This window comes from Sphingobium sp. WTD-1 (assembly GCF_030128825.1).
In the GTDB taxonomy this organism is placed as follows: domain Bacteria; phylum Pseudomonadota; class Alphaproteobacteria; order Sphingomonadales; family Sphingomonadaceae; genus Sphingobium.
In genome coordinates, this window is sequence record NZ_CP119127.1 from 4,035,176 (window position 1) to 4,487,655 (window position 452,480).

At 64.8% G+C, this 452,480-nt stretch carries 441 protein-coding genes, 5 tRNA genes and 1 other RNA gene (2 of these 447 running past the window's edge); 163 read left to right on the forward strand and 284 right to left on the reverse strand.

All coding sequences use genetic code 11. The annotated features are described in order from the left end of the window. The 3 genes in view from N6H05_RS20075 to N6H05_RS20085 are tightly spaced (at most 19 nt apart) and all read left to right on the forward strand, a layout consistent with a single transcriptional unit that may run on beyond the window. Window positions 1-1,260 carry the 3' portion of an FAD-dependent oxidoreductase gene (locus N6H05_RS20075; RefSeq protein WP_284111370.1) on the forward strand. Its footprint begins 174 nt before the window's first position, so 1,260 of the gene's 1,434 nt are visible here — the last part of the coding sequence; the start codon falls outside the window, past its left edge; it ends in the stop codon at window positions 1,258-1,260. 5 nt (window positions 1,261-1,265) lie between these two features. Continuing rightward, window positions 1,266-1,793: a nuclear transport factor 2 family protein gene (locus tag N6H05_RS20080; protein ID WP_284111371.1), complete on the forward strand. Its 528-nt coding sequence runs from the start codon at window positions 1,266-1,268 to the stop codon at window positions 1,791-1,793. A 19-nt stretch (window positions 1,794-1,812) separates the two neighbouring features. Further along, entirely contained in the window at window positions 1,813-2,604 is a 792-nt protein-coding gene (locus tag N6H05_RS20085; RefSeq protein ID WP_284111372.1) for an SDR family oxidoreductase, read from the forward strand. 21 nt (window positions 2,605-2,625) lie between these two features. Here N6H05_RS20085 and N6H05_RS20090 read toward each other — a convergent pair whose 3' ends face one another. Then, the gene (locus N6H05_RS20090; protein WP_284111373.1) at window positions 2,626-3,522 is read right to left on the reverse strand and encodes an acyl-CoA thioesterase; all 897 of its coding nucleotides are present in this window, start codon (window positions 3,520-3,522) and stop codon (window positions 2,626-2,628) included. Window positions 3,523-3,616: 94 nt separating this feature from the next. Here N6H05_RS20090 and N6H05_RS20095 point away from each other — a divergent pair, with 94 nt between their 5' ends. The 3 genes from N6H05_RS20095 to N6H05_RS20105 are packed head-to-tail and all read left to right on the forward strand — an operon-like array spanning window position 3,617 to window position 7,072. Then, the gene (locus N6H05_RS20095; protein WP_284111374.1) at window positions 3,617-4,819 is read left to right on the forward strand and encodes an acyl-CoA dehydrogenase family protein; all 1,203 of its coding nucleotides are present in this window, start codon (window positions 3,617-3,619) and stop codon (window positions 4,817-4,819) included. A 4-nt stretch (window positions 4,820-4,823) separates the two neighbouring features. Then, complete coding sequence (locus tag N6H05_RS20100; protein ID WP_284111375.1) at window positions 4,824-5,924, forward strand: acyl-CoA dehydrogenase family protein; 1,101 nt, start codon at window positions 4,824-4,826, stop codon at window positions 5,922-5,924. Beyond that, window positions 5,921-7,072, forward strand: coding sequence for a phosphotransferase family protein (locus N6H05_RS20105; protein WP_284111376.1), 1,152 nt, complete (start codon window positions 5,921-5,923; stop codon window positions 7,070-7,072). The genes N6H05_RS20100 and N6H05_RS20105 overlap by 4 nt, the downstream gene beginning before the upstream one ends. Window positions 7,073-7,075: 3 nt before the next feature. Here the strand turns inward: N6H05_RS20105 and N6H05_RS20110 are convergent, their stop codons facing one another. Further along, window positions 7,076-8,365, reverse strand: coding sequence for a hypothetical protein (locus N6H05_RS20110; protein WP_284111377.1), 1,290 nt, complete (start codon window positions 8,363-8,365; stop codon window positions 7,076-7,078). Between the two features lie 95 nt (window positions 8,366-8,460). On the opposite strand from N6H05_RS20110, the gene N6H05_RS20115 reads away from it, so the two are divergent. After that, the gene (locus N6H05_RS20115; protein ID WP_284111378.1) at window positions 8,461-9,876 is read left to right on the forward strand and encodes an aromatic ring-hydroxylating oxygenase subunit alpha; all 1,416 of its coding nucleotides are present in this window, start codon (window positions 8,461-8,463) and stop codon (window positions 9,874-9,876) included. A 21-nt stretch (window positions 9,877-9,897) separates the two neighbouring features. Here N6H05_RS20115 and N6H05_RS20120 read toward each other — a convergent pair whose 3' ends face one another. From N6H05_RS20120 to N6H05_RS20130, 3 genes are all read right to left on the reverse strand, one after another. Continuing rightward, window positions 9,898-10,572 carry a TetR/AcrR family transcriptional regulator gene (locus N6H05_RS20120; protein ID WP_284111379.1) on the reverse strand — a complete coding sequence of 225 codons (675 nt, stop codon included), beginning with the start codon at window positions 10,570-10,572 and terminating at the stop codon, window positions 9,898-9,900. 57 nt (window positions 10,573-10,629) lie between these two features. Next, the gene (locus tag N6H05_RS20125; RefSeq protein ID WP_284111380.1) at window positions 10,630-10,905 is read right to left on the reverse strand and encodes a hypothetical protein; all 276 of its coding nucleotides are present in this window, start codon (window positions 10,903-10,905) and stop codon (window positions 10,630-10,632) included. A gap of 74 nt (window positions 10,906-10,979) precedes the next feature. Beyond that, on the reverse strand, window positions 10,980-11,672 hold the full coding sequence (locus N6H05_RS20130) for a histidine phosphatase family protein (protein ID WP_284111381.1): 693 nt from the start codon (window positions 11,670-11,672) through the stop codon (window positions 10,980-10,982). Between the two features lie 159 nt (window positions 11,673-11,831). On the opposite strand from N6H05_RS20130, the gene N6H05_RS20135 reads away from it, so the two are divergent. Genes N6H05_RS20135 through N6H05_RS20145 form a run of 3 tightly spaced genes read left to right on the forward strand, consistent with a single transcriptional unit; the run spans window position 11,832 to window position 15,462 of the window. Next, complete coding sequence (locus tag N6H05_RS20135; RefSeq protein ID WP_284111382.1) at window positions 11,832-13,118, forward strand: cytochrome P450; 1,287 nt, start codon at window positions 11,832-11,834, stop codon at window positions 13,116-13,118. Next, window positions 13,115-14,752, forward strand: coding sequence for a GMC family oxidoreductase (locus N6H05_RS20140; protein ID WP_284111383.1), 1,638 nt, complete (start codon window positions 13,115-13,117; stop codon window positions 14,750-14,752). The genes N6H05_RS20135 and N6H05_RS20140 overlap by 4 nt, the downstream gene beginning before the upstream one ends. Before the next feature lie 20 nt (window positions 14,753-14,772). Further along, a complete protein-coding gene (locus tag N6H05_RS20145; RefSeq protein WP_284111384.1) occupies window positions 14,773-15,462 on the forward strand; it encodes a hypothetical protein in 690 nt (229 codons plus the stop codon). A gap of 3 nt (window positions 15,463-15,465) precedes the next feature. Here N6H05_RS20145 and N6H05_RS20150 read toward each other — a convergent pair whose 3' ends face one another. Beyond that, entirely contained in the window at window positions 15,466-16,311 is an 846-nt protein-coding gene (locus N6H05_RS20150; protein ID WP_284111386.1) for a metal-dependent hydrolase, read from the reverse strand. A gap of 132 nt (window positions 16,312-16,443) precedes the next feature. Between N6H05_RS20150 and N6H05_RS20155 the strand changes: the two genes are divergently transcribed. Continuing rightward, a complete protein-coding gene (locus tag N6H05_RS20155; protein ID WP_284111387.1) occupies window positions 16,444-17,424 on the forward strand; it encodes an AraC family transcriptional regulator ligand-binding domain-containing protein in 981 nt (326 codons plus the stop codon). Window positions 17,425-17,440: 16 nt separating this feature from the next. Here the strand turns inward: N6H05_RS20155 and N6H05_RS20160 are convergent, their stop codons facing one another. From N6H05_RS20160 to N6H05_RS20190, 7 genes are all read right to left on the reverse strand, one after another. Beyond that, on the reverse strand, window positions 17,441-17,659 hold the full coding sequence (locus tag N6H05_RS20160; protein WP_284111388.1) for a cytochrome C oxidase subunit IV family protein: 219 nt from the start codon (window positions 17,657-17,659) through the stop codon (window positions 17,441-17,443). Between the two features lie 43 nt (window positions 17,660-17,702). Next, the gene (locus N6H05_RS20165; RefSeq protein ID WP_284111390.1) at window positions 17,703-18,272 is read right to left on the reverse strand and encodes a cytochrome c oxidase subunit 3; all 570 of its coding nucleotides are present in this window, start codon (window positions 18,270-18,272) and stop codon (window positions 17,703-17,705) included. Next, the gene (locus tag N6H05_RS20170) at window positions 18,265-18,993 is read right to left on the reverse strand and encodes a hypothetical protein (RefSeq protein ID WP_284111391.1); all 729 of its coding nucleotides are present in this window, start codon (window positions 18,991-18,993) and stop codon (window positions 18,265-18,267) included. Before N6H05_RS20170 ends, N6H05_RS20165 begins: the two co-directional genes overlap by 8 nt. A gap of 16 nt (window positions 18,994-19,009) precedes the next feature. Continuing rightward, window positions 19,010-20,170, reverse strand: coding sequence for a phosphotransferase (locus N6H05_RS20175; RefSeq protein WP_284111392.1), 1,161 nt, complete (start codon window positions 20,168-20,170; stop codon window positions 19,010-19,012). A 112-nt stretch (window positions 20,171-20,282) separates the two neighbouring features. Beyond that, window positions 20,283-20,498 carry a hypothetical protein gene (locus N6H05_RS20180; protein ID WP_284111393.1) on the reverse strand — a complete coding sequence of 72 codons (216 nt, stop codon included), beginning with the start codon at window positions 20,496-20,498 and terminating at the stop codon, window positions 20,283-20,285. Window positions 20,499-20,534: 36 nt separating this feature from the next. After that, window positions 20,535-22,097, reverse strand: coding sequence for a phytoene desaturase family protein (locus N6H05_RS20185; protein WP_284111394.1), 1,563 nt, complete (start codon window positions 22,095-22,097; stop codon window positions 20,535-20,537). Between the two features lie 1,475 nt (window positions 22,098-23,572). After that, entirely contained in the window at window positions 23,573-26,701 is a 3,129-nt protein-coding gene (locus N6H05_RS20190) for a TonB-dependent receptor (protein WP_284111395.1), read from the reverse strand. A 152-nt stretch (window positions 26,702-26,853) separates the two neighbouring features. Between N6H05_RS20190 and N6H05_RS20195 the strand changes: the two genes are divergently transcribed. Both N6H05_RS20195 and N6H05_RS20200 read left to right on the forward strand, forming a co-directional pair. Beyond that, window positions 26,854-28,767: a rhamnogalacturonan lyase gene (locus N6H05_RS20195; protein ID WP_502958945.1), complete on the forward strand. Its 1,914-nt coding sequence runs from the start codon at window positions 26,854-26,856 to the stop codon at window positions 28,765-28,767. A gap of 144 nt (window positions 28,768-28,911) precedes the next feature. After that, window positions 28,912-32,007: a DUF4982 domain-containing protein gene (locus N6H05_RS20200; protein WP_284111396.1), complete on the forward strand. Its 3,096-nt coding sequence runs from the start codon at window positions 28,912-28,914 to the stop codon at window positions 32,005-32,007. 107 nt (window positions 32,008-32,114) lie between these two features. Here the strand turns inward: N6H05_RS20200 and N6H05_RS20205 are convergent, their stop codons facing one another. From N6H05_RS20205 to N6H05_RS20225, 5 genes are all read right to left on the reverse strand, one after another. After that, window positions 32,115-32,687, reverse strand: a complete 573-nt coding sequence (locus N6H05_RS20205) for a hypothetical protein (RefSeq protein WP_284111397.1) — start codon at window positions 32,685-32,687, stop codon at window positions 32,115-32,117. Between the two features lie 282 nt (window positions 32,688-32,969). Beyond that, window positions 32,970-34,595 carry an FAD-dependent oxidoreductase gene (locus tag N6H05_RS20210; protein WP_284111398.1) on the reverse strand — a complete coding sequence of 542 codons (1,626 nt, stop codon included), beginning with the start codon at window positions 34,593-34,595 and terminating at the stop codon, window positions 32,970-32,972. After that, the gene (locus N6H05_RS20215; protein ID WP_284111399.1) at window positions 34,596-35,360 is read right to left on the reverse strand and encodes an anti-sigma factor family protein; all 765 of its coding nucleotides are present in this window, start codon (window positions 35,358-35,360) and stop codon (window positions 34,596-34,598) included. A gap of 3 nt (window positions 35,361-35,363) precedes the next feature. Next, window positions 35,364-35,885: a sigma-70 family RNA polymerase sigma factor gene (locus tag N6H05_RS20220; RefSeq protein ID WP_214865323.1), complete on the reverse strand. Its 522-nt coding sequence runs from the start codon at window positions 35,883-35,885 to the stop codon at window positions 35,364-35,366. A gap of 74 nt (window positions 35,886-35,959) precedes the next feature. Further along, window positions 35,960-36,985 carry an oxidoreductase gene (locus tag N6H05_RS20225; RefSeq protein WP_284111401.1) on the reverse strand — a complete coding sequence of 342 codons (1,026 nt, stop codon included), beginning with the start codon at window positions 36,983-36,985 and terminating at the stop codon, window positions 35,960-35,962. Window positions 36,986-37,098: 113 nt separating this feature from the next. On the opposite strand from N6H05_RS20225, the gene N6H05_RS20230 reads away from it, so the two are divergent. Together N6H05_RS20230 and N6H05_RS20235 are read left to right on the forward strand one after the other, a co-directional pair. Next, window positions 37,099-37,608, forward strand: coding sequence for a VOC family protein (locus N6H05_RS20230; protein ID WP_284111402.1), 510 nt, complete (start codon window positions 37,099-37,101; stop codon window positions 37,606-37,608). 31 nt (window positions 37,609-37,639) lie between these two features. Next, window positions 37,640-38,704, forward strand: a complete 1,065-nt coding sequence (locus N6H05_RS20235) for a Gfo/Idh/MocA family protein (protein ID WP_284111403.1) — start codon at window positions 37,640-37,642, stop codon at window positions 38,702-38,704. Between the two features lie 121 nt (window positions 38,705-38,825). Here the strand turns inward: N6H05_RS20235 and N6H05_RS20240 are convergent, their stop codons facing one another. The 7 genes from N6H05_RS20240 to N6H05_RS20270 form a co-directional block, all read right to left on the reverse strand. Then, window positions 38,826-39,458 (reverse strand): PaaI family thioesterase, encoded by a 633-nt coding sequence (locus N6H05_RS20240; RefSeq protein WP_278377407.1) that lies wholly within the window; start codon window positions 39,456-39,458, stop codon window positions 38,826-38,828. Window positions 39,459-39,554: 96 nt separating this feature from the next. Further along, entirely contained in the window at window positions 39,555-41,459 is a 1,905-nt protein-coding gene (gene glgX / locus N6H05_RS20245) for a glycogen debranching protein GlgX (protein ID WP_284111404.1), read from the reverse strand. Then, window positions 41,456-42,907 (reverse strand): glycogen synthase GlgA, encoded by a 1,452-nt coding sequence (gene glgA / locus N6H05_RS20250; RefSeq protein ID WP_284111405.1) that lies wholly within the window; start codon window positions 42,905-42,907, stop codon window positions 41,456-41,458. Before glgA ends, glgX begins: the two co-directional genes overlap by 4 nt. An 8-nt stretch (window positions 42,908-42,915) precedes the next feature. Beyond that, the gene (gene glgC, locus N6H05_RS20255) at window positions 42,916-44,175 is read right to left on the reverse strand and encodes a glucose-1-phosphate adenylyltransferase (RefSeq protein ID WP_284111406.1); all 1,260 of its coding nucleotides are present in this window, start codon (window positions 44,173-44,175) and stop codon (window positions 42,916-42,918) included. Between the two features lie 48 nt (window positions 44,176-44,223). Beyond that, window positions 44,224-46,398 carry a 1,4-alpha-glucan branching protein GlgB gene (gene glgB, locus N6H05_RS20260; protein WP_284111407.1) on the reverse strand — a complete coding sequence of 725 codons (2,175 nt, stop codon included), beginning with the start codon at window positions 46,396-46,398 and terminating at the stop codon, window positions 44,224-44,226. A 39-nt stretch (window positions 46,399-46,437) separates the two neighbouring features. Continuing rightward, the gene (locus N6H05_RS20265) at window positions 46,438-48,903 is read right to left on the reverse strand and encodes a glycogen/starch/alpha-glucan phosphorylase (RefSeq protein ID WP_284111408.1); all 2,466 of its coding nucleotides are present in this window, start codon (window positions 48,901-48,903) and stop codon (window positions 46,438-46,440) included. Between the two features lie 119 nt (window positions 48,904-49,022). Continuing rightward, on the reverse strand, window positions 49,023-50,228 hold the full coding sequence (locus tag N6H05_RS20270; RefSeq protein WP_284111409.1) for a serine hydrolase domain-containing protein: 1,206 nt from the start codon (window positions 50,226-50,228) through the stop codon (window positions 49,023-49,025). A 158-nt stretch (window positions 50,229-50,386) separates the two neighbouring features. Here N6H05_RS20270 and N6H05_RS20275 point away from each other — a divergent pair, with 158 nt between their 5' ends. The 6 genes from N6H05_RS20275 to N6H05_RS20300 all read left to right on the forward strand — a co-directional run bounded on the left by N6H05_RS20275 (window position 50,387) and on the right by N6H05_RS20300 (window position 59,228). Next, a complete protein-coding gene (locus N6H05_RS20275; RefSeq protein ID WP_284111410.1) occupies window positions 50,387-50,899 on the forward strand; it encodes an RNA polymerase sigma factor in 513 nt (170 codons plus the stop codon). A 55-nt stretch (window positions 50,900-50,954) separates the two neighbouring features. Beyond that, the gene (locus tag N6H05_RS20280) at window positions 50,955-51,884 is read left to right on the forward strand and encodes a FecR family protein (RefSeq protein WP_284114280.1); all 930 of its coding nucleotides are present in this window, start codon (window positions 50,955-50,957) and stop codon (window positions 51,882-51,884) included. Next, window positions 51,868-54,312, forward strand: coding sequence for a TonB-dependent receptor (locus N6H05_RS20285; RefSeq protein ID WP_284111411.1), 2,445 nt, complete (start codon window positions 51,868-51,870; stop codon window positions 54,310-54,312). Before N6H05_RS20280 ends, N6H05_RS20285 begins: the two co-directional genes overlap by 17 nt. Window positions 54,313-54,412: 100 nt before the next feature. Next, window positions 54,413-57,628, forward strand: a complete 3,216-nt coding sequence (locus tag N6H05_RS20290) for an autotransporter outer membrane beta-barrel domain-containing protein (RefSeq protein WP_284111412.1) — start codon at window positions 54,413-54,415, stop codon at window positions 57,626-57,628. A gap of 252 nt (window positions 57,629-57,880) precedes the next feature. Further along, window positions 57,881-58,543 (forward strand): hypothetical protein, encoded by a 663-nt coding sequence (locus tag N6H05_RS20295; RefSeq protein WP_284111413.1) that lies wholly within the window; start codon window positions 57,881-57,883, stop codon window positions 58,541-58,543. 34 nt (window positions 58,544-58,577) lie between these two features. Further along, window positions 58,578-59,228: a hypothetical protein gene (locus tag N6H05_RS20300; RefSeq protein ID WP_136187650.1), complete on the forward strand. Its 651-nt coding sequence runs from the start codon at window positions 58,578-58,580 to the stop codon at window positions 59,226-59,228. 65 nt (window positions 59,229-59,293) lie between these two features. On the opposite strand, the gene gatB is transcribed toward N6H05_RS20300, so the two are convergent. From gatB to gatC, 3 genes are all read right to left on the reverse strand, one after another. Then, window positions 59,294-60,799, reverse strand: coding sequence for an Asp-tRNA(Asn)/Glu-tRNA(Gln) amidotransferase subunit GatB (gene gatB, locus N6H05_RS20305; RefSeq protein ID WP_010337156.1), 1,506 nt, complete (start codon window positions 60,797-60,799; stop codon window positions 59,294-59,296). Between the two features lie 228 nt (window positions 60,800-61,027). Beyond that, window positions 61,028-62,512: an Asp-tRNA(Asn)/Glu-tRNA(Gln) amidotransferase subunit GatA gene (gatA, locus tag N6H05_RS20310; protein WP_284111415.1), complete on the reverse strand. Its 1,485-nt coding sequence runs from the start codon at window positions 62,510-62,512 to the stop codon at window positions 61,028-61,030. Beyond that, on the reverse strand, window positions 62,512-62,799 hold the full coding sequence (gene gatC / locus N6H05_RS20315) for an Asp-tRNA(Asn)/Glu-tRNA(Gln) amidotransferase subunit GatC (protein ID WP_004211845.1): 288 nt from the start codon (window positions 62,797-62,799) through the stop codon (window positions 62,512-62,514). The genes gatA and gatC overlap by 1 nt, the downstream gene beginning before the upstream one ends. 155 nt (window positions 62,800-62,954) lie before the next feature. Here gatC and N6H05_RS20320 point away from each other — a divergent pair, with 155 nt between their 5' ends. From N6H05_RS20320 to N6H05_RS20330, 3 genes are all read left to right on the forward strand, one after another. After that, on the forward strand, window positions 62,955-64,079 hold the full coding sequence (locus N6H05_RS20320) for a DUF3089 domain-containing protein (protein ID WP_284111416.1): 1,125 nt from the start codon (window positions 62,955-62,957) through the stop codon (window positions 64,077-64,079). Window positions 64,080-64,085: 6 nt separating this feature from the next. Next, a complete protein-coding gene (ruvX, locus tag N6H05_RS20325; protein WP_161730360.1) occupies window positions 64,086-64,559 on the forward strand; it encodes a Holliday junction resolvase RuvX in 474 nt (157 codons plus the stop codon). A gap of 299 nt (window positions 64,560-64,858) precedes the next feature. Further along, window positions 64,859-65,023: a transporter gene (locus tag N6H05_RS20330; protein ID WP_284111417.1), complete on the forward strand. Its 165-nt coding sequence runs from the start codon at window positions 64,859-64,861 to the stop codon at window positions 65,021-65,023. Here N6H05_RS20330 and N6H05_RS20335 read toward each other — a convergent pair. Beyond that, window positions 65,005-65,412 (reverse strand): MerR family transcriptional regulator, encoded by a 408-nt coding sequence (locus tag N6H05_RS20335; RefSeq protein ID WP_284111418.1) that lies wholly within the window; start codon window positions 65,410-65,412, stop codon window positions 65,005-65,007. The two genes, N6H05_RS20330 and N6H05_RS20335, sit on opposite strands and share 19 nt — an antisense overlap. 78 nt (window positions 65,413-65,490) lie before the next feature. Between N6H05_RS20335 and N6H05_RS20340 the strand changes: the two genes are divergently transcribed. Next, on the forward strand, window positions 65,491-66,240 hold the full coding sequence (locus N6H05_RS20340; RefSeq protein WP_284111419.1) for a MauE/DoxX family redox-associated membrane protein: 750 nt from the start codon (window positions 65,491-65,493) through the stop codon (window positions 66,238-66,240). A gap of 18 nt (window positions 66,241-66,258) precedes the next feature. Here the strand turns inward: N6H05_RS20340 and N6H05_RS20345 are convergent, their stop codons facing one another. The 3 genes from N6H05_RS20345 to serB form a co-directional block, all read right to left on the reverse strand. Beyond that, window positions 66,259-67,752 (reverse strand): L,D-transpeptidase family protein, encoded by a 1,494-nt coding sequence (locus N6H05_RS20345; RefSeq protein WP_284111420.1) that lies wholly within the window; start codon window positions 67,750-67,752, stop codon window positions 66,259-66,261. 68 nt (window positions 67,753-67,820) lie between these two features. Then, entirely contained in the window at window positions 67,821-68,078 is a 258-nt protein-coding gene (locus tag N6H05_RS20350) for a hypothetical protein (protein WP_284111421.1), read from the reverse strand. A gap of 160 nt (window positions 68,079-68,238) precedes the next feature. Next, window positions 68,239-69,117 carry a phosphoserine phosphatase SerB gene (gene serB, locus N6H05_RS20355; RefSeq protein ID WP_284111422.1) on the reverse strand — a complete coding sequence of 293 codons (879 nt, stop codon included), beginning with the start codon at window positions 69,115-69,117 and terminating at the stop codon, window positions 68,239-68,241. Between serB and miaA the strand changes: the two genes are divergently transcribed. From miaA to leuA, 8 genes are all read left to right on the forward strand, one after another. After that, window positions 69,116-70,060: a tRNA (adenosine(37)-N6)-dimethylallyltransferase MiaA gene (gene miaA, locus N6H05_RS20360; RefSeq protein ID WP_284111423.1), complete on the forward strand. Its 945-nt coding sequence runs from the start codon at window positions 69,116-69,118 to the stop codon at window positions 70,058-70,060. The two genes, serB and miaA, sit on opposite strands and share 2 nt — an antisense overlap. Before the next feature lie 104 nt (window positions 70,061-70,164). After that, window positions 70,165-71,916, forward strand: a complete 1,752-nt coding sequence (locus tag N6H05_RS20365) for an acetolactate synthase 3 large subunit (protein ID WP_284111424.1) — start codon at window positions 70,165-70,167, stop codon at window positions 71,914-71,916. Next, window positions 71,913-72,260: a hypothetical protein gene (locus tag N6H05_RS20370; RefSeq protein ID WP_010337168.1), complete on the forward strand. Its 348-nt coding sequence runs from the start codon at window positions 71,913-71,915 to the stop codon at window positions 72,258-72,260. The genes N6H05_RS20365 and N6H05_RS20370 overlap by 4 nt, the downstream gene beginning before the upstream one ends. Next, window positions 72,260-72,775, forward strand: a complete 516-nt coding sequence (gene ilvN, locus N6H05_RS20375; protein ID WP_004211828.1) for an acetolactate synthase small subunit — start codon at window positions 72,260-72,262, stop codon at window positions 72,773-72,775. The genes N6H05_RS20370 and ilvN overlap by 1 nt, the downstream gene beginning before the upstream one ends. Window positions 72,776-72,864: 89 nt before the next feature. Then, on the forward strand, window positions 72,865-73,884 hold the full coding sequence (ilvC, locus tag N6H05_RS20380) for a ketol-acid reductoisomerase (protein WP_004211826.1): 1,020 nt from the start codon (window positions 72,865-72,867) through the stop codon (window positions 73,882-73,884). 144 nt (window positions 73,885-74,028) lie between these two features. Continuing rightward, window positions 74,029-74,649, forward strand: a complete 621-nt coding sequence (locus N6H05_RS20385; protein ID WP_284111425.1) for a YceI family protein — start codon at window positions 74,029-74,031, stop codon at window positions 74,647-74,649. Window positions 74,650-74,653: 4 nt separating this feature from the next. Beyond that, window positions 74,654-75,259: a YceI family protein gene (locus N6H05_RS20390; RefSeq protein WP_284111426.1), complete on the forward strand. Its 606-nt coding sequence runs from the start codon at window positions 74,654-74,656 to the stop codon at window positions 75,257-75,259. A gap of 230 nt (window positions 75,260-75,489) precedes the next feature. Next, window positions 75,490-77,163, forward strand: a complete 1,674-nt coding sequence (gene leuA / locus N6H05_RS20395) for a 2-isopropylmalate synthase (RefSeq protein WP_097382649.1) — start codon at window positions 75,490-75,492, stop codon at window positions 77,161-77,163. A 118-nt stretch (window positions 77,164-77,281) separates the two neighbouring features. Here the strand turns inward: leuA and N6H05_RS20400 are convergent, their stop codons facing one another. Further along, the gene (locus N6H05_RS20400; protein WP_284111427.1) at window positions 77,282-78,664 is read right to left on the reverse strand and encodes a M20/M25/M40 family metallo-hydrolase; all 1,383 of its coding nucleotides are present in this window, start codon (window positions 78,662-78,664) and stop codon (window positions 77,282-77,284) included. A gap of 194 nt (window positions 78,665-78,858) precedes the next feature. Between N6H05_RS20400 and N6H05_RS20405 the strand changes: the two genes are divergently transcribed. Further along, window positions 78,859-80,160, forward strand: a complete 1,302-nt coding sequence (locus N6H05_RS20405; protein WP_026109219.1) for a dicarboxylate/amino acid:cation symporter — start codon at window positions 78,859-78,861, stop codon at window positions 80,158-80,160. Between the two features lie 36 nt (window positions 80,161-80,196). On the opposite strand, the gene N6H05_RS20410 is transcribed toward N6H05_RS20405, so the two are convergent. From N6H05_RS20410 to N6H05_RS20420, 3 genes are all read right to left on the reverse strand, one after another. Next, on the reverse strand, window positions 80,197-80,964 hold the full coding sequence (locus N6H05_RS20410; protein ID WP_284111428.1) for a ThuA domain-containing protein: 768 nt from the start codon (window positions 80,962-80,964) through the stop codon (window positions 80,197-80,199). A 71-nt stretch (window positions 80,965-81,035) separates the two neighbouring features. After that, window positions 81,036-81,422, reverse strand: a complete 387-nt coding sequence (locus tag N6H05_RS20415; RefSeq protein ID WP_284111429.1) for a RidA family protein — start codon at window positions 81,420-81,422, stop codon at window positions 81,036-81,038. Further along, the gene (locus N6H05_RS20420; RefSeq protein WP_284111430.1) at window positions 81,422-82,579 is read right to left on the reverse strand and encodes a DSD1 family PLP-dependent enzyme; all 1,158 of its coding nucleotides are present in this window, start codon (window positions 82,577-82,579) and stop codon (window positions 81,422-81,424) included. Before N6H05_RS20420 ends, N6H05_RS20415 begins: the two co-directional genes overlap by 1 nt. A gap of 148 nt (window positions 82,580-82,727) precedes the next feature. Between N6H05_RS20420 and N6H05_RS20425 the strand changes: the two genes are divergently transcribed. The 5 genes from N6H05_RS20425 to trmFO all read left to right on the forward strand — a co-directional run bounded on the left by N6H05_RS20425 (window position 82,728) and on the right by trmFO (window position 86,677). Continuing rightward, window positions 82,728-83,273 carry a GbsR/MarR family transcriptional regulator gene (locus tag N6H05_RS20425; RefSeq protein WP_004211810.1) on the forward strand — a complete coding sequence of 182 codons (546 nt, stop codon included), beginning with the start codon at window positions 82,728-82,730 and terminating at the stop codon, window positions 83,271-83,273. A gap of 61 nt (window positions 83,274-83,334) precedes the next feature. Beyond that, window positions 83,335-84,357, forward strand: a complete 1,023-nt coding sequence (locus N6H05_RS20430) for an SRPBCC family protein (RefSeq protein ID WP_284111431.1) — start codon at window positions 83,335-83,337, stop codon at window positions 84,355-84,357. A 20-nt stretch (window positions 84,358-84,377) separates the two neighbouring features. Next, window positions 84,378-84,749, forward strand: coding sequence for a hypothetical protein (locus tag N6H05_RS20435; RefSeq protein WP_270092651.1), 372 nt, complete (start codon window positions 84,378-84,380; stop codon window positions 84,747-84,749). A 50-nt stretch (window positions 84,750-84,799) separates the two neighbouring features. After that, window positions 84,800-85,207, forward strand: coding sequence for a hypothetical protein (locus N6H05_RS20440; protein WP_284111432.1), 408 nt, complete (start codon window positions 84,800-84,802; stop codon window positions 85,205-85,207). A 123-nt stretch (window positions 85,208-85,330) separates the two neighbouring features. Next, window positions 85,331-86,677: a methylenetetrahydrofolate--tRNA-(uracil(54)-C(5))-methyltransferase (FADH(2)-oxidizing) TrmFO gene (gene trmFO / locus N6H05_RS20445; protein WP_284111433.1), complete on the forward strand. Its 1,347-nt coding sequence runs from the start codon at window positions 85,331-85,333 to the stop codon at window positions 86,675-86,677. 16 nt (window positions 86,678-86,693) lie between these two features. On the opposite strand, the gene N6H05_RS20450 is transcribed toward trmFO, so the two are convergent. Then, window positions 86,694-87,158, reverse strand: coding sequence for an EF-hand domain-containing protein (locus N6H05_RS20450; protein ID WP_284111434.1), 465 nt, complete (start codon window positions 87,156-87,158; stop codon window positions 86,694-86,696). Window positions 87,159-87,203: 45 nt separating this feature from the next. Then, a complete protein-coding gene (locus N6H05_RS20455; RefSeq protein WP_284111435.1) occupies window positions 87,204-87,863 on the reverse strand; it encodes a hypothetical protein in 660 nt (219 codons plus the stop codon). 139 nt (window positions 87,864-88,002) lie between these two features. On the opposite strand from N6H05_RS20455, the gene N6H05_RS20460 reads away from it, so the two are divergent. Genes N6H05_RS20460 through N6H05_RS20470 form a run of 3 tightly spaced genes read left to right on the forward strand, consistent with a single transcriptional unit; the run spans window position 88,003 to window position 91,231 of the window. Then, on the forward strand, window positions 88,003-89,970 hold the full coding sequence (locus N6H05_RS20460; RefSeq protein WP_284111436.1) for a TadE/TadG family type IV pilus assembly protein: 1,968 nt from the start codon (window positions 88,003-88,005) through the stop codon (window positions 89,968-89,970). Next, the gene (locus tag N6H05_RS20465) at window positions 89,970-90,563 is read left to right on the forward strand and encodes a TadE/TadG family type IV pilus assembly protein (protein ID WP_284111437.1); all 594 of its coding nucleotides are present in this window, start codon (window positions 89,970-89,972) and stop codon (window positions 90,561-90,563) included. Before N6H05_RS20460 ends, N6H05_RS20465 begins: the two co-directional genes overlap by 1 nt. Next, complete coding sequence (locus N6H05_RS20470; protein WP_284111438.1) at window positions 90,560-91,231, forward strand: TadE/TadG family type IV pilus assembly protein; 672 nt, start codon at window positions 90,560-90,562, stop codon at window positions 91,229-91,231. The genes N6H05_RS20465 and N6H05_RS20470 overlap by 4 nt, the downstream gene beginning before the upstream one ends. A gap of 63 nt (window positions 91,232-91,294) precedes the next feature. Here N6H05_RS20470 and N6H05_RS20475 read toward each other — a convergent pair whose 3' ends face one another. From N6H05_RS20475 to eno, 4 genes are all read right to left on the reverse strand, one after another. Next, window positions 91,295-92,662, reverse strand: a complete 1,368-nt coding sequence (locus N6H05_RS20475; protein WP_284111439.1) for a pyruvate dehydrogenase complex E1 component subunit beta — start codon at window positions 92,660-92,662, stop codon at window positions 91,295-91,297. After that, window positions 92,662-93,735 (reverse strand): pyruvate dehydrogenase (acetyl-transferring) E1 component subunit alpha, encoded by a 1,074-nt coding sequence (gene pdhA, locus N6H05_RS20480; RefSeq protein WP_284111440.1) that lies wholly within the window; start codon window positions 93,733-93,735, stop codon window positions 92,662-92,664. Before pdhA ends, N6H05_RS20475 begins: the two co-directional genes overlap by 1 nt. A 230-nt stretch (window positions 93,736-93,965) precedes the next feature. Further along, window positions 93,966-94,277: an FtsB family cell division protein gene (locus N6H05_RS20485; RefSeq protein WP_284111441.1), complete on the reverse strand. Its 312-nt coding sequence runs from the start codon at window positions 94,275-94,277 to the stop codon at window positions 93,966-93,968. A gap of 89 nt (window positions 94,278-94,366) precedes the next feature. Continuing rightward, entirely contained in the window at window positions 94,367-95,641 is a 1,275-nt protein-coding gene (eno, locus tag N6H05_RS20490; protein WP_284111442.1) for a phosphopyruvate hydratase, read from the reverse strand. Between the two features lie 226 nt (window positions 95,642-95,867). Here eno and N6H05_RS20495 point away from each other — a divergent pair, with 226 nt between their 5' ends. The 5 genes from N6H05_RS20495 (at window position 95,868) to N6H05_RS20515 (ending at window position 98,205) form a co-directional block, all read left to right on the forward strand. After that, window positions 95,868-96,473 (forward strand): hypothetical protein, encoded by a 606-nt coding sequence (locus N6H05_RS20495; protein WP_284111443.1) that lies wholly within the window; start codon window positions 95,868-95,870, stop codon window positions 96,471-96,473. A 65-nt stretch (window positions 96,474-96,538) separates the two neighbouring features. Next, entirely contained in the window at window positions 96,539-96,913 is a 375-nt protein-coding gene (locus N6H05_RS20500) for a phage holin family protein (RefSeq protein WP_284111444.1), read from the forward strand. Continuing rightward, entirely contained in the window at window positions 96,910-97,233 is a 324-nt protein-coding gene (locus N6H05_RS20505) for a hypothetical protein (RefSeq protein WP_284111445.1), read from the forward strand. The genes N6H05_RS20500 and N6H05_RS20505 overlap by 4 nt, the downstream gene beginning before the upstream one ends. Beyond that, entirely contained in the window at window positions 97,226-97,879 is a 654-nt protein-coding gene (locus tag N6H05_RS20510; RefSeq protein ID WP_284114281.1) for a hypothetical protein, read from the forward strand. The genes N6H05_RS20505 and N6H05_RS20510 overlap by 8 nt, the downstream gene beginning before the upstream one ends. 104 nt (window positions 97,880-97,983) lie before the next feature. After that, window positions 97,984-98,205 (forward strand): DUF4170 domain-containing protein, encoded by a 222-nt coding sequence (locus N6H05_RS20515; protein WP_284111446.1) that lies wholly within the window; start codon window positions 97,984-97,986, stop codon window positions 98,203-98,205. A gap of 63 nt (window positions 98,206-98,268) precedes the next feature. Here N6H05_RS20515 and N6H05_RS20520 read toward each other — a convergent pair whose 3' ends face one another. The 6 genes from N6H05_RS20520 to carA all read right to left on the reverse strand — a co-directional run bounded on the left by N6H05_RS20520 (window position 98,269) and on the right by carA (window position 104,730). Further along, window positions 98,269-98,928, reverse strand: a complete 660-nt coding sequence (locus tag N6H05_RS20520; protein ID WP_284111447.1) for a rhomboid family intramembrane serine protease — start codon at window positions 98,926-98,928, stop codon at window positions 98,269-98,271. A 4-nt stretch (window positions 98,929-98,932) separates the two neighbouring features. Then, window positions 98,933-99,409, reverse strand: a complete 477-nt coding sequence (gene greA / locus N6H05_RS20525) for a transcription elongation factor GreA (RefSeq protein ID WP_284111448.1) — start codon at window positions 99,407-99,409, stop codon at window positions 98,933-98,935. Window positions 99,410-99,490: 81 nt separating this feature from the next. Further along, a complete protein-coding gene (carB, locus tag N6H05_RS20530; RefSeq protein WP_284111449.1) occupies window positions 99,491-102,826 on the reverse strand; it encodes a carbamoyl-phosphate synthase large subunit in 3,336 nt (1,111 codons plus the stop codon). Further along, the gene (locus tag N6H05_RS20535; protein WP_284111450.1) at window positions 102,819-103,187 is read right to left on the reverse strand and encodes a hypothetical protein; all 369 of its coding nucleotides are present in this window, start codon (window positions 103,185-103,187) and stop codon (window positions 102,819-102,821) included. Before N6H05_RS20535 ends, carB begins: the two co-directional genes overlap by 8 nt. Further along, window positions 103,187-103,555, reverse strand: coding sequence for a ribonuclease E inhibitor RraB (locus tag N6H05_RS20540; RefSeq protein WP_169861422.1), 369 nt, complete (start codon window positions 103,553-103,555; stop codon window positions 103,187-103,189). Before N6H05_RS20540 ends, N6H05_RS20535 begins: the two co-directional genes overlap by 1 nt. Then, complete coding sequence (carA, locus tag N6H05_RS20545; protein ID WP_284111451.1) at window positions 103,552-104,730, reverse strand: glutamine-hydrolyzing carbamoyl-phosphate synthase small subunit; 1,179 nt, start codon at window positions 104,728-104,730, stop codon at window positions 103,552-103,554. The genes N6H05_RS20540 and carA overlap by 4 nt, the downstream gene beginning before the upstream one ends. Before the next feature lie 153 nt (window positions 104,731-104,883). On the opposite strand from carA, the gene N6H05_RS20550 reads away from it, so the two are divergent. From N6H05_RS20550 to N6H05_RS20575, 6 genes are all read left to right on the forward strand, one after another. Continuing rightward, entirely contained in the window at window positions 104,884-105,336 is a 453-nt protein-coding gene (locus N6H05_RS20550; protein WP_099231727.1) for a GatB/YqeY domain-containing protein, read from the forward strand. A gap of 231 nt (window positions 105,337-105,567) precedes the next feature. After that, window positions 105,568-107,457 (forward strand): DNA primase, encoded by a 1,890-nt coding sequence (dnaG, locus tag N6H05_RS20555; RefSeq protein WP_284111452.1) that lies wholly within the window; start codon window positions 105,568-105,570, stop codon window positions 107,455-107,457. 43 nt (window positions 107,458-107,500) lie between these two features. Continuing rightward, window positions 107,501-109,540 (forward strand): RNA polymerase sigma factor RpoD, encoded by a 2,040-nt coding sequence (gene rpoD, locus N6H05_RS20560; protein WP_004211766.1) that lies wholly within the window; start codon window positions 107,501-107,503, stop codon window positions 109,538-109,540. Between the two features lie 220 nt (window positions 109,541-109,760). Continuing rightward, a complete protein-coding gene (locus N6H05_RS20565) occupies window positions 109,761-110,444 on the forward strand; it encodes a DUF6975 family protein (protein WP_284111453.1) in 684 nt (227 codons plus the stop codon). 99 nt (window positions 110,445-110,543) lie between these two features. Further along, window positions 110,544-111,389 carry an AAA family ATPase gene (locus N6H05_RS20570; RefSeq protein WP_010337204.1) on the forward strand — a complete coding sequence of 282 codons (846 nt, stop codon included), beginning with the start codon at window positions 110,544-110,546 and terminating at the stop codon, window positions 111,387-111,389. A gap of 250 nt (window positions 111,390-111,639) precedes the next feature. After that, window positions 111,640-112,686, forward strand: coding sequence for a hypothetical protein (locus N6H05_RS20575; protein ID WP_284111455.1), 1,047 nt, complete (start codon window positions 111,640-111,642; stop codon window positions 112,684-112,686). A 60-nt stretch (window positions 112,687-112,746) separates the two neighbouring features. Here the strand turns inward: N6H05_RS20575 and N6H05_RS20580 are convergent, their stop codons facing one another. Continuing rightward, entirely contained in the window at window positions 112,747-113,616 is an 870-nt protein-coding gene (locus tag N6H05_RS20580) for a DUF3617 family protein (RefSeq protein ID WP_284111456.1), read from the reverse strand. A 122-nt stretch (window positions 113,617-113,738) separates the two neighbouring features. Here N6H05_RS20580 and N6H05_RS20585 point away from each other — a divergent pair, with 122 nt between their 5' ends. Then, a complete protein-coding gene (locus N6H05_RS20585; protein ID WP_284111457.1) occupies window positions 113,739-114,593 on the forward strand; it encodes a DUF817 domain-containing protein in 855 nt (284 codons plus the stop codon). Here the strand turns inward: N6H05_RS20585 and N6H05_RS20590 are convergent. Then, window positions 114,581-115,945: a methyl-accepting chemotaxis protein gene (locus N6H05_RS20590; protein WP_284111458.1), complete on the reverse strand. Its 1,365-nt coding sequence runs from the start codon at window positions 115,943-115,945 to the stop codon at window positions 114,581-114,583. The genes N6H05_RS20585 and N6H05_RS20590 overlap by 13 nt on opposite strands. 146 nt (window positions 115,946-116,091) lie before the next feature. Between N6H05_RS20590 and N6H05_RS20595 the strand changes: the two genes are divergently transcribed. Then, window positions 116,092-117,267 (forward strand): vWA domain-containing protein, encoded by a 1,176-nt coding sequence (locus tag N6H05_RS20595; RefSeq protein ID WP_284111459.1) that lies wholly within the window; start codon window positions 116,092-116,094, stop codon window positions 117,265-117,267. 589 nt (window positions 117,268-117,856) lie between these two features. On the opposite strand, the gene N6H05_RS20600 is transcribed toward N6H05_RS20595, so the two are convergent. Both N6H05_RS20600 and N6H05_RS20605 read right to left on the reverse strand, forming a co-directional pair. Continuing rightward, complete coding sequence (locus N6H05_RS20600) at window positions 117,857-118,930, reverse strand: alpha/beta hydrolase (protein ID WP_284111460.1); 1,074 nt, start codon at window positions 118,928-118,930, stop codon at window positions 117,857-117,859. 17 nt (window positions 118,931-118,947) lie between these two features. Beyond that, window positions 118,948-120,147, reverse strand: a complete 1,200-nt coding sequence (locus N6H05_RS20605) for an MFS transporter (protein WP_284111461.1) — start codon at window positions 120,145-120,147, stop codon at window positions 118,948-118,950. A 105-nt stretch (window positions 120,148-120,252) separates the two neighbouring features. On the opposite strand from N6H05_RS20605, the gene N6H05_RS20610 reads away from it, so the two are divergent. Continuing rightward, a complete protein-coding gene (locus tag N6H05_RS20610; protein WP_284111462.1) occupies window positions 120,253-121,149 on the forward strand; it encodes a LysR family transcriptional regulator in 897 nt (298 codons plus the stop codon). A 360-nt stretch (window positions 121,150-121,509) separates the two neighbouring features. Here the strand turns inward: N6H05_RS20610 and N6H05_RS20615 are convergent, their stop codons facing one another. From N6H05_RS20615 to thiE, 25 genes are all read right to left on the reverse strand, one after another. Next, window positions 121,510-121,779, reverse strand: a complete 270-nt coding sequence (locus N6H05_RS20615) for a DUF1467 family protein (RefSeq protein WP_136187685.1) — start codon at window positions 121,777-121,779, stop codon at window positions 121,510-121,512. 296 nt (window positions 121,780-122,075) lie between these two features. Beyond that, the gene (locus N6H05_RS20620; RefSeq protein ID WP_284111463.1) at window positions 122,076-123,713 is read right to left on the reverse strand and encodes a ribonuclease J; all 1,638 of its coding nucleotides are present in this window, start codon (window positions 123,711-123,713) and stop codon (window positions 122,076-122,078) included. Further along, entirely contained in the window at window positions 123,710-124,492 is a 783-nt protein-coding gene (locus tag N6H05_RS20625; protein ID WP_284111464.1) for a type III pantothenate kinase, read from the reverse strand. The genes N6H05_RS20620 and N6H05_RS20625 overlap by 4 nt, the downstream gene beginning before the upstream one ends. Before the next feature lie 10 nt (window positions 124,493-124,502). After that, window positions 124,503-125,168, reverse strand: coding sequence for a biotin--[acetyl-CoA-carboxylase] ligase (locus N6H05_RS20630; protein WP_284111465.1), 666 nt, complete (start codon window positions 125,166-125,168; stop codon window positions 124,503-124,505). 44 nt (window positions 125,169-125,212) lie between these two features. Beyond that, window positions 125,213-126,649 carry an NADH-quinone oxidoreductase subunit NuoN gene (gene nuoN / locus N6H05_RS20635; protein WP_284111466.1) on the reverse strand — a complete coding sequence of 479 codons (1,437 nt, stop codon included), beginning with the start codon at window positions 126,647-126,649 and terminating at the stop codon, window positions 125,213-125,215. After that, window positions 126,649-128,202 carry an NADH-quinone oxidoreductase subunit M gene (locus tag N6H05_RS20640; RefSeq protein ID WP_007714750.1) on the reverse strand — a complete coding sequence of 518 codons (1,554 nt, stop codon included), beginning with the start codon at window positions 128,200-128,202 and terminating at the stop codon, window positions 126,649-126,651. Before N6H05_RS20640 ends, nuoN begins: the two co-directional genes overlap by 1 nt. After that, window positions 128,202-130,283: an NADH-quinone oxidoreductase subunit L gene (gene nuoL, locus N6H05_RS20645; protein ID WP_284111467.1), complete on the reverse strand. Its 2,082-nt coding sequence runs from the start codon at window positions 130,281-130,283 to the stop codon at window positions 128,202-128,204. Before nuoL ends, N6H05_RS20640 begins: the two co-directional genes overlap by 1 nt. 10 nt (window positions 130,284-130,293) lie before the next feature. Then, window positions 130,294-130,578 carry an NADH-quinone oxidoreductase subunit NuoK gene (gene nuoK, locus N6H05_RS20650; protein WP_019053664.1) on the reverse strand — a complete coding sequence of 95 codons (285 nt, stop codon included), beginning with the start codon at window positions 130,576-130,578 and terminating at the stop codon, window positions 130,294-130,296. A 17-nt stretch (window positions 130,579-130,595) separates the two neighbouring features. Beyond that, window positions 130,596-131,207 (reverse strand): NADH-quinone oxidoreductase subunit J, encoded by a 612-nt coding sequence (locus N6H05_RS20655; RefSeq protein ID WP_007714760.1) that lies wholly within the window; start codon window positions 131,205-131,207, stop codon window positions 130,596-130,598. A 29-nt stretch (window positions 131,208-131,236) separates the two neighbouring features. Continuing rightward, window positions 131,237-131,722, reverse strand: coding sequence for an NADH-quinone oxidoreductase subunit NuoI (gene nuoI / locus N6H05_RS20660; RefSeq protein WP_004211738.1), 486 nt, complete (start codon window positions 131,720-131,722; stop codon window positions 131,237-131,239). Beyond that, window positions 131,719-132,768 carry an NADH-quinone oxidoreductase subunit NuoH gene (gene nuoH / locus N6H05_RS20665; RefSeq protein ID WP_284111468.1) on the reverse strand — a complete coding sequence of 350 codons (1,050 nt, stop codon included), beginning with the start codon at window positions 132,766-132,768 and terminating at the stop codon, window positions 131,719-131,721. Before nuoH ends, nuoI begins: the two co-directional genes overlap by 4 nt. Further along, complete coding sequence (nuoG, locus tag N6H05_RS20670) at window positions 132,765-134,771, reverse strand: NADH-quinone oxidoreductase subunit NuoG (protein WP_284111469.1); 2,007 nt, start codon at window positions 134,769-134,771, stop codon at window positions 132,765-132,767. Before nuoG ends, nuoH begins: the two co-directional genes overlap by 4 nt. Window positions 134,772-134,773: 2 nt before the next feature. Then, entirely contained in the window at window positions 134,774-136,108 is a 1,335-nt protein-coding gene (gene nuoF / locus N6H05_RS20675) for an NADH-quinone oxidoreductase subunit NuoF (protein WP_004211735.1), read from the reverse strand. Then, window positions 136,105-136,788 carry a complex I 24 kDa subunit family protein gene (locus tag N6H05_RS20680; protein WP_004211734.1) on the reverse strand — a complete coding sequence of 228 codons (684 nt, stop codon included), beginning with the start codon at window positions 136,786-136,788 and terminating at the stop codon, window positions 136,105-136,107. Before N6H05_RS20680 ends, nuoF begins: the two co-directional genes overlap by 4 nt. Beyond that, the gene (locus tag N6H05_RS20685; protein WP_284111471.1) at window positions 136,788-138,023 is read right to left on the reverse strand and encodes an NADH-quinone oxidoreductase subunit D; all 1,236 of its coding nucleotides are present in this window, start codon (window positions 138,021-138,023) and stop codon (window positions 136,788-136,790) included. Before N6H05_RS20685 ends, N6H05_RS20680 begins: the two co-directional genes overlap by 1 nt. Beyond that, entirely contained in the window at window positions 138,023-138,811 is a 789-nt protein-coding gene (locus tag N6H05_RS20690; protein WP_284111472.1) for an NADH-quinone oxidoreductase subunit C, read from the reverse strand. Before N6H05_RS20690 ends, N6H05_RS20685 begins: the two co-directional genes overlap by 1 nt. Window position 138,812: 1 nt before the next feature. After that, complete coding sequence (locus tag N6H05_RS20695; protein WP_007714778.1) at window positions 138,813-139,367, reverse strand: NuoB/complex I 20 kDa subunit family protein; 555 nt, start codon at window positions 139,365-139,367, stop codon at window positions 138,813-138,815. Continuing rightward, on the reverse strand, window positions 139,358-139,732 hold the full coding sequence (locus N6H05_RS20700) for an NADH-quinone oxidoreductase subunit A (RefSeq protein ID WP_188080667.1): 375 nt from the start codon (window positions 139,730-139,732) through the stop codon (window positions 139,358-139,360). Before N6H05_RS20700 ends, N6H05_RS20695 begins: the two co-directional genes overlap by 10 nt. 295 nt (window positions 139,733-140,027) lie before the next feature. Next, entirely contained in the window at window positions 140,028-140,840 is an 813-nt protein-coding gene (locus N6H05_RS20705) for an inositol monophosphatase family protein (RefSeq protein ID WP_004211727.1), read from the reverse strand. Window positions 140,841-140,876: 36 nt separating this feature from the next. Further along, window positions 140,877-141,239, reverse strand: coding sequence for a hypothetical protein (locus tag N6H05_RS20710; protein ID WP_284111473.1), 363 nt, complete (start codon window positions 141,237-141,239; stop codon window positions 140,877-140,879). After that, window positions 141,239-141,802, reverse strand: a complete 564-nt coding sequence (gene efp / locus N6H05_RS20715; RefSeq protein WP_004211725.1) for an elongation factor P — start codon at window positions 141,800-141,802, stop codon at window positions 141,239-141,241. The genes N6H05_RS20710 and efp overlap by 1 nt, the downstream gene beginning before the upstream one ends. 214 nt (window positions 141,803-142,016) lie before the next feature. Next, a complete protein-coding gene (locus tag N6H05_RS20720) occupies window positions 142,017-142,583 on the reverse strand; it encodes a M23 family metallopeptidase (protein WP_284111474.1) in 567 nt (188 codons plus the stop codon). Further along, window positions 142,580-143,698: a L,D-transpeptidase family protein gene (locus N6H05_RS20725; protein ID WP_284111475.1), complete on the reverse strand. Its 1,119-nt coding sequence runs from the start codon at window positions 143,696-143,698 to the stop codon at window positions 142,580-142,582. Before N6H05_RS20725 ends, N6H05_RS20720 begins: the two co-directional genes overlap by 4 nt. A 48-nt stretch (window positions 143,699-143,746) precedes the next feature. Next, window positions 143,747-144,115 (reverse strand): DUF1622 domain-containing protein, encoded by a 369-nt coding sequence (locus tag N6H05_RS20730; RefSeq protein WP_284111476.1) that lies wholly within the window; start codon window positions 144,113-144,115, stop codon window positions 143,747-143,749. A gap of 76 nt (window positions 144,116-144,191) precedes the next feature. Then, entirely contained in the window at window positions 144,192-144,884 is a 693-nt protein-coding gene (gene thiE / locus N6H05_RS20735; protein ID WP_284111477.1) for a thiamine phosphate synthase, read from the reverse strand. Window positions 144,885-144,958: 74 nt separating this feature from the next. Here thiE and N6H05_RS20740 point away from each other — a divergent pair, with 74 nt between their 5' ends. Then, a complete protein-coding gene (locus tag N6H05_RS20740) occupies window positions 144,959-146,086 on the forward strand; it encodes a DmpA family aminopeptidase (RefSeq protein ID WP_284111478.1) in 1,128 nt (375 codons plus the stop codon). Here N6H05_RS20740 and N6H05_RS20745 read toward each other — a convergent pair. Together N6H05_RS20745 and N6H05_RS20750 are read right to left on the reverse strand one after the other, a co-directional pair. Then, window positions 146,064-146,567 (reverse strand): hypothetical protein, encoded by a 504-nt coding sequence (locus tag N6H05_RS20745; protein WP_284111479.1) that lies wholly within the window; start codon window positions 146,565-146,567, stop codon window positions 146,064-146,066. The two genes, N6H05_RS20740 and N6H05_RS20745, sit on opposite strands and share 23 nt — an antisense overlap. 5 nt (window positions 146,568-146,572) lie before the next feature. Then, complete coding sequence (locus N6H05_RS20750) at window positions 146,573-147,478, reverse strand: fructose bisphosphate aldolase (RefSeq protein ID WP_284114282.1); 906 nt, start codon at window positions 147,476-147,478, stop codon at window positions 146,573-146,575. Window positions 147,479-147,738: 260 nt separating this feature from the next. Here N6H05_RS20750 and N6H05_RS20755 point away from each other — a divergent pair, with 260 nt between their 5' ends. Both N6H05_RS20755 and N6H05_RS20760 read left to right on the forward strand, forming a co-directional pair. Then, on the forward strand, window positions 147,739-148,236 hold the full coding sequence (locus N6H05_RS20755; protein ID WP_502958981.1) for a TlpA family protein disulfide reductase: 498 nt from the start codon (window positions 147,739-147,741) through the stop codon (window positions 148,234-148,236). A gap of 79 nt (window positions 148,237-148,315) precedes the next feature. Beyond that, entirely contained in the window at window positions 148,316-149,527 is a 1,212-nt protein-coding gene (locus tag N6H05_RS20760; protein ID WP_284111482.1) for an MFS transporter, read from the forward strand. Between the two features lie 88 nt (window positions 149,528-149,615). Here the strand turns inward: N6H05_RS20760 and N6H05_RS20765 are convergent, their stop codons facing one another. The 3 genes from N6H05_RS20765 to tkt form a co-directional block, all read right to left on the reverse strand. After that, window positions 149,616-150,818 carry a phosphoglycerate kinase gene (locus tag N6H05_RS20765; RefSeq protein WP_037507546.1) on the reverse strand — a complete coding sequence of 401 codons (1,203 nt, stop codon included), beginning with the start codon at window positions 150,816-150,818 and terminating at the stop codon, window positions 149,616-149,618. A 71-nt stretch (window positions 150,819-150,889) separates the two neighbouring features. Next, entirely contained in the window at window positions 150,890-151,900 is a 1,011-nt protein-coding gene (gene gap, locus N6H05_RS20770; RefSeq protein WP_004211711.1) for a type I glyceraldehyde-3-phosphate dehydrogenase, read from the reverse strand. Window positions 151,901-151,936: 36 nt separating this feature from the next. Then, complete coding sequence (gene tkt, locus N6H05_RS20775) at window positions 151,937-153,904, reverse strand: transketolase (protein WP_284111483.1); 1,968 nt, start codon at window positions 153,902-153,904, stop codon at window positions 151,937-151,939. 174 nt (window positions 153,905-154,078) lie between these two features. Between tkt and N6H05_RS20780 the strand changes: the two genes are divergently transcribed. From N6H05_RS20780 to aqpZ, 6 genes are all read left to right on the forward strand, one after another. Next, window positions 154,079-154,270, forward strand: a complete 192-nt coding sequence (locus tag N6H05_RS20780; RefSeq protein ID WP_284111484.1) for a hypothetical protein — start codon at window positions 154,079-154,081, stop codon at window positions 154,268-154,270. Further along, a complete protein-coding gene (locus N6H05_RS20785; protein WP_284111486.1) occupies window positions 154,263-154,598 on the forward strand; it encodes a cell division protein ZapA in 336 nt (111 codons plus the stop codon). Before N6H05_RS20780 ends, N6H05_RS20785 begins: the two co-directional genes overlap by 8 nt. A gap of 11 nt (window positions 154,599-154,609) precedes the next feature. After that, window positions 154,610-154,766, forward strand: a non-coding RNA gene (gene ssrS / locus N6H05_RS28320) — 6S RNA. Window positions 154,767-154,794: 28 nt separating this feature from the next. After that, window positions 154,795-155,376 (forward strand): 5-formyltetrahydrofolate cyclo-ligase, encoded by a 582-nt coding sequence (locus tag N6H05_RS20790; RefSeq protein WP_284111487.1) that lies wholly within the window; start codon window positions 154,795-154,797, stop codon window positions 155,374-155,376. A 5-nt stretch (window positions 155,377-155,381) separates the two neighbouring features. Further along, on the forward strand, window positions 155,382-155,624 hold the full coding sequence (locus N6H05_RS20795) for a DUF2842 domain-containing protein (RefSeq protein ID WP_284111488.1): 243 nt from the start codon (window positions 155,382-155,384) through the stop codon (window positions 155,622-155,624). Window positions 155,625-155,880: 256 nt separating this feature from the next. Beyond that, complete coding sequence (aqpZ, locus tag N6H05_RS20800; RefSeq protein WP_284111489.1) at window positions 155,881-156,612, forward strand: aquaporin Z; 732 nt, start codon at window positions 155,881-155,883, stop codon at window positions 156,610-156,612. 99 nt (window positions 156,613-156,711) lie between these two features. On the opposite strand, the gene N6H05_RS20805 is transcribed toward aqpZ, so the two are convergent. The 3 genes from N6H05_RS20805 to N6H05_RS20815 form a co-directional block, all read right to left on the reverse strand. Beyond that, a tRNA-Asp gene (locus N6H05_RS20805) sits at window positions 156,712-156,788 on the reverse strand. Between the two features lie 80 nt (window positions 156,789-156,868). Next, window positions 156,869-156,945: transfer RNA gene (locus N6H05_RS20810), tRNA-Asp, on the reverse strand. A 41-nt stretch (window positions 156,946-156,986) separates the two neighbouring features. After that, entirely contained in the window at window positions 156,987-158,141 is a 1,155-nt protein-coding gene (locus N6H05_RS20815; RefSeq protein WP_284111490.1) for an AI-2E family transporter, read from the reverse strand. Window positions 158,142-158,305: 164 nt separating this feature from the next. On the opposite strand from N6H05_RS20815, the gene N6H05_RS20820 reads away from it, so the two are divergent. Further along, window positions 158,306-158,782 carry a hypothetical protein gene (locus N6H05_RS20820; RefSeq protein ID WP_284111491.1) on the forward strand — a complete coding sequence of 159 codons (477 nt, stop codon included), beginning with the start codon at window positions 158,306-158,308 and terminating at the stop codon, window positions 158,780-158,782. A 72-nt stretch (window positions 158,783-158,854) separates the two neighbouring features. Continuing rightward, window positions 158,855-159,598 (forward strand): class I SAM-dependent methyltransferase, encoded by a 744-nt coding sequence (locus tag N6H05_RS20825; protein ID WP_284111492.1) that lies wholly within the window; start codon window positions 158,855-158,857, stop codon window positions 159,596-159,598. Between the two features lie 33 nt (window positions 159,599-159,631). Here the strand turns inward: N6H05_RS20825 and N6H05_RS20830 are convergent, their stop codons facing one another. The 4 genes from N6H05_RS20830 to thyA form a co-directional block, all read right to left on the reverse strand. Next, on the reverse strand, window positions 159,632-160,957 hold the full coding sequence (locus tag N6H05_RS20830) for a dihydrolipoamide acetyltransferase family protein (RefSeq protein ID WP_284111494.1): 1,326 nt from the start codon (window positions 160,955-160,957) through the stop codon (window positions 159,632-159,634). Between the two features lie 94 nt (window positions 160,958-161,051). Beyond that, the gene (locus N6H05_RS20835) at window positions 161,052-162,056 is read right to left on the reverse strand and encodes an alpha-ketoacid dehydrogenase subunit beta (RefSeq protein WP_284114283.1); all 1,005 of its coding nucleotides are present in this window, start codon (window positions 162,054-162,056) and stop codon (window positions 161,052-161,054) included. Between the two features lie 53 nt (window positions 162,057-162,109). Beyond that, window positions 162,110-163,405 carry a 3-methyl-2-oxobutanoate dehydrogenase (2-methylpropanoyl-transferring) subunit alpha gene (locus N6H05_RS20840; protein WP_010337241.1) on the reverse strand — a complete coding sequence of 432 codons (1,296 nt, stop codon included), beginning with the start codon at window positions 163,403-163,405 and terminating at the stop codon, window positions 162,110-162,112. 117 nt (window positions 163,406-163,522) lie between these two features. Then, on the reverse strand, window positions 163,523-164,458 hold the full coding sequence (thyA, locus tag N6H05_RS20845; protein WP_284114284.1) for a thymidylate synthase: 936 nt from the start codon (window positions 164,456-164,458) through the stop codon (window positions 163,523-163,525). Window positions 164,459-164,664: 206 nt separating this feature from the next. Here thyA and N6H05_RS20850 point away from each other — a divergent pair, with 206 nt between their 5' ends. From N6H05_RS20850 to N6H05_RS20860, 3 genes are all read left to right on the forward strand, one after another. Continuing rightward, the gene (locus N6H05_RS20850; protein WP_284111495.1) at window positions 164,665-164,940 is read left to right on the forward strand and encodes a JAB domain-containing protein; all 276 of its coding nucleotides are present in this window, start codon (window positions 164,665-164,667) and stop codon (window positions 164,938-164,940) included. A 104-nt stretch (window positions 164,941-165,044) separates the two neighbouring features. After that, window positions 165,045-165,121 (forward strand) — tRNA-Pro (locus N6H05_RS20855). A gap of 140 nt (window positions 165,122-165,261) precedes the next feature. Next, on the forward strand, window positions 165,262-166,914 hold the full coding sequence (locus N6H05_RS20860; protein WP_284111496.1) for an FAD-dependent oxidoreductase: 1,653 nt from the start codon (window positions 165,262-165,264) through the stop codon (window positions 166,912-166,914). Here N6H05_RS20860 and N6H05_RS20865 read toward each other — a convergent pair. Continuing rightward, a complete protein-coding gene (locus tag N6H05_RS20865; RefSeq protein ID WP_284111497.1) occupies window positions 166,880-167,344 on the reverse strand; it encodes a MarR family winged helix-turn-helix transcriptional regulator in 465 nt (154 codons plus the stop codon). The two genes, N6H05_RS20860 and N6H05_RS20865, sit on opposite strands and share 35 nt — an antisense overlap. A 128-nt stretch (window positions 167,345-167,472) precedes the next feature. Here N6H05_RS20865 and N6H05_RS20870 point away from each other — a divergent pair, with 128 nt between their 5' ends. Beyond that, window positions 167,473-167,901, forward strand: a complete 429-nt coding sequence (locus tag N6H05_RS20870; RefSeq protein WP_017502198.1) for an organic hydroperoxide resistance protein — start codon at window positions 167,473-167,475, stop codon at window positions 167,899-167,901. Window positions 167,902-167,959: 58 nt separating this feature from the next. Here the strand turns inward: N6H05_RS20870 and putA are convergent, their stop codons facing one another. After that, window positions 167,960-171,568, reverse strand: a complete 3,609-nt coding sequence (gene putA / locus N6H05_RS20875) for a trifunctional transcriptional regulator/proline dehydrogenase/L-glutamate gamma-semialdehyde dehydrogenase (RefSeq protein ID WP_284111498.1) — start codon at window positions 171,566-171,568, stop codon at window positions 167,960-167,962. 98 nt (window positions 171,569-171,666) lie between these two features. Here putA and N6H05_RS20880 point away from each other — a divergent pair, with 98 nt between their 5' ends. Then, a complete protein-coding gene (locus N6H05_RS20880) occupies window positions 171,667-172,152 on the forward strand; it encodes an Lrp/AsnC family transcriptional regulator (protein ID WP_284111499.1) in 486 nt (161 codons plus the stop codon). On the opposite strand, the gene N6H05_RS20885 is transcribed toward N6H05_RS20880, so the two are convergent. The 35 genes from N6H05_RS20885 to N6H05_RS28325 form a co-directional block, all read right to left on the reverse strand. Beyond that, complete coding sequence (locus N6H05_RS20885; protein ID WP_284111501.1) at window positions 172,149-172,352, reverse strand: hypothetical protein; 204 nt, start codon at window positions 172,350-172,352, stop codon at window positions 172,149-172,151. The two genes, N6H05_RS20880 and N6H05_RS20885, sit on opposite strands and share 4 nt — an antisense overlap. 76 nt (window positions 172,353-172,428) lie before the next feature. Next, window positions 172,429-173,658, reverse strand: a complete 1,230-nt coding sequence (locus N6H05_RS20890) for an SGNH/GDSL hydrolase family protein (protein WP_284111502.1) — start codon at window positions 173,656-173,658, stop codon at window positions 172,429-172,431. 189 nt (window positions 173,659-173,847) lie between these two features. Beyond that, complete coding sequence (locus N6H05_RS20895; RefSeq protein ID WP_284111503.1) at window positions 173,848-174,378, reverse strand: hypothetical protein; 531 nt, start codon at window positions 174,376-174,378, stop codon at window positions 173,848-173,850. Beyond that, window positions 174,360-174,776 carry a HEPN domain-containing protein gene (locus N6H05_RS20900; protein WP_284111504.1) on the reverse strand — a complete coding sequence of 139 codons (417 nt, stop codon included), beginning with the start codon at window positions 174,774-174,776 and terminating at the stop codon, window positions 174,360-174,362. The genes N6H05_RS20895 and N6H05_RS20900 overlap by 19 nt, the downstream gene beginning before the upstream one ends. A gap of 147 nt (window positions 174,777-174,923) precedes the next feature. Continuing rightward, a complete protein-coding gene (locus tag N6H05_RS20905; RefSeq protein WP_284111505.1) occupies window positions 174,924-175,571 on the reverse strand; it encodes a gp53-like domain-containing protein in 648 nt (215 codons plus the stop codon). Window positions 175,572-175,580: 9 nt separating this feature from the next. After that, entirely contained in the window at window positions 175,581-176,162 is a 582-nt protein-coding gene (locus N6H05_RS20910) for a hypothetical protein (protein ID WP_284111506.1), read from the reverse strand. A gap of 1 nt (window position 176,163) precedes the next feature. Beyond that, complete coding sequence (locus N6H05_RS20915; RefSeq protein WP_284111507.1) at window positions 176,164-176,835, reverse strand: YmfQ family protein; 672 nt, start codon at window positions 176,833-176,835, stop codon at window positions 176,164-176,166. Then, a complete protein-coding gene (locus N6H05_RS20920; RefSeq protein ID WP_284111509.1) occupies window positions 176,826-177,875 on the reverse strand; it encodes a baseplate J/gp47 family protein in 1,050 nt (349 codons plus the stop codon). Before N6H05_RS20920 ends, N6H05_RS20915 begins: the two co-directional genes overlap by 10 nt. Continuing rightward, window positions 177,872-178,366, reverse strand: coding sequence for a phage GP46 family protein (locus N6H05_RS20925; RefSeq protein WP_284111510.1), 495 nt, complete (start codon window positions 178,364-178,366; stop codon window positions 177,872-177,874). The genes N6H05_RS20920 and N6H05_RS20925 overlap by 4 nt, the downstream gene beginning before the upstream one ends. Beyond that, window positions 178,363-178,656 carry a hypothetical protein gene (locus N6H05_RS20930; RefSeq protein WP_284111511.1) on the reverse strand — a complete coding sequence of 98 codons (294 nt, stop codon included), beginning with the start codon at window positions 178,654-178,656 and terminating at the stop codon, window positions 178,363-178,365. The genes N6H05_RS20925 and N6H05_RS20930 overlap by 4 nt, the downstream gene beginning before the upstream one ends. Further along, a complete protein-coding gene (locus tag N6H05_RS20935) occupies window positions 178,653-179,240 on the reverse strand; it encodes a phage baseplate assembly protein V (protein ID WP_284111512.1) in 588 nt (195 codons plus the stop codon). Before N6H05_RS20935 ends, N6H05_RS20930 begins: the two co-directional genes overlap by 4 nt. Next, window positions 179,237-180,292, reverse strand: coding sequence for a phage baseplate assembly protein (locus tag N6H05_RS20940; RefSeq protein WP_284111513.1), 1,056 nt, complete (start codon window positions 180,290-180,292; stop codon window positions 179,237-179,239). The genes N6H05_RS20935 and N6H05_RS20940 overlap by 4 nt, the downstream gene beginning before the upstream one ends. After that, window positions 180,285-180,485: a hypothetical protein gene (locus N6H05_RS20945; protein WP_284111515.1), complete on the reverse strand. Its 201-nt coding sequence runs from the start codon at window positions 180,483-180,485 to the stop codon at window positions 180,285-180,287. The genes N6H05_RS20940 and N6H05_RS20945 overlap by 8 nt, the downstream gene beginning before the upstream one ends. After that, entirely contained in the window at window positions 180,478-181,707 is a 1,230-nt protein-coding gene (locus tag N6H05_RS20950; protein ID WP_284111516.1) for a DNA circularization protein, read from the reverse strand. Before N6H05_RS20950 ends, N6H05_RS20945 begins: the two co-directional genes overlap by 8 nt. Further along, on the reverse strand, window positions 181,704-183,251 hold the full coding sequence (locus tag N6H05_RS20955; RefSeq protein WP_284111517.1) for a tape measure protein: 1,548 nt from the start codon (window positions 183,249-183,251) through the stop codon (window positions 181,704-181,706). Before N6H05_RS20955 ends, N6H05_RS20950 begins: the two co-directional genes overlap by 4 nt. 115 nt (window positions 183,252-183,366) lie before the next feature. Next, window positions 183,367-183,687 (reverse strand): phage tail assembly protein, encoded by a 321-nt coding sequence (locus N6H05_RS20960; RefSeq protein WP_284111518.1) that lies wholly within the window; start codon window positions 183,685-183,687, stop codon window positions 183,367-183,369. Further along, window positions 183,684-184,052, reverse strand: coding sequence for a phage tail tube protein (locus N6H05_RS20965; protein WP_284111519.1), 369 nt, complete (start codon window positions 184,050-184,052; stop codon window positions 183,684-183,686). The genes N6H05_RS20960 and N6H05_RS20965 overlap by 4 nt, the downstream gene beginning before the upstream one ends. 36 nt (window positions 184,053-184,088) lie before the next feature. Next, the gene (locus N6H05_RS20970; protein ID WP_284111520.1) at window positions 184,089-185,519 is read right to left on the reverse strand and encodes a phage tail sheath subtilisin-like domain-containing protein; all 1,431 of its coding nucleotides are present in this window, start codon (window positions 185,517-185,519) and stop codon (window positions 184,089-184,091) included. Beyond that, window positions 185,519-185,737, reverse strand: coding sequence for a DUF2635 domain-containing protein (locus tag N6H05_RS20975; RefSeq protein ID WP_284111521.1), 219 nt, complete (start codon window positions 185,735-185,737; stop codon window positions 185,519-185,521). The genes N6H05_RS20970 and N6H05_RS20975 overlap by 1 nt, the downstream gene beginning before the upstream one ends. Beyond that, complete coding sequence (locus N6H05_RS20980) at window positions 185,734-186,393, reverse strand: phage protein Gp37 (RefSeq protein WP_284111522.1); 660 nt, start codon at window positions 186,391-186,393, stop codon at window positions 185,734-185,736. The genes N6H05_RS20975 and N6H05_RS20980 overlap by 4 nt, the downstream gene beginning before the upstream one ends. Then, window positions 186,390-186,917 carry a phage virion morphogenesis family protein gene (locus N6H05_RS20985; RefSeq protein ID WP_284111523.1) on the reverse strand — a complete coding sequence of 176 codons (528 nt, stop codon included), beginning with the start codon at window positions 186,915-186,917 and terminating at the stop codon, window positions 186,390-186,392. Before N6H05_RS20985 ends, N6H05_RS20980 begins: the two co-directional genes overlap by 4 nt. Further along, complete coding sequence (locus N6H05_RS20990) at window positions 186,917-187,330, reverse strand: phage protein Gp36 family protein (protein WP_284111524.1); 414 nt, start codon at window positions 187,328-187,330, stop codon at window positions 186,917-186,919. The genes N6H05_RS20985 and N6H05_RS20990 overlap by 1 nt, the downstream gene beginning before the upstream one ends. A 156-nt stretch (window positions 187,331-187,486) precedes the next feature. Continuing rightward, window positions 187,487-188,086 carry a hypothetical protein gene (locus N6H05_RS20995; RefSeq protein ID WP_284111525.1) on the reverse strand — a complete coding sequence of 200 codons (600 nt, stop codon included), beginning with the start codon at window positions 188,084-188,086 and terminating at the stop codon, window positions 187,487-187,489. After that, complete coding sequence (locus N6H05_RS21000; RefSeq protein WP_284111526.1) at window positions 188,086-188,988, reverse strand: Mu-like prophage major head subunit gpT family protein; 903 nt, start codon at window positions 188,986-188,988, stop codon at window positions 188,086-188,088. The genes N6H05_RS20995 and N6H05_RS21000 overlap by 1 nt, the downstream gene beginning before the upstream one ends. A gap of 22 nt (window positions 188,989-189,010) precedes the next feature. Beyond that, a complete protein-coding gene (locus N6H05_RS21005) occupies window positions 189,011-189,421 on the reverse strand; it encodes a hypothetical protein (RefSeq protein WP_284111527.1) in 411 nt (136 codons plus the stop codon). After that, entirely contained in the window at window positions 189,418-190,155 is a 738-nt protein-coding gene (locus N6H05_RS21010; protein ID WP_284111528.1) for a transposase domain-containing protein, read from the reverse strand. Before N6H05_RS21010 ends, N6H05_RS21005 begins: the two co-directional genes overlap by 4 nt. Next, complete coding sequence (locus tag N6H05_RS21015) at window positions 190,148-190,423, reverse strand: LexA family protein (RefSeq protein ID WP_284111529.1); 276 nt, start codon at window positions 190,421-190,423, stop codon at window positions 190,148-190,150. Before N6H05_RS21015 ends, N6H05_RS21010 begins: the two co-directional genes overlap by 8 nt. Next, window positions 190,420-190,566 (reverse strand): hypothetical protein, encoded by a 147-nt coding sequence (locus N6H05_RS21020; protein WP_284111530.1) that lies wholly within the window; start codon window positions 190,564-190,566, stop codon window positions 190,420-190,422. Before N6H05_RS21020 ends, N6H05_RS21015 begins: the two co-directional genes overlap by 4 nt. Window positions 190,567-190,568: 2 nt before the next feature. Further along, window positions 190,569-190,787: a hypothetical protein gene (locus N6H05_RS21025; protein ID WP_284111531.1), complete on the reverse strand. Its 219-nt coding sequence runs from the start codon at window positions 190,785-190,787 to the stop codon at window positions 190,569-190,571. Then, window positions 190,784-191,491, reverse strand: coding sequence for a TRM11 family methyltransferase (locus tag N6H05_RS21030; RefSeq protein ID WP_284111532.1), 708 nt, complete (start codon window positions 191,489-191,491; stop codon window positions 190,784-190,786). Before N6H05_RS21030 ends, N6H05_RS21025 begins: the two co-directional genes overlap by 4 nt. Further along, window positions 191,491-191,706, reverse strand: coding sequence for a hypothetical protein (locus N6H05_RS21035; RefSeq protein WP_284111533.1), 216 nt, complete (start codon window positions 191,704-191,706; stop codon window positions 191,491-191,493). The genes N6H05_RS21030 and N6H05_RS21035 overlap by 1 nt, the downstream gene beginning before the upstream one ends. Next, window positions 191,703-192,029, reverse strand: a complete 327-nt coding sequence (locus tag N6H05_RS21040; RefSeq protein ID WP_284111534.1) for a hypothetical protein — start codon at window positions 192,027-192,029, stop codon at window positions 191,703-191,705. The genes N6H05_RS21035 and N6H05_RS21040 overlap by 4 nt, the downstream gene beginning before the upstream one ends. Then, window positions 192,026-192,232 (reverse strand): hypothetical protein, encoded by a 207-nt coding sequence (locus N6H05_RS21045; RefSeq protein WP_284111535.1) that lies wholly within the window; start codon window positions 192,230-192,232, stop codon window positions 192,026-192,028. Before N6H05_RS21045 ends, N6H05_RS21040 begins: the two co-directional genes overlap by 4 nt. After that, the gene (locus tag N6H05_RS21050; RefSeq protein ID WP_284111536.1) at window positions 192,229-193,230 is read right to left on the reverse strand and encodes a ParB/RepB/Spo0J family partition protein; all 1,002 of its coding nucleotides are present in this window, start codon (window positions 193,228-193,230) and stop codon (window positions 192,229-192,231) included. Before N6H05_RS21050 ends, N6H05_RS21045 begins: the two co-directional genes overlap by 4 nt. A gap of 2 nt (window positions 193,231-193,232) precedes the next feature. Next, window positions 193,233-193,493, reverse strand: coding sequence for a helix-turn-helix domain-containing protein (locus N6H05_RS28325; protein ID WP_502958946.1), 261 nt, complete (start codon window positions 193,491-193,493; stop codon window positions 193,233-193,235). Between N6H05_RS28325 and N6H05_RS21055 the strand changes: the two genes are divergently transcribed. Next, window positions 193,383-194,201 carry a helix-turn-helix domain-containing protein gene (locus N6H05_RS21055; protein ID WP_284111537.1) on the forward strand — a complete coding sequence of 273 codons (819 nt, stop codon included), beginning with the start codon at window positions 193,383-193,385 and terminating at the stop codon, window positions 194,199-194,201. The genes N6H05_RS28325 and N6H05_RS21055 overlap by 111 nt on opposite strands. A 95-nt stretch (window positions 194,202-194,296) precedes the next feature. Here the strand turns inward: N6H05_RS21055 and N6H05_RS21060 are convergent, their stop codons facing one another. Continuing rightward, the gene (locus N6H05_RS21060; protein WP_284111538.1) at window positions 194,297-194,425 is read right to left on the reverse strand and encodes a hypothetical protein; all 129 of its coding nucleotides are present in this window, start codon (window positions 194,423-194,425) and stop codon (window positions 194,297-194,299) included. A 325-nt stretch (window positions 194,426-194,750) separates the two neighbouring features. Between N6H05_RS21060 and N6H05_RS21065 the strand changes: the two genes are divergently transcribed. The 3 genes from N6H05_RS21065 to N6H05_RS21075 are packed head-to-tail and all read left to right on the forward strand — an operon-like array spanning window position 194,751 to window position 195,627. After that, window positions 194,751-194,993 carry a hypothetical protein gene (locus tag N6H05_RS21065; RefSeq protein WP_284111539.1) on the forward strand — a complete coding sequence of 81 codons (243 nt, stop codon included), beginning with the start codon at window positions 194,751-194,753 and terminating at the stop codon, window positions 194,991-194,993. After that, window positions 194,990-195,316, forward strand: a complete 327-nt coding sequence (locus N6H05_RS21070; protein ID WP_284111540.1) for a hypothetical protein — start codon at window positions 194,990-194,992, stop codon at window positions 195,314-195,316. Before N6H05_RS21065 ends, N6H05_RS21070 begins: the two co-directional genes overlap by 4 nt. Next, the gene (locus N6H05_RS21075; protein ID WP_284111541.1) at window positions 195,316-195,627 is read left to right on the forward strand and encodes a hypothetical protein; all 312 of its coding nucleotides are present in this window, start codon (window positions 195,316-195,318) and stop codon (window positions 195,625-195,627) included. The genes N6H05_RS21070 and N6H05_RS21075 overlap by 1 nt, the downstream gene beginning before the upstream one ends. An 864-nt stretch (window positions 195,628-196,491) precedes the next feature. On the opposite strand, the gene N6H05_RS21080 is transcribed toward N6H05_RS21075, so the two are convergent. The 7 genes from N6H05_RS21080 to N6H05_RS21110 form a co-directional block, all read right to left on the reverse strand. After that, window positions 196,492-199,356: a TonB-dependent receptor gene (locus N6H05_RS21080; RefSeq protein WP_284111542.1), complete on the reverse strand. Its 2,865-nt coding sequence runs from the start codon at window positions 199,354-199,356 to the stop codon at window positions 196,492-196,494. Window positions 199,357-199,489: 133 nt separating this feature from the next. Continuing rightward, the gene (gene galB, locus N6H05_RS21085) at window positions 199,490-202,171 is read right to left on the reverse strand and encodes a beta-galactosidase GalB (RefSeq protein WP_284111543.1); all 2,682 of its coding nucleotides are present in this window, start codon (window positions 202,169-202,171) and stop codon (window positions 199,490-199,492) included. An 11-nt stretch (window positions 202,172-202,182) separates the two neighbouring features. Beyond that, on the reverse strand, window positions 202,183-203,643 hold the full coding sequence (locus N6H05_RS21090) for a mannitol dehydrogenase family protein (protein WP_284111545.1): 1,461 nt from the start codon (window positions 203,641-203,643) through the stop codon (window positions 202,183-202,185). Window positions 203,644-203,647: 4 nt separating this feature from the next. Continuing rightward, window positions 203,648-204,922 (reverse strand): MFS transporter, encoded by a 1,275-nt coding sequence (locus tag N6H05_RS21095; protein WP_284111546.1) that lies wholly within the window; start codon window positions 204,920-204,922, stop codon window positions 203,648-203,650. A gap of 138 nt (window positions 204,923-205,060) precedes the next feature. Further along, the gene (gene manD / locus N6H05_RS21100; protein WP_136187742.1) at window positions 205,061-206,272 is read right to left on the reverse strand and encodes a D-mannonate dehydratase ManD; all 1,212 of its coding nucleotides are present in this window, start codon (window positions 206,270-206,272) and stop codon (window positions 205,061-205,063) included. 86 nt (window positions 206,273-206,358) lie between these two features. Further along, window positions 206,359-208,737, reverse strand: coding sequence for a glycoside hydrolase family 3 N-terminal domain-containing protein (locus N6H05_RS21105; protein WP_284111547.1), 2,379 nt, complete (start codon window positions 208,735-208,737; stop codon window positions 206,359-206,361). A 3-nt stretch (window positions 208,738-208,740) separates the two neighbouring features. Then, complete coding sequence (locus N6H05_RS21110; RefSeq protein WP_284114286.1) at window positions 208,741-211,065, reverse strand: glycoside hydrolase family 3 N-terminal domain-containing protein; 2,325 nt, start codon at window positions 211,063-211,065, stop codon at window positions 208,741-208,743. Between the two features lie 201 nt (window positions 211,066-211,266). Between N6H05_RS21110 and N6H05_RS21115 the strand changes: the two genes are divergently transcribed. Then, the gene (locus N6H05_RS21115) at window positions 211,267-213,426 is read left to right on the forward strand and encodes an alpha-glucuronidase family glycosyl hydrolase (RefSeq protein WP_284111548.1); all 2,160 of its coding nucleotides are present in this window, start codon (window positions 211,267-211,269) and stop codon (window positions 213,424-213,426) included. Window positions 213,427-213,500: 74 nt separating this feature from the next. Next, on the forward strand, window positions 213,501-214,574 hold the full coding sequence (locus N6H05_RS21120) for a LacI family DNA-binding transcriptional regulator (RefSeq protein ID WP_284111549.1): 1,074 nt from the start codon (window positions 213,501-213,503) through the stop codon (window positions 214,572-214,574). Window positions 214,575-214,834: 260 nt separating this feature from the next. On the opposite strand, the gene N6H05_RS21125 is transcribed toward N6H05_RS21120, so the two are convergent. The 13 genes from N6H05_RS21125 to N6H05_RS21185 all read right to left on the reverse strand — a co-directional run bounded on the left by N6H05_RS21125 (window position 214,835) and on the right by N6H05_RS21185 (window position 226,953). Continuing rightward, window positions 214,835-215,581 carry a prepilin peptidase gene (locus N6H05_RS21125; protein WP_284111550.1) on the reverse strand — a complete coding sequence of 249 codons (747 nt, stop codon included), beginning with the start codon at window positions 215,579-215,581 and terminating at the stop codon, window positions 214,835-214,837. Continuing rightward, window positions 215,578-216,300, reverse strand: a complete 723-nt coding sequence (gene gspN / locus N6H05_RS21130; RefSeq protein ID WP_284111551.1) for a type II secretion system protein N — start codon at window positions 216,298-216,300, stop codon at window positions 215,578-215,580. The genes N6H05_RS21125 and gspN overlap by 4 nt, the downstream gene beginning before the upstream one ends. Next, window positions 216,297-216,785 carry a type II secretion system protein M gene (locus tag N6H05_RS21135; RefSeq protein ID WP_284111552.1) on the reverse strand — a complete coding sequence of 163 codons (489 nt, stop codon included), beginning with the start codon at window positions 216,783-216,785 and terminating at the stop codon, window positions 216,297-216,299. The genes gspN and N6H05_RS21135 overlap by 4 nt, the downstream gene beginning before the upstream one ends. Further along, complete coding sequence (gene gspL / locus N6H05_RS21140; protein ID WP_284111553.1) at window positions 216,782-217,900, reverse strand: type II secretion system protein GspL; 1,119 nt, start codon at window positions 217,898-217,900, stop codon at window positions 216,782-216,784. Before gspL ends, N6H05_RS21135 begins: the two co-directional genes overlap by 4 nt. Beyond that, window positions 217,897-218,892 carry a type II secretion system minor pseudopilin GspK gene (gene gspK / locus N6H05_RS21145; protein ID WP_284111554.1) on the reverse strand — a complete coding sequence of 332 codons (996 nt, stop codon included), beginning with the start codon at window positions 218,890-218,892 and terminating at the stop codon, window positions 217,897-217,899. Before gspK ends, gspL begins: the two co-directional genes overlap by 4 nt. After that, a complete protein-coding gene (gspJ, locus tag N6H05_RS21150; RefSeq protein WP_284111555.1) occupies window positions 218,879-219,574 on the reverse strand; it encodes a type II secretion system minor pseudopilin GspJ in 696 nt (231 codons plus the stop codon). The genes gspK and gspJ overlap by 14 nt, the downstream gene beginning before the upstream one ends. Beyond that, a complete protein-coding gene (gene gspI, locus N6H05_RS21155; protein ID WP_284114287.1) occupies window positions 219,574-219,900 on the reverse strand; it encodes a type II secretion system minor pseudopilin GspI in 327 nt (108 codons plus the stop codon). Before gspI ends, gspJ begins: the two co-directional genes overlap by 1 nt. 67 nt (window positions 219,901-219,967) lie before the next feature. Continuing rightward, the gene (locus N6H05_RS21160) at window positions 219,968-220,375 is read right to left on the reverse strand and encodes a GspH/FimT family pseudopilin (protein WP_048937266.1); all 408 of its coding nucleotides are present in this window, start codon (window positions 220,373-220,375) and stop codon (window positions 219,968-219,970) included. A 154-nt stretch (window positions 220,376-220,529) separates the two neighbouring features. Continuing rightward, on the reverse strand, window positions 220,530-220,994 hold the full coding sequence (gene gspG / locus N6H05_RS21165) for a type II secretion system major pseudopilin GspG (protein ID WP_284111556.1): 465 nt from the start codon (window positions 220,992-220,994) through the stop codon (window positions 220,530-220,532). A 95-nt stretch (window positions 220,995-221,089) separates the two neighbouring features. After that, window positions 221,090-222,307 (reverse strand): type II secretion system inner membrane protein GspF, encoded by a 1,218-nt coding sequence (gspF, locus tag N6H05_RS21170; protein ID WP_004207447.1) that lies wholly within the window; start codon window positions 222,305-222,307, stop codon window positions 221,090-221,092. Then, window positions 222,300-223,814: a type II secretion system ATPase GspE gene (gspE, locus tag N6H05_RS21175; protein WP_010336568.1), complete on the reverse strand. Its 1,515-nt coding sequence runs from the start codon at window positions 223,812-223,814 to the stop codon at window positions 222,300-222,302. The genes gspF and gspE overlap by 8 nt, the downstream gene beginning before the upstream one ends. Window positions 223,815-223,837: 23 nt before the next feature. Then, window positions 223,838-226,096, reverse strand: coding sequence for a type II secretion system secretin GspD (gene gspD, locus N6H05_RS21180; protein WP_284111558.1), 2,259 nt, complete (start codon window positions 226,094-226,096; stop codon window positions 223,838-223,840). Further along, window positions 226,093-226,953: a type II secretion system protein N gene (locus tag N6H05_RS21185; RefSeq protein ID WP_284111559.1), complete on the reverse strand. Its 861-nt coding sequence runs from the start codon at window positions 226,951-226,953 to the stop codon at window positions 226,093-226,095. Before N6H05_RS21185 ends, gspD begins: the two co-directional genes overlap by 4 nt. A 184-nt stretch (window positions 226,954-227,137) precedes the next feature. Between N6H05_RS21185 and N6H05_RS21190 the strand changes: the two genes are divergently transcribed. Beyond that, window positions 227,138-227,797, forward strand: coding sequence for a prolyl hydroxylase family protein (locus N6H05_RS21190; protein WP_284111560.1), 660 nt, complete (start codon window positions 227,138-227,140; stop codon window positions 227,795-227,797). A gap of 109 nt (window positions 227,798-227,906) precedes the next feature. Beyond that, a complete protein-coding gene (locus N6H05_RS21195) occupies window positions 227,907-228,191 on the forward strand; it encodes a hypothetical protein (protein ID WP_284111561.1) in 285 nt (94 codons plus the stop codon). Between the two features lie 332 nt (window positions 228,192-228,523). Here the strand turns inward: N6H05_RS21195 and purB are convergent, their stop codons facing one another. Next, window positions 228,524-229,840: an adenylosuccinate lyase gene (gene purB / locus N6H05_RS21200; protein WP_284111562.1), complete on the reverse strand. Its 1,317-nt coding sequence runs from the start codon at window positions 229,838-229,840 to the stop codon at window positions 228,524-228,526. A gap of 287 nt (window positions 229,841-230,127) precedes the next feature. Here purB and N6H05_RS21205 point away from each other — a divergent pair, with 287 nt between their 5' ends. Next, window positions 230,128-230,508 (forward strand): EF-hand domain-containing protein, encoded by a 381-nt coding sequence (locus N6H05_RS21205; RefSeq protein WP_284111563.1) that lies wholly within the window; start codon window positions 230,128-230,130, stop codon window positions 230,506-230,508. Window positions 230,509-230,644: 136 nt separating this feature from the next. Here the strand turns inward: N6H05_RS21205 and N6H05_RS21210 are convergent, their stop codons facing one another. Continuing rightward, the gene (locus N6H05_RS21210; protein WP_004211421.1) at window positions 230,645-230,830 is read right to left on the reverse strand and encodes a hypothetical protein; all 186 of its coding nucleotides are present in this window, start codon (window positions 230,828-230,830) and stop codon (window positions 230,645-230,647) included. 223 nt (window positions 230,831-231,053) lie between these two features. Between N6H05_RS21210 and N6H05_RS21215 the strand changes: the two genes are divergently transcribed. The 7 genes from N6H05_RS21215 (at window position 231,054) to pyrF (ending at window position 237,208) form a co-directional block, all read left to right on the forward strand. Continuing rightward, window positions 231,054-232,202, forward strand: coding sequence for a fumarylacetoacetate hydrolase family protein (locus N6H05_RS21215; RefSeq protein ID WP_063976189.1), 1,149 nt, complete (start codon window positions 231,054-231,056; stop codon window positions 232,200-232,202). Beyond that, window positions 232,199-232,957 (forward strand): D-xylose 1-dehydrogenase, encoded by a 759-nt coding sequence (gene xylB / locus N6H05_RS21220; RefSeq protein WP_048937366.1) that lies wholly within the window; start codon window positions 232,199-232,201, stop codon window positions 232,955-232,957. The genes N6H05_RS21215 and xylB overlap by 4 nt, the downstream gene beginning before the upstream one ends. A gap of 1 nt (window position 232,958) precedes the next feature. Continuing rightward, window positions 232,959-233,834 carry an SMP-30/gluconolactonase/LRE family protein gene (locus tag N6H05_RS21225; RefSeq protein WP_284111564.1) on the forward strand — a complete coding sequence of 292 codons (876 nt, stop codon included), beginning with the start codon at window positions 232,959-232,961 and terminating at the stop codon, window positions 233,832-233,834. Between the two features lie 29 nt (window positions 233,835-233,863). After that, window positions 233,864-235,276, forward strand: a complete 1,413-nt coding sequence (locus tag N6H05_RS21230) for a sugar porter family MFS transporter (RefSeq protein WP_017501562.1) — start codon at window positions 233,864-233,866, stop codon at window positions 235,274-235,276. Between the two features lie 65 nt (window positions 235,277-235,341). Then, window positions 235,342-236,130, forward strand: coding sequence for an aldose 1-epimerase (locus N6H05_RS21235; protein ID WP_502958982.1), 789 nt, complete (start codon window positions 235,342-235,344; stop codon window positions 236,128-236,130). Window positions 236,131-236,198: 68 nt separating this feature from the next. Next, complete coding sequence (locus N6H05_RS21240) at window positions 236,199-236,537, forward strand: lipopolysaccharide assembly protein LapA domain-containing protein (RefSeq protein WP_010337958.1); 339 nt, start codon at window positions 236,199-236,201, stop codon at window positions 236,535-236,537. After that, window positions 236,534-237,208, forward strand: coding sequence for an orotidine-5'-phosphate decarboxylase (gene pyrF / locus N6H05_RS21245; RefSeq protein ID WP_010337957.1), 675 nt, complete (start codon window positions 236,534-236,536; stop codon window positions 237,206-237,208). The genes N6H05_RS21240 and pyrF overlap by 4 nt, the downstream gene beginning before the upstream one ends. Window positions 237,209-237,265: 57 nt before the next feature. Here the strand turns inward: pyrF and N6H05_RS21250 are convergent, their stop codons facing one another. The 8 genes from N6H05_RS21250 to N6H05_RS21285 form a co-directional block, all read right to left on the reverse strand. Beyond that, window positions 237,266-238,366 (reverse strand): glycoside hydrolase family 43 protein, encoded by a 1,101-nt coding sequence (locus tag N6H05_RS21250; protein WP_284111565.1) that lies wholly within the window; start codon window positions 238,364-238,366, stop codon window positions 237,266-237,268. A 206-nt stretch (window positions 238,367-238,572) separates the two neighbouring features. Next, entirely contained in the window at window positions 238,573-239,001 is a 429-nt protein-coding gene (locus N6H05_RS21255) for an acyl-CoA thioesterase (RefSeq protein ID WP_284111566.1), read from the reverse strand. 95 nt (window positions 239,002-239,096) lie between these two features. Continuing rightward, window positions 239,097-239,750 carry an outer membrane protein gene (locus N6H05_RS21260; RefSeq protein ID WP_004211411.1) on the reverse strand — a complete coding sequence of 218 codons (654 nt, stop codon included), beginning with the start codon at window positions 239,748-239,750 and terminating at the stop codon, window positions 239,097-239,099. A gap of 176 nt (window positions 239,751-239,926) precedes the next feature. Continuing rightward, entirely contained in the window at window positions 239,927-241,321 is a 1,395-nt protein-coding gene (locus tag N6H05_RS21265) for an L-serine ammonia-lyase (RefSeq protein ID WP_284111567.1), read from the reverse strand. A gap of 1 nt (window position 241,322) precedes the next feature. Continuing rightward, window positions 241,323-245,528: a translocation/assembly module TamB domain-containing protein gene (locus N6H05_RS21270; protein ID WP_284111568.1), complete on the reverse strand. Its 4,206-nt coding sequence runs from the start codon at window positions 245,526-245,528 to the stop codon at window positions 241,323-241,325. Further along, window positions 245,528-247,540 (reverse strand): autotransporter assembly complex protein TamA, encoded by a 2,013-nt coding sequence (locus N6H05_RS21275; protein WP_284111569.1) that lies wholly within the window; start codon window positions 247,538-247,540, stop codon window positions 245,528-245,530. The genes N6H05_RS21270 and N6H05_RS21275 overlap by 1 nt, the downstream gene beginning before the upstream one ends. 128 nt (window positions 247,541-247,668) lie before the next feature. Then, complete coding sequence (locus N6H05_RS21280; RefSeq protein ID WP_284111570.1) at window positions 247,669-248,139, reverse strand: DUF1465 family protein; 471 nt, start codon at window positions 248,137-248,139, stop codon at window positions 247,669-247,671. Between the two features lie 120 nt (window positions 248,140-248,259). Beyond that, the gene (locus tag N6H05_RS21285) at window positions 248,260-248,439 is read right to left on the reverse strand and encodes a YdcH family protein (RefSeq protein WP_284114289.1); all 180 of its coding nucleotides are present in this window, start codon (window positions 248,437-248,439) and stop codon (window positions 248,260-248,262) included. A 186-nt stretch (window positions 248,440-248,625) separates the two neighbouring features. On the opposite strand from N6H05_RS21285, the gene N6H05_RS21290 reads away from it, so the two are divergent. Beyond that, complete coding sequence (locus N6H05_RS21290; RefSeq protein ID WP_010337949.1) at window positions 248,626-248,784, forward strand: YdcH family protein; 159 nt, start codon at window positions 248,626-248,628, stop codon at window positions 248,782-248,784. Between the two features lie 254 nt (window positions 248,785-249,038). Here N6H05_RS21290 and N6H05_RS21295 read toward each other — a convergent pair whose 3' ends face one another. The 3 genes from N6H05_RS21295 to N6H05_RS21305 form a co-directional block, all read right to left on the reverse strand. Next, complete coding sequence (locus N6H05_RS21295) at window positions 249,039-249,407, reverse strand: PilZ domain-containing protein (RefSeq protein ID WP_284111571.1); 369 nt, start codon at window positions 249,405-249,407, stop codon at window positions 249,039-249,041. A 77-nt stretch (window positions 249,408-249,484) separates the two neighbouring features. Further along, a complete protein-coding gene (gene dksA, locus N6H05_RS21300; protein WP_004211401.1) occupies window positions 249,485-249,949 on the reverse strand; it encodes an RNA polymerase-binding protein DksA in 465 nt (154 codons plus the stop codon). Window positions 249,950-250,470: 521 nt separating this feature from the next. Then, window positions 250,471-251,103, reverse strand: a complete 633-nt coding sequence (locus N6H05_RS21305; protein ID WP_284111572.1) for a hypothetical protein — start codon at window positions 251,101-251,103, stop codon at window positions 250,471-250,473. 40 nt (window positions 251,104-251,143) lie between these two features. On the opposite strand from N6H05_RS21305, the gene N6H05_RS21310 reads away from it, so the two are divergent. Then, a complete protein-coding gene (locus tag N6H05_RS21310; RefSeq protein WP_017501572.1) occupies window positions 251,144-251,278 on the forward strand; it encodes a hypothetical protein in 135 nt (44 codons plus the stop codon). A gap of 181 nt (window positions 251,279-251,459) precedes the next feature. Here the strand turns inward: N6H05_RS21310 and N6H05_RS21315 are convergent, their stop codons facing one another. Beyond that, window positions 251,460-251,900 (reverse strand): host attachment family protein, encoded by a 441-nt coding sequence (locus N6H05_RS21315; RefSeq protein ID WP_284111574.1) that lies wholly within the window; start codon window positions 251,898-251,900, stop codon window positions 251,460-251,462. Window positions 251,901-251,988: 88 nt separating this feature from the next. Between N6H05_RS21315 and serS the strand changes: the two genes are divergently transcribed. The 6 genes from serS to rimO all read left to right on the forward strand — a co-directional run bounded on the left by serS (window position 251,989) and on the right by rimO (window position 260,720). Further along, entirely contained in the window at window positions 251,989-253,266 is a 1,278-nt protein-coding gene (gene serS, locus N6H05_RS21320; protein ID WP_284111575.1) for a serine--tRNA ligase, read from the forward strand. A 13-nt stretch (window positions 253,267-253,279) separates the two neighbouring features. Then, window positions 253,280-254,044 (forward strand): 5'/3'-nucleotidase SurE, encoded by a 765-nt coding sequence (gene surE, locus N6H05_RS21325; RefSeq protein ID WP_284111576.1) that lies wholly within the window; start codon window positions 253,280-253,282, stop codon window positions 254,042-254,044. Window positions 254,045-254,103: 59 nt separating this feature from the next. Continuing rightward, on the forward strand, window positions 254,104-255,207 hold the full coding sequence (locus N6H05_RS21330; RefSeq protein WP_284114290.1) for a LysM peptidoglycan-binding domain-containing M23 family metallopeptidase: 1,104 nt from the start codon (window positions 254,104-254,106) through the stop codon (window positions 255,205-255,207). Further along, window positions 255,204-256,262, forward strand: a complete 1,059-nt coding sequence (locus N6H05_RS21335) for a potassium channel family protein (protein ID WP_284111577.1) — start codon at window positions 255,204-255,206, stop codon at window positions 256,260-256,262. Before N6H05_RS21330 ends, N6H05_RS21335 begins: the two co-directional genes overlap by 4 nt. 155 nt (window positions 256,263-256,417) lie before the next feature. Next, window positions 256,418-259,243 carry a TonB-dependent receptor domain-containing protein gene (locus N6H05_RS21340; RefSeq protein WP_284111578.1) on the forward strand — a complete coding sequence of 942 codons (2,826 nt, stop codon included), beginning with the start codon at window positions 256,418-256,420 and terminating at the stop codon, window positions 259,241-259,243. 94 nt (window positions 259,244-259,337) lie between these two features. After that, window positions 259,338-260,720: a 30S ribosomal protein S12 methylthiotransferase RimO gene (gene rimO / locus N6H05_RS21345; protein ID WP_172438596.1), complete on the forward strand. Its 1,383-nt coding sequence runs from the start codon at window positions 259,338-259,340 to the stop codon at window positions 260,718-260,720. Between the two features lie 78 nt (window positions 260,721-260,798). Here rimO and N6H05_RS21350 read toward each other — a convergent pair whose 3' ends face one another. Beyond that, window positions 260,799-261,641 carry a DUF4163 domain-containing protein gene (locus tag N6H05_RS21350; protein ID WP_284111580.1) on the reverse strand — a complete coding sequence of 281 codons (843 nt, stop codon included), beginning with the start codon at window positions 261,639-261,641 and terminating at the stop codon, window positions 260,799-260,801. Further along, window positions 261,641-261,841 (reverse strand): hypothetical protein, encoded by a 201-nt coding sequence (locus N6H05_RS21355; protein WP_004211387.1) that lies wholly within the window; start codon window positions 261,839-261,841, stop codon window positions 261,641-261,643. The genes N6H05_RS21350 and N6H05_RS21355 overlap by 1 nt, the downstream gene beginning before the upstream one ends. A 156-nt stretch (window positions 261,842-261,997) precedes the next feature. Here N6H05_RS21355 and N6H05_RS21360 point away from each other — a divergent pair, with 156 nt between their 5' ends. The 4 genes from N6H05_RS21360 (at window position 261,998) to argC (ending at window position 265,674) form a co-directional block, all read left to right on the forward strand. Continuing rightward, the gene (locus N6H05_RS21360; protein WP_284111581.1) at window positions 261,998-263,395 is read left to right on the forward strand and encodes a leucyl aminopeptidase family protein; all 1,398 of its coding nucleotides are present in this window, start codon (window positions 261,998-262,000) and stop codon (window positions 263,393-263,395) included. Window positions 263,396-263,457: 62 nt separating this feature from the next. After that, a complete protein-coding gene (locus tag N6H05_RS21365) occupies window positions 263,458-263,865 on the forward strand; it encodes a MarR family transcriptional regulator (RefSeq protein ID WP_284111582.1) in 408 nt (135 codons plus the stop codon). Continuing rightward, entirely contained in the window at window positions 263,825-264,733 is a 909-nt protein-coding gene (locus tag N6H05_RS21370; protein ID WP_284111583.1) for a C40 family peptidase, read from the forward strand. The genes N6H05_RS21365 and N6H05_RS21370 overlap by 41 nt, the downstream gene beginning before the upstream one ends. Then, window positions 264,730-265,674: an N-acetyl-gamma-glutamyl-phosphate reductase gene (argC, locus tag N6H05_RS21375; protein ID WP_284111584.1), complete on the forward strand. Its 945-nt coding sequence runs from the start codon at window positions 264,730-264,732 to the stop codon at window positions 265,672-265,674. Before N6H05_RS21370 ends, argC begins: the two co-directional genes overlap by 4 nt. Before the next feature lie 69 nt (window positions 265,675-265,743). Here the strand turns inward: argC and N6H05_RS21380 are convergent, their stop codons facing one another. Beyond that, window positions 265,744-265,947, reverse strand: coding sequence for a hypothetical protein (locus N6H05_RS21380; RefSeq protein WP_188080863.1), 204 nt, complete (start codon window positions 265,945-265,947; stop codon window positions 265,744-265,746). A 230-nt stretch (window positions 265,948-266,177) separates the two neighbouring features. Here N6H05_RS21380 and N6H05_RS21385 point away from each other — a divergent pair, with 230 nt between their 5' ends. The 3 genes from N6H05_RS21385 (at window position 266,178) to N6H05_RS21395 (ending at window position 268,384) form a co-directional block, all read left to right on the forward strand. Beyond that, complete coding sequence (locus N6H05_RS21385; RefSeq protein ID WP_010337933.1) at window positions 266,178-266,348, forward strand: hypothetical protein; 171 nt, start codon at window positions 266,178-266,180, stop codon at window positions 266,346-266,348. Between the two features lie 240 nt (window positions 266,349-266,588). After that, window positions 266,589-267,917 (forward strand): PQQ-dependent sugar dehydrogenase, encoded by a 1,329-nt coding sequence (locus tag N6H05_RS21390; protein ID WP_284111586.1) that lies wholly within the window; start codon window positions 266,589-266,591, stop codon window positions 267,915-267,917. A 128-nt stretch (window positions 267,918-268,045) separates the two neighbouring features. Continuing rightward, entirely contained in the window at window positions 268,046-268,384 is a 339-nt protein-coding gene (locus N6H05_RS21395) for a hypothetical protein (protein WP_230588606.1), read from the forward strand. A 3-nt stretch (window positions 268,385-268,387) separates the two neighbouring features. On the opposite strand, the gene N6H05_RS21400 is transcribed toward N6H05_RS21395, so the two are convergent. After that, window positions 268,388-269,203, reverse strand: a complete 816-nt coding sequence (locus N6H05_RS21400; RefSeq protein ID WP_284111587.1) for an ATP-binding protein — start codon at window positions 269,201-269,203, stop codon at window positions 268,388-268,390. 110 nt (window positions 269,204-269,313) lie between these two features. On the opposite strand from N6H05_RS21400, the gene N6H05_RS21405 reads away from it, so the two are divergent. Next, window positions 269,314-270,270, forward strand: coding sequence for an L-threonylcarbamoyladenylate synthase (locus N6H05_RS21405; protein ID WP_284111588.1), 957 nt, complete (start codon window positions 269,314-269,316; stop codon window positions 270,268-270,270). A gap of 26 nt (window positions 270,271-270,296) precedes the next feature. Here N6H05_RS21405 and N6H05_RS21410 read toward each other — a convergent pair whose 3' ends face one another. The 7 genes from N6H05_RS21410 to N6H05_RS21440 form a co-directional block, all read right to left on the reverse strand. Next, entirely contained in the window at window positions 270,297-270,566 is a 270-nt protein-coding gene (locus tag N6H05_RS21410; RefSeq protein WP_284111589.1) for a hypothetical protein, read from the reverse strand. Between the two features lie 114 nt (window positions 270,567-270,680). Then, the gene (gene msrA / locus N6H05_RS21415) at window positions 270,681-271,214 is read right to left on the reverse strand and encodes a peptide-methionine (S)-S-oxide reductase MsrA (protein ID WP_004211369.1); all 534 of its coding nucleotides are present in this window, start codon (window positions 271,212-271,214) and stop codon (window positions 270,681-270,683) included. A gap of 45 nt (window positions 271,215-271,259) precedes the next feature. Beyond that, the gene (locus N6H05_RS21420) at window positions 271,260-272,981 is read right to left on the reverse strand and encodes a long-chain-fatty-acid--CoA ligase (RefSeq protein ID WP_284111590.1); all 1,722 of its coding nucleotides are present in this window, start codon (window positions 272,979-272,981) and stop codon (window positions 271,260-271,262) included. A gap of 148 nt (window positions 272,982-273,129) precedes the next feature. Beyond that, window positions 273,130-273,813: a DUF1013 domain-containing protein gene (locus N6H05_RS21425; protein WP_284114291.1), complete on the reverse strand. Its 684-nt coding sequence runs from the start codon at window positions 273,811-273,813 to the stop codon at window positions 273,130-273,132. A 115-nt stretch (window positions 273,814-273,928) separates the two neighbouring features. Further along, window positions 273,929-274,957 (reverse strand): glycosyltransferase family 4 protein, encoded by a 1,029-nt coding sequence (locus tag N6H05_RS21430; RefSeq protein ID WP_284111591.1) that lies wholly within the window; start codon window positions 274,955-274,957, stop codon window positions 273,929-273,931. Between the two features lie 14 nt (window positions 274,958-274,971). Then, window positions 274,972-275,835: a UDP-2,3-diacylglucosamine diphosphatase gene (locus tag N6H05_RS21435; protein ID WP_284111592.1), complete on the reverse strand. Its 864-nt coding sequence runs from the start codon at window positions 275,833-275,835 to the stop codon at window positions 274,972-274,974. Between the two features lie 115 nt (window positions 275,836-275,950). Next, a complete protein-coding gene (locus tag N6H05_RS21440; protein WP_037511226.1) occupies window positions 275,951-276,958 on the reverse strand; it encodes an NAD(P)H-quinone oxidoreductase in 1,008 nt (335 codons plus the stop codon). Between the two features lie 102 nt (window positions 276,959-277,060). On the opposite strand from N6H05_RS21440, the gene N6H05_RS21445 reads away from it, so the two are divergent. The 8 genes from N6H05_RS21445 (at window position 277,061) to N6H05_RS21480 (ending at window position 286,263) form a co-directional block, all read left to right on the forward strand. Next, the gene (locus N6H05_RS21445) at window positions 277,061-277,258 is read left to right on the forward strand and encodes a DUF1192 domain-containing protein (protein WP_004211362.1); all 198 of its coding nucleotides are present in this window, start codon (window positions 277,061-277,063) and stop codon (window positions 277,256-277,258) included. 156 nt (window positions 277,259-277,414) lie between these two features. After that, a complete protein-coding gene (gene clpA, locus N6H05_RS21450) occupies window positions 277,415-279,736 on the forward strand; it encodes an ATP-dependent Clp protease ATP-binding subunit ClpA (RefSeq protein WP_284111593.1) in 2,322 nt (773 codons plus the stop codon). 142 nt (window positions 279,737-279,878) lie between these two features. Further along, window positions 279,879-280,568, forward strand: coding sequence for an immunity protein Imm33 domain-containing protein (locus N6H05_RS21455; RefSeq protein WP_284111594.1), 690 nt, complete (start codon window positions 279,879-279,881; stop codon window positions 280,566-280,568). After that, entirely contained in the window at window positions 280,558-281,211 is a 654-nt protein-coding gene (locus N6H05_RS21460; protein ID WP_284111595.1) for an alpha/beta fold hydrolase, read from the forward strand. The genes N6H05_RS21455 and N6H05_RS21460 overlap by 11 nt, the downstream gene beginning before the upstream one ends. A gap of 100 nt (window positions 281,212-281,311) precedes the next feature. Next, a complete protein-coding gene (locus tag N6H05_RS21465; protein ID WP_284111596.1) occupies window positions 281,312-282,046 on the forward strand; it encodes a hypothetical protein in 735 nt (244 codons plus the stop codon). 116 nt (window positions 282,047-282,162) lie between these two features. Further along, a complete protein-coding gene (locus tag N6H05_RS21470) occupies window positions 282,163-283,398 on the forward strand; it encodes a hypothetical protein (RefSeq protein ID WP_284111597.1) in 1,236 nt (411 codons plus the stop codon). Between the two features lie 109 nt (window positions 283,399-283,507). Next, window positions 283,508-285,571 carry an alpha/beta hydrolase family protein gene (locus tag N6H05_RS21475; protein WP_284111598.1) on the forward strand — a complete coding sequence of 688 codons (2,064 nt, stop codon included), beginning with the start codon at window positions 283,508-283,510 and terminating at the stop codon, window positions 285,569-285,571. A gap of 62 nt (window positions 285,572-285,633) precedes the next feature. Continuing rightward, window positions 285,634-286,263 (forward strand): glutathione S-transferase family protein, encoded by a 630-nt coding sequence (locus tag N6H05_RS21480; RefSeq protein WP_284114292.1) that lies wholly within the window; start codon window positions 285,634-285,636, stop codon window positions 286,261-286,263. 83 nt (window positions 286,264-286,346) lie between these two features. On the opposite strand, the gene N6H05_RS21485 is transcribed toward N6H05_RS21480, so the two are convergent. From N6H05_RS21485 to N6H05_RS21520, 8 genes are all read right to left on the reverse strand, one after another. Then, window positions 286,347-287,081, reverse strand: coding sequence for a Bax inhibitor-1/YccA family protein (locus N6H05_RS21485; protein WP_284111599.1), 735 nt, complete (start codon window positions 287,079-287,081; stop codon window positions 286,347-286,349). 123 nt (window positions 287,082-287,204) lie between these two features. Beyond that, window positions 287,205-287,876 carry a cyclase family protein gene (locus N6H05_RS21490; RefSeq protein WP_284111600.1) on the reverse strand — a complete coding sequence of 224 codons (672 nt, stop codon included), beginning with the start codon at window positions 287,874-287,876 and terminating at the stop codon, window positions 287,205-287,207. After that, the gene (locus N6H05_RS21495; RefSeq protein WP_122129375.1) at window positions 287,873-288,130 is read right to left on the reverse strand and encodes a CBU_0592 family membrane protein; all 258 of its coding nucleotides are present in this window, start codon (window positions 288,128-288,130) and stop codon (window positions 287,873-287,875) included. The genes N6H05_RS21490 and N6H05_RS21495 overlap by 4 nt, the downstream gene beginning before the upstream one ends. 164 nt (window positions 288,131-288,294) lie before the next feature. Next, on the reverse strand, window positions 288,295-290,964 hold the full coding sequence (gene acnA, locus N6H05_RS21500; RefSeq protein ID WP_284111601.1) for an aconitate hydratase AcnA: 2,670 nt from the start codon (window positions 290,962-290,964) through the stop codon (window positions 288,295-288,297). A 318-nt stretch (window positions 290,965-291,282) separates the two neighbouring features. Beyond that, entirely contained in the window at window positions 291,283-293,037 is a 1,755-nt protein-coding gene (locus N6H05_RS21505) for a DUF885 domain-containing protein (protein WP_284111602.1), read from the reverse strand. A gap of 66 nt (window positions 293,038-293,103) precedes the next feature. After that, window positions 293,104-293,307 (reverse strand): DUF5818 domain-containing protein, encoded by a 204-nt coding sequence (locus N6H05_RS21510; RefSeq protein WP_004211342.1) that lies wholly within the window; start codon window positions 293,305-293,307, stop codon window positions 293,104-293,106. Window positions 293,308-293,312: 5 nt separating this feature from the next. Beyond that, window positions 293,313-293,498 carry a DUF1328 domain-containing protein gene (locus N6H05_RS21515; protein ID WP_007710155.1) on the reverse strand — a complete coding sequence of 62 codons (186 nt, stop codon included), beginning with the start codon at window positions 293,496-293,498 and terminating at the stop codon, window positions 293,313-293,315. Between the two features lie 71 nt (window positions 293,499-293,569). After that, on the reverse strand, window positions 293,570-294,568 hold the full coding sequence (locus N6H05_RS21520; protein ID WP_284111604.1) for a 2-hydroxyacid dehydrogenase: 999 nt from the start codon (window positions 294,566-294,568) through the stop codon (window positions 293,570-293,572). Window positions 294,569-294,670: 102 nt separating this feature from the next. Here N6H05_RS21520 and N6H05_RS21525 point away from each other — a divergent pair, with 102 nt between their 5' ends. The 3 genes from N6H05_RS21525 to N6H05_RS21535 all read left to right on the forward strand — a co-directional run bounded on the left by N6H05_RS21525 (window position 294,671) and on the right by N6H05_RS21535 (window position 297,217). Then, a complete protein-coding gene (locus N6H05_RS21525; RefSeq protein ID WP_284111606.1) occupies window positions 294,671-295,168 on the forward strand; it encodes an SH3 domain-containing protein in 498 nt (165 codons plus the stop codon). 467 nt (window positions 295,169-295,635) lie between these two features. Beyond that, window positions 295,636-296,640: a hypothetical protein gene (locus tag N6H05_RS21530; protein ID WP_284111607.1), complete on the forward strand. Its 1,005-nt coding sequence runs from the start codon at window positions 295,636-295,638 to the stop codon at window positions 296,638-296,640. A gap of 40 nt (window positions 296,641-296,680) precedes the next feature. Continuing rightward, window positions 296,681-297,217: a CAP domain-containing protein gene (locus N6H05_RS21535; protein ID WP_284111608.1), complete on the forward strand. Its 537-nt coding sequence runs from the start codon at window positions 296,681-296,683 to the stop codon at window positions 297,215-297,217. 63 nt (window positions 297,218-297,280) lie between these two features. On the opposite strand, the gene N6H05_RS21540 is transcribed toward N6H05_RS21535, so the two are convergent. After that, window positions 297,281-299,401 carry a TonB-dependent receptor domain-containing protein gene (locus N6H05_RS21540; RefSeq protein ID WP_284111609.1) on the reverse strand — a complete coding sequence of 707 codons (2,121 nt, stop codon included), beginning with the start codon at window positions 299,399-299,401 and terminating at the stop codon, window positions 297,281-297,283. 439 nt (window positions 299,402-299,840) lie between these two features. Here N6H05_RS21540 and N6H05_RS21545 point away from each other — a divergent pair, with 439 nt between their 5' ends. Continuing rightward, window positions 299,841-302,606, forward strand: a complete 2,766-nt coding sequence (locus N6H05_RS21545; protein WP_284111610.1) for a bifunctional aconitate hydratase 2/2-methylisocitrate dehydratase — start codon at window positions 299,841-299,843, stop codon at window positions 302,604-302,606. A gap of 267 nt (window positions 302,607-302,873) precedes the next feature. Here the strand turns inward: N6H05_RS21545 and hisN are convergent, their stop codons facing one another. The 3 genes from hisN to N6H05_RS21560 are packed head-to-tail and all read right to left on the reverse strand — an operon-like array spanning window position 302,874 to window position 305,713. Beyond that, on the reverse strand, window positions 302,874-303,662 hold the full coding sequence (gene hisN / locus N6H05_RS21550; RefSeq protein ID WP_284111611.1) for a histidinol-phosphatase: 789 nt from the start codon (window positions 303,660-303,662) through the stop codon (window positions 302,874-302,876). A gap of 21 nt (window positions 303,663-303,683) precedes the next feature. Continuing rightward, complete coding sequence (locus N6H05_RS21555; RefSeq protein WP_284111612.1) at window positions 303,684-304,829, reverse strand: MFS transporter; 1,146 nt, start codon at window positions 304,827-304,829, stop codon at window positions 303,684-303,686. Window positions 304,830-304,840: 11 nt separating this feature from the next. After that, the gene (locus N6H05_RS21560) at window positions 304,841-305,713 is read right to left on the reverse strand and encodes a DeoR/GlpR family DNA-binding transcription regulator (RefSeq protein ID WP_284111613.1); all 873 of its coding nucleotides are present in this window, start codon (window positions 305,711-305,713) and stop codon (window positions 304,841-304,843) included. A 604-nt stretch (window positions 305,714-306,317) separates the two neighbouring features. On the opposite strand from N6H05_RS21560, the gene N6H05_RS21565 reads away from it, so the two are divergent. Next, the gene (locus N6H05_RS21565; RefSeq protein WP_284111614.1) at window positions 306,318-306,827 is read left to right on the forward strand and encodes a hypothetical protein; all 510 of its coding nucleotides are present in this window, start codon (window positions 306,318-306,320) and stop codon (window positions 306,825-306,827) included. A 57-nt stretch (window positions 306,828-306,884) separates the two neighbouring features. Here N6H05_RS21565 and N6H05_RS21570 read toward each other — a convergent pair whose 3' ends face one another. Genes N6H05_RS21570 through N6H05_RS21580 form a run of 3 tightly spaced genes read right to left on the reverse strand, consistent with a single transcriptional unit; the run spans window position 306,885 to window position 311,124 of the window. Next, window positions 306,885-308,198, reverse strand: coding sequence for an amidohydrolase family protein (locus N6H05_RS21570; RefSeq protein WP_284111615.1), 1,314 nt, complete (start codon window positions 308,196-308,198; stop codon window positions 306,885-306,887). Further along, window positions 308,195-309,598 (reverse strand): amidohydrolase, encoded by a 1,404-nt coding sequence (locus N6H05_RS21575; RefSeq protein WP_284111616.1) that lies wholly within the window; start codon window positions 309,596-309,598, stop codon window positions 308,195-308,197. The genes N6H05_RS21570 and N6H05_RS21575 overlap by 4 nt, the downstream gene beginning before the upstream one ends. Next, window positions 309,595-311,124, reverse strand: a complete 1,530-nt coding sequence (locus N6H05_RS21580) for a peptide MFS transporter (RefSeq protein ID WP_284111617.1) — start codon at window positions 311,122-311,124, stop codon at window positions 309,595-309,597. Before N6H05_RS21580 ends, N6H05_RS21575 begins: the two co-directional genes overlap by 4 nt. A 164-nt stretch (window positions 311,125-311,288) precedes the next feature. Between N6H05_RS21580 and N6H05_RS21585 the strand changes: the two genes are divergently transcribed. Both N6H05_RS21585 and N6H05_RS21590 read left to right on the forward strand, forming a co-directional pair. Beyond that, the gene (locus N6H05_RS21585; RefSeq protein ID WP_284111618.1) at window positions 311,289-311,867 is read left to right on the forward strand and encodes a nitroreductase family protein; all 579 of its coding nucleotides are present in this window, start codon (window positions 311,289-311,291) and stop codon (window positions 311,865-311,867) included. Window positions 311,868-311,940: 73 nt separating this feature from the next. Beyond that, complete coding sequence (locus N6H05_RS21590; RefSeq protein WP_284111619.1) at window positions 311,941-312,285, forward strand: GntR family transcriptional regulator; 345 nt, start codon at window positions 311,941-311,943, stop codon at window positions 312,283-312,285. A 30-nt stretch (window positions 312,286-312,315) separates the two neighbouring features. Here the strand turns inward: N6H05_RS21590 and N6H05_RS21595 are convergent, their stop codons facing one another. The 8 genes from N6H05_RS21595 to N6H05_RS21630 form a co-directional block, all read right to left on the reverse strand. Continuing rightward, on the reverse strand, window positions 312,316-314,331 hold the full coding sequence (locus N6H05_RS21595; protein ID WP_284111620.1) for a tetratricopeptide repeat protein: 2,016 nt from the start codon (window positions 314,329-314,331) through the stop codon (window positions 312,316-312,318). A 3-nt stretch (window positions 314,332-314,334) separates the two neighbouring features. After that, window positions 314,335-315,699, reverse strand: a complete 1,365-nt coding sequence (gene prsR, locus N6H05_RS21600; RefSeq protein WP_284111621.1) for a PEP-CTERM-box response regulator transcription factor — start codon at window positions 315,697-315,699, stop codon at window positions 314,335-314,337. Further along, window positions 315,699-317,780 carry an XrtA/PEP-CTERM system histidine kinase PrsK gene (gene prsK / locus N6H05_RS21605; protein ID WP_284111622.1) on the reverse strand — a complete coding sequence of 694 codons (2,082 nt, stop codon included), beginning with the start codon at window positions 317,778-317,780 and terminating at the stop codon, window positions 315,699-315,701. The genes prsR and prsK overlap by 1 nt, the downstream gene beginning before the upstream one ends. Before the next feature lie 10 nt (window positions 317,781-317,790). Further along, entirely contained in the window at window positions 317,791-319,179 is a 1,389-nt protein-coding gene (locus N6H05_RS21610) for a TIGR03013 family XrtA/PEP-CTERM system glycosyltransferase (RefSeq protein ID WP_284111623.1), read from the reverse strand. 205 nt (window positions 319,180-319,384) lie between these two features. Then, window positions 319,385-319,642, reverse strand: a complete 258-nt coding sequence (locus N6H05_RS21615; protein ID WP_284111624.1) for a hypothetical protein — start codon at window positions 319,640-319,642, stop codon at window positions 319,385-319,387. A gap of 82 nt (window positions 319,643-319,724) precedes the next feature. Beyond that, the gene (locus N6H05_RS21620) at window positions 319,725-320,474 is read right to left on the reverse strand and encodes a sigma-70 family RNA polymerase sigma factor (protein ID WP_502958947.1); all 750 of its coding nucleotides are present in this window, start codon (window positions 320,472-320,474) and stop codon (window positions 319,725-319,727) included. Window positions 320,475-320,556: 82 nt separating this feature from the next. Beyond that, on the reverse strand, window positions 320,557-320,688 hold the full coding sequence (locus N6H05_RS21625; protein WP_284111626.1) for a hypothetical protein: 132 nt from the start codon (window positions 320,686-320,688) through the stop codon (window positions 320,557-320,559). Window positions 320,689-320,781: 93 nt separating this feature from the next. Then, the gene (locus N6H05_RS21630) at window positions 320,782-321,576 is read right to left on the reverse strand and encodes a response regulator (RefSeq protein WP_004211315.1); all 795 of its coding nucleotides are present in this window, start codon (window positions 321,574-321,576) and stop codon (window positions 320,782-320,784) included. Window positions 321,577-321,908: 332 nt separating this feature from the next. On the opposite strand from N6H05_RS21630, the gene N6H05_RS21635 reads away from it, so the two are divergent. Next, entirely contained in the window at window positions 321,909-322,103 is a 195-nt protein-coding gene (locus tag N6H05_RS21635) for a NepR family anti-sigma factor (RefSeq protein ID WP_004211312.1), read from the forward strand. A gap of 59 nt (window positions 322,104-322,162) precedes the next feature. Further along, a complete protein-coding gene (locus N6H05_RS21640; protein ID WP_284111628.1) occupies window positions 322,163-323,716 on the forward strand; it encodes a sensor histidine kinase in 1,554 nt (517 codons plus the stop codon). A 7-nt stretch (window positions 323,717-323,723) separates the two neighbouring features. On the opposite strand, the gene tgt is transcribed toward N6H05_RS21640, so the two are convergent. Together tgt and N6H05_RS21650 are read right to left on the reverse strand one after the other, a co-directional pair. Further along, the gene (gene tgt, locus N6H05_RS21645) at window positions 323,724-324,854 is read right to left on the reverse strand and encodes a tRNA guanosine(34) transglycosylase Tgt (protein ID WP_284111630.1); all 1,131 of its coding nucleotides are present in this window, start codon (window positions 324,852-324,854) and stop codon (window positions 323,724-323,726) included. A 59-nt stretch (window positions 324,855-324,913) separates the two neighbouring features. After that, entirely contained in the window at window positions 324,914-325,096 is a 183-nt protein-coding gene (locus tag N6H05_RS21650) for a hypothetical protein (protein WP_284111631.1), read from the reverse strand. Between the two features lie 235 nt (window positions 325,097-325,331). Between N6H05_RS21650 and N6H05_RS21655 the strand changes: the two genes are divergently transcribed. Continuing rightward, window positions 325,332-326,267, forward strand: a complete 936-nt coding sequence (locus N6H05_RS21655; protein ID WP_284111632.1) for a crotonase/enoyl-CoA hydratase family protein — start codon at window positions 325,332-325,334, stop codon at window positions 326,265-326,267. A 3-nt stretch (window positions 326,268-326,270) separates the two neighbouring features. On the opposite strand, the gene N6H05_RS21660 is transcribed toward N6H05_RS21655, so the two are convergent. After that, window positions 326,271-328,262, reverse strand: a complete 1,992-nt coding sequence (locus N6H05_RS21660) for a putative bifunctional diguanylate cyclase/phosphodiesterase (protein WP_284111633.1) — start codon at window positions 328,260-328,262, stop codon at window positions 326,271-326,273. Between the two features lie 131 nt (window positions 328,263-328,393). Between N6H05_RS21660 and N6H05_RS21665 the strand changes: the two genes are divergently transcribed. Next, window positions 328,394-329,077 (forward strand): GNAT family N-acetyltransferase, encoded by a 684-nt coding sequence (locus N6H05_RS21665; protein ID WP_284114293.1) that lies wholly within the window; start codon window positions 328,394-328,396, stop codon window positions 329,075-329,077. Window positions 329,078-329,201: 124 nt separating this feature from the next. On the opposite strand, the gene groL is transcribed toward N6H05_RS21665, so the two are convergent. Together groL and groES are read right to left on the reverse strand one after the other, a co-directional pair. Further along, entirely contained in the window at window positions 329,202-330,845 is a 1,644-nt protein-coding gene (gene groL / locus N6H05_RS21670) for a chaperonin GroEL (protein WP_004211302.1), read from the reverse strand. Window positions 330,846-330,937: 92 nt separating this feature from the next. Next, a complete protein-coding gene (gene groES, locus N6H05_RS21675) occupies window positions 330,938-331,225 on the reverse strand; it encodes a co-chaperone GroES (RefSeq protein WP_004211301.1) in 288 nt (95 codons plus the stop codon). 654 nt (window positions 331,226-331,879) lie between these two features. Here groES and N6H05_RS21680 point away from each other — a divergent pair. The 4 genes from N6H05_RS21680 to yghU all read left to right on the forward strand — a co-directional run bounded on the left by N6H05_RS21680 (window position 331,880) and on the right by yghU (window position 334,352). Continuing rightward, on the forward strand, window positions 331,880-332,284 hold the full coding sequence (locus N6H05_RS21680) for a hypothetical protein (protein ID WP_284111634.1): 405 nt from the start codon (window positions 331,880-331,882) through the stop codon (window positions 332,282-332,284). Between the two features lie 256 nt (window positions 332,285-332,540). Next, complete coding sequence (locus N6H05_RS21685) at window positions 332,541-332,822, forward strand: hypothetical protein (protein ID WP_284111636.1); 282 nt, start codon at window positions 332,541-332,543, stop codon at window positions 332,820-332,822. 125 nt (window positions 332,823-332,947) lie between these two features. After that, window positions 332,948-333,385, forward strand: coding sequence for a universal stress protein (locus N6H05_RS21690; protein ID WP_284111637.1), 438 nt, complete (start codon window positions 332,948-332,950; stop codon window positions 333,383-333,385). 97 nt (window positions 333,386-333,482) lie between these two features. After that, window positions 333,483-334,352, forward strand: a complete 870-nt coding sequence (gene yghU, locus N6H05_RS21695; protein ID WP_284111638.1) for a glutathione-dependent disulfide-bond oxidoreductase — start codon at window positions 333,483-333,485, stop codon at window positions 334,350-334,352. Between the two features lie 77 nt (window positions 334,353-334,429). Here the strand turns inward: yghU and N6H05_RS21700 are convergent, their stop codons facing one another. After that, window positions 334,430-335,041, reverse strand: a complete 612-nt coding sequence (locus N6H05_RS21700) for an NAD(P)-dependent oxidoreductase (protein ID WP_284111639.1) — start codon at window positions 335,039-335,041, stop codon at window positions 334,430-334,432. A gap of 110 nt (window positions 335,042-335,151) precedes the next feature. Here N6H05_RS21700 and N6H05_RS21705 point away from each other — a divergent pair, with 110 nt between their 5' ends. Beyond that, window positions 335,152-335,544: a winged helix-turn-helix transcriptional regulator gene (locus N6H05_RS21705; RefSeq protein WP_284111640.1), complete on the forward strand. Its 393-nt coding sequence runs from the start codon at window positions 335,152-335,154 to the stop codon at window positions 335,542-335,544. Here N6H05_RS21705 and N6H05_RS21710 read toward each other — a convergent pair. The 11 genes from N6H05_RS21710 to truB form a co-directional block, all read right to left on the reverse strand. After that, complete coding sequence (locus N6H05_RS21710; RefSeq protein WP_284111642.1) at window positions 335,541-336,569, reverse strand: acyltransferase family protein; 1,029 nt, start codon at window positions 336,567-336,569, stop codon at window positions 335,541-335,543. The two genes, N6H05_RS21705 and N6H05_RS21710, sit on opposite strands and share 4 nt — an antisense overlap. A 77-nt stretch (window positions 336,570-336,646) precedes the next feature. Further along, the gene (locus tag N6H05_RS21715; RefSeq protein ID WP_004211293.1) at window positions 336,647-336,964 is read right to left on the reverse strand and encodes a hypothetical protein; all 318 of its coding nucleotides are present in this window, start codon (window positions 336,962-336,964) and stop codon (window positions 336,647-336,649) included. Window positions 336,965-337,078: 114 nt separating this feature from the next. After that, a complete protein-coding gene (gene ligA, locus N6H05_RS21720; protein WP_284111643.1) occupies window positions 337,079-339,190 on the reverse strand; it encodes an NAD-dependent DNA ligase LigA in 2,112 nt (703 codons plus the stop codon). A gap of 33 nt (window positions 339,191-339,223) precedes the next feature. Continuing rightward, on the reverse strand, window positions 339,224-339,589 hold the full coding sequence (locus N6H05_RS21725; RefSeq protein ID WP_284111644.1) for a hypothetical protein: 366 nt from the start codon (window positions 339,587-339,589) through the stop codon (window positions 339,224-339,226). Continuing rightward, on the reverse strand, window positions 339,586-339,960 hold the full coding sequence (locus N6H05_RS21730; protein WP_284111645.1) for a putative quinol monooxygenase: 375 nt from the start codon (window positions 339,958-339,960) through the stop codon (window positions 339,586-339,588). Before N6H05_RS21730 ends, N6H05_RS21725 begins: the two co-directional genes overlap by 4 nt. A 141-nt stretch (window positions 339,961-340,101) precedes the next feature. Then, complete coding sequence (gene recN, locus N6H05_RS21735) at window positions 340,102-341,763, reverse strand: DNA repair protein RecN (RefSeq protein WP_284111646.1); 1,662 nt, start codon at window positions 341,761-341,763, stop codon at window positions 340,102-340,104. Between the two features lie 52 nt (window positions 341,764-341,815). Further along, the gene (locus tag N6H05_RS21740) at window positions 341,816-342,604 is read right to left on the reverse strand and encodes an outer membrane protein assembly factor BamD (protein ID WP_037492082.1); all 789 of its coding nucleotides are present in this window, start codon (window positions 342,602-342,604) and stop codon (window positions 341,816-341,818) included. 67 nt (window positions 342,605-342,671) lie between these two features. Further along, entirely contained in the window at window positions 342,672-343,691 is a 1,020-nt protein-coding gene (locus N6H05_RS21745; protein ID WP_284111648.1) for a sensor histidine kinase, read from the reverse strand. Between the two features lie 147 nt (window positions 343,692-343,838). Continuing rightward, window positions 343,839-346,154: a polyribonucleotide nucleotidyltransferase gene (gene pnp, locus N6H05_RS21750; RefSeq protein ID WP_097382524.1), complete on the reverse strand. Its 2,316-nt coding sequence runs from the start codon at window positions 346,152-346,154 to the stop codon at window positions 343,839-343,841. A 202-nt stretch (window positions 346,155-346,356) separates the two neighbouring features. After that, complete coding sequence (rpsO, locus tag N6H05_RS21755; RefSeq protein WP_010337408.1) at window positions 346,357-346,626, reverse strand: 30S ribosomal protein S15; 270 nt, start codon at window positions 346,624-346,626, stop codon at window positions 346,357-346,359. 17 nt (window positions 346,627-346,643) lie between these two features. Beyond that, complete coding sequence (gene truB / locus N6H05_RS21760) at window positions 346,644-347,552, reverse strand: tRNA pseudouridine(55) synthase TruB (RefSeq protein WP_284114294.1); 909 nt, start codon at window positions 347,550-347,552, stop codon at window positions 346,644-346,646. Window positions 347,553-347,715: 163 nt separating this feature from the next. Here truB and N6H05_RS21765 point away from each other — a divergent pair, with 163 nt between their 5' ends. Next, on the forward strand, window positions 347,716-348,411 hold the full coding sequence (locus tag N6H05_RS21765) for an HAD family hydrolase (RefSeq protein ID WP_284111649.1): 696 nt from the start codon (window positions 347,716-347,718) through the stop codon (window positions 348,409-348,411). 66 nt (window positions 348,412-348,477) lie between these two features. Here the strand turns inward: N6H05_RS21765 and N6H05_RS21770 are convergent, their stop codons facing one another. From N6H05_RS21770 to N6H05_RS21830, 13 genes are all read right to left on the reverse strand, one after another. Beyond that, window positions 348,478-349,029, reverse strand: a complete 552-nt coding sequence (locus N6H05_RS21770) for a GNAT family N-acetyltransferase (RefSeq protein ID WP_349666200.1) — start codon at window positions 349,027-349,029, stop codon at window positions 348,478-348,480. After that, the gene (locus N6H05_RS21775; RefSeq protein WP_284111650.1) at window positions 349,026-349,604 is read right to left on the reverse strand and encodes a thymidine kinase; all 579 of its coding nucleotides are present in this window, start codon (window positions 349,602-349,604) and stop codon (window positions 349,026-349,028) included. Before N6H05_RS21775 ends, N6H05_RS21770 begins: the two co-directional genes overlap by 4 nt. A 9-nt stretch (window positions 349,605-349,613) precedes the next feature. Beyond that, window positions 349,614-350,510 carry an alpha/beta hydrolase family protein gene (locus tag N6H05_RS21780; protein WP_284111651.1) on the reverse strand — a complete coding sequence of 299 codons (897 nt, stop codon included), beginning with the start codon at window positions 350,508-350,510 and terminating at the stop codon, window positions 349,614-349,616. Further along, window positions 350,507-350,893 (reverse strand): type II toxin-antitoxin system VapC family toxin, encoded by a 387-nt coding sequence (locus tag N6H05_RS21785; RefSeq protein ID WP_284111652.1) that lies wholly within the window; start codon window positions 350,891-350,893, stop codon window positions 350,507-350,509. Before N6H05_RS21785 ends, N6H05_RS21780 begins: the two co-directional genes overlap by 4 nt. After that, a complete protein-coding gene (locus N6H05_RS21790) occupies window positions 350,890-351,171 on the reverse strand; it encodes an AbrB/MazE/SpoVT family DNA-binding domain-containing protein (RefSeq protein ID WP_284111654.1) in 282 nt (93 codons plus the stop codon). Before N6H05_RS21790 ends, N6H05_RS21785 begins: the two co-directional genes overlap by 4 nt. Before the next feature lie 31 nt (window positions 351,172-351,202). Beyond that, window positions 351,203-351,601: a 30S ribosome-binding factor RbfA gene (rbfA, locus tag N6H05_RS21795; RefSeq protein WP_284111655.1), complete on the reverse strand. Its 399-nt coding sequence runs from the start codon at window positions 351,599-351,601 to the stop codon at window positions 351,203-351,205. Window positions 351,602-351,751: 150 nt separating this feature from the next. Next, entirely contained in the window at window positions 351,752-354,379 is a 2,628-nt protein-coding gene (gene infB, locus N6H05_RS21800) for a translation initiation factor IF-2 (RefSeq protein WP_284111656.1), read from the reverse strand. A gap of 9 nt (window positions 354,380-354,388) precedes the next feature. After that, window positions 354,389-355,102, reverse strand: a complete 714-nt coding sequence (locus N6H05_RS21805; RefSeq protein WP_010337417.1) for a DUF448 domain-containing protein — start codon at window positions 355,100-355,102, stop codon at window positions 354,389-354,391. Window positions 355,103-355,165: 63 nt separating this feature from the next. Further along, window positions 355,166-355,399, reverse strand: coding sequence for a tautomerase family protein (locus tag N6H05_RS21810; RefSeq protein ID WP_284111657.1), 234 nt, complete (start codon window positions 355,397-355,399; stop codon window positions 355,166-355,168). A gap of 6 nt (window positions 355,400-355,405) precedes the next feature. Beyond that, window positions 355,406-356,980 (reverse strand): transcription termination factor NusA, encoded by a 1,575-nt coding sequence (nusA, locus tag N6H05_RS21815; RefSeq protein WP_004211271.1) that lies wholly within the window; start codon window positions 356,978-356,980, stop codon window positions 355,406-355,408. A gap of 13 nt (window positions 356,981-356,993) precedes the next feature. Continuing rightward, a complete protein-coding gene (gene rimP / locus N6H05_RS21820) occupies window positions 356,994-357,518 on the reverse strand; it encodes a ribosome maturation protein RimP (RefSeq protein WP_099230928.1) in 525 nt (174 codons plus the stop codon). A 159-nt stretch (window positions 357,519-357,677) separates the two neighbouring features. Beyond that, the gene (locus N6H05_RS21825; RefSeq protein ID WP_284111660.1) at window positions 357,678-358,523 is read right to left on the reverse strand and encodes a proline dehydrogenase; all 846 of its coding nucleotides are present in this window, start codon (window positions 358,521-358,523) and stop codon (window positions 357,678-357,680) included. Beyond that, window positions 358,520-359,635, reverse strand: a complete 1,116-nt coding sequence (locus N6H05_RS21830; RefSeq protein ID WP_284111661.1) for a GNAT family N-acetyltransferase — start codon at window positions 359,633-359,635, stop codon at window positions 358,520-358,522. The genes N6H05_RS21825 and N6H05_RS21830 overlap by 4 nt, the downstream gene beginning before the upstream one ends. Window positions 359,636-359,797: 162 nt before the next feature. On the opposite strand from N6H05_RS21830, the gene N6H05_RS21835 reads away from it, so the two are divergent. The 3 genes from N6H05_RS21835 to N6H05_RS21845 all read left to right on the forward strand — a co-directional run bounded on the left by N6H05_RS21835 (window position 359,798) and on the right by N6H05_RS21845 (window position 362,834). After that, the gene (locus tag N6H05_RS21835; protein WP_284111662.1) at window positions 359,798-360,946 is read left to right on the forward strand and encodes a PQQ-dependent sugar dehydrogenase; all 1,149 of its coding nucleotides are present in this window, start codon (window positions 359,798-359,800) and stop codon (window positions 360,944-360,946) included. A gap of 8 nt (window positions 360,947-360,954) precedes the next feature. Further along, a complete protein-coding gene (locus tag N6H05_RS21840; protein ID WP_284111663.1) occupies window positions 360,955-361,641 on the forward strand; it encodes a pentapeptide repeat-containing protein in 687 nt (228 codons plus the stop codon). A gap of 80 nt (window positions 361,642-361,721) precedes the next feature. Further along, window positions 361,722-362,834 carry an NADH:flavin oxidoreductase/NADH oxidase gene (locus N6H05_RS21845; RefSeq protein WP_284111664.1) on the forward strand — a complete coding sequence of 371 codons (1,113 nt, stop codon included), beginning with the start codon at window positions 361,722-361,724 and terminating at the stop codon, window positions 362,832-362,834. Between the two features lie 32 nt (window positions 362,835-362,866). Here N6H05_RS21845 and pyrG read toward each other — a convergent pair whose 3' ends face one another. From pyrG to tpiA, 3 genes are all read right to left on the reverse strand, one after another. Then, window positions 362,867-364,498: a CTP synthase gene (gene pyrG / locus N6H05_RS21850; RefSeq protein WP_284111665.1), complete on the reverse strand. Its 1,632-nt coding sequence runs from the start codon at window positions 364,496-364,498 to the stop codon at window positions 362,867-362,869. A gap of 90 nt (window positions 364,499-364,588) precedes the next feature. Next, window positions 364,589-364,966 carry a preprotein translocase subunit SecG gene (gene secG / locus N6H05_RS21855; RefSeq protein WP_284111666.1) on the reverse strand — a complete coding sequence of 126 codons (378 nt, stop codon included), beginning with the start codon at window positions 364,964-364,966 and terminating at the stop codon, window positions 364,589-364,591. Window positions 364,967-365,208: 242 nt separating this feature from the next. Next, entirely contained in the window at window positions 365,209-365,952 is a 744-nt protein-coding gene (tpiA, locus tag N6H05_RS21860; RefSeq protein ID WP_284111667.1) for a triose-phosphate isomerase, read from the reverse strand. 209 nt (window positions 365,953-366,161) lie between these two features. On the opposite strand from tpiA, the gene N6H05_RS21865 reads away from it, so the two are divergent. Both N6H05_RS21865 and trpE read left to right on the forward strand, forming a co-directional pair. Further along, the gene (locus N6H05_RS21865; protein ID WP_284111669.1) at window positions 366,162-368,111 is read left to right on the forward strand and encodes a peptidylprolyl isomerase; all 1,950 of its coding nucleotides are present in this window, start codon (window positions 366,162-366,164) and stop codon (window positions 368,109-368,111) included. A gap of 1 nt (window position 368,112) precedes the next feature. Beyond that, a complete protein-coding gene (trpE, locus tag N6H05_RS21870; protein WP_284111670.1) occupies window positions 368,113-369,636 on the forward strand; it encodes an anthranilate synthase component I in 1,524 nt (507 codons plus the stop codon). A 108-nt stretch (window positions 369,637-369,744) separates the two neighbouring features. On the opposite strand, the gene N6H05_RS21875 is transcribed toward trpE, so the two are convergent. The 3 genes from N6H05_RS21875 to pobA are packed head-to-tail and all read right to left on the reverse strand — an operon-like array spanning window position 369,745 to window position 372,485. Further along, entirely contained in the window at window positions 369,745-370,473 is a 729-nt protein-coding gene (locus tag N6H05_RS21875; protein ID WP_284111671.1) for an extensin-like domain-containing protein, read from the reverse strand. Between the two features lie 3 nt (window positions 370,474-370,476). Continuing rightward, the gene (locus tag N6H05_RS21880) at window positions 370,477-371,247 is read right to left on the reverse strand and encodes an NUDIX hydrolase (RefSeq protein WP_284111672.1); all 771 of its coding nucleotides are present in this window, start codon (window positions 371,245-371,247) and stop codon (window positions 370,477-370,479) included. A gap of 56 nt (window positions 371,248-371,303) precedes the next feature. Beyond that, window positions 371,304-372,485: a 4-hydroxybenzoate 3-monooxygenase gene (pobA, locus tag N6H05_RS21885; protein WP_284111673.1), complete on the reverse strand. Its 1,182-nt coding sequence runs from the start codon at window positions 372,483-372,485 to the stop codon at window positions 371,304-371,306. Window positions 372,486-372,636: 151 nt separating this feature from the next. On the opposite strand from pobA, the gene N6H05_RS21890 reads away from it, so the two are divergent. Continuing rightward, window positions 372,637-373,518, forward strand: a complete 882-nt coding sequence (locus N6H05_RS21890) for a helix-turn-helix domain-containing protein (protein WP_284111674.1) — start codon at window positions 372,637-372,639, stop codon at window positions 373,516-373,518. Window positions 373,519-373,569: 51 nt separating this feature from the next. Here N6H05_RS21890 and N6H05_RS21895 read toward each other — a convergent pair. After that, window positions 373,570-373,645: transfer RNA gene (locus N6H05_RS21895), tRNA-Ala, on the reverse strand. Between the two features lie 70 nt (window positions 373,646-373,715). Next, window positions 373,716-373,791, reverse strand: a tRNA-Ala gene (locus N6H05_RS21900). Between the two features lie 255 nt (window positions 373,792-374,046). Between N6H05_RS21900 and N6H05_RS21905 the strand changes: the two genes are divergently transcribed. Then, a complete protein-coding gene (locus N6H05_RS21905; protein ID WP_284111675.1) occupies window positions 374,047-374,970 on the forward strand; it encodes a DUF2171 domain-containing protein in 924 nt (307 codons plus the stop codon). A 45-nt stretch (window positions 374,971-375,015) separates the two neighbouring features. On the opposite strand, the gene N6H05_RS21910 is transcribed toward N6H05_RS21905, so the two are convergent. The 3 genes from N6H05_RS21910 to N6H05_RS21920 all read right to left on the reverse strand — a co-directional run bounded on the left by N6H05_RS21910 (window position 375,016) and on the right by N6H05_RS21920 (window position 378,202). Beyond that, window positions 375,016-375,849, reverse strand: a complete 834-nt coding sequence (locus tag N6H05_RS21910; RefSeq protein WP_284111676.1) for an HpcH/HpaI aldolase/citrate lyase family protein — start codon at window positions 375,847-375,849, stop codon at window positions 375,016-375,018. Continuing rightward, window positions 375,846-376,298 (reverse strand): MaoC family dehydratase, encoded by a 453-nt coding sequence (locus N6H05_RS21915; protein WP_017499873.1) that lies wholly within the window; start codon window positions 376,296-376,298, stop codon window positions 375,846-375,848. Before N6H05_RS21915 ends, N6H05_RS21910 begins: the two co-directional genes overlap by 4 nt. A 62-nt stretch (window positions 376,299-376,360) precedes the next feature. Next, window positions 376,361-378,202, reverse strand: coding sequence for an acetyl/propionyl/methylcrotonyl-CoA carboxylase subunit alpha (locus tag N6H05_RS21920; protein ID WP_284111678.1), 1,842 nt, complete (start codon window positions 378,200-378,202; stop codon window positions 376,361-376,363). Window positions 378,203-378,350: 148 nt separating this feature from the next. Between N6H05_RS21920 and N6H05_RS21925 the strand changes: the two genes are divergently transcribed. Then, window positions 378,351-378,713: an endonuclease domain-containing protein gene (locus N6H05_RS21925; protein ID WP_284111679.1), complete on the forward strand. Its 363-nt coding sequence runs from the start codon at window positions 378,351-378,353 to the stop codon at window positions 378,711-378,713. A 26-nt stretch (window positions 378,714-378,739) separates the two neighbouring features. Here N6H05_RS21925 and N6H05_RS21930 read toward each other — a convergent pair whose 3' ends face one another. Beyond that, window positions 378,740-380,341 carry a carboxyl transferase domain-containing protein gene (locus tag N6H05_RS21930; RefSeq protein ID WP_284111680.1) on the reverse strand — a complete coding sequence of 534 codons (1,602 nt, stop codon included), beginning with the start codon at window positions 380,339-380,341 and terminating at the stop codon, window positions 378,740-378,742. 39 nt (window positions 380,342-380,380) lie between these two features. On the opposite strand from N6H05_RS21930, the gene N6H05_RS21935 reads away from it, so the two are divergent. After that, window positions 380,381-380,719 carry a DMT family protein gene (locus tag N6H05_RS21935; protein ID WP_004211232.1) on the forward strand — a complete coding sequence of 113 codons (339 nt, stop codon included), beginning with the start codon at window positions 380,381-380,383 and terminating at the stop codon, window positions 380,717-380,719. Between the two features lies 1 nt (window position 380,720). Here N6H05_RS21935 and N6H05_RS21940 read toward each other — a convergent pair whose 3' ends face one another. Further along, on the reverse strand, window positions 380,721-381,866 hold the full coding sequence (locus tag N6H05_RS21940; RefSeq protein ID WP_284111681.1) for an isovaleryl-CoA dehydrogenase: 1,146 nt from the start codon (window positions 381,864-381,866) through the stop codon (window positions 380,721-380,723). A gap of 85 nt (window positions 381,867-381,951) precedes the next feature. Here N6H05_RS21940 and N6H05_RS21945 point away from each other — a divergent pair, with 85 nt between their 5' ends. Continuing rightward, window positions 381,952-382,824, forward strand: a complete 873-nt coding sequence (locus N6H05_RS21945) for a LysR family transcriptional regulator (RefSeq protein ID WP_284111682.1) — start codon at window positions 381,952-381,954, stop codon at window positions 382,822-382,824. Here the strand turns inward: N6H05_RS21945 and N6H05_RS21950 are convergent. The 8 genes from N6H05_RS21950 to N6H05_RS21985 form a co-directional block, all read right to left on the reverse strand. Then, on the reverse strand, window positions 382,821-383,666 hold the full coding sequence (locus tag N6H05_RS21950) for a bestrophin-like domain (protein ID WP_284111683.1): 846 nt from the start codon (window positions 383,664-383,666) through the stop codon (window positions 382,821-382,823). The genes N6H05_RS21945 and N6H05_RS21950 overlap by 4 nt on opposite strands. Window positions 383,667-384,044: 378 nt before the next feature. Further along, window positions 384,045-384,320, reverse strand: coding sequence for a hypothetical protein (locus tag N6H05_RS21955; RefSeq protein ID WP_284111684.1), 276 nt, complete (start codon window positions 384,318-384,320; stop codon window positions 384,045-384,047). 87 nt (window positions 384,321-384,407) lie between these two features. Next, window positions 384,408-385,238 (reverse strand): 23S rRNA (adenine(2030)-N(6))-methyltransferase RlmJ, encoded by an 831-nt coding sequence (locus N6H05_RS21960; protein ID WP_284111685.1) that lies wholly within the window; start codon window positions 385,236-385,238, stop codon window positions 384,408-384,410. A 310-nt stretch (window positions 385,239-385,548) separates the two neighbouring features. Then, window positions 385,549-386,580, reverse strand: coding sequence for a tRNA preQ1(34) S-adenosylmethionine ribosyltransferase-isomerase QueA (queA, locus tag N6H05_RS21965; protein WP_284111686.1), 1,032 nt, complete (start codon window positions 386,578-386,580; stop codon window positions 385,549-385,551). A gap of 25 nt (window positions 386,581-386,605) precedes the next feature. After that, window positions 386,606-387,379 (reverse strand): peptidylprolyl isomerase, encoded by a 774-nt coding sequence (locus N6H05_RS21970; RefSeq protein ID WP_004211219.1) that lies wholly within the window; start codon window positions 387,377-387,379, stop codon window positions 386,606-386,608. Between the two features lie 120 nt (window positions 387,380-387,499). Then, a complete protein-coding gene (gene coaD / locus N6H05_RS21975) occupies window positions 387,500-388,012 on the reverse strand; it encodes a pantetheine-phosphate adenylyltransferase (protein WP_284111688.1) in 513 nt (170 codons plus the stop codon). Between the two features lie 3 nt (window positions 388,013-388,015). Next, window positions 388,016-388,921: a polyprenyl synthetase family protein gene (locus tag N6H05_RS21980; RefSeq protein WP_037510117.1), complete on the reverse strand. Its 906-nt coding sequence runs from the start codon at window positions 388,919-388,921 to the stop codon at window positions 388,016-388,018. A gap of 8 nt (window positions 388,922-388,929) precedes the next feature. After that, entirely contained in the window at window positions 388,930-389,187 is a 258-nt protein-coding gene (locus N6H05_RS21985) for an exodeoxyribonuclease VII small subunit (protein WP_284111689.1), read from the reverse strand. Window positions 389,188-389,377: 190 nt separating this feature from the next. On the opposite strand from N6H05_RS21985, the gene N6H05_RS21990 reads away from it, so the two are divergent. The 5 genes from N6H05_RS21990 to N6H05_RS22010 all read left to right on the forward strand — a co-directional run bounded on the left by N6H05_RS21990 (window position 389,378) and on the right by N6H05_RS22010 (window position 394,878). After that, window positions 389,378-389,761 (forward strand): hypothetical protein, encoded by a 384-nt coding sequence (locus tag N6H05_RS21990; RefSeq protein WP_284111691.1) that lies wholly within the window; start codon window positions 389,378-389,380, stop codon window positions 389,759-389,761. A gap of 178 nt (window positions 389,762-389,939) precedes the next feature. Continuing rightward, window positions 389,940-390,275 carry a glycine zipper 2TM domain-containing protein gene (locus tag N6H05_RS21995; protein WP_284111692.1) on the forward strand — a complete coding sequence of 112 codons (336 nt, stop codon included), beginning with the start codon at window positions 389,940-389,942 and terminating at the stop codon, window positions 390,273-390,275. A gap of 78 nt (window positions 390,276-390,353) precedes the next feature. Continuing rightward, window positions 390,354-392,531, forward strand: a complete 2,178-nt coding sequence (gene purL, locus N6H05_RS22000) for a phosphoribosylformylglycinamidine synthase subunit PurL (protein WP_284111693.1) — start codon at window positions 390,354-390,356, stop codon at window positions 392,529-392,531. 90 nt (window positions 392,532-392,621) lie between these two features. Beyond that, on the forward strand, window positions 392,622-393,095 hold the full coding sequence (locus N6H05_RS22005) for a hypothetical protein (protein ID WP_284111694.1): 474 nt from the start codon (window positions 392,622-392,624) through the stop codon (window positions 393,093-393,095). 112 nt (window positions 393,096-393,207) lie between these two features. Beyond that, a complete protein-coding gene (locus N6H05_RS22010; RefSeq protein WP_284111695.1) occupies window positions 393,208-394,878 on the forward strand; it encodes a glycoside hydrolase family 43 protein in 1,671 nt (556 codons plus the stop codon). On the opposite strand, the gene N6H05_RS22015 is transcribed toward N6H05_RS22010, so the two are convergent. Next, the gene (locus N6H05_RS22015; RefSeq protein WP_284111696.1) at window positions 394,836-395,609 is read right to left on the reverse strand and encodes a methyltransferase domain-containing protein; all 774 of its coding nucleotides are present in this window, start codon (window positions 395,607-395,609) and stop codon (window positions 394,836-394,838) included. The two genes, N6H05_RS22010 and N6H05_RS22015, sit on opposite strands and share 43 nt — an antisense overlap. A 58-nt stretch (window positions 395,610-395,667) precedes the next feature. Between N6H05_RS22015 and N6H05_RS22020 the strand changes: the two genes are divergently transcribed. From N6H05_RS22020 to bfr, 3 genes are all read left to right on the forward strand, one after another. Beyond that, the gene (locus N6H05_RS22020) at window positions 395,668-396,912 is read left to right on the forward strand and encodes a DUF418 domain-containing protein (protein ID WP_284111697.1); all 1,245 of its coding nucleotides are present in this window, start codon (window positions 395,668-395,670) and stop codon (window positions 396,910-396,912) included. 54 nt (window positions 396,913-396,966) lie between these two features. Continuing rightward, complete coding sequence (locus N6H05_RS22025) at window positions 396,967-397,137, forward strand: (2Fe-2S)-binding protein (protein ID WP_004211205.1); 171 nt, start codon at window positions 396,967-396,969, stop codon at window positions 397,135-397,137. Window positions 397,138-397,298: 161 nt separating this feature from the next. Beyond that, window positions 397,299-397,778, forward strand: a complete 480-nt coding sequence (gene bfr / locus N6H05_RS22030; RefSeq protein ID WP_284111698.1) for a bacterioferritin — start codon at window positions 397,299-397,301, stop codon at window positions 397,776-397,778. Between the two features lie 121 nt (window positions 397,779-397,899). On the opposite strand, the gene N6H05_RS22035 is transcribed toward bfr, so the two are convergent. Continuing rightward, window positions 397,900-398,307, reverse strand: a complete 408-nt coding sequence (locus N6H05_RS22035) for a (deoxy)nucleoside triphosphate pyrophosphohydrolase (protein WP_284111699.1) — start codon at window positions 398,305-398,307, stop codon at window positions 397,900-397,902. Between the two features lie 80 nt (window positions 398,308-398,387). Between N6H05_RS22035 and N6H05_RS22040 the strand changes: the two genes are divergently transcribed. Together N6H05_RS22040 and N6H05_RS22045 are read left to right on the forward strand one after the other, a co-directional pair. Continuing rightward, window positions 398,388-398,573: a Flp family type IVb pilin gene (locus tag N6H05_RS22040; RefSeq protein ID WP_048937848.1), complete on the forward strand. Its 186-nt coding sequence runs from the start codon at window positions 398,388-398,390 to the stop codon at window positions 398,571-398,573. A 135-nt stretch (window positions 398,574-398,708) separates the two neighbouring features. After that, entirely contained in the window at window positions 398,709-398,870 is a 162-nt protein-coding gene (locus tag N6H05_RS22045) for a Flp family type IVb pilin (RefSeq protein ID WP_004211201.1), read from the forward strand. 76 nt (window positions 398,871-398,946) lie between these two features. On the opposite strand, the gene N6H05_RS22050 is transcribed toward N6H05_RS22045, so the two are convergent. The 5 genes from N6H05_RS22050 to N6H05_RS22070 all read right to left on the reverse strand — a co-directional run bounded on the left by N6H05_RS22050 (window position 398,947) and on the right by N6H05_RS22070 (window position 404,426). Further along, window positions 398,947-400,425: a M48 family metalloprotease gene (locus tag N6H05_RS22050; protein ID WP_284111700.1), complete on the reverse strand. Its 1,479-nt coding sequence runs from the start codon at window positions 400,423-400,425 to the stop codon at window positions 398,947-398,949. A gap of 80 nt (window positions 400,426-400,505) precedes the next feature. Then, complete coding sequence (locus N6H05_RS22055; protein WP_284111701.1) at window positions 400,506-401,450, reverse strand: acetyl-CoA carboxylase carboxyltransferase subunit alpha; 945 nt, start codon at window positions 401,448-401,450, stop codon at window positions 400,506-400,508. An 11-nt stretch (window positions 401,451-401,461) separates the two neighbouring features. Continuing rightward, window positions 401,462-402,391 carry a tyrosine recombinase gene (locus N6H05_RS22060; protein ID WP_284111702.1) on the reverse strand — a complete coding sequence of 310 codons (930 nt, stop codon included), beginning with the start codon at window positions 402,389-402,391 and terminating at the stop codon, window positions 401,462-401,464. A gap of 14 nt (window positions 402,392-402,405) precedes the next feature. Further along, window positions 402,406-404,235: a hypothetical protein gene (locus N6H05_RS22065; RefSeq protein ID WP_284111703.1), complete on the reverse strand. Its 1,830-nt coding sequence runs from the start codon at window positions 404,233-404,235 to the stop codon at window positions 402,406-402,408. 5 nt (window positions 404,236-404,240) lie between these two features. Then, window positions 404,241-404,426 (reverse strand): hypothetical protein, encoded by a 186-nt coding sequence (locus tag N6H05_RS22070; RefSeq protein ID WP_004211192.1) that lies wholly within the window; start codon window positions 404,424-404,426, stop codon window positions 404,241-404,243. A gap of 94 nt (window positions 404,427-404,520) precedes the next feature. Here N6H05_RS22070 and N6H05_RS22075 point away from each other — a divergent pair, with 94 nt between their 5' ends. Together N6H05_RS22075 and aroB are read left to right on the forward strand one after the other, a co-directional pair. Next, window positions 404,521-405,069 (forward strand): shikimate kinase, encoded by a 549-nt coding sequence (locus N6H05_RS22075; protein WP_004211191.1) that lies wholly within the window; start codon window positions 404,521-404,523, stop codon window positions 405,067-405,069. Continuing rightward, window positions 405,060-406,169 (forward strand): 3-dehydroquinate synthase, encoded by a 1,110-nt coding sequence (gene aroB, locus N6H05_RS22080; RefSeq protein ID WP_284111704.1) that lies wholly within the window; start codon window positions 405,060-405,062, stop codon window positions 406,167-406,169. The genes N6H05_RS22075 and aroB overlap by 10 nt, the downstream gene beginning before the upstream one ends. A 417-nt stretch (window positions 406,170-406,586) precedes the next feature. Here the strand turns inward: aroB and rpmE are convergent, their stop codons facing one another. From rpmE to rpsB, 12 genes are all read right to left on the reverse strand, one after another. Then, the gene (rpmE, locus tag N6H05_RS22085) at window positions 406,587-406,811 is read right to left on the reverse strand and encodes a 50S ribosomal protein L31 (protein WP_004211187.1); all 225 of its coding nucleotides are present in this window, start codon (window positions 406,809-406,811) and stop codon (window positions 406,587-406,589) included. 114 nt (window positions 406,812-406,925) lie between these two features. Continuing rightward, the gene (gene fabZ / locus N6H05_RS22090; protein ID WP_284111705.1) at window positions 406,926-407,405 is read right to left on the reverse strand and encodes a 3-hydroxyacyl-ACP dehydratase FabZ; all 480 of its coding nucleotides are present in this window, start codon (window positions 407,403-407,405) and stop codon (window positions 406,926-406,928) included. 4 nt (window positions 407,406-407,409) lie between these two features. Then, window positions 407,410-408,078, reverse strand: a complete 669-nt coding sequence (locus N6H05_RS22095; protein ID WP_037510144.1) for an OmpH family outer membrane protein — start codon at window positions 408,076-408,078, stop codon at window positions 407,410-407,412. Further along, window positions 408,078-410,705 (reverse strand): outer membrane protein assembly factor BamA, encoded by a 2,628-nt coding sequence (bamA, locus tag N6H05_RS22100; protein ID WP_284111706.1) that lies wholly within the window; start codon window positions 410,703-410,705, stop codon window positions 408,078-408,080. Before bamA ends, N6H05_RS22095 begins: the two co-directional genes overlap by 1 nt. Window positions 410,706-410,793: 88 nt before the next feature. Further along, window positions 410,794-411,927 carry an RIP metalloprotease RseP gene (gene rseP / locus N6H05_RS22105; protein WP_284111707.1) on the reverse strand — a complete coding sequence of 378 codons (1,134 nt, stop codon included), beginning with the start codon at window positions 411,925-411,927 and terminating at the stop codon, window positions 410,794-410,796. Continuing rightward, a complete protein-coding gene (locus N6H05_RS22110; protein ID WP_284111708.1) occupies window positions 411,924-413,081 on the reverse strand; it encodes a 1-deoxy-D-xylulose-5-phosphate reductoisomerase in 1,158 nt (385 codons plus the stop codon). The genes rseP and N6H05_RS22110 overlap by 4 nt, the downstream gene beginning before the upstream one ends. Beyond that, window positions 413,081-413,857 (reverse strand): phosphatidate cytidylyltransferase, encoded by a 777-nt coding sequence (locus N6H05_RS22115; protein WP_284111709.1) that lies wholly within the window; start codon window positions 413,855-413,857, stop codon window positions 413,081-413,083. Before N6H05_RS22115 ends, N6H05_RS22110 begins: the two co-directional genes overlap by 1 nt. 5 nt (window positions 413,858-413,862) lie before the next feature. After that, window positions 413,863-414,603: an isoprenyl transferase gene (locus N6H05_RS22120; protein ID WP_284111710.1), complete on the reverse strand. Its 741-nt coding sequence runs from the start codon at window positions 414,601-414,603 to the stop codon at window positions 413,863-413,865. A gap of 43 nt (window positions 414,604-414,646) precedes the next feature. Continuing rightward, complete coding sequence (gene frr, locus N6H05_RS22125; protein ID WP_004211176.1) at window positions 414,647-415,204, reverse strand: ribosome recycling factor; 558 nt, start codon at window positions 415,202-415,204, stop codon at window positions 414,647-414,649. 2 nt (window positions 415,205-415,206) lie between these two features. Beyond that, window positions 415,207-415,932, reverse strand: coding sequence for a UMP kinase (gene pyrH / locus N6H05_RS22130; protein ID WP_004211175.1), 726 nt, complete (start codon window positions 415,930-415,932; stop codon window positions 415,207-415,209). Between the two features lie 226 nt (window positions 415,933-416,158). Beyond that, window positions 416,159-417,085 (reverse strand): translation elongation factor Ts, encoded by a 927-nt coding sequence (tsf, locus tag N6H05_RS22135; RefSeq protein ID WP_010337470.1) that lies wholly within the window; start codon window positions 417,083-417,085, stop codon window positions 416,159-416,161. Between the two features lie 105 nt (window positions 417,086-417,190). Beyond that, window positions 417,191-417,949: a 30S ribosomal protein S2 gene (gene rpsB, locus N6H05_RS22140; protein ID WP_010337471.1), complete on the reverse strand. Its 759-nt coding sequence runs from the start codon at window positions 417,947-417,949 to the stop codon at window positions 417,191-417,193. Between the two features lie 257 nt (window positions 417,950-418,206). On the opposite strand from rpsB, the gene N6H05_RS22145 reads away from it, so the two are divergent. Continuing rightward, complete coding sequence (locus N6H05_RS22145; RefSeq protein ID WP_284111712.1) at window positions 418,207-418,443, forward strand: hypothetical protein; 237 nt, start codon at window positions 418,207-418,209, stop codon at window positions 418,441-418,443. Window positions 418,444-418,457: 14 nt separating this feature from the next. Here N6H05_RS22145 and N6H05_RS22150 read toward each other — a convergent pair whose 3' ends face one another. Both N6H05_RS22150 and N6H05_RS22155 read right to left on the reverse strand, forming a co-directional pair. Next, window positions 418,458-419,171: a CDP-alcohol phosphatidyltransferase family protein gene (locus N6H05_RS22150; RefSeq protein ID WP_284114296.1), complete on the reverse strand. Its 714-nt coding sequence runs from the start codon at window positions 419,169-419,171 to the stop codon at window positions 418,458-418,460. Between the two features lie 50 nt (window positions 419,172-419,221). After that, a complete protein-coding gene (locus N6H05_RS22155) occupies window positions 419,222-419,956 on the reverse strand; it encodes a phosphatidylserine decarboxylase (protein ID WP_029547694.1) in 735 nt (244 codons plus the stop codon). 203 nt (window positions 419,957-420,159) lie between these two features. Here N6H05_RS22155 and N6H05_RS22160 point away from each other — a divergent pair, with 203 nt between their 5' ends. Together N6H05_RS22160 and N6H05_RS22165 are read left to right on the forward strand one after the other, a co-directional pair. Then, the gene (locus N6H05_RS22160) at window positions 420,160-421,380 is read left to right on the forward strand and encodes an NADP-dependent isocitrate dehydrogenase (protein WP_284111713.1); all 1,221 of its coding nucleotides are present in this window, start codon (window positions 420,160-420,162) and stop codon (window positions 421,378-421,380) included. 119 nt (window positions 421,381-421,499) lie between these two features. Beyond that, window positions 421,500-423,113 carry a bifunctional GNAT family N-acetyltransferase/carbon-nitrogen hydrolase family protein gene (locus N6H05_RS22165; protein WP_284111714.1) on the forward strand — a complete coding sequence of 538 codons (1,614 nt, stop codon included), beginning with the start codon at window positions 421,500-421,502 and terminating at the stop codon, window positions 423,111-423,113. A gap of 39 nt (window positions 423,114-423,152) precedes the next feature. On the opposite strand, the gene glmS is transcribed toward N6H05_RS22165, so the two are convergent. The 3 genes from glmS to glmU all read right to left on the reverse strand — a co-directional run bounded on the left by glmS (window position 423,153) and on the right by glmU (window position 427,245). Next, entirely contained in the window at window positions 423,153-424,976 is a 1,824-nt protein-coding gene (glmS, locus tag N6H05_RS22170) for a glutamine--fructose-6-phosphate transaminase (isomerizing) (protein ID WP_284111715.1), read from the reverse strand. 116 nt (window positions 424,977-425,092) lie between these two features. Further along, a complete protein-coding gene (locus N6H05_RS22175) occupies window positions 425,093-425,956 on the reverse strand; it encodes a metallophosphoesterase (RefSeq protein ID WP_284111716.1) in 864 nt (287 codons plus the stop codon). Further along, a complete protein-coding gene (gene glmU, locus N6H05_RS22180) occupies window positions 425,953-427,245 on the reverse strand; it encodes a bifunctional UDP-N-acetylglucosamine diphosphorylase/glucosamine-1-phosphate N-acetyltransferase GlmU (RefSeq protein WP_284114297.1) in 1,293 nt (430 codons plus the stop codon). The genes N6H05_RS22175 and glmU overlap by 4 nt, the downstream gene beginning before the upstream one ends. Window positions 427,246-427,411: 166 nt before the next feature. On the opposite strand from glmU, the gene N6H05_RS22185 reads away from it, so the two are divergent. From N6H05_RS22185 to N6H05_RS22195, 3 genes are all read left to right on the forward strand, one after another. Then, complete coding sequence (locus N6H05_RS22185) at window positions 427,412-428,080, forward strand: HAD family hydrolase (protein WP_284111717.1); 669 nt, start codon at window positions 427,412-427,414, stop codon at window positions 428,078-428,080. Continuing rightward, entirely contained in the window at window positions 428,077-428,838 is a 762-nt protein-coding gene (locus N6H05_RS22190; RefSeq protein WP_284111718.1) for an enoyl-CoA hydratase/isomerase family protein, read from the forward strand. The genes N6H05_RS22185 and N6H05_RS22190 overlap by 4 nt, the downstream gene beginning before the upstream one ends. A gap of 142 nt (window positions 428,839-428,980) precedes the next feature. Then, the gene (locus N6H05_RS22195; RefSeq protein WP_284111720.1) at window positions 428,981-430,132 is read left to right on the forward strand and encodes a GGDEF domain-containing protein; all 1,152 of its coding nucleotides are present in this window, start codon (window positions 428,981-428,983) and stop codon (window positions 430,130-430,132) included. On the opposite strand, the gene N6H05_RS22200 is transcribed toward N6H05_RS22195, so the two are convergent. From N6H05_RS22200 to N6H05_RS22240, 9 genes are all read right to left on the reverse strand, one after another. Beyond that, the gene (locus tag N6H05_RS22200) at window positions 430,108-430,383 is read right to left on the reverse strand and encodes a hypothetical protein (RefSeq protein ID WP_284111721.1); all 276 of its coding nucleotides are present in this window, start codon (window positions 430,381-430,383) and stop codon (window positions 430,108-430,110) included. The genes N6H05_RS22195 and N6H05_RS22200 overlap by 25 nt on opposite strands. 95 nt (window positions 430,384-430,478) lie before the next feature. Beyond that, a complete protein-coding gene (lpdA, locus tag N6H05_RS22205) occupies window positions 430,479-431,879 on the reverse strand; it encodes a dihydrolipoyl dehydrogenase (protein ID WP_284111722.1) in 1,401 nt (466 codons plus the stop codon). Between the two features lie 107 nt (window positions 431,880-431,986). Further along, window positions 431,987-433,234 carry a 2-oxoglutarate dehydrogenase complex dihydrolipoyllysine-residue succinyltransferase gene (odhB, locus tag N6H05_RS22210; RefSeq protein ID WP_004211157.1) on the reverse strand — a complete coding sequence of 416 codons (1,248 nt, stop codon included), beginning with the start codon at window positions 433,232-433,234 and terminating at the stop codon, window positions 431,987-431,989. Window positions 433,235-433,242: 8 nt separating this feature from the next. Next, window positions 433,243-436,038, reverse strand: a complete 2,796-nt coding sequence (locus tag N6H05_RS22215; protein ID WP_125998785.1) for a 2-oxoglutarate dehydrogenase E1 component — start codon at window positions 436,036-436,038, stop codon at window positions 433,243-433,245. A gap of 98 nt (window positions 436,039-436,136) precedes the next feature. Further along, entirely contained in the window at window positions 436,137-437,021 is an 885-nt protein-coding gene (gene sucD, locus N6H05_RS22220; protein ID WP_004211155.1) for a succinate--CoA ligase subunit alpha, read from the reverse strand. A 99-nt stretch (window positions 437,022-437,120) separates the two neighbouring features. After that, window positions 437,121-438,083: a malate dehydrogenase gene (gene mdh / locus N6H05_RS22225; protein ID WP_010337480.1), complete on the reverse strand. Its 963-nt coding sequence runs from the start codon at window positions 438,081-438,083 to the stop codon at window positions 437,121-437,123. A gap of 316 nt (window positions 438,084-438,399) precedes the next feature. Beyond that, on the reverse strand, window positions 438,400-439,512 hold the full coding sequence (gene zapE, locus N6H05_RS22230) for a cell division protein ZapE (RefSeq protein WP_004211152.1): 1,113 nt from the start codon (window positions 439,510-439,512) through the stop codon (window positions 438,400-438,402). Next, entirely contained in the window at window positions 439,509-439,970 is a 462-nt protein-coding gene (locus N6H05_RS22235; protein WP_048937829.1) for a PaaI family thioesterase, read from the reverse strand. Before N6H05_RS22235 ends, zapE begins: the two co-directional genes overlap by 4 nt. A 1-nt stretch (window position 439,971) precedes the next feature. Then, complete coding sequence (locus tag N6H05_RS22240; RefSeq protein ID WP_004211148.1) at window positions 439,972-440,760, reverse strand: succinate dehydrogenase iron-sulfur subunit; 789 nt, start codon at window positions 440,758-440,760, stop codon at window positions 439,972-439,974. Between the two features lie 264 nt (window positions 440,761-441,024). Here N6H05_RS22240 and N6H05_RS22245 point away from each other — a divergent pair, with 264 nt between their 5' ends. Genes N6H05_RS22245 through N6H05_RS22255 form a run of 3 tightly spaced genes read left to right on the forward strand, consistent with a single transcriptional unit; the run spans window position 441,025 to window position 443,632 of the window. Further along, window positions 441,025-442,104 carry a CDP-glycerol glycerophosphotransferase family protein gene (locus N6H05_RS22245; protein WP_284111723.1) on the forward strand — a complete coding sequence of 360 codons (1,080 nt, stop codon included), beginning with the start codon at window positions 441,025-441,027 and terminating at the stop codon, window positions 442,102-442,104. After that, window positions 442,101-443,204 (forward strand): CDP-alcohol phosphatidyltransferase family protein, encoded by a 1,104-nt coding sequence (locus N6H05_RS22250; RefSeq protein WP_284111724.1) that lies wholly within the window; start codon window positions 442,101-442,103, stop codon window positions 443,202-443,204. Before N6H05_RS22245 ends, N6H05_RS22250 begins: the two co-directional genes overlap by 4 nt. Further along, window positions 443,201-443,632, forward strand: a complete 432-nt coding sequence (locus N6H05_RS22255; RefSeq protein WP_284111725.1) for an HIT family protein — start codon at window positions 443,201-443,203, stop codon at window positions 443,630-443,632. The genes N6H05_RS22250 and N6H05_RS22255 overlap by 4 nt, the downstream gene beginning before the upstream one ends. Before the next feature lie 9 nt (window positions 443,633-443,641). On the opposite strand, the gene N6H05_RS22260 is transcribed toward N6H05_RS22255, so the two are convergent. Next, the gene (locus N6H05_RS22260; RefSeq protein ID WP_284114298.1) at window positions 443,642-444,673 is read right to left on the reverse strand and encodes an outer membrane beta-barrel protein; all 1,032 of its coding nucleotides are present in this window, start codon (window positions 444,671-444,673) and stop codon (window positions 443,642-443,644) included. 175 nt (window positions 444,674-444,848) lie between these two features. Between N6H05_RS22260 and N6H05_RS22265 the strand changes: the two genes are divergently transcribed. After that, complete coding sequence (locus tag N6H05_RS22265; RefSeq protein ID WP_284111726.1) at window positions 444,849-446,054, forward strand: BamA/TamA family outer membrane protein; 1,206 nt, start codon at window positions 444,849-444,851, stop codon at window positions 446,052-446,054. A gap of 4 nt (window positions 446,055-446,058) precedes the next feature. Here the strand turns inward: N6H05_RS22265 and N6H05_RS22270 are convergent, their stop codons facing one another. Beyond that, window positions 446,059-446,829: a phosphocholine cytidylyltransferase family protein gene (locus N6H05_RS22270; protein WP_284111727.1), complete on the reverse strand. Its 771-nt coding sequence runs from the start codon at window positions 446,827-446,829 to the stop codon at window positions 446,059-446,061. A gap of 126 nt (window positions 446,830-446,955) precedes the next feature. On the opposite strand from N6H05_RS22270, the gene N6H05_RS22275 reads away from it, so the two are divergent. Next, window positions 446,956-448,302 carry a lipopolysaccharide biosynthesis protein gene (locus N6H05_RS22275; RefSeq protein WP_284111728.1) on the forward strand — a complete coding sequence of 449 codons (1,347 nt, stop codon included), beginning with the start codon at window positions 446,956-446,958 and terminating at the stop codon, window positions 448,300-448,302. Between the two features lie 94 nt (window positions 448,303-448,396). On the opposite strand, the gene N6H05_RS22280 is transcribed toward N6H05_RS22275, so the two are convergent. From N6H05_RS22280 to N6H05_RS22290, 3 genes are all read right to left on the reverse strand, one after another. Then, on the reverse strand, window positions 448,397-448,759 hold the full coding sequence (locus N6H05_RS22280; protein ID WP_284111729.1) for a hypothetical protein: 363 nt from the start codon (window positions 448,757-448,759) through the stop codon (window positions 448,397-448,399). 105 nt (window positions 448,760-448,864) lie between these two features. Then, window positions 448,865-449,656, reverse strand: a complete 792-nt coding sequence (locus N6H05_RS22285; protein ID WP_284111730.1) for a nucleotidyltransferase family protein — start codon at window positions 449,654-449,656, stop codon at window positions 448,865-448,867. 40 nt (window positions 449,657-449,696) lie between these two features. Further along, window positions 449,697-451,181 (reverse strand): M23 family metallopeptidase, encoded by a 1,485-nt coding sequence (locus N6H05_RS22290; RefSeq protein ID WP_284111731.1) that lies wholly within the window; start codon window positions 451,179-451,181, stop codon window positions 449,697-449,699. Window positions 451,182-451,466: 285 nt separating this feature from the next. Here N6H05_RS22290 and N6H05_RS22295 point away from each other — a divergent pair, with 285 nt between their 5' ends. Beyond that, window positions 451,467-452,480 carry the start of a helicase-related protein gene (locus tag N6H05_RS22295; RefSeq protein ID WP_284111732.1) on the forward strand. 1,911 nt of this gene lie beyond the right edge of the window, so 1,014 of the gene's 2,925 nt are visible here — the first part of the coding sequence; the start codon lies at window positions 451,467-451,469; the stop codon falls past the right edge of the window.

Here is a 452,480-nt window from a genome sequence, read left to right on the forward strand (position 1 = left end):
CGCGAAAAGGGCATCAGCGACAGCGCCGATGCGACCTACGGCTATATCATGACGCTGAACCAGCATGCGGTGCGGCCCGACCTGATCCGCTATTATTGCGATGAAAGCGCGGCGATGCTGGAATGGCTGAAGGACAAGGGAGTCGAATTTCCCGCCAATATGCTGGTCCATTCCGATGTCACCGATATCCAGCGCGGCCATACCTGCAGCAGCTTCGGCCTCGGCATCGCCGACGCGCTCATCAACCGCGCCGGCGCGCTCGGCGTCGAAACCGCGCTCGGCACCCGCGTCGACGGGCTGATCGTCGAGGATGGCAAGGTGGTCGGCATCACCGCCGACGGCACGGATTTGCGCGCGCCCAGCGTCGTCATCGCCACCGGCGGCTTTGGCAACAGCCCGCAGATGCTGGAGAAATGGTATCCGACCGCCGCCTATCATGGCGACCGCACCTGGGCCGTGCATCGCGACGCCCCTTTCATCCTGGGCGACGGCATCACCTTAGGCGAACAGGTCGGCGCGCAGATCACCGGCTATGATACCGGCCTGCTCAACCCCACCCCCTGTTTCGACAGCCGCTATGTCGAGGCCTTCCTGCCGCCATGGGTCATCGCCGTGAACCGCGAGGGCAAGCGTTTCATGGCCGAATGGGACAGCTATGCCGTGTGCGGCTATCTTATCAACGAACAGACCGACAAGCGCTGCTGGGCGATCTTTGATCACCCCACCATGGTCGCCAATGGCGACGACCTGTCCTATGCCGACCCCTATAATAGCGGCCTGGCGACATCGAGCTGGGAAGAGATCACCATCACCCGCGAGGTGGACAAGGGCGTTGCCCACCGCGCCGACAGCATCGCGGAACTGGCAGGCAAGGTCGGCCTGCCGGTCGATGCCGTGGTCGAAACCGTCCGCCGCTACAATCTCGACACCCGGGAATGCGGCGAGGACCGGCTCTATCGCAAGGACGGCAACGGCCATCCGCTGACGCCGATCCTGACCGCCCCCTTCTATGCCGTGGAGGTTCGCGCCGCGATCATCGGTTTCACCGCCGCGGGCCTTGACATCAACCTCGACTGCCAGGTGCTCGATACCAGGGGCCAGGTGATCGAGGGGCTCTATGGCGCGGGTGAAGTGCTCGGCTGTTTCCATGGCAAGCGCTATGCCGGAGGCGGCACCAGCATCGGCAGTTCGGTAGTGTTCGGCCGCCGCGCCGGCACGCTCGCGGCGCAGCATGCGCTGCGCGAAGCAGTGCCGGCCTGACCGCGATGGATCGGGACGCCGCGATCGACGCCCTGCTCGCCAAGGACGCCCTGCGCGACCTCGCCATGCGTTACTGCCGGGCAATCGACCGGCGCGACCGCGAGCTGCTGCGATCGGTCTATCATGAGGATGCCATCGACGATCATGGCACGCTGTTCTGCGACAGCGCCGCCGCCTTCATCGCGCAGCAGGACCAGATCATGGCGCCGTTCGCGCTGACCGCCCATTATATCTGCAACATGCACTGGCGGCTGGACGGCGACCGCGCCGATGGCGAACTCTATTTCCTCGCCTATCACCGGATTGAACAGCCGATCGTCCGTCACATTCTCGTCACCGGCCGCTATCTCGACAATTATGATCGGCGCGCCGGCATCTGGAAGATCGCCCGCCGCCGCCTTGTCTGGGACAGCTTCGTCACCCTGGACGCGGCCCCCGCTGACATGGCGCAACTGGCCAAACTGGGCATCATTGGCGGCACCCATACCGATCTGTCCTATCAGGCGCTGCCGCTGATGGCGCAGCGTCACTGAACAAAGGGAGTAAAAGCGCATGAGCATCCAGGGCAAGATTGCTGTCGTCATGGGCGCCTCCGCCCCCGGCGGCACCGGCTGGGCCATAGCCGAGGCGCTGGCGGCGGCCGGTGCGAAGGTCGTCGTCGCGGCCCGCAACCTGACATCGCTGGAAACCCTGGCGGCCAAGATCGGCGGCCACGCCATCGCCTGCGACATAGGCGACCGGCTGCAGGTGGAGGCATTGGCGAAAGAGGTCGAAAGCCGCTTCGGCACAATCGATATCGCGGTCAATTCGGCCGGCCTGCCGATGATCGGCATGATCGCCGACGCCACGCCCGAGGCGCTGCAACAGGCGCTCGACGTCAATTATCTGGGCGCGGTCCATTTCGTCCGCACCATGGCGGCGATCATGAACGATAACGGGTCGATCGTCATGATCACCTCTTACAGCGCCGCCCAGCCGATTGAGCCGCATTTCGCCTATGCCTGCGCCAAGGCGGCGACCGACTGTTTCGTCAAATATGCGGCGATCGAATATGGCCGCCGCGGCATCCGCGTGAACTCGATCCAGCCCGGCCCGATCAAGACCGACCTCGCCGCCCATCTGTTCGCGATTCCCGGCGTCGAGGATATTTTCGCGCGCGAAATTCCGCTCGGCCGGGTCGGCAATCCGCAAGATTATGCCGACGCCGTGCTGTGGCTGTCCGGCCCCTGCTTCGTCACCGGCCTCAACCTGCCGGTCAATGGCGGCAACCAGCTCACCCGGATGCCGCGCACGGACGAACTTTCCATGGGTTTCGACAGCTACGACGCCAATCGCGCCGCCTGACCGACGCCGGGTGGGCGGAGCTTACTCCGCCCCCTCCTCCACTGGATATTGCAGCGCCTCCTGCGCGATCGACGCCACCAGTTCGCCAGCCCGGTTGTAGATCAGCCCGCGCGCCAGATTAACGCCATTTTCCGCATTGGGACCGTCGGTCTCGAACAGCAGCCAGTCATCGCACCGCACGTCGCGATGAAACCAGATGCTGTGGTCCAGGCTGGCGACGAACAGATGCGGGCCAGGCAGCGCCACCGTGTGCCGGGTCAACGGCGCGCCGGCGAACATGAAATCGGACAGGAATGCCAATATCTGCCGCTGCCCCGCCGGGTCCGCGACCCGCTCCGCCCCTCGGGCACGCAACCAATAATGCCGCTTGGCCTCGGCCCGCGTCTCCAGAAAGCCGATCGTGTCGGGAATGCGCACATCGACCGGATAATGGCCCTTGAGCAGCCCGGCATAATGGCGCCCGTCGCGCGCCTTCAGCGTAGCGAAAGCGCTCTGGTCGATCCCCGTCTCCGGATCGAACGGGATCGGGGTCGGTCGGAAATGGCTGAACCCGGCCATCGGCGTCCGATAGGAACAGTCCATCACGAACAGCAATTGCTCGCCCTGCCGTGCCTCGACCCGGCGGGTGGAAAAGCGCGCGCCGTCGCGCACCCGCGCGACCCGATAGTCGATCGGCAGGCTGTCGGTGCCGGCGCGCAGGAAATAGCTGTGCAGCGAATGGACGATCCGGCCCGGCACGGTGCGATCCGCCGCGACCAGCGCCTGCGCGACGATCTGGCCGCCGAACAGCGAGCGATAGACATTGGGCTGGTTGCGCGTGCTGCGAAACAGGTCTGGCGAAATCTCGTCCATTTCCAGCAGCATCGGCACATCGTGGCGCCATTCCCGAGCCTGCATCGTCTCGTCATATCGCCGCATCGCCGGCCTCCCTCATCGCCTGTTTCACCTCGCTATAGGCAATTAGAACATGATATGCTAGCGAACTAGATAGAGACAAGATTCGAGAGGACCGATGCAGCTATCCTATAGCGAAGAGGACAGGGCTTTCCGTGCCGAGGTCCGCGCTTTCGTGGAGGCGAACCTGCCCGCCGACCTCGCCCGGCGCGGCCGCCAGGATTATCACCCTCGACGCGAGGATCAGGCCCGATGGGCCGCAATTCTCGCCGAAAAGGGCTGGTCCGTCCCGCATTGGCCGGTCGCCTATGGCGGACCGGGCTGGACCGGCGTGCAGCGCTTCATCTTCGAGGATGAGATGCGCAGCGCCTATGCGCCGACCATGGACCGCATCGGCCCCGAACTGGTCGCGCCCGTCCTCTACACCTTCGGTTCGGAAGAACAGCGCCAGACCTGGCTACCGGGCATCCGCACCGGCCAGACTTTCTGGGCACAGGGCTTTTCCGAGCCCGGTTCCGGGTCTGACCTGTCTTCGCTCCGCACCCGCGCGGTGCGCGATGGCGACCATTATGTCGTCACCGGGCAGAAGACCTGGACGACCGAGGGCCACCATGCCGACATGATCTTCATGCTGGTGCGCACCGACATGGACTGCAAGCCGCAGGCCGGCATCTCGGCCCTGCTGATCGACCTCAACAGCCCCGGCATCACCCGCCGCCCGATCTGGACGATCGACGAGGGGCTGACCGTCAATGAATTCTTCTTCGACGAGGTCCGCGTCCCGGTGGACAATCTGGTGGGCCAGGAAGGTGCGGGCTGGACCTATGCCAAATTCCTGCTGGGCAACGAACGCACCGCCAGCGCCGAAGTCCCCCATACCAAGCGCGACATCGCCCAATTGCGCGACATCGCCCGGATCGAACAAAAAAACGGCAAGCCGTTGATCGAGGATGCCGTTTTTCGCGCGAAGCTGGCCCGGATAGAGATCGATACCATGGCGCTGGAAACCGCCGTGCTGCGCGCGCTGACGTCGGACGCGCATGATGGCGGCGCGATCGCCTCGCTGGTCAAGGTGCGCGGGTCCGAACTGCGCCAGCGCGTCGCCGACCTCGCTGACGAGGCACTGGGCGACCGCGGCCTTGCCGTCTGCCTCGCGCCCGATGCCGAACATCGGATGTTCGACGACGGCCTCGCCCCGCCTGTCCCGGACCATGGCATAGGCATCGCCGCCAAGGCGATGTTTCGCCGCGCCACCACCATCTATGGCGGCGCCAACGAGATCCAGCGCACGCTGATCGCCAAGACCGTGCTGGAGCTTTGATCCGATGGACTTCGCCTACACATCCGAACAGGAAGCGCTGCGCGACAGCGTGCGCCGCTTCGCCGAGCGCGAATATGGCTGGGAAGAGCGCTTCCGCCTGATCCGATCCCCGGCCGGCGTCGCGCCCGCTCACTGGGCGACCTTCGCCGAACTGGGCTGGCTGGGCGCGGGTCTGTCCGAAGCGGCCGGCGGCTTTGGCGGCAGCGCAACAGAGAATGCCCTGATCGCCGAGGAACTGGGCCGCGCCCTCATCACCGAACCCTTTGTCGCCCATGTCATCGCGACCCAGTTGCTCGCCGCGATCGGCGACGCCGCGGCATCGGACCTGATCGCCGCGCTGGTCATGGGCGAACAGCGCATCGTGCCGGCGCTACAGGAGGCCGAAGGGCGCGGCGACTGGCGCATCGTCTCCACCCGTTGCGACGGCACAACCCTCACCGGCAGCAAATCCCTGGTCGAGGGTGTCAATTTCGCTGACAGGCTGATCGTTTCGGCCCTTAGCGACGATGGCATCGCCCTCTATCTGGTCGACCCCAAGGGCGCGGGCATCACCCTGTCCCCCTATCGCACGCTCGACAATCGCCGTGTCGCCGACATCCAGTTCGCCAATGCCCCGGCACAGCTGCTTGCCGACGGCGCGAAAGCACAAGCCGCGATCGACAGCGCTATCGACCATGGCCTCGTCACCCTGTGCGGCGAAGCGCTGGGGATCATGGAAGCCGCCCTCTGGGCCACGCGCGACTATCTCAAGGTCCGCAAGCAGTTCGGCACCGCGCTCGGCAATTTCCAGGTGCTCCAGCATCGCATGGCCGACATGCTGATCGAAACCGAGATGAGCCGATCGCTCCTGCTTCACGCGCTCGGCGCGATGGAGGGCGACGATCCTCTCGTCCGTGCCGTCGCCGTCTCCGCCGCCAACGTGCAGGCATCGACCGGCGGCCTGTTCGTCACCCGCCAGGCGATCCAGTTGCATGGCGGCATCGGCGTGACCGATGAACTCAATATCAGCCATCTCTATCGCCGGCTCTATGTGATCGCCCGCCAGTTCGGTGATGAGGAACTGCACATCGCCCGCTTCGCCGACGCGACCGATCGCGCCGCATGAGCCGCGCGCGGATCGAACGGATCAAGGCCGCCTTCGCCCGCGACCAGCGGGACGATCCGCCGGCCGTCCATCCCGGCGACATTCCCTGGCGCTACGAGGCGATCACGCCCGAATGGATGACGCATATCCTGTGCCGCGGCCATGCCGAGGCGCGGGTCGTCGCCATCACGCTCGATGCCCCGGATTCCGGTACATCCAACCGCCGCCGCATCTTCATCACCTATAATGAGGCCGGCCGGGCGCTCGGACTGCCCCGCTCGGTCTTCTGCAAGGCGACGGTCGATCTGGTGAACCGCATCCTGCTGTCGACCTCCGCCCTGCTGAGTGAAACCAGCTTCTACAATCTAATCCGCCCGCAACTGGCGATCGAAGCGCCCGAGGCGCTGATCGCCGCCTATGACCCGGACTCCTTCGCCTCGATCATCATGCTCAAGGATCTGGGCGAGCGCGTGACCTTCTGCTCCCATCACACCGTCATGACGCTGGAGCGCGCCAAAGACCAGATGGCGCTGCTGGCCACCCTACACGGCCATTTCTATCGATCGCCGCAGCTTGACGCGGGGCTGGCCCATCTGTTCCGCTACGATCACCGCTTCGCGGCGCTCGACCGCGATCATGATTTCAGGACGATGTGCGAGACCGGCCTGCGCGCCGCCGCAGATATCGTCCCGCCTCGCCTGATGGCCCGGGAAGCTGCGGTCTGGCCAGCCACGCTGCGCGCTTCGGCCCGGCATGGCGAATTGCCGCTCACCATCACCCATGGCGATGTTCATCTCAAAAACTGGTACATCACCGCCGACGACCGGATGGGGCTGAGCGACTGGCAGGTCACGTCGAAGGGCCATTGGTCGCGCGACGTCGCCTACACCATCGCCACCGCCCTCACTGTCGAGCAGCGCCGGCTGTGGGAGCGAGACCTTCTCGCTTATTATCTCGATGCGTTCACCGCCGCAGGGGGCGAAAAAATAGCGTTCGACCAGGCCTGGCACAATTATCGCCAACAGATGCTGACCACGCTTGCCTGGTGGACGATGACGCTGACCCCGCTGGGCGATGTGCCCGATATGCAGCCGCGCGACATCACGCTGGAATTCATCCGTCGCATCGCGACCGCCATGGACGATCTCGATACGCTGGACAGCCTCTAAGGTTCAGACCGCGCGCACGGCGGAGCCGATGTCCAGCCGCCGCCAGCTATCGAGAAACACCGTCATCAACTGCAATTGCGCGCGCGGCAGGAAACGGTCGCGCAGTTCCGGATCGAACCGGTCCTTCACCTGGCGAAAATCGGGAATCTCCGCAGCGATCAGGGCCGGTGCATCAAGCATCCAGGCCATGCCGGTCAGCGCGATCGACCATTTTAGCGCGTGCGCAAAGGCGCTCCGGTCGATCGCCGGGCCACCAGCCTCGCTATAGGCTACCAGCAGCAGGTCGATCAGTTCGTCTTCATGCTGCGCCAGAAAGTCCGTCTCGGCCGCACAGCTCATGCCGACAAAGGCCATCGCCAGGTTCATCTGCGCCACGCCGCCCCAATCGAGCAGCCCGCAATGCAACGCGCCGTCCGCGCGCCAGAACCAGCCATTATCGACATTCATGTTCCAATGGCACAGCGCGATCATGTCGTCCTGCGCATTGAGCCAAGCCTGCATCGCCGCCTGTCGCGCCAGCACCAGTGGCGCGTCGCGACAGAAATCGTCCAGGAAGGCGGGATCGCGCAGCGCATCCGGCAGCAATCGCGGCGCATCCGCCGCGAACAGCCGCAGGACGGCCAGTTTCTCGTCCAGAGCGGCCCTGTCATAAGGAATTATCGGCGGCGGTGCCGGATCGAAGGGAAAGGCCTGCGCGACCGCCGCGCCGAACCGGCCGGCGCGATGATGTGCCGCAAGGGCCGCCATTGCCTGCGTCAGCGCGCGATAATGATCCAGCGGATCGGCCATCCGATAATCCAGGCACTTGTCCTGCACCGGCTCCACCCCGTCCCGGCCATAGGGCACCCGCTCGGTGATCAGCAGGCCACATTGGGTCGCCGCGCTATAGTCGCCAAAATGGCAGACCGGCACCCGCACCGGGAAATCGGGCACCCTCGATAGCAGCGCAAAGCGGACCTCCGGCGCCATGACCGGCGAGAAGAGATCGCGCAGCGGATCGCCGAACTCACGAGTGAATTTGGCGAACAGCGCCGTATGCAGCCCCTCTTGCGGCCGCGCATAGCGCACGTCGAGCCACAGCTTGCGGCCCATGCCACCGCCGAAAAACTCCTTCACCGCGACAATTTCGACTACGTCATTGTCCGCTGCCAGCACGCCGGTGGCGCGGAACGCCCGCGTGAGGAACGCTGCCCCCGCAGCATCAAAGGCGTCGACACTGGTGGGAAAGTCGATGCCCAGCGCGTCTCCGCGCACCATCGCCGGCCGCGCATCATCGACCACAAGGGCGTTCATCACATCCGCCTGCATATCTTCCCTCTCCAATGATATGCTACTATACTATACTCAAGCGACACGCCGCAAGGCGGGATCAGATATGGAGAGCGAACATGGCGACTTCCGCGAAAATCCGGGGTTATGGATCGGCCGAGCGCCCTTTGGCAGGCGAACTCTGGCGGCGTGAGTCGCATCAGCCCGGCGCCCCGGCCCTGACCGCCCATGGCAATTTCGAGCCGGACAATAATAGCGTCGACTATGCCCGCTATTTCTCTCCTGCCCGCGCCAGGGCCGAACAGGATCATATCTGGTCGAAAAACTGGCTCTTCGCTGGACGGGAAGAAGATATTCCCAATGTCGGCGACCGCATGCCGCTGCAGGTCGGCCCCCATAGCTGGTTCATCGTCCGCTCCGCGCCCGATGCGTTCAAGGCTTTCCATAATAGCTGCCTGCACCGTGGCACCATGCTCTGCGCCAAGCATGAATCGGCAGAAACCATCCGCTGCCCCTATCATGCCTGGGAATGGAATGTGGACGGGCGGCTGAAGCGCATCCCCAGCCATTGGGACTTTCCCGAACTGACCCGCCTCAATGCGTCCCTGCCCGAAGTGAAGCTGGAGCGCTGGGGCGGCTTCCTCTTCATCAACGCCGACAAGGATGCCGCGCCGTTGCGCGACGCTCTGGGGCCGATGCCCGAGCATTTCGCCCAGTTCCAGCCCGAGCGCCGCTACACCGCGGCGCGCTTCCGCAAGCTGGTGAAGGCCAATTGGAAAATCTCGCAGGAGGCCTTCATGGAGGCCTATCATCTCTACGCCACCCACCCCGAAGCCGTGCCGTTCAACGGCGACAGCCAGACCCAATATGATATCTGGCAGGGTGAACATGGCCATGTCGGCCGCAACGCCAGTTGCTCGGCCACGCCCAGCATGCACGCGCCGTCGGACGCCACCGTGCTCAATGCCGGCCAGATGTTCGCCCAGGCCATGCGCGACTGGCATTATCCGCAGGCCGACGTGCCACAGATCGATCCCAAGGGTGATGTCCGCGCGCAACTGGGCGAATGGCACCGCGCCGTCGCCACCCAATTTTACGGCCGGCCGATCGATCTGGCCGACGCCATCATGATGGATAGCTTCCTCTATTTCATGTACCCGCATATGGGGCTGTGGCTGTCGGAATCCGTGCCCTTCACCTATCAGTTCCTGCCGCACGAAACCGATCCCGAACAAAGCTGGTTCGACGTCCGCCTGCTGCTGCCCTGTCCCGAAGGACGCCCGACCCCGCCCTCGGCGCCGGCGGTCGTGCTGGACGCGGACCAGAGCGTGTTCCAGCACTGCCCCGATTTCGGCTTTCTGGGCTTCGTGTTCGATCAGGACATGTCCAACATGCCGCTGATCCAGAAGGGCGCCCACTCGGCCGACCCCGCCAGCCCGCGCACGCGGCTGGGCGCCTATCAGGAAATGATCATCCAGCACTGGAACAAGGTGATGGACGATCAGATTGCCCAGGGTGAGGCAGCCAAGGGCTGATCCTGGCGGCGGCCGGGCCGCTTATCCCAGGCCCGGCAGGCCGCCCGTCCGGATCGGCAGGCTGGCCTTCAGCCGCGCGCGAAACGCATCGTCATCCCCGGCCGCCGCGCCCATCCGGTCCAGCAGCGGCCGGGTCGCCACGCTGACGACGATCGCGCCGCTCAGCGCCATGAACAGATGATCGGCATCCGCCTGCCCGGACTGCCCGGCCAGATGGTCGACCAGGATCGGACGCAGCCGGTCATGGATCGGCTTGACCAGCCGGGCATAGCTGTCTTCCGATCGGGCGCTGTCCAGCACCACTTCGCGCAGGATGAAGGCGGCGAGATCCGGCGTATCGCACAGCAAGTCGATCAGCAGGCCGATCGCCTGATCGATCCGCCGATCCCCCCGCCCCTCATCCGCATCCGGCAAGATCGCCAGTTGCGCGATCAGCCGCTGCGACAGCCGATCGACCACGGCCTGCCACAATTGCAGTTTCGATCCGAAATGATGCGCGATCATCGCCGCGTCGACCGACGCCTGCGCCGCGATCTGCCGCACACCTACCGCATCAAAGCCATGCGCCGCGAATTGCGCCGTCGCGGCGTCGAGCAGCGCATCCGCGACTGACGCCCCCTCCCCGACCTCGGTGGATCGCGGACGTCCACGTCGTTTTTGCCGCATCGGCGCGGTCGAGGAAGAAACAGGCATCATGCGACTTTATTCTGCAATCGTTGAATATTGCAAGAATGGCATGATCTGGGACGCGCGTCAGCGCAGCGCGCGGACATCCTTGCGCGAGAGCGTGGTCTTGACCGTGTCGCCGTCGAGCGACAGCGTATCGCCCGGAATGACGATCATCTTGCTGCCCAGGATCAGCTGGACGCCAGTCACAGTGTCGTTCGCGGTCAGCACCCGGTCCACCTTGCCGAGCACGACACCATCGGACGAGACGACGGGCGCATTGCGCGGGATCGCCAGAGGTTCGGCCGCGACTGCGCCGGCGCTCAGGAGGGCAATTGCAGCAACAAGGGCACGAACGATCATGGGTCTCTCCATCAGAATTTGGAGCGACCCATGCTATAAATAGTATGCTAGCACAACATTAATTTTGCGGTGCATCAATCACCGGGAAGATGTCCCACTTCGTTGAAACTGCGCAGCTTCCAGCCACCGTCTCGATCGACGATCAGGCGCGAGATCGACGCATTCTCCGTCGCCATGAAGGCAAAGGCCCGACTGCCCGTGGTCTGACGGCAGATTTCCGCAATCGTCGCCGCATGGCTGAAGACCACGGCAGTCTCGCCGGCGTCGATCGCATCGCAGACCATGGTCAGGCCCCGACGGACGCGCGCAGAAAAGGCTTCGCCCCGTTCGGCATTGGGAATGACGTCCCAGCTTTCCTCGACGAACATGCGTGACACCAGCGGATGCCCGGCGGCCGCATGGTCATAGAAACTATGCTCCCAGTCCCCCAGATGCACCTCGCGCAGATCATCGATGCAGCGTGGCGCGATCCCGGTCGCCCGTGCCAGCGGCGCCGCCGTCTGCTGCGTGCGTTGCAGCGGCGTCACCATGATCGCGGCGATCGCCTCGCCGGCCAGCGCCTGCGCGACCGCCTCGGCCTGCCGTTCGCCATCGGCCGTCAGCGGCGGATTGCTGATCGTCAGGTCGCCCAGCGCGATCACATGTGCAGTGGCGCCGGTGCTCGAACCATGGCGCACCAGAATGATCTGCCGCGCGTCGGCCGGCAGCGTGAAACGCTGCTGCGCACCCTGCGCCCGGCGATGATGGTCGTCCTGCGAAGATGTCATGAAATGCCCCAATATTGAGAATAAAGCATATGGTATTGCACCATACCATAGTCAACGCTAAGCTCATTCCCAACAACCGATCGCCGATGCAGCGATCGGACGAGGGTATGCAATCGGCACCGCAGATGCGCGCCCTCGACCATGGACAGGAGAGGTTTCATGCGTGCAGCCACCGCCACCCATCCCTTTTTCGATCGCGATACCCTGGCTGATCCCTTTGCGATGATGGCGCAGATGCGATCGGATATGCCGATCGCCCAGACGACCGATCCGGCCGGCCGCGCGATATGGGTCGTGACCGACATCAAGCTGATCGAGCAGATTGCCCGCCGCACCGAGGATTTCTCCAACCGCTTCGGGCATCTGCTGATGGCCGGCGGCGGCGCCGATCCGGAGGTCGCGCAGATCCTGGCGAGCGAACCGCTCGAAGCGACGCTGCTGCTGACCTCCGATGATCCGGATCACAAGCGCTTCCGCGCACTGGTCAACGCCGTCTTCGCCACCGGCCGCGTGTCGCACATGGAAGAGACGATCGCCCGGCTGATCGATGAACTGATCGACGATTTCATCGAGCATGGCACTGTCAATTTCGTCGACAAGTTCGCGGTTCTGCTGCCCACCTATATCATCGCCGACATACTGGGCCTGCCACGCGACAAATATGACAAGGTCAAATCATGGTCGGATGCGGTCATCACGGTCGTCGGCCGCATGGGCACGCCCGAACAGGAGCGTGATGCCGCTCGGCAGATGGTGGAGTTCCGCCGCTACATCAAGGATATGGTCGCCGCCCGCCGGATCGAGCCGCGCGACGACCTGATCTCCAATCTCGTCACCGTCCGTATCGACGGGGTCGCGCCACTCACCGATGACGAGGCGGCCGCGCTGGCCTTCGAGACCTCTGTCGCGGGCAACGAAACGACCCGTAACACGCTGATGAGCGGCATGGTCCAGTTGCTGCGCCATCCCGACCAGTTGCAGGCGCTGATCGACGATCCGTCGCTGATCGACAATGCGGTCGAGGAGATATTGCGCTACGAGACTCCGGCCTCATCGATGTGGCGGATCGCGCGCCATGATACCGAGCTGGGCGGCGTCATCATTCCTGCGGGCGCTACCCTGCTGCTGCGCTATGACGGCGGCAATCGCGATCCCCAGCGTTTCGAGGAACCCGACCGGTTCGACATCCGCCGGAAGAACGCCCGCACACACATATCCTTCGGCGCGCCCAGCATGCATCGCTGCCTCGGCCAGATGCTCGCCCGCAAGGAACTGACCCTGGCCTTCCCCCGCCTGCTTGCGCGCATGAAGAATATCCGCATCGGCGCAGGCAGCCAGACCGACTATCTGCCCAGCCTTCTCTTCCACTGCATCGGCGGCCTGAACCTGGATTTCGATCCGGGCGAGCGCGTCCTCGACGGCATGGCGACCGAGGTATCGGCATGACCGGCAGCTACGACTATATCATCGTCGGCGCAGGATCGGCGGGCTGCGTCCTCGCCAACCGCCTGTCGCAAAATCCCGATCACAAGGTGCTGCTGCTGGAGGCTGGCGGCGAGAACAAGGCGTTCCTCGTCAACATGCCCAAGGGCATCGGCAAGCTGGTCACCGATCCCGATTATGCCTGGACCTATCCGGTCGGCCCCGCCGATGCACCGTCGGAAGTGTGGCAGCGCGGCCGGGGCCTGGGCGGCTCCTCCGCCATCAACGGCATGATCTATGTCCGGGGGCAGCCGCAGGATTTCGATATCTGGGAAGGCGAGGCCGGTCCGGACTGGTCCTGGGTGCAGATGAAGCAAAGCTATCGCGCGATCGAGGATCATGAACTGGGCGACGACGGCGTCCGCGGTGTCGGCGGCCCGGTCCATATCTCGACCAACAAGCTGCGCTATCCGCTGGCGGAAAAGGCGATCGACGCCGGCGTGCAGATGGGCCTGCCGCGCCATTATGAGGATCTCAATCGCGAGGATCAGGAAGGCGTCGGCTATTATTGCTACAATATCAAGGATGGGCGCCGGCAAAGCTCCGCCATCGCCTTCCTCGATCCGGTCCGCCATCGCCCCAATCTGCACGTCGTCACCAACGTCTATGTCGACCGGATCCGGTTCGAGGGGAAGCGCGCCGCCGGGGTCGAATGCCGCGTCGATGGTCGGCGCACATTCTATGCCTGCCATGGCGAGATCATCCTGAGCGCCGGCACGATCGGATCGCCCAAGCTGCTGCAATTGTCGGGGATCGGCCCGGCGCCCCTGCTGCGCCGCCACGGCATCGACATGATCCACGACAGCCCGGATGTCGGCCGCCGCATCCGCGAGCATCTCGGCATGATCGCCAGCTATCGCCTCAAAGGGGGCGAGAAAGGCATCAACCACCGCCTGCGCGGTCTGGGCCTCGCCACCAGCGTCGCCCAATATCTGTTGTTCCGAAACGGTCCGCTCGCCAACGGCGCAATGGAAGTGGGCGCCTTCATCCGGACCAATCCAGCCGAACCCCGGCCCAATGCCCAGCTCTATATCAGCGGCTGGACGCTCGACATGCCCGAGGAGCGCGACAAGGATACCGTCGCCCCGATGCAGGCAGTGGAACGTGAACCGGGCATGAGCTTCACCGCGCAATTGATCGGCCTCGACAGCGAAGGCTCGGTCGAGATCAGCGACAGCGATGCCGATGCGCCCTTGCTCATCACCCCCAACTGGCTGTCGAGCGAGCATGACCGGCGCGCCGCGATCGAACTGGTCCGTTATATCCGCGCCTATGTGCAGCAGCCCGCACTGGCCCCCTATGTCGGCGCGGAGGTCTCGCCCGGCGCGGCCCATATCACCGACGAAGAGATATTGGCCGTCGTCCGCGACATCGCCCTGTGCGGCACTCACGCCGTGCGCAGTTGCCGGATGGGGCGCGATGCGCAATCGGTAGTGGACGAACGCACCCGCGTGCGCGGCGTCCATGGCCTGCGCGTGGTCGACTGCTCGATCATGCCGGGGCTGATTTCGGGCAACACCAACGGTCCCGCCATGGCGACCGCCTGGCGCGCCGCCGACCTGATCCTGGCGGATGCCGCGTTGCGCAACGCAGCCTGAAATAGACGGGGGGAGAAGCGATGAGCCTGCTGGACCAGAAGATTTGCGCCTGGGGCGGACCTTTTTGCGCCGCGACATTGGGCGTGGGGCTGTTGATGGCGGGGTTCGTGCCGCCGCCCGGCCCAGAACTGTCGGCGCAGCAGGTGGCGGCCGTCTATCGCGACAATGCGATGCTGATACGCCTCGGCATGATCCTGGGGCTTGCCTGCATTTCCGGGTTCATCGCGCTGGTCTGCGTCATCACCACCCAGATGCGGCACATGCATGTCGCCAGCCGCCTGCCCGCCGACCTGCAACTGGGCGCCGGCGCGATCGGCGTGCTGACCTTGATGTTTCCCAACATGGTCCTGGCCATCGCCGCCTTCCGCCCGGAGCGTGACCCGGCACTGACCCAGATGCTCAACGACATTGCCTGGCTGCTGGTGATCCCCGCCTTCCCGACCTTCCTCGCCCAGTTCGGGGCGATCGCCATCGGCACGCTGACCGACAAGCGCCCCGACCCGATATTCCCGCGCTGGGCCGGCTATCTCAACATCTGGCTCGGCCTGCTGCTGGTCCCCGGCGCCTTCGCCTATATCTTCCGCACCGGCCCCTTCGCCTGGAACGGCCTGCTATCCTTCTGGATCGCGGCATCGGCCTTTTTCGTCTGGCTGATCGTGATGACCCCGCTGACCCTGAGCGCGATCAACCGTACCGCGCGGGAGGGATAGGCGTCACGCCGTCTCCACCGCGTCGGCGAAGCTGACCCGGATCGGGTCGTTGCGCCGGTAATAGTCGAGTGCCTGCGCGATCCGGGGCGACACGGCCAATCGCGCGGGATCATAATAGGGCACCAGCAATCGCAGCATCCGCGGCAACATATAGGCAAGCTGCCGCCGAATAAGGCGCTTCTCCATCCTGACCGACGCGCGCCGCTCGGCCTGCGTCATGTCCGCGCGATGGACCGCCATCACGATCGCCGTGGCCCGTCCGAACAGCATGTTGATATGCCAGAAGGAATAGGCCAGCCCCGCCAGACGGACGACATAATTGCCCGACACCTGCCTGAACGCGGCATGGCAGGTCGCCCGATGCTCGAATTCTTCGGCGACATGCCATTGCAGCAAGTTGGCGCCATAGGCATCCCCCGCCTTGAACAGCGGGAAACAGCGTTCCAGCAGGAATTTCGCGCTGAAGGTCGCCGTCGTCTCGAACCCCGCGCAATAGGCGACGTTGAAGGCCAGCGATCGCCGGGCCTTCATCCGCTGCAGATCATCCACGGCCCGATCGATGACGGTCTTCAGGCCTTCATAGCCCGCGCCGAACATGCGCTTGTTGAACAGGCTGTGATAGCGCGCATGCGTCGCCTCCTGCCGGATGAACTGGTCGAGTTCGGCTGCCAGCGCCGGGTTGTCGGTACAATGGCCGTCGCGCACCATTGCCATCACATGGTTCAGATAATGTTCGACATAGGGAATGACCGCCGACGCGCCATTATAGATATGGGCAAATTCCGGTACCGTAGACCAGGCCAGATGCGGATCGTCTGTCGCGATATCGGGCTTGCGGGCGGTCAGCATCGATTGTCATCCTCTCGTCGGCCGGGCTTGGGCCTTTGCCTCATTCTAGCCCTGCGGACAGTCGCGAACGATTGACTTGATGATGCTGATCACGCCAAGATTGATGCAGATCGCGCCATGGGACGATCGGATATGAAGAGCCTCATCGCCACGCGCATCCGTCGCTATGCCAGTCTTTGCCGTCAGATCGGCATGCTTGTTCCCGATAGCGATCCACTCGAACGAAAGGCCGCACTGGCCATCGCAGCCGGTCGCGACCTGGCCATGGCCGATCTGGTCGGCCTGATCCTGCACATGGTCCGGATCGGCCCGCCCGACATCGGCTTGCGCCTTGGCCGGGCCGAGCGATTGAACGATCTGGGTATCGTCGGTCATGCCATCGCCGCAAGCGGCACGCTCAAGCAGGCGCTCGCCATCTGGCTCAGCCGGGTCGACGACGATGCGCCGCTCATGCGATTCCAGTCGCGCGTCCGGGGAAGCGTTTGGTCGATGACCGTCCAGCCAGCGGCCACCTTGCCGTTGGCCGTCCGCCGTTTCCTGGTGGAAGAATGGATCGCCGCCTTCTTCACTTTCCTTGCTGAAGCGACCGGCATCACCGATCCTGTCGCGCGGATAGAGCTGCGCTACGGGCCGCTGCCGGGCGCGAACCATGCCCCATGGCTTCCAGCAACGCCCCATTTTCACGCGATCGCCAATCGACTGACCCTTCCCGCCAGCCTGTTGCAAGCCGAATTGCGGTCGCGCGATACCGAAATGCTCGACCTGATCCTGGGCCATTTTCGCGATCGTGCCGCAGCATCGGCCAGCCTTTCCGACCGCCTGGCCCAATTGCTGTCCACGGGCGCATTGGAGCGCCAGACGATCGACTGTGCGGCAGCAGTGTTGGGCCTCAGCAACCGGACGCTGGTGCGTCGCCTGACACAGGAAGGGACCAGCTTCGGCCGGATTCTCGACGATCATCGCCGCGCCCTTGCGCTCATCCTCGCCCGCGAAGGGCAGATGGGCGCCAAGGACATCGCGCGCGCCGTCGGCTTCCGCAATCATCAAAGCCTGCGCCGCGCCTTTCTCCAATGGACCGGACAGCCGCTGGGCCGCTGGCGCGCGGATCAATGATCGGTGGCGCGACCGGTCAGCGCGCCACCCCATAGCAAAGTGCCAGAAGTGCCGCCCCCAGGCCCAGCATCCACAGTTCCAGCGGCGCGCGCAGCGACCAGGGCGCTTCAGCAACCTCCATGAACTGCAGGATCACAACCCGGATCTTGATCAGCGCAATGCCGATGATCACCGCGGTCCCTATCGCCGCCTGATCCAGCCACTGCATGCCGCTCTCGAACGACAGCAGCGTCAACCCTAGCAGGACCGCCCACCAGAATATCAGCCGACGATCACCGCTATCCATGGCTGTCGACCAGATAGAAGAGCGCGAACAGCATGATCCACAGCAGGTCGACAAGATGCCAGAACAGTGCGCCGCACTCGACGATCATCGTCCGTGCGGCCGATGGTGGACGCCGCGCCGCGACCGCCGCCATATAGATAAGGCCGGCCGATCCGATCAGCACATGGGTCAGGTGGATGCCGGTAAAGGCGAAATAATACATGTAGAAATCATTGGTCAGCGGTGTGATGCCGTGCGCGATCTTCTCGGCATATTCGATGGCCTTGAGCGCGATGAAAAGCGCCCCGCACATCAGCGCCGCACGGAACATCGCCACCCCACCCGGCCGGCCGGCCCGCACCCGCCGGACGCCCAGCGCCACGAACAGGCTGCTGGTCAACAGGATGATCGTGTTGGACAGGCCGATCGCGCCATTCAGCGTCGCATGGGATTGCGCGAACAGCGTGGGCTGCTGCCCGCGATAATAAGCGAACACCAGGAAGAAGAGCGAGAAGGCCAGCATATCGCCGCCAATCAGCACCCATATCCCCGGTTCGCCGGGAATGCGCCGGGCTTCAGCCATGGCTGGCGCGCGCCGCCTCCTGTTGCCCGATCGCCCGCAACAAGACGATCAGGGTCATCGTCATCCAGACGCCGAAGATGGTGAAGGGTATCCAGTAGGTCAGCAGCCCGTTCCAGGCGAACGGTCCCGTCCGCGGCAGAAAGGCAAAGGCACCGATCTCGAACATCAGCGCCGTCCAGACGACATAATAGCCATACCAGCGCGGAAAGGGATTGAGCGGATGGCCGCGCCGCGACAGCGCCAGATAGGCGATCGGCACCATGTTGAAGATGAAGAACTGGTCGGTCGTCACCAGGGTAAGATTGGCCAGTTCATGCATCAGCAGCGTGACCTCCGGCGGCCGTCCCGGACTGAAGGCGGCCACGCCCCAGAAGAGCGGCGGCAGCACCAGGAAGATCGTCATCATCATGCCGCCGCCAAATTGCAGGATCGACCAGATCGGAATGCCCTTTTCCAGCCGGATCGATTGCGCAACCAGCACGACATAGATCGGAATGGCAAAGGCGGCGCACCAGGAACAGATGACCGCCCCGATCCGGATCGGCAGGCTGTTCGCCTGATAGAAGGCCGCGACCTGCGCCGCCGTGTCCGTCGCCGGATTGAGCGGCAGCAGGCGGATCAACAGCCAGTAGGACAGGCCAAAGGCGATCATCATCAGCCAACCCCACCACAGCATGAAGCGCTGCGCCTTCGCGCTGATCGTCGGATAGCTGGTCATCATCCCCCCTCTCCGACTGTCAGCCGAAGGCCGCAGCGGAACCGGCATCATCCATGGCGGTGCCGATCCGAGTCAGGAATTCGATCGTGGTATCGCGCGGCTGCATGTCCGGCAGCCCTTCGGGCGGGCACAGCGTGACCAGCCACCAGCTGAGCGCGGTCCATAGCTGCTGGCGACAATGGAGCCAGGCCTCGTCCAGCGAGACCCGCGGCCCACCATGGCTTGCCAGTTCGTCGAGATAATAGGCGACCAGTTCGCGGTCCCATTTGCGCCGATCCGCGATCGGCAGCGCGGTCGCGATGGTGTAGATCAGGTCGCGCGACCAATGCCCGCTATTGGAACATTGCCAGTCGCTCAGCCCCATCTCGCCATTGCCGGCGACATACCAGTTCTTCAGATGCACGTCGCCATGGGTGATGGTCCGCGGCAACGTCCCGTGGCGCGCTACCGACTGCAGCATGCAATCCCACATGCCGTCTTCGCCCATCCCATAGACCGATGCCGGCAGGATATCGCGCGCTTCGTGAAAAGCCTTGCGGATGCCCGATTCCAGACCGAAATCGCAGGACCGGTGATAAAATTCCTCCCAGGTCGGCATCTGCGACAGATTGGTCTTCACTTCTGCGTTCGCATAGCCGGACGCATGCAGGCGCGCCAGCAGGCGCATCTGGCTGCGGGCGCGCTCCAGGCTCATCGGGGTCTTGTCGTCGCAGAAGGATTCCACGCTATCGGTGATGTCGCCCAGGATAATGAGCGAATTGCACGACACCTCATTCCAGGCCGCGAAATAGGAGGTCGGCACCTCCATCTCGATATGGGGCCGGAAGAGGTTGTAGAAATTCACCTCGCCCTTGGCGCCGCCGGATACGCCCAGCACCATTCGGTTGGCCAGGTCATGGGACGCCTTGCAGAATAATTGCTCCGGCAGGCCGGCAGCCTGCCCCGCCGCATTATACACCACACTGATCCGCCGCCGGTTGGACGAGCCATTGTCGGGCGGCCCCAGATTGACGGACTGCACGCGGGCGCCCGGCACATCGCGACACAGCGCCTCCGTCATCCAATCTTCCGTCAGCTCCTCATAGCTGCGCGGCAGATCGACAACAGCGGTGACCTTCTTGAAACCACGCGCCTGATCGGCGGCATAGGCGGTCTGAATGCGTTCCAGCACCTCGGACATCGGCTCTCCTTGCGATTGACGGCTTCTGAAAGGCCGTATGCCGACGCACCATAGAACGTCAGAATATCATTCGCAAGCAAACCTTTTTATTTGATGCACGATCATCGGCCGATCAGGCCCCGCGGTCGCGCCGAAACAGCAGCGTCCCGATGAAGAACATGGTCCTTAGGTCGAGCAACCGGAAAGCCTTGCGTGCCTCGCCCGGTGTCAGCACCGCCCGCACCGGCAGCGCCCCCATGATCTCGCCATGAATGACCAGCTCGCTGCCCGCGCGCTCGATCCGCTCCACGGTCATCAGATTCTCACGGTCTTTTGTCAGAAGTTGCATGCTCGCCTTTCCTCTCGATCCGTTCCCGAAACAGTCTCACCAGTTGACGAATCCGGCCTGGTAGGGGATGCCGAAATCCTTGTAGATTTTCATCGCGCACGCCCGCCCGCCCAGCGTCGCCAGCCCGCCGGGATGGGTGGTGCATCCGGTCAGGAACAGCCCGTCGATGCCCGGAATGCGATATTGGGCCAGTTCCGGCGTCGGCCGAGCACCCATCAACTGGTTCGCAGTCATGGCGATGCCCATGATATCGCCGCGCTTCATGATCCGGCTGTGCGCGGCATGATCGGGCGGGCACTCCACCAGGCGGCCCAATATCTTCGACCGGTCGATATTCCTGGTGAAGCGGCAAAACCAGTCGAACAGCGCGTCCGCCGCCTTCTGCTTGTCCACCGCCCAGCCATCGCGCGTCTCGAACGGGGCAAAGCAATAGAGATAGAGGGCGGTCATGCCGTCGGGCGCACGCGAGGAATCGAAATTCGACTGCGGACCGCCCAGTGGCTGCAGCGTGTCATAGGGAAATTCGCCACGCCGATAGGCCTCGAAGGGCTTGAGGAAATTGTCCCAGTCCGGCGCCATACATTCGACCAGGATAGCCTCGTCATAGGCCGGTCCACCGATCCATTCGATCCGTTCGGACAGGGCGATCTGCTGATTGATCGCGCCATATTCGCTGAGTTCGACCTTCGCCGCCCGATCGGCGATGCCCTTGTCCACGCCCGGCACCATCTGACCGATATCCCAGGGATGGATGTTAGCCACCACAGCCCGCCGCGCGCCGATCTCCTCGCCATCATCGGTGACGACGCCGCTAATCTTCCCGCTCGCCCCCACAAGTTTCTCGACCGTCACCCCGGTGCGCAATTCGCCGCCATGATGGCGCAGGCAGGCGATCAGCGCATTGGTCACGCTCTTCGCGCCGCCAACCACGGTCGCCATACGATATTTATGGCCCAGTCCCAGGATCAGATACATGGTCAGCCCGGTGCCGGGATAATCCGGCGCGCTCATCACCTCCGATGCCCATTTGGCGAGATGGACCTTCACATGCGGGCTTTCGAAGCGCGCATTGAGGAAGTCGATCACATTGCCTTCCAGTTCGGCCCGGATCTTGCGACCCTTCGCGCTGGCATCGAGCAGCTTGATGAACCCGTCATGCGGCATCGGCGGCATGAAGAAGCCGCGCGACAGCAGCGGCATGATCTCATTGGCCTCTTCGACCAACTGGGCATAGGCGCGCGCATCCCGTTCCGAAAAGCGCGCAATTTCCTTCACCGCCCGGTCGAAATCGGTGTAGCTGATCAGCCCCTCCCCATCGGGATAGAGCGATGCGAAAGGCGCCGGCGCATAAGCGAATTCCAGGCCGAACCGGCTTTCCAGCTCCAGTTCGTCATCCTTGATCGCCGGATTGGCGAGCAGCACCAGATAGCCCATTGCGTGGGAATCATGGGTGAAGCGCGGATCGGTATGCACCGACACGACTCCGCCGCCGCATTGCTCCTCCCGCTCCAGCACCAGCACGGACAGGCCAGCCTTGGCCAGATAGCAGGCCGTGGTCAGCGAATTGCTGCCGGCCCCCACCACCACGATATCATGCATCCCCTGTCCTCGTTTTTTTAAGCCGTGAAGTTTTACTGGGCGTCACCGGCTGCCCACCCAATCCGACGTCAACACCGAATCGATATCAGGCGACATTATTCATCATCTGCTGAATAAACAAGTGGTGTGCTAGGTTACGACTAGACCTGCCAGAATCCTGCTATGCCCCGAGGGCTCGCACGGCTGGGTTAATGGCCAACCATGTGCGCATTGATATAATACGCATTATATCTATTTATCAGAGCATCTTTTTGGGGTAGCTTCGTCACACAAGGATAATAGACGGCACCGAAAGAGAGGAAAATCACATGTCCCGCATTGATTTTTTGGGCGATCGCCTTTGCCTCGTGGGGACATTGCTCATCCTCGGCTATTTCATATTCAACCTATTGTTTTAATGTATTTTTGCTAAAAATCCTCGCGCAGTTTCATTGCGTGAACGGGCAGAACGGTTCGCTTAGCCAAAACCGTGGCTCTTCCATCCGTGCCTCTTGTAGGTCGCCAATGCGCAGCCCGCTCTCCCCGCGATCGCACCGCTCGAAAAAGCTGCAACGCTTACGGCTCACCCGTAACGTCGTCGATCTAGGGATGGGCGATCCGAAGGCACAGGTGATACCAAAGGCTACTGGCGCAAATGCCGTCCGCCGTTTCTGCCGGCAGAGCTTAAGGTGACGATCTCGTCGGCTTTCGTGGACTAAGCGCGAAAGTATCCCGGAAACTAAGCGCGCGACTGCCAGGCGTCGATCACTGGCAGTTCGGTCAGCAGTCAACTTTCTTCGCTTGGCCGCTGGCGTTAGCGTGCGCTCAACCTCTGCCCGGATCCGAGCGGGAAATCCAGTTGTCTGCGTAAGCTAGCCCAACCTTACGCTCCAGGCTTCCATATCCAAACATGGGCGTTCCGATCAGGTAACATAGTTTTTGAGCAATTCAGTGGGGGCAGATCGGGAGATAGGAGAGCAGAAAACTTCACGTTGCCCATCAAGGTTATCGAACCTGTGTCCAATTTTGTGCCAAGCACTATTGTTGGACCATGGAAATTGTTGTGGCGCATTGGATAGCAGCTCGAAGATGGGTGCAGCCAAGCGCTTGATTTTACTAAACAATACGCCACATCTTTCACTCTTTTAATCAGTAGGTCGCTGGTTCGAACCCAGCTGGACTCACCACCCCAGACATCGCGATAGAAACCGATCCCGGCGCATCCTTGCCGATCGAGCGCGCGCATCCACGCCATTTCTGCGCACGGCGCACAACTGTCGTGCCGACAAACGACAGGACAGGACGCGCCCGGATGATATCGAGCGGGCGACGCGCCCGCTGCCAATATCCGGGGCGCACACCGCGGTTTTCGAAAGGCGGGCGCGTCACCCTTCTCATGACTCGACCATCCCTCATCGCGCTCACCCGCAAAAGAAAACGCGGCCCCGGAACATGCCCGGAACCGCGTCTTTGCCTTTTCCCAAAGGGGGATGGGATCAGAACTTGCCCTGGATACCGACGAAGAAGCGACGGCCAGGATAATAGAGATCCACCGGCATATCCTTGTTGATATAGATCTTGGAATATTCCTTGTTGAGGTTCTGCCCCTCCAGGAAGACGCTGAAATGATATTCCGGGAAGCGCAGCGTGATCTTGCCGTCCAGATAGCCTTCACCCTTGCGATAAAGCGGGTTGTTGCCATTGGTAGCGCTGATCACCGTATCCAGCCACTTGGAACGATAATTGTAGCTCACCCGGAAGTTCAGCCAGTCCTTGTCGTAGAAGAAGCTGGCATTGTAGGTATATTTGGACAGGCCCGGATATTCCTTCAGCTCCGCTCCGGTCGCGCTGTTGGTCAGGTTGGTGCGGATGGCGCGGGCATAGGTGAAGTTGCCGCTGGCACCGAAGCCGTCGAACGGCTTGGGCAGGAAGGTGAAGGCGGTCTGGGCGCTCGCCTCGATACCGTCGAGCAGCGCGCCATAGCCGTTGACCGGCTGACGCACCGTATAGCTGGTGCCGTCATGGAACAGGTCGACACCGCTGCGCGTCACGTTGGGAATGACGAAGCTCGACTCATATTTCTTGTAATAGCCAAGGCTCAGCATCGTGTCGGCATTGGGATACCAGGCCAGGTTGGCTTCCCACTGGTCGGCGCGATAGGGCTTCAGGTCCGGGTTGCCGGCGGTGCAGACATCATCGGTTCCGATGAGGGTCTGGTCATCCAGACAGTTGATGTTCGGCACCAGATCGGCCGGCTTGGGACGAGCCAGATTTTTGGCCCAGTTGGCGCGCAGGAACAGGTCGCGGGTCAGTTCCAGGTTCGCGTTGAACGCCGGCAGGAAATCCGTGTAGCTGTTGGAAATCAGGGCTTCCTGCGCCGCAATCGTCACCGTTTCGGTGCCGCCGGTCGCATTGATCCGGGTCACGCGGCTGATGTTGGTGCCAACGCCGGTATCCTTGGTGTGGGTCCAGCGCAGGCCGGCATTGCCGGTCAGACGCATGCCAAAAATCTCGGTATCGACATCGGCCATGACATAGCCGGCATAAATTTTCTCGTCGATGCGCGCGCTCGGAATCTGCGGCAGGCCATTGGCCTCCAGCACCAGATCCTGGTCGAAGCCCGACAGATCATAGAATTTCGACAGCACGCTGGCATCGAAATTCGGGAAGGCGATCGCGCTCGGGATGCCCGAAGGCGCGCCCTTCAGGCCAGAAAAGAGCGGTGCGCCGCCGGTCACGCCACCCAGCGCGCTCACCATCGCCTGATATTGGGCGGGGGTCATGTACCAGGTATTGCCGTTACGGGTCTGCGTCGGGTTCTCGACGATGTTGGTCGTGTAGGACACGTTGGCGCTCGACTGATAGGTCATCGAGGTCGGATCGAGCAGGCGCGAGCCGCCGCCCGCATAGTTGAGGAACTTCTGCCGGCGCCACTGTCCACCGAACTCGATCTTGCTGACGATCGGGTGATCGATTTCCCAATCCGCATCGAACTTCAGCTGGTCTTCGGTATTGTTCAGCTGGCCCGGACGATATTGCAGCGCCGGCCCATACACGGGCAGCGGCTGGCCATTGGCGCCGACGCGCGAATAGTCGGTATAGACGTTGGGATCAGCCGGATCGAAGCTCGACGGGAAGGTGAAGACCGGCACCCCCTGGTCGTTGCTGCGGTCGATGCTGATGCCAGCGACGCTGGTGCCAATCGAGATCAGGTTGGTTTCCTGTTCGGTATGGGCGGTCGCATGCGACCCCATCGCGTCGATCTTCAGCCGGCTGCCTACATCCCAGGTGAAGCCACCCGAGAAATATTTGCTGTTCTGGTCATAGCTGAAGTCGCGGCGCTGGACGCCGACGATATTGGCCGCACCATTCCAGTTGGGATTGGCGGCGGTGCCGACATTCACCGCATTGACCGCCGTGGTCAGGCTGGTGACGACATGATTTTCATTCACCGTCGACGTGCCCAGCTGCACGCGCGGGCGCGACGTACTGCCGTTGGTGCCAGCGGCCAGAGCGGGATCGAGATTGAAGCGCTCGATACGGCCAAGGTCGATCGAATAATTGGTGTCCTGCAGACGCTGGTTGCGCAGGTTGATCTGCGCATTGGCATAGGCACGGAAATTGGGAGCGACCTGATATTGCAGCGTCACATCGCCCGAAATGCGCTTGTCGTTACGCACCCACTGGCGATAGCGCGGCACGGTCGGCGCCCAGTCGAAGAACTGGGTTTCGCAGGCCAATCGGCGCGCGGTCGCGTTGGCCGTCGAGGTGCCACCAACGCCAGCGCAGCTCTCATAGGTGTTATAATTGGCATAGAGCGGATCGGCGACCGTCTTTTCGGTCGAATGATCGAAATCGGCCAGACGCGACCAGTTGGTGTTGCTGATATAATCCTGGCGCGTATCGACGTCGCTATAGGTCGCGTTGACCAGGATACCCAGGCCATCGATCAGGAATTTGGGCGCGCCGGCAAAGAAGGTCAGGCGCGGCTTCCAGGTTTCGGTCAGTTCCTGATTCTGGCCCGCCGCCGTCAGCGAAAAGAGCGGATCCTTCAGTTCCAGCGGCTTGCGCGTTTCGACGCGCACGGTGCCGCCGATACCGCCTTCGGTCAGGTCGACGGCATAGCCCTTGTAGACGTCGATCGACTTGACCAGTTCGGCCGCGATTTCGCGGAAGTCGCCGGCGCGGGTGCCGGTGGCGCTGACCTGGCTGACGCCATTGATCTCGACGCGGTTGAGGTCGGGCTCGACACCGCGGATCGAAATCTGCGTGCCTTCGCCAAAATCGCGGCTCAACTGGACGCCGGTGATGCGGGCGAGCGAGTCACCGATATTCTTGTCGGGGAAGCTGGCGATATCGTCGGCGACGATCGAGTCGACGACGGTGTTGGCGATCTTCTTGCGGTTGATCGCCGACTGGAGCGAGGCGCGGGTGCCGACGACGACGATATCGGCGGCCGAAGCGGCGCCCTGCTTCTTTTCGCCTTCGTCATTTGTCTGAGCAATAGCCGAAGCCGATACCAGCATGACGCCGGCCATGGCGAGGGCGGAAGCGCCTTTCAGCGTCCGGCGAACCATCGCGATGTTGGAAAAATATTGCACGCTTTCAGTGGTATGCTCGCGCATAGCCTATCCCCTCTCTCCCAGAACACCCCATGACCGACTCCGTTTCCCCACGGTCGTCGAATCAGTTTCTAGACGGAGAGTTACTGAACCTATATGTGGGATGCAATTCTAATATTTGGATCATAAGTGATCCTGAGGGGAGATTGATGCAAATGCGCACCACTATTCGGGCCTTTACCCTGACGCTCGGGCTGGCGACTTCGACCATGGCACTGGCAACTGGCCCTACTGCCCGGATAGCGGCCGAACGACTTGATCGCGGCGCGGTAGCGCTACCAGCACAGGATGGCGGCATGCTCATTACATGGCGTCTACTGGCCGATGATCCCGCCACCATCCGTTTCCGCCTGCTGCGCGACGGCAAGCCGATCCACGACAGCCGCGTCGGCGAAGCCACCGCCTTCGTCGACAAGAAGGGCAGCCCGACCAGCCGCTATGCGGTGCAGCGGATCGGCGACAAGAGCGCTCCCTCCCCCGCCATGATGTGGGACAAATCCTATCTCTCCATCCCCCTCACGCCGCCCGCTAACGGCGTCACCCCCGCCGGCGAGTCGTTCAGCTACACTGCCAATGATGCGAGCGCGGCCGATCTGGACGGCGACGGCCGTTACGAGATCATCCTGAAATGGGATCCGACCAACAGCCATGACAATAGCCAGGGCGGCTATAGCGGGCCGGTCCTGCTCGACGCCTATCGGCTCGACGGCACGCGCCTGTGGCGCATCGACCTGGGCCGCAACATCCGCGCCGGCGCCCATTATACCCAATTCCTCGCCTTCGACTTCGACGGCGACGGCCGCGCCGAAGTGGCGATGAAGACCGCCGACGGCACGGTCGACGGCACCGGCACGGTGATCGGCGACGCCAGGGCCGACTGGCGCGGCCATGATGGCGAAGTGCCCCAGCGCGACCGCACCGGCGCAAAAGTCCTGCCCGATGGCACCAAGGTCGCGCCGATGCAGGGCCGCATCGTCAAGGGGCCGGAATATCTGACCGTCTTCGATGGCCTCACCGGCAAGGCGCTGGCCACCGCCCCCTATGATCCGCCGCGCTATCCCGGCGGCAATCCCACGACCGAGCAACTGACCGAAAGCTGGGGCGATGGCTATGCGAACCGATCCGACCGGTTCCTGGCCGGAGTCGCCTATCTCGACGGCCGTCTGCCCTCGATGGTCTTTGGCCGCGGCTATTATGCCCGCACCGCGATCGCCGCCTGGGACTGGCGCGACGGCAAGCTGACCCAGCGCTGGCTGTTCGACAGCAGCCAGCCGGGCAAGGCCGACTATGCCGGACGCGGCAATCACCAGCTTTCGGTCGCCGATGTCGATGGCGACGGCCGCGACGAGGTGATCTACGGCTCGATGGCGGTCGATGACGATGGCAAGGGGTTGTGGACCCAGCCGCTCTTCCATGGCGACACCATGCATGTCAGCGACCTCGACCCCGCCCGCCCCGGCCTCGAAAAATTCGGCGTGTTCGAAGATGTGAAGAGCAATGGCCAGCTCGGCTCCGCCCTGCTCGACGCCCGCACCGGCCAGATGCTCTGGTCCACCCCGGCACAGCAGGACACCGGCCGTGGCGTCGCCGCCGATATCGATCCGCGCTACTGGGGCGCCGAGTTCTGGAATTCCAGTTCGGCCGAACTGTTCGACGTCGCCGGCAAGCCGATCGGCCCGCGCCCGCGCCAGATGAACTTCGCCATCTGGTGGGACGGCGACCTGTTGCGCGAACTGCTCGACAAGACCACCATTTCCAAGTGGGACTGGGAAAATGGCAAGGAAATCCCCCTGCTCTCGCCCGAAGGCCTGTCGTCCAACAATGGCACCAAGGCGACACCCGCGCTGCAGGCGGACCTGATCGGCGACTGGCGCGAGGAAGTGGTGTGGCGCAGCGCCGACAATCGCGAACTGCGCATCTACACCACCCCCTATCCGACCACGCACCGCTTCGTCACGCTGATGCAGGATCCGGTCTACCGCCTCGGCGTCGCCTGGCAGAACACCGCCTATAACCAGCCGCCGCACACCAGCTTCTATCTGGGCGCCGGCAAGCAGGGCGAACGCTGACCCTCGATCGGGCGGGCGGCGCCACACACGCCGCCCACCTGACTGACCAATATATGGATCACATATCCATTTTTAGGGATATCTATTGACCCTTTGTCCGGCATCGCCCAAAGTGGCCTGACCAATATCGGAGAGGGCAAGGGCATGAAGCGGAAATCGGCTGTCGGCGCACGGGTGCGTCAGTTGCGGGGTAGCCTGGCCCTGCTGGCGCTGGCGCCGCTTCTGCCCGCTCTCCCCGCCGCCGCCCATGACGCATCCACCGTCACCGCCTCGCCACGCCAGACCTATAATCTCAATCCCGGCTGGCTGATGACCACCGGTGACCAAACCGGTGCGCAGCAACCCGGCTTTGACGAAAAGGGCTGGCAGAGCGTCACCCTGCCCAACGCCTTCAACGAGACGCAGGCCTTCGCCCGCGACATCAAGGCGCTGTCCACCGGCATCATCTGGTATCGCAAGCATATCAGCCTCCCCGCCGATGCGACACGCGGCAAGGCCTTCCTCGAATTTGAAGGTGTGCGCCAGGCCGCCGAAATCTGGGTCAATGGCCGCTCGGTCGCCCTGTCCGAACATGGCGTCATGGCCTTTGGCGCCGACATCAGTGCTGCGCTCCGTCCCGGCGACAATGTCATCGCCGTGCGCATCGACAATGACTGGAAATACAAGGAACGCGCCACCGGCAGCGGCTTCCAGTGGAACAATGACAATTTCAACGTCAATTATGGCGGCATTACCAAGAATGTCCGGCTCCACCTGACGGGCCAAGTCTATCAGACGCTGCCGCTCTATTCGACGCTGGGCACCACCGGCCAATATGTCTGGGCCGACGGCTTCGACATCGCCGGCCGCCGTGCGACCATCCATGCCGAAAGCCAGGTCCGCAACGACAGCGCCGCCGCCCGCGCCTTGTCGCTCCGCGTCGAAGTGCGCGATCCCGCCGGCCGCCGCATCGCCCGCTTCGATAGCGCCGCCGCCTCGATCGCGCCCGGCCAGACCGCCACCCTCGCCGCCGCCGCGCCGGTCGCCGACCTCCATTATTGGAGCTGGGGCTATGGCTATCTCTACACCGTCACGACCAGCCTGATCGACAAGGGCAAGGTCATCGACAGCGTCGATACGAAGACCGGCTTCCGCCAGACCCGCTTCGGCGATGGCAAGGTCGACCTCAACGGCCGCACCATCATGGTCCATGGCTATGCCCAGCGCACCTCCAACGAATGGCCCGCCGTCGGCACCTCCATCCCGCCCTGGATCAGCGATTTTTCCAACGCGCTGATGGTGGAGAGCGGCGGCAATCTGGTCCGCTGGATGCACGTCACCCCGTCCAAGCAGGACATCGAGTCCGCCGACCGCGTCGGCCTGATGCAGGCGATGCCGGCGGGCGATGCCGAAAGCGACGTGACCGGGCGTCGCTGGGACCAGCGCAAGGAAGTGATGCGCGACGCGATCATCTATAATCGCAACAATCCCTCGATCCTCTTCTACGAAAGCGGGAACGAGAATATCAGCGAAGCGCATATGGCGGAGATGAAGGCGATCCGCGACCTCTACGATCCCCATGGCGGCCGCGCCATCGGATCGCGCGAGATGCTGGACAGCAAGGTCGCCGAATATGGCGGTGAGATGCTCTATACCAACAAGAGCGCGAAGCATCCGATGTGGGCGATGGAATATAGCCGCGACGAAGCCGCCCGCGCCTATCAGGACAATTTCACGCCGCCCTTCCACAAGGATGCGCCCGACTATAATCGCAATCAGGACAGCCATGCCATCGAGGATGTGAAGCGCTGGAACGACTATTATGTCATGCGGCCGGGCACCGGCACTCGCGTCAGCTCGGGCGGCGTCAACATCATCTGGTCGGACAGCAACACCCATTATCGCGGCGACAATAATTACCGCCGCTCGGGCGAGGTCGACGCCGTGCGCATCCCCAAGCAGGGCTTTTTCGCGCATCAGGTGATGTGGAACGACTGGGTCGACAGCGTCACCCCCGCCACCCACATCATCGGCCACTGGAACTATGCCCCCGGCACGGTCAAGGACATGAGCGTCGTGTCCAATGGGGATAGCGTCGAGTTGTTCCTCAACGGCCGTTCGCTCGGCAAGGGCCAGCGCAGCGACAGCTTCCTCTTCAGCTGGAAAAATATCGCCTTCGCGCCCGGCACGCTGCGCGCCGTCGCCACCCACGCCGATGGCAGGACGTCGGAATATAGCCTCTCCACCACCGGCCCGGCGGTCGCGCTGAAACTCACCCCCCATGTCTCGCCGCGCGGCTTCGTCATGGACGGCGCCGACATCGCGCTGGTCGATGTCGAGGCGGTCGATGCCCAGGGCCGCCGCGTGCCGGTCGACGCCAGCAAGGTCCATTTCGATCTCAAGGGGCCGGCGCTCTGGCGCGGCGGCATCGCCCAGGGCGACAGCCAGGGCAAGGTCCGCACCGGCCAGACCGAAGGCGAAGCGGTGGTGACCAAGGCGCATGGCGCGGACGGCACCACCTCCTATGCCGGCACCGCGCGCGAGGAGGATAATTATATCCTCTCGCCCGACCTGCCGCTGGAGGGCGGGGTCAACCGCGTCCTGATCCGCGCGGGGACGAAGGCGGGCACGGTGTCGCTCACCGCGACCGCGCCAGGCCTGAAATCCGCCAGCCTGTCGATCGCGACCAAGCTGCCCACCGCCACCAGGGGCGGTCTATCGACCGACTTCGCCGATACCTTCCAGCACGGCAGCCTGGTACGCGGCCCGACACCCGCCACCCCCAGCTTCACCCCGCACCGCACCACATTCCTCGCGCAGGACATCCGCGCCGGGTCAGGACAGGCCGATGCCGGTGCCACCGTCGACGACAATGAACTCACCCGCTGGGCGAGCGACGGCAAGCCGGACAATGGCTGGATCGAATATCGTTTCGCCACGCCGGTGCGGCTCAGCGAAATCGACCTGAAGCTGGTCGGCTGGCGCTCGCGATCCTATCCGCTCGAACTGACGATCGACGGCAAGAGCGTCTGGCGCGGCGAGACCGAACGACAGCTCGGCTACACCACGTTGCGCTTCCCCGCCACGACCGGCCAGACGCTGCGCATCCGCCAGACCGGCGCGGTGCAGGACAAGGACGCCTTCGGCAAGGTGGTGGAACTGGCCAGCGCCCGCCAGGCCGGCGACACCGGCGCCGACGCCGTCCCGCCCGGCTGGCACCTGGGCATTGTCGAAGCCGAATTCCACGGCCCGGTGGATTGACGCCCCCAGCCCGCACGCTCCCACGTCCGTTCATGTCGAGCGTGTCGAGAAGCGACCAATGTCGGTCATCTAACCTGCCTTTCGTCGCACTCCGAAGCGGACGGTTTTCACTTCTCCGAAACAGCCGCGTTACCGATAAATCCGAAGTCCAAGCGTTCAAGGGCGGAGGCGTAGCCGACTATCGCTAACAGGTTAGAATAGCGTTCCATAAAATCCGCCGGGTTATTATCGTTGTGAGGCGGATCGAAGACAATGACGTCACCAGAAACTCGCAACGCGGTGCCGGGCTTTAAGCCCCCATGTGTTTCGAGGGCCTTCGCGTATTCGCGCAAATTTTGGAATTTCCGACGTTCTGGAAAAGCTTCCAATAGGCCCTTTTCTTCGAGAGATGCCTTGAAGCCATCTAAAGCCTGCGAACGAGCTAGTTCGGAAGCATATTCATTGTAAGCAACATGCATATTTCGATCTTCAAATGTTACGATCTCGTATCCAGAAGCATCTTTGATGCATTTGAAACGATCCACAGTTGCACCAGCATTTGGTCGAATTACAATTTCTATGCTTTGAAGATGAACCTCATATTTTACCGATAAGCCCTTCGCATTAAGGCCGCACTCAATCAATCGCTGCTCAATGACCTGTTCTTCTGAAGGAGGCAATGCTGGTGGCATATCAATCATACTGCGACGTTCTCCGATGCACATATGACCGATAGCTTCTAACCCACCGAAAAACACACGATTTCGGACAGGTGAATAGGCAATTCAGCGGGTATTATGACGTCGCCAGCATTGCTCAGTGTTGTGGAACCAAGAGTCACTGGCGGATTGAGGATGTGTCCGACAACCTCGTTTAAGGGCTTTCCGGCATGGCAAAATGACCTTTATCGGCCTATGCTTTCCCGTAAGCCGCCAGTCAGCTTCCCACCCATCGCCGCCGTTCGGCGAACCTCAAAGCGAGCGCTACGACGCCTTTGCCAGTCCCGGCACGCGCACCGGCTGCGCCACCGGTCGGTTGAGCGCGACCGACAGCCGATCGGCCGTGCGCAGCGCCAGCGCGGCAATGGTCAGCGTCGGATTGGCCCAGCTCGACGTCGGGAAGGTCGAAGACCCCACGAGATAGAGATTGGCCTGGCCATGCACCCGCCCGTCCGCATCCACCACGCCCTGGCGCGGATCGGTCGCCATGCGGGTCGTGCCCATATGATGATAGCCACCGATCGCGTGGGAGGAGATGAGCGGATCGTTGCGCCACAATTCGCCCGGCTCGTCCAGCCAGTCCGCCCGCTCGACCCGGCCCATGCCCAGCCGTTTGAGTTCGCGGCCCAGGCCATCGACCAGCCCGGTCACGCTATGCTTGTCGATCGCCGACAAGCGCCAGTCCAGCGCCACGCGCGGCACGCCCAGCGCGTCGCGCTCCTTCGTCAGCAGCACCCGGCTGTCGGGATTGGGCGCCTGTTCGGCCCGCACCAGCAGCGCGATCTCCAGCTTGCCCGCCTTGTGCAGCAGCCAGGGGCGCAGCGGATCGACATGGCGCTGGGCGAAGGTCGCCGCCTTCTTGGCCATCATCCATAGCCGCCGACCGCTGCGCGTCGGCGACATGTCATGCTTGAGCGAACCATAGGCCCGCATGCCCCAGAATTGCGACGCCCGCGCCGGTTGCCGCCCGACGATGGTGAGCGAACTGTTGAGCAGCCCCTCGCGCCGCTGCAGATCGGCCGAGGGCGTGATCAGTGCCGCCATGTCATGGCCGCCGATCCGGTGCCGCCGACCGAAGGCCTTGAGCAGCGGCCAGGCCTTGGCATCGACGATCCGCCCGCCGCGGGCATGGGGATGCTCCATGAAGTTGCGGCCGACCTGGTCGCGCTCATTGCCGATGTTGGACGCCAGCAGCAGCCGGGCATTCTCGATCCCGCCCGCCGCCAGCACGAAGGCGCGCGCCTCGACATGCAGATGCGCGCCGGCCAGCGCCTTCGCCTCGATCCGGCTGATCGCGCCGTCTTTCGTCACGATCCTCGTGACGCTGGCATGGGTGATGATCTCGCAGCCTGGATGGTCGCGCAGATCCTGGCACGCGTCGAAGGTGAAACGGTTGAAGCGCGGATCGAAATTCCACACCGGCATGTGCAGTTCCGACCGATCGAACCCCGGCAGCGGCACGCCATGGGCGCCCAGCGCCTCGGCGCTCGCCGGCTCGTCGCCAATCTCGAATATGCCGCGCGCCTGGCCATAATAGTCCTGCAGTTCGTCCCAGGACAGCGGCCAGCCCGATCCCGCCACCCAGTCGCGGCGCTGCAGGTCGATCGGGTCCAGCGTGGCACAGCGCCCGCCCCAGATCGCCGTCGTGCCGCCAAAGAAGCGCAGCCGCGCATCGTCCAGATCATAATAGGCCTGGCCGACATTCTTGCCGGCGTTGAGGTTGGCGGTCGCCGGCTCATAGTCCAGCCCGCCGCTTTCCAGCAGCAGCACCTGATGCCCGGCCGCCAGCAGCCGGCGCGCGGTGGTGATGCCGGCCGCGCCCGCGCCGATGACGCAGACATCTGCCCGCCGGCGCAGCGCGCCGGTCTGTTGCGAGAGATCAATGCTCATTCATGCGTCCTGATTATTGGCCAGATCGGCCGCGTGCTTGGCCAGGAAATCCTGGGATTCCACGCCGGTCAGCACATAGACGGTGCCCTTGCGGGCCCAGTAGGCGATGGTCTCGCCGTCGACGACTTGCGTGCGCGGCGTTTCCGGCAGGCCGGTGACGGCGCGCGCCGCGAACAGCGACACCGGCGCCTTTTCGCCCGCGTCGATCACCAGTTGCAGGCTCGGCCCATAGTCGGACGGGAAGAGCTGCACATCCAGCACCCGCCAGCCCGCCGGCAGCACCGGCACGTTGATATGGGTGGCGGACCGGACATCGGCCGGGTCGAAATGCGGGATTTCGGGCTGCGACTTCATGTGCGACCGCACCAGCGCGGTCTTGTGCGACATCAAGGCCTCCTCGATGAACACCGGCATCGCCTGCGCCGTCGGCGCCACGCCCATGTTCAGCTTGCCCACGCCCAGCGCCACCGCGGCGACGATGCCCGCCGCCATCGCCAGCCCGCCGCTCAACCGGCGAAGCAGGCGGCTACGGTGCAGCGCCCCCTCCACCTTGCGGGCGCTGTCGTGCAGGCGTTGCGGCACCGGCTGCTCGTCGCGCTCGGCCAGTGCCCGCATCGCGTCGCGCACCGACAGGTCGGCCAGCACGCGCGCGGCGACATCGGGATTGCGCACCAGATAATCGGCCACTTCCAGCCGCCCCATGGCGTCGAGCTGGTCGTCGACATAAGCATGCAGTTCGCATTCGGTGATGGTGAGTTCCGCCATGGCTCAATCCCTCACGATGCGCAGATGGCCGGGGCGCACGGCGGGTGCCCCCTCCTCCAGCGCGCGCAGCTTCGCGCGGGCACGGGACAGCCGCGAAATCAGCGTGCCGATGGGAATGCCGATCGCGTCGGCCGCATCCTGATAGGAAAGCCCCTCGACCGCGACGAGGTGCAGCACGGTCTGCTGCTCCTCCGGCAGGGCGGTCAGCGCCGCCTCGATCTGGTGCAGCCGGACCATCTGCTCCTGCGCGGGCGCCGCCACCGGCTCGGCCTGCGCCACGGCGTCGGCGCGGAACCGTTCGCGCACGGCCGCCCGGCGGGTGCCGCTGACGAAGACATTGTGCAGGATGGAAAACAGCCAGACGCGCAGTGGCCGGCCGCGCTGATAGCTGTCGGCATTGGCATAGGCGCGCACCAGCGCATCCTGGACCAGATCCTCGGCATCGCTTTCATTGCCGGTCAATCGACGGGCATAGCGCATCAGCGCGGGCAGCAGGTCGACGACCTTGGGCGGCGTGGGTTTCATACGTCACTTACGCCTCAGTGATCGCTTTAATCCCCCTTCGCCCAAATATTTCCGAATTATGTATCTTCAACCCGTCAGGGCCGGATTTCGCGCCGCTCCGCGCTGCTGCGCAGGCCAGCTTCCAATATTTCCATCACCGCGATCGCTTCGTCCGCCGGCACCGGATTGGCGCCCTCGCCCCGGATCGCATCGGCCAGCGCCTGCCAGAACAGCCGATAATCGCCACGTTCATTCATAACCATATGGCTATCGCCCGCCGCATCGGTCAGATCGCCCAGCTGCGGATCGACGCCCCAGTCCGCGCCCTCGGGCCGCTGCCCGGCGACCGTCGCCGCCTCCTGCCCATCGGTCCCCTGCTTGATCCAGCTGCCGCCCGTGCCATGGACGACGAAGCGCAGTCCATGCGCCGCCGCCTGCTTGGTCGCATGCAGCAGCACGCGATGGCGCGGATAACGCAGCGTCACATGGAAATAGTCGGGCGACGCTGCCCCCTCGCGCAGAGCCGCAATATCCGCGCTCACCCCTTCGGGCTTGCCGAACAGGCACAGCGCCTGATCGATCAGATGCGGCCCCAGATCCTGCCAGATGCCCGCCGCGCGCGCATCCTTCCAGCTCGTGGCCGGGGTCGGTCGCCAGCGGTCGAAATGGCTTTCGAACTGGATGATCTCGCCCAGCCGTCCCTCGGCGATCAGCCGGCGCAAGGTGCGGAAATCGGCGTCCCAGCGCCGGTTCTGGAAGATCGCCAGCAACCTGCCCGCGCCTTCCGCCTCGGCTGCGACCCGGCGCGCATCGGCCAGCGTGGTGGCGAAAGGCTTGTCCACCAGCACATGCTTGCCCGCCCGCAGCGCGGCGATCGCATGATCGGCATGCAGCTCGTCCGGGCTGCACACGATCACCAGGTCGATCCCCGGCAGTGCCAACAGCGCATCGACATCGGGCACCACCTGCATGCCCGGCAAGCCGGCATGGACCTTGGCCGCATCGCGCGAGACCACCGCGCGCAGCGCCATGCCCGGCGTCGCCAGCACATAGGGCGCGTGGAACGCCCGCCCGCCAAGCCCATAGCCGATCAGGCCTACGCCGATTTCCTGCATCATCATCGTCCCATATCGCCGGGGCGGATCAGGGCGCACGCGCCTTGCCCCATAAAGATAGCATATACTATCTTCATACCGAATCCCGCGAACGGGATCATGCCGAGAGGATAGCGCCCATGTTGTTGCGCCGACCATCGCCGCTTGTCGACCCGGCATCGGGCGTACTGCGCGCCGACCATTTCCAGATCGCCTATGCGACCAACGATATCGACCGCGCCCAGACGATCCTGGCCGATCGCTATGGCATAGGCGCTTTCCGCCGGCTCGAAGGACCGCTGGCGGCCGGCGGCCAGATCCGCGTCGAACTGGCCTGGGTCGGCCCGGTCATGTATGAATTGCTGACCGCCTCCGGGCCGGGATCGGCCATCTATATGGACCGGCTCGCCCCCGGCGATGCTTTCCAGCTGCGCCATCATCATCTGGGCTATCTGATCCACGACGCCGCGCAGTGGCAGGCCCTGCTCGCCCGCGCGCAAGCCGACGGCCTGCCCGTCCCCCATGTCAGCCATAATCCGGGCTTCATGGACAGTTGCTTCGTCGATGCGCCGGAACTGGGCCATTATCTCGAATATATTTTCCCGACCCAGGCCGGGATCGACTTCTTCGCCGCCGTGCCAGCCACCTAGCCTCCACCTGACCCGCCCGAAAGGACCAACCATGCCCCCTGCCCCCCGCGCGATCGTCGTCGGCACCGGCTTTGGCTGCCGCATCCATGTGCCCGCCCTGCGCGCCGCCGGGTTCGAGGTGGCGGGCCTGGTCGGTACCGATCCCGACCGCACCCGCCGCCGCGCCGATGCTGTCACCATCGCTGACATCTTCACGGATCTGGGCGAAGCGATCGACCGCACCGGCGCGGTCGCGGTGACGATCGCCACGCCGCCCGCCAGCCATGCCGCCCTCGCCCTGACCGCGATCGAGCGCGGCTGTCACATCCTCTGCGAAAAGCCGATGGCCGCCGACCTGGCCGAAGCCCGCGCGATGCTGGCGGCGGCGGAGCAGGCCGGCGTCACGCACCTGATCGGCAACGAGTTTCGCTGGGCACCCGATCGCGCGATGATCGGTCGCGCCATCGCCAACGGGCTGATCGGCGATCCGCGCTATGTGACCCTGTCCAGCGTCCTGCCGATCGTCGCAGATCCTGCCGCCCGCATGCCGCGCTGGTGGTTCGATGCCGGCGCAGGCGGCGGCTGGCTCGGCGCCCATGGCTCGCATCTGGTCGACCAGTTGCGCGTCTGGCTGGGCGAGGTCGACAGCCTCAGCGCCACCCTGCCCACCGTGTCGGACCGCCCGGCCGACGCGGCGGAGGACAGCTATATCGTCCGCTTCCGCATGAAGAATGGCGCGCAGGGCGTGCTCCAGCACAGTGCCGGCGTCTGGGGACCGTCCGAGAATGTGAGCCGCGTCGCCGGCACCCATGGCACGCTGTGGGTCGACAAGGGGGTGGTGAAGATTGCCGACCGGGATGGCGTGCGCGACCTGCCGGTCGATGCCGACCTTGGCCTGCCACCGATCGAAGCCGACGATCCGCGCAAGGCGGCGATGCTGTTCGAACTCGCCCCGTTCATCCGCCTGTGCGAAGCCTTGCGCGCCGGTGTCGAAGGTCGGCCGATGCCCGATGGCATCCCGATCCCGACCTTCCATGACGGCGTCGCGGCCATGGCGATACTCGACGCGATCCGCCGCTCCGCCGCGCAGGATGGCGCGCTCGTTACAATGTCCTGAAAAGAGAGAAGGCCCGTCGACGGGGGGATGTCGACGGGCCCGATCTGCGAGACCGCCCGAGCGGGGGGAAGTGCGGCGGCCTCATGCAACAGAACGGGCCAGTGCCACGATGGTTCCCGCCTTATTGCTGATGCGGCAGCAATTCGATGAACAGCCCCTCGGCGTCGGCACACAGCAGATCGCCGTCACGCAGTTCGCCCCGCACGAAACGCTTGCGTCCCTCGACCTTCGTGACCCAGGCGCTGACCTGCAATTCCTTGTCGATCGGCGTGATCGCGCGATAATTGACGTGCAGATAGGCGGTCCGGGCCATGCGCTGCGCGCTCATATTCGCCGGCAGGCCCAATATCTCGTCGAACAGCAAAGCCACCGCCCCGCCATGGGCAGCATAATTGGCGCCCAGATGGAAGGCGCCAAAGGTGACGCGGGCATGGAGCGAATCATCGCCCATCTGATCGGGGATGAAAGCCGGCGCAAACACCTGGCCATGGCCCGGCGCATCGCGCACCCGGCCGAACATGCGATGCGCCTCGTCCGCCACCATCGGCGTCAGCCGCTGCGTCCAGGCGGCCAGGTCCGCATCCAGCGCCTGCGCCGTAGCGTCGTCCAACTTGGCCGCCGCGACATGATCCAGGAAATCGCGCAGCCGGTCGATCATCGCGCCATAGGGCGTATCACCCGTCAGCCAGCGCCCGCCCAGCAGATCCCGTTCCTCGTCCGATCCCGGTCCTGCCGCCGATCCTGCTTCCGTCATCTGTCGTCCTGCTCCCTTTGCCCCTGCTTAGCCATGCTTTGGCGGGCGAAGGAAGCCCCCGATCGGTGGGCAGGATGACGGCTGGATCGCCGCGCATCAATCGCGCGCGGCCGCACCTTCCGGGATAACGCTACGGCGTTGCGGCATCACGCTGCGCCCCGGCACCATCAGGGGACCATCCGGCAGATCGAAAAGAAAATCGCCCTCCGCACCGTTGATGCAAAGGCTTAGACCCGACGCCCGGAAATGCAGCACCAGCCGCCGCCGCGCGGGGTCTTCCCATTGGGCGACGCTCAGCGGCTGACCGCCCTCGTCCAGCCAGACGACATCGTCCTCGCCCAGCAGCGCCACGTCGGTCAGCTCGGCGCAACGCCGCCGCCATTGCCCCAGAGCAAAGGCATGGGCCTCGATCTCCCGGTCGCGCGCGTCCCACTCGATCCAGCTGATGCCATTATCCTGCGCATAGGCATTATTATTGCCCATCTGGCTGCGCCCGAACTCGTCGCCCGCCGTCAGCATGATCGTGCCGCGCGAGCAGAAGAGGGTGGAAAGCAGCGCCTTGATGTCGCGCCGCCGCGCCGCGTTCACCGCCACATCGTCGCTCGCCCCCTCCACGCCGTTGTTCCAGCTGAAATTCTCGCCATGCCCGTCGCGATTGTCCTCGCCATTGGAGAGGTTATGCTTGTCCGCATAGGCGGTGCAGTCGGCCAGGGTGAAGCCGTCATGGGCGGCGAGGAAATTGACGCTGCGGGTGATGCCATCGAACAGGTCCGACGATCCCGCCAGTCGCGTGGCAAAGGCGCCGATCGTGCCGGCGTCGCCCCGCCAGAAACGCCGCATATCGTCGCGATAGCGGTCATTCCATTCCAGCCAGGGTGGCCCGAACGAGCCCAGTTGATAGCCCCCCGGCCCGATATCCCATGGCTCGGCGATCAGGATACGATCGCCCAGCACCGGATCGGCGCGCATCTCCGCCAGCAGCGGCGCATCAGGATCGAACCCGTCCGCGAGCCGCCCCAGCGCCGGCGCCAGATCGAAGCGGAAGCCGTCAATCCCCGCCTGCACCACGAAATGGCGCAGCGATTCCAGGATCATCCGGCGCACCATCGGCTGGTTGCAATCCACACTGTTGCCGGTGCCGGTATCATTGATCAGCCGCCTGTCCGCCTCGTGCCGGAAATAGTCGCGGGCATTGAGGCCGCGCAGCGACAAGGTTGGCCCCAACCTGTCGCTTTCGCCGTCATGATTATAGACCATGTCCAGGATCACGCCGATCCCTGCATCGTGCAGCGCTGCCACCGTATCGCGCAATTCGGCAAGCCCGCCGGGTGCCAGTCGCGGATCGAGCGCGAAATAGCTGACCGGATTATAACCCCAGGCATTGCGCAGGCCGAGCGGCGGCAAATGCCGCTCATCGATCCACGCGTTGATGGGCATCAGCTCGACCGCGCCAACGCCCAGCTTCTGCAGATGATCGATCACCACCGGATGGGCGAGCGCGGCGACCGTGCCGCGCTGCGCCTCGGGCACGTCAGGATGCAGCAGCGAGAAGCTGCGCACCTGCAATTCATAGATCAGCCCGCCCGGCTGGAAGCGCGGCCACGCCGGCGCGACTGGCGGCAACGGCGGCGCCACCACCCCTTTGGGCATCAGCGGCGCCGTATCCTCCCCCTGCCCGCGCGGCGCGGCCAGCATCGGATCATGGACGAAGGCCCGGTCGATCGCCGGCGCATAGGGATCGAGCAGCAGCTTGTCGGGATCGAACCACAGGCCGCGATCCGGATTATATGGGCCATCGGCGCGCAGGCCATAGCGGGCACCCGCACCAACGTCCGGCGCATGGACCTGCCAGACGCCACCCTCCCCTTGCGCCATCGGCAGGCGAGTTTCCCGATCATCCGCATCGAACAGGCAAAGCCATAGCTGCCTCGCCTCCGGCGCCCAGACGGCAAAGCGAGTTCCGCCGGCATCGATCACCGGCCCGAACCCGCCCGCGCTCATGCGGCGTCGCGTCCCAGCAGGCTGCGATAGAGCGCCGCATAGCGCGCCGCGCTGTGGGTCCAGCTGAAATCGGCGCGCATCCCTGCTCGCTGCATCGCCTGCCAGGCCTCCGGCTCACCATGCAGTCGCACCGTCCGCGCGATCGCCCCATGCAGCGCCAGCGGATCGTCGCCGGCGAACAGGATGCCAGTTGCCACGCCCGCGCTCACCGCCGCCTCATTGGCGTCGATCACCGTGTCGGCCAGGCCGCCGACCCGCGCCACCACCGGCACGCAGCCATAGCGCAGACCATAAAGCTGGGTCAGGCCGCACGGCTCGAAGCGCGACGGGATCAGGATCGCGTCGCCGCCCGCCTGCAACAGATGCGACAGCGGCTCGTCATAGCCGATCTGCACACCCACCCGGCCGCGATGCCGGTCCGCCGCCGCCAGGAAACCGCCCTCCAGCGCGTGATCGCCCGATCCCAGCACCGCCAGTTTCGCGCCCAGCCCGACCAGATGGTCGATCGCCCCCATCATCAGGTCCATGCCCTTCTGCCAGGTCAGGCGGCTGATGATAACGAAGATCGGCGCATCGTCGCGCTGCAGGCCGAAGCGTTTTTCCAGCGCCCGCCGGTTGGCGCTTCGGCCGCTGAGGGCGCGCGCGCTGTAGCGCCGCGCGATCAGTTCATCCTCGGCCGGGTTCCAGATGTCGGTATCGACGCCGTTCAATATGCCGTACAGCTTGTCACTGCGCCCGTTGATCAAGCCATCCAGCCCCATGCCATGGACCGGCGAGCGGATTTCCTCGGCATAGGTCGGGCTGACCGTGGTGATCGCATCGGCCGACACCAGCCCCGCCTTCAGGAAGCCGGTGCCGCCATAATATTCGACGCCATCCATGCCCCAGGCCTCGGCCGGCAGGCCCAGCTGGGCAAAAATCTCCGGGCCGAACCGCCCCTGAAAGGCCAGATTATGGATGGTGACGACGCGCGGCACGGCATGGGCCGGACCAAAGCGCATGTAGGCCGCGGTCATCGCCGCCTGCCAGTCATGGACATGGACGATATCGGGCACCCAGCCCTTCGCGCCCTCCGCCGCAATTTCCGCACCGACCCGCGCCAGCGCGGCAAAGCGCCGCCAATTATCGCCCCAGTCATTGCCGCCATGATCGCCATAGGGGCCACCTTCGCGCGCGAAGAAATCGGGCGCGTCCAGCACCAGCAGGTCGAGGTCACCGACCTTCCCCGCCAGCACCGTCGCCGGGGCACCGAACAGCTTGTCATAGCGGCGCACCGCCTTGGCCTTGCCCAGCTTCGATAGCACCGACGGATAGCCCGGCACCAGGGTCCTGGTCTCGACATCATGGCCCGCCAGCGCGCCGGGCAGCGCGCCGACGACATCGGCCAGCCCCCCGGTCTTGATCAGCGGATAGATTTCGGACGCAACCGACAGAAGCTTCATCATCATCCTTCGTTTCAGGCCACCAGCCGATCGATCATCGGCTGCGTCACCAGGCATATGCCGCTGTCGGTGCGGCGGAAATGCTGCGCGTCAAAGGCCGGGTCTTCGCCGATGATCAGGCCCGGCGGGATGCTGATCCCCGAATCCACCACGCATTTGTGCAGCCGCGCGCCGCGCCCGATCACGCAATTGGGCATGATGACGCTCTCTGTGATGGACGAGAAGCTGTGAGTGCGCACCTCGGAGAAAAGCAGGCTGCGATGCAGCGAGGAACCCGACACGATGCAGCCACCCGCCACCAGCGAACTGGTCGCCGATCCGCGCCGCCCTTCCTCGTTATGGACGAACTTGGCCGGCGGCGTGACTTCCGAATAGGTCCAGAGCGGCCAGCTGCGGTCGTAAAGGTCCAGGCTGGGCACAACGTCGGTCAGGTCGATATTGGCCTGCCAATAGGCGTCGATCGTGCCGACATCGCGCCAATAGGGCACCAGCTCGCTTTCCGCCCGCACGCAACTGCTGGAGAAGCGATGCGCCACGGCCTTGCCGTGCTTCACGATATAGGGGATGATGTCACCGCCGAAATCGCGCTTGCTGTCCTTGTCATTGGCATCGCGCCATAGCTGTTCGATCAGGAAGCGGGTGCGGAAGACATAGATGCCCATCGATGCCAGTGCCATGTCGGGCTGGCCGGGAATGGCGGGCGGATCCTTGGGCTTTTCGACAAAGGCGGTGATCACGTCCGCCTCGTCCACATGCATCACGCCAAAGCCGACCGCTTCCTTGCGCGGCACCTCCAGACAGCCGACGGTGACGTCTGCGCCACTGTCGACATGCTGTTGCAGCATCAGCTCATAGTCCATCTTGTAGACATGATCGCCGGCCAGGATGACCATATATTCCGGCGCATAGCTTTCGATGATGTCGATATTCTGGAACACCGCGTCGGCCGTGCCCTCATACCATTGGCTTTCGGAGATACGCTGGCTGGCGGGCAATATGTCGAAGCTCTCGTTGCGCTCGGGCCGCAGGAAGTTCCAGCCGCGTTGCAAATGGCGGATCAGCGAATGGGCCTTATACTGGGTCGCAACGCCGATCCGGCGGATGCCGCTGTTAAGCGCGTTGGACAGCGCAAAGTCGATGATCCGCGCCTTGCCGCCGAAATGCACAGCGGGCTTGGCCCGGCGATCGGTCAGCTCGGCAAGGCGACTGCCGCGTCCGCCAGCCAGCACATAGGCCATGGCGTCGCGCGCGATCGGCTGATTGCGTTGTTGCATTAGGGCTCCTCTCTCGTGCCCGCGACCGCCTGCACGCGTCCGTCGGTATCAATAGTCCAGTTCCAGCATCAAGGTTCCGAAGGGCGGGATGGTTATGTTCGCCCACCCTTCCTCATCGGCCTCGACCACACCCATATTGCCGGCACCGCTGCCGCCATATTCGGATGCATCGCTATTGAGTATCTCGCGCCAGCGCCCACCAGCCGGCAATCGCATGCGATAGCCATGGCGCAGCACCGGGGTGAAATGGCTGATGACGACGATGGGGGCAAAGCCGGGCGCCCGCCGTTGCCAGGCGAAAACCGAGTCCGCCGCGCCATCGACCAGCACCCATTCAAACCCTTCCGCTTCGCAATCGCGGGCATGGAGCGCCGGGCGCGATCGGTAGAGATGGTTGAGGTCGCCGACCAGCAACTGCACCCCATGATGGGGCGCATGGTCGACCAGGTGCCAGTCTAGCGCCCGTTGCTCGCTCCACTCGGCGCGCTGGGCGAACTCCTGTCCCATGAACAACAGCTTCTTGCCAGGATAGCCCCACATGAAGGCATAATAGGCCCGCAGCGTCGCGAATTTCTGCCAGTCGTCGCCGGCCATCTTGTGCAACAACGACGACTTGCCATGCACCACCTCGTCATGGCTCAGCGCCAGCACGAAATTCTCGCTGAAGGCGTAGAGCAGGCCGAAGGTGATGTCGTCATGATGATGCTGCCGATGCACCGGCTCGCGCGCCAGATAGCGCAACGTGTCGTGCATGAAGCCCATATTCCATTTGAAGCCGAAGCCGAGCCCGCCCTGATGCACCGGCGCCGACACCTGCGGCCAGCTGGTCGATTCTTCGGCGATCGTCATCACGCCGGGAGAGTCCGCATAAAGGGCCTTGTTCATCCCCTGGAGGAAGGCCACCGCCTCCACATTTTCCCGCCCGCCATGGTCGTTGGGTATCCATTCGCCGGGCTTTCGCGAATAATCGAGATAGAGCATCGAGGCGACCGCATCGACCCGCAGCCCGTCGACATGATAGCGCTCGGCCCAGAAGAGCGCATTGTTGGTCAGATATTCCGCCACCTCGCGCCGGCCGAAATTGTAGATCGCCGTGTTCCAGTCCGGCTGGAAGCCCTTGCGCGGATCGGCATGTTCGTAGAGCGCGGTGCCGTCGAACCGGGCCAGGCCATGCTCGTCGGTCGGGAAATGCGCCGGCACCCAATCGAGGATGACGCCGATCCCCGCCCGGTGTGCGCCATCGACGAAGCGCGCGAACCCCGCCGGATCGCCAAAACGCGCAGTCGGCGCATAAAGGCCCAGCGTCTGATAACCCCAGCTCGGATCATAGGGAAACTCGCTGATCGGCAGCAATTCGATATGGGTAAAGCCCATGCCCACGACATAGGGGATCAACCGCTCGGCGAGCGCATCCCAATGCAGGAACTCCCCATGTTCGTCGCGTTGCCATGACCCGGCATGGACCTCGTAGACGGAAATGGGCTGGCGCCGCGCATCGGCCTTCCGCCAATAATCACGGTGGCGCGCATCGCCCCACTCGTGCGCCGGCGGGCCGTTGACGATCGACGCGGTCGACGGGCGCAGTTCCGACCGGAAGGCGAAGGGATCGGCCTTGAGCGGCAGCACCACCCTATCCGGTCCGACAATCTCGAACTTGTAGGGGTGGCCGATACCGACTTCGGGCAGGAAGATTTCCCATACGCCCGCGTCCTGCCTATGCCGCATCGCCGCGCGCCGCCCGTCCCAGCGGTTGAAGTCGCCGACCACAGACACGCGCCGGGCGTTAGGCGCCCAGACCGCGAAATGGGTGCCGGCAACCCCCTCATGCTCCATCGGATGCGCGCCCAGCTTCTCGAACAGCCGCTTGTGCGATCCTTCAGCGAAATAATAATCGTCCATCGGCCCCAGCACCGGGCCAAAGCCATAAGGATCGATCGTCGCATAGCGGCCGCCATCGGCATATTGCGCTTCATAGCGCAGCGGCTGGCGCTTGCGGATCTTGACCTTGCCCTCGAACAGGCCAGCCGGGTGGATCAGCGCCAGTTCGCCGACCACCTTGCCATCCAGCGTCTGCGCACTGACGCTGACGGCGTCAGGCAACAGCACGCAGGCGGTAAAACCGCCTTTGCCGGCGTCGGGATCGGCCGGATGCACGCCAAACGTCGCGAAGGGATCGGCATCCCGCCCTTCGACCAGCCGGTCGATCTGCTCCGGCGTCAGCACGCTCCTATCTCCCGTCTCCGCCGATCGCGGCCATTCTCATCATCCCATCTTCCAGATATCGGCGGCATATTCGCGGATCGTCCGGTCGGACGAGAACCAGCCCATGCGCGCGACATTGTGGATCGCCTTCTTCGCCCACAATGCCTGATCCTGCCAGATGCCATCGACCCGGCGCTGGGCGGCGGCATAGCTGTCGAAATCGGCCGCTACCATGAACCAGTCATGGTCGTAGATGCCCTGGATCAGATCCTTGTAGCGATTGGGGTCGTCGGGCGAGAAGACGCCGCTGGCAATGGCATTGAGCGCCTGCCCCAGTTCCCGGCTCTGTTCGATCACCGCGCGCGGATTATAGCCCTCGGCCCGGCGCTGGTTCACCTCGGCCGCGGTCAGGCCGAAGATCACGATATTCTCCTCGCCGACATGGTCGCGCATCTCGACATTGGCGCCGTCCAGCGTACCGATGGTCAGCGCGCCATTGACCGCGAACTTCATGTTGCCGGTGCCCGATGCCTCCATGCCGGCGGTCGAAATCTGTTCCGACAGATCGGCGGCCGGGATCATCATCTCGGCCATGGAGACATTGTAATTGGGCACGAACTGCACCTTCAGCAGTCCCTGCACCGACGGGTCATGATTGATCGCGCGCGCCACGTCACCCGCCAGCTTGATGATCAGCTTGGCATTATGATAGCTGGGCGCCGCCTTGCCGCCGAACAGCTTGACCCGCGGCACCCAGTCCTTTTCGGGATGCGAGCGGATCTGGTCATAGAGCGCCACCGCCTCAATGATATTGAGCAACTGCCGCTTATATTCATGGATGCGCTTGATCTGAATGTCGAACAGCGCGTCGGCGTCGATCCGGGCATTGATCCGCTTGCGCAGCAGGTCGGCCAGCGCGACCTTGTTGAAGCGCTTGACGCTCAGGAACCGTTCCTGGAAGGCGGTGTCGTCGGCGAAATTGTCAAGCTCGCGCAGCGCCTCGGCATCGTCCATGAACCGGTCGCCGATCGCCTCGCGGATCAGTTCGAACAGGCCATGGTTGCACTGCATCAGCCAGCGGCGGAAGGTGACGCCATTGGTCTTGTTGTTGATCCGCGCGGGATAGAGCTTGTGCAGGTCGGCAAAGACCGTGACCTTCATCAAGTCGGTATGCAGCGCCGACACGCCGTTGACGCTGTGCGATCCGGCAAAGGCCAGATTGCCCATCCGCACCCGCCGCTCGCCGCCCTCGTCGATCAGCGAGATGGTGCCGATCGCATGGTCGTCGAACTGGCCGGACTTGCGCGCCTCGCCCAGCAAGCGGCTGTTGATGGCATAGACGATCTGCATGTGCCGGGGCAGCAGCCGCTCGAACAAGGGCACCGGCCAGCTTTCCAGCGCCTCGGGCAACAAGGTATGATTGGTATAGCCGAAGGTGCGGCGGACAATGTCCCACCCCTCGTCGAAGTCCAGCCCATGCTCGTCGACCAGGATGCGCATCAGTTCCGCCACAGCGACCGCCGGATGGGTGTCGTTGAGCTGGATTGCCGCCTTGTCCGGCAGCGTCTGGATGCTGCCGAAATATTGGATGTGCCGCCGGACGATGTCCTGCAGCGAGGCGGAGGAGAAGAAATATTCCTGCCGCAGCCGCAACTCCTGCCCCGCCGGCGAACTGTCGGCAGGATAGAGGACGCGGGTCAGCGCCTCGGCCCGATTGCTCTCGGACAGCGCGCCCAGATGGTCGCCGGCATTGAACTTGTCGAGCAGGATCGGGTCGATCGGCTGCGCCTCCCACAGGCGCAGCGTATTGACCCGCTTGCCGCGCCAGCCGGCGATCGGCGTGTCATAGGGGGTGGCGATCACCCGTTCGGCCGGACGCCAGCTCATCTGATAGGGGCCGCAATCCTCGCACGCGGCCGGATCGACGCGCCCACCGAACCCGACCTCGTAACTCGCCTCGCGCCGCTCGAACTCCCAGGGGTTGCCGTGCGCCAGCCAGTTTTCCGGCAGTTCCACCTGCCAGCCGTCGCTGATTTCCTGCCGGAACATGCCGTTCACATAGCGGATGCCATAGCCATAGGCCGGGATGTCGACCGTCGCCATGCTCTCCATGAAGCAGGCAGCCAGTCGCCCGAGGCCACCATTGCCCAGCGCGGCATCCGGCTCCAGCGCGGCGATCAGGTCCAGATCGACGCCCAGCGAGTCGAGCGCGGCCTGCAAATCGTCCAGCATTTCCATGTTGGATGCGGCATCGCGCATCAGCCGGCCGATCAGGAATTCCAGGCTCAGATAATAGACCCGCCGACCCTGTTCCTCATAGGTCTTGTGGGTGGACTCGATCCAGGCGTCGATCACCCGGTCGCGGATCGAGAGGATGACGGCATGCAGCCAGTCATGCGGCTTGGCCGCCTTGGCATCCTTGCCGATGCGATAGGTCAATCGCTCGACAATCTCATGGGCCAGAATCTGCGGATCAACCTGCCGGGGTGCCGGCTTGGGAAGCTGCGTCTCGCCCTTGAGATTCATGGCCGGGATCTCCCTCTATGAGTCACCGGGATGATGGCACAGCGCGCTTCGCCATGCCAATCCATTTTTTGCAGCGCAGCATGGGTTTTTCCCGCTTCTTTCTGCGGGCTTGGCCTGCCTCAGCCCCGACCGCGTCGCGTGACGATGGCCGCCCCGATCCCGGCCCGCAATTCCGCCCGCACCGGATAGGTGCTGGACGGCAGATGCTGGGTCATGAACAGGCCGATCAGCCGCTCGACCGGATCGATGAAGAAATAGGTCGAGAATACCCCGCCCCAGTAAAATTGCTGGTTCGCCAGCGTCATCGCAAAGCCCAGGCCGAAACCGACCCCGGCATAATCGGCCTCGCTGAACATCGCCTGCGACATGCTGGCAAGGTCGCCGCCGCCGGGCAGATGATTGGTCCGCATCTGCGCCACCGTTTCGGGCTGTAACAGCCGCGCGCCATCAAGCTCGCCACCGCGCAGCAGCATCCGGGCAAAGCGATGATAATCGGCGGTCGAGGAAATCAGCCCACCCCCGCCCGAACGAAACCGCAGCTTGCGCCGCCAACTGCTGCGCGCGCCGCGATCCTTGAGCTTCAGCCGGTCATCCTCCAGCCGCCAGGCGTCGGTCAGACGATCGATCCGGTCTACCGGGATGGTGAAGAATGTGTCCGTCATTCCAAGCGGCGCAAAGATATGCTCGCGAAAATGGCGCTCCAGATCCTGCCCCGACAGTCGCTCGACGATCACGCCCAGCACATCGGTCGACACGCCGTAATTCCAGCGCTCGCCCGGCGAAAATTCCAGCGGCAGGCTGGCCAGCGCGGCGATGAACTCGTCCGACGACCGCTTCTGCTGGAACTCGTCCAGCCCCAGCTCGCGATAGCATGCGTCGATCGGCGTCTGTCGTTGCAGCCCATAGGTCAGGCCCGATGTGTGGCGCAGCAGATCGATCATCCGCATTGGCCGCTTCATCCGCCCGCGCCCGCCCGCCCCAACGCGCAGGTCGGCAAATTCGGGCAGCACGTCCGTCACCGGATCGTTCAGCGCCACCTTTCCCTGCTCGACCAGCCGCATGAAGGCGACGCTGGTGACCGGCTTGGTCATGGACGCGATGCGGAACAGCGCATCGGCCTGCAAAGGCTCGCCGGTCATCCGCGCCTGCCCCCGGCTGACCGACAGCAACGGCACTTCGTCGCGCGACACCAGCATCTGCATATGCGGCAATTTGCCGCTCTGCACATAGGTCCGGTCCAGATGATCCACCAGCGCATCCAGCCGGTCAGGGTCCATCCCCGCCGCCCGCGCCGCTGCTGCATCCGTCACCTTCGCTGTCGCCATGTCCGCTCCTGCCATATCCGAAACGGGCTAGAGCAAGCCGCGCGCCAGGTAAATGATTTCAGGCCATGACCGCTCGATCCGCGCCTTGCCATTGCCAAGACCCCACCCCTGCCTCTATGGCAACCCGCCTGATCGCCAATACCGGACGCACCACAGGCATGGCCACGGGCCTTTCTGCTATCTTCTTACAGAATCGCGCTGCCCTGCTGCGCTTCCTGCGCGCGCGCGGTGCGGGCGAGGATGCGGAGGACCTGCTGCAGGACATGTGGATGAAGCTGGAGGCGAAGGATCTGGGGCCGGTCGCCGATCCCCTGCCCTATCTTTACCGCATGGCCAACAACCTGATGCTCGATCGCTATCGTTCCGCCACCCGGCGCGAGCGGCGCGAGCAGGACTGGGCCGAAGGCGCCGGAGGGGTCATGGCCGATCCGAATGACGATCTGGCGGTCGACGAACGCATGATCCTCAATCAGCGGCTGGAACAGGCGCGCGGCATATTGGCCGATCTTGGCCCCCGCGTCGAACTGGTGTTCCGCCGGTTCCGCATAGAGGGGGTCGGCCAGCGGCTGATCGCGGAGGAATTGGGGGTCAGCCTGACCACGGTCGAGAAGGATCTGCAAAAGGCCTATCGGGCAATGCTTGCGCTCAAGCAAAGTCTGGATACGGAATGAGCGGATCGGCGGCGTCTGGCTCTTCAAGGGGCAAGAAATGAACAGGGCACAGGCCATGATGAACGAGGAGGCGCTCGGATGGGTAATCCGCACGCGCGATCCCGAATTTGACGACTGGGACGCCTTCATCATCTGGCTGGAGGGCGATCCCGCACGCGCGACTGCCTATGATGCGCTGATGGCGGCCGACGCGGATCTGGCGGACATGGTTCCGGCAGAACCCGTCGTCATGCCTGTTGCCGCCAATGATGCCGGCGAACGTCACCGCCGCCCGCTGCGCTGGATCGGCGGCGGCGCGATCGCCGCCGCGCTGGTCGCCGCCGTCTCGGTCGGCCTGCTCAATCGCAGCGATATCTACAGCATCACCACCCGTCCGGGCGAAACCCGCAGCATCGCGCTCGACGACGGCACGACGATCGAACTGAACGGCGGCACCACGTTGCGCCTCGATCGCAAAAATCTGCGCTTTGCGGCGCTCGACGCGGGCGAAGCCGCCTTCACCGTGCGCCATGACGCTGCCGATCCGTTCCGCGTGACCGTGGGCAACGCCGTGTTCGAGGATGCCGGCACCGTCTTCAACATCTTCCATAGTGGCAACGCCACCCGCATCGGCGTGTCCGAGGGCAAGGTGATCTACAATCCGCAGGCCGAAGCCATCTCGCTGCCCGCCGGCCGCGCGCTGAGCGATGGCGCCGAAGGGCTGCGCGTGATGGATGTCGCGCCCCAGGCCGTCGCCAGCTGGCGCCAGGGCCAGCTCATCTATGCCAATGCGCCGGTCGGCGACGTGACCCAGGATATCGCCCGCTCGCTGGGCGTGACGCTGGCCGCGACGCCCGGCGCGCAGGCCATGCGCTTTACCGGCACGATCCGGCTGGAACGGGATCCGTCCCGCTTCTTCGCCGCTGCCGCGCCCCTGATGGGGCTGTCCGCCATCCGACAGGGGAATGGATGGCTGCTGAAGGAAGGGGATGGGTCGCAAAACTGACGTCCTTTTCGTCACCGCCTTCGCCATAGCGGCCGCATCGCCTGCGCGCGCGGCGGACAGACAGTCGATCGACCTCGCTCCGGGACGCCTGGGCGAGGCGGTGGTGGCGCTCGGCCGTCAAACCGGCGCCAGCATCGGCATGTCGGACCAGTCGCTGGCCGGCATCGCCACCCCTGCGATCCGGGGCCGGATGTCGACCGCGGGCGCCCTTTCCCAGTTGCTGCGCGGCAGCGGAGCCAAGGCCAGGCAGATCGACGCCAGCACCTGGCGCATCGTGCGTGCCCGCAAGAGCGCTCCGCCCCCGTCGCCGACGCCAGCCGCAGCGGTGCAACTCGCGCCGGTCGCGCAGGAACCGCCGGCCGACATCATCGTCACTGCGTCCAAGCGCGACATTCCCCTGCCCCGCTATGCCGGCATGGTCGAAACCGTGACCGGTGGCCTGTTCGAGACCGCCGACGCAGCGCAGGGCACGGCCGCGCTGCTCTCGCGCGTCGCCAGCCTCAGTTCCACCCATGCCGGCGCCGGCCGCAACAAGCTGTTCATCCGCGCCATCGCCGATTCCGGCGTTGCCGGGCCGACCCAGGCGACGACCGGCCAATATCTGGGCGACATGCGCCTCAACTATGCCGCGCCCGATCCCGACCTGCGCCTCTATGATGTCGGCGGGGTCGAGGTGCTGGAAGGGCCACAGGGCACGCTCTATGGCGCCGGATCGCTCGGCGGCATCATCCGCATCATCCCCAACGCTCCCAATCTCGCGCAATTTGGCGGCCAGATATCGACCGGCGTGTCGGCGACCCAGCATGGCGATCCGGGCGGCGACCTGTCGGCCATCCTCAACCTGCCGATCGTGGCCGAGAAGGTGGCGCTGCGCGTCGTCGGTTATGGCGTGCAGGAGGGCGGCTATATCGATGATGTCCTGCGCGACAAGGATGACGTCAACCGCACCCGCACCTATGGCGGCCGCGCCACGCTGCGGATCGCACCGGCCGACGACTGGACCATCGATCTCAGCACCGCCTACCAGCATATCGAGGGTGACGACGCGCAATATGCCAGCCGCGAGGTCGGCCGGCTGGAACGCGCCTCCAGCGTCGCCCAGCCCTATCATTCCGACTATATCCTGGCCAATGCGCGGATCGAGCATCAGTGGGACGATCTGCGCCTCGTCTCCTCGACCGGCTATGTCCGCAATGTCCTGGCCGAAAGCTATGACGCGACCCAGCCGGGCGGCGCGCCGGCCCTGTTCCGCCAGCGCAACAAGGTCGAACTTTTCTCGACCGAGAACCGGCTGGTGCGCGACCTCGACAATGGCCTGGGGTGGTTGTTGGGCATTTCCTATCTGGAAAGCACGTCGACCATCCAGCGGTCGCTGACCGGCTATGGCCCGCTGAGCGCACCGGCGATCGAGATTTTGCCGGGCGTCCCGGTCTATGGTCGCGGACGTCCTGCCACGGCCACCGGCGTGCGCAACCGGATCAAGGAAGCGACCCTGTTCGGCGAAGCCTCGTTCGAGCCACTCCAGGGGCTGGTCGCCACCGTCGGCGGACGCCTCACCAACAGCCGCCTCAGCGGCGAGGCGATCGATCCGGTGGCGATGCTTTCGGCCGTCGCCGACCTGGCCCGCGTCGAAGCGCAGGCCGATCGCTCCGAAACCATTTTCCTCCCCTCCTTCTCGCTGCTCAGCGATGCGGTGAAGGGACTCACCCTCTATGCCCGGTTCGAACAGGGCTTCCGGCCCGGCGGCCTGGCGGTCGACGATCAGCGCGCGCGCAGCTTCCGCAATGATCGCATCTCGACCATGGAACTGGGCTTCCGCAAGGGCGTGCCGGGCCGCGACACGGTCGCGCTCAGCGGCAATGTCGCCTATACCGACTGGCGCGACATCCAGGCCGACGTCACCGACCGCATCGGCCTGCCGACCACCGCCAATATCGGCGATGGACGCATCTATACGGTGGAAGGCCGGATCGTGATCCGTCCGATCCCGCCGCTGACGCTGGACGGCTCGATCATCTATAATGACAGCCGCCTGACCCAGCCGGCCCAGTTCGTGCGCGCTCTTTCCTATGAAGGGCGCTCGCTGACCCTGCCCAATGTCGCTAATCTGGGTGGCCGCGTCGCCGCCGATTATCGCGCGCCATTGGGCGACGACATGCGCCTGCACCTGTCGGCCTCGGCCCGCTATGTCGGCAAGTCGCGCCTGGGCGTCGGGCCGATATTGGGGCGTGAACAGGGCGATTATGTCGACACCGCCCTTTCGGCCGCCATCACCCGCGGCCCGGTCGAACTCTCGCTTTCGCTCACCAACCTGTTCGACAGCGACGGCAATCGTTTCTCGCTCGGCACGCCGTTCGACCTGAGCACCGACTATTATACGCCGCTGCGCCCCCGCACCGTGCGCATCGGCCTCGATTTCGCCTTCTAAATCTCCTGCGTCGCATTTTCGCTGACGGAACCCGCCCGGCGGCGGCGTCCCTCCCGCATGTACGTGCCCATCAAACGGCGCGGCATTCAGAGGAGATATCATGCGACATTTGCTGGCCTGCACGGCCATCGCCCCGGTTCTGGTTGCGATGACCGCAACCAATGCCGCGGCGGAAACCACGATCGGTTCATCCACCACCACCGCCGTCAAGACATCCACCGTCGCCTCGGGCGCGGCCGATGCGATCACGGTCAGTTCCGCGGGCAGCATCACGCTGACCAGCGGTACCGCGATCACGATGGACAGCAACAACAATGTCAGCAACGCCGGTTCGCTGACCATCAACGATGCCGACAATGCGACCGGCATCCTGGTCAAGGCCGGCACCACCGGCAACATCACCAACAGCGGCACGATCACGCTAACGGAAGATTATACCGCCACCGACACGGACAGTGACGGCGACATTGACGGCACGTTCGCCAAAGGGACGAACCGCAATGGCATCCTGGTCGAATCCGGTGCGGCCCACACCGGCAATATCGACACCACCGGCACGATCTCGATCGAAGGCAATAACAGCGCCGGCATACGCGTCAATTCGACCCTGATCGGCAATCTGTCGACCTATGGCACGATCGCCGTCGTCGGCGACAACAGCTATGGCGTGGTCGCCAATGATATCGACGGCAACGCCACGATCCGCGGTTCGATCAGCACCAAGGGCGCGAACAGCACCGCCGTCGCCCTGCTGGGCGATGTCGATGGCGCAGTGAAGATCCAGGGCACGATCGTCAGCACGGGCTATCGCTCCACCACTCGGCCGACCGACGTCACCAAGCTCGACGCCGACGACCTGCTGCAGGGCGGCCCCGCCCTCGTCATCGCCGGCAATGTCAGCGGCGGCATCGTGTTCGACGTCGCGCCGACCGCCAGCGATGATGACGACGATGATGACACCGACATCGATGATGACGGCCTGCTCGACAGCACCGAAACCACCGCCACGGTCATCAACTATGGCTCGGCGGCCGCAGTCCAGATCGGCTCCGCCACCGCCGACACCAGCATCGGCGTGGTCCAAGGCGACAGTTCGGGCTATGGCGTGGTCGTGCGCGGCGCAATCGCGGGCTATGGCATCTATGACGGCGTCGATGCCAATGCGATGGTGATCGGCGGCCTGGGCGGCGATGTCGATATTGCCAAGGGCGTCCTGGTCGCCGGGTCGATCACCGCCATCTCCTATGACAGCAACGCCACAGCGCTGCGCCTGGGTTCGGGCGCGACCAGCGACGCGATCGAGATTTCGGGCACCGTCGCCGCTTCGGGCGCCGCTCTCGCGAACACCACCTCGCGCGGCCTGGTCATCGATGCCGGGGCGCAGGTCAACTCGATCAAGGTCAGCGGCACGGTCGCGGCGGTTGCCGCCGATGATGAAAAGGGCCGCGCGATCGCGATCCTCGATTCCTCGGGCACCGTCTCCAGCCTCAGTAACACCGGCACCATCTCGGCCACCGGCGGCCTCACCAACACCGCCATCGACCTCAGCGCCAACAGCAGCGGCGTGACGCTGACCCAGGCGCTCGCCTCCTCGCCCGCGACCGCACCGAGCATCATCGGCGACGTCAAGCTCGGCTCTGGCGATGACGTCATGACGGTCTCGGCCGGCCGGATCGTCGGCGATGTCAGCCTGGGCGCGGGCAATAACAGCCTGTCGCTCTCGGGCAGTTCGACCCTGACCGGCGATCTCAGCTATGCCGGCACCGGCGCCACCCTGACCCTGGCCGATACCGCCAGCGTCACCGGCGCGCTCGACTTTGGCGGTGCCAGCGGTACGATGACGCTGAACGGCACCTCCAGCTATACCGGCGCGATCAGCAACAGCGGCAACATGGCACTGGTGCTGAACGGCGGCACGCTGGCCGCCAGCAACACCGGATCGGTCGCGCTCGCCTCGCTCAGCGCATCTTCGGGCTCGGTGCTGGGCGTCACCATCAACGGCGCCGACGGCACCAACACCGTCTATGACGTGGCCGGCGCCGCCAGCTTCGCCAGCGGTTCCAAGGTGAAGGTCGCACTGACCCAGGTCGGTGGGTCGGAAGGCGACTATGTCATCGTCCGCGCCGCTTCGCTCTCCGGCACCCCCGCGCTCGATAGCGCGACGCTGCTGCCCTATATGTTCAAGGGTAGCGTCGCGAGCGACACGACAACCGGCGACGTGACCCTGTCGATCGCCGCCAAGGCCACGTCGGAACTGGGCCTGACCGGTTCGCTTTCAAGGGCCTATTCGGCGATCTTCAACGCGCTCGACAATGACAGCACGCTGGCCAACGCCTATCTGGACGTGACCGACGGCAAGACGCTGAACGGTGCGCTGCGCCAGATGCTGCCCGAACATTCCGGCAGCACCTTCGAAGCCGTCACCGCCGGCTCGCGGGCGACCGCACGCATCCTGTCCGATCCCAACGGCATCTACCGCACCAAGGACGGCAAGCTCGGCTTCTGGCTGCAACAGGTGGCGTTCGGCAGTTCCAAGAGCATCGGTGACACCGCCTCCTACGACATTAATGGCTGGGGCGCGGGCGGCGGCGTCGAATATCTGACCGATCTTGGCGCCTTCGGTGGCTCCTTCGCCTATATCCATGGCCGGGACACCAGCGACAGCTCCAACAGCTCGGCGGATTCCGACCAGTTCGAACTGGCCGCCCACTGGCGCGGCAGCTGGGGTCCGCTCCAGGCGTTCGCGCGCGTTTCGGCGGCCCATATCGACTTTGACGGCACTCGTAACTTCGCGCTCGACGATGTCGTGCGCAAGGCGACCGGCGACTGGTCGGGCAAGCTCTACTCGGCCACGGCCGGAGCCTCCTACCAGCTCCAGTTCAACCGCTTCAGCCTGCGTCCGGGCGTGGGCATCGACTATTACCGCCTGAAGGAAGGCGGCTATAGCGAAAGCGGCGGCGGCGACGCGTTCAACCTGACGGTCGACGGCCGCACCAGCGACGAAATGACCGCCAACGGCACGATCGCCGCCGGCTATGATTTCGGCAGCCTCAATCGCGAGGATGGCTGGGCACGGTTCGAACTGGAAGGTGGTCGCCGCCAGTTAATCGGCGGGTCGCTCGGCGACACGGTCGCCCATTTCAAGGATGGCGATGACTTCGTCCTGGTCGCCGACAAGCGCACCAGCGGCTGGACCGGCCGGGCCCGCCTCTATGGCGGCACCGACACGTTCCGCGTCGGTGGCGAATTCGGTGCGGAAGAACAACAAAATCACGTCGCAATCTCATTCCGGGCGACGGTTAACTTCGTCCTGTGACGTCTGAATAAGGAATTGGCGGGCCACACCCCACAGACCCTCCCGGTCCGCCAGTTGCGCCACGGCATGATGTTCCTCCCCAAGGGACGCCAAGGCAAAAAAGAGGGGCGTCGCATGGGTTTCACCCGAGCGGCGCCCCTTTTTCTTTGCTCCCCTCTGCGCCATCTCCTTTCATTGGCCTCTTGCGGGCGGCATCAGCCCGTGCTGAATAACTAGCGGGGAATCAGGCTCTTGAGCCTAAATGGGGGATGAATGGGGGGAATTTTTCGCCTGTGCGCGACCTTGGTCGGCATATGGCTTGCGGCATTGTCGCCGGCGTACGCACAGGCCGACGCCGCATCGGCAGATGCGGATCATCAAAAGCCATGCGAGCTACATGTCTGGCCGGGAAACGGGCTGGGCTCGGTTTATCATGGCTGGCTGCATGGCGGCATCGTCAATGGCGCCGTCCAGGGACGCGAAGGCTACAAGGCCATGCATGCCAATCCGCTTGCCACGGCGGACCAACGCGCCCTGCTTGCTACGCTACCACTGGCCTCATGGCTTGGCCTGCCCGACCATCTGCTGGTCCTGCATGACGAATCTCTCGACAGCCGGACGATGCGTTCGACCGCGGGCCGCATCCGGCCGGACGGATCGATCTGCTACGCCGAATTCATGATCGACGACCTGATCTTTCAGGAGGATGTCGTTACCGGCCGCTTTCTCAAGATATTGTTCCGGTTTCGCGATTTCGGATCGGAACAGACGGCGAGACGCAGTTTCGGCACCTGGACCATGACCAAGCTTACCCAGTTCCCGCCGCAAACGGCGGAGGCAGAAGGCGCGGCCCTGACCGACTTGAAATCGGCGTTCCAACAGAATGTCGAGAAATTCGGGGAATATCTGCGCCGCCCGGTAAGGACACGTAACTAAACAGCTTTTATCACGACAATTGGGGGAAATAATTATGTTGAAGACCATTTGGGTTGGTCTGGCATCGCTGACGCTTGCCAGTGCCGCCCAGGCCCAGACCGCCGAGGCTCCGTCGCCGGCCTGCGAATTGCACATATGGCCGGCCGAACGCATGGCCTCCGTGACAACCGGCCTGCTTGGCGGCGGTTTGCTCGATGCCGCCCTGCATGCCGGCAAGGATGCCAGCAACAAGGCACAGATGGCCAGCGCGCTCGACAGCCCCAGCCAGGTTGACGCACTCCAGTCGCTGGATCTGGCCACGTTGCTGGAACTGAAGCCGGGCACGGTTATCATCCGTCATGAAGCGCCGCTTGAGCGCAAGACCATGAACAAGGTGAAGACGCGCCGGTCCGATTCCACTGCCGCCTGCTACTCCGAGCTCATCACCGCAGATGTGCTGTATCACAAGGCGGCGATCTATGGCCGCTCGCTCAAGACATTGTTCATGGTTCGGGACTTCGGCAACGACCAGAAGATCGACTTCGAATATAAGGCGTGGGGCGGGAATGGCCTGTCGCTCTTCCCCGCAAAGGAAGGCGAGGACGCCGTGGCCGCGCTGGATGAGCTGGTTGGCGTCTTCAAGAAGAATTTCGAGGAATATGCCAACAATGCCCGCAAATCCATGGCATTGAAGAAGAAGGCCTGACCGAAAAAGGGGAGCGACCGTCAGGCCGCTCCCCCTCAATCACGAAAGGCCATCGAGAAGCGGCCTCAGCCGGCGAGCGCCTTCTTGACCAGTTCGTTGACGACCTGGGGATTGGCCTTGCCCTGCATCGCCTTCATCGTCTGGCCGACGAAGAAGCCGAACAAGGCTTCCTTGCCGCCGCGATACTGCTCGACCTTGTCGCCATTCTTGGCGAGGACATCGGCCACCGCCGCCTCGATCGCGCCGGTGTCTGAGGTCTGCTTCAGGCCCTTTTCCTCGACGATCTTGCCGGGCTTGTCGCCGGTTTCCAGCATGATCTCGAACACCTGCTTGGCGATCGTGCCGCTGATCGTGCCGTCGGCTACCAGCGCCAGCAATTCGGCTCCTTCCTCGGGGCTTACCGGGCTTTCTTCAAGGCTCTTGCCAATACGATTGAGCGCGCCATAGAGCTCCGACAGCAGCCAGTTGGCCGAAGCCTTGGCGACCTCGCCCTCACTCTTCTTCTGGATGCGCGCGCCTTCCGCCAGCAGCGCCTCGAACCAGCGTGCCGTATCGGCGTCGGCGGTCAGGGTCGCGGCATTATAGGCGGACAGGCCCAGATCCTGCGCATAGCGGCGCAGCTTCGCGTCCGGCAGTTCCGGCAGCGACTGGCGGCATTCCTCCAGGAAGGCATCGTCCAGTTCCAGCGGCAACAGGTCGGGATCGGGGAAGTAGCGATAGTCGTGCGCATCTTCCTTCGACCGCATCGAACGGGTCTCGTTGCGATCCGGGTCATAGAGGCGCGTTTCCTGCACGATCTTGCCACCGGCTTCCAGCACGTCGACCTGGCGGTTCGCCTCATGCTCGACCACGGCCATGACGAAACGGACCGAGTTCACATTCTTGGTCTCGGTGCGGGTGCCGAACTCTTCGCCCGGACGACGCACGGATACGTTGACGTCGGCGCGCATCGACCCCTGGTCCATATTGCCGTCGCACGAACCGACGTAGCGGAGAATCGTCCGCAGCTTCGACAGATAAGCCCCTGCTTCTGCAGGCGAACGCATGTCCGGCTTCGACACGATTTCCATCAGCGCCACGCCCGACCGGTTGAGGTCGACATAGGAGCTGGTGGGATGCTGGTCGTGCATCAGCTTGCCGGCATCCTGCTCGACATGGATGCGCTCGACGCCGATCACCTTGGTGCTGGCTTCGGGGTTCTTTTCGTCGAGGACGATCTCGATCTGCCCCTCGCCCACGATCGGGTGATAGAGCTGGCTGATCTGATAGCCCTGCGGCAGATCCGCATAGAAATAATTCTTGCGGTCGAAACGCGACCATTTGTTGATCTGCGCGTCGATCGCCATGCCAGTGCGCACCGCCTGGCGGATGCACTCGCGGTTGGGCACGGGCAGCATGCCGGGCATGGCCGCATCGATCAGGCTGACCTGCGTATTGGGCTCCGCGCCGAACGCCGTCGCGGCGCCGGAAAAGAGCTTCGCGTTCGACGTCACCTGCGCATGGACTTCCAGGCCGATCACGACCTCCCATTCGCCGGTTGCGCCCTGGATGCGATAGGTTGATTCAGTCATTTCGCTTCTTGCCCATCAATTTCTGTCGGAGCGATCCGACCTCTGCTTCGGCGACCCTTGCCCCAAAGACTGGTCCTGGGGCGATCCGATGTCGCTTCCGCGGTAGCAATGACGATCTTCCGCCGCCTGGCTGGTCGATCATCCTTACGCTGATATCGCTGTTTCCCAGAAACAGTGAAGGAACTAAGCAAATCGACAAGTTCCCCCACCAGTTCTAGGAAGGTCATCTTACCACCACTTGTCCGGCCGCGCGGTGAACCCGGCCCGTTCCTCGATGGCGAGGCTGGCGTTCAGCACGGTCTGTTCGTCCAGCGCCTTGCCGATCACCTGCAGGCCGATCGGAAGACCGGCCGAATCCAGCCCGCCCGGAATCGCCATCGCCGGCAGCCCGGCCAGCGAGGCCGGCACGGTGAAGACGTCGTTCAGATACATGGCCAGCGGATCGGCCTGCTTCTCGCCCAGCGCGAAAGAGGCGCTCGGCGCGGTCGGCGTCAGCAGCAGGTCGCACTTTTCGAACGCCAGCTCGAAATCGCGCGCGATCAGCGCCCGGACCTTCTGCGCCTGAGTGTAATAGGCGTCGTAGAAGCCGGCCGACAGCACATAGGTGCCGATCATGATGCGGCGCTTCACTTCCGGGCCGAAGCCGGCAGCGCGGGTCGCGGCATACATGTCCTGCAGCCCCGCCCCATCGGGCAGGTCGCGCTGACCATAACGCACGCCGTCATAGCGGGCGAGGTTCGACGAGGCTTCGGCCGGCGCGATGATATAATAGGTCGGCAGCGCATATTTGGTATGCGGCAGCGACACTTCGATCACTTCGGCGCCGGCGTCCTTGAGCCATTCGATGCCGCGATCCCACATGGCGGAGATTTCGGCGTTCAGGCCATCGGGGCGATATTCCTTGGGAATACCAACCTTCTTACCCTTGAGATCGCTCGACAAATTGGCTTCCCACTGGGGCACAGCCAGATCGAGGCTGGTCGAATCCTTGGGGTCGAAGCCCGACATGACTTCCAGCAGGATCGCATTGTCACGCACCGTGCGCGCCATCGGCCCGGCCTGATCCAGCGAAGACGCGAACGCCACGATGCCGAAGCGCGAGCAGCGGCCATAGGTCGGCTTGATACCCGAAATGCCGGTGAAGGCGGCAGGCTGGCGGATCGAGCCACCGGTGTCGGTGCCGGTCGCCGCCGGGCAGAGCCGCGCGGAAATGGCCGAGGAGGAACCGCCCGACGAACCGCCGGGTGCCAGTGCAGCATTGTCGCCGCCGCCCCGCCGCCAGGGCGAGATCACATTGCCATAGTAACTGGTCTCGTTGGACGAACCCATGGCGAACTGGTCGAGGTTGAGCTTGCCCAGCATGCCGGCGCCGGCCGCCCACAGCTTGCCCGACACGGTCGATTCATAGGTCGGCACGAAGCCTTCCAGCATGTGCGACGCGGCGGTGGTCTGCGTGCCTTCGGTGCAGAACAAATCCTTCATGCCGATCGGTACACCGGAGAGCGCGCCCAGCGTCTCGCCAGCCGCCTTGGCCTTGTCGGCGGCATCGGCCGCTTCCAGCGCCTTTTCGGGCGTTTCCACGATGAAGGCGTTCAGCGCCTTGGCAGCGGCGACGTTGGCATTAAAGCCCTCGGCCACTTCGCGCGCCGAAAAATCGCCCGCGCGGAAGCCGTCGCGGATTTCCGCGACCGTCAGATCAGTCAGATTGGTCATTATTCGATCACCTTGGGCACCGCGAAGAAGCCATGTTCGGCTTGCGGCGCATTGGCCAGCACCTTGTCACGCACATTGCCGTCAGTGACGACATCGTCGCGCAGGCGTTGATGGTTGGGGATGACGGCCGTCATCGGCTGCACGCCGGTCACGTCCACTTCGCCCAGCTGTTCCACCCAGCCAAGGATATTGTTGAGTTCGGGCACCATGGCTTCCGCTTCCGCATCCGTCACCGAAATGCGCGAAAGGCTGGCGATCTTTTTCACGGTCTGAAGGTCTATCGACATGGGCCAAGCCGCTAGCACCCGCACCAGTCCGCTTCAAGTGTCCTGCTGCACCATCTGCCATCTTGCATGCCCCCATCTTGCATGACTACTGCGCATGGGCCAGACAGGCCGCAGAAGGCGGGGCGATCCCCGCACAGGGATGGAGACGAGAGCAAGTGGCCCGCAAATTCCTCTATATATTCGCCGGCCTGATCGTGCTGGTGCTTGCGATGCTGCTCGCCTACCGCGTCTGGGGTAGCCAGCTGATCCGCGCCGTGATGGTCCCGCGCGAAGCATTCCAGCCGCTCCAGCCCCTGCCCGCCAACGCCTATGACGATCCGAAAATGTGGATCGCCCGCCCCGACCTGAGCAAGGACAATCCCGCACTCTGGACGCCGCAGGGCGCGGCAAAGCTCGCGCCGCCCGCGCAGAAGGCCGCCGTCTTCTTCATCCACCCGACCAGCTATGTGACGCCGCTTGGCAATGCCCATTGGAATGCGCCGCTGGACGATGCGGAAAGCAATGCGACCGCGCGCCGCTTCGTGCTGAGCCAGGCCAGCGCCTTCAGCGCCGCCGGCAATGTCTGGGCGCCGCGCTATCGCCAGGCCAATTATGGCGCCTTCCTCACCACCGGGGCGGAGGGCGACCAGGCGCTCGCCGCCGCCTATCGTGACGTGACCCAGGCCTTCACCGCCTTCCTCAAGGCCAATCCCACCGGTCCGCTAATCCTCGCCGGCCACAGCCAGGGGTCACGCCATCTGCTGCAACTGGTGCGCGAACAGGTGGCGGGCAAGCCGGTCGCCGACCGGGTCGCCGCCATCTACGCCGTGGGCTGGCCGATCTCGGTCGAGGCTGACCTGCCTGCATTGGGCTTCCCCGCCTGCGCCAAGCGCGACCAGTCGCACTGCATCGTCAGCTGGCAAAGCTATGCCGAACCGGCCGATCCGTCCGCCGTGGTCGAAAGCTTCGAGCGCAAGCAGGGCCTCAATGGCCAGCCGCGCAAGGGCACGCACATGCTCTGCACCAATCCGATCACCGGCACCTTCAACGGCAATGCGCCCGCCAGCGCCAATATCGGCACGCTCGACGCCCGCGCCGCCGACAAGCCCGCCCATCTGGTCGCCGGTATCGTCCCTGCCCGCTGCGACACCAGCGGTGTCCTGATGATCGGCGAGCCGGTGGACATGGGGCCGTACACGCTGCCCGGCAATAATTATCACGTCTATGATTATAGCCTGTTCTGGGGCAATGTGCGCGACGACGCCCGCCAAAGGCTGGCCGCTTTCACCAAGACACACTGAGACGTAATGAAACTTGTCACGACTGACCGCGCACAATTTCGCGCAGCCCTGCCCGAGGGTGGCCGCCTGATCGGCATGGATGTGGGCACGAAGACGATCGGCCTGGCCCTGTGCGATGCGCAATGGTCGATCGCCAGCCCCGCCTACACCGTCAATCGCGGCAAGTTCAGCAAGGACAAGCCGGCGCTCGAAGCCTTCATGGCGCAGCAGCAGGTCAAGGGCATCGTCATCGGCCTGCCGCTCAATCTCGACGGCACCAACAGCCCGCGCAGCCAGGCCAGCCGCGCCTTCGCCCATAATGTCGCGGATATCGGCCTGCCGGTGCTGCTGTGGGACGAGCGTTGGTCGACCCAGGCCGTCACCCGCACCCTGCTGGAGGCCGACGCCAGCCGCGCCCGCCGCGACGAACTGGTCGACAAGCTCGCCGCCAGCTACATCCTCCAGGGCGCGATCGACGGCCTCGTCGCCGGGCTGGAATAGGCACGCCTGTCCTACAGCATGGCGCCCGGCTACATTCCCGGCGGCTCTTTCCTATCGTGACCCCACGCCGCTTTCCGATAGGATCAGCGGAACGTAACATCATGTCAGAATGTGCGGGAAATGTGCGAAGTTAAGCGCGCGATTTCCAACATTTACCCTGTCACGCACGCGCTGCCGGAGTTGCATATATCTGAAGTAACAGCGTTAAAGCGCCGTTTACGTGATCGCGCTCACGGATTGATCGTTGCGAAAGCGATATTCCCCGCCCTGCAGTCGAACGGAAAAGGGCGGACGGATCAATGACCGAAGGCAAGAGTCCGGAAGATATCTGGCACATCATCAGCGAACAGCGGCGCATGATGCGCGACCATTTTCGCCGTGATCCCACCAGCTACTCGGTGCGTCGGGAAATGTCGCGCCGGCAGATGGCGCAGAAGCGGGACGATCAGACGCAGGACGTCTGAGCGCCGTCCTCGAACGCCGCGATGATCGGGCATGGCCCTTCATCGGAGGCATGGCATTGCCGGGCCAGCCGCGTCAGCGCCGCCCGCGCCGCCTCCAGTTCCGCGATCTTCACATCCAGCGCCGCGATGCGATCGGCCGCCAGTTCGCGCGCCCGCTTGCGATCCTGCCCGGCATCGAGTTGCAGCAGTTCGCCAATCTGTTCCAGCGTGAAGCCCGCCGCCTGCGCCGACCGGATGAAGCGCAGCCGCCGCGCATCGCCCTCGCCATAGCGGCGCACGCTGCCCTCCGGCCGATCGGGCGCATCCAGCAGGCCGCGCCGCTGGTAGAAGCGCACCGTCTCCACCCCGACATCGCCCGCGCGGGCCAGTGCGGAAATTGTCATACTCATGCCTTGACTCCGTACCATGGTACAGACCCTATATGAGGGGCATCGCACTCGATACAAGCCTGACACAAGGACGATGCAATGCCCCAAGGACCGGAAAAGGTCGCTCAACTCTACCGTATGGTGATGCCCGGCCATGTCTGTCCCTATGGCCTGAAAGCGCGCTGGCTGCTGCGCCGCCATGGCTATCGGGTCGAGGATCACGCCCTTACCAGCCGAGCCGAGACCGACGCGTTCAAAGCGCAGCATGACGTGAAGACGACGCCGCAAATCTTCGTCGATGGCCGGCGGATCGGCGGCCATGACGATCTGCGCCGCTTCCTGGGCCTCAAGGTGCCGGTTCCCGGCGCGACCAGCTATGTGCCGGTGATGGCCGTCTTCGCCGTCGCCGCGCTGCTGGCGCTGGCGATCAACTGGCTGACCTTGGCGCCGCTGGTCGGCCTGCTGACGCTCGAACGGTTCATCGCCATCGCCATGATGCTGCTCGCCATGCTGAAGCTGCAGGATGTGGAGCGGTTCGCGACCATGTTCCTCAATTATGACCTGCTCGCCCGCCGCGTCATTCCCTATGGCCGCGTCTATCCCTTCCTGGAACTGGGCGCGGGCGCGCTGATGCTGACCGGCCTTGCCCCCTGGCTGTCGATCCCGATCGCCCTGTTCATCGGCGGCATCGGCGCCGTGTCGGTGTTCAAGGCGGTGTATATCGAGAAGCGCGAACTCAAATGCGCCTGCGTCGGCGGCAGCAGCAACGTGCCGCTCGGCTTCGTCTCGCTGACCGAGAATGTCATGATGGTCGCCATGGCACTTTGGATGGTCGCCGGCATCCATTGAGGCGGTTGGACGGGGAGGCTACTCCCCGTCCCGTCCGTAATCGTCGGGCAGGAACTGCACCCCGTCCGCCGTCGGCACCACCGTCAGATAGGTGAGATAGACCGGCACCGGCCGGGGCAGCGGCACATATTGTTCGGGCGCGTCACTGTCGGCCGTCGGCGTCTTGCCGAAGAACCAGCGGCCCAGACGCTGCGCATCCTCCAGCCGGACGCAACCATTGCTGAAATGCCGCACCGGCTTGGCGAACAGCGCCCGGTCGGGCGTGTCGTGCAGATAGATGCCCAGGTCATTGGGGAACATGAACTTGATCTTCCCCATGGCATTATTGCCGCCGGGCAGCTGGCGCACGCGCAATTCGCGCTGCCCCGATGCCACCGCCTGCCAGTCGATCTCGCTCTGGTTCAGCGTCTGCGCGCCGGCGGTCCAGTCACTCAGCGCCTCGTAGCGCATCTTCCTGAGCGTCGCCCCGTCCAGGATCTTGGGTGCGATCTTGCGCTCGACCAAGTCGGGCGGGACATTCCAATAGGGATTGAGCGTCGCATAGCGGATCATGCCCGCCATCATCGGCGTCTGGCTTTCCTTGGCGCCGGCCACGACCTTCATCGATCCGTCCAGTTCGCCGCCGCTATAATAATAGAGCCGCGCCGATGCCGCATCGACCTCGACATGCCGCACCCATGGACCGGGCAGCAATCGCGCCCGCTCCAGATTGAGTTGCAATATCCGGGCATAATAGCCCGGACCACGATTGAGCGCCTCGATCGTCTGGGTGCCGGCAATGCCGTCCGCGTCCAGTCCATGATCGGCCTGGAACTGCTTAACCTTAGCGGCCAGCGCCTTGTCATAATCGACCCCGTCGGCCAGCCCCAGCCGATGGCGCAGGATCGCGATCTCGCCGCTCGATCCGCCCGGCCGTAGCTTGATGTCGGTCGGCACGCTCACCGCCGGCAGGCCGCCCCAGCGCGTTTCATAGGCGCCGTTCGCTGCACGCAATTTCATGTAGAGCGGGCTCATCCAGCCCGCCTTCTCGACATAGGTCGCCAGCGACGGCGCCACCGCCGCCCCGCGCAGCACCTCCGCCGCATCGGGCGCCTGCGGCTCCACCTCGGGGTCGAGATAGCGCATCTTCACCGCCTTGGATGGGCGACGGACATCGGCGACATAGGCGGCAAGCGCCTTTGACAGGGCGACATCGACCCGCGCCAGCGCCTTGGGGTCGACCGAGGCATCGGCCTCCTTGATCGCCCGCAACAATCCCCTGGCATCATAGTCGCGCGGTCGCAGCCCGTCCTGATCGGCACTGTCGAGCAGCGCCAGCAACGCTTCCGCCGGTTCGGCGCGGACCTTGCCCTTATCGCTCCACAGCGGCCAATAGCCGCGCGTGCCATAGAAATCGCGCAGCTTTCCGCTCGCCGCCGACCGGATTTCAGCGGCCACGCTCGACCGTGCGGCGGTGTCGCTGGCGGCCGGCTGCGCAGCCGCCATCCCCGGCACGGAACCGGCGATCAGCATGGCGAGGATCAGGGAAACAGGATGTCGGGGGGCGCGGCGGAAATGCCGCGCCCGGAAAGGAAGATTGCTCAGCCGCGTTCTCCGGAACGGGGCGGTGCCGGCGGCGGCGGGGGCGGCGGACAGGGCGGCCCCTGGACCGGGTGATAGATGCCGTCCGACGTATAATAGCCGTCGACATAGCCATCGCCATTGCGGTCTGCGGCCACCGTGCCGGCAATCGCGCCCGGCCCGAGCGGCGGCGCGCTGGTCACCGGCGCATCATTTTTCGAGCAGGCGCTCAGCGCCAGCAGGCTAACGGCGACCAGCGCCATTGTCTGGATCTTCATATCATCTCCCTGTGCGCCACGATCCTGTCGCAACGCCAATTGGACCCACTGCCGGGATGCAGTGCGACGACAACGGTTCAGGGGCGAAATGGAATCCATTACCCTTGTGCAATGACGGCAGGACGTGCCTCAAGCGCGCCCAGCCGTTAGGCATATGGAATCAGTCGCGGACCCAGTCGGCCGAAGCGATGCCCTGCGCATAGAGCAGCACCGACAGGTCGCCATGGACGATCTCGGCCGCTGCCGCTTCGCGGGTCTTGGGCTTGGCATGATAGGCGACGCCCAGCCCGGCCCCCTCGATCATCGGAATGTCATTGGCGCCATCGCCCACCGCCAGCGTCAGCGCACGGTCGATGCCCCCGTCGATCGCAGATTCCAGTTCGGTGCGCTTGCGCGCGGCATCGACGATCGGCACGGTGACGGTGCCGAGCAGCGCGCCATCGGCGATCTCCAGCACATTGGCGACATGGACGTCGAAGCCGATTTCCGCCGCCACCGGTCCGGTGAAGCGGGTGAATCCGCCAGAAACCAGCAGGGTGCGTGCGCCCCGCGCCTTCATCGTGCGCACCAGTTCGCGCGCGCCACCCATGATCACCACCCGCTCCTCGCGACACTGGTCGATCGCGCTGTCGGGCAGGCCCTTCAGCAGGGCGACCCGGCCATGCAGCGCGCCTTCGAAATCCAGCTCGCCGCGCATCGCCCGTTCGGTGATCTCGGCAATCTGCGGCTTGATCCCGGCATAGTCGGCCAGTTCGTCGATGCACTCGACCGTGATCATGGTCGAATCCATGTCGGCGATCAGCAGCTTCTTCTCGCGGCCCGCCGCCATCTGCACGATCACGTCGACCCGGTCGCCAATATCGGTCAGCGCCGCACGGGCAGTGACAGGATCGCTGCCGAAGAAAATATCGGCCGCCTTGCCCTCGTCCAGCCAGACGCTATCGACCGGGGCGCAGCCGGCAGAGGCCAGCCGTCCGGCCGCTTCGGCAATATCCGCCTGTTTCAGGGTCTCAACTGCCACTAAGGTCGCGACGAACATGAACACTCCCGCACATATGCCGGGCGAATCCCGCCCACCGGTCGCGCTTATTGCCGGGCCGACCGCCAGCGGCAAGAGCGCGCTCGCCGTCCGCCTGGCCCAGATCGCCGACGGCGTCGTCATCAATGCCGATGCCAGCCAGGTCTATGCCGACCTGGCGATCCTGTCTGCCCGCCCTTCGCAAGCGGAAATGGGTGGCGTGCCCCATCGCCTGTTCGGCCATATCGACGGAGCGGAAGCCTGCTCCGCTGCGCGCTGGGCGGCCGAGGCCAGGGCGGAGATCGACGCGGCCCATGAAGCCGGCAAGCTGCCCGTGCTGGTCGGCGGCACCGGCCTTTATATACGGACCTTGCTCGACGGCATCGCACCGGTGCCGGAAATAGACGCCGACATCCGCGCCGCCGTCCGCGCCATGCCGGTGGCGCAGGCGCATGAAGCGCTGCGCAGCGAAGACCCGGAAGCCGCCGCCCGCCTCGCTCCGGCCGACACCACCCGCGTCGCCCGCGCGCTGGAAGTGGTGCGATCGACCGGCAAGCCGCTGAAGATATGGCAGCAGCACAAGCAGGGCGGCATCGCCGACCGCATCAGCCTGTCGCCGATGATCCTGCTGCCGCCGCGCGACTGGCTGATCGAGCGCTGCGACCGGCGGTTCGCGCTGATGGTCGATCAGGGCGCCGTTGCCGAGGTGGAGGCGCTGCTGCCCCGCAACCTCAATCCCGACCTGCCGGTGATGCGGGCGATCGGCGTGCCGGAAATCGCCGCCTGGCTCAAAGGTGACATCGATCGTGACACGATGATGGCGCGTGGCCAGCTCGCCACGCGCCAATATGCCAAACGCCAATATACCTGGTTCTCCAACCAGCCGCCGCAGAACTGGCATCGCGAAATGCGACCGATTGATGCTGAAATTGCCAATGAATTAGCAATTAAATTACAACAATAGGGGTTGACCACGCATTTTATGTCCTCTAGACGCTGGCGCCTTGCCAATGCGGGCGCGACGGCGCAGACCCGCGAGCCAGCATCTTAAAAAAGAGGAGTTTCATCGTGGCCGAAAAGAGCGGCGCGGACATTTTGGTCGAGTGCCTGGTTGATCTGGGCGTCGAAGTTGTGTTCGGCTATCCGGGCGGCGCCGTGCTGCCCATCTATGACGCGCTCTATAATCACCCCACGATCAAGCATGTCCTAGTGCGCCACGAGCAGGGCGCGACCCACATGGCGGAGGGCTATGCCCGTTCGACCGGCAAGCCCGGCGTCGTCCTGGTCACGTCCGGTCCGGGCGCGACCAATGCCGTCACCGGCATCACCGACGCGCTGCTGGATTCGATCCCGATGATCGTCATCACGGGTCAGGTGCCCACGCAACTGATCGGCACCGACGCCTTCCAGGAAGCGGACACGGTCGGCATCACGCGCCACTGCACCAAGCATAATTATCTGGTGAAGGATCCGGCCAAGCTGGCCGGCGTCGTCCATGAGGCGTTCCATATCGCCACCACCGGCCGCCCCGGCCCGGTCGTCGTCGACATTCCCAAAAATGTCCAGATCGCGACCGCGCCCTATGCCCGGCCGGAGCTCAAGGTCCATGCCAGCTATCATCCGCAGACCAAGGCGGATGCCGCCGCGATCGACACGGCGGTCGAGATGCTGGCCGCGGCGGAACGGCCGATCTTCTACACCGGCGGCGGCGTCATCAATTCGGGTCCGCAGGCCAGCGCGCTGCTGCGCGAACTGGCGGCGATGACCGGCGCACCCGTCACCTCGACCCTGATGGGCCTGGGTGCCTTTCCCGCTTCGTCCGACCAGTGGGTCGGCATGCTGGGCATGCACGGCACCTATGAAGCCAATTGGGCGATGAACCAGGCGGACCTGATCCTCTGCATCGGCGCGCGTTTCGACGATCGCGTCACCGGCCGGCTGGACGCCTTCGCGCCCAACAGCCGCAAGGTGCATATCGATATCGACCGCAGTTCGATCAACAAGATCGTCGATGTCGATGTCGCGGTCGTCGCCGATGTCGGCAGCGCGCTGGAGGACATGATCGCCCTGTGGAAGCAGCGCGGCCATGAAAAGGCGGACCTGTCCCCCTGGTGGGCGCGGATCGCCGAATGGCGTGCCAAGAAGAGCCTGTCCTACCCCGAAAGCGGCAGCGAGATTATGCCGCAAAAGGCGATCGCGGACCTCTACAAGGCGACCCGCGCGACCGGCAAGGACATCATCATCACCACCGAAGTCGGCCAGCACCAGATGTGGGCGGCCCAGCATTTCGGCTTTGAAGACCCCAATAAATGGCTGACCTCGGGCGGCCTGGGCACGATGGGCTATGGCTTCCCCGCCGCCATCGGCGCGCAGATGGGTAACCCCGACAGCATCAGCATCTGCATCGCTGGCGACGCCTCGATCCAGATGAACATCCAGGAAATGGGGACGGCCAGCCAGTATCGCCTGCCGGTCAAGATCTTCATCCTGAACAATGAATATATGGGCATGGTCCGCCAGTGGCAGGAACTGACCTATGAAAGCCGCTATTCCAACAGCTATTCGGACAGCCTGCCCGACTTCGTGAAGCTGGGTGAAGCCTATGGCTGGACCGGCATCCGCATCGAAGGGCCGCAGGAACTGGAGGCCGGCATCCGCCAGATGCTGGAAACCGACGGCCCCGTGATCGTCGACTGCCGCGTGGCAAAGCTGTCCAACTGTTTCCCGATGATCCCGTCGGGGGCGGCCCATACCGAAATGCTGCTCGATCCCAACCAGATCGAAGGCGTCATGTCGGACGAGGCAAAGGCACTGGTGTGACCACCCCCGCCAAGGTCCGCATTTTCGTGACCGAACCCTGGGATTTCGAACGGATCACAGGCACGACCGAACTCACCGGCTGGACCAGCGACCATGCTGATCCCGACAATGAGGAATGGGAAGTGCATCTGGATAGCGGGTTCGAATATCATGGCCTGCAGGTCGATCGGCTGCTGGCCGGCCCACGCTATGTGGGCGAACATCTCCTGCGGATGTTCGACGCGGTAACGGCCTTTCCCGTCCGCCTCGCCCACCCGCAGGACGATGATTGGCACTATGCCTTTATCGGCATGATCTCGCCGCGCCCCGAGCGCGAAGAAATGGAAGACGGGAACAGCATCTGATGCATATCCACGAAGAACAGAGCGAGCGGCACGTCCTGTCGCTGACGGTGTCGAACGAGGCGGGCATCCTGGCCCGCATCGCCGGCCTGTTCACCGCGCGCGGCTATAATATCGACAGCCTGACCGTGGCCGACATTACCGACGACCATGCGATCAGCCGCATCACCATCGTCACCAACGGCCCGCCCAAGGTGATCGACCAGATCATCGCCCAGCTCGACCGGCTGGTGCCGGTCCACAAGGTCACCGACCTGACCGATGCCGGCCCGTTCGTCGAGCGCGAACTGGCGCTGGTCAAGGTCGCCGGCACCGGCGAGGACCGGATCGAGGCGCTGCGCCTGGCCGACGTGTTCCGTGCCAAGGTGGTCGACACCACGATCGAGAGCTTCATCTTCGAGATCACCGGCACGACCGAGAAGATCGACAATTTCGTCGGCCTGATGCGCCAGATCGGCCTGGTCGAGGTCGGTCGCACCGGCGTAGCCGGCCTGATCCGCGGCAAGGAGCCGGCCTGACATTCCATTCCGCGCTGCCGCAAGCAGCGTTCCGTTCCACCACTATTGTCTAACGCCCCCTGCATGGGGGGACGAGAAGGAGTTTTCCAATGAAGGTTTATTACGATCGCGACGCAGACATCGGCCTGATCAAGGGCAAGAAGGTCGCCATATTGGGCTACGGCTCGCAGGGCCACGCCCATGCGCAGAATCTGCGCGACTCCGGCGTTGCCGAAGTCGCCATCGCCCTGCGCCCCGGTTCGCCCAGCGCCAAGAAGGCCGAAGGCGCCGGTTTCAAGGTGCTGCCGAACAAGGAAGCCGCCCAGTGGGCCGACGTGCTGATGATCCTGGCGCCCGACGAGCATCAGGCCGCCATCTATGAAGCCGACATCAAGGGCAATCTGCGCCCCGGCGCCGCGCTCGCCTTCGCCCATGGCCTGAACATCCATTTCGGCCTGATCGAAGTCCCCGCCGACATCGACGTCATCATGATCGCCCCCAAGGGGCCGGGCCACACCGTGCGCGGCGAATATCAGCGCGGCGGCGGCGTGCCCTGCCTGATCGCTGTCCATCAGGACGCGACCGGCAACGCCCATGACATCGCCCTTTCCTACGCCTCGGGCGTTGGCGGCGGCCGCTCGGGCATCATCGAGACCAACTTCCGCGAGGAATGCGAAACCGACCTGTTCGGCGAGCAGGCCGTTCTGTGCGGCGGCGCCACCGCGCTGGTCCAGGCCGGTTTCGAAACCCTGGTCGAAGCCGGCTACGCCCCGGAAATGGCCTATTTCGAGTGCCTGCACGAACTGAAGCTGATCGTCGACCTGATGTATGAAGGCGGCATCGCCGACATGCGCTACTCGATCTCGAACACCGCCGAATATGGCGACATCAAGACCGGCCCTCGCATCATCACCGAAGAAACCAAGAAGGAAATGAAGCGCGTTCTGGCCGACATCCAGTCGGGCCGCTTCGTCAAGGACTTCATCCTCGACAACCGCGCCGGTCAGCCCGAACTCAAGGCCAGCCGCAAGCAGGCTGCCGCCCACCAGATCGAAAAGACCGGTTCGCAGCTGCGCGCCATGATGCCCTGGATCGGCGCCAACAAGCTGGTCAACAAGGACAAGAACTAAGCCGACAGCAGCCCCTCCCTGAAAAGGGAGGGGAGAAATAGCGGCAAACCGGAACGATCCGTTTCCGGTTACGCCTCTGGAACAATCGAGGGACGTGGCATATTCTGTGCCGCGTCCCTTGAATGCTTTTGGAGAGCGTTTCCCATGCGCAAATATCTGATCTCTGCCGCTGCCCTGATCGCGGTCGCCGGCGGCACTGTCGTCATCGCCCAGGCCCCGATGGCCGTCCCCGGCAGCAAGGATGTCGCCAAGGTCACCGGCGGCACCTATAGCGTCGAACCCAGCCACACCCAGGTCGTCTTCGCCTATGACCATATGGGCTTCACCAACAATATGGGCGTCATCACCCAGCCGACCGGCACGCTGACGCTGAACAAGGCCAACCTCTCGGCTTCGAAGGTGTCGATCACCCTGCCGATCGCCAACCTCACCACCGGCATTCCGGCGCTGAACGAGCATCTCGCCAAGCCCGAATTTTTCGACGCCGCCAAGTTCCCGACCGCGACCTTCGTGTCGACCGGCGTGAAGCCCGACGGCGCGACCGGCGCGGACATCACCGGGAACCTGACCATCAAGGGCATCACCAAGCCGGTGACGCTGGACGCCGAATTCTACGGCGCCGGTGCGAACCCGATGAACAAGAAGGAAAATGTCGGCTTCGTCGCGACCGGCACGATCAAGCGCAGCGATTTCGGCATGGGCGGCTTCGTCCCCGTCGTCGGCGACAATGTCGAACTGAAGATCATCGTCGCCTTCCAGAAGTGATGCGATGATCCCCCGCCCGGCCCGCGTGATCCTGCTTCTGAGCCTGATCGCGTGCGGGCCGGCGGTGGCCAGCCCGGATGGCGGCCCTGCGCTCTATGCGCCGGGCCGCTATGTCGTGGATGGCGCAGCAACCAGGGTCCACTTCCATGTGAAGGCCCTGGTTGGCGGCTATGAAGGCGATTTCACTCAGCCTGAGGGTATGGTGGTGATCGATCCCGCTCGGCCCGAGCGGGCCGACGTCGACATTAGCTTCCCGGTCGAGAAGATGGGCACTGGCGATGCTTCGACCGACTCCATGCTGAAAGGCGACAGCTTTTTCGACATGGCCCATTTTCCGACCGTTCGCTTTACCGCCAGGGACGCGCCACTGGCCGGCAGCGACGGCGCGACGATCATTCCGGGCGAACTCACCATGCACGGCCAGACCCGCGCAGTCGCCCTGTCCGTCCGCCTGACCGGCGTCACGCCCGACGAAGCCCCCGGTATCGCCACGCTCCATTTCACCGGCAGCATGAGCGTCGAGCGCAGCCATTATGGCATGGGCTTTGGCCGCCCCTTCGTGTCGGACAAGGTCGACCTGACCATCGACGCAATTTTCCGTCGCGCCTGACGCCCCTTTCGCAAGAAACGGCTTTACGCTCCCCCTGTCCGCGTTTATGGGGACAGCATCATGCAGAGCGTCGCGCTTCTTACCCTGCTACGACTTACACGCCCTTAGGCGTGGCTTTTGTGCTGCCTTCCGGCTAAGGGCAGCGTCGATCCGCCTAAGGGCATTCATCACAGTCAAGTCGTACCCCGGAGCGCGCCATAGCGTCCCGAGCCAGGAAGTAGTTTGATCCCATGATGCTGACCGATCCTTCGCAGAAATACCGCCCCTTCCCCCAGGTGGACCTGCCCAATCGCCAATGGCCGTCCAAGGTCATCACCAAGGCGCCACGCTGGCTGTCGACCGACATGCGCGACGGCAACCAGTCGCTGATCGACCCGATGAACGCGGAAAAGAAGCGCCGCTTCTTCGACCTGCTGGTCAAGGTCGGCGTTAAGGAGATCGAGGTCGGCTTCCCCGCCGCCGGCGCGACCGAGTTCGACTTCATTTCGGGCCTGGTCAAGGAAGGCGCGATCCCCGACGATGTCATGCCCCAGGTGCTGACCCAGGCGCGCGAAGACCTGATCGCCACCACCTTCGAAAGCCTGCGCGGCGCGAAGCAGGCGATCGTCCATGTCTATAACGCGATCTCGCCCGCCTGGCGGAACATCGTGTTCCAGATGGAACGCCCGGAAATCAAGCAGATCGCGATCAACGCCGCCAAGCTGCTGCGCGACAATGCCGCGCGGATGCCCGACACCGACTGGCATTTCGAATATTCGCCCGAAACCTTCTCGACCGCCGAGCTGGATTTCAGCCTGGAATGCTGCGAGGCGGTGATGGACATCCTGCAGCCGACGCCGGAACGGCCGCTGATCCTGAACCTGCCCGCCACCGTCGAGTGCGCGACCCCCAATATCTATGCCGACCAGATCGAATGGATCTGCCGCAACATCTCGCGCCGCGACAGCGTGGTGATCTCGCTGCACACCCATAATGACCGGGGCACCGGCGTCGCCGCCGCGGAACTGGGCATCATGGCCGGCGCCGACCGCGTCGAAGGCTGCCTGTTCGGCAATGGCGAACGCACCGGCAATTGCGACCTGGTGACCGTCGCGCTCAACATGTACACGCAGGGCATCGACCCCGAACTGGACTTCAGCGACATTGACGAGGTCATCCAGACCGTCGAATATTGCAACCAGCTGCCGGTCCACCCGCGCCACCCCTATGCCGGCGAACTGGTGTTCACCGCCTTCTCAGGGTCGCATCAGGACGCGATCAAGAAGGGCTTTGCCGCACAGGAAGCGCGCAACGACCTGTTCTGGAACGTCCCCTATCTGCCGATCGATCCCAAGGATCTGGGCCGCGACTATGAAGCCGTGATCCGCGTCAATTCGCAGTCGGGCAAGGGCGGCGTCGCCTGGGTGCTGCAGCAGGACAAGGGCTATAAGCTGCCCAAGCGGATGCAGGCGGACTTCTCGAAGGTGGTGCAGGCGCTGGCCGACCAGTCGAGCCGCGAACTCAATGCCGCCGACATCTCGGCCGCGTTCGATGACTATTATCACCAGACCGGCGACCAGGCCTATAGCCTGATCGACTATCATGAGAGCGGTAGCGCGGGCGACCGCATCTTCACCGGCAAGATCGTCCATGAAGGCGGCGAACGCTCGATCTCGGGTCGCGGCAACGGCCTCATCTCGTCAGTGCTGGCCGCGCTGCGCGACGAACTGGGCGTGGTGCTGGAGGTCGCCGACTATAATGAGCACGCCATCGGCGCCGGCACCGACGTGAACGCCGCCGCCTATGTCGAATGCCGCACCGCCGACGGCCGCACCGTCTTCGGCATCGGCACCGACAGCGACGTCGCGACCGCCTCGGTCAAGGCCGTCCTCTCGGCCGCAAATGCGGTGGCCGTGCGGGGCTGATATCCATCCGTTCGCCCTGAGCGAAGTCGAAGGGCACGGCCGACCATCGGGAGGCCACTTCGCTTCGCTCAGTGTCGGGCTTCGACTTCGCTCAGCCCGAACGGATTAAAGATAACCGTTACTTCGCCAGCGCCCGCACCACGCTGTCCCACTGGGCCAGTGACGCGGCGATGCCGGCCACGGGCACCCGTTCATTCAGGCCATGGGCGAAGCCGTCCTCGGCCTTCATGAACAGGCTGGAGACGCCATAGCTGGGCACGCCCAGCGCGCGGAAATAGAGGCTGTCGGTCGCGCCGGCCGACATGCCCGGCATCACCGTGATCGCGGGCGAGCGCGCCTTGATCGCGGCAGCCACCGCCTTCACCACATCGTCGCGCAACGGCGAGGCATCGCTGCCGGTCGGGTCGTTGAGCGTGGTGAAGGTCGCGCTCGGATCATCCACCACCTTGACCAGTTGCGCCTTCACATCGTCGATCTTCACGCCGGGGAAGATGCGGCAATTGACGCTGACCTTGGCACTTTGCGGCAAGGCGTTGAGCGCATGGCCGCCCGACAGCATGGTCGCGACGCAGGTGGTGCGCACCTGCCCGACAAATTCCGGTCTGCTCGACAATAGTTCCGCAGAGGCCGGATCCTGGGTCGCGGCATAGAGACGCATCGCTTCCCCCACATCGCCGCCGATCCGCTGCGCCGACAGGCTGAGCGACGCCTTGGTCAGTTCGTTGATCATCGGCGGGAACTGATAGGCCGCGATCCGGTCGATCGCCTTGGCCAGCCGATAGATCGGATTGCCCGGCGTCGGTGCGCTCGAATGGCCACCCGGATCGGTGAAGCCGATCTCGAAATCGGCATAGGTCTTCTCGCCCGCCTGCAACTGGTAGAGGACGGGCTTGCCACTCTCGTCGAGCAGGCCGCCGCCGCCATCGCCGTTCAGCAGCAGCTCGGCATCCTTGTACTTGGCCGCCAGCGCCTTGGTGGTGACCATGTTGGTCTCCTCGTCGCCCGACAAGAGCAGGATGACCGTCCGGCGCGGGGTCCACCCTTCCTGCTTGAGCTGCGCCAGCGTCGCTACCATCATCGCCAAGTCATATTTGTTATCTTCCGAACCGCGCCCGAAAATATAGCCATCCTCCTCGACCGGGACGAAGGGGTCGCGCGTCCAGTCGGCACGGTTGGCCGCCACCACATCCATATGGCCGATCATCAGCATCGGCTTCAGGCTGGGATCGCGCCCCTTGATCGTCGCCGCCAGGGTCGCGGTCTCGCCCATTGGGGTGATGACGATATCGGCGTCGGCAAAGCCCGCCTGCTTCAGCACCGACGCATAATAGGCCGCGAGCGCGGGCACCTGCCCCGCCCCCTCGACGGTTTTGAAGGCGACCGATCGCTTCAATATCTCCTTGGCCGCGCCGGCATCCGCTGCCGCCTGCGCCCCGACTGGCATTGCCAGTCCCGCTCCTGCCAGCATCACCCCCGCCAGCAATATCCCCCGCAATTGCATATATTTACACTCCCTGATGGACCCGAGCGGCGATTGTGGCATAGCGGATCGCGCCGTTCCATGCGTTTGATCGGACGGCGCGCGGAAAGAGGGCCACCTTATCCGCACTGAACCCCTTGAAAGAATTGCTTGCGCGCAATCGGATAGATGCCATCCGATATAGCGCGCCGGTCGTCCAAAGGAAAAATGCCATCATGGCCCTCAATTATCGCAGCTTCGGCTTCCAGGTTCTGCTCGGCATGGTGGTGGGCCTCGCCCTCGGCCTCGTCGCGCGCCAGATCGGCGCAGGCCCCGATGGCGACCTCAATTGGCTCGCGACCACGCTCAAGACGGTCGGGTCGATCTTCGTCTCGCTCTTGAAGGCGATCGTGCCGCCCCTGGTGTTCGCCGCGATCGTCGCGTCGATCGCCAATCTGCGCGCACTCGACAATGCCGCCCGCCTCGCCGGCCAGACCCTGCTCTGGTTCGCGATCACCGCGCTGATCGCGGTCAGCATCGGCCTCGCCATCGGCCTCATCGTCCAGCCGGGCGCGGGCCTGCACGGCACCGCGCTCGCCATGGGCAAGGCGGATTCGGTCGGCGGCTGGCTCGATTTCCTGAAAGGTCTGGTCCCCGGCAACAGCCTGGCCCTGTCGGGTAGCACCAAGATCAGCGACGGCAGCGCCAGCACCAGCATCTCGTTCAATATCCTGCAATTGCTCGTGATCTCGATCGCGGTCGGCCTTGCCACGCTGAAGGTCGGCGACAAGGCGGAACCCTTCCTGTCCTTCGTCCGCTCGCTGCTCGCCGTCGTCCGCGCGATCCTGGGCTGGGTCATCCGCCTGACGCCGATCGGCTCGGCCGCGCTGATCGGCACCGCCATCGCCACCTATGGCTGGAGCGCGCTGGCGCAGCTCGGCACCTTCACCGCCGCCATCTATCTCGGCCTCGGCCTGGTCCTGCTGGTGGTCTATCCGCTGCTGCTGATCGCCAATGGCCTGAAGCCCGGCCCCTTCTTCGCCAAGGCCTGGCCGGCGATCCAGCTTGCCTTCGTCTCGCGCTCGTCGGTCGGTACCCTGCCGGTGACCGAGACCGTGACCGAGCGGCTGGGCGTCGACAAGGGCTATGCCGCCTTCGCGATCCCGCTCGCCTCGACCACCAAGATGGACGGCTGCGCCTCCATCTATCCGGCACTGGCGGCGATCTTCGTCGCGGGCTTCTATGGCATCCCGCTGCACTTCATCGACTATGTGCTGATCGTCTTCGTCTCGGTCATCGGCTCGGCCGCGACCGCCGGCCTGACCGGCGCGATCGTGATGCTGACCCTCACCCTCTCGACGCTCGGCCTGCCGCTCGAAGGCGCCGGCCTGTTGCTGGCGATCGACCCGATCCTCGACATGGGGCGCACCGCCGTCAACGTCGCGGGCCAGGTTCTGGTCGGCGTGATCGTCGCCAAGCGCGAGGGCATTCTCGACGAAAGCGCCTATTATGGCGAGGGCGAACTGGTCGCCGCGTGATCGAAAAGCGGGCGGCGCGGGCGTTCCGCGCCGCCGTCAGGGCAACTGACCGCGCCCGGTCGCCGTCCAGTAGATGCCGCCCATCAGATGGTCGAGATAGCGCGGATCGCGATACATCTCGCCATTATGGCCTAGCGTGGTGACGAACACCCGCCCCTTCTCATAGGCATGATACCAGGCGACGGGATGCTCCCGCCCCATCGGTTTCGCCACCTGCCCCGGCCAGATTTTGGTCGGGTCGTAGCTGCTTTCCTCGACATTCAGCACCGGATGGATCGTCACCTTATAGGGGTTGGCGGTGACATAATATTCATCGGTCCAGATCCAGCGATCGGGCAGGCCATAGGTGGCGGGAAAACCCTTGTCGGTCGGCGTCACCACCGCCGTCTGTACCATCGGATGGATGACGAAGCTGCGCCCGACCATCTTCTCGTACCAGGCCCATTCGCCCGGCGGCGTGATGAGCGCGCGATGCACGACGATGGCATTGCCGCCCGCCCGCATATAGGCCTCGAACCTGGCGCGCTGGGCCGGGTTCAGTTCCTCGCCCGGCGTGTTGAGGAACATCACCGCCGCATATTGGCTGAGATCGCCGTCGAAGACGGACATGTTGTTGGCCCAGGTGAAGCTGAAATCATGCAGCTTGCCCAGATGCTCCAGGCTGTCGCGCGCGATCGGGATATATTCATAATGATATTTGTTGGGGATGGCGAGGACGAGCAGCTTATAATGGTCCTCCGCCTGCACCACTGCGGGCACCGACAGCGCCAGCATGGCGATGAGCGCCCCGGCCTTGTTTCTCATCCGCCTGTCTCCTTCGCTCGCCTATCGCTAGGGCAGGCGGCGACGGAAAGATAGCGCTCCCATGGTCGTAGTCAGCCCGGCAGCAGGCCGATCGCGTCCACCTCGACCAGACAGTCATGATGGAGTTCGGGTGCCGGCACCACCGTGCGAGCCGGCCGGGCATCCCCCATCATCTGCGCGTAGATGGCGTTGAAATGTGGCCAGTTCTCGACGCCGACGATATAGGCGGTGACGCGCGCGATCCGCTCCGGCCCGCATCCTGCCTCTGCCAGGATATCCAGCATGTTGCCGATCGCCAGCCGTGCCTGGTCCTCAAACGACAGGTCGCTGCGCGGCCCCTGCCCCGCCACCACCGGCAATTGCCCCGACACGAAGACGAAGCCATTCGCAATCGTCGCCTGCGCATAATGGCCGGCGGGTGCCGGCGCCTTGTCGGTCTCGATCCGCTGCACGTCCATCACCATCCTCCAAATCGCGGCCAGACCGCTTCCACCGCATCGCTGCCGTCCCGCACCACATGATAGCGATCATGCTGCGCGCCGGTGGCACAGGCATGGTTGGGCAATATCCGCACCCGATCGCCCACCGCCAGGTCCGGCAATGTCCCGGACGCCCCCGGCCGCAGCGCGATGATGCCATGTTCCTGATTGGCATCGATCAGGATCAGATCGCCATAGGGCCGCCCGTCCCGGTCGCAGACCAGGCCATAGCCCTGATCGACATCCTGTTTCGCCGTGCCGCGATCGCGCGACATCGCCATCCAGCCGGCATCGACCAAGATCCAACCCTTGTCCCGCTGATGCCCGATCACCGTTGCCAGCACCGACAGGGCGATGTCGTCCACCGAACAGATGCCGATCCCGGCCATCACCAGATCGAAGAAGACGAAGACGCCGGCGCGCACCTCGGTCACGCCGCTCAGGTCCGTGGCGTGATGCGCGGTGGGGGTCGATCCGACGCTGATCACCGGGCAATCATGCCCCGCCTCCCGCAAGGTCCGCGCCGCCGCCAGCACGGCGTCCCGCTCGGCGTCAGCGCAGGCGCGCAGTTCTGCATCGCCCCTTGCGCCATAGCTGCCGCCGGCATGGGTCATCACGCCGCGCAATGCCCCGCCCTGCGCCAGCGCCGCGCCGATCGCCCGCAATCGCGCCACGTCGTCGGGCTGCACGCCCGACCGGTGGCCGTCGCAATCAATCTCGATCAGCGCGGGAATGGCGGTGCCGGCCGTGCGCGATACGGCCGCGACCGCCTCCGCCTGCTCGACCGAATCCAGCACGACCGCCAGGTCCACGCCCTGCGCCCGCAGTGCCAGTATCTCGGGCAATTTGGCCGGACTGATGCCGACCGCATAGAGAATGTCGCGCACCCCGGCCTCCGCAAAGCGGCGCGCCTCCTGCAGGGTCGAAACGGTCGCCGGTCCCTGTGGCGTCGGCATCAGCCGCTGTGCGACCTCGACCGACTTGGCGGTCTTGAGATGCGGCCGCATCCCCACGCCAAGCCCGACCAGATGCGCGCGCAGCCGCGCAATGTTGCGATCCATGCGGTCGGCATCCAGTACCAGGCAGGGCGTGGACAAGGTATCGAGGGAAGAGGGATCGTCGGACAGGGCTGGCATAAGGGGCTCCGTTGCTGACCCGCAGATTGCCGAGATGCCGCGACTTTTCAACGGGCTCGACGGATCTCGGCGATTTTTCCTCCGTCATCGCCACCCCTTGCCCGACTCACTTTCTTCCGTTATTTCTGTTTTTACAGAAAGGAACGTCATGCCACTTCTCGATCATCCCGATGCCAAGGCGTTCCTGCTCCACTGGGGCGAGATGGGCACCCAATGGGGCGTCAATCGGTCGGTCAGCCAGGTCCATGCACTGCTCTATCTGTCCGATCACCCCCTGCCCGCCGACGAGATTGTCGACCAGCTCGGCCTTGCCCGCTCCAATGTTTCGACCGCGCTCAAGGAACTGCAATCCTATGCAATCGTCCGCCGCGTCCATGTCGAGGGTGACAGGCGCGACCATTTCGTCGCGGAAACCGACCTGTGGGAAATGCTCACCCGTATCGCCGCCGAACGCAAACGGCGCGAGATCGATCCGACCATCGCCCTGCTGAATGACCTCGCCCAGCGGCTCGCCAAGGACGAGAGTTGCCCGCCCCATGTGCGCGAGCGCATCACCCGCATGCATGAATTCATGTCGACGCTCGGCAACTGGTATGAGCAGGTCAACAAGCTGCCCAAGTCGACCCTGATCGCCCTCATGAAGCTCGGCAACAAGATCGCCCGCTTCATCCCCACCGGCAAGAGCAAGGACTAGCCGCTGCTGATCGATGCGCCCCGACGCCCGATCGCGCCCACTAGTTTCGGAGTTTACAGAAATGTCTGACACAAATGACGGAAACCCCGATCCCATCACCCCGCCCGTTCGCACCGGATCGGCGCCGCTGCGCATCGCCTCAGCGGTCGCGCTGGCCATGGCCTTTGCGATCACCGTCTATCTGCTGCTCGACGCGACCCGCGTGAACGGCCTCGTCAGCTTCACCTTCCTGCTGTTCCTGCCCGCCGCGCTCACCGCCTTCGTTGCCTATGTCGGCGACCCCTGGGCGGAGCGGTCGCGCCGCTATTATATGACGATGCCGCTCTGGATGCTGGGCGCGACCATCCTCCTGTCCGTCCCGGTGCTGAAGGAAGGGGTGATCTGCATCGTCATGCTCGCCCCGCTCTGGATCGCCAGCGGCCTGGCCGGCGCCTATGCCACCTATCGGCTGCGCGGCCGTGCTGGCGATCGCGGCACCAGCTATTGCATGGCCGTACTCGCCATGCCGCTGATCGCGATGCAGGTCGAACCGATGATCCCCCTGCCCGATGCCACCGCCACGGTCAGCCGCTCGATCATCGTGGAGGCCAGCCCGGACCGGATCTGGCCATTGCTGCGCGGCATCCCCGATGTCCGGCCGGGCGATGGCACATGGACCTTCACCCAGGATGTGCTGGGCGTGCCCCGTCCGCTCGGCGCCCATATGCTGGGCGAAGGGATCGGTGCGGTCCGCATGGCCGACTGGGGCCGGCAGGTGCGGTTTCGCGAACATATCATCGACTGGCAACCGGGCCGCAGCCTCGGCTGGCGCTTCGATTTTCGCGGGCTCGACGCCTGGCAGTTCACCGACCGGCACCTGATGCCCGACAGCGCCTATTTCAAGGTGACGACCGGCGGCTATCGCATGGAACCGGCCGGCCCCGGCCGCACCCGCGTCATCATTGACACCCGCTATTGGATGCAGACCCCGGTCAATGGCTATTCCCGGCTGTGGGGCGAAATTTTCCTGGGCGACATCGAAAAGAACCTGCTCGCCCTCATAAAGCAGCGCGCCGAACGGCCGGTCGCGTCCACCACCCTCTGACTGCCAAAAGGAGATGAACCATGGTTGAAACCGCCTATGCCCTCTATCTGGTCATCACGCTCGCCATCACCATCTGGGTCGCGCGCACCCTGTCGAAAAATGGCGAGGTCTTCCTGATTCAATGTTTCGGCCATGATGCGCAACTGGCCCGGTCGACCAACCATCTGCTCGTCGTCGGCTTCTACCTCGTCAATATCGGCTTCATCACCCTGACGCTCAGCCTGGGGAAGGAGCCGACCAGCTATGCCGAAACGATCCGCTTCCTCAGCGCCAAGATCGGCCTCGCCGTGCTCGTGCTGGGCGGCATGCACTTCTTCAACATGGGCGCGATCGCCCATTTCGGTCGCAAGGTGAATGGCTGGCTGCACGACGGCCATCCCCAGACCGCCTGATCGCCAGCCGGAAGGGTGCGCCCCACCCTTCCCCTTTTCGGGAGGTTCCGATGCCCCATGCCGATCCTGCCCATCTTCGCGGTGCCGGCTGCGCGATCCTGACCGCCGGCCCGCTGTTCGTGACGCTCTATCTGGCCGCGGTTCTCTACCGCCGCATACCCGATGCCATTACGGTGGATTGGGGCATTCTCATCGTCCTGCCCCTCATATTGCTGTTCGCGCTTATGTTCGGCCCCTTGGTTGCCGCCACCCCGATCATCATCGGGACGACGTCGATGCGCGTCCTGGCATATCATTGCCCCCTTTTTGCCGCCCGCGCCTTCTGGTTGCTCGCCGGTGCCGCCATCGGCTTCGGCGTGGCTTATGGCTGCGGCCTGCTTGGGAGTGCCCGCGATGTGAGCTTCGCGCTGATCGCCACCAGCGGGATCAGCGGCTGGCTGGCCTACACGCCGGAGTAGAATTTCGCCGCCCCTGTCCTATTCGACCATGCCCCGCTATACTGATTGCATCTCATAACAATATGTCCCACTGGCGTTCGGAAATTGCCGAATGTGCGGGAAAAGTGCGAAGTTAAGCGAAATATGTCCAATCATCAGATCCATGTCATCGGCGGTGGTCTCGCCGGTTCGGAAGCCGCCTGGCAGCTCGCCCAGGCGGGTATCAAGGTCCGCCTGTCGGAAATGCGCGGCACCGGAGAGATGACCCCGGCGCACCAGACCGACGGGCTGGCGGAACTGGTCTGCTCCAACAGTTTCCGTTCCGATGACGCGGACAAGAATGCGGTGGGCCTGCTGCATCAGGAAATGCGCCTCCTCGGCTCGCTGATCATGGACCGCGCCGAACCTGCCAAGGTGCCGGCCGGCTCTGCCCTGGCAGTTGATCGCCATGTCTTTTCCGATGGCGTCACCCGCGCGCTGGCCGAACATCCCAATGTCGAAATCGTGCGCGAGCGGATCGACACGCTGCCCAGCGACGGCATGACCATCGTCGCCACCGGGCCGCTGACCGCCGCCGCGCTCGCCAGCAGCATCGGCGAAGCGGCCGGCATGGAGCATCTCGCCTTTTTCGACGCGATCGCGCCGGTCATCCATTTCGACAGCATCGACATGGAAGAATGCTGGATGGCCAATCGCTGGGACAAGATCGGCCCCGGCGGCGGCGAGGGCAAGGACTATATCAACTGCCCGATGAACAAGGAGCAGTATCAGGCCTTCGTCCAGGGGCTGCTCGACGGCGAGAAGACCGAGTTCAAGGAATGGGAGTCGAACACCCCCTATTTCGAGGGCTGCATGCCGATCGAGGTGATGGCCTCGCGCGGGCCGGAAACGCTGCGCCACGGCCCGATGAAGCCGATGGGGCTGGACAATCCCAAGACCGGCCGCTGGCCCTATGCCGTGGTCCAGCTGCGCCAGGACAATGCGTCGGGCACGTTGTGGAACATGGTCGGGTTCCAGACCAAGCTGAAGCATGGCGCCCAGGTCGAGCTGTTCCGCACCATTCCGGGCCTGGAAAAGGCTGAGTTCGCGCGGCTGGGCGGGCTGCACCGCAACACCTTCATCCAGAGCCCCAAGCTGCTCGACCCGACGCTGCGCCTCAAGAGCGCGCCGCATATCCGTTTCGCCGGGCAGATGACCGGGTGCGAGGGCTATGTCGAAAGCGCCGCCATCGGCCTGATCGCCGGGCGTTTCGCCGCAGCTGAAATATTGGGCCAGGAGCTAGCGCCGCCGCCCGCCGACACGGCGCTCGGCGCGCTGCTCGGCCATGTTACCGGCAATGTCGAGACCGCCGACTATCAGCCGATGAACGTCAATTTCGGCCTTTTCCCTACCCTCGACGACGTCAAGAAGAAGCAGCGCAAGGAAGCCTACACCGCCCGCGCCCGCGCCTCCTTCGGTCGCTGGCTGGGTGAGGTGGTAGAACCGGCCTGAACCGTCCCGGTCAGGCTCAGCATTTACAGCGCGGTTTCGCCGCCCGCTTCGGCGCGGTGGTGGCAAATTCCGCCGGGGTCAGCCTGCCGTCCTTGTCGGCATCGGCCCCGGTAAAGCGGTCCGCCGTCGCCACCGCCCATTCCTCGAACGACAGGAGATTATCCTTGTTCGCATCGAGCTGTTTGAAGGCGGCGGTGCGGCTGCCCAGCATCTCGATCCGGCTGATGATGCCGTCGCGATTGCGGTCATAGCGGGCGAAGCGCTTTTCTTCCCGGCTCTGCGGGCTTGCCTCGCCGGGCATCGGTGGTGCCTCCCCGACCGCATCGGGGTCACCCTCGGGCAAAGCCCCATTGGCTGGTGGCGGCGGTGGCGCGAGCAACGCCTTGGGCGGCGGCTCGTTGGTCGCCCGCCCCTGCCACCAGAACAGGCCGGCCGCGACCAGCAGCAACGCCCCCATGCCACCTGCCAGCAACCGTCCCATCGCCCGCTCCCCACTTCGTGACGGTAGAGAACCTATCGCGATCGACTAGCGCCCGACAAGCGCGATCCGCATCAGGCGCCAGACCATGCTCCGCGTCAGCCCGACCGGCGCCCGCTGCCCCCGCTCGACATCATGCCGCGCCAGCAGATAGGCGATGCGCAGCGGCTTCCACGCCCTGGGCCACGGCGGATCGCCCACCTGCGGCAACAGGTCGCGGGCCAAGCCGATGGCGGCGTCCGCCAGTGCTTCGTCGCCACTATGGGCGGACAGATCCCACAAGGCCCAGACCTTCCCCGCTGCGATCAGCCAGTCGGGCGCATCGGCCACATCGGCCAACGCCTGGAACAGCCCTCCGCCGCGCCCGGCGGCATAGTCGCGGAGACCCGTGAGGTCGATCTCCGGCTCCACCACCAGCACTTCCCAGCCATCCAGCATCGCCGGGATACCGGGCGAGTCCAGCGCACCGATCGCGCGCAGCCAGTCGACCACCGGTTCGCCCTGCCCCCTGACGCCCGCCTCGTCACTGACGACGCCCAGCCACCAGGCAAGGCGCATCTGCCCGATCGCCGCATCGCTGGTGGTTCGCGCAATGTGTGCAAAGCGCTGGTCCAGTGCCCACAGCGCGCGATGCCGCTCGGCAAAGCGCCCGGCATGCCCGGAAAGCAGGCGCGCCAGCGGCGCCAGATCGTCCGTGCGATCCATCATTTCGGTCCCGATCTAAAAATGGCTTATCAATCCTTTAACCAGACTTCGCATAGAGACCCTAACCAGTCCCGTTGCATGGCCGACTATGGCCCTGTCCAGATTTCTGGGGGGAAACGGGCGACATGGGTGAATGCGGAACATGGGCAAGCAGATCAAGCGCGCGATGACATTCCTCGGCCGGCTTCGGCGCAACCAGGCGGGCAATACGCTCGCCATGGTGGCCGCAGCCATCATCCCGCTCGCCGGCCTGATCGGCGGCGGCGTGGACATGAGCCGCGCCTATATGGTGCGCGCCCGGATGCAGCAAGCCTGTGACGCCGCCGCACTGGCGGGACGGCGTGCGATGACGACCGCGTCGATGACGGATGACAACAAGGCCGAAGCGCAGAAATTTTTCGACTTCAACTTTCCGCAAGGCACCTTCGGTGCCACCAGCTTCATGCCGGTGATCCAGAGCAAACCGGGCGAGACGACGACAGTTCAGGTCTCGGCCGCCACCACGATCCCGACCACCATCATGCGCATCTTCGGCATCCAGACATTGTCGCTGGCGGTTAACTGCGATTCCCGCTTCGACATCGGGAATACGGATGTGATGCTGGTGCTCGACACGACCGGCTCGATGAAGGATAGCATCTCGAACGGCTCTGGCGGATCAACAACGAAGCTCGCCGCCCTACAGCAGGCGGTGAAGGATTTCTACGATACGCTGGGACCGGGCTCGGACAGTACCGGCCGCATCCGCTATGGCTTCATGCCCTATAGCAGCACCGTCAATGTCGGGAAATTACTGCCGGCCAGCTACATGCAGGGCGGTACGTCGGGTGAGACGTGGGATTATCAAACCCGCCAGGCGACCTATTATTATGAAACTGGGTCGAACAACCAGACCTGCTATCGGCGCTACGGCCTGTCCGCTTGCTACAGCAGTTCGGCGGATGCGAATGCTGCAAGCACCTCCAGCACGAGGACGGGCAGTCAATGCACGAGCTACGGCAACAACAGCGGTAACGGCAATCCTTCCACCAGTGGCACCGCTCCGTCCGATGTGACGACAACCACCTATAGCTTCGACAGCTATGACGGTGCGACCTCGACGTCGAACAGCAACAACGGCAAAAAATGTGTCCGCAAGGAAGTAATTGTCACAAAAAGCTATGCCACCACTTATACTGGCGGCACGGGCAAGACTTTTTATCGTTGGGAATACACCAAGCTGCCCGTCGACGTTTCCGGCTTCGTCGCTGGTAACGCGGTTACCAATCCTGCCTATAATTCCGCGTCCAATAGCGAAGGACTGTCTTCGACATCGAGCTGGAACGGCTGCATCGAGGAGCGCGACACCGATAGCAGCATTACGAAGGACTCCCCGACCGGCACAATCCCGACAACGGCCTACGATCTGCAGATCGACACCTTGCCCACAAGCAAGGAAACCAAATGGCGCCCACACTGGCCCGACCTCGAATTTTCGCGTAGCAGTACAGCCCTCGCCTATAGCGGCAGCTGGCTGAACAGCGCGAGTAATATCAACGGTGGTTACGTCGCTTGCCCGACCCAAGCGCGCAGGCTGACCTCCTATGCCAGCCGCACCGCGGTCCCGACCGGCCAATCATCGAGCTACAACAGCTATGTCGACAGCCTGGTCGCGGTCGGCGGCACCTATCACACCATCGGTATGATGTGGGGTGCGCGTTTCCTGTCCCCGACCGGTATCTTCTCGTCCGACAATGCGAGCGCACCCAATGGGTTCAACGTCTCGCGCCACATCGTTTTCATGACCGACGGCACCATGAGCGCCTATAACAATGTCTATGGTGCCTGGGGCTATCAGAAGCTCGACCAGCGCGACGGCCCGTCCGGCGCCTCGAATGACGACCTGACCGCCATCCACAAGCGGCGCATGGAAATGATGTGCAACGCCATCAAGTCCAAGGGCATCGTCATCTGGGTCATCGGCTTCAGCGATGAGGATGTGATGAGCAGCGAACTGCAGAATTGCGCCAGCAGCGCCAACCACTGGAGCATGAACTACACATCGGCAGACCTGAAAACGACCTTCCAGAATATCGCCAAGAATATTGGCGGCCTGCGGTTGTCGAACTGATGCGCTGGCTCCCCCCCCTCCCGCGCAGGCTGGGGCATGACCAGCGCGGCGCGACGCTGATGGAGTTCGGCCTGATCGTCACGCCGCTCTGCCTGTTCATCATGGGCGTCGGCGACCTGGGCTATCAATCCTATCTGCGCTCGGTGGCTCAGGGCGTGCTCGACAGGGCCGCCCGCGCAGCATCGGTCGGCACGCTAAGCAGTACCCAGATCGACGCCTATATCGACAGCCAGATGCAGACCATCAACAGCAAGAACGGCACCACGTCGGTGACGAAGAAGAGCTATTACAACTTCTCGCGCGTCGGCAAGCCGGAGAAGATCACCACGGATACGGCACCGCTTGGTAGCTTCAACACAGGCGATTGCTTCGAGGATTCCAATGGCAATGGCAGCTACGATAGCAGCGCAGGCTCCACGGGCCTGGGTGGTGCTGACGATATCGTCTTCTATCAGGTGACCGTGTCCATGCCCCGACTGTTCCCGATGGCCAAACTGCTCGGCTGGAGCGCCACCCAGACCGCCACAGCCAACGCCACCATCCGCAACCAGCCCTGGTCCAACCAGGCCACATTGCCGATCATCTGCACATGAGCTCGATCAAGCCCCCCCTCGCACGCTTGGCGCGCCGCCTTCGCGACGACCAGTCCGGTCTGGCCCTTATCGAATTTGCCTATTCCTTGCCGGTGCTGATGGTGCTGTCGATGGGCGGTCTGGAAATCGCGAATCTCGCGACCGCCCATATGCGCGTCAGTCAGATCGCGATGCTGGTCGCCGATAACGCGTCACGCGAGCGCACCTCGATCGACGAGGGCGACATCAACGAGATATTCACCGGCGCCGAACTGGCCGGTGCCAACCTCAAGAACTTCAAGGCAAACAGCCGCATCTTCCTTTCGGATCTGGAACCCAACAGCCAGACCGGCACCAATGCGGGCCAGTATATTCGTTGGCAGCGCTGCTGGGGCAATGGCAGCTTCACCTCCAGCTATGGCAAGGCGGGGGATGGCACCAGCGACGCCACCCTGAAGGACGGCATGGGGCCAGGCACAACGGCAACGACCAAGATCGCCTCCGGCAGCGGCACCGCAGTGATGTTCGTGGAAGTGGCCTATACCTATCAGCCGCTGATCTCAGACAGCCTCTTCGGCAGCAAGACGATCCGCTACACCAGCGCATTCAACGTCCGCGAACGCACGGACCAGGCGATGAAGAATGCGGGCAGCCTGACCAGCAGTCAGATCGCCTCCTGCCCGGCCTGACAGCCGCTCGCAAAGAGCCGATAAAAAAAGGGGCGATCCATCCGGACCGCCCCTTCTCTTTTCTTACTTGTAGCAGACCTTCTTGGCCGCTTCGACGACGCGGGCCGCGTCGATCAGCGCCGCCTTTTCGAGGTTGGCGGCATAAGGCAGCGGCACATCCTCGTTGGTAACGCGCAGGACCGGGGCGTCGAGATCGTCGAAGCCCTTTTCCATCACGACGGCGGCGATTTCCGACGCGATCGAGCAGGTCGGCCAACCTTCTTCCACCACCACCAGGCGGTTGGTCTTCTTCAGGCTTTCAAGCACGGTAGCGGTGTCGAGCGGACGCAGCGTGCGCAGGTCGATCACTTCGGCGTCGATGCCTTCGGCAGCAAGCTGCTCGGCCGCGTCGAGCGCCAGGCCCACGCCGATCGAGTAGCTGACCAGGGTGACATCCTTGCCCGGACGCATGATGCGCGCCTTGCCGATCGGCAGGACATAGTCGTCGACCTTGGGCACGTCGAAGCTGCGACCGTAGAGAAGTTCATTCTCCAGGAACACGACCGGGTCGGTCGAGCGGATCGCGGCCTTGAGCAGGCCCTTGGCGTCGGCCGCGTCATAGGGCGCGATGACGATCAGGCCGGGAACCGCGGCGTACCAGGGACCATAGTTCTGCGAGTGCTGCGCACCGACGCGGCTGGCCGCGCCGTTGGGACCACGGAACACGATCGGGCAGCGCATCTGGCCACCGGACATATAGTTGGTCTTGGCCGCCGAGTTGATGATGTGGTCGATCGCCTGCATGGCGAAGTTGAACGTCATGAACTCGATGACCGGACGCAGGCCACCCATGGCCGCACCCGAACCGATGCCGGCAAAGCCATATTCGGTGATCGGCGTGTCGATGACGCGCTTGGGACCAAACTCGTCGAGCAGGCCCTGGGTCACCTTGTAGGCACCCTGATATTCGGCGACTTCCTCGCCCATCACGAAGACGCGCGGGTCCGACCGCATTTCCTCGGCCATGGCGTCGCGCAGCGCTTCGCGCACGGTGGTCTTGACGAACTCGGTGCCGGCCGGAAGGTCCGGATCCTGCAAGGTCGCCTTGGCTTCCGACGCCAGCTTCGACGTGCCGCTTTCCGCCTTCTTGGGGGCTTCTTCAGCCTTGGGCGCTTCGGCCTTCGGCGCAGGTGCCGGGGCCGCTTCGCCGCCCTCGCCCGCCATCGTCGCGATGACGGTGCCGACCTTCACGCCTTCGGTGCCTTCAGCAATCACGATCTGGCCGATCTTGCCTTCATCGACGGCTTCGAATTCCATCGTCGCCTTGTCGGTTTCGATCTCGGCGAGGATGTCGCCGGACTTCACTTCATCGCCTTCCTTCACCAGCCACTTGGCCAGCGTGCCCTCTTCCATCGTCGGCGAGAGCGCCGGCATCTTGATTTCGATACCCATTAATATTGCTCCACCAGCACGTCGGTATAGAGTTCATGCATTCCAGGTTCGGGCGAGGTTTCGGCGAAATCGGCCGCTTCGGCGACGATCTTGCGGATATCCTGGTCGATGACCTTGATCTCGTCCTCGCTGACGCCGGCGTCGATCAGATACTTCTTCACGCCCTCGATCGGGTCGCTGTTGTCGCGCACGGCCTGAACCTCGTCACGCGAACGATATTTGGCCGGATCGGACATGGAGTGGCCGCGATAGCGGTAGGTCTTCATTTCCAGCAGGATCGGGCCATTGCCGCCCTGGACCCACTTGAGCGCTTCCTCGGTCGCGCCGCGCACTGCCAGAACGTCCATGCCGTCGACCTGGATGCCGGGGATACGGAAGCTCTCGCCGCGGCGATAGAGCTGGTCTTCCGACGAAGCGCGGTTGACGCTGGTGCCCATGGCATACTGGTTGTTCTCGATCACGAAGATGATCGGGAGCTTCCACAGCTCGGCCATGTTGAACGATTCGTAGACCTGGCCCTGGTTGGCCGCGCCGTCACCGAAATAGGCAACGCACACGCCGCCATCGTCATTATACTTATGCGCGAACGCCAGGCCCGCGCCGAGCGACACCTGGGCGCCGACGATGCCGTGGCCGCCATAGAATTTATGCTCGACGCTGAACATGTGCATCGAACCGCCCTTGCCGCGCGAAATGCCGGCTTCGCGGCCGGTCAGTTCGGCCATGATGACCTTGGGATCGATGCCATAGGCGAGCATGTGGCCATGATCGCGATAGCCGGTGATCACGCTGTCCTTGCCGGGCTTCAATGCCGACTGGATGCCGACCGCAACCGCTTCCTGGCCGATATAGAGGTGACAGAAGCCGCCGATGAAACCCAGACCATAAAGCTGGCCGGCCTTTTCCTCGAAGCGACGGATCAGAACCATCTGCCGATAGAATTCCAGCAGCTCTTCCTTGCTGGCCTTGTAGTCGGTGGGCGTTTCGGGGCGCGGACGATTATGGTCCGCACCGGCCGGCACTGCGGCCTTTGCCTTTGCGCTGTCGGCGCGCGGCGTGGTTGGTTTCGCCAAGGCTATTATCCTTTTGCGTGGGTAGGATGGAAGGAAGCCCGATATGCGTCAGAGTTGCATAGATTGCAACGGCGGACCCCACGGAATCCCGGCATAATGAATGTCCCGAGTGCAAAAACGACAATCCATGACAACGCTGTCAAAAACGGGTCGCAAACAGCCGGCAACAAAATGTTGCCGCGGAAGGATTTTACCAAATAAATGGAAAGCACACCCTGCCGGCGCGCGGATCAGTTCAGCGGAACGACCACTTCATCATGGTGAATCACCCCGAGCTGGCGGCGGATCAGCTCGTCCGACAGGTCGGGATCGACGCGGCGCGGATTGAGCAGGTCCACCCGGTTGCGCAGCTCCTGGCGATGCAGCTGGACGATCTTGAGTTCAGCCTTCGCATCGCGCAGCTGGCGCGAATAATCGCCCCAAGCGAGCACGCCATTGGAGCCCAGCACGACATAGCCAGCGAAGAACAGCAGCAACAGCACCGCAATTGCCGGCCCGAGGGCCGACATCAACAGCATGCGGAGCTTTGCGATATGCGCCATGAACTGCTTGAATCACAGGATTCAGCGGGTCGCAAGCAAAATATGCGCAATGCGACCAGCCGAATCCCTAATAGAAAATTAACCGTGGATCAGCGGAAGATCGAACGACCGGCATAGACCGCCATGTCGCCCAGTTCTTCTTCGATGCGGATCAGCTGATTATACTTGGCAAGCCGGTCCGAACGGGCGAGCGAGCCCGTCTTGATCTGACCGCAATTGGTGGCGACGGCGAGGTCGGCGATGGTCGAATCCTCGGTCTCCCCCGAACGGTGCGACATCACCGCCGTGTAGCGGGCGCGATGCGCCATATCGACGGCGGCGAGCGTTTCCGACAGCGTGCCGATCTGGTTGACCTTCACCAGCAGCGAGTTGGCCAGTCCCTTGCCAATGCCCATCGACAGGCGGGCCGGGTTGGTGACGAACAGATCGTCGCCGACCAGCTGGACCTTGTCACCGATCTTGTCGGTCAGCGCCTTCCAGCCCTCGAAATCATCCTCGCTCATGCCATCCTCGATCGACTTGATCGGATAGTCGGTAGCCAGCGCAGCGAGATAGTCGGCCATTTCGACCGGCGAGAGCGACAAGCCTTCGCCCGAAATCTCATATTTGCCGTTCTTGAAGAATTCGGTCGCGGCACAGTCCAGCGCCAGCACGACGTCGTCACCGGGCTTGTAGCCGGCCTTTTCGACCGACAGCATGATGAAGTCGAGCGCATCGCGGGTCGAGGCGATGTTGGGGGCAAAGCCGCCCTCGTCACCGACCGAAGTGGCCAGTCCCTTGTCGTGCAGGCCCTTCTTGAGCGTGTGGAAGATTTCCGAACCGATGCGCACGGCGTCGGCGATGCTCTCCGCACCGACCGGCATGATCATGAATTCCTGGAAGTCGATCGGGTTGTCGGCATGCTCGCCGCCGTTGATGATGTTCATCATCGGTACTGGCAGCACATGCGAGGACACGCCGCCGACATAGCGATAGAGCGGCAGGCCGCGCGCGTCGGCGGCCGCCTTGGCGGTGGCGAGCGACACGCCCAGGATCGCGTTGGCGCCCAGACGCGACTTGTTCTCGGTGCCGTCGAGCGCGATCATCACGGCATCGACTTCGCCTTGGTCCTCGGCGTCGAGGCCGATAAGCTGCTCGGCAATCTCGTCATTGACGGCTGCGACAGCGGCCAGCACGCCCTTGCCCATATATTTGCTCTTGTCGCCGTCGCGCTTTTCCACCGCCTCATAGGCACCGGTCGACGCGCCCGAGGGCACGGCGGCGCGGCCGAAGCTGCCATCTTCCAGCATCACGTCGACCTCGACGGTCGGATTGCCGCGGCTGTCGAGAATCTGGCGGGCGTGGATATCGAGAATGGCGGTCATGATCGCTCCCTGATCTGGGCCCGGACACGCGCCGGGCGGCCTTTTCGCGGCCCCGCTTAGCCAGCAGCCCCAAACTTGGCAATCCAGGGGACTTGCCATGGGACAAAAAATGCCGATGCTCAAAATAGTAACGGCGCCGGAACTGTAGGCCGCCGCCAAGCATTAGGATCATGACAGCCCGCCCCGCGCGGGACCATGAGGTTGAGCTTTAGGGAGACTTTGGACAATGGCCGACACCCCGGAAACCCCGCCCGTCAAGCGCGTGAAGAAGGCGGCTGCCGCCAAGGCGAAGCCGGCGTCGACCAAGGCATCCGCCCCGGCCGTCAAGGCCGCGCCGGTGAAGAAGGCCGCCACCCGCAAGGCCCCCGCAAAGGCCGGAAACGGGGCCGCCCATGGCTGGTCCGCACAGATCGCGCCGATCAAGGCGCAAGCCGAAAAGGCCGCCAAGGCCGCGACCGACAAGATCAATTCGGTCGACTGGAAGGCGCATATCGATCCGATCAAGGAGCAGGCCGGCAAGACCGCAAAGTCTGCGGCGAGCAGTGCCAAGGACAAGACCGGTTCGGCCATGCAAAGCCTGTCGAAGCTGATTGCGGACACCGCCGGCACGGTCGATGCGAAGCTGGGCCCGCAATATGGCGACTATGCCCGCCAGGCAGCGGAATCGGTGGCCAGTGCCGCAGACACGCTGGACAGCAAGGATGTCGACCAGTTGATGACCGAGGCGCGTGATTTCGTGCGCAAGAGCCCGGCTGTTGCCATCGGCGCTGCCGCCGTGGTCGGCTTCGTGCTGATGCGCCTGGCCAAGGGATCGTCCGACAGCGACGCCTGACGGACGCAAGACAGGATTATCGTGACGGCTAACCGCAGGCCCCGGCTGACGGGGCGGAGGGGCAATTGACGCAGGAACCAGCGGATACGGTGGCAACGCCGCAGACCGAGGGGAATGAGGAGTCTGTCCGCGCGACATTCGCCCGCCTCTACACCGATGGCCGCGCCTATGCGCAGGCGGAGGTCGAGCGGCAGAAGCTGCGCGCCGGCATCGCCGGCGCGGGCGTCCGCAACGCCGCTATCCTGGGGATCGTGGCCCTAATGCTGTTGTTCGCCGCGATCGTCACCCTGTTGATCGGATTGGTGATTGCGCTGTCCGCGATGATCGGGCCGCTCTGGGCAACGCTGGCGGTGTTCGGCGGCGCCGTACTGATCGCCGTCCTGCTGCTGCTGCTGGCCAAGGGACAGATCAGCCAGATGTTGAAGACGATCAAGTCATGAGCCGGGAACAGGCCTATCGCGAAGCGACCGAACGCGCGGTGCATCTACGCAGCAAGGCGGTCCTAAGCCTTGCCGATGCCCAGGCGCGGATCGCGCCCGATCGACTGAAGGCCGATGTCGAGGCGAAGATCACGGCGACTGCGCTCGACGGCATCGCCTATGTCGGTGCCAAGGTGCGCCAGCGGCCAGTTGCCACCGGCGCGGCCGCAACCGGCATCGTCCTGTTTCTCTTCCGCCGCCCCCTCACGGCACTTTTCGGACGCCTGTTCGTTCGACTGAGGAACCGTAACACGGAAATTTCGGAGATTGATGATGGCTGACATCCGCGCCCAACTGACCCGCGTCCGCGAAGCGGCCAATGATGCCGCCGGCAGCGCGACCGACATGATCAAGGACAGCACCGGCAAGGCGCGCGAAAGCGCCGGCGAACTGATCCAGACCGGCAAGGACAAGGCGAGCGAAGCCTATGGCGACGCGCGCGACCGGGGCCAGCGGGTCGCTGCCCGCGCCAACGAGATCATTCAGGAGCATCCGGTGGCGGCAGTCGCCGGCGCGGTGGCGGCCGGTGCGGTTATCGCCTGGATGTTCCCCAAGAGCCGGAAGGTGATGAAGGCACTGCCGGGCCTGGCCGCCACCGCCGGGGCGCGTGTGCTAGAGGCAGCCGCTACCGCCCGCACGGCCGCTAGCGAGAATAGCGAGTCGCTGCGCCATAATGCGGGCGAAGCACTGGCCAGTGCGCGGGACAATGCCGGCGAAGTGTTGAGCAAGGCCCGCGAAACGGCAAGCCATGCGCTGTCGAGCGCCAAGGAAAGCGCCAGCGACACCGCTGCAGCGGCCCGTGACGCTGCGGCATCGGCTGATTTTGGCGGCAAGGCATCGAAGCTGGCGGACGAACTGGTCGCGCTCGTCTCCACCCGCGTCGAAGCGCTGGGCGACGCGATCAAGGCGCGATTGCCGAAAAGCTAATCGCGATTGCCGCAAACGCAATCGACACACAGGCCGCTTTCCTTGGCGGATCGCAGGGACGATGCTAAGGCACCGCGATCAGTCAAAGGAGAACATATAACGCCATGAGCAAGATGCATCTGGTGATGGGCGGCCGCGTAACCAACCCGCAGACGCTGGAATTCCAGGACCTGAGCAAGGTCGACCTGGTTGGCGTCTTCCCCGACTATGCTTCGGCCGAAAAGGCCTGGCGCGGCGCGGCGCAGCGCACCGTCGATGACGCCGAAATGCGTTATGTGATCGTCCATCTGCACCGCCTGCTGGAGCCTGAGCTGCCGACAGCCTGATGGCCCATTTCGGGCGAGACCGGATCATGCCCCGGTTTCGCCCGAACACCGTTTATCGAACGGTCAATTGATAGCCTGGGGCCGTTTGCGGAAGCGCCAGCGCAGCAAAGGCCGGGTCAAGGCCAGCCCTGCAAGGAAGCCGCCGATATGCGCGGCAATCGCGATCTGACCCAGATCGCCCAATCCCCCCGCCGTCGCCACGCCGATCATCAGCTGGATCGCGATCCAGGCGGCCGCCAGCCACAGCACCCGCACGAAATTGGCCGACAACAGCCCGATCCGCCGCACCTGTTGCTGGCTGTAAAGCAGCGCATAGGTAGCAATGATAGCAGAAATGGCGCCGGTCGCGCCGACAATCGGATCGGTCGATTCCGGCGTGATCGCCCATTGCGCGAAGCAGGCCGCATAGGCGCCGACGACATAGAGGATCAGCGTGCCGGTGCGGCCCAGCACATGCTCGACCTGCCGGCCACAGAAAAGCAGCATCAGCAGGTTGAAGCCGATATGCAGCCAGTCGGCATGGACGAAAGTGCAACTGAGCGGCGTCAGCCACCAGGGCACCGCCGCCATGCCGTCCAGCAAGCCGGGGTTGCCAATGCGGGCGGGCATGAACCCGCCCAGCAAGGCCGCATTGTCGATCTGCCCGGTTGCCAGCAGCAACAGGAACAGGACGAACGTGACCAGCGCGATCGCGTTGGTCGTGCGTCCGGCAGGCAGTTTCACGGGATCAGATGAACGCGATCTTGTCGACCAGGTAGAATTTGTCGCCCGACGGGACCGACACTTCCACCTCGTCACCGACCTCGCGGCCGATCAGCGCACGGCCCAGCGGACTGTTATAGCTGATCATGCCGGCCTTGGCGTCCGCCTCGGCCTGGCCCACGATCTGATATTTGACCGGCTTGTCATCCTCGTCCAGCAGGGTCACGGTCGCGCCGAACACGATCTTGCTACCCGACAGGGTGGTCGGATCGATGATCTGGGCGCGCGACAACTTGTCTTCCAGATCGGAAATCGTTGCCTCGACCTGACCCTGCCGTTCCTTGGCAGCGTGATATTCGGCATTTTCCGACAGGTCGCCGTGGGCACGAGCTTCCTCGATGGCGTCCACGATCAGAGGGCGCTCGGCCTTCAGTTCGCGGAGCTGCGCATTGAGCTTGTCATAGCCCACCTGCAGCATCGGCATCTTCTCGACGGTCGCCATTATTGCAAATCCTTCGTCAAAACTTCCCTTTGGCGGCGCCGAACGTGGCGCCACCCGCAGCATGCTTCCTGGTGAAGGGGATCAGGCGTGCGACCCGGGATAATAGGACTGGAGCGAGCGCACTTCAAGGGCGCGGTCCCGCAAAGCCTCGATTGCGTCCGCCGCAGCGACGCTGGCAGTCGCGGTGGTGAAACTTGCAATCTTTGCGCGTAGAGCACTGGTGCGGATCGCCTTGCTGTCCTTCAGCGACTGCCAGCCTTCGGTGGTGTTGAAGATCAGCTGCACGTCGCCATCGGTGATCCGGTCGACGATGTGCGGACGCCCTTCGGCCACCTTGTTCACATGCTCGACGGCAATCCCCTGCCCTTCCAGATAGGTGGCGGTGCCGCCGGTCGCGATGATGGTGAAGCCCATGCCCGCCAGCTTCTGCACCGCTGGCAGGATCACCGGCTTGTCGCTGTCCTTGACCGAGACGAAGACGGTGCCGCTGGTCGGCAGCACGGTGCCCGCACCCAGCTGCGCCTTGGCAAAGGCGGTCGCGAAATTGCTGTCGATGCCCATGACTTCGCCGGTGCTCTTCATTTCCGGCGAGAGCACGGGATCGACGCCGGGAAAGCGGTTGAACGGGAAGACGGCTTCCTTGACCGCGACATGGTCGATCGCGTTGCGATCGATCCTGGGCAGATCCTTGATCTTCTCGCCGGCCATGACGCGCGAGGCGATCTTCGCGATCGGGGTGCCGATCGCCTTGGCGACGAAGGGCACGGTGCGGCTGGCGCGCGGATTTACTTCGATCAAATAGACAGTGCCGTCCTTGACCGCGAACTGGATGTTCATGAGGCCGCGGACCGACAGGGCATGGGCCAGCACTTCGGTCTGGCGCTCGATCTCGGCAATGATCTCGTCCGACAGGCTATAGGGCGGCAACGAACAGGCAGAGTCACCCGAGTGAACGCCCGCTTCCTCGATATGCTGCAACACGCCGGCCACGACCACATCGTCGCCATCGCACAGCGCATCGACGTCCACCTCGACCGCATCACGCAGATACTGGTCGATCAGCACCGGGGATTCGCCCGACACCTGCACGGCGGTGGTGATATATTCTTCGAGCTGGGCCTGACCGTCGACGATTTCCATGGCGCGACCGCCAAGGACATAGGACGGGCGCATCAGCACGGGATAGCCGATGCGGTTGGCGACCGCGATCGCCTCCTCGCGGCTGCGGGCAATGCCGTTGGCCGGCTGGCGCAGCTTCAGCTTGTCGATGAGCGCGGCGAAACGCTCACGATCCTCAGCCAGGTCGATCGCGTCCGGGCTGGTGCCCAGGATCGGGATGCCGGCATCTTCCAGCGCCTGCGCCAGCTTGAGCGGCGTCTGGCCACCAAACTGCACCAGCACGCCCGCCAGCGTCCCCTTCGACATTTCGACATGCAGAATTTCCAGCACGTCTTCAGCCGTCAGCGGCTCGAAATAGAGGCGATCGGACGTGTCATAGTCGGTCGACACGGTTTCCGGGTTGCAGTTGACCATGATCGTCTCATAGCCGGCTTCGCTCAGCGCAAAACAGGCATGGACGCAGCAATAGTCGAACTCGATGCCCTGGCCGATGCGGTTGGGACCACCGCCCAGGATGACGACCTTCTTGCGGTCGCTGGGCTGCGCCTCATTCTCCGGCTCACCGAAGATCGGGGCTTCATAGGTCGAATACATGTAGGGCGTCTTCGCCTCGAACTCGGCGGCGCAGGTGTCGATGCGCTTGAACACCGGACGCACGCCCAGCTTGTGGCGCAGGCTGCGCACTTCGTCCTCGGTCACGCCGCCGGTCATGGCGACGACGGCATCGTGGATCAGGCCGCTGCCGCGCGCCACGCCGCGCTCATTGCCGCGCAGATTGGCCGACTTGAGCGCCAGCCAGGCGAGACGCTTGTCGGAAAAGCCCATGGCCTTGAGGCGGCGCATGCCGTCCGCATCGCGCGGCAGGCCATGTTCCAGCACCTCATTCTCGGCCTCGACGATTTCCTTCAGGCGCTCCAGGAACCAGGGATCGAACTTGGCGATATTGTGGATTTCCGCGACGGTCAGACCTTCACGAAGGGCTTGCGCGGCGACCAGCAGGCGATCGGGCGTCGGCTGTGCCAGGGCGGCGATGATGTCGTCCTTGGGCGCGCCGACCAGATGATCGACCTGGTTGAAGCCGGACAGGCCGGTTTCCAGACCGCGCAGCGCCTTCTGCATCGATTCATGGATGTTGCGACCGATCGCCATGACTTCGCCGACCGACTTCATGGCGGTGCCCAGCAGCGGCTCGGCGCCCTTGAACTTTTCGAAGGCGAAGCGCGGGATCTTGGTCACGACATAGTCGATGGTCGGCTCGAACGAAGCCGGGGTCGCGCCGGTAATGTCATTCTCGATCTCGTCGAGCGTGTAGCCGACGGCCAGCTTCGCCGCGACCTTGGCGATCGGGAAGCCGGTCGCCTTCGACGCGAGCGCCGAGGAGCGCGACACGCGCGGGTTCATCTCGATAACGACCAGGCGGCCATCCTTGGGATTGACCGCGAACTGGACGTTGGAACCGCCGGTCTCGACGCCGATCTCGCGCAGCACCGCCAGGCTGGCGTTGCGCATGATCTGATATTCCTTGTCGGTCAGCGTCAGCGCCGGCGCGACGGTGATGGAGTCGCCGGTATGGACGCCCATCGGATCGACATTCTCGATCGAGCAGATGATGATGGAATTGTCGTTGCGATCGCGCACGACTTCCATCTCATATTCCTTCCAGCCGAGGAGCGATTCCTCGATCAGGACTTCGGTGGTCGGCGAAGCATCCAGCCCGCCGCGGACGATGTTCATGAACTCGTCGCGATTATAGGCGATGCCGCCGCCGGTGCCACCCATGGTGAAGCTGGGGCGGATGATCGAAGGAAGGCCGGTGAACTCCAGCGCCTCCATCGCCTCTTCCATCGTGTGCGCAATGCGCGAGCGCGCGGATTCGAGGCCGATCTTGTCCATGGCGTCGCGGAACTTGATCCGGTCCTCCGCCTTGTCGATCGCTTCGGCGTCGGCGCCGATCATCTGGACACCGAACTTCTCCAGCGTGCCGTCGTTGAACAGCGCCAGCGCCGTGTTCAGCGCGGTCTGGCCGCCCATCGTCGGCAGCACCGCATCGGGCCGCTCCTTCTCGATGATCTTCGCCACGATTTCGGGCGTGATCGGCTCGACATAGGTCGCGTCGGCAAATTCCGGGTCGGTCATGATGGTGGCCGGGTTGGAATTCACCAGGATGATGCGATAGCCCTCTTCCTTCAGCGCCTTGACCGCCTGCGTGCCCGAATAATCGAACTCGCACGCCTGGCCGATGATGATCGGACCAGCGCCGATGATGAGGATGGAGGAGATGTCGGTTCTTTTAGGCATCGGGCTTTTCGCAATCCAGTTGCATGCGTTGTGGCTTAATCGGGAAGCCGGACCAGTGAAGTTTTTTAAGAAGCTTCGAAAGGGGCGGAGCGCCATCGCTGGCTTTGAACGTTATTCTTTCGCAGTTGTGTTCGGCGACCTCGCGCTTGACCAAATTCCAACCCATTGGCTCGGCTCGTTTTGCAATCCGGTCGCACATCCAACCTGCTGCACAGTACTGAAAATACTTTATGTCATCACAATCAAAAGCTTCGACTTCTCGAAGATCAACGATGAACTTAGCCAGCAGCGAGCCCGCCAGAAAAATGAGGAATACCGTAATGAGAACGGCTCTCCAATTGACGAAGAGCCAATCGAGCATCAATGCACGCCCCCCGCCTGCGCCTCGCAGCCCCAGCCGTCATATTCGACGCCGCAGAGGATTTCGATCTGGAGGCATTTCCGGGTCAGCGCGCGGATTGAGGCTTCGTCGACCGGCTGCACGCATTCCAGGAACAGGAACAGGTCGCCTTCCTCATCTTCCTCGCGGTCCAGTTCGACAAAGCCGAACTGGCTGGCGATGGTCAGGACGCGCTCGAAATCCTTCTCGCTGCCCCGGAAGCTGACATCCACGGGCCGCGCGAGACGCGCGACGTCGCCATTGCGCTTCAGGTTGGCGAGAACCTCACGGTCCGCCTCCCACTCTGCGGCAAGGCGCGCTTCGTCAACCGGGGGCAGGTTCTGGCTCACGCGGCGACCGCGCCCTTGAGGCCATCGACGAACTTCTTGAACAGGTAGAAGCTGTCCTGCGGGCCGGGCGAGGCCTCGGGGTGATACTGGACCGAAAAGGCATTCTTGTCGGTCAGTTCGATGCCGCAATTGCTGCCGTCGAACAGCGAGACATGGGTCGAGCGCGCATTGACCGGCAGCGTGTCGACATCGACAGCGAAGCCATGGTTCATGCTGGTGATCTCGACCAGGCCATCCGACAGGCGCTTGACCGGATGGTTCGCGCCGCGATGGCCCTGATGCATCTTGATCGTCCTGGCGCCGACGGCGAGGCCCAGAAGCTGGTGGCCAAGGCAGATCCCGAAGACGGGGATGTCGGCAGCCAGTACCTGCTGAATCACCGGCACGGCATAGTCGCCGGTCGCGGCCGGATCGCCCGGACCATTCGACAGGAACACGCCGTCGGGATTGAGCGCCTTGACCTGATCGAAGGTCGCGGTGGCGGGCAGCACGGTCACGCGCGCGCCGGCCTTCACCAGATTGCGGAAGATATTGTTCTTCGCGCCATAATCGATGGCGACGACATGGGGGCGTTCCTCACCCGCCTCATTGAGGCCATAGCCATGGCCGATGGTCCAGATGCCGTCCTTCCACAGGCGGCTTTCCTTGCCCGTGACTTCGATGGCGAGGTCCATGCCTTCAAGGCCCGGCCAGGCGGCCGCCTTGGCAGCGAGCGCAGCGATGTCGAAATTGCCGTCGGGATCATGGGCGATGACGACGTTGGGCGCGCCCTTCTCGCGGATCATGCGGGTCAGTGCGCGGGTGTCGACACCAGCGAGGCCGATGCGGCCCTTTTCCTTCATCCACTGGTCGAACGGTTCGACATTGCGGAAATTGCTGGGCGCGGTGACGTCCTGGCGCACGATACAGCCGAGCGCATAGGGGCTGTCAGCTTCGACGTCGTCGAGATTGGTGCCGACATTGCCGATATGCGGGAAGGTGAAGGTGATGATCTGACCGGCATAGGAGGGATCGGTCATGATCTCCTGATAGCCGGTGATCGAGGTGTTGAAGCAGAGTTCGCCGACCGCGTCACCGGCCGCGCCGAAGCCGCGACCGAAGACGGCGGAGCCATCGGCAAAAACCAATACCCCTGTCGCTCCTTTGGGCACAATGAGGGTCTTGGCGTCAGCCATGGTCTGCGGTCCTTTATGCTTTTGCGGGAACCCGTCTGGTGCGGGTTAAACGGCCGGTCACCTATTCCCGCAACGCGTGAAGGTCAACGTCTGTTAAAAATCTCTTTTCGCATTATATCTACTCCTTTCCCGAGAAACAGGATTAATTCGCCCATGATTCGCGACACCATCAAGAGCGCCCAAGTGGAGTCCATGAAGGCCGGCGACAAGGATCGGCTGGCGGCCGTGCGCCTGATCCTGGCCAAGCTCAAGGATCGCGACATCGAACTGCGCACCGCCAGCAACGTGCCCGACGACGACACCGTCGTGGTCGAGGTGCTGCAGAAGATGGTGAAGCAGCGCCGCGAATCGATCGACATGTTCAAGAGCGGCGGCCGTGACGAACTGGCCGCCAAGGAACAGGCCGAGCTGGACGTGATCGAAACCTTCCTGCCCGCGCAGCTGAGCGAGGACGAGACCAAGGCGGCGATCGAGGGCATCAAGGCCGAGATTGGCGCGGAAAGCGTCAAGGACATGGGCAAGGTGATGGCCGTACTCAAGGAACGCCATGGCGCGGTGATCGACATGAGCAAGGCGAGCGGGCTGGTGAAGGCGGCGCTGTCCTAACGTCTCGCTCGTGACTTCCCCTCCCGCTTGCGGGAGGGGGCGGTAGCAGGCCCTGCTTCGTTCGTTTCGAGCCCTTCGACTGCCTGCGCGCTCAGGACAGGCCAAGGTCGAGAAACGCACGCCCGGCGCTCGACACAGGCATGAGTTCGGGCATATTCGATGAATGGCGTTCTGGACCTCCATGCTCAAATGTTCTGATGGTCGCGGCGCGCAAAACCTCGAGCGCCCGGCATGACCCTCACGCCCCAATGGCTGGATGAGCTGCGCGCGCGGACGTCGCTTTCGACGTTGATCGGCAAGACCGTGAAGGTGCAGAAGGCGGGCCGCGAATATAAGGCCTGCTGCCCCTTCCATAACGAGAAGACGCCCAGCTTCACGATCAACGACGAGAAGGGCTTCTATCACTGCTTCGGCTGTGGCGCGCATGGCGATGCGATCCGCTGGATGACCGACCAGCGCGGCCTGCCCTTCATGGAGGCGGTGAAGGAACTGGCCGCGACCGCCGGCATGGACGTGCCCGCCGCCGACCCGCGCGCGGCCAAGCGCGCCGAGCAGGCCAAGGGGCTGCATGACGCGATGGCGGCCGCGCAGAGTTTCTTCGAGGAGCAGCTTGGCGGCATCGACGGCGGCGACGCCCGCGCCTATCTCGCCAAGCGCGGCATCAGCGATGCGACCCGACGCACGTTCGGCTTTGGCTATTCGCCGGATTCGCGTGGGAAGCTGAAAGGCGCGCTCAAGGAATTTGGCGAGCCGATGCTGGTTGAGGCTGGCTTGCTCATCGACCCTGACGGCGAACGTGACACATATGACCGGTTCCGCGGTCGCCTCATGCTGCCGATCCGCGACATTCGCGGCCGGGTGATCGCTTTTGGCGGCCGGATCATCGGCCAGGGCGAACCCAAATATCTGAACTCGCCCGACACGCCGCTCTTCGACAAAGGGCGCACCCTCTACAATATCGACCGCGCCTCCCCCGCCAGCCGGCAGAGCGGCCGGGTGATCGTGGTCGAGGGCTATATGGACGTGATCGCGCTCGCCCAGGCCGGTTTCGGCGATGCGGTCGCGCCGCTCGGCACGGCGCTGACCGAGCATCAGATCGAGCGACTATGGAAGATGGTCGAGGTGCCGATATTGTGCTTCGACGGCGATGCGGCCGGGCAGAAGGCGGCGATCCGCGCGGCAACCCGCGCCCTCCCCCTGCTGCGTCCTGGTCACAGCCTGGCCTTCGCCACCCTACCCGCCGGACAAGACCCCGACGACCTGCTCCGTGCCGAGGGGCCGCGCGCGATGGACGCCGTGCTGGCTGGCGCCCAGCCATTGGTTGATCGCCTGTGGGAGCATGAACAGAAGGTCGGCCCGCTTGACACGCCCGAGCAGAAGGCGGCGCTCAAGCAGCGGCTGGCCGCCCATAGCGACTCGATCCAGCATCCCGATGTCCGCGCGCTCTATGCCCAGGCATTCCGGGAGCGCTATGACGCGCTCTTCTTTGCCAGGCCCGATCGTTTTGGCGGCGGTCCGCGCGCGCCGCGCGGCGCTGCCGGCGGTGGTGCCCGCGCCGGCTGGCAGCGCGACAAAAAGGGCAATTGGAAGCCGCCCGTCCCGCCCGCCGGCAACGAGGCGCGGGAGATCGGCGCGAGCGGCATGGAACATCGGCTGCTGCGCGCGATATTGGCCAGCCTGCTGCGCGATCCGGAGCAGATCATCCTGCACCGCGAGACGCTGTCAGGCCTGCGAATCGGCGATCCCGCGCTGGCGCGATTGCTGGATGCGATGATCGCCGCCTCCTTCCGCAAAGAAACAGTTGAAACGCAGGCCCTCCTTACCATATTGGGGCAAGGTGACTTGTATAATATGGCTAAGGGGATGCTCCGGGCCGATACGTTCACATTCACCCCACATAGGATGACAACCGACCCCAGTCGCGTGCAGCGCGACCTGGACGAGGCCATCCGGGTGATGGCGCAAGGACCGGAGCTGGAAACGGCGCTGGCGGAGGCTACTAGACGGTTCGAGAGCGACTTCAGCGAAGAGAATTTCGCTGAACAGCAGCGCATCCGCGCGCTGAAAGCCGATCACGACAGCCGCCTGGCGGAACTGGCGCAGTCCGAAGACATTGTTTGATTGAGGCTCGTTCCTGTCGGGACGACGGAGTTAAGGCGAATAAATGGCGACCAAGGCGAACAGCAAGAATGGCGGGATGGGCGATGGCGAGGATGGCGATGCCCCCCTGCTCGACCTCAACGAAGCGTCCGTCAAGAAGCTGATCGCCCGCGCGAAGAAGCGCGGCTACATCACCTATGACGAACTGAACGATGCCCTGCCGCAGGACCAGATGTCCTCCGAGCAGATCGAGGACATCATGTCGGCGCTCAACGAGATGGGCGTCAACATCGTCGAGAATGAAGAGGCGAGCGAAGACGGCGACGAGCAGCGCGAGCGCGAGGAAGCCGACGACGCCGACGATGATTCGAGCGACGATGACGGCCCCAAGCTCGTCACCGAGAAGAAGAAGGAAACGGTCGATCGCACCGACGATCCCGTGCGCATGTATCTGCGCGAGATGGGCGCCGTCGAACTGCTCAGCCGCGAGGGCGAAATCGCCATTGCCAAGCGCATCGAGGCCGGCCGCGACACGATGATCCTGGGTCTGTGCGAAAGCCCGACCACCTTCAACGCGATCATCGAATGGTCGACCGCGCTCAACAATGGCGAGATGCAGCTGCGCGAGATCCTCGATCTCGACGCCATGCTGTCCAAGGATCCTGCTCCTGAAAATATGGAGGAAGGCGCCGAGGATGATGATGGCGAGATCAGCGAGAAGACCGCTGGCCCCAGCTTCAAGGAAGAGGAAGAGCCGGAGGAGGAATCCGCCGACGGCGACGAGGACGAGGATGGTGCGCCCCGCGCCCGTCGCGAGGAGGACGAGGAAGAGGACAACACCCTGTCCCTCGCCCAGATGGAAGAGACTTTGAAGCCGATGGCGCTGGAGAAGTTCGCGACCATCACCGAAATCTTCCGCGCCTTCTCCAAGGCCCAGGAATCGCGCATGGTCGCCATGGCCAATGGCGAAAGCCTGAGCCAGAAGGCCGAGGACAGCTATCATGAGCTGCGCGAACAGCTGACCGCCGAGGTCGAGAGCGTCCAGTTCCACCAGCAGAAGATCGAATATCTGGTCGACCAGCTCTATGCCTATAACCGGCGCCTGACCGCGCTGGGTGGCCAGATGCTGCGCCTGGCCGAGCGCCACAAGGTGAGCCGCAAGGACTTCCTTGAGCGCTATATGGGCCATGAACTGGACGATGCCTGGCTGGAAAAGGTGCAGGGCCTCGACAAGAAATGGGCTGCTTTTGCCGCTGCCGAAGGCCGCGCGGTCGAGCGCATCCGCAACGAAGTGAGCGAGATCGCCCAGGCGACCGGCATGTCGCTGAGCGAATTCCGTCGCATCGTGAACATGGTGCAGAAGGGCGAGCGTGAAGCGCGCATCGCGAAGAAGGAAATGGTCGAGGCCAACCTGCGCCTCGTCATCTCCATCGCGAAGAAATATACGAACCGCGGCCTGCAATTCCTGGACCTTATCCAGGAAGGCAATATCGGCCTGATGAAGGCGGTCGACAAGTTCGAATATCGCCGCGGCTACAAGTTCAGCACCTATGCCACCTGGTGGATCCGTCAGGCGATCACCCGTTCGATCGCGGACCAGGCGCGGACCATCCGCATCCCGGTCCACATGATCGAGACGATCAACAAGCTGGTCCGCACCAGCCGCCAGTTCCTGCACGAGCAGGGCCGCGAACCGACCCCGGAGGAGATGGCCGAGCGCCTGTCCATGCCGCTGGAAAAGGTGCGCAAGGTGATGAAGATCGCCAAGGAGCCGATCTCGCTCGAAACGCCGATCGGCGACGAGGAAGACAGCCACCTCGGCGACTTCATCGAGGACAAGAATGCGATCATCCCGGTGGATGCCGCGATCCAGGCGAACCTGAAGGAAACGGTCACCCGCGTCCTTGCCAGCCTGACCCCGCGCGAGGAACGCGTGCTGCGCATGCGCTTCGGCATCGGCATGAACACCGACCATACGCTGGAGGAAGTGGGCCAGCAGTTCAGCGTGACCCGCGAGCGCATCCGCCAGATCGAGGCGAAGGCGCTGCGCAAGCTGAAGCACCCCAGCCGCAGCCGCAAGATGCGCAGCTTCCTCGACCAGTAAATCCGGTCAGATTATCGCTTCAAACAAGGGCCCGGCCGGACATTCCAGCCGGGCCTTTTGTTTTTCAAGACGATAGCATCATTTGTTAACCATAACGACCTAGACCATTGGTGCCACATTTGCGACCAGTCGAACCGACAAGTTTAACCCGGCGTTTACGCACCTTGCCCTAGATTGTGCCCAGCGGCGCCCCTTACGCCGTTGCCACAGGGAAATTTCTATGAGCGAAGTGACGGCGTTGCGCCGGGGCGATGACATCGCGCAAATCCTGGACATGATGGTTCGGGCCGATGGCAGCGATAGCCACAGCTACATGGCCCAGGCGAGCCGGGATGCACGCTCGCGCGATGACCTTGGCCTGCCCGACCTTGCCGATGCCGCCTATTATCTTTGCCTGCTCCATGGTCGCCATCCCGGCGTTATCGACCATGCCGCTACCCGTTCGGTCGACAATGCCGCGCGCCGCTGGCTGATCGAGACAGCTGACGCCTTTGCACGGGAGCGCGCCTATCTGACCCAGGTCACCGTGGCCGCCGGCCCCGCCCCCAGCACGGCGGGGCAGAGCAATTGCGAAACCATCGTCAGCCAGCAGCGCCATGCACTCGACATGCTGGCCCAGTCCGACCGGCGCGGCTGCGCCATGGGCGCGGCGATCGCGCTGGTGCTGGACTGGCGCGCCGTCCGCAAGCTGCTGGACATTGCCGCGCTTCGTGCGGGCATCGAACCGGTTCCCTGCTCCTTGCCCGATCATCGGGCGACGCTGGAAGTCGCTCGCGCCATTGGTGGCGATCCGGCCGTCGATCGCGCGATCCAGTTCGGCATGCGCCAGTTGCTGGCTCAGCATCGCGGCCTGTGGGATGTGCTGGAGGCTCGGGCCGCCATCCGCCGGCAACAGCCGGCCTGATCCATCGCCCCACCGCTTGCCGCAACGCACAAACGCGTTGCGCCCCAATCCCGCTTTGCCTAGTCCGGTCCTCCAGCAATGATGGAGCGGAAGAGAGCCATGCGCTTTGAAGGCACCCAGGATTATGTCGCCACCGACGATCTGAAGGTCGCGGTCAATGCCGCCGTGCTGCTGCGCCGGCCGCTGCTGGTGAAGGGCGAACCGGGCACCGGCAAGACCGTGCTGGCCCAGGAAATCGCCAAGGCCATTAACGCCCCCCTCATCGAATGGAACGTCAAGTCGACGACCAAGGCGCATCAGGGCCTGTATGAATATGATGCGGTCGCCCGCCTGCGCGACGGCCAGTTGGGCGACGAGCGGGTCCATGACATCGCCAACTATATCCGCAAGGGCAAGCTGTGGGAGGCCTTCACCTCTCCCACCCTGCCCGTCCTGCTGATCGACGAGATCGACAAGGCCGATATCGAATTTCCCAACGACCTGTTGCAGGAACTCGATCGCATGGCCTTTCATGTCTATGAGACCGGCGAGACGGTCGCGGCCAAGGAACGGCCGGTCGTCATCATCACCTCGAACAACGAGAAGGAACTGCCCGACGCCTTTCTGCGCCGCTGTTTCTTCCACTATATCAAATTCCCGGATCGCGAGACCATGCAGGCGATCGTCGATGTCCATTTCCCCGGCATCCAGAAGATGCTGGTCAGCCGGGCGATGGACATTTTCTACGACATTCGCGAGGTGCCGGGCCTCAAGAAGAAGCCCAGCACATCCGAACTGCTCGATTGGCTGAAGCTGCTGTTGAACGAGGACATGCCCCTCGACGTGCTGCAGAATGCCGATCCGACCAAGGCAATCCCGCCGTTGCACGGCGCGCTGCTCAAGAATGAGCAGGACATCATGATGTTCGAGCGCCTGGCCTTCATGGCGCGACGCCAAGGGCGCTGAGGCCGCCGGCCAGCCTGGCCGAATCACGCTCCTGACGCTGGGCGAACCCGGCCCGGTCACGGCTGAAGTCGTTATCGGGACGGATGCTGCGCCGCAATCGGCCTGTCACGGCCCGCAATTGTGGCAATTTCCGGGGCAAATGACATCGACAGCATGAAGGCGGCTTGCGCCCCTGCGGAATCCGTGATTTCCTGATCCTCTGTCATTCAAGGCCGCGCCAAGACGGTCTGGATCGAGAGAGAGGATGCCAATGCCCCGACGTGCGTTGTTCCTATGTTCGATGGCCCTCTGCCTGGCCCTGCCCTCGCTGGCGCAGGCGGCGGACGATGTCGAGGCATGGACGCCAAGTGATACTGCCATAAGTGCCACCGCCGCTGGCATCAGCCTGCCGCAGACGGTCGCCAGCCTGTCGCTGACCAAGAGCGGCGAAGTATCGAACGGCGGCAAGGGCATCGACAATTACGCCCAATATATTTCGCAGGATGGCGCCATCCAGGCGACCCTTTATGTCTATCTGCCCGCCTATGCCGACGCTTCGCTTGCCGCTTACATGACCGATAAGGCGGTGATGGAGCGGTTCGGCGGCAAGACCCATCGCACCGCCTATGACAGCGTCGCCGCCGGCGGCCGCGCGGGCACGGCAATCCGCGCCGTCTATGACGATGCCGCCGATGGCGCGCTGACGACGGCGGCGGCCTTTGCCCATGCCGGGCGCTGGATGGTGAAGCTGCGCGTCACTGGCCCGACCGAGCGCCGCGCCGAAGTGCTGGCCGGATTGGACGGCATGCTGGCCGGCCTGAAATTCGACGATGCGGCAAGCCTGCACGCGACCAGCCCCGCCAGCTTCGGTGCCTGCCCGACCGGCGATGGCGGCGACGCGCGCCTGACCAAGGCCGTGCCAAGCGGCACCGCTGGCCAGCCCGTGCCGCAGGAAGTCAGCATCCCGCGCGAGGGCAAGGACAATCTGTGCATTCGCGGCACGGTCCAGACCGCGCAGGGCAGCTATGACATGCTGCAGCAGACGGGGCGCGGCGATGGCGCGATCATCGTGCCGGTCGACGATAGCGGCACCGTCCTCGCCTTCGATCCCGACGCCCGCGACCTTGGCTATCAACTGTCGATCCATATGGTCGGCCAGACCGATCTTTACGGCGTCTATGACAAGGTGCCCAGTGGCCGCCAGATCGCCGCGATCCTGGACGGCAAGGATCCCCAGACGGCCCAGGCAGAAGCCACGGCACTCTATGCCGCCAATGGCGAGGTGACCGTCAGCCAGGGCGCGCGCAAGCCCAACTGAGGCGGTTTTAGAAAATCCTGGGCGCTCCGGACATTATCCGGAGCGCCCTTTCGCTTCCGATCAGCGACCGGGGCACACCCCGACGCGCTCCCCCGACAATTCCGTCTTCAGGCTCCCGAAGAAGCGCGGCTTCTCGGGCCCCTTCCCGCGCGGCCCCCGTCCGCCAACAGTCTTGTGTTCGGCAGATGCCTCCACCCCATCGCCCGTGACCGTTCCGTTCATCCTGCCATAGGAAAAGCCCCCATGCGCACGACCGCAATATAGTCGCCCCTCGAATTTGCGCCCTGACACAGTGACCCGCCATTGACGGCATCCATGCGGGCCACCGGTCCCCGCCGGCCGGGGCGGCCCCTCCACGGCATAGCGGATCGCCAGATCATCGCGGCGATCGGGGATGCAGGCCTCCCACTGGCGGGTGCCGGGAGGATGGTGCCCGGACATGCTGCTCACATAGGTGCCGATCTCGGTGAAGCGCCACAGGCCCGGATTGATGACATGGCGCGCGCCGGTGACGATGATCGCGTCGGATGGCTCGACTTCGTCCGCTTGTGCATCCTGCCCGGCAGCGGCGGTTTCAAGCGCGGCCTCGCTCACCAGCGCAGGCAGGGTGCCACGATGATTGGCGAGATCATCGATCCGGGCGTTGACGCATTGCTTGGCCTCTTCGCACCGGGTCTTCCCGTCGAGCAGGCATTGCTGCAACAACATGCAGATCGCCCGGTCGGCGGCCGGCGTGCCGGTCGTCCCGTCGAGATTGCAGGCCTTGAGCCAGGGGCCACGAAGCGCATATTCGATGTTGATGATCTTCATCCGGGCGGCGATCACGATGATCTCATCCTCGGCCTGCTGGGGCGTATCGGTCCCCAGCGCCGCGCCCGACGCGCCAAGCAGCGCCAATGCCAGACCCCGCGTCCATCGCCGTCGTGCCATCGGCAGCCTCTCCTCATTCTTATGTCGTTCCGACAGCTTAATGATCCGGCGGGTGCTGCAAAGCCTTTTCATCCGGACTGGAATGATTGGCGTCCGGGCCGTGGCGCGCTAGACATCGGGACATGAACGACCCCACGGGCGCGACCCGCTTTGCGCGGATACGCGCCCATCTGGAATCGGTCCGCGTCGCGGCGGGGCCACGCGCCTGGACCTATGAGTTCCTGCTGTTCGGCTTCAAACAGGGTTGGGCCTGCCTGTTCGGCGGACTGATGCTGGCGCTGCTGCTAGGCACCCATCTTTTCTATCCCGCCAACGCGGCCCTCCACCGCTATGATTTCCTGACCCTGTCGGCGGTCGCGATCCAGATCGCGATGCTGGCCCTCAGGCTGGAAAGCCCGCGCGAGGCGCTGGTGATCTGCGCCTTCCACCTGATCGGCACGATCATGGAGTTGTTCAAGACCCATGCGGGAAGCTGGGTCTATCCCGAGGCCAGCCTGCTCCATATCGGCCCCGTGCCGCTCTTTTCCGGCTTCATGTATGCCGCAGTCGGCAGCTATATCGCGCGGATCTGGCGCATCTTCGACTTCGGTTTCAGCCGCTATCCGCCGGTCTGGGCTACGGTGCTGCTGGCGAGCGCCATCTATGTCAATTTCTTCGCCCATCACTGGCTGCCCGATGTGCGGATCGCCCTGTTCGCCGCTGCCATCCTGTTGTTCGGGCGAACGTGGATCTGGTTCACGCCCTGGCGGGAACCACGGCGGATGCCGCTGCTGCTCGGCTTCTTCCTGGTCGCGCTTTTCATCTGGCTGGCGGAGAATATCGGCACCTTCGCCAATGCCTGGACCTATCCCAGCCAGCGCCATGGCTGGGAGATGGTCAGCCTGATGAAGCTGGGCGCCTGGTATCTGCTGATGATCATCTCCTTCGTGCTGGTCTCGCTGATCCACGGCATAAGGCGCGACGATCAGATCAGATAGCCGACCTCATACAGGCCCCAGCGGCGCCCGGCGAAGCGCAGCGGCACGAACACGCTGCGCAGCGCCCGATAGCGCCCCTCCCCCAGATTCTGGCGATAGGTGAAGAGATAGAAATCGTCGTCGCCATCGAGCGCGCGGCGGGTCTGGGCGTCCATGAAGATTTGTCGGTTGCGGGCATGTTCCATGTTCCAGCGCGGGTCGCCGATCCGCTGCGGCTGGCTCCGCGCGCTGATATGGGTCGGCAGATAGCCGTCCATGTCGATCAGGCAGCAGCCGATGATCGTCGCGTCCTTCGCGGTATGCCGGTCGAGCAACGGCCGCACCCGCTGATCGGCATAGGCGGTGAAACCGGTCTGATATTGGGTTGGTTCAGACCCCGCGATCGGTCGATGGCTGCGATCGAACAAGGCCTGTTGCGACAATTCGCCGCGGGCCAGAGCCTCCTCGATCAGCGCCGTGACCTCGGCCGCGCCATCCTCGGCCAGTGCGATATAATGGCTGTTGCGGGTGCGCAGCCGGCTCTGCGCCGCGGTGTTGAGCATGTCATTGGCCAGGCTCTCCAGCGTCTCGATCTTATCGCGGGCCATGTCGACACGCCCCGCGCTCTCGGTCGAGGAGCGGCCGAACAGCGCCAGCCCCTGATCCAGCGCCGCGACATGGGCGTCCGCCTCATCGGTGCAGGCGACGATCGCGCTGGATCGCTCGCCGAACTGGGTCACGAGCGAGGCGATTTCCGCCATCGACAAGCGCAGCTGGTCGATATGGGTGCCGACGTCGCGACCGCGCTGGATATTCGCCTCCACCCCGCCGATCAGATGGCGGGCATCGCGGTCGAGCTGGCCAAGCTTGCTGCCGACCGAGGCCGAGGATTCGGCCGCCTGCTCGGCAAGCCGCCGGATTTCCTCCGCCACCACGGCAAAGCCCATCGTCGCCTCGCCGCCGCGCGCGGCCTCGATCGCGGCGTTGACACCCAGCAGACGGGTCTGCCGGGCGATCGTGCCGAGCTGATCGGAAATGCCGCCGACCGCCTCGATCACCTGCAGAAACTGGCGCAGATGGCCTTCAAGGCCGGTGACATGTTCGACCAGCCCCGCCACCTCGCCCAGCGACAGGGTGATGACATCATGCCCCTCGGCAATGATACGCCCGGCGCGCCCGGCGGTGAGGCTCAGTTCCTGAGCCGCCGCCACACTCTCATTCTGGCTGGCGGTCAGCGTCTGCATGTTCGCCTGAAGGTCCGACAGGCGCGCCGAATCGCCCTGAATCCGGCGGTTCACCTCGCCCAGAAATCCAGCGGTTTCGCTGCACTGCAATGCGATGTCGCCCGACCGTTCCCCCAGGTCAGCCAACAATTCTCCGTTTTCCAAGCCGCCCCCGCAACTTAACTGTCATAATGAATACTGAACTGTTTACCGTGCGGCGCAACACTTAATATTTCGCCAATGCGATCCGCCCGGCGCTTGCATCGCCCGGCGCGCTGGCCGACAAGATCGGCACCATGATGCTCAATTTCCTCGACGCGCTGCGCGCCGCCGGCATCCCCGCCAGCATCAAGGAGCATCTGCTGCTCCTGGAAGCGCTGGACCGCGACGTGATCGAGCGGCGGCCGGAGGATTTCTATTATCTCGCCCGCGCCACCTATGTGAAGGATGAGGGGCTGATCGACCGGTTCGACCAGGTCTTTGCCAAGGTGTTCAAGGGCCTGCTGGGCCAGGACGGGGTCGAGGCGGAGATACCCGAGGAATGGCTGCGCCTGGTCGCGGAAAAGTTCCTCAGCCCCGAGGAGATGGAGAAGATCAAGTCGCTGGGCGACTGGGACGAGATCATGAAGACGCTGAAGAAGCGGCTGGAGGAGCAGAAGGAGCGCCACCAGGGCGGCAGCAAGTGGATCGGCACTGGCGGCACATCCCCCTTCGGCCATGGCGGCTATAATCCCGAGGGCGTGCGGATCGGCGGAGAAAGCCGACACAAGCGCGCGATCAAGGTCTGGGAAAAGCGCGAATTCGCCAATCTGGACAGCAATCGCGAGATCGGCACCCGCAACATCAAGGTGGCGCTGCGCCGGCTGCGCCGTTTTGCGCGGGAGGGGGCGGCCGACGAACTGGACCTGGACGCCACGATCCGCGGCACCGCGCGGCAGGGCTGGCTCGATATCCGGATGCGGCCCGAGCGGCACAATGCGGTCAAGCTGCTGCTGTTCCTGGACGTGGGCGGATCGATGGACCCGCATATCAAGCTGTGCGAGGAGCTGTTTTCCGCCGCGACCAGCGAATTCAAGAATATGGAATTCTTCTACTTCCATAACTGCCTCTATGAAGGCGTATGGAAGGATAATCGCCGCCGCTTTGCCGAGCGCACCCCGACCTGGGACGTGCTGCACAAATATGGCCATGATTATAAGGTGATCTTCGTCGGTGACGCGGCGATGAGCCCCTATGAGATCAGCCATCCCGGCGGGTCGGTGGAGCATATGAACGAGGAAGCCGGTGCCGTCTGGCTGCAGCGCGTTGCCCATACCTATCCCGCGACCGTGTGGCTGAACCCCGCGCCGGCGGAACATTGGGGCTATAGCCAGTCGACCCGCATCATCCGCGACCTGATGAACGAGCGCATGTATCCGCTGACCTTGGAGGGGCTGGACGAGGCGATGCGGGAGTTGACGCGCAAACGGTAAGATCGGTCTCCGCAGCACGCGGGCATATCCTACAGGTCAAAGAGCCGTCCGCATAGTGGCGGAGGGGTGCGGTGTAGGACAGCGCGAATTCGCCGCCTTGAGGGTCGGCGTGTCGGGCGGATGACGCGACAGTTTGTTTCGGCCCGAAGTTCACAGTGTCGTCGGGCCATTTCGGGCCTTTTGCCCCTGTCACGCGCCCGCGACGCGACACCCATGCGCCTGTGACGCGACATTTGGGTCACGATCAGGGCCACCGCCCCGCACCACCGACGCGACAGTCAGGCAACAGGGAAGCGACAGCGGCGCGACTATTCTGGACATGCGTGCGTGAGGGGAGGGCGGCTGTTCATGGCCGGAGTAGATCATGAACGGGCCGAATAGGACAGAGGGAGCGCGGCCTTTTGTCGGATCGCGCTCGCAAAGCAAGAAAAGCGGGATGCCGGGTCGAGCCCGGCATGACGGGATTGGGAATGACGACTAGCGACCAGACCCAGTCGTTCATTTGGCTTCGGTGAACATCAGTTCCGAACAGAAGCCGCCAAACAATCTGCACGATTCAGCGGGTGGGAATATCGCCCACCCGCTCGCTTCAATCCGCGAGGTGCTGCTTGAAGAATGCCGACAGCTTGTCGAACGGGATGATTTCTACCTGATCGTAGAGGTCCGTGTGAGTGGCACCAGGGATGATCATCAATTCCTTGGGCTCAGCCGCTGCCGCATAGGCGGTCTCGCTGAAGTAGCGCGAATGGGCCTTCTCGCCATGGATGAGCAGCACCGGTCGGGGAGCGATCTCCGCGATATAGGTGAGGATCGGCAGGTTCATGAACGACAGAGGCGTGGTGAGCGTCCATGCGGCGTTCGAGTTGACTGCTCGCGGGTGGAAACCACGCTTCGTCTTGTAATAGGCGGCATATTGCACGACGAACTCCGGCTCGCCGCCCTTCAGCTCCAGTGAAACCGGGCCATAGGCGGGGCTGCTCTTCTCGGCGTCGGTCCAGCGCTGACGGCTCAACTGCTCCAGCGTCTCTGTGCGCTGCTGCGGCGTCACGCTGTCATTATAGCCCTTCGACATCACGCGGGTCATGTCGTACATGGTGCTGGCGACCACGGCCTTGATCCGCTTGTCGATGGCGGCGGTGCTGAGCGCCATGCCGCCCCAGCCGCAAATGCCGATGACGCCGATCCGCTCGCGATCGATCTCCGGCCGCAACCCGAGGAAATCCACGGCGGCGCTGAAATCCTCTGTGTTGATGTCGGGCGATGCGATGTTGCGGGGCTCGCCACCGCTCTCGCCGGTATAGGACGGATCGAAGGCGAGCGTCGCGAAGCCGCGTTCAGCCATGGTCTGGGCATAGAGGCCCGAAGACTGCTCCTTCACGGCGCCGAACGGTCCGCTGATCACGATCGCCGCGAGCTTGCCCGTACCGCGATTCTTGGGGAGGTATAAATCGGCAGCCAGGGTGATGCCGTAGCGGTTCTTGAACGAGACCTTCTGATGATCGACGATGGCGCTGCGCGGGAATGTCTTGTCCCAATCCTGTGTCATATTCGGTGCCTTTGCTGAGGAAATGGTGGGGATCGAAAGCGCGCCGAGGGCGACAAGGCCGGCTGCGCCAGCCTTCAGCACGCCGCGGCGCTCAAATGGGAAAGATTGGTCGGTCATGGCGGGGCTCTCCCTGGTCAGGCAGGTTGTTCGGTGAAATTCGGTGCAGCGCCGATGCGCGACGTGACGATCGCCAGCAGCGAGGCGATCACGAGAAGCCCGGCTGCGAAGCTGAACGGGCCGCGATAGCCCCAGGCGTCGAACAGCGTGCCGCCAACAATCGCACCCAGCATGATCGCCAGCTGGATGATGGCGACCATCAGTCCGCCGCCAGCCTCGGCCTCATGCGGCATCGTCTTGCTCAGCCACGTCCACCATCCGACCGGCGCGGCGGTCGCGAGCAGCCCCCAAAGCGTGAGCAACAGGCCGACCTTCAACGGCGTGCCGTCGATTTCAACGAGACTGACGGCGATGACGGCCAAAATGGCCGGAATGGCAATCAGCAGGCTGTAGAGCTGCGATTTGAGCAACCAGCCGATCACGATCGTGCCGACAAATCCCGCAACGCCGAGCGCCAGCAACATGCCCGAGATAAGCGGTGCGCCATTGCCCGTCACCAGGTCCAGGAACGGTCGCAAATAGGTGAAGAGCGTGAACTGCCCGAAGAAGAACAGCGACACCGCGATCATGCCGATCGCAAACTGACGGTGCTTAAGCAGAGCAAACACGTCGCGCGCGCGGATCGTCGCCTTCTCCGGCGGCATGGTCGGAAGGCTGCGCCACTGCCAGGCAAATGCGATCGCGGCGAGCGGTACCACGCAGAAAAAGGCACCGCGCCATCCGATCAGACTGCCGAGCAAGCTACCGATGGGCGCGCCCAATGTCGTCGCCGCCGCGTTACCGCCGTTCAGAAGGGCCAGCGCCTTGGGCACCGACTCCTCGGGCACGAGCCGCATGACAATCGCTGCCGAGATCGACCAGAAGCCGCCGATCGCCACGCCGAGAAGAGCGCGCCCCGTCATCAGCAGCGGGGCATTGGGCGCGAACGCGACCATCGTGCCGGACACAAGCATCAGCGCGGTGAAGATCAGCACGACGCGCCGCCGATCCGACACGCCTATGATCGTCGAGATGAACAGGCTGGTGACGAGCGCGAAGAAGCCGGAGACTGAGATCGACTGTCCGGCATGCCCCTCGGTGATTGCCAGATCGCGCGCGATCGGCGTCAGCAGGCTGACGGGCATAAACTCCGACGCGATTAATATGGTGGCGCACAGCGCCATTGCGATCACCGCGCCCCAGGCGGGCACGGTCGCGGCTTTGCCGGATGCCGGCATATCTACCTCATTTTTCTCGGATGAATTTCTCCTCCCTATCTAGCGCACACATCGATCCATTATTAGATGTATAAGTCTTCTAATAATCAGTAGGAATTGTAATCAATGGCGCGCGACACGCTGAGCGACATCACCGCCTTCGTGGCAGTGGCCCGCGAGCGCGGCTTCACCAGGGCAGCAGCAAAGCTCGGACTTTCCCAGTCCGCTATCAGCCAGATCGTCAAGAAGCTGGAGGATCGGCTTGGGGTTCAGTTGCTCGTTCGCACGACCCGCAGCGTGGCGCCGACCGAGATCGGCGAGAGGCTGCTTCAGAAGGTAAGTCCCTATCTGGACGGGATCGAGGCGGAACTTGCGGCCGTCAATGAAGCGCGAGACAGGCCTACGGGCAAGATCCGTATCAGTGCGTCGGACCATGCGATCAACGAACTTCTGCTGCCCAAGCTTTCTCAGTTCATGCAGGACTATCCGGACGTCCGCGTCGAGATGATCACCGATTACGGTCTGATCGACATCATCAGCGAGCGCTATGACGCCGGCGTGCGCTACGGCGAAACTTTGGCGAAGGACATGATCGCCGTCCGCATCGGCCCGGACGCGCGCATGGTGGCCGTCGGCTCATCGGGCTATTTCGAGCTTTATGGTCGGCCTCAAAGCCCATCTGATCTCCAGTCGCACAATTGCATCGGGCTGCGCCACACGTCAGGACGGCTCTACGCCTGGGAATTGCAGCGGGAGGGCGAGGCGGAAGTCAAGGTGCAGGTCAGCGGGCAGTTGATCTTCAACAACATCTATTCCTGCCTCAGCGCAGCCTTGGCCGGTCTTGGCCTCGCCTTCGTTCCGCAGGATCTGGCGGAGGCGCATTTGCAGGCCGGCAGGCTGGAAATCGTGCTCGATGAGTGGAGTCTGCCCTTCCCGGGTTTCTACCTCTATTATCCGACGGTCACGCAACCATCACAAGCCTTTTCACTGTTGGTCGAGGCGCTGCGATATCGTTGGAGGTGAGGCCTAATGTGTCCGATTTCGACCAGAAACGGCCATGTTCCCCCTCCCGTAAACGGGAGGGGGTTAGGGGGTGGGCTGGACGTCGCACAAGCCCACCCCGCTACGACTAATGCGCTTCGCGCATAAGTCTCACTGCCCCTCCCGCGTGCGGGAGGGGAGTGGCAGAAAACCACTCCCTGTCCGTCATTCCCGCGTAGGCGGGAATCTATCTCCTAACCTTCTCTCTGGTCCCACGCTGGCGGGATAGATCCCCGCCTCCGCGGGGATGACGGGAGGAAAAGCAGGAGGTCGTTAGCCATTCCCTGCCTGCCGCTTCCCCGGCATCTTTCTTCGCCGCGCTGCCAGTACATAGTACCCCGCTCAGCGTGGCGGATGGAGGCCGGGGATGTTGTCGATCGTGACCCAGCCCTGCACATAATTGGCATAATAGAGGCCGAACAGGACGGCGGAGAGCAGGGTGGCGCGCAGCATGACGCGGCCGGGGCGGAAGTTGCTGGGGGCGCTGTCCGCCTGGCCTTTCAGCAGCACCTCGCCCGTCTCGTCGGGCGTGCGCAGGCCGAAGGGCAGGACGAGGAAGGCGCTGATCACCCAGAACAGCACATAGATGGCGAAGATGGCGTACCAGTTCATCCGGCCCGCCCGTTATTGCAGCGCATGCCCCTATCCTCTCCCGTCATCGCGGCGCTTCGCGCGCCATGACGATTCAATCTTGATCGGCCCGAGCCTAGAGCAGCATGACATGAGATCAACCCATGCTGTCATTGCGAGCGTAGCGAAGCAATCCACCGGCGCGACATGGATTGCTTCGCTACGCTCGCAATGACGAGTCTGCCTGATGTCATTTCGCTCTAAATGTTTCCGGGTACTCGCAAAAACGCCGTTCGCATCTGCCCGAAGGTCGGACGCGAACGGCGCTTTGGCCTAAATCATGCGCGGATCAGCAGCACGTCGACGATCGGCTTCTTGCCGGTCCAGCGGGTCGCGGTGCGGCGCACGGCGAGGCGCAGGCGTTCGCGCAGGGCTTCCTGCTCCATCGATCCCTTGGCAACGGCCGCCGCCGCTTCCTCGGCCGCTTCGGCGAGGAAGGCATCCTTGTCCTCTTCCACCGGCACGCCCTGGGTGCGCAGCACGGGTTCGCCGATCAGGCGGTTCTTGGCGTCGAGCGCCACGGCGACGCTGATCTGGCCGTGCAGGCCGAGCTTGCGCCGTTCGTTCATGGTCGCGCCGTCGGCGGGCAGGATGACGTCGCCGTCGAGGACCAGACGGCCGGTATCCTCATGGCCGATGATCGTCGGCTTGCCCGGTGCCAGGCGCAGCAGGTCGCCGTTCGACTGCACCACCGCATCGGGGATGCCGGTGGCGAGGCCAAGCCGCGCCTGTTCCGCCATGTGGCGCCGCTCGCCATGGACCGGCAGCAGGATGGCGGGGCGGATCCAGCGATACATGGATTCCAGTTCCGGACGGCCCGGATGGCCCGAGACATGGACCTCGGCCTGGCGGTCGGTCACCATGATGATGCCCTTGGTCGCCAGCGCATTCTGGATGCGGCCGATCGCGATCTCGTTGCCCGGAATCTGCTTGGACGAGAAGATAACGGTGTCGCCTTCGGCCAGCTTGATCGGGTGGCTGTCAAAGGCGATGCGGGAGAGCGCAGCGCGCGCCTCGCCCTGGCCGCCGGTGGCGATGAACATCACTTCCGAGCGGGGCAGGTCCATCGCATCGTCCCAGTCGACCAGCGGCGGGAAATCCTTGAGATAGCCGGCAGCCTTGGCGGTGCTGATGATGCGATCGAGCGAGCGGCCGGCGACGCACAGCTTGCGCCCGGTGGCGGCCGCGACCTCGCCCAGCGTCTGCACGCGTGCGGCGTTGGAGGCAAAGGTGGTGACCAGCACCCGGCCCTTGGCCGCCGCGACGGTCTGCATCAGGCCATCGCGCACGGTGCTTTCGGAACCCGATGGTTCTGGATTGAAGACATTGGTGCTGTCGCACACCAGGGCCAGCACGCCCTCGTCACCTATCACAGTCAGTTCCTCCGGCGTCGAGGGCTGGCCGAGCAGCGGGGCGGCGTCCAGCTTCCAGTCGCCGGTGTGGAAGATGCGGCCGTGCGGCGTGTCGATCAGGACGGCATTGCCCTCCGGGATCGAGTGGGCCAGCGGCACATAACGGAAGCCGAACGGGCCGAGATTGAAGCTGCCCTCATTCTCGATGACGTGGAGCTTGACCTCCTTGGTAAGGCCCTCTTCCTCCAGCTTCAGCCGGATCAGGCCCGCGGTGAAGGGCGTGGCATAAAGCGGCACGCCCAGGTCTGCCGCCAGATAGGGGATGGCGCCGATATGGTCTTCATGGCCATGGGTCAGCACGATGCCGAGCAGGTCGTCCTTGCGCTCCTCGATGAAGGCAAGGTCGGGCAGCACCAGCTCCACGCCGGGATAAAGCGGGTCGGCAAAGGTCAGGCCGAGGTCGACCATGACCCATTTGCCCTGGCAACCATAAAGATTGACGTTCATGCCGATCTCGCCCGAGCCGCCAAGGGCCAGGAAGAGCAGCTCGTCTTTGGGTGTCATTCTGTTCTAAAACTCCGTTCATACAGCAATGCGAGGCCCTGGATCGTCAGGTCGGGCGCGATCGCATCGAAAATATCGCTATTGTCATTGAAGAGGACGGCGAGTCCTCCGGTCGAAATCACTTTGGTCGGGCGGCCGATCTCGGCCCGCATGCGGGCGACCAGCCCCTCCATCATCGCCACATAGCCCCAGAAGACGCCGATCAGCATGGCGTCTGCGGTAGTCCGACCGATAACCGATCGGTTCTCCGGTGGGGCGATCGCGATGCGGGGCAGCTTGGCTGCGGCCGCCACCAGCGCATCGAGCGACAGGTTGATGCCCGGCGCGATAATGCCGCCCTTATAGGCGCCGCGATAATCCACCACATCGAAGGTCGTCGCCGTGCCGAAATCGATGACGATCAGGTCGCCATCATAAAGATGGTGGGCCGCGATCGCGTTTACAACCCGGTCGGCACCGACCGAGGCCGGTTCCGCCACGTCCAGTTCGATACCCCAGTCGACCGGCGACTGGCCGGCGACGAGCGCGGTCGTCTTGAAATATTTGTCGGCCAGCACCTGAAGATTGTGCAGCGCGCGCGGCACGACGGTGGCGACGATCACCGCGCCGACATCGGCCATGGCATAACCTTCCAGCATCAGGAGCTGGTTCAGCCATACGGCATATTCGTCGGCGGTGCGGCGCGGGTCGGTGGCGATGCGCCAGCGCGTCTTGATCTCACGCCCGTCGAGCAGCGCGAAAACGACATTGGTGTTGCCCGCGTCGATCGCGAGAAGCATGGCCGAACCCTCAGATGAGAAAGATATCGCCGGCATGAATGGCACGGGTATCGCCATTCGCCAAGCGCAGGATCAACATGCCCTGGCTGTCGAGCGTGCCGAAGCCACCCTCCACCACGTCGCCATCGGGCTGGACGACACGCATCGGCGTGCCGGTCGGATGGGCGTTGAGCAGCCAGTGGGTGCGCACCGGATCAAGTCCCTGGGCGCGCCAGATCGCCAGCCAATGGCCGAAAAGCTGGGCGAGGCGCTCCAGCAGCACGGCGGCTTCCGCCCCCTGCCCCGTCGCGCCCTGGGCTGCGAGGCTGGTGACCGGACGGTCGAGCCCTTGCGGGAAATGGGTGACGTTGATGCCGATGCCGACGACCACGGCATCGCCGGTGCGTTCCAGCAGGATGCCGGCGATCTTCGCGCCGTCGACCAAAATGTCATTGGGCCATTTGATCCGCGCCTGTCCGGCACAGAGCGGCGCGACCAGCGCATGGACGGCGTTCGCCGCGACCAGCGCCAGCGTGTGCGCCATCGGGTCGCCCGGCTGCAGCCGGATCAGGGTGGAGCAATAGAGATTGCCGACCGGACTTTCCCACGCCCGGCCCAAACGACCGCGGCCTCCGGACTGTCGCTTTGCGCGCAGCCAGAGGCCCTCGGTTTCACCCTGCTCCGCCAGTGCCAGCATGTCGGCATTGGTGGAGCCGGTTTCTTCTACGGTGCGAAACTGCGTCAGAACAGTGAGGCCGCCGCAGCCGCGCTGGCCTTGTCCAGCAGCGGGTTGAGCAGATAACCAAAGACGATCACGATGGCGCAGGCACCCATGATGATGTTTTCGACCACCCCGCCCTTCGCCTCATAGGGCGCGGCCGGCTCGTCGAAATAGATCGTCTTGATGATCTTGAGATAATAGAAGGCGCCGATCACCGACATGGCGATGCCGAAGGCAGCGAGCGCAGTCAGGTTGGCGGCGACCGCGGCATCGAACACCAGGAACTTCGCCCAGAAGCCGAACAGCGGCGGGATACCGGCCATCGAGAACATGAAGATCGCGAAGGCGGCCGACAGGCCCTTGCGCGACTGCGACAGGCCGGCAAGGCTGGCAATCGTGTCGACCGGCTTCCCGTCGGCATCCCGCATCTGGAGGATGCAGGCGAAGGCACCGATGGTCATGACGACATAGATCGCCATGTAGCTCATCGTCGCGGCAACGCCGGCGGGCGTGCCGGCCGCAAGGCCGACCAGCGCGAAGCCGACATTGTTGATCGACGAATAGGCCATCAGACGCTTGATGCTGGTCTGGCCGATCGCCGCGACCGCACCGAACAGGATCGACGCGAGCGCAACGAAGATGATGATCTGCTGCCAGTCGAGGCCAGCCGGGCCAAGCGCTTCGATCGCGACACGGACCATCAGGCCCATCGCGGCGACCTTGGGCGCGCTGCCGAAGAAGGCAGTGACCGGGGTCGGCGCACCTTCATAGACGTCGGGCGTCCACATGTGGAACGGCACGGCGCTGATCTTGAAGGCGAGGCCCGCGAGCACGAACACCAGGCCGAACAGCTCGCCCTTCGACACGCCGTCGCCCATGGCGATGGCGATGCCGTCGAACGCGGTCGAACCCGTGAAGCCGTAGAGCAGCGAGATGCCGTAGAGCAGGATGCCGCTGGCCAGCGAACCGAGCACGAAATATTTGAGGCCAGCTTCCGACGATTTCTCGTCCTGGCGCATGAAGCTGGCCAGCACGTAGGACGCGAGGCTGTTCATTTCCAGGCCGACATAGAGCGTCAGCATGTCGCCGGCCGAGACCATCATGCCCATGCCGATGGCGGCAAAGACGATCAGGACGGCATATTCGGGACGGAGCGCGCCGCCGGTGGCGAAGAAGCGCGGGGCCAGGAGGATGGCCGCACCGGCCGCGCCATAGATCAGCGCCTTGGCATAGACCGAGAAGGCGTCGGCACGGACCAGGCCGTCGAACGCGACCGGGCCATGCGCCATCGAGGTGCAGAGGCTGAGGCCGGCGGCGAGCAGTGCGAGCACCGCCAGCCAGTTGACGGCATGGGTCGAGCGGTCACCACCGAAGGCGGCGATCAGCATCAGCACCAGGCCGGAGCCGGTGAGGATGAGTTCCGGCAATACGGCCAGAAGGGAAGCGGTTTCGATCATTAGTGCGCCTCCCCGTGCGCAGCGGCTTCTTCATGATGGCCCTCGCCTACCGGCTTGGGCGCACCCATCTTGATCTGGGAATCTCCTGCGGGAGCCGCAGGGGCGAGACGCGCTTCGAGCGCGCGGATGTCGGGACGCATCGGGGCCAGGAAGCTTTCCGGATAGACGCCCATCCAGAGCACCGCCGCGGCAATCGGGGCGAGCAGCCAGATTTCACGCGCCGACAGGTCGGGCATGGCAGCGGCATCGGCGTTCACCTGATCGCCGTAGCAGATGCGGCGATAGAGGTAGAGCATATAGGCCGCACCCAGGATGATGCCGGTGGTGCAGATCAGCGCCGCCCAGGTCGAAACCTGATAGATGCCCATCAGCGACAGGAATTCGCCAACGAAGTTGCTGGTGCCCGGCAGACCGACCGAAGCCATGGTGAAGAGCAGGAACAGCACGGCGTAGCGCGGCATGTTGATCGCCAGGCCACCATAGCGGTTGATCTCACGGGTGTGCAGGCGGTCATAGATGACGCCGACGCAGAGGAACAGCGCGCCCGACACCAGGCCGTGGCCCAGCATGACCATCATCGCGCCTTCAAGGCCCGCCTGGTTGAAGGCGAACAGGCCGATGGTGACGATCGCCATGTGCGCGACCGACGAATAGGCGATCAGCTTCTTCATGTCCGACTGAACCAGCGCGATGAGGCTGGTATAGACGACGGCGACCATCGACAGGCCCCAGACCCAAGGCGCGAGCTGCGCCGAGGCTTCCGGGAACATCGGCAGCGAGAAGCGGATGAAGCCATAGCCACCCATCTTCAGCAGCACGCCTGCCAGGATGACCGAACCGGCGGTCGGCGCCTGAACGTGCGCGTCGGGCAGCCAGGTATGGACCGGCCACATCGGCATCTTCACCGCGAAGCTGGCGAAGAAGGCGAGGAACAGCCAAATCTGGATCTTCGGATCGAAGTTGTATGCCATCAGGTCGGGAATGCGGGTCGTGCCGGCCTCATGCACCATCCACATCATCGCGATCAGCATCAGGACCGAGCCGAGCAGCGTGTAGAGGAAGAATTTGTACGAGGCGTAGATACGGTTCGCACCACCCCAGATACCGATGATCAGATACATCGGGATCAGGCCGGCTTCGAACATGATGTAGAAGAGGTAGAGATCCTGCGCGGTGAAGACGCCGATCATCAGCACCTCCATGAACAGGAACGCCGCCATATATTCGCCGACACGCTTGTTGATCGCGTTCCAGCTGGCGCCGATGCAGATCGGCATCAGGAACACGGTCAGCGCGATCAGCAGCAAGGCGATGCCGTCGATCCCGAGCGCCCACGCGAAACGGCCGAAGATCGGCGCATATTCGGTGAACTGCCACTGGGCGCCTGCGCCCGACTGATCGAAATTGACCCACAGGACGATGCCCAGGACCAGATCGACCAGCGTGGCGATCAGCGCAATCCAGCGCGCATTATTGGCGCCAGCGAAGAGGCAGGCGATGGCACCAGCCATCGGCACTGCCATCATCAGGGAGAGGATGGGGAAGCCGTCCATTATCGTGTCATCGCCCAGGTTGCAGCCGCGGCGAGGCCAATCAGCATCACCAGCGCATAGGTGTAGAGGTAGCCGGACTGAAGCCGACGGGTGATCTTGTTGCCCTGCACGACCAGAGCAGCCAGCCCGTTGGGGCCGAAGCGGTCGATGAAGCCGACGTCACCAAACTGCCAGAAGAAGCGGCCAATGGCGAAGGCGGGCTTGACGAACAGGAAGTTGTACAGCTCGTCAAAATACCACTTGTTGAGCAGGAACTGGTGCAGGGCGCCGAAGGTGGCGACGAAGCGCTGCGGCCAGTCGGTGTTCTTGATGTAGGCGAGCCAGGCAATGACCAGGCCGGTCAGCATCACGGTGAACGGACCAAACTTGACCCAGGTCGGCACTTCATGCGCGGCGTGCATCAGGTGGCTGTCGAACGCGAGCGCGCCCTTCCAGAACTCGATGCCCCCTTCCGGACCAATGAACTGGTCGTGGAAGACGAAGCCGGCGAACACGGCGCCCAGGCTGAGCACCAGCAGCGGGATCAGCATGACCAGGCCGCTTTCATGCGGATGGTAGCCCCCAGTGCCGTCGCCAGCATCATGGGCATGATGGTCATGGCCATGATCGGCGTGGGCGTGGGCATGATCGTCATGACCATGGCCGGCATGGGCGTGATCGCCATGGCCGTGGCCGTGATCGTCATGCAGCGCATGCTGGATATGTTCCGACTGGGTCCAGCGCGGCTTGCCGAAGAAGGTCAGGAAGACCAGGCGCCAGCTGTAGAAGCTGGTCAGCAGCGCGGCGAACACGCCGACATAATAGGCACCGATGCCCGCACCGCCCGACGCGAAGGCCGCTTCGAGAATGCCGTCCTTCGAATAGAAGCCGGCGAAACCGACGCCGACGAGCGGCAGGCCGACGCCCGTGATGGCGAGAGTGCCGAGCGTCATGGTCCAGAAGGTCACGGGGATCTTCTTACGCAGGCCGCCATAGTAACGCATGTCCTGCTCATGGTGCATCGCATGGATGACCGAGCCGGCGCCCAGGAACAGCAGCGCCTTGAAGAAGGCGTGAGTGAAGAGGTGGAACATCGCCGCGCCATAGGCGCCGCAACCGGCTGCAAAGAACATGTAGCCCAGCTGCGAACAGGTCGAATAGGCGATGACGCGCTTGATGTCGGTCTGCACGGTGCCGACGGTGGCGGCGAACAGACAGGTGGCGGCACCGACATAGGTGACGACGGTCAGCGCGGTCGGCGACATTTCGAACATCGGCGACAGACGGCAGACCATGAAGACGCCGGCGGTGACCATGGTGGCTGCGTGGATCAGCGCCGACACCGGGGTCGGGCCTTCCATCGCGTCGGGAAGCCAGGTGTGGAGGCCGAGCTGCGCCGACTTGCCCATCGCGCCGACGAACAGCAGCAGACAGAGCACGGTCATGGTGTCGAAGCGCTGACCCAGGAAGCCGATGGTCGAACCCGCCATCGACGGGGCCATTTCCAGGATTTCCGGGATCGAGATGGTGTTAAACACCAGATAGGTGCCGAAAATGCCCATCATGAAGCCAAGGTCGCCGACGCGGTTGACCACGAATGCCTTGATCGCGGCCGCATTGGCCGAAGGCTTGCGGAACCAGAAACCGATCAGCAGGTAGGAAGCCAGACCCACGCCTTCCCAACCGAAGAACATCTGCAGCAGATTGTTCGCGGTCACGAGCATCAGCATCGCGAAGGTGAAGAGCGAGAGATAGGCGAAGAAGCGCGGCTGATCCGGCTCTTCGTCCATATAGCCCCAGCTATAGAGGTGGACGAGGCTGGACACGCTGGTGATGACCACCAGCATGACCGCCGTCATGGTGTCGACCCGCAGCGCCCACTGGGCATCGAAGCTGCCGCTTTCGATCCAGGTGAAGACGGGCGCGACATAGGGTTCGGCGTGGCCGGTCAGGAAGCTGATGAAAATCGGCCAGGACATGGCGCAGGCTGCGAACAGCGCACCCGTCGTGACGATCTTCGCGGGCAGCTTGCCCAGGGCCTTGTTGCCAAGGCCGGCGATGGCTGCGGCGAGCAGCGGGAGAAGGACGATAAGCTGGATCATGGGATTTGGCTCAGCCCTTCATCCGGTTGACATCGTCGACGGCGATGGTGCCGCGACCACGGAAGTAAATGACGAGGATGGCGAGGCCGATGGCCGCTTCACCCGCCGCGACGGTCAGCACGAACATCGAGAAGACCTGGCCCACCAGATCGCCCAGGAAGGCGCTGAAGGCGACAAGGTTGATGTTCACGCTGAGGAGGATCAGCTCGATCGCCATCAGGATGATGATGACATTCTTGCGGTTGATGAAGATGCCAAGCACCCCCATCACGAAGAGGATGGCGCTGACCACCATATAATGTTGAAGGCCGATCACAGCTCCACCCCCTGCCCCACGGGCTGATTGATGTTGCGCACGGCGTCCTGCGGACGACGGCGGTTCTGCTTGGCAACATTCTGACCACGGACGCCGCCACGGGCACGATGGGTCAGCACGATGGCGCCGATCATCGCGACCAGCAGGACGATACCCGCCGCCTCGAACAGGAAGATGTAGCGGGTATAGAGAATGCCGCCGATCGCCTGGATGTTGGAAAGTTCCGGATTGGCCGGGGCCGCACGCTGGGCCAGTTCAACCGGGCCGGCGCTCCACAGGCCGATGCCCAGGACGATTTCCGCCAGCAGCACCAGCGCGATCAGCAGGCCGAACGGCAGATAGCTGACGAAGCCGGCGCGCAGTTCGGCGAAGTCGATGTCGAGCATCATGACGACGAACAGGAACAGCACCGCGACCGCGCCGACATAGACGATGACAAGCAGCATCGCGATGAATTCGGCGCCGAGCAGGATCATCAGACCGGCAGCGTTGAAGAAGGCCAGGATCAGCCAGAGGACCGAGTGGACCGGGTTGCGCGACAATATCGTGAGCGCGCCGCTGCTCACCACCAGAATGGCGAACAGGTAAAAGGCGAGGACGTGGATCACAGGTTCATATTCCCTTTGACGCCGGCGGCTTAACGATAGGGGGCATCGGCAGCAAGATTGGCAGCGATGGCACGCTCCCACTTGTCACCGTTTTCCAGGAGCTTGGCCTTGTCGTAGATCAGCTCCTCGCGGGTTTCGGTCGCGAACTCGAAGTTCGGGCCTTCGACAATCGCATCCACCGGGCAGGCTTCCTGGCAGAAGCCGCAATAGATGCACTTGGTCATGTCGATGTCGTAGCGCGTGGTGCGGCGGCTGCCATCGTCGCGCGGCTGCGCCTCGATGGTGATCGCCTGCGCCGGACAAATGGCCTCGCACAGCTTGCACGCGATGCAGCGCTCTTCCCCGTTGGGGTAGCGGCGCAGCGCATGTTCACCACGGAAACGCGGCGAAATCGGGTTCTTCTCATAGGGGTAGTTGATCGTCGCCTTGGGCTTGAAGAAATACTTCAAGGTCAGCCAGTGCGCCTTCACGAACTCCCAGAGGGTGAAGCTTTTGACGTAGTAACCGAGGCTCATTGTGCGCCTCCATAGCGCGTCAGCATGAGGAAGCCCGAAACCAGGAAGACGAAGAAGAGCGAGGTCGGCAGGAAGATCTTCCAGCCCAGCCGCATCAACTGGTCATAACGGTAGCGGGGCACCGTCGCCTTCACCCAGGAGAAGACGAAGAAGAAGAAGGCGATCTTGAGCAGGAACCAGATGATGCCCGGCACCAGATAGAGCGGCGCCCAGTCGAACGGCGGCAGATAGCCACCCCAGAACAGGATCGCGTTGAGGCCGCACATCAGGATGACGTTGGCATATTCGCCGAGCCAGAACAGGGCGAAGGCCATCGACGAATATTCGGTCTGGTAACCCGCGACCAGTTCGGATTCCGCTTCGGTCAGATCGAACGGCGCGCGCGCCGTTTCCGCCATGGCCGAAATCAGGAACAAGATCGCCATCGGGAACAGCAGCGGGTTGAAGCCGTTGCCGTTGAGGAAGCCATAATAGCCCTTCTGGCTTTCCACGATCGCCGACATGTTGAAGCTGCCAGCCCACAGCACGACGGTGATCAGGATGAAGCCGATCGAGACTTCATAGGAGATCATCTGCGCACTGGCGCGGATCGCGGAGTAGAAGGGATATTTGGAGTTGGACGCCCAGCCCGCCAGCACCACGCCATAGACGCCGAGCGACGAAATGGCGAGAATGTAGAGCAGGCCGACATTGATGTTCGACACCAGCACACCGGCACCGAAGGGGATGACGGCCCAGGCCATCAGCGCCACGGTGAAGGTGATGATCGGCGCGATCAGGAACATGGCCTTGTTCGACGCCGAGGGAACGATGGTTTCCTGCAGGAAGACCTTGAGGCCGTCCGCGAAGGACTGAAGCAGGCCCAGCGGGCCGACGACGTTGGGACCACGGCGCAGCGCCATGGCCGCCCAGATCTTGCGGTCGGCATAGATGATCATGGCGACGGCCAGCATCAGCGGCAGTGCGATGACCAGGATACCGATGATGGTCGAAAGCAGCCAGGCGCCCTCGAAAGGCAGGCCAAGGCCTTGGAAGAAAGCGGTCACTCTGCGGCCTCCGCGAAGCTTTCACCATGGATCAGCTCGGCCGAGCATTGCTGCATCGTCGGGCTGGCGCGGCAGATCGCGTTGGTGAGGTAGAAATCCTTGATCGGCGAACCCAGCTCGCCGGTCGCACCGGTCGGCAGCGACGGGACCGACCAACCATAGTTGGCCAGACCTTCGACACCGAGCGCGGGAACCGCCTTGACCATTTCGGCGCGCAGCGCGTCGAAGCTGTCGAACGGCAGCTTGGCACCCAGCGCTTCGGAAAGAGCGCGCAGGATCGACCAGTCCTCGCGGGCATCGCCCGGCGCGAACACGGCCTTTTCACCGAACTGCACCCGGCCTTCCAGGTTGACGTAGGTGCCGGCCTTTTCGGCATAGCTTGCGCCCGGCAGGATCACGTCCGCCGCATGGGCGCCCTTGTCGCCATGATGGCCGATATAGACCTTGAAGCTGGTTTCGAAGGCCGAATAGTCGACCTCGTCTGCGCCGAGCGAGAAGAGCAGCTTCGGCGCGGCCGCAGCCACGGCCTTGATTCCGCCCTTGGTCGCATAGCCCAGCATCAGGCCGCCCATGCGGGCCGCCGCGAAGTGCAGGACGTTGTAACCGTTCCAGCCGTCCTTGATCAGGCCCAGCGTCTCGACCAGCGCCAGCGTGTCGCCATGGGCGCCGTCCTTGGCCAGCACGCCGCCACCGACGATCATCGCCGGACGAGCAGCGCCCTTGAAGGCTTCGAGCACGGCGTCCGGCAGCTTGGCCAGCAGCGACGCGTCATTGCCCAGCCATTCGACCTTGTAGGTCAGGTCGAATTCGGGACCGACGGCGAAGACCTTCGCGCCCTTCTTGATCGCCTTGCGGATGCGGGTGTTCACCAGCGGCGCTTCCCAGCGCAGGTTGGTGCCGACCAGCAGGATGACGTCCGCGGTTTCGAGATCGGCGAGCGGGGTGTTGAACACCACCGACGACAGGCTCGACACGTCGTAGGACAGGCCGGTCTGACGGCCTTCCAGCAGCGAACCGCCGAGCTTTTCGACCAGCGCCTTGCCGGCGAACATGGTTTCGCAGTCGAGCAGGTCGCCGGCGATTGCCGCGACGCTGCCGCCATGCTGGACGGCGGCGACGGCAGCGAAGGCTTCCGCCCAGGTTGCCGGCACCAGCTTGCCGTCCTTGCGGACGAACGGCTTGTCGAGGCGCTTGCGGACCAGACCATCGACATTGTGACGGGTCTTGTCCGACGCCCACTCCTCGTTCACGTCGTCATTGATGCGCGGTACGGCGCGCAGCACCTGGCGACCACGGCTGTCGAGGCGGATGTTGGTGCCGAGCGCGTCCATCACGTCGATCGCATGGGTCTTCTTGAGTTCCCACGGACGCGCTTCGAAAGCATAGGGCTTGGCGGTCAGCGCGCCGACCGGGCAGAGATCGACCACATTGCCCGACAGCTCGCTCTTCGCGGCATGTTCGAGATAGGTGGTGATCTGCATATTTTCGCCGCGATAGATGGCGCCGATTTCCGGCACGCCCGCGACTTCCTCTGCAAAGCGCACGCAACGGGTGCACTGGATGCAGCGGGTCATGACCGTCTTGACGATCGGACCCATATTCTTCTCGGTGACGGCGCGCTTATTCTCATCATAGCGCGACGAACCACGGCCATAGGCGACCGACTGGTCCTGAAGATCGCACTCACCGCCCTGGTCGCAGATCGGGCAATCCAGCGGGTGGTTGATGAGCAGGAACTCCATCACCCCTTCGCGGGCCTTCTTGACCATTTCGCTGTCGGTGCGGATTTCCTGGCCTTCGGTGGCCGGAAGTGCGCACGACGCCTGCGGTTTGGGCGGTCCAGGCTTCACCTCGACCAGGCACATGCGGCAATTGCCGGCAATGGAAAGGCGCTCATGATAGCAGAAACGGGGGATTTCCTTCCCCGCCTGCTCGCAAGCCTGGAGGACTGTGGCGCCCGCCGGGACTTCGAGTTCTACGCCGTCTACTTTGACCTTCGGCATGGTTACTCCGCTGCCTCCATGACGGGGGCACTACCCTTGTTCTCGTTGATCCGGCGCTCGATTTCCGGACGGAAGTGCCGGATCAGCCCCTGGATCGGCCATGCCGCTGCGTCGCCAAGCGCGCAGATGGTGTGGCCTTCAACCTGCTTGGTCACCTGGAACAGCATGTCGATTTCGCTCTGGTCCGCGTCGCCGGTGCGCAGGCGCTCCATGACGCGCCACATCCAGCCGGTGCCTTCGCGGCACGGCGTACACTGGCCGCAGCTCTCATGCTTGTAGAAGTAGGAGAGACGCGAAATGGCGCGGACGATGTCGGTCGACTTGTCCATGACGATGACGGCGGCGGTGCCCAGGCCCGAACCCAGCGCGCGCAGACCGTCAAAGTCCATCGGTGCGTCCATGATTTCCTTCGCAGGAACCAGCGGCACCGACGACCCGCCCGGAATGACCGCGAGCAGATTGTCCCAGCCGCCACGGATGCCGCCGCAATGGCGATCGATCAGTTCGCGGAACGGGATCGACATCGATTCCTCGACGACGCAGGGCTTGTTCACATGACCGCTGATCTGGAACAGCTTGGTGCCGCGGTTGTTCTCACGACCGAAGCCGTTGAACCAGGCGGCGCCGCGACGCAGGATCGTCGGCGCAACCGCGATCGATTCCACGTTGTTCACCGTGGTCGGGCAGCCATAGAGGCCCGCACCGGCCGGGAAAGGCGGCTTCAGGCGGGGCTGGCCCTTCTTGCCCTCGATGCTCTCGATCTGGGCGGTTTCCTCGCCGCAGATATAGGCGCCGGCGCCACGATGGACGAACACGTCGAAATCATAGCCCGACCCGCAGGCATTCTTGCCGATGAAGCCCTTTTCATAGGCCTGCTCGACGGCGGCGAAGAGCACCTTCGCCTCATAGATGAACTCACCGCGGATATAGATGTAGGCGGCACGCGCCCGCATCGCGAAACCGGCGATCAGCGCGCCTTCGATCAGCTTGTGCGGATCGTGGCGGATGATTTCGCGGTCCTTGCACGAACCCGGCTCGGATTCGTCGGCGTTGATGACCAGGAAGCTGGGACGGCCGTCCTTGCTTTCCTTGGGCATGAAGCTCCACTTCATGCCGGTCGGGAAGCCGGCGCCGCCGCGGCCGCGCAGATTCGACGCCTTGATGGTGTCGATGATCGCGTCCTGGCCGATTTCCATCAGCTTTTTGGTATTGTCCCAATCACCACGCTTCATCGCGGCGTCGACGCCCCAATCCTGGAAGCCGTGGACGTTGGTGAAGATGCGGTCCTTGTCGGACAGCGGCCCGACGAAGGGGGCCGGTGCGGGTGCATCGGTCATGCCGTCGCTCCTTCGTTCCATTGACCGCGATAGTCGTGATTTTCGCCGACCATCTCCTTGAGGGTGGTCGGGCCACCTTCCGGCGCGCTGGTCTGGCGATCGATCTGCGGGCCGATCTTGGGCTGGCCGCCGGCGGCCAGCGTTTCCAGGATGGCGATGGTGCTGTCGTAGGTCAGATCTTCGAAGTTATCGTCGTTGATCTGGACCATCGGCGCGTTGGCGCAGGCACCAAGGCATTCGACCTCATTGAGGGTGAACAGGCCGTCGGGGGTCGTGCCGCCCTTGACCAGGCCCTTGTTCTTGCACGCGGCAAAGACATCGTCCGACCCGCGCAGCATGCACGGCGTCGTGCCGCAGACCTGTACATGGTAGCGGCCGACCGGCGCCAGATTGTACATGGTGTAGAAGGTCGCGACTTCATAGACGCGCATGTACGGCATATCGAGCTGGCGCCCGATATATTCCATGACCGGAACCGGCAGCCAGCCATTGGTCTGCGTCTCCGCACCGACCTGGCGCTGGGCCAGGTCGAGCAGCGGCATCACGGCCGACTGCTGGCGACCGGCGGGATAGCGCGCGATGACCTTCTTGGCCTGTTCGGCGTTTTCGGGCGTCCACTCGAACGCGCCCCAGCGCGCGCGGGTTTCGGCCTCATCGGGGATATGAACTGCGTCAGCCATTATCGGTCACATTCTCCGAACACGATGTCCATCGCGCCCAGTACAGCGGTTGTATCGGCCAGCATGTGGCCCTTCATCATGAAGTCCATCGCCTGCAGATGACTGAAGGCGGTCGGGCGGATCTTGCAGCGGTAGGGCTTGTTGGAGCCGTCGCTGACCAGATAGACGCCGAATTCGCCCTTCGGGCTTTCGGTCGCCACATAGACTTCGCCCGCGGGGACGTGGAAGCCCTCGGTATAGAGCTTGAAGTGGTGGATCAGCGCTTCCATGTCCCGCTTCATCTCGCCGCGCTTGGGCGGGGAGACCTTGCGATCGAAGCTGGCGATCGGCCCTTCGGGCATTTCGTTGAGGCACTGCTTCATGATGCGCGCGGACTGGCGCACTTCCTCGACGCGGACCATGAAACGGTCATAGCAGTCGAACGCGGTGCCAACCGGAACGTCGAAGTCCATGCGGTCATAGACGTCATAGGGCTGCGCCTTGCGGATGTCCCAGGCGATGCCCGAGCCACGCAGCATCGGGCCGGAGAAGCCCCACTTCAGCGCGTCTTCCTTGCTGACGATCGAGATGTCGACATTGCGCTGCTTGAAGATGCGGTTGTCGACGACCAGGCTCATCGCGTCCTCGAACAGGCGCGGCAGACGAGTGTCGAGCCAGTCGGCGATGTCGGTCAGCAGCTTGAGCGGCACATCCTGATGGACGCCGCCCGGCCGGAAATAGGCGGAGTGCATGCGGGCACCCGACGCGCGCTCGAAGAAGTTGAGGCAGTCCTCGCGGATTTCGAACAGCCACAGGTTCGGCGTCATCGCGCCGACGTCCATGACGTGCGAACCCAGGTTCAGCATGTGATTGCAGATACGGGTCAGTTCCGCGAAGAACACGCGCAGATATTGCGCGCGCAGCGGCACTTCCAGGTTCAGCAGCTTTTCTACCGCCAAGACATAGCTATGCTCCATGCCGAGCGGCGAACAATAGTCCAGCCGGTCGAAATAGGGCAGCGCCTGCATATAGGTCTTGTGCTCGATCAGCTTTTCGGTGCCGCGATGCAGCAGGCCGACATGCGGGTCGCAGCGCTCGACGATTTCGCCGTCCAGTTCCATGACCAGACGCAGAACGCCGTGCGCCGCAGGGTGCTGCGGACCGAAGTTGATCGTGTAGTTCTGGATTTCCGTGTCACCATAGGCCGGGTCGGCCGCATCGGTGACATGATCCATCTTTGCGAGATAGTCGGACATCAGGCCTTACCTTCGGGCTTGGCAGCCCCCTTGCCTTCATCGGTTTCGGCGGCGGGCTTGGCCGGCGCGTCGGCCGACTTTTCCTCGGCCTTCTTGTTGGCGGCATCGCCAGCACCGGTGTCGGCCTTGCTTTCCGTCGCCTTGGGCGTGGGTGCGGCTGCGGGCGCAACAGCAGGTGCCGCCGCCTTCTCGTCGCCGGGCAGCACATATTGCGCGCCTTCCCAGGGCGACATGAAGTCGAAGCTGCGGAAGTCCTGGGCCAGCTTCACCGGCTCATAGACGACGCGCTTGTCTTCTTCGGAATAGCGCAGCTCGACATAGCCGGTCAGCGGGAAGTCCTTGCGCTGCGGATGGCCCTTGAAGCCATAGTCGGTCAGGATGCGACGCAGGTCGGTATTGCCGTCGAAAATGACGCCATACATGTCGAACACTTCGCGCTCCAGCCAGCCGGCGACCGGCCAGAGGTGCGTGACGGTCGGCACCGGCGTATCCTCGTCGGTCGACACCTTGACGCGGACGCGGTGGTTCCGCGTGACGCTGAGCAGGTGATAGGCGACCTCGAACCGGTCCGGACGCTCCGGATAGTCGACGCCGGCAATTTCCATCAGCTGCTGGTAATGCGCCATGTCGCGCAGCGCGACCATGGCATTGGCCAGGTCGTGGCGCGCGACAACGAAGGTCAGTTCGTCGGCATGATCGATGGTTTCGATCAGCATCGACCCCAGCAGGGCGCCGATTTCCTCGGCGATCCCTTCGGGGTTCACGATCTTGGGTGCAGAATGGCCCATATTAACGCTCAATCGTCCCGATCCGGCGGATCTTCCGCTGCAGCTGCATGATGCCGTAGAGCAGAGCTTCGGCAGTGGGCGGGCAGCCCGGCACATAGATGTCGACCGGCACGATGCGGTCACAGCCACGGACGACCGAATAGCTATAGTGGTAGTAACCACCGCCATTGGCGCAACTGCCCATCGAAATCACATATTTCGGGTTGGACATCTGGTCATAGACCTTGCGGAGCGCCGGAGCCATCTTGTTGCACAGCGTGCCCGCGACGATCATCACGTCCGACTGGCGCGGAGACGCGCGCGGCGCGGCGCCGAAGCGCTCCATGTCGTAGCGCGGCATGTTGACGTGGATCATCTCCACGGCGCAGCAGGCCAGACCGAAGGTCATCCACCACAGCGAACCCGTGCGAGCCCACTGAAACAGCTCCTCGGTCGAGGTGATCAGGAAGCCCTTGTCATTCACTTCGCTGTTGAGCGAGTCGAAGAAGGCCTGGTCGGGCTGCGTCCCCATCGGCGGCATGGTGCCGGGAATGGGGCTGGTCAGTTCTACTCCCAATCGAGTGCTCCCTTCTTCCACGCATAGACGAGGCCGAGCACCAGCTCCGCTATGAAGATCATCATCGTCGCCCAGCCGGCCCAGCCGATCTGGTCGAGGCTTACCGCCCACGGAAAGAGGAATGCCGCTTCCAGGTCGAAAATGATGAACAGGATGGCGACAAGGTAGAAACGCACGTCGAACTGGCTGCGCGGCTCTTCAAATGCGGGGAAACCGCACTCATATTCGGAGAGCTTGGCAGGATCGGGCTTGTGCGCACCGGTCAGGCGGCCAACCAGCATCGGCAGAAAGACGAAGGTGCCGGAAAGCAGCAGAGCGATCCCGAGAAAGATCAGGATCGGCAGATATTGGCTGAGATCGACCAATGGAATCCCCTGGGCGAAAATTGTTCTGGGGGGCCTTTAGGCCTGCTGCATATGCGAAGCAAGGGGCGAACCTGTGAGAATGATTCGCAACAATTGCAAAGGCTTGATCGCGTTACCAAAAGCGCAAGAGACGATTGCCGCAGACACAAAAAAACAGGCGCCGGACCACCTCTGGAAGCCCGAAGACTCGCAGTGGCGGGCCGACGCCCTTTGCTCTTAAATCAGAAGCTTAGCAGAGCCTGATTCACGCCATCGGCAGAAGCGCGGAGCGCCCTCCCCAATCGCGGCCAGGCGCTTAGCGCAGCGCCCCTGCCACCAGCTTGTGCAGCTTGCTGTGGGTCGCGTCATTGCCCGCGATCACTTCCTTGCGGTCGATCATCTGGTCGCCGCCACGGAAGTCGCTGACGAAGCCGCCGGCCTCGCGCACCATCAGGATGCCGGCCGCAACGTCCCAGGGCTGGAGGCCACTTTCCCAGAAGCCGTCATAGCGGCCCGAGGCGACATGGGCGAGGTCGAGCGAAGCGGCACCGAAGCGACGCAGGCCAGCGACCGAAGGCGCCACCGCACCGAAGATGCGGGTCCATTCGGCCATGTTGCCATGACCCATGAACGGGATGCCGGTGGCGATCAGGCAGTCGGCGAGGTCACGGCGGGCCGAGACGCGCAGACGCTGGTCATGACGCCAGGCGCCGCGATTCTTTTCCGCCCAATAGCTTTCGTCGGTGACCGGCTGATAGATCAGACCCGAGGTCACTTCACGCTTGCCGCCGAACAAAGGCTCCTCGACCGCGATCGAGATGGCGAAGTGCGGGATGCCGTGCAGAAAGTTGGTGGTGCCGTCGAGCGGATCGATGATCCAGCGCGGCTTGTTGGGATCGCCCTCGATCACCCCGCCCTCTTCCAGCAGGAAGCCCCAGTCGGGACGCGCCTTCTGCAATTCCTCGACCAGCGTCTGCTCAGCCTGCTTGTCGGCCTTGGACACGAAGTCCGCCGGCCCCTTGCGCGACACCTGCAGATGCTCGACCTCGCCGAAGTCGCGGCGCAGCTTGGAGCCGGCCTTGCGGGCGGCGCGTTCCATGACGGTGAGAAGGCCGGAATGGGATACCATGTAAAATCTCCGCCGCCCCGGTGGGCGGCCTTTGCTTTATTTCTTCGGGGCGGACTTGGCGGCGGGGGCCGCCGGGCGATAGCCACAGGCGCCGGCAATCACCGCCAGCATCTGCGAGGGATCCTTGCGGTTCACCTTGCCCGGATTGCCCGCAATCACCTTGTCGGTCGCGTCACTGATCTTCGACAGCGGATTGGCGTAAAGACATTCGAACAGCGCGGTCTTGACCGGCGGCTCGACATCCTTCGATTCCAGTGCGCTGCTGATGACCTGCAGCACATAGGCCGCACTGTCGATCTGCGCCTTGGACGGCTTGTTGACCGTCTGGGCAGCGAGCGCAGCCGGCAGGGCGCCGATCGCGAGGATGGCGGCCAATGCCGTGCTGCGCCCGAACCGCATCAGTCGGCCCGCTTCACATATTCGCGCTCATAGACATCGACCACGATGCGCGTGCCGGTAACGATGTGCGGCGGAACCATGACGCGGACGCCATTGTCGAGGATCGCCGGCTTGTAGCTGGCCGATGCGGTCTGGCCCTTCACCACGGCGTCGGCTTCGACGATGGTCGCTTCGACCGTCTCAGGCAGTTGGACGCTGATCGGACGTTCTTCATACATTTCCAGCATGACCATCATGCCATCCTGCAGGAAGGCGGCGGCATCACCGACCAGGTCCATCGGCAGGTTGATCTGATCATAGGTTTCGGTGTCCATGAACACCAGCATGTCACCCTCGGGGTAGAGATACTGGAAATCCTTGGTGTCGAGGCGGATGCGCTCGACGCTCTCGGCCGAGCGGAAGCGGACATTGTTCTTGCGGCCATCGATCAGGTTCTTCAGTTCCACCTGCATATAGGCGCCGCCCTTGCCGGGCTGGGTGTGCTGAATCTTGACGGCGCGCCACAGGCCACCCTCATATTCGATATTGTTGCCGGGACGAATGTCCACGCCGCTGATCTTCATGGGAAGAGCCTGCCTATATGTCTGAATGTGGAAAAGAGCCGGCCTCTGCGAGGCTGGCCGCGCCTTTACCGCGAGACGGGCGCAAGGGCAAGAGGGCGACGCTTTCGCTTAACTTCGCACATTTCCCGCACATTTTGAAATTCGCTTTCCTACTTGAGCAATTTTCGATTGCGGCTGCCCCCGATGATAGCCGATCGCGGGCCGATAGGACAGGTCATTGGCCGACCAGCAGCGGATAGGGATTGACCGGCTGGCCGCCATACCAGGGATCAGCCGGCGCCATGCGGTTGACGGCGAAATGGAGGTGCGGCGCTGCGGGATCGGCGTTGCCCGTGCTGCCCACGGTCGCGATGCGCTGGCCGCGCCTGATCGCCTGCCCTTCGCGCAGGCCCGGCGCATAGCTGTCGAGATGGGCATAATAATAGAGGGTGCGCCCGTCGGGCGCGCGCTCATAGAGGGTGCGACCACCTGCCTCGCTCCAGAAGATCTTCTCGATCCGGCCGTCGGCAGCGGCCAGCACCACCCTGCCCCGCGCCGCCATGATGTCGATCGCGTCATGCGGACGGGCGCCGCCTGCCCGCGCCTGGGTGAAGGTGTCGGTGAGCGCGGACGCCGGCACGCCCTCCACCGGGATCAGCAGCGCGCCGTTGCTGACGGTTGGCGCCGCGGATGCAACGGATCGCACCGGCGCTTCGGCCGGGACGATCCGCACGCAATAATGGGCAAAGGCAATGCAGAGTGGCAGCGCAATCGCGATGCCGCCCCACAGCCGGACATTCATGCCTGGAACTTCGCCTTGACGCCGCTCTTCACCATCTGCGCCAGCCGTGCCGCATCCCAGTTGGTGAGGCGGATGCAGCCATGGCTTTCGGTGCGGCCGATCAGTTGCGGCTCGGGGGTGCCATGGATGCCATAATGATCCTTGGACAGATCGATCCACACGACGCCGACCGGACCGTTGGGACCGGGTTTCAGCACCGCCTTCTGGTCCTTCGACGCGGCATCCCAGAACAGGTCTGGATTATAATGGAAGTCGGGATTGCGGCTGACACCCTTGATCGTCCATTCGCCCAGCGGCAGCGGATCATGCTGCGACCCGGTGGTGACCGGGAATTGCGCGATCAGGCGGTTGTCCGCGCCATAGACTTTGAGCAGCCCTTCCGACTTGTCGACCACCAGATGGTCGGCCTGTGGCTGGTCCTTGGCGACGCCGAGGCTGGCGAGCGTTTCGCCCCAGCCGCGCTCGTCGCCCTCGATCCGTGCCACCGGCTGGTTGGCGATCGCCGGCACGCGGATGGTCGCGCCGGCGGCGACCTTCGTATCGGGCGGGTTCATGCCGGTCAGCACTTCGGGCGTGGTGTGAAAGCGCTCGGCCAGCTTTTCGAGCAGGTTGCGATAGGTGAGCGCCGGCAGGCTCGCCTGATTGTTCAGCCCCTTGGGAATGTCGAAGAAGGGCCCGCGGGCAAAACCATCAGGAATGCGCACCAGCCAGGTGGTCGGCTTCGCCTCCCCCTCCAGCAGCGCCGCAGAGGTCTTCTGGTCATAGTCGCCGGTGACGGGCAGCTTGTTCGCCTCCTGGAAGCCGCGCAAGGCCGCCTTGAAGCTCATGCCGTCCTTGCCGTCGATCACGCCAGGCGAAAAGCCCCAGCGATCGAGCGCCACCTGCGCCTGCAAAATCTGGCTAGGCTGCCAGGGCTTGCCGCCGGGTTCCTCCACGACCTGGAAAGCATAGGCGGCCGACGGATCGGGCGCGGCCTGTGCCTGGTTGATCGGCGCCTGATTGGTTGGCGCTGCGGGCTGGCTTTCATTGGCGTCGGTGGTCGACACATTGCAGGCCGCGCACAGCAGCGGCAGGCCGAGAAGACGATATTTCAAGGCGATACTCTCCCACATCATGGAAGAGATAACGCTGTAGGCGGCAGAAAGCTGCCTGCGCCATTATGATCAGACGGTTTCGCCCTCCGCCTTGGCCTTTTCCCGCTCCCTTATGCCTTCCATGTCCCGATCGAGGAAGAAGTTGAGGAAGGTGCGGATGCCGGCAATCGCCGCCAGCTTGCCGATCTCCGCCCAGGTCGGGGCAATGCTGGTTTCGACGATGTCGGCCGCCAGCTGAAAGGTCAAGCCGGCAACGAGCCAGCGGCCAAAGCTCATCCAGACGGGCATGAGCTTGTCTTCGTCCGCCTTGAACAGCAACAGGCCAGTGAGACCGATCGCGCCCTGAATGCACCCTATGGCGATCGCCAAGATCGCCAGCAGGTTGATGACCAGTGCGATATATTCCGCCGTCAGGTGGACGAATTCTTCCAATGGCATGCCGCTGCACCCCTTGCTCTGTTGCAGGGGATGCTGGCCCGACCGTCATCATTTGCCTATCGGGATAAACCCGCGATCAGGCCCCGCCCAGCACCGACGCGAAGGCGGCGACACCGGCCTTCGGCCCGTCGGGATGATTCCACACCGTTCCGCTTACCGCCAAGAAGTCGGCGCCCGCCGCGATCAAGGGGGCGGCATTGTCCGGCGTGATGCCGCCGATCGCGACGCAGGGCAGTTCGAACAGGGTGGTCCACCAGCCCAGGATCGACGGTTCGGCGCGGTGCTTCGTTTCCTTGGTCGTGGTCGGGTAGAAGGCACCGAAGGCGACATAGTCGGCCCCTGCCTCGCCCGCTTCCATCGCCAGATGGCGGCTGTCATGGCAGGTCACGCCGATCTGCACCTTGGGACCGAGCTGCTTGCGCGCTTCGCGCGGGTCGCCATCTTCCTGCCCCAGATGGACGCCATCGGCGTTCAGCCGCTTGGCCAGGCCGATGCTGTCATTGATGATGAAGGCGACCTCGCGCTCGGCGCAAAGCGCCTGGATCGGCCCGGCGAGCGCAGCGATGGCATGATCGTCGATGCCTTTGAGGCGCAGCTGGAAGGCCGCGACCTTGCCGCCGTCGAACGCCTGGGCGAGCTGATCGACGAAAGTCTCGTCGATCGCCGGCGGCGAAATCAGGTAAAGTTGGCAGGCCGGGCGAAAGCCCTTTTCGAACTGCTCGGCAAAATGGGGGTCGAGCGCCAGTTCTTCGTCAGTGAAATCGGTCATGCGCGCCTTATAGCCGCTCGCGCGGCCGCGCCAAGTGCGGCTATGACCGCGAGCACCGAACCGAAGGAAATTCCATGCATCACGCTTTCGCCGCCCTGCTGCTCCTGTCCGCCGCGCCCGTGCTGGCGCAGGAGGCGCCGCGGCCGCGCGCGCGGGAGGCGGGCGTGATCGTAGGCATCCTCCAGCCCGGCCCGCTCAACGCGATCACCGACGTCGCGGGGGTGCAGGTGGGCCAGGTGACCTTGCCGCGCAGCACGGACGTCAACACCGGCGTGACCGCGATCCTGCCCCATGGCGGCAACCTGTTCCAGGACAAGGTGCCGGCGGGCTTCGTCGCCTATAATGCGTTCGGCAAGTTCATAGGATCGACCCAGGTCGCCGAGCTGGGCGAGATCGAGACGCCGATCCTGCTGACCAACACGCTGAACGTGGCGGAGGCCGGCGCGGCCTCGGTCGAATGGACGCTGGCGCAGGAGGGCAATGCGGAAGTGCGATCGGTCAATGCCGTGGTGGGCGAGACCAATGACGGCATGCTCAATGACATTCGCGGGCGCCATGTCACCATCGCCGACGCGCGGCGCGCGATCGAGAGCGCCAAGGCCGGCCCGGTCGAGGAAGGCGTGGTCGGCGCGGGCACCGGCACGGTGGCGTTCGGCTTCAAGGCGGGGATCGGCACATCCTCCCGCAAGCTGCCGGCGTCGCTGGGCGGCTGGACCGTGGGCGTGCTGGTGCAGGCCAATTATGGCGGCGTGCTGACGATCGCGGGCGTGCCGGTGGGCGTGAAGCTTGGCCGTTACGACTATCGCCAGCAGGTCGAGGAGAAGAAGGCGGATGGGTCGGTCGTGATCGTGATCGCGACCGATGCGCCCTTGTCAGACCGCAATCTGCGCCGCGTCGCCGAGCGCGCCTTTGGCGGCATCGCGCGGACCGGCTCCAGCTTCTCCAACGGCTCGGGCGACTATGCCATCGCCTTTTCCACCAGCGATGCGGTGCGGCGCACGACGACGAAACGCAATGCGGTGGCGGCGGTCGACGATCTGCCGAATGACCGCATGTCGCCGCTGTTCCAGGCGACGATCGAGGCGACCGAGGAAGCGGTGCTGAACGCGCTGTTCAAGGCGCAGACCGTGGTCGGCAATCGCGGGACGGCAGAGGCGCTGCCGCTCGACAAGGTGCTGCCTATGTTGAAGGGCGCGCGCTGAAGGCTGCGATAAAGGCAGCCGGATCGTCGAGCCGGTGGGCAAGGTAGCGGATCGTGCGCCGCCCTGCCTTGGCCGGCGGATCGAGCGCGATGACGATGTTGGGGTGAGCGACCAGCGCGCCGTTGAACAGGCCCGCCGCCTTGAGACCGGCCAGGATCCAGTCGTCGCATAACCCCGCGACTTGCGGCCAGGGGATGGTGAGGCTGCGCAGTTTGCCGACGGGCCAGACCAGCCCGTCCGGGCCGATCCGCACCGGATGATGGCGCAAGGATCGGATGAAGAGGATGAACCAGCCGGTCGTGGCGAGGCTGAGAAGGGAGAGCAACAGCGCCGCGCGCGGGCTCCATAGCGCGACCAGCAGATGGACCACGGACGTCTCGACGACCATCAGGCCCAGTAGAACCCAGAGCATCGGCGCGACCGCGCGATGATAGGAAAAGGCGGCGCCGGCAGGACGTTCCCCCTGCCCGGCGCCGCCCATATGCGTCAGGCCGCGACCGGGGTCTTGGTGGCCGAAGCGGCGTAGATTTCGTCGATCGCCTCGCCCAGCGACGCGTTGAATTCGTCGTCGCTCATCTGGTGGCGCAGGTCGTTCAGCAGTGCGCGGCTGAAGCTGGCGATGATGCCGCGATTCTTGGCGAGTTCGACGCAGGCTTCGGTGCGGCTGAAACCACCCGACAGGGCGACGACGCGCAGCACCTTGGGGTGATCGACCAGCGGATCGAACAGGCCGGCCGTGGCGGGCAGCGAGAGCTTGAGCATCACCTGCTCGCCTTCGGGCAGGGCGTCGAGCTGCTTGAGGATTTCCTCCAGCAGGATCGCGTCGGCCTCGGCGCGTTCGGGCGACTTGATGTTCACTTCCGGCTCGATGATCGGCATCAGGCCGCCGGCCAGCACCTGCTTGCCGACTTCGAATTGCTGGGCGACGACAGCAGCGATGCCCTCGCGGTTGGCGAGGTTGACGACCGAGCGTTCCTTGGTGCCGAACACGCCCAGGCCCTTGGCGCGGGCGAGCAGTGCGTCGAGCTCGGGCATCGGCTTCATCAGCTGCACGCCGTTCGCCTCGTCCTCAAGCCCCTTGTCGATCTTGATGAAGGGCACGACGCCGCGTTCGAGCAGCGCGGTCGGGGTCGGCTTGCCGTCGACGGTGCCGTCCATGGTACGCTCGAACAGGATCGCGCCCAGCACCTTGTCGCCGGTGAAGGCGGGCGAGGTGATGACACGGCTGCGCATGCCATGGATCAGGCCGAACATCTCCTCGTCATTGGTCCAGGCGCTTTCCTCCACGCCATAGCCCTTGAGCGCCTTGGGCGTGGAACCGCCGCTCTGGTCAAGCGCGGCGATAAAGCCCTGACCTTCGGAAACCTTCTTGACCATGTCCTGATCCAGCATCTGCACATACCTTCTCTTTGGAGGGCGCCACCCCCTCGGTGGCGCGCAAAACAGGAAGCCGCCAGTCTAAAACTGGCGATATAATGGGCCGCCCTGCGACCGGGCGCCTTTACCGGGCTGTTAGCCAGTCCCATGTCGCACCGCAAGATGCTTGGATCGTTACGACGACGGGACGGCCGCCAATATCGTTGGCGCGTGCGAACCCGCCTGATAGGCTGTCGGTCAGTGTGTCGAATGGAGGAAGAATGGGGGGCGGAAAGATGCGGCTTGCCATGGCCGCAGCCTTGATGGTGGGGCTGCTTGATATCGGACCGGCGCAGGCAGCGCCCAAGCCGGTGGTCGGCGAGATGGCGCCGGATTTCGAACTGACGCTGATCGACGGCAGCACGGTGTCGCTGGCGGAGCTGAAGGGCCAGGTGGTGCTGCTCAATTTCTGGGCGACATGGTGCGTGCCGTGCCGCAAGGAGTTGCCGACGCTCGACAGCTATTATGGGCTCCAGAAGAAACATGGGCTGAAGATGTTCGCGATCACGACCGAGGGATCGGTGCCGATCGCCCAGTTGAAGCAATTGTTCGCGGCGATGCACATCCCTTCGGCCAAAAGGATCAAGGGCCCCTATGGCCCGCTGACCGGGGTGCCCACCAACTTCGTCATCGATCGGGCGGGCCGGCTGCGCTACGCCAAGTCCGGCGCGTTCGAGCTGGATGATCTCAATGCGCTGCTGGTGCCCTTGCTCAACGAACAACCGCCGGCCTGAGGCAATTTTCCGTTGCATTGCACAATGAAACTTCCGTCATCCGGTTGAAAGCCGGACCGGGGGTGACCATTAGGGCGGCATGACCCATTCTGCCGCCCTGCCCCTGCCGCGCGATGATGCGCCCCTGTCACGCTTTGCCATATTGCTGATGGCGGTCGCGTGCGGGACGATGGTCGCGAACCTCTATTATGCCCAGACGCTGATCGACGTGATCGGGCCGGAGATCGGCATGTCGGCCGGGGTCGCGGGCCTCATCACCACGCTAACGCAGCTTGGCTATGGCCTGGGCATCATCCTGGTGGTGCCGCTGGCCGACCTGTTCGAGAACCGGCGGATCGTGCTGATATCGGCAGTGGCGACGGTGCTGGGCTGTATCGCCATCGCCCTGTCCAATGGCCCGGCCACCTTCCTGATCGCGTCGGTCATGACCGGCGTGGGCGCGACCGGGGTGCAGGTGCTGATTCCGCTGGCCTCTCACCTCGCCCCGCCCGAGCGGCAGGGCCGCGTGGTCGGCACGGTGATGAGCGGCCTGCTGTTCGGCATCATGTTGTCGCGGCCGACCGCCAGCTTCCTCGCCGGATCGGTGGGCTGGCGGGCGACATTCCTGCTGTCGGCCGGGGTGATTGCGCTGGTCGCGATCGCACTGCTGATCGCCTGCCCCCAGCGCCGACCCAAGGGGGGCATGCATTATGGCGAAGTGCTGGCCTCCACCTTCTCGCAGCTCGGCAAATATCGCGTCGTGCGGATGCGCGCCTTCTACCAGGCGTCGATGTTCGCGGCGTTCAACCTGTTCTGGACAGCCGCGCCGCTGAGCCTGATCCATGACTTTGGCCTCAGCCATAATGGCATCGGCGCCTTTGCGCTGGCGGGTGCGGGCGGCGCGCTGGTGGCGCCGGTGGCGGGCTGGCTGGCCGATCGACGGCTGACAGGCCCGGCCTCGCTCGGCGCGCTGATTGCGCTCGCCATCGGCTTCCTGCTGGCGGACTGGACGGTGGCGGCGGGCAGCCTGATCGGCTTCACCATCATGGCGGTGCTGATCGATGCGGCGGTGCAGGTCAGCCAGATCACCGGGCAGAAGCTGATCTTCTCGCTCGATCCCCATGCGCGCGGCCGGATCAACGCGGCCTATATGACAGTGATGTTCGTGGTCGGGGCGCTGGGATCGGTGATCGGATCGACCACCTACGAAGCGGGCGGCTGGAGCCTGAGCGCGATCGCCGGTGCGGCGATCGGCGGCGTAGCCGCGCTGGTCTTCATCCTGTTCGACCGAGGCGCCAGCGCCTCGCGCTGACGCCGATCACAGTCCTTCGTCATTGCGAGCGCAGCGAAGCAATCCATGGATTGCCACGGCGCTTCGCGCCTCGCAATGACGAGATGCCTTAGGCGTAGAGGGCCTTCACGCCCGGCAGTTCCTTGCCTTCCATCCATTCGAGGAAGGCGCCGCCAGCGGTCGAGATGAAGGTGAAGTCGGCGGCCGCGCCCGCATGGTTGAGCGCGGCGACGGTGTCGCCACCGCCCGCGACCGAGACCAGCTGGCCTTCCTTGGTGAGCGCCGCCGCGGTCTTGGCAAGGGCGACGGTCGCCGCGTCGAACGGTGCGATCTCGAACGCACCGAGCGGACCGTTCCACACCAGGGTGCGGCAATTCTTGAGCGCATCGCCCAGCGCCTCGACCGCAGCCGGGCCGACGTCGAGGATCATTTCGTCTTCCGCGACTTCATGGACGTTGCAGGTGCGCACCGACGGCGGGTTGGCGGCAAATTCCTTCGCCACGACCACGTCATAGGGCAGATGGATGATGCAGCCGGCTTCCTCGGCCTTGTCGAAGATGGCGTCGGCCGTGTCGGCCAGATCCTTTTCGCACAGCGACTTGCCGACATCGACGCCGCGGGCGTGGAGGAAGGTGTTGGCCATGCCGCCGCCGATGATCAGATGATCGACCTTGGTGACGAGATTGTTGAGCACGTCGAGCTTGGTCGACACCTTGGCGCCGCCGACGACGGCCGCGACCGGCTTGACCGGGGCACCGAGCGCGGCTTCGAGCGCGTCCAGTTCCTTCTCCATCGAGCGGCCGGCAAAGGCGGGCAGCTTGTGGGCCAGCCCCTCGGTCGAGGCATGGGCGCGGTGCGCGGCGGAAAAGGCGTCGTTGACATAGAGGTCGCCGATCGCGGCGATCGCATCGACCAGCGCGGGGTCGTTCTTTTCCTCGCCGGCATGGAAGCGGGTATTTTCGAGGATCGCAATGTCGCCGTTGCGCATGACCTTGATGCCGTCGGTCGCGGCCTCACCCTGGCAGTCGGGAATGAACTGCACCTCGCGGCCCAGCACCTGGGTCAGCGGACGGGTGATCTTGCTCAGCGAAAATTCCGGGTTCTTCTGCCCCTTGGGCCGGCCGAAATGAGCCAGGATCAGCACCTTGGCGCCGCGATCAGCCAGTTCCAGGATGGTCGGCATCGCCGCGCGCAGACGGGTGTCATCGCTGACCGAACCGTCCTGCATCGGCACGTTCAGATCCTCGCGCACCAGCACCACCTTGCCGGTGATGTCGCCCATGTCGTCGAGTGTCTTGAACGGCTTTGCCATGATCGCTCCTAGAATTTGGAATTATATCAGAAGAAAAACCCCGCCGGTTGGTCCGGCGGGGCTGGGAAGGCTTAGAGGAACTTCGCCATGACACCCGAGGTGTCGATCATGCGGTTCGAGAAGCCCCATTCATTGTCGTACCAGCTGAGCACGCGGACCAGGTTGCCCTCGATCACGGCCGTTTCCAGGCTGTCGACGGTCGAGCTGCGCGGATCGCCATTATAGTCGATCGAGACCAGCGGCTCGTCCGAATAGCCCAGAATGCCCTTGAGCGGGCCGGATTCCGACGCAGCCTTGAGCAGGCCGTTGACTTCCTCGACCGTGGTGGCGCGGCTGGGGATGAACTTCAGGTCGACGACCGAGACGTTCGGGGTCGGCACGCGGACCGACGAACCGTCCAGCTTGCCCTTGAGCGCGGGCAGAACCTCACCCACGGCGCGGGCGGCACCGGTGGTGGTCGGGATCATCGACAGGGCAGCGGCGCGGGCGCGACGCATGTCCTTGTGGATCTGGTCCAGCGTGTTCTGGTCGTTGGTGTAGCTGTGGATCGTGGTCATGAAGCCGCGTTCGATGCCGATCGAATCGTTCAGCACCTTGGCGAGCGGCGCCAGGCAGTTGGTGGTGCAGCTGGCGTTCGAGATGATGATGTCGTCGGCGGTCAGTTCGTCATGGTTGACACCGAAGACGACAGTCTTGTCGACATTCGTGCCCGGTGCCGAGATGACGACGCGCTTGGCGCCGGCGGTCAGGTGGGCGCCGGCCTTGTCCTTGCTGGTGAAGATGCCGGTGCATTCCAGGGCGATTTCGACACCCAGTTCGGCATGCGGCAGGTTGGCGGGATCGCGCTCCGCCGTCACCTTGATCTTCTTGCCGTCGACCACCAGGAAATCGCCGTCGACGCTGACTTCGCCGGCCCAGTTGCCGTGGACCGAGTCGCGCTTGAACAGCAGGGCATTGGCCTTGGCATCGCCCAGGTCGTTGATGCTCACCAGTTCCAGATCATGGTCGGTGCGCGAGAGGATGGCGCGCGCCACCAGACGACCGATGCGGCCGAAACCGTTGATTGCTACCTTCGTTGCCACTGCACTTGTCTCCCGGTTTGCGTGTAGGTCTTGGGCTCAGGCGCCGAGCGCGGCCTTGATCTGCGGAGCGATCTTGGCGGCGGTCAGGCCGAAATGGTCGTAGAGCACTTCGGCCGGAGCCGACGCGCCGAAGCTGTCGATGCCGAAGCGCAGGCCGTCAAGGCCGGTATAGCGTTCCCAGCCGAAGGTGGTGCCGGCCTCGATCGAGGCGCGCAGCACGCCGGCGGGCAGGATGTCGGCCTTGTAGGCGGCGTCCTGCGCGTCGAAATGGGCCCAACTGGGCATCGAGACGACGTCGGCGCCGATGCCCTGTTCTTCCAGCGCCTTGGCGGTGGCGACGGCGATCTCGACTTCCGAACCGGTGGCGAGCAGCACGACCTTGCGATCGGCGGTCGCGGCGACCAGGCGATAAGCGCCCTTGGCCGACAGATTCTCGGACTTTTCCAGGCGCAGCTGCGGCAGGTTCTGACGGGTCAGGGCGAGAACCGACGGGCCGGTCGCATCCTTCAGTGCCAGTTCCCAGCATTCCGCCGTCTCGACGATGTCGGCCGGGCGATAGACGTCGAGGTTCGGGATCATGCGCATCGACATGACATGCTCGATCGGCTGGTGGGTCGGGCCATCTTCGCCCAGACCAATCGAGTCATGGGTGAGGACGTGGATCACGCGCTGTTCCTGCAGCGCAGCGAGGCGGATGCCGGCGCGCATATAGTCGGAAAAGACCAGGAAGGTGCCACCATAGGGGATCACGCCGCCATGCAGCGCCATGCCGTTCATGGCGCAGGCCATGCCGAATTCGCGGATGCCATAATAGACATAGCGACCCGAATAATCGTCGCGGGTCAGCGGGCCGGTCGACTTGGTCTTGGTGTTGTTCGAGCCGGTAAGGTCGGCCGAGCCGCCAACGGTTTCGGGCAGCAGATCGTTGATCGCGCCCAGCGCCAGTTCGCTGGCCTTGCGAGTGGCGACCTTCTGCGGGTTGGCGATCAGGCTGTCGATATAGGCGTCGAGCGAGAAGCCGGCCGGCAGTTCGCCCGCCATGCGCCGCGAAAATTCAGCGCCCTCCGAAGCATTTGCCAGACGACCTTCCCATTCCTTGCGAACATCGCCGCCCTTGGCACCGATCGCCTTCCAGGCAGCGTCGATGCCGGCGGGAACGACGAAGGGCTCGGCGGTCCAGCCGAGGAACTCGCGGGCGGCGGCGACTTCGGCCTCGCCCAGCGCCGAGCCATGGACGCCCGAGGTGCCGGCCTTGTTCGGCGCGCCATAGCCGATCTTGGTGGCGCAGGCGATCAGCGAGGGACGCGGATCGGCCAGCGCTTCATCGATGGCGCGGCGCACGTCGGCGACGTCATGGCCGTCGCACGACACGACATGCCAGCCGGTTGCGGCATAGCGGGCGCGGACATCTTCGTTGCTCGACAGGTCGACGGCGCCGTCGATGGTGATCTTGTTGTCGTCCCACAGCACGATCAGGCGCGACAGGTTGAGGTGACCGGCGAGGCCGATCGCCTCATGGTTGATGCCTTCCATCAGGCAGCCGTCGCCGGCGATCACCCAGGTGCGGTGATCGACCAGATCGTCGCCGAACTCCGCATTCAGGTGACGCTCGGCAATCGCCATGCCGACGGCGGTGGCGAGGCCCGAACCCAGCGGGCCGGTGGTCGCCTCGACCCCTGCCAGCTCGAAATTCTCCGGGTGGCCGGCGCAGGGCGAACCGAGCTGGCGGAAGTTGCGGATGTCATCCATCGTCGGACGGGCATAGCCGGTGAGGTTCAGCAGCGAGTAGATCAGCATCGAGCCATGGCCGGCCGACAGCACAAAACGGTCGCGATCGGCCCATTTCGGCGCGGTCGGATCGAACTTCACATAATCCTTGAACAGCACGGTAGCGACATCGGCCATGCCCATCGGCATGCCGGGATGGCCGCTGTTGGCAGCCTGCACGGCGTCCATGGAAAGCGCCCGGATGGCGTTGGCGAGCTGCGTGTCGGAAACGGTCATAGCGGGAAAATGTCTTTCATGACTGGCATGGAATGGCCCGCGCGAACGGGCGAGTCGATTTGGGTTCCCTTTGTCGCGTCAATCCCCATGCGTCAACCGCGGGCGGGGCGTGGCGCGCGGCAAGCCGTCCAAACAGCGCTTTTGCAAGGCGAAAACATTGGCTATGCAGAAAATATGGCAAGCGACCGCATGATGCAGGCGATCGGCACGCTGGAGCGTGCGATCAGTCGGCTTGAACAGAATGTGGCCAGCCTTTCGCAGGCTGTCCCCCACGCCAATTCCGGCATCGACCAGATGGCCGCCCAGGCGGCATTGCGATCGCTGGACGACCTGATCGGGGAATTGAAGGGGCGCGCCGATGGCTGAAATCATGCTGCAGATCGCCGGCCGGCAATATCAATTGCGCTGCCGCGATGGCGAGGAGGCACATATGGCGCATCTGGCCCAGATCATCGAGGACAAGGCCTATCAGGCGCAGCGCAGCACGCCGGGCCTGACCGAGGTGCGCACCTTGCTGTTCGCGGCGCTGTTCATGGCGGACGAACTTAACGAACTGAAACGCGCCGCGGCGGGCCGGCAGGAGCAATTGGCGCTGGACGGCGATGACGAGCCCGCCGCCCGCGCGGTCGAGGCTTTGGCCGCGCGCGTAGAAAAGCTGAGCGAGGCTCTTGCCGCCCGCGCTGCCGACGCCTAGATTGGCGGCGACGGGCACTGCCTGGTGCGAGCTTTAGCGAACATCCCTGAGGCGATAATCACATCCACGGGGGCTGTCCCTGGGCGGGCTCTGGCCCGATCTACATGGTCCCCACCTGACGTTGAGGCGTCAGAGGATATTCCAGCAAACGGCCAAGGCGGTCCCGTCACCCTGCCCCTACCAGCAAAGGCACCCCATGCCCGACGACAGTGATGCCGCCGACAAGTCGACCCTGCGCGCGATCGCCCGGCAGCGGCGGCGCAACTTCGTCGCCTCGCTCGACGCGCTGACCCACAGGCTGGCGTTCAAGGCCATCCCCTCCCCGCTCGCCCAGCGCATCGCCGACGCGCAGGTGATCGCGCTCTACATGGCGCTGGATGACGAGGCGCCGGCGCAGCGACTGGCCCCGCAACTGGGCGTGATGGGCAAGCAGGTGGCGTTGCCGCGCGTGCTCGATCGGTTGGGCAGCATGGACTTCCTGCTGTGGCGCCCCGAGGACCAGCTGTTCCCCGGCCTGTTCGGCACCAGCCACCCCGAACCGTCGGGCGGTGCGGTGGCGCCCGACGTCATCATCGCGCCGCTGCTGGCTTTCGACCGGCGGATGAATCGCCTGGGCCAGGGCGGCGGCTATTATGATCGCGCCTTTGCCCGCCATCCCGATGCCTTGCGCGTCGGCCTTGCCTGGTCAGTGCAGGAACTGGATGATGTGCCCGCCGACCCGTGGGATCTGCCGCTCGACATGATCCTGACCGAAACCGCCGTGATCGAGGCAGGCTGAACCCGATGAGCATCGACCCACGCCATTATCACCAGCCCAGCTGGCGCAAGCCGGCCGGCATGTTCACCATCCTCGGGCTGATTTTGGCCTGGGCCGTGCTGGTCGGCAGCCTGTCGCCGCTGATCGGCCAGTTGCCGATGTGGGGCCAGGTGCCGGTCTATATTTTCCTGGGCCTGATCTGGATCTGGATCCTGCCGCTGCGGCGGCTGCTTGCCTGGATGGAAACGGGGCGCTGGCGTCAGGGTTAATCCCGATGCCCAGCCCATGGTGTTTCGCCTTATCCCTGAGCGTTAGGCGACCGTAACGGACGCATCGCGGCTTAGTGCGATGCCGGCGGCCCGCCGGAAACGGGGGCAACGGCATGTCCATACGCCAGTCACCAGCATCGGCCGCCCGTGTCGCGGACAGCCCCCTCCTGTCATCCTGCATTCTCCGGGCGGCGCCACCCCGCACCGGTCCGAAGCCATGTCCGGTGGCGGGCGCACAGTGCAACAGGAGGCGTTGATGGTTCCATTGAGCAAGCGGTTGTTTGCCGAATGTTTCGGTACATTCTGGCTGGTGTTCGGCGGGTGCGGCAGCGCCGTGCTGGCGGCGGCCTTTCCCGATGTCGGCATCGGCCTGCTGGGCGTGGCGCTCGCCTTCGGCCTCACGGTGCTGACCATGGCTTTTTCCATCGGCCATATTTCGGGCTGTCACCTCAATCCGGCAGTGACGATCGGCCTATGGGCCGGCGGCCGTTTTCCGGCCCGCGACATCGCCCCCTATATCGTCGTGCAACTGGTGGGCGCGGTGATCGCAGCCGCCCTGCTGCTGTTCATCGCCAGCGGCCAGCCGGGCTATGAGCTGGCGCCCAACGGCCTGGCGGTCAATGGCTATGGCCTGCATTCGCCGGGCGGCTACACGCTCTCGTCGGGGCTGGCGATCGAGATGGTGCTGACCTTCGGCTTCCTGAGCGTCATCCTGGGCGCGACGGACAGCCGCGCGCCGGCCGGATTCGCGCCGATCGCGATCGGCCTGGCGTTGACGCTGATCCACCTGATCAGCATCCCGGTCACCAACACCTCGGTCAATCCGGCGCGCAGCACCGGCCCTGCCCTGCTGGTTGGCGGGCTGGCGCTGCAACAGCTCTGGCTGTTCTGGGTGGCACCGATCATCGGCGCGCTGGCCGCCGGCGGCGTCTATCGCTGGCTCGCCAACGAACCGCTGCCGCCGCATGTGACGGGCGAGCATCTCTGAAACGAATCGTCACGGGCCGATGCCGCTGGTGTCGGCCCGCTGGCCTGTATCGATATGGGGAAAATGATCGCCTGGCGATCGGATCACTTCGCAATGAAGTGGCGCGAGTGACGGGGCTCGAACCCGCGACCTCCGGCGTGACAGGCCGGCGCTCTAACCAACTGAGCTACACCCGCGCAGGGTGGCATCCTATTATGGCACTGAGCCATCAGACGATGCAAATCTGTTTTCCATTCCGCTTTCCGGTCAAGGAAAGTGGCGCGAGTGACGGGGCTCGAACCCGCGACCTCCGGCGTGACAGGCCGGCGCTCTAACCAACTGAGCTACACCCGCGTTTGGTGTGGGCGGCCGTCTATGCGGGTCCGGCCAAGCTGTCAACCGCCCTCGCCATCAGTTTCTTCACTTGTTGCATTTTCTTTGCGGCGGCTGACCGTCAGCGTCCCCTGTTCGAACAGGAAACCGGCGATATCCGGGGTGCCCGCGGCGGCCACGACCGTCTGCACGATGATGAGCAAAGGCACGCCGAGCAGCGCACCGGGCGTCCCCCATACCCAGCCCCAGAAGGTCAGCGAGACGAGAATCAGCAGCGGGTTCATCGTCAGCCGACGGCCAAGGATGGTGGGCGTGATGACATTGGCCTCCACCAGATGGAAGCCGATCTGAAGAAAGGCCGGCAGCAGCGCCGTCCAGACATCGTCGAACACCATCAGGCCGCCCAGCGCCAGCAGCAGCGCCGCCAGCATCGGCCCGAAATAGGGAATGAAGTTGAGCAAGGCGACGATACCGCCCCACATCCAGGGCGATGGCATGCCGATCAGCCACAGCGCCAGCGCCACGGCGAGGCCGAGGCACAGGTTGATGGTGGCGATCGTCATCACATAGGCGGAGGTCGCGTCGACCACATTCTGGATCACCCGCGCGACTGCCATGGCGCCGTCGAAACTGCCCCGGCTGTTGATCGTGCGGCGGCGCAGCCGGGTCCAGCCGGCAAGGAAGAAATAGATGATGAGCAGGGCGAACACCATCTGGATGATCGCCGACGGGGCGGAGGCGGCGGCGAACTGCAACAGCGATCCGGGCGTTTCCACCGCCGCCCGGTGCGCGACGGATGCCGGTCCCGCGACCAGCATCTGCACGGTTTCGTCGACAAATCGCTGGGCCTGCGAATAGAAATCGATGAGCGGCGCCAGCGTCGCCTGAATCTTGGGCAGGCGTTCGGGCAGGATGCGGAACCAGTCGGTCGCCGGCACGACGATCAGCACCAGCGCGGTGTTGGCGACACTGAGGAACGCGATGACTGCCAGCAACGCCGACAGGCCCGAGGGCAGCCCGCGCCGCTCCAGCCATTCGAGCAGCGGTACCAGCGCGATCGCGATCACCAAAGCAGCCGTCAGCGGCAGGAAGAACTCGGCGCCCGCGCGCAGGGCGAAGGGCAAGGCCAGCAACAGGCCGACGCCCGAGGACAAGGCGATCGACGCCAGCAAGCGGTCGCGCCGCCGATTGACTTCCAGTTCCTCGTTGGTGGTCACGCCCTGTCCGTCCCCTGTGCATTCGCCATGTTGCTCTGCACCCGAGGCCATTGCGGGTCAAATGACATCGACCGACAAGCCGCCAGAGACGGAAAATGGCGGATTAACTAAATATTCGGCGATGCCAGTCAGGATCTCGTCCCAGACGATAAGGGGGATATCGCATGGCATTGGGGCGCCTGGCCTGGATCGGCTTGCTGGCTGCAGGGACGATACCGTCTGCCCTGCTCGCCCAGCATCCCGACATGCGGCTGGATAGTCGCATGTTCGTGGAACGGGTGCAGACCGACATCAACGGCCGCGCCCGACGCATCGTCGCCAGCCCCGATCGCCGCCAGCCCGGCGACCAGATGATTTTCATCGTCGACTGGCGCAACACCGGACAACGCCCGGTGCGCGGCTATAGCCTGATCCGGGCCGTGCCGCGCGGCACCACGCTCGACCTGTCCGATCCGACCATGCAGGTGTCGGCCGATGGCGGCCAGCATTGGGGCCGGATCGACCAGCTCTGGCTGCCGACACCGCTGGGCGGCACGCGCCGCGCGATCGCGTCCGACATCACCCATGTGCGCTGGCTGCTGGCGGACGAAATCCCGCCGGGCGAGAGCGGCCGGCTGAGCTATCGCCTGATAACCCGCTAAATCCCTGATTCGGCAAAGGCTTGAGTTGATCCGTGCATCCCCATAGAGACGGGGAGGAACGGAGACATCATTGTGCCCAAAGAAGGGGAACTCGCTTATCTCGCCAATACCGGCGACATCGGCCGCCAGCATTCACTGGAAAAGCCCTTTTCTGACCCACAATGCGGCCTGAACCTGGCCTCCATCGGCTATGTCATGTCGCTGTTGCCGCCGACCCCTGCCCGTATTCTCGACCTGGGCTGTGGCGGCGGATGGACCAGCATCTTCCTCGCCAAACATGGCTATCGCGTCACGGGGCAGGATATTGCGCCCGACATGATCGAGCTGGCGCGGGAAAATGCCGCGCGCCATGGGCTGGACGATCGGCTGGATTTCATCTGCGGCGATTTCGAGCAGATCGGCGACCAAGGGCGGTTCGACGCCGCGATCTTCTTCGATTCCCTGCATCATGCCGAGGATGAGGCACTCGCGATCCGGGCAGCTTGGGCAGCGCTGAAGCCGGGCGGCTTGCTGATCACCCATGAGCCGGGCGAAGGCCATGCGACCCATCCCGATTCGATCGAGGCGATGCGGCTTTATGGCGTCACCGAACGCGACATGCCGCCGCACCTGATCATTGCGCGGGGACGCGAGGCGGGCTTCACCCAATATCGGGTGCTGCCGCTGCCGCAATATCTCCACCATCTTTTCTACGAAGATAATCGCTATCTGCGCCAGCGGCTCAGCCAGCGTTACTGGCGGCGGGTCGGGCGAATATTGCGATTGATATTCCGCCCAGACCTGCGGCGCGGGGCGATCGTCGTCCTGACGAAATAGGGCCTGGCGGCATCCCGCCCGGCCCTATCATGCTCAGCCCTCGAACAGCAGAACCGGCGTTTCCAGCAGCTTGCGCACGGCCTGGACGAAGCTCGCCGCGTCCCAGCCGTCGACCACGCGATGGTCGCAGCTGATCGACAGGTTCATCAGCTTCGCCGCGACGATCTCCTTGCCCCGAAACATCGGACGCTCGATCACGCGGTTGGGGCCAATGATCGCCACTTCGGGCCGGTTGATGACCGGGGTGGTGGCAATGCCGCCGAGCGGGCCGAGCGAGGTCAGGGTCAGGGTAGAACCGGACAGTTCGGCCGATGTCGCCTTGCCGCTGCGCGCGGCGTCGGCGAGGCGGCGGATCTCGGTCGCGAGTTGCCAGACATTCTTGTCCTGCGCGTCGCGAATCACCGGCACCATCAGCCCCGCCTCGGTCTGCGTCGCCATGCCGAGGTGAACGGCACCATGGCGCGTCACCACGCCCGCCTCGTCATCATAACGGGCGTTGAGCATCGGGAAGTCGGGCAGCGTCTTGCAGATCGCCACGATCAGCAGCGGCAGCATGGTCAGCTTTGGCCGATCGCCGCGATGGGCGTTGAGTTGCGCCCGCGCCTCCTCCAGCGCGGTGACGTCAATTTCCTCGACATAGGTGAAGTGCGGGATGTGGCGCTTGGACGCGGCCATATTCTCGGCAATGCGGCGGCGCATGCCGATCACCTTCACCTGCTCGTCGGGGCGCGGTGCCGCGCGGCCGGCCGGGCGATAGCCCTGCCCCGAACCGTAGAGCAGATAGGCGTCGAGATCGGCGTGGCGGATATGGTCGCCATTGGGCTTCACCAGCGCGAGGTCGATGCCCAGTTCCCTGGCGCGTGCGCGGACGGCGGGGGAGGCAAGGATGGCGCTATCCTCCCTGGCACGGGGAGGGGGACCAGCCGCAGGCTGGTGGAGGGGGCTGTCCGCTTTCGCAAGCTGGGGCGTGATGGCCGGTTCTTCGACGGGCGCGTCCAGCGGCGCCCCCCCTCCACCATTCGCTTCGCGAACGGTCCCCCTCCCCGTATCGGGGAGGAACGGGGTCTCGGCCTCGACCGTTTCGACCAACGGCACGGGCGCGTCAGCCGCCCCCTCGCCTTCTGTCTCGATCTCCACCAGCATCGATCCGATCGACACCTGATCGCCGGGTTCACCCGCCAGACGCACGACGGTGCCCGCGACCGGGCTTTCCATCTCGACCGTCGCCTTGTCTGTCATCATGTCGGCAATCGGCTGGTCTTCCTCGACCCGGTCCCCGACCTGGACATGCCAGCCGACAATCTCCGCCTGCGCAATGCCTTCGCCGATGTCCGGCAGTTTGAATGTGAAAAGAGCCATTACATCCTCCCCCGTTCGTGCAGGGGCGTAGGAATGATCTGGCAAATATCGTGCATGGCACGAACGGAACAGGGAGGTGTAACGACCATAGCCCTCAGTCCTTCATGATCTTGTTGATGGCTTCGCGGATGCGCACGGGGCCGGGGAAATAGGCCCATTCCAGACTATGCGGATAGGGCGTGTCGAAGCCGGTGACGCGCTCGATCGGCGCTTCGAGATGGTAGAAGCAGCGCTCCTGCACCAGCGCCGACAGTTCGGCGCCAAAGCCGCTGGTCCGCGTTGCTTCGTGCACGATCAGACAGCGGCCGGTCTTCCTGACCGAGACCTCGATCGTGTCGATGTCGAGCGGCACCAGGCTGCGCAGGTCGACGATTTCGGCATCGATGCCCAGCTTCGCCACGGTATTCTCGACCACATGGACCATCGTGCCATAGCAGAGGATGGTCAGCGCCGCGCCGGGACGGGCGATGCGCGCCTTGCCGAGATCGATGCGATAATAGCCCTGCGGCACCTGCGCATCTGCATGGCCCGCCCAGCTCTTGGCCGGCGTGTCATAATGGCCATCGAACGGGCCGTTATAGATGCGCTTGGGCTCGAAGAAGATGACCGGGTCATTATCCTCGATCGCCGCGATCAGCAGGCCCTTGGCATCATAGGGGGTGGACGGGATCACCGTCTTGACCCCGGACACATGGGTGAAGATGCCTTCCGGGCTCTGGCTGTGGGTCTGGCCGCCGAAGATGCCGCCGCCAAAGGGCGAGCGCACCGTCATCGGCGAGATGAACTCGCCGGCCGAGCGATAGCGCAGCCGTGCCGCCTCGCTCACCAACTGGTCGAGCGCGGGGTAAATATAGTCGGCGAACTGGATTTCCGGCACCGGCCGCAGGCCATAGGCGCCCATGCCGACCGCGACGCCGATGATGCCGCATTCGGTGATCGGCGTGTCGAACACCCGGTTCTTGCCATATTTCTGCTGCAGGCCGGCGGTGGCGCGGAACACGCCGCCGAAATAGCCGACATCCTCGCCCATCACCACGACATCGGGGTCGCGGCCCATCATCACGTCCAGCGCGCTGTTGATCGCCTGGATCATGTTCATCTGGACGGGTTCGTCCTGGCCGCCGGTAACGGCCGTTTCCATGCCCATGTCGTTCACAGCCCTGCCGCCTTCCATTCGTCCAGCATCTGCTGCTGCTGTTCTTTCAGGTGCCAGGGCATGTCCTCGAACACGTCCTGGAACATGCTTTCCATCGGATGGTGAAGGCCATGGCCCAATATGCCGTTCTTTTCCGCCTCGCGCGCGGCGTCGCGGACCATCTCGGCCAGTTCCTGGTCCATCGCGGCGTGCCGCTCCTCGTCCCAGATGCCCAGCGTGATGCAATGCTGTTTCAGCCGCGCAATCGGATCGCCGAGCGGCCATTTGCTGCTTTCCTCGGCCGAGCGATAGGCGGTCGGATCGTCGGATGTGCTATGCCCTTCGACGCGATAGGTGAAATGTTCGATCAGGGTCGGGCCGCCATTGGCGCGGGCGCGGTCGGCGGCCCAGCGGGTGGCGGCATAGACGGCGAGCACGTCATTGCCGTCGACGCGCAGCCCGGCAATGCCATAGCCGATCGCGCGCGCGGCGAAGGTGGTCGCCTCCGCCCCGGCAAAGCCGGAGAAGCTGCTGATCGCCCACTGGTTGTTCACCACATTCATGATGACCGGGGCGCGATAGACGCTGGCGAAGGTGCAGGCCGAATGGAAGTCGCCCTCCGCCGTGGAGCCCTCGCCACACCAGGTGGCGGCGATGCGGGTATCGCCCTTGGCCGCGCTCGCCATCGCCCAGCCCACCGCCTGGGGATATTGGGTGGTGAGGTTGCCGGAGATGGAGAAGAAGCCGGCCTCCCGCGCCGAATACATGATCGGCAGCTGGCGCCCCTTCATCCGGTCGCCCTTGTTCGAGTAGATCTGGTTCATCATGTCGACGATGGACCAGTCGCGCGCGATCAATATGCCCTGCTGGCGGTAGGAGGGGAAGCACATGTCGTCGCGCGACAGGGCAAGCGCAGCGCCGATCGACACCGCCTCCTCACCGGTCGACTTCATGTAGAAGCTGGTCTTGCCCTGGCGCTGGGCGCGGAACATGCGGCCGTCAAAGGCGCGGGTCAGCGCCATGTAGCGCAGCATCTTGAGCAGCGTGTCGGCCGGCAGCTTGGGATCCCAGGCGCCGACCGCATGGCCATCCTCATCCAGCACACGGACCAGCCCATAGGCGAAGTCACGCATCTGCGAAGGGTGGGTCGCCTCGTCCGGGCGCGGTGCCGCGTCGGCCGCGGGAATGTCGAAATGGGTGAAGTCCGCGCTCTCGCCGGGCCGCGCGGGCGGCTCGGGCACATGCAGCTGCAGCGGCGGCAGGTTGCGTCCCTGCCCGTCCGTCACAGCGCCGGATTCGATCGAATCGGTCATCCTGCCTCCTATTGTGCGTTGCAATAATATTGCTTGTGGCAATTATTATATTTCAACGCCGCGCAAGGCAAGCCTTACTGACCCAATTCCTTTTCGCCTGTCGCCTTCGCTGTCACCTTAAACAGCGACGGGCGCGGAAATATGGGCCTGCGGCGCATAATCCTGCACCTCGAAATCCTCGATCTTATAGTCGAAAATGCTCGAAGGCCGGCGATTGATCCGCAGCTTTGGCGCACCCGCCGGAGTGCGGCTGATCTGCTCCTCCACCAGATCGGCATGGTTGAGATAGAGATGGACGTCGCCGCCCTGCCAGACCACCTCGCCCGGCTCCAGATCGCATTGCTGGGCCAGCATCCGGGTGATCATCGACAGGCCGAAGATGTTGAAGGCAAAGCCCAATCCCAGGTCACAGCTGCGCTGGAAGAGCAGGCCGTTGAGGCGGCCGTCGGACACCTGGAACTGATAGGTCATGTGGCAGGGCGGCAGCGCCATTTGCGCGACTTCGGCGACATTCCAGCCGGTGAAGAGCAGGCGGCGCGAGCCGGGGTTGGTGCGAATCGCATCGACCAGCGCGGCGATCTGGTTGTGGCCCTGTGCTGCCCGGCGGAACAGGCCGTCGCCGGCCGGCTCGTAGCGCGGCCAGTTCACCCATTGGGCGCCATAGACCGGGCCGAGATCGCCCCATTGCCGGGCAAAGGCTTCATCCTCGATGATTCGCGCCTCGAACGCGTCGCGGTCGATATCCTCGCCGGTCGCCTTGCGGTAGCTGTCGAGCGGCCAGTCGGTCCAGATATGGACATTCTGCTTCACCAGCTCACGGATATTGGTGTCGCCGGTGAGGAACCACAGCATCTCGCGCGCGGCGACCTTCCAATAGACCCGCTTGGTGGTGAGCAGCGGCACCGCATGGTCCGCCAGCGAGAATCGCAGGGTCGCGCCCAGGATCGAGCGGGTGCCGACACCGGTGCGGTCGATCCGCTCGTCACCATGGCGCCAGATATGGCGCATCAGGTCGAGATATTGCTCTTCATAATGGGGCGGCTGCGGCGACATGGCGTGCAAGGTCGATGATCCTGGGATGAGGGCGTGAGTCTGAACGTCACGCCCATGTAGCACCCCCCCTGCCCCGCTGTCCCGACCAAAGGTCGCGCCATAACGGATACGACTGCCCGCAAGGCCTGCCGCGTCCCGCCACTACGGATCATTCCGCGCCTCCGCTCACGGCGCATTGCTGACAGGCTGTGGCCCAAGGGGGTACGATGCTGACATTGGTGATTCTCGACGAGGACGGCCGGCCGCGCGACCGGCTGCACCCCGATGGCAACTGGCCCTGCCTCGTCGCGCATCTGCTGGCCAGCGATGCCCGCCGGGTCATCCTGCACCAGCAGCGTGGCACTGCCGCACCGCAGCCAGTCGACATCGCCCTGACCCGAAGTCTGCACCGCCGGCTGCGGGCGCTCGACATTCACCTCGCCGATCATCGGATCGACACGCCGACCGGCTGTTTCAGCTTCCGCGACGCAGGCCTTTTGTAGAATTTTCAAAAAAGCGCATCAGGTGGCTTGCCAGCCCTCAAACCCCTCTCTATAGGCGCACTCCTGCCTTACGGGGCCGCTCCAAAAGCGGCTTCGGCATCGGTCGGGGAATAGCTCAGCCTGGTAGAGCACTGTCTTCGGGAGGCAGGGGCCGGAGGTTCGAATCCTCTTTCCCCGACCACATTTATTTCCAGAAATATAGCGCGAATTTTCCCTTCGGGGGCACACGCATCTTTGCTTCCGCCTGACGCGCCAACCACCATTGCCGCGCGCCTGCACTCGGGTCATTATCCTGCCAGCTTTAGTGGCGGGAGGCCGGCGATGGAGACGATCGGGCGCGATCTGCGGGAGATGCAGCGTGTGCCGCTGACGGCCGAGCATGTCGCGGCGCTGCGGGCCGAGGGCAGCGAGGCCATCTATCCCGCCGGCACCTATATCGTCCGGCCCGGCGACCCGGTCGACCGCTTCATCTATGTCGAGGATGGCGAGATCGAGGTGGTCAATCCGTTCGGCGAGGAACGGCATGTCCCCTCCACCATCGGCCCGACCCAGTTCATGGGCGAGATTTCCTTTCTGGGCGGCGGCAGCTGGTCGATCCCGATGCGGGCAGCGCGCGATACCCGCGTGCTGGAAGTGCCGCGCCCGGCGATGCTCCGGCTGATGGCAGCGATCCCGGAAATGTCGGACATCATCATCACCGTGCTGGCGGCGCGACGTCGGCGGCAGCTCGACATGGGCGACAGCACCCTGGTACTGATCGGCGAGGACGAGGACCGGGCGGTGCGCTGCATCGCCGAGTTCGCCAGCCGCAACCGCCTGCCCTACACATCGCACGCCCTGGGCAGCGACGATGCCCGGCGGGTGGCGGCCAGTTGCGGGGCGCAGGCCGACCGGCCCGCCGTGATCTTCGGTCGCGACAATGTCGTTGCCGATCCCACGCCAGAGAAGGTCGCCCGGCTGTTCGGCCTGGATCGCGGCTTTACCGAGAATGAGACGGTCGACCTGCTGATCGTGGGCGGTGGGCCGGCCGGCGTGGCGGCGGCCGTCTACGCCGGGGCCGAAGGGCTCAACGCGCTGGTGGTGGAGGATATCGCGATTGGCGGCCAGGCGGGGACGTCGAGCCGGATCGAAAATTATATGGGCTTTCCCACCGGCATTTCCGGCGCCGACCTGGTCTGGCGCGGCGAGGTGCAGGCGATGAAGTTCGGCACCCGCTTCCTCATGCCCCGCCGGGTGACAGCGCTGGAGGACACTGGCGACGGCCATTATTGCGGCGTCTTCGACAATGGCCAGCGCATCTGTGCCCGCGCCGTGCTGGTTGCAACCGGCGTGGAATATCGGCGCCTGCCGATCGCGCGGCTCGCCAATCTGGAGGGGGCCGGCATCTATTATGCCGCGACCGAGAATGAGGCGCGCTATTGCCGCCAGGCCGAAGCCGTGGTGGTCGGCGGCGGCAACAGCGCCGGCCAGGCGGCGATGTTCCTCAGCCGCAGCGCGCGCCATGTCCATCTGCTGGTGCGCGGGCCTTCGCTCGCTTTGTCGATGTCCAGCTACCTGTCGAGCCGACTGGAGGCCGACCCTGCGATCACCATCCATTATGACACCGAAATTGACACATTGCATGGCGATGCGCAGCTCGACGCGGTGACCATCCGCAAGGCCGATGGCCGCCAGCGCGAGATCGCCTGCTGCGCCCTGTTCATCATGGTCGGCGCGGCGCCCAATACCGGCTGGCTGTCGGGACTGGTGGCGCTGGACGACAAGGGGTTCGTGCTGACCGGCGATGCGGTCGAGGCCCCCTCCCCCTATGAAACCTCCCGCGCCGGCATCTTCGCGGTCGGCGACGTGCGCGCCGGATCGGTGAAGCGCGTGGCTTCTGCCGTGGGTGAAGGATCGGTCGTGATCTCGCGCATCTGGAGCCATGTGAATGACGGGACCGTCAGGCCGCGCGCTGCAGCTTCTCCCGCAGCGTGACCAGCGACTGGTTGAGCGCGGCGATCTCCTCGATCGAGATGCCGACGGCCTCCATCAGTTCGGCGGGGACGCAGGTTGAGACGTCCTGTGCCACCGACTGCCCCTGCTGCGTCAGGCGCACGCGGACCACACGCTCGTCGGCGGTGTCACGCTGGCGGGTGACGAGGCCCGCTGCCTCCAGCCGCTTGATCAGCGGGGTCAGCGTGTTGGATTCGAGGAAGAGCTGACCGCCCAGCTCGCCGACCGTCTGGTCGTCGCGCCGGGCCAGCGCCACCATCACCAGATATTGGGGATAGGTGAGGCCGTAGCGATCGAGCAACGGCTTGTAGAGCCGGTTGAAGGCCAGCCCGGTCGAATAGACGCCGAAGCAGAGAAAATCGTCGAGCGCGCCGCGCGCGGTATCAGGGGTGGTTATGGCGGGGGTGGTCATGGCGATACTCCTTGCCCCGAAATATAAATCGCACGCGATATGATCGCAAGGGTTGACGACTCACATCGGCAGGCACATATAAATCGCACGCGATTTAATCGCAGATGATTAAATGAAAGGAACGATCCATGAGCAGCAAGATCCTCTATTCCACCAGCGCAACCGCAACCGGCGGCCGCGACGGCAAGGCCGCAACCACCGATGGCAGCTTCGCGGTGACGCTGGGCACGCCCAAGGAACTGGGCGGCAATGGCCAGGGCAATAATCCCGAACAGCTGTTCGCGTCGGGCTATGCCGCCTGTTTCCTGGGCGCGATGAAGTTCGCCGCCAGCCAGGACAAGGACCTGCCCCGCGTGCCCGCCGACGCCAGCGTCACCGCCACGGTCGGCATCGGCCCGCGCAGCGACAAGGGCTTTGGCCTGGATGTCGCGCTGGAAATCAGCCTGCCGGGCGTCGACAAGGCTGCGGCCGAGGCGCTGGTCGCCGAAGCGGACACGATCTGCCCCTATTCGCACGCCACGCGCGGCAATATCGAGGTGCGCCTGAGCGTCGCCTGACGCACCGCAACCTGCCACAAAGAAAAAGGGCGGCCCGTGCAGGCCGCCCTTTTCATTATCAGCCGATCATCATCAGGCTGGCATTGCCGCCCGCGGCGGTCGTGTTGATGGAGGTCGACACCTCCTCCAGCAGCCAGTCGAGATGCCAGGCGCGCTCGTCGCCGGGCGCGGCGGCATGGACGGTGACGATCGGCCCATCCAGTTCGGCCACCGCCCCGGTTGCGGCGAGGATCTGGTCGGCATCCCCCTCCACCAGCATCGCGGCGAAGGGCGCATCCGGCTGGGCGAGGAAATGGGCGGCGACGCTGGCGGGCAGGCCCTGCGGCAGCGGAGCGCCCTCGATCACCGCGCGATTGCCGGTCGCCAGCACGGCGGCCATCTGCGCGAGCAGGCCACGCCGCGTGCCCGGACGCAGCAGCAACAGGCCGCGCGGATGCAGCGCATAGAGGTTGGTCTCGCCGACCGGGCCGGGCAGCGCCAGTTCAACGCCAAGCGCCGACGCATCGCCATAATGGCGCGCGACCGCCGCCGCCTCATGATCGTCCTGCGCCTCCAACCAGTTGACGAAATCATGGATCGGCGAGGCGAGATAGCCGACCCGCTCGGCAAAGACCGGCGCGGTGCGGGTCAGGCGGCCGAGATAGAGCGGTCCGCCCGCCTTGGGCCCGGTGCCCGACAGGCCGCGCCCGCCGAACGGCTGAACCCCGACGATCGCGCCGATGACATTGCGGTTCACATAGATATTGCCGGCCTTCACCCGCGCGGTGACGCGCGCCACCGTCTCGTCGAGACGGGTGTGCAGGCCGAAGGTCAGGCCATAGCCGGTGGCGTTGATCGCATCGACCAGCGCATCCATCCGCTCTCGACGGAAACGGATGACGTGCAGCACCGGGCCGAATATCTCGCGGGTGAGGTCGGCGATGCTGTCCAGTTCGATGATGGTCGGCGCGACGAAGGTGCCGTGCGCCGCCTCTTCGGGTAGTTCCTGCTGCTCGACCTTGCGGCCGAGCGCGCGCATCGCGGCGATATGCTGTTCGATGCCCGCCTTCGCCTCGGCGGTGATGACCGGGCCGGTATCGACCGCGAGCCGATCGGTGCGGCCGATGCGCAATTCCCTGAGCGCCCCCTTCAGCATGGTAAGGGTGCGGTCGGCGACATCCTCCTGCAGGCACAGGATGCGCAGCGCCGAGCAACGCTGGCCGGCGCTGTCGAAGGCGGAGGCGATGACGTCGGCCACCACCTGCTCCGCCAGCGCCGAACTGTCGACGATCATCGCATTCTGGCCGCCGGTTTCGGCGATCAGCGGGATCGGCTTGCCGGCGGGCGACAGGCGGGTGGCGAGTTGGCGCTGGATGAGGCGAGCGACCTCGGTCGAGCCGGTGAACATGACGCCCGCCGTTTCCGGCGCGGCGACCAGCGCGGCGCCGATGCGACCGTCGCCGGGCAGCAGTTGCAGCGCGTCGCCGGGCACGCCGGCCTCATGCAGCAGGCGCACGGCTTCGGCCGCGATCAGCGGGGTTTCCTCGGCGGGCTTGGCCAGCACCGGATTGCCCGCGACCAGTGCCGCCGCAACCTGCCCGGTGAAGATGGCGAGCGGGAAATTCCACGGGCTGATGCAGATAATCGGTCCCAACGGCGCCTGATCCGGGCCGAAGGTGCCGCGTGCCTGCGCTGCATAATAGCGTAGAAAGTCGATCGCCTCGCGCACTTCGGCGATGGCGTTGGGCAGCGACTTGCCGGCTTCGCGCATGATGAGGCCGAGCAGCACCGGCATCCGGTCCTGCATCGCGTCGGCCGCCCGTTCCAGCATGGCGGCACGATCAGCGACCGACGTGTTGGGCCAGCAGGCCTGGGCGGCGCGGATCGCGGCGGCGCGAGCGTGATCGGCGCTCGCTTCCCAGACGGTGCCGACGATGTCGCGATGGTCGGCCGGGTTGCAGACCGGGCGCGCCTCCCCTTCCCCGCCTTCGGGCGCGGCGGTCCAGGCGATGGTGGCGCTATGCTGCAGCGCCTGAGTCAGCGCGGCAAGCGCGCCCTCGTCGCTGAGGTCTATGCCATCGGAATTGCGGCGATCGGGATAGAGGTCGGCGGGCGCGGCGATCTGGTCGTGCCGGGCGCCGGGATGCGGCATGGCGCGGACGATCTCGACCGGATCGGCGATCATCTCCTCGATCGAGACATCGGGGTCGGCGATGCGGTTGACGAAGCTGCTGTTCGCGCCATTTTCCAGCAGGCGACGGACGAGATAGGCAAGCAAGGTCTCATGCGTGCCGACCGGCGCATAGATGCGGCACGGGCGGTCGAGCTTGTCCTTACCGACGACCTGTTCATAGAGCGGCTCGCCCATGCCGTGCAGGCACTGGAACTCATATTTGCCGATCGCGAAGTCCGGCCCGGCCATCTGATAGATGGTGGCGAGCGTCTGGGCATTATGAGTCGCGAATTGCGGGAAGACGGCATCAGGTGCGGCCAGCAGCTTCTTCGCGCAGGCGACATAGGCGACGTCGGTATGGACCTTGCGGGTATAGACCGGGAAATCGGCGAGGCCATCGACCTGCGCGCGCTTGATCTCCGCATCCCAATAGGCGCCCTTGACCAGACGCACCATCATCCGGCGATCGGCGCGACGAGCGAGGTCGATGATCCAGTCGATGACGAAGGGGCAGCGCTTGCCATAGCCCTGGACGACGAAGCCCAGGCCATCCCAGCCGGCGAGGTCGGGATCAAGCGCCAGGCTTTCGAGCAGGTCGAGCGAGAGTTCGAGGCGATCCGCCTCCTCCGCGTCGATGTTGAGGCCGATGTCGTAGCGCTTCGACAGCAGCGCAAGCTGCTTCACCGCCGGCAGCAATTCGCCCATCACCCGGTCGGCCTGCGCGCGAACGTAGCGCGGATGGAGCGCCGACAGCTTGATCGAGATGCCGGGGCCGGCATAGATGCCGCGCCCAGCCGACGCCTTGCCGATGGCGTGAATCGCCTTTTCATAATCGGCATAATAGCGCGCGGCGTCGGCTGCGGTGGTCGCCGCCTCGCCCAGCATGTCATAGCTATAGGCGAAGCCCTTGGCCTCCAACTCCTTGGCGCGCTTGACCGCCTCCTTGATCGTCTCCCCCGTGACGAACTGTTCGCCCATCATCCGCATGGCGAGGTCGACGCCGCGACGGATCACCGGTTCGCCGGCGCGGGCGACCAGGCGGGCGAGCGCCGCCGCCAGGCCGCGATCATCGACGCTGCCGACCAGCTTGCCGGTGACGACCAGGCCCCAGGTCGCGGCATTGACGAACAGCGACTTGCCGCCGCCCAGATGCGAACTCCAGTCGCCATCGGCGATCTTGTCGCGAATGAGCGCGTCGCGCGTGTCATTGTCGGGGATGCGCAGCAGCGCTTCGGCGAGGCACATCAGCGCCACGCCCTCCTGACTGGAGAGCGAATATTCCTGCACCAGCCCCTCGACCCCGGTGCCCTTGTGATTGGCGCGCAGGGTGGTGACCAGATGGCGCGCCGTGTCCGCCACGGCGGCGCGGGTGGCGTCGGGGAGGGTCGCCGCGTCGAGCAGCGGGGCAAGGCACTCGGCCTCGTCGCGGCGATAGGCGGCGGTGATCGCCTGGCGCAGCGGCGACTGGTCACGGATGGCGGGGGCGAAGGCGGCAAAGGGATGCTGGTCGGTCATGCGACCAGAATATCCGATTGGCGCAATTCATTCCGTCTTATGAATGCCCCGATAAATGCCAAAGTGACTTATTAATGGCAGCGTGATAGGCAAATTGCATGAGCAACAAGCCCGCTATGGTCGAATTGGATGAGTTCGACCGGCGTATCATCGCCGCACTGGTCGAGGATGGCCGCATGACCGTGACCGATCTGGCCGCCAGCGTCGGCCTGTCCAAGACACCCTGCCAGGTGCGGTTGAAGCGATTGCAGGAGAGTGGCGTCATTCGCGGCTTTCGCGCGATCGTCGATCCGGCCAAGCTGGGGATGGACCATGTCGCCTTTACCGAGGTGAAGCTGAGCGACACGCGGGAGAGTGCGCTGCGCGAGTTCAATGCGGCGGTACGACGCATACCGGAGGTCGAGGAATGCCATATGCTGGCAAGCAATTTCGACTATCTGCTCAAGGTTCGCACGTCCGACATCCGCCGCTATCGCATGGTGCTGGGCGAGAAGATTTCCGCCCTGCCCCACGTCGCCAGCACATCGACCTTCGTGGCGATGGAGACGGTGCTGGAGTCGGGCAGCAAGCGGCCGCGCCGTTAACGCGGGACCGAAGCCCCTTCCACCCGGATGCCGCGCCGCTGAAGTTCGGCCCGCGCCGCCTTCTGATGCGGGGTCAGGCGCTGATAGTCGGTGGTCGAACGCCAGATGTCGAGCACGTCCTGATCGCTGCGAAACGCGACGTCCGCCTCTGCATTGGCATAGTCCTGCAGACGATATTTCCTCGGCGCTTTTTCGATCACCCGTCATCCCTTTCACGGGAGACGTAGCGGATTTTACGTAAAAGCCGCGTGATGGCCATCACGCGGTTAAGGCGTATTAATCAAACAGAGCCAGCGGCACGGCGTCACCCATGGCGCGATAGCCGGCCGGATTGGGATGGAGCGCATCGCCGCCATCATAAGCGGGCAGCAGCCGGTCGGGGCGCGCGGGATCGCGGGTGGCGCGGTCGAAATCGACCAGCCCGTCGAAATGGCCCGGCGCCCGGATCCAGGCATTGACCGCCTGCCGGTCGGCCTCATTCTGGGCATCGGCATGATAATAGGCGTTGCCGACGAAGGGCATGATGGTGGCGCCGATCACCTTGACCCCGCGCGCATGGGCGCGGGCGATGATCTGGCGATAGGCGCCGATGATGCGAGCGACATGGGCCTTGTGATCCTCGACACTGACGGGCGCCTCGCGGGTCAGGGTGCCAAGATCATTGACGCCTTCCAGCAGGACCAGATGGGTGACGCCGGGCTGGGCCAGCACATCGCGGTCGAGCCGGGCGAGCGCATTGGGGCCAAGCCCGTCGTTCAGCAGCCGGTTGCCGCCGATCCCCTGATTGACGACGGCGATGTCGCGCCGCTTGGAATCGGCTTGCAACCGCTGGGCGAGCCGGTCGGTCCAGCGATCATTGCCGTTGGTGGTCGAACCCTTGCCGTCGGTGATGGAATCGCCGAGCGCCACGACCAGCCGTGCGGGCGCGCAGCGTTCGACTTCCAGCGCGGCGAGGTTGAACCAGTGGTCGAACGAGGCGGCGCCCGCCATCGCCGTATCGGTCAGATGATCGCCGGGCAGATGCCAAGAGGTGGCGCGCGAACCGGGATGCGAGGTCTGTTCCGGTTCACCCTGATAGCGGATGGTGACGGCGATATTGTCGAGCGCGGCGACCGGCAGCGATACCGGGTCAGAGAGATAATCGGCACCGGCCGGCACGATCAGGTCAGGGCTGCCATCGAAGCGCAGCGAAATGAGCGTGCCGGGATCGATCGCCGGCGCGGTGCTGGCGGGGGCGCGGGCGATGCTGACACCGGCGATATGGAGCGGCGCCGTGCCGGCGAGGTTGGAGATGCGCACCCGCAGCCGGTCCCCGGCGATCGAGGGGCGGACGATCTGGCGCAGCGACTGATCCTTGAGCGTGCCGGCGGGCAGTGCGGCGTCGCCGGTCGGGCGGAATTGCGAGGAGGCCCAGCCCGATACCCAGGTCGGCGTGCAGGTCTTTGCCGTGACGGGCTGGGCCAGCAGCAGGGCCAGCGGCAGGCTGGCGAGCAAGGGACGGATCATCGGCTTCCTTTCGGTCGGGGATGGCGGGCGGCGCGTCCCCCAAAATGGGCATATGAGGGTCACTGAATCGAAGTTCACAGTGTCGTGCGGCAGGCGTTGACGCATTTCCGCGCCTTTCCGAGTTTGCTGAAGCGCGACAAAAGCTTCTGGAGTGCGGGACAAGAGCTTTTGTAGCACCGCCAATGATCGCTACGCGACCAAAGCTTCCACGCGGCGCCTGAAGCGCTGACCTCTCCGTCGATCATCCTCAGCCGAGATGTCCCTGCGTCGCGCAACGTACGTTCCACCCCTGGCAAGGTAGAGCCCATTACCGACCGGCACGCCGTTCGTATGCACCATATAGATGCCTTCGATCACATCGTATTCGATGCTGTCTTCCAGACCCGGCGGAGCAACATTCTTTACTGCTGCACGATACAGAGCAGCGCCAGCGTGGCTGTCAGGGCTATAAAGTTGAACAATGAATGGATCGATGTCGCGTGGTGTTGCCGCAGCGTCGTAGGCTTTAAACAACAGCTCGTAGAGAAGCGCCGGTCCCATCCGGTCCACCCAGCTCGTAACGATGCCGAGCCTCTTTTCGAAGCGATCGTCGAGCATTTCATACATCCAACACATAACTTGAGGCTCCAAGCCGAGCCGCTGCAGCGCGTGAAGATAGTCGCGTCCCGCACGTATCTCAGCAGGGCCGACGCCGTCGTCTTTCACTGGTTTTTCAACCATTGCACCACCCCCTCTTCTGAGAAAGCTGCCTTCACCATCGAGCGTGCTACTTGGCGTGTCATGCGCCCCGGCCGATAATCATGCTCTCGCTTCCAGTCCATTACGGTCCTTAGAAGGTGCCTCGGCGGAGGTGGAGTTGTCCGCACATCGATGCCTGCAAGCCTAAATAGCATACGAATGTCATGGGTGTGATACTTCTCCGCCAATGTTCGATCGGGCCAGCAGTTCCAGCGCTCGCGCTTCATGATCACCGCTTTTAGCGCAAACTCCACAGCACGCCCTGATGCGTTCCATGCGGCGTCGCAGTGCGCGCGGTGGTTGACCATGGCATCGGCCGTCGCTTGCTCGCGGGAAACCATGGCCCACCAATCATCAACTGTGAGAACGTGCTGTTCCATAGCGGCTTTGCCGAGTCCCCTTCCTTGTGACGGATTTGATAGGGCAAAGGAGCGATATCGTCATCCAAGCTCTCCTCTCCAGGACGCCACAGACGATAAATCACAATTTCAAAGAGCCGTGAAAGGCGTCTGAGACGCCTTTCAAAATCAGTTGCCCACCGCCCACCAGTCGAAGCCGGACAGGGCGTGGTCATTGTCATCGTCGCTCTGGAACTGCGCCTGGAAGCCGTTCTTGGTCGTGCTGCCGGGCACGATCTGGACCCAGAGGTCGCGATAGATGCTGGGGGCGGCGATCACGCCCTGGGTCAGCACGCTCCAGCAGCTGTTGGGGAATGGCAGCGCAAAGGCGACGTTGCGCACGACTTCGCTGGTCACCGTCTCTCGATAATAGCCGAGCTTGAGGATCGCGAGGCCGCCGAGGAAGGATATCGTCCGTTCGCTGGTCGTCGGATCGACGGTGACCGTGATCGCCTGATTGAGGCCGCGACTGATCATCGCCAGGATCGCGACCAGGAGCTGATTGCTGGCGCCGCCGTCCAGGCCGGAATTGCCACCCAGCGGATCGGTAATGACCCTTTCGACATTGCCCTTCGCATGGGCGACATAGGCGATGATCGCCGCCGCAAGCTGATGCTGGCTTTCCTTGTCAGGCAGCGCGCCACCCAGCTGCGCAATGGCGGTGATGATCTCCTCCTGCACCGCATTGAGCCAGTCTGCATCAACGCGCGTCGCGGGAAGAGGGGTAACCTTGAAAAGGCCGCCAACCGTCGCGCCGGCACTATCGATCCTGTGCATGTCCGTTCCTTAAAAGCCGGGGAAGATTTCGATGATGTAGCCTTCCAGCACCATGGTGTCGGAGGCGTTGGCCAGCTGGCCGGTCAACGTCAGCACCTGGTCGACCGACGTGTCGATCGCGGCCGCACCGTGCGCGTTGACGCCGGAACCGTAGATAGACGTCGATCCGGCGCGGGCGATGAACTGGCTGGCCTGGTCGTTGCGATTGTTCATGCGAAGGAGCGAACCGACATTTCCCGAGGTGGTCACCGGCCAGCTGTTGATGGTCGCACCGCCGAACTTGTGCATGACCGTCTTGGTGTTCGCATTCTGGGATATGGTCCAGAAACTCTCGATCTTGAGCGATCCCTTCGGACCCAGCGAACCGCCGGGGATGGTGATCGTCAGAAAATCATGCGTGGCCAGGCTGCCCGTCCACACGGCCGATGCGGCCCCATCCTGCGCCAAGATATAGGGCGCTTTCATATAAGCCTTTAGCAGCGCTGCCGTGATCAGCACGTCGGCGCCGCCCTGGATGCCGGCCCAGCCTTCAGCGCCTGTCAGTGCGGCCGCCACCGCGAGGGCCGATGCCTTCTTGTCGAGTTCGGACATATCAATCCTCCAATATGAGATGGCCGCCGGTCTCCAGCAGGCGATATCCGCCGCTCTCCAGCAGCGACGCGCCCGGATCGGTGGGATAGGAAAAGATCACGTGGGTATGCGCCGGGCGCGCGGCCGAGATGATGCATTCCAGGTCTAGCGCGGCGTCGCCCTCCAGCAGGGCTGAGCCGGCGGGATCGCCCGCGACCATATAGTTGAACACGCTGCCGTTGCGGACATGGACGCGCCAGATATAGCGCCACCGTCCCGCCGCCACCTGGGCGCTGAGGCTGGTGTCATAGTCATCGACCTCGGGGTCGAACTCATGGATCGTAACGTCGAAACCGATCGACGCGGCCAGCGCGATATAGAATGCCGGCGTCTGCCCGGCCTGATAGGCGAGCTTGCGCCAGCAGGCGAGTTGACGCGCCGCGATCGTGGTCGCCGCTGCGGTGCAGGGATCGGGGAGTCCCAGCGCCGCTTCCCATTCGGGGAGCATCTCATAGGCGGTGCGAGGATCATATTCGGCCAGCAGCTGTTCCATACGCTCTTCGACGCGCGCAAACTCCTCGGCCCAGCCATCCAGCAGCTTGGTGAGCATCGCATCCTCCCCACGCGGCCAGGCCGCGCCGGGGGGAAGAAGCGCCTGCAGCTGCTGGCGATAGGCCGTCGCCATCAGGCCCATGCGATGGCTCCGAAGGTGAGTATCTTGCCGGCATCGGCGGTCTGGTTGGTGGTCGGGCTGGTCAGCACATGATCCAGTTCGCCCGGCGCGATCGAGATGGACTCGCGCATCCGGCTGACCAGGACCGTGCCACCGGGAATCGCATCGCGGGCAATAAGGTCGCGCAGCTCCGCTTCGACCGAGGCGCGCGTCGCGGCCGTGTCGGGCGTCAGGGCGATGGTGAAGTTGAGCGGCTGCGCGATCGGCGCCTCGACCGTCACCTCCGCCGTGACCGGACGCTCTTCCGCGATCTTGGCCGCGACCAGGGCGACGGTGCCCGGATCGGGGATAATATCTTCCCGGCCGTCCATCACGAACAGCAGCTTGACCGTGCCCAGGCCGTTCCAGTTGGGATAAGGCCAGGCGCGTGTAACCCCGGCAATCTCCTTGGCCCAGCGGACATAGTCGCCGCTCTTTCCGCCTGCCGGCTGGTTGCGCAGGCGCTCCCACACTCGGTCGTTCAGCTGCTCGATCGTCTCCTCGTCGCTGCCGCCGATGATCCCGCCGACAGCTACGGTCGCGACCGCCTGGACGCCGCTGGCGGGCGACTGGAAGGTCAGGGTCTGGCCGGCTGCCATCGCACCGGCTGCGCCGCCATCTTCGCAGGTCACCGCCACGCTGGCCGTCCCGCCCGCGATCGTCGCCAGCGCCATGGTCGCAAATCGCACGCCATCCGCCCGCACCAGGATGCTGCCGGCCGGGGCCACGGCGCCATTGGTCCCGGCCAGGGTGACAGCGCCGGTCGCGGCGATCGCCGCCTTGCGGACGATGCCCAGGCGGCTGGCCCAGCCGGTGACGGTGTCGGGATATTTGGGGTCGGGCAGGAAGCGCGCGCGATCGTCGATCATGCCATAGAGGCCGTTCATTGCGCCGGCATGGACCCGCGCCAGGACGTCCAGCACGTTGCGCCGCAGCCGGCTGTCCGCGCCTGGCAGCTTGCCATTGATATCGTCCTGCGCGCGCGTAATCAGCTGGGTCAGGGTCGGTCGTTGAAAGCTCATGCGGTCCCCTCGCGCTCGATGCGGCCGCTCTCCGCATCCCACAAATAGTTGATGGCCAGGCGGGCGCCGCCCGGCCGGGTTAAGGTGATGGTGATGGACAGGCCGCCCGATCGGCGGCTGGCGGCAACCGGCAGCAGGACGCAGTCGATATCGATCGCCGCGACGACGCCGTCGGCGACCAGCCAGTCCAGCGCCTCGCGGCAATAGTCACGGGCGCGGACGGCCGTCGTCGGCACGACCTTCGCGCGCGCCAGCAGCCACAGGCGCGACCCCGTCCGGTCGTTTGCGTCGTCGTTTGCACAGTCGCCCCACCAACCGCGACGATCGGCCCCACTGTCCGGTAGCGCGTCATCGTCACGGGCGCGGACATCGGTGAAGAGCGAGATGGTCACCGCCGTGCGCAGGCCGTCGTCGGTGACCAGGTCGCCGGATGCGATCGCGATGTCGGCCGACCAGGCAGCGCTGTCGAAGACAAGGGCGATATCGGTCACGCCGGCATGCTCCGGGCCTGCGACACGATCTTGATAGCCTGGCTGAGCGAGTAGCTCCCATCGACGCGGACGACCAGCGTGGCCCGCCAGCCATTGGCATAGCGGGCATGGATGCGGCGCAGCCGGCTTTGGGCGTCGAACAGAGCGTGCGCCTCGATCGGCTCACCGTCGCCGCCGCGCTGCCCGCACTCGCGCAGCTTGTCAGCGACCATGGTCATATCCTCGCCGGGGGCGACGACGACCTTCTGCCAAGCGCGATTGCCGCGCTTACGGGGAGAGCTTGCCTTCATGCGATCTTCACCTTGCTGGAGCCGCCGGTGATGGCGGTGCTGCTGACTGTGTCGGTCTTGCGGGCGGCGAAGAGGCTCGCCCCTTCGCCCAGGGCAATGCTGCTGCCGTCCAGCAGCGCTTCGCCCTGGCCCTTGATCGAGACCGCACCATCCGCGTCGACGGTGAAATCGCCGCCGGCTTCGACGCTGAAATTGCCGTCCGTCTGGCAGGCGATACCCAGCGACGAAGCTATGCGAATCCCGTCGCGGCCGATCAGCACGCACTGGCCCTGGTCGTCATGCAACGCGACCTCGCCCTCTTGGAGCGACTTGAGCCGATAGCGGCGATCGGCGATCGCGATGACCAAGGCGTGGCCGCGCAATCCGCCCACTGCCAGCGAGATGGCTTCGGCGCCTGGCTTGGGATGCGCCGCGAAGCCATAGGGCTGGAAATGTTCGGCACCGTCCTGCGCCTCGTCGGCCAGCAGGTCGATCTGCACCGACTGGAGGCCGGTGCTGTCGTCGACGGCGGCCAGAACGGCGCGGCCGACCATCATCTGGATACGCCCCAACAAGGGGCTTAGCGCCCTTTGAAGCGCGCTCATGCCGCTTCCTTTTCCGCCAGCTGAGCGAAGGCACCGGGCGGCGCGATCGACAGGGTCGCGATCGTCCCTTCGCCGTCCGACTTGGCGAACGTAACCGCCGCGATCAGCATGACCTCATCCGCCATGCCGATCTGCGCGCAACGCACCCGCACCCGGCTGTTGGGTCGCCACAAGGCGCCGCCTGGCGCCACGCGCCAGCCCAGCACACGGATGTCCGCGCCCCTGGCACGGCCAGCGCGCACGCCCGCCTCGAATTTCGCGCGTGCCCCTGCGCTGGCGCCGTCGCTCTGCTCCTCCGCCACCAACAGCAGCGGGCGATAGCGGCGCACCCCGGCATCCTTCGCCTCGCCCTTGATCTGGCTCACCGTCTTACCGTGGCGCTCATCATCGCCATGGGCCTGGCCCTTGACGATATAGTCGGAAAAGCGCTCGCGATGATCGGTGCGTCCCTCGGCCGACTTGATGTTGACGCCCAGCTCCAGGGTGGCGACCGGCGCGCCGGCATCGGGCGTAGTAATCTCCAGGTCGCCCGAGGCGGTGGGGACAGCGATAAGGCCCCGGAAGCGCAAGAGACGCTCGATCGCGGCGGCGACCGTCTCGCCCTGCTGGATCGCGAACTTGCGAATCGCCGCACCCGTGCTGACCTTGACCGCGACCGTCACCCCGAACGGCTTGGCCAACTCGGTCGCGATCGCCTCCAGCTTGACGTTGCGCCAGCTTGCCGGCCTGGCGATCGCGGAACAGTCGGCCAGGTCGCCCGTCTTGTCGCGACCCTCGACCGTGATGCCGTGCGATTCCCCGTCGATCGCAGGTGACACCGCATCGACCCAGCCATCGACCACGACCGCGCCGCCGATCTTGAGCTGGCAGCGATCGTCCGCTGCGATCACCAGCAGCTGGCCGGCTGCATCATCCTTGGAGGAAAGCGACAGGCGGAAGGCACCGCACATCGCGTCGATCGCGCGGGTCACGCTGACCTCTGTCCAGCCCGCGTAGAGCTTGCCGTTGATCGCCAGCTCGACCTTCTCGGCGATGATATCCGCGTCAGCCATGGTCCGCCCCCAGGGTGCGGCGCACGCGATCTCCGGCCCGCCGCATTTCGTCCCAGGCGCGGCCGGTCTCACGGGCGGCATCGCCATGCAGGTCATGGGCGCGACGATAGTTCGCCTCTGCCAGCTGTAGGGCGCACGCCGCCGTGCGGATCGTGTCCAGCTGCGTTTCCCAGCGCGTCTCGACCTCAGCCATTCACTGCCTCCCTGCTCAAGACCTGGAGCGCCACGCCGCCCGGCACGAAGCCGGGGTGGCGCACCTTGTTGCGGGCGACGATCTCGTCCGCCCGATCGATCACGCTGGACGGGTCGCCATAGAGGCGCATGGCGATCACCAGCGCCGGCTCGGTGACGGCTGGCGTGTAGCGCTGCAGCCGGGCAAGCGAACCGCCGCGCGCAGTCAGGTCGGCCGTGCAGGCGCGGCGCAGCGCGTCATACTGATCCGCGCCGCCATCGTCGCCGGCATCGGCCTGGCGCAGCGCGAGCGCATCGAGCCGATCAGCGGCATCGTCACGCGCGGCGACCGCTTCGTCATAGGATGCAAAGTCGCTGCCAGCGAGCCAGCGCACCAACTCGGCCGAGGCGGCGAGATTGACCAGCTGCACCATTGCCGCCTGGTTCTCCCGCTCCAGATTGCGGGCGGGCGTGTCACCGGTCACCGGCGGCAAATCACCGCCCCAGTCCATCAGCGCGCGATAGCTGTCGCCCTCGGCCGGGCCGCCGATCGCGCCCAGCACCTGGACCAGGCTGACGACGGCGCGGCCGAGATCGATCGGCGCGCGCAGCAGCACCGCGGTTTCGCCAAGAAGCCCGAGATTGGTCTGCAGCGCCGCCAGCGCACCACCAAAGCCACCCTGAAGACCTGCACGGAGCGAGACCAGCGTGGTCGCGCCGCCCAGCACCTTCTCGGCCGCTTCCTCGACAAAGGCGGTCGCGCCCTCGACCGAGAATGCAGCACCGAACAGCGAGGGCGCGGCATCGGCCGCGACATCAGCCTGGGCGATGGCGGCGGCCTGTGTGTCCGCCGTGGCGACGGCCGGCGCCGGCAGGCCGGTTTCGATGAAGTCGATCGTGAACCAGGCGATGTTGATGCCGTCGATCGCGGAGTCCCGGCGCGACCAGGCACCCGCCGGCACCGCGACCTGCATCGACCCGAACCAGGGGTGGATCAGCGTGCCGGCGCCCGGCGCCTCCAGTGCGTCGACCAGCTCATTGGCGAGGGCCGGATAATCCTCACCGACAATATGGCAGTCGATGCGATAGCTCCGCGCGGCCCGGCCCAAATCCTCCCAGACCGGCTTCTCCGCCTGGGGGAATTCATGGACGACGCCGCGACGGCCGCCGCTGGTCTCGCTCTCCTCGGTGCGAAAGGCGACACCGCGAAAGCTGCCCTTCTGCCAGCCGGCCGGGGCGCTCATGCCGCACCTGCCATCTGGCGGCCGGTGTTGACTTCGACATCGATGCCGGCGGCCGACAGCTTGGTCGGCTTTGCGGTCGTCCCGGCCGGCGTCTTGATCGTCAGTTCGACCTTGGCGTTTGGCGCAGCCTGCGCCTGCGGCCGGCTGGCGTCGATAAAGGGTACGCCGCTCGATCGCGCAGGAGAACGCCGGGGCGGGCGGTTGGCCGGCTGTGCCGGTGCCGCGTCCATGAACGGGACGCCGCTGGGTTTTGGCGCTGGCGCCGCCTTGGGCTTTGCCCAACTGGGCGCATGGTACTTTAGCTGGAAGGGGTTGGTTGTTGAGTTCCATTCGACGCTGCCCAAGGCATCGCGATAGCCCCACAGATTTTCAGCATCGCCAACAAACTTGCGAACCTTGCCCCCTTTTTCATCCAGTTCCCGCAAGGCGCCCGCCAGCGTCGAAACGGCGCTGCCGACATCGCGGATGCCGCCCGCGATTCCCCGCCAGTCGGTACTACCGACGACGTCGATCAATTCGCCAAGGCCTTTGCCCGTGTTTTCAGCCCAGCGCTGGAGGCTCCCGTCCTTTTCCATCTGGCCAAGGCTGTCATTGATCCGGTCGATCTGCTTATTCACCTGGGCGCCAAAGCCCCCTTCCCAGACGCGGTTGGCGATGCGGCCCATGCCGTCCATCAGGTTCGACCATTTGCCCTCGGTCGTCTTGGCCAGGCGCTCCATGCCGCCCGCAAATCGCTGGTCCATGATGCCGAGCAAAGCCGTGCGGATCTCGGTCGACGTCTGCCTGACCATCTTCGACATTTCCTTGCCGTTGCGCTGCCAGCGGAAGGTGACCTTGTCGCCCTGGACGGCGGCCTTGATGCCGAATTCCTTGATCCGCTCGAATTCGCCTGTCTGCGCATCGGCGATCATCTCGACCGCCTGCATCAGCGACTTGCCCATGCCGGCGGCCGTGTCGCCCAGCGACCGGAGCGTCCCGTCGGTCGGGTCGATGCCATAGGCCTTGAGCGCGATGAAAGCCTCCATCACGTCGTTCAGTTCATAAGGCGTCCGCGCGGCGAAATCCGACACCCAGTTGAGCGCGCGCTCGCCGGCAGCGGCCGATCCTTCCAGTCCCTCCAGCTGGACGCGGAATTTCTCAAAGGTCAGGCCGGCGGTCACGACCTTGTAGAGCGCGGCCGACAAGCCGGCGCCGGCCAGCGCCGTGCCCGCCATCAGGCCGGTGCGCAGCGAGCTGCCGATCATGCCGCCCGCGCGATAGGCCAGCTTTTCCATCTGCGCCTGACTGAACTGGATGCGCCGATCGAGCGCGGCCAGCGCGCCGATCGAGCGGCGCGACGTCGACACGAAGCCGGTGCCTATGCGCCGTGCGGCGCGATCGAGGCGATTGGCCGAGCGCTCGGCGCCATCCATCCGCTGGTCGAGCGAACGCATGTCCAGCGCCGATCGCCGCGAGGCGCGGCCAAGGCCGGTGACCGCCGCATCGACCCGCTCAGTCGGGCGGCTGGCGCGATCGATCGCCTCCAGGATCAGCGAGAGCCTCATTCGTCCTTTCGCTCTTCATTTATGCGCTGGGCCTGGCTCAGCCAGAACTCCAGCTCGGTATCCGTGAGGGCCATGGCATCGGCCGGTGACCAGCCGCAGCGGAAGACCAGATCGCCTAGGCAATCACGCCAGTCGCTGGGCCATGCTCGGTAAAAAAACCAAGGCACTCGTCCAGGCGGTCGAGGTCGACCCAATCGATCTTCTGGATCACGACCATCATCTGGCCGGTGACGCTGGCCAGCATTTCATGCGTGCGCTGCGCCGCATTGCCTTCGCTGCTGGCGATCACGCGCTCCACGCCGGTCAGGCGGCGAAGCTGCAGCTTCTCCAGCAGCGTCTCCTGCTCGCCGACCTTGTATTTGACCGGATAGATCAGGTCATAGCTGTTGTCCGGGTTCAGATAGGACGGGCGAGCCGGCGCGGTCGGCGCGGTCACGATACTTCCTCTGCCGCCTTGCCATACAGGACGCACTTGGCCTTGCCGTCGCTGGTTCCCATCGGCGGGCGACCTTCGCTATAGGCCTGGCGCACGACGAAGCTCTTACCATTGTCGAACTCGATCGTGGCAGTGGCGCCGGTGATCAGGCCGAAACTGGTGGCGCTGAAGCCGCCCTTGGTGAGCGCGTTGAATTCCAGCTTGCTGGGCTTCACCGGCCCTTCCTGATAGGCGCCTTCCTCATAATCGCCTTCGACCGGCGTGCGGCTGGGGCCGCCGGGGTCCAGCACCGTATCGCCCGCCGTCTCGTAGAGAACGCCGTCGATCTTGACCTTTGCTTTGCCGATGACCTGGTTTTTCGCCATGTCCTATTTCCTTCTAAAAGCCCTTTGAACGCTCGCTCAGAGGATGAATTCGATGCGGGTGGCGAGCTGCAGCAGGCCGTTGACCGTGTCGGGGGTCATCAGCGTGTTGAGCTGGCGGCGGTTGGTCGCGTCGCGCTCGATCACCAGATTGGCGATGAAGCCGTCGACATCCTCCATCAGCTCGGCCTCTTCCCACTCGCGGGCGAGCGCGATCGTCTCGGCATGGACCGACGCGATCGCGTCCTCGGTCAGCTTCGCGCGCGGGAATTTCTCGGCCATGCGCACGCGATAGCTGTAGCGATAATAGCCCAGCGTCGCGGTGGTCTGGACGTCGAGATAGCTGTCATCGTCGAAGCCGGCGGCGCTCACCTGGTAGCAGCTGATCAGCCGCTCGATCGCGACATTGCCCTCCGCGTTGACGCGGAAGGTGGAGATGCCATCCTTCAGCAGCAGCTCGCGCTCGGTGCGGATGAAGCGATGCTCCGGGCGCGGCGCGCGAATCCCCGCGACCACCAGGTCGGTCAGCGGCCGGGCCGGGTCGATCTGCAGATAATAGGCCGCCACCGAGGCAAAGGCGGCCGCGACGATCCAGGGCGGCGACGGCAGATTATAGCCGCCGACGATCGTCGCATGCTTGCCATTGCGCGTCGCGCCAAAGCTCGACAGGGTCGAAAAGCTGCCCGACAGACCGAAATAGGCGCGCCCTTCGATCTGGCGCACCGGTCCCCAGCGATCCTCCAGGTCGGTGTCGATCACCGACATGTTCGCCGCATCGTTCACGCCGATCGCGATGGTCTGGTACCAGGCGTCGCCCAGGCTCGCGACCAGGCTGGTAAGATCGGGGTTCGTCGCGCCTGCCGCCATCGGCACGATCGTCGCGGTCACGCCGGCCGGCAGAGATTCCCCGTCGAAATAATTGGCGCGCAGGTCGATGTCGTTGCCCGCCGTGCCCTTGTGCCGACAGGTCAGGGTGACGACGGCGGCCGCTGCCGAAGCGGTCACTGGCAGGTCGGGCAGCGCATTGATCGCAGCGGCGACGGCGGTGGCGATCGTGCTGGCGCTCGCGCCGCTGGCGACGGCTACCGGCACGCGGACACCAGCGATCATCAGCGCCAGTGTGCCGGCGGCGGTGGACGGCCCGCCGATCGTGATCGAGCCGGTGGCCGCAACACCCGCCGCGTTGTCGGCGATGGGCATCGCCCAAAGTTCGACCTGGCTGCTGGCGGTCAGCGCGGCCGCCACCATCGCCGCCAGGATCGAGCCGCGCCCTGCCAGGGTTGCGCCCTGCTCGGCGCGGGTCACCCGCACCGGCGCCGAGACGCTGGCCGCGCCGATGCACTGGCCGATGAGAGGGATTTTCTGCAAGGCGGGCGGCAGGCCCTGGCGCGCGCGATTATTGGCGATCTCGACCTGCGATCCGGGGACGCGCTGGTTGGACGAAATCTTGTCGAAAGCAAAGCTGGCCATCAGGCGTCTCCATCCTTGGCGGGTTCGGCCGCCTTCTTGTCCCCGGCCGCGACGCTCTTGGCATCGGTCGGCTCAATGTCGCCCTGGTCCAGGCGGCGCTGCCAATAGGCGGACCAGGCCAGGCCTTTGCCGTGCGGCGGCAGCGGTGCGCCCCCGTCATCGGGGTCGCGGACCTGAAGGCCCGCCTTGGGCCGGAAATAGCGAAGCTGGTCGGTCATGACGGATCGGTCTCCTGAAGGGCGATATGGTCGGTGGCGTCGGCGTGCGGATCGTCGGGCAGCTGGGCGCCTGGCACGATCGGATCGGCGTCGACGGGATGCGGCGTGCCGAACGCAGGCACGTCCCAATTCACATGCAGGGCGGCCAGCTCTTCGTCGCTGTCGTCGCCAGCCAGCTGGATGGTGAAGCGACAGCCGAGCATCATCGCATGGCCGGACAGGTTGAGGTCCTGCATCGCCTTGCTGCGCTTGAGCGGCTGACAATCGCCGACCGTCATCGGCGCGACCAGGTCGAGGCCCAGCATCTGCCGATCGAGCAGCGCCGCCGCGCCCAGCGCCAGCCGATAGCTGCCCGGCTCTTTCGCCGGATTGGGGCCACCATGGCGGTTGGCCGCTTCATCGGGCCGGGCGCTGCTATGGACGACAACCAGGCCGAAGGTGCCGGTGACGGCGATGACGCCATCGCCCCAGGACTCCGGATCGCTCCAGCCGGTGAAGCCGACCCAGGCGGCCGGGCCTTTGATCTCGCCGCGCTTGGCGGCGAGGTAGGCCTCCCAGTCGTCCGGCAGCGTATCGAGCCGGTTCCAGGCAAAGCCCAGCGCGTCCTGCATCGCCTTCAGCCGCGCCAGCACGGCCAGTTCGATCGCCGCGATCATTGCTCGGCCCCCAGATAGTCGGCGACATGACCGCGAACGCCTTCCATCCCGTCCGACGACAGGCCGATGAACTGGCGCTGCGGGGTGCTGGCCTTGCGGCGATGCGCCTTGACGGTGACCGTGATCGGCTCGGCCAGCGTCACGCCGAACACTTCGCGCATGACGCGCTTATGGCTGGCGACCTGCTCGACACTCGACCAGCCATCATTATGACGGCGCGCGTAGACGACGTTGGTGCCCGCCTCGACGCGGGTGCGGCTGGCGACATGGGTGATCGACCCGCGCAGGCGGCGGCTGTCGGTCAGCGTCTTGCCCCCGGTCGCGATCGCGCGCTGCGACTTGTCCCAGGGAATGCCGGCGGGCGAATGCTCGCCGTCGAAATTCTCCTCGATGTCGACCTCGATCTCCATGCCGAGGATGTCCATCAGCGGGGTGAGGTCGCCCAGCCGGTCGAGCAGCAGCGACAGATCGCGCTGGACCTCGACCAGGCCGTCGATCGACAGGGACATGCCGGCGCCGGCCATCAGAATTCACCCAGGGAATCGCGGCTGAAGGTCCGCTGGCGATCGGGCACGATGACGGCACCGGTCCGCGACGGGATATCCTGCTTGCCCTGGTCGATCTTGATCAGGCCCCTGGAAATATCCTTGAGCTGGTCGAGCGCACGGGTCTCGCGCTTCTCGATCGCCTCGGGCGGCGCCTTGTGCAGCTTGGCATAGGCGATTTCGCAGACCAGTTCGGTCAGCAGCGGCGGCAAGGCGCGGCCGGGTGCCGGCGCATAATATTTCGCGACATAGCCTTCGGCGATCGACGAGGCGGTCTGCAGCTTAACGTTGATCGCGGCGATCGCCTGCGCGTTCCAGCCGTCCTGGTCGGTGAGCTGCACCAGCTCATCTTCGCCATAGCGCGCTTTCATATCTTCGGCGGTGGCGAACATGGCGGTCTGCAGGCTCCTGTGATGAAATGGTCCGGGACGGGGTCACAGGGCAGCAGCCCCGTCCCGGTTGGGCCTGCCGCCCGGTGAGCGGGGCGGCAGGCGGTAAAAGGTCCATGAAAGCCCGCGCGGAGAGGTGGCGCAGACAGTCGGAGGGACCTATTCGTCGGCGGCCTTGGCCTTGGCGGCGGGCTTCTTGGCCTTGTCGAGCGCGGCCTGAAGGTCCGCGATCTGCGCCTGGCGATCGCTGGCGGCACCCTCCACCTTCACCAGTTCGTCGCTCAGCTGCTGATTGGCCGCCTGCAACGCCGCGACCTGGCTCGTCGCGCCTTCCAGATCGTCGCGCGCTGCCGCCAAATCGCCAGTCAGTCGTCGGACCTGGTCCTGAGCAATAACCAGCTGGTCGTTGGCCACGCCGAGTGCGGCCGATCGCTCGTCGAGCATATGCCGCAGGCTGCCGACGTCCTGGGAAGCATCGACCGGCGCCGGGGGGATGGCCTCAAGTTCGACGCCCGGCGCCGCATCAATGAACGCCTGCAGCTGCTCGTCGGTAACTTCAGCCGTCAGTTCCGGCACGACCATGAACTGACCATTGTCCTGGCCGACCATGACCGTGACGGCCGGGTCTTCCAGCAGTTGACGCAACTGCCCGACGCCGAGCGCCAGGATGGCCACGGTCAGCGGCGCGCCGACCGGGAAGGATAGCCCAGCCCGCCGATAAGGCGTGCGGGCGGCGGTGAGGAGGAGCGCGCCGTTCATTAGGCGAGCCACGCCGAGGGGAGTACCCGCGCCGTGTCCTTCCATTCGTTGGTCTCGCCGTCGGCGCCCAGCTCGTTATTGACGATCTTGAGGGCCGCGCTTTCGAGCGAGGGCGCACAGAGGAGCAGCGGCTTCGCGCCGGTCAGAAGGCCGAGCGGGCGGCCATAGTCGCCCTTCATGCCCATCAATGCGGCGCGGGCAGCGGCATAGTTGGCGGCAGTCAGCGGCTGCTTGCTGCCCCAGGCGAATTGCCAGAAGCCGAAACCGACATTGTAGCGCGCGTCGGCGCCGTAGACGAACTTCTTGCGCCAGAAGACATTTTCGTCGTTCGGGTTGTCCTTCGTGATGAACTGGACCTTCTTGCGCTCCTGGAAGATGATCGGCTTCAGTACGCGGCTGACGTCGATCAGGAACCAGGGCGCGCCGGCACCGCCATCGGTATTAGCGACCGAAGTGACGTTGCCATTGGCATCCAGCACCGGATGGTCGGTGTCGAAATAATATTGGCCGTCATAGCAGGGCGTCGTGAAGCCCGCCTTCATCAGGGCGAACACCAGTTCGCAGGGATGCGCGGCGGCGGCGCGGCCCATCTCGGTAAAGAGCATGCCATACTGACCGAGATTGTCGTCCTCGATGTCGTTGCGCTCGACCTCGATCGTGTCTTCCCAATCCTTGTTCTTGATCGTGTAGTCGGACTGGCTGATCTGGTTGAGAACACGGTCGCCCAGCCATTCGCGCATGCCGCGCACCTGGTTGAGCCAGCCATATTCATTCTTGCCGGTGGAAGACGGGACCACGCTGGCGATTTCGAGATGTTGCGGCGGCGCCATGCCGAGGCCACCCCGGAAGGCGGCGGAAAAGCCGGTCCCGAGCGTGCGCAGATTGCCGGTATTGATTTCCATGTTGTGCGGTTCCTTGCTGGGATCAGGCGAAGGCGACCCAGACGCCATCGGCGTCCACGTCGACGATTTTGCCGGCCTTGGATCGGGTGCCCCCCCCATCGGTCTTGGCGACCGTCTGGTTGTCGACGATGTAACAATCGTCCCCGATCTCGGCGATGGTGATGGCGTCGGTCGACGCGCTGTTCTCGAAGGGGAACACCCCCTTTTCGACGCGCACCGACTGATCGCCGGCAGCGCCGCCGCTATTGTCGACCGTGTTCATGGCAACGCCATCGGCGATCTGGCCGGTCGCGGTGGCGCCGCCAGTGGCGAAGCCGGTGGCGTTCAGCATCACGATGGTCCCCGCCAGAATTTTCGTGGCGGCCATCTTGCGGCTGAACTGGACACCGTCGCGGCGGCGCGTCTTCGCGCGCGGGGTGCTGATAGCGGTCATGCGGCGGCTCCCTTCTGCAGCTTCTTCTCGGCGAGCATCGCTTCCTCACTGACCCCCATCAGGGCGCAGGCCGCGATCTCGTCGGCGCTGAGCTTGTCGGCACCACCCGTGCCCGGTGCCGGGTCGGTGCCCAGGTCGGCGCCGGCAGCGACCACGACGGGCGCCGCACCGACAAAGTCGCGCCAGAACGTCTCGATATCGATCGCGCGCGAACCGTAATCTTCAGGCTTGGCCAGCGGCGTGTTGCCGGTATAGGCGCCATCAAAGGCCGGATGCTTGGCGATCGCATCGCAGAAGTCGCGAAAGCCGCGCTCTATCGGCTTGGACTGGCCGCGATAGGGCTTGGCCCAATGGACGGTGATGCCCAGCGCGGTCAGCACGCCCAGAGGGTCTTCATCCCTGATCTTGAAGCGGAAACGCGTCCTGGCGCCGCCGGTCAGCCATTTGGAGGCGAAGGCGCGGCCATTATCGGAGAGCAGCCCCTTGGGGATTCCCCATTTCTGGAAGAGGTCGGCGAACACCAGGCGCGCAGTCACCATGTCCTCGCTCTCGGCCAGCAGCACCGTCATCTCGGCCGCGATAACCGTCCGGTCGCGATCGTCATGCCTCAGCACTTCGGCCACCGTCCGCGCGACCCGTGCGTCCACGCCGGCCAGCGCCGCCGGCAGCGTAGCCCGCTGCGGCGCTTCGAACGCGAAGGCGAACTGGTCGGCAGAGGCGCGCGATTTAGCCAAGGCGGACTCCCCGGCGCTCCAGTTCCGCCATCAGGGAAGATGTTGCGACATGGGCGAGGTCATCGCCGACCAGCCGAAGGTTGCGACTGGAGCCGGCTTGCCCCCGACGCAAATAGCCGTCGCGCACCAGCGCATCGACCACCCGAAAGGCATTGCCCTTGGATTTGACACCCATGGCTGCCGCGATCTCCGTCAGCGCCGGACAAACGCCCGTCGAGGAAATCCGATCGCGGATGAAATCATAGGCGCAGCGCTGCGACGGCGTCACTTTGCGCCTCCCTGGCCGCGATGCGGTGGCAGGCTGCCGAGGACACGGGCAACTGCATCGGCCGACAGCGCATCCGGCGCCGGCTTTACGTTGGAGGTCGGCCCGAAATAGCCGTACAGCGTGATGTAGCGAGGCTTGCGCATGCTCAGTCCCTCATCCACCAAAAACGGTCGTTGGCCTGATCCTCGGGCTGGATAGTCAGTTCGCGCGCCATCAGGCTGGCAGTCCGCTCGACCACTTCGCTCTGGGCGCGATGCGCCAGGGCGCGCTTGCGACGGCGCAGTTCGACGATGGTGCAGCCCACCGCCAGGGCCTCCTCAAATTCAGTGCGGGCGCGACGGAAGCGATCGGCATCGGTGATCATGCGGCCAACTCCAGTTGGGGAAGCACCCCCACGCGCCGCAGATCGAAGTCACGGTCGATCAGCTTCTGGGCCGGGGTGCGGGGCGGAATGATGCGGGTTATCGTGTCGCGGGTCGGCGCGCGCAGGTCCCAGACCAGCCACATGTAATCGATCGTGCCGCGCTTCCACGCGGTCGGGCGCTTCGTCTTGGGATCGAGCGCGGCCAGTGCCGTGCCCGGCGGCATCGAGGGGCGATCGCAAAACTCCAGCTTCAGCTGGGGCGGATATTCCTGAAAAAAGCCGTAACGGCCTTCGCAGGCCCGCCAGCGCAGCGGGACCAGGATGCACACCAGACCGCTCGCCAGCATCAGGGCGCGGCGCACGAACCGCTCGGCGATTCCCGGCGCGCAGCCATAGGGAATATTGGCCACGATGCTCAGCCGCGCCCAATGTTCCAGCATGCACGTCTGTTCGCCCAGGAAGTCATGCTCGCCCAGGAACAGGTGGGCCGGCTCGGTCGGCAGCCAGCGATTGACCAGGTCGGTGCCCATCGCTTCGAACCCGGCTGCTGCGAAGGTGCAGGGGATCGTCCCAAGGCCGCAGCACGGGTCCCAGACCAAATCCTGCGGGTCGAAATCGACCATCTGCATCAGCGCGCGGACGGTCCATGTCTGTTCGACATACCAGTCCTGGGGATGGCGATCGGGGCGATCGGCGCCGGCCATTATGCGGCGCCCTTTTCGGCGAGATGCCGGCGACCGGCATCGGTCAGCGTCCAGACCTTGCTGCTGTGCAGCCGTCCATTGGCACCATAGGCAATGGCCTCGTCGACCAGCTTGAGCTGCATCAGCTTGACCAGGTCGATGTTCGACCAGGGCGCGATGATCATCCGCTGCGCGAGAAGCTCCAGCAGCCTTGTTTGCTTGGCGGTCAGTTTCACAGACGCCTCCCATCGGCATAGGTGACGCGCGCGCCATCGGCCGCGATCGCCACGGTGGACATGGATTGTGCGGGGGTGCGGGGCGCGCGGCGCAGATGGTCCTGGCAATCGCGGAAGGCGACGCCATAGGCCCGGTTGAGCTGTTCCTGATCGTCGCGCGGCGCCCGACAATGGGCAGCGCGGGCCGCGTTATAGGCAGTCAGCACCGCCTGGCGCAGTTCCAGTGGAAGCGTGAACCAGTGATCCTTGCAGAACCAGCCCCGGCTGATCTGCGCGCGGCACCCCTCGGCCGAGCAACTGGTATGGTGGCGGGCGCCGATCACCAGCGCCTCCCCACGAACATGTCGGCCGGATCGATCGGAGCCGAGGTGGGCGCAGCGCCACCATGCGGGCGCAACTTTTCGGCGAGCGAGGCCCAGCGTTCAGCGTCGTTGCTCTCTTTGCTGGCTTCCGCATGGGCAGCTGCGAACAGGAACAGCTTGGCGCGCTCCCAATCCGTCAGTTTGATGGTCAGGGGCGTCGTCATTTGCCGATCCCTTCTTCCTCGATCCGCGCGTCCAGCGCGGCACGCAGCGCCAGCAAGGCGCTCGGCTTCATCGTTTTCACGATCTCGGGTGCGATCCGCGCCTGGTCGCCGGCCGACAGGCGGGCGAGGTTCGACGTGGTGTTGTTCATATACTTGGTCGCGCCGGTCGGCGCCGCACTTGCCTTGGGCGTCGACAGGCCCAGCCCGTCCATCGCCTGGGCCAGCGTCATGTCCGGCGTTTCGACCAGGCTTTCGATCAGCGCCTGGCGATTGCCGAGGTCCACGATCGAGGCGATGTCGCGTAGGGCTGAGGCATTCTCGCCGACCGTCGGATGCGTCGCCAGGCCCCGCCACAGGTCGGGAAAAGGCGCGATCAGCGCGCGGTGGAGGGCGAGGTCCTTCTTGACGCTCTCAATCGACATTCCGATCGCTGAGGCGACCTCATCACGCCAGCCGTATACGCGGGTAAAGTTTACCCGCGTATTTTCCGCCTCTGCCTCGACCAGATCATCGTCGCGCTCAACGCCCGGTGCCTTGGCGCTTTTGGCATCCCAGCGAGCGCGGATTGCAATCTGCTCGGGTGACAGATCGCCATGCTGCTCTTTCAGGCGGGCTTCAGCGGCATCGGCTATGGCACGCACGAAACTCGCCCGCTCCAACGGGCTGCGCGACGGACGCGCAGCATTTTCCATCGCTTCGATCTGAAGCGCGTCGGCGCCGGCCTCGACTGCGATCGCGTCGATCACGGCCAGGCCGACCATGCGCGCGCCTTCAAGGCGGTGATGGCCCGCGACCAAGGTCCACGGTGCTGCGGCGCGCGGCCCACTGGCACGAACGATGATCGGCACGATCTGGCCATCCTCCGCCATTAACTGGCCCATGGCCTGCGCCTTGTCGGAATGGAAGGCGCCCAGTCGGTCGCCGATCAGGATTTCGTTCGGGGATAGCGCCAGAACGGCGCCAGCTGTTTCCACGACTTTCTTGGCTGCAGTGGCCATGTTTATCGGGCCTTCTCAATTTTACGGTGCGTGGAGGAGCGAGTTTCGCTAACGTCCGAACATTCGGATTTCGAAAAATCGGATATAGGACGCTCGATGGCTGCTTTGATTGCCTTTTCAACCCGCGCACTTGCGCGCCCCCGAAGGAGGTCATGCACGGATTTCGCTGGGAGTTCGTACCGGGCTTCGAAAGCGGAAACCGTCACAAATCTCTTGCGCAGCTCGGCCTTCACATCCTCCGGATGCATCTTAGAAAGTCTCATATGAACCTTCCGAAAGTTCGTTACGAGAAATCGGATAATCCGAATAACCGGAAGCGTCAAGCGCTCACCACCGAAAATCCGGTGGGTTTGCGAGTCGTGTCGCTTTTAGGAGAGCGGGATCTCGTTTGGCTGAGCCGGGAAACCGGAATTCCGGTTAGCACGCTAAGTGACAGCGTTCTGAAGGGCATTTCCAAGGCTGATAACGCGGTAAAAATAGCCGAGGCCTTCAAGGTCTCCGTGGACCATCTTCTCACGGGCCGGCCGGTCGAAAAGTTCGCGGCTGCCCCCGTGGCCGCTATTGACGATGCGGAATGGGAGGACGTGCCTCTCTTTGATCTGCGGAACGTCACCGACACCGGCAAAGGCGAACCTCAATCCTGGACGCCGTTCCGAAAGGACTGGCTTAATCGGTCGTTGGGAACGTCGTTCGATCTATATTTGGTTCGGCTTCTCTCAGACTACCGCAGCCGCCTTGGCGATCGCGACCTTGCCGAAGGCGACCTTGTGTTTGTGAGGGAGATCACTCCTGGCGAACTCGCGGACGGCCATGTTGTGATTTGGCGGCGAGAGGGGGGACTGAAGGTTGCCCGCTACGCTCTTGCTCCGCGCGACCGCGAGGATGGAGATGTTATCTATCCTGGCGAGGTCAGTGACGACCAGTTCGTCCCGATCTGCCGCATTTACGGCAAATATCTGCAAAGGATTTGACGATGGGGAATCTCAGTAGCTGTCCGCGATGTGGTCGGGCTGCCGGGAAGGGCGACACTCGCTGCGTGTCGTGTGGCGAAGATTTGAATATCCGATCACGCAGAGGCAGAGACATATTTGTCGGGCTCGGCGTGGTTCTGATAATTGCCATACTCGCCTACCAAGGTCAGTAAGTTGATGACCGCGATACCGGATGCACGGGCGAGCTTGATGAAGCTTGCCATTCAAAATCGTCTCGGGATTTTGCTGATCGACGACGCAGGCGATTGCCCGATTAGGCCTACCCATAATCACCTGTTTGAAAAACCACGGCCGCCCTTATGCCTGGAGGATGGCGGCCCGCCCGCTTGGTGCGAAAAAGCGCCTTGCACATGCTCTGCGAAGCTAGGCGAACTACCTTCTGGCTATAGTAAAATTTCCGGATTGGAAAAGCGATGGAGCGCTTTGAAGGCGGATTGGGAATCGCTGTACGGCACGATGGATTGACGATTGTGTTCTCTTTATGTTCTCATTCGTTGATCGGCACGAGTCGATGAATGGAGGAATGTCATGGAGCATGCAGACCCGACCCAATTTGCGACGGAGAAGAAGCCGCCTTTTGGCCAATGGCTGATCCAGCAGGAACAGCGCAGGGGAGCGATTGGCGAACTCGCCAGGCATGCCAAATCTGATCGCGGATTCCCGCGCAACGGCGACGTGAAGGATGCCTGGAAGCGGCTCAACAGCATCCAGGCCGAAGGCGACCTCTATGACGCGATGGAGGAAGCGGAGCTGGATTATCTGGCGCTATGAACGTCCGGCGCCGCGATCCGGCTTATTGCTTTGCCGCGTTGGGCAGGCAGAGGGCGCCCTGGCGGCCGACCATACAACAGGCCAGGGCGGACGCGCTCGACGCTGGCTTTGGCAGCTGGGGCGACCATCTTCCTAAGCCGGGGACGGAACGGCGCATCTTCTTGGATGCGCTGGCCGAAATCTGGTCGACCCACGAACTGGTGCCGGCCGTCCCGCGCGAAGTGGTCGAACCATCGGTGCGCAAGGAAGAAGTCGGCGACGACTATGCCGGCCTCTCCAGGATCGACCGGATCATCGCCCGCCGCGAAGGGAGAATGCGCTGATGGCCAGCCGCCGACGCAAGGGCGAGCGCCCGATCGACAAGAGCCAATTCTATCGGCCCTATGACGAGACCCACCCGGTTGCCCATGCCATCCGCACAGGATCGCGATGGTTTCTCGCCTGGCAGTTCCAGTACGGCTTCAGCGATGCGCGCCTGGTTAAACAGACCGGACTGGCGCCGGGCCGGCTGCGCCAGCTCGACCAGGACGCGCCCGTCCTGCAGGCGGAGGTCGACGCTCTGGCCGCCGCCTATGGCGTCCAGCCGTCCGACATCATAACATCGCTGCCTGATCCTGCGCTGCTGAAGGAATAGAGGATGGACGGCGACCCGACCTGGAAGCGCTATCTGATCCTGGTCGAGGTCGCCGCCATCGCCATCCTGCCCCTCTGGTCGATCCTCGATCGACCCGCCCGCTGGCTCCTCGCGCACCTCTGAAAAAATCGGCCCAGTTCGCGCACAGCAAAGCGCGACCATATTCGGGCATTGCCACCCCAAAAGCCCCGATCTGCCTGACTTTTGCAAAAGTGGGACCATCAAACGGAACTGGGACCAGCCGGGTCCCACTTAATTTTCATCGATACGGCCCGGAAGCGGTTGCTCGGAACCCCGTAAAAGGCCTCTCAAAGGTCTGAAACGCCCATTTGAAGGGCTTTGAAGGCACGACGCGGCAAAACCTCTTACGGCCTTCCACGGACGGCTCACTCTAAATACTCTGGTCCCAGCACTGTATATTTGGCCCACCACTCTAGACACAGGTCGGACCGCCTTGCCGAACGGCCAAATTTTTGAGCACCCCTCGAAAAGCGCCGAAACACGGGCCTTCTGTCCCACGCAATCCCGGATAGTCGCGGATAATCCCGCCTCATCGGCCCATTGGGATCACTCCAAACCCTTGTGTCCCCTTTCATTTGCCGCGACCTGCAACGCGCCGGTGACGCGACACCAGGGTCACGGCCACGCGCCAGTGACGCACCCATGAGGTGACAGGGACGCGACGACCGGGTCACGACAAGGTCATGGCAAAGGGATCAGCGAGGACGGGTTCATGGCCAAGGGTAGACCAAATATCCTCCAACATTGGAAGGCCCTGCCCTATGCCGAGCCGCGGTCCCAACCACTTCCAAGAAAAAGGGCCGGCGTTGCCGCCGGCCCTGTCAGTGCATCCCTGGGAGAGGATCAGAAGTTGGCCCGGATACCGGCGAGCACGGTGCGGCCGGGATAATAGACCGAATAGGCCGCGTTCGAATATTCGAAGGTGGTGCGGATCGGCTCGTCCGTGATGTTCAGCACATCGAGCGTCAGGCGCAGCGCCTTGTTGAAGAAGGGCAGCTGATAGCCGGCCGACATGTCGAGCTGGCCACGGGCGTCGGACTTGAGGTCGGCGCCGTTGATGCCGTTTTGCGGGCCGTTCACGGCGATCGCCTCGTCATTCCAGACATAGTTCACGCTGACCGACAGACCGCCATTTTCATAGAAGCCCTGCAGGTTGTAGCTCCAGGGCGACACGCCGGTCGCGACCAGGCCCGACGAGGAGGACTGCTTGAGATAGGTGCCATTGGCCGAGAAGCCGAGGCCCTTCACCAGGAAGTCGAGCGGCTGCACCCAGGTCGCTTCGATACCCTTGATCTTGAGATCGCGCAGGTTGACCGGGCGGTTCACGGTGATCGGCAGCTGAGCGACCGGGATACCGGTCTGGAGCGACCGGTCGTTGAGGGCGTTCTGCTGCGTCGAGATCAGGCTGTCGAACGGAATGTTGAGCGACCCGAAGGCAACCTGTTCGGAGGTGGTGACGGTGAAGCCCTGGATATTCTTCATGAACAGCGACACGCCGACATAACCGATGCCGCCGGTGTAGATTTCGCCGCCGAGGTCATAATTGTCCGAGGTGTAGGGCTTGAGGTTCGGGTTGCCCGCCGTGGCGGTCAGCGCCGAAGGATCGGAGAAGGTGATGCCCGGCAGGATCGCGCCGGCATCCGGGCGGGTCATCGTCCGCGAGGCCGATGCACGCAGCTTCACATTATCCATGACATCATAGGTCAGGTTGATCGACGGCAGGAAATTCTCGTAGGTCGAGGACGAGGTGATGTCGACGATCGCCGTGCCGACCTGGCTCGGCCCGACGACCAGCTGGTCGGTGTGGGCGTAGCGCATACCGGTGTTGATGTGCAGGTCGCGGCCGGCAATCGTGGTAACGCCGTTCAGTTCGAAATAGGCACCCCAGACCTTTTCATCCATGTCGCCGGTCGCGCCGCCGGTGACGGCCCCGCGTGCTTCGGGCGCGCTGTCGCGATAGCTGGCATAGTTGGTGGCCTGCTTGAGCGCATCGAAGTCCGGCACGATGAAGCCGGCGGTCGAGGAGCTGCGCAGATACTGAGCGATGGCGCTGGTCGGCACGGTGCCGGTGGCGCCGGTGCAGCCAGTGCCGCAGACCGACAGCTGATAGGCGGTGCTGTTGTCATAGGCGCGGATCGAACGGGTCGCCTGATCATAGGCGCCGCCGACCTTCACGTTGAACATGTCATCGCCATAGGACACATCGAGATGCGCGCCCTTGGTCTCGGTCTTGCGACGGACCAGCTGGATATTCTGGCGATACCATTGCCAGCTGCCGTTGTTGGGATCGTTGAGGTCGAGATTGCTGGTGATCGACGGATAGTCGCCACCGGTATTGTCATAATAGGTTTCGACACCCGACTGCGGCGTGGTCTGGAACGCCCAGGTCGGCTGTTCGCGGAAGAAGCGGCTCTTCGACCAGTTGGCGCTGAGGTCGACCTTCAGATCCTCGGTCGGCTGCCAGCTGACGCTCGGGTTGACGTTCCAGAATTTGGTCGTCTGCTTGAACAGGCTGGCTTCGAGGAAATAGGAGGAGTTGGCGAAGGTGCCGCTGGTGACGACGCCATTGTCATCGACGGTCAGGTCGATCGGCACCATGCCACCGGTCGACTGGGCGCTGGTGCCCGGCCCCGAGTTGCGGACCTGCCAGTTCATGTTGACCTTGCTGTAGTCGCGCTTGGACTTGGCCCAGATGCCGTCCAGGGCGAAATGCAGCTCGTCCGACGGGCGCCATTCGAGCGAGGCCAGCGCCGAAATGCGCGAGCGATCGCCTTCGGTCAGGCTCTTGCGGCCGAGACGCGGGATCAGCGCAGTGCTGAGCTGGTCGCGGGTCAGGCCCGAAGTGGCGACGACATCGACCGGCTGGCCCGCGACCAGGCCATGGCCGGTATTGTTGGGCACGACCGAAGCCCAGGAGAAATTATTGCCGCCGGCGTCGCCGGCGCCGAGATTGCCGTCGGTCCAGCCGACCGATTCAAAGCCATCGACGCGGGTCTTGGTCTTCACGCCGGCAACGCCGACGAGGATGCCGAAGGTGTCGGTGGTGTGGCTGGCGACGATTGCGCCGCGCGGGCTGAACTTGTCGTTATTGTCGGTATATTGGCCCTGCGCCACGACGGTGACATGGGTGCCTTCCTTGTCGAAGGGACGGGCATTGCGCAGGTTGACGGTGCCGGCGATGCCACCTTCGAGCGTCGAGGGCGACGGGCTCTTGGCGAGGTCGAGGCGGGTGAAGAGTTCCGACGGGAAGAAGTCGAGATCGACTTCGCGGTTGGCGCTGCCGCCGTTGGTGCCGCCGTCCGACGCGACCTGAAGCTGCGAACCGTTGAGCAGCACGCGGGTGAAGCTGGGGCCAAGGCCGCGGATCGCGACCTGGGTGCCTTCGCCGTTGATATCGCGGTTGAGGCGAACGCCGGGCATGCGGTTCAGCGTTTCAGCGAGGTTCGTGGCAGGCAGCTTGCCGATATCCTCAGCAAAAATCGAGTCGCCGAATGCGACCGCATTCTTCTTGGCGTTGGTGGCGCTTTCCAGTGAGGCGCGGATACCGGTGACGACGATGTCGGCGGTTTCGCTGTCCTGCGGCGCGGCGGCGGTTTCGGCCGGTGCGGCGGCATCCTGCGCGGCGGCAGCCTGGGCCAGGCCCAGCGCCCCGAAGGCGGATGCGGCGAACAGGGCCGCACGGATATTATGGTAGCGTGAAACGTTCATACAACCTCTCCCCGAGCGCTGCCCCCGACTATCCGGTGGGCGTATCTGGTAGCGCTATCAGATGCAGACCAATAAAGTGCCCGTCCCAATTGTCAAGATATGGGACGGGCGAAAATGGTAACGTTATTAATTTTCAGCGGACTGTGGCATTTGTGCTGATGACGGCCTGCGCCGCGGTCAGGCCCGGTGCGCTGGCGCGGACGGTTACCCGCCCCTTCTCGCCCGGCTTGGCCTTCACGATCACCAGCGCCAGGCCATTGAAAGCCTTGCGATCATGCGACGGAAAGGCGGTCAGATCGGTCGGGTCGCCATTGTCGGTGGCAATGATCTCGCCCGGTCCCTCGATCGAGAAGCGGATGTCCTGCTTGGCGGCGGGAACGACATTGCCGTCCTTGTCGAGTATCTTGAGCGTCACGAAGCTCAAATCACGGCCGTCATCGACGATGGCGCTGCGATCGGCGGTCAGCGACAGCTTTGCCGCCTCGCCCACGGTGCGGATCGTCTCGGTCGCCCAGGGCTGGCCCTTCTTCCAGGTGACGACCTTCACCTCGCCCGGTTCATAGACGACATAGTCCCAGCGGAAGCGATATTCATAATCGCGCTTCTTGACCTTGCCCTGCGACTTGCCGTTGACGAACAGTTCCGCCTCGTCGGCCGAGGAGAAGACATGGACCGGGGTGATCTGGCCGACGCGGTCGGGCCAGGTCCAGTGCGGCAGGATATGCGCGAATTTGAGGTCCGGCCGCCAGCGCGCCTGGTAGAGCCAGAAGCGGTCCTTGGGGAAACCGGCGAGATCGAGGATGCCGGAATAGCTGCTGCGCGACGTGTAATAGGGGGTCGGTTCGCCGAGATAATCGAAGCCGGTCCAGACGAACTCGCCCGCGACATAGGGGTTCTGGTCATCGGCAGCCCAGACCCGGTCGGGCGAGGAGCCGAAATCGGCGGCGTGCATCTCATAGGCGGAGACCTGATGCGTGTCGGGATTGCCGCCCGACCAGGGGCGGACCGGACCGCTGATCGCGCCGGCGACCGGGAACATATATTCGCCGCGGCTGGAAAGGGCCGAGGCGCTTTCGGTGGACAATATGACCTTGTCCGGGAATTTCGCGCGGAAGGCGGGATATTGGCCGACGATGCCGCGAATGCCGGCGCCCTGATAATTGAGGCTGATGACGTCCACGGTGGTCGGCAGCAGCATGTCCGCCTTGGCATAGTTCATCGCGCTGGTGGCGGGACGGGTCGGGTCTTCCTGATGCGCGATGGCGACCAGTTCGCGGCCGATCTTTGCGCCCGCCTCGCCATCATATTGTTCGCCGACCTCGTTGCCGATGCTCCAGATGATGATCGAGGGATGGTTGCGGTCGCGGCGCAGCATGGCGCGCGCGTCGGCCTCATGCCAGTCGGGGAAGATCAGGTGGAAGTCATGCGGGGTCTTCTTCTTCTCCCAGCTGTCGAACACCTCGTCCATCACCAGGAAGCCCATGCGGTCGGTAAGTTCGAGCAGTTCGGGCGCGGGCGGATTATGGCTCATGCGCACGGCGTTGGTGCCCATGTCGCGCAATATTTCGAGCTGGCGCTCGGCTGCGCGGGCGTTGAAGGCGGCACCGAGTGCGCCAAGGTCATGATGATTGTTGACGCCGCGCAGCGGGATCTGCTCGCCATTGACGATCACGCCCTTGTCGGGATCGAACTTGATGTCGCGTACGCCGAAGCGGGTCTCGTAGCTGTCGATCAGCTTGCCGCCCTGGGTCACGGTGGAGACGGCGACATAGCGGTTGGGCGCCTGCGTGGGCGGCGGACCCCAGAGGCGCGGGTTGCTGAGGATCGTGCTGCCCTTCAGCTCCGCCTTGCCATGGGCGGCGATGCTGGTCGACTGGCGGGCGATGCTGGCGACGGGGCGGCCGATGCGCTTGCCGCTGGCGTCGATCGCATAGAAAGCGGTCGCGACCTCGACCTGCGCCGGGGTGTCGCCGTCATTGTCGAGGGTGAGGCTCAGGTCCACGCTGGCCTGCGCCTTGCTGACCTGCGGCGTGCGGACGATGCTGCCCCACTGGCCGACATGGACCTTGTTGGTGGTGGTGAGATAGATGTCGCGATAGAGGCCGCCGCCCGGATACCAGCGCGCCGAAGCCTGGGGATTGTCGAGGCGGATCACCAGCTGGTTCTGCCCGCCCGGCACCGCATAGGGGGTGAGGTCGAGGCGGAAGCTGTTATAGCCATAGGGCCAACCGCCGACGAGCTTTCCATTCAGCCAGACGGTGGCGTAGGACATCGCCCCCTCGACATCGAGGAAGATCGACTTGCCCTTGTCGCTGGCGGGGATGGTCAGCGCCTTGCGATACCAGCCGATGCCCCAGCTGGGCAGGCGGCCCATGCCGCCATAGGGGCCATCCTTGATGAAGGGGCCGGCGATGGCCCAGTCGTGCGGCAGGTCGACATGGGTCCAGCCGCTGTCGTCGAAGCCGGGCTGGACATAGGCGACGGTGCCGCCAGGATTGCCGGCGGGGCGGGTGTGATGCCTGGCGGGATCGGCGATGAAGGGATTGGCGCTGGGCAATATCCAGGGCTTGAGCACGCGGGCGCCGCTATCGTCCACCTGCACCGCCGCGTCGGGGCGGGCGTCAGCCACCTTGCCGTCGCCGGCATCCTCGATCGGCGGACGGACATCATAGCGCAAATCCTCGCTCAGGCCGGCGGGATCGCCCTTGGTGAAGCGCCAGTCGCGGCTGATCGAGACGCTGTCGCGCGGCGCGGCCAGCAAGGTCGCGGGGCTGAGCAGGCAGGAGGCGAGCAGGATGGTGCGCAGGGTCTTCATCAGCGGCTCCGTCAGAGCTGGGCGAGCGCGGCGCGAGCGCCGTCGGCTTCGAGGATGGCGAGCCAGCGGATCAGCGCGGCGCGGAAGGCGGCATTGCCGGCAATGTCGGCGGGCACCACGGCGTCGAAGGCGAGGATCGCGTCGACCCGAGCCTCGGTGGAAGGGGCACCGGCCAGCCGGGCGGCGATGGCGGCGGCGAGCGGATCGTCGACGACATGGGCTTCGCCCCGGTCATCGACGCCGGCCTGCCAGCGGACCCAGGCGGCGACGGCGAGCGACAGGGCATCGATCCCCTGCCCTGCCGACAGCCGCGCGGCGATGGTGGCGAGCAGGCGCTGCGGCAGCTTCTGCGATCCGTCCATCGCGATCTGGCGGGTGCGATGCTGCAGGGTCGGATTGTCGAAGCGCGCCATCAGCTCGCGGCGATAGGCGGCGACGTCCAGCTCGGGCGGCGGCGACAGGGTGGTCTGCGCCTCGTCCCACAGACTTTCGACGAAATGCCGGGCTTCGGGCAACGCCAGCACTTCATGGACATGATCGATGCCGGCGAGGCCGCCGAGATAGGCGATACCGCTATGCGCGCCGTTGAGCAGGCGCAGCTTCGCCTCCTCCCAGGGGGCGACGGCGGCGGTCACCTGAACCCCGGCGCCGAAATCCGGGCGCGGACCGCAGAATTTATCCTCGATCACCCATTGCAGGAAGGGTTCGGTCTTGACCATGGCCTGATCCTCGACGCCGAGCCGGCCGGCGAGCGCGGCGATATCGGCGTCGGTGGTGGCGGGAACGATGCGGTCGACCATGGTTTCGGGGAAGGCCCCTTCCGCCGCGATCCAGTCGGCCAGCGCCGGGTCGTGCCGGGCGGCGAGCGCCAGCACGGCGTTGCGCAGGCGGGTGCCGTTGTGCGGCAGATTGTCGCAGCTGATCGCGGTGAAGGGCGGCAGGCCCGACGCCCGGCGCGCGGCGAGCGCGGCAACGAGGAAGCCGGGCGCGGTCTGCGGCGCGGCGAGCGAGGCAAGGTCGGCGGCGAGCTGGGGATCGCCCTCGATCAGGGCGCCGGTCGCGGGGTCGAGCTTATAGCCTTTCTCGGTCACGGTCAGGGTGACGATATGGGTATCGGGCGCGGCGAGCGCGACGACCAGCGCGGCCGGGTCTTCCGGCGCGACCAGCACCTCGCTCACCACGCCGATGATGCGCGCCTGCTCGGCCGAACCATCGCGCACCAGCATGGTGTAGAGGCAATCCTGCGGCATCATCTGGTCGCGCACGCCGGGCGACCGCAGCGACGCGGCGATCACGCCCCAGCGCAGGTCGCCGGCGGTCAGCGCATCATCGAAGATGACCGCCTGATGCGCGCGGTTGAAGGCGCCGATGCCGAGATGGACGACGCCGGGGCGGACCGCCGCGCGATCATAGCCGGGACGGACGATATCGGCGGGCAGGCCGGCGAGCGTGGCGGACGATAGACGGGTCACAGGATCAGGCAGCCTCTTGCGAGAGAGTCACGGGCGCATAGCGCGGGACGATAAGGTGCAGCACCAGCAGCGCCAGCAGATAGGCGCAGGATGCGACGATGAAGATCGGCTGGAAGCTGCCGACGGTTTCCAGGATGATGCCGGCGAACTTGGCCATCAGCATGCCGCCGATCGCGCCGGCCAGCCCGCCAAGCCCGACCACCGACCCCGCCATCCAGCGCGGGAAGAGATCGCCCGGCAGCGCATAGACATTGGCCGAAAAACCCTGATGCCCGGCGCAGGCGAGGCCGATCAGGCCGACCGCGATCCACATATTGGGCGCCTGCGCGGCAAAGGCGATCGGCAGGGCGCAAAGTCCCGCGCAAAACATCGCCGTCTTGCGGGCGCGGTTGATGGCCATGCCCCGGCCCATCAGCCGCGACGACAGCCAGCCACCCGCGATCGAACCGACATCGGCCAGCAGATAGACGGCGATCAGCGGCGGGCCGAAGTCCAGCATCTTCACGCCATATTGCTTGTTGAAGAAGTCCGGCAGCCAGAAGAGGAAGGTCCACCAGACCGGATCTATCAGGAAACGCGAGGTCATATAGGCCCAGGTCTGGCGATAACGGAACAGGGTGCGCCACTTGACCGGGCGGGCCGGCTCCTGCGGGTCCGCCTCGATCCAGGCCAGTTCCTCGGCGCTCAGCCCCTTCTTTTCGCGCGGGCGGCGGTAGAAGGTCAGCCAGGCGGCGAGCCAGAAGACCGTCAGCAGGCCGGTGAGGATGAAGGCCCATCGCCAGCCCAGCGTGACCGCGATGACCGGGACAATCAGCGGCGTCAGGATCGCGCCGACATTGGAGCCGGCATTGAAGATGCCGATGGCGAAGGCGCGTTCCTTCTTGGGGAACCATTCATTGGTGGCGGCGATCGCCGCCGGGAAGGTGCCCGCCTCACCGATCGCCAGCGGAATGCGGGCGAACAGCATGCCGGCGGTCGAGGTGAAGAAGATGTGCATGACATGGCCGATCGTCCACAGGCCGACCGCCAGCGCATAGCCGGCCCGCGCGCCGATCCGGTCGATCAGCCGGCCGAAGGCGACATAGGCGATGCCGTATCCGGCCTGGAACCAGATGGCGAGATCGGCATAGCCACTCTCGCTCCAGCCATAGCGGGCCTGCAGATCGGGCTTGAGCGTCGGCAGGACGAGCCGGTCGATATAGCTCAGCACCACCGCCGCAAAGAGCAGGCCGCAGACAATCCAGCGGACCTTTCCGGACGGTTTGGGGATCGTAGTCATTGGCCGCTCCGACAATATTTCGTCATTCCCGCGAACGCGGGAATCCAACTCCGGACCTCGCGATTGGGGCTATGGCAGGAGATGGATCCCCGCTTTCGCGGGGATGACGGCGTGGAGTGGCCAAAGCAGGTCAAGCGATCACCAGTTGAACATGGTGCCGTCTTCGAGCCGGTTCACCGGCAGGAAGGCCCGATTATATTCATATTTGGCGGCCAGTTCCTCGTCGATGTCGACGCCCAGGCCCGGCTTGTCGCCCGGATGCATCGCGCCGTTCTCGAACGTATAGGCATGGGGGAAGACGGCATCGGTCTCGGGCGTGTGGCGCATATATTCCTGCACCCCGAAATTGGGCACCGACAGGTCGAAGTGGAGCGCGGCAGCCATGCAGACCGGCGACAGGTCGGTCGCGCCATGGCAGCCGGTGCGGACCTGATAGAGATCGGCGAGGTTCGCGATCTTGCGCAGATGGCTGATGCCGCCGGCATGGACCACGGTGGCGCGGATATAGTCGATCAACTGATTCTGGATCAGTTCGCGGCAGTCATGGATCGAGTTGAAGATCTCGCCCACCGCCAGCGGCGTGGTGGTGTGCTGGCGGATCAGCTTGAACGCGTCCTGATTTTCCGCCGGGGTCGCATCTTCCAGCCAGAAGGGGCGATATTGTTCCAGATCCTTGCCCAGGCGCCCGGCCTCGATCGGGGTCAGGCGATGATGGATGTCGTGCAGCAGATGCACGTCCCAACCCAGCGCTTCGCGGGCGGCCTTGAACAGTTCCGGGACGACGCGCAGATATTTGCTGGTGTTCCAGACATTTTCGGTCGGCAGGTCGGCGTCGGCGGGTTCGTAGAAATATTTGTCCTTCGACACGCCATAGGTCGACGCCATGCCGGGGACGCCGCACTGGATGCGGATCGCCTTGTAGCCCTGCGCCTGATATTCCAGCGCGACCTTGACCGTATCCTCGATCGTCGTGCCATTGGCATGGCCATAGACCATGACGCTTTCCCGGCTGGCGCCACCGAGCAACTGATAGACCGGCAGGCCGGCAATCTTGCCCTTGATATCCCAGAGCGCGGTATCGACGGCGGCGATGGCCGACATGGTCACCGGGCCGCGGCGCCAATAGGCGCCCTTGTAGAGATATTGCCAGATATCCTCGATCTGGTGCGCGTCCCGGCCGATCAGGCAGGGAATGACATGGTCCTGCAGATAGGAGGCGACGGACAGTTCGCGGCCGTTGAGGGTCGCATCGCCCAGACCATAGACGCCCTCTTCGGTCTCGATTTTGAGGGTGACGAAATTGCGACCAGGACAGGTAACGATGACCTTGGCGCCGGTAATCTTGGGCATGGATGCTCCCCTAAAACTGGTATGACCAATAAAGGCCATAGGCGATAATCATTTTGCCTTCAACGATATTGGTCAGGCCAATACCGTCAGGCGATTTCCAATGTAACCGTCTGAAGCGTGGCACTGTCCGGCCCGACCATGATGTCGAACAGGCCGGGTTCGACCACCTCCTGCATGTCGAGATTCCACAGCGCAAAGGCCTCCGGGCCGATGGTCAGGCGCACGGTGCGGCTTTCGCCGGGCGCCAGCGCGATCCGCTCGAAGCCCTTCAATTCCTTGAGCGGGCGGGTGACCGAGGCGGTCTGGTCATGGACATAGAGCTGCACCACCTCCTCGCCAGCGACAGTGCCGACATTGCGGACATCGACCTCCACCGTGACTTCACCGCCCACGCCGATGCGGCTGGCCGACAGGCGTGGCTTGCCAAATTCGAAGCTTGTGTAGCTGAGACCGAAGCCGAACGGGAAAAGCGGGCTGGCGTCGGCGAAGAGATAGCCGCGCCGCGAGGATGGCTTGCGGTTGTAGAAGATCGGGATCTGGCCGGCGTCGCGCGCGACGGTGACGGGCAGCTTGGCCCCCGGATTGACGTCGCCGAACAGGATATCGGCCATCGCCGTGCCGCCCTCCTGCCCCGGATACCAGCATTCGATCAGCGCATTGGCACCATCGACCACCGCAGGATAGCTGGGCGGGCGACCGTTGATGGCGCAGACCACCACCGGCTTTCCGGTCGCCTTCATCGCGGCGAACAGGTCATTCTGCTCCCCCACCAGATCAAGGCTGGTGCGATCGCCCAGATGGTTCTTGGCAAAGCCTTCGCGGCTGGTCTGTTCGGTGTCGCCGATGGCCAGCAGGATGATGTCGGCGGTCTTCGCAACCTCGACCGCTTCGGCGATCAGCTGGCGGTTCTTCGCCGGATCGGCCAGCAGCACTTCATCCACCGAGCGATCCTCGCTCTGGGTGATGAAGACGCCCTGGGCATGGACGATGTCCGCCCGGTTGCCGAGCTTCGCCCTGATACCGTCGAGCAAAGAGACCGCCTGGCGCGGGATCGAGGAATAGCCGCCCAGCCGCGCGATCGCGGCATTGGGGCCGATCACGGCCACCTTGCGATGGGCGCCGGGCTTGAGCGGCAGGACGCCGTCATTCTTCAGCAGAACGATCGACTTGTGCGCCGCCTTGAGCGCCAGCGCGCGCGCCTCCGCATTGCCGGTGAGCGCATCATAATCGGCGCGCGGCCAGGGATTTTCGAACAGGCCCGCGCGGAACTTGAGCGTCAACATGCGCGTGCAGGCGAGGTTGACGGCCTCAAGGGGCACTTTTCCGGCGCGGACCTGTTCGACGAGCGTGCGATAGGCCAGGCCATCGGGCAGCTCGCAATCGACCCCGGCGCGGAGCGCGGCACGGGCCGTCGCTTCCAGGTCGGGCTGGACATGGTGGATAGTGTCGAGTTCGGGGACGGCACCGTAATCGCTGACCACGGCGCCATCGAAATGCCATTCGCCGCGCAGGATATCGCCGAGCAGCCATTTATTCTGGTGGCTGGGGACGCCGTCAATCTCGTTATAGCTGGGCATGACGGCAGCGATGCCGGTGCGCTTGACCACCTGACGGAAGGGCGGGAAGAAATTCTCGCGCAGTTCGCGCTCGCTGATCGGCGCGGGCGCGATGTTCTCGCCGGCCTGCGGCTGGCCATGACCGGTCATATGCTTGAGCGTGGCCATGACCTTGTCCGGGCCGATCTGCTTGCCCTCCCCCTGCAGGCCCAGCACGGCGGCGACGCCCATCTCGCCGCAGAGATAGGGGTCTTCGCCGAAGGTTTCCTCGATCCGGCCCCAGCGCGGGTCGCGGGCGATGTCGACCACCGGCGAAAGGGCGAGATGGACGCCGCGCGCACGCACTTCCCGAGCGATAACCGACTGGACATCGGTCATCAGCTGGCGGTCGAAGCTGCCGGCAAGGCCGATCGCCATCGGGAACATGGTGGCGTCGGTCGCCATGTAGCCGTGGAGCGACTCCTCGTGGAAGAGGATCGGGATGCCGAGGCGGGTCTCTTCCACCGCCCATTTCTGGACGGCGTTGATGAAGGCGACGGTATCGGCCGGGGTGCGCCAGCGCGCGCCGACGCCGCCGGCCTGGGTCGATCCGTTGGGCGCGCCGCGCCGGTCGGACGGGCGGGTGATCTGGCCGAAGCTGGCGGGATAGGCCTTGCTCGCCTTGGCCGGCGAGAAGGTGAGATCGTCCATGATGTCGGCCTTGGTCGCCCAGAGCGCGATGATCTGGCCGACCTTTTCCTCCAGCGTCATGCGGCCGAGCAGGTCGCGCACGCGCAGGTCGATGGGGGCGGACGCATCCTTGTAGAGCGGGCCGCCCTTCCCCTTCGCCGCCAGCGGGGCGGCAGCGAGGGCGGAGGTGGAGGCGAGCAGGCCAAGGGCCTGGCGGCGGGCGAAGCGGGTCGTCATCATGGCTTATTGCACCGTCAGGGTGGTGGACTGGAGCGCGACCGAGCTGTTGCCGGTCATGATCTCGAAATCGCCGGGCTCGACGACGCGGTGCATCTGGTCGTTCCACATCTGCAGCGCCTCGGGACCGACCGTGAAGGTGACGGTGCGGCTCTCGCCGGGTTTCAGCGTGACGCGCTGGAAGCCCTTCAGCTCCTTGACCGGACGGGTGACCGAGCTGACCTTGTCGCGGATATAGAGCTGGACGACCTCGTCCCCTTCCCGCGCGCCGGTGTTGCGGACATCGACCGAGACGCTGGTCTTGCCGCCGATGCCGATCCTGGTGGCGGACAGGCGCGGCGCCGACAGGCTGAAGCTGGTATAGCTGAGGCCGAAGCCGAAGGGATAGAGCGGGTCGGTGGTGTCGAACAGATAGCCGCGCCGGGCCGAGGGCTTCATATTGTAGAAGAGCGGCAGCTGGCCGGCCGAGCGCGGCACGGTGACGGGCAGCTTGCCGCCCGGATTGACGTCGCCGAACAGGATGTCGGCCACGGCATTGCCGCCCTGCTCGCCCAGATACCAGCCTTCCAGGATGGCGTTGGCCTGTTCGCTGACCTTCACCGTGGAAGCGGGGCGGCCGTTGATGAGGACGACGGTGATCGGCTTGCCGAGCGCCTTCAATGCATCGAACAGCTCCTGCTGCTCACCGACCAGGTCGAGGCTGGGGCGGTCGCCCAGATGGTTGTCGGCCCAGCCCTCGCGGCTCGACTGTTCGGTGTCGCCCAAGGTCAGGATGATGCGGTCGACATTGCGCGCCGCCTCGACCGCCTGGGCGATCAGCTTGCGGTTTTCGGCCGGCTCCGACTTGGTGACGCTGTCGGCCCACCAGTCGTCATCCTCGGTGATCTTGACGCCCTGGGCGAAGACAATGTTCGCCTTTGCGCCGACCCGCGCCTTGATCCCTTCCAGGATCGAGACGCTGTGCGGCGGCTGGCCATAATAGCCGCCCAGCCGCGCGACCGCCGCGCTGGGGCCGATCACCGCGATTGTGCCTTCGGGCTTCAACGGCAGCATGCCGTCATTCTTGAGCAGGGTGATCGAGCGCTGGGCCGCGGTGCGGGCGAGCGCGCGGGCCTCGTCATTATTGGTGATCGCGGCCGCCGCATTGGCGTCGGCATAGGGATTTTCAAACAGGCCGGCACGGAACTTCAGCTCCAGCATGCGGCGCACGGCGAGATCGACCTTCACTTCGCTGACCTTGCCCTCGCGCACCAGCTTGCCGAGCGTGGCATAGGACAGGCCCTCCGGCAGGTCCGCGTCGACGCCGGCATCGAGCGCGCGCATCGCCGCTTCTTCCAGATTGGCGGCGATATGATGGATGCTCATCAGCTGATCGACGGCCGAATAATCGGAGACGACGGCGCCGCGAAAGCCCCATTCTTCCCGCAGGACATTTTCCAGCAGCCAGCGATTGGCGTGGCTGGGCACGCCGTCAATCTCGTTATAGCTGGCCATCACCGCCTCGATGCCGGTGCGTTTCACCACCTGTTCGAAGGGCGGGAAGAAATTTTCGCGCAGTTCGCGTTCCGACACCGGCGCCGGGCCGATATTGGTGCCGCTTTCGGGCTGGCCATGGCCGGTCAGATGCTTGAGCGTGGCGAAGACATGATTGGGCTGGAGCGTGCGCGAACGGCCAACGCCCTGAAGCCCCTCCACCGCAGCAACGCCCATTTCGCCGACCAGATAGGGATCCTCGCCATAGGTTTCCTCGATCCGGCCCCAGCGCGGGTCGCGGGCGATGTCGACCACGGGCGAGAGCACCATCGGCACGCCGCGCGCGCGGATTTCGCGGGCGATCACCTGATTGACCTGGCGCAGCATGGCGGGATCCCAGCTCGACGCCATGGCGATCGACTGGGGGAAGCTGGTCGCGCCAACGGCGGCATAGCCGTGCAGCCCCTCCTCATGGAACAGGATCGGGATGCCGAGCCGGGTCTGCGTCATCGCCCATTTCTGCAGGCCGTTGACCAGCGCCACGGTGCGGCGCGGATCGCGGCCAGGCACGACGCGCGGGCTGAAACTGCCACGACCGTCCGACGGACGGGTAAAATGGCCGATGCCGTTGGGGAAGGTCGGGCTGAGCTTGCTGGGGTCCAGTTCGCCCTGCGCGTCCAGCAGCTTCACCTTGTCGGTCCAGACGGTGGTGATCTGGGCGATCTTTTCATCCAGCGTCATGCGCGCCAGAAGATCATCGACGCGCGCCTCGATCGGCGCGGACGCATCCTTGTAGAGCGGGCGCGCCGATTGGCCGGTCGCGGGTGCCGCCGTAACGGGCGTGAGCGGCGCCGCCATCACCAGCGACAGCGCTGATGCTGCGCACAAAAACTGAACTGACCGGATCACGACGCCCCTCTCCAATTTTGTCGCGGCTTTCCTTTTTGCTTGCCGCCGATCAACTGATAGCGTTACCATCACAACCCAAGAGCTGCTTGTCAATGCCACCGTTGGCAATGCACCAAAAAATTGCCTGCGGGCCAAGGGGGAGAGGACCGAATGTTTGCGCGCCTGTTTTGCTGGATCATGGCCAGTATCTTGCTAGTTGGCGCCCTGCTGATCGGCGCGCCGCGCGCCTGGGCCGAGGATGGCTATGATCTGTGGCTGCGCAATGCGCCGGCCGATGCCGCCGGCGCCCAGCGGATTGGGGCCAACGCGCGCAGCATTGTCGGCGCAGACACCTCCACCATGGCGATCGCCCGGCAGGAATTGCAGCGCGGCATTGCCGGGCTTACCGGCGCCACCGTGCCCCTGACAGCAACAGTGCAGCAAGGTGCGATCCTGCTGCAGTCGGCCGCACAGCAGGACAAGCCATCGGTGCCGACCGACGGGCTGGGCGCTGACGGCTACGCGATTCGCACCATGACGGTCGCGGGCAAGCCGGTGACGGTGATTGCTGGCGCGACCGATGTCGGCGTGCTGCACGGCGCCTATACCTGGCTGCGCCTTGCCCGCACCGGCGCAGCCCTCGACCGGATCGATATGCGCAGCGCGCCGCGCATCGGCCTGCGCCTGCTCAACCATTGGGACAATCTGGATGGCACGGTGGAGCGCGGCTATGCCGGCCAGTCGATCTGGGACTGGTGGCGCCTGCCCGATTATAAGGGGCCGCGCTATACCGACTATGCCCGCGCCAATGCCTCGCTGGGCATCAATGGCACCGTGCTCAACAATGTGAACGCCAAGTCCGACAGCCTGACCGCGGCCTATATCGCCAAGGCGGCGGCGCTGGCCGACCTGTTCCGCCCCTATGGCATCAAGGTCTATCTGTCGGTCAAATGGACCGCGCCGATGGAACTGGATGGCCTGAAAAGCGCCGATCCGCTCGACCCGGCAGTTGCCGCCTGGTGGAAGGCCAAGGCCGACGAGATCTACAAGGCGATCCCCGATTTCGGCGGTTTCCTGGTGAAGGCGAACAGCGAGGGCCAGCCCGGCCCGCAGGATTACAAGCGCACCCACGCCGACGGCGCCAACATGCTGGCGGCCGCGGTCAAGCCGCATGGCGGCATCGTGATGTGGCGCGCCTTCGTCTATGCCCATGACAATCCCGACGATCGCGCCAAGCAGGCCTATAGCGACTTCAAGCCGCTCGACGGCCAGTTTGCCGACAATGTCATCGTCCAGGTGAAGAATGGCGCGATCGACTTCCAGCCGCGCGAACCCTTCCACCCGCTGTTCGGCGCGATGCCCAAGACGCCGCTGATGATGGAATTCCAGATCACCAAGGAATATCTGGGCCAGTCGACCCACCTAACCTATCTGGGCACGCTGTTCGAGGAGACGCTGAAGAGCGATACGCTGGCCAGGGGCAAGGGATCGACCGTCGCCAAGGTGATCGACGGATCGCTGGAAGGCCACAAGCTGACCGGCATCGCCGGGGTCGCCAATATCGGCGTCGACCGCGACTGGAGCGGGTCGATCTTCAACCAGGCGGACTGGTATGCGTTCGGCCGCATGGCGTGGGACACGGACCTGACCGCCGAGGCTGTCGCGCGCGAATGGGCGGCGCAGACCTTCTCCCCCGATCCCAGGGTGGTTGCGCCGATCGTCGCGATGATGATGGGATCGCGCGAGGCGGCGGTCGACTATATGACGCCGCTGGGCCTGGCCCATATCATGGGCACCGGCCATCATTATGGCCCCGCCCCCTGGGTGTCCGAACTGGCACGGCCCGAATGGAACCCGGTCTATTATCACAAGGCCGACAAGCAGGGCATCGGTTTTGACCGGACCAGGACGGGCAGCAATGCCACCGGCCAATATGCGCCGGCGCTGGCGAAGCTGCTGGACAATCCGAAGACCACGCCGGAGCGCGAACTGCTGTGGTTCCATCACCTGCCCTGGGACTATCGCCTGCAATCGGGCGAGACGCTGTGGGACGGCCTCATCCATCATTATGACCGGGGCGTCGAAACGGTCGCGGCGATGCAGCGGGACTGGGCCAAGCTCAAGCCTCAGGTCGACGCCGAGCGCTTCGCGCAGGTCGAGACCTTCCTGGCGATCCAGCATCGCGAAGCGCAATGGTGGCGCGACGCGTGCATCGCCTATTTCCAGTCGGTGTCCGGCCGCCCCCTGCCCGCCGGCAGCGCGGCGCCCGCCCACCCGATCGACTGGTACAAGGCGCTCAGCTTCCCCTATGCGCCGGGGCACCCGAAATGAGATTTTACTTAAGCTTGCGCAATGATCCCGCTAGCAGAGAGGTTTAGTCCCATGTCGAAGGCCCCGAAATCCTGATGGAAGCCAGAAGTTCCCGCCGCCAGCGCAACGCGCCCACCATCAACGATGTGGCGAAACATGCCGGCGTGTCGCCGATGACGGTGTCGCGGGTGATCAACGGTGAACAGGTGGTGCGGGCGGCGACCAAGGAGAAGGTGGAGGCGGCGATCGCCGCGCTCAACTACTCCCCCAGCGCCGCCGCGCGTAGCCTGGCGGGCGGCGACGAGACGCGGATCGGCCTGCTCTATTCCAACCCATCGGCATCCTATCTGTCGGAATTCCTGGTCGGCAGCCTCGACCAGTCGAGCCGCGCCGGCATCGACCTGGTTGTCGAGAAATGGGACGAGCAAACCGCGATCAAGGCGGTGGTCGACCATCTGGTGCGCGGCCGGATCGACGGCGTCGTGCTGCCGCCGCCGCTGTGCGACCATGAAGCGATGATCGATGCGCTGCGCGAGGCGGGCATCCCCGCCGTCGTGGTGGCGACCGGCCATGCGCCGGCCAGCCTGGCCGCGGTCAGCATCGACGACCGGGGCGCGGCCTATGAAATGACCCGGCACCTGATTGGCCTGGGCCATAACCGCATCGGCTTCATCAAGGGGCATCCGAACCTGAGCGCCAGCGAGGAACGGTATCAGGGCTATATCCGGGCACTGGGCGAAGCCGGCATCGCGCTGGACGATGCGCTGGTGGAACAGGGTTTCTTCACCTACCGATCCGGGCTGGACGCCGCCGAGCATATATTGGCGCGCGACAATCCGCCGACCGCCATCTTCGCCAGCAATGACGACATGGCCGCTGCGACGGTGGCGATCGCCCATCGCAACGGGCTGGACGTGCCCGGTGACCTTACCGTCTGCGGCTTCGACGATACCTCGCTCGCCACCACCATCTGGCCGGAACTGACCACCATCCGCCAGCCGATCAGCGCCATGTCGCGGGCGGCGGTCGACCTGCTGGTGCGCCATATCAAAGGGCGCCGCAGCCAGAGCGAGGATGGCCCGCCGCACATGCTGCTGGACTATGAACTGGTCCGCCGCCAGTCCGACGCCGCGCCACGGCTGCGCCCCAAGCACAAGGGCCGAAAATAGGATCGGCCGCGCTTAACTTCGCATATTTCCTGCACATCCTGACATTTTCATGCGCGCGTTGGAAATCTTCGTGCGAGGATGGAGGGTGCGCGGACGATGGGAAAGAGCCTTGGGCCGGTGTAGCAGGATGCGGAGGCTGTAGGACAGGCTTGGGTCGAAACAAGGCATAATAGCCCTTCCGGGGCGTAGGCAAGGGCGGCTTCTGGTCGCAACCTGCCCGTCCGAACTTGCTTACGCGGCCCAGACGCTCTCGTCGTCCGCTAGATCAACCCTCGCACGATCCAGCCCGGCAGCGTCGCGATCGCCAGCAAAGTGCCCAGCGGCACCCGGCTCTGCCCCTGCACCGCCCGGCCCAGCGCCAGCGCGATCAGCGCCCCTACCAGCCCCAGCGAGGCCGCGATCAGCAGGATGAAGGGCAGCGCCTGCCAGCCCAGCCAGGCGCCGATCGCGCCGAGCAGCTTGGCGTCGCCCAGCCCCAGCCCCTCGCGCCCGCGCAGCGCGCGATAGCCGAGCGCGATCGCCAGCAGTCCCAGATAACCCGTTGCCGCGCCGATCACCCGGTCGACCAGCGCGACGTCTGTGGTCCAAAGCCCCAGGGTGAAGCCCAGAAAAGCCAGCGGCAGGGTCAGCGCATCGGGCAGCCAGAAATAGCGCCAGTCCAGTAGCGCCAGGGTCAGCAGCATCCAGCCGAGCAGCGCCCAGCCGATCCCGCCCAGATCCGGCACGAAACCCAGCGCCAGCGCGCCGATGATCGCGCAGCCCGCCTCCACCCGGCCATGGAGCGGATCGATCGCCACGCCGCAGGTCCGGCATCGGCCGCGCTGCACCAGCGCGCTCAGCATCGGCACCAGGTCGATCGCCCCCAGTAGCCGGCCACAGCCGTCGCAGGCCGACCGGCCGCGCATCACGCCGCGCCCCTGCGGCCAGCGCAGGATCAGGGTGGCAAGGAAGCTGCCCGCGATCGCACCCGCGATCGCGCCGACCAAGGCCGCCCAGGGATCGATCACAACGTCCCTTCGACCTTCAGCACATAGGCGTTGCCGACCGTGGCGAAGCCCGCCTGCCCCAGCGTCCCGGCCAGCGCCGGATCGGCGGTTTCCACCCGCATTTCGGCGGTATAGCGGCCCGACCGCCAGATACGCAGATTGATCTTTTCCATGCCAGACTGGCTGACCAGCGGCAGCAACAGCGCGTCACCATCGCAGGCGACCGTGCCCGACAGCCCCTGCGACAGATTCAGTCCGGCGATCTGCGTCGCCATCCGCGCCCGCACCCGGCCTTCGGCATGGCCGCAGACATCGCCGCGATAATAGCCGCTGACATCCTCCATCATCAACCCGCTGACCGGCAGCGGCGCGAAGGTGCGGCCCAGCGGCACCGAACCGGTCACGTCATCTATGCCGATCCGGTCGAGACCGACAGTCAGCGCCCCTTGGACGTCGTCGGGCTGGCCGCGATGCCGGGCGATGTCGAACCGCGCCCGGCCGACCAGCAGCGATAGCGGCGACAGGCCGGCGCGCACCGACCCCATCGGCATTTCACCCAGCATCAGCTGGTCGATCCGCCCGCTCCACACGCTGCCGCGTATCTCGCGCGCGGCCAGGCCCAGCCGGTCAAGCTGCGCCAGCCCCAATGCGACGCGCATCGGAATGAAGAGGATCAGGCCGAATATGAACAGCGCGATCAGGATGATGCGCATCCGGCGCGACAGGAGCAGCCCCTTCATTGGCCGCCTCCACGCACGAGCACCGCCTGCACCGACACGCTGCCTGCGGTCGGCGAGGGCCGCGCGCTCATCGTCTCGACGCGCAGCCCCTGCGCCTCCAGCCCCGCGATCCAGCTCATCATCGCCACCGGACGGACCGAGGCGATGGCGATCTCCATCCGGTCATTGCCCTGCGGCTGCGCCCGTTCCAGCGTCAGCCCGGCCTCGCCCGCGCTCTGGCCGACAAATTGTTCGATCGGGATGGACGGGCCGGTCGGTGTGGGCCTGCGCGGCAGATGCTTCAACAGCTTCACCTTGGCGCGGATCGCCGCATTGCGATCGGTCGCCTCGCGCAGGGCATCGCGGGCGGAACGCTGCGCATGGGTCAGCGGCCGCGCCACACCCAGCCACAATATCACCACCGCCAGCAGCGCGAACATCACGCCCAGCATCCATTGCTCGCGCGGCGACCGCTCGATCCAATAGGCTTTCATCCTGTCCATCATGACCGCACCGTAATATCTGCCAGCGTGCGCCCGCCCGGATCCTGGGACGGGGTCGCCGTGATCGTGTAACCGGCCGCCTGCAACGCCAGCAGCACGATGTTGATGTCATCCGCCTTGGCGGCGGCCAGGGTCGCACGAACCATGCCGTCGGGATCGCGCGACAGCGCCGTCAGCGACACGCCCGGCGCATCCTGCATCGCGCTCATCAGGCCGGCGACCGGCGCGGTGAAGGCATAGGCGCCGGCTCCGCGCGCGGCGAGTTGCCGGTCCATCTCCGCCTCGACCTGCATCACGTCGTTCGCCTCGGGCAGCACCTGCCGCGCCAGCGCCAGGCTCTCGCCATCAATCTGGCTGGCGGCGACATTCTGCCGCACCAGCGTCACCAGGCTGATGAGCAGGCTGGCCAGCAGGATCAGGCCGCACCAGATCGCGATCCGGCCCAGCGCCCGCGTATCGATCTGCCGCCGCACCCGCTTGGCGAAATCGCCTTGGCGCAGGTCGATCGGCGGCGCGTCGAGCGCCGCCACCAGCCGCGCTTCGATCTCGTCTGCCGCGACCGCTCGCACCGGCGCATCGCCGATCAGTTCGGGCAGCGCCATGTCGGCGGTCAGCGCCATGTCAGGGCCGCGCAATACCGACGCACCGCCAATCATTCCGGATACGAAATCATTATCGCTTTCCGGCAGCAGCAGCGCCGCCGGCACGATGATGTCCGGGTCCAGCCCATGATGCTGCGCCCAGAGCAGCCAATGCTGCATGTCGCTGCGCGCCGCGACCGCCACAATATGCGGGCGGGCGGGATCGTCATTCTCGTCGGCGGCGGCGAACAGCTGGTCGGACGGCAGGATGGCGCCGGCCAGTGCGCCCAGACGCGCCGCCGCCCGCCCCTGCCGCGCCGGCAGATCGGGATGCGACACCCAGTGCAGCGCCACCAGCGCGGCCGGCGGCACCAGCATCACCCGCGCCTTATCGGGCAGCGCGGCCAGGCCACAGGCGGCCAGCCAGTTGGCACCGGCGCCGGTCTGGACGATCGCGCCATCCACCACCCGCATCCATGTCGGCGCGTCCTCCGCCCCTTCGGGCAGGGCAATGATCAGGGCATCGGCCGAACTCATGCGCCCGCCCCCCAATCGCGCCGCACCAGCCGGATCGGCGGCTGCCGGGCATCGATCAGCCCGCGCTCCACCACTTGCGTCCCCCCTACATTCACCGACACGTCCACTCTGAAAAATCCCGTCGTCAACTTGACCTGCTCGGCGACCTCGGTGAGCGGGCTGAGCCCGACCAGAGAGGGTGCCTGCCAGAATTGGGGTGTGCTGCCGTAGCCTTCCGCCGGCCGTTGCGCCAGCAATTGCCGTGCCTGCGCAACGCTCAGCTGCCCCGGCAGCAGCATCGCGAACAAGGGCGCCTGATCGGGCAGCAAGGTATTGATATTGATCGGCGACATGTCCGACACCGGCAGCGCACAGACCCAGGGCCGGACCAGATCATAGACCGCCGGCGTGATGCCGTTCACCGCCCGCAGCTCGCTGGCGTCGACCATGAAGCGGTTGGCGGTGCGATAGGGCCGCGCCGCGCGGGCATAGGTCTCGTCCTCGGCGCCGCCCGGCTGGGGCACGCTGTCGGTATCGATCCAGTCGGCAAGCGAGGCAGCGGCGACCTGCGCCTGGCGCACATCGACGCCCAGCGCCTGCAACAGCGCCTGGAACTGCGAAACCGCCACCGGGCGCACCTTCAGGCTGTTCTCGTTGTTGCCGGCAACCACGCTGTTGAGGTTGAAGCAGTTGCTGCCGTCGGTCACCCGCGCCGTCGCCATGCCGCCGGGCACCGGGATCGCCTGCGGCGTGCCCATCCAGTTGCCCGCCAAGGTCGTCTTGCCGGGGCTGGCCGCGACCAGATCGCCGATCTTGAGGCGCGCGATCACCATGCCGGCATCGGCAAAGGCCCGCCCCTGATCGACCGCGCCGCCATTGCCGGTCATTCGCGTCGCCAGCGCTACCCGTTCCAGCGCCGTGGCCGCCACCACCGCCATCACCGCGACCAGCAGCAATACGGTCAGCAGCGCGGCGCCGCGCTCTTCGGGCCGGTTGGGATCAGGCCGCCGCATTGGACGCCTCCTGATCGTCAAGCGGCGCTTCCCTGGGACCGGGCGCCACCAGGAAGCGCAGCGTGACCGGCGGCTCGCCGGTGCGCTTGACCACCATCTCCACCGCGCGCGGCATCAGGTCGGGCTGGCCCGGCGTCCAGTCCTCGCGCCACTTGCCCTCTACGTCGCGGAAGCGGAGCGTCACCTCCTCGACATGGTCGAGCAGCGCCGCCGGCTCGTCGCCCGCCGCGCCGTCGATCTGGGCATAGCCGCGCCGTTCCAGCCGGCCCTGCCGCACCCAATATTCCACCTTCTGCAACGATGGTCGCGGCAGATCGCCCAGATTGTCCCATCCGCCGCGCACGAACTGCATCACCGGCTGTTCCTCGCCGTCGCGATGCGCCCAGAAGGCCGGCGCCAGCGTCCCCGCCTCGGTGCGGCTGATGCGCGGCACCGCCTGGCCAAGATCGGCCGACAGCGCGCCCGCGGCCCGCTGGATCGCCGCCATGTCGTCCAGCCGCGCCTTGACCTGCGCCTGCGCCGACACGCTGTTGCCCAGCAACAGCACACCCGCCGCCGCCAGCATCGCAAAGATCATCAGCGCGACGAGCAGCTCGATCAGCGTGAAGCCGTGTTCGGCGGAACGCCTCAAAGACGTAAAACCTTGTTCACCCCGTCCGCCTTCCGGCTTCTCCGGCCTCATCACTCCACCTCCCGCAGGAAGCTGAGCACCACCGGCGATGCGCCCGGCTGGCCATCGACCACCAGATCGACCTGCAACAGGCGCTTGTCCTCGCTCGCCTTGACGGTGCGGGTCCAGTGCCAGCGGCGGCCGCCATTTTCGACCTCGCCATCCTCCTCGCCGACCGAGGGCGGGGCGACATCGCTCTGCACCTCGACCATCAGGTTGCGGGCGACGATCTGGCCCAGCGCCTTGCTGTCGAGGTCGGCGGCGGTGCGCAGCGTCACCCCCTGCAACCGCACCAGCGCCAGCGCCGCCAGGCTGAACACCGCCAGCGCGACCAGCATTTCGAGCAGCGTGAAGCCCTGCTGGGCGGAACGCGACGAAGGCGCGACGCCCTTTTCATTGCGCCGATCAGCCACCGACCGCGACCTTTCCGGCCATGTCGACGCTGACCTGCACCCGCTCCGCCTCGCGCGCCAGGGTGATGGTCAGCGGATCGGTGGGCAGGCCGGTGCCGTCGAAGGCGATCTGCTGGCGGCCGTCCTGGCCCACCAGCGCCCGCGTGCCCGTCTTCCAGTTGGCGCTGACGAAGGGCTTTTCCTCCATCGGCACCCATTGGCCGCCCTCGCGGCGCTGGAACCCATAGCCCGAGGCCGAGACCCACACGCCCATCGGGCGCGCGGTGACGACCGCTTCGTCGCGCGCGGCGGCAACGCGCGCGGCAAAGCGGTCGGCATCGTCGACGATCCGGCCGCGCGGATCGGGAATGGCGATCACCACGGCAGCCGAAATGAAGCCGATGATCGTCAGCACGACCATCAGCTCGATCAGCGTGAAGCCATGTTCGGCGGAACGCGAAAAGGACACGAAGCCGTTTCGTGGCGGAGCCGATGCCCCGCCACCGTTCGGGCTGAGCCTGTCGAAGCCCCCTGCCGAGCGGAGCGAGGTAGCTCGTTCCGCTCGGCGCGCGGCATCACATTTCGCTGGAATAAATGTCCGCATTCTCATTCTCGCCGCCCGGCTGGCCGTCGGCGCCCAGCGAGCTGATGTCGAACGCGCCCTTCTTGCCCGGCACGGTGTAGATATAGGCGCGGCCCCACGGGTCCTGCGGCAGCTTCTTGATATAGCCGCCGCGGCGATAGCGCTGCGGCTGCGCCAGCGATGCGGGCGGGTTGAGCAATGCCTGCAGACCGTCCGACGCGGCGGGATAGTTCAGGTTGTCGAGGCGATATTGCTCCAGCGCCTGTTCGATGGTCGAAATGTCGGCCTTGGCCTTCTCGACGCGGGCGGTATCGGTGGCGGGAATGACGTTGATCGCCACGATCGTCGCCAGCAGGCCGATGATGACGATCACGACCATCAGCTCGACCAGCGTGAAGCCGTGTTCGGCGGAACGCCCCACTTCCTGTTCGTCATCCCCGCGCAGGCGGGGATCCATCTCCCCAGCTTGCGCTTTCGGTTCGACGTTGAGAGATGGATTCCCGCCTGCGCGGGAATGACGGAGGGAGAGGATCTTTCGCATATTCTACTCCTTCAAGCCCCTGTCAGGCTTTGCAGCTGCAGGATCGGCAGCAGGATGGACAGGATGATGACGGCGACGATGCCGCCCATCAATATGATGATAATCGGCTCCAGCATGGCGAGCGCGGCCGATGTGAAGGCGTCAAACTCGCGCTCCAGATAATCGGCCGCGCGTTCCAGCATCGTGTCGAGCCGCCCGGCACTCTCGCCGCTCGCCGCCAGATAGACCAGCAACGGGGGAAACACCCCTGCCCGCTTCAACGCCGCCGACAGGCTGCCACCGCCCCGGATCGCCTCGACAATCTCGTCCGACGCCTTGCGCAGCACCCGATTATGCACCGTGTTCGCGGTCAGCGACAGGCCCTCCATCAGCGGCAGCCGGCTCGCCACCATGGTCGAGAGCGTGCGCGCCATCCGCGCGGCATGCAGGTCGCGGATCAGCCGGCCCAGCACCGGCAGGCCCAGCAACATTGCGTCGAAGCGATAGCGGAAGCTGTCGATCTTGAGCGCGCGCCAGAAGCCGAAGGCGCCAAGCCCGATCAGGATCAGCAACAACCACCAATAGCCTGCCAGGAAGGCGGAAATGCCCATCACCATGCGCGTGAGCAGCGGCAATTGCTGGCCCACCGTGTCGAACTGTTCGACCACCTTGGGCACGACGAAGATCATCAGCGCCGCGACCACGAACACGGCGAAGGTCGCCAGCACCGAAGGATAGGCGATGGCGGTCAGCACCTTGGAGCGCATCACCGCCTGCCGCTCCATCAGTTCGGACAGACGCTCCATGATGGTGGGCAGGCTGCCGGAGCTTTCGCCGGCCGAGATCATCGCGCGATAGAGGGCAGGAAAGCTTTTCGGCTCCGCGCCCAGCGCATCGGCTAGCCGCCGTCCCTCCAGCACGCCGGAATGGACCTTGCCCACGATCGCCCGGACATGATCCTGCTCGCTCTGCCGGCTGATCGTGCGCAGCGACTCCTCCAGCGGGCTCACCTGGATCAGGGTCGACAACTGCCGGGTGAAAAGCGTCAGTTCCTTGGCCGACAGCTTGGGCGCGCGCAGCGACAGGCCGGCCCGCTTGCGCGCGACCGACACCGCGCCCGGCTCCAGCCGCACGACGAACAGCTTGCGCGCATCCAGCTTTACCCGCGCCTCGTCCAGGCTGTCCGCCTTGACGCTGCCCTTGCGTTCCTTGCCCGCCGGATCGATCGCGACATAGTCGAAATCAGCCATCGGCAATGGTTTCCACCTCGGTCGCATCGCGGCGCGACACGCGGATCGCTTCCTCGGCCGTGGTCTGGCCGTCGCGCACCAGCGCGCGCGCGGCCGACCCCAGGTTCGGCGCATTGAGGAAGGCATGGCGGGCGATCAGCGACTCGTCGCCGCCATCGTTGATCAGGCGGCGGATCGTGTCGTCGACGCGGATCGCCTCGAACACGCCGATCCGGCCCTTGTAGCCGGTGCCGTTGCATTCGTCGCAGCCGCGCGCCCGGTAGATGATCGTGCCGGGGTCAAAGCCCAGCAGGGCGCTTGCCGACTTGTCGGCCTGCACCGGCTCGCGGCAATGCTGGCACAGCCGCCGCACCAGTCGCTGAGCGACGACGGCGCGCAGCGTGGAGGCGAGCAGGAAGGGTTCGACCCGCATGTCGCGCATACGGGTGATCGCGCCGACCGCGTCATTGGTATGGACGGTGGACAGCACGAGATGGCCGGTCAGCGACGCCTGCACCGCTATCTCGGCGGTCTCGCGGTCGCGGATTTCGCCGACCATGACGACATCGGGGTCCTGGCGCAGGATCGCGCGCAGCCCGGCGGCAAAGGTCAGGCCGACCTTGGCATTGACCTGGGTCTGGCCGACGCCCTCCATCGCATATTCGACCGGGTCTTCGACGGTCAGGATATTGCGGCTACCGTCATTCAGGTTGCGCAGGCCAGCATAGAGCGTCGTCGTCTTGCCCGAACCGGTCGGCCCGGTGACCAGGATGATGCCGTTGGGCTCGCTCAGCCCCTCGCGGAAGATGCGGTCGGGCGCACCGGTCATGCCCAGCAGGTCGAGCGTGATGCCGGCATTTTCCTTGTCTAGGATACGCAGCACCACCCGCTCGCCTGCCCGGCTAGGCAGGGTCGATACGCGCACGTCGAGCAGCTTGCCGCCCAGCGTCAGGCCGATGCGGCCATCCTGCGGCACGCGCCGTTCGGCAATGTCGAGCCGCGCCATCACCTTGATGCGGCTGACCACCACCGGCGCGACATGCGGCGGCATGCGTAGCGTCTCGCGCAGCACGCCATCCACGCGCATCCGCACGATCAGGCCCGTCTCATAGGGTTCGATATGAATGTCCGACACGCCCTGGCGCGCGGCCTCGGCAATGATGCCGTTGATCAGGCGGATCGCCGGCGCGTCGTCCGCGCTGTCGAGCAGATCGTCGGCGGTCGGGATATCTGCGGCCAATATGTCCAGCTCGTCCGCGCCGACGTCGATCGACCCGGCCATGGCGGCAGCGCTGCCCTCCATCGCATAATGATCGGACAGATGCCGGTCGAACTGCGGCGCCTCGACAAAGCGCACGTCGAAGCTGCGGGCGAGATGACGGCGCACCTCCAGCAACACGCGCGGATCGCTGCCCTCGCGCACCGCGATCGACAGTCGCTCGCCATCCTGCGGCAGCATCACCACGCCATGCTTGCGGGCAAAGCCATAGGGGATGTCGACCGGTCGTGGCGGAAGAACCGACGGCATTACCGTCACATGCTCCTGTTCGCTCACTTCTGCTCTCCGCTTGGCGGCAGGTCGACCGGGCGGACGACGCCGCTCGACTGCCGCACCGTGGGTTCGATGACCTGGACCTGTCCCGGTGCCGGCGATGTTGCCGGCGAAGCGGCGCCCGGCGCACTGACCTGCGGCTCGACCAGCATGTCGCCGGGCTGCGGCGCGATCGGGGGCTGCGCACCCATATAGTCGCGCACCAACTCGTCGATGGTCGGCTCGCTGTCGGGGCTGCGCTGCAACTGCATGCCGCGCACATAGCCATAGCGCTGCTGGGTCAGGCGCTGCGCATCTTCCTTGGTGCGCAGGATGGTCGGGCGGATGAAGACCATGAGGTTGGTCTTGGTCCGGCTCTTGCTGCGCGACTTGAACAGCTCGCCAATGCCCGGAATGTCGGACAGCAGCGGTATGCGCTCGATCGTCTTGCGCTCATTATCGTCCAGCAGGCCGCCCAGCGCCAGGATTTCGCCGTCATCGACCGTGACCGTGGTCTCGATCTCGCGCTTGTTGATGATCAGGTCGCTGCTCGAATTGCTGACCGGCCCCGCCACGCTCGACACTTCCTGCTTCAGGAACAGCTTGATCGCGCCGCCGGTGTTGATCTGCGGCTTCACCTCCAGCTTGATGCCGACGTCCTGGCGCTGGACGGTGCGGAACTGGTTGTCGAAATTCTGGCTCAGCGCCTCGCCGGTGGTCACCGGCACCTGCTGGCCGACCAGGATCGAAGCCTTCTGATTGTCCAGCGTCATCACCGACGGCGTGGACAGCAGGTTACTCTCGGTATCCGACTTCACTGCATTGATGATCGCGCCGAAAATGCCGTTCTTGCCGATCTGCGTGCCAAGACCGCCGACGATGCCGGTCGCGCTGGCCAGGCTATCGACCGCCGCCTGGGTCAGGCTGCTGGCCAGATCGCTGTTGGTCTGCGTCTCGGTCGTCGTGGTCGTGCCGTCGGCCGCCACCACCGTCGTCTTGGTGGTGCCCAGCTTGGTCGCGCCATAGGCACCGGCGATGGTGATCAGGCTGGGCGAGGCATTGCTGTAATTGGTCGCGGCAAAGCCGGTCGACGTGCTGCCGAGCAGGAACTGCACGCCCAGCTTCTTGGCCGCCGCATCGCTGATCTCGACGATGATCGCCTCCACCAGCACCTGCTCGCGGCGGGTGTCGATCTGGCGGATGGTCTCGCCCAGCATGCGCTGCACATCGCTGTTCGCCGCGACGATGATCGCATTGGCGCCTTCATAGCGGGTGACGATCGCCGGACCGCGGGTCGAAATGCCGCTGCCGCTCGATCCACTGGAGCCGGCTGCGACCGGCGCCGCCGCCGCACTGGCCGGGGCCGCGCCACCACCAGCGCCGCCGCTGGCGCCGGCCGCCGGCACCGATGAGGTGACGGGGGTGCTGCTCGACTGGCCGATCAGTTGCTGCAACACCGGCAACAGCTTCTCCGCATCGGCATGTTCCAGCCAGTAAACGCGGATTTCCGTGCCGCTCGCCGCCTGCCGGTCCAGCTCGCGCGCCATATTGGCCAGGCGCGTGACGGTATTCACATCGCCGCGAATGGCGATCGCATTGCTGCTGTCGATCGGCACCACGCTGGCGGCCGCCGCCGCGCCATTCTCGCCGCCGCCGCCGCTCTGCACCAGCGCCTGCAGCGATGTCGCGATCTCGCGCGCGCCGGCATTTTTCAGCATCACCATCTGGGTCGAGCTGGTATCGCGGTCGACCCGCGCAATCACCTGGCGGATGCGCGCGACATTGTCGGCATAGTCGGCGACGACGATGCTGTTGCCGGCGCGATTGGCGGTGACCGTGCCTTCCTTGCTGATCAGCGGGCGCAGCGTTTCCAGCACGCTCGCCGCATCGACCGAGCGCAGGCGGAAGACTTCGGTGACGAAGCTGTTGCGGGTCGCCGCCCGGCCCACCGCGCTCGGCTGGCCGGCCGCGCCATCCGCCGGCTGGATGCGATAGGCGCCACCGGGCGCCGGCACCGCGACCAGGCCGTTGGCGCGCAGCGTCGACAGCACGATCTCGAAATATTCCGACTTGGACAGCGGCCGGTCGGTCACCACCGACACCTTGCCCTGCACCCGGTTGTCGATGATGAAGGTGCGGCCGGTGACGCGCGCGGCATCCTGGATGAAGGCGCGAATATCGGCATCGCGCACATTCAGCGTCTGCTGCGCATGGCCGGGAACCGGGGCAGCCAGGACCAGCGCGAGGGCGGCGGAATATTTGAGGATATGTCTGGTCATTGGCCTTGCAATATCAGGTTGATCGGCACTGTGACGGCGCCGCGCTCCACGGTCAGGGACAGGCGTGCGCCGGGCACGATCTGGTTCTGCAATGATGCCAGGTCACCGGCCGATCCGATCGGCTGGCCGTTGATCTGGGTCACGATGTCGCCGGCCTGGAAACCGGCATTTTGAAAGCCCGGCCCCTTGGGGCTCAGCACCAGCCCGGTTACCCGGCCATTCTGGGTGCGCGGGGAAAAGCCGATGTCGCGCTTCACCGCATCGGCGCTCGGCGCATCGCGGCCCGGCACCGGCGAGGGCGGCCCCTCGCCCGGCGCCATACCCCCCTCGGGCGCGCCGCCCAGTCCACCGGCCGGCCCACCGGCCGCCGACGCCGGTTGCGACTGGTCGAGGAACACCTGCTCCTCCGCCCCGCCGCGATCGATGGTCACATGGTCGAACAATACCGCCTTCAGCACCACGCCCGGCATGATCTCGTCCCCCACGGCATAGCTGTTCTGGATGCCGTCGGGCGTCGCCAGGATCGCCGATCCCTGCCCCGTCCCCTCGTTCAGCCGCACGCCATAGAGCGTCAGCGCCAGCGAGGTGACGACGCCATTGCCCGCCTGCGGCGCGCCCGTGCGGAAAAAGGGATCGAAACTGGCGAACAGCGCCTGTCGCGCACTGGCAGAAAGCACCTGCGCCTGACGCCCTTCCCAGGGGCCAAAGGCACCGACCGGCGTCAGCAACACCCATACCAGCCGGGCCAGCTGCAATGCCAGCACTGCCAGCAACAGCTTCTCGACCAGCCCCAGCCAGTCGACCGGCCGCGCATAGCGCCGCCACCCTTGCAACTTGTCGCCGAACGGCACACGCATGAGCCGAAATGTCCCCCTTGGTTCGCCCGCCTGCTAGGCAACTCTTCTTACTGCCAGATGACGTTTATGTTACCATAATATGACAGTGAGCAATGGGGCCGCGACGATGCTTGCATTTCGCAGGGTCAACGATAGCTAGGGCCACGGAAACCGGCCTGTAGCGCCGTCATTCGCGGAAATGCCCATGACCTCGTCCGACCCGATCCTGTCACCGCCCGCCGCACCTGACGCCGATCCGGCCTGGATTGCCAGCCATCCGCGCGTCCAGCGGGTGCCCAGCAAGGATCTCACCCTCTTCATCCAGCGTGATTTCCTGAGTGTTGACGAATGCGCGCAGCTGATCGCGCGGATCGATGCGGACCGTCGCCCCTCGACCATCGCCGACGCCAATGGCGACGGCTATTTCCGCACCAGCGAGACCTGCGACCTCGACCATGGCGACCCGTTCGTCGCCGCCATCAACGCCCGGCTCGACAGCTTCGCCGGCATCGCCACCCAATATGGCGAACCGATCCAAGGCCAGCGCTATGGCGTCGGCCAGGAATTCAAGGCACATACCGATTATTTCGAGCCCAAGGGCGCGGACTATGACAGATTCTGCGCGGTCGCGGGCAACCGCACCTGGACCTTGATGGTCTATCTCAACGAACCGGCCGCCGGTGGCGCCACCCGCTTCACGAAGATCGGCAAGACGGTGCAGCCCGAAACCGGCAAGCTGCTGGCCTGGAACAACCGCATCACCCCGGATCGCTTCAACCCCGCCAGCATCCACCACGGCATGAAGGTCCGCAGCGGCGTCAAGCATGTCATCACCAAATGGTATCGCGAACGCCCCTGGGGGTGAAGCGGTGGCGCCATGACTTGAACGGGCGAGAAGCGGAATGGCGGCTTTTGGGCATGACGATGCTGAAAGCTGACGTTACATAGAAGGCGACAGCGCGGTGGAGATGCGAATGGCGCGACTAAAACACACCATCAAAAACAGCAGTAATCAGCCGCAGTTTGTCAATTTCGAACTCTCTACGCACCGATACCGGCTCGAACCGGGGCAAGAAATGCATTTCTTCTACGAGTCCGATTTCCCTCGAGCTGACGAACCACCGCTTATCACGGATTTTATCGATAATGATGGGATCATAGAAATCGTCATCTGGACTAATTTCGGTTCGGAGGAAGGACCGTTCTTGCAGAATGGCGAGGAAGCGATGACGGATTGGGGGCTACCCGACCGGCCGTAAGCAAGTCTGGAAATTGACCATTCTAACGACAACTTCTGGTCGCTTCCAGACCGTCCTCCCCTGCAAGGGGAGTGCAAGGGACCTTGAACTGGCCGAAGGCCAGACGGAGAGGCGTCTCCCTCTCGATAGGGTGATACCCCTCCACCACTTCGTGGTCCCCATCGGCAGAGTCGCGTGCCTCTGCCGAACCTTTCAGGGGAGGAATTTACAGCCGCTTCTGGTCGTCCTTTTTCGTCATGACTTCGCCATGCTCGCAAGGACGAAAAAGGGCGCCGGACCGGTGGTCGGGCGCCCCTTTCGTGACTTTCGCGCGGTGCTGGCCGTGCGCGGGGTCAGGCTTCGCCGAAGACGCGGGCGAAGATGGTGTCGACCTGCTTGAAGTGATAGTCAAGGTTGAACTTGTCCTCGATTTCCTGCGCGCTCAATGCCTTGGCGACATCTTCGTCGGCCTTGAGCAGTTCGAGCAGCGAGAGCTGGCCGTCGGATTCCCAGACCTTCATCGCGTTGCGCTGGACGTAGCGATAGCTGTCTTCGCGGCTGACGCCGGCTTGCGTCAGGGCCAGCAGCACGCGCTGCGAGTGGACGAGGCCGCCCATCTTGTCGAGATTCTTCATCATCCGCTCGGGGTAGACGAGCAGCTTGTCGATCACGCCGGTCAGGCGGCCGAGCGCGAAGTCGAGGGTGATGGTGGCGTCGGGGCCGATATAGCGCTCGACCGAGGAGTGCGAGATGTCGCGCTCATGCCACAGCGCCACATTTTCCATGGCCGGCAGCGCATAGCTGCGCACCATGCGGGCAAGGCCGGTGAGGTTTTCGGTGAGGACCGGGTTGCGCTTGTGCGGCATGGCCGACGAGCCCTTCTGGCCGGGCGAGAAATATTCCTCGGCCTCCAGCACTTCGGTGCGCTGCAGGTGGCGGACCTCGACGGCAAGGCGCTCGATCGAGGAGGCGATGATGCCGAGCGTCGCGAAGAACATGGCGTGGCGATCGCGCGGGATCACCTGGGTCGAGACCGGCTCGATCGCGAGGCCGAGCTTTTCGGCCACATGTTCCTCGACGCGTGGATCGATATTGGCGAAGGTGCCGACCGCGCCCGAGATGGCGCAGGTGGCGACTTCCTCACGGGCCGCGATCAGGCGGGTCTTGCAGCGCGAAAATTCGGCATAGGCTTCCGCCATCTTGAGGCCGAAGGTGACCGGTTCGGCATGGATGCCGTGGCTGCGGCCGATGGTCGGGGTCAGCTTATGCTCGAAGGCGCGGCGCTTGATGACGTCGAGCAGCTTGTCGAGATCCTCGATCAGCAGGTCGGCGGCGCGAGTCAGCTGCACGGCAAGGCAGGTGTCGAGCACGTCGGAGCTGGTCATGCCCTGGTGCATGAAGCGGGCTTCGTCGCCCACCTGTTCGGCAACCCAGGTCAGGAAGGCGATGACGTCATGCTTGGTGACGGCTTCGATCGCGTCGATCGCGGGCACGTCGATCGCGGGGTTGGTGGCCCACCAGTCCCACAGCGCCTTGGCGGCCGACGGCGGGACGACGCCCAGTTCGCCCAGCTTCTCGGTCGCGTGCGCCTCGATCTCGAACCAGATCTTGAAGCGGGCTTCCGGCTCCCAGAGGGCGGTCATTGCGGGACGGGAATAGCGGGGGACCATGGGCGAATCCTGCGACTGGAGGGTGAATATTGCCGCGCCGCCTAGCAGCCCGCGCCCTTTGGGGCAATTGAGGAGGCTCCCCTGCCCCGCCCGCGCATCATCCGGCCGCAATTATCCAAGCAAAGACAGTCGAACCGAAGCATTTCATAAGTCCAAATGCGTAGATGAACCGATGTTCAGGAACTTTTCCTAGTCTTCATGTATTATGTCATGGCAATTAAGGCATGAAGCCAAAGCAGGCACCCAATGCAGGCCCTGCGCGTTTCAATGATATAAAGGATGTCGCCATGATCCGCACCTTGCTTCTGACGAGCGCCATGCTGGTCGCAGCGCCCGCATTGGCGCAGCAGGCCGCGCCGGCCGATCCGGCAGCACCCGCCAGTTCGACCGCGCAGCCGGCAAACCCGGCCAATTCGGTCGCCGCGATCGTCGAGTCGGAATTCCCGGCCTATGACACGAACAAGGACGGACAGCTGGACCAGGGCGAGTTTTCGCGCTGGATGGTGGCCCTCAAGGATCAGGAGATGAAGGCCACCGGCAAGACGCTGCCGCCAGCCGAAGTAACTGCCTGGGCCAGCGGCGCCTTCACCACTGCCGATGCCGACAAGAGCATATCGGTCAGCAAGCCCGAACTGATCAGCTATCTGAGCGGCAGCGCGGGCGCATAAATATTTCCCTTCCCGTCACGAAGGCAGGGAAAATACAGAACCCCAAGCGGGTCGCACCGGGGCGGCATGTCATAGAACATGCCGCCTCTTTTTTGATGGCGGGTGGCCGCGGGGCCGGGAACAGGCCCCGACCGGCTCAGCGGCGCTTCTTGGTATAAAGCAGGGCGGCGACGATCGCGGCCGAGCCGATGCCCACGGCAGTGCCCATCCACACGGCCTTTCCGGCCGACTTGCGCGCCGCATCGGCGAGATCGGGGGCATTATCCTCTGGCTGAAGGGCTTCTGCGCCGGCGTCCGGCACGCTCTCTTGGTTCTTCTTCATAGTCCCCCTTCTATGCCGCAGCCCGGCGGGACTGAAAAGGGCTGACGTAGCGGCAAGGCCGGAAATTCGCCGTGCCACGCGCACGCCATGACGCCTGGCCCGCCGCCAGCAAAGCCCCGACGCCCTGCCCCTGCGAGCGATTTTCATCAGGGGGTCTTGACTTGCACCGCCCTTCCATGTTGGTAGCGCTATCAATCAACAACCAGGTGCATAGGAGAAGATGATGCCGGGGGATACCGCCTTGCTTGACTGTCTGCCGCATGACTGGCGGACCGGGCTTTTCCTGGGCCGCATCCAGACGAACGCGGGCCCGAGCCCGATCCTGGTGTCGCAGGGCGTCGTTTACGACATGAGCGCGATCGCGCCGACCAGCGCCCAGTTGGTCGAGAAGCTGCCCTTCGTCGCCGCCACCGATGGCGAGAAGATCGGCGATCTGGACGCGATCGAAGCGGCCCTGCTGAGCCCGGTCGACCTGCAATGCGTCAAGGCATGCGGCGTGACCTTTGCCCTGTCGGCGCTGGAGCGCGTGATCGAGGAACGAGCGCGCGGCGATGCCGGCGCTGCTGCCGAAATCCGTGGTCGCCTGGAAGAGCGGGTGGGCGGATCGATCCGCGCCGTGGTGCCGGGCACCGAGGAAGCCGCAGCGCTGAAGGCCGCGCTGATCGAGGACGGCCTGTGGTCGCAATATCTGGAAGTGGCCATCGGCCCGGACGCGGAAGTGTTCACCAAGGCGCCGGTGCTGGCGACGGTCGGCCCGATGGCGGAAATCGGCATCCGGTCCGATTCCACCTGGAACAATCCCGAGCCCGAGGTCGTGCTGCTGGTCAATGCCGATGGCCAGGCCGTGGGCGCGACGCTGGGCAATGACGTCAACCTGCGCGATTTCGAAGGGCGCTCCGCCCTGCTGCTGGGCAAGGCGAAGGACAATAATGCGTCCTGCTCGCTCGGCCCGCTCGTCCGCCTGTTCGACGGCGATTTCACCATCGACGATGTGCGCAATGCCGAAGTCGGCCTGACCATCGAGGGGCCGGAAGGCTATATGCTCGAAGGCACGAGCCGGATGGACCAGATCAGCCGCGATCCGCTGGAACTGGTGCGCCAGACCCTGTCGGAACATCAATATCCCGATGGCTTCGCCCTGTTCCTGGGCACGCTGTTCGCGCCCGTGCAGGACCGTGACGAGGAAGGCCGCGGCTTTACGCACAAGGTCGGTGACATCGTTGCCATCTCCACCCCGCGCCTGGGCAAGCTGATCAATCCGGTGGTGACGTCGAAGGACGCCGCCCCCTGGACCTTCGGCCTGACCGCGCTGATGACCAATCTTGCCGGGCGCGGTCTGCTCTCGGCCGTCGACCAGAAAGAAACTGCATGAGCCGCGCCATCTACCCGAGCCTGAAGGGCAAGCGGGTCTTCATCAGCGGCGGCGGCAGCGGCATCGGCGAAGGGCTGGTCGAAGCCTATGCGATGCAGGGCGCGCATGTCGCCTTCTGCGACATCGCCATCCCCGAGAGCGAGGCCCTGGCCGCACGGCTGAGCGGCTGTGCCTTCACCCCGATCTTCCACGCCTGCGACCTGCGCGACATCGACGCGCTGCAGGCGATGATGGCGCGGGTCGAGGCGGAACTGGGCGGGATCGACATCCTGATCAACAACGCCGCCAATGACGATCGCCACACGATCGAGGACGTGACCCAGGCCTATTGGGACGAGCGGATGGCGGTCAATCTGCGCCACCAGTTCTTCGCGGCGCAGGCGGCGATCCCGGCGATGAAGCGCGCCGGCGGCGGCGTGATCCTGAACTTCGGTTCGATCAGCTGGCACCTGGCCCTGCCCGACCTCATCCTCTACCAGACCGCCAAGGCGGCGATCGAGGGGCTGACGCGCAGCCTGGCCCGCGACCTTGGCCGCGACAATATCCGCGTCAACACCATCATTCCGGGCAATGTGAAGACGCTGCGCCAGGAAAAATGGTACACGCCCGAAGGCGAGGCCGAGATCGTCGCGGCCCAGTGCCTGGACGGCCGCATCCTGCCGGTCGATGTCGCCGCGCTGGCCATGTTCCTGTCGTCGGACGATGCGCGCTATTGCACCGGCCATGACTATTTCATCGACGCCGGCTGGCGCTGAGATGAGCGACGCCGCACCGCGCAGCGTCCTGTCGGTCGGGGCGATGCTGGGCGAAGGGCCGATCTGGGTCGCGCGCGAGGCGGCCTTGTGGTTCGTCGACATCAAGGGCCATGCGATCCACCGCTTCGACCCGGCGCTGGACGTGTCCAAGAGCTGGACCACGCCGGGCCAGGTCGGCTGGATCGTGCCGACCGACGACGGGCTGTTCGCGGTCGGCCTGCAATCGGGCGTGCATCGCTTCGATCCGAAGAGCGGCGCCTTCACCCTGCTCCACGCGCCCGAGGCGCATCGGCCGGGCAACCGGCTGAACGACGCCACGGTGGCGCCTGGCGGCGCCCTGTGGTTCGGATCGATGGACGATGCCGAGGAAGAGGAAAGCGGTCGCTTCTATCGACTGCATCGCGGCGACCTGGTCGAGAGCGGGCTGGCCGCCGTGTCGATCACCAACGGCCCTGCCCTCTCGCCCGACGGGCGCATCCTCTATCATACTGACACGCTGGGCCGCGCCATCTGGCAATGTCCGGTCGATGCCGATGGCGTCGCCGGCGCCGCCACCCTGTTCACGCGGATCGAGGATGGCGCGGGCTATCCCGACGGCCCCACGGTCGATGCCGAAGGCTGTCTGTGGACCGGGCTGTTCGGCGGATGGGCGGTGCGCCGCTATGACCCGGCCGGGCGGTTGATGCGCGAAATACGCTTTCCCGTCGCCAACATCACAAAGATCGCCTTTGGCGGCCCGGTCCTGATGACGGCCTATGCCACGACGGCGCGCAAGGGACTGGATGTGACAGCGTTGACAGAACAGCCCCTGGCAGGCGATCTGTTCGCCTTCGACGCCGGCGTCGCGGGGCTGCCCGGCCATGTCGCCACGATATAGAAGAAATAGAGAGCTGGAAGGACAAGCAGATGAGTGAGGGGAGCGCCGGGAAGGTCAATATGGCCTTCATCGCAGCGATCGTGGCCGTCGCCACGATCGGCGGTTTTATGTTCGGTTATGATTCGGGCGTCATCAACGGCACCCAGAAGGGGCTGGAAGCCGCCTTCGACCTGGGCAAGCTGGGCATCGGCGTCAATGTCGGCGCGATCCTGGTGGGCTCGTCGATCGGCGCATTCGGCGCGGGCCGCATGGCCGACATCATCGGCCGTCGCGGCGTGATGATGCTGGCGGCGATCCTGTTCCTGGTGAGCGCGCTGCTGGCCGGTGCCGCCGGTTCCTCCGCCATCTTCATCATCGCCCGCATCATCGGCGGTCTGGGCGTGGGCGCGGCGAGCGTCATCTCGCCGGTCTATATCTCCGAAGTCACCCCCGCATCGATCCGCGGCCGGCTGTCGAGCGTGCAGCAGGTGATGATCATTTCGGGCCTCACCGGCGCCTTCGTCGCCAATTTCGTGCTGGCCCGCTATGCCGGCGGTTCGACTGCGCCGCTGTGGCTCGACTTCCCGGCCTGGCGCTGGATGTTCTGGCTGCAGGCGATCCCGGCCGCCATCTATTTCCTGGCGCTGCTGGTGATCCCGGAAAGCCCCCGCTATCTGGTCGCGCGCGGCCAGGACGAACGCGCCCGCGCGGTCCTGACCAAGCTGTTCGGCGCCGAGGAAGCCAATCGCAAGGTTACCGAGATCCGCGCCAGCCTGGCCGCCGATCATCACCGCCCCAAGCTCAGTGACCTGATCGACAAGGCCAGCGGCAAGGTGCGCCCGATCGTGTGGGCCGGCATCGGTCTGGCTGTGTTCCAGCAGCTGGTCGGCATCAACGTCGTCTTCTATTATGGTGCCACCCTGTGGGAAGCCGTCGGCTTTTCCGAGGATAATGCGCTGCAGATCAACATCCTGTCGGGCGTGCTGTCGATCGGCGCGTGCCTGGGCACGATCATGCTGGTTGACAAGATCGGCCGCAAGCCGCTGCTGCTGATCGGCTCTGCCGGCATGGCGGTGACGCTGGCGATCGTCGCCTATGCCTTCTCCACCGCCGTCACCGGCGCGGATGGCGGCGTGGTGCTGCCGGGCCATAATGGCCTGATGGCGCTAATCGCGGCGAACCTCTACGTGATCTTCTTCAACCTGAGTTGGGGTCCGATCATGTGGGTGATGCTGGGCGAGATGTTCCCCAACCAGATCCGTGGTTCGGGCCTGGCCGTCGCCGGCTTCGCCCAGTGGATCGCCAATGCCGCGATCTCGGTCAGCTTCCCGTCGCTCGCCGTGTCGCCGGGCCTGGTCGTGACCTATACCGGCTACGCCCTGTTTGCCGCCATTTCCTTCTTCTTCGTGCGCGCCATGGTCCATGAGACCAAGGGCCGCGAGCTTGAGGACATGGTCGGCTGAGCAAGATCGTCACCCTGAAGGCGGGCGCGCTCCGCTGCGCGCTCGCCCCGGACATTGGCGGGTCGATCCTGTCCTTCGATCGCGACGGCGTGGCCCTGCTGCGCCGCGCGCCGCAGGACAGCCATGATCCGCTGGACATGGCCAGCTTCCCGCTGGTGCCCTATGCCAACCGCATCGCCCATGGGCGCTATATGGTGGACGGGCAACGCTATCAGTTGCCGCTCAATTTCGGCGACCATGCCCACAGCATCCATGGCTTTGGCTGGCAGCGGCCCTGGCATGTGCTGGAACAGTCGGGCCATGACGTCAGGCTGGAGCAGGAGCATGAAGGCGATGCGGGCTGGCCCTGGGCCTGGCGCGCGCAGCAGCATGTCCGCCTGAGCGAGGATGCGCTGGAGGTCACGCTGCTGGTGCAGAATCTGGGCGACAGTCCGATGCCCTGCGGCCTTGGCTTCCATCCCTATTTTGCGCTGGACGGCGACACGATGCTGCGCTTCCACGCCGACACGCTCTGGCTCTCCTCCCCCGACATGCTGCCCGAACGGGAAGTGCCGGCCGATGCGCTGGGCGACTGGTCGCAGGGTGCGCGCGTGACCGGCGACAGCCTGATCGACAATGTCCATGGCGGCTGGGACCATGTGGCACTGGTCGATCGCGGCGACGGCATCCGCCTGACCTTGATGGCGCAGGGTGCGGACTGGCTGCATGTCTTCCGCCCGCCCGCCGGCGACTTCTTCTGCCTGGAGCCGGTCAGCCATATGCCGGACGCGATCAACCGGGCCGAGGGCATGGCGATGCTGGCGCCGGGCGCCACGCAAAGCCTGTCGATGATGGTCGCCGTCCGCGAAATCTGAACAGGCGCTTTCGCCTTTCGCCAAAATCGCCTAGGCTGACCGCCCTATCAGCAGCGAGAGGATCGCCGATGCAATTTCTGCGGACTGCCTTCTGGGTCGTCATCGCCGTCGCCCTCGCCTTCTTCTGCATGGCGAACTATGTCCCCGTGACCGTGCGCCTGTGGGGCGACATGGTGATGGAAACCAAATTGCCCGTGCTTCTGATCGGCGCATTCCTGCTGGGCGCCATGCCCTTCTGGATCATGGCCCGCGCGACGCGCTGGCGCATGAAGCGCCGGCTGGAGAGCACCGAGCGTGCGCTGGTCGCCGCAACCGCTTCCGCCGCGCCGGCCACGCCTGCGACGGTGACAACCCCGATCTTGCCCGACGCCACGCCGTCGCCCCTTACCCCTACAGGACAAGCATGAGCAGCCCGATCTATGTCGCCATCGACACGCCCGACCTTGCCAAGGCCCAGCATCTGGCCGGGCAGGTCCGCAACCATGTCGGCGGGCTGAAGCTGGGGCTGGAGTTCTTCTGCGCCAATGGCCATCATGGCGTGCATGAGATGATGAAGTTCGGCCTCCCGATCTTCCTCGACCTCAAGCTGCACGACATTCCCAATACGGTGGCCAAGGCGGTACAGGCGCTGCACGGGCTGGAGCCGGCGGTGCTGACGGTCCATGCCGCCGGCGGTCGGGCGATGCTGGAGGATGCCAAGGCAGCGGCCGGCACCAAGACCAAGGTGGTGGCGGTGACGGTGCTTACCAGCCTCGACAATGGCGACCTTAATGACATCGGCGTCAATGGCGCGGCGGAGGAGCAAGTGACGCGCCTCGCCGAACTGGCGCGCGACGCTGGCCTCGACGGCATCGTCTGTTCCGGCGAAGAGGTGGCGCTGGTCAAGAAAATCTGGCCCGACGGCTATTTCGTCGTGCCCGGCGTGCGCCCGGCGGGCGGCGCGATGGGCGACCAGAAGCGCGCCGTGACCCCGCGCGAGGCGCTGGACCGGGGGGCGTCGATGCTGGTGATCGGTCGCCCGATCAGCCAGGCCGAAGATCCCGACCAGGCCGCGCGCGCGATTGAAGCGACGCTGTAAGGATGATGGATCGCACCGGCGGCGCTGCGCCGATCCGGTGCGATCCTCCCCTGCCCCTTATTTCTGGAAGAACGTCTTCAGCCGCTCCGCTTCCGCCGGGGTGATCGGGATGACGGCGCCGTGCTTGGGCTGGGTGAAGTTGGTCGCCTTCATCGGCGATCCCGGCGCGTTGAAATGGCCGATGTCGCGGAAATGGACGAAATCCTCCGTCTCTGAAAAGCCCATATTGTTGACCGGCTTGGCGCCGAACACATCATACATCAGAACATAAGTGTCGGTGCCATGGCGCCGCCACAGGTTGGGCGCTTCGGTGCCGACCGTTTCCGGGTCGATCTTGGCGGGATCGAAGACATAGCCGCCATCCATGCGCGATGAGGTCGCCTGACGCAGATGGCCGGGCTTGTCATGGGCGACATAGAAGAGGCGATAGCGGTCGCCGACCTTGGTGATGTCGCCGTCGATCGTGCCGATGCCGGCCTTGGGATAGGTGAACAGGTCGCGCGGTTCGCTGGTCAGCGTGGTGAAGGCGTCGTTCGCATAGGCATAGACCATATGGTCGGTTTCCTTGCCGTTGCGGGTGCTGAAATAGACCATGATCTTGCGCTTGTCGGGATCGTAGATCATTTCCGGCGCCCAAGCGGTGCCGGCATTGGCGGTCGACTTGAACAATTGATCTATGGTCACGGACGCCAGCGTCCAGTGGGTGAGATCATAGGATTTCATGAAGATCATCGAGCGGTTATTGCCCCAGCCATAGCTGTCAGTCGGCCGCTGCCAGTCGGTATCGCGCAGCCCTTCGCGCCTGGCGAAAATATGCAGGTCGGTCATGGCGAGATAGAAAGCGTTGTCGGGACCGCGCATGATATAGGGATCGCGGATGCCCTTCTGTTCGGCGACGTCGCGGCCATTGAGGACCGGCGCACCGTCGTTGACGTCGGTGAAGCTGTAGCCGTCCGCCGAGGTCGCGAAATGCAGCGAGTGGGTCTCGTCCTTGAAATAGACGAGGAGATAGGACGTCCGGGCGCTGCCCTCGTCCTTCGCTTCCGGCTTGGCCTTGGCAATATGCTTGACGATATCGAGCTGGCGCGGCGGCGTGGCGGGGGCCGTGATCGCCATGGTGGCGCTGCCCAGCAGCAGGCCAAAACCCAGATATGTCATTCCCGACTGCCACCGCATCAACGCCCTCTCCCTCATCCATCGGGCGAGCGCATGATGATCGACAGACGCGCTTCGCCGACAGAGCCGCAGCGGACGGCGCAGTTCGCCGCCCCGTCACCGGCCCTTTATTTGTCCGACTAATGCAAACATCCGGGCGTGGGTCAAGCGCGTTCCCACGCTGCAACCCTGCTGTTCATAAGGTGGGATCAGTCGGCGCTGGCGCCGTTGTCTTCAGGCGCGAAGAAATGCTGCATCACCTCGCGGGCGATGCGGGCCGGGCGCAGGGTCGAGGCATCGACGCAGCACCAGCTCGACTTGACCTCGGCCAGCACTTCCTCGCCACGGCGGATCACCGTTTCGTAAAAGGCACGGGCGCCCTGCACCTTTTCGAGGAGGACGGTGGCGATCACCTCATCATCCAGGAAAGTGGGCTTGCGGTAGGTGATCTCGTGCTTGAGCGCGACCCAGAGATGCTGGGCCACCGCCTCAGCCGGGGCGAGCGCGCGCCAATGATCGAGCACGGCATCCTGCACCCACTTCAGATAGCTGGCATTGTTGACATGACCCATGAAGTCGATGTCGTCGGGCTGGATGCCAACCGGGTACAGGTGGGGAATCGCGTTACTCACAACCATGTAAGTAACATCCCCGCAGGCCGGCTGATAGAGGCTATGGGCGGATGCTGCAAAAAAGGGGGCCGATCAGTGACCGCCCCCCTTTCCATATCGTTTTAGAAGCGCCAGCCGACCGAGGCGACGACCTGATGGCGGTCGGTGTCGACATCGAACTCGCTGCTGGTCGAGCCGTCCATGAAGTCGATATGGGCGCTGTCATATTTGGAGTAGCGATATTCGATCTTGGCGAAGGTGTTGGCGTTGAGCGCGCGCTCCACGCCGCCGCCGACGCGCCAGCCGTCCAGCTTGAACGAGGTGTCGGTAACCTGGTTGGTGTCGCCGGCCAGCACGCCCAGCTTGGTGTTGGTGTAGCCGCCCTTCACATAGATGAGCGTCGAGGGATCGGCGAGGATACCGGCGCGGGCACCGATATAGAGATCGCGGCCCTGCTTGACGCGGCCATAGCCGAACTGGTCGGTGAAGTCGTTGCGGCTGCTCTTGGCGGTGGAGTCGGTGAACTCGCCCTCGACGCCGACGACGGCGCCGCCGACATTCACGTCATAGCCCGCGCCGACACCATAGAGCAGGCCGTCGATCTTCTGATCGTCGCTGCCATTGTCATTGTCGATCGAGCTGCCGGCCCCGGTATGGTCATAGCCCAGGATCGCTTCGACACGCGGGCCGGTGAAGGTCGGGGTGGCATCCTGTGCGAGCGCCGGCGCGGCGACTGCACCACCGGCCAGCAAAGTGGCGACCATCAACTTACGCATAAACATCACTCCGTTGTCTTTCTCTTCCCCTTGGGGGTGAGACGCTCAAGCCGGAGCGGTCATTTTTGTTTCATGAACCTCAGATAAACAGCTGATAATGTGGCATTAATACCACGAAAGCCGCTCAGTTCGGCGCGTTCCCGTGGGCCGGGAGCGACGAAATGAAGCGCCTTCCTTCAGCATTCCACGACATTGACGGCCAGACCGCCAAGCGATGTCTCCTTGTAACGGCTGGCCATATCCTCGCCGGTCTGGCGCATCGTCTCGATCACCGCGTCGAGGCTGACGATATGACGACCATCGCCCTGAAGCGCGAGATAGGCGGCGTTGATCGCCTTCACTGCGCCCATGGTGTTGCGTTCGATGCAGGGGATCTGGACGAGGCCGCCGATCGGATCGCAGGTAAGGCCCAGATTATGCTCCATGCCGATCTCGGCGGCATTTTCGACCTGGCTGTTGGTGCCGCCCAGCACGGCCGCCAAGCCCGCGGCCGCCATCGAGCAGGCGACACCGACTTCCCCCTGGCAGCCCATTTCCGCGGCCGAGATGGAGGCGCGCTTCTTGTAGAGGAAGCCCATGGCGGCGGTGGTAAGGAGGAAGCGGCGTTCCCCTTCCCGATCGGCGCCGGGGACGAAGCGGCGATAATAATGGAGGACCGCCGGGATCACGCCAGCCGCGCCATTGGTCGGTGCGGTGACGACCCGGCCGCCGGCGGCATTTTCCTCATTCACGGCGAGCGCGAACAGGCTCACCCATTCGAAGATCTGGGCGGGGCCGACACTGGCGCCCTGCAGCCGCAGCTTGTTGTGGATCGCCTTGGCCCGGCGACGCACCTTGAGCCCACCGGGCAGCAGGCCTTCTTCTTTCAGGCCGCGATCGATCGAGGCGGACATGGCGTCGATCACGCTGTCGAGAAAGGCCTCAGTCTCTCCCTGGGCGCGCCAGGCGCCTTCATTGCGGAGCACCAGCGTGGCGATGCTGAGGCCGGTCGCCTCCCCCTGCGCCAGCAGTTCGGCGCCGGACGAGAAGGGAAAGGGCTGGACCACATTATGCCCGAGCGGAATATCCGGGTCAGCGGGAATAGCGCCGGGCAGCACCGCGCCGCCGCCGATCGAATAATAATCGCGCACCAGCGGCTCGTCCCGGCCCGGCAGCCAGGCGGTGAAGCGCATGCCGTTGCTGTGCGCCTCCAGAAATTCGCCCATGCGGAAGACAAGGTCGCGCGCTTCCTCGAAAGGCACCCAGTCGCTATGCGCGCTGCCGGCGCGAATGCGGCCATCGTCGCGGATCGCCTGAAGAATGGCGGGGATGGCATCGGGATCGACATTTTCGGGGCTGTGCCCCGACAGGCCGAGCAGGATCGCGCTGTCGGTGGCATGGCCCCGGCCGGTCAGCGCCAGCGACCCGTAAAGTTCGCACTGCACCCGCACCGGACAGGTGGGCAGCGTATCCATGAACATCAGCGCGGCGCGCATCGGCCCGACCGTGTGCGAGCTGGACGGGCCGATGCCGATGGTGAACAGGTCCATCACGCTGATCGCGGCGGCGCTGTCGATGCGCGATTTGGTCACGTCAATAATCCTTGGAAATACGCAGGTTGGCGCTCTGGCGGCCGAGGGTGGAAATGGCGCCCAGCAGGGACAGCCAGCGTGTCACCTGATATTCCATCCGGGTGGCGCTATAGCCCTGCCCGTCGCTGATCAGTTCGACATAGGTCTTGCGGGTCAGATATTTGCCGGCGGCGAGTGATGTGCCCTGCCCCTGGGTCGGGTCGGCCGCGATGATGCGCAGACGATCCAGGCCCGCCGCCTTGCGCACGGCATTGATCGGATCAAGCCCGCCCTCGCCCTGGAGCGAGCCGACCGCCGAGGCGAGCTGGAGCGCTTCGGGCGCGGACAGGTTGGTGATCGAGGTGCCGAACAGGATGCGCGAGAGCAGTTCGTCCTGCGGCAGCGAGGGCACGGAGTTGAAGCTGATGTCGGGCTTGAGGCCGGTGCCGCCGACATGGATGGTGGCGGTGAGATCGCTGACATCCGCCTCCGCATCGATGTCGAGGGTCGGGTTGACCGGGGTCTTGCCGTCGAACTGGATGCGCCCCTCGCGCAGTTCGAAGCGGCGGCCGGCAAATTCATAATTGCCGCGCACCAGTTCGGCCCGGCCGGCGATCGCCGGATTGGTGACGGTGCCGCCAATGTTGAGATCGGCGCGCCATTCGCTGTCGAGGCCCAGGCCGGTAACGGTAAGGCGATTGCGCGCCCGCGCCTTGACCGCCATGGTCCAGGGGACGGTCGCGCGTGGCCGTTCGATCTCCTCGCCGCGCCGGTTGATCTCGACCACCTTGAGTTCGGGGATCTGGGCGACGGCGGCGGCGCGCCCCATGGTGAAGCGGCTCTTGTTGAGGGTGACGTCGCCGCCAATCTCACCGCCCTTGCCGTCGGAACGGATGGTGAGCGGACCGGTGACAGTGGCGGCGATATCGTCACGCTCCAGCAGCGCGGCATTGTCCGCCTGGAAGGCGAGGTCCATGCCGACGCCGCCAATGCCGTTGAAGGTGAAATTGCCGGTGCCGGTCACGCTGCCGCCATTCTGGGCATTGGCGGTGAAGCTGGAGAAGACCAGTTGCGCCCCGGCGAACCGGGCGCGCGCCTTGACGTTGCGCAGGCGCATGCCGGTGACCGGGCTGTTGAGCGCGGCATTGTCCGTCGCGAGCGAGCCGGTGATGACCGGATCGGCGAGCGTGCCATGCGCGTCGGCGGAGACGCTGACCGGGCCGGCAATGTCGACAATCTCCACGCCGGTCAGGCGCCAGAGCGTGTCGGCGGTGCCGTTGAAGCGGAGTTGCGCGATCAGCGGCGCGCCGTTGAGCCGTTCGACCAGGCTGCCGGTCGAGATGAGCGGGGTGAGCAGCGCCTGGCCGCGGCCGATGGTCTGGCCGTCGGCGACGAAGACCATGCGGGTGGCGAGCCGGTCGAGGGTGAGGACGGCGTTGACGCCGACATCAACCGGGCGGGAGCTGAGGGACAGGCCCGAGCGCGACAGGCCACGGATGCGCAGTTCCGCCTTGCCGGTCGGCAGGCCGCCGCGCGGGCGGCTGTAGCTCAAGGTGCCGGTGGCCATGCCGCCCAGCCCCAGATTATCATAGGCGATGTCGAGCAGGGCGAGGGGCATCTTCTGCGCGCGCGCCTCGATCCGGGTGGTTTCGCCGCCCAGCTCGCCCGCCAGTTGCAGCGTGCCGCCGGCATAGCTGATGGTCGCGGGCGACAGGCGCCAGCCATCCTCCGCACGGGTGAAGAGCGCCGCGCGGGTCAGGCGGATCGGCCGCTTGTCGATCGTGCCGCTGGCCGACAGGCGGACCCGGTCGAGATCGACCTGCGCTTCGCCCTTGAGGTCGAACAAGCGGCCGCGCTGGCCCGAGAGATTGCCCGAGACCTTACCGCGCCCATCGACCAGCGCGGCGGTGGCGTCGAGCCGGCCGAGCAGCATGCCGCCGACGCGCAGGCCGCGTGCCTGGGCCGTGGCGTTGATCGAGGTGCCGTCGGGATCGAGCAGGATGGTGGCATCGAGCGAGCCGCGCCGCACGGCGATGGTCGAAGGGCCGTCGAAGCTGGCATCATTGGCGTCGAGGTCGAGCTTCAACTGCTGGATGCCGCCGACCGGCTGGAAGCCGATCGTGCCGCTGACCGGGCCGGCGACCAGCAACTGGCCGTCGAGGCCGCCGGTGACGGGGCGGATGTCGCCGCTGGCGGTGACCCCCGAGACGGCGACGCGCGCGACGCGGACCACCGCCTGACCGCCGGGCGGCAGCAAGATGCGGCCTTCTCCCGTGAACGGGCCGAGCGTCGATCCGCCATTAGCGGTGAAGCTGTAATTGCCGTCGGCGCCGGGCAGAAATTCGCCGCGCACGTCGCGCAGGCCGAGCGCGTCCATCGGCCGCGCCAGCTGGACATGGACGATCGGCCGGTCGATCTTGCCATCGAGCACGACATTGACCGGGCCATATTGCTTGTGGCTGCCATTGCCTTCGAGATGGACGGTGCCGTCGCGGTGGCGCACGCCCTTGGCATTGAGGCTGATGAGCGGCGCGTCGAGCTTCATGTTGGAGAAGCCGATCTCGCCGCCGGGCAACAGGGCAAGCGCGCTGCGGACCGTGGGCAGGCCGCCGCCCAGCCCCTTGAGGAAGGCATTGTCGAGCCGGCGGACCTTGGCCACCGCATTGCCCGACAGGCCGAAGGCGCCATTGGCGCCGGGGGCCGCACGCAGTTTCGAGTCCAGATCGACGATGCCCAGGCCGCGAATGAAGAGACCGCTGATCCGGCCGTCGATGCCGACATCATAGCGGCCGCTTTTGAGGTCGGCGATGACCAGCAGCTTGCCGTTCAGGCGGTCCGACCGGAAGGGCATGGGGTTGCTGACGATCTGCTGCCCCTTGAGCTGCAGCACGCCGTCGAGCGCGAAATTGCGGACGATGCCGGCGACCAGATCGCCCTGCCCGTCGAGGCTGCGGGCGCGCAGCCGGACCGGCAGCAGCACCGGCCCGCTTTTCGCCTGACGCCCCTTGCCGTCGATGCGGACATCGTTGATCTGGGTCTTGCCGAAGGCGAGTTGGCGCGCGGTGAGCAGATATTCATAGCCGAAGCCGGCGAACGGACCGTCGAGCCGGACCTTCGCCACCACGTCGCGGCCACGCATATCCTTGAGCAGCGCTTCGGGCCGGGCGAGGTTCATGTCGACGCGCAGATTGTCGAAAGCGTTGTTGCGCAGGTCGATGGCGCCGTCGGCGATCAGGTCGATCGCCGCCGAGCGCAGCGTGAGCCTGCCATCGACCACCCGGTCGGCGAGCGTGCCCTGGGCGCTGACGGTCAGGCGCGGCGACGCGAGACGGGGGAACAGGCCCTTGCCTGGAATAGCACTGCCCTCGATCGTGCCCTGGATGGTGTAGGCGCCGCTGCGCGCGCCGAGTTTCAGGTCGGCGACGGGGTTGCCGGCCAGGGTGGCGGCCAGGCGCCCATCCCATCTGGTCCAGCGCCCCTTGCCGCTGATGCGCAGATTGCCGTCCTGATTGAGGCCGGCCATCGCTGCCAGCACGCCGCCCCTGGGCGCATTGACAGTGACCCCCAGGTTGAACCTGTCATCATCGGGCCGGCTGTCGAGCGTGAGGTTCAGGGCATCCTCCGCCCCGATCACGCGGGCCGACAGGTCGATGATCGCGCGGCCGCCACGAATGTCCGCATCGCCCGACAGGGTCGCCAGTTCGACCTTGCCGGTGACGGCGGGCGCGACGGTCAGCCGATCGACCGAGAACTGCATCAGGCGGATGTCGAAGCCCGGCAGGATCGGCCCCTGCCGCTCGCTGGGATTGAGCTTGGGCAGTTTGTGCAGGGTCGCCTGCGGGATCACCAGCCGGTCGATGTCGAGCCGGTTGGAGAGCCAGGCGAAGGGCCACCAGTCCAGCTCCACCCGCGGCGCGTCGAAGAAGCGGCCCTTGGGATCGGACAGGACGAGACCGCGCAGCACCGCCTTGCGATAGATGCTGCCCTCGATCCGGTCGACATGGATGCGCAGGCCCGAGGGCGGGCTGACGGCGGCGATGCGCGAGACGAGGAAGCGATGGCCGGGCGCGCTGTCGAGCCAGGCCAGCGTCGCCGCCACGACCAGCAGCGCGAGCGCCAGCGCACCCGCCAGCCAGCGCTGCCAGCGCCCGTCCCAGGCGCGGCGGCGCGGCGGCGCGGCGGGTGGCGGCGGCACGGGCGGCGGGCTGTCGGGCGGCAGCGTGGCCATCAGAAGGCCTGCCCCAGCGAGACATAGACGGCGACCTTGGCATCGCCCGGCTGCGGATTGATCGGCGTGCCGACATCGACGCGGATCGGGCCGAAGCTGCTATAATAGCGCACGCCCAACCCGGTGCCGACGCGCAGGTCGCGGAAGCGCGGCAGGAAGGTGGTGGAGATATTGCCCGCGTCGAGGAAGGGCACGACGCCGAAATTGCCGAAGCGGATGCGCGCCTCGGCGGAAAATTCGATCAGGCTCTTGCCGCCGACCGGATCATCGTCCGGGCCGTAGCGCGGGCCGATCGCCTGATAGCCATAGCCGCGCACCGACGCGCCGCCGCCGGCATAGAAGCGCCGCGACGGCGCGATGCGATCGACGGTGGAGCCGAGGATGGTGCCGAGCCGGGTGCGCCCGGCGAGCACGACACGATCATTGATCGGCTGATAGGCGCTGGCGTCGACCTGCGCCTTGGCATAGCCGAAGGTCGAACCCTGAAAGGAGAGTTCCGGGCTGAGGCGGCCGCCGAGGCGGAAGCCCTTGCTGGGGTTGAGCAGGTCGTCGCTGCCATCATAGGTGAGGCTGAGCGGCACCGCGCCGATGAAGAAGGTACGGCGGCTGCCGCCGGAGAAGGCGTCCGCTTCGTCCGAGGCGATGAGTTCGGCACCGACGCGCCAGACCCAATGCTTCTGAAACAGAATGTTGGTCTGCCGCTCCAGCCCGCCCGACAGGGTGATGGTGCGCGCGTCATAGGCGTCGCGGCGGATATTGCTGTAGGAGACGAGGCCGGTCAGCACATGGTCGCGCTCGCGGAAATTGTTGCGGCGATAGGTGGCCTGCGCCGTCTGTTCCTGGGTGCCGAGCACGCCGCGCAGCGTGAGCGACCCTTCGGGCGGAAAGAGATTGCGGTGCTGCCAGCTGATTTCCGCACGATAGCCTTCGCCCGTGCCATAGCCCAGTTCGCCCGCAATGGTGCGCATCGGCGCCGGGCGCAGATCGACATCCAGGTCGACATGTTCGCCATCGCCCGCGTCCTTCGGCGTCAGGGTGACGGACGAGACGAGGCCGGTGGTGACGATGGCACGGCGCAGATCCTCCACATCGGTGGCGCGGTAGGTTTCGCCGGGTTCGAACCGGGCCATGCGCTGGAGATGGCGGGCGCTGAACACATCATCATTGTCGAGCAATATCTGGCCGAAGCTGCGATAGCCGCCGGGCGTCACGATGATGTCGAGATCGCCGTTGCGCGCTTCATGGTCGATCCGCACTTCGGGTTCGTCCACCCTGGCGAAGGGATAGCCATTTTCGCCCAGCGCCGTCGCCAGCGCGGTCTGGCCCGCCAGGATGCGGTCGGCGTTGATCGGATCGCCCGACTTCATCGTGAAGGCGCCGCGCAGCGTCTCCTCCCGCGGGCCGGTTTCGGCGAGACCGGCAATCTCCACCGTATCGAGGAGATAGAGCGGGCCCGGCGTGACATCGAAGATGACGGACAGCTTGTCGCTGCCGGCGGGCGGCGGCGCGACGCTGCCGCGCACCCGCGCGGCATAATAGCCGTCGGCGCGCAGCAGCCGGTCGAGCAGGTCGCTGTCTTCCTTCACCCGGCGGTTGATCTGGGCAAGGTTGGCGGCCTTCCCCTCCGACTGGTGCAGCACCGAGAGACTGTCGAAACGGGTCGCGATCTGATTGTCGCCGATATTGTCGATGCCGCGCAAAGTGACGCCATATTTGCGCTCTTCGCCCGCGTCGGTGAAGGTGACGACTTCCTCCGCCGGACCTGTATCGGCGGCGGCCTGCTGCGCCGGCTGATCGACTATGTCGGGTTCGCTGGCTGCAACCGGATCCTCGGGCAGCGGCGCGACCGTGTCGGACTGGCCCATGTCGGGCCAGTCGATGCCGATGTCGGGCATGGCATCGAGCGATGCGGATGGATCGACCGGCGGACTGGCAGGATCGGCGGCGGCCGGATTGGCAGGTTGAGCCGCCTGCGCAAACGCAGTGCCGGCGGTGCAAAGCGCCAGAGGCAAGAGACATAGCCCTGCGGCGCGCGGATCAACGGGAAAGCGGCGCCCTGTCCGCAAGCCATGGGTCATGCGACCGGTCTAGACCAAGTCGGGGCGATTATGCCAGCCAAGAGATGGCGAAGACCCGACGGTCAGAAGGCGGTGTTCAGCCGATCCAGCAGCGCGCGGGCCGGGCTGTCAGCCAGTGGCGCGTCCGGAGACAGCATTCGGTCCTCCAGCCGCGCGACCCGGCCATACAGCTCCTGGCTCGCTTCGATCAGCGAGCGGGCGGCGAAGGGAAAGTCGCCGGCGATGCCGGTATCGGTGGCGGTGGCGCGGCCGAGCCGATATTTTTCATCGGCCACATCCGCATCGCCAATCTCGCCACGCTGCCAGGCGCGCTGGCTGAGCAGCCAGGCGATGATGTGCATCAGCCGGGTCGTGACCTTGAGCGATTCACAGGCGAAGGATACGCGGCGCAGCGGATCGTCGGCGGCAAACTGCCCGGCCTCGTCCGCGTCGAAATAGGAACGCGCCTCATCCGCCATCACCATCGCCTCCATATAGAGGCCATCGACAAGGCGGCGATGAAGGCCAGGATCAAGGGCGGCAGCGTTGCGCATAGGCCTAGCTGACATATCGCAGGGCGATTGTCAGGGCCGTGAAAGGCGCCGGAAGCCCGCCTGTCCCATTTGGGATCGCTTTACGCCGCAGCCACGCAATTTTGCGACGCGGCCGGCGCATCAGGCAATGATGTCCGGGACCAGCGCATCTTCGAGCGCGACGATCTCGTCGCGCAGCCGCAGCTTGCGCTTCTTGAGGCGCGCGACCTGCATCTGGTCGCCTGCCCCGCCATCGACCAGCGCCGCGATCGCAGCGTCGAGATCACGATGCTCGACCCGCAGCAGCTCCAACCGGCGCATAATGTCTTCGCGGCTCACCAAGCCCCCGCCTTCCGAACCCATCATAGCCTCTCCTGATAGCCCGGCGCGGACACGCGGACCATCGCAATTTTATCGACGGCCCATCGCAAAGCACGAATCATCGCGAGACAGGTCCGCCGAATCATGATCTACTTCGTCATCCATCACCCTCGTAAGGAGAATGTCATGGAAAATTCCCACGTTTCAGCTCTTTCCGCAAAGCATGCCGGGCTCGAAGCCCGGATCAAGGCCGAGTCGAGTCGGCCGATGCCCGACGATATTCTCGTCGCCTCGCTGAAGAAGCAGAAATTGCGGGTCAAGGAAGAGATGCAGGGCCGCCACTAAGCCCTGTACCGCACGGAAAAGGCCGGGGCCGGATCACCGGACCGGCCATTTTCCTGCCAGCAGGACATGGAGCATCGATCCGGTCGGACCTCCGACCAGATTTTTGACATAGTGCGTCGGATGACGCCTAGCCGGGGAAGATGACCTGGCGATGACAGGCGTTGGACATGACAGCAGCATGCGCCGTCCTGAACGAAAAAAGCTCCACGCGGCGAACCGGTGGAGCCTTTGTCAGCCGACCATCATCATCGATATCAGCGGCGCGTGATCGTCGCGGAACGCAGATAGTCCGGCAGGGCCTGCCGCGACACGCCATTGGCGACCGGCTTGCGCGCCAGTTGCGGATCAATCGGCGCGTCGAAGGCGAAGCCGATCTTGTCATCGCGCGACCAGGCGACCACACCCTCGACCGGGCCAACGCCGCGCAGTTCAAGACGAAGACGCGTGCCCGCCGGAATAGCGCGCTCGCAATCTGCCATCAGGCCGGTGGCCGACAAATTGCGCACGCGCGCCTTACCCAGATCGACGCCATCCAGCGTGCTGAGGCTGGTGAGCAGGAACAGGCTGTCGCGCGGCGCGGAACGAGCCGGTCCCCGATCAGAATTTCCCGTTTCCTTGTCCATGACTATTCCCGCAAAATGACACTTGGCCAACAGGATAGTCATGCGACGTGGAGAAAGGGTTAACCGCCGCAGGGGGGTTAATCGTCGCGGGAGACTTTTTCCTGCCGCTCGTGCCGCTCCTGCGCCTCGACCGTCATGGTCGCGATTGGACGGGCTTCCAGCCGGCCCAGCGAGATCGGCTCGCCGGTGACTTCGCAATAGCCATATTCGCCTTCGTCGATACGGCGGAGCGCCGCGTCGATCTTGGAGATCAGCTTGCGCTGGCGGTCGCGGGTGCGCAGTTCGATCGACCAGTCGGTCTCGCTCGATGCACGGTCGTTAAGGTCGGGCTCGCGCAGCGGTTCATTCTGCAGCACGGCCAGCGTGCCTTCCGCTTCCGACAATATCTGCTTCTTCCAGTCCCAGAGACGCTGCCGGAAATATTCCTGCTGCAGGGGGTTCATGAATTCTTCGTCAGCCGACGGACGATAATCGTCCGGAAGTGTTACGGTCGATTTTGGCGGCTTCACACCGTCTTTATCGGAATTCAGTACCGATGCCATCTGGCTCTCCGACTCGAGAGGCCCCGGCGCTGTAAGTTCCGGGCGCCCATGACTTTTGTTTGAGGGCGCCTCATAGCCACCGCGACGAGGCGACACAAGCGGGCAATGCGCCCCTCGACGTATCGCCAGGGCGGTTGGAAGCGATCATCCGGGACAGCAGCGACTCCATCCGGGTTTCCACCGAGCCGCCAGCCAGGCCGGCCATGTGCCCGGCGCACTGCGTACCACAATGACACGTTAACCAATTTGATTGACTCGGACGCCCGATTTTTCTGGCTTTTAGGCTCGCCAACATGGTTAACGCGCTTGCTGTTAACGCTTTATTTTGCGTTGGTAGGGATTAGGGAATATCAGGGTTCACGCTACGGCCGCGTCCGATGGCGGGAATGGGATAACAGGACAAGAGAAGATCCTATGTCGGTTCGGATGGCTTTGGCAAAATTGTGCGCCTGCACTTGCGGCGGCGCCATCATTGGCGGGGGCGCCGTCCATGTGGCGGAAAATGCCCGTCCGGCAACGGTCTACAGCACCAAGAGCGTGAAGGCCAAGCCGCGCCAGCGGGTGCTGGCCACTGCCAAGCGTGCGCCGGTCAAAAAGGCTGCACCGATCCGCGTGACCGTGACCACGCCTTCGCCGCCCATTCCCCTGCCCCCACCGCCAGTGCAGGCCGCCCTGCCGCTGATGGCTGGAGGGCCCACGCCGACGCCAGCGCCTGTTGGTGGCAGCAGCGGCTTCGGCGGCAGCAGCGGCTTCATCGGCGGCTTTTTCGGTGGCGGCAGCAGCGGCGGCGGCACGGTGGTGATTTCGACCACCGGCTCAACGGGCACGACCGGTTCGAGCGGCTCCAACGCGCCGACCCCGCCGACCTCCACGACGAGCACGACGACCACCTCGAGCGGTTCCAACGCCCCGACACCTCCGGGCGAGACCTCCAGCGGCGGTTCCACGACGACAACCACATCGACATCGACATCGACCTCGACGTCCACCTCGACATCGACATCGACGTCGACCTCTTCTTCGTCGGGCGCGACATCGACCTCGACGTCCAGCTCGACCTCGACCGGATCGTCGAGCTTCGGCAGCACTTCGACGAGCAGTTCCACCAGCAGTTCGACCTCCTCCTCAACGTCGTCGGGCACCTCTTCGGGCACGCCGCCGCCCCCGCCGCCGACCGATGTGCCGGCGCCGCCGATGGTGCTGCTGTTCGGTGCTGGCGCCGCCGCGTTGCTGATGCGCAAGCGTCTGGCCGATCGCAATACAGAACTGTCGATCGAGGGCCATGGCCCGGCCAAGCCGATCCCGATCATCCGCACCGGCAATATCTGACAACGAAAAAGGGCAGCAAGAGCCTGATCGTCTGAGGTGGAAGCGCTTCGCGCTTTCACCGATGGCGTGAATCAGGCTCTATTCCTTGTTTCTAGACATTGATGCACGCTTCAGGCCGATTCAGACTGAAGCCATCAATGTCTAGGGGCCGCCCTTTTCTTTTACCGATAGGGTTTTCCGCTCAACTGCGGGCGATGATCTTCTCGATTTCGCCCACGGGATGATTGGCCAGATCCTTGGCGATCTCGCCGACCAGCCGGTCCTGCACTTCCTTGTGATAATGTTTGCGCATCTCGCCCAGCGCGGTCGGCGGAGCGACGATGATCAGCTTCTCATAATCCTGGGCCAAGGCGCGGCGCTTGAGCAGGTCGGCCGCCTCGGCGGCGAAGCGCGCCTCCTCCAGTTCATGGAAATCGGTCTGTTCCATGCTGCTGCGATGGCTGCCGACCGAATTGAAGGCGCGGCCGGGCGCATCCGACGCCTGATCGCGGTCGGCCGGATTGTCCTGCACCTTCACCTCTTCCGCCTGAAGCTGGGGAAAGGCGCGGTCGCCCTTGTTGCGGAAGAAGAGCAATTTGCGCCCGTCCGCCACCAGCACCATCGCATCATGATCGATCTGCATCGCCTTCTCCTTCATTTTGTGGATGCATCACCAACGGACGAAGGCGCACAGGGTTGCGTGGCCTCGTCCGCGGCGGCATAGGGCAGCGATGCACGACATCCGCTTCATCCGCGAAAATCCCGCCGCTTTCGACGCCGCCCTGGCGCGCCGTGGCCTGGCCCCGCTGTCCGCCGATATATTGGCGCTGGACGAAAAGAGCCGCGCGCTCAAGACGGAGTTGCAGCAGGGGCAGGCCCGCCGCAACGAGGCGAGCAAGGCGATCGGTCAGGCGATGGCGGCCAAGGACATGGAAAAGGCCGAGGCGCTGAAGGCCGAGGTCGCGGCGCTCAAGGAAGGCACGCCGGCGCTGGAAACAGCAGAGGCCGAGGTCGGCGCGGCGCTCAATGCGATGCTGGCGGCGATCCCCAACCTGCCCGCCGACGATGTGCCGCAGGGCGCGGATGAAGCCGGCAATGTCGAGCTGAGCCGCTGGGGCACTATCCGCGATTTCGATTTCGCGCCGCAGGACCATGCCGATTTCGGCCCGGCGCTGGGACTGGATTTCGAGGGCGGCGCGGCGCTGTCGGGCGCGCGCTTCACTGCGCTGCGTGGGGCAATGGCGCGGCTGCACCGGGCGCTGGCGCAATATATGCTGGACACCCAGAGCGCGACCAACGGCTATGAGGAAACCAACCCGCCGCTGCTGGTGCGCGACGAGGCGCTGTTCGGCACCGGCCAGTTGCCGAAGTTCGCCGAGGACCTGTTCCGCACCACCGATGGCCGCTGGCTGATCCCGACTGCCGAAGTGTCGCTGACCAATCTGGTCGCCGAGCAGATCGTGCCGACCGACACCCTGCCGGTGCGGCTGACTGCGCTGACCCCCTGCTTCCGGTCCGAGGCCGGATCGGCCGGGCGCGACACGCGCGGCTTCATCCGCCAGCATCAGTTCGAGAAGGTCGAGCTGGTCGCGATCTGCGCGCCCGAGGAATCCGACGCCGAGCATGAGCGGATGGTGCAGGCGGCCGAGGGCATCCTGCAGGCGCTGAACCTGCCCTATCGCAAGATGCTGCTGTGCAGCGGCGACTTGGGCTTTGGCGCGCGCAAGACCTATGACCTGGAAGTCTGGCTGCCGAGCCAGGCGACCTATCGCGAGATCAGCTCCGTTTCCAACTGCGGCGATTTCCAGGCGCGGCGGATGAACGCCCGCTACAAGCCGGAGGGGGAGAAGGCGACGCGCTTCCTCCACACCCTCAACGGATCGGGCCTGGCGGTCGGTCGCACGCTGGTCGCGGTGCTGGAAAATTACCAGCAGGCCGATGGCAGCGTGATCGTGCCCGACGTGCTGGCGCCCTATATGGGCGGCATCACCAAGCTGGAGCCGCGATAAAAAGGAACGGGCGATGCGCATCCTCCTCACCAATGACGATGGCGTCCATGCGCCGGGGCTGAAGGTGCTGGAGGCGATCGCTCGCACCCTGTCCGACGATATCTGGATCGTCGCGCCCAGCGAGGAACAGTCGGGCGCGGGCCACAGCCTGACGCTGACCCGCCCGTTGCGCATCCGCAAGCATGGCGAAAAGCATTATAGCGTCACCGGCACGCCGACCGACGCGGTGATGATGGCGGTCGGCCATCTGATGAAGGATGCCAAGCCCGATCTGGTCCTGTCGGGCGTCAATCGCGGCGCCAACCTGGCCGAGGACGTGACCTATTCGGGCACTGTCGCGGCTGCGATGGAGGGCGCGATTTCCGGCATCAAGTCGATCGCGCTGAGCCAGGTCTATGCCCGCGAGGCGATGGGCGATGCGGTGCCCTTTGCCGCAGCGGAGGCCTGGGGCGAGCGGGTGCTGCGCCCGCTGATCGCGATGCCGGCCAGCCCGCGCCTGCTATTCAACGTCAATTTTCCCGCGATCGACCCGGACAGGGTCAAGGGCGTGCGCGTGGTGCGGCAGGGCTTCCATGACATCGACCGGACCAAAATCATCGAGGGCACCGATCCGCGCGGCTATCGCTATTACTGGTTTGGCCTGGGCCGCAGCGATTCCGCGCCCGAGGGCAGTGATCTGGCGGCCGTCGCAGAAGACTATATCGCGGTGACGCCGCTCCATTATGATCTGACGCAGGATGGCGCGCTGGCGGCGACGGCGCAGGCATTTTCGGACTGACTTACGCTCCGGGGGGAGACCATATGGCTGGACATGACAAGGGGCGGCGCTGGCTGCCCATGGCGCCGCTGCCGCTGCTGCTGGCGGGCTGTATCCCTGCCCCCGTGCAGGACAGCGCGCCCTATGCCGCGCCCCTGCCCCCGGCCCAGCCGGCGCCCGCCATTCCACCATCGCCGAGCATGCCGCCGCAACCATCCCAGCACGCCTCGCCCGAACCGCAGATGATCGAGCGCAAACCAGTCTGGACCGCGCAGCAGGTGACGGCGAATGCGCGGACGGTGGCCGCCAGCACCTATAGCGTGCAGCCGGGCGACACGCTGCGCGGCATTGGCAACCGCACCGGCGCGGGATCGGACGCGATCGCACGGGCCAATGGGCTGGCGCCGCCCTATGCGCTGCGGCCGGGGCAGAGCCTGTCGATCCCCGGTGGGCGCTATCATGCGGTGGCGGAGGGCGAGACGGGCATCGCGATCGCCGTGGCCTATGGCGTGCGGTGGAGCGAGATTGTCGACATCAATGGCCTGACCGAACCCTATGTGCTGCGGCGCGGCCAGCGGTTGCTGCTGCCCGGTGGCGGGATGCCGGCCGCGCCGGTGGCGGCGCAGCCGGTGCGGCCGGCCGCATCCAGCCTGGAGCAGCGCGCCGCCGCCTTCCGCATCGATATCGACGATGTGCTGACCGGCGGCCAGCCGGCCGTTGCCGAGGAGAAGCCGCGCGCGGTGGCCAAGGCCCAGCCCCGCCCCCTGCCCTCCAATGTGCCGATCGCCCAGCCTGGCGGCTTTTCCGGTCCATTCGCCTGGCCGCTCAAGGGCAATATCCTTTCCCGCTTCGGCCCCGGCGAAAGCGGTGCCAAGAATAACGGCATCGACATTGCCGCGCCGATCGGCACGCCGATCCGGGCAGCGGCGGACGGCGTCGTCGCCTATGCCGGCGACAGCATCGCGGTGTTCGGCGGCCTCATCCTCATCACCCATGGCAGCGGCTGGGTCAGCGCCTATGGCCATGCCAACCGGATCGACGTGGTGCGCGGGCAGAAGGTGACGAAGGGTCAGGTGATTGGCCTCAGCGGTGACACAGGCTATGCCAGCAAGCCGAAGCTGCATTTCGAGCTGCGCAAGGACCGGGTGCCGATCAATCCCATGACCCAGCTGCCCACCTCATGAAGATCGCGCCGCCACCATCGGCATCGTCCATGGCCGGCTTTCTGCGGCGGCGATCGGCGCTGCCGGTCTGGGCGGACCTCGCCTGGCGGGTGGTGCTGGTCTTTGGCCTGATCGCGATCGTGCTGGCGCTCCACTGGTTCGGGCGCGATGGTCTCAAGGACAATTATGACGACCAGATCAGCTTCATCGACGTGCTCTATTTCACCACGGTCACCGTCACCACGGTCGGCTATGGCGATATCGTGCCGGTCTCGCCCGAAGCGCGCCTGTTCGAATCCATCTTCGTCACGCCGATCCGGCTGTTCGTCTGGATCATCTTTCTGGGCACCGCCTATAATCTCTTCTTCCGCAACATCCTCTACAGGTGGCGCATGGCACGCATTCAGGCCGATCTGCACAATCATATCGTCGTCACCGGTTTCGGCACCAGCGGCCAGGAGGCGGTGAACGAACTGCTGGCGCGCGGCACCGACCCGCGCGAGATCGTGGTGATCGACGGCAGCGAGAAGGCGCTGGACCATGCCGAAGCGCTGGGCTGCAACGTGCTGTGCGGCGACAGCACGCGCGACAAGACGCTGAAGGATGTGGCCATCCACCGCGCCCGCACGATGATCGTGTCGGCAGGACGCGACGACACCTCGATCCTGATTACGCTCACCGCGCGGCACCTGGCGCCGCGCCTGCCGATCAGCATCGTCGTGCGCAACGAGGACAATGAGGTGCCCGCGCGCCAAGCCGGCGCCACCACGGTCATCAACCCGGTCAGCTTTGCCGGGCTGCTGCTGGCCGGCAGCACCAGCGGCAAGCATATCGCCGACTATATGGCCGATCTCGCGGCATCGGGTGGTCGGGTGAAGCTGCACGAACGGCCGGTCCTGCCGCAGGAAATCGGCCAGCCGCTTTCGGCCATCGGCACGGGCCTGGGCGTGCGCATCTATCGCGGCGACCATCCTATCGGCTTCTGGGAAGAAGGCGCGCGAGCGCTCCAGACCGGCGACTGCATCATCGAGATCGTGGAAGAAACCGGCGCCACGCCCCGCGTCGACGATCAATAGGTTCAAACCAGCGACAGACTGAACATGTTTGTTGCGCCACAGCAACATATGGCAAAATTCGTGCTACCCACGGTGCAGCGCAGCATGAGGCCAATTGCCTTGCTGTCATAGAATGGCAACACTCCCCCTCAGGTCTGATTTTTGAGGGGTGAAATATGCGCTTGAAAAATTTCCTGAAAACCGGCGTCCTGCTGTCCGCCTTCATCTACAACGCACCGTCTTTCGCCCAATCCGCTGCGCCGCAGGCCGATGATGCCGGGGCCATCATCGTTACCGGATCGCGCATCCGCCAGAATCCGCTGGACCAGGACAAGCCGATCGTCACGGTCGATCAGGAAGCGATCGCGCGGACCGGCCTTTCCTCCATCGCCGACGTGCTGCAGCGCATTCCCAGCGCCGCCGGCGGCCTCAACACCAAGGTCAACAATGCCGGCAATATCGGTGGCCCGCCCGACGGCACCGGCGTCAGCTCCGGCTCGGCCGAAGTCGACCTGCGCTATCTGGGCGCCAAGCGCACGCTGATCCTGGTCGATGGCATGCGCTATGTGAACGGCTCGGCGGCCGGTGGCATTCCCGCCTCGGTCGACCTCAATTCGATCCCCGCCAACATGATCGAACGGGTCGAGGTGCTGCAATCGGGCGCCTCCCCGCTTTATGGGTCGGACGCAATCGCCGGCGTCGTCAACATCATCACCAAACAGTCGCAGAAGGGGCTCGACCTGTCCGCCCAGTTCGGCACCTATGAACAGGGCGATGGCGACACCTGGGACATCAATGCCAGCTATGGCGTCCAGAGCGAGCGCGTCTCGATCGTGTTCGGCGCCAATTATGTGAACCAGGGCAGCGTCGGCACGTCAGCCCGTTCGATCTCCCAATGGCCGACGCCGGGCGCCACCAGCTGCGCCGCTGGCGGCTGTTCCAGCGCGACGCCCAATGGCCGCTATGACGTACTGGGCCAGAGCCTGACGCTCAGCAACCCGGTCATCGGCCGTGCGCCTGTGCTGTCGGACTATCGCAACTATAGTTCGGCAACTGACTCCTTCAACTTCCAGCCCTATAATTATCTGCTCACCCCGTCGGAGCGCTATGGCGGCTTCATCAACCTGAAGGCGGAACTGAGCGACAATATCAACCTGCGCACGCGCATGGTCTATCAGCATCGCGGATCGACCACGATAGCCGCGCCGCTGCCGCTGTTCATCGGCCCGGATGCCGGCAACGGCAATCTACTCGACACCATCACGATCGATGCCAGCAACCCCTATAACCCGTTCGGCGTGACCCTCTCGTCCGGGGCCGACGGGTCGCCGGCCAATTATTCCACGGTGCGCCGGCGCTTCATCGAAGGCGGGCCGCGCACCTTCACCCAGAGCGTCGACACCATGACCATGGCCGCCACTCTGGACGGGTCGTTCGATGTCGGTTCGCGCACCTGGTATTGGGACGTCAACGGCATCTATGGCAGCAACAATGCGCACCAGACCTTCACCGGCAACCTGAACGCATCCAAGCTGGCCCAGGCGCTGGGTCCGGTCGGCAACTGCACCGGCGAGTGCGTGCCGTTCAACATCTTCGGCGGCGCGGGATCAATCACCCAGGCCATGCTGGATTATGTGACATTCGACGAACATGACCGCAGCACCCAGGAATTGTGGGACGCCACCGCCAACCTGTCGGGCGAATTGTTCAACCTGCCCGGCGGTGCGGTCGCCTTCGCGGTCGGCTATGAACATCGTAACCAGCGGGCGAGCTACACCCCCGATCCGATCATCACGGCGGGTCTGGGCGCCGACGTGCCGACCAGCCCGGCCGCGGGCAGCTTCAATGTCGATGAAGTCTATGGCGAAATCCGCATCCCGATCCTCTCCGACGTGCCCTTCTTCCAGAAGCTGGAGCTGGACGGCGCGGTCCGCCATTCCAACTATAGCAGCTTTGGCAGCAACACGACCTTCACCGCGTCGGGCCTGTGGAAGCCGGTCAAGGATCTGTTGTTCCGCGGCGGCTATGCCGAAAGCCTGCGCGCGCCGAGCATCGGCGAACTCTATGCCGGTCGTTCGCGCACCGACGCAACGATCGACGATCCCTGTACCAGCGCGGCGGGCGGCGCGTTCCAGACCAATGCCACCGTCCGCGCCAACTGCATCGCCAATGGCGTGCCGCCCGATGGCAGCTATGCCGAACCGACCGGCGGCCAGCTCGGCATCTTCTCGCAAGGGTCGACCGCGCTGAAGCCGGAAACGGCCAAGACCTGGACGCTCGGCGGCGTCTACAGCCCGTCCTGGGCGCGCGGCAATTATGCCACCACCCTGACGCTGGAGGTCAATTACTATAATATCAGCCTCAAGAACGCGATCGACTCGGTCCCGGCCTCGCTGACCCTGTCGCGTTGCGCCTATGAGGCCGATCCGGTGAGCTGCGCCGCCATCAGCCGCACCGGCAGCGGCAGCGTCGCGGGCATCAACGGCGTGCTGCAGAACCTGAACGCCATCAAGACCGACGGCATCGACGCATCGTTCAACTATCGCTCGCCGGTGATTTCGAACGGCACGATCGGCCTGAACGTCAACGCGGCCTGGCTGTTCAAATATAATGTCGAGCCGCCCGCCGACCTGAATGCGCCGACCCAGAAATATGCCGGCACCGAACGGGGCAGCCCGGATCAGGCCTATCCCAAGTTCAAGGCCAATGCCACGCTCGACTGGTCGACGCCGGGCTATGGCGCCTCCTTCACCGGGCGCTACATCAGCGGCGTCGATGAACGCGACGGCGAGCATTCGCTTGGCCGCACCTTCTATGGTGACATCCAGCTCTATATCTCGCCGGCCTGGATGGACCATCGCACTCGGCTGACCTTCGGCGTCAACAATCTGTTCGATCAGGATCCGCCGGCCTGCTTCACCTGCGACAGCGCCAATTTCGATCCCACCACCTATGATGTGCCGGGCCAGTTCGGTTATCTGCGCCTGACCTACAAGATGTAAGGGATCAGGCCCTTAGCCATGGCGAAGGGCGTGTCCATTTGGGCGCGCCCTTTGTCTTTTCGGCTACCCCGTGACATTTGGCGCAAAAATCCCTATGTGCGCGCCGATCATGGCAACCAAAATCCCAGACGCGCCGAAGATCGGCATGGTTTCGCTCGGCTGTCCGAAGAACCTGGTCGACTCCGAACGTATCCTGACCAAGCTGCGTTCCGACGGCTATCAGATGTCCGCCGACTATGCCGGCGCCGACGTCGTGCTGGTCAACACCTGCGGCTTCCTCGATTCCGCCAAGGAAGAATCGCTCGAAGCGATCGGCGAGGCCATGGCTGAAAATGGCCGAGTCATCGTCACCGGCTGCATGGGCGACGAGGCGGACGTGATCCGCGCGAAATTCCCGCAGGTCCTGGCCGTCACCGGCGCGCATCAATATGAGCAGGTGGTCAATGCGGTGCATGACGCATCGCCGCCCATCCCCAACGCCTTTGTCGACCTGGTGCCCGAAGGCGGGCTGAAGCTCACCCCGCGCCATTACAGCTATCTGAAGATTTCAGAGGGCTGCAACCATCGTTGCTCCTTCTGCATCATCCCCTCGATCCGCGGCGACCTGGTGTCGCGCCGGATCGACGCGGTGCTGCGCGAGGCGGAAAAGCTGGTCGCGGCCGGCACCAAGGAATTGCTGGTCATCAGCCAGGATACCTCGGCCTATGGCGTCGACACCCGCCACGAGCCGCGCATGTGGAAGGGCCGCGAAGTCCGCGCCCATATGACCGACATGGCGCGCGAACTGGGCCAGCTGCGCACGGCGGACGGCGTCGCGCCCTGGGTCCGCCTCCACTATGTCTATCCCTATCCCCATGTCGATCATGTCATCCCGCTGATGGCCGAAGGGCTGCTGACGCCCTATCTCGACATTCCCTTCCAGCATGCTTCGCCGAGCGTATTGAAGGCGATGAAGCGCCCGGCCAATGAAGCCAAGGTGCTCGACCGCATCCGCAAGTGGCGTGACATCTGCCCAGACATCGCGATCCGCTCCAGCTTCGTCGTCGGCTTCCCCGGCGAGACCGAGGCGGACTTCCAGTATCTGCTCGACTGGCTGGACGAGGCGCAGCTCGACCGCGTCGGCGCCTTCCGCTTCGAGCCGGTCGAGGGCGCAGCCGCCAATGACCTGCCCGGCGCGGTGCCCGAAGAGGTCAAGGAAGAACGCTATCAGCGGATCATGGAAAAGACCGCCGCGATCAGCGCCGCCAAGCTGCAGGCGAAGGTCGGCCGGGTCATGCCGGTGATCATCGACGAGGTCGGCGAGCCGGACGAGGAAGATGGCAGCATCGGCGCGACCGCGCGCAGCCAGGCCGACGCGCCGGAAATCGACGGCAATGTCTTCCTGCGCGACGTCGGCGAAGGCCGCAAGGCGGGCGACATGTTCGACGTGCTGATCGAGGATGCCGACGATCACGACCTGTATGGCGTGCCGGCCTGAACAGGATCGTCATTGCGAGCGCAGCGACGCAATCCATGGATTGCCGCGGCGCTTCGCGCCTCGCAATGGCGGCTATTCTCAGGGCCTGACGACGGCGTCCTGATATTCGGTCTTGATCACCTTGTAGATCGCGGCGTCGATCGGCAGCTTGATGTCATAGCTGCCCTCGGCATAGGGGCCGGCGCCATAGGGGCCGATCGTCACCTGGATGCCATCGATCAACTTGCCGTCGCGCGATATCGGCGCCAGCACCTGCTTCATCGGATCGATGCATTTGGTGAAATCATCGTCGCCCGGCACCACCGGCGCACCGCGCTTTTCCGCCCGCGCCCGATCGAGCGCCTTGCAGAAACTGTCATGAATCGCCGCTGCAAAGGCCGCTTCGGAGGTCAGCAGCGCGCCGAAATCGGTCTCGCGCCGCCGCTCCTTGTCCCATAGCAGCGCTTCATAGCCGGTCATGCCATGGGCGCCACCGGTATACATGTAATTGGCGGACTCGAGCGCCAGGAAGCGCGGCGTATCGGCCATCACGCTCCAGCGCGTCTCGCGGCTGTGGGTGTGGAAGGGGAAGCCGGCCTTCTTCGCCGAGTCCCGATCCTGCGTCGCCATCTTGAGCGCATCGGCCTTGTTCTCGGCCATGGCCCTGGCGAAGCGATCGACCAGCGTCGGGATCGCCGCCGCCTGCGCCGGATAGGCGTAGAGAAATTCCAGCAGATCGGTCTTGTCCGACTGCTCAAATGGTTTGGCGGGTGGGGCAGCGGGCCGCGTGGTGCCGGCCATGCGGTCGACAAAGGCGCGCATCGTCGCATTGGCAGGCATGTTGCCGCCGGGCGGATCATCCTCTTGCGATCGCGAACAGCCCGACAGCAACAGGGCTGCGAGCAGCAGCCCCGTCGTCCCGTTCCCCCACCCTGCCCGCATCAGTGCGGCTTGGCCGTCAGGCAGCGTTCGCTGATCGCCTTGCGCGCATAGTCGCCGGCGAGCGCGCGATGGATATTGGGCCAGCCTTCGGCCACCAGCGCCTGCTCGACCGCATGGGCGTTGGCGAACTGGCCGCTTTCGGCCAGCGCATAGGCGCGGGCGCGCAGCGCCTGCAGGCCGCTATTGTCGGAACGGATCATGGCTACTCTCCTTGCCGTTTATTATGATCTGGAACCTAGGCACTTGGGCCACAATAGGCAAATGCCCTGACGGCCGGCCGGGTTTCCACCGGGACGAAAGAAGATGCAAAAAATGGCCCGTTCCCATGTGGAGCGCTTTCTCCTACATCCCTGTGCATGACCGAATTTGCCGACCTGCTCAAAGCCGATAATGGCCAGCCCGCCCGTTCCATCCAGTTGATCGAAGCGGCCGAACTGGACGCCTGGTTCACTGCCCAGCCCGAGCGGGTCCGCGCCCTGATCAGCGCCCAGAAATTCCACGCCAAGCCGAACGAATATGCGATCATCCCCGGCGAGGGACAGAGCGACTGGTCGGTCGTGGCCGGGGTCGCCAAGCGCGACGCGCTCGGCAGTTGGTGCCTGGCCAGGCTGGCCGAAAGCCTGCCCGAGGGCAGCTATCGCCTGGCCGAGGGCAACACTGGCGCGGCGGCGCTGGGCTGGCTGACGGCGCAATATCGGTTCGAACGCTATCGCAGGGATGAGGGCGCGACCGGCCCACGCGTGCTGCTGACGAGCGACGTCGCCCGGATCGAGGCGATCGTGCAGCAGGCCGAAGCGGTGGCGCTGGTCCGCGACCTGGTCAACACGCCGGCCGCCGACATGGGGCCGCAGGATCTGGAAGAGGCCGTGCGCCAGCTGGCGCAGATCCATGGCGGAGACGTGCAGGTGACGCGTGGCGACGCGCTGGAGCAGGGTTTCCCGATGATCCATGCCGTCGGCAAGGCGGCGGACAAGAGCTTTGCCCCGCGCCTCATCGAAATGAGCTGGGGCGATCCCAGCGCGCCGCGCATCGCCGTGGTCGGCAAGGGCATCTGCTTCGACAGCGGCGGCCTGGATATCAAGCCATCATCGGGCATGCGCCTGATGAAGAAGGATATGGGCGGCGCGGCCCATGCGATCGCGCTGGCCCGGCTGATCATCGGCGCGCGCCTGCCGGTACGGCTGCACCTGCTGGTGCCGACCGCCGAAAATGCCATCAGCGGCAATGCCTTCCGCCCCGGCGACATATTGCGCAGCCGGCAGGGGCTGACGGTGGAGATCGGCAATACCGACGCCGAGGGGCGCCTGGTGCTGGGCGACGCGCTGACCCGCGCGGGCGAGGAAAAGCCCGAGCTGATCGTGGACTTCGCCACCCTGACCGGCGCGGCGCGCGTAGCCGTCGGCCCGGACCTGCCGGCGCTGTTCACCAATGACGAGGCGCTGGCGACCGACATTGCAGCGGCCGGCACGGCTGTCGACGACCCGACCTGGCGCCTGCCGCTGTGGGACGGCTATTATGACATGCTGAAGTCCGACATTGCCGACCTGAACAATGCCGGCGAAGGCGGCTTTGCCGGCGCGGTGACCGCGGCCCTGTTCCTGCAACGCTTCGTGCCGGACGGCACGGCCTGGCTTCACCTCGACACCTTCGCCTGGCGACCGGCGGCCCGTCCGGGCCGGCCCAAGGGCGGCGAGGCGCTGGGCCTGCGCGCGGTCTTCCGCCTGCTCCAGCAGCGCTACGACGGCGCACGATAGCCAAACTGCAATATCCTGCGATCCGTTACGCAACCGGATTGGCTATCATGCGTTAGGGGGGCATGAACGCGCTCGCTTCCCCGCAACAGGCCGCCCAGATCGACCGTCCCGGCATACAGCCGCTCAGCCAGTGGATGCGGACCCTGGTGGATTATGTGCGGTCGGGGAAACCCGACCTCACCAACCGCCAGATGGCCCTGATGCTGACCGTCTATATCGGCGGTGGCCCGCATACGGTCCGTGGCCTTGCCGAACAACTGCATGTGTCCAAGCCGGTCATCACCCGCGCGCTGAACAAGCTTTCGGCGCTCGGCTATCTCCGACGAGAGCGGGATGCGGCCGATCGGCGCAATATTTTCATCACCCGCACGTCGAAGGGCGCGGAATTCCTTGACGCCTTTCACCATTTCATCGCAGGAACCGCGCGCGATGACAGGCCAGATCAACACCGCGCGGAGCGCACCGCCTAAAAGAACCCGGTTCAAGCTGGACGGCAGATCCGTCGCGCTCGACCACCGCGTGCATGCGGCGCGTGGCGACCTTGCGGATATCTCGCTCGCCGGCGTGCTCTTTTCCGCCCATTATGCCCGCGCGGTCGAACTGACCTGCGTGGCGCCCGGTGCGCCGATCCTGTCCCAGCCCTCGCACACGGCCGAGGCGGTGAGCGAATTGCTGCGCGGTGAAAGCTTCCATGCGCTCGACGTCACGACCGACTGGGCCTGGGGCTTTTGCGGGCATGACGGCTATGTCGGCTATATCCGCCGCGACGCGCTGGACGTGAAGGAGGCGGCCAGCCACCGCATCGTCAACCAGAGCGCGCCGCTGTTCAGCCGCGCCGACATCAAGGCGCCGATCGCCGATCACTGGCCGCTGGGCGCCCGCTTCGGCGGCGAGACCGAGGACAGCTTCCTCGCGACCGGCGACGGCTTCATCCATGGCCGCCATGCCGCCCCGCTCGACTCGCCGGAAAGCGACTGGGTCGCGGTGGCGCAGCGCTATCTGGGCCAGCCCTATGTCTGGGGCGGCCGTGGCCATCGCGGCATCGACTGTTCGGGCCTGGTGCAGGTCGCGCTGGGTGAATGCGGCATCGCCGTGCCGCGCGACACCGACCTGCAGTGCGAGGGCATTGGCGCGCCGATCGAGGCGAGCGCGCCGTTGCAGCGCGGCGACCTGATCTTCTTCCCCGGCCATGTCGGGATCATGGCCGACGCCACCCATATGCTGCACGCCAACGCCCATTGGATGGCCGTGGTGGTCGAGCCGCTGGCCGATGTCGTCGCCCGGCTGGCGCCCGACCATGAACAGCCGATCATCGCGCGGCGGAGGATTGCCCTGTGACCACGAAGATCTTCATCGACGGCGGCCATGGCACCACCGGCATCGAGATTGCCGATCGCCTGGCCGACCGGTCCGAACTGTCGCTGATCACGGTCGACGAGAAGGATCGCCGCAACATGGCGGCCCGGCGCGACGCGCTGAACGCGGCCGACATCGTGATCCTGTGCCTGCCCGACGATGCCGCGCGCGAATCCGTGTCGATGATCGACAATGACCGCACCCGCGTGATCGACGCATCGACCGCGCACCGCGTCGCCGACGGCTGGACCTATGGCTTCCCCGAACTGGAGCCGGGCCATCGCGAGCGGCTGGCCAACAGCCGCTTCGTTGCCAATCCCGGCTGCTGGCCGACCGGCTTCCTGGGTCTGGTCCGTCCGCTGGTGCTGGCCGGCCTGCTGCCGGCAGACTGGCCGGTGACGGTGTCGGGTGCATCGGGCTATTCGGGCGGCGGCAAGGCGATGATCGCCGAATATGAGTGCACTGACGGTGCGCCGACCGCCTTCCGCGCCTATGGCCTGAGCCTGGCGCACAAGCATGTGCCGGAAATGACCCGCTATTCGGGCCTGGCTCATCCGCCGCTGTTCGCGCCGGCCGTCGCCAACGCCTATCGTGGCATGCTGGTGGAAGTGCCGCTGCAACTGCGCGCCATGCCCGGCACGCCAGCCCCGGCGAACATCCACGCCGCGCTGGCCGCCGCTTATGAAGGGTCGCCGATCGTCAGCGTGACGCCGCTGGCCGACAGCGAAGCCATGGCACAGATCGAGGTCGAGCATGTCGGCGCGACCGACCGCCTGTCGCTGTCGGTGTTCGGCAATGCGCAGAGCGGCCAGGCCCGCCTGGTCGCCACGCTCGACAATCTGGGCAAGGGCGCTGCGGGCGCCGCCGTGCAGAATCTCAACATCCTGGCCGGCCTGCCGGAAACGGCCGGCCTGCGGCTCTAAATCGCCTGCAAGCAGACAGCAAAAAGGCCGGAGCGTTTGTCACGCTCCGGCCTTTTTGCGTTCAGGCGATCAGTGGATCGTGCCGAGCGGCTGGTCATGGGCCAGCAGCACGATCAGCCGCTCGATCTGTCGCCAGTGGCAGAAATGGATGTGGTTGCCGAGATCACGGCTGCGATCGGCCCGCGCCGCGGCCTCATAGCCGGCATTGGCCCCAAAGGTCGCGATCAGTTCCGTCGCATCCTCATAGCTCTTTCGATCCGAAAGATACGGCATGTTCATGCAACCCCCGATTATTGCGCGCCCTTTCGTTACCCCCAATCAACCTCCATGCCAGTTTGATGCTTTGGCACAGCGGGCCGGAGACGAAGGTGAACGACCGGTTAGGCAAGTCCCAGGTCGGGACAAACGCGCCATTTCGGGACGCCCGCCGTTCCAATCCGGGACGGGAAGGACGGCGCGACAAGCATCTGGCCATAGGCGACGGGCCATGGCAAGGATAGGCCATGAACAAGGCGAAGAATCCGACCGGCGCGGGCGCCATCATCGCATTGCTGATCATGGCCGGGGCGATCGGCGGCGGCCTGCTGGGCCAGCCCAGCATCGGCCTGCTGGTCGGCACCGGGGCCGGCATCCTGATTGCCCTGCTGCTGTGGCTGCGCGAACGAAAGGCCTAGGAGCCTGTTTGAAAAATGCGCGGAAGAGCGCATTTTCGATGCGGCACCGGCCTTCAAACGAGGCATGTGACTCGTTTGAACCCCACCCGACCACCTATCAGGATACCATGTCTGGGCGGTCGGGTGGGGGTGCGGGCCGGTGCGGATGTGCCGGAGGCGCATTTCCAAACAGATTCTAACTAACCACCCGCGCAACGGAGCGCCTTGCCGGGCGCCGCATCGCCGCATAGATGTGGCGACATGAAGAAGCATTTCATCGCCATCCCCCTCATCGCGCTGGTCATTGCCGGCGGCGCTTTCCTCTATTTCGCGCAGGGCGATACCGCCCAGTTGCCGGCGGGCGCCGATGTCGGAGCAGAGCCGCGCTTCACCACGCCGCGCAACGAGTTTTTCCCGACCGTCAACATCGCCGAAGTAAAGCCGTGGAAGGCCGGGGAAAAGCCTGTCGCCGCCAAGGGACTGGTGGTGGAGCGCTTTGCCGAAGGGCTGAGCCATCCGCGATCGCTGCTGCGCCTGCCCAATGGCGACATCCTGACGGCGGAAACCAACAGCCAGCCCCGCCCGCAGACCGGCATCGTCAGCCGGGTGATGAATTTCCTGATGAACAAGGCCGGCGCCGGCGTCCCCTCGCCCGACCGCATCAGCCTGCTGCGGGACACCGACGGCGACGGCAAGGCAGACACCAAGACGGTGTTCCTGAGCGGCCTCTATTCGCCCTATGGCATGGCCCTGATCGGCGACACACTCTATGTCGCCAACACCAATGCGCTGATGGCTTTCCCCTATAAAGAAGGCGAGACCAAGATCAGCGACAAGGGCCGCAAGATCCTGAACCTGCCCGCCCAGGCGCCGAACATGCATTGGACCCGCAGCCTGACCGTCGGCCCCAACGGGCTGCTCTATGTCGGTGTCGGATCGAACAGCAATATCGGCGAAAATGGTCTGGAAAGCGAAGCCAACCGCGCCGCCGTGCTGGAGGTCAATCCCAAGACCGGCGACTATCGTATCTATGCGTCGGGCCTGCGCAATCCGGTCGGCCTGGCGTTCGAACCCAGGAGCGGCGTGCTGTGGGGCGTGGTCAATGAGCGCGACATGCTGGGCGGCGATCTGGTTCCCGACTATCTGACCCGCGTCGAATTCGGTGCCTTCTATGGCTGGCCGTGGAATTATTGGGGCGGCTATGAGGATCGCCGGGTCCAGCCGCAGCGGCCGGAAATCCGCGAATATACCAAGCGCCCCGACTATGCGCTGGGCAACCATGTCGCGCCGCTGGGCCTGAGCTTCTCCAAGGATGCGCAGCTTGGCGCCGCCTATGGCAATGGCGCCTTTGTCGGCCTGCATGGCAGCTGGAACCGCAAGCCGGCCGCCGGCTATAAGGTCGTGTTCATCCCGTTCCAGGACAATGGCGAAGTCGGCAAGGCCAAGCCGACGGATGTGCTGACCGGCTTCCTGGATGCGCAGGGCGCGGCCCATGGCCGCCCGGTCGACGTGACCGTGGATGCCAAGGGTGCGCTGCTGGTAGCGGACGATGTCGGCGGTGTCGTCTGGCGGGTGACCCGCGCACAATAATCATGGCGCGCCCGGCCGATGCGTCGAAAAAACTTGTTCGCAAGACCAGACGCTTAATTTCGGCCGGGCAACAGCCGGGATATATTGCCCCGTTCGCGCGCTGATACGCGATGCGACAGGCGTCCAAGATGAAACCAATCGAACCGGCGGAGCTATATCAGTTGCGGGCGGACAGCGCGCGGCGATCCCTTCATCACTTGCGCATGGAAGCGCTGGGCCAGCCGGACCGACGACAGGGCTATGACCTGGAGCATGACCGCCGGCTGGCGGAAATGTATTTCAACACCTTCGCCGCTCTCGCCCATCGCCAGCGTCACAGCGACACGCTGAGCCTGGCCCGTGTCATCAAGACGATGGCCGATGCCGCGCCGCTGTGCGACACCGCCGTCGATCCGCCGCGTTGCCGCAAGGAGTTGGACCGACTGGTCGACGAATTTCTGAGCCTGGCCGAAAAGGATGGCGACTGAGAATCAGACCGAGAGGCCGTGACGGCCGGCGAGTTCGACCACATATTGCCAGGCAACGCGGCCCGAGCGGCTGCCGCGCTGCGTTGCCCACTGGATCGCGTCGAGCGGCTCGACGCTGAGGCCCAGCGCCTGGGCATAGCCCTCGACAATGGCGACATAGGCGTCCTGGTCGAGCGCATGGAAGCCGAGGCTGAGGCCGAACCGGTCCGAAAGCGCCATCTTGTCATCGACCACATCGCGCGGATTGATCGGATCGTCCTGTTCCGACAGGTTGCGCGGCACGATATGGCGGCGGTTGGACGTCACATAAAGGCGGACATTGGCCGGACGCGCGGCGGTGCCGCCCTGAAGCAGCGAGCGCAGCGCACGGGCATCGCCCACGCCCTCGTCAAAGCCCAGATCGTCAAGGAAGAGGATGAAGGGCCGGGTCGTGCTGCGCAGCAGGGTGAAGAGCGCCGGCAGGCTGGCCAGTTCGTCGATCGCGCATTGCAGCAAGGCGATGTCCTGCCCTTCCGCCTGCAGCTTGCCCACCACGGATGCGACGGTAGCCGACTTGCCGGTGCCGCGCGCGCCCCACAGCAGCACGTCATGCGCGGCATGGCCGGCGGCGTGGCGGCGGCTATTGTCCAGCAGCGCGCTCTTCTGCGCATCGATGCCGGTCAGCAGATCATAATCCACCGGGTCGAACATATCCACCGCGCAGATCGCCACCCCGTCCCACACATAGGCAGGAGCAGCCGCAAGGTCGGCAGAGGAAGCCGGCGGCGGCGCGAGCCGTTCCAGCGCTTCGGCGATACGGGTCAGCAGGGCGTCGTTCATGGCGCGGGATTAGCCGGGCCGCGCCGTTGCGGCAAGCTTTGCCAACAATGTCATGTCACTGTCGCAATGGCCTTTTACTGCGGCGTTCCGGGGTCTATATCGCGGGGGTCGTGACTATCCCAAATCCAGCCTTTTCCACCAGGGTCTGCCGCTATGGCGCGGAAGCGCTTCGCGAGGCCGCCTTGCTGATCCGTGCCGGCGAACCTGTCGCCGTTCCCACCGAAACCGTCTATGGCCTGGCGGCCGATGCCACCGATTCCCAGGCGGTCGCCGGCATCTACAGCGCCAAGGGGCGGCCCAGCTTCAACCCGCTGATCGTCCATGTCGCCGATATGGAGATGGCGCGGCGGCTGGCCGATTTCTCGCCTCAGGCCGAGCAGCTTGCCGCCCGCTTCTGGCCGGGCGCGCTGACCATGGTGCTGCCGGTGCGGGCCGATAGCGGCCTGTCGCCGCTGGTGATGGCTGGCCTGCCGACCGTGGCGCTGCGCCTGCCGGCCCATCCGGCGATGCGCGCGCTGATCCGAGAGAGCGGCCGGCCGCTCGCCGCGCCATCGGCCAATCGCAGCGGATCGATCAGCCCCAGCCGGGCCGAGCATGTGCTGGCCAGCCTCAACGGCAAGATCCGCATGATCCTGGACGAAGGCCCGACCAGCGAGGGGCTGGAATCGACCATCGCCGCACCGGAAGCGGACCGCATCCGCCTTCTGCGTCCCGGTCCGGTTACGGCCGCGATGCTGGAGGAGGCAAGTGGCCTGCCGGTGATCACTGGCAAGGACAATGCGAAGATCGAGGCGCCCGGCCAGCTCGAAAGCCATTATGCGCCGTCAAAGCCGGTGCGGCTCAACGCGCTGCGGGCGGAGAAGGATGACTATCTGATCGGCTTCGGGCTGATGCCCTGCCATCTGAACCTGAGCGTCGACGCAGACCTGCGCGAGGCGGCGGCCAATCTGTTCGCGGCGCTGCATGTCGCCGATGCCAGCACGCAGGCGCGGATCGCGGTCGCGCCCATCCCCGACGAGGGGATCGGCACCGCCATCAACGACCGGTTACGCCGCGCTGCGGCCTGACCGGGCGATCTGACGGATTTCGGGGCTCAGCCGCAATTGTCGTAACCGGCCTTGCGGCATTCGCGGCGGCGCTGTTCGTCGGCCTTCTTGCGCGCCTTGCCTTCCTCGGCCTCCTGCTTGCGCATCTTGCGGCCATAATTGCGGTCGGCCTCATCCTGGCTGGTGGTCGCCCAGTCCGCCGCCTGCGCACCTGCACGCACCGGCAGGGTCACAACATCCACCGCAGTCTTGGCAATACAGCCCGGCAGCATCAGCAACATCGCCGGTGCCAGCAGCAGCATGATCGTCCTGGTCATTCTCAAAGTCCCCCGACTCGTCCGTTGCGCCGCATCTGCCATGGTCGACATTAACCATAGGCTAAGAACGCGGCGAAACCGGACGAGCCGTCGGGAAATCGGTCAAGCCGAGGATTATTCCTCGATACGTGCGGCAAAGCCCTTGCGCAGCTTGGCCAGCTTGGGCGGGATCACCGCCATGCAATAGGGATTCTGGTCGCCGACCCGCTCCCAATATTTCTGGTGATAATCCTCGGCCGGATACCAGGGGGCGTCCGCCTCGATCGCGGTCACGACCGGATCGACCTGGTCCACCTGCGCCCGCGCGATGCCGGCCAGGGCCTCGGCCTGCTGCTCGGCCGAATGGGGGAAGATCGCCGAACGATACTGCGTCCCGATGTCGTTGCCCTGGCGGTTCAGCGTCGTCGGATTGTGGGTGGCGAAGAAGATGTCGAGCAGATCGGCATAGCTGATGACGGCCGGGTCAAAGGCGATGCGGATCGCTTCGGCATGGCCGGTATTGCCAGTGCAGACCTCCTCATAGGTCGGATCGACCTTGGTGCCGCCGATATAGCCGCTCTGGACCGATTCCACGCCCTTGAGCGTCTGGTAGACTGCTTCGGTACACCAGAAGCAGCCACCAGCCAGCGTTGCGATTTCCTGCGCCATATATCGATAATCCTTATCCAGCTTTGGCGCGCTAGATAGGAGCAATCAGGCCGCGGTTCCAGTCTGCGCCGCATTCTGGACCATCGCCTGTTCGGCCTTGGCGCGTTCTTCGGCGACCAGTTCCTTGCGCGACAGCTTGCCGACCAGCGTCTTGGGCAGGTTCAACCTGACCTCGACCTCGCAGACCCGCTCATGCTTGCCCAGTTGCGGGTTGAGCCAGTCCTTGAGGCCCGGCCCGTCGATGGTTGCGCCTTCGTTCAGGGTCACGAACGCCTTGGGCTGCTCGCCGCGATAGCGATCGGGCACGCCGATCACCAGCGCCTCCTTCACCGATTCATGATGATAGAGGACCGATTCCACCTGGCTCGGGAAGACCTTGAAGCCGCCGACGGCGATCATGTCCTTGAGGCGATCGACGATCCGCACATAGCCGTCGTCATCAACCTCGCCAACGTCGCCGGTGCGCAGGAACTCGCCCACGAACACCTGCGCGTCCGCGTCCGGCCGATTCCAATAGCCCTTCATGATCTGCGGACCGGCGAACATCAGTTCGCCCGGCTCGCCCTCGGGCGGGGGCTGGGTCGGATCCTCGCGGCTGACGATCTTGACGCGGGTGCCAGGAACGGGCTGACCGACGGTGCCGGTCTTGTTCAGCCCTTCATAGGGATTGGCGCAGACGATCGGGCTGGTTTCGGTGAGGCCATAGCCCTCGATCAGACGCGCGCCGGTCACCGCCTCAAACTTCTGCTTCACCTCCATCGGCAGCGGTGCGCCGCCCGAAATGCAGGTGCGCAGCGACGAGAAATCGATGTTAGGCAGGGCTGGATGATCGAGCAGCGCCTGATACATGGTCGGCACGCCGGGGAGCGACGTCGCCTTGGTCCGCTGGACGGCCGAGAGCACCTGCACCGCCTCGAACCGGGGCAGCATCACCATCTCGCCACCATTCATCACGGTTCGGTTCAGCGTGCAGGTATTGGCGAAGACGTGGAAGAAGGGCAGCACCGCGATGATGCGGTCATCGCCCTCGCCCGCATGCGGGTCGATCCCCTGCGCCTGGCGTGCATTGGCGGTCAGATTCTGGTGGGTCAGCATCGCGCCCTTGGGCGTGCCGGTGGTGCCGCCGGTATATTGCAGCAGCGCGACGTCGTTGACCGGATCGATGTCGGCCACGATGCATTCGCCCGCATTGGCGATCAGCCGGTCATAGCGGATGACGCGCGGATCATGCGGCAGCGGCGTCGTCTCGCCGCGCTTGAACAGGCGGAAGAGGATGCTCTTGGCGGTCGGCAGCACCTCGGCGATCGAACCGACCACCAGCTTTTCGAGGCTGCTATTGTCCAGCACCTTGAGCGCGGTCGGCAGCAGTGCCTTGGCCGACAAAGTGAACAGGATCTTGGTGCCGCTATCCTCGACCTGATGCTCCAGTTCGGCGGCGGTGTAGAGGGGGGAGAAGTTGACGACGATCGCGCCGGCCAGCAGCGCGCCATAATAGGCCGCGACATAATGGGGGGTGTTGGGCAGGTAGAGACCGACCCGGTCCCCCTTCTTCACGCCCATGGCCTGCAAACCACAGGCGATGCGCCTGATGTCGTCCATCATCGCGCCATAGCTGAACTTGCGCCCCATGAAGTCGATCATGTGGGCCTGCGGGTGGGCGGTGGCGCTCTGCGTTACCATGTCCCCCATCGACATCGGCGGGAACGTCTGCTCCCACGGCGTAGGGTGCTGATAATGCTCGCGCCAGATCTTTTCTCTGCTCTCCATTTACAGAAGTGTAAGTGGCCCGAGCGCTTTACGCAAGCGTCAACCTGTGTCTGGATTGTAGCAAAAAGGCCGCGCCGGAAAGCCGGCGCGGCCCTTGGAAATGCTGCATTGCAGCGGATCGGAAAGAGCGTCGGATGACGCTACGTCTTCAGACCTCGCCCTTGTTGCTGCTGAACGGATCGAGGATCGTCGCGGCGCCCGAAATCAGCTCGGACTCGCTCTTGAGCGCCTGCTCGATGCGGCGCGCATTATCCTCGCGCTCGCGGCGCAGCTCCTCGATCAGCGCCTCGCGATCGCCATCCAGACGCGAATCGGTCGGCATCTCGATGCCGGCCTTCTTCGCCGCCTTGCTGACCAGCGCATCCAGTTCGCGCTGCGAGCACAGGCCCAGCGTCACCGGATCCTTGGGCGTGATGTTGGAGATGTTCCAGTGGCTGCGATCGCGGATCGCGGCGATGGTGGTGCGGGTGGTGCCGATCAGCTTGCCGATCGCGCCATCCGAAATCTCGGGATGGTTGCGCAGGATCCAGGCGATGCCATCGGGCTTGTCCTGGCGCTTGCTGACCGGAGTGTAGCGCGGCCCCTTGGTACGGCGGACCGGCTCGGGGCCCTTGAGCATCTTGAGCTTATAGTCGGGATTGCTCTCGCCCTTGTGGATTTCGTCCATGGTGATTTCATGGGCGCGCACCGGATCGCGGCCGGTATATTTGATGCCGGCGGTGTCATCGGCGATGGCCTGGACTTCCAGGATGTGCAGCCCACAAAATTCCGCGATCTGGTCAAAGCTCAGTGCGGTATTGTCGACCAGCCAGCTGGCGGTCGCATGGGGCATGAGGGGCTGGGACACGGGGTCTTCTCCGGCTCTAAAAACGATAAGGGCCGCCCAAGCAGGGCGGCCACGACATGTCCGGGATAGAGCATCGCGGGGCTTGCGGCAAGGAAAAGCGTCAGGCGGCGCTGTCCATCAGCGTCGGTGCAATCGGACATAGGCCGGCCAGAAATTCCTGCGCGCTGCGTTCCCAACTGAAGCTGCCGCCATAGCTGGCGCAGGCGACCCGATCGCACAGCAGCGCCGCAGCGATGGCGTCTTCCAGCCGTTCGGACAGGGCGCCGGTTTCCGGCGTGACGATATCGACCGGGCCGGTCACGGGATAGGCCGCAACCGGCGTGCCCGCCGCCAATGCCTCGATCATCACCAGCCCGAACGTATCGGTGCGACTGGGAAAAACAAACACGTCGGCACCGGCGTAGATCGCCGCCAGATCGGCGCCGAACTGCGCGCCCAGGAAACGGGCGTCGGGATAGGCCCGCTCCAGCGCCGCGCGCGCCGGGCCGTCGCCGACGATCACCTTCGTGCCAGGATGCTCGCTCGCTAGGAAAGCTTCGAGATTCTTCTCGACTGCGACCCGGCCGACATAGAGCTGGATCGGGCGCGGCATGTCCGCCAGCAGGTCCGACGGCGCGACATGACCGGCAAAGGTGTTGAGGTCCACCCCCCTGCCCCATTTGCGGACATTGGCGACGCCATGGGCGCGCAATTGCTGCCGCACCGACCGGGTCGATACCAGCACCGCCTGCGCGGGTCCGTGGAACCAGCGAATATAGCGCCAGAACCAGGCCGCCGGCAGGCCGGTGCGCTGCGACACATAATCGGGGAAATGGGTGTGATAGGCGGTGGTGAAGGGCACATTCCCGCGCAGGCACCAGCGCCGGGCGGCAAAGCAGAGCGGCCCTTCGGTCGCCAGATGGACGGCATCGGGACGGAAGGCAGCGATCGCCTGCCCGACCACGCCCGATCGCACGAGCGCGAGCCGGATTTCCGGATAGGTCGGACAGGGAATGGAGCCGTAGAGATCGGGCGAGATCACCTTCACTTCATGCCCCAGATGTTCCAGTTCGGACTGGATCATCTGCAAGGTGCGGACCACGCCGTTGACCTGCGGCGTCCAGGCGTCGGTAACGATCGCGATCCGCATATCCGGTCTCCGCGTCAGGCCGCCATCAGTGCCGGCGACGCTTCGCCGCGCTTGGCGATCTCGTCGGCCCAGTGCAGCACCTCCATCGCCCCGCTGGCATGTTCGACCAGTGCAGTGCAGCCCTCCACCCAGTCGCCATCATTATAATATTGGATGCCCTCGATCTCGCGCATCTCGGCATTGTGGATATGGCCACACACCACGCCGTCGACGCCGCGCGACCCGGCCTCATGCGCCACCACTTCCTCGAAGCGGGAGATGAAGGATACGGCATTCTTGACCTTGTGCTTGGCCATCTTGCTCAAGGACCAATAGGGCAGGCCCATGCGCCGGCGCACGGCGTTGACCACCACGTTCAGGCGCATCAGCGTCGTGTAGGCCGCGTCCCCCACGAAGGCGAGCCAGCGGTGGGCCAGCATGATCGTGTCGAACTCGTCGCCATGCAGCACCAGCAGCTTGCGCCCGTCTGCCGTCTCGTGGATCGCCTTGCGGCGGATTTCGACGCCGCCGAAATTCATGCCGGTAAACTGGCGGAACATCTCATCATGATTGCCGGGGATATAGACGACACGCGTACCGCGCTTGGCCCGCTTCATGATCCGCCACAGCACGTCATTATGCGCGGCCGGCCAGTAGAAGCGCTTCTTGAGCCGCCAGCCGTCGATGATGTCGCCGACCAGATAGATGGTGTCGCTGTCGACGCTGTCCAGGAAATCGATCAGCATCGTCGCGTTGCAACCGCGCGTGCCCAAATGGATGTCGGAAATCCAGATGGTGCGATAGCGGCGACGCGCGCCTTCCCGCTCGGCTATGTGGAAGCGGTCGTCAGCCCCCTCTTCCAGTTCGCTCAGGAAGGGCAAGCGCGTGATGGCGTCCATGTCTACGTCCTCAAGGGCTGTTGTCCTTGAGGCCGAATCCCTAGCGCCGCTCTGTTACAACTCCGCACCGAATATGACGAAAATACTACGGTTTGGCGGGTTTTCCCGCCGCCCCTCACACCGTCAGCACGATCTTCCCGAAATGTTCGCCGGCATCCATGCGGGCATGGGCCTTGGCCGCGTCGGCAAGGGCAAAGCGCTGGTCCATCGCCGGGCGCAGCTTGCCCTGTTCGACGAACGGCCAGACGGTGCGCATGATCTCGTCCGCGACCAGGCTCTTGAAGCCCGAGGAGCGCGGCCGCAGCGTCGATCCGGTCAGGGTCAGGCGCTTGGACATCACCGTCGGCAGGAAGATGCTGGTCTTGGCCCCGCCCAGCACCGCGATCGACACATGGCGGCCATCTTCCGCCATGCATTCGATGTTGCGCGGGACATAGTCACCGCCGACCATGTCGAGCACCGCCTGCACCCCCTGCCCGCCGGTGATGCGCTTCACCTCAGCGACATAGTCCTGGCTCTTGTAATTGATCGCATGGGCAGCGCCCCATTCGAGCGCCTGGGCGCATTTGTCGTCGCTGCCGCAGGTGACGATGATCTCTATGTCGAACAGGCGGCAGAGCGAGATCGCCATCGTGCCGATGCCGCTGGTGCCGCCATGGACCAGCACCCGGTCGCCGCCCACCACATAGGCGCGCTCGAACAGGTTGGTCCACACGGTGAACAGGGTTTCGGGCAGCGCCGCCGCCTCGACCAGGTCATAGTCCGCCGGCACCGGCAGGCATTGGCCGGCCGGGGCAATCGCATATTCGGCATAGCCCCCGCCCGGCAGCAGCGCACAGACGCGCTGGCCGACCAGCATGTCGGCGGACCGGCCGGCGGCGACGATCGTGCCCGCCACCTCGAGTCCGGGAATGTCGGATGCGCCGGGCGGCGGCGGATATTTGCCCTGCCGCTGCAGCACGTCGGGCCGGTTGACGCCGGCGGCAGCGACGCGGATCAGCACCTCATCCTCGCCGGGCACCGGCACCGGCCGCTGTTCGGGCACCAGGGCGTCGGGACCGCCGGGCACCGGGATGCCGATGGCCGTCATCTGCGATGGAATCGTGAAACTGTCGAGGATCATATGCGCCCCCCCGGGCCAGAGATATTGCGCCGCACCCAAAATCGACGGACGGAGCTTCGCTTCTTATTGACAGACTAGCCTACAGGGTCAACATTACCCTTTATGGACATGGACAATGATCTGCCGAGAAAGGCCGATGATCCGCTGGCCCAACTGCTCCGACAGGATCTGGGTCCCCTGTCCGTTGCGGAACTGGAAGCGCGCATCAGGGCGCTGGAAACCGAAATCACCCGCACTCGAACAAAAATTGAAAGCGCCGTTAACCATAAGGCAACTGCCGAGGCGTTATTCAAGCGATGAACCCGCGCCTCGTCCCTGACGGCCCGACCAAGGGCTCCACCGGGCATGGGCAGTCTGGCAATTCCGGCGGTCAGGGCCTCTCCCTTGAACCGTCGTCGAGCAATGCCGACATAAGGTTCAAGTCAGCCCCTAACCGGGGCCAGGAGTAGAAAAGACATGCCATCTTTCGCAGCCGCCCTTGAAACCACCCTGCACAATGCGCTGACCCATGCGTCGGAGCGCAAGCATGAATATGCGACGCTGGAGCATCTGCTTCTCGCGCTGATCGACGATGAACATGCGTCGAAGGTGATGCAGGCGTGCGGCGTGGAACTGGGCGAACTGGCCGATGCCGTCACTCAGTATCTCGACACCGAACTCGACAGCCTGAAGGTAGAGGGCGCCAGCGACCCCTCGCCCACCAGCGGCTTCCAGCGCGTCGTCCAGCGCGCCATCCTCCATGTCCAGTCGTCCGGCAAGGATGAGGTGACGGGCGCCAATGTCCTCGTCGCGCTCTTCTCCGAACGCGAATCCTATGCCGTCTATTTCCTGCAGCAGCAGGACATGAGCCGCCTCGATGCCGTCAGCTACATCAGCCATGGCGTCGGCAAGGGCACGCCCACGCCCGAGCGTCAGGAGACCAAGGGGGCAGCCGAGGAGGAAAAGAAGGTGCAGGACGGCAAGGGCAAAAAGGACAGTGCCTTGGAGCAGTTCACCGTCAACCTCAACGAGAAGGCGGAACGCGGCAAGGTCGATCCGCTGATCGGCCGGTCGTCGGAAGTCGACCGCACCATCCAGATCCTGTGCCGCCGTTCGAAGAACAACCCGCTCTATGTCGGTGATCCGGGCGTCGGCAAGACCGCGATCGCGGAAGGCCTGGCGCGCAAGATCGTCGAGGGCGAAGTGCCCGACGTGCTCAAGGAAGCGGTCATCTATTCGCTCGACATGGGCGCGCTGCTGGCCGGCACCCGCTATCGCGGCGATTTCGAGGAACGGCTGAAGGCGGTCGTCACCGAACTGGAAAAGATGCCGCACGCCGTCCTCTTCATCGACGAGATCCACACCGTCATCGGTGCCGGCGCGACCAGCGGCGGCGCGATGGATGCATCGAACCTGCTGAAGCCGGCCCTGTCGGGCGGGACGATCCGCTGCATCGGTTCGACCACCTACAAGGAATTCCGCAATCATTTCGAGAAGGACCGCGCGCTGCTGCGGCGCTTCCAGAAGATCGACGTGAACGAACCGACGATCGAGGACACGATCAAGATCCTGACCGGCCTGCGCACCGCGTTCGAGGAGCATCATCACGTCAAATATACGCCGGACGCGATCAAGGCGGCGGTGGAACTGTCGGCTCGCTACATCAACGACCGCAAGCTGCCGGACAAGGCGATCGACGTGATCGACGAAGTCGGCGCGATGCAGATGCTGGTGGTGCCGTCCAAGCGCAAGAAGACGATCACGCCCAAGGAGATCGAGGCGGTCATCGCCACCATGGCGCGCATCCCGCCCAAGACCGTGTCGTCGGACGACAAGAGCGTGCTGGAATCGCTGACCACCGATTTGAAGCGCGTCGTCTTCGGCCAGGATCAGGCGATCGAGGTGCTGTCGTCCGCGATCAAGCTGTCGCGCGCCGGCCTGCGCGATCCCGACAAGCCGATCGGCAACTATCTCTTCTCCGGCCCGACCGGCGTCGGCAAGACGGAGGTGGCGCGCCAGCTCGCAACCCTGCTCGGCATCCCGCTGCAGCGGTTCGACATGTCGGAATATATGGAACGCCATTCGGTCAGCCGCCTGATCGGCGCCCCTCCGGGCTATGTCGGCTATGACCAGGGTGGCCTGCTGACCGACGCTGTCGACCAGCAGCCGCACAGCGTGCTGCTGCTCGACGAGATCGAGAAGGCGCATCCCGACCTGTTCAACATCCTGCTCCAGGTGATGGACAATGGCCGCCTGACCGATCACCACGGCAAGACCGTCGATTTCCGCAACACCATCCTCATCATGACCACCAATGCCGGTGCGTCGGACATGGCGAAGGAGTCGATCGGCTTTGGCGAACTGACCCGCGAGGATGTGCAGGAAGACGCGGTGAAGAAGCTCTTCACCCCCGAATTCCGCAACCGTCTCGATGCGATCGTGCCGTTCGGCTATCTGCCGCCGGAAATCGTCGCCCGCGTCATCGACAAGTTCGTGCTGCAACTGGAACTGCAACTGGCCGACCGCGACGTCCACATCACCCTGGACGAGGACGCCAAGGCCTGGCTCACCAAGAAGGGCTATGACAAGCTCTATGGTGCGCGCCCGATGGGCCGCCTGATGCAGGAAAAGATCAAGCAGCCGCTGGCCGAGGAACTGCTGTTCGGCAAGCTGGTCCATGGCGGCGAGGTCCATGTCCATATGAAGGATGAGGCGCTCGCCTTCCAGATCACCCCCGCCGCCCCCAAGAAGGGCGGCAAGAAGGGGGGCAAGGCCAAGACGCCGGAAGGCACGAAATAAGCGGTTTCGAGTGATCAACGGAAGGGCGGCCCGCAACGGCCGCCCTTTTTCTTTTGCAGACGTCCCTCTTGTTCTCCCGTCCCTGCCAGGGAGGGGCCGGGGGCGGCTAGGCGCGCGTGCCGCGCCTCGCTATCAATCGAGCATGCGCTTCAAGGATCGTCTCCATAACCTCCGTCGTCGTCTCTTCGGCTCCTGGTCGATTGACGATCCACGCCCGATTCAGGCCGACGCGCCCTATACCTATTTCCTGCCCTCGGCCGAACGGATCGACGCCCTGCGCCCCGGTGATCTGGTCAAACTGGTGATCCGCAGCCATCCGCCCGGTCGCGAATGGGATGCCGAACGCATGTGGGTGGAAGTGAAAAACATCGCGCCGGACGGCTGGACCGGCATATTGGCGAACACCCCGTCCGACATGCCGCAGCTACGTGAAGGTAGCCCGCTTATATTCCACCCCTTCCACATCATCGACCTCATATATGACGGCGACAGGCAAGGTCCGGCAGAACCGCCAAGGCGCGCCTATTGGGACCGCTGCATGGTCGACCGCTGCGTGGTCAATGATGGCGTACCGGTCTATTTTCTTTATCGCGAACAGCCCGACATGACGGAGGAAGGCGATTCCGATCCCGACAGTGGATGGCGGATCAGGGGCGATTATCGCGACCTCAGCGATGAACAGTTGAACACCCGCAAGGCCGATTATATCGCGATCGGCAAGGTGTTGAATGCGGACGATAGCTGGCTGCACCTGATCGACAGCCCGATCGGATCGGCATGGCTGCGCAACTTCGAGACCGGGGAATATGAGCCATTCGAAGATGATGACTGAATCTGTCATCCTTCTCCACGGCTTTGGCGGTCATCAGGTGCAGACCGCGCTGCTTGCCCGGCGGCTGCGCGGGGCGGGGTATGACGTCGCCAATATCGGCTATCCCAGTTGGCGCTGGCCGCTGGCTCGCGTCATCGAGCATCTTCATGCGCGTATCACCGCCAACACGGCCTATCACGCCACGACTGTCCATTGTGTCGGCCATTCGATGGGCGGTCTCATGCTGCGCGCCTGGCTCGCGCGCCATCGCCCCGCCCATCTCGGCCGTGTCGTCATGCTCGGCACGCCCAATGGCGGCAGCGAGATTGCCGATCTTCTCTACCGCCTGCGCCTCCATCCGCTGATCCTGAACCAGGCGGGTGCGCTGCTGCGCACCCGCCGCGACGCGGCCACTTTGGCGGCCTTGGGCGAGGTCGACTATCCGCTCGGCATCATCGCGGGCGACCGGCCGATGAACGGCCTGCTCCCCAGCCGCATCTTCCGCGCACCCAATGACGGCAAGGTCAGCGTCGCCGCCACCCATTGTCCGGGCGAAAGCGACCATATCACCCTGCCCGTCGCCCACACCGCGATGATCTACACCCGCCCTGTCGCCGATCAGGTCGTGCATTTCCTGCGCCGTGGGCGGTTCACGCAAACCTGATGCCGCCCTCCCCACGGGCGCGCGGCGGCCGTTGCGCAATTATTAGGGAATTGCGGTCAGATCGGCAAAACGGATTGGGTCCGCAGGGATTGGGGAAAACATGGCCATGATTGGAAAATGGGCGGCAGCGCTCGGTGCAGTTGTTGCGTTGAGCGGCGCGCTATTGCCGCATGTCGCCAACGCCAAGGCGCCCGGCCAGATCATCCTCACGCCCCAATCCGAAGAGGCGCTGGTCATCATCAAGACCGACTGGTGGCAACCGGCACCGTCGATGCACTCGGCGTTCAAGCTGCTGCTCTCCACCTATGTCGATTCGGAAGCCCGGCTTTCCAGTGGACCTTTCAGCGGCACCGCGCTGTTCGAAGCCAAGCAGAAGAATTTCCTCGACGGCTATCTGATGGTTCCCGTCAAGCCGGGACGCTGGGTCGTGCGCAGCTATTCGCAGCAGGATAGTTGGGCGCTCTGCTTCAACGCCGCCTCGCTCCAGTTCGAGGCGAAGCCGGGCCAGGTCGTCTATCTCGGTCGGTTCGACGCGCTCACCCATCGGCAGCAATTGACCAGACAGGCGATCGCATCAGGCAATACCAGTATTCGCGGCGGCGGCTTCGTCGATTATTTCGACCTGCCGCAGGGGCCGATCTTTGCGCCGGTGGACGCCCCCCAGATCGCCGCCGTGCAGGCCATGCTTGCGCGCCGCGTGCCCGGCGTCAGCGTGCCGGTACAGGCCGTCGCCTTCACCCCGGCGACATTCGGGACCGGCTCCACCCTATATGGCACGCGTCGCTGCGGCGGCTATTTCCCGGCCAGCGGCAAGGGCAAGGCCGACAAAAGCTAAAATGGGAAGGCAGTTCGCCTGACGTCTAAGCCCCTCTCCCCGCCCCCCTTAAATTCTGCTAAGCCGACTCCAGAACAAAAAGGTCGCATGTCTTCCACGCTTTCATAGGGGAATGCATGTCCACTTTGCTTCATCTGCGGCCTGCCGCGCCGCGCGTCGCTGCCCTTACCCTCAGCTTCGTCCTTCTCGCTACGCCCGGCGCCAGCCAGCAGGCCGGCGGGCCGATCGCCCGTTATTCGATGGATGCCGGCACCATGTCCGGCATGGCCGCGATGGCGGGCGGCGGCGGCATGGGCGGCGCCATGTCGATGATGATGGGCGGCGGCAATCAGCCAATCCATGAACTGGTGCTGCGGCTGGGATCGACCCAGGCCGCGAGCGGTTCGCCGGCCGCCGAGCATTATATGCCCGCCGGCGCCCGGCTGGGCGCCTCCGTCCCGCTGGTCACGCCCAAGGTCACGCCAAGCGACGAGCCTGCGCTGCCCGGTGAAAAGCCCAAGGGGCGACTGCTCATCTATTGGGGCTGCGGCGCGACCGCCGGGCCGAACCAGCCGGTGGTGATCGATTTCGCCAAGGTTGCGCGCGGCCAGTTCCCGCCCGGCCTCTACATGACCGGCGCGGCGATCCCGCAGGAATGGCAGGTCCGCTTCACCAACAGCAAGACCTATGGCGAATGGCCCAATGGCCAGACGCGCAAGACGCTGTCGGGCAATTCCTCGCTGATCGGCGACCATCGCATCGCCGGCAATTATTCACCCGAGATCAAGTTCGCGCTGAGCCAGGACTTCATGCCGCCGATCACGGGCCGTGCCAGCCCGGCGGCGGGCGGCGCTACCCAGCTGAGCTGGAACGCGGTACCCAATGCGACCGGCTATTATGCCTGGGTGTTCGCGGCCAAGCAGGGCGGCGACATGGTGTGGTGGGCGTCCTCGGCCAGTCAGGCCTTTGGCGGGCCGGTGTGGGACTGGCTTTCCCCCGGTGCCGTGCGCAAGCTGATCGGCGACAAGATCGTGATGCCGCCCAGCCAGACCAGTTGCACCGTGCCGTCGCAGGTGGTGCAGTCGGGCGGCGAGATGCTGATGGGCAGCCTTTATGCCTATGGGCCGGAGGCGAATTTCGCCTATCCGCCGCGCCCGGCCGATCCCAAGATCGCCTGGAAACCGGAATGGATCGCCCGCGTGCGCTATCGTTCCAACACCATGTGGATGCTCAACGGGCCGGACATGGGATCGATGATGAGCCAGGGTGACGACAGCACCGACGCCTCCGGCGACAATCCGCCGCCCAAGAAGAAGAAATGCAAGGGTGGCCTTGGCGGCATGCTGGCCGGCGCGATGGGCGCGGGCTGCTGAAGTTCCAGTCGGGGCGCGGCAACACCCGTCGCGCCCCGACCACGAGTTGCACTTGAAACGAAAGGAAAATCCGGCAAGTCTCGCGCCATTCTTCCGTTTCGAGGTTTTCATGCGACACACGCTATTGGCCGCGCTACTGCTCGGCGCCGCGCTCTCCCCTCTGCCGCTCGCGGCCCAGTCGGCCGCCCCATCGCCCAGGTTCGAGGGGCGCGACATTTTCGCGCTGCAGGTCGCCACCGATCCGCAGATCAGCCCCGACGGCAAGAGCGTCGCCTATGTCCGCCGCCAGGGCGACATCATGACCGACCGGCAGAAGGGCGCGATCTGGCTGGTCGACACCGCGACCGGCGCGCAGCGCCCGCTGGTCACCGACGCCAGCCAGCCGCGCTGGTCGCCCGATGGCAAGCGTATCGCCTATATCGCCGCCGATGCCGGCAAGCCACAATTGTTCGTGCGCTGGCTCGACACCGGCGCCACCGTGCGCGTCACCACCCTGCCCGACGGCCCGCAGTCGGTCACCTGGTCGCCCGACGGCAAGTCCCTCGCCTATATCATGCGCGTGCCCGCCGACCCGATGAAGCTGGGCAAGGCGCCCGACAAGCCGGAGGGCGCCGAATGGGCCAAGCCGCTGGAGGTGATCGACCGGGTCGATTATCGCAATGATGGCGGCGGCTATGTCCAGGCCGGCTATGACCATATCTTCCTGGTGCCGGCCGATGGCGGTCCGGCCCGGCAGCTGAGCTTTGGCGACTATCAGGATGGCGGCCCATTGAGCTGGACGCCCGATGGCCGCGCCATCCTGTTCAGCGCGGTGCGCAAGCCCGACTGGCAGCAGAAGATATTCGATCCGGAAATCTATACGCTCGACATCGCCTCGGGTGCGATCAGCCCGCTCACCAGTCGTGAAGGCCCGGATGTCGCCCCGGTCGTCTCGCCGGACGGCAGCAAGATCGCCTATCTCGGCTATGACGACAAGCGCCTGTCCTACCAAAACACCTATCTCTACGTCATGAACCGCGACGGCAGCCGCGCCCATGCGATCACCGCCAGTTTCGACCGCAGCATCGATCGCGCCTATTGGGCAGCCGACGGCAAGTCGCTCTACGCCCAATATGACGAGCGCGGCGTCAACCGCCTTGCCCGCATCAGCCTCGACGGCCATGTCACCGAGCTGGCGAGCGGCCTTACCGGCACGGCGTTCGACCGACCCTATAGCGGCGGCGATTTCAGCGTCGCGGCCAATGGCACGTTGGCCTTCACCAGCGGATCGGCGCTGCGTCCGGCCGACCTGTCGGTCAGCAGCGGCGGCAAGAGCCGCCAGCTCACCCGCCTCAACGAGGATTTCCTGGGCCACAAGGCGCTGGGACAGGTGAAGGAACTGGCCGTCACCGCGCCCGACGGCCGCACCGTGCCGGCCTGGCTCGTCACCCCGCCCGGCTATCAGCCCGGCACCCGCGTGCCGTTGCTGCTGGAAATCCATGGCGGCCCGCACACCGCCTATGGCCCGCATTTCTCGACCGACGACCAGCTTTATGCCGCCGCCGGCTATGCCGTGCTCTACACCAATCCGCGCGGATCGACCTCCTATGGCGAGGAATTCGCCCAGCTGATCCATCATAAATATCCCGGTGACGACTATGGCGACCTGATGGCCGCGGTCGATGCCGCGATCGCCGCGGGCGTGGCCGATCCGGACAATCTGTTCGTCACCGGTGGCTCGGGCGGCGGCGTGCTGACCAGCTGGATCATCGGCAAGACCGACCGGTTCAAGGGCGCCGCCACGCAGAAGCCGGTGATCAACTGGATCAGCGAAGCGCTGACCATGGACAATACCCTGTTCACCTCGCGCTACTGGTTCCCCAACAAGCCCTGGGAAGATCCGATGGGCTATTGGAACCGCTCGCCACTCAGCCTGGTTGGCAACGTCAAGACGCCGACCCTGGTGGTCGTGGGCAGCGAGGATTATCGCACCCCGGTCAGCGAGGCGGAGCAATATTATGGCGCGTTGCAGATACGGGGCGTGCCGACCGCGCTGGTGAAGGTGCCGGGCGCCAGCCATGGCGGCATCGCCGCCCGCCCGTCGCAATCGGCGGCCAAGGCGGCGGCAATCATCGCCTGGTTCGATCGCTATCGCGACAAGCCGGCGGCGGCGGCCAGCGCACCGGCCCAATGATCCGGCTGGCGGGATCATATCGTTCATGATATGTTCCCGCCACTTTTCCAGGAGGATGCATGATGGCGGACCCGGTTCTTCTCTATACCAACCCCATGTCGCGCGGGCAGATCGCCCGCTGGATGCTGGAGGAGGTCGGCGCCCCCTATGAGGCGGTGATCTTGGATTATGCCGGCGGCATGAAGACCGCCGACTATCGCGCGATCAACCCGATGGGCAAGGTGCCGGCGATCGTCCATGGCGGCAAGGTGGTGACCGAATGCGCCGCCATCTGCGCCTATCTCGCCGACGCCTTCCCGGCCGCTGGCCTGGCGCCGGCGACCGATGACCGGGCCGATTATTATCGCTGGCTCTTCTTTGCTGCCGGTCCGGTGGAGGCCGCCGTCACCAACAAGGCGATGGGCTTCGTCCTGCCCGAGGGTCGCGAACGCAGCGCGGGCTATGGCTCGCTCGACGACACGCTCGATACGCTGGAAACGGCGGTCACCGGCCGCAGCTGGATCTGTGGCGGCACCTTCACCGCGGCGGACGTCTATGTCGGCGCGCAGATCGACTGGGGGCTCACTTTCGGCACCATCCCCAGCCGCCCGGCGTTCGAGGCCTATGCCGCCCGGCTACGCGAGCGCCCGGCCTATAAAAGGCAGAAGGAGATCGACAACGCCCTGATCGTCGAGATGCAGAAACAGGGCTGAGCCAGTCCCTTCCCCATAAAGCAAAAGGCCCGGCGGAGATGTCCGCCGGGCCTTTTTCCTGTCTTCGTTCCGTTCACCGGATATCAGCGGCGATCGCCCATGAAGCGCAGCAGGAACATGAACATGTTGATGAAGTCGAGATAGAGGTTCAGCGCCCCCATCACCACCGACTTGCCCATCATGTCGGTGCCGGCGACATAGCTGTAGATGCTCTTGATCTTTTGCGTGTCATAGGCGGTGAGGCCCGCGAACAGCAGCACGCCGACGAAGCTGATCACCAGGTCCATCATGCTGGAACGCAGGAAAAGGTTGATCAGGCTGGCGACCAGCAGGCCGACGACCCCCATGATCAGGAACGTGCCGAAGCCCGACAGATCCTTCTTGGTGGTGTAGCCGAACAGGCTGAGGCCGGCGAAGGCCGCGGCGGTCGCGAAAAAGGTCTGCGCGATCGACGTGCCGGTATAGACCAGGAAGATCGACGACAGCGACAAGCCCATCACGGCGGCATAGGCCCAGAACAGGCTCTGCATCGCGACGGTCGACAGCTTGTTGATGCCAAAGCTCATCACCATGACGAAGGCCAGCGGTGCAAACATGATGACATATTTCAGGATGCCTGGGCCGGCGAGGATCTGGAGCGCCAGACCGCTCGACGCGAACAGCATCGCGACGACACCAGTCAGCAGCACGCCGCTCGCCATATAATTATAGACCGACAGCATATATTTGCGCAGCCCGGCATCGAACGCCTCGCTGCGCGCGGCGCTGGCACTGCCAAAGCCAGCGATATCGGAACGGGGGTCGGACCAATTGGCCATGGGTAAAATCTCCTTGGGCGGCCTCTTGCGGCCGATGGCTATAGTATCGGCGCTAACGCCCCTCAGTTCAAGCGAAAGCCGAAGCCTAACAGCGATGTCATGCTTAACAGCAGCATCACAAGATCATGCCGGATCGACTTGCGCAAAGGCGCGTACCGGGAATGTGCCCATGCCGACGATCTTGGGCGGCACGGCGGTGAAGACGAAGCCGGCATCGGGCAGCGCGCCCAGATTGGTCATATGTTCGCAGATCAGCACGCCCGCGCCCAGCAGCTCGCGATGGACCGGGCGGCCTGTGCCGGGGCGGGTGTCGTCGATATTATGGCTGTCGATGCCGACCAGCCGGGCGCCGCGCGCGACCAGCATCTGCGCCGCCGCCTCGGTCAGGAAGGGATGATCCTCGAAATAGGCTGGCGTGCGCCAGTGCCGGTCCCATCCGGTATGGACGAGCACCGCGCGGCCGGCAACGTCGATGCCGTCGAGATCGGCGGCGTCGGTCGCCAGGCCCATAGCCTCGAACGGCCGTCGCACCACAATCGCCGGCAGGCTGGCCAGCCGGTCGAGATCAAGCATCGAGAGATCATCGCCCTCCTCGAAACGGTGGAAGGGCGCATCGAGATAGGTGCCGGTGTTCGACACCATGTCGATCCGCCCCATCTGGAAGGCGCTGCCATCGGCATAGTTGGCGCGCGACTGTTCGCGGGTCCAGTAATCGCAGATATGCGGCGCGGCGACGCCCTTATAGGTGGTCATGCCATGTTCGATGGCGTGGCTGAGATCGATGAAACGGGTCATGACGGGGACATTCTCCGACGGAAGATGCGCCAGAGGGTGGAAAAGCCGACGACCGCCCAGATGATGTTAAGCACCATCGAGGGAAAGGCGGCATGCCACCAGGTGTTGAGGATGAAGAAGGCGGCGCCGACGGCGTTCAGCCACTGAAAGGTCGCCGACCCACCCGACAGCCGCCCGGTCGAGACGCCGACATAGGCGATCAGCACCAATATCGCACCGGCCCAACCGACGATCTCCACGAACAGCGCCACCATCCACCCCCAAATGAAAAGGGCTCCCTCCTCACGGAGAGAGCCCTCATTCCTTAGCTCAGCGCATCAAGCGATCAAGAGCATGGTCCGCCGAAGTCGGGCATGCTCCCGTTCTTTATTTGCCGCGATTTCCAAGTCGTCAGATGTGCCATCTGACTTGAAATCGCTCAGGCGGCGAGCTTGCGCAGCACATATTGCAGGATGCCGCCGTTGAGAAAATATTCCAGCTCGTTGACAGTATCGATGCGGCAGAGCGCGGTGAAGCTGAAGGTCGAACCGTCGGCGCGGGTGACCTGCACTTCGACATCCTGGCGCGGCTTGAGGTCGGCGACACCGGTGATGGTGAAGCTGTCATCGCCCTTGAGGCCCAGCGTGTCGCGGGTCTGGCCGTCCTTGAACACCAGGGGCAGCACGCCCATGCCGACCAGGTTCGAACGGTGGATACGCTCGAAGCTTTCGACGATGACGGAGCGCACGCCGAGCAGGTTGGTGCCCTTGGCCGCCCAGTCGCGCGACGATCCGGTGCCATATTCCTTGCCGCCGATCACGACCAGCGGCGTGCCGTCGGCCTTGTGCTTCATGGCCGCGTCATAGATCGGCATGACTTCGCCCTGATAGCTGGTCATGCCGCCTTCGACGCCGTCGAGCATCAGATTCTTGATGCGAATATTGGCGAAGGTGCCGCGCATCATCACCTCATGATGGCCACGGCGCGAGCCATAGCTGTTATAGTCGGCCTGGGCGACCTGATGCTCGCTCAGCCACTTGCCCGCGGGCGAGGTCGCCTTGATCGAACCGGCCGGCGAGATGTGGTCGGTGGTGATCGAGTCGCCGAAGATCGCCAGCGGCATGGCACCGATGATGTCGGTGACCGGCGCCGGTGTCATGGTCAGCCCCTCGAAATAGGGCGGGTTGGCGACATAGGTCGACCCGGCGCGCCACTTGTAGGTGTCCGATCCGGTCACCTCGATCGCCTGCCAATGGGCATCGCCCTTGTAGACATTGGCGTAGCGGGCGCGGAACATCTCCCGGTCGACCGCCCCCGCCAGAGTGGTCGCGACCTCGTCATTGGTCGGCCAGATGTCCTTGAGATAGACCGCTTCGCCATCCTTGCTCGTGCCGATCGGGGTGGTGATGAAATCCTCGATCACCGTGCCCTTGAGCGCATAGGCGACGACCAGCGGCGGCGAAGCGAGGAAGTTGGCGCGCACGTCGGGCGACACGCGGCCTTCGAAGTTGCGGTTGCCCGAAATGACGGCGGCGGCAACCAGGCCATTTTCGTTGATCGCCTTGCTGATCGGCTCGGCCAGCGGTCCCGAATTGCCGATGCAGGTGGTGCAGCCATAGCCGACCAGGTTGAAGCCGATCGCGTCGAGATGCGCCTGAAGGCCCGCCTTTTCCAGATAGTCGGTGACAACCTGCGAACCCGGCGCCAGCGAGGTCTTGACCCAGGGCTTGGGCTTCAGACCCAGCTCGTTCGCCTTCTTGGCGACCAGACCGGCGGCGATCAGGACATTGGGGTTGGAGGTGTTGGTGCAGCTGGTGATTGCGGCAATGGTGACGTCGCCGTCGCCAATGTCATAATCTTTGCCCTCGACCGGAACGCGGGTCTGCGCCTTCTTGTAGGTGTTGACCATGTCGGCGTTGAACACATCATCGACTTCGGGCAGCGCGACGCGGTCCTGCGGGCGCTTGGGGCCGGCGAGGCTGGGCACCACGGTGGACAGGTCCAGCTCCAGCGTGTCGGTGAAGATCGGCTCGACCGACGGATCGATCCAGAAGCCCTGCTGCTTGGCATAGGCCTCGACCAGCGCGATATTCTCGTCGCTGCGGCCGGTCAGGCGCATATAGTCGAGCGTCTTGTCGTCGATGCCGAAGAAGCCGCAGGTCGCGCCATATTCGGGCGCCATATTGGCCAGCGTCGCCCGGTCGGCGAGGCTGAGCGTGGCAAGGCCGGGGCCGAAATATTCGACGAAGCGGCCGACCACGCCGCGCGCGCGCAACATCTGGGTGCAGGTCAGCACCAGATCGGTGGCGGTCACGCCTTCCTTGAGGTTGCCGGTGAACTTGAAGCCGACCACTTCGGGGATCAGCATCGATACCGGCTGGCCCAACATCGCGGCCTCCGCCTCGATCCCGCCGACGCCCCAGCCCAGCACGCCCAGGCCATTGACCATGGTGGTGTGGCTGTCCGTGCCGACGCAGGTGTCGGGATAGGCGATGGTGGTGCCGTCGGTACCCTCGCTCGACCAGACGCCCTGAGCGATATTTTCCAGGTTTACCTGGTGGCAGATGCCGGTGCCCGGCGGCACGGCGTAGAAATTGGCGAGGCTCTTGCTGCCCCATTTCAGGAAGTCGTAGCGCTCCATATTGCGCTGATATTCGATTTCCATATTGTCCTGGAACGCGCGGGGCGTACCGAACTCGTCGACCATGACACTGTGGTCGATGACGAGGTGGACGGGCACCTGCGGGTTGATCTTGCTGGCGTCGGCACCCAGCGCATTCATCGCGTCACGCATCGCGGCCAGATCGACGACGCAGGGCACGCCGGTAAAGTCCTGCAACAGCACGCGCGCCGGGCGATACTGGATCTCGCGCTCGGCCTTGCCCTTGTCATTCTGCCAGTCGACGATCGCCTTGATGTCGTCGGTGGTGACGGTCACGCCGTCCTCGAAGCGCAGCAGATTTTCGAGCAGCACCTTCATCGAGAAAGGCAGGCGCGAAACGTCTCCAAGCTTCGCAGCCGCCTTTTCCAACGAATAATAGGCGATGTCCTTGCCGCCGACATTGAGCGTGTCGCGCGTGCCGAGAGTATCCTGTCCGGTGGCGGTCATAAGATATGCGTCTCCTCGCATAGGCCCGGCCATGCGGAAGGAAGCGTCGCGTTCCCACCAGAAGCCACGAAGACGTGGCAAGGTGGAGGGAGGCGCCCCAACCTATGGTCGAAGCAAGTGTGTCCCGATGAGCGGTGGCATACAGATTGCCACCGCCAAGTCAAAGGGACAAAATGGTCGAAACCGCCTTTATTTCCGCCATTTTTGCTTACTGAAAATCATTCGCAGCGGAGCGCACGAGGGCCGCACTTTTATTGTGCGCGGGGCGTGGAAATCGCTCCCGCCCCGTCCCATATCTTGCCTTTATCGGCGCCCTTTTCAGCGCGCCTTTTCCGCGGCGATCCAGCCGTCGATCTGGCTTTCCAGCACGGTGAGCGGCACCGCCCCCTGCGACAGCACCGCGTCATGGAAACGGCGCAGGTCGAACTTGGCCCCAAGCTGCTGCTCCGCCCGCGCGCGCAGCTCGCGGATCTTGATCTCGCCCAGCTTGTAGCCCAACGCCTGACCCGGCCAGCTGATATAGCGATTGACCTCCGCATCGATATTGGCGTCGCTCAGGGCGCTGTTCGCCTTCATGAAGGCGACCGCCTTCGCCTTGTCCCAGCCCTTGGCATGGATGCCGGTGTCGACCACCAGGCGACAGGCCCGCCACATCTCGTAGGACAGGCGGCCCATCATCTTCTCGGGCGTGTCGTAAAGACCCATCTCCTCGCCCAGATATTCGGTGTAGAGCGCCCAGCCTTCGACATAGGCGGTGAAGCCGGCGAGATATTTGCGGAACGGCGGCAGCGGCAATTCCTGCTGCAGTGCGATCTGGTTGTGATGGCCCGGCACCGCCTCATGCGCGGTCAGCGCCGGCAATTCCCAGAAGGGCCGCTGGTCGAGCTTCGACGTATTGACCCAATAAGTGCCCGAAATCCCCGCCTCGGGCGCGCCGGGACCATAATAGGCCGTGGTCGTCCCCTCCGCCTCGGCCGCCGGGATCGGCTTGATGCCATAGGGCAGGCGCGGCAGCGTGGCGAAATAGCGCGGCAGCAGGCCGTCGATCGTCTTCGCCTGGCGCGCGGCGACGCGCAGCAGTTCCTCGGGCGTCTTCGCGTAATAGCTGGGGTCGGTGCGCAAATGCTGGATGAAGGCAGCACGGCTGGGATAGCCGGCCTTGGCCGCGATCGCGTCCATCCGCTTGCCGATGCGCGCGACCTCATCCAGGCCAATCTGGTGGATCTGATCCGGCGTCAGATCGGTGGTGGTGTGGGTGCGCACCCGGCTCGCATACCAGGTCGCGCCGCCCGGCAGGGTCGATGCGCTGTCGCTCTTGCGGCATTTGGGCAGATAGTCGGCCACGAACAGGTCATGCCATTTGCCATATTCCGGCGTGATGACATCGCGGATCACCGCCACCGCGCGGGCCTGCAGCGCCGTCCAGTCGGCATCGCTGATGTCGCGCGGCTTTGTGCGGGTGAAGGGTTCGTAGAAGCGCGTTCCTTCCGGCGGGCCGGCGACGATGCCGCTTATCCCCTTGGCAAAGCCGCCCAGCACCGAACAGGGCAGCACATAGCCGCCCTTGATCGCCTGGCGGGTGATGGCCATGCCATCGCCATTCTGCTTCGGATAGAGCGCGAGACGCTTCAGATAGCTCTCATAATCGGCGCGAGTGTAGAAAGGCAGGCCGTCGGCCATGCCGGAAAAGCCCTGATGCCAGCTATAATAGGTGGTGAAGAGCATCAGCCGTTCGGCCTGATGCTTGTCGCTGGCGATATCGTCGCGCAGCATCCACAGCAGCACCGCGCGATTGACCTTGTCGGCGGCATCCAGCCCAGCCTCCGGCACCGCGTCCAGCCGCGTGACGAAGCTCTGTTCCGCCTTGATCTGGGCATCGCGCGCCGCCAGCGACAGGTCCGAAATCTGATCGTCATAGTCGCGCACGCCGCGCGCGGTAGCCTCCACCGGATGGACCGACAGATACCATGCCCAGTGATCGTCGATCACCTGGGTCAGTTGGTCATGGGGAGTCTGGGCGTGAGCCAGAGCGGGCGCCGCGACGGCGAGCATCAGGGAAATGATCTTGCGCATGGGCGCAACTGATCGCGCGGCGTAACGATTCTGGCAAGATGGGCAGGTGCCGGTTCAGGCGCCAGATCAGGCGGCGGCTACGCCATCCGCTTCGACAATGTCGTCGCCGGCATAATAGCCGCGCACCCGGACCCGCTTTTCGACATGGTCGACCGGCACGCGCAGCAGCACCAGGCGCCAGGTGCCGCCCAGATCGCGCTGGAGCAGGAAGCCGGCCTCGTCACGCAGCAACCGCCCGGTCTCATCCACTCCAGCGCCAATCTCGATCATGCGTGTCAGTCTATCGCGTCCTTGATGCCCTTGCCAGCCAGAAGGCCCAGGACGAGGAAGATCAGGAACAGGGCGATGGCCACGCCGAACAGCAATTTGGCGATGCCGACAAAGGTGCCGGCGGCGCCGCCGAAGCCGAGGATGGCGAGCACGGCCGCGATCACGAGGGCAATGATGGCAAGACGAATCATGATGGGATTCCTTCCGTTTCTCTGAAATTTCCAAACGGAGGAAAGCGCGCATTGTTCCGCCCGCGCAGCGATCAGACCCAGCCTTCGAGCACCTGATTGGGCGGGCGATGGCCATCGGCCCAGGTGCGGATGTTGGCGATGACGCGGGCGCCGGTGGCGTCGCGCCCCTCGAAGGTCGCCGAGCCGACATGGGGCAGCAGGGTCACGTTGGCGAGCGCCAGCAGCCGCGGATCGACCGCCGGTTCATGGGCGTAGACGTCAAGCCCGGCGCCGGCGATCCGCGCTTCGGCGAGCGCCGCGATCAGCGCCGGCTCATCGGTAATTTCCGCGCGTGAGGTGTTGATGAGATAGGCATCCGGGCGCATCAGGCCGATCCGGCGCGCGTCGATCATGCCGCGACTGTCGGCATTGAGCGGGCAATGGATCGAGACGATGTCGCACTCGCGCAGCAATGTGTCGACATCGTCGTACCAGTAGGCCTCCAATTCCTGCTCCACTTCGAACGGCAGGCGATGGCGGTTATGATAGGCGATGGTGAGGCCGAAGGCCCTGGCGCGGCGGGCGACGGCGCGACCGATGCGGCCCATGCCGATGATGCCCAGCTTCTTGCCGCCGATGCGGTGACCCAGCATGCCCGACGGGCTCCAGCCGCGCCACTCGCCCGAGCGCACCAGCTTCTCCCCCTCCGCCAGGCGGCGGGGCACGGAGAGGATCAGCGCCATCGTCATGTCGGCCGTGTCTTCGGTCAGCACGCCGGGCGTGTTGGTGACGATCACCCCCTTGGTCCGGGCGGCGGCCAGGTCGATATGGTCGACGCCGCTGCCGAAACTGGCGATCAGTTGCAGCCGATCGGGCGCGCCGGCGATCAGGTCCGCGTCGATCTGGTCGCTGATGCAGGGCACCAGCACGTCGCACTGCGCCATGGCGGCGGCGAGTTCGGCCCGGTTCATGGGGATGTCCCCCGTGTTGAAGCTGGCGTCGAACAGTTCGGCCATGCGCGCCTCCACATTGGGCGGCAGGCGGCGCGTCACGATGACGCGCGGCGTTGCGGGGCGCGGTTTCCTGGCCATAGCATGGCCGCTATTCCCGCCTGCCCCGCCGGTCAAGCGGATATGCTGCCGCCTGCGATTGAAAGCTTGTCGCGACCGGCCGGACAAGCGTATGGAAAGACCATGGGTGATATGGGCAAAGGGTCGGGCATGAAGCGCCTGCTGCTGGGCGCGGGCATGATCGCGGCACTGACCAATATGAGCGGCGCGGCGGCGGCCCCGGCCAAGCCGGTGCCCTATTGGGCGTCGCTATCGCACGACGAGGCACGGATGCGCGTCGGCCCCAGCCTCGATTACCCGTCCAACTGGGTCTATCAGCGCCGCGACCTGCCGGTGAAGGTGGTGCAGGTGCTGGGCCTATGGCGCAAGGTGGAAGATCCTGACGGTGCCCAGGGCTGGATGCATGTCCGCCTGCTGAGCGATACCGCCACCGCGATCGTTACCGCGGCGCAAGCGCCGATGCATGAGGGCGCGAGCGAGACCAGCCGCACCCTGTTCCGCGCCGAAAAGGGCGTGGTCGGCCGGATCGGTTCCTGCTCAGGCGGCTGGTGCGCGTTCGACGTGAAGGGCCAGAAGGGCTTCGTGAAGGCCAGCGACCTGTGGGGCGCCACCAGCGGCTGAACCCGGTGCGGCAAAATAGGACATGCCGCGCTTAACTTCGCATATTTCCCGCACATCCTGACATTTTCGTGTCGATGATGGCAATTGTCGTGCGCGGCCGTGGATGGGCGCAGACGATGGGAAAGAGCCGGCGACGGTATAGCGGAAAGCGGGCACTGTAGGACAGATGCCACCGCCCCGGTGCCATCGCCCCTAAGGAGTTTCCGCCATCGGCCATCCGGAATAGCCCGATTGTTTCGCACCCGACATCGTCATAGCAATCCGCTTGTCGCAGCGCGCCGGGATTGGCCCCGGCACCTGCCTGAACATGGGGGACAGCGATGGCTTGGAGCAGGCGCGCGTTCATCGGCGCAACGGCAGCATCGGTCACAGGCCTGTCCCTGATACCGGGCCTGATACCAGCCAGGGCGAATGCGCAGGCGAACCGGCAAAAAACCTATGGCGTAGTCGAAATCCGACGGGGCGGAATGAGCGTCGCAGCCTATCGGTTCGACCGCGACCGGCTGGGCCAACGAAGGCTTTCGGGCTTCGAGCGCATGGCGCCGGAACCCAGCGGCAAGGCCTTCGTGGAAACCGAACTGGCCAGCCCGCTCGGCCCCGCAGCGGACGATGCCATGGCCGCCCAGAGCGTCGACATCGTGGCCGGCCATATCGAGCGGCTGAAGTCCCAGCATGGATTGCAGACCAGCGACATTGCCGTACTGGTTTCAGGCGGCCTTATCGATTTCGCGCCGGGCCGGGTGGAGCAGTTCATCGCCGCCCTGCCCGCACGAACGGGCATCACCCCCGAAATCATCTCGATCAAGGATCAGGCGCGGCTGGGCTATGACTGGATCGTGCGCCCCGCCGACCGCCGCAGCGTGATGCACGTCAACATCGCCAGCGGCACTATCAAGGGCGGCTATTATGACCAGCATGGCCAGTTTGTCGCCCTTTCGGCGCCCTATGGACCCAAGACGATGGCCGGCGCGGTCAAGCTTCGCTGGCCGGACGTCCGCACCGCCACCGTCGGTCAAAGGGCATCGGAATTTTACGGCGACACCGTCGCGCCGGTGCTGGCGCCACAGATTGCAACGGAACCCCCACCCCGGCAACGCCCGACCGTCTATCTGACGGGAGGGATCGTGACGGCAACCGCTGTGATCTTCCGCCCGAAGGCCATTCTCTCCCCGCATCAATGGGTGGAGATGCAACCCGATGATTTTGCGAAGCTGCTCGGCCTGATTGCAAGCGGCACCCCTTATGGTGGGCCATTGCCCGCGACCCTGACCGGCGATGAAGGCGACCGCGTGCGCGACGCCCTACGCCGGGTGCGGAACAGCTTCAATCCGCATGAACTCGCAGCCGGGGCCGCCATCGGCGATGGGCTGGCCCGGCAGTTACGCTTTGACCAGCGCACCAGGCTGGCGCTGCCCCATCTGGCCGGCACCCAGATCTGGGTCTCGCAATATCTGCTCGAAAAATTCGGCTGATGCCCCGCGCCCGATCCACCATCAGAGCAAGGAGAGGTTGATGATCCTGGAGCATCTCACGCGCGCCTCCGTACGGCGGTCTGCTGCCATTATGCTGGCCCTTGCCATTGCGCTGCCGGCGCAGGCCCAGAACCGGCTCGACAATTTCGACCAGCGCATCCTTGCCGCCCATAATGCGGAACGGGGACAGATTGGCGTGCCCAATCTCAGTTGGAGCCCTGCGCTCGCCGCCGACGCGGCGCGATGGGGCGCCAATCTCCAGACGCTGAGCTATCTCGAACATGATGGTTCGCTGGTCGCCGAGGGCGAGAATCTGTGGCGGGGCAGCAAGGGCGCTTATACGCCAGAAGACATGGTCACGATGTGGATCGACGAGAAGGCGGCGTTCAAGAACGGCCTGTTCACCGACGTCAGCACCTCGGGCCAGTGGGAAGATGTCGGCCATTATACGCAGGTGATCTGGCGCAACACGGCGCAGGTGGGATGCGCGCTCGTCACCGTGGCCAGCGGAGAGGATGAGGTGCTGGTCTGTCGCTATCTGGACGGTGGCAATGTCACCGGCCAGACGACCTACTGATCGCTTTGCGAGATCGTGCCGCGCCTCCCCGCGCCTGTCGCGCAGGGAGGGGCAGCTTTCCCGTCAGAAGTCGACCGTGGCCGAAAGCCAGAGGCGGCGCCCTTCCGGGTTGATCGAATAGGCCGGGGTCCAGGCGGTCGTCGTGCCGGTCTGATAGGGCACATAGACTGCATAGTCGGTGTCGAGGATGTTGTAGAGCGTCGCCGACAGGCGGAAGGCCGGCGCGATCTGGTAGGAACCGCCCAGGTGGAAGACTTCATAGCTGCGGAAGTCGCCCACGGCGCTCTGTTGCGCATTGGCGCCGCGATAACGGCTGGAGCGGATTTCGGCGCGGGTCCAGACGCTCGCCTTGTCACCCAGCTTCCAGCGCAGATTGCCGTTCAGCATATGCTTGGGCATGCCAATCAGCGGCAGCCCCTCTTCCGCGCCGCTCAGCTGCTCGGTCTCGGTATAGGTATAGTTGGCCGTCAGCGACAGGGCGGGCGTCAGGGCGAAACGGGTTGCCACCTCGACGCCGCGGGTGCGGGCCTTGTCGATGTTGATCGACTGGCTGAACAGGTCGACGGTCGGGAACGGGCCGACATCCAGACAGCCGGGGCGATTGGGATTGCCTGAAAACTGGCAGTTGGGGATGCCCGGACCGCTGGCGATCTTGTCGGTGAAGTCATTGTTGAACAGGGTGACATTGCCGCTGAAGAAGCCGTCGCCATCATAATAGAGGCCTGCTTCATAGCTGGTGCTGGTTTCCGGCTTCAGCCCCGGCGTGCCGAGCAGCGGGATGCGCCCCTGCCCGCCAAAGCCGATGATACCCTCGGCAATCTGTTCGACGCGTGGCGTCTTGAAGCCGCGGCTGACGCCGCCCTTCAGGGTCAGCGCATCATTGATGTTCCACACCGCATAGGCGCGCGGCGACCATTTGTCGCCGAAGGTCGAGTGATTGTCATAGCGCGCGCCGCCGGTGATGTTGAAGCCGTTGGTCACGGTCAGCGTCGCTTCGGCAAAGCCCGCCCATTGGGTGAACTTGAACGGCTCGGGCGCCACGCCCTCGACCATCCGCGCCTTCCAATATTGGCCGCCGACGGTGAAGGCGATCGCGCCGACCTTGCCGGCAAAGCGGGAATCGATGATGTCGTTGCGCGCCTCCAGCGTGCGCGGGCTGCCCGGCACCGCGCCCGGCGTGCCATTGGGGATCAGGCGGCCGATCGTTTCAGTCTCGTTGCGGGTCAGGGTGGTGTCGAGCTGGCCGAAGCCCATGCGCCAGCTATGCGCGATCACATAGTTGCTGCGGTTGAACCGCTGTTCGGGGGCATAGCCGCCCGACCCCAGCGTGCCGAGCTGGCCCCGGCTATTGTCATAGCTTTGTTCGTTGCGATCATATTCGAACCACAGGTCATGATCGGCATGGGGCGTCAGCGTCAGCCGGCCGCCATAATTATAGATGTCGGATTCCACCGGGTTACGGCCCAAGGTCAGCGCCGGATCGCCGGGGATCTCGATGTCGGATCCGGCGCGGTGGAAGATGCTGCCCCGCAGGGTCAGGCCGGCCAGCCCCTTGATGATCGGCCCCTGGGCAAAGCCGTTGACCGATTGGATATTGCCGAAGCGGTCATCGCCCTGGATCGTGCTTTCGGCGGTGGCGGTGCCGACCCAGCGATCGCCGACCTTGCGGGTGATGATGTTGACGACGCCGCCCATCGCGTCCGAGCCATAGAGGGTGGACATCGGGCCGCGCACCACCTCGATCCGGTCGATCGCGGAGAAGGGCGGCAGGAAGCTGGTGGAGGTTTCGCCAAAGCCGTTGGGCGTGACGCCGCCGGGCGCATTCTGGCGCCGGCCGTCGATCAGCACCAGCGTATAGTCGCTGGGCATGCCGCGGATCGAGATGTTGAGGCCGCCGGTCTTGCCCGCTTCGCCGCCGACATCGACGCCCTGCACATCCTGCAGCGCTTCGGCCAGGCTGCCGAACCGCTTTTCCTGCAATTCCTCGCGGCCCAGCACGGTGATGCTGGCCGGTGCCTCGATGATATTCTGTTCATAGCCGGCCGCGGTGACGACGATCGCGCTCGACTGCGCATCGGCATCGGGCGCCTGCGCCTGCGCCGCGACGGGCAGCGCCAGCGCACCGATCAGGGCAGCGCCCCCCAGCAGATGGGCACGCGTCGAGAAGATTGCAGGAAATGGCATGTCAGACCCCCATTGAAATAATAGTGCGACTTAGTCGCATTAGAATTGCAGGGCTGATGTGGAGGAAGAGGATAGCGGTCAATCATCGAGGGCGCCACTGGCCGACCGCGCAACAATTTCTCACAATTGCGACACCGGTCGAGCGCACGATTCTTCTTCACGGGACATGTTGGAGCCACTTGGGCAACATAAGACGGGTTGTGGACATCATGGCGGCACCCAATATCCGTCTTGGCCACCGCCTGCCGCTACGGATCGGGGCCAGCCCTTACGCAGCCACCGCCGGAGCGATCCGGATCGGCGCATCCGGGCCAATTGGGCAGCTTGCAAGCCGGGCCATCTTGGCCTACGCGCGACCCGTCACCGCCCCAGGTCGGTCCATAAAGCCGTCCGGTGGTGCCGCGCCCGGATTCATACACTTTATGGCATTGGATTTATAATGAGCATCTACCTGGATTATCTGGCCGAAATCGACAGCAGGAAAGTCCAGGGGCTCGCGCCCAAGCCGATCGACGACGGCGCCCTCGTCGCCGAACTCATCACCCTGATCCAGGACGCGGGCAGCGAACATCGCGCCGACGCGCTCAAATTCTTCATCTACAACACCCTGCCCGGCACCACCAGCGCCGCCGGCGTGAAGGCCGACTTCCTCAAGAAGATCGTGCTGGGCGACGTCACCGTCGCGGAAATCACCCCCGCCTTCGCGCTGGAACTGCTCAGCCACATGAAGGGCGGCCCCTCGATCGCCGTGCTGCTCGACATTGCGCTGGGCGATGACGCGGCGCTGGCCGTCCAGGCGGGCGACGTCCTGAAGACTCAGGTCTTCCTCTACGACGCCGACATGTTCCGCCTGCGCGATGCCTTCGCGGCCGGCAATGCCGTCGCCAAGGACGTGCTGGAAAGCTATGCCAAGGCCGAATTCTTCACCAAGCTTCCCGAGGTCGAGGACGAGATCAAGGTCGTGACCTTCATCGCCGGCGAAGGCGATATCTCGACCGACCTGCTCTCGCCGGGCAACCAGGCCCACTCGCGCTCGGACCGCGAACTGCACGGCCTGTGCATGATCTCGCCCGAGGCGCAGCAGGAAATCGTTGCCCTGAAGGCCCAGCATCCCGACGCGCGCGTCATGCTGATCGCCGAGAAGGGCACGATGGGCGTCGGCTCGTCGCGCATGTCGGGCGTCAACAATGTGGCGCTGTGGGCCGGCAAGCAGCAGAGCCCCTATGTCCCCTTCGTCAACTATGCGCCCGTCGTCGCCGGCACCAACGGCATTTCGCCGATCTTCGCGACCACCGTGGACGTCACCGGCGGTATCGGCCTCAACCTCAAGAACTGGGTCAAGAAGACCGATGGCGAGGGCAAGGCGATCATCAACAATGACGGCAATCCGGTGCTGGAGGAGGCCTTCTCGGTCGCGACCGGCACGGTGCTGAAGATCGACGTCAAGAACAAGAAGCTGACCGACGAGGCCGGCAAGGAACTGGTCGACGTCGCCGCCGCCTTCACGCCCCAGAAGATGGAATTCATGAAGGCGGGCAGCAGCTACGCCATCGTCTTCGGCAAGAAGCTCCAGACCTTCGCCGCCGAAACGCTGGGCATCGAAGCGCCCAAGGTGTTCGCGCCGAACAAGGAAATCACGGTCGACGACCAGGGCCTGACCGCCGTGGAGAAGATCTTCAACCGCAACGCCGTGGGCGTGACGCCGGGCAAGATACTGCACGCCGGTTCGGACGTGCGCGTGAAGGTCAACATCGTCGGGTCGCAGGACACCACCGGGCTGATGACCGCGCAGGAACTGGAGGCGATGGCCGCCACCGTCATCTCGCCGCTGGTCGATGGTGCCTATCAGTCGGGCTGCCACACCGCGTCGGTGTGGGACAAGAAGGCCCAGGCCAACATTCCCAAGCTCATGAGCTTCATGAACAATTTCGGCCTCATCACCGCGCGCGACCCCAAGGGCGTCTATCACGCGATGACCGACGTCATCCACAAGGTGCTGAACGACATCACCGTGGACGACTGGGCGATCATCATCGGCGGCGACAGCCACACCCGCATGTCGAAGGGCGTGGCCTTCGGCGCGGACTCGGGCACGGTAGCGCTGGCGCTGGCCACCGGCGAAGCCACCATGCCGATCCCGCAGTCGGTCAAGGTCACCTTCAAGGGCCAGATGGCGCCCTATATGGACTTCCGCGACGTCGTTCACGCCACCCAGGCGCAGATGCTCCACCAGTTCGCTGGCGAGAATGTCTTCCAGGGTCGCATCATCGAAGTCCATATCGGCACGCTGCTGGCCGACCAGGCCTTCACCTTCACCGACTGGACCGCCGAAATGAAGGCGAAGGCGTCGATCTGCATCTCGCAGGACGAAACGCTGATCGAGTCGCTGGAAATCGCCAAGTCGCGCATCCAGATCATGATCGACAAGGGCATGGAAAATGCCGCGGGCACGCTCAAGGGCCTGATCGCTCTGGCCGACAAGCGCATCGCCGAGATCCGCTCGGGCGAGAAGCCCGCTCTGTCGCCCGACGCCAACGCCAAATATTATGCCGAAGTCGTCGTCGATCTCGACCAGATCGACGAGCCGATGATCGCCGACCCGGACGTCAACAATGCCGACGTGTCGAAGCGCTACACCCATGACACCATCCGCCCGGTTTCCTATTATGGCGGCACCAAGAAGGTGGACCTGGGCTTCATCGGGTCGTGCATGGTCCACAAGGGCGACATGAAGATCCTGGCCCAGATGCTCAAGAACATCGAAGCCGCCGAAGGCAAGGTCGAGTTCAAGGCGCCGCTGGTTGTCGCCCCGCCGACCTACAATATCGTCGACGAGCTGAAGGCCGAAGGCGACTGGGACGTGCTCAAGAAGTATGCCGGCTTCGAATTCGACGACAGCCACCCCAAGAACGCCGCCCGCACCGAATATGAGAACACCCTCTATCTGGAGCGTCCGGGCTGCAACCTGTGCATGGGCAACCAGGAAAAGGCCGCGAAGGGCGACACCGTTCTCGCCACCTCGACCCGCCTGTTCCAGGGCCGCGTGGTGGAAGATACGGCCGAGAAGAAGGGCGAATCCCTCCTCGCCTCGACCCCGCTGGTGGTGCTCTCGACGATCCTCGGCCGCACGCCCAACATGGACGAGTACAAGAAGGCGGTGGTCGGCATCGACCTCACCAAGTTCGCCCCGCCCAAGGCGGCCTGATCAAAGCCGCCGCCCGGTCGCAGGATCGGGCGGCGGCATCAGGAGGCAACAATTGCCGGAAGCGGCGCGGGACACGATCCCGCGCCGCTTTTTTTTTTGGCCTGAGCGGGGTGAGGAATAACGGTAGGGCGGCAAAGCGCCCATCCTCGCCGTTCAGTTCCGGCTATCCAGCGCTAGGAAGCCGACGTTCAGCTAAGACGTGGGCTGGGACTTTGCTGCCGTTCGCGGTGACTCAGAAATAGGGCAGCTTACGATAGCAGCAGTCATTCATGAGCCACAGCTGAGCAAGGCTAGGACTTGTTCATGTAGTTCGGCCGTTGCAGAGGCCAACACCGGGCCACCATTCTCGGCGCGCCCTCCATCCAGCGTCGTGACCACACCGCCCGCCTGCTCGATGATCGGGATCAGCGCGACGATGTCATAGGGCTGGAGTGAGGGCTCCAGGGCGAGGTCGATGCGTCCCGCTGCGAGCATGGCCATCGCATAGCATTCCCCGCCATAGCGCGTCATACGCACAGCGCCGGACAGACGCTCGAAGCCTGCCTTCAATGGATCGTGATAATGTTCGGGGGATGTCGTGTGCAGGATGGCTTGCGAGAGCGATTCCACATCGCGCGTTGCGAGTTTCGAGCGGACACCGTGCCGCTCGGTCCATGCGCCGTCTCTGTCGGCCCAGAAACGCTCGCCGGTGAAAGGCTGGCTCATCATCCCGAGTTCGGCGCGGCCATCATGCACAAGGCCGATCAGGGTGCCCCAGACGGGGAGGCCGCAGATGAAGGGGCGCGTGCCATCAACGGGATCGAGCACCCAGCGATAAGGGCCTTCCCCTGTCAGCCCCATCTCCTCGCCGAGGATCGCATGATCGGGAAACTGCGCCGCGATGGCGGCGCGAATGGCGATTTCCGCCTGCCGATCGGCCTCGGTCACCGGGTCGAATGTGTAGCCCTCCTTGACCTTGGTATCGATCGCCAGATCGGTGCGATAGCGGGGCATCGTCTCCGCGTCGGCAATGTCGGCCAGACGGTGAAGAAAATCGGCGCTCGGGGTTTGCATCATCGGTGCTCCAGTCAAAGGGGTTCAGTGCCTTGTCGCTGGCGCGGCGGTGGCGACGCGGGCGCACAGGGGCACAAGGATCAGCAATGCTCCCAGCACCCAGAATGCGTTCGGAAGGGCGATCGCCTGAGCCAGGAAGCCGACGCCAGCAGGCCCGACGAGAATGCCGGCATATCCAACGGTCGTCACAGACGCGATCGCCAAGCCAGCCGGCATGGCGCTTTGCGCGCCCGCTTGCCGGAAGAGGACCGGCACCGTGTTGGATGCGCCCAGACCGATCAGCAGGAAGCCGGCGAAAGCAACCATCGCGATCGGCGCCGTCAGCAAAACGATGTAGCCGGCAATGGCGAGCAGGCCGCCCCACAACATGGTGCGGCGGTCGCCGAGGCGTGCGACGACAGCATCACCGGTCAGGCGGCCGAACGTCATGGCGACGGCAAACACACTATAGCCGAGGCCAGCCTGCGCGGTCGGCATCAGTCCCTTGCCGCTCAGCAGTAACGCGCCCCAATCGAGGATCGCGCCTTCGGTCAGGAAGGTGAGCGCGGCGAGCAGCGCGAGCAGAATGACGATCCCGCGCGGAACGACGAACAGGGGAGCCTCGTCGGCCTTGGGCGTCGCGAGGAACCGGGATGCGACAAGGATCAGCGTGGCGACCATGAGGATGGATGCGATGATCGCTCCTGTGACCGCGCCCACGCCGATCGAAAGTGCCACGGTCATCATCGACGCGCCAATGAAGCCGCCGACGCTGAACAAGCCATGGAAGCCCGACATCAGCGGGCGACCGGCGCGCTTCTCGACTTCCACGGCATGAACGTTCATGCCAACTTCGATCACGCCCAAAAACCCGCCAAACAGCAGCAGAGACGCCGCCATCATCCAGATCGTGGGCGAGAAGGCCAAGAAGGGCAGCAGCATAGCCTGCCCGATGCCGCCGACGATGACGGCCGGCCGCGCGCCGATACGTGAGGTGAGCGGCCCGGCGAGTTGCATTGCGACAACCGATCCCAGCCCCAGGCACAACAGCAAGAGGCCCAATGTGCCATCATCCACGCCGAGACGTGCCTTTGCGAGCGGGACGAGCGGTGCCCAGCAGGCCAGGCCAAAACCAGCCACCAAAAAGGCAGCGCGCGTCGCAAGGCGCGAGCCGGCTTCTTGCGTTTTCATCGATACTTCCTTCAATCCGCTTGCGGCTGCGTAGCGCGCAGAACGTGCGCGCCGGCCAATTCCAGTTCGGCAATTTCGGCGTCTGGCGCGTCATGCGACACGACAACATGATCGATACCGTCGATGCCCGTGACCCGATGCGGTGCGCGGCCACCCAGCTTTTCATTTGAAACAAGAACAATCGTGCATCGACTGCGAGCTATCAGCGCACGTTTGAATGCCGCATCGCTTGCATCAAAGGCGCTGACGCCGCTGTCAGCCGACAATGTGCAGGCGCCGAGCAGGCAGAGGTCGATATTCAGCCGTGAGACGGCCTCAATCGCTGCACCGTCGACACAGCCGCCTATTGCAAGATCGACGCTCCCGCCCACGAAAACCATGGGCAAGCTCTGGCGGGCAGCCAACGTTGCAGCTGCCTCGATCGAATTGGTGGCGATGGCCAGGTCCGCGTCGTCCGGCAGCACTTCAGCCGCCATGACATTGGTGCTTCCATTATCGAGAAACAAGAAACTTCCGCTCGGAATCAGCGACAAGGCAGCTCGCGCGAGCGTCCGTTTTTCCATAAGTCCTGCTGTCAAACGCTCAGAGATCGGCGTCCCACCGGTCGTTAGGGGAACTGCACCTCCATATACGCGCCGACCGACACCCGCTGCATCGAGTGCACGTAGATCGCGGCGGATCGCGTCCTCAGAAACGGCAAATTCGCCTGCTAAAGCCGTGCTGTTAACTGGCTCACCCGCAAGAAGCCGTGATGCGATCAAGTCGCGGCGAGAAGACGGAAGTTCGTTGGTCATGGATGCATGATATTGCATGATTGAAATTAAAACAAGCAAAAACGTGCATTTCAATTTGCCCGAGACTGCGATGGAGCCAAATTGCCTCAATCTTCGTCCGTTAGCGTCGGAAGCAGCCGATTGAATCGAGAGCCGTGAACGACTGGGACTGGTCGACTGCGGCCTCCACGCGAGCGTCAGCTATCCCCGTCACCCGGCTCCAATCCGGACATTCGCCTACCGGCCATTGCGCTCCTCTCCACCCACCCTTTCCTACTCACCCATTCTCTGTTCTATCCCGCGAGATGGACCCGGCTTCCTGCTTTCCCTCCCATCCCCGTTACCTGTCGCTCGACAGGTGCATGACCGGGACGTTCCTGTCGCGTCGCTGTCGCCTGGCAGGCGCGTGGGACATGCTTCAGCCTGACCTGCCCTGTCGTCCAACAGGCGCGCGGGCGACGCGTGGTGCGCGCGTCATGGGTGCCGCACAGGCGCAAAAGGCCCCGAAACCCCGTTTATACTGTGAACTTCGTAGGAGAATCCGGCCATCGCGTCGGAGAGGCGCACTTTGCGGCCCTGCCGGGCCGTCGCCTATCGGCCCGACCGATTCCGCCGCGACGATGGCTGGGCACTCGCCCGGCCGCGCGTACCACCAGTCTCTTTCCTTTCGCACCCGTCATGGCATGACGGGAACAATGCGCAGGGGGAAGATCGCATGATTACAGCCTATGACAAAAGCATGGCGCCGTTCGACTGGGCGGCGATCCTCTATCTGATCTTCTTTGCCTTATTGTTCCTTGGTGCCCGATGGTGGAAGCGCTCCGGGCGACGGATGCCTCGCTATACGCCTGGCGCGATCCTGCTTGCCGGCCTGTGGTTCGGCGGCCTGCCGCTGTTCGACCAGTTGCGGGTCAGTACCATGGACATGGACCAGATGAGCGTGACCAAAGGCCGGATCAGCAAGCTGTGGGACATCCGCACGCGCGGCCGGAATACCGAACCCCTCTCCTTCCAGAAACATCAGGCCAATGTCACCCATGGCTTCGACATCGGCGAGGAGAGTTTTTCCTGGCGCGGCGGCAGCCGCTGTCCGGTGGCCACCTTCTGTGGCTTTCGCGGCGGCCCGCCCTATCTGCGCGAAGGGCAGAAAGTGGAGGTGACCTGGTTCGCCGACCCACTGCGCTTTGGCAAGCGCCGGATCGTGAGGCTGCTGATCGAGAAATGAGCCTCGAAAAATAGCCGTCCGGGCATGAAAAAGGGGGCCGTGGCCCCCTTCCCCATCTTACCATTCATAGGCCTTGGGCAGGCTGCCCTCGGCCGGGCTGGCGTAGCGGTCGCGCAGCTTGGTCTGGCGGTTGTCGATCGGCTGCTGGATGCCGTCGATCCACACCGCGACCGGCGCCGATTCCATTTCCAGCGGATCGCCGTCCCAGATCACCACATCGCCCGCCTTGCCGGCCTTGAGCGAGCCGATCCGGTCGCCCAGCCCCATCGCCTCGGCCGGGGCGGAGGTGATGCTGCGCAGTGCCTGGCCCCAACTGAGGCCGGTGGCGCCCGGCACCTTGTTGAGCGCGACCATATTGCCCGCCTGCTGGGTGGCGAGGCGCAGTTGCAGCGCTTCGTCCCGGTCCATCAGCCCCATGGCGACGGGCACGCCCGCCTTCACCATGCGGCCGACATTGCTCTGGGTCGCGGCCAGCTTCTCGAAGCTGGAGGGCAGGTCGTCGAGCCCGCCGGCGATCACCGGCACCTTGGCTGCGGCGATCTGGCTGGCGACCATCCAGCCCTCGGTCGCGCCGGCGAGGATCAGCTTCAGCGCCGGGAAGTCCTTCCGGAGCGCCAGCACGCCGAGAATGTCGCGCGCGCTTTCGACATGGATCATCAGCGGCATGGCGCCGGCGACGACCGGGACCAGCGCCTCGGCATCGACGCGGTTGAGCAGCGCATCCTTCGAGCGGCCATCATAGCTGGCCGGGGCCCTGGCATAATCCTGCGCCTCGCGCAGCATCATCTTGAAGGTGAGATAGGCCGCCGGACGGCTGCCGCCGGCATCCTCCGCACCTTCTTCGCCCATCTCGACATATTGGAAGGCACGCGCCTTGGTGATCGGGTCCATGTCGGCACCCAGATCGACCACGGCGCCCTGCCCGGCAAAGATCCCGTTGCCGGTCGCGGGCACGACCACCGCGCGGGTCACGCCGGCGGTGCGGCTGATCGCGATCGGATTGGCCAGCGGGTTGATCGCCGGCGCAACGTCGATCGCGGCCGAGAAGGGCGTGCGGGCGTTGATGTCGTTGGTTTCCTTGACGCCGGGCACTTCGGCCAGGCCCACGCGCGAGAAGCCCGAGACGATGCCGGGCGTCACCCATTTGCCGCTGGCGTCGATGGTCTTGGCGCCGGCCGGCACGGCGACGCCGGCCCCGGCGGCCACCACCTTGCCCGCGGAAATCACCACGGTGCCATTCTGGATCGGTTCCGACCCGTCACCAATCGCCAGGGTGGCGCCGGTGATGGCGATGGTCTGGGCCAGCGCCAAGGGCGAGGCGGCAACGGCGAGCAGCGCGGCGGCGGCACGAATTGCGGTCTTGATCGTCATTTCACGTCTCCCGCGCCGATCTGGCCGAGTTCGAAGTCGGTTACCGGGCGCCGCTTGGGATCATTGGCGTCATAGAGCAAGGCGCCGTCGACCCAGACCTTTTCCGGCCGGGTATAGGTGCTGAACGGATTGCCGTTCCACAGCACGACGTCGGCCATCTTGCCGACCTTCAGGCTGCCGGTCTGGTCGGCGATGCCCATTGCCTTGGCCGGGTTGATGGCAAGCCAGGTCCAGGCGATCTCGTCAGGGATGTTCAGCCCCATGCGACGGCCCGCGCCCAATGCCTTGGCCGCTTCCTGGTTCAGGCGCTGAATGCCATTCTCGTCATCGGAATGGACGATGGCGCAGGCGCCGGCCTGATGGACCAGCGGGACATTTTCCTTGATCCCGTCATAGGCTTCCATCTTGAAGCCATACCAGTCGCCCCACATGGCCGCGCAGATGCCGTTCTCGCGCAGCAGATCGGCGATCTTGTAGGCCTCGACCGCATGGTGGAAGGCGGTGACCTTGTAGCCGAACTCCTTCGACATATCGATCACATTGGCCATTTCGTCGGCGCGGTAGCAGTGGTTCTGAACCAGGATCTTGCCTTCCAGCGCGTCGGCCAGCGTCTCCATGCCGAGGTCACGGGTCTGGTCCTTACCGGCAGCGCGCTTCTTCTGATATTCGCGCGCCTTGATCCAGGTCTGGCGATCGACCGCCATATTGCCCATGCGGGTGCTGGGCTCGCGGCCCTTGGCGCCATAGACGCGCTTGGGATTTTCGCCACAGGCCATCTTCAGGCCATAGGGCGCGCCGGGGAACTTCATGCCCTGCATGGTGCGCGCCTGCACATTCTTCAGGATCACGCTGCGACCGCCGAACAGATTGCCCGAGCCCGGCAGGATCTGAAGCGTGGTGACGCCGCCATTGGCGAGCGCGCGACCGAACCCCGGATCCTGCGGCCAGACCGAATGTTCGGCCCAGACATGGGGCGTGACCGGCGAGGTCATTTCATTGCCATCCGAATGCGCGTCCACAGCAGGCGAGGGATAGACGCCCAGATGGCTGTGAATATCGATGACGCCGGGCGTCACGAACTTGCCGGTGCCGTCGAACACCGCGATGTCGGCCGGGATCGGCGTGTCGGGACCGCCGACCGATGTGATCTTGCCGCCCGACAGGAAGACGACGCCCTTGTCGATCCGCCCGCCCTCGCCATCGAAGATGGTCGCGCCGCGGATTGCGGTCGCCACGCCCGGATAGGGCTTGTAGGTGGAGGGATAGGGATTGTCCGGCTCGGCCGAACTGCCCTGAGACGCCGGTGCGGGCTGATCCTTTTCCTTCTTGGCGACCGCCGGCGCGGTCATGCCGGTCGCGACCAGCGCCAGCCCCAGCAGCAGCTTGCTGCGTGCGTTCATGCCTGTTTCCCCTTTTCAGCGGCAATGAGATCGAGATGCATCATGCGTTTCACATAGGGCGAGACGAGCAGCACCAGACCGCCAACCACCACGGAAAACCAGCCGATGCGGCTGTATATGTCGAGAACCTGGGTCACGTCGCCCGCTTCCCCGCTACCGGTGGCGCGCGCGATCAGCCCGGCGATGAAATTGCCCGCGGCCATCGCGAGGAACCAGGTGCCCATCACCAGCCCGACCATGTTCGACACCGACAGGCGCGTCATCGCCGACAGGCCGACCGGCGAGAAGCAGAGTTCCGCCATGGTGTGGAGCAGGTAGATGAGGAAGACGAAGATCACCGGCGTCAGCGACTGGCCGGCCATCGCTGCGCCCGCGACCAGCACCAGGAATCCGGCGCCGCACAGGATGAGGCCGATGCCGAACTTGGCGGGCGAGGAGGGTTCCAGCCGGCGCTTGTCGAGGAAGGTCCACAGCACCGCGAACAGCGGCGCGAGCAGGATGATGTAGATGGAGTTGACCGACTGGAACAAAGAGGCCGGCACGTCCCAGCCCAGGATGACGCGATCGACATTGCGGTCGGTGAAGATGTTGAGCGAGGAACCGGTCTGTTCGAACAGGCCCCAGAAGAGCGGATTGAGCGCGATCAAGAAGAGCGCAGCAAACATCCGGTCGCGCTCCACCTTGGTCAGCACCGTCACCGAGCGCCACAATATGTAGGCGACGGTCAGGGCCGAGAAGATCAGCAGCGTATAGCCCAGCAGTTCGGCATAGCGGATGACCATCCAGATCGCCGCCACGCCCAGCGCGGCGCTGGCATAGATGGTCCATTCCTGCGAGATCGTGCCGATCGCCGGCGCGCGCAGCTTTTCCGGCGCGGGTGGCTCGCCCTTGCCCAGCAGCCAGGGCCGCAGCCAGACGAACATGACGAGGCCGAGCAGCATGCCGACGCCGGCCGCGCCGAAGCCCCAGCTCCAGCCCCACAGCTCGCCCAGCAGGCCGCAGACGATCGGTCCGCTGGCGCCGCCCAGGTTGATGCCCATGTAGAAGATGGAGAAGGCCGGGTCGCGGCGATGATCGTCACGGGCATAAAGTTCGCCCACCAGCACCGAGATATTGGCCTTCAGGAAGCCGGTGCCGACGATGATGCTGGCCAGCGCCAGATAGAAGCCGTTGAGATAGAAGGCATCCTGTCCCCCCGGCCCTTCGGTGACGGCGATTAGGAAATGGCCGATGGCGATGAACACCCCGCCCACCAGCACCGCCTTGCGCGGGCCAAGGAACCGGTCGGCCAGATAGCCGCCGATGACCGGGGTGATATAGACCAGCGAGGTATAGGCGCCGTAGAGGAGATAAGCCTTGTCCTCGCCGAACAGGAAATGTTTGGTGAGGTAGAAAATCAGGATGGCACGCATGCCATAATAGGAAAAACGTTCCCACATTTCCGCGAAGAACAGCAGGAACAGGCCGCGCGGATGGCCGAGCCAGGTCTTGCCTGCCTCCGCCGGTACGGTGATTGCGGTCGCCATCGGACCCCCTTGCAATTGTCTTTTTGTGCCGGCCGGCGAAAGCGGCGGCGTTATGGCGCGGACCCTAGAGGGGAAAGGTGGGCAGAGTCAAAGCGGCGCTGAAGCGATAGGAACTCTGCCCTTCGCCCTTGCGCCCGGCGGCAAAGCGTCCCATTTGGCAACCGATGTTCAACGACCTTTCCAGCCCCCTCACCCTGCTGCAGACCCGCCGTTCCGGCAAGCCGCGCGACCTGATCGCGCCCGGCCCGGACGATGCGCAGCTGCGCCAGATCCTCGAAGTCGCGCTGCGCACGCCCGATCATGGCAAGCTGGCGCCCTGGCGCTTCGTGATCGTGCCGCAGGACAAGCGGGAAAAGCTGGCCGCGCTGCTGGAGACCGCCTATCGCGCCGAGAAGCCGGAGGCCGGGCGGCTGGAGATCGAGGCGATGCACCAGTTCGCGCATCAGGCGCCGACCCTGGTGGTGGCGCTGTCAAAGCCGGTCGCGGGCAGCAAGATCCCGGTCTGGGAGCAGGAATTGTCGGCCGGCGCCGCGATCATGAACCTGCTGCACGCCACCCATGCCCTGGGCTTTGCCGGCGGCTGGCTGACCGGCTGGCCGAGCTTCAATGACGATGTGCGCGACGCCTTTGGCAGCGCGGACGAACGGCTGGCCGGATTCGTCTTCATCGGCACGCCCTCGCGCGCGCTGGAAGAACGGCCCCGGCCAGATTATGACGATATCGTATCGACATGGGACAGATAATTGCCGACAATATGGCCGTTCACGTAATCGGGTCCATTGACCTGCACGGCTGTATTATGGCACTGATGCACTTATGAGCGACGAATCCAAACCCGTCTATCTCCGCCTTCGCGAGATCATTGCCGCCTCCATCCTGGATGGGGACTATCGCGATGGCGACCTCCTCCCCTCGGTCCGCGCCTTTGCTGCGCAGCAGGGCGCTAATCCGCTGACCGTGGCCAAGGCCTATCAGAGCTTTCAGGATGACGGACTGGTCGTCGTGAAGCGGGGCGTGGGCATGTTCGTCGCCGATGGCGCGACCCGTAAGCTGCGCGAGGCCGAACGCAACCGCTTCCTGGAAAGCGTGTGGCCGCCGGTCGCGGCACAGATCAGGCGGCTGGGCATCCGGCTCGACGAACTGGACAGCCAGAAGGTCTGAAGAAGAGCGCCCCAAGGGGCGCTTTTTTTTTTACAATGAAGCGAGCGCCTTGAGCGCCAACTGGCGATCCGGGAAATTGGTAGCTGCCGCGCGCGACAGGGCGCGCTTCGCCTCCGCCTTGCGCCCGGCAGCGGCATAGGCCTGCCCGAGGTGAAGCTGGAAGGGCGGGTTTTGCGGCGCGAGGGCTACCGCCTTTTCCAGCAGGTCGATCGCCGCCGGCCCTTGCGCATCGGTGCGCAGCAGCACCAGGCCATAGATGTCGGCGGTGACCGGATTGGCCGGCATCAGGCGATAGGCCTGGGCCGCATAGAGGCGCGCCTTGCCGGGCGAGCCCGTTTCCAAGCTCGCACGGGCCAGGTCGGCCATCAGCAGCGCATCATGGCCGCCGGTCTGCGCCTGCACCGCCTGCAAAAGGCGCAGCGCACCGCGCCAGTCATGCGCCTGCATCGCCGCCCCGGCCGCCAGTCGCTGCATCTCCACATCCATCGGGTTCTGCGCCAGGAACAGGCGGACGAGTTGCAGGGCGCGGGTAGGAGCGCCCGCCGCGCTCCAGGCCGCAACCAGCCGCAGTGCGGCATTGCGGTCGAACCGGATATTGGCCGCCGCCTCGAAACTGCGGGCGGCATCGACGGGCCGGCCGGCGGCGACCAGCGCATCGCCCAGCACCACATGCGCGGCCGGCGCGCCGGGATTGGCGCGCGCCAGCAGCGCGGCGCGGTCGACCGCCTCGCCCGTGCGCCCCTGCGTCAGCAGCGCGCGGATATAGGGGATATTGTCGGCCGCGGTGGCGACATCGGCCGGCGGCGCAATCACGGCATTCGCCCCACCCAGCAGGTCCGACGAGGGACGCACCGGCCAGGATGCGCGGGCCAGCAGCGCATCGGCCTGCGCGCGATCGCCCAGTTGCTCCTGCGCGCGGGCGGCCAGCGTCAGCACATAGGGATCGGCATCATGGCGATCGACAAGGGGCGCGAGCGTCGCCGCCGTGCCGGCATAGTCGCCGGTCAGATAGGCGGCGCGGGCCAGCAGCGTGCGCGCCACGCGATTGTCGGGCTGCATCGCCACCAGCGGCCCCAGCGCATCGGCCGCCAGCACGGCATTGCCATCCGACAGATGCAGCACGCCGCGCAGCAACCGGGTCGCCGGTTCGTCATCCAGCCGGCCATCGGCGCGCGCCAGCAGGGTGCGGGCAAGATCGGTGCGACCGGCGCGGGCAGCGATCACCGCCTGCAAAATCCAGGCGCGCGGATTGCCGGGATCGAGCGCCAGGATGCGCCGGCTGACGCTGAGCGCGCGGCTCGCACGGCCGGCATCGGCCAGCGTCGCGGCATATTCGGTGAGCGGGGCAAGCGCATTGGGATGATCGTCCAGCGCCCGTTCGAACCAGGGCAGCGCCGCCACCAGCCCATATTGATCGCGGATCAGCATGCCGCGCAGGGTCAGCGCATCCGGATCGCCCGGTGCCAACGTCAGCGCCTTGTCCGCCGCCGCAATCGCCCCGGCCTGGTCGCCCAGCATCAGGCGGAACCGGCCGAGATCGATCCAGGTCCGGGCTGCGCGCGGGGCGAGATGCAGCGCATCGTCAAAGGCGCGCTGGGCGGCATCATTGTCGCCCTTGGCCTGCCAGGCGCGGGCGGCGACACGGGCCGCGTCGGCCGACTTTGCTTCGTCCGCCTGCACCGCGCGCAGGGCGCCATCGGCATCGCCCTGCAACAGCAGCGCCTGCGCCAGCAGGTCATTTGTATCCGAGACGCTGGCGCCCAGCTTGCGCGCGCGCAGCAGGTCGGCCTGCGCCCCGGCGCCATCGCCCAGCTCCATCAGTGCGCGGGCATGGCCCAGCCGCGCCGGGAGCGATGCCGGATTACCGCGAATGGCGTTCATCAGCTCGATCCGGGCGGTGCGCGCATCGCCGGCATCCAGCGCAGCGAGCCCGCGCGCGAGCGCGGCACTGCCGTCCGCCTCATGCACGCGCCACTGCCACAGGCCGGCCAGCGCCAGCAGCAGCAGGGCAAGGCCCGCCAGCAGGATCAGGCGTGAGCGCCGCATCGATCAGCCCTGCATCTTATATTGTTTGAGCAGGTCATAGAGGGTCGGCCGGCTGATCCCCAATATCTTGGCGGCACTGGAAATATTGCCGTCCGTGCGCGCAATCGCCCGGCGAATGGCGCGACGATCGGCCATTTCGCGCGCAGCCTTGAGATTGACGACCTCGCTGCCTTCGGCCCGATCGCCGTCGAGATCGAGATCGGCCGCCGTCACATGCTTGCCATCCGCCATGATGACCGCGCGCTTCACGCGATTTTCCAGCTCGCGGACATTGCCCGGCCAGCCCCAGGCGTCGAGTGCGGCGAGCGCATCGGGAGCGAAGCCTTTGACCTGCGTGTTCATGTCCTGCGCAAAGCGGGTGAGGAAATGGCGCGCGAGCAGCGCCGGATCGCCCGGCCGATCGCGCAGCGCGGGGATGCGGATGACGATTTCGGCGAGGCGATAATAGAGATCCTCGCGGAAGCTGGCGGCGGCGATCATCGCGTCGAGATCCTGATGGGTGGCGCAGACGATGCGCGTGTCGACCGCGATCGGCTGGCGCCCGCCGATCCGTTCGATCACCCTTTCCTGCAGGAAACGCAGCAGCTTCACCTGCAGGGGCAAGGGAATGTCGCCAACCTCGTCCAGGAACAGGGTGCCGCCCTGCGCCTGTTCGATCTTGCCGGGGGTGGTCTTGACCGCGCCGGTGAAGGCGCCCTTTTCATGCCCGAACAGTTCTGATTCCAGCAGGGTTTCTGGGATGGCCGCGCAATTGATCGCGACGAAGGCACCGCCGCGACGCGGGCTGGCATCATGCAGCCCCTGCGCCAGCAATTCCTTGCCGGTGCCGCTGGCGCCCAGCAGCATGACCGAGACATCGGCGCTAGCGACCCGCTCGATCGTGCGGGCGACCCGCATCATCTCCGGCGCGCCGGTAATCATCCGGCCGAGCACCCTGCCCCCCTCCGGCGCGGCTTCGGCGAGGCGCGCATTTTCCTGTTCCAGCGCATGGACATGGAAGGCGCGGCGAACGATCAGGCCCAGTTCGTCAATGTCGACCGGCTTCTGGTAGAAATCATAGGCGCCGCCGGAAATGGCATTGAGCGCGCTTTCCCGTGCGCCATGGCCCGACGCCACGATCACCTTGGTATCGGGCTTGATGCGCAATATCTCCTCCAGCGTGGCAAAGCCCTCGCTGGTGCCGTCCGGGTCCGGCGGCAGGCCCAGGTCGAGCGTCACCACATCGGGCGCCTCCATCCGCAGCATCTCGATCGCTTCGAGCCGATCGCCGGCGATGAACAGCTGATAATCCTCATAGGCCCAGCGCAATTGCCGCTGCAGGCCGGGATCATCCTCGACGATCAGCAATTTGGGGCGGGTGTCGCTCATCAGGCGGCCTTTCCTTGAACATCATCGCGCGCCGGCGCAGGCGCCAGCGGCAGGCGCAGGGTGAAACGGCTCCCCACGCCGGGTTTGCTTTCCACGTCGATCCGCCCGCCCATCGCCTCGGCCAAGCTGCGCGCCTCGAAAGCGCCGAGGCCAAAGCCGCCGGCCTTGCTGGACGAAAAGGGCTTGAACAGATCGCGGCGGATGAATTCGGCGGTCATGCCGCAGCCCTGATCGACCACAGCCAGCGTCGCCTGGCCATGCGCGCTGCCCAGATGCAGTTCGACCGGGCGATCGGCATCGCTGGCATCGATCGCATTTTGCAGCAGATGGACCAGTATCTGCTCGACCCGCGCCGGATCGGCGAGCGCGACCGGCACGTCACCGCTAACGGTAATGGCCCGCTGGCGGGCGCGGCTGCGCACAACCTGATCGACCAGCGGCGCCAGCGCCACCGGGCGCGGCTCTTCGGGCCGGCCCTTGTTATGCTGCGACAGCCGGGCAAGCATGTCGTTCATCTTGCCCACCGACTCCTTGAGCGTCAGCAGCATGTCGGCGCGAAAATCGGGATTGTCGGCGTGTCGCTCGGCATTGCGCGAGAGCAGGGACAATTGGCTGACCAGATTCTTGATGTCATGCGCGATGAAGGCGAAGCGGCGGTTGAACTCGTCGAAGCGCTGGGCGTCGTCGAGCGCCTGCTGCCCCTGCGCCTCGCTGATATGGGTCGCCGCCTGGCGCCCGGCAGCGCGCAGCATGTCGAAATCCTCCCAGTCGAGGCGGCGGTCGATCGGCGGCGGCGCAAGCAGGATCGCGCCGATCAGACGGCCATAATGGAGCAGCGGCACCAGCGCCCAGACATGGGCATCCTCGATCAGCCAAGGCGGCAGGTCGAAGGTGGCGTCGCCATCGCGGATGCGACCGACGTCGACGATCCACCCGCTTTTTTCCCAGCTTTCCAGTTGATCGAGCGGCAGGGACAAGCCGGCGATCGGCTCCTGCGGCCAGTTCCATTGCGCCTCGAACGCCAGCCGACCGTCATCGGTGCGCAGCAGCAACAGCGCGGCGGGGGAATCGGTGATGTCGGCGACCGCCTTGGCCACCCGCTCGCCCAGCGGCGGGGCATTTTCGCCCGGACGGCCGATGGTTTCGCCAAAGCGCATCCATTCGGTGCGATAGTCGTAGCGATGCTGGAAGAAATGCTTGGCGACCTGCACCTTCCACAGCGCGCGCATCTGTGGCGAGGGCAGCAGGACGAGCGCGGTCACCGCGACGAAGAAGACCGCGCCAATCTCCACCACCCGCGCATAGGGGCCGGCGATCATCTCGATCAGCACCGCCGCCGCGGTCAGCACCACGACATAGAGGCCGACCGCGACCAGCGACAGCGACTGGAAGGCGATGGTGCGCGACAATTGCAGCCGCCCGGCCATTTCCTTGCGCATGCCGATCGCGATCACCGGCGCCAGCAGCGCCATCAGCGGCCCACGCAGCGCATAGAGTTCGTTGACCCGGTCCATCGCGAAATAGCCGATGACATAGAGATTGAGGTCATAGGTCCACATCGCCGCCAGCGCGCCGAGCAACAGCGACACCCGCCCGCGATCGCGCGAGGGCCAGGCGGTGTAGAGATGATGGACCAGCAGCAGGCAGCCGATCGCCGTCATCATCCGCAGCACCAGCGACACCGCCACCAGCATCTGATGCAGGTCGCTGCGGACGGGCAATTGCCGCCAGGTAAGATCGGTCGAGGTCTGTAGGAAAATGAGGCCGGCAACGGCGAGATAGACGAGGCCGACGGCGACCAGCGCCCCGCTGCGCGAGGCCGGGCCGCGCCGCAGCATGACGAACAGCAGCATCAGCCAGGCGGCGTTGCGGACGCTTTCGGCAATCCCCGACAGCGGTTTGTCGACGCCGCCGAACGAGACATAGAGCGCCCAGCAGGAGGTCAGCAGCAGCGCGCTGGCGAGCATGCGCGGCTCGGCCGCATCGTCCCGGCGCCGCAGGATGAAGATGCCAAGCGCGGCGAACAGGACCGCGGCCAGTGCATGGCCCCAGTCGCCGATGAATTGCAGCAGCGCGCTCATCGCCTGCCGCTCAGCGTGCGCCGTCGGGCCAGAGGATCACCCGCACCGTCTGGATCAGGATCAGCAGATCCAGGAAGGGCGTGTAATTCTTGGCATAATAAAGATCATATTCCAGCTTGTGGCGAGCGTCCTCGATCGACGCGCCATAGGGATAGTTGATCTGGGCCCAGCCGGTGATGCCGGGCTTCACCATGTGCCGTTCGGCATAATAGCGCAGATGCTGCTCCAGATCCTCGACGAACTGGCGCCGTTCCGGACGCGGACCGACGAAGCTCATCTCGCCCTTCAGCACGGTCCAGCTCTGGGGCAGCTCGTCGATCCGCAACTTGCGCAGCCAATAGCCCAGGCGCGTGATGCGCGGATCATCCTTCTCCGCCCAGACCGCCTGGCCCTTGACCTCGGCATCCTGGCGCATGGTGCGCAGCTTCACGATCCAGAATTCCTGGCCAAACAGACCGACGCGCTGCTGCCGGTAGAAAGCCGGGCCACGGCTGTCGAGCTTCACCAGCAAGGCGGCGAACAGGATGATCGGGCCGGTCAGCAGCAGCAGGATCGAACTGGCGATGATATCGAAGATGCGCTTGGCGATGCTCGACAGGCGACGACCGGCGGAAAAGCCATCGGAAAAGATCAGCCAGCTGGGATTGACGCTGTCGAGATCGACGCGCCCGGTCTCGCGCTCCAGGAAAGTGGAGAGGTCATTGACATGAACGCCGGTGGTCTTGATCCGCAACAGGTCGGACATGGGGATGGCGTTGCGCCGTTCCTCCAGCGCGAGCACGACCTCGCTGGCATTGAGACGCACCACATAGTCGGACATATTGTAGATGGCGGTGCGGTTGATCGCCTCCTCCACCACCTGATCGCCGTCATTCATGGCGATATAGCCGACCACCAGGAAACCGGCGCCACGCTTCTGTTCCAGGTCGCGGATGCGGTTGGCGCGCCGGCCGGCCCCCAGCACGACAAGGCGGCGCTTGAACGCCTCGCCGCCGAGCAGCGAGCCGAGCAGCATGCGAGCCAGTAGCAGCAGCCCCATCGCCAGCCCCATCGCGTAGAGCGAATTGGAGCGCCACAGGGTGATGCCGGGCAGCAGGAAATACATGACCGAGAGGAATATGACGCCGAGCGAGATGGCGACCAGCAGGCGGGCGAAGGCGAAACGGATCGATTGCAGCGCTTCGGGGCTGTAGACGCCGACCGCGATCATGCCGGTCTGGATGGCGAAGGCGAAGCTCAGCAGCGGGCCGATGCGGGTCGCGATCGGCTCGACATCCATGCCGATCTGATGCGCGCGCAGAATCCAGCCCGCTTCCGCCGCGCCGATCAGCAGCAGGAAATCGAGCAGGCCAAGCAGCAGCACCGCATGGGGGACATAATGTTTGAACAGCCTGATCATCGTATCGCGCTTCTTCCCGCAGCACCGCCCCTCCGGTCGGGAAGGGCCGCCAACTGGAGTCGGCCCAGCCTTACAATAAGCTGTAAGGAAATCCGACAGGGCTCTGAGCCTGCCTGAAAATGGCAAAGAAAATCTGAAGATGGCGCCAACGACTGTAAATCAAGACGACACCGGTTCGCCTTGTACCACCCGATCGCAAGGAGGTTCAGTTGTTGTTGCGCAGTTTGTCCGCGGCATTGCGCGCGGCTTCACCCACGATCCGGGCACCATTGTCGACCGAATTCGCCGCCTGAGTAATGGCGTCGGCGCGCCGATCCTCGCGACTTTCGCTGGTGAGGTAGAAGAAGCCTATCGCCAGGATCAGGGCCAGCGCTACCAGCGCGAAGACGATGCCGCCGCTGCCTTGCGGACGATCCGAGCGTCGCCCGGTCCGATCCTGTCGATGTTGCGGGTCGCTGCCCATGGCTTCCATCCTTCCCATGGCATTTCAACCGCCAAGCCGGGCGGATCGTTCCCGATCACGCCGGGGCAAGTGCATCCCGCCCTCAATCTTCGGCGGTCTTGCCCCCCATGTCGTCATCGCCGTCGTCTTCGCCGGCGCCATGGTCGACCAGATTGTCGGAAATGCGGCCACGGCTCAGGCGATCGACATCGTCCATGATTTCGTCCAGCACCGCCGTATCGGTCGTTTCCTGCGTTCGGCGCGAGGGCAGCGCGCCCTCCTCCAATATCTGTTCGAGCGCGGCGCGGCCACGGGCCACACGACTCTTGATCGTGCCGACCGCGACGCCGCAGATTTCCGCCGCTTCCTCATAGGCAAAGCCACCCGCGCCGACGAGGATCAGTGCCTCGTGTTGGGGCTGGGGCAATTGCAGTAGAGCGCGCTGCATGTCACTGAGTTCGACATGCTTGTCCTGGCCCGCGGGCGCGGCAAGCAGCCGGTCGGCCGTCAGGTCGTCCCAGTCGCCACGGAAGCGCGACCGGCGCATCTGCGAGAGATAATGGTTGCGCAGGATGATGAAGGTCCACGCACGCATATTGGTGCCGGCCTGGAAGCGAGCACGGGCGGCCCAGGCCTTGAGCAGGGTTTCCTGGACAAGATCGTCGGCGGTGTCGCGATTGCCCGACAGGGATCGCCCGAAGGCGCGCAGATGCGGAATGACTGCGGCGAGTTCACGCTTGAACTCGCCGTCCGACAGTGCCTCGCGCGGCGCCTGGTTCAGCCCTTCATCCACGGCAGCAACCCCCGTTTCGACTGTCGCCCTCGCTGCATGAACCGAAGTCGTCAAAGCCATATATGCATCCGCACCCTAGTTCGATTACCGCCAAAGGCCAATTCCCAAGATACCCCTAGAAACGCCCATTTTTCCCATTGCCTCACCGCAAGAGCACGAGCAGCATCACGATCACGGCCAGTGCGAGCGAAATGCCCAGCACATAGCGAACGACGTGCGGCGTCGCGCCGCCCCGTGCGTCCTGCGTCGAGATATGTTGCTCCTCGTCGGCCATCGGCCCTCTCCGAATCGTTACGCATATTTAACGCGTTAAGTCGGGGAGGGTTCCACCGGCCGTGACAAAGGATCGGCCGGCGGAAAAACAGGGTCAGGCCGGGGCGGTCGCCTCGTCGAAGAAAAGCGCCTGCGAGATCGCGGCCTTGACCGTCGAGCGCTGGAACGGCTTGGTGATGAGGAAGGTCGGCTCGGGCCGTTCGCCGGTCAGCAGCCGTTCGGGGAAGGCGGTGATGAAGATCACCGGCACCGAGAATTCGGCGAGAATGTCCTTCACCGCGTCGATGCCGCTCGAATCATCGGCCAGCTGGATATCGGCCAGCACCAGGCCGGGTCGCTCCGCCAGCGCCTCGCGCACCGCATCCTCGCGGGTCACGGCAATGGCAGTCACGTCATGGCCAAGGTCGCGCACGATCGTCTCGATATCCATCGCGATGATAGGCTCATCCTCGATGATGAGCACCTTGGCACGGGTCTGCGCCTCGATCTCCTCCAGCGCTTCCTCGACCAGGGCTTCGACATCGGCGGTGTCGAGACCGATCAGATAGCCGGCATCTTCCGTGGTGAAGCCTTCTAGCGCGGTCAGTAGCAGCGCCTGGCGCGGCAGCGGGGTCAGCCGTGCCAGGCGGGCATGGGCGATCGCCTCCTGCCCGATCGAGCCCGAGAAGCCGGGCTCGTCATCCAGGTGCGAGGACGACCAGATCGCATGGAAGGTCTTGTAGAGGCCAAGGCGAGGATCGACGCCGCTGGGAAACTCCTCCGGCGCGGCGACGATCGCTTCGAGCGTGGCGCGGACATAGGCATCGCCATGAGTCTGGCTGCCCGTGAGTGCGCGCGCATAGCGCCGCAAGAAAGGAAGATGGGGGTGCAGTTGCTGTCCAAGCGACATCGGTAAGTCTTCTCCCTGCCCTGTCGGGCCTGTTGTCCGAAACATCGGCTCCGCTGGAGGATGGGATGACGATGCCGCGCTGGCAACCCCCTCTCCCCCTGCCGCCGAATGACCGACGGTGCAAAAAATGCTTCGAATGCCGGAACCATCGACACCAGGATTTGTTTCACTCTCGTTCGGTTTTTTCGACGGTAACGGCTTTTTGGTGAAATTTGCCCAGCTTGGTGAATTGACGCCGCTATGCGTTGCGGCGAAATAGCGGGCAGGCTGGCGTCACGGATTTAGCTTCAAAGGGGCTGATTTTGGTTTCTTCAACAACGGAACGGGACAGGATGGGAGGGGATATTGACGTCGGCACGACCATCCGCGACCGCGACATGAAGACTGCGCCCGAACCACGCAAGCGCCGCACGGCCGCGAAAAAGGACGAGGCCCAGGTGTCCCAGGTGCTCAAGTCCGTCTATCAGCGCACGGTCGACGAAGATATTCCCGCCGAAATGCTGGACCTGCTCAGCAAACTGGACTGATCAACGCTGGTCGGGGCGGCATTTCCCTGCCGCCCATACAAGGACCCTCTCGATCCCCCATGACCATGTTCGGCGTCTATCTCCGGTCCACCGGCGTCAAGATGTTCCTCATCCTGACGCTCGCGCTACTGCCGCTGGGGCTGATCGCGCTGGTCGCGTCGCTGCAGGCGATTCGCACCGCCGACCTGGAGAAGGAGGCGTTGTTGCGCGTCGCCGTAACGCAGAGCGCGCGCAAGTTGACCGCCGATCTCAACGCCGATCGCACCGCGCTGGGCCTGACCGTCAACGCGCTGGCCGATGGCAAGGCCGACGGCGAAATCTGCAACCGCCTCTCCTTCTTCCTCACCGCGCAGGACCGGAACGGCATCCGATTCTATATCTACGACCGATCTGGCAAGAAGCTGTGCGGATCGGCCACGCCGGAGCCGGCCGGCATTCCGCCCGCGCGCCGTTTCATCGGTCCGCGCGTCGAACTGCTGTCGTCCGGCGACTTCCTGCTGTCGCGCACTCACAGCCATGACAACCGCGTCGCGGCGCTGGCCTATTATTCGCGGCCGCATCTCGAAAGCGTCGCCGATCCCGCGACCGCGCTGCAGAACCGGCAACTGAGCCTGCGCCAGGGCGAGCGGCAGATGATCGTCAGCCGCCCCGGCAGCCGGATCGACGGCCATAGCAGCAGCCTGTCCGCCCGACTCGACCCGCCCGACATATTGCTGACCATGACGGTACGCGAGCCGCCGGCGACGATCGCCCGATTGCTGTCGCTGTTCCTGCCGCTGGTGATGTGGTTCGCGGCCGCCGCGATCGGCTGGTTCGTGGTCAATCGGCTGCTGATCCGCCCGTTGGTGCTGCTGCGGCGCCAGGTCGCCGCCTATCAGCCCGGCGAAGTGCTGGAACCATTGCGGCGCATCCGCACCCCCGCGCACGAAATCAGCGACCTGGGCGATACCTTTCGCGAGATCAGCGAGGATGTCGCCACGCATGAGGCGGAAATGGCCGCCGCGCTCGACACCCAGCGCAAGCTGACGCGCGAGGTGCATCATCGGGTCAAGAACAACCTGCAGATCATCGCCAGCCTGATCAGCCTGCATGCCCGGTCGGCGCATGAGCCCGAAGCGGTGTCGGCCTATGGATCGATCCAGCGCCGGGTCGATGCCCTGTCGGTTGTCCATCGCAACCATTTTGCCGAGCTGGAGGAAAATCGCGGCGTCGGCGTGCGTCCGCTGATCAGCGAATTGTCCGCCAGCCTGCGCGGCACCGCCCCGCATGAGGCGCGCCGTTTCGGCATCCAGATCGACAGCGACGATGATCTGCACATCAGCCAGGATGTCGCCGTCCCGGTCGCCTTCCTGGTGACCGAACTGGTCGAACTGGCGATGCTGTCCGATCCGCGCGCGACGATGCGGATCTCCGTGCATCTGGAGGCCGATCGCAACGACCGCGCCCTGTTGCAGATGGCGTCGCCCGCGCTGCGCGCCGGGCCGGAAATGACGCTGTTGCTGAACGAACGTTATGGCCGGGTGCTGACCGGCCTGTCGCGCCAGCTCCGCTCCCCGCTCGATCATGATGCCGAAGCGGGCCGCTACAGCATCGCGATCAGCGTCATTCCCTGAAAAAGCGTCAGACCCGCTGATAGTCGCGGCGGAAATCGGCCGTGAAGGTCGACAATGTGCCGGCCGCGATATTGTCGCGCAGGCCCTGCATCAGTTCCTGATAGAAGTGGATGTTATGCTGGGTCATCAGCATCGCGCCCAGCATTTCGCCCGACTTCACCAGATGATGGAGATAGGCGCGGCTCCAGGTCGCGCAGACCGGGCAGCCGCAACGCGGATCGAGCGGGCCCAGATCCTCGTTGAACTTGGCGTTGCGGATGTTGAGCGGGCCGGCCCAGGTGAAAGCCTGGCCATTGCGGCCCGACCGGGTCGGCAGCACGCAATCGAACATGTCGATGCCGCGCTCCACGGCGCCGACGATATCGTCGGGCTTGCCCACGCCCATCAGATAACGCGGCTTGTCCTGGGGCAGCATGTCGGGCGCGAAGTCGAGCGTGGCAAACATCGCTTCCTGCCCCTCGCCCACCGCCAGGCCGCCCACGGCATAGCCGTCAAAGCCGATCTCGATCAGCTTTTCCGCCGAAATCCTGCGCAATCCTTCGTTGAGCGAGCCCTGCTGGATACCGAACAGCGCCGCGCGCTCCGCATGGTCGCCGCCCGCGTCAAAGCCGTCGCGCGAGCGCTTGGCCCAGCGCATCGATCGCTCCATCGACCGGGCGGCCTCTTCATGGGTGCAGCCATTCTTGGTGCATTCGTCAAAGGCCATGACGATGTCGCTGTCGAGCAGTCGCTGGATTTCCATCGAGCGCTCGGGGCTGAGCATATGCTTGGACCCGTCGAGATGGCTGGAGAAGGCGACCCCCTCCTCGCTCATCTTGGTAAGGGCGCTGAGGCTCATCACCTGATAGCCGCCGCTGTCGGTCAGGATCGGCCGGTCCCAGCCCATGAAGCCGTGCAGTCCGCCCAGCCGTGCCATGCGTTCGGCGCCGGGGCGCAGCATCAGATGATAGGTGTTGCCCAGGATGATGTCGGCGCCGGTGGCACGCACTTCGGCCGGGCGCATCGCCTTGACGGTGGCGGCGGTGCCGACCGGCATGAAGGCGGGTGTGCGGATCTCGCCGCGGCGCATCTGGATCGCGCCGGTGCGGGCCTTGCCGTCGGTGGCGGCGATCGAGAAGGAAAAGCGGGGCTTGGTCATCGCCGCGCTCTAGGAGCGAACGCCCGCGCGCACAAGAGCAGCGCGGCGCGAGCGACGTTTCAGCCGGCCCGGCTGACGCCGTCGAACAGGGTCATCGCGTCGATGTCGAATCCCTCGACCCGGCGATAGCGGCCGATGAAGCGCAGGCAATCGGTGGACAGGCGCAAGGTCCAGGGCTGGCCCTGCGCATCCTGTAGCGTGAGTGTCACATTCTTACGGGCCGGAAGGCGATGCATGTCCATGCGATCGCTCTAATTAACAATGGTTAACAAAGGGCTGAGCAGACGGGCTAAAAAGGGAAAACGAAAATTTCTGTTGCGATATCGCAACAACAATCTCCATTTCGGCGCATTTACCGCGCTTTCCGGGCAACAGTTGCGGATAAAAATGGTTAATGATCTGTCAACTATTTGTCCCGCACTGCATCATGCGCGCCGACCGTCGAAGGTTCAGATTCAAGAGAAAAATGGGGCGCACATGATTGATTCAGGACGCTTTAGTGCAGCTGACGAGCGCGCGACCGAGGTCGAAGCGGCATTCGAGATCGAAAGCCTTGGCGAGGATGCCGTAACGTCGCCTCCCGCCCCTTCCCAACTGTTCGACCTGGGCCAGATCGACGTGCAGTGGGAGGCCGAATCCGAAATCCTCTGGGCGTTCATGACCCCGGCCAATCGCCCCAATTTCAGCATGACCATGCTGCGCGACGTCCGCTACTGGTATGCCGAGACCAAGCGGCTGTTCGATGCGGGCCAGTTGCCGGTCAAATATATGGTCGCAGGTTCCCGCTTCCCCGGCGTGTTCAACCTGGGCGGCGACCTCGAACTGTTCGCCGGCTGCATCGAGCGCGGCGACCTGCCCGGCCTGGTCCAATATGGCCATGCCTGCATCGACGTGGTCCATCGCACCTGGCGCAATGGCGACATGCCGGTGGTATCGATCGCGCTGGCGCAGGGCGATGCGCTGGGCGGCGGGTTCGAGGCGCTGCTCTGTTTCGACGTGGTGATCGCCGAGCGCAGCGCCCGTTTCGGTCTGCCGGAAATGCTGTTCGGCCTGTTCCCCGGCATGGGCGCCTATTCGATCCTGTCGCGCAAGCTGGGCCGGCTGGCAGCCGAGCGCATGATCCTGTCGGGCAAGGTCTTCACCGCGGAAGAGATGTTCGACATGGGCATCGTCCATACGCTTGTCGAGGATGGCGAGGGCGAAGCGGCGGTGCGCGATTTCGTCGCCCGCAATCGCCCGCATCATGCCGGCCATGTCGGCGTCTATGAAGCCGGGCGCCGGGTCGATCCGCTGCACCATGACGAACTGAAGGATATTGTCGAGAATTGGGCCGCTTCGGCGCTCAAGACCGACCTCAAGGATATCCGCATGATGCGCCGGCTGGCGTCGGCGCAGACGCGGCTGACCAAATAAGGATCAGGCCAGGCGGCGCTGGCGGATCAGCGCCGCCATGTCATGAACATCGGCCCTGTTGCGGTTGAGCAGGGCCTGCAACTCGCCGATCGGGACCGGCCGGCTGAGGACGAAGCCCTGGACGTTGGTGAAGCCGGTTTCGCGGGCGTAGCGCAACTGCTCCTCGGTCTCGATCCCCTCGGCCACCGTCTCCACCTCCAGCGCGCGGGCGAGATAGGCGACGGATTGGGCGATCGCCCGGTCGCGGGGATTTTCGCCGACGCCGCGCATGAAGCTCTGATCGACCTTGATCGTGTCGAACTCATGGGTGCGCAAGGCGCCCAGCGAGGAATAGCCGGTGCCGAAATCGTCGAGCGCCAGGCGCAAGCCGATACGGCGCAATTCGCTCAGGATCAGATGGGTGCGGCGGTCATCTTCCAAGAAGATGGATTCGGTGACTTCCAGCTCCAGCCGGCGCGCCTTGAGCCCCGACTGGAGCAGCGCGGAAATGACCGCGCGCGGCAGGCCATCGGTCTTGATGAGTGCGGGCGAAATGTTGACCGCGACCCGAATATCCTCGTCCCAGCCCATCGCGTCGCGGCACGCCTGGGCCAGCGCCCAGTTGGTCATCGGCTCGATCAGGGCCGAGCTTTCGGCGATCGGGATGAACTCGGCCGGGGAAATCCAGCCCAGTTCGGGATGCTGCCAGCGCATCAGCGCCTCGCAGATGGTGATCCGGCCAGTCTCGGTATCGAAGATCGGCTGATAATGAAGTTGCAGCTCGCCATTGGCGAGCGCGCTGCGCAGCCCGGTCTCCAGTTCATAGGTGCGGTTCTGCCGCTCCTTCATGGTCCAGTCGAACTGGGCATGGCGGTTTCGGCCGGCATGCTTGGCCTTGTAGAGCGCCAGATCGGCATGCTGCAGCAGTTCGTCGCCATCGGCGCCATCTTCCGGCGCAACGGCGATGCCCATCGAGGCGGAAATACTCAGATGATGGCCGCCAACCTCGAAATCGCCGGCCAGAATGCGGGTGATGTCGCCCGCAATCACTTCGGCCTGGATGCGGCTGACGCCGGGGCAGATCAGCACGAACTCGTCGCCGCCGAAGCGCGCGACATGGCCGCGCCGGTCGAGCGCACGGGTCAGCCGTTCGGCCACCTGGCACAGAAGCTGGTCGCCGACGATATGGCCCAGCGTGTCGTTGATTTCCTTGAACCGGTCGAGGTCCATCCACAGGACGGCGGTCTGATCCGCATCGGAAATGCGATTGTCGAACAGGTCGCGCAGCCGCATCTGCATCGCCATGCGGTTTTCCACCCCGGTCAGGCTGTCATAGCGGGCCAGCCGCTCGAACTTGATCGCAAGGTTGCTCTTCTCCTGCTTGCCCTGCATCGCTTCCAGCACGATGCGGTGGGTGGTCTTGGTGATTTCCGCCATGGCGAAGATCATCAGGAAGCACAGGACACCGAGAACGACATAGCCGACGCCGCCGGCGATCAGCAGGCCGATGGAGGTCGGCAGCATGGTGAAGCAGGTCTGGCCGACCGCGACATGGACCCGGCCGGCATTGCGGCCGGAAATGCCGCCCGCATAGGAGGCGACCATGCCGACGGCCAGCACATGCAGGGTCGCATCCTGGCTGATCGTCAGCGTCGCGAGCGACTGAAGCCCGAGCAGCGCGGCATAGATCCAGGCGCCCATTTCATAGGCGACACCCCAGATCGGACGCGCCGGACCATCCTGATGCGCCAGCGCGCGCTGGAAATAGACGGCCGAAATGGAGCGACTGATTCCCACGATCAGGACCAGCGCGGCGATGATGTGCATGGTCAGGACATGGGCCTGCCAGGCGATCACGATACTGAGCGAACCTCCTGAAATCGCGCCAGAAAGCAGCGATGCCGGGGAGGCATAAAGCGCTTTGACGAGGCTGTCCTGCACCTCAGCATTCTGCTGGGTACGGGGCGCAAAGCGCGCGCGCAGGACTGCGCACAGATGGCGGACGAGGCGTGACACGTGCCAGCATAGTGGCGGATCAGCCTTGAGATTTGGTAAATCAGATGCCCACCAAAGCAGATCAATCCATGGCTTGCACCGCCCCGGTCGCATGGTAACGCGGCGCGACGATGCCCAATTATGGAGCCATGATGCACCCGCTCGACCGCCCTGTCTGGAACACACTGTGCAGCGGATGGTCCGATCGGGCCGAGGGAGACGAACGGGCGAAGCGAATCGGCCCGCTTTACGGTCCCTTTGGTGCCGCCGCCGATGACAGCGAAGCGGCCCGACATGCCCTGGCTGCCCTGGTGCCCGATGACGGCGAGCTGTGGCTGGTCGGGCCGGATGCCGAAACGCCGCCTGCGGGCGTCACCGTCATGCGCACCGCCCGACTGGCGCAGATGATCGCACCGACGATCACCCCTGCCCCACCCGCTGATTTTACCTGGCGCGTGCTGGAGGAAGCCGATGGCGCCACGATGCGCGATCTGGCGCTGCTGACCCGGCCGGGGCCGTTCCACCCACTCACCCATCGACTGGGCCGTTTCGTCGGCGTGCATGATGCGGATGGACGATTGATCGCGATGGCAGGCGAGCGGATGCGGATGCCGGGCTTTGCGGAGGTCAGCGGCGTCTGCACCCATCCCGATGCGCGCGGGCGCGGCTATGCCGGGGCGCTGATGCGGATCGTGATGCAGGCGATGCTGGACCGCGGCGAAACGCCCTTCCTCCACGCCTATGCCAGCCATGACCGGACGATCGCGCTCTATGAAACGCTGGGCTTTCAGGTGCGGGCGCTATTGCCGATGACGGTGATTTCAAGGAACCATTGACGGCATAGGCCGTCCCGATGGCTGTAGGACAGCAGAAACGACAGGCATGAAAAAGGCCGGTAGATCGCTCCACCGGCCCCTTTCTTGTCGCATGTGCGAGAACTTCGTTTCGGTCGCGACCGAATTAGAAGTCCATGCCGCCCATGCCGCCCATGCCACCCGGCATGGCGGGCATGGCGGGCTTGTCTTCGGGCAGTTCCGAAACCGCGGCTTCGGTGGTGATCAGCAGACCAGCAACCGAGGCAGCGTTCTGGAGCGCGGTGCGCACGACCTTGGTCGGGTCGATGACGCCAGCGGCAACCAGGTTTTCATAGGTGTCGGTCGACGCGTTGAAGCCGAACGAGGTGTCGGTCTGGTCGAGCAGCTTGCCCGAGACGACAGCACCGTCATGGCCGGCGTTGGCGGCGATCTGGCGAACCAGCGCGGTCAGCGACTTGCGGACGATGTCGATGCCGCGGGTCTGGTCGTCATTGGCGCCAGCGACGCCTTCAAGAACCTTGGTCGCGTAGAGCAGCGCGGTACCGCCACCGGGGACGATGCCTTCTTCGACGGCAGCGCGGGTCGCGTGCAGGGCGTCGTCGACGCGATCCTTGCGCTCCTTCACTTCGACTTCGGTCGCACCGCCAACCTTGATGACGGCAACGCCGCCAGCCAGCTTGGCCAGGCGTTCCTGCAGCTTTTCACGGTCATAGTCCGAAGTGGTGACTTCGATCTGCGCACGGATCTGCTCGGTACGGCCCTTGATCGAGTCGGCATCACCGGCGCCATCGACGATGGTGGTGTTGTCCTTGTCGATGGTGACGCGCTTGGCGGTGCCCAGCATGCCCAGGGTGACGTTTTCGAGCTTGATGCCCAGGTCTTCCGAGATCACTTCGCCCTTGGTCAGGACGGCGATGTCTTCCAGCATGGCCTTGCGGCGGTCGCCGAAGCCCGGTGCCTTGACCGCAGCAACCTTCAGGCCGCCGCGCAGCTTGTTGACGACCAGGGTCGCCAGCGCTTCGCCTTCAATGTCCTCGGCGATGATGAGGAGCGGACGGCCCGACTGCACCACGGCTTCCAGGATCGGCAGGATCGACTGCAGATTCGAGAGCTTCTTCTCGTGGATCAGGATGTACGGATCAGCCAGCTCGACAGCCATCTTTTCCGGGTTGGTGATGAAGTAGGGCGACAGGTAGCCGCGGTCGAACTGCATGCCTTCGACAACGTCCAGCTCGAAGTCGAGACCCTTGGCCTCTTCCACGGTGATGACGCCTTCCTTGCCGACCTTTTCCATGGCTTCGGCGATCTTCTCGCCGACTTCCTTGTCGCCATTGGCCGAGATGATGCCGACCTGGGCCACTTCGGCCGAACCGGCAACCGGCTTCGAACGCGACTGGATGTCCTCGACAACCTTGGCGACGGCGAGGTCGATGCCGCGCTTCAGGTCCATCGGGTTCATGCCGGCGGCAACCGACTTCATGCCTTCGCGCACGATGGCCTGAGCCAGAACGGTCGCGGTGGTGGTGCCGTCACCGGCGATGTCGTTGGTCTTCGAAGCGACTTCGCGGACCATCTGGGCGCCCATATTCTCGAACTTGTCCTTCAGTTCGATTTCCTTGGCGACGCTGACGCCGTCCTTGGTGATGCGGGGAGCGCCGAAGCTCTTGTCGATGACGACGTTGCGGCCCTTCGGGCCCAGGGTCACCTTGACCGCGTCGGCCAGGATGTCGACGCCGCGCAGGATGCGCTCACGAGCGTCACGCGAAAACTTTACGTCCTTCGCTGCCATGATCTAATTCCTTCGAAAAATAGGGAAAAATGGAAAACCGAAATTCTGCGGGTTGCTGTCGCTCAGGCGACGATACCCAGCCCGTCGCCTTTTTAGGCGACAATACCCAGAATATCCGATTCCTTCATGATGAGCAGGTCTTCACCGTCGACCTTGACTTCGGTGCCCGACCACTTGCCGAACAGCACGCGATCGCCGGCCTTGACGTCCAGCGGAGTGACCTTGCCGTCTTCGGCCTTCGAACCCGAACCGACGGAGACGATTTCGCCTTCCTGCGGCTTTTCCTTGGCGGTGTCGGGGATGATGATGCCACCGGCCGTCTTCGCTTCCGCTTCAATGCGGCGAACGAGAACGCGGTCATGCAACGGACGGAATGCCATGATGATTGCCTTTCCCTTTGTGCTGGGATGGGTCCGGCGCGGCCCGCAAGAGGAATGTCCCCGTGCGATATTGTGCCCCGCCTTGTCCTTCTCCCGATGAACTCTCTCATTGTTAGCACTCGCGGATAGAGAGTGCTAGCGGCATGCATATGGAAAAGTCGTTTCGCCGGTCAAGGGCGGGACGGGATAAAAATTTCGCCATCCCGATGGATCGGGGATCGATCGGGCAGGCACGCAGGCCATAGCGCAATCACCCTGCCCCGTCATGCCGGGCGCGACGGACCGCACGGGGATTGCGACGCGACAGGTGGCAGAATCGCGAAACGCGTCTGTCGAAGTTCACAGTGTAAACGGGGTTTCCGGACCTTTTGCACCGCCAACGCGCCGGGAACGCGTCGGCTATGCGCCTGTCGCGCCTCGGGGGTGTGGGGGTGCGGGTCAGTGGCGCGCGCCCGTCATGCGGCGGCGAGGCGACGGCAACGCGACACATAGGCCCCTGCCGCGCGCCGATAAGGCTACAGGCGAGGCAGCGGCGGCGATGCGGAGAAAGGCGCGGGTCCATCGCGCAGGGTAGATCAGAAATCGGGCATGTAGGACAGTATGGCGCGAAGCAGCCATTTGCTGGCGATGAAATTCTAGAGCATGATGCGCCCTATGATCCGATGGGCCAGCCCTCTTCTCGTCGTCGCCTTTTCCAGTTGCACGATGGCCGAAAAGGAATTGTCGCCCTGCTTTCAGGTTTCCGATCTGCAAGCAGGAGATCGCTTCGCAGGCGTGGTGATACTCGAAGCCACTCATGTTGGGCGCACAATCATGCTGCCATTAGCATGCGAGGGTGGCGGTCCTGCCCTGCTGCCTGAAGGTTACTCTCTTTCAAAGACCTCACGGAACGGGGACGGGCCAAGCAGCGCAGGCGCGCAATTTTACAGGGCCGAGGTTCAAGGTCATGTGATCAACCGTAAAGACGGCGACGGCATCGCTTTTGAAGTGACTCAAATAACCAACGTGGAAGGCACGTGGCCCAGATGGCTCAAGTCAGAGTATCGCGATCCATATTGAAGCGTTAGCGATCCATCCGCTTCCCGCCCAACTCCGTCACCCCAGCGGAAGCTGGGGTCTCAGGCGGTGACAGAAAGAGGCCAATCGTCTCGCGCTATCCGTTTATGTCTCGTGCGCCTGCCTGGGATGCCAGCCCCAACAAACAGGTTCGTAACGATAATTGCCAACATGGAGATTTTCCTGCTGTTGCAATGGTCGTTATCTCATCCCGATGGCATGAGAATCAATTGGAACAAGACGAGGAAACCAAAGCGCTATGGAGAAAGCGTCGACGAAACGTCCCACCGGCGCATCGCAAATCGTTGCAGGCTGGGCGCTTCTGGTAGCCAGTTGCGCGATGATCGTCAGCGGCCTGCTCATTCGCCCGCGCCCAGTGGCAGACTCTTTCGATCATGCGCGACAGGCGATGTATGAGATTCTCATGCCCGGCGGCTTTGTCAGCATCCTCTTGGCCTTCGCTCTATTATGTGTTGGCTGGATCATTCGGGCCATCTCCTTCCTGCCCGAGAGAAATGAAGTGAGAGCAGAACGGAACTAGCGCCCCATTTGCCCGGCGATTGCGGCATGTCCTTATTCATGTCGGGTCGGGAATCTTTGATGGCTGGGGCATCCCGCGCGCGCGTCACGGGTTGGACGGCGCATAAGCGATAAGAGGAGAGCGCCATGTCCTGTGCCACGATCGTCGCCGCCGTCGATGTCAACGCCCCGGACCTCGCCCGTGCCGCCATTGCCGGCGCGGCCGATGTGGCGGGGAACCAGGGCGTCGTCCATCTGCTCTATGTCCGCTATTATCTGCCGACCCGCTATTCCGAGCTGCTGGACGGCAGTTTCGACGAGAATGAGGAGCGCGATGCGCTGGCGGCGATGAAGACATGGGCGAGCGAGGCCGGGCTGGCGCCCGATCGCACCCATTTCCTGACCCGACGCGGGCGGGTGCGCGACGAGGTTCTGAGCGAGGCGGCGCGGCTGAAGGCCGACCTGGTGGTGATCGGATCGCATCAGCCCTCGCTCACGTCCAAGCTGCTGGGGTCCAATGCGTCGGCGATCATCCACCAGTCGCCGGTCAGCGTGCTGGTGGTACGGACGCAAGCACCCAAATAGCAGAAATAATCAACAGGGGTTGAGTGGCGCTCGGTTGCGGCGGGCGGGCGCCGTTCCTACCTGCCGGGCATCAGAGATTTATCGGAGCGATGCCCGCATGACCGACAGCTATACCCCGCCCGCCGTGTGGATTTGGGACAAGGATAAGGGCGGCGCCTTTGCCAATATCAACCGGCCGATCGCCGGCGCCACCCATGACAAGGCATTGCCGGTAGGCCCGCATCCGCTCCAGCTCTATTCGCTGGGCACGCCCAATGGGCAGAAGGTGACGATCCTGCTGGAGGAATTGCTGGAGGCGGGCGTCACGCAGGCCGAATATGATGCCTGGCTGATCCGCATCGGCGATGGCGACCAGTTCGGCAGCGGCTTTGTCGACGTCAATCCCAACAGCAAGATCCCCGCGTTGATGGACCATAGCGTGTCGCCGCCGCAGCGCGTGTTCGAATCCGGCGCGATCCTGCTCTATCTGGCCGAGAAGTTCGGCAAGTTCCTGCCGACCGATCCGGCCAAGCGCACCGCGGCGCTGAGCTGGCTGTTCTGGCAGATGGGCAGCGCGCCGATCCTGGGCGGCGGCTTTGGCCATTTCTTCGCCTATGCGCCGGAAAAATATGAATATCCGATCAACCGCTACACGATGGAAGTGAAGCGGCAGCTGGACGTGCTGGACCGGCATCTGGCAGAGAATGACTATCTGGCCGGCGACGAATATTCGATCGCCGATATTGCGGTGTGGCCCTGGTATGCGGGCGTGCTGCTGAACCGGGTCTATGGCGCGGCGGAGTTTCTGGACGCGGGCAGCTACAAGAATGTGCTGCGCTGGGCGAACCAGATCGATGCGCGCCCGGCGGTGAAGCGCGGGCGGATCGTCAACAAGACCAACGGGCCGCTGGAGGATCAACTGCACGAGCGGCATGACGCCGGCGACTTCGCCACGAAGACACAGGACAGACTGGAGGGGGTGGCTTAAACGGCCACCCCGCTCGTCATCGCGAGCGAAGCGTGGCGATCCATGGATTACTTCGCTCCGCTCGCAATGACGAAGGATCAATACCCCACGGTGAAGCGCTGGCGGCTATGTTTCGGCGTTTCGATCTCATCGGCGAGCGCGATGGCATAATCGGCATAGGAGATGCTGCTATTGCCCTCGCCATCGACCAGCAACTGGTCGGTGCCGAGGCGGAAATCCCCCTTGCGATCGCCGACGAAGAACAAAGCGGAGGGCGAGAGGAAGGTCCAGTCGAGATCCGCCACGCCGCGCAGATAGGCGAGGAAATCGCCGCCCCGGCCGGCTTCCGCCTTATAGGCTTCGGGAAATTCCGGCGTGTCGATCAGCTTGACGCCCGGCGCGACCTCCAGGCTACCGGCGCCGCCGACCACCAGATAGCGGGCCACGCCAGACGCGCGCACCGCGCCGACCAGCGACGCCGGATCGGTGTCGGCGAACATCACAGCGCTCACCACTGCATCATGGCCGGCGAGCAGCCCGCTGAGCGCGGCCGCATCATTGACATCGCCGGCGACGGCGGTGATGCCGGCGTCCTGCACGGCATTTTCGGGATGGCGCGAGATCGCCGTCACCTGATGGCCGCGACGGGCCAGTTCCGCGCTGATTTCCCGCCCCGCACGGCCGCTGCCGCCGATGATCGCGATCTTCATGTTCCATTCTCCATGGGTAGTTACCAATGGAAACCAGATAGCGATTAGGATATCATGGTCGCAAGAAGGCACTTTGCCATCACCTGGTTACGCCGAGGAAACCGCCTGCCATGACTGCGCCCACGCCCCTGCCCCGCACTGGCGACGTCTATGATCCCGATTGCCCGACCCGCCATGTGCTGGACCGGATCGGCGACAAATGGGCGGTGCTGGTGATGCTGACGTTGAAGGACGGACCGGTGCGGTTCAACGATCTGCGCCGGCGGATCGGCGCGATCTCGCAGAAGATGCTGTCGCAGACATTGAAGAGCCTGGAGCGGGACGGGCTGGTGAGCCGCGCCGCCTATGCCACGGTGCCGGTGACGGTGGAATATCGGCTGACCGAGATGGCGCAGGGGCTGATCGGCATATTGGACCAGATCACCCGCTGGGCCGAGGGCCATGTCGGCGCGATCATGGATGCGCGCCGGGCGCATGACGCGCGCGAGGTCGAGGCCGCCTAACCGGCCTGGGTGGCGCGCTGCCCCTGCGACACGGTGCGGTCACGCCACCAGCGGTTGATGCGGCGGGCGAGGGGACGCTCGACGCCATAGGTGAGCGCGCTCGCCAGCAGCAGCGAAGCAGCGGTCGCCAGAAGGAATCCGATCCAGGTCGACAGGCCGGCGCGGTCGACCTGGTTCATGATCGCCAGCCCGGCATTATGGTGGATGAGGTAGAGCGCGTAGCTGATCGCCCCCAGCCAGAGCAGCAGCCGATGGCGCAGGAAGGACAGCCAGCCGCGCAGCATCGCGGCGAAGATCACCATCACCAGCAGCGCCGCGACCAGATATTCGTGGCTATCGGCCCAGGCGACCGTCGCCAGCGCCGCCACGAAGAAGGGCGCCTGCTGGCCCCAGCGGCGATGGCCCGACCAGATGCGGTAGAAGAGCATGCCGATGATGAAGAAGGGGATATAGTCGAGCACCAGCAGCATGACGAGGCGGCTGGGCATGGCGTGCCAGCCGGCGATCGCGGCCTTGATCGCCAGCCAGCCGAGCAGCAGCCATTCGAGCCGGGCAAAGCCGCGCCCCATCCAGATCGCCAGCATGCAGCAATAGAAGGCGAGTTCGACCCCCAGCGTCCAGTAGACGCCGTCGACCGCGGGCAGATAGAAATAGCCCTGCAGCATCGTCATGTTGACCGGGATCACCCAGGCGGGCGGCAGCAACTGGCCGGCGCCGAGCAGCAGGACGATGCCGATCGAAAGCGCCATCGCCGCCCAATAGACCGGGAAAAGCCGGGCGAAGCGCTTGACCGCAAAATCGGCGGCGCTGCGCGTCCCTTCCAGCGAGAAGGCGATGACGAAGCCGGAAATCGCAAAGAAGAGCAGCACGCCATAGCCGCCATGTTCGAACAAGGGCGGCAGGCGATGGCCGTGCGGGAAGAGCTTGGGATAGATGTTGAAATAATGGAAGAGCAGCACGGAAAAGGCCGCGATGCCGCGCAACGCGTCCAGTTCCTGCAATCGCGTCCGACCCTGCCCCATCATGCCCCTGTCCTACGCCCCCACGCGATAAGATTGGGTAAATTTGCGTGAACGATAGCGCCCGCGTCGGGGCGCCGGCATCAATTGCCGTCGGCGTCGACCATGAACTGCATCGGCTTGCCGCGCGATTCCGGTTCCCAGCCGGCCGCCAGCGCCGCGCGCACGCCGCGGGCGACGATGGCGTCGTTGATCTGGAGCCGTCCGCGCGCCAGTCCCTTGAGCAGGCGCTTGGGTGGCGGAAATTCCAGCACGGCGCCGCGCTGCGTCCCCTGCTGCTGCAGGGCGACGGTCATGCCGCGCCAGCCATCGGCATCGCTCCATTGCGGTTCGCGCCGCACTTCCCAATCATAATGCGCGCCGTCGACCAGGACGGTGCCGCTGTTGTTGCTGTTTGACATGATGGTCGCCCTATAGAGCATAATCCATTCATTCTGAATGGATTATGCTCTACTTTCCTTTTATTTTCCGCATTTTCCGAGCCAGCAGATGATACCATCTGCTTCGAAAATGCTCTAGCCTGCCGCCCTGACGATGTCAGCCCAGTCTTGTTCGCTAATCACCTCGATGCCGAGCGCCGTCGCCTGTTTGAGCTTCGATCCCGCGCCAGGGCCGGCGACGACCAGGTCAGTCTTGGCGCTGACCGATCCCGCCGCCTTGGCGCCCAGGCGCTCTGCCTGCGCCTTGGCCTCGTCGCGGCTCATGGTTTCCAGCTTGCCGGTGAAGACGACGATCTTGCCGGTGACCGCGCTGGCGGTGGTCTCTACGACATAATCGGGCGGCGACACTTCGGAAAGAAGATCGTCCCATGCCTCGACATTATGGGGTTCGTGGAAGAAGTCGGCGAGCGCATGGCCGACGGCGGCGCCGACATTCTCGACCCCGATATGCTCGGCGATCGCCTTGTCCTTCTTGGCCTGCGTCTCATAATCCCGATCGCGCAGGGCGATGATCTCGTCCGCCAGGGTGCGCAGCGCGCGAAGCGTGGTGTAACGTTTCAGCAAATCGCGCGCGGTGACGGCGCCGACATGACGGATGCCCAGGCCGAACAGCAGCTTGGCGGCGTCGGGCGCGCGCTTCGCCTCGATCGCGGCAAGCAGATTGTCGACCGACTTTTCCTTCCAGCCCTCACGCCCCAACAATTCGCCAGCATGGGTGCGCAGGCGGAAAATGTCGGCCGGCTCCTTGATCCAGCCAAGATCGAGAAATTCCTCGATCGTCTTTTCGCCCAGCCCCTCTATATCGAGCGCGGCGCGGCTGACGAAATGGCGCAGTCGCTCGAACCGCTGGGCGGCGCAGATCAGCCCGCCGGTGCAGCGATAATCGACTTCCTCCTCCTCGCGCACTGCTTCCGATCCGCAGACGGGGCAGTGGGTGGGGAAGGGAAAGGGTTCGCGCACTTCGTCACGGGTGAGATTGTCGACCACCTGCGGGATGACGTCGCCGGCGCGCTGGACGACGATGCGGTCGCCCGGCCGCACGCCCAGCCGCTCGATCTCGTCGGCATTGTGGAGCGTGACGTTGGAGACGACGACGCCGCCGACCGTCACCGGGGTCAGGCGCCCGACCGGGGTCAGCTTGCCGGTGCGACCGACCTGGATGTCGATGGCCTCCAGCGTGGTCTGGGCGCGTTCGGCCGGGAATTTATGGGCGATCGCCCAGCGCGGCGCCTTGGCGACGAAGCCGAGCCGCTGCTGCCAGTCGAGCCGATCGACCTTGTAGACCACGCCGTCAATGTCGAAGGGCAGGTCGGCGCGCGCGCGCTCGATCGCGCGATAATGGGCCAGGATCGCGTCGATGCTGTCGACGCAGACCAGCATGTCGGACACCGGCAGGCCCCAGCTCGCGATCGCCTGCATCACGCCCAACTGGGTGTCGGCGGGCAGCGCGCTATGGGCGCCCCAGCCATGGGCGAGGAAGCGTAAGGGACGGCTGGCGGTGACGCTGGCGTCCTTCTGGCGCAGCGATCCGGCGGCGGCGTTGCGCGGATTGGCGAACTGGCGCGCCTTGTCGGCATCCTCCGCCTCGTCCAGCAGCCGCTGGTTGAGGGCGACGAAATCCGCCTTGGCCATATAGACCTCGCCCCGCACCTCGAACAGGTCGGGGATGGCTTCGCCGGTCAGACGCTGCGGGATGTCGGCGATGGTGCGGACATTGGCGGTCACATCCTCGCCCGTGGTGCCGTCGCCGCGGGTCGCGGCCAGCACCAGTTCGCCCTGCTCATAGCGCAGCGAACAGGACAGGCCATCGATCTTCGGCTCGGCAGTCATCGCCACCGGCGCATCTTCGGCCAGCGCCAGGAAGCGGCGGACACGGGCGGCGAATTCGGCGATGTCCTCGTCGGCAAAGCCATTGTCGAGGCTCATCATGCGCACGGCATGCGGCACCTTCTTGAGCGCCGAGGTGGCGGCGGCGCCGACCTGTGCATTGGGCGAGTCGGCGCGGATCAAATGCGGGAAGGCCGCTTCGAGCGCATTATTCTCGCGGATCAGCGCGTCATAGTCCGCATCGCTGATCTCCGGCGCGTCCTGGTCATGATAGAGGCGGTTATGCTTCGCCACCTCCCTGGCAAGGCGCATCAGGCGGTTGGCGGCTTCGGCTTCGGTAAGGCTGGCGGGATCGGTCATGGGGATGCCTTAGACTGCCAGCCCCTCATTGCGCTAGACCGTCGCGTCTTCCGGGAAGATATCCACAACCCTTATTTTGCAGACGATCGCCGCGTTGAAACTATCCATTTCCTCGGCCGGAATCCAATATTCCCGATGCGCACGGCCGCCGGCCTCCTGCACATCATAGTGATCGAGATAGTCCTTGCGGACATCAAACTCGGTCACAAAGCCGCTGCCGCTGGCCGGTACATTCCAGTCGCGCGCGATCTTGATGGCATAGTCACGGGTCGTGACGGGATAAAAGATCGGCTGTTCCGGCAGGCGCGGTGGGAAAGCGCGCATGGCCGTATCGCGGAGCAGTTCCAGTTCCGCCGGACCGACCGGGCGCCAAAGTGTGATGGTTTCCATCTCGCTCATATACCCGCCACCGGCACGGTTTCAAAATGCTGCGGGAAGCCGGCGATGATCGGGCGGGCCTTGGCGATGGCGGCGCGGACGGCGGGGAGTTTCAGCGAGGCGGCGTGGCTTTCGCGGCTGTCCCAGACTTCGGTGATCCAGAGCGCGTCGGGATTGGCGGTGTCGAGCGCCACGACATAGGAGAGGCAGCCGGGCATCGCGCCGATCGCATCCTTGAGATAGCCGACCAGTTCGTCGCGCTTGCCGGGCGTGCTGAGCATCTGACCGATCAGGCCGTAGCGCGGTGTCGCCTCCTGCGCGCCGGCGGGGATGGCCGTTGCGGCCAGCGTCGCGGCAGTGAGGCCGAGCATGTCTCTGCGATTATGGGTCATGCGGCTGTCCTATCCCCTCCGTTCGTCCTGAGCGAAGTCGAAGGACGCGCCGAGCGGAGCGAGGCGCCTTCGCTTCGCTCAGGTGAAGGCTTCGACTTCGCTCAGCCCGAACGGTATGTGAAACGCGCGAATTGGCAAGCCTCAAGCTTCCAGCAGCCGTTCCGCCTGTGCGCGCGCTTCGGCGGTAATTTCCGCGCCGGAGAGCATGCGGGCGATTTCCTCGCGGCGTTCGCCATCGCTGAGCGCGTGGACGCCGGTGCGGGTGACGGTACCGTCGCTCGATTTCGCGATCAGCATATGGCCGGTACCGCGCGCCGCGACCTGGGGGCTGTGGGTGACGACGAGGATCTGGTTGCTCTGCGCCAGGCGCGACAGGCGCTCACCGATCGCATCGGCCACCGCGCCGCCAACGCCCCGGTCGATCTCGTCGAAGATCAAGGTGTCGGCCCCGCCTTGCTCCGCCAGCGCGACCTTGAGCGCAAGGATGAAGCGGGAGAGTTCGCCGCCCGAGGCGATCTTGGCGAGCGGCGCGAAGGGCGCGCCGGGATTGGTCGAAATCTCGAACTCGACCCGGTCCATGCCGGCGCCGCTCCATTGCCCTTCATCCAGTGGCGCAACGACGGTGCGGAAGCGGGCGGCGTCCAGCTTCAGCGGCGCCAGTTCGCCCGCGACCGCCGCATCGAGCCGGCCGGCGGCAAGCTGGCGCTCGGCCGACAGCGCCTGGGCAGCGGCGCGATAGGTTGCCGCCCTGCGCGCCACATCGGCTTCGAGCGCGGCGATATGCTCCTCCCCACCCTCGATCGCGGCGAGGCGCACGACCATCTCGTCGCGCAGCGCGGCGAGATCGTCGGGCGCGACCTGATGCTTGCGGGCCAGGCCGCGCAGGTCGAACAGCCGGGTCTCGATCGCATCCAGCCGGGCGGGGTCGAAGCTCAGCGCCTCGGCCGCCTCGGCAAGCTTGTCCTCCGCCTCGCCCGCTTCGATCACGGCGCGGTCCAGCGCTTCCAGCACGGCGGAGAGCGGTTCATATTCGCCTGCGATCCGGTCGAGCCGGCGGGCGGCCTGGCGCAACTGGGCAAGACCGCCATCCGAGCCGGTCAGGCAATCGGTGACGGCGGACAGATCGTCGGACAGGCGCGCGCCCTTCTGCATGGTCGCGCGCTCCTCCGCCAGGGTCGCTTCCTCGCCGGCTTCGGGCGCGAATTTCGACAGTTCGGCGACGGCATGGTCGAGATAGTCGCGATCGCGCGCGGCATTGGCGACGGTGTCGCGCGCCTGTGCCAGATCGGCGGCGGCGGCGCGCCAGGCGGCATGAGCGGTGGCGACCGCCTCCGCCTCGCAACGGCCATAGGTGTCGAGCAGGGCGCGGTGGCCGCGGGCGTTGAGCAGGCCGCGATCGTCATGCTGGCCGTGGATTTCGACCAGCGCGCCGCCCAGATCGCGCAGCAGCGCCGCGGAACAGGCCTGGTCGTTGATGAAGGCGCGGCTGCCGCCATCGGCCTTGACCGTGCGGCGGATCAGCAGCGGTTCGCCGGCTTCGATCTCGATGCCATTGTCGGCCAGCAGCAGCGCGGCGCGATGACCGGCGGGCGGCGGATCGAAGCTGGCGGTGACGCTGGCCTGCGCCTCCCCTGCCCGGACCAAGCCGCTATCGGCGCGGACGCCGAGCGCCAGCCCCAGCGAATCGAGCAGGATCGACTTGCCCGCGCCGGTTTCACCGGTAAGGACGGACAGGCCGGCGCCGAACTCCAGGTCCAGCGCCTCGATCAGCACGACATTGCGGATGGCAAGCGAGGTCAGCATCGCGCCTGTCTACCTGCCATCGCACAAAAGGGGAACAAATAAAGCGTGCGCCTCAGCTCTTGACCGGATGCTGCTGCATCAGCTTGTAGCTGCGCTCATACCATTTGGTGCCGGGATAGTTACGACCCAGCACGGCAGCGGCCTTCTGCGCTTCGGCCGGGATGCCGAGCGAGAGATAGGATTCGACCAGACGCTCCAGCGCTTCGGGCGTGTGGGTGGTGGTCTGGAACTTGTCGATCACGGTGCGGAAGCGCAGCGTGGCGGCGAGCCACTGGCCCCGGCGCTGGTAGAAGCGGCCCAGCTCCATTTCCTTGCCGGCAAGGTGGTCATTCACCAGGTCGACCTTCAGACGGGCGTCGGCGGCATAGCGGGTGTCGGGATAGCGGCGGATCAGTTCGCCCAGCGCATCCATCGCCTGCTGCGTGATCTTCTGGTCGCGGGTGACGTCGGCAATCTGCTCATAATAGCACAGCGCGATCAGATAATAAGCGTAGGGCGCGTCCTTGTTGCCGGTGTGGATCGACAGGAAGCGCTGCGAGGCCGCGATCGATTCCGGATAGTCGCGGTTCATATAATAGCTGAATGCCGACATGAGCTGCGCGCGGCGGGCCCAGGGCGAATAGGGATGCTGGCGCTCGACCTCATCGAACAGCGCGGCGGCGAGCTTGTACTGGCCGCGATCGAGGCGGGCCTTGCCGCTGTTGTAGAGGGTCGACACGTCGCGGGCGACGTAGAGGGTGTCAGCCTTGTTCTTCGATGTGGAGCAGCCGGTCAGCACAGGCGAGGCGATCAGGACCAGAGTGGTGGCCGCGCCGATGCGCGTCAGGGTTTTCGTCAGCATGCGCCGGGTCATAGCCGAGCGGATCGCCGTCGCCAAGCGCCAGAATGTTGCAGAACGTTAAGCCGTGTCAGCGCGTCTGTTGCGGCAGGTCGAGGCAGGCCATGGCGCCGCCATCCGGCGCCGGTTCCAGCCGGAAGCGGCCGCCCAGCTGCTGCGCCAGCGCGACGGCGATGCGCAGGCCGATGCTGGTCGGCCCGTCGGGCATGGTCCCGTCCGGCAGGCCGCGCCCATCGTCGACGATGCGCAGGTGGAGCGCGCCGTCCGCCTGCTGCTCCAGCGTCACCGCGACGCGGCCGGCACGATCGGGCAGGCCATGTTCGATCGCGTTGCTGACCGACTCCGCCACGATCAGCGCCAGCGGCACGATGACATCGGGTTCCAGCGACAGGCCATCGGGCGCGCAGATGGTGCAATCGATATCGGTGCGACCGGAGGCATCGACGATATCGGCGCAGAGCATGACCATGAAGCCACGCAGATCCTGCCCCTGCCCCGACGGATCATAGAGGGCGCGGCTGATCTTGCCGATCAGGGCGAGGCGCGCGGCGGCATCGTCGAGCGCGCGACGGGCGACATCATTGTCGATCTGGCGCCGCTGGAGCGAGAGCATGGCGGCCACCACCTGAAGATTGTTCGATACGCGGTGCTGGAGTTCGCGGAACAATAATTCGCGATTCTCGGCCAGGGCGCGGCTGCGCTCCCGCTCCACCGCCAGGTTGAAATTGGCCCGCTGCATGAAGTGGATGAGCAATATGTCGACGGCCACGACCATCGTGTAGAAGACCAGCGCCATGGCGACGCCGGGGTTGAAGGCCAGCGCATAGGCAGGCGGGATGAAGCAATACCAGGACAGCAGCCCGCCGATCACGGCGGCAAAGATGCCCGGACGCACCCCGAACAGGAAGGAGGAGAGGATGACCGCCGGGAAGAAGGTGACGAAGGGATAGCCGACCGGCAGCAGCGTCTCGGCAGCGACGCGCGCCAGCCAGGCGAGCATGCACAGCAGCAGGCTCAGGGCATAGCCATAGACCGGTCTTGGAAGCACGAGCGGCAGGCGCTCGACAAACCGCTCATTCCTGCGTTGCATGGATATTCCCCCCGGGACCGTGACGCGAGCGTATCAGATGTCGCCCCCCGCGCCTTGATCGAAATCAGCCCTGACGGGATTCGTCACGAAAAAGGGCGCCCGGTCGAACCGGACGCCCCATTTTCCTGTCAGCGATGATGCTGCCGATCAGTCCTGGGTCAGGAAGTCGGGCAGGCCGGCGTTGGAGCCGTCATCGTCGCCCTTGCCTTCGCTGCGCGGGCCACGGTCGCGGCGCGGGCCACGATCGCCGCCACGGCCGCCACGGTCGCCGCCGTCACGGCGCGGGCCACGACCACGATCGCCGCGATCACCACGGTCACCGCGCGGTTCACGCGGTTCGCGGGCCGGACGGGTGTCTTCCAGTTCCTCGCCGGTTTCCTGATCGACGACGCGCATCGACAGGCGAACCTTGCCGCGCGGATCGATCTCGAGAACCTTGACCTTCACTTCCTGGCCTTCCGACACGACGTCGGTCGGCTTTTCGACGCGCTCATTCTTCATTTCGCTGACGTGGACGAGGCCGTCCTTGCCACCCATGAAGTTCACGAACGCACCGAAGTCGACGATGTTGACGACCTTGCCGGTGTAGATCTTGCCGACTTCCGCTTCCTCGACGATGCCGAGAATCCACTTCTTGGCAGCTTCGATCTGGGCAGTGTCGGACGACGAAATCTTGATGATGCCTTCGTCGTCGATGTCGACCTTGGCGCCGGTTTCCGCGACGATCTCGCGGATGACCTTGCCGCCGGTGCCGATGACGTCACGGATCTTCGACTTATCGATCTGGATCGTCTCGATGCGCGGAGCGTGCGCCGAGAGTTCGGTGCGGGTCGAGGACAGGGCCTTGTTCATCTCACCCAGGATGTGGGCGCGACCTTCCTTGGCCTGGCGCAGGGCGGTCTCGAAGATTTCCTGCGTGATGCCGGCAACCTTGATGTCCATCTGCATGGTGGTGATGCCGGCTTCCGTGCCAGCGACCTTGAAGTCCATGTCGCCGAGGTGATCCTCGTCGCCCAGGATGTCCGAGATGACGGCGAAGTCGCTGCCTTCCAGGATCAGGCCCATGGCGATGCCCGACACCGGACGCTTGAGCGGAACGCCCGCGTCCATCATCGAGAGCGAACCACCGCAGACGGTGGCCATCGACGAGGAACCGTTCGACTCGGTGATGTCCGAGAGAACGCGGATGGTGTAGGGGAATTCGTCCTTGGTCGGCAGCACCGGGTGCAGCGCACGCCAGGCGAGCTTGCCATGGCCGACTTCACGACGACCCGGCGCACCGAAGCGGCCCACTTCACCGACCGAATAGGGCGGGAAGTTGTAGTGCAGCATGAAGTTTTCATAGTGCAGGCCGGTGAGGCCGTCGATCATCTGCTCGGCGTCCTTGGTGCCCAGCGTGGTGGTGCAGATCGCCTGCGTCTCGCCACGGGTGAACAGGGCCGAACCATGGGTGCGCGGCAGGAAGCCGACCATCGCCTCGATCGGACGGATCTGGGTGGTGGTGCGGCCGTCGATGCGCTGGCCGTCCTTCAGGATGGCGCCACGGACGATCTCGGCTTCCAGCTTCTTGGTCAGCTTGATGCCGGCCATCACGGTCTGGGCGTCGAGGCCGTCTTCCGTGAACATCGCCTTCGCCTTGGCGCGGGCTTCGTTCAGGGCGTTCGAGCGGGCCGACTTGTCGGTCAGCTTGTAGGCAGCGGCGATGTCGCCACCGATCAGATCCTTGAGCTTGCCCTTCAGCGCGCCGAGATCGTCGCCCTTGGCCATTTCCCACGGATCCTTGGCAGCCTTTTCGGCCAGCTGGATGATCGCGTCGACGACCTTCTTGCTCGCTTCATGGGCGAACAGGACGGCGCCGAGCATGACGTCTTCCGACAGTTCCTTGGCTTCGGATTCGACCATCATCACGGCGTTGCTGGTGGCAGCGACGACCAGGTCGAGTTCGCCGGTCTTCACTTCGTCCAGCGACGGGTTCAGCTGATATTCGCCATCCTTGTAACCGACGCGGGCAGCGCCGATCGGGCCCATGAAGGGCACGCCCGACAGGGTCAGGGCAGCGGAAGCAGCGATCATCGCGACGATGTCGGGCTCGCTCTCGCCATCGAACGACATCACCTGGGCAATGACGTTGATTTCGTTGTAGAAGCCTTCGGGGAAGAGCGGGCGGATCGGACGGTCGATCAGGCGCGAAACCAGGGTTTCCTTCTCGGTGGCGCCACGCTCACGCTTGAAGAAGCCACCCGGAATGCGGCCGGCGGCCGAATATTTTTCCTGATAGTGAACGGTCAGCGGGAAGAAGTCCTGGCCTTCCTTCACCGACTTGGCGGCGGTCACGGCGCACAGCACCACGGTTTCGCCATAGGTTGCCAGCACGGCGGCGTCGGCCTGGCGCGCGATCCGGCCGGTTTCGAGGGTCAGCGTCTTGCCGGCCAGCTCGATCGAAACTTTCTTTACATCGAACATATATGTTCCTTTGCCCACCTGGCCCTATTGCCGGGCGGGGCCTCATATGCGGACGAAACCGGTCCGCGGCGGTTGTGGAGCATCGTGTGGCCCCTGAAACGAAACGGGGCGCCGGATTGCGCCCGTCCCGAATGACATCCCCAAAAGGACGTCCGTTAGAATCGGAAACGGCCCCGAATGGGGCCGTCCCTTATTAGCAGGCTTACTTACGCAGGCCCAGCTTGGTGATGAGGTCGGTGTAGCGAGCCGCATCCTTCTTCTTCAGATAGTCCAGCAGCGAACGACGCTTGTTGACCAGCATCAGCAGGCCGCGACGGCTGTGGTTATCCTTGTGGTGACCCTTGAAATGCTCGGTCAGGTTCGAGATGCGCTCCGACAGGATCGCAACCTGGACTTCCGGCGAACCGGTGTCGCCTTCGACGCGGGCATGTTCCTTGATCAGCGCTTCCTTGCGCTCTGCAGTGATCGACATCGGGCTTCCTTTCGTATCTAGAGATTGAAGCCGCGCACCACCCGGATCTCCGGGCCACTGGACTCCACCAGCGCGACAGGCGTATCGCCCAACATCGCCAGCAGGAGACCGGTGTGCGGTTTCCCCATGAGCATCTTCCCCTGTCGGAGTGCCAATGCTTCATCGGGAGAGACTGCAAGAGCCGGGATATCGTCCAGCCCTGCCGTCAACGGGAGCATAAGCTCGCCGATGTCGCCGCCCCTAGCAGCTTCGTCCAGTTTGTCCAGCGAAATCGCGGTTTCCAGGGTAAAGGGCCCGGCCTTGATCCGCCGCAACATGGTGACATGGCCGACCGTGCCGAGCGCCAGCGCGATGTCGCGGGCGAGGGAGCGGATATAGGTGCCCTTGGAGACATGGGCGGCAAGGGTGACGGCGGCGAGTGCGCCCTCTTCCTGTTCCTGCCCCGCGATCGCCAGCGCATGGATCGCCACCGATCGCGTCTTCATCTCCACCTGCTCCCCCTTGCGGGCGAGGTCATAGGCGCGCTGGCCGTCGATCAGGATCGCGCTATAGGCGGGCGGCGCCTGTTCGATCGGACCGATGAAGCGCGGCAGCACCGCCTCCAACTGCGCCAGCGTCGGGCGCACATCGCTTTGCGCGATGACCTTGCCCTCCAGGTCGAGCGTATCGGTCTGTGCGCCAAAGGCGATGGTGAAGTCGTAAATCTTGTCGCTGTCGAGCATCCGGCCGGCGAGCTTGGTCGCCTCACCGATCGCGATCGGCAGCACCCCGGTCGCCAGCGGATCGAGCGTGCCACCATGGCCGACCTTCCATTTCTCCGTGCCGCCCAGCACCTCGCGCTGGGTCCGCAGCGCGCGCTTCACTGCGCTGACCGCCTGGGTCGAGCCGAGGCCATGGGGTTTGTCGAGGATGATCCAGCCGTGCATGGCGGCGCGCTCTATAGCGCCCGCCATGCCCTGTCAGCCCTTATTGCGCCCTGACGTCCGCTCGTTTCGCGCCTGTCGAGAAACGGAGGCCAATGGAAGGAAGGATGAAACGCCTCGACGATCAGCCATTTCCCCCTGCCCCGCGCTCCGCTATTCCGGTGCCATGACGATCAAGCTCATCTGCCTCGATGCCGACGATACGCTGTGGCACAATATGCGCCATTTCAACGCGACCCAGGACGCGCTGACCGACATGCTGCAACCCTTTGCCGATGTCGATGTGACGCGCGAGCGGCTGATCGCCTGCGAGATCCGCAACCTGCCGCTCTATGGCTATGGCGCCAAGGGCTTCACCCTCTCGATGATCGAGGCGGCGGTGGAACTGGCCGGCGATCAACTGTCGACAGCGATGATCCAGGACATATTGGCGGCGGGCCGCGCGCTGCTGGCCCATCCGGTCGAGCTGTTCGACGGGGTGGAGGAGACGCTGGAGCGGCTGGCGGACATCGGCCCGCTGGTGCTGGTGACCAAGGGCGACCTGCTGCACCAGGAAAGCAAGCTGGCCGCGTCAGGCCTGGGCGACCTGTTTTCCGGGATCGAGATCGTCAGCGACAAGAAGGTCGACACCTTCCGCACTCTGTTCGCCCGCCATGGCATCGCGCCCGAACAGGCGGTGATGGCCGGGGATTCGATGCGGTCGGACATATTGCCGGCGCTGGAGGCCGGGGCGTGGGCGGCGTTCATCCCACAGGAGGGCGCCTGGTCGCATGAGCGGGCGCAGCCGCCGATCGGCGCGGCCCGCTATACCCAGCTGGAACGGCTGGGCGAATTGCCCGACTGGATTGCCGGGATAGATTGATATCGTCATCGCGAGCGAAGCGTGGCGATCCATGGATTGCTTCGTTGCGCTCGCAATGACGAAACGTCAGGCGGCGCGGGCAGCCCATTCGCCGGCGAGGATCGAGTAGATCACCGTGTCGCGGACATGGCCGGTCCAGGTGATGCGCTGCTTGCGCAGCACACCCTCGCGCACGGCGCCCAGCTTCTCCACCGCCTTTTGCGAGCGGATGTTGCGCGCATCGATGCAGAATTGGACGCGGGTGAAGCCGCAGGCAAAGGCGCGGTCGAGCAGCAGCGGCTTGATCCGGCCATTGAGCCCGGTGCCGCGCACCGACGGCGTCATATAGGTGCCGCCCAGTTCCAGGCCATTATGCGCGGCATCGACATTGAGATAGCCCGACATGCCGACCGACTGACCATCGGCCAGAATGAGAAACGTGTAGCGATTGGGCGTCGCCAGGATCGCGTCGAAGGTCGGATCGAAATCCGCGCCGGCGAGATGGTTGGGATAAATCTCCCACACCGGATCGTCGATCGGGCAGATGGCGCGCAGCGCTTCGCGATGATGGTCGGCCAGTTGCTCCAGATAAAGGCCGGGCGCTTCGATCGGCGCCAGCAGATCGTCCATCCGGCTCATCCGCGCATCTGCTCGACAAAATGGCGACGGCACAGCGCCACATAACGGTCATTGCCGCCAATCTCGGTCTGGGCGCCCTGGCGGATCGCCCGGCCCGACGCATCGACGCGCAGGTTCATCGTCGCCTTGCGGCCGCAATCGCACACCGTCTTGATCTCGGTCAGCGCGTCGGCAAGGCCGAGCAGATGGGCGCTGCCCTCGAACAATTCCCCCTGGAAATCGGTGCGCAGGCCGTAGCAGAGGACGGGGATGTTCAGGCTGTCGCTGACCGCCGCGAGTTGCCAGACCTGATCGCGGGTCAGGAACTGCGCCTCGTCCACCAGCACGCAGGACAGCGGCGTCACCTCATGCTGGGCGGCGATGGCGGCGAGCATGTCGACGCCCGGCTCGAACAGATGGGCCTGCGCCTCCAACCCGATGCGCGACGCGATCCGACCATGGCCGAAGCGATCGTCGACCGCCGCGGTCCACAGCATCGTCGCCATGCCGCGTTCCTGATAGTTGAAGCTCGATTGTAGCAGGGTCGTCGATTTGCCCGCATTCATCGAGCTATAATAGAAATAGAGCTTCGCCATGGCCGCGCTTTAGCGCAGCGTCGGCGCAACGCCAGCCAGGAAACGTACCAGCGCGTCGGCGAGCGCGATCCGCTTGTCGGAGAAGCTGTGATCGGTCGGCCAGACCATCAGGCGGCTATTGGGATTGGCCGACTGGGCATCCGCCCCCACCTTGCGCGCCATCGCGCCAATGCCGCGTTCGGCACCGATGATGGTCAGCGGACGACGGCCATAGCCGACCAGCTTGCGGCCAAGGTCAAACTTCTGCGCATCGCCCTTGATCTCGGCGGTCAGACTTTCATAGCTGGCGCCCGACAGCGGCGGCAGGTCGCCCGCCACCTCGGCCTTCCAACCTGCCTCGCCCTGCGGTGTGGCGAGCGCGGCGACGGTCTGGGCGGGATCCCAGGGATCGATCAGGAACAGGCCGGCGACGCGCGGCTCGGCGGCAGCCGCCTCCGCCGCCATGAAGCCGCCCATGCTGTGGCCGGCGACCACGATCACACTGGTGTCGATGCGATATTTGGCGACGGTCGAGGCCTCTTCGAGGAAAAGCAGCGCGTTGAACGCATCTTCCGCCGCATTGGTGAAGGAGAAGATGCCGGGGCTGCCCCATGAGCCGCGATAATGGAGAGTCAGCACGTTCCAGCCGGCGCGGCGCGCGGCCTGGGCCAGATCCAGATTCTGCTCATTGCCCGGAAAGCCGTGAAGCAGCAGCAGGGTCGGATGCACGCCGCTGCCGGCCGCGACATACATGACCGCATTCATCGCGCCCTCGCCCGAGGGAATGACGAACGCGTCCATCCGTGCGGGATTGGCGGCGTCGGGCGCCGGATCGGTGATGACAGCGGGATGGATGGCGGGTTCGCGGGCGATGGCGGGGGCAATCACGGCGCTGGCGAGCATCAGGACGGACAAGAAGCGCTTCATTCGGGAACCTCGATGGCTACGGGCGGATCGACCAGCTTGCGGAAAGCCTCTCCGTCAAACGTCACGAAAGCATCGGCACCGTTGGCACCGAGGACATGAATGGCATCGGCAATGTCGGCACCGCCGCGAAACTGCGCGATCGCCCAACCGAGAGCATCGCCCTGCTCAACGGTCACCCCCGGCAAATCGATGATTTCCGACAGAATATCAGCCAGGGCAAGGCGCCCGACCTTGTAGCGGCTGCCAAGAAGCCAGGACGTTTCCAGCATGACGGTGAGCGGGATGAACACGCCATCGGCAATCAAGGCGTCGGCAATTTCGGCCTGCCGCACATCATCCCGGACCAGCGCCCGAGCGAGGATATTGGTATCGATCGCCTTCAACGATCACTATCCTCGGCCGCCTTGCGCCAGCCCTCCGCAATCGTCTCGTTCATTTCCTCGATCGTCACGGGCGGGCCATCATAGGCGATACGGGCCCGAATGCCGGCCACGATCTCGTCGAAGCTGCGACCGGATTTCTGCTGTTGCGGTTTCAACAATATGCCGCCGCCCATCGGCACGACATCCAGCACCTGCCCCGGCGCAAGCCCAAGCTGGTCACGGACATCCTTGGGGATGACGACCTGGCCTTTGGCCGACAGGGTAGTCTTGGCGTTCATGGCGGAAAGATGCGTCTTACCGCGTCATGAGTCAATCTTCGCCGTCATCCTGCTCCAGATCGCGGGCAACCTTGGGGTCCCGGAGCAGCTTGTCGATATGGCTGCCCTCGTCGAAGCTCTCGTCCGACAGGAATTTGAGCTTCGCCGCATATTTGAGACGGATGCGGTGCGCGACTTCGCGCTGGAGATAGGCGGTGTTGGTGCGCAGCGCCTTGAGCACCGCCTCCTCATCCTTGCCGAGCAGCGACTTGATGAAGACGGTGGCGTGGCGCAGGTCGGGCGACATGCGCACTTCGGTGACGCTGACCACATGCTGGGTCAGCACATCGTCATGCACGTCGCCGCGCTGGAGAATGTCGGAAAGGACATGGCGCACCTGTTCGCCGACGCGCAGCAGGCGGACAGAGGGGCCTTCGGGCTGGTTGGACATATTCAATAACTCCCCCTCCCCGGCCGGGAGGGTGCAGGTTGGATGGTGAGCGTAGCGGGCACGGCCGAATAACGAAAGGGTGGAAGCGATTGCTTGCACAATCGCACCCACCCCCGGTCCTTCCCCGAAGGGAAGATCGTTCGCCTTGATTTACAGCGTGCGTGCGCGCTCTTCGACTTCGAACAGTTCGAGCGTGTCGCCCGGCTTGATGTCGTTGGTGTCCTGCAGGACCGCACCGCACTCCATGCCGGCGCGGACTTCGGAGACATCGTCCTTGAAGCGACGCAGCGACGCGATGTTGGTGCGCGACACGATGACATCGTCGCGGGTGAGGCGCGCGGCCAGACCCTTGCGGATGATGCCGTCGAGGACGAGCAGACCAGCCGCCTTGTCCTTCTTGCCGGCCGGGAAGACCTGCAGCACCTCGGCGCGGCCGACGATCGTCTCGATCCGTTCGGGGGCGAGCTGGCCAGCCATTTCGCCGCGAACTTCCTCAAGCAGGTCGTAGATCACGTCATAGTAACGCAGGCTGATCTTCTCGCGCTCGGCGAGCTGACGGGCCTTGGCATTGGGACGGACGTTGAAGCCGATCAGCGGCGCGCGGCTGGCAGCGGCCAGCGTGACGTCGCTTTCGGTGATCGCGCCGACGCCCGAATGCAGGATGCGGACCTTGATCTCGTCGGTCGAGATGCGGTTGAGCGAGGACACGATCGCTTCGACCGAACCCTGCACGTCGCCCTTCACCACCACCGGATATTCGATGACCTTGGTGTTCAGCGCCGAGAACATATGCTCGAAGCTGGTCGGGGCAGCCGTGGTGCGCTTCTTGGTCGCCTGTTCCTGACGATAGGCAGCGACTTCGCGGGCGCGCGCTTCATTCTCGACGACGGTGAGCTGGTCACCGGCCATCGGCACGCCCGACAGACCCAGAACCTCGACCGGGGTCGAGGGACCGGCGGCCTTCACCTGCTGGCCCTTGTCGTTGATCATCGCGCGGACCTTGCCGCTTTCCGAACCGATGACGAAGGTGTCGCCGATCTTCAGCGTGCCCTTGCGGACGAGAACCGTCGCAACCGCACCACGGCCCTTGTCGAGCTGCGCCTCGATCACATTGCCTTCGGCATCGCGATCGGGGTTGGCGGTCAGTTCCATGACTTCGGCCTGGAGCAGGATCTTGGTGATCAGTTCATCGAGGCCGGTCTTCTTGAGCGCCGACACTTCAACGTCCTGGACGTCACCGCCCATGTCCTCGACCACGATCTCCTCGCTCAGCAGGCGCTCACGCACCTTCTGCGGGTTCGCGTCGGGCTTGTCGCACTTGTTGATCGCGACGATCATCGGCACGCCAGCAGCCTTGGTGTGGTTGATGGCTTCGATCGTCTGCGGCATCAGGCCGTCATCGGCCGCCACCACCAGGATGACGATGTCGGTGACGTTCGCGCCACGGGCACGCATTTCCGAGAAGGCTTCGTGGCCCGGCGTATCGAGGAAGGTGATGAGATCACCGCTCTTCGTCTTCACCTGATAGGCGCCGATATGCTGGGTGATGCCGCCGCTTTCGCCGGCTACCACGTCAGTGCCGCGCAGCGCGTCGAGCAGCGAGGTCTTGCCGTGGTCGACATGGCCCATGATGGTCACGACCGGGGCACGCGGCTTGAGCGTTTCGGGTGCGTCAGCCTCACCTTCCATGCCGATTTCAACGTCGGCATCCGACACGCGCTGGATGCGGTGGCCGAATTCCTCGACCAGCAGCTCCGCCGTATCCTGATCGATCGGCTGGTTGAGCGTGACGGCGGTGCCCATCTTGAACAGGGCCTTGACCAGGTCCGCGCCCTTTTCGGCCATACGGTTGGCCAGTTCCTGCACGGTGATGCTTTCGGGCACCACGACGTCGCGGCTCTGCTTCTCGCGCGGCTGGCTGCCGCCCGAATAATGGGCACGACGTTCCTTCTCGCGGGCGCGCTTGAGCGCGGCGAGGCTGCGGGCACGGGCGCTGTCATCGTCCGCAAGCGCGCGGGTGACGGTCAGCTTGCCGGACTGGCGGCGATTATCGTCGTTGCGCTTGGCACGATCGGGCTTGGCCGGCTCGGGGCGCTTGACCGGCGCGACCGGGGTGAAGCGGCGCGGCGGCGGCATGGTCGAGCTGGTGGTCGCCGGGGCGGCGGGCGCAGCCGGGGCGGCAGCGGCAGACTCGGCTGCAACAGCCGGCGCGGCCGGTGCCTCGACCGGCGCAGCCGGCTTGGCGGCTTCGGCGACCTTGGCCTGCTCGGCGGCTTCGGCCGCCTTGGCGGCCTCGACCTCGGCATTTTCGGCAGCCTGGCGATTTTCCTCGGCGCGGCGCTTTTCTTCCTCGCTGGCGGCAAGGCGTGCGGCATCCTCACGGCGGCGCGCATCTTCCAGCGCGGCCATGCGGGCTTCCTCGGCCTCGCGCAGCAGCTTGGCCTGCAGTTCCTGACGCGACATCAGGCTCTGCGGCGGCGCCTGGCGCACGGGGGCGGGCTGCGGCGCGCGCTGCTGCGGCGCAGGCGCGGCGGGACGGGGTGCGGCCGGCGCTGCGGGCGCGGCCGGCGTCGGATCAGCCTGGGGCGCAGCAGCGGGCGCAGCGCCGGTGCTTTCACCCGGCTTGCCCATGGGGACGCGGCGCCGCTTCACCTCAACCACGACCGTGTTCTTGCGGCCATGGCTGAACTGCTGCTGCACCTGACCGGACTCGACCGTGCGCTTGATCCCCAGCGGCTTGCGGCCCAGAACCGGCTTGTCTTCGTTGCTGTCACTCATCGACTATGTTTAACCCTTCACATCATCATCAGCCGGCGCAGCCGCCGACGCATCATTCCATGCAGCCTCATGCGCCTGCGCATCGGCGGAGTCCTGCTCCCCATGCACCGGCGCCCCGGTAGCGCATCCCAGATAGCTTTCCAAGCGGCCCAGAGCCGCACGCAGGCGCACTGTCGCCCGCGAGTCGGTCACCGCGATATGGACGACATTGTCGCGCCCCATTGCCATAGATAGGGCGTGCCGGTCCACAGGCAAGACGATGCCCGCAAGATCCGTGCCTTCCGCTTCCTGTCCCACGCGCAAGGCCTGGTCCAGCTTTCGATTGCCGTCCGTGCCCGCATCGGCGGCATGAAGCAGCATTTTCACCATGCCCTTGCGGCATGCGACGTCGATCTTTTCCGATCCGGTCAGCAACATGGAGGCGCGAGCCTCCAGCCCCAGGCGGCTGAGCAGATCCTGCCGCAGCCCGGCCTCTACCAGATCGGGAAGATTGTCGGGAATTTCAAGAGCGCCTTCCTTGAAGGCGCGGGCGAGCGCGCCCTTGAGCTTGCCCTTGGCCAGCGCCGTTTCAAGCTCGGCCCGCGACACGCCGATCCAGGCGCCCCGGCCCGGCGCCTTGGCACGGACGTCGGGCATCACCTGCCCTTCAGGGCCGATGGCCAGGCGGATCAGCGTTTCGGGATCGGCGCGGTCGCCGCTCAATATGCATTTGCGTTCGGTCATGCGCGCCCCTCCGCCAAAACGGACAAAAGGGCAAGACCAACGCTGTCGAGTAGGCTTATTCTCTCATCGGGGAGTGTCCGCAGCATTGGCGTCCTCCCTGGCTGGAGAAAGGGCGCGGTCGGCGATCAACTGACCGCCGGCCGCATAATTTTCGGTCGAGACTTCCGAGATCACGATCTGGACGGCAGCCGCCGGCTTTCCCAGCCGCTCCACGAGCGACTGGGTGACGTCAGCAACGATCGCGGCTTTCTGCTCGCGAGTCGCGTTACCGGCCAGGCGGATGTCGACGAAAGGCATCTTGGCTTACGCTTCCTCGCCTTCGAACCAGTGGGCGCGGGCAGCCATGATGATCTCATTGCCCTGCTCGTCGCTCAGACCATAGGCAGCCAGGATGCCGCCCTTGTCCTCATTGCCGCTGTCCGACTTGCGACGACGCTGGTCGACGCGCTTCTTCTGCACCAGTTCGTCGGTGGCCAGATCGGCGAGGTCGTCGAGCGTCTTGACGCCGGCCTTGCCGAGCGTAACCAGCATCGCTTCGGTGAGGTGCGGCATGTCGGCCAGCGCGTCCTCGACACCCAGTGCCTGACGCTCTTCACGGGCGGCCTGTTCGCGACGGTCGAGCGCTTCCTGCGCACGGCTCTGCAGCTCGGCAGCCAGATCCTCGTCGAAACCTTCGATCCCGGCCAGTTCCTCGACGCTGACATAGGCGACTTCTTCCAGCTCGCCAAAGCCTTCGGCGACCAGCAGCTGCGACAGCGTCTCGTCCACGTCCAGCTCGTTCTGGAACATTTCCGAACGGCTGACGAATTCCTTCTGGCGCTTCTCGCTGGCGTCGGCCTCGGTCATGATGTCGATCGCCTTGCCGGTCAGCTGGCTGGCGAGGCGGACATTCTGGCCGCGGCGGCCGATGGCGAGCGACAGCTGATCGTCGGGAACGACGACTTCAATGCGCTCTTCTTCCTCGTCGATGACGACGCGGGCGACCTGGGCCGGCTGCAGCGCGTTGACGACGAAGGTGGCGGTATCTTCCGACCAGGGGATGATGTCGATCTTCTCGCCCTGCATTTCCTGCACGACGGCCTGGACGCGGCTACCCTTCATGCCGACGCAGGCGCCGACCGGATCGATGCTGCTGTCACGGCTGATGACGCCGATCTTGGCGCGCGAACCCGGATCGCGGGCGGCGGCCATGATGGTGATGACGCCATCATAGATTTCGGGCACTTCCTGCGCGAACAGCTTCTTCATGAATTCGGGGTGCGCGCGGCTGAGGAAGATCTGCGGACCGCGATTTTCGCGGCGCACGTTCAGCACGACCGAACGGATGCGGTCGCCGACGCGAACGACTTCGCGCGGGATCTGCTGGTCGCGGCGGATCACGCCTTCGGCGCGGCCCAGATTGACGACGACATGGCCGAACTCGACCGACTTGACGACGCCGGTGATGATTTCACCCACGCGGTCCTTGAACTCGTCGAACTGGCGTTCGCGCTCGGCGTCGCGGACCTTCTGGAAGATCACCTGCTTGGCCGACTGGGCGTCGATACGGCCGAGGTCAATCGCGGGCAGCGGATCGACGATGAAGTCGCCGACCACGGCGTCCTTCTTCAGCTTGGCGGCCTGCTTGAGGTCGACCTGCTTGAAATAATCCTCGACCACCTCGACGACTTCGACGACGCGCCACAGGCGCAGGTCGCCGCTGTCCGGGTCCAGCTTGGCACGGATGTCATTCTCGGCGCCGTAACGGGCACGGGCAGCGCGCTGGATCGCATCTTCCATCGCCTCGATGACGATCGCCTTGTCGATCATCTTCTCGCTGGCGACGCTGTTTGCAATCGCGATCAGCTCGGCCTTATTGGCGGAAATGGCGTTGGCCATGACGATAAAACCCTTATTCCTCGGTTTCGAACTCGTCCGCCCCATCGGAGGAGAGCGGCATGGTAGCAGAAATCAGTGCATCGGTCAGCATCAGCTTGGCATCGCCGACCAGCGCGAACGGGATGGTGACATCGCCGGCCTTGGCATCCTGGAACAGGATATCCTCACCCTCGACGCCCTTGAGGATGCCACGGAAGCTCTTGCGCCCCTCGACCACTTCGGTCGCGGCGATCTTCGCTTCATGGCCCGCCCATTCGAGAAAATCATGCAGGCGGGTCAGCGGCCGGTCGATACCGGGCGAACTGACTTCCAGACGATAGGCTTCCTCGATCGGGTCGACTTCATCCATCACGTCGGACAGGCGGCGCGAGATGGCGGCGCAATCCTCGATGACCAACTGCTTGGTCTTCGGGTTTTCGGCCATGATCTGCAGCGTATATTCGTCGCCCGATCCGAACAGCTTGATGCGCACGAGGTCGAACCCCAGGGCCTTTACCTCGGGCTCGATCAATGCGGTCAGTTCGGCGATGTCCGCCATGGATACTCCAGAAATCAGATAGGCCAAAATATATATAGCTGCTTGTTGCCGCCGCAGGCTTGGTGCCTGCGACCCTGACATGTGTGACGATGTAAGGAAGCAATATCCATATAGGCAGGTTGCCAAGGACCTGCAACATGTTTCGTAAAATGCGCTATTTCAGGGGTCTGCGCGCCCCGTCCAGTCGCGCCACATCCACGCCAGCAGATAGGGCCGGGCCAGCGCCCGGTCCAGCGCATAGGGAATCCAGCCGGGACCGAAGGGCACATAAAGGCGCACCGGCACCCCCTGCCCCCGCGCCACCGCCCGGCAGCGGCGGCCCGGCAGCCCCCGCAACTGTTCCAGACTGCATGGCGTGCCCGCATCGCGCAGCAGCGCGAGCGCCCGGTCGGCCAGCGCGGGACGATGAGTCGCAATCGCAACCGGCGCCGCGCGTCCGGCCAGCGCCTCGACGAGCATCAGATAAGCGGCATCGGGATCGACCGCATCGCCCGCCGGATCGGGCCACTCCCCGCGCACGATACGGACCGGCGCGCTGCTGTCGCGCAGTCGCACCGCATCGGCCTGACTGCGATGCCAGCGGGCCGGCAGTACGATGCCGGTATCGGGAAAGTCGGGCAGCAGCCGTTCGACCGCCGCCAGCGTTTCGTCCGCATCCTGCGGGCCATGGGCGTCGAACACCAGCGACAGGCCGGACTGGCGCGCAATCTGCGCCAGTTCGCGCAGGCTGACCGGATCGAAGCGCAGGGGTGGCGCCTTTACCGACAGGCTGAGGTCCAGGCCGCGTGCCCGCTGTGCCACCCGCGCATAAGCGGCCATGATCGACGAGGGATCACCCCCTGCCCCTTCGAAATAGCCGATCGTGGTGGCGGCGCCGACGCGGGCCTGTTGCCGGGCGATCGCCACGGCATGGGGAGCGTCGGGCGCCGGGATGACCCGGCCCAGCGCACCGGGCAGGGCATAGCGCGTGTCCCGCAACAGGCGCCAGGCTACCCCGCCCCTCACCGCCGCAACAGCCGTTGCCGCGACCAGACAATAGCGTCCGCCGCAAAGGCCGCCGCGCCGCGCAGATTATAGGGATAGGTGCGCAACTGGACGCAGTCATGCTCCGTCTGGGTCCAGAGCTTGCGAATCCAGGGTTCGGCAACACCCAGAAATTCGAAACTGTGCAGCCGCGCCTGCGCCGCCCAGCCGATGGCATGGAGCATCAGCAGCCCGCCGGGCGAACAGGCGTTGAAGGCCGCGTCATGGCCGATCTTGAACAGCCAGTAGCGGCCATTCCACAGCACCGCCATCTGCATCGCGATGGCGCGGCCATCGATCCGCAGGAAGGAGATGCGCAGGTCGCCGCGCTGCGCCACCGCGCGGAAGAAAGCGCGGAAGATCGCCGCTTGACGCGGGTCGGTGGCGATGGCGGTGCCCGCCTCGCTCTTCCAGCCCAGCGCCTCGACCGCGACAGCCTCGTCGAACAAAGCATCGAAATTGTCGGCGTCCGGCGCCAGCGTCTCGCACTGGAGCAGGCCGCACCCCTCCGCCTTGCGCCGGGCGCGGCGGAAGTCGGAGCGGCGACCAGCGTTGAAGCGGCTTTCCGGGTCGCGCCAGCCCTCATCCAGCGCGATATGGGGACAGGCCATGGCCGGCCGCACGACCAGCCGCCCGCGCCGCCGCACCGCCCGCGCCAGTGCGGGGATCAGGGGCGACCCGGCCGAAATGCGATCAAGCAGCAAGGGATGCGGCAAATGCGCGATCGCGCCGGCCAACGCATCGGCGGCCGCCGTCCCGTTGCACAGCACGTCGCCCGGTTCATAGGTTTCGCGCGCGCCGATCATCCGCCAGCGGGCGAGCGCGCCAGCATCCCGGCACAGCGGCAGCAGCGCGACCAGATCGCCCCCCGCCCAGACCGTCATGATGCGGCTTGGCCCGGCGGCAATCAGGTCGTTCAGCGTGACGGCGAACAGGCGGGTCTGGGTCGGCCAGTCGGCACGTGCCTCCAGCCTTTCCCAGGCGCGGGCAAGCACGGTCGATTCCAGCGCGTCGGCAAGGCATAGCGGCTCGACGCGCAAGGCGCCCGCCTGCGCGCACGCAGCATCGAAATCCGATACGCCGTGCAGCACCATATTCCCCCTCTTGCCGCCCTGTCCTCTAGCGGCAGAAGCTTAAGAAATCGGCCTGTCGCCGATGAGGCTTGCATCCATGCCCGCATCCGGTGGAGGATGCGGGCATGGAACCCCCGCCGAAAAATCGGCTTTCCCCTGCAAATGTCATAACAGGAGTTTCCCATGCTGCGCGTGATGGCCGTCACTCTCCCCCTCGCCCTGCTGGCCTGTTCGGCGGACAATGCGACCGGCCAGAATGCCGGTGCGACCGCGGGGGAAAAGCCGTTCAAGACATCGGTGATCGCCGATTTCGAATCGCCCTGGGCGATGACCTTCCTGCCCGACGGGCGGATGCTGATCACCGAAAAGGCCGGCGAGATGATCCTGTTCGATCCGAAGAACGGCACCAAGATCCCGGTCGCCGGCATCCCCAAGGTCGACAGCGCAGGTCAGGGCGCGCTGATGGACATCGTCCCCTCCCCCACATTCGCGCAGGACAAGAAGGTCTATTTCAGCTTTTCCGAGGTCGGCCAGGGCGATCGCGCCGGCGGCAAGGGCGTGGCGCTGGCCACCGGCATCTTCGACCAGGCGAGCGACGGCACGACCAGGCTGGCCGACGTGAAGGTCATTTTCCGTGCCAGCGATTATGTCGAGGGCAATGGCCATTATTCGGGCCGCATCGCCTTCTCGCCGGACGGCAAATATCTCTTCTTCACCAATGGCGAGCGACAGAAGTTTGACCCGGCACAGGATCCCAAATCGACCCTGGGCAAGGTATTGCGCCTCAATCTGGACGGCACGCCGGCGGCGGGCAATCCGCTCAGCGCCAAGGGCTTCAACCCGGCGGTCTGGTCCTATGGCCATCGCAACCTGCTGGGTATCGCCTTCGACAAGGACGGCCGCCTGTGGGAACAGGAAATGGGGCCCAAGGGCGGCGACGAGGTCAATTTGATCAAGCCCGGCCTCAACTATGGCTGGCCCAAGGCGTCGAATGGCAGCCACTATGACGGCCGCGACATTCCCGATCACAAGCCCGGCGACGGCTATGAGGCGCCAAAGGTCTGGTGGAATCCGGTGATCTCGCCGGGCGGCCTTATCTATTATTCGGGCGACCTGTTCCCGCAATGGAAGGGCTCGCTGTTCATCGGCGGCCTGTCGAGCCAGTCGCTGGTGCGGGTGAAGCTGGACGGCGAGAATGCGTCCAAGGCCGACCAGTGGGATATGGGCGCGCGCATCCGCGAGGTCGAACAGGGGCCGGACGGCGCGCTGTGGCTGCTGGAGGATGGCGGCAAGTCGCAGGGCCGCCTGCTCAAGCTGACGCCCAAGGCATAGATAGCGACATGACCGACGTATCCGCCCTGCCCGCGCGCAACGGGCAGCAACTGGCGCGCGCCGACATCATGGCGCTGGCGGGCACGCCCCACGTCCTGATCGACTGCGATCTGGAGGAAGCGGCGCTGGCGCAGCTCGACCTCAGCGGTTGGCAGTTCGAGCGCTGCAACCTGCGCAACGCCGATCTGGCCGGCGCCATGCTGGAGCGCACGCGCTGGCAGGGCTGCCGGGGCGGCGGCGCGAATTTCACCGGCTGCGACCTCAGCGACGCGGTGCTGACCGGATGCGACTTCAACAATGTCATATTGCGGCGGGCGCGGCTGGAGGGCGCGCGGCTGGCCCAGTGCAAGCTGACCGGCGCCGACCTGTCGGACCTGCGCGCGCTGGAGATCGACATGGCGGAATGCCTGCTGATCGACGCGCGCCTGCCCGGCCTGTCCTTCCGCAAGCAGCGACTGAGCCGCATCGATTTTTCGCAGGCTGACCTGCGCAAATGCGATTTCCGCATGACCAGCTTCGAGGGCTGCAGCCTGCGCGAGGCGATGCTGGACGGCGCCCGGTTCGAGGGCGCCGACCTGCGCGGCGCGGACATAGGCGGCGTCCATCTGGGCGATGCCAGCCGCTTTCGCGGCGCCACCATCTCACGCGACCAGGCCAGCGAACTGCTCGCCGAACTGGGGCTGAAAGTGCGCTGAGCGGGACAGCCCCTTTCGGCCGCCCGGCCGGCTTCCTATCTTGCAGGCCTTCTCTATCCTCTCCCCTTCTGGAGACCTGCATGAGCGCTCCCAAGCTGTTCCAGCCCTTCGATATCGGCGGCCTTGCCCTCGACAACCGCATCGTGATCGCACCGATGTGCCAATATTCCGCCGTCGACGGCCAGATGAACGACTGGCACCTCATTCATCTGGGGCAACTGGCGCTGTCCGGCGCGGCGCTGCTGACGATCGAGGCGACCGCCGTGCTGCCCGAGGGGCGGATCAGCCATGCCGATGTCGGCCTGTGGGATGACGCCACGCAGGCGGCGATGCAGCGCGTGCTGGACGGCGTGCGCCGCCACAGCGACATGCCGATCGCGATCCAGCTCGGCCATGCCGGGCGCAAGGCATCCACCGAAGTGCCATGGAAGGGCGGCGCGCAGATCGCGCCCGATGCGGCCAATGGCTGGCAGACGGTCGCCCCCTCCGCCCTGCCCTTCACGCCGGGCACCCATGCGCCGATGGCGCTGGACAAGGCCGGGATCGACCGGCTGCGCGACGCCTTCGTCGCGGCGGCGAAGCGGGCTGACGCGATCGGTATCGACGCGGTCCAGCTCCACGGTGCCCATGGCTATCTGCTGCACCAGTTCCTCTCGCCGCTCTCCAACCAGCGCGACGATGATTATGGCGGCAGCCTGGAAAACCGGATGCGCCTGCCGCTGGAGATTTTCGATGCGGTGCGCGCCGCGTTCCCGACGCACAAGCCGGTGACGATGCGCGTGTCGGGCACCGATTGGGTCGATGGCGGCTGGGACATCGAGCAGACGGTCGCATTTGCCAAGACGCTGGAAGCGCGCGGCTGCAGCGCGCTCCATGTGTCGAGCGGCGGGCTCGACCCGCGCCAGGATATTCCGGTGGGGCCGAGCTATCAGGTGCCGCTGGCCCGCGCGGTCAAGCAGGCGGTCGACATGCCGGTGATCGCCGTCGGCCTGATCACCGATTTCGAGCAGGCCGAAGCGATCATCGGCACCGGCGACGCCGACCTGATCGCGATCGCCCGCACCATCCTCTATGACCCGCGCTGGCCCTGGCATGCCGCCGCCCATCTGGGCGCATCGGTGAAGGCCGCGCCGCAATATCTGCGCTGCCAGCCGCGCCAGTATCGCAATCTCTTCGACGCACCGAAGGGCTGAAACGAAAAACGGGGCCTTTCGGCCCCGTTCTTTTAAACCAACCGGCTCTGCTTGACCGCCGCTTCGATGAAGCTGGCGAAGAGCGGGTGCGGGTCGAACGGCTTGGACTTGAGTTCCGGGTGGAACTGCACGCCCACGAACCAGGGATGGTCGGGCCGCTCGACGATTTCTGGCAGCGTGCCGTCCGGCGACATGCCCGAGAAGATCAGGCCGCCCTTTTCCAGCGGTTCGCGATAGCCGGCATTGACCTCATAGCGGTGGCGGTGACGCTCGCTGATGTCGTTGCTGCCATAGATGCCGGCGACGACGCTGTTGCCCGCGAGCTTGGCCGGATAGGCGCCCAGACGCATGGTGCCGCCCAGATCGGTCTCGGCGGTCCGCTTCTGCAGGCCTTCCGCGCTCATCCATTCGGTGATGAGGCCGACGACCGGTTCGCTGGTTTCGCCAAACTCGGTGGTCGAGGCATTCTCGATCCCCGCCGTGTTCCGCGCGCCTTCGATGCAGGCCATCTGCATGCCAAGACAGATACCAAAGAAGGGCACGTCGCGTTCGCGCGCGAACTTGACCGATGCGATCTTGCCTTCCGACCCGCGCACGCCGAAGCCGCCGGGGACGAGGATGCCGTGCATCGGTTCGAGGCTGGCGGCGAGGTCGTCGCCCTTCTCGAACAGTTCGGCGTCGATCCACTTGATATTGACCTTCACCCGGTTGGCGAGGCCGCCATGGTGCAGCGCTTCGTGCAGCGACTTGTAGGCGTCGAGCAGGCCGACATATTTGCCGACCACGCCGATCGTCACTTCGCCCTCCGGGTTGAGCTGGCGATCCATGATGTCGGTCCAGCGGTCCATCGACGGCGCGGGCGCATCGGTGATGCCGAAGGCGCGCAGCACTTCATTGTCGAGACCCTCGGCATGATATTGCTCGGGCACGGCATAGATGCTCTTGGCGTCGAGCGCCGGGATGACCGCCTCGGGACGGACATTGCAGAAGAGGGCGATCTTCTTGCGCTCGCTCTCGGGCAGCGGATGCTCGGCGCGGCACAGCAGGATGTCGGGCTGGATGCCGAGCGAGGTCAGCTCGCGCACGCTATGCTGGGTCGGCTTGGTCTTCAGTTCGCCGGCCGCCGCGAGATAGGGCACCAGCGTCACATGGACGAAGATCGACTGGCCGCGATCCAGATCATTATGGAGCTGGCGAATCGCTTCCATGAAGGGCAGCGATTCGATGTCGCCGACGGTGCCGCCGATTTCGCACAGCACGAAGTCCAGATCGTCGGTCTCCGCCGTGGCGAACGCCTTGATCTCGTCGGTGACGTGCGGGATGACCTGGACGGTCGCGCCCAGATAGTCGCCGCGCCGTTCGCGCTGGATGATGGTCTGATAGACCCGGCCCTGGGTGACATTGTCCGACTGGCGGGCCGACACGCCGGTAAAGCGTTCATAATGGCCCAGATCGAGGTCGGTTTCCGCCCCGTCGTCGGTCACATAGACTTCGCCATGCTGATAGGGTGACATCGTGCCCGGATCGACATTGAGATAGGGGTCGAATTTCCGGATTCGCACGCGATAGCCCCGCGCCTGCAACAGCGCTGCCAAGGATGCGGCCATGAGGCCCTTACCAAGCGAGGAGACCACGCCGCCGGTGATGAAAATATACCGCGTCATGGGAGAAGAGGCTTAGCCTTATACAAACGAGTTGAGCAAGCGCGCGAATCCGCACGCTCGCAAAAAATATGACGATGAACGACGAAAAGGTCAGTTCGCGAGCGGAACTGCGCCGTTCGCTGCCGAACCATTGCCTGCCGTGGCGGCTGCGCCGGCCAGCGGATCAGCATTACCGGTCGTGGGTGCAGGCGCCTGCGTGGCGGGCGCCGACTTGACCAGCGAGGTATCGATGTCGCCGCCCGCGTGACGGACCGAGGCGATGACCGCCAGGGTGATCGACAACAGGACGAACAGGGTCGCCAGCACAGTGGTTGCACGCGTCAGGAAATCCGCCGCACCGCGCGCCGACATCAGCCCGGCCGGGCTGCCACCGACACCCAGACCGCCACCTTCCGACTTCTGCATCAGAATCACGGTGACCAGCAGGGCGGCGACGATCGCCTGCACGACGAGAAGGAAGGTGAACATGCGGGTTCTTTTCTGTCCAATGAAGGAATGCGTTGGCGCGCACATAGCGATGATGGGCCGCCGGGGCAACCGGCGAGCCTGTCGATGTGAACGAAGGCACGGATGAGGGCGCGTGCAGGGGCTGCTGCAGCTGGCCTTCCCTGATCGGTTTCGTTCAGCCAAGGCACCGCGAGAAGGAGACCGCCCCGACTCGCATCAAGCCAGAATGCCCCCTCTTCCGCACGAAGAGAGGGCGCTCCGCATCAGTCCGCGGCGGCGATCACCGGTTCGAACTTGGCGGCGGACAGGCTGGCGCCGCCGACCAGGCCACCGTCGACGTCCGGCAGGGCGATGATCTCGGCGGCATTGTCGCCGTTCATCGATCCGCCATAGAGGATGCGCATGGCGTCGGCCTGATCCTGGCCGATCCGGCTGGCAAGCGCAGCCCGCAAGGTGGCGTGCATCGACTGGATCGCCTCCAGCGTCGGAATGCGGCCGGTGCCGATCGCCCAGATCGGTTCATAGGCGACGGCCAGCCAGTCGGCGCTTGCGCCTTCAGGCAGCGAGGCGAGCAACTGGGCGGTGACCACTTCGTCGGCATCGCCCGCATCGCGCACAGCCAGCGTTTCGCCCACGCACAAGATCACCTTCATGCCCGCACCATGGGCGGCGACCGACTTGGCGGCGACATCGGCGTTGGTTTCGCCGCGCGTCTCGCGCCGTTCGCTATGGCCGGTGATGACCCAGGTCGCCCCCGCCTCGATCAGCATCTCCGCCGACAGCGAGCCGGTATAGGCGCCACTCAATTCCATATGGCAGTTCTGGGCGCCGATGAAGGCCGCGCCCCTCAGCTGCGACCCCGCCATGATCAGCGTCGCAGGCAGACATATCCCGACCTCCACCGCCGGATGCTGCGCCGCGACCTTGCCGATCGCCTCCACCTCGTCGAGATGCGCACGCATCCCGTTCATCTTCCAGTTGCCGACCACCAGCTTGCGCCTGCTCATCGGTCCAAGTCCCCTTGTGATTATTGCTGCACGTATCTGATCGAAATCCCGCGGACTTGCGCCCCGTCTCCATGGATCCCAGCCGGACGCACATGCCGATGGACGGCGATGCAGCATTTGTCCAGACCGTCCGCCACGGCTGCACTTGCCGCCGGGTCGATCCGCCCCTAAAGCGGGCCGCCATATCGCCGCATAAACCGGACATTCTCATGCTCTCTGTCTTCCGCAGTTTCATCCGCTCCAAATTCGGCGCCTTTTTTGCGATCCTCTTTCTGGGGTTGATCGCGGCGGCGTTCATCCTGGGCGACATTTCCAGCGGCAAGTTCGGGACCGGCCTGGGCGGCGGCGACACCGTCGCCAAGGCCGGCGGTTCCAAGCTGCGCATGAGCGAGCTGCAGGACCGTATCCAGCGCGTGTTCGAAAATGCGCGCCGCGAAAATCCGGGCATGCAGATCGGCGATTTCTTCGCCCAGGGTGGCGGCAAGCAGGTGTTCGACCAGCTGGTCGCGGCGCTGACGCTCAAGCAGTTCGCCAGCGATCAGGGCGTCCATATCAGCAAACGGCTGGTCGATGCGCAGATCGCGCAGATCCCCGCCTTCCAGGACGCGGCCGGCAATTTCAGCCAGGATAATTTCCGCGCCCTGCTGCAGCGCGAGCGGATCAGCGAACAGTCGCTGCGCGACGATATCAGCCGCGAAATCCTGCAGCGCCAGCTGCTGGCGCCGGTCGGCCTGGGCGTGAAGCTGCCCGACAGCGTGGCGCTGCCCTATGCGTCGCTGCTGCTGGAGGAACGCCAGGGCACGATCGCCGCGATCCCGGCCGCCGCCTTCCTGGACACGAAGGAGCCGACCGACGCGCAGGTCGCCGATTTCTACAAGAAGAATGCCGCGCGCTACACCATCCCGGAACAGCGCCGCATCCGCTATGCCGTGATCGACAGCGAGCGTTTCGCCCAGGCGGCGCAGCCGACCGAGGCGGAAATCACCGCCGCCTACAACCAGAACAAGGCGGCCTATGCCGCCAAGGAAAATCGCAGCGTCGAACAGCTTGTGCTGCCGACCCAGGCCGCTGCCAAGGCGATCGCCGACCAGGTGAAGGCCGGCAAGACGCTGGCCGCTGCGGCGCAGGGTGCTGGCCTTGCCGTGTCGACCCTGACCGACCAGAGCCGCGAGGCGCTCGCCGCCACCGCGTCCAAGCCGGTCGCCGACGCCGCCTTTGCCGCCAAGCAGGGCGAACTGGTCGGCCCGGTCCGTGGTTCGCTCGGCTGGATCGTGCTGCGCGTCACCGCGCTCAACAATGTCCCGGCCCGTGCGCTGGCGTCGGTGCGCGATGAGATCATCGCCACGCTGCGCACCCAGAAGGAAAAGCAGCTGCTGACCGACTTCACCGGCAAAATCGAGGACCAGATCGCCAATGGCGGCACCTTCGAGGAAGTCGCGAAGGATAATGGCCTGAAGCTGGAAACCTCGCCGCTGCTGGTGTCGAGCGGCAAGCAGGTCGAGGACGAGACCTATCAGCCCAACAGCGACCTGCAGCCGCTGCTGGCCCCCGTCTTCGCGATGAGCGCCGACGATGATGCCCAGTTGGTGCCGATCACCGCCGACAAGCGCTATGCGCTGGCAGCGCCGGGCGACATCGTCGCCCCCGCTCCGCCGCCGCTCGCCAAGATCAAGCCGCTGGTCGTAGCCCAGTACAAGCTGAGCCAGGGCTATGAGAAGGCGCAGAAGGTTGCCGAGGACATCCGCGCCAAGGTCGCCAAGGGCACCAAGCTGGCCGATGCGCTGGCCCAGGCCGGCGTCAAGCTGCCCGCCCCGCAGGTCGTGGGTGGCCGTCGCGCCGACCTGATGCGTGGCCAGCAGCGCCCGCCGGCGGAAATCGCCATCCTCTTCTCCATGGCCGCCAACAGCGTGAAGACCCTGCCGATCGGCCAGGATCGCGGCACCTTCGTGGTGCAATTGAACGCCATCAAGCGTGGTGACGCCGCCGGTCAGCCCGAATTGCTGAACCAGGTCCGCACCCAGCTGGGCGACGTCGTGGGCGAGGAATATGGCGCCCAGTTCGAGCGCGCGATCGAAAAGGACATGGGCGTGACCCGCAAGGCGAACGCCGTGGCCGAAGCCCAGAAGGCGCTGTCCGCCACCAATAGCGGCGAGCAGTAAGATGGCGGCGCAGGGGGGAATGGTGGACGGCACGGCCGTCGCTCGCGCGGCACTGGCACAGGGCCGTTCGGGTCTGGTGTGGCGGCGGCAGATTGCCGACACCGACACGCCGATCTCCGCTGCGCTCAAGCTGTTCGAGGCGGACCGGGGCGACTTCCTGCTGGAATCGGTCGAGGGCGGCGCGGTGCGTGGCCGCTACAGCCTGATCGGCCTGGCCCCCGACCTCGTCTATCGCGCCGAGGGCGCAAAGGGCGAGATCAACCGCCAATGGGCGACCGATCGCGACGCCTTTGTCCCCGCCGAACAGGATGCGTTGCAGGCGCTGCGCGCACTGGTCGCCGAATGCCGCGCCGATCTGGACCCCGCCCTGCCCGCCGCGCTCGCCTGTCTGGTCGGCTATTTCGGCTATGAGACGGTGGGCCTGGTCGAAAAGCTGCCCCGCCCCGCCGCCAACGACATCGCCCTGCCCGACATGCTGTTCGTGCGGCCGACCGTCATCCTGGTGTTCGATCGGCTGGCCGACGCCCTGTTCCTGGTCGCCCCGGTATGGAAGGATCAGGCCGCCGACGCGGAAAAGGCCATTGCGCAGGCGCTGGAACGGATCGACGCGACCGCCGCGCGTCTGGCCGCGCCGCTGCCGGCCGTGCCCGCCCCGGCCGACATTGCCGAGATCGACGTGACGCCGGTGCTGGAGCCGGGCCGCTATGCCCAGATGGTCGATCGCGCCAAGGACTATATCGTCGCGGGCGACATCTTCCAGGTGGTGCTGGCGCAGCGCTTCACCAGCCCCTTCACTTTGCCGCCGATCGCGCTCTATCGCGCGCTGCGCCGGATCAACCCGTCGCCCTTCCTCTATTATCTCGACCTGCCCGGCTTTGCGCTGATCGGGTCCAGCCCGGAGATCCTAGTCCGCGCCCGCGATGGCGAAGTGACGATCCGGCCGATCGCCGGCACCCGCCCGCGCGGCAAGAATGCGGTCGAGGACGCCGCCAACCGCGCCAGCCTGCTCGACGATCCCAAGGAACGGGCCGAGCATCTGATGCTGCTGGACCTCGGCCGCAACGATGTCGGCCGCGTCGCCAGCGCCGGCAGCGTCACCGTGACGGAAAGCTATACGGTCGAATTCTACAGCCATGTGATGCACATCGTGTCGAACGTGGTCGGCCGGCTGGCGCCGGAGAAGGACGCGATCGACGCGCTGTTCGCGGGCTTCCCCGCCGGCACCGTGTCGGGCGCGCCCAAGGTCCGCGCCTGCGAGATCATCGCCGAACTGGAGCCGGAAACGCGCGGCGCCTATGCCGGCGGCGTCGGCTATTTCGGGCCTGACGGCAATATGGACAGTTGCATCGTGCTGCGCACCGCCGTGCTGAAGGATGGCGTGATGCACGTCCAGGCCGGTGCAGGCATCGTCGCCGATTCGACCGCCGAATATGAGCAGCGCGAATGCGAGGCCAAGAGCGGTGCCCTGCTCGCCGCCGCGCGCGAGGCCGTCAGCCTGGCCAAGCAAGCCGGCTACGGGCAGTAATCCCACTAACAACATCCGTTCGTTTCGAGCCTGGTCGAGAAACGCTGGCACAGCGTCAACCGCTTCTCGACTTCGCTCGAAGCGAACGGATATTGGCAACCTCAATCTCTAACGACAGGCCCGCCAGCCCGTCGCGCCGCGTTCCGCCTGGTCGAGGTGAAAATGGTCGCGATGGGCGGCATTATAGTCGGGCGAGAGCACGGTCGAGAAAAGGTCGCAGGCGCCATCGCGCACCTCACGCAGGAAAGCGGCGTCCTTGCCCTCTCCCTTCCAGTCGCCGACCACGCTGATCCGGTGGCCATCGGCCAGCACGAAGCCCGCGACATCGATCGCATCGGCCGTGGCATGTTCGCTGAAATCCCCCTGGCTGCGGCCGTACATGCGCCGGCAGCTGTAGGAACCGAAATGGGTGATGGAGCGCACCGGCTGGCCGAACAGGCGCTGGGCGGCGGGCTGCACCACCTGCCATTCCCAGACGCGCAGGGCGGCAATCACCGGGCAGGATGGCGCAACGCCGGCGGGTGACAATGCGATCATGCCCTTTTCCGCCTTCAACCGGACCGCGTCGGCATAGCCGCACTGCCCCTCGCCCCCGCCCGGCTTCATCGCCGTATAGGCAATGCCCGCCCGGTCGAGCAGCGCCAGGCATTGCGCCCGGTTGCCGGTCAGGGCGGCAAGCTTGCGACCGGTGAACAGGCCGACCGGCTGCGACAGGTCCAGCCTGGTCCAGGGCAGATCCTGCGGTCGCTGGCGCAACAGCGCGTATCCGACCCAGAGCAGGCCAAGGATGACAGCGACAATGACAAGGGCACGAAGGGTCAGATGGAGGCGGCGCATGCCCTAACCACGCCGGACCTGCCGCATTGGTTCCGACGTGACCGGATAGCCCAGATGCGCCGGGATGCAGAGATGCGGCTCGCCGTCGCGCTCCTCGAACCAGGGGCGCACCTTTTCCACCGGGATGCTGCGGGCATGGGCGGCGAGCGCGTCGAAACTGTCATATTGCGCCAGCCGTTCCAGATTGCGGCGGGTGGGGAAGATGACATGGCCGTCGCCGCCATCGGCGCGGGCGATGGTCGCGGCGGCGCTGCTCCAGAACAGGCGGACATTCTCGGTCGCATCGACGCTCGCCTCCTGCCCCAGTGGCGCGCGGGCGAGATAGAAGCGGGTGTCATAGACGCGGATCGCCTTTTCCCGCGCAGACGGGTGCCAGCGGGCGAACGGCACCAGCGCATCCAGCGCCAGGGCGATGCCGCGCGGCGCCAGAAGATCGCCGAGCGACGCCCCGCCGAGCAGGCCCGCGCGAATCGCCGACACGGTCGCGGTATCGACAGAGCCCGCCAGACCGACGCCCAGGCCGCTTTCCTCGATCGTCTCGCGAATGGCCGCGATCCGTGCCGCGACCTCGTCACTGGCCAGATCGCTGGACATACTGGCGGCCAGCGCCCGGTCGCCATCGTCCACGCCGCCGCCCGGAAAGACCAGCGCACCGGCGGCAAAGGCCATGGTCGCGGCCCGTTCCATCATCAGCAGGTCGGGCGCTCCGCCCGGCCGGTCGCGCACGATCACGATCGTCGCTGCGGGGCGCCCCGCGTCATTCTCTTCGCTCATGCCCCGGTCTAGGCCGCATCCGGCGGGGCGGTAAAGCCCCGCCCTGGCCAGAGGCGTCAGGCGGCCATCAGCGGAAGGCCGACATAATTTTCCGCCAGCGTGCGCTGCGCCGCCTGCGACCCGCGAATATAGTCGATCTCGGCCGCCTGGATGCGGCGGGCAAAACCGTCCATGTCGGGGAAGCGGTGGGTGATCGAGGTGAACCACCAGGAGAAGCGCTCCGCCTTCCACACGCGGGCCAAAGCGCGGGCGGAATAGCCGTCCAGCCCGACATCCGATCCGCCGCGATAATGGTCGACCAGCGCCTCGCTCAGCATGATGACGTCCGACGCGGCGAGGTTGAGCCCCTTGGCGCCGGTCGGCGGCACGATATGGGCAGCATCGCCGGCCAGGAAAAGCCGGCCCCAGCGCATCGGTTCCGACACGAAGGAACGCAGCGGCGCGATCGACTTCTCGAAGCTCGGCCCGCGGGTAACGCGCGATGCCGCGTCGGGGCCAAGGCGCAGGCAAAGCTCGTCCCAGAAACGGTCGTCGGACCAGTCCTCGACCTGCTCGTCGAGGCCGCACTGGATATAATAGCGGCTGCGCGTGGGCGAGCGCATCGAGGCGAGCGCGAAGCCGCGCTCATGATTGGCGTAGATGAGTTCATGGTCGGCCGGCGGCACATCCGCGAGGATGCCGAGCCAGCCGAACGGATAGACGCGCTCGAAGGTGCGCAGCACATGGGCGGGGATGCTGTTGCGGCTGACGCCATGATAGCCGTCGCAGCCGACGACATAATCGCATTGCAATTCCTGCGCGACGCCATCCTGGCGCCAGCGGACCACCGGGTGATCGCCGTCCAGCCCCTCCAGCGCCACATCCTGCGCATTCCAGACGATCTCGACACCGCGTTCCGGCGCCGCCTCGAACAGGTCGTGCATCACCTCCTGCTGGCCATAGACGGTGACCGCGCTGCCGCCGGTCAGCGCCGCCATGTCGATGCGGAACAGCGAACCGTCGAGTGAAATCTGGGTGCCACCATGGACCAGCCCCTCGCGATCGAGCCGGGTGCCGAGGCCCAGGCGATGCATCAGGTCGATCGTCACCTGTTCCAGCACGCCGGCACGCACCCGCCCCTCGACATAGGTCCGGTCGCGCCGTTCCAGCACGACGGCGGCGATGCCCTCCGCCGCGAGCAGATGGGCCAGGAACATGCCGGCCGGGCCGGCGCCGATAATGGCTATGCTGGTGCGCATTCGCATCCTCTCATGATCCGGGCGCGCTGACGGCGCCCCTGTTTGTCCGATGCGCCCACCCTATCCTCATGGTCGGCGATGGACATGGGCGCACCAGCCTATTAATTGGACAATTCATCAGCCCCAGCGCATCCCGACGGGACCATGCCCGATGTCGAAACAGTCCTTTCCGACCTTCTACCTTTATGGGGAACCCCACAGGCTGGTGGCGGAGGGCTTCGTCCATGTCGAAACCCTGGACGATCGTTCGCGCCCCAGCGAATGGACGATCAAACCGCATGCCCATAGCGAGCTGAGCCATATATTCCTCATCACCTCGGGCGGCGGCGCGATGGAGGCGGATGGCGCGGAGCTGCGCTTTGTCGCGCCCAGCTTCCTGCTGGTGCCGGCCACCGCCGTGCATGGCTTCAAATGGCTGGAGGAAACCGCCGGCTTCGTCATCACCATGGCCGACGCCTATCTGCAGGATCTTGGCCGCCATGGCGCGGAACTGGCCGGCCTGTTCGAGCGGCCCGACGCGATCGAGATGGGCGCAGCGCAATTGCCGCCGGTCGAGCGGCTGGTGGCCGATCTGATGCGCGAACTCAGCTGGTCGGCGCCGGGCCACCGGGCGGCGGTCGATGCGGCGATGCTGTCGCTGCTGGTGACGGCACTGCGCCATCGCAGCGCCGCCGTCCACGCCGCCCCGCGCGCCGGACCGCATGCATCGATCGTGGCGCGACTGCGCGAACGGATCGAGCAGCGCTTCCGCCTGCGCGAACCGGTGTCGGTCCATGCCGCCGCGCTGGGCGTCAGCCAGACCGCGCTGCGCGTCGCCTGCGCCCGGATGGCGGGGCGATCGCCGGCGCAGATGCTGGACCAGCGCGCCCTGCTCGAAGCGCAGCGAGCCCTGCTCTATTCCAACCTGTCGATTGCCGAGATCGGCTTTTCGATCGGCTTTGCCGACCCGGCCTATTTCAGCCGCTTCTTCCAGCGCAACATGGGCCTGTCCGCCCGCGCCTATCGCGAGGCCCAGCAGGACGCGACCGGCTAAGACGCACGAACCCGTTCGCCTGTCGGCCTGATCCATATCTATCCGGAAAAATGGTGGAGCCTAGCGGGATCGAACCGCTGACCTCCTGCATGCCATGCAGGCGCTCTCCCAGCTGAGCTAAGGCCCCATCCTGATGCGGCCTGAACCGCGTGCCTGATGGTCAATGCCATGTCCGGCAAAGCCGTCGGCAAGATCTTTGGTGGAGCCTAGGGGGATCGAACCCCTGACCTCGTCATTGCGAACGACGCGCTCTCCCAGCTGAGCTAAGGCCCCAAAGGTGGGCTGCCTATAGGCGAGGGATTTTCGCCTTGCAACGGTCTTTTGCGCAAAAAATCACGGCCTTTCCTGATCTCGATCAAGAGCCCCGGAAATCGGCCCTTTCCGCCTTCGACAGGGCGGTTGAAAGGCGCGACGTTTCCCGCCCGTAACGCCCGGAACGATGGGCCGCGCCACCCATTGATGGCTTGTCGGTGCAACAAGCACGCACCACCGGAGGGCGATCCTCCGACAAGCACAAGGAGACGGACCATGGGTTATCAAGGCGGACGCCGCTATGGCGGCGATGATCGCTACTCGACCGACTGGGATCGCGGCAACGACCGTTATAATGATCGGTACAGGGCGTCGCGCGACGAGCGCGCCTATCGCTATGGCATGCGCGGCCAGTTCAGCGGGCCGGGCGCCCGCCCCTATCCTTCAGGCTATGACCCCGATGAGCGCGGCTTCTTCGACCGGGCCGGCGACGAGATCCGCAGTTGGTTCGGCGATGACGAGGCGGAACGCCGCCGCGAATATGACGAATATTATAACCGCCCCTATGGCGACCCGCGCGACCAGTCGAGCCGGCTTGGCTATGCCTCGGCCGCGCGCAGCGACTATCTGCCCGGCCGCGGCTTCACCCCCTATAGCGGCGAACGCAGCGGCTATGGCAGCGAAGACCATGGCTATCGCAACTATGCCTTTGGCCCACAGCAGGATTATGGCGCCCATCATGACAGCAACTATCATAGCTGGCGCCAGCAGCGGATCGACGAGCTGGACCGTGACTATGCCGAATATCAGCGCGAACATCGCGATCGCTTCAACAGCGAGTTCGGCACATGGCGCACCCGTCGCGGTGAACAGCGCCAGGCAGTGACGCAGGTGCGCGAGCATATGGAAGTGGTCGGCAGCGATGGCGAGCATGTCGGCACCGTCGACAAGCTGCGCGGCGACCGCATCATCCTGACCAAGAGCGACAGCGATGCCGGCGGTGTCCACCACTCCATCCCCTCCTCCTGGATCAAGTCGGTCGATGCGACCAAGGTGACGCTGGAGAAGAGCGCGGACGAAGCGCAGCATGCCTGGCGCATCGAGCGTGAGCAGCAGGCGCTGTTCGGCGATCGCGACGACACCCGCGGCACCTATGGCGCCGGGTCGTCGACCAACTATGAAAAGAGCCGTTACCGCTAAATCGGGACGGTGAATGAAAGGCCCGGCCGCAATGCCGGGCCTTTTTCATATGGCGGCCAGCACCCGCTGCGCCTGCACCAGATGCGGGCGATCAATCATCTTCCCGTCCAGCTTCAGCACGCCGGCACCCGGATTGGCGGCAAAGGCATCGATCACCGCGCGGGCATGATCGATCTCCGCCTGGGTCGGGGTGAAACCGGCATTGATCGCCGCGACCTGAACCGGGTGGATCGCCATCATGCCGGTAAAGCCGTCGCGTCGCGCCCGGCCGACATAGGCGGCCAGATCATCCATCGCATCGATCCGGGGGAAGACCGTGTCGATCGCCGCAACGCCGCTAGCATGGGCCGCGAACAGGGTCAGGCTGCGCGCCATCTCGATCGGCGCGGTATAGCGGCCATCGGCTTCGCGCGCGCTGGTGGCGCCGATCGACGCGGGCAGATCCTCCGCGCCCCAGGTCAGGCCGGCAAGCCGATCACGAACACTGCGATAGCTGCCAAGCTCGAACAGGGCGGCGGGGGTTTCCGTGGCGATCGGAAGGATCGGCGGCAGCCGCCCGGCCCCGTCCAGCTCTTCGAGCGCCAATATGCTGGCTGCGCCTTCCGCCTTGGGCAGCATGATGCCGTCGGGCGCGGCCGGCAGGATGATAGCCAGATCGGCCGCCGTTTGCCCGCCCTCCAGCGGATTGAGCCGCACGAAGGCGGTGCAATCGCGCGCGCGCGCCAGCCAGCCGGCGATCGCTTCACGGGCATAGCCCTTGCGCTCGGGTGCGACCGAATCCTCCAGGTCGAGGATGATCGCGTCCGCGCCGCTCGCCGCCGCCTTGTCGAACCGTTCGGGGCGATCGCCGGGGACAAAGAGCAGCGAGCGGAGTTTCATGCAGACCTCTTCTTGAGCAACGCCATGCGCAGGCACTGGCAGACAATCTCGTCCCGCTGATTGAGCAGGCGATGGGTGAAGGTGACGATGCCGGCCTCGGGACGCGAGCGGCTTTCCTTGAGTTCGGTGACTTCCGTCTCGCAGCGCAGCGTATCGCCGATGAACACCGGTTTGGGCATGACCAGCCTGTCATAGCCCAGGTTCGCGACCAGCGTGCCCATGGTGGTATCCCCCACCGACAGGCCGATCATCAGCGCGAAGCTGAACGTGCCGTTGACCAGGATCTGGCCGAATTCCGACGCCTTCGCCGCCTCGGCATCCAGATGCAGCGGCTGGGGATTATGGGTCATGGTGGTGAACAGCAGATTGTCGGTCTCGGTCACCGTGCGGCGCAATTCATGCGCGATCCGGTCCCCCACCTGCCATTCGTCGAAATGCCTGCCCGCCATATGTCGCCCTCTATATAAATATGCACAATAGTGCAATTATCATTCCATGAAGCCGGATCGGCTCAACCTTCGCTATGATCGATCCGGGCCAGCAGCACGCCCTCGCTCACCTGCCCGCCCTCGGCCGCGTTCAACTCGGCGACCACGCCGTCGAACGGCGCGACCAAGCTATGCTCCATCTTCATCGCTTCGAGCGTCAGCAGCTTCTGCCCCTTGGTCACCGCCTGTCCGGCCGTCACCGCCACCGCAATGATGCGGCCGGGCATGGGCGACAGGATCGCCCCGTCGGATGCCGCACCGCCAGCGCCACCGGCGACACGCCAGGGCGTCATTTCCCAGACCTGCCCACCCTCGGCAATCAGCACATCCTCCAGCGGCCGTGCGTCGCCCAGACGCGGATCATAGCGCACGACATGGGGATGGCCGTTCAGCAGGAAATTCGCTTCCGCCCGGACCGGCGCATTGAGGCGGAAGCCCGCCAGCGCCCCGCCCGGCGTCAGCGCCGCAGCCGCATCAGCCAGTGCCGCATCGGACGGATCGGCCGGCGGCAACAGCGCATCGCCCTCCCGCGCGATCAGGCCAGTGTCGAGCCGGGCCGCCGCGAAATCCGCATTCTCCAGCGCCTTGACCAGAAAGCCCGCATTGGTGCGCAGCGGCCAGATCACCGTCTCATCAAGCGCCGCCGCCAGCCGCAGCCGTGCCGCGTCGCGCGTGTCGCCATGGGCGATGACCTTGGCGATCATCGGATCATAATAGGGCGAAATGGCTGCCCCTTCCTCGACGCCGGTATCGATGCGCGCACCGCCGCCCAGTTCGAACGTATCGAGCGTACCGATCGAGGGCAGGAAGCCCTTGGCCGGATCCTCGGCATAGAGGCGCGCTTCCATCGCCCAGCCATTGATCGACAGCTGCTCCTGCGTCCGGGGCAGCGGTTCGCCCGACGCGACCCGCAACTGCCATTCGACCAGATCCTGGCCGGTAATCTCCTCGGTCACGGGATGTTCGACCTGAAGCCGGGTGTTCATTTCCATGAACCAGATGCGGTCGGCGCGTAGCCCGTCCGAACCGTCGGCGATGAACTCGATCGTGCCGGCGCCGACATAGTCGACCGCCTTGGCCGCATTGACCGCCGCCTGGCACACGGCCGCACGGGTCGCTTCATCCATGCCCGGCGCGGGCGCTTCCTCGATCACCTTCTGGTGGCGGCGCTGGAGCGAACAGTCGCGCTCGAACAGATGGACGACATTGCCATGCTTGTCGCCGAACACCTGCACCTCGATATGGCGCGGGTTGGTGATCCATTTTTCCAGCAGCACCTGGTCGTTGCCAAAGCTGGACGCCGCCTCACGCCGGCAGGACGCTAAAGCGTCAGCGAAATTGACAGGGTCATCCACCTTGCGCATGCCCTTGCCGCCGCCGCCGGCCACCGCCTTGATCAGGACGGGATAGCCGATCGCCTCCGCCTCCGCCGCCAGCCGCTCAGGCGACTGGTCTTCGCCCAGATAGCCCGGCGTGGTGGGGACACCGGCCTGTTGCATCAGCTTCTTGGCCGCATCTTTGAGACCCATGGCGGTGATGGAGGACGGGTTGGGGCCGACCCAAATCAGCCCCGCGTCGATCACCGCCTGGGCAAACTCGGCATTTTCCGACAGGAAGCCATAGCCGGGATGAATCGCCTGCGCCCCTGTCGCTTTCGCTGTCGCGATGATGCGGTCGCCGACCAGATAGGATTCGCGCACCGGCGACGGGCCGATATGCACCGCCTCGTCCGCTTCGCGCACATGCAGCGCGTCGGCATCGGCATCGGAATAAACCGCGATCGTGCGGATACCCAGCCGCCGCGCGGTGCGGATCAACCGACAGGCAATTTCGCCACGATTGGCGATGAGGAGGGATTCAAGCATGGACATCTCCGGTTATTCCTCCCCGAGCTTGTCTCGGGGAGGGGGACCATGCGAAGCATGGTGGAGGGGTAATGGTGCGATGCTGAGAAACCGGGCGCCCAAGGCAGGAAAGCGCGCGACGCGAGCCGCGCGGCAGTTGCGGCGAACGATGTCCCTGCCCGAAATATTGGTGTGGCAAACGTTGCGGCAGCGACCAGGTGGCCTGAAATTTCGTCGCCAGCATCCAAGTGGCGCCTATATTCTCGATTTTTATTGCATGGATGCCCGTCTGGCCATCGAGATTGATGGCAGCGGGCATGACGACAGCGCCAGGCAGCGCCATGACGCTGCGCGCGATGCATGGTTCGCTGCGGCGGAAATTACGACTTTGCGGATTGCGGCTCGTGATGTGCTGGGTGACCTCGATGCCGTCATGACAGGAATTTTGGCGGCAGCGCACGCGCGCCTGCCCCTCCACCACCCGGCTGCGCCGGGCGGTCCCCCTCCCCGAGACAAGCTCGGGGAGGAATGAAAGGAGCGCCATCGCCTCCACCCCGATCACATCCGGAACACGCCAAATTGCGCGCGATCGTCTACCGGCGCATTGAGCGCGGCGGCGAAGGCCAGCCCCAGCACGTCCCGTGTCTGGGCCGGGTCGATCACGCCGTCGTCCCACAGGCGCGAGGTCGCGAAATAGGGATTGCCTTCATCCTCATATTTCTGGCGCACCGGCGCCTTGAAGGCTTCCGCCTGTTCCGCCGTCCATTTGGCGGCGTCGCGGTGGACGGTCGCCAGCACGCTGGCCGCCTGTTCGCCGCCCATCACGCTGATGCGGGCATTGGGCCAGGTGAAGAGGAAGCGCGGCTGATAGGCGCGGCCGCACATGCCGTAATTGCCCGCGCCGAAGCTGCCGCCGATCAGCACAGTGACCTTGGGCACCTGTGCCGTCGCCACCGCCGTCACCAGCTTGGCGCCATGCTTGGCGATCCCTTCCGCCTCATATTTGCCGCCGACCATGAAGCCGGAGATATTCTGGAGGAACAGCAGGGGCACGCGCCGCTGGCAGGCCAGTTCGATGAAATGGGCGCCCTTCTGCGCGCTTTCGCTGAACAGCACGCCATTGTTCGCCAGGATCGCCACCGGCATGCCCCAGATATGGGCGAAGCCGCAGACGAGCGTGGTGCCGTAGAGCGGCTTGAACTCGTGAAACTCGCTGCCGTCGACGATCCGCGCGATCACTTCGCGCACATCATAGGGCGCGCGCACATCCTGGGGGATGATGCCATAGAGATCGGCCGGGTCGAACCTGGGCGGGCGCGGGTCGCGCAGGTTGAGGTCGCTCTGGCGATCGGGCTGCAGGGTCGAGACGATGTCGCGCACGATCGACAGCGCATGCTCGTCATTGTCCGCGACATGATCGACCACGCCCGACTTGCGGCCATGCAGGTCGCCGCCGCCCAGATCCTCGGCGCTGATGACCTCGCCCGTCGCCGCCTGCACCAGCGGCGGGCCGGCAAGGAAGATGGTGCCCTGGTTGCGGACGATCACCGTCTCGTCCGACATGGCCGGGACATAGGCGCCGCCGGCGGTGCAGCTACCCATGACGCAAGCGATCTGCGGAATGCCGCGCGCCGACAGGTTCGCCTGATTATAGAAGATGCGGCCGAAATGGTCGCGGTCGGGGAAGACCTCCGCCTGGTTGGGCAGGTTGGCGCCGCCGCTGTCGACCAGATAGACGCAGGGCAGCCGGTTTTCGAGCGCGATTTCCTGCGCGCGCAGATGCTTCTTCACCGTGACCGGATAGTAAGTGCCGCCCTTCACCGTGGCGTCGTTGCAGGCGATCATCACCTGGCGCCCCGACACCCGGCCGATGCCGGCGATCATGCCGGCGCCCGGCACCTCGTCGCCATATTGGCCGTTGGCGGCGAGTTGACCGATCTCAAGGAAAGGCGAGCCTGGATCGAGCAGTCGTTCGACGCGATCACGCGGCAACAGCTTGCCCCGCCCGGTGTGCTTGTCCCGCGCGGCCGGCGATCCGCCCAGCACCGCGTCGGCAACCTTACCACGCAATTCCTCCGCCAGCGCGCGATTATGCGCAGCATTGGCGCGGAAGCCTTCGCCATCGGGCGACAGCTTGCTGTCCAGCACCGGTGCGCTCATGCCCTCGCCTTCCCGGCGTCCGCGTGCCACAGAGCAGATATGCCCACCATCATTCTCCTCATCCTCTCCAACCTGTTCATGACCACCGCCTGGTACTGGCACCTCAAGGGCGGCATGAACAAACCGCTGATGCTGGTCATCCTGATCAGCTGGGCAATCGCCTTCGTCGAATATTGCCTGGCGGTGCCCGCCAACCGCATCGGCTTTGCCCATGGCTGGTCCGCCGGACAACTCAAGATCGCGCAGGAAGCCATCGCCCTCGTGATCTTCGGCATCTTCATGGTGACGGTGCTGGGCGAACCGCTCCACTGGCGCCACGCAGCGGCCTTTGCCTGCATCATGGCGGCGGTCGGCTTCCTGTTCGTGGGGCGGAGCTGAATCACGCCCCAATTAATTCCCGGCCGATCAGCATCCGGCGAATCTCGTTGGTGCCGGCGCCGATATCGAGCAGCTTGGCGTCGCGCATATAGCGTTCGACCGGCCAGTCCTTGGTATAGCCCGCGCCGCCCAGCGCCTGCACCGCCTCCAGCGCGACCTTCATCGCATTCTCGCTGGCCAGCAGGATGGCGCCGGCCGCGTCGAAGCGGGTGGTCTTTCCCGCGTCGCAGGCGCGCGCCACGGCATAGACATAGGCGCGCGCACTGTTGAGCGCGACATACATGTCGGCGACCTTGGCCTGCATCAGCTGGAACGCGCCGATCGGCTTGCCGAACTGCTTGCGTTCGCGAACATAGGGCAGCACCGTGTCGAGGCAGGCCTGCATGATGCCGAGCTGGATGCCGGCGAGCACGGTGCGTTCATAGTCGAGGCCCGACATCAGCACGCCCGCGCCGCCGTTGAGCGGCCCCATGATATTCTCTTCCGGCACTTCGCAATCGTCGAACACCAGTTCGGCGGTCGGACTGCCGCGCATGCCGACCTTGTCGATCTTCTGGCCGATCGAGAAACCCTTATAGCCCTTCTCGATCAGGAAGGTGGTGATGCCCTTGGAGCCATCACCGGTCTTGGCATAGACGACCAAAGTGTCCGCCTCGGTCGCGTTGGTGATCCAGAATTTCGTGCCGTTGAGGACGTAGCGATCGCCCTTCTTCTCGGCCTTCAGCTTCATCGACACGACATCGGACCCGGCGCCAGCCTCCGACATGGCCAGGCTACCGACATGCTCGCCGGAAATCAGCTTGGGCAGATAGCGCGCCTTCTGCGCATCATTGCCCCAGCGGCGGATCTGGTTGACGCAGAGGTTTGAGTGCGCGCCATAGCTGAGACCTATGGAGGCCGAGGCCCGCGCCACTTCCTCCTGCGCCACCACATGCTCCAGATAGCCCAGGCCCAGGCCGCCATCGGCCTCGGCCACGGTGATGCCGTGCAGGCCGAGCGCGCCCATGGCGGGCCACAGGTCGCGGGGGAACCAGTCCTTGGCGTCGATCTGCGCCGCCAGCGGGGCGATATGATCGGCGGCGAAACGGGCGGTGCTTTCGCGGATCATGTCCGCATGCTCGCCCAGGGCGAAATCGAAATCGGTCATTGGCATCTCTCCTGCGCCGCACCCTAGTCCTGAACGCGGCAAGGGAAAAATTGAAACCACGGGCAGGAGTGTATAGTTTCCATCTATGATCGAACGCTATCTGCTGCGCTATTTCCTGGCGGTCGTGGACCAGGGCAATTTCTCCCGTGCGGCGGCACATTGCCTGGTGTCGCAACCGACCCTGTCGGTCGGCATCGCCAAGCTGGAACAGGCGGTCGGCGCGCCCTTGTTCCTGCGCAGCAACCAGCGGGTCGAACTGACCGAGGCCGGCAGTCGCCTGTTGAGCCACGCCCGGCGGATCGAGCGCGAGTTCAACCTGGCCGAACAGGCGGGCGCGCAGACGGCCGAAATCCAGACACTGCGCATCGGCCTGCTGACCAGCATCGCCGGCGCGCCGGTGGCGGCAGCGGTCGCCGCCTGCCCGGCCGAGGCGCGCGGACGGGTGGAGTTTATTCCGGGGTCGGAACGCGAATTGCTCGGGCGGCTGGATGCCGAGCGGATCGATGTGGCGCTGACCCTGGTGCGGCCGGGCGCGGAAGAGCGCTATGCGGCGCGGATACTGGCCGAGGAAGGCTATGGCCTGGCCCTGCCCGCCGACCACCAGCTGGCCGAACGCGAGGCGATCGCGGCGGAAGAACTGGCGGGCGAGACGATGATCGTGCGCCGCCATTGCGAGGCGCTGTCGGCGACCAGCCGCTATTTCGTCGATCGCGGCATCCGCCCGCATTTCGCCTATCGGTCGACCAATGACGAGCGGGTGATGCAGATGGTGGCAGCCGGCCTGGGCGTCACGGTGATGCCGCTGGGGTATCAATGGCCCGGCATGGCGCGCGCGGCGCTGCGCGACTTTGGCGAACGGCGGACGCTCGGCCTGCTCCATGGTCCGCGCGCCATTCCCCTGCGCGAGACGCCACCGCCGATGCTGCGCGCATTGGCGGTGGCGTTTGGTCGCGCCTAGGTTGCCGGCGTAGCGACCGGCTTGCGCCAGGTATCGAAGGTGCCGGGCGGCTGCTGCTTCAGCGTCTCGCGCAGATCGATCATCGGCCCCTGGCTTTCGACGATATTGCCGTTGGCCGGCCGGTCGATGTCGATGATCAACATGTAGGACATAGTGAAGAGCAGGAACAATATGCCCGCCAGCATCCGCCCCTGCGTTTCCGACCGGGCATAGCCCAGCATCCCCGCGGTCACCGCGATATAGAGCCACAGCGCCAGGAATACTTCGCCCGGCACCCGCACCTTGCGCGCCGCCTTGCGCGCACTGTCCATGTCGATCACGTCATTCATCGCCGAATGGAGCGAGGAGGCGAGCGCGGAATTGCCGATCGTGTCGGTCGCCGCCAGCGTGCCCGCCCATAGCTCGACCAGCAGCCGGTCACTGGTGACGACCAGCGGCGGCGCCTTATCGGGCTTGGCCGCGCCCAGGTCGACACGATTATTGGTGTAATTGACCAATATCTGCGACAGGCGGGTGCGGTGCGGTTCCGGCAATCCCTGGACACGCAGATAAGCGGTGCCGATCGCATTGGCTTCATCCAGCACCAGCGCCCGGCGCGTTTCGAACCGGCCAACCGCCAGTGCGAAGGTGAAGCCCAGCAGCAGCGCAACCAGACCGATCACGGCAGAGACGATATAGCCCTCCGCCCCACCTTCCTCCTTGGCGCCCTTGTGCGTCAGCATCAGCCGCACGCGCCGCCGCAGGAAATAGCCAGTTGCCGCCGTCAGCATCATGGTTGCCAGCATCAGCAGCCCAACCAGCAGGATGGGCAGCTTATCCAGAAATTCCGCCAGATTGGCCATATGACCCCCTCAGTTTATCGAGGGCAACATGTGCCGTTTCGGGGGCCGGGAGCCATCGGGCGAAACACCGGCTTAGCTCGGGGATTATCCCTAGTGGTTACCGCTCGATGCAGGCGACCATTGATCGTTTCCTGCCCGACAGTCCGGCTTGCCATGCCACCATCCTGCAAGCTCTTTCAGAAACTTGCCGGCGCAATTCCTTGTACAGTCATTATCGCTGAGGTGATCATCTCTCGCCCACCCGCCATGAACAGTCGCGCCGTCGCCCGGAGGATTTCAGTGTTTGTCCTGATGATCCTGCGCCCGACGCTGCGTGATGGGTAGCGGATGCGCGCGCACCACCTGCGACGAGCAGCCTTGATCGCGATCCCGCACCTATCATCCGGCCAGCGCGGCCCCCATAGCGAAATCGACAGCAACCAGTTGAACATCGATCCGCAGGCGTTGATGCGGATTTCCCCGTGCGGCTATGTCACCGGCCACTATCGCGACGAGGCCAGTTGGGCGATCCCGGCTTAATGCCGATAGCATGCCAGCGAGCGCTGGAACCCGACGCCCGTTGTGAACTTGGGCGGCATCAGCCTGCGCCGTCGCCCCTTCTGCAGCAATGACGTGCCGCTGCACCTCGACCTTGCGGCCGGAAAGAACGATCATGCCGTCTATGTCCGGATCGCGGAGGCCTTCCAACCGCCCAGTTCAGCCCTGCGAGAAGGATAATCGTCCTCATGTTCCAGAACCATCCTAATCGCCCAACCAGCCGGATATAATCTCGCCCTTATGTCCTTCGGGCGCTAACGCCACGCGCAAGGCTTCCAGCAATGGCGGCAGCGCCTGCGTGAAAGCATAGGGTGGATTGACGATGAAAAGACCCGCCCCATTATAGATGCCGGGTTGCTCGCTATCGTATAGCCAATGCTCCACACACAGAAATTTCGGGATGCCGAGCTTACGCAAGCGCTCCTTCCACTTCCAATGCGTGGCGTGGTCTTTCAACGGAAACCAAATCACCGTCACCCCATGCGCCCATTTGCGATGAGCGGCGGCGAGGGTGGCGGTGATGCGCGCGCGTTCATCGGTCTGCTCATAGGGCGGGTCGACTACCACCACGCCGCGCGCGGTGCGAGGCGGCACCATAGCGAGCCAAAGCTCGTAGGCATCGCGTTCATGTACGGCCGCGCTCGTGCCGCGCATCACGCCGCGCAGGGTGTAAGCGTCTTCCGGATGCTTTTCATTGAGGATCAGGCAATCCTGCGGACGCAAAAGCTGCGCCAGAAAATGCGGCGATCCAGGGTAAAGCTGCGGTTCTTCCCCCACATTCACCGCCTGTACGGCGGCACGGTAGTCGCCCAGCAAGGGGTTCGGATCAGCAAAGGCCCGCAGCACGCCCCCCGTGGCCTCGCCGGTGCGCTGGGCATCGTTGCCGCCAAGGTCGTACAGGCCGCAGCCGGAATGGGTGTCGATCAGGGTGAGCGCGCTTGGTTTTTGCTGCAAGGCCCGCACCAAGGCGATCAACAGGCTGTGCTTCACGACATCGGCGCTGTTGCCGGCATGGAACGAATGGCGATAATTCATTGTGGTTCAAAATCCTGACGATCGGCCTTTACACGATCTGCTGGACCATCTGCAAAGCGATGCTATGGCAGCGCCGGCATTGCCGGGCGTGAAAGCCGCGCGCCAAAAGAAGCAACCGATCCGGTACTCGCATAAGCACTTAGATTGAGTAGTTCCCGCTTCCGGCGAATAAGCCGATGGAAAAACGATCTCAACAGATTTCAGCTCGACGTCGAACGAGCCATTTTCTTAATCGAAGGCAACCTAGAGGCCAGACGGGTAAATAACGCCGGATTGCCGGGCATCATGCTTCAAAGACCCTTCCGCCTTATCACTCCGGCAGCAGCAGGGAACTGTCCCCATAGCTGTAGAAGCGATAACCTTCCTCGATTGCGTGCTTATACACGGACTGCATTTTTTCCGTGCCCATCAAGGCGCTTACCAGCATGAACAGGGTCGATTTGGGCAGGTGGAAATTGGTCATCAGCCCGTCGATCGCGCGGAAGCGGTAGCCGGGCGTGATGAAGATGCGGGTTTCGTCGGCGAAGGGGCGGATCACGCCATCCTCACCGGTCGCGCTTTCGAGCAGGCGCAGCGAGGTGGTGCCGACCGCGATGATCCGGCCGCCGGCCGCGCGCACGGCGTTCAGGCGATCGGCCGTGTCCTGATCTATCCGGCCCCATTCGGCGTGCATGCGATGGTCGTCGGTATCGTCCGCCTTGACCGGCAGGAAGGTGCCCGCGCCGACATGCAGGGTCAGCGTTTCGGTCAGCACGCCGACCTGCGCCAGTGCGGCGGTGAGGTCGGGCGTGAAGTGCAGCGCAGCGGTTGGGGCAGCGACCGCGCCATCCTCGCGCGCGAACATGGTCTGGTAATCGCTGCGGTCACGCTCGTCGGTGGCGCGCTTGCTGGCGATATAGGGCGGCAGCGGCATGCGCCCGGCCCGTTCCAGCAGGATCTCGACCGGTTCCTCGCCCTCGAAATCGAGGGTGACGCCGCCATCGTCGTCGCGCGGGCCGGCGATCGCGGTCACGCCCGCACCGAAATCGATCCGGTCGCCTTCACGCACCCGCTTGGCATTGCGCAGGAAGGCCTGCCACTGGCGCAGGCCCAGCCGCTTGTGCAGGGTCGCGCCGATCCGCGCCTCGCCCCGCATCCCTTCCAGCTGGGCGGGAATGACGCGGGTGTCGTTGAAGACCAGCACATCGCCCGCGCGCAGCAGCGATGGCAGGTCGCGCACGATGCGATCCTCCATCGCGCCATCACCGGGCACGAGCAGAAGGCGCGCCGAATCGCGCGGGCTGGCCGGACGGAGCGCGATATTCTCCGCCGGCAGATCGAAATCGAACAGGTCTACACGCATGACGATGGCCCTTCCGGGCGCAAACTCACTTCTTCTTGGGGGCCGGCTTCTTGGCCGGGGCAGCCGGCTTCTTCGACGGCAGCGCTGCGGGTTCAGGCGCCGGCGGCGGGGGCGGCGGTGCCAGCACCGGCGGCTTGCCGTCGCTCTCGATCGAGGCCTGCAGGATCACGGTCGGGTCGGCCGGCGGCTCGCCCTCATGGATCGCGTCGACATATTGCATGCCTTCGATCACGCGGCCGAAGACGGTATATTTCTTGTCGAGTTGCATGCGCGGCAGCAGCACGATGAAGAACTGGCTGTTGGCGCTGTCCTCGCTCTGAGCGCGGGCCATGGACAGGGTGCCGCGCAGATGCGGCATCGGGTTGAACTCGGCCTTGAGGTCGGGCAGCGTCGAACCGCCGGTGCCGTCGCCCTTGGGATCGCCGCCCTGGGCCATGAAGCCGGGGATGACGCGATGGAACTTCAGGCCATTGTAGAAGCCCTGGCGAGTCAGTTCCTTGATCCGCTCGACATGGTTGGGGGCGATGTCCGGGCGCAGCTGAATGCGCACGCGGCCGCCGCTCGACAGGTCGAGATCCCAGATATTCTGCGGGTCGGCCGGAATGGTCGCCGGCGGCAGCTGCGGCGTCAGCTGTGCGCCCAGCGACTTGGCATTCTGCTCCGCCTTCGCAGCGGTCTCCGCCTTCTTCATTTCCTCGGCACCGCCGCCGCCACCGCCGCCACCCTGGGCGAAGGCCACGCTGGACGCGGTGAGGGCGAAACCGATCGCCACGGTCTTGAGCGCGGAAGTGAAACGCATGCGAATAAGCTTTCCTTAGATCTTGCCCGGGAAGGTCAAGCCGTCCTGATAGCGCCCTGATCGGGATTGGCAACTGAACGCGGGCTGAAACGAGACGGCAACATTGGCGACAACCCGTTCCTAACTGTGCCCCTTGAGGCCGAGCGCAGCAACCCGCGCCTCCACCTCCTCGCGCACGGCGGGGCTGACGAACTTGTGGATCGGCCCGCCATAGAGGGCGATTTCCTTGACCAGGCGCGACGCGATGGGCTGCAACGAGACGTCGGCCATCAGGAAGACGGTTTCGACCCGGCTGTTGATCTGCTGATTCATCCCCGCCATCTGATATTCATATTCGAAGTCGGCGACGGCGCGCAGACCCCGGATGATGACGCTGGCCCCCTGCGATTCGGCAAAGTCCATCAGCAGCGAGTTGAAGCCGGTGACGACGATTTCGGTGTCGATGTCCGCGCACTCGCGGCGAACCATGTCGAGCCGTTCCTCGTCGGCAAACATCGGCGACTTGCTGATGTTGGTGGTGACGCCGATCACCAGCTTGTCGACCAGCTTCGCGCCGCGGCGGATGATGTCCATATGGCCAAGGGTGATGGGATCGAAGGTGCCGGGATAGACACCGATACGCGACTTGCTCATGATCTAGCGGTCCCTCTCCACAATATAGTCGGCAATGGCGCGCAGCAAATCCGCCTCCGCGCCATGGCCGTGCAGGTGCGCCTTGGCCTGTTCAACGAGCAGACGCCCCTGTTCCCGCGCCCGGTCTACCCCCAGGAGCGAGACGAAGGTTTCCTTGCCGGCGGCGGCATCCTTGCCCAGCGCCTTGCCGGCGAGGGCCGCGTCGCCCTCCACATCAAGCAGGTCGTCGGCGATCTGGAAGGCTAGGCCGATGTCGCGGGCATAGCCGTGCAGGCCCGTGCGCGCATCGACCGGGATGCGCGCCATGATCGCGGCGGCATCCACACAGAAGCCAATCAGCGCGCCGGTCTTGAGATTTTGCAGCCGGGTGACGGTGGCGAGATCGAAGCGGGTCTTTTCCGCCTCCAGGTCCATCATCTGCCCGCCCGCCATGCCGGCCGGGCCGCTGGCGACGGCCAGCGCCTTTACGAGGTCGATACGGACGAAGGCATCGGGATGGGTCTGTTCGTCGGCGAGGATTTCGAAGGCGAGATCGTGGAGGCAGTCACCGGCCAGGATCGCGGTCGCTTCATCGAACGCCTTGTGGACGGTCGGCTTGCCGCGCCGCATATCGTCATCGTCCATCGCCGGCAGATCGTCATGCACCAGCGAATAGACATGGATGCATTCGATTGCGAGGCCAACGCGCAGCGCGGATTCGCGCGAAATGTTGAACAGGTCGCAGGTCGCCTGCACCAGCAGTGGCCGCAGCCGCTTGCCACCCCCGATCGCGGCATGGCGCATCGCTTCGTAAAGGCGATGGCGCGGATCGTCCGGGATCGCCAGCAGCGCATCGAACGCCCGGTCGATATCGGCCGCCACCGTTGCCGCACGGGCGGCGACCAGCGCGCCTGCGGCGCTCCGTTCCATGCAGTGGGTCAATCTGCGCCGAACGGCTGGGCGCCGGTGATCGCGCCGCCAGCGTCGACGGTCAGCATGCTGATCCGCGCCTCGGCCGCCTGCAGCCGCTCGGTGCAGCGTTTGCGCAGTTCTTCACCCTGGGCATAGAGCGAGATCGACTCATCGAGCGGAACATCGCCGCTTTCCAGCCGGCGAACGATCGATTCGAGCGCGCGCAGCGCATCCTCGAACGACAATTGGGACAGATCCTTTTGCGGGGTATTTTCCTCAGCCATGCGCCTGCATTGACCGCCCCTGTCGACGGGGTCAAGCGCGGATGACATGGCAGCAGACCTAAGGCCGCTCAATAGTGGGCCAATCCCGTCGCTGTCACGTAAGCGTCATGACGTCGCTGCACAGGCGTGGCGGAATTTGGGCAGTTTTGCGTTGACGCACAATATTGCAAGCGCACATAAAAGGACCGCTATGAAATATTATCTCCCCCTCATCGCCGTTGCCGGCCTGACCATGCTGTCTGCCTGCAACAAGAATGACGAACCCGAAGTCGTCGGCGGCCCCGCCGATCCGATGGCTGCCCAGCTGGCCAATGCCGCGCCGGTCGAACTGCCGCCGTCGGTCAAAGCCAACAAGCAGTTCCGCTGCAAGGACAACAGCCTGTTCTTCGTCGACTATATGAGCGACGACAAGAGCGCGATCCTGCGCACCGAGAAGAATGGTTCGCCCACCATGCTCAAGGCAGCCGAAGCCGGCCAGCCCTTCACCGCCGAGGGTGGTTATGAAGTCAAGGGTTCGGGCAACGATGTGACGATCACCGTCCCCGGCAAGTCGGCGCAGGCCTGCCACGTCTGATCGCAGCATTGCCTGAGTCTTTTTTCCGACAGGGGCCGGTTCTTCCCTAGGAACCGGCCCTTTTTTCATGCCCGGTGCCTTTCCTGAACGACAGATAACGTGCCGGTTCAGGATGTTGCCAGCCAGCCGGTGGCAGAACAGCCTCGTACCAGAGATAAACAGGTCGAGGAGATGACCCATGAACTTCAAGAAGAGCCTGATCGCCATGGCCCTGGCGACCGCAACCGTCGCCACCGCCGTTCCGGCGACCTCCTTCGCCCGCGGCCATGACCGCGGCTGGCACCGGGGCGACCGCCATTATGACCATGGTCGCTATTCCGACCGTCGCGGCTATCGCGGTGACTATCGCTGCCGCAAGTCGGGCGGCACCACCGGCCTGCTGCTGGGCGGCGTTGCCGGCGCCCTGCTGGGCCGGGCCGTCGACACCCGTGGCGATCGGGCCACCGGTACCATTGTCGGCGCAGGCGCTGGTGCGCTGGCGGGTCGCGCCATCGACCGCAACAGCCGTTGCTAAGCGCATAAGGACGGCGGCCATGACTTGGCCGCCGCCTCCCCATTGTGAATCCCGCGCCACGCGTCTAAAGGCGCGCTCATGTCCAGCAGCGCCCCCCAGATCACCCCGCAGATCGTTGCCGAGCACGGTCTGTCCCCCGAAGAATATGATCGCGTCCTGAAGGCGATCGGCCGCGAGCCGAACCTGACGGAACTCGGGATCTTTTCGGTCATGTGGTCGGAGCACTGCTCGTACAAATCCTCCAAGATCCACCTGATGAAGCTGCCCACCAAGGGTCCGCAGGTGATCTGTGGCCCCGGCGAAAATGCCGGTGTGGTCGACATCGGCGATGGCCAGGCCGCCATCTTCAAGATGGAAAGCCATAACCACCCCAGCTACATCGAACCCTATCAGGGCGCCGCGACCGGCGTCGGCGGCATCCTGCGCGACGTGTTCACCATGGGCGCCCGCCCGGTGGCCAACATGAACGCGCTCCGCTTCGGCCGTCCCGACCATCCCAAGATGAAGCATCTCATCAGCGGCGTGGTCCATGGCATTGGCGGCTATGGCAATTGCGTCGGCGTGCCGACCGTGGGCGGCGAGGTGAATTTCCACCCCGCCTATGACGGCAATATCTTGGTCAATGCGATGACCGTGGGCATCGCCGACACCGACAAGATTTTCTACTCGGCCGCCAGCGGCGTCGGCAATCCGATCGTCTATGTCGGTTCCAAGACCGGCCGCGACGGCATCCATGGCGCGACCATGGCATCGGCCGATTTCGGCGAGGACAGCGAAGAGAAGCGCCCCACCGTCCAGGTCGGCGATCCCTTCACCGAAAAGCTGCTGATCGAGGCGTGCCTGGAACTGATGGCGTCGGACGCGATCGTCGCGATCCAGGACATGGGCGCCGCCGGCCTCACCTCCTCCAGCGTCGAAATGGCGTCGAAGGGCGGCGTCGGCCTGCACCTCAAGATGGATGACGTGCCGCAGCGCGAAACCGGCATGACCACCTATGAGATGATGCTGTCGGAAAGCCAGGAGCGCATGCTCATGGTGCTCAAGCCCGGCCGCGAAGCCTTTGCCGAGGCGATCTTCAGGAAGTGGGAACTCGACTTCGCCGTCATCGGCCATGTCACCGACACCGGCCGCATGGTGCTGGAGCATAAGGGCGAGATCGTCTGCGACATCCCGCTTGCCCCCCTGGCCGACGATGCGCCGCTCTACGACCGTCCCTCGATGCCGAAGGACGAGTATAAGATCTGGTCGAAGGTCGAGCCGCTGGGCGAGATCGCCGAGAGCGCCGACATCGGCGCCGACCTCGTCACGCTGATGGGCAGCCCCGACATCGCCAGCCGTCGCTGGATCTGGGAACAATATGACCATATGGTCGGCGCAGACACGGTGCAGCGCCCCGGCGGCGACGCCGCGGTGGTCCGCGTCCATGGCAGCCGCAAGGGCATTGCCATCAGCACCGACTGCACCCCGCGCTATTGCTATGCCGACCCCTATGAAGGCGGCAAGCAGGCAATCGCGGAATGCTATCGCAACCTGAGCGCGGTCGGATCGACCCCGCTGGCCGTCACCAACTGCCTTAACTTCGCCAATCCGCAGCGCCCCGAGATCATGGCGCAGCTGACCGGCTGCCTGGAGGGCATGGGCGACGCCTGCCGCGCGTTCGACTTCCCGATCGTGTCGGGCAATGTCAGCCTCTACAATGAATCCAAGGCGACCGGCGGTGGCTCGGCGATCCTGCCGACCCCGGCGATCGGCGGCATCGGCCTGCTGGCCGACATCGATGTGATGGCGACCGTCGCGTTCAAGAATGAAGGCGACGCGATCTGGCTGGTCGGCGGCGAAGGCACGCATCTGGGCCAGTCGATCTGGCTGCGCGAGATTGCCGGCCGCGAAGCGGGTGACGCGCCCAAGGTCGACCTGGCGGTCGAGCGCACCAACGGCGACGCCGTCCGCGCGCTGGTGGTGGCGGGCACGGTCAATGCCGTGCATGACATTTCCGACGGTGGCCTGATCGTCACGATCGCGGAAATGGCGCTGGCCGGTAAGATCGGTGCGACGCTGGACGTGGCGCTGACCACCGCTTCGGCCTTCGGCGAAGACCAGAGCCGCTATGTCGTCACGGCACCAGCCGGCGTCGAGATTGCCGGTGCGGTCAAGATCGGCACCGTCGGTGGCGACAGCCTGGCGGGCGTATCGATCGACGCGCTGCGCACCGCGCATGAGGGCTTCTTCCCCGCGCTGATGGACAGCGAACTCTAAATCTTTCCGTCCCGCCGGGTGCAGCGCATCCGGCGGGACAAATTCATCCCAATCTGCCATGATCCACCCCGAGAAAATGGGGAGCGCACCATGCGCGAGAGGATCATCCGGGCGACCTTGGTCGCCGGCACACTCGACATATTTTCCGCCTTCGTCTTTGCCGGCATGGCAGGCACGCCGCCGCATGCGGTGCTGCAATTTGTCGCGAGCGGCCCGCTGGGCGATCGCGCGCGGGGCGATCCCGCCTGGCTATGGGCGATCGCCGGCCTGGCCGTCCATTTTGCGATCATGACCTGCATGGCGGGCGCCTATATGCTGATCGCGCGGCGGCGCCCTGCCCTGCGCCGTCATCCGGTCGTCGCCGGCCTGCTCGATGGCCTGCTGCTCTGGGCGATCATGTACTGGATCGTGCGACCGTGGCGCTGGCCCGCCATGTGGCTGCCCGCCGCCTATGGCGCACTGCCGATCGGCCGGATCGCCTGGAACATCGGCAACCAGCTCTTCTCCCACTGCATCCTGGTCGGCCTGCCGATCGCCTTCATCGCGGCCGGGCGCCGACGATAGATAGTGACAGCGAAGTTGACATATCCAGGCCCGTTTGCGCGCGCAGGGCCGAATTTTTGATAGCGCTATCAATTTCCCTCTCCTATGCTCGGCAAAAATGGGAGGAGAGGATATGCGCAAGACCCGTCGTGCCGCCTTGCTGTTGCTGGCCGCCATCGCCGGCCCAGCCCTGGCAGGCCCCGCCCGCTTCAGCGATTTCCGTTATGAGGGGCGCGCGCAGGAACAGGTGACGGCCGGCCCCAACGACTATCGCAACCCGATCCTGTCAGGCTATTATCCCGATCCGTCGATCACGCGGGTCGGCGAGAGCTATTATCTCGTCAACTCCTCCTTCGCCCATTATCCGGGACTACCGGTCTTCCGGTCGACCGACATGGTCCATTGGCGCCAGATCGGCAACGCGATCGACCGGCCCGACCAGTTTGATTTCAGCGGCCTGCGCAGTTCGCGCGGCATGTTCGCGCCCGACATCTCCTTCCATGACGGGCTCTTCTACTTGGTCGGCACCTGCGTCGATTGCGGTGGCAATTTCGTGATGACGGCAAAGGACGCGGCCGGGCCGTGGTCGAAACCGCACTGGCTGCCGTTCGAGGGGATCGATCCGTCGATTTACTGGGAAGGCGAGCGCGCCTTCATCGTCAATAATCGCGCCCCGGCCGAGCCGCCCCGCTATGAGGGGCATCGAGCGATCTGGGTGCAGGAATTTGACTGGCGCGCGCTCAAGATGACCGGCACGGCGACGCAGATCGTCAATGGCGGCGTCGACATCAGACAGAAGCCCTCCTGGATCGAGGGACCGCATCTGCTGAAGCGCGAGGGATATTATTATCTGATCGCGGCCGAGGGCGGCACCGGCGACCAGCATAGCGAAGTCGTGTTCCGCGCCCGCGACCTGCGCGGCCCCTTCACCCCCTATGCCGGCAATCCGATCCTGAGCCAGCGCAGCCTGGACCCGGCCCGTCCCCATCCGGTGACATCGGCCGGCCATGCCAAGCTGGTGCAGACGCAGGCGGGCGACTGGTGGGCGACCTTCCTCGCCACCCGCCCCTATGGCCCAGACCTCTACAATATCGGGCGCGAAACCTTCCTGCTGCCGGTCGCATGGCGCGATGGCTGGCCGCATATATTGGACGCCGGCAAGGCCATTCCCTATGCGGCGAAACGCCCGGCCCTGCCCGTGCGCGATGCCGATGCGCCGCCGACCAGCGGCGATTTCGCCTATCGCGACCGGTTCGACGGACCGCGGCTCGACATGGGCTGGATCGGCCTGCGGACGCCCAAGGCACCGCTTTACCGGCTGGAGGCGGGCGGACTGGTGCTGGACGGCACGACCGCGCTGGGCGACCTCAGCGGCACCCCGGCCTTTGTCGGGCGGCGCCAGCAGCAGCATGTCGCGACCATCAGCACGGACCTGACCTATCGGCCAGAGACGGAGGGGGATCGTGCGGGGCTGGCGGCCGTGCAGTCCGATCGCTCCTTCCTGTTGTTCGGCGTGACGCAGAAGGACGGGAAACCGCAGGTCGCCCTGATGCTGCGCGAGGACAGCGATCGTGACAGGCTGGTCGCTGCCGCGCCGATCGATCCGGCCAAGCCCGTCCGCCTGACGATGGACTTCGATGGCGGCACGGCGCGCTTCGCCTATGGCGTCGACGGGCGGGAGGCGGTGCTGGCGCGCGATGTCGATATCCGCTTCCTCAGCACCCATGAGGCTGGCGGCTTCGTCGGCACGGTGGTCGGTCCCTATGCCTGGGCCGCGCGCGTCACCCGGCCGATCAGCAACTGATAGACGTCGCGGCCGCCCGCTTTGTCATAGGCGGCCATGACCCGGCGCAGCGCGGCGGGGGAGAGCGGCCGGCGCCCCTCGTCCGGCACCACCGCGCCGATGCCCTTGAGATGGCCGGTCAGCGCACGGGCGCCCTGCCCGTCCAGCAGGACGGTCTCATCAAAGGCGAAGGCGTCGCCATAGGCCGCCAGCATCGCGCGCAGCGCGTCGAGCGAGGGATAGGCGGGGACGCCGGGCGTCAGATCGCAGGTCGCATGGGCAGCGCGCCATTGGGCAAAGCTGCCCTGCCCCATGGTCGAGAAGATGAGGCTGCCGCCGGGGCGGAGCAGCGCCACCAGCCGCGCGATCGCGGCGGGCAGGTCGTCAAACCATTGGAAGGCAAGGCTGGAGAGGATGAGGTCGAACCATTCGCCTTCGAACGAGGGCGCCTCCCCATCCATCGCGAGGAAGGTGCCGGCCACCAGCCCGGCCGATGCGGCCCGGTCAAGCATCTTTGGCGAAATGTCGGTCGCGACCAGCTCCGCTCCGGGCCAGCGGGTCTGGATGTCGCGCGTGAGCAGGCCGGTGCCGCAACCGATTTCCAGGATGCGGGCGACGCCGTCTGGACTCTGTCGCTGGGCGATGTCGGCGACCAAAGCTGCGGCCGTCCGCTGCGGCCCGGCATGTTCGTCATACCGGTCGGCAGCCGCGCCGAAGGAGTCGCTTATCCGTTGCTTGCGGACCTGATTCATGGGTAGGCGCATGGCAGAGCCATGGCCGCTTGGCCAGCATCTTCAAGGATCGCCCCGCATGACCGCCGCATCGCCCCGTATCCCCGCCATGGACGTGCTGCGCGGCTGCGCGGTGATGGGCATATTGTGGATGAACATCACTGCCTTCGCCCTGCCGCAGAACGCCTATTTCAATCCAGTCGCGGCCGGGCCAATGTCGGGCGGCGACATCGCCTTCTGGGCGAGCAGCCTGATCCTGGTCGATGGCAAGATGCGCGGCCTGTTCTCGCTGCTTTTCGGGGCGTCGATGCTGCTGCTGATCGACCGGGAGGAAATGGCCGGGCGCGACGGCACGCGGGCACAACTGGTGCGCGGCGGCTGGTTGCTGGCGATCGGCCTGCTGCATCACATATTGCTGTGGTGGGGCGACATATTGGTGACCTATGCGGTGGTCGGCACCATCGCCCTGCTCTTTGCCCAGAAAGAGCCGCTGGCGCTGGTCAAATGGGCGTTTCTCGCCTTCCTGATCCACTTCCTGATCTGTGGCGCCTTCATCGCCAGCCTCTATGGCTGGGCCCATGCCGCCGCTGCGCCCGGTGCCGCCGCCGCAACGCGCGAGGGACTCGACAGCTTCCTCGCCGGCCTGTCCGACCCCAACAGCCCGATCATCCAGCAGGATATCGCCACCTACACCGGCAGCTTCGCCGGAATCGTGCGCCATCATCTGACCGGCTTTGTCGGCGACTGGCTGTGGACCTTCCTCTTCACCGGCCTCGACACGCTGGGCTTCATGCTGCTGGGCATGGCGATGCTGAAGGGCGGCTTCCTGATCGGCCGCTGGCCCGCCGAGCAATATCGGCAGACCGCGCGCCATTGCTTCCTGATCGGGCTGATGCCGATGATCGGCCTGACCATCTGGGTGGTGGCGAGCGGCTTTGCGCCGCTGACCGCCTTTTCGACCGCACTGCTCTGGTCCTTCCCCTTCCGCATTCCGCTGGCGGTCGGCTGGGCGGCACTGATCCTGTGGCTGCTGGCGCGGCATCGCGATCATTGGCTGGTCCGCCGCGTCGCCGCGACCGGGCGCATGGCGCTCAGCAATTATCTGGGCACCAGCCTTGTCATGACGACGATCTTCTATGGTTGGGGCCTGGGGCTGTTCGGATTGGTGCGCCCGGCGGCCTTTCCGCTCTTCCTTATCGCCGCCTGGGCGGTGATGCTGCTGTGGTCCAAGCCCTGGCTCGACCGATTCGCGATGGGGCCGGCCGAATGGGTCTGGCGCAGCCTGCAACGGGGAAAAGTGCAAAAGATTCGCAGGAGCGCGTGATCTTCTATTGCGATCCATTAGCATCTGACCTATTTCACGGGTCAGGAGAATCCAATGGTCGTCTGTGTTTGCAATGCCATTCGCGAAAAGGATCTGCGGGAAGCCGCGCGCGATGGTGCCGATACCCCCTGTAGCGCCTATGCCCGTTTCGGCCGCCGCCCCAAGTGCGGCCAGTGTGTCGGCTATGCCCGCACGATCATCGCGGCAGAGCGCGCGACGGCCTGAGATCATTGCGAAGCAGGCGCAGTAAAAGGCCCCTGACAATCGCGAAGCCGACGCAATAGCCGCCTGAAAAATGGCCGTTTTCTGCGGCTTTCCGGCTTAACAACCGGATGCGAAACCTTTATATGTCCCGGCATTCCCAATAACAGCCGGAGCATAGCGCCATGAAGGGCGACCAGAAGGTTATCGATTATCTGAACGAGGTCCTCAAGAACGAGCTGACCGCGATCAACCAATATTTCCTCCACTATCGCATCCTCAATCACTGGGGCATCGAGAAGCTCGCCAAGTTCGAATATGAGGAATCGATCGACGAGATGAAGCACGCCGACAAGGTGGCGGAGCGCATCCTGTTTCTTGACGGTCTGCCCAACTTCCAGCTGCTCGGCCGGCTGAAGATCGGCGAAACCGTCGAGGAAATCCTTAAGGCGGATCTGGAGCTGGAATATGAAGCGCTGCCGGTGCTGCGCGACGCGATCGCCTATTGCGAGTCGATCAAGGACTTCGTCAGTCGCGACCTGTTCCAATATATCCTCGAAAGCGAGGAAAAGCATGTCGACACGCTGGAAACCCAGTTCGAGATGATCGAGCGCATGGGCATCCAGAATTATGTCCAGCTGCAGAGCAAGGCCAAGGAAGACTGACACGAACGCGCGGGGGCGGCTGTCCGGCGGGCGCCCCCGCCTTTGCAGGCTGTGGGGGAAGGTGCGCATCGCCCTTCCCCTGCCCTTTATGGCGCCATCTGGCGCATAGCCGGGCTTCCCGTCAGATAAGTGCGTCGAGAATGCCGATCAGCGGCAGGTCGGCCGGCGGCATGTCGAGCGCATACATTTGCGCGGGCCGCACCCATTGCAGCGCAGTGGCATGGCGCGCTTCGGGCACCCCTTCCCATTTGCGGCAGACATAGAGCAACAGCAGCAGATGCTTGCTCTCCAGCGGCGCGCTGGCGAAGGTTGCGGGCGCCAGGCAGCTTTCATGGGTGCGGATACCCAGCTCCTCCTCCAGTTCACGCACCAGTGCCGCCTCGGGCGTTTCGCCCGACTCGACCTTGCCACCGGGAAACTCCCACAGGTCCGCCATCGGCTTTCCCGGAGGACGTTGCTGCACCAAAACGCGGCCATCGGCATCGATCAGGGCGACGGCAACGACCAGAAACGGGGTAAAACTCTGCATAACGCTCCCTTGCGAGGGCTTTGTTAACCGTGGCTGCTTTACACACCGATTGTGGAGTGTCTGTAGCCAAGCGGGGTCATATGCGCGCGATCATCGAATTCGTAACGAAATCCGCGCTCTCGCGATGCGAACGGGGGGCCACCGCCGTCGAATATGGCCTGATCATCGCGATGATCGTGCTGGCCATGATCGCGGCGCTGAACAACGTCGCGACACGAACAACAGGCATGTGGAACAACGTCGCTGAAGAAGTTACCAAGCATTAACCAATAAATTCTGACAGACACTATTCCGCATTAAACTTTTCTCAACCGAGCCAATCTAGACAGGTCTTCGCTGACCTAGAATTCAAAGCGGGGCGGCCGGGTAGTTTAACGTAACGATTGTCAAGGAGACATCACATGCAGTTCATTCGCAAGATGCTGAAGAACGAAAAGGGCGCGACCGCCATCGAATACGGCCTGATCGCCGCTCTGATCGCCGTGGCCGCCATCGGCGCCATGACCAGCCTGGGCTCGAAGCTGGGCAGCACCTTCAACAACGTTTCGGGCAACCTGAAGTAAGCTCGAACACGATGTTAGAAAAGGGCGGCGGAAGCAATTCCGCCGCCCTTTTTCTTTGCCTGGATTCTGCCGAATCTTACCAGGTGACGATCTTCACCCGATCGCCAGGCTTCAACACGGAGCGTTCGTTGAGGGCGTTCAGCACCAGGAAGCGCTCCAGCGGATAATCGCTATAGGCCATGCGGTGGCCGAGCGACTGGACGGTGTCGCCCGCCTTGACGGTCACCAGATTGACCCGGCGTGGCTTGATCGCCGCCGCCTCCTGCGCCGACAGGCGCTGGACCGAACGGACCATCGAGTCGAACGGGCCGATACCCTTGCCCGCCGGGGTCAGCAGCAGGAAATGATAGGCCTTTCCGCCGCCGAAATCATAGGCGAAGACGGTGGCGTCGATCTGACCCGACTTGGTGTTGGCGCGCACCGTGCGCCAGGCGGCCGGCAGGCCGTTGATCGTCGTGCGCTGCACCTCACCCGCGGGCGGGGCGCCGGCATTGCCCGCGAGTCGCTTGAGCACCGAATCGATATAGGTCGACAGATTGCCATTATAGGCCATGCCGCCAAACTGCGCCTGGCCGCCCGAACCGGTGATGCTGACCGCGTCCGCGCCATTTTCCATGCCGAAGCCCGAGGGCGCGGTGAAGGACAGGCGCAGGTCGGGGTGGCGGAAGCGGCTGCCATCAATCACGCCCTGCTTGGGATCGTCGCCATAGAGGACGCCATTGAGCGCCGTCAGGAAGGCATCGCGGTTGCGCAGAGTGCTGGTCGCGCCGGTGCGCGAGGCCATCTGCGCCGCCCGATCGACGCGCTCGCCCGGATCGGGATGGGTGCTGGCCCATTCGGGCATTGAGCGCGCATCGCCCGACACACGCTGGTCCAGGCTGGTCTGCGCCGCGAGCGAGGCAAGCATGTCCGACAGCGCACGGGGATCATAGCCGGCCGAGGCGAGGTAGCGGATGCCCAGATCGTCCGCCTCATATTCCTGGCTGCGCGAGAATTTGAGGGTCAGAAGCTGGCTGCCGGTGCCGATCCCCTGTTGCAGCACGCCACCCAGTGCCGAATCGCCCAGCAAGGCGCCGGTCAGCACCTGCAGCAGCGCGCCGCCGATCGCGTTGCGCTGCGCCGCCTGCTGGCGCCGCTGGCCATGCTGGGCGGCGACATGGCCGACTTCATGGCCCAGCACGCCGGCCAGCTGCGCCTCGTCATTCATCAGCGCCATCAACTGGCGCGTGACATAGACATAGCCGCCGGGGATGGCGAAGGCATTGTTGACCGGCGAATTGAGCAGGGTGACGGTAAAATCGCCCTGCGCGTTGGAGAGGCCGGACTGGACCGCGATACGGCGTCCGACCGTCTCCACATAGCGCGCCTGCGGCCCGACATAGGCGCCGCCAAATTCCTTGAGCAGTTCGGGATGCTGCTTGGCACCCGATGCCTTGTCCTGCGCGCTGATCGAGGAGACGGTGCGAATCGCCCGCTGCTGCCCCAGCACCGCCGGCGCCACGCCCGCGACGATCAGGCCGACGCCAAGGCCGGCCGACAACCATATCCGATTCATTCTATTCCCATCCTTGACACCCTGCCCCTGTTACCGTGCCGTAACGAGCGAGGACAGGATGCTGTTCCGGGAAATTGACGTCAGATACCGATGGCCAGGAACTTGTCGGCGCGATCGGTGCGCAGTGCCTGCGATTCGAGGCTGGACAGCGCGTCCAGTTCCTCGCCAATGGCTGCGCCCAGATTGGCGATCGCCTGCACCGGCTCGCGATGAGCCCCGCCCACCGGCTCTGCCACGATGCGGTCGATCACGCCCAGGCCCTTCAAATGCTGCGCCGTGACCTGCATCGCGGTCGCCGCGTCGCTGGCCTTGTCGGCGGTGCGCCACAGGATCGAGGCGCAGCCTTCGGGCGAGATCACCGAATAGACGGCATGCTCGAACATCAGCACGCGATTGGCCGCAGCCAGCGCCACTGCGCCGCCCGAGCCGCCCTCGCCCACCACGGCCGCGACCATGGGGACGCCGAGCGCCAGACAGGCTTCGGTCGAACGGGCAATGGCTTCGGCCTGGCCGCGTTCTTCGGCCTGGACGCCGGGAAAGGCACCCGAGGTGTCGACCAAGGTGACGACCGGCAGGCCGAAACGATCAGCCAGTTCCATCAGGCGGATCGCCTTGCGATAGCCTTCGGGCTTGGCCATGCCGAAATTATGACGGACGCGGCTGGCGGTGTCATCGCCCTTTTCATGGCCGATGACCATGACCTTGCGCTCGCCCAGCGTCGCGAAGCCCCCGATGATCGCCTGATCGTCGGCAAAGGCGCGGTCGCCGGCCAGCGGCATGAAATTGTCGAACATGCCCGCGACATAATCCTTGAAGTGCGGGCGTTCGGGGTGGCGGGCCACCTGCGTCTTCTGCCAGGGCGTCAGCTTGGCATAGATGTCCGACAGCATCTTGTCGGCACGCTGTTCCAGCGTGTTGATCTCGCCACTGATGTCGATGTCGCCGACGGAGGCCGTCTGGCGCAGTTCGATGATGCGGGCTTCCAGCTCTGCGACCGGCTTTTCAAATTCGAGAAAGCTTACCATGGCGGATGGCGTTAAGGCGCGGACGCGTCGCCGTCAACGCGGGGATGCGCGATCCTGGCTTGCATGCCGGCCAGCGGGTGCCGGCTGTTGACCAGTTCGACCAGCCGGCGGCTGTCGACATGGGTATAGATTTGCGTCGTGCCGATATCGGCATGGCCCAGCATCGATTGCAGCGCGCGCAGGTCCGCCCCGCCCTCCAGCAAATGGGTGGCAAAGGCGTGGCGCAGCACATGGGGGCTGACCCGTTCGGGCGCGATGCCGGCTGCGGCAGCCAGTTGCTTCACCAGCTGATAGAGGCGGATGCGGCTGACATGGCTCTTGCCCGAGGGGAAAAGCCAGGGGCTGTCGGCCGGCACATGGGCGAGCCAGGTCGCGACGGCGGCGCGGGCGCGGTCGGAGATCGGCACCAGCCGTTCGCGCGCGCCCTTGCCCTTGATGATGAGGAAGGGGCGATCGACCGCCAGTGCCTTGCGCGGCAGCGAGACCAGTTCGGTCGCGCGCAGGCCCGAGCCATAGAGAAGTTCGATCAGCGCCGAAAGCCGCAGATCGAGCGGCGCGGGATGATCCTTCTCCACCCGCTGCGCGATCAGGGCAAAGAGCGAATCGACCTCCTGCGACGACAAGATCTTTGGCAGCGGCCGGCGCGTGACCGGCCGGGGCAATGCCGCGCCGGGATTGTCGGCGCGCAGCCCCTCCTCCTCCAGAAAGGCGTAGAAGGCACGCAGCGCGGACGCCTTGCGCGCCACGGTGGAGGCCGCGAGCGGCGCCCATTCGCCGGCGAGGCGGCCGAGCGTGTCCTGGCTGGCGGCAGCAAGCCCGCCGACAATCTCCCCCGCGCCCTGAAGGTCGGTGCGATAGGCAAGCAGCGTATTGCGCGACGCCCCTCGTTCCGCCGCCATCATTTCGAGGAAGCGGTCGATCAGGACGGCATCGTCATCCATCGCCCCGGACCGGGTCAGGACAGGCGGGTCAGGGCCTCGGCCGCGATCATCCGCGCCTCCGGGTCCAGCCCGACGCGATGCAACGCCGCCACCACATGATAGAGATGGCCGGGCGGCAGGCGATGCCAGTCGCGCCCCTGCATGCCAACGGCAGCGAGCAACGCCACGGTCGCCTTCTCGCCCCGCTGCGACGCGGCGTCGATCGCGCGCGCCCAGCGGCTGTTGGCGGCCAGGGTGAAGCCATTATCCTGCGCCAGCGCGGCCGCATCATTGGCCGGCAGACGCGACAGGCCCGCCAGCGCGGCGATCAGCATCCGTCCCTTTTCAGGGCCGGCATCGCTGACATAGCTGGAGATGCGGCTGCTGCCGCTGTCGACGACCGTGCTGGGCGCGCCGACCGCGAGCAAGGCCCAGAAATCCTGGGATCCATCGCCATCGATCTGGCCGATCGCCTGCGCCCAGCGGGCCGCATTGCGATCATAGCCGGCGGTCAGCATCGCCGCGACCAGATTGGCGGCATCGCGCCCATCGGCCTGCGATACCGGCAGCGCGGCGGCGGCGCGGGCCGTAGCGATCAGGCCGACATAATCGGGCGCGGCATTGTCGCGCCACAGCGTCTGCATCGCCTGGATGCGGGCACCCGCAGTCGGGCCGGAATAGGCATTGCGCAGCGCATCGACGCGATCCGCCAGATCGGACGCAAGATCGCCTTCGCTACCCAGCTCGGCATAGAAATTGACCAGCGCCTCGCTGGAGAAGACGCCCAGTCGCGCCGCGACTTCGCTGCCCGGCAGGCGGCGCACGGCGGTCAGAACCGGCGCACGCGCTTCCCAGGCACGGACGTGCGGGCCGACGCTGCCATAAATGTCGTCGGGGATCGGCACGTTGAGCGCCGTCGCCAGGCCATAGCGCCAGGCGGTGAGGCCATCGACGCCGTCCCATTCGATCTTGACCGAACGACGCGCATTGAAGCCCGCACCGACCATCTTTTCGGCCAGGCGATAATCGATGCCGCGCACCACGCCCTTGCGCTGGGCCCGATTAAGCGCGGCGCTGGCCGACCCCTGATCGCCCGACAGCGCGGGGCAGATCGCCCGCGTCATGTCCCAGCCCGGTTCCTTGCTGGTGCGCAGCGCGCCCGCCGACAGCGGACACAGGCCCGCCGGATCGGCGGTCGCCAGATAGGTCTGCATCGCGATCGCATAGAGGCGCGGCGTATATTTGTCGGGATCGACGCTCTGCACCAGCAGCCGGGCGCTGTCCGCCTCGCCCATGCGCAGCAGCAGCCAGGCGCGCTCGGCCGCCCAGTCAGCGCCATTGATGCCGCGCGGCGTGTTTGTGGCGCTCAGCAGCGCGCGCCGCAGCAGGATGGAGGCCCAGCGCGACAGGATCGGCGCATGGGTCTGCTTCATCAGGATCGCGAGATAGGGGCCATATTCCGCGCCGAAGGCGTCGGGTTCCATGCCGCGTGTGGCCGGCGTCAGCGGCCCGATGCGGTCGAGTGAGCGGCGGGCGCTCTGCGGCAGGTCATATTTGGCCTTTTCGGCGGCCAGTTCGTCCGCGCTCATCGCCTCGGCGGCATTGTCCACCGCATTGGCGACCGACAGGTCGAGCGGCTGGACGATTTCGCCCGACGGCGACGGCGTGACCGGCACGGTCGGGACGACCGGTGCGGGCGATGCCGGACGGGCCGGCTGCGCGGGCGTGGGCGTTGGCGCCGGGGCCGGATCACCAAAGCCGGGCGGCAGCAGCGATTCGGGCGCCTGCTGCGCGACGACCGGCAGTGCCAGGGCGAGCGCAAAGCTGCCCAGCGCCCATTTCGCATTCCCCCGCAGGCGGTTCATGCGGCTTACTGACCCAGTTTCTCGGCCGGGATGACCTTCTCGACGGGCTGTTGCGGCTGCTCGCCACCGCGCGACCATAGCACGCCGATCAGCAGGACAAGAACCAACACCGCCGCGATCGGAAGGATCGGCAGACGGGTGCGACGGCGCGAACCGCCTTCGAAACTGCTCAGGGAACGATTATTCTTCATGGTCTCTTCTGCGGCTGGCCCGGCGATGTTTGCCGGACGACAGGGGAAAGTTGCGTTTGCCTCAGCGACGGCTGGCTGTATAGCCCCCCTCGCCATGCAGCGAAACAGCAAATTCCCGGAGAGCAAAGCCAAGCGCGGCCCGATCGTGCTGATCGGCATGATGGGCGTGGGCAAATCCACCGTCGGCCGGCGCCTTGCCGCGCGCCTGGGCCTGAGCTTCGTCGATGCCGATGAAGAGATTGAGCGGGCCGCTGGCATGAGCGTGAGCGAGATCTTCGCCCGCTATGGCGAGGCCCATTTCCGCGATGGCGAGCGCCGGGTGATCGCCCGGCTGATGGACGGCGTGCCCAAGGTGATCGCGACCGGCGGCGGCGCCTTCATGCAGGACGAGACCCGCGCGCTGATCCTGGACCATGCCACCACCATCTGGCTGGATGCCGATATCGAGGTGCTGGTCGACCGCGTGTCGCGCCGCGAAGGGCGCCCGCTGCTCAAGGATCGCGACCCGCGCATCGTGCTGACCGAGCTGGCGGCCGTCCGCAACCCCATCTACGCGCTGGCGCCGATCCATGTGAAGAGCATCGCCGCGCCGCACGAGGTCGCCGTCGACCGCATCCTGGAGCAGCTATCCGCATGGCACTAGTCCCCGTCGCGCTGGGCGCACGCAGCTATGACATCGTCATCGAACAGGGCGCGCTCGACCGTGCGGCCGACCATCTGGCACGCTATGCCCGTGGCGGGCGGCTGGTGGTCGTCACCGACACCCATGTCGCGGCGGCGCAACTGCCCCGGCTCGACGCCAGCCTGCGCCGGGCCAATATCGTCATCGAACCGATCATCCTGCCAGCGGGCGAACAGACCAAGAGCTGGCGCCATCTGGAGGAACTGCTCGACGCGCTGCTGGCCCTGGAGATCGAGCGTGGCGACCATGTGATCGCGCTGGGCGGCGGCGTGATCGGCGACCTGGTCGGCTTTGCGTCCTCTATCCTGAAGCGCGGCTGCCATTTCGTGCAGCTGCCCACCACCCTGCTGGCACAGGTCGACAGCTCGGTCGGCGGCAAGACCGCGATCAACGCGCGCGCCGGCAAGAATCTGATCGGCAGCTTCTACCAGCCCAGCCTGGTGCTGATCGACCCGTCGGTGCTCGACAGCCTGCCGCTGCGCGAAACCCGCGCCGGCTATGCCGAGGTGGTCAAATATGGCCTGATCGACGATCCCGACTTCTTCGCCTGGTGCGAGGCCAATGCCGACCGGCTGCTGGCCGGCGACGCGGAAGCCCGCACCTATGCGATCGAGCGCAGCGTGCGCGCCAAGGCAGCGATCGTCGCCGATGACGAGCGCGAGACGACCGGCCGCCGCGCCCTGCTGAACCTGGGCCACACGTTCGGCCATGCGCTGGAGGCCGATACCGGCTTTTCCGACATGCTGCTCCATGGCGAGGGCGTGGCCGCCGGCATGGCGCTTGCCTTCCGCTATTCGGCGCGCCTTGGCCTGTGCAGCGCATCGGACGCGGAACGCGTCACCGCGCATCTGAAGGCGATCGGCCTGCCCCATGACCTGGCCAGCGCCCATGTGACCGCCGACGGCGCGGCGCTGGTAGCCCATATGCTGCACGACAAGAAGATGGCGGCGGGCACCCTGCCCTTCCTGCTGGCGCGCGGCATCGGCCAGACCTTCCTGTCGAAGGATGTGGTGCTGGACGATGTGGCGGCGTTCCTCGACGCGGATCGCGCCGGCGCCTGACCAGGGGCCTATTACACAGCAGGCAATTGCCGCCCCTCCCGCCCAGGGAGGGGTTGGGGAGGGTGGCGAGCGCAGCGAGCATCCTCCCTATCGACCGTGGAGCGCCGCTGACGCGGCGCACCCACCCCCGGCCCCTCCCTGGAAGGGAGGGGAGAAACATGGCCTCGACCAGACATTTCAGCGCAGATCGCCTTCCGTAATATTCGGGACATTCGCGCGCAGCATTTGCGGACTAGATCACTCTTTGTCAGCGGCCCCCCCTTGCAGATCCCCCTCTGTCGCCGCTGATCCTCCCCTGAACCTCGGCCTCCAGCTTTTAGCTGGAGGCCCTTTTTTTGTGCCGTGCGCATCGCGTTCAGGCACAAAAAAGGGCGCCCGGTGGGGCGCCCTTTCGATATCGTGCCTGTGAAGGGCCAATTACTTCTTCAGCGTCAGGCCGCCAAAGCGCTTGTTGAAGCGCGCAACCTGGCCACCGGTGTCCAGCTGGCGGTTGCCACCGGTCCAGGCCGGGTGCGACTTGGGGTCGATGTCGAGCGCCATCGTGTCGCCTTCCTTGCCCCAGGTCGAGCGGGTCTGGAAGGTGGTGCCGTCGGTCATCTGGACAGTGATGAAGTGGTAATCGGGGTGGGTATCGGCCTTCATGGCGTCTTGCTCCGTGTGTGTGCCGGTTCCGACCGGCTATGGATGCGATAAAATGCGAAGGCGCGCCGTTAGCGTTTTCGGCGCGCCAAAGCAAGGAAAAGGATGTGCCTTCGCTCAGTCCTTGGGCGGATCGGCGATCATCGCGACGAAATTGGCTTCCGCCGCCAGCTTGCCGTCGATCAGCGCACGCCCGGCGAACTTGCAGACCGCGCCGCGCATCTGCGTCACTTCGACATGCAGGTCGAGCAGGCAGCCCGGCTCCACCGGGGTGCGGAACTTCGCACCGTCGATGCTCATGAAATAGACGAGCTTGCCCGAATCCGCGAGCCCCAGCGAATCGACCACCAGCACGCCGGCCGCCTGGGCCATGGCCTCGACGATCAGCACGCCCGGCATGATCGGCCGGCCGGGGAAATGGCCCTGGAAGAAGGGCTCGTTCATCGACACCGCCTTGATCGCGTGGATCGACTGGCTCGGCACCAGCGACGTCACGCGGTCTACCAGCAGCATCGGGTAGCGATGCGGCAGGGCAGCCATGACCCGACGGATATCCATCGGGCCACGGGCTTCCTTGTTATCAACCTCTCCGGTCATCGTCTCAGCGCGACTTGGGCGCCTGCGCCGGGTTGGCGGGGGCCGGAGCGGCAGCGGCCGGGGCCGCAGCCTGGCCCTGACGACCGCCCGGCTGCCAGCCGGCGGGCGGGGTGATGCCGACGCTGGGCACCAGCGTGTTGAGTTCGGTCACGACCGAAGCGGTGATGTCGACGGTCGGCTGATAGGACACGGTCGCGTCGGGCGACAGGACCAGGTCGACCTTCGCCTTGGTCATGGCGGCCTTCAGCGCGTCCGACAGCTTGGCGGTGATCTGTTCCTCGACATAGGCGTTGGCGAGCGCGATCGGCTGGCCCAGGCGCTGCAGTTCGGCCTGCGCGGTCTGCTGCGACTGCTGGAACTGCTGATACTGGGTTTCGATCGCGGGGGTCGGCTTGCCGCCGGCCGCCTTCAGCGCGGCCTGCAGGGCGTCGCCCTTGGTCTTGAGATCAGTGTCGATCGCGGTCTTGCGCGCGGTGAAGCTGTCGATCTGCGCCTTGTAGGTGGTCTGGATCTGGGTGCGGGCGGTCGAATAGGCGGCGCTGGTGGCAACCGCGCGCTGCAGATCGACGACAGCGATGCCCTGCTTCGACTGGGCAGCGGCTGGCGCTGCGGTCAGAGCGATGGCGGTGACAGGCGCGATACCGAGCGCCAGAGCCTTGATAAACGTCTTCATCAGAATTGAGTCCCTACGTTGAAGGTGATGAGTTTGTTGTCGTCCCCTGGTTCCTTGAGCAGGGCCTTGGCGATGTCGATGCGGAACGGCCCAAAGGGCGAGTTCCAGTTGACACCGAAGCCCACGGACAAACGCGGTTTCAGCGTGTCGCCCAGATAATCTTCCTCGAACATGCCGCTCTTGGTGTCATAGCCAACAGGGCAGACCGGGCTGGCCGCCGTGCCGGTCGCACGGACGGTGCTCAGCGAACCGGTAGAGTCGGAGCAATAGCCCGCAAAGTTGATGGTGCCCGGATTCTTCAGGCCGGCAACAGCGCCGACATCCGCGAAGATCGACGGACGCAGGCCCATTTCACGGGCACCCGAACCCAGCGGAATCTCCATTTCGGCGCGGGCCATATAATAGACGCGGCCACCCAGCGCGTCATCCGACACATTATTGTTGCCGGTCTGACGGACATAGCTGGTGGAACCGTCATCATTGGTCTGCGAAACCAGATAATAGCGCTTCACGCGCGGACCAACGCCGCGAATGTCGAAGCCGCGCATCTGCGGTTCGCCCAGGAAGAAGCGGTCGGTCAGGCGGATCGGGTCGACTTCGGCGCCGGTGGCGTCATAGCGCGTGCCCTGGAGGCTGTGGATATAGCCGCCCTCGCCCGACAGCGAGAAGATGAAGCCGCCGCCCAGGCCCCAATATTTGGCGGCATTGGCGCGGGTGCGGATGTAGCGGACGTCGCCGCCGAGGCCGGCAAAGTCCTGGCTGAGCGTGACGGTCTGACCACGGGTCGGACGGATGCGGTTGTCGCGGGTATCGTATATCAGCGAGTAACCGATCGACGAGGTGGTGCGCTTGCCGATGGCGTCGCAGAGATAGCGGCCCGCCAGCAGCGGGTCGCAGACGCCGTCGGTATAATAAGTGTCCTTGTCCAGCGTCACGTCGTCGAAGTTCAGCGTGTAGCGCAGCGCCAGCGACACATATTCGGTGATCGGCACGCCGGCACGCAGCTGGAAGCCGGTCGTGGTCTGTTCATAGGTGGTATCGCGGTCGTTATTGCTGAGATAACGGAAGCTGTTGAGGTCGCGGCGATAGATGTCGCCGCCCAGCGCGATATTCTTGTCCATGAAATAGGGCTCGGTGAAGCCCACTTCGACCGACTTGGAATAAGCCGAATAATTGACCGAGGTGCGCAGTTCCTGGCCCTTGCCGCGGAAGTTGCGCTGGGTGATCGACGCCGAGATGATGAAGCGTTCGAGCGAGGAGTAACCGGCCGAAAGCGAGAGTTCGCCAGTCGACTTTTCCTGGACATTGGTTTCCAGCACGATGCGGTCGGGCGCCGAACCAGGCTTCTGCTCGATGTCCAGCTTCTCCTGGAAGAAGCCGAGCGAGTTGATGCGGTCCTTCGAGCGCTTGACCAGGAAGCTGTTGAAGGCGTCGCCTTCGGCCAGGCGGAACTCGCGGCGGACGACCTTGTCCTGGGTCAGCGTGTTGCCGTTGATGTCGACGCGCTCGACATAGACGCGCGGGGCATTGGCGATGCGGAAGTTGATCCCCATCGTCAGGTCGTCCTTCGACCGATTGAAGTCGGGTTCGACCTGGGCGAAGGCATAGCCGAACAGGCCGGCGGTTTCGCTCAGCGTGTCGACCGTGTCCTCGACCTGCTTGGCATTGTACCAGTCGCCCTTCTTCATCGGCAGGCGGCGGGTCAGCGCATCGCCCGACAGGTCGCGAATATCGGATTCGACCTTCACGTCGCCAAACTTGTAGCGATCCCCTTCCTCGACCACATAAGTGATGATGAAGTCCTGCTTGTCAGGCGTCAGTTCCGCGACGGCCGAGATCACGCGGAAATCGGCATAGCCTTCGGTCAGGTAGAATTGGCGCAGCTTCTGCTGGTCATAGGCCAGGCGATCCGGGTCATAGCTGGTGCCCGAGGAGAAGATGCGGAACCAGCGCGACTGCTTGGTCACCATCTGGCCGCGCAGTTCGCCGTCCTTGAACTTCTCGTTGCCGATGATGTTGATCTGGCGGACCTTGGACTTGGGCCCTTCCGAGATTTCGAACACGATGTCGACGCGGTTCTGGTCCAGCTGGACCATCTTGGGCTCGATCGTCGCGGCGAAGCGGCCCTGGCGGCGATACAGCTCTACGATGCGGGCGACGTCGGCGCGGACCTTGGAGCGGGTATAGATCTGGCGCGGCGCCAGTTTTATTTCGGGACGGATCTTGTCGTCCTTCAGGCGCTTATTACCTTCAAGGACGATACGGTTGATGACGGGGTTTTCCTTCACCTCGACGGTCAGCGCGCCGCCATCGTTGCGGATCTGGACGTCGGCGAAGAGTTCGGTCTCATACAGGTCGCGCAGCGCCTGATCGAGCGATTCCTGGCTGAAGGCCTGGCCCACGCGCAGCTTGGTGTAGGACATGACCGTGTCCTGCTCCAGACGCTGGGTGCCGGTCACGGTGATGCTGCGGATCGTGCCTTCGGGCGTATTGGCCGTGGACGCCGCGATCGGCGCAGCCGCCGGGGCGGCGTTCTGGGCCATCGCCGGCACGGCCGACAGGCCCGCAATCATCGTCGTGGCCAACAGGGCCGCGATGATCGGACGCTGGCCCTTGCTGCTGTTCATCGCTGTCACCCGCTCACCTCAAAAAAGTAAAAAACTGTTTCGCCAGAAATAGACGGCGCCGAACCGCGCCTTCCCTGCCCGAAGCGGCTCAGCCGATCAAGCCGGACAGCCGCTCCCACAATCCGAAAGACGACAAATCGTTGAAGGTCACCAGCAACATGACCGTCATCAGCAGCGCCAGACCCGACCGATAGGCCCAATCCTGCACCTGCGGGCTCACCGGCCGCCGTTGCACTGCCTCCACCCCATAGAAAAGCAGATGCCCGCCATCCAGCATGGGAATTGGCAAGAGGTTGATGAACCCCAAGTTAATCGAGATGAGGGCGATGAAGAAGATGAAGCTCTCCAGCCCCAGCGTCGCCGCCTGCCCCGATACCTGCGCGATCTTGAGCGGCCCGCCCAGTTCCTTGACCGAACGGTCGCCGCCGATCACCTGGCCCAGCGTCTCCACCATGGTGCGGATGATCTGACCCGTCCGCTCGATCGCCACCACGGGCGCGCGCAACAGGCTGACCTGCTCAATCACCGGTTCGCCCGGCCCGATGCCCAAGCGGCCAACACGAAATTTCTCACCGAAACCGTCATCGTCCATTGCGACGCCGATCTTGGCCCGAACGGTAAATTCGCGCCCGCCACGATCCACGACAACGCCCACGGGCTCGCCCGGACGAATGCGGGTATACATCACCATGTCTGTGTAGGTCGTCATGGTGCGACCATTGAACGACACGATGCGATCGCCAACCTTAATACCCGCTGCCGCAGCGGCGCTGCCAGGCTGGACCGAACCCGCGACCGCCGGGGTCCGGCTTTCGCCGTGCAGGAAGGCGAAGGCAGCAAGGATCAGGATGGCGAAGAGGAAATTGATCGCCGGGCCGGCGGCGACGATCGCCGCGCGCTGCCACAGCGGCTTGGCCGGGAAGCTTTCGGCGCGATCCTGCGCCGACATTTCCAGCCATTTGGGATCGGTCTGACTGGCCGCGTTCATGTCGCCCTTGAAGCGGACATAGCCGCCCAGCGGCAGCGCCGCGAGGCGCCAGCGCGTGCCGCGCCTGTCCACCCAGGCGGCGATTTCCGGGCCGAAGCCGATCGAGAAGGCCTCCGCCTTCACCCCGCACCAGCGTCCGACCAGATAATGACCCAGCTCATGCACGAAAACGAGCGGCCCGATGACCGCCACGAAAGCCAAGATGGTCAACAGGAAACCGGGATTGTGGATCAAACCGTCAATCTTTCCATCACATCACCCGCCATAACCCGTGCCGTTGCGTCGGCGTGCAGGACATCATCCATGCAGGCAGGCATCGGCGCGCTATAGCGGTTGAGAACATCCTCCACAATCATGGCGATATCAAGGAAGCCGATGCGGCCGGCCAGAAAGGCCGCCACGGCGACCTCGTTGGCGGCGTTGAGGATGGCGGCCGATGCGTCGCCGGCCTGCGCCGCCGCGCGCGCCAGGCGCAGCGCGGGGAAACGCCGATCGTCGGGCGCCTCGAAATCCAGACGGCCGATCCGGGCCAGGTCGAGCAGCTGGCAGGGCGTGGCGATCCGCGCCGGCCAGGCCAGCGCATGGGCGATCGGGATGCGCATGTCGGGCGAACCGAGCTGTGCCAAAGTGGACCGGTCGCGATATTCGACCATCGAATGGATCACCGATTGCGGGTGGACCAATATCTCGATCCGGTCGAGCCCGACCGGGAAGAGATGCGCCGCCTCGATCAGTTCCAGCCCCTTGTTCATCATCGTCGCGCTGTCGACGCTGATCTTCGCGCCCATCGACCAGTTGGGATGGGCCACCGCCTGCGCCGGGGTGATCGCGCGCATATCCTCATAGCCCAGGGTCCGGAACGGTCCGCCGCTCGCGGTCAGGATGATGCGCGCGACATCGTCCAGGCTGCTGCCCGCCAGGCACTGGAAGATCGCATTATGCTCGCTGTCCACCGGCAGCAGCGTCGCGCCCGATGCGGTCGCCGCCTGCATCATCAGCGCGCCGGCCGACACCAGCGACTCCTTGTTGGCGAGCGCCACCGTGCCGCCGGCCTGCAACGCAGCGATGGTGGGCTTGAGACCCGCGCAGCCGACGATCGCCGCCATGGTCCAGTCGGCCCCCGCCGCTGCGGCATCGACCAGCGCGCCCTCGCCCGCCGCCGCCTCGACACCCGATCCGGCGAGCGCGTCCTTGAGCGCGCCATAATGGGCTTCGTCCGCGACCACGGCGATCTTCGCACCGACAGCGCGCGCGGCGGCGGCAAGGCCGGCGACATCGCGATTGGCGGTCAGGGCGATGACTTCATAGGCATCGGGTTCGCGCTGGATCAGGTCCAGCGTCGACATGCCGACCGATCCGGTGGCGCCGAAGACGGAAACGCTCCGCATCAGGCGCCCGCCAGGACCAGATAGAGCAAGGCGGCGAGCGGCGCGGCCGCCACCACGCCGTCGAGCCGGTCCATCACACCGCCATGGCCGGGCAGGAGATTGCTGCTGTCCTTGACGCCGGCGCGGCGCTTCATCGCGCTTTCGAGCAGATCGCCAAGCTGGGCCGCCACGGCCAGCAGACCGCTCGCCGCCGCAAGCTGGATCGGCAGGTCGGCAAAACGATAGAGAAGGAAGCCCGTGAGCAGGGCCGCGAGCACGCCGCCACCCAGGCCCGACCAGGTCTTGGACGGGCTGACCCGCGGCGCCAGCTTGGGCCCACCGATCGAGCGGCCAGCAAAATAGGCGCCGATATCGGTAGCCCAGACCAGACCGAGCGCCCAGAAGGCAAGCAGGAGGCCATGGCTGTCGGGCGCCTGCCCACGCAGGAACAGCAGCGCCATCACCGGCAGGCAGATGTAGAGAATGCCGAGCGCCAGCTTGAGCGAGCGGCTGGAGATGAGGACGAAGAAGAAGGCGCCCATCATCAGCCCGAAACCGAGCCAGGACACGCCCGCCGCCACCGGGCAGAGGATCGCCAGCGGCACCGAGACGGCATACATCGCCATCTTGCGCTGATCGGACGAGGCGCCGGTCAGCATGCCCCATTCGCCCATCATCAGCACACCGGCGATCGACAGCAGCATCCAGAAGACGAAGCCACCAAAAACCAGCGCGCCGACGGCGACGGCAATCAGGCCAAGGCCAACGATCGTGCGAGTCCGCAATTCACTCGACATGCTATTCACAGTCCGCCGAAACGGCGGTCCCTCATGCGGAAGGCGTCGAGCGCCTGCGCCAATGCCCGGCCATCGAAATCGGGCCAGAGCATATCGGTAAAATAGAGTTCGGCATAAGCCGCCTGCCACAGCATGAAATTGCTGAGCCGCTGTTCGCCCGAGGTGCGGATCAGCAGGTCGAGCGGCGGCAGGTCGGCGGTGTAGAGTTCGGCATCGATCGCCTCGATGCCGATATTCTCGGCCGACAATGCACCGCTCGCCACCCGCTGCGCCAGACGCTGCGCCGCGCGCACCATCTCGTCCTGCGCGCCATAGTTGAGCGCGATCGCAATCACCGGGCCAGTGTTGGCGGCGGTGCGCGCCATCGCGCTTTCGATCAACTCGACCAGGCCAGGCTCGAGCGCCTTGTAGTTGCCGATCACCCGCAGCCGCACGCCATTGGCATGGAATTCATCGATATCCGACTGGATGAAATGGCGCAGCAGCCCCATCAGGTCGGACACTTCGGCCGCCGGACGCTTCCAGTTCTCCGAAGAGAAAGCATAGAGCGTCAGGCATTCAAGGCCCATATCCTGCGCCGCGCGGGCGACGCGGCGCACCGCTTCCACCCCGGCGCGATGGCCGGCGATGCGCGGCAACAGCCGCTTCTTCGCCCAGCGGCCATTGCCGTCCATGATGATGGCGACATGACGCGCACCATGGGCAGGCGCAGCGCTGGTAAGATCGGGCTTGGCTTGTGTGGCCATCAGATAGGAATGCGTGCTTTGGCCGCGAAAGAAAAGCCCCGGCTTACTGGCCGAGGATTTCCTTTTCCTTGGCCGAAGCGGCCGCGTCGATATCCACGATGGTGGCGTCGGTCAGCTTCTGGACTTCGGTTTCCAGACGCTTGCGCTCGTCTTCGCTGATCTCGCCCTTCTTCTCGTCGGTCTTCAGGCTGTCCATGCCGTCGCGACGGACGTTGCGGACGGCGACGCGCGCGCCTTCGGCATATTTGCTGGCGAGCTTGGCCAGTTCCTTGCGGCGTTCCTCGGTGAGGTCCGGGATCGGCAGGCGCAGCGTCTGGCCGTCGACGATCGGGTTGAGGCCCAGGCCCGCCGAGCGGATCGCCTTGTCGCAGGGGCCGACATTGGCCTTGTCCCACACCTGAACCGACAGCATGCGCGGCTCAGGCGCCGACACGGTGGCGACCTGGTTCAGCGGCATGTTGGCGCCATAGACGGTGACCATGACGGGATCGAGCAGCTGCACATTGGCGCGGCCGGTGCGCAGACCGGTGAGATCGCCCTTCAGCGCTTCGATCGCGCCGGCCATGCGGCGTTCGAGGTCGGACTTGTTATACTGGGCCATTATTAGCGCTCCTGATTTTGCACGATCGTCGCGGTGCCTTCACCCGCCAGCACCTTGGCCAGGTTGCCTTCCTCGCGGATGTTGAAGACGACGATGGGAATATGATTTTCACGGCACAGCGCGATCGCGCTGGCGTCCATGACCTTGAGATTGTCGGTCAGCACCTGGTCGAAGCTGATCGCCTCATAGCGGGTGGCGTCCGCCACCTTCTTGGGATCGGCATCATAGATGCCATCGACACTGGTGCCCTTGAACAGCGCGTCGCAGTTCATTTCCGCCGCGCGCAGGGCTGCGGTGGTATCGGTGGTGAAGAAGGGATTGCCGGTGCCCGCCGCGAAGATCACGATCCGGCCCTTCTCCATATGGCGCACGGCCTTGCGCCGGATATAGGGTTCGCACACCGACGCCATCGGAATGGCCGACTGGACGCGGGTGTCGCAGCCGATCTTTTCCAGCGCATTCTGCACCGCCAGCGCGTTCATCACGGTCGCCAGCATGCCCATATAGTCGGCGCTGGTGCGATCGAAGCCCTTGGCCGCACCGGCCAGACCGCGGAAGATGTTGCCGCCACCGACGACCACGCACAGTTCGAAGCCCGCATCCTTCGCGGCGGCGATTTCGCCAGCGACGCGATCGACGGTCTCGGGATCGATGCCGAACTGGCCGGACCCCATCAGCACCTCGCCCGACAATTTCAGCAGGATGCGTTTGAAGGCTGGCCGGGTCATGTGGGGCAAGAATCCTTGATGGTTGGCAGGGGAAGCGGCCGGGACATTAGAGGCGGTAAAGCGCGATGCCAAGGGGCGTTTGTCGTGCGCTCCAGCCTCTTCATGGAGAAAGCGGCACCGATGGTGCCCGGCCCGACCGGCCCCGACCGCCGAACGCACCATGCTCTCATAGAAAAAGGGCGCCCCGCAGGACGCCCCTTCCCTTTGCTTGTCGCTCGATCGGCGATCAGGCGCCGGCGGCAGCAGCCACTTCGGCGGCGAAGTCGCTGACTTCCTTCTCGATGCCTTCGCCCAGCTGGAAGCGGACATAGGACTTGAGCGAGATCGACTTGCCGGCATCCTTGGCCGCCTTGGCGACGACGTCGGCGATCGGGGTCTTGTTGTCCATCACGAACAGCTGCGAGAGCAGGGCCTGCTCCTTGGCGAACTTGGCAACCGCGCCGTCGACCATCTTGGCGACGATTTCGGCGGGCTTACCCGATTCGGCAGCCTTTTCAGCGGCGATCGCGCGCTCACGCTCCAGCAGGGCCGGATCGATGTCGTCAGCCGACAGGGCCAGCGGGAAGGCAGCGGCGATGTGCATGGCCAGCTGCTTGCCCAGCGGCTCCAGAACGTCGGCGGGGGCATCGCCTTCGAGCGCGACGAGCACGCCGATCTTGCCGAGACCCGGCGCAGCGGCGTTGTGGACGTAGGGCACGACGACGCCTTCGGTCACTTCGACATGGGCGACGCGACGCAGATTCTGGTTTTCGCCGATGGTGGCAATGTTGGCGACCAGCTTTTCAGCGATGGTGCCGCCGGCGGGGTGCGGCTGGGCCGACAGGGCTTCGGCGTCAGCCGCGCCCGATTCCAGCGCAACGGTCGACACGGTGCGAACGAAGTCCTGGAACTGGTCGTTCTTGGCGACGAAGTCGGTTTCGCTGTTCACTTCGACGGCAACGCCCTTGGTGCCGGCGACGGCAACGCCGACCAGGCCTTCAGCGGCGGTGCGGCTCGACTTCTTCTGGGCAGCAGCCAGACCCTTGGCGCGCAGCCAGTCGGTCGCCGCTTCGATGTCGCCATTGGCTTCGGTGAGGGCCTTCTTGCAATCCATCATGCCCGCGCCCGAACGGTCGCGCAGTTCCTTGACGGCGGCAGCGGTAATCTCGGCCATGTTGAGGCTCCTAAATCAAAAGGGGTTTAATCAGATAAGCACTAGGGCGCGTTCCGTAATGGACCGCGCCCTAGCCTGTCATTCTTGCAGTTCGAAGACCGCGGATCAGGCCTGCGCGACGACCTCTTCGGCCTCGGGCTCATCCAGAGCGCCCAGGTCGATGCCCGAAGCCTGCTGCGCACCACGGTTGCCCTTGGTGGCGGCGGCGGCCACGGCGTCGCAGTAGAGGCGAATGGCGCGGCTGGCGTCATCGTTCGCCGGAACCGGGAAGGCGATGCCATCGGGCGAGACGTTCGAGTCGAGGATGGCGACAACCGGGATACCCAGGGTGTTGGCTTCCTTGATCGCCAGTTCTTCCTTGTTGGCGTCGATCACGAACATGACATCGGGGATGCCGTTCATGTCGCGAATGCCGCCCAGCGACAGTTCCAGCTTCTCACGCTCGCGGGTCATCTGGAGGACTTCCTTCTTGGTGAAGCCGTGGGTATCGCCCGACAGCTTCTCTTCGAGGGTCTTCAGGCGCTTGATCGAGCCCGAAATGGTCTTCCAGTTGGTGAGCATGCCGCCCAGCCAGCGGTGGTTGACGAAGTGCTGGCCCGACTTGCGGGCGGCTTCGGCGATCGGATCCTGGGCCTGGCGCTTGGTGCCGACGAACAGAACCTTGCCGCCGCCAGCGACGGTGGCCGACACGAAGTCGAGGGCGCGCGCAAAGAGCGGCACGGTCTGCGACAGGTCAAGAATGTGGATGCCGTTGCGGTCGCCGAAGATGTACGGCTTCATCCGCGGGTTCCAGCGGTGGGTCTGGTGGCCGAAGTGGGCGCCAGCCTCGATCAATTGCTGCATGGTGACGACGGGGGTCGCCATAATCATTTCTCCTTCCGGTTGCTACCTCTGGGAATCAGGAACCTTGGATGGTCTCAAAGACCCGTCCGGCACCGGATATGTCGATTCCCATGTGGAATGGGCGCGCCTTTAACGCCCAAAACCCCGTCGCGCAAGGGGTTGACTCGCTCTCAATATGAGAACATAAAGTGAACAGATGGAACAAACAGTCTAAACGCCCGTTTGCACCGACATAGTGAGCCTAAGCGTGCAAATGGCAAGATAGAAAGTCAGCGGCCATGTTCACCATTGTTGCAGCGACCATTTTCTCCGCCGCCTTTCTGCTGGCGGTCGGCACCATTGCCTGGATGTTTGCGCTCTATCATCAGAAGATGGCGGCAGCTTTGCTGTTCGAGCCGATTCCTCAGACCCCGCCCGTCTATCATATCCGCATCACGCGGAACCGCGTGCGCCAGCCGGTTCGCGCCGCCACCCTGTCCGCCCCCGCCCTGCCCGGCAGCGCCCTCGCTGCCTGAACAGGGCATAAGGCTCAGCCAACAGGCTGCTTGCGCACCTTGGCGTAGGACAGGATGCCGAACGGGATCAGCAGCACATAGACACCGCAGATCAGCAGCAGGGTGAGCCAGGGCTGGGTCGCCAGCGCCGCCGCCAGCAGGCCGACAAAGGCGATGAGTTCCAGCCGGATGCGTTTGCGCAACCGCAGCGCCGACCAGCTATAGGTGGCGATGCTGGAGATCATCAGGAAGGCCACGAACGCGGTCCAGGGCGCGACCACATACCAGGCGCGGAAAATCTCTTCACCCGTCACCATCCACAGATAGAGCGGCACGAAGGTGAGGCCGGCACCCGCGGGCGCCGGCACGCCGGTCAGGAAGCCGGCCGATTTGTGCGGCTGTTCCTCGACATCGATATTGGCGTTGAACCGCGCCAGGCGCAGCGCGCAGGACAGGGCATGGGCGAGCGCGAAGATCCAGCCGAATTTCGGCATGGCATGCAGCGACCAGAGATAGAGGATCAGCGCCGGCGCGACACCGAAGGCAATCGAATCGGACAGCGAATCCAGTTCGGCGCCAAAGCGGCTCTCGCCCCGCAGCATCCGGGCGATCCGGCCGTCGAGTCCGTCGAGCATGCCGGCGAACAGGATGGACAGCACCGCCCGCTCCCACTCACCCGAAATGCCGTAGCGCACGCCGGTGAGGCCGAAGCACAGCGCCATCGCCGTCACCGCATTGGGTGCCAGCATGCGCAGCGTGATGCCGCGCCGCAGCCCGCGCGGAACGGCGCGACGCCGCCTCACTGCTGGATGCCCGCGATCACGCGGCGATCGCCGATCTGGCCCAGGATCGTTTCGCCCGCGACGGTGCGCTGGCCCAGGATCACGCGCGGCGCGGTGCCAGCGGGCAGATAGACATCGACACGGCTGCCAAAGCGGATGAGGCCGATGCGCTGGCCGGCGGCGACCATGTCGCCCGGCTTGACGAAGGGCACGATGCGGCGCGCAACAAGGCCGGCAATCTGGGTGAAGCCGACGCGCAGCCCGTCATGGCGCTCGACCAGGATATGCTGGCGCTCATTATCCTCGCTCGCCTTGTCGAGATCTGCGTTGAGGAACTTGCCCGAAATATAGGTGACGGCCTTCACCGTGCCGCCGATCGGGGTGCGGTTGATATGGACGTCGAACACGCTCATGAAGATCGACACGCGGATCAGCGGCTGATCGCCCAGACCATCGGGCCCGGCCATCTCGCGCGGCGGCGGCACGCGCTGGATCAGCGTCACCAGGCCATCCGCCGGGGCGATGATCGCGCCTTCATCCTGCGGCACGGCGCGGATCGGATCGCGGAAGAAGGCCAGCACCCAGATGGTCACCATCAGCATCAGCCAGCCGATGATTTCCCAACCCATCACGAAGAACAGGCCGGTGATCGCAGCCGCGATCGCACCGAACTTCACCCCTTCGGGATGGACCGAGGGGAAGCGCCATTTGACATTGCCGCCTGCGGCAATCGTGATCTCGTCATTTTCCATGGGCATGTCTTTAGGGGGAGACATTGATCCTGACAACGACGATCCCCGTCCTTGGCTCCCGGCATGAACGCGCATCGCACAACAGTCTTGCGCATGCATCGCATGATCGGCCGGAAAACCGGCGCTGGACGGTTGAACATTGGCGCCGCTTTGCCTAGGGCGTCCCCATAATTCCACCCAAGAGAAGAAGGCGAATAGGCGCTATGGCGAAGATCAAGGTGAAAAACCCCGTCGTGGAAATCGACGGCGACGAAATGACCCGCATCATCTGGGAATGGATCCGTGAGCGTCTGATCAAGCCCTATCTCGACATCGACCTGAAATATTACGATCTTTCGGTCGAGAAGCGCGACGAGACCAACGACCAGATCACCGTCGACGCGGCCAACGCGATCAAGGAATATGGCGTCGGCGTGAAGTGCGCGACCATCACCCCGGACGAAGCGCGCGTCGAGGAATTCAACCTCAAGCAGATGTGGCGCTCGCCCAACGGCACGATCCGCAACATCCTGGGCGGCGTCGTGTTCCGCGAACCGATCGTCATCAAGAATGTCCCCCGCCTGGTTCCGGGCTGGACCGACCCGATCGTCATCGGCCGCCATGCATTCGGTGACCAGTATAAGGCGACCGACTTCGTCGTCCCCAGCGCCGGCAAGCTGCGCATGATCTGGGACGGCGAAAATGGCGAGAAGATCGAGAAGGAAGTGTTCAACTTCCCGTCGGCCGGCGTTGCCATGGGCATGTACAATCTGGACGATTCGATCCGCGACTTCGCCCGCGCCAGCATGAACTATGCGCTCGATCGCGGATGGCCGCTGTACCTGTCGACCAAGAACACCATCCTCAAGGCCTATGACGGCCGCTTCAAGGATCTGTTCCAGGAAGTGTTCGACGCCGAATTCGCCGAAGCGTTCAAGGCCAAGGGCATCATCTACGAACACCGCCTGATCGACGACATGGTCGCATCGGCGCTGAAGTGGAGCGGCAAGTTCGTCTGGGCCTGCAAGAATTATGACGGCGACGTCCAGTCGGACACCGTGGCCCAGGGCTTCGGCTCGCTCGGCCTGATGACCTCCGTCCTGCTGTCGCCCGACGGCAAGACCGTGGAAGCCGAAGCCGCGCACGGCACCGTCACCCGCCATTATCGCCAGCACCAGCAGGGCAAGGCGACCTCGACCAACCCGATCGCCTCGATCTTCGCCTGGACCCAGGGCCTGTCGTTCCGCGGCAAGTTCGACGGTACGCCCGAAGTCACCAAGTTCGCCGAGACGCTGGAGCAGGTCTGCATCAAGACCGTCGAAGGTGGCGCGATGACCAAGGATCTGGCCCTGCTGATCGGCCCGGATCAGGCCTGGATGACCACGGAGCAGTTCTTCGAGGCGATCCGCGTCAATCTGGAAGCCGAAATGGCCAAGTGGGCCTGATAAAGGCTTTTTACCGGAACTGATCGCTTCCTGAAGCTTTCAATACGGAAACGGAACGAGGCGGCGCCGCATCCCGGCGCCGCCTTTTCCTTTTCGGATTGATGCGACGGGAGCAAAGCATGACCACGACAGCCAAGAAGCGCCTGGAAGTCCGGGCGGCGGTGCCCGGCGATGTGCGCGGCATCCAGCGGCTGATCGCCCGCGCCTATCCTGGCATGCCCAATTATTCGCTGGCCACCATCCGCGGCCAGATCAACAATTTCCCCAATGGCTGCTTTGTCGCCCTCTACGACAGCAAGGTCGTGGGCTATTGCGCCACCATGCGCGTCAGCAAGGCGATGGCCTTTTCCCATCATGACTGGGAGGAAATCACCGCCAACGGTTTCGGCACTCGGCACAGCGCCGCGGGCGAATGGCTTTATGGCTATGAAATGGCGGTCGATCCCAAGCTGCGCGGGCTGCGCATCGGCCAGCGCCTCTATGACGAGCGCAAGGAACTGGCCGAGGAACTGGACCTGCACGGCATCGTCATCGCCGGCCGCATGCCCGGCTATGCCCGCGCCAAGCGCCGCGTCGGCAGCGCAGCCGACTATCTGGATAAGGTGGTCAGCGGCAAGCTGCGCGACCAGGTCATCAGCTTTCAGTTGAAGAACCAGTTCGAGCCGCTGGGCGTGCTGGAAAATTACCTGCCTGAAGACAAGCAGTCGGACGGCCATGCCGCCCATCTGGTCTGGCGCAATCCCTATGTCGACCCGGACGAGGCGCCCGAAATGCGGGTGCCGCGCGGCGTGGAAAGCGTCCGCCTCGCCACCTGCCAGTTGCAGGCACGCGCGGTGAAGGATTTTGACGAGTTCGTCCGCAACATCGAATATTTCGTCGATGTCGCGGCGGATTACCGATCGGACTTCATCGTCTTCCCCGAGCTGTTCACCCTGCCGCTGCTCTCGTTCGAGACGAAGAAGCTGTCGCCGATCGAGGCGATCGACAAGCTGACCGGCTATACCCCGCGCCTGACCAAGGAACTGACGCGGATGGCGCTGGAATATAATATCAACATCATCGGCGGATCGCACCCGACCCGCGCCGACGATGGCGACATCCAGAATATCGCCTATGTCGCGCTGCGCGACGGATCGGTCCACACCCAGGAGAAGATCCACCCGACCCCCAACGAAGCCTTCTGGTGGAACATCAAGGGCGGCGACGCGCTCGACGTGATCCAGACCGATTGCGGGCCGATCGGGGTACTGATCTGCTATGACAGCGAATTTCCCGAACTGGCCCGGCGCCTGGTCGACCAGGGCGCGCGCATCATCTTCGTCCCCTTCTGCACCGACTCGCGCCTGGGCTATATGCGCGTGCGCTATTGCGCGCAGGCCCGCGCGATCGAAAATCAATGCTATGTCGTGATGTCGGGTAACGTCGGCAATCTGCCGAACGTCGACAATATGGACATCCAATATGCCCAGAGCGCGATCCTGACGCCGTGCGACCTGCCCTTTGCCCGTGACGGCATCGCCGCTGAGGCGAGCGAGAATGTCGAAACGCTGACCATGGCGGATGTGAACCTGGCCGATTTGAGCTGGGCGCGGGCCGAAGGCACGGTCCGCAACCTGCGCGACCGCCGCTTCGACCTCTATCATATCGACTGGGACAGCAATCCCGACCACAGCCACGCGCCAAGCGGCGGCCCGGTGCCGGCGGGCGGCCATAATTCGCCGGGCGGCGGCTGACCCTATCCCTCGGATCGGCCGCCGCTGCGTGGCGGCCGATTATTCGACGGTGACGCTCTTGGCCAGATTGCGCGGCTGATCGACGTCGGTGCCCTTCAGCACGGCGACATGATAGGCCAGCAGCTGAACCGGCACAGCATAGACCATCGGCGCGATCAGCGGGTGGACCTTGGGCATGGTGATGGTGGCGAGGCACCCCTCGCCTGCCGCCTGCACCCCGTCATAGTCGGAAATCAGCACCACCTTGCCTCCGCGCGCCTGCACTTCCTGCATGTTGCTGACGGTTTTTTCGAACAAGGGGCCGCTGGGCGCGATGCAGATCACCGGCACCAGTTCGTCGATCAGCGCGATCGGGCCATGCTTCATCTCGCCGGCGGCATAGCCCTCGGCATGGATATAGCTGATTTCCTTGAGCTTGAGCGCGCCTTCGAGCGCCAGCGGATAATCGGTGCCACGGCCGAGATACAGCACGTCGCGCGCCGGCACGATATGATGGGCCATCGCCTCGATCGCCTCGTCATAGGCGAGCGCGCCGTTGATCGCGGCGGGCGCTTCGGCGAGGTGACGGACGATTTCCTTCTCGTCCTTGGCGCTGAGCTTGCCCTTGGCCCGCGCCAGATTGGCGGCGAAGGCGGCCAGCACGGCGAGCTGGCAGGTGAAGGCCTTGGTCGATGCGACGCCGATTTCCGGGCCGGCATGGGTCGGTAGCAGCAGGTCGGCCTCGCGCGCCATCGAGCTGGTCGGCACATTGACGACGACGGCGATCTTCTGCCCCTGGGCGCGGGCATAGCGCAGCGCTGCCAGCGTGTCGGCAGTCTCGCCCGACTGGCTGATGAAGAGGGCCAGGCCGCCCTCCTCCATCACCGGCTCGCGGTAGCGGAACTCGGAGGCGAAATCCAAATCGACCGGCACGCGGGCGAACTGTTCGAACCAGTAGCGCGCGACCATGCCGGCATAGAAGCTGGTGCCGCAGGCGACGATGGTGACACGGCGGATGGTCGACAGGTCGAAATCCGGGATCGGCAGCGACACGCGGTCGTCCATCCGCTGCAGATAGGCCTTGAGCGTCTGGGCCACGACGACCGGCTGCTCGTAGATTTCCTTCTGCATGAAGTGGCGATGATTGCCCTTGTCGATCATCGCCCCGGACACGCCGGAAATGGTGACGGGGCGTTCGACCGGGTTATTGTCCTTGTCGAAGATTTCGGCGCCGTCCCTGGTGATGACGACCCAGTCGCCCTCGTCCAGATAGGCGATGCGCTGGGTCAGCGGCGCCAGCGCCAGCGCATCGGACCCCAGGAAGGTTTCGCCATCGCCATAGCCCACGACCAGCGGCGAGCCGAGGCGCGCGCCGATCAGCATGTCGGGATGGCTCTTGAACAGGATGGCAAGCGCGAAGGCACCGTGCAGACGCGGCAACACCTGCGCCACGGCATCCTTCGGCGCCACGCCCTGCTCCACCAGTTCGCTGACCAGATGGGCGACCACTTCGGTGTCGGTCTGGCTGTCGAAGGTGCGGCCGCGGGCAATCAGTTCGTCGCGCAGCGGCTTGAAATTCTCGATGATGCCATTGTGGACCAGCGCCACTTCGCCGGTCGCATGCGGGTGCGCATTGCTGGTGGTCGGCGCGCCATGGGTGGCCCAGCGGGTATGGGCGATGCCGGTGGTGCCGGCCAGCGGCGAGGCGGCCAATTCCTTGACCAGATTGTTGAGTTTGCCCTCGGCCCGGCGGCGATCGATCCGACCATCATGCACGGTGGCGACACCGGCGCTGTCATAGCCGCGATATTCCAGCCGCTTGAGGCCATCGACCAGCCGCTCCGCGACCTGATCCTTACCAATAATTCCGATGATACCGCACATGGTGGAAAGCCCCGCCGAACCAGATTAGTCAGATAGCGTCCATATAGGACAGCTTTGTCGCCATGCCATTAATGCCGGTCAGGCAACAGCGCCATGGCTGAGCCATGAAAAGAATGTCATCGAGGCCGGACGGTGATCAGCCAGATATCGGGCGGCGCCAGCATGCGGAAGGGCAGGCCGCTGGTGCCCACGCCCCCGGACACGATCATCGCCTTCCTGCCATCCTGATAACGGCCACAGGCATAGCGGGTGCCATAGCGGGAGGGGACATAGACGATCCCGGCAAAGGGCAGTGCCACCTGCCCGCAATGGGTATGGCCAACCAGGGTCAGCGACGGCGCATCGGGCAACAGCGGGAAGACGTCGGGTCCATGCGACAGGATCACCGGCGCGCCGCCAATGTCCTGCATCGCCTTCAGCGTATCGGGTATGTCAGGCTTGCGGGTATAGATATCCTTGAGGCCGCCGATCGCCAGCGGCCCGCGCCGCACCGCGCCATCCTGCACCAGGGTGATGCCCAGATCGGCAAAGGCGCGCTGCCAGTCATCGGCGCTCAGCGCCACCCGATTCTTCCTGCTGCGGCTGTCATGATTGCCCAGCACCGCGACCACGCCCATCGGCGCACGCAAGCCCGCGAACGGGGCGATGGCAGCGCGCGCATCATAGGTCGCACCCCATTTATTGTCGCCGATATAGTCGCCGCCCAGCAGGATCAGATCCGGCCTGAGGCCGTTGATCTGGGCCACGATCCGCGCCATCCGCGCCGGGCTGTTGTCCGGCCCGGAAAGATGGGTGTCCGTCAGCAGCGCGACCCGGATCGGCTGCTGCGACGCGCCCGCCGGGAAAGGCAGCACGACATCGGCGCGTCGCACGACCGGCATGGCGCGCGCATTCATCAACAGCCAGAGCGGCCCTGCTACCGCGACCAGCAGCAGGAACAGCAGGGCGGACAGAAACGGCCGGCGCCGGATGAAATTCAAGCCTTCGCCTTCCGCTCGCGCATGCGGGTGCGGAACGCCGCCGCCCAGCCCGGCTTGCTTTCCTGTTGCGGGCGGACGAGGCACAGCGCGTCGGCCGGAACCGGCTTGGTCACAACGCTGCCCGCCGCGACGATCGCGCCATCGCCGATCGTCGCCGGCGCGACCAGCGCGCTGTTGGAGCCGATGAAGGCGCCCGCACCGATCTGCGTCTTGTACTTGAAGAAGCCGTCATAATTGCAGGTGATGGTGCCCGCGCCGATATTGGCGGCGGCGCCGACACTGGCGTCGCCGATATAGGAGAGGTGATTGACCTTCGCTCCTTCGTCGAGGCGCGCCTTCTTGATCTCGACGAAATTGCCGACCTTCGCCTTGGGGCCGATGTCGGCGCCCGGACGCAGCCGGGCATAGGGGCCGATGTCGGCGCCGCTGGCCACGGTCGCGCCCTCCAGATGGGAGAAGGCATGGATGACGACATTGTCGGCGATGGTGACACCCGGCCCGAAGACGACATTGGGTTCGACCGTCACGTCGCGGCCCAGCACCGTGTCGTGCGCGAAGAAGACGGTCTGCGGCGCGACCAGGGTCACGCCCTCGCGCATTGCTTCGGCGCGGCGGCGGTCCTGCCACACGGCTTCGACGCCGGCCAGCTCGGCGCGGCTGTTGACGCCGGCCACTTCCCACGCTTCCGTCTCGATCACGGCGCTGTTCGCGCCGGGCAGCATGATGATGTCGGGCAGATAATATTCGCCGGCCGCATTGTTGTTGCCGATCTGGTCGAGCAACACGAACAGGTCGCTCGCCCGCACCGCCATCAGGCCGCTGTTGCACAGGGTGACGGCGCGCTCGGCCTCGCTCGCATCCTTAAACTCGACCATCTTCTCGATAATGCCCTGGCCATCGGCGATGATCCGGCCATAGGCGGCGGCATCATCCGGGCGGAAGCCCAGCACCACCGCGCGCGGCTCGTCGCCCCGGCTCAGCCGATCGAGCATCGCCTTCATCGTCGCGCCGCTGACCAGCGGCACGTCACCATAGAGGATCAGCACATCGCCGGCGAAGCCCGCCAGCGCATCATGCGCCTGCGCCACGGCATGACCGGTGCCAAGCTGCTGTTCCTGCACGGCGATGGCGACACCACTGCCCTCGATCGCCTTTTCCACCTGCTCGCGGCCGGCGCCGACCACGACCACCTGCCGCTCGGGCAGCAGGTCCGCGACGCTGGCAAGCAGGTGCAGCAGCATCGGCCGCCCGGCGATCGGGTGCAGCACCTTGTGCGTGCCGGACTTCATCCGGGTGCCCTGCCCGGCGGCAAGGATGACGACTGCGAGGGGCCGGGCATTGGAGCTGGGTGCGGTCACGGCAAGCGCGTCCTTCTTGTTCAAGTGGTCTGGAATATCACGGCTCTCTGCCATGTTTGCCTTGCCATTGCCACCGCCGACGCGGCATGGCGATGCCATGGCACGCTTATCCTTCGACATTGTCGGCTTCGACCTCGACGGCACCCTGCTCGACACCAGCGGCGATCTGGCCGCGGCGGTCAATTATGCGATCGGCACGATCGGCCGAGCCCCCTTCCCGGTCGATTCCATCCGGCCCTTCGTCGGCAAGGGCGCCAAGGTGATGCTGCAGCGCGCGCTCGACGCATCGGGCGGCTATGACGAAGCGATCCTCGACCAGACGCTGCCGATCCTGCTCGATTATTATCAGCAGAATCTGGCGCTCCACTCCCTGCCCTATCCCGGCATGATGGCGATGCTGGATGCGCTGGCGGAGCGCGGCGTGAAGCTCGCCATCTGCACCAACAAGGCAGAACGATTCACGCTTCCCTTGCTACACCAATTGGGCCTGTTCGACCGTTTCGCCTCGGTCGTGGCCGGTGACACGGTCGGCATCGCCAAGCCCGATCCGGCGCCGATCCATGCGATGATCGAGCGGGCCGGTGGCGGCCGCACCATCTTCCTGGGTGACACGATCAACGACATTGCGGGCGCCCGCAATGCCGGCATTCCCAGCATCGCGGTCAGCTTCGGCTTCCTCGACGGTCCGGTCGAAAATCTGGAGGCCGATGCGGTGATCCACCATTTCGACGAACTGGTGCCGATGCTGGAAGCCTGGCCGGCATGAGCTTGCGCCTGGAGCGGGACGGCGCGGTCGCCCGGCTGCTGATCGACCGGGCCGATCGCCGCAATGCCATGACCCAGGCGATGTGGGAGGCTCTGCCCCACCTGGTCGCCGACGCCATGGCCGATGCGGACATCCGCGTGCTGATCCTTGCCTCGGCGACGCCCGGCCTGTTCTGCGCCGGCGCCGACATCAACGAATTTGCCGCCTGTTCGGGCGATGCCGACTGGCGCGCCGCCAACCAGGCCGCGATCCGCGCCAGCCAATATGCGCTGGCCCATGCGGAAAAGCCGGTGATCGCGGCGATCGACGGCGATTGTGTCGGCGGCGGATGCGGGCTGGCGATCGCCTGCGACCTGCGCATCGCGGCGCCCACCGCGCGGCTGGGCATCACCCCGGCCAGGCTCGGCATCGTCTATTCGCTGTTCGACACCCGCCTGCTGGTCGATCTGGTCGGGCCGGCACGGGCCAAACGCATCCTCTTCACCGGCGCGCTGCACGATGCCGAGGCGGCGCTTGCCATCGGCCTGGTCGACGAGATCGCCGCCGATCCGTTGGCCGCCGCTGACGCATTGGCCCGCGAGATTGCCGCCAATGCCCAGCATAGCGTGCGCGCGTCCAAAGCGATGGTCCGCCGCATCCTCGACGGACAGACGGATGACGACATGGTGACGCTGGAGATGTTCCGCGACGCCTTCACCTATCCCGATTTCGCCGAAGGCGTCGCGGCGTTCCGCGAGAAGCGCAAGCCGCATTTCTGATCCAGTTTAGCCACTTTCCCGCTCGGCCCGTCGCAACCGTTACGCTCTCTTAACCATCGACATTTACCGGATAATGCAGGATGGCGCTCCTGCATGATGTGACGTCATGCCGTCATACTGCACAAAGGATCGGTCGCGCTTCGTGGGTGAGAATTTCGCCTTCTTCCTGCCCATCATGATGGCCAGCTTCGGCGTCGCCTTCCTCATCGTCTGGGGTTGGGGCGCGCGCGAGGCCGGCTGGTGGAGCGGTGCCTTCTTCAGCGTCGCCACGGGCTTTTCCGTGCCGGTCGCGTTCGACTTCCTGCCGACGGACCTGTGGGGCATCGTCGCCGACACCGCCTTTGCCACCGGCTTCCTGCTGTTCAGCCAGGCGCTGCTGGCGCGCTGGCGCCCCAATTGGGTGCTGAGCCTGCGCATCGCCATCTGGGCGATATCGATCCTGATCTGCAGCTTTGCGGTGATGCGGGACACCATCCCGCTGGAACTGGTGTCGTCCGATTTCGGCTGCTTCCTGCTGATTTCCATTCCGCTGATTGCGGGCCGCGGCCAGTTGCGCGGCTGGCCCGATCGCGCCCTCTATGCCGCCGTCACGCTGGTGGCGCTCGACAATCTGCTGCGCGGCAGCAGCGTGTCCTTCACCCTGCCCGGTGGCGTGCCGTTCCGCGACAGCCAATATGCCTTCCTGATGCAGGCATTGGCCTGCATGTTCGGCCTGTTCCTGGCGCTATCGGCGCTCGCGGCAGCCATGCAGGACGTGCTCACCCGCTATCGCCATGATGCCCATGTCGATCCGCTGTCGGGCCTGCTCAACCGGCGCGGGTTCGAGGAAGCTGTGGCGCGCCATGGCACCAGCGGCAGCCTGATCGCCTGCGACATCGACCATTTCAAGCGGGTCAACGACGCCCATGGCCATGCGCTGGGCGACCGGGTGATCGTTGCGCTGGCCGATACCCTGCGGGCGCTCGCCCCCGTCGATGCCGTAATTGCCCGCTTCGGCGGCGAGGAATTCATCCTCTTCCTGCCCGGCGCAGACCCCGCCATGGCGACCGGCATAGCCGACGCGATCCGGCTGCGTTTCGCCCAACAGGTGGCAAGCCGGCTTGGCCTGCCCGGCCCGCTCACCGCCAGCTTCGGCCTCACCAGCCTGCACCGCGCCGACCGTTCGATCCATGACGCGATCGCACGGGCCGACAGCGCGCTGTATGAGGCAAAGGAAAAGGGCCGCAACCGCGTCGCCATTCGGCCCGCGCTGGCGCCCGCCGGCGATGCTCAGTCGAGCCGCGCCATCGCCTGAAGAAAGGCGTCCCGTGCCGCCTGGCGCTTGAGCCGCCGGCGTCGCAGCAGGATCGCGACCGCGCCGAAGGGCAGGCACACCGCCAGTCCCAAGACTGTCTGCGGCAATATCTGCAGCGTCATTTCGGGATGGCGCACGATCGCGATGATGTCGGCCAGCGCGGTCAGCACCGAAAAGATGATCCATAGCGCGAAGAACAGCCGTTCCGGATTGGCCGAGGGCACCGACTGGCTGGAGGGGAATTGGTTCATCCGCGCGGGATAAAGCAGCGCACGCTCTTTTCCCAAAAGAAAAAGGCCCCCGCTTGGCGGAGGCCCCTTCCCTTAAACTGCGATAGCGCGGTCGATCACATGTGGATCGGCTTGCCGGTCACGGCCATCGCCGCTTCCTTGATCGCTTCGCTGTGCGTCGGATGCGCATGGCAGGTGTAAGCGATGTCTTCGCTCGACGCGCCGAATTCCATGGCCTGCGCGGCCTGTGCGATCATCGTGCCGGCAACGGTGGCGATGATCCACACGCCCAGCACCTTGTCGGTTTCGGCGTCGGCAATGATCTTCACGAAGCCGTCGGGCTCGTGATTGGTTTTCGCACGGCTGTTCGCCATCATCGGGAACTTGCCGACCTTGACGGCGCCACGTTCCTTGGCGGCTTCCTCGGTCAGGCCCACGCCCGCGATTTCCGGCTTAGTGTAAACCACCGAGGGGATCACGTCATGATTCACGATGCCGGTCAGGCCCGCGATATTCTCGGCGACGGCAATGCCTTCGTCCTCGGCCTTGTGCGCCAGCATCGGGCCGGGGATGACGTCGCCAATCGCCCAGACGCCCGGAACCTTGGTGCCAAACTCATGATCGGTCTCGATCTGACCGCGCGCGTTCAGTTCCAGGCCGATCTTGTCGAGGCCCAGGCCCTCGGTGTTGGGACGACGACCGATCGACACCAGCACAACGTCCGCTTCGATCTTCTCGGCTTCGCCACCGGCGGCGGGTTCGACGGTCAGGGTCACACCCGACTTGCCGACTTCGGCGCCGGTCACCTTGGTGCCGAGCTTATATTCGAAGCCCTGCTTCTTGAAGATCTTGTTGGCTTCCTTGCGGACTTCGCCGTCCATGCCGGGCAGGATCTGGTCGAGATATTCGACCACGGTCACCTTGGCGCCCAGGCGCTTCCACACCGACCCCAGTTCCAGGCCGATGACGCCGCCACCGACGACGACCAGATGGCCCGGAACCTTGTCCAGTTCCAGCGCGCCGGTCGAATCGACGATTCTACCGCCCGCATTGTCCACGGCCACGCCCGGCAGCGGGGCAACCGACGAACCGGTGGCGATGACGATGTTCTTCGCCGTCACCTTCTCGCCATTCACTTCGACGGTGTTGGCGCCGGTGAAGCTGGCCAAGCCCTTGAGCCAGGTCACCTTGTTCTTCTTGAACAGATATTCGATGCCGCCGGTCAGGCCCTTGATGGCATCGACGCGCTGGCCCTGCATGGTGGGCAGGTCCAGGCTCATCTTGTCGATCTTGACGCCCAGCTTGGCGAGCGCGCCATTGGCGGCCTCGTCATAGAGTTCCGAGGCGTGCAGCAGCGCCTTGGACGGGATGCAGCCGACGTTGAGGCAGGTGCCGCCCAGCGTCTCGCGGCTTTCGGCGCAGGCGGTCTTCAGGCCCAGCTGTGCAGCGCGGATCGCGGCGACATAGCCACCCGGGCCAGCACCGATAACCAGGACGTCATAATCGAAATCGGACATGGGGTTTTCCCTTCTCCAGTCATGCCAGCCTAACTGGCATCGCTCTGCCCCAAATCAAGGGCAAGAGGCGCCCCGGCCGAAGCCGGGGCAACAATAAATGGTGATTATTACAGGTCGATCAGCAGACGGGTCGGATCCTCGATCGCGTTCTTGACCGCGACAAGGAAGGTCACCGCTTCACGACCGTCGATCAGACGATGGTCATAGCTGAGCGCGAGGTACATCATCGGGCGGATCACGATCTGGCCGTTACGGACGACCGGGCGGTCCTCGATGCGGTGCAGGCCCAGAACCGCCGACTGGGGCGGGTTGATGATCGGGCTGGACAGCAGCGAACCGAACACGCCGCCGTTGGAGATGGTGAAGGTGCCGCCCTTCATATCTTCCATCGTCAGCTTGCCTTCCTTGGCCTTCTTGCCGAAGCCGCCGATGGTCTTTTCAATGGCAGCGACGCTCAGGCTTTCCGCATTGCGGATGACCGGAACGACCAGGCCGGTCGGGGCCGAGACGGCGACCGAGATGTCGGCGAAGTCGTTATAGACGATTTCATCGCCTTCGATCTGTGCGTTGACGCCCGGAATGTCCTTCAGCGCCATGCAGACGGCCTTGGTGAAGAAGCCCATGAAGCCCAGACGGACGCCATGCTTCTTCTCGAACAGATCCTTGTACTTGGCGCGCGCCTCGATGACGTTGGTCATGTCGACGTCGTTGTACGTGGTCAGCAGGGCAGCGTTGTTCTGCGCTTCCTTCAGACGCTTGGCGACGGTCTGGCGCAGGCGGGTCATCTTGACGCGTTCCTGCTTGCGGCTGGGGCCAGCGGCCGGGGCGTCGGCGGCAGGCGCCGAAGCCGGGGTCGCGGCGGCCGCCTTGGCAGTGCCGGCGGCGACGGCAGCCATGACGTCATCCTTGGTCAGACGGCCGTCCTTGCCGGTGCCCTTGATCTTGCTCGGGTCAAGACCATGCTCCAGCACCAGGCGGCGAACCGCCGGCGACAGGGTCAGGCTGCCGCCCTCTTCGTCGTCCGATGCAGCCGGGGCCGAAGCGGCCGGCGCGGGTGCAGCGGCTTCCGCCTTGGCGGCGGGAGCAGCGGCAGCAGCCGGAGCGGCAGCAGCGGCGCCGCCTTCGTTCACATAGGCCAGCAACGCGCCGACCTCGACCGTGTCGCCTTCCTTGGCGACCAGGTCACCCATGACACCGGCGACCGGCGAGGGCACGTCGACCGCGACCTTGTCGGTTTCCAGGCTGACGATCGGCTCGTCGGCCTTGACCGCTTCACCCGGCTTCTTGAGCCACTGACCGACGGTTGCTTCGGTAACGGATTCGCCCAGCGTGGGGACTTTGACTTCGGTTGCCATGTGCTTTCTCAGCCTTTCTTCTGGCGACGGATTTCTTCACGAACGCTGTGACCCAGCGCATCGGCGACGAGGGCGCCCTGTTCGGACACATGGCGCGAGGCCAGGCCCGTGGCAGGCGATGCCGATGCCTTGCGGCCGGCATAGCGGGCGCGCATCGGCGCCTTGCCGGCCTTGGCCAGCGCTTCCTCGATATAGGGCTCGACGAAGAACCAGGCGCCGTTGTTGCGCGGTTCTTCCTGACACCAGACGACCTCGTCCAGATTGGTCATGCGCTCGATGCGCGTGGCCAGTGCGTCGGTGGCGAACGGATAAATCTGTTCGATACGGACGATCTGGGTGTTGGCGTCGCCGGCAGCGTCGCGGGCTTCCATCAGGTCGTAGAAGACCTTGCCCGAGCAGAGCACCAGGCGCTTGGTATCCTTGTCGGCCGACCCGTTGGGGTCCGACAGGATGCGCTTGAAGTGCGTTTCGCCCAGGAAGTCCTCGGCCTTGCTGACGGCAGCCTTGTGACGCAGCAGCGACTTGGGCGCCATGATGATGAGCGGCTTACGGAAGGGCCGCAGCATCTGGCGACGCAGCGCGTGGAAGTAATTGGCCGGGGTCGTGATGTTCGCGACCTGGATATTGCCCTCGGCACAGAGCTGCAGATAGCGTTCCAGACGCGCCGAGCTATGCTCGGGGCCCTGGCCTTCATAGCCGTGCGGCAGCAGGCAGACGAGGCCGTTCGACCGCAGCCACTTGGTTTCCGACGACGCGATATACTGGTCGAAGATGATCTGTGCGCCATTGGCGAAATCGCCGAACTGCGCTTCCCAGATCACCAGGCTCTTCGGGTCCGCCAAGGCGAAACCATATTCGAAGCCCAGCACGCCATATTCGGACAAAGGCGAGTCCAGCACTTCGAAACGGCCATGCGGCACGGTCGAAAGCGGGATATATTTGGCCTCGGTGTCCTGGTCGGTCCAGACCGCGTGACGCTGGCTGAAGGTGCCGCGACCCGAGTCCTGACCCGACAGGCGAACGCCATAGCCTTCCGACAGCAGCGAGCCGAAGGCCAGAGCCTCGCCGGTCGCCCAGTCGAAATTGGCACCCGACTTGAACATCTCGGCCTTGGCATCCAGCACGCGCTTCAGCGTCTTGTGGACATTATGGCCTTCGGGAACCGTGGTCAGCGTGCGGCCCAGGCTGTCGAACAGCTTCTGGTTGATCGCCGATTCCACGCTCTGGCGCGCGGTTTCGGCATCGGCCGGCTTGTGCAGGCCCGACCAGCGACCGGCGAACCAGTCGGCCTTGTTGGCCTTGTAGCTCTTGGCGGCTTCGAACTCGTCTTCCAGATGGGCGACGAACTCGTCGGTCGAACCGGAAACGAACGCGTCGTCCACCACGCCTTCCGCCTTCAGGCGCGCGGCATAAATGTCGCTGACCGGCGGATGCTGACGGATTTCCTTGTACATCAGCGGCTGGGTGAAGCCCGGCTCGTCGCCTTCGTTATGACCGAAGCGGCGATAGCACCACATGTCGACGACGACGTCGCGATGGAATTTCTGGCGATATTCCATGGCGAGCTTGGTCGCGAAGGTCACGGCTTCGGGATCGTCGCCATTGACGTGCAGGATCGGCGCCTGGACACCCTTCGCCACGTCCGACGGATAGGGCGAGCCGCGCGAGAATTGCGGGCTGGTGGTGAAGCCGATCTGGTTGTTGATGATGAAGTGGACGCAGCCGCCGGTGTTGTAGCCGCTGACACCCGAGAAGCCGAGGCATTCCCAGACGATACCCTGGCCGGCAAAGGCCGCGTCGCCGTGGATCAGCACGGGCAGAACCTGCTCATGCTTGGTAAGGTCATCGCGGAAGGTCTGCTGCGCGCGGACCTTGCCCAGCACCACCGGATCGACGGTTTCAAGGTGCGACGGGTTGGGGACCAGCGACATGTGGACCTTGACGCCGTCGAACTCACGGTCGGTCGAGGTGCCGAGATGATATTTCACGTCGCCCGAACCACCCACGTCTTCGGGATTGGCGGTGCCGCCCGAGAATTCGTGGAAAATGACGCGGAAGCCCTTGGCCATGACGTTGGCGAGGACGTTCAGGCGGCCGCGATGGGCCATGCCGAACACGATCTCGCGCACGCCCGATGCGCCACCATATTTGATGACCGCTTCGAGCGCGGGGATCATGGACTCGCCACCGTCGAGGCCGAAGCGCTTGGTGCCGACATATTTGCGGCCCAGGAACTTCTCATACTGCTCGCCCTGGATGACCTTGGCCAGGATCGCCTTCTTGCCCTCGGGCGTGAAGTGGATTTCCTTGTCCTTGCCTTCCAGGCGTTCCTGCAGGAAGCGGCGCTCTTCGACGTCCGCGATATGCATATATTCAAGGCCGACATTGCCGCAGTAATTCTGGCGCAGAATCGTCACGATCTCCGCGACGGTCGCGTACTGCAGGCCCAGCGTGCCGCCCAGGAAGACCTTCTTCGACGCATCGGTCAGGCCATGATATTCCGGGGTCAGGTCCGCCGGCAGGTCACGCTTGGCCAGGCCCAGCGGATCGAGATTGGCGGCCAGATGACCGCGCACGCGATATGTGCGGATCAGCATCTGCGCGCGGATTGCGTCCTCGGCAGCCGATGCGATATCGGCCTCGGAAACAGCGGCACCCTGCGCCTTTGCAGCAGCCTTCACGGCCACCTGCATCTGCGTCGGGTCCATCGCCCCGGTCAGGTCGTCGGTGTCCGCCAACGGCCAGTTGGGGCGTGCCCAGCTCGGCCCCTGTTCGATCTCGAAATCCTGGTTCTCGTAACCCATCGTCTTGTGTCCCATGCATGCCGCGTGCAGTCGCGGAGCGGGAAAGTGCGGCCGGGGTGCAGCCCGGCCGCGTTTCCATATCATATTTTAAAGGCGGATCAGCCCTTCAGCACTTCCAGCAGGGTCTCGCCCAGCAGGCTCGGGCTGGCAGCGACCTTGATGCCGGCCGCTTCCATCGCCGCGATCTTGCTTTCCGCGTCGCCCTTGCCGCCCGACACGATCGCGCCGGCGTGGCCCATGCGACGGCCCGGAGGCGCCGTGCGACCAGCGATGAAGCCGGCCATCGGCTTCTTGCGGCCCTTCTTGGCTTCGTCGATCAGGAACTGGGCAGCCTGTTCTTCCGCGTCGCCGCCGATTTCACCGATCATGATGATCGATTCGGTGGCGTCGTCGGCCAGGAACAGTTCCAGCACGTCGATGAAGTTGGTACCGTTGACCGGGTCACCGCCGATGCCGACGGCCGTGGTCTGGCCCAGGCCCGCATTGGTGGTCTGGAACACGGCTTCATAGGTCAGCGTGCCCGAACGCGACACGACGCCGACCGAACCCTTCGAGAAGATGTTGCCGGGCATGATGCCGATCTTGCATTCGCCAGGCGTCAGCAGGCCGGGGCAGTTCGGGCCGATCAGGCGCGACTTCGAACCCGACAGGGCGCGCTTCACCTTGACCATGTCCAGAACCGGGATGCCTTCGGTGATCGCGACGATCAGCGGGATTTCGGCATCGATCGCTTCCAGGATCGAGTCGGCCGCGAACGGCGGCGGAACGTAGATGACCGAGGCGTCGGCGCCGGTCTTCGACTTGGCTTCGGCAACGGTGTCGAACATCGGCAGACCGATGTGGGTCGTGCCGCCCTTGCCGGGGGTCACGCCGCCAACCATCTGCGTGCCATAGGCAAGAGCGGTTTCGGTGTGGAAGGTGCCGGTGGCACCGGTCATACCCTGGGTGATGACCTTGGTGTTCTTGTTCACCAGAATGGACATATGTGTCCCTTTATTCTCTGTGGACGTGGCACTTGGGTCTAAAGCGACCCGTCCCAGGCTGCGCACTTACCTGGAACGGGACGGTGCAAGCTGGTTGGCTCAGGCGAGCGAGGGATCGATACCCTTGCAGGCTTCCAGCAGTTCCTTGACGGCGTCGACCGACACCTGGAGGTTGGCCTTGGCTTCGTCGTTCAGCTCGATCTCGATGACCTGCTCGACGCCGTCCTTGCCGATGATGACCGGCACGCCGACATAGAGATTGTCGACACCATACTGGCCGGTCAGGTTCGCGGCGCAGGGCAGCAGGCGCTTCTTGTCGCCCAGATAGGCTTCAGCCATGGCGATCGCGCTGGTGGCGGGCGCATAGAAGGCCGAACCGGTCTTGAGCAGCGCGACGATCTCGCCGCCGCCCGAACGGGTGCGCTTGACGATGGCGTCGATGCGCTCCTGGGTCGAACGGCCCTGCTTGATCAGGTCGGGAACCGGGATGCCGGCGACGGTCGAATATTCGATCACCGGGACCATGGTGTCGCCGTGGCCGCCGAGCACGAAGCTGGTGACGTCCTTGGCCGAGACGTTGAATTCTTCCGCCAGGAAGTGGTTGAAGCGCGAGCTGTCCAGAACGCCGGCCATGCCGACGACCTTGTTCGCGGGCAGGCCCGAAAATTCGCGCAGCGCCCAGACCATCGCGTCGAGCGGGTTGGTGATGCAGATGACGAAGGCGTCGGGGGCGTTGGCGGCGATGCCCTCGCCCACGGCCTTCATGACCTTGAGATTGATGCCCAGCAGGTCGTCGCGACTCATGCCCGGCTTGCGGGCGACACCGGCGGTGACGATGATGACGTCCGCGCCCGCAATGTCGGCATAGTCGTTGGAACCGGTGATCTTCGCATCGAAGCCTTCGACCGAGGCGCACTGCGACAGGTCGAGAGCCTTGCCCTGGGGAACGCCTTCGACGACGTCGAACAGGACGATGTCACCGAGTCCCTTGAGAGCCGCGAGATGCGCGAGCGTGCCGCCGATATTGCCAGCGCCAATGAGCGCGATCTTCTTACGGGCCATATGCAATCATCCTCCAAGATGTGAACTCTGGAATTGTCAGTGCGCCTACGCCCATATTGTGGGGGTTTCAACCAAACAAAGCCCCCTGTGGCAAATTATCTTTGCAATTCATTCGCAGTTGCATTAGAGGCTTTTTCACACCCTGTCGCTCCTGGTCTCCTACCCTGGACCTAGAGCCTTCCCTGCAGCGGTAGCCTGCCGGATGCTTCCCAAGTGGAAGCATCCGGTCTGTTTTTCCGTAAGAAAGTTGCGCCCTGATGAACGTCGACGCAAGCGGCGATAGGGCGAAATGCGCGCACGACGGGGCGCGCCGCGCTTATTTGGGGCCGTGGCCCAGCGCAAGATAATCGTCGGACTGCATTTCCATCAGCCGCGACACCGTCCGCTCGAATTCGAACGCCCCATCCCCTTCGGGATAGAGTCGCATCGGCTCGGCGTCGGCCGAGGCGAGCAATTTGACCTTATATTCGTAGAGCGAGTCGATCAGCGTGACGAAGCGCGCTGCCTCGTTGCGCTTCTCCGGCCCCAGCACCGGGATGCCGACGATGATGACCGTATGATATTTGCGCGCGATCGCCAGATAGTCGGGCGCACCGCGCGCCTCGACGCACAGCCGCTTGAACGAGAAGACGGCGACGCCCTTCAGGCTCTTGGGCACATGCATGGTGCGCCCGCCCTGAACGACGATCTCCTCCGAGGGCACCTTGGCCCGGTCCTCGACCGAAAAGTCGGTCAGGCGGAAGAAGGCCTCCGACAGCGCCCTGGTCGCCTCCGGCCCATTGGGCACATGCCACAGCTTCGAGTCGCCCAGGCGGTCGCGGCGATAATCGACCGGACCGTTCAGCGTCATCACATCCAGCTTCGCCTTGATGAGGTCGATGAAGGGCAGGAAGAGCTGGCGATTGAGGCCATTCTTGTAGAGCTCGTCCGGCTCGCGGTTGGAGGTGGTGACGATCGTCACCCGCTTTTCCAGCAGCCCCGTGAACAGGCGCGACATGATCGCCGCATCGGCCATATTGTTGACGACCATCTCGTCGAAGCAGAGCAGCCGCGCCTCTTCGGCCAGCGACTCGACCACCGGCGGGATCGGATCGCCCGACTCGGACTTGCGCGCCTCGGCCAGGCGGGCATGCACGTCGAGCATGAATTCATGGAAATGGGCGCGCTTCTTGCGCTGGACATGGACCGTGTCGAAGAACAGGTCCATCAGCATCGACTTGCCGCGCCCGACCCCACCCCACATATAGAGGCCCCGCGGCGGCTCGGGCTGCTTGCGCAGCAGCTTCCACAGCGTCGAGCCACGCGCCGGCGTCGCTTCCAGATCATGCTGAAGCTGGTCGAGTCGCACGGCGGCGGCACGCTGGTCCGGGTCGGGCCGCAATTCACCAGCCGCGACCAGCGCATCATAACGGGCGATAACGCTGGTCACTGCGCCTTGGGCGCCTTGCGCAGCGTGGCGGTGGACGCGGCGACCGGCTCGCCCTCCTGGGTGATCAGCATGCGCAGGAACATGAGGCGCCCGGTCTCGCGCAGCAATTCCACCTCGGCCAGCAGGTCGGGACCGACCTTGCCCGCGCCCAGATATTGCATCGACAGGTCGATGGTTACACCGTTCACCTGATCGCGATAACCCATCGCCCACAGGCCGCCAAAATAGGCATGGTCGGCAAAGGCGGCGAGGAAGCCGCCATGCAGCGTATCGAGCCGGTTGCGGTGGCTGGTGCGGGTTTCCAGCGCGACATGCGCCTTCTTCTCGCCCAGCCCGCGCATATAGCCCCGGCCGATGGCCTGCAGGAAGGTGTCGGGATGCGGATCGTGCCAGGCAGTCCAGCCCGACCATTTCCCTTCGTTCAGCGGTCGCCCGCCTGCAACACCGTCGCTGGTCAACTTACAGCTGCCGTTCGACCATCATCTTCTTGGTCTCCGCGATCGCCTTGGCCGGGCTCAGGCCCTTGGGGCAGACGTTCGCGCAGTTCATGATGGTGTGGCAGCGATAGAGGCGGAAGGGATCTTCCAGCTCGTCGAGGCGCTCGCCGGTGAACTCGTCGCGGCTGTCGGCCAGCCAGCGATAGGCCTGCAGCAGGATCGCCGGGCCCAGGAACTTGTCGCTGTTCCACCAGTAGCTGGGGCAGCTGGTCGAGCAGCAGGCGCACAGGATGCACTCATAGAGGCCATCCAGCTTCTCGCGATCGGCGGGCGACTGCAGCCGCTCCTTGCCGCTCGGCGCCGGGCTGACGGTTTGCAGCCAGGGCTTGATGCTGTTGTACTGGGCGTAGAAGTGGGTGAAGTCCGGCACCAGATCCTTGATGACGTCCATGTGCGGCAGCGGGGTGATCTGCACCTGCTTGCCGGCGCACTCGTCGATCGCGGTGGTGCAGGCTAGGCCGTTCTTGCCGTTCATGTTCATCGAGCAGGAACCGCAAATGCCCTCGCGGCACGAACGACGGAAGGTCAGGGTCGAGTCATACTCGTTCTTGATCTTCAGCAGCGCGTCGAGAACCATCGGCCCGCAATTGTCGAGATCGATCTCGAACGTGTCGTAGCGCGGATTCTCGCCCGAGTCCGGATCGTAGCGATAGACCTTGAAGCTGCGGACATTGGTCGCGCCCTCGGGCGCCTTGTGGGTCACGCCCTTGCCGCTGATCTTGCTGTTCTTGGGCAAAGCAAATTCGGCCATCGCTCGTCGAGCCTCTTCGTCGATGTCTGTCTGATGGGGGTCCGCATAACGAAAAATCTGCAAAGGTCCAGCACTGAGACCATGTTTCTGCCCCTGCGCCTCCTTGTTGCAAATCGCTTGCAAATAAAGCGGCTTCCGGGGGGCTATTGCTTGCTTCCTTCGCCATGCGCGCTAGAGCGGGGCGACCTGCCCGGATCGTCATGGCGATCATGGCCGGGGAAGTAATGCCCCTGCGGCGGCGAATATCTGTGGGGACCGCATTCATTGCCGATCGACATCTCCTTTCTTGCCATCGCCGAAGCGCAGCAGGTGTTCCACTGGCTGCCGGCCGCGCTTGAACTGGGCAAGCGCGCGGATGTCCGCGTCCATGTACTCTCGCCCTCGCGCCTGATTCTCGATCTGGTCGCCAGCTATGATCCCGACGGGCGGCTCGACCTCATCAAGCTGCGCCGTCCTTCGACCAAGCCCGATTCCCTGTTCCGCCTGCCCTCGCGGCTGGCGACGCTGCTGCTCAACTATCGCGCCATCGCCCGCTTCCCGACCCTGGTAACGACGGAGATCACCAGCGCCTGGCTGAAACGGATGCCCGGCTTTGCCACGCGCCTGATCCTGATCAAGCATGGCGCGGGCGACCGGGCCGGCGGCTACAAGCAGCGCCACGCCGATTTCGACCTGACCATCGTCGCGGGCGAGAAGGACCGGCGGCGGATGATCGAATATGGCCTTTGCACCGAAAACAATTGTCTGGTCGGCGGCTATGCCAAATTCGAACTGCGCGCGCCGCGCCGGCCCTTGTTCGACGATGACAAGCCGGTGCTGCTGTACAATCCGCATTTCGACCCCGACCTGTCCTCCTGGGTCAATGATGGACCGCAGGTCATGGCCGCGCTCGAAGCGCTGCAGGGCTGGAACGTCATCATCGCGCCGCATGTGAAGCTTGCCCGTCGCATCCCGCCGATCCACAGCGACAGCCCGCATATCCGTGTCGACATGGGCAGCCGCCACTCGATCGACATGAGCTACACGACCAGCGCCGACGCCTATCTGGGCGACGTGTCGAGCCAGGTTTACGAGTTTCTGCTCACCCCCCGCCCCTGCATCTTCCTCAACCTCGACCATCATGACTGGCGCGCGGATCAGGCCTTCGCCCATTGGCGTCTGGGTCAGGTGATCGACCGCGCCGATGCGCTTCAGGGCGCGCTCGATCGGGCAGCGGACTTGCAACCGGGCCTTGTTGCTGCTCAGGAAGCGGCAATGCAGGATAGTATCGATCTTTCCCCGGTCCCCGCCTCGCAGCGGCAGGCCGCCCTCATCCTCGATTTTGCGCAGAAGGCACAGGCATGATGCAGACGATCAGCACCACCCTCGGCCCGGTTCGCCTGCTCGGCAAGAACGCGACCCCGATCTGGGGCATGTCCAACGCCGAACGCAATCGCCGCATGGCGGAAAGCGCGGCCAAGAATGGCAGCATGCTGGCGCCGGGCCATGAACTGGTCTTCAACCTCGCCTATGCCTTCGATCCGCTGCTGCTGCGGCTGGTGCTGGAAACGCCCGGCACGATGTTCGCCTGGGCCGGCCAGCCGATCGTCGGTCAGGTGCCCGCGGGCAGCGACCCGATGCAGGCCAGCGGCCTCATCGACCTGTCGGACGGGCGCAAGCTCTACAATCGCCAGCTGCGCAAGCTGGAACAGCCGATGGTGCGCGAACTGGTGCCCCAAACCCGCAAGGCGATCGAGCGGCAAAGCTATTTCGGCGCCTATAAGGGCGTGACCGACCTGCTGACCAAATATCTCTGGCCCGAACTGGCGCTGATCCTGACGCGGATCGCCGCGCAGCTGAAGATGACGCCGAACATGGTGTCGGTGATCGGCGTGACGCTCTGCCTCGTCGCCACCTTCCTGTTCGCCAAGGGGCTGTTCTGGACCGGCTTCCTGTGCGGCTTCATCTTCATGGTGCTGGACACGGTGGACGGCAAGCTCGCGCGCTGCACCATCACCTCGTCCAAATGGGGCAATGTGATCGACCATGGCGTCGACCTGGTCCACCCGCCCTTCTGGTGGTATTTCTGGGGCGTGGGCCTCACCTATTGGGGGCTGGGCCTGTCGGCCGGCACCTTCACCTTCATCATGACCGCCGTGATCGCCGGTTATATCCTCCAGCGCCTGATCGAGGGGATGTTCCTCAAGGACTTCAAGATGGACATCCATGTGTGGCGTCCGTTCGACAGCCAGTTCCGCCTGATCACCGCGCGCCGCAACCCGAACATGGTGATCCTGTTCGTGGCGCTGCTGTTCGGCCGGCCCGACATCGGCCTGATCGCGCTTGCCTGGTGGACCATCATCTCGCTGGTCGTACATGCCGTGCGCCTCGCCCAGGCCTATATCGTCCACCGCTCCGGCCGGCCGATCGTCAGCTGGATGGACGAAGCGGAAGCCGCCGCATGAACGCCACCATCGCGAAATTCGGCTGGCCCGCGACGCTGGTTGCCGAGTTCGACCATTGGGTCGTGTTGCTGCGCCCGGCCCAGCCGACGCTGGGATCGCTGGTGCTGGCCGCCAAGAGCGACGCGACCGCGTTCGGCGAGCTGCCGGGCGCGGCCCATGCCGAACTCAAGACCGTGACCGCAGCGATCGAGGCGGCACTGACCCGTGCTATAGGCTATGCCAAGATCAATTATCTGATGCTGATGATGGTAGACCCGCACGTCCATTTCCACGTCATCCCCCGTTATGAAGGGGAGCGCAGCATCGCCGGCCTGACCATTGCCGACGCCGGTTGGCCAAGCCAGCCCGACCTGGGCGCAGCGGTCAAGATTGACAGCGAAAATGACACGGCGCTGCGTGATTGGCTGAAGGGCTATTTCGCCGCCTGACCAAGCCGATCAGGGCCGGAAGGTCAGGCTCAGCACGAAGCGGTTCGAGTCCTTGCCCCAATTATATTCGGCCTGCATCGCCCAGTGGCTGGACAGTTCCAGATTGGCGCCACCGATCGCGGCCCAGGGCCGGCTGCTCTTGAGGTCGACCTTGTAGCGCAGGTTGACACCATCACCGTCCTCGAACAGCGCGCCGCTGCGGACCAGGCCCGACACGGTCACGTCCATGTCGTAATAATTGGCACCGACATAGGGTGTCAGCATGACATCCTTGCCCAGCGCAAAGCGCGGGCCGACGCGGCCGGCGATGTTGGTCATCTTCATGTCGGACCGGTCCTTGGACGACACGCTGATCGTCTTGGCCAGCGACAGGGCTGCGAACCAATGGTTCGTCCCATAGCCCACTATGCTGCCGACCGTGAAAGACGTGTTGTCGACATTGGCGGTGAACGGCAACTGGCTATGGCCGCAGGGCTTGGCGGGGCGGCAGAAGGGAAAAGGCACGAAGGCATCGAGGTCGATGTCGACACCGACATTGACATGCCCCTTCACCTTGCCGATCCCGGCAAACAGGTTGAGGAAGGGGAACAGCCAGACGTCCGCCTTGAATTCGGTGTTGCTGCTGTGGCTTTCCATCTGTGTCGTGGTGACGAAGGGCACTTCCAGCAATGCCCCCCCTGCCGGCGGATCCTCGCCTTTGGCGATGGCAACCGCCAGGTTTCGGCTGTCCATATTCTGGACATTGTGGATCAGCATGCCGCTGGCGCCCAGCGCCCGCTGGATATGATAGCCGCGCTCGATCGCCGCGCGCCCGCCAATCGGCAGCAGCGGATATTTCTCGCGCTCAGGCGGTGCGGGCGCCGGTTCCGTGGCCACCGTCGGCACAGCCGGATCGGCAGGGCCGCTGGCCGTGCCGGCATCGGTCGCGACCTGGGTAATGATCGGGACAGGCGGCAAGTCCTGCGCCTGCGCCTGCGCCCGGCCGGCCAGGCCCAACGGCGCGGCCAGCATCGTGACGGATAGCAGCGTCAATCCTCGCATCGCCATCATCCCCTGTCCCCCGGCGCACCTCGCTCTTTCGGTGCCAAGCACACTATATGCGGGAAAGCCCGCCGCCTGGCTTCTGGGTAATTTCCCCGCGACGACTGCACATTTCTCCCGATATCGCCGCCCTCGCCTTCCTCTAGGCTGGTCCCATATGACAGGGAGACATGGCGTGCGACACGCGCTGGCCGGGCCGAGCCTGATGATGTGCCTGGGCATGGCCCTGCCCGCCGCCGCCCAGAACACGCCTTCGCGCGAGATTATGGACCAGGCGCAAAGCGTGCAGGCCAGTGAGACGAAGGCTGACGACCGCACAGAGCCCCCCACCCCGGATGCCACTCTTCCCTTGGCGCCCCCGAGCACCAAGCCGGATCTGGTGATCGCGCCGATTCCACTGTCCAATCCGGCAATGGGCACCGGCCTCGCGGGTGCGGCGATACTCTATTATAACCCCAACGGCTCCTCCCGCCCTTGGATCAGCGGCATTGGCGGCGGCTATACCAGCACTGACAGTTGGGGCGTCGGGGTCTCGCACAACATGACGCTGGCGGACGACCGGCTGCGCTTCCAGGGCTGGGCCGGTTATGGTGTCGCCAATCTGCGCTTCTATGGCATCGGCGCCAATGCCGGTGCATCCAACCTGTCGATCAAGCTGCGCGACAAGGCCTTCGCCGCCATGGTGGACACCCAATATCAAATCTTCAGCAAAGGCTTCCTGCGCCACCTCTCCTTTGGCGCACGCCTCTATTATCTGAACATGGACGCCCGCGCCTCGCTACCGCTGCCCAATCATCCCAACCTGACACCACCGGCGATCGAGCGACACAGCCAGATTTCGATGCTCGGCCCCTCCTTCACCTTCGACAGCCGCAACAATCCGGTCGATCCGCGCAAGGGCGTCTACACCACGGGATCTTTGACCTATGGCGCCGACTGGCTGGGCAGCGACTTCACCCATCACAAGTTGCAGATCGCGGGCAATGGCTATTTCCCGCTGGGGCGCGAAACCGTGCTGGTGGTGCGCAAGACACTGTGCGAGGCGTCGGACGGCGCGCCTTATTATGACCTGTGCCTCTATGGCCAGAATGGCGACCTGCGCGGCTATGAGACCGGCCGCTATCGCGACCGGGCCAGTTGGGCGTTGCAAGGCGAGGTCCGCCAGCATCTGTTCGGCAAGATCGGCATGGTCGCGTTCGGCGGCGTCGGCGGCATTGCGCGCAGCGGCAAGGATATCTGGAAACATACCAAGATGCTGCCGGCCGGCGGCTTTGGCCTGCGCTATCTCGCTTCGAAGGATGCCAATGTGAATCTGCGGGCCGACATTGCCTGGGGCAAGGACGGCGCCGCTTTCTATTTCGGGATCGGGGAAGCCTTTTAGGCGCTCACGCGCCGTAGCGCCCTGCTTCCACCCATTTCTCGGTGAGCGCATTGGCCGCATCGACATCCTGCGGGAAATCGACTTCCTGCCACTCCAGCCCCTCGATCGACACGGTGCCGACCCGGTTGCCCTTGGCGATGATGTCGATCGCGCGCAGATACCAGCGGGCGACGCCTTCGGGCGTGCGCATCATCTGGTCGACCTGGTTGCGGAAGATCGCCGGCCCTTCGCCCACGAACGCCAGCATGCCGATCGATTCGGCATTGGTGTCGGGCGGCAGCAGCCGCTTGCCGATATGGTGCAGGCGACCGCTCTCGTCCCGGCTCACCTTCATGTCGTCATCGTCATAGTCGCCGTCGGGCTTCACATCGACGGTGACGGTGATCGCGTCCTTGGCACCCGAGACCAGCTTCGCGACGATCTCGTCCGACACGATGGTGTCGCCGTTCAGGATGATGAAGTCCTGATCCATCTCCTCGCGCGCGATCCAGCAGCTGCCCAGATTGTCGGCGACCTGGAAGAAGGGATTGAACAGCGTGCGAATGCGCGCGCCGGTCTCGCGATAGAGTTGCAGCGCATGATCCTCGACCCGCTCGGTGCGGAAGCCGGTGACGACGACGATGTCGGTCACGCCATTGGCGACCAGCGCGGCGATCTGCCAGCTGATCAGGGTGCGGCCGTTGAAGTCGATCATGCACTTGGGCACGTCACGGGTCAGCGGCAGCAGGCGCGAACCCTGGCCGGCGGAGAGGATGATGGCTTTCTTGATGGTCATGCCCGCGCTTTAGAGCGATTTCGCAGCGCAGGGAAGAGAAGGACGCATTTGCGCAATGCGCCGCCCTTCCCTAGATAGACGCCCGCCAGCAACAAACGGCGTGTCACGCGAAAGGCTCCTGTTCCGGTGAAGTTGAAGCGCGCAAAGGGTAGCAGCGCACAGGATGGCTTTGCCCGTATCCTGGCCAATACCGGCTGGCTGCTGGGCGGCAAGGGCGTGGGCGCGGTACTGAGCCTTGCCTATCTCGCCATTGTCACCCGCACGCTGGGCGTCGCCGATTTCGGCCGCTTCGCGCTGGTGCTGAGCGCCGCCAACGTCATCAAGACGCTGGTGTCCTTCGACAGCTGGCAGATCGTCGTGCGCTATGGCCAGCCGCATCTGGCGGACGGCAATGGCAACGCGCTCAACCGGGTGCTGCGTTTCTGCATCCTGATCGATCTCGCCTCGGCCTTGGCCGGAGGCCTGATCGCCGCGATCATCATCCTGGCCTTTGGCAACCAGCTGCAACTGGGGCCGGGCATGGGGCTTCAGGCCTGGCTGTTCTGCATGGTGATGATGATCACCATCCGCTCCTCCCCCACCGGCATATTGCGCCTGTTCGACCGGTTCGATTCGGCCGCCGTCGCCGAAACCATGATCCCGGTCGGGCGGATGATCGGCGCAGGCCTGGCCCTGGCCCTGATGCCCGGCATCACCGGCTTCCTGATCGCCTGGGGCGGCGCCGAACTGCTGTGTGCGGCGGCCTATTGGTATCTTGCCCTGCGCGAAGGCAAGGGTCGGCTCGGCAGCTGGACCGCCGGCCGGGCGCTTGATGCACGCCACGAAAATCCCGGCATCGTCGGCTTCCTGACCGCCACCAACCTGCAGACCAGCCTGTCCGCCATGGGACAGCAGGTCGCGGTGCTGGTCGTCGGCCTGTTCGTCGGGCCGGTGGGCGCGGGCCTCTATCGCCTTGCCAACCAGCTCGCCCAGTCGCTGACCAAGATTTCCAGCCTGCTCTCGCGCAGCATCTTCGTCGAACTGTCGCGCACCCAGTCCAGCCATGGCGTGGATGCGTTGCGGTCCCTGTTCCGCCAGACCAACCGGCTGGCGCTGATCGCGGGCGCCATCATTATCGCGCTGATCCTGACCATCGGCCATCCGCTGCTGGGCCTGATCGCGGGCAAGGAATTCCTGCCCGCCTATCCGCTGCTGATGCTGCTGGGCGTATCGGCCTGTATCGACCTGGTCGGGGTCAGCTATCGCCCGCTGCTAATGGCGACCGACCGGGCCGGCCTTTCGCTGCGCATTACCTTTGCCTCCACCCTGCTGCTGTTGGGGATGCAGGCGGTGCTGCTACCGATGAACGGCACGATAGGCGCGGCGATCGCCAATATCGTCGCCTCGATCGCCGGGTTTCTGATGATGGGCCTGGCGACGCGCCGCGCGCTGGCATTGCGCGATCCGTTGCCGCCGGAACCCGGCGCAAACTGAGCGGCACCAGCCCGCCATCCCTGGATCGAGGGGGAGAGGAACGACGCACTGGTGCCGCGCCCGGTTCAGCCTGATGAGACCGGGCTAGGGAAATTCAATAATATTTGAAGGCGGTGACGACGCCATTCTGGGTGCTGCATTTGAAGGTCTTCTTGACCGTCTTCTGCTTGCCGTCCTTTTCGATCACGACATTGACCAGCGCACGCACGGCGCCGCGGCTGTCGCTCTTCTTGTCGGTATCCTCGACCTCGCGCAGGGTGACGTCAATCACGCCCTTCTTGGCCCCCTGAGCCTTGGCCTCATTCAGGCAAGCCGCGACCGAAACGTCGCGGGAGTCGCCGCTGACCGGGGTAACCGGCGTCGGTGCCGGCGGCGCAGCGGGCGTTTCTGGTGCGGCCTGCGCCATCAGAGCGAGGGTGGCGGGCAACAAAGTCGCCAGGGGCAGAATCTTGCGCATGCGGGTGCTCCCTTCATCGGGCCCATCTGCCGGGTCCGATTGGTTCTAGCATGCAGCCAAAGCGCGCGGCATCGGGAATAACCCGATAGGGAAGCGCCCTGCGCCTTAGCGCGCGAGGATGGATTCGATCAGCACGATGTCGTCGGGCTTGTCGGCATCGATACAGGCCTCTGCCTGATCCATCGCCACCAGCCGCGCCGTCAGGCCGAAACGCCGCCCCACCCGCGCAATGCCGCCGCGCAGGGTCAGGATGCGCAGCAACGCGCCAACCAGCGCCAGCGGGCCGAAGGCGGACAATATCTTCCAGCCCTTCTTGCGGTCCTGTTCGACATCCTGCCACAGCGCGATCACCGGCCGTGCCCTGGCGCTGCCGAACCAGAAGATGTTCGCGCCCGACCACCAGCCGTCGCGAAATTTGAGCCAGGTGCGGCGCGACTGCGGATAATGGGCCAGCAGGGTCGTCTTCTCGACCATGGCGACGGCGATGTCGGCGTCCGTCGCCTCCGCCACGAACTGGTCCAGCATCGCCGCGTCGAGCAGCACATGGTCGGCTGTGGTCATCAGCAGCGGGAAAGGCAGGTCCGCCTTTTCCATCAGCTCCAGCAGAGAGGAGGCAATGCCCTTGCCGCCGCGCTCGAACCGCACGCGCGGATCGCTCGCCAGCCAGGCGGTGGCCGGATCATCGGCGAAATATTCGGGATTCTGCGTCAGCACTACCAGCTGGCCGATCGCCGGATGGGCGAGCAATGCGCGTGCCGGGCGGTTGATCATCGGCTCGCCTGCGACCGGCACCAGCGGCTTGACCGGTACGCCGGCAGCGGTGGCGAGCGGATCGGCGATCGGCCGCGCGCCGGCCAGCAGGATCGCGGTGATGGTGGCGGGATGAGGGGATGTCATGCCCGCTCGTTAGCCGAGCGAGCCACCGCCGCAAAGCCGCTTATTTCCCCGCAGCGGCTGGTGCGCCAGCGGTCGGCGCGGCCGCCGCCACCTCATGCGTGCCGACCTTCAGCCCCTTGAGCTGGGCCAGGCGCGCGCGGAAGGCGGCCAGATCGCTGCCGGTCAGCTGCGCCGTCGTGGTGAACTTCACCGACAGCGGATTGACCACCTGGCCACCCCGATACAGCTCATAATGAAGATGCGGACCGGTCGACAGGCCGCTGGAACCGACATAGCCGATCACCTGGCCGCGCCGCACCCGCTGGCCCGGTACCGCCGCGATCCGGCTCATATGGGCATAGCCGGTGGCCAGGCCGCCGCCATGGGAAATGCGGACATAATTGCCATGGCCGCCATGGCGGCCGGCAAAGGCAACCACGCCATCGGTCACGGCATAGATGGGCGAACCATAGCGCGCGCCGAAATCGATGCCGGCATGCATGCGGGTATAGCCCAGGATCGGATGGCGGCGCATGCCGAAGCCCGACGTCATTCGCCCGCCGTCGACCGGCGCGCCCAGCACGCCGCGTTTTTCGCCCACGCCCGATGCCTCGAACCATTCGGTGCGGCCGTCGCTGGTCCATTTCAGCATGTCGACCGCCTTGCCCCGCGCCCGGCGGAAACCGGCGTAGAGCAGCTCGCCGACCTCGACATCGCCGGTTTCGGCGCGATGATATTCGGTGATGATGTCATAGCGGTCGCCTGCGCCGATCGATCCCAGATCGACCTGCTTGGCAATCACCCGCAGGAAGGCCTGCACCGCCTTGGGCGGCGCGCCGGCGGCGCGGGCCGAGCGATAGATGCTGTCGCCGACCACGCCCTGGATGCGCAGTGGGGTATTGTCGACGCGAATGGGCACGCGCGTCACCTGCAGCACGCCGCCGACCCGGTTGAGTTCGACCGCCAGGTCGAGCCGCGCGCGGAAATTGAGCTTGTCGAGCGGCCGGGGCGACGTGCGGCTGGCACGCCGGCCCAGGATGATGTCGAGCCGGGTGCCCGGCTTCACGCCTGCGCCGATGTCGCCGCCGACCATGCTGGTCACGGTCGCGACATCGCCGCTGCTGACGCCGGCACGCGACAAGGCGCGAGCCAGCGTGTCGCTGCTGCCGATCTGGGCATTGAGTTCGATCTGCGGGCGCTCGGGCGTTTCCTTGAGCGGCTGCACCGCGTCGATCGCGCCCATCCGCCGGCCGCTGTCCGCGCCCAGCGCCAGCGGCGTGATCATCTGGCTGCGCACCTCGTCATATTGCGCTGGCGTCAGCAGGGGTTCGGGCGCGCCGGGCACCGGCTGGAAACCGGGCGAGAGATAGAGGGCGGTGGCGCACAGGCCAAAACAGGTGGCAAGGCCGCGAAACCAGGTAAGGCTGCCGACATTCTGCCCCAGGTCCGGGACCAGATTGACGTCCTCTGCCCAGTCGCGCAGGCGCGTGCGCCAGTCGCGCGGCACCGCCGGTCGCTGCAGGCTGTCCGCCAGCCATAGCGACATGGACGCGCCACCGTGCTGAAAACCCGACTGATTATCCTGGAACAAAAGCCGCAACCCCCGGGGTGCTTTTTATCGCATCGCCAACGCAATGGTCCGCGCGCCATGCGTCGGACCGCACCCTTGTGAACGCGCAGGGTTAAAGTCAATTTAAGACGCCGCCATGACGCGCGCCACTGCGACGAAACGTGCCCATGGCCGGGCAGAGTCCCGTTAACCAACGGAACATCGGGCCGATCGCGCAAAGTCCTTGCCCTGCCCGCCATCCTGCACGACATAGACCCCATCATGGCCCAGTTCGCCCGTTCGCCCGTCACCGCTGTGCTGGGCCCCACCAATACCGGCAAGACCCATCTCGCCGTCGAGCGCATGTGCGGCCATTCGAGCGGCATGATGGGCTTTCCGCTGCGCCTGCTGGCGCGCGAAGTCTATGACCGCGTCGTCGCGATCAAGGGCGCGCAACAGGTCGCCCTCATCACCGGCGAAGAAAAGATCGTGCCACCGGGCGCGCGCTATTTCCTCTGCACCGCCGAATCCATGCCGATCAGTGGCGGCAGGGAAGCCGCTGCGATGACCGGCGGCCTCAGCGATTTCGCCTTTGTCGCGCTGGACGAGGCGCAACTGGGCGCCGATCCCGAACGTGGCCATATCTTCACCGACCGCATCCTGCGCGCCCGCGGCCGGGAAGAAACGATGATCCTAGGTTCCGCCAGCATCGCCAAGACAGTCAAGAGCCTGGTCCCGGAGGTCGAGATCATCGGCCGGCCGCGCTTTTCCACCCTCTCCTATGCCGGTGCCAAGAAGCTGTCGCGCCTGCCCCGCCGCTCCGCCATCGTCGCCTTCTCGGCCGAGGAAGTCTATGCCGTGGCGGAAATGCTGCGCCGCTTCCGGGGTGGCGCGGCGGTAGTGATGGGCGCCCTGTCGCCGCGCACCCGCAACGCCCAGGTGCAGATGTTCCTGAATGGCGACGTCGATTATCTGGTGGCCACCGACGCGATCGGCATGGGCCTCAATCTCGACGTCGCCCATGTCGCCTTCGCCTCGCTGCGCAAGTTCGATGGTCGCCGCTCGCGCCGGCTGACGGTCGCCGAAATGGCCCAGATCGCCGGCCGCGCCGGGCGCCATCACAAGGACGGCACCTTCGGCAGCCTGGGGTCGGAGGATGGCGACGCCGCCTTCACGCCGGAAGAGATAGAGGCGATCGAGGCGCATCGCTTTCCGTCCGTCGACCAGCTTTTCTGGCGCGACGGCGTGCCGCGCACCGACAGCATCGATCATCTGATCATCGACCTGGAGGCGCGG

Bases quoted from the DNA above. Each gene is read 5' to 3' on its own strand.
- serB (WP_284111422.1), bottom strand. From the start codon at position 69,117: ATGTTCGTCGCGACCTTAGTGGCAGTTGAGACCCTGAAACAGGCGGAT.
- nuoG (WP_284111469.1), bottom strand. From the start codon at position 134,771: ATGCCGAAGGTCAAAGTAGACGGCGTAGAACTCGAAGTCCCGGCGGGC.
- N6H05_RS22185 (WP_284111717.1), top strand. From the start codon at position 427,412: ATGGCACGCTTATCCTTCGACATTGTCGGCTTCGACCTCGACGGCACC.
- greA (WP_284111448.1), bottom strand. From the start codon at position 99,409: ATGGCGACCGTCGAGAAGATGCCGATGCTGCAGGTGGGCTATGACAAG.
- pnp (WP_097382524.1), bottom strand. From the start codon at position 346,154: ATGTTCGATGTAAAGAAAGTTTCGATCGAGCTGGCCGGCAAGACGCTG.
- N6H05_RS21250 (WP_284111565.1), bottom strand. From the start codon at position 238,366: ATGACATATCTGGGTTTTGGCCTGCTGCTGGGCAGCGCCACCATGGCG.
- N6H05_RS20955 (WP_284111517.1), bottom strand. From the start codon at position 183,251: ATGAGGCTCTCGCTGATCCTGGAGGCGATCGATCGCGCCAGCCGCCCG.
- N6H05_RS20835 (WP_284114283.1), bottom strand. From the start codon at position 162,056: ATGAACATGATCCAGGCGATCAACAGCGCGCTGGACGTGATGATGGGC.
- N6H05_RS22160 (WP_284111713.1), top strand. From the start codon at position 420,160: ATGGCGAAGATCAAGGTGAAAAACCCCGTCGTGGAAATCGACGGCGAC.
- glgC (WP_284111406.1), bottom strand. From the start codon at position 44,175: ATGCAACAACGCAATCAGCCGATCGCGCGCGACGCCATGGCCTATGTG.
- N6H05_RS21865 (WP_284111669.1), top strand. From the start codon at position 366,162: ATGCTCTCTGTCTTCCGCAGTTTCATCCGCTCCAAATTCGGCGCCTTT.
- N6H05_RS21700 (WP_284111639.1), bottom strand. From the start codon at position 335,041: ATGAAGATCGCGATCATCGGCGGCAGCGGCCGTGCGGGGCGGGAAATC.
- N6H05_RS20145 (WP_284111384.1), top strand. From the start codon at position 14,773: ATGAGCCTGCTGGACCAGAAGATTTGCGCCTGGGGCGGACCTTTTTGC.
- N6H05_RS20350 (WP_284111421.1), bottom strand. From the start codon at position 68,078: ATGAAGATCCAGACAATGGCGCTGGTCGCCGTTAGCCTGCTGGCGCTG.
- N6H05_RS20575 (WP_284111455.1), top strand. From the start codon at position 111,640: ATGCCCCGACGTGCGTTGTTCCTATGTTCGATGGCCCTCTGCCTGGCC.
- N6H05_RS20950 (WP_284111516.1), bottom strand. From the start codon at position 181,707: ATGAGCGCCCCGGCCGGCTGGCAGAAGGGCAGCTTTCGCGGTGTCGCC.
- N6H05_RS21715 (WP_004211293.1), bottom strand. From the start codon at position 336,964: ATGTCAAACAGCAACAACAGCGGCACCGTCCTGGTCGACGGCGCGCAT.
- aqpZ (WP_284111489.1), top strand. From the start codon at position 155,881: ATGGTTCCATTGAGCAAGCGGTTGTTTGCCGAATGTTTCGGTACATTC.
- tsf (WP_010337470.1), bottom strand. From the start codon at position 417,085: ATGGCCGAGATTACCGCTGCCGCCGTCAAGGAACTGCGCGACCGTTCG.
- N6H05_RS20510 (WP_284114281.1), top strand. From the start codon at position 97,226: ATGGCTGACATCCGCGCCCAACTGACCCGCGTCCGCGAAGCGGCCAAT.
- N6H05_RS21410 (WP_284111589.1), bottom strand. From the start codon at position 270,566: ATGACCAGGACGATCATGCTGCTGCTGGCACCGGCGATGTTGCTGATG.
- N6H05_RS22075 (WP_004211191.1), top strand. From the start codon at position 404,521: ATGCAGCGAAACAGCAAATTCCCGGAGAGCAAAGCCAAGCGCGGCCCG.
- N6H05_RS21990 (WP_284111691.1), top strand. From the start codon at position 389,378: ATGAAATATTATCTCCCCCTCATCGCCGTTGCCGGCCTGACCATGCTG.
- glmS (WP_284111715.1), bottom strand. From the start codon at position 424,976: ATGTGCGGTATCATCGGAATTATTGGTAAGGATCAGGTCGCGGAGCGG.
- N6H05_RS20965 (WP_284111519.1), bottom strand. From the start codon at position 184,052: ATGGCGAAAAACCAGGTCATCGGCAAAGCAAAGGTCAAGATCGACGGC.
- N6H05_RS22040 (WP_048937848.1), top strand. From the start codon at position 398,388: ATGCGCGCGATCATCGAATTCGTAACGAAATCCGCGCTCTCGCGATGC.
- N6H05_RS21630 (WP_004211315.1), bottom strand. From the start codon at position 321,576: ATGTCGCTTGGACAGCAACTGCACCCCCATCTTCCTTTCTTGCGGCGC.
- N6H05_RS20345 (WP_284111420.1), bottom strand. From the start codon at position 67,752: ATGCTGATCGCCGGTTCCGTGCCGGGGATGGCGGCTGCGCAGCCGGCC.
- N6H05_RS21925 (WP_284111679.1), top strand. From the start codon at position 378,351: ATGTCCCTGCCCGAAATATTGGTGTGGCAAACGTTGCGGCAGCGACCA.
- N6H05_RS20170 (WP_284111391.1), bottom strand. From the start codon at position 18,993: ATGATGACCAGCTATCCGACGATCAGCGCGAAGGCGCAGCGCTTCATG.
- N6H05_RS20190 (WP_284111395.1), bottom strand. From the start codon at position 26,701: ATGCGCGAGCATACCACTGAAAGCGTGCAATATTTTTCCAACATCGCG.
- N6H05_RS21120 (WP_284111549.1), top strand. From the start codon at position 213,501: ATGGAAGCCAGAAGTTCCCGCCGCCAGCGCAACGCGCCCACCATCAAC.
- N6H05_RS21065 (WP_284111539.1), top strand. From the start codon at position 194,751: ATGGAGCATGCAGACCCGACCCAATTTGCGACGGAGAAGAAGCCGCCT.
- N6H05_RS20865 (WP_284111497.1), bottom strand. From the start codon at position 167,344: ATGACCACCCCCGCCATAACCACCCCTGATACCGCGCGCGGCGCGCTC.
- N6H05_RS20615 (WP_136187685.1), bottom strand. From the start codon at position 121,779: ATGAACTGGTACGCCATCTTCGCCATCTATGTGCTGTTCTGGGTGATC.
- N6H05_RS20400 (WP_284111427.1), bottom strand. From the start codon at position 78,664: ATGCAATTGCGGGGGATATTGCTGGCGGGGGTGATGCTGGCAGGAGCG.
- N6H05_RS20235 (WP_284111403.1), top strand. From the start codon at position 37,640: ATGCCCCCTGCCCCCCGCGCGATCGTCGTCGGCACCGGCTTTGGCTGC.
- nuoF (WP_004211735.1), bottom strand. From the start codon at position 136,108: ATGACCGATGCACCCGCACCGGCCCCCTTCGTCGGGCCGCTGTCCGAC.
- N6H05_RS20890 (WP_284111502.1), bottom strand. From the start codon at position 173,658: ATGATCCGTCCCTTGCTCGCCAGCCTGCCGCTGGCCCTGCTGCTGGCC.
- leuA (WP_097382649.1), top strand. From the start codon at position 75,490: ATGATGCTGACCGATCCTTCGCAGAAATACCGCCCCTTCCCCCAGGTG.
- N6H05_RS20210 (WP_284111398.1), bottom strand. From the start codon at position 34,595: ATGAGCATTGATCTCTCGCAACAGACCGGCGCGCTGCGCCGGCGGGCA.
- N6H05_RS21950 (WP_284111683.1), bottom strand. From the start codon at position 383,666: ATGGCCAATCTGGCGGAATTTCTGGATAAGCTGCCCATCCTGCTGGTT.
- N6H05_RS21355 (WP_004211387.1), bottom strand. From the start codon at position 261,841: ATGATCCGTTCCGACAATAGCGGCCTGCAGGCGCTGCGCGCCCGCGCC.
- acnA (WP_284111601.1), bottom strand. From the start codon at position 290,964: ATGACCGCCACCGGACAGGATACTCTCGGCACGCGCGACACGCTCAAT.
- manD (WP_136187742.1), bottom strand. From the start codon at position 206,272: ATGCCCAAGATTACCGGCGCCAAGGTCATCGTTACCTGTCCTGGTCGC.
- gatB (WP_010337156.1), bottom strand. From the start codon at position 60,799: ATGACTGAATCAACCTATCGCATCCAGGGCGCAACCGGCGAATGGGAG.
- N6H05_RS22115 (WP_284111709.1), bottom strand. From the start codon at position 413,857: ATGTCGAGTGAATTGCGGACTCGCACGATCGTTGGCCTTGGCCTGATT.
- fabZ (WP_284111705.1), bottom strand. From the start codon at position 407,405: ATGACCGGAGAGGTTGATAACAAGGAAGCCCGTGGCCCGATGGATATC.
- N6H05_RS21365 (WP_284111582.1), top strand. From the start codon at position 263,458: ATGAACGCGCTCGCTTCCCCGCAACAGGCCGCCCAGATCGACCGTCCC.
- secG (WP_284111666.1), bottom strand. From the start codon at position 364,966: ATGTTCACCTTCCTTCTCGTCGTGCAGGCGATCGTCGCCGCCCTGCTG.
- N6H05_RS21400 (WP_284111587.1), bottom strand. From the start codon at position 269,203: ATGAACGACGCCCTGCTGACCCGTATCGCCGAAGCGCTGGAACGGCTC.
- N6H05_RS21350 (WP_284111580.1), bottom strand. From the start codon at position 261,641: ATGCGGGCAGGGTGGGGGAACGGGACGACGGGGCTGCTGCTCGCAGCC.
- N6H05_RS21805 (WP_010337417.1), bottom strand. From the start codon at position 355,102: ATGACCGAACGCAAATGCATATTGAGCGGCGACCGCGCCGATCCCGAA.
- N6H05_RS20435 (WP_270092651.1), top strand. From the start codon at position 84,378: ATGGTTGAAACCGCCTATGCCCTCTATCTGGTCATCACGCTCGCCATC.
- N6H05_RS21945 (WP_284111682.1), top strand. From the start codon at position 381,952: ATGATCGAACGCTATCTGCTGCGCTATTTCCTGGCGGTCGTGGACCAG.
- N6H05_RS21060 (WP_284111538.1), bottom strand. From the start codon at position 194,425: ATGGCAAGCTTCATCAAGCTCGCCCGTGCATCCGGTATCGCGGTCATC.
- N6H05_RS22015 (WP_284111696.1), bottom strand. From the start codon at position 395,609: ATGAATCAGGTCCGCAAGCAACGGATAAGCGACTCCTTCGGCGCGGCT.
- pyrF (WP_010337957.1), top strand. From the start codon at position 236,534: ATGAGCAGCCCGATCTATGTCGCCATCGACACGCCCGACCTTGCCAAG.
- N6H05_RS21635 (WP_004211312.1), top strand. From the start codon at position 321,909: ATGGGAGGGGATATTGACGTCGGCACGACCATCCGCGACCGCGACATG.
- N6H05_RS21420 (WP_284111590.1), bottom strand. From the start codon at position 272,981: ATGGAGAGCAGAGAAAAGATCTGGCGCGAGCATTATCAGCACCCTACG.
- N6H05_RS21845 (WP_284111664.1), top strand. From the start codon at position 361,722: ATGAGCGCTCCCAAGCTGTTCCAGCCCTTCGATATCGGCGGCCTTGCC.
- N6H05_RS20515 (WP_284111446.1), top strand. From the start codon at position 97,984: ATGAGCAAGATGCATCTGGTGATGGGCGGCCGCGTAACCAACCCGCAG.
- rpoD (WP_004211766.1), top strand. From the start codon at position 107,501: ATGGCGACCAAGGCGAACAGCAAGAATGGCGGGATGGGCGATGGCGAG.
- N6H05_RS21880 (WP_284111672.1), bottom strand. From the start codon at position 371,247: ATGAGCGAAGAGAATGACGCGGGGCGCCCCGCAGCGACGATCGTGATC.
- N6H05_RS21620 (WP_502958947.1), bottom strand. From the start codon at position 320,474: ATGGCTTTGACGACTTCGGTTCATGCAGCGAGGGCGACAGTCGAAACG.
- N6H05_RS21655 (WP_284111632.1), top strand. From the start codon at position 325,332: ATGATTGATTCAGGACGCTTTAGTGCAGCTGACGAGCGCGCGACCGAG.
- dnaG (WP_284111452.1), top strand. From the start codon at position 105,568: ATGACCCTCACGCCCCAATGGCTGGATGAGCTGCGCGCGCGGACGTCG.
- N6H05_RS20230 (WP_284111402.1), top strand. From the start codon at position 37,099: ATGTTGTTGCGCCGACCATCGCCGCTTGTCGACCCGGCATCGGGCGTA.
- rimO (WP_172438596.1), top strand. From the start codon at position 259,338: ATGTGCGCGCCGATCATGGCAACCAAAATCCCAGACGCGCCGAAGATC.
- N6H05_RS22010 (WP_284111695.1), top strand. From the start codon at position 393,208: ATGCGCAAGACCCGTCGTGCCGCCTTGCTGTTGCTGGCCGCCATCGCC.
- tgt (WP_284111630.1), bottom strand. From the start codon at position 324,854: ATGACCAAGCCCCGCTTTTCCTTCTCGATCGCCGCCACCGACGGCAAG.
- N6H05_RS21575 (WP_284111616.1), bottom strand. From the start codon at position 309,598: ATGAACGCACGCAGCAAGCTGCTGCTGGGGCTGGCGCTGGTCGCGACC.
- N6H05_RS20630 (WP_284111465.1), bottom strand. From the start codon at position 125,168: ATGCTGGCACTGGCGGAGCAGGGTGAAACCGAGGGCCTCTGGCTGCGC.
- dksA (WP_004211401.1), bottom strand. From the start codon at position 249,949: ATGGCATCGGTACTGAATTCCGATAAAGACGGTGTGAAGCCGCCAAAA.
- N6H05_RS21910 (WP_284111676.1), bottom strand. From the start codon at position 375,849: ATGAAACTCCGCTCGCTGCTCTTTGTCCCCGGCGATCGCCCCGAACGG.
- N6H05_RS21690 (WP_284111637.1), top strand. From the start codon at position 332,948: ATGTCCTGTGCCACGATCGTCGCCGCCGTCGATGTCAACGCCCCGGAC.
- N6H05_RS21045 (WP_284111535.1), bottom strand. From the start codon at position 192,232: ATGACGACGCCCCTGACCATCAAACTGACGGATTGGGAGCGCGCCAAG.
- gatA (WP_284111415.1), bottom strand. From the start codon at position 62,512: ATGACCAATCTGACTGATCTGACGGTCGCGGAAATCCGCGACGGCTTC.
- N6H05_RS20620 (WP_284111463.1), bottom strand. From the start codon at position 123,713: ATGACACCCAAAGACGAGCTGCTCTTCCTGGCCCTTGGCGGCTCGGGC.
- N6H05_RS21995 (WP_284111692.1), top strand. From the start codon at position 389,940: ATGAACTTCAAGAAGAGCCTGATCGCCATGGCCCTGGCGACCGCAACC.
- N6H05_RS21435 (WP_284111592.1), bottom strand. From the start codon at position 275,835: ATGGACGCCATCACGCGCTTGCCCTTCCTGAGCGAACTGGAAGAGGGG.
- N6H05_RS20905 (WP_284111505.1), bottom strand. From the start codon at position 175,571: ATGCACAGGATCGATAGTGCCGGCGCGACGGTTGGCGGCCTTTTCAAG.
- N6H05_RS20880 (WP_284111499.1), top strand. From the start codon at position 171,667: ATGAGCAACAAGCCCGCTATGGTCGAATTGGATGAGTTCGACCGGCGT.
- N6H05_RS28325 (WP_502958946.1), bottom strand. From the start codon at position 193,493: ATGAGACTTTCTAAGATGCATCCGGAGGATGTGAAGGCCGAGCTGCGC.
- N6H05_RS20165 (WP_284111390.1), bottom strand. From the start codon at position 18,272: ATGGCTGAAGCCCGGCGCATTCCCGGCGAACCGGGGATATGGGTGCTG.
- purL (WP_284111693.1), top strand. From the start codon at position 390,354: ATGTCCAGCAGCGCCCCCCAGATCACCCCGCAGATCGTTGCCGAGCAC.
- N6H05_RS21565 (WP_284111614.1), top strand. From the start codon at position 306,318: ATGATTACAGCCTATGACAAAAGCATGGCGCCGTTCGACTGGGCGGCG.
- N6H05_RS20720 (WP_284111474.1), bottom strand. From the start codon at position 142,583: ATGAATGTCCGGCTGTGGGGCGGCATCGCGATTGCGCTGCCACTCTGC.
- N6H05_RS21370 (WP_284111583.1), top strand. From the start codon at position 263,825: ATGACAGGCCAGATCAACACCGCGCGGAGCGCACCGCCTAAAAGAACC.
- N6H05_RS22250 (WP_284111724.1), top strand. From the start codon at position 442,101: ATGATGCAGACGATCAGCACCACCCTCGGCCCGGTTCGCCTGCTCGGC.
- N6H05_RS21195 (WP_284111561.1), top strand. From the start codon at position 227,907: ATGGCGCGACTAAAACACACCATCAAAAACAGCAGTAATCAGCCGCAG.
- N6H05_RS21515 (WP_007710155.1), bottom strand. From the start codon at position 293,498: ATGATTCGTCTTGCCATCATTGCCCTCGTGATCGCGGCCGTGCTCGCC.
- miaA (WP_284111423.1), top strand. From the start codon at position 69,116: ATGAACACTCCCGCACATATGCCGGGCGAATCCCGCCCACCGGTCGCG.
- N6H05_RS21295 (WP_284111571.1), bottom strand. From the start codon at position 249,407: ATGGACAAGGAAACGGGAAATTCTGATCGGGGACCGGCTCGTTCCGCG.
- N6H05_RS20780 (WP_284111484.1), top strand. From the start codon at position 154,079: ATGGCAAGCGACCGCATGATGCAGGCGATCGGCACGCTGGAGCGTGCG.
- N6H05_RS20910 (WP_284111506.1), bottom strand. From the start codon at position 176,162: ATGTCCGAACTCGACAAGAAGGCATCGGCCCTCGCGGTGGCGGCCGCA.
- N6H05_RS21160 (WP_048937266.1), bottom strand. From the start codon at position 220,375: ATGGTCGTGCTGACGATCATCGGCTTCATTTCGGCTGCCGTGGTGATC.
- N6H05_RS21590 (WP_284111619.1), top strand. From the start codon at position 311,941: ATGAGCGACGAATCCAAACCCGTCTATCTCCGCCTTCGCGAGATCATT.
- N6H05_RS20180 (WP_284111393.1), bottom strand. From the start codon at position 20,498: ATGCAACTTCTGACAAAAGACCGTGAGAATCTGATGACCGTGGAGCGG.
- N6H05_RS20625 (WP_284111464.1), bottom strand. From the start codon at position 124,492: ATGCTTCTCGCGATCGACGCGGGCAACACCAATGTCGTTTTCGCGCTG.
- N6H05_RS21535 (WP_284111608.1), top strand. From the start codon at position 296,681: ATGATCCTGGAGCATCTCACGCGCGCCTCCGTACGGCGGTCTGCTGCC.
- groL (WP_004211302.1), bottom strand. From the start codon at position 330,845: ATGGCAGCGAAGGACGTAAAGTTTTCGCGTGACGCTCGTGAGCGCATC.
- N6H05_RS20405 (WP_026109219.1), top strand. From the start codon at position 78,859: ATGGCCCTCAATTATCGCAGCTTCGGCTTCCAGGTTCTGCTCGGCATG.
- N6H05_RS21545 (WP_284111610.1), top strand. From the start codon at position 299,841: ATGAGCATCTACCTGGATTATCTGGCCGAAATCGACAGCAGGAAAGTC.
- nuoL (WP_284111467.1), bottom strand. From the start codon at position 130,283: ATGATCCAGCTTATCGTCCTTCTCCCGCTGCTCGCCGCAGCCATCGCC.
- N6H05_RS21255 (WP_284111566.1), bottom strand. From the start codon at position 239,001: ATGGTTGTGAGTAACGCGATTCCCCACCTGTACCCGGTTGGCATCCAG.
- gspD (WP_284111558.1), bottom strand. From the start codon at position 226,096: ATGACCAGACATATCCTCAAATATTCCGCCGCCCTCGCGCTGGTCCTG.
- thiE (WP_284111477.1), bottom strand. From the start codon at position 144,884: ATGACCGATTTCACTGACGAAGAACTGGCGCTCGACCCCCATTTTGCC.
- N6H05_RS20205 (WP_284111397.1), bottom strand. From the start codon at position 32,687: ATGATTGATATGCCACCAGCATTGCCTCCTTCAGAAGAACAGGTCATT.
- N6H05_RS20785 (WP_284111486.1), top strand. From the start codon at position 154,263: ATGGCTGAAATCATGCTGCAGATCGCCGGCCGGCAATATCAATTGCGC.
- N6H05_RS21905 (WP_284111675.1), top strand. From the start codon at position 374,047: ATGGGTTATCAAGGCGGACGCCGCTATGGCGGCGATGATCGCTACTCG.
- N6H05_RS21485 (WP_284111599.1), bottom strand. From the start codon at position 287,081: ATGGCCAATTGGTCCGACCCCCGTTCCGATATCGCTGGCTTTGGCAGT.
- N6H05_RS21685 (WP_284111636.1), top strand. From the start codon at position 332,541: ATGGAGAAAGCGTCGACGAAACGTCCCACCGGCGCATCGCAAATCGTT.
- N6H05_RS21440 (WP_037511226.1), bottom strand. From the start codon at position 276,958: ATGATCCTCGACAGTTTCACGATTCCATCGCAGATGACGGCCATCGGC.
- rpmE (WP_004211187.1), bottom strand. From the start codon at position 406,811: ATGAAGGCCGATACCCACCCCGATTACCACTTCATCACTGTCCAGATG.
- N6H05_RS22110 (WP_284111708.1), bottom strand. From the start codon at position 413,081: ATGCGGAGCGTTTCCGTCTTCGGCGCCACCGGATCGGTCGGCATGTCG.
- N6H05_RS21530 (WP_284111607.1), top strand. From the start codon at position 295,636: ATGAGCGTCGCAGCCTATCGGTTCGACCGCGACCGGCTGGGCCAACGA.
- N6H05_RS21105 (WP_284111547.1), bottom strand. From the start codon at position 208,737: ATGATGACGACCCGCTTCGCCCGCCGCCAGGCCCTTGGCCTGCTCGCC.
- N6H05_RS20390 (WP_284111426.1), top strand. From the start codon at position 74,654: ATGATCCCCCGCCCGGCCCGCGTGATCCTGCTTCTGAGCCTGATCGCG.
- N6H05_RS20940 (WP_284111513.1), bottom strand. From the start codon at position 180,292: ATGGCTGACGCGGATATCATCGCCGAGAAGGTCGAGCTGGCGATCAAC.
- N6H05_RS21595 (WP_284111620.1), bottom strand. From the start codon at position 314,331: ATGCGGCGCTCACGCCTGATCCTGCTGGCGGGCCTTGCCCTGCTGCTG.
- bfr (WP_284111698.1), top strand. From the start codon at position 397,299: ATGAAGGGCGACCAGAAGGTTATCGATTATCTGAACGAGGTCCTCAAG.
- putA (WP_284111498.1), bottom strand. From the start codon at position 171,568: ATGACCGACCAGCATCCCTTTGCCGCCTTCGCCCCCGCCATCCGTGAC.
- N6H05_RS21525 (WP_284111606.1), top strand. From the start codon at position 294,671: ATGGGTGATATGGGCAAAGGGTCGGGCATGAAGCGCCTGCTGCTGGGC.
- purB (WP_284111562.1), bottom strand. From the start codon at position 229,840: ATGGTCCCCCGCTATTCCCGTCCCGCAATGACCGCCCTCTGGGAGCCG.
- N6H05_RS20595 (WP_284111459.1), top strand. From the start codon at position 116,092: ATGATGCTCAATTTCCTCGACGCGCTGCGCGCCGCCGGCATCCCCGCC.
- pyrG (WP_284111665.1), bottom strand. From the start codon at position 364,498: ATGACGCGGTATATTTTCATCACCGGCGGCGTGGTCTCCTCGCTTGGT.
- rbfA (WP_284111655.1), bottom strand. From the start codon at position 351,601: ATGTCCAACCAGCCCGAAGGCCCCTCTGTCCGCCTGCTGCGCGTCGGC.
- groES (WP_004211301.1), bottom strand. From the start codon at position 331,225: ATGGCATTCCGTCCGTTGCATGACCGCGTTCTCGTTCGCCGCATTGAA.
- N6H05_RS20430 (WP_284111431.1), top strand. From the start codon at position 83,335: ATGTCTGACACAAATGACGGAAACCCCGATCCCATCACCCCGCCCGTT.
- N6H05_RS21780 (WP_284111651.1), bottom strand. From the start codon at position 350,510: ATGAAGCGCTTCTTGTCCGTCCTGATGCTCGCCAGCGCCGTGATTGCC.
- coaD (WP_284111688.1), bottom strand. From the start codon at position 388,012: ATGAGCAAGTCGCGTATCGGTGTCTATCCCGGCACCTTCGATCCCATC.
- gspK (WP_284111554.1), bottom strand. From the start codon at position 218,892: ATGCGGCGGCCTGATCCCAACCGGCCCGAAGAGCGCGGCGCCGCGCTG.
- N6H05_RS21985 (WP_284111689.1), bottom strand. From the start codon at position 389,187: ATGGCTGAGGAAAATACCCCGCAAAAGGATCTGTCCCAATTGTCGTTC.
- N6H05_RS21810 (WP_284111657.1), bottom strand. From the start codon at position 355,399: ATGCCTTTCGTCGACATCCGCCTGGCCGGTAACGCGACTCGCGAGCAG.
- N6H05_RS20900 (WP_284111504.1), bottom strand. From the start codon at position 174,776: ATGGAACAGCACGTTCTCACAGTTGATGATTGGTGGGCCATGGTTTCC.
- infB (WP_284111656.1), bottom strand. From the start codon at position 354,379: ATGAGTGACAGCAACGAAGACAAGCCGGTTCTGGGCCGCAAGCCGCTG.
- N6H05_RS21475 (WP_284111598.1), top strand. From the start codon at position 283,508: ATGCGACACACGCTATTGGCCGCGCTACTGCTCGGCGCCGCGCTCTCC.
- N6H05_RS21135 (WP_284111552.1), bottom strand. From the start codon at position 216,785: ATGATGGACAGGATGAAAGCCTATTGGATCGAGCGGTCGCCGCGCGAG.
- N6H05_RS21445 (WP_004211362.1), top strand. From the start codon at position 277,061: ATGGACATGGACAATGATCTGCCGAGAAAGGCCGATGATCCGCTGGCC.
- N6H05_RS20340 (WP_284111419.1), top strand. From the start codon at position 65,491: ATGCCCCAAGGACCGGAAAAGGTCGCTCAACTCTACCGTATGGTGATG.
- N6H05_RS21705 (WP_284111640.1), top strand. From the start codon at position 335,152: ATGACTGCGCCCACGCCCCTGCCCCGCACTGGCGACGTCTATGATCCC.
- N6H05_RS20295 (WP_284111413.1), top strand. From the start codon at position 57,881: ATGGGGGGAATTTTTCGCCTGTGCGCGACCTTGGTCGGCATATGGCTT.
- N6H05_RS22055 (WP_284111701.1), bottom strand. From the start codon at position 401,450: ATGGTAAGCTTTCTCGAATTTGAAAAGCCGGTCGCAGAGCTGGAAGCC.
- N6H05_RS21640 (WP_284111628.1), top strand. From the start codon at position 322,163: ATGACCATGTTCGGCGTCTATCTCCGGTCCACCGGCGTCAAGATGTTC.
- N6H05_RS20195 (WP_502958945.1), top strand. From the start codon at position 26,854: ATGCGCACCACTATTCGGGCCTTTACCCTGACGCTCGGGCTGGCGACT.
- N6H05_RS21570 (WP_284111615.1), bottom strand. From the start codon at position 308,198: ATGACGATCAAGACCGCAATTCGTGCCGCCGCCGCGCTGCTCGCCGTT.
- N6H05_RS21380 (WP_188080863.1), bottom strand. From the start codon at position 265,947: ATGCCGTATCTTTCGGATCGAAAGAGCTATGAGGATGCGACGGAACTG.
- N6H05_RS21680 (WP_284111634.1), top strand. From the start codon at position 331,880: ATGATCCGATGGGCCAGCCCTCTTCTCGTCGTCGCCTTTTCCAGTTGC.
- gspG (WP_284111556.1), bottom strand. From the start codon at position 220,994: ATGGATCCCCGCCTGCGCGGGGATGACGAACAGGAAGTGGGGCGTTCC.
- N6H05_RS21215 (WP_063976189.1), top strand. From the start codon at position 231,054: ATGCCGGGGGATACCGCCTTGCTTGACTGTCTGCCGCATGACTGGCGG.
- N6H05_RS20085 (WP_284111372.1), top strand. From the start codon at position 1,813: ATGAGCATCCAGGGCAAGATTGCTGTCGTCATGGGCGCCTCCGCCCCC.
- N6H05_RS21230 (WP_017501562.1), top strand. From the start codon at position 233,864: ATGAGTGAGGGGAGCGCCGGGAAGGTCAATATGGCCTTCATCGCAGCG.
- gatC (WP_004211845.1), bottom strand. From the start codon at position 62,799: ATGTCGATAGACCTTCAGACCGTGAAAAAGATCGCCAGCCTTTCGCGC.
- N6H05_RS22240 (WP_004211148.1), bottom strand. From the start codon at position 440,760: ATGGCCGAATTTGCTTTGCCCAAGAACAGCAAGATCAGCGGCAAGGGC.
- N6H05_RS20440 (WP_284111432.1), top strand. From the start codon at position 84,800: ATGCCCCATGCCGATCCTGCCCATCTTCGCGGTGCCGGCTGCGCGATC.
- N6H05_RS21385 (WP_010337933.1), top strand. From the start codon at position 266,178: ATGAACAAGGCGAAGAATCCGACCGGCGCGGGCGCCATCATCGCATTG.
- N6H05_RS21430 (WP_284111591.1), bottom strand. From the start codon at position 274,957: ATGCGGATCGCGATCGTTACCGACGCCTGGACGCCGCAGGTCAACGGC.
- N6H05_RS20830 (WP_284111494.1), bottom strand. From the start codon at position 160,957: ATGGCTCTTTTCACATTCAAACTGCCGGACATCGGCGAAGGCATTGCG.
- N6H05_RS20140 (WP_284111383.1), top strand. From the start codon at position 13,115: ATGACCGGCAGCTACGACTATATCATCGTCGGCGCAGGATCGGCGGGC.
- ligA (WP_284111643.1), bottom strand. From the start codon at position 339,190: ATGACCGATCCCGCCAGCCTTACCGAAGCCGAAGCCGCCAACCGCCTG.
- N6H05_RS20455 (WP_284111435.1), bottom strand. From the start codon at position 87,863: ATGATGGATCGCACGGACGATCTGGCGCCGCTGGCGCGCCTGCTTTCC.
- N6H05_RS21610 (WP_284111623.1), bottom strand. From the start codon at position 319,179: ATGATCAGGCTGTTCAAACATTATGTCCCCCATGCGGTGCTGCTGCTT.
- N6H05_RS20470 (WP_284111438.1), top strand. From the start codon at position 90,560: ATGAGCTCGATCAAGCCCCCCCTCGCACGCTTGGCGCGCCGCCTTCGC.
- N6H05_RS22145 (WP_284111712.1), top strand. From the start codon at position 418,207: ATGTTCACCATTGTTGCAGCGACCATTTTCTCCGCCGCCTTTCTGCTG.
- N6H05_RS20460 (WP_284111436.1), top strand. From the start codon at position 88,003: ATGGGCAAGCAGATCAAGCGCGCGATGACATTCCTCGGCCGGCTTCGG.
- N6H05_RS21395 (WP_230588606.1), top strand. From the start codon at position 268,046: ATGAAACCAATCGAACCGGCGGAGCTATATCAGTTGCGGGCGGACAGC.
- N6H05_RS20980 (WP_284111522.1), bottom strand. From the start codon at position 186,393: ATGATCGCGGCGATCGAACTGGCCGTGCTGGCGCGGCTGAAGGCGATG.
- N6H05_RS20820 (WP_284111491.1), top strand. From the start codon at position 158,306: ATGGCATTGGGGCGCCTGGCCTGGATCGGCTTGCTGGCTGCAGGGACG.
- N6H05_RS22260 (WP_284114298.1), bottom strand. From the start codon at position 444,673: ATGCGAGGATTGACGCTGCTATCCGTCACGATGCTGGCCGCGCCGTTG.
- N6H05_RS20505 (WP_284111445.1), top strand. From the start codon at position 96,910: ATGAGCCGGGAACAGGCCTATCGCGAAGCGACCGAACGCGCGGTGCAT.
- N6H05_RS22285 (WP_284111730.1), bottom strand. From the start codon at position 449,656: ATGACATCCCCTCATCCCGCCACCATCACCGCGATCCTGCTGGCCGGC.
- N6H05_RS21280 (WP_284111570.1), bottom strand. From the start codon at position 248,139: ATGCGCAACGCTGCCGCCCTTGATCCTGGCCTTCATCGCCGCCTTGTC.
- N6H05_RS20550 (WP_099231727.1), top strand. From the start codon at position 104,884: ATGATTCGCGACACCATCAAGAGCGCCCAAGTGGAGTCCATGAAGGCC.
- N6H05_RS21335 (WP_284111577.1), top strand. From the start codon at position 255,204: ATGAAGATCGCGCCGCCACCATCGGCATCGTCCATGGCCGGCTTTCTG.
- N6H05_RS22290 (WP_284111731.1), bottom strand. From the start codon at position 451,181: ATGTCGCTATGGCTGGCGGACAGCCTGCAGCGACCGGCGGTGCCGCGC.
- N6H05_RS21185 (WP_284111559.1), bottom strand. From the start codon at position 226,953: ATGCGTGTGCCGTTCGGCGACAAGTTGCAAGGGTGGCGGCGCTATGCG.
- gspN (WP_284111551.1), bottom strand. From the start codon at position 216,300: ATGAAGGGGCTGCTCCTGTCGCGCCGGATGCGCATCATCCTGATCGCG.
- aroB (WP_284111704.1), top strand. From the start codon at position 405,060: ATGGCACTAGTCCCCGTCGCGCTGGGCGCACGCAGCTATGACATCGTC.
- N6H05_RS20760 (WP_284111482.1), top strand. From the start codon at position 148,316: ATGACCCATTCTGCCGCCCTGCCCCTGCCGCGCGATGATGCGCCCCTG.
- N6H05_RS21980 (WP_037510117.1), bottom strand. From the start codon at position 388,921: ATGGAACGGAGCGCCGCAGGCGCGCTGGTCGCCGCCCGTGCGGCAACG.
- N6H05_RS21505 (WP_284111602.1), bottom strand. From the start codon at position 293,037: ATGCGCAAGATCATTTCCCTGATGCTCGCCGTCGCGGCGCCCGCTCTG.
- N6H05_RS20185 (WP_284111394.1), bottom strand. From the start codon at position 22,097: ATGCATGATATCGTGGTGGTGGGGGCCGGCAGCAATTCGCTGACCACG.
- N6H05_RS21555 (WP_284111612.1), bottom strand. From the start codon at position 304,829: ATGAAAACGCAAGAAGCCGGCTCGCGCCTTGCGACGCGCGCTGCCTTT.
- N6H05_RS20750 (WP_284114282.1), bottom strand. From the start codon at position 147,478: ATGCTGGATCAGGACATGGTCAAGAAGGTTTCCGAAGGTCAGGGCTTT.
- N6H05_RS21520 (WP_284111604.1), bottom strand. From the start codon at position 294,568: ATGGCCAGGAAACCGCGCCCCGCAACGCCGCGCGTCATCGTGACGCGC.
- N6H05_RS22270 (WP_284111727.1), bottom strand. From the start codon at position 446,829: ATGACCATCAAGAAAGCCATCATCCTCTCCGCCGGCCAGGGTTCGCGC.
- glgA (WP_284111405.1), bottom strand. From the start codon at position 42,907: ATGATGATGAAGCTTCTGTCGGTTGCGTCCGAAATCTATCCGCTGATC.
- N6H05_RS20690 (WP_284111472.1), bottom strand. From the start codon at position 138,811: ATGGGCCATTCTGCACCCAAGATCGTGAACCCCGAAGGGATCGCCGAG.
- N6H05_RS20935 (WP_284111512.1), bottom strand. From the start codon at position 179,240: ATGAGCGCGCTTCAAAGGGCGCTAAGCCCCTTGTTGGGGCGTATCCAG.
- N6H05_RS21775 (WP_284111650.1), bottom strand. From the start codon at position 349,604: ATGGCGAAGCTCTATTTCTATTATAGCTCGATGAATGCGGGCAAATCG.
- nusA (WP_004211271.1), bottom strand. From the start codon at position 356,980: ATGGCCAACGCCATTTCCGCCAATAAGGCCGAGCTGATCGCGATTGCA.
- N6H05_RS21725 (WP_284111644.1), bottom strand. From the start codon at position 339,589: ATGAGCGAGATGGAAACCATCACACTTTGGCGCCCGGTCGGTCCGGCG.
- N6H05_RS21310 (WP_017501572.1), top strand. From the start codon at position 251,144: ATGGTGCTGCTGTTCGGTGCTGGCGCCGCCGCGTTGCTGATGCGCAAG.
- N6H05_RS20110 (WP_284111377.1), bottom strand. From the start codon at position 8,365: ATGAACGCCCTTGTGGTCGATGATGCGCGGCCGGCGATGGTGCGCGGA.
- N6H05_RS20995 (WP_284111525.1), bottom strand. From the start codon at position 188,086: ATGAACGGCGCGCTCCTCCTCACCGCCGCCCGCACGCCTTATCGGCGG.
- N6H05_RS20895 (WP_284111503.1), bottom strand. From the start codon at position 174,378: ATGGTTGAAAAACCAGTGAAAGACGACGGCGTCGGCCCTGCTGAGATA.
- N6H05_RS20135 (WP_284111382.1), top strand. From the start codon at position 11,832: ATGCGTGCAGCCACCGCCACCCATCCCTTTTTCGATCGCGATACCCTG.
- N6H05_RS21840 (WP_284111663.1), top strand. From the start codon at position 360,955: ATGACCGACGTATCCGCCCTGCCCGCGCGCAACGGGCAGCAACTGGCG.
- queA (WP_284111686.1), bottom strand. From the start codon at position 386,580: ATGCGTGTAGACCTGTTCGATTTCGATCTGCCGGCGGAGAATATCGCG.
- N6H05_RS20450 (WP_284111434.1), bottom strand. From the start codon at position 87,158: ATGGGACGGTTGCTGGCAGGTGGCATGGGGGCGTTGCTGCTGGTCGCG.
- N6H05_RS22070 (WP_004211192.1), bottom strand. From the start codon at position 404,426: ATGAAGAATAATCGTTCCCTGAGCAGTTTCGAAGGCGGTTCGCGCCGT.
- N6H05_RS20330 (WP_284111417.1), top strand. From the start codon at position 64,859: ATGACCGAAGGCAAGAGTCCGGAAGATATCTGGCACATCATCAGCGAA.
- N6H05_RS20975 (WP_284111521.1), bottom strand. From the start codon at position 185,737: ATGACCGACCAGCTTCGCTATTTCCGGCCCAAGGCGGGCCTTCAGGTC.
- N6H05_RS22095 (WP_037510144.1), bottom strand. From the start codon at position 408,078: ATGAAGACGTTTATCAAGGCTCTGGCGCTCGGTATCGCGCCTGTCACC.
- N6H05_RS22155 (WP_029547694.1), bottom strand. From the start codon at position 419,956: ATGGAAAATGACGAGATCACGATTGCCGCAGGCGGCAATGTCAAATGG.
- N6H05_RS20335 (WP_284111418.1), bottom strand. From the start codon at position 65,412: ATGAGTATGACAATTTCCGCACTGGCCCGCGCGGGCGATGTCGGGGTG.
- N6H05_RS21625 (WP_284111626.1), bottom strand. From the start codon at position 320,688: ATGGCCGACGAGGAGCAACATATCTCGACGCAGGACGCACGGGGCGGC.
- N6H05_RS21095 (WP_284111546.1), bottom strand. From the start codon at position 204,922: ATGACTACGATCCCCAAACCGTCCGGAAAGGTCCGCTGGATTGTCTGC.
- N6H05_RS21495 (WP_122129375.1), bottom strand. From the start codon at position 288,130: ATGGTGGCGCTGTTCGTGGAGATCGTCGGTTGGGCCGGTGCGATATTG.
- N6H05_RS21225 (WP_284111564.1), top strand. From the start codon at position 232,959: ATGAGCGACGCCGCACCGCGCAGCGTCCTGTCGGTCGGGGCGATGCTG.
- N6H05_RS22035 (WP_284111699.1), bottom strand. From the start codon at position 398,307: ATGCAGAGTTTTACCCCGTTTCTGGTCGTTGCCGTCGCCCTGATCGAT.
- N6H05_RS21745 (WP_284111648.1), bottom strand. From the start codon at position 343,691: ATGCAACGCAGGAATGAGCGGTTTGTCGAGCGCCTGCCGCTCGTGCTT.
- N6H05_RS20300 (WP_136187650.1), top strand. From the start codon at position 58,578: ATGTTGAAGACCATTTGGGTTGGTCTGGCATCGCTGACGCTTGCCAGT.
- N6H05_RS20605 (WP_284111461.1), bottom strand. From the start codon at position 120,147: ATGCCGGCATCCGGCAAAGCCGCGACCGTGCCCGCCTGGGGCGCGGTG.
- N6H05_RS21390 (WP_284111586.1), top strand. From the start codon at position 266,589: ATGAAGAAGCATTTCATCGCCATCCCCCTCATCGCGCTGGTCATTGCC.
- N6H05_RS20120 (WP_284111379.1), bottom strand. From the start codon at position 10,572: ATGATGCCTGTTTCTTCCTCGACCGCGCCGATGCGGCAAAAACGACGT.
- N6H05_RS21540 (WP_284111609.1), bottom strand. From the start codon at position 299,401: ATGCCATTTCCTGCAATCTTCTCGACGCGTGCCCATCTGCTGGGGGGC.
- N6H05_RS21460 (WP_284111595.1), top strand. From the start codon at position 280,558: ATGATGACTGAATCTGTCATCCTTCTCCACGGCTTTGGCGGTCATCAG.
- N6H05_RS20765 (WP_037507546.1), bottom strand. From the start codon at position 150,818: ATGGCAAAGCCGTTCAAGACACTCGACGACATGGGCGACATCACCGGC.
- ilvC (WP_004211826.1), top strand. From the start codon at position 72,865: ATGAAGGTTTATTACGATCGCGACGCAGACATCGGCCTGATCAAGGGC.
- N6H05_RS21650 (WP_284111631.1), bottom strand. From the start codon at position 325,096: ATGGACATGCATCGCCTTCCGGCCCGTAAGAATGTGACACTCACGCTA.
- N6H05_RS20705 (WP_004211727.1), bottom strand. From the start codon at position 140,840: ATGGTATCCCATTCCGGCCTTCTCACCGTCATGGAACGCGCCGCCCGC.
- N6H05_RS21765 (WP_284111649.1), top strand. From the start codon at position 347,716: ATGACGATCAAGCTCATCTGCCTCGATGCCGACGATACGCTGTGGCAC.
- N6H05_RS20585 (WP_284111457.1), top strand. From the start codon at position 113,739: ATGAACGACCCCACGGGCGCGACCCGCTTTGCGCGGATACGCGCCCAT.
- N6H05_RS21190 (WP_284111560.1), top strand. From the start codon at position 227,138: ATGACCTCGTCCGACCCGATCCTGTCACCGCCCGCCGCACCTGACGCC.
- N6H05_RS22150 (WP_284114296.1), bottom strand. From the start codon at position 419,171: ATGCTGGCACCCAATGCGGTGACGGCGATGGCGCTGTGCTTCGGCCTC.
- N6H05_RS20240 (WP_278377407.1), bottom strand. From the start codon at position 39,458: ATGACGGAAGCAGGATCGGCGGCAGGACCGGGATCGGACGAGGAACGG.
- N6H05_RS20175 (WP_284111392.1), bottom strand. From the start codon at position 20,170: ATGTCCGAGGTGCTGGAACGCATTCAGACCGCCTATGCCGCCGATCAG.
- N6H05_RS21730 (WP_284111645.1), bottom strand. From the start codon at position 339,960: ATGACCCATAATCGCAGAGACATGCTCGGCCTCACTGCCGCGACGCTG.
- N6H05_RS21030 (WP_284111532.1), bottom strand. From the start codon at position 191,491: ATGGCCGGCGCCGATCGCCCCGATCGCCATCCCCAGGACTGGTATGTC.
- N6H05_RS20280 (WP_284114280.1), top strand. From the start codon at position 50,955: ATGATGAACGAGGAGGCGCTCGGATGGGTAATCCGCACGCGCGATCCC.
- N6H05_RS21075 (WP_284111541.1), top strand. From the start codon at position 195,316: ATGGCCAGCCGCCGACGCAAGGGCGAGCGCCCGATCGACAAGAGCCAA.
- lpdA (WP_284111722.1), bottom strand. From the start codon at position 431,879: ATGTCCGATTTCGATTATGACGTCCTGGTTATCGGTGCTGGCCCGGGT.
- carA (WP_284111451.1), bottom strand. From the start codon at position 104,730: ATGGCTGACGCCAAGACCCTCATTGTGCCCAAAGGAGCGACAGGGGTA.
- pobA (WP_284111673.1), bottom strand. From the start codon at position 372,485: ATGCGCACCAGCATAGCCATTATCGGCGCCGGCCCGGCCGGCATGTTC.
- N6H05_RS21240 (WP_010337958.1), top strand. From the start codon at position 236,199: ATGCAATTTCTGCGGACTGCCTTCTGGGTCGTCATCGCCGTCGCCCTC.
- N6H05_RS20290 (WP_284111412.1), top strand. From the start codon at position 54,413: ATGCGACATTTGCTGGCCTGCACGGCCATCGCCCCGGTTCTGGTTGCG.
- N6H05_RS20090 (WP_284111373.1), bottom strand. From the start codon at position 3,522: ATGCGGCGATATGACGAGACGATGCAGGCTCGGGAATGGCGCCACGAT.
- N6H05_RS20275 (WP_284111410.1), top strand. From the start codon at position 50,387: ATGGCCACGGGCCTTTCTGCTATCTTCTTACAGAATCGCGCTGCCCTG.
- bamA (WP_284111706.1), bottom strand. From the start codon at position 410,705: ATGAACAGCAGCAAGGGCCAGCGTCCGATCATCGCGGCCCTGTTGGCC.
- N6H05_RS20200 (WP_284111396.1), top strand. From the start codon at position 28,912: ATGAAGCGGAAATCGGCTGTCGGCGCACGGGTGCGTCAGTTGCGGGGT.
- N6H05_RS21285 (WP_284114289.1), bottom strand. From the start codon at position 248,439: ATGCGCCGGTTGGAGCTGCTGCGGGTCGAGCATCGTGATCTCGACGCT.
- N6H05_RS20080 (WP_284111371.1), top strand. From the start codon at position 1,266: ATGGATCGGGACGCCGCGATCGACGCCCTGCTCGCCAAGGACGCCCTG.
- rpsO (WP_010337408.1), bottom strand. From the start codon at position 346,626: ATGTCGATCACTGCAGAGCGCAAGGAAGCGCTGATCAAGGAACATGCC.
- N6H05_RS20610 (WP_284111462.1), top strand. From the start codon at position 120,253: ATGGCGCGCGACACGCTGAGCGACATCACCGCCTTCGTGGCAGTGGCC.
- trpE (WP_284111670.1), top strand. From the start codon at position 368,113: ATGGCGGCGCAGGGGGGAATGGTGGACGGCACGGCCGTCGCTCGCGCG.
- N6H05_RS21025 (WP_284111531.1), bottom strand. From the start codon at position 190,787: ATGATCACCGATGCCGATCGCTTCCGTCGCGCCCGCACTGAATTTGAG.
- N6H05_RS22215 (WP_125998785.1), bottom strand. From the start codon at position 436,038: ATGGGTTACGAGAACCAGGATTTCGAGATCGAACAGGGGCCGAGCTGG.
- N6H05_RS21210 (WP_004211421.1), bottom strand. From the start codon at position 230,830: ATGAAGAAGAACCAAGAGAGCGTGCCGGACGCCGGCGCAGAAGCCCTT.
- N6H05_RS21315 (WP_284111574.1), bottom strand. From the start codon at position 251,900: ATGCAGATCGATCATGATGCGATGGTGCTGGTGGCGGACGGGCGCAAA.
- N6H05_RS21615 (WP_284111624.1), bottom strand. From the start codon at position 319,642: ATGGGCAGCGACCCGCAACATCGACAGGATCGGACCGGGCGACGCTCG.
- N6H05_RS21665 (WP_284114293.1), top strand. From the start codon at position 328,394: ATGCACCCGCTCGACCGCCCTGTCTGGAACACACTGTGCAGCGGATGG.
- N6H05_RS21455 (WP_284111594.1), top strand. From the start codon at position 279,879: ATGCGCTTCAAGGATCGTCTCCATAACCTCCGTCGTCGTCTCTTCGGC.
- N6H05_RS20850 (WP_284111495.1), top strand. From the start codon at position 164,665: ATGCTGACATTGGTGATTCTCGACGAGGACGGCCGGCCGCGCGACCGG.
- N6H05_RS20495 (WP_284111443.1), top strand. From the start codon at position 95,868: ATGGCCGACACCCCGGAAACCCCGCCCGTCAAGCGCGTGAAGAAGGCG.
- rpsB (WP_010337471.1), bottom strand. From the start codon at position 417,949: ATGGCGACCCCCGTCGTCACCATGCAGCAATTGATCGAGGCTGGCGCC.
- N6H05_RS21115 (WP_284111548.1), top strand. From the start codon at position 211,267: ATGTTTGCGCGCCTGTTTTGCTGGATCATGGCCAGTATCTTGCTAGTT.
- N6H05_RS20095 (WP_284111374.1), top strand. From the start codon at position 3,617: ATGCAGCTATCCTATAGCGAAGAGGACAGGGCTTTCCGTGCCGAGGTC.
- efp (WP_004211725.1), bottom strand. From the start codon at position 141,802: ATGAAGATCAGCGGCGTGGACATTCGTCCCGGCAACAATATCGAATAT.
- mdh (WP_010337480.1), bottom strand. From the start codon at position 438,083: ATGGCCCGTAAGAAGATCGCGCTCATTGGCGCTGGCAATATCGGCGGC.
- N6H05_RS20570 (WP_010337204.1), top strand. From the start codon at position 110,544: ATGCGCTTTGAAGGCACCCAGGATTATGTCGCCACCGACGATCTGAAG.
- N6H05_RS21740 (WP_037492082.1), bottom strand. From the start codon at position 342,604: ATGCTGACGAAAACCCTGACGCGCATCGGCGCGGCCACCACTCTGGTC.
- N6H05_RS20920 (WP_284111509.1), bottom strand. From the start codon at position 177,875: ATGAGCTTTCAACGACCGACCCTGACCCAGCTGATTACGCGCGCGCAG.
- N6H05_RS20115 (WP_284111378.1), top strand. From the start codon at position 8,461: ATGGCGACTTCCGCGAAAATCCGGGGTTATGGATCGGCCGAGCGCCCT.
- pyrH (WP_004211175.1), bottom strand. From the start codon at position 415,932: ATGACCCGGCCAGCCTTCAAACGCATCCTGCTGAAATTGTCGGGCGAG.
- N6H05_RS20685 (WP_284111471.1), bottom strand. From the start codon at position 138,023: ATGTCCGACTATCTCGCAAAGATGGATCATGTCACCGATGCGGCCGAC.
- yghU (WP_284111638.1), top strand. From the start codon at position 333,483: ATGACCGACAGCTATACCCCGCCCGCCGTGTGGATTTGGGACAAGGAT.
- gspJ (WP_284111555.1), bottom strand. From the start codon at position 219,574: ATGAGGCCGGAGAAGCCGGAAGGCGGACGGGGTGAACAAGGTTTTACG.
- N6H05_RS21960 (WP_284111685.1), bottom strand. From the start codon at position 385,238: ATGAATTATCGCCATTCGTTCCATGCCGGCAACAGCGCCGATGTCGTG.
- N6H05_RS21710 (WP_284111642.1), bottom strand. From the start codon at position 336,569: ATGATGGGGCAGGGTCGGACGCGATTGCAGGAACTGGACGCGTTGCGC.
- N6H05_RS20105 (WP_284111376.1), top strand. From the start codon at position 5,921: ATGAGCCGCGCGCGGATCGAACGGATCAAGGCCGCCTTCGCCCGCGAC.
- N6H05_RS20100 (WP_284111375.1), top strand. From the start codon at position 4,824: ATGGACTTCGCCTACACATCCGAACAGGAAGCGCTGCGCGACAGCGTG.
- N6H05_RS21915 (WP_017499873.1), bottom strand. From the start codon at position 376,298: ATGGCGGGCAGGCATTTCGACGAATGGCAGGTGGGGGACCGGATCGCG.
- N6H05_RS21470 (WP_284111597.1), top strand. From the start codon at position 282,163: ATGTCCACTTTGCTTCATCTGCGGCCTGCCGCGCCGCGCGTCGCTGCC.
- tpiA (WP_284111667.1), bottom strand. From the start codon at position 365,952: ATGAGCAGGCGCAAGCTGGTGGTCGGCAACTGGAAGATGAACGGGATG.
- N6H05_RS22020 (WP_284111697.1), top strand. From the start codon at position 395,668: ATGACCGCCGCATCGCCCCGTATCCCCGCCATGGACGTGCTGCGCGGC.
- N6H05_RS20990 (WP_284111524.1), bottom strand. From the start codon at position 187,330: ATGTTCGCCACCGCCGAAGATATGAAAGCGCGCTATGGCGAAGATGAG.
- N6H05_RS20725 (WP_284111475.1), bottom strand. From the start codon at position 143,698: ATGATGTGGGAGAGTATCGCCTTGAAATATCGTCTTCTCGGCCTGCCG.
- N6H05_RS22005 (WP_284111694.1), top strand. From the start codon at position 392,622: ATGCGCGAGAGGATCATCCGGGCGACCTTGGTCGCCGGCACACTCGAC.
- N6H05_RS21360 (WP_284111581.1), top strand. From the start codon at position 261,998: ATGACCGAATTTGCCGACCTGCTCAAAGCCGATAATGGCCAGCCCGCC.
- N6H05_RS22065 (WP_284111703.1), bottom strand. From the start codon at position 404,235: ATGAACCGCCTGCGGGGGAATGCGAAATGGGCGCTGGGCAGCTTTGCG.
- trmFO (WP_284111433.1), top strand. From the start codon at position 85,331: ATGTCCAATCATCAGATCCATGTCATCGGCGGTGGTCTCGCCGGTTCG.
- N6H05_RS22280 (WP_284111729.1), bottom strand. From the start codon at position 448,759: ATGCGCAAGATTCTGCCCCTGGCGACTTTGTTGCCCGCCACCCTCGCT.
- N6H05_RS20870 (WP_017502198.1), top strand. From the start codon at position 167,473: ATGAGCAGCAAGATCCTCTATTCCACCAGCGCAACCGCAACCGGCGGC.
- N6H05_RS20680 (WP_004211734.1), bottom strand. From the start codon at position 136,788: ATGGCTGACGCAGTTCATATCCCCGATGAGGCCGAAACCCGCGCGCGC.
- N6H05_RS21050 (WP_284111536.1), bottom strand. From the start codon at position 193,230: ATGGCCACTGCAGCCAAGAAAGTCGTGGAAACAGCTGGCGCCGTTCTG.
- msrA (WP_004211369.1), bottom strand. From the start codon at position 271,214: ATGGCGCAGGAAATCGCAACGCTGGCTGGTGGCTGCTTCTGGTGTACC.
- gspF (WP_004207447.1), bottom strand. From the start codon at position 222,307: ATGGCTGATTTCGACTATGTCGCGATCGATCCGGCGGGCAAGGAACGC.
- N6H05_RS22190 (WP_284111718.1), top strand. From the start codon at position 428,077: ATGAGCTTGCGCCTGGAGCGGGACGGCGCGGTCGCCCGGCTGCTGATC.
- nuoN (WP_284111466.1), bottom strand. From the start codon at position 126,649: ATGATCGAAACCGCTTCCCTTCTGGCCGTATTGCCGGAACTCATCCTC.
- N6H05_RS21875 (WP_284111671.1), bottom strand. From the start codon at position 370,473: ATGCGCCGCCTCCATCTGACCCTTCGTGCCCTTGTCATTGTCGCTGTC.
- N6H05_RS20640 (WP_007714750.1), bottom strand. From the start codon at position 128,202: ATGGACGGCTTCCCCATCCTCTCCCTGATGATGGCAGTGCCGATGGCT.
- nuoI (WP_004211738.1), bottom strand. From the start codon at position 131,722: ATGAGCCTCGGTTACTACGTCAAAAGCTTCACCCTCTGGGAGTTCGTG.
- N6H05_RS21970 (WP_004211219.1), bottom strand. From the start codon at position 387,379: ATGCGTTTCACTTCCGCGCTCAAGACCGTGGCGATCGGTTTCGCCCTC.
- N6H05_RS21080 (WP_284111542.1), bottom strand. From the start codon at position 199,356: ATGAACGTTTCACGCTACCATAATATCCGTGCGGCCCTGTTCGCCGCA.
- N6H05_RS20600 (WP_284111460.1), bottom strand. From the start codon at position 118,930: ATGACCGACCAATCTTTCCCATTTGAGCGCCGCGGCGTGCTGAAGGCT.
- N6H05_RS20930 (WP_284111511.1), bottom strand. From the start codon at position 178,656: ATGAAGGCAAGCTCTCCCCGTAAGCGCGGCAATCGCGCTTGGCAGAAG.
- N6H05_RS21585 (WP_284111618.1), top strand. From the start codon at position 311,289: ATGTTCAACGACCTTTCCAGCCCCCTCACCCTGCTGCAGACCCGCCGT.
- N6H05_RS20410 (WP_284111428.1), bottom strand. From the start codon at position 80,964: ATGAGAAACAAGGCCGGGGCGCTCATCGCCATGCTGGCGCTGTCGGTG.
- N6H05_RS22255 (WP_284111725.1), top strand. From the start codon at position 443,201: ATGAACGCCACCATCGCGAAATTCGGCTGGCCCGCGACGCTGGTTGCC.
- N6H05_RS20945 (WP_284111515.1), bottom strand. From the start codon at position 180,485: ATGGCTGAGGTCGAGACGCGCTGGGAAACGCAGCTGGACACGATCCGC.
- N6H05_RS21920 (WP_284111678.1), bottom strand. From the start codon at position 378,202: ATGCTTGAATCCCTCCTCATCGCCAATCGTGGCGAAATTGCCTGTCGG.
- N6H05_RS20285 (WP_284111411.1), top strand. From the start codon at position 51,868: ATGGGTCGCAAAACTGACGTCCTTTTCGTCACCGCCTTCGCCATAGCG.
- N6H05_RS21270 (WP_284111568.1), bottom strand. From the start codon at position 245,528: ATGGCCACGCTGCCGCCCGACAGCCCGCCGCCCGTGCCGCCGCCACCC.
- N6H05_RS20740 (WP_284111478.1), top strand. From the start codon at position 144,959: ATGCATCACGCTTTCGCCGCCCTGCTGCTCCTGTCCGCCGCGCCCGTG.
- N6H05_RS21580 (WP_284111617.1), bottom strand. From the start codon at position 311,124: ATGGCGACCGCAATCACCGTACCGGCGGAGGCAGGCAAGACCTGGCTC.
- N6H05_RS20420 (WP_284111430.1), bottom strand. From the start codon at position 82,579: ATGCCAGCCCTGTCCGACGATCCCTCTTCCCTCGATACCTTGTCCACG.
- N6H05_RS21330 (WP_284114290.1), top strand. From the start codon at position 254,104: ATGGCGCCGCTGCCGCTGCTGCTGGCGGGCTGTATCCCTGCCCCCGTG.
- ilvN (WP_004211828.1), top strand. From the start codon at position 72,260: ATGCATATCCACGAAGAACAGAGCGAGCGGCACGTCCTGTCGCTGACG.
- truB (WP_284114294.1), bottom strand. From the start codon at position 347,552: ATGCACGGCTGGATCATCCTCGACAAACCCCATGGCCTCGGCTCGACC.
- N6H05_RS20270 (WP_284111409.1), bottom strand. From the start codon at position 50,228: ATGGCGACAGCGAAGGTGACGGATGCAGCAGCGGCGCGGGCGGCGGGG.
- gspL (WP_284111553.1), bottom strand. From the start codon at position 217,900: ATGAGTTCGGCCGATGCCCTGATCATTGCCCTGCCCGAAGGGGCGGAG.
- N6H05_RS20840 (WP_010337241.1), bottom strand. From the start codon at position 163,405: ATGACCGATTCGATCGAATCCGGCGCTGTGACGGACGGGCAGGGACGC.
- rimP (WP_099230928.1), bottom strand. From the start codon at position 357,518: ATGGCGGACATCGCCGAACTGACCGCATTGATCGAGCCCGAGGTAAAG.
- N6H05_RS20130 (WP_284111381.1), bottom strand. From the start codon at position 11,672: ATGACATCTTCGCAGGACGACCATCATCGCCGGGCGCAGGGTGCGCAG.
- hisN (WP_284111611.1), bottom strand. From the start codon at position 303,662: ATGATGCAAACCCCGAGCGCCGATTTTCTTCACCGTCTGGCCGACATT.
- prsK (WP_284111622.1), bottom strand. From the start codon at position 317,780: ATGAGCGCGCTGCTGCAATTCATCGGCGACTGGGGCCATGCACTGGCC.
- N6H05_RS20790 (WP_284111487.1), top strand. From the start codon at position 154,795: ATGCCCGACGACAGTGATGCCGCCGACAAGTCGACCCTGCGCGCGATC.
- N6H05_RS21005 (WP_284111527.1), bottom strand. From the start codon at position 189,421: ATGACCGCTATCAGCACCCCGCGCGCGAAGACGCGCCGCCGCGACGGT.
- N6H05_RS20225 (WP_284111401.1), bottom strand. From the start codon at position 36,985: ATGATGATGCAGGAAATCGGCGTAGGCCTGATCGGCTATGGGCTTGGC.
- N6H05_RS21205 (WP_284111563.1), top strand. From the start codon at position 230,128: ATGATCCGCACCTTGCTTCTGACGAGCGCCATGCTGGTCGCAGCGCCC.
- N6H05_RS21510 (WP_004211342.1), bottom strand. From the start codon at position 293,307: ATGATCGAGATTGGCGCTGGAGTGGATGAGACCGGGCGGTTGCTGCGT.
- recN (WP_284111646.1), bottom strand. From the start codon at position 341,763: ATGCTGACCTCGCTTGCCATCCGCAATGTCGTGCTGATCGAGGCGCTG.
- N6H05_RS20465 (WP_284111437.1), top strand. From the start codon at position 89,970: ATGCGCTGGCTCCCCCCCCTCCCGCGCAGGCTGGGGCATGACCAGCGC.
- N6H05_RS21770 (WP_349666200.1), bottom strand. From the start codon at position 349,029: ATGAGCCGGATGGACGATCTGCTGGCGCCGATCGAAGCGCCCGGCCTT.
- thyA (WP_284114284.1), bottom strand. From the start codon at position 164,458: ATGTCGCCGCAGCCGCCCCATTATGAAGAGCAATATCTCGACCTGATG.
- xylB (WP_048937366.1), top strand. From the start codon at position 232,199: ATGAGCCGCGCCATCTACCCGAGCCTGAAGGGCAAGCGGGTCTTCATC.
- galB (WP_284111543.1), bottom strand. From the start codon at position 202,171: ATGAAGACCCTGCGCACCATCCTGCTCGCCTCCTGCCTGCTCAGCCCC.
- N6H05_RS21830 (WP_284111661.1), bottom strand. From the start codon at position 359,635: ATGGTGCTGCACGGCGTATCGGATTTCGATGCTGCGTGCGCGCAGGCG.
- N6H05_RS22050 (WP_284111700.1), bottom strand. From the start codon at position 400,425: ATGAATCGGATATGGTTGTCGGCCGGCCTTGGCGTCGGCCTGATCGTC.
- N6H05_RS20970 (WP_284111520.1), bottom strand. From the start codon at position 185,519: ATGGCCAGCTTTGCTTTCGACAAGATTTCGTCCAACCAGCGCGTCCCC.
- N6H05_RS20535 (WP_284111450.1), bottom strand. From the start codon at position 103,187: ATGCTCGATTGGCTCTTCGTCAATTGGAGAGCCGTTCTCATTACGGTA.
- N6H05_RS21955 (WP_284111684.1), bottom strand. From the start codon at position 384,320: ATGATCGTTCTTTCCGGCCGCAAGGTCGAGGTGCAGCGGCACGTCATT.
- N6H05_RS22045 (WP_004211201.1), top strand. From the start codon at position 398,709: ATGCAGTTCATTCGCAAGATGCTGAAGAACGAAAAGGGCGCGACCGCC.
- clpA (WP_284111593.1), top strand. From the start codon at position 277,415: ATGCCATCTTTCGCAGCCGCCCTTGAAACCACCCTGCACAATGCGCTG.
- N6H05_RS20985 (WP_284111523.1), bottom strand. From the start codon at position 186,917: ATGGCCGGCGCCGGCATGTCCCTGTCGATCGACGGCCTGGTCGAGGTC.
- N6H05_RS20580 (WP_284111456.1), bottom strand. From the start codon at position 113,616: ATGGCACGACGGCGATGGACGCGGGGTCTGGCATTGGCGCTGCTTGGC.
- N6H05_RS21070 (WP_284111540.1), top strand. From the start codon at position 194,990: ATGAACGTCCGGCGCCGCGATCCGGCTTATTGCTTTGCCGCGTTGGGC.
- N6H05_RS20475 (WP_284111439.1), bottom strand. From the start codon at position 92,662: ATGGGTATCGAAATCAAGATGCCGGCGCTCTCGCCGACGATGGAAGAG.
- N6H05_RS20220 (WP_214865323.1), bottom strand. From the start codon at position 35,885: ATGAAACCCACGCCGCCCAAGGTCGTCGACCTGCTGCCCGCGCTGATG.
- N6H05_RS20915 (WP_284111507.1), bottom strand. From the start codon at position 176,835: ATGGGCCTGATGGCGACGGCCTATCGCCAGCAGCTGCAGGCGCTTCTT.
- N6H05_RS21490 (WP_284111600.1), bottom strand. From the start codon at position 287,876: ATGACCCGTTTCATCGATCTCAGCCACGCCATCGAACATGGCATGACC.
- N6H05_RS20485 (WP_284111441.1), bottom strand. From the start codon at position 94,277: ATGGCGCATATCGCAAAGCTCCGCATGCTGTTGATGTCGGCCCTCGGG.
- N6H05_RS22200 (WP_284111721.1), bottom strand. From the start codon at position 430,383: ATGAACCAATTCCCCTCCAGCCAGTCGGTGCCCTCGGCCAATCCGGAA.
- N6H05_RS21480 (WP_284114292.1), top strand. From the start codon at position 285,634: ATGGCGGACCCGGTTCTTCTCTATACCAACCCCATGTCGCGCGGGCAG.
- N6H05_RS21260 (WP_004211411.1), bottom strand. From the start codon at position 239,750: ATGCGTAAGTTGATGGTCGCCACTTTGCTGGCCGGTGGTGCAGTCGCC.
- N6H05_RS21465 (WP_284111596.1), top strand. From the start codon at position 281,312: ATGGCCATGATTGGAAAATGGGCGGCAGCGCTCGGTGCAGTTGTTGCG.
- N6H05_RS20565 (WP_284111453.1), top strand. From the start codon at position 109,761: ATGAGCGAAGTGACGGCGTTGCGCCGGGGCGATGACATCGCGCAAATC.
- N6H05_RS21110 (WP_284114286.1), bottom strand. From the start codon at position 211,065: ATGGCGGCGCCGCTCACGCCCGTTACGGCGGCACCCGCGACCGGCCAA.
- N6H05_RS22165 (WP_284111714.1), top strand. From the start codon at position 421,500: ATGACCACGACAGCCAAGAAGCGCCTGGAAGTCCGGGCGGCGGTGCCC.
- N6H05_RS21340 (WP_284111578.1), top strand. From the start codon at position 256,418: ATGCGCTTGAAAAATTTCCTGAAAACCGGCGTCCTGCTGTCCGCCTTC.
- N6H05_RS20125 (WP_284111380.1), bottom strand. From the start codon at position 10,905: ATGATCGTTCGTGCCCTTGTTGCTGCAATTGCCCTCCTGAGCGCCGGC.
- gspE (WP_010336568.1), bottom strand. From the start codon at position 223,814: ATGCCGTCGGTTCTTCCGCCACGACCGGTCGACATCCCCTATGGCTTT.
- glmU (WP_284114297.1), bottom strand. From the start codon at position 427,245: ATGAAGTCCGGCACGCACAAGGTGCTGCACCCGATCGCCGGGCGGCCG.
- N6H05_RS20795 (WP_284111488.1), top strand. From the start codon at position 155,382: ATGAGCATCGACCCACGCCATTATCACCAGCCCAGCTGGCGCAAGCCG.
- frr (WP_004211176.1), bottom strand. From the start codon at position 415,204: ATGGCCCAGTATAACAAGTCCGACCTCGAACGCCGCATGGCCGGCGCG.
- N6H05_RS21935 (WP_004211232.1), top strand. From the start codon at position 380,381: ATGCCCACCATCATTCTCCTCATCCTCTCCAACCTGTTCATGACCACC.
- glgX (WP_284111404.1), bottom strand. From the start codon at position 41,459: ATGAGCGCGGGCGGGTTCGGGCCGGTGATCGATGCCGGCGGAACTCGC.
- surE (WP_284111576.1), top strand. From the start codon at position 253,280: ATGCGCATCCTCCTCACCAATGACGATGGCGTCCATGCGCCGGGGCTG.
- tkt (WP_284111483.1), bottom strand. From the start codon at position 153,904: ATGACCGTTTCCGACACGCAGCTCGCCAACGCCATCCGGGCGCTTTCC.
- N6H05_RS21930 (WP_284111680.1), bottom strand. From the start codon at position 380,341: ATGAGCGCACCGGTGCTGGACAGCAAGCTGTCGCCCGATGGCGAAGGC.
- N6H05_RS22060 (WP_284111702.1), bottom strand. From the start codon at position 402,391: ATGGATGACGATGCCGTCCTGATCGACCGCTTCCTCGAAATGATGGCG.
- N6H05_RS20215 (WP_284111399.1), bottom strand. From the start codon at position 35,360: ATGGCGGAACTCACCATCACCGAATGCGAACTGCATGCTTATGTCGAC.
- N6H05_RS21020 (WP_284111530.1), bottom strand. From the start codon at position 190,566: ATGCGCAAGCCTCGCTACATCACGCTGTACGGCTATTTCGGGCCGACC.
- gspI (WP_284114287.1), bottom strand. From the start codon at position 219,900: ATGCTGGTCGCGCTGGCGGTGTTCAGCCTGGCGGCGCTGGCGCTGGTG.
- N6H05_RS20425 (WP_004211810.1), top strand. From the start codon at position 82,728: ATGCCACTTCTCGATCATCCCGATGCCAAGGCGTTCCTGCTCCACTGG.
- carB (WP_284111449.1), bottom strand. From the start codon at position 102,826: ATGCCTAAAAGAACCGACATCTCCTCCATCCTCATCATCGGCGCTGGT.
- N6H05_RS21940 (WP_284111681.1), bottom strand. From the start codon at position 381,866: ATGACCGATTTCGATTTCGCCCTGGGCGAGCATGCGGACATGATCCGC.
- N6H05_RS20710 (WP_284111473.1), bottom strand. From the start codon at position 141,239: ATGCGGTTCGGGCGCAGCACGGCATTGGCCGCCATCCTCGCGATCGGC.
- N6H05_RS20860 (WP_284111496.1), top strand. From the start codon at position 165,262: ATGGAGACGATCGGGCGCGATCTGCGGGAGATGCAGCGTGTGCCGCTG.
- N6H05_RS22120 (WP_284111710.1), bottom strand. From the start codon at position 414,603: ATGGCCACACAAGCCAAGCCCGATCTTACCAGCGCTGCGCCTGCCCAT.
- N6H05_RS21000 (WP_284111526.1), bottom strand. From the start codon at position 188,988: ATGGAAATCAATACCGGCAATCTGCGCACGCTCGGGACCGGCTTTTCC.
- N6H05_RS21890 (WP_284111674.1), top strand. From the start codon at position 372,637: ATGTCGAAACAGTCCTTTCCGACCTTCTACCTTTATGGGGAACCCCAC.
- N6H05_RS20745 (WP_284111479.1), bottom strand. From the start codon at position 146,567: ATGGGCGGCGCCGGGCAGGGGGAACGTCCTGCCGGCGCCGCCTTTTCC.
- serS (WP_284111575.1), top strand. From the start codon at position 251,989: ATGCACGACATCCGCTTCATCCGCGAAAATCCCGCCGCTTTCGACGCC.
- N6H05_RS20415 (WP_284111429.1), bottom strand. From the start codon at position 81,422: ATGGACGTGCAGCGGATCGAGACCGACAAGGCGCCGGCACCCGCCGGC.
- prsR (WP_284111621.1), bottom strand. From the start codon at position 315,699: ATGAGCGACACCCGCCCCAAATTGCTGATCGTCGAGGATGATCCCGGC.
- eno (WP_284111442.1), bottom strand. From the start codon at position 95,641: ATGACCGCCATTCTCGATATCCACGCCCGCCAGATTCTCGACAGCCGC.
- sucD (WP_004211155.1), bottom strand. From the start codon at position 437,021: ATGTCCATTCTGGTGAACAAGAACACCAAGGTCATCACCCAGGGTATG.
- N6H05_RS20265 (WP_284111408.1), bottom strand. From the start codon at position 48,903: ATGAATCTCAAGGGCGAGACGCAGCTTCCCAAGCCGGCACCCCGGCAG.
- N6H05_RS22025 (WP_004211205.1), top strand. From the start codon at position 396,967: ATGGTCGTCTGTGTTTGCAATGCCATTCGCGAAAAGGATCTGCGGGAA.
- N6H05_RS21290 (WP_010337949.1), top strand. From the start codon at position 248,626: ATGGAAAATTCCCACGTTTCAGCTCTTTCCGCAAAGCATGCCGGGCTC.
- N6H05_RS21790 (WP_284111654.1), bottom strand. From the start codon at position 351,171: ATGAACGCCAAGACTACCCTGTCGGCCAAAGGCCAGGTCGTCATCCCC.
- N6H05_RS20385 (WP_284111425.1), top strand. From the start codon at position 74,029: ATGCGCAAATATCTGATCTCTGCCGCTGCCCTGATCGCGGTCGCCGGC.
- N6H05_RS20755 (WP_502958981.1), top strand. From the start codon at position 147,739: ATGCGGCTTGCCATGGCCGCAGCCTTGATGGTGGGGCTGCTTGATATC.
- odhB (WP_004211157.1), bottom strand. From the start codon at position 433,234: ATGGCAACCGAAGTCAAAGTCCCCACGCTGGGCGAATCCGTTACCGAA.
- N6H05_RS20150 (WP_284111386.1), bottom strand. From the start codon at position 16,311: ATGCTGACCGCCCGCAAGCCCGATATCGCGACAGACGATCCGCATCTG.
- ruvX (WP_161730360.1), top strand. From the start codon at position 64,086: ATGAAACTTGTCACGACTGACCGCGCACAATTTCGCGCAGCCCTGCCC.
- N6H05_RS20155 (WP_284111387.1), top strand. From the start codon at position 16,444: ATGAAGAGCCTCATCGCCACGCGCATCCGTCGCTATGCCAGTCTTTGC.
- N6H05_RS21425 (WP_284114291.1), bottom strand. From the start codon at position 273,813: ATGCCCCATGCGACCGCCAGCTGGCTGGTCGACAATACCGCACTGAGC.
- N6H05_RS21835 (WP_284111662.1), top strand. From the start codon at position 359,798: ATGCTGCGCGTGATGGCCGTCACTCTCCCCCTCGCCCTGCTGGCCTGT.
- N6H05_RS20730 (WP_284111476.1), bottom strand. From the start codon at position 144,115: ATGCCATTGGAAGAATTCGTCCACCTGACGGCGGAATATATCGCACTG.
- N6H05_RS21055 (WP_284111537.1), top strand. From the start codon at position 193,383: ATGCACGGATTTCGCTGGGAGTTCGTACCGGGCTTCGAAAGCGGAAAC.
- nuoK (WP_019053664.1), bottom strand. From the start codon at position 130,578: ATGGTGGTCAGCGCCATCCTCTTCGTGATGGGGGTGCTTGGCATCTTC.